The 454930-nt window shown below is 71.8% G+C and carries 402 protein-coding genes, 15 tRNA genes, 3 rRNA genes, 1 other RNA gene, 14 pseudogenes and 3 riboswitches (2 of these 438 cut by a window edge); of the genes and pseudogenes, 225 read left to right on the top strand and 210 right to left on the bottom strand.

From position 1 onward, the window contains the following. The 5 genes from QFZ64_RS17880 to dnaA all read right to left on the bottom strand — a co-directional run. Positions 1-438, bottom strand: the 5' portion of a protein-coding gene (locus QFZ64_RS17880) for a DUF721 domain-containing protein (RefSeq protein WP_307066913.1). The gene continues 186 nt to the left of window position 1, outside the view; 438 of the gene's 624 nt are visible here — the first part of the coding sequence; its start codon is at positions 436-438; the stop codon falls past the left edge of the window. Beyond that, a complete protein-coding gene (gene recF, locus QFZ64_RS17875) occupies positions 435-1556 on the bottom strand; it encodes a DNA replication/repair protein RecF (protein WP_307066912.1) in 1122 nt (373 codons plus the stop codon). Before recF ends, QFZ64_RS17880 begins: the two co-directional genes overlap by 4 nt. Before the next feature lie 68 nt (positions 1557-1624). Continuing rightward, positions 1625-2500: a phosphogluconate dehydrogenase (NAD(+)-dependent, decarboxylating) gene (gene gnd / locus QFZ64_RS17870; protein WP_307066910.1), complete on the bottom strand. Its 876-nt coding sequence runs from the start codon at positions 2498-2500 to the stop codon at positions 1625-1627. A gap of 156 nt (positions 2501-2656) precedes the next feature. After that, positions 2657-3787 carry a DNA polymerase III subunit beta gene (dnaN, locus tag QFZ64_RS17865; protein WP_307066907.1) on the bottom strand — a complete coding sequence of 377 codons (1131 nt, stop codon included), beginning with the start codon at positions 3785-3787 and terminating at the stop codon, positions 2657-2659. Between the two features lie 1233 nt (positions 3788-5020). Next, positions 5021-7102: a chromosomal replication initiator protein DnaA gene (gene dnaA, locus QFZ64_RS17860; protein WP_373430755.1), complete on the bottom strand. Its 2082-nt coding sequence runs from the start codon at positions 7100-7102 to the stop codon at positions 5021-5023. Between the two features lie 549 nt (positions 7103-7651). On the opposite strand from dnaA, the gene rpmH reads away from it, so the two are divergent. The 9 genes from rpmH (at position 7652) to QFZ64_RS17815 (ending at position 14448) form a co-directional block, all read left to right on the top strand. Then, complete coding sequence (rpmH, locus tag QFZ64_RS17855) at positions 7652-7789, top strand: 50S ribosomal protein L34 (RefSeq protein ID WP_003949374.1); 138 nt, start codon at positions 7652-7654, stop codon at positions 7787-7789. An 18-nt stretch (positions 7790-7807) separates the two neighbouring features. Continuing rightward, on the top strand, positions 7808-8179 hold the full coding sequence (gene rnpA, locus QFZ64_RS17850) for a ribonuclease P protein component (RefSeq protein WP_307066902.1): 372 nt from the start codon (positions 7808-7810) through the stop codon (positions 8177-8179). Next, positions 8176-8532: a membrane protein insertion efficiency factor YidD gene (gene yidD, locus QFZ64_RS17845; RefSeq protein WP_307066900.1), complete on the top strand. Its 357-nt coding sequence runs from the start codon at positions 8176-8178 to the stop codon at positions 8530-8532. Before rnpA ends, yidD begins: the two co-directional genes overlap by 4 nt. A gap of 3 nt (positions 8533-8535) precedes the next feature. After that, a complete protein-coding gene (gene yidC / locus QFZ64_RS17840; protein ID WP_307066898.1) occupies positions 8536-9876 on the top strand; it encodes a membrane protein insertase YidC in 1341 nt (446 codons plus the stop codon). 15 nt (positions 9877-9891) lie between these two features. Then, positions 9892-10404, top strand: a complete 513-nt coding sequence (locus tag QFZ64_RS17835) for a R3H domain-containing nucleic acid-binding protein (protein WP_307066896.1) — start codon at positions 9892-9894, stop codon at positions 10402-10404. Positions 10405-10522: 118 nt separating this feature from the next. After that, a complete protein-coding gene (gene rsmG, locus QFZ64_RS17830) occupies positions 10523-11239 on the top strand; it encodes a 16S rRNA (guanine(527)-N(7))-methyltransferase RsmG (RefSeq protein ID WP_307066895.1) in 717 nt (238 codons plus the stop codon). Positions 11240-11551: 312 nt separating this feature from the next. Next, positions 11552-12625: an AAA family ATPase gene (locus QFZ64_RS17825; RefSeq protein WP_307066893.1), complete on the top strand. Its 1074-nt coding sequence runs from the start codon at positions 11552-11554 to the stop codon at positions 12623-12625. Then, entirely contained in the window at positions 12622-13617 is a 996-nt protein-coding gene (locus tag QFZ64_RS17820; protein WP_307066892.1) for a ParB/RepB/Spo0J family partition protein, read from the top strand. Before QFZ64_RS17825 ends, QFZ64_RS17820 begins: the two co-directional genes overlap by 4 nt. Positions 13618-13830: 213 nt before the next feature. Continuing rightward, positions 13831-14448 (top strand): GNAT family N-acetyltransferase, encoded by a 618-nt coding sequence (locus QFZ64_RS17815; RefSeq protein WP_307066890.1) that lies wholly within the window; start codon positions 13831-13833, stop codon positions 14446-14448. A 125-nt stretch (positions 14449-14573) separates the two neighbouring features. Here QFZ64_RS17815 and trxA read toward each other — a convergent pair whose 3' ends face one another. From trxA to QFZ64_RS17780, 7 genes are all read right to left on the bottom strand, one after another. After that, entirely contained in the window at positions 14574-14906 is a 333-nt protein-coding gene (trxA, locus tag QFZ64_RS17810; protein WP_307066888.1) for a thioredoxin, read from the bottom strand. Positions 14907-14947: 41 nt separating this feature from the next. Beyond that, positions 14948-15919: a thioredoxin-disulfide reductase gene (gene trxB / locus QFZ64_RS17805; RefSeq protein ID WP_307066886.1), complete on the bottom strand. Its 972-nt coding sequence runs from the start codon at positions 15917-15919 to the stop codon at positions 14948-14950. 211 nt (positions 15920-16130) lie between these two features. After that, positions 16131-17045 carry an anti-sigma factor gene (locus QFZ64_RS17800; protein ID WP_307066884.1) on the bottom strand — a complete coding sequence of 305 codons (915 nt, stop codon included), beginning with the start codon at positions 17043-17045 and terminating at the stop codon, positions 16131-16133. Further along, on the bottom strand, positions 17042-17797 hold the full coding sequence (sigM, locus tag QFZ64_RS17795; protein ID WP_307066882.1) for an RNA polymerase sigma factor SigM: 756 nt from the start codon (positions 17795-17797) through the stop codon (positions 17042-17044). Before sigM ends, QFZ64_RS17800 begins: the two co-directional genes overlap by 4 nt. Before the next feature lie 34 nt (positions 17798-17831). Then, entirely contained in the window at positions 17832-19550 is a 1719-nt protein-coding gene (locus QFZ64_RS17790; protein ID WP_307066880.1) for a protein kinase family protein, read from the bottom strand. Between the two features lie 118 nt (positions 19551-19668). Then, positions 19669-21795: a murein biosynthesis integral membrane protein MurJ gene (gene murJ / locus QFZ64_RS17785; RefSeq protein ID WP_307066878.1), complete on the bottom strand. Its 2127-nt coding sequence runs from the start codon at positions 21793-21795 to the stop codon at positions 19669-19671. A gap of 46 nt (positions 21796-21841) precedes the next feature. Beyond that, entirely contained in the window at positions 21842-24370 is a 2529-nt protein-coding gene (locus tag QFZ64_RS17780; protein ID WP_307066876.1) for a DUF6049 family protein, read from the bottom strand. A gap of 245 nt (positions 24371-24615) precedes the next feature. On the opposite strand from QFZ64_RS17780, the gene QFZ64_RS17775 reads away from it, so the two are divergent. Beyond that, positions 24616-26082 (top strand): CCA tRNA nucleotidyltransferase, encoded by a 1467-nt coding sequence (locus QFZ64_RS17775; RefSeq protein ID WP_307066874.1) that lies wholly within the window; start codon positions 24616-24618, stop codon positions 26080-26082. A 132-nt stretch (positions 26083-26214) separates the two neighbouring features. Here QFZ64_RS17775 and QFZ64_RS17770 read toward each other — a convergent pair whose 3' ends face one another. The 4 genes from QFZ64_RS17770 to QFZ64_RS17755 form a co-directional block, all read right to left on the bottom strand. Beyond that, positions 26215-26754: a hypothetical protein gene (locus QFZ64_RS17770; RefSeq protein WP_307066872.1), complete on the bottom strand. Its 540-nt coding sequence runs from the start codon at positions 26752-26754 to the stop codon at positions 26215-26217. A gap of 149 nt (positions 26755-26903) precedes the next feature. Then, entirely contained in the window at positions 26904-28166 is a 1263-nt protein-coding gene (locus tag QFZ64_RS17765; RefSeq protein WP_307066870.1) for an MFS transporter, read from the bottom strand. Between the two features lie 79 nt (positions 28167-28245). Then, complete coding sequence (locus QFZ64_RS17760) at positions 28246-29328, bottom strand: inositol-3-phosphate synthase (protein ID WP_307066868.1); 1083 nt, start codon at positions 29326-29328, stop codon at positions 28246-28248. 44 nt (positions 29329-29372) lie between these two features. After that, positions 29373-30056 carry a PadR family transcriptional regulator gene (locus QFZ64_RS17755; RefSeq protein ID WP_307066865.1) on the bottom strand — a complete coding sequence of 228 codons (684 nt, stop codon included), beginning with the start codon at positions 30054-30056 and terminating at the stop codon, positions 29373-29375. 374 nt (positions 30057-30430) lie between these two features. Here QFZ64_RS17755 and QFZ64_RS17750 point away from each other — a divergent pair, with 374 nt between their 5' ends. Together QFZ64_RS17750 and QFZ64_RS17745 are read left to right on the top strand one after the other, a co-directional pair. Beyond that, positions 30431-33163, top strand: a complete 2733-nt coding sequence (locus QFZ64_RS17750) for a transglycosylase domain-containing protein (RefSeq protein ID WP_307066862.1) — start codon at positions 30431-30433, stop codon at positions 33161-33163. A 154-nt stretch (positions 33164-33317) separates the two neighbouring features. Continuing rightward, positions 33318-34838 carry a glycosyltransferase family 87 protein gene (locus QFZ64_RS17745; protein ID WP_307066860.1) on the top strand — a complete coding sequence of 507 codons (1521 nt, stop codon included), beginning with the start codon at positions 33318-33320 and terminating at the stop codon, positions 34836-34838. A 151-nt stretch (positions 34839-34989) separates the two neighbouring features. Here the strand turns inward: QFZ64_RS17745 and QFZ64_RS17740 are convergent, their stop codons facing one another. The 3 genes from QFZ64_RS17740 to QFZ64_RS17730 all read right to left on the bottom strand — a co-directional run bounded on the left by QFZ64_RS17740 (position 34990) and on the right by QFZ64_RS17730 (position 37791). Next, entirely contained in the window at positions 34990-36021 is a 1032-nt protein-coding gene (locus tag QFZ64_RS17740; protein ID WP_307066858.1) for an alanine racemase, read from the bottom strand. 128 nt (positions 36022-36149) lie between these two features. Next, positions 36150-37268 (bottom strand): peptidoglycan bridge formation glycyltransferase FemX, encoded by a 1119-nt coding sequence (femX, locus tag QFZ64_RS17735; RefSeq protein WP_307066856.1) that lies wholly within the window; start codon positions 37266-37268, stop codon positions 36150-36152. 193 nt (positions 37269-37461) lie between these two features. Beyond that, positions 37462-37791, bottom strand: coding sequence for a hypothetical protein (locus tag QFZ64_RS17730; RefSeq protein ID WP_307066854.1), 330 nt, complete (start codon positions 37789-37791; stop codon positions 37462-37464). A gap of 279 nt (positions 37792-38070) precedes the next feature. Here QFZ64_RS17730 and rpsF point away from each other — a divergent pair, with 279 nt between their 5' ends. The 4 genes from rpsF (at position 38071) to rplI (ending at position 39815) form a co-directional block, all read left to right on the top strand. Then, positions 38071-38361, top strand: a complete 291-nt coding sequence (rpsF, locus tag QFZ64_RS17725; protein ID WP_006141322.1) for a 30S ribosomal protein S6 — start codon at positions 38071-38073, stop codon at positions 38359-38361. Between the two features lie 67 nt (positions 38362-38428). Then, positions 38429-39040 (top strand): single-stranded DNA-binding protein, encoded by a 612-nt coding sequence (locus QFZ64_RS17720; protein ID WP_307066851.1) that lies wholly within the window; start codon positions 38429-38431, stop codon positions 39038-39040. A gap of 73 nt (positions 39041-39113) precedes the next feature. Continuing rightward, positions 39114-39350 carry a 30S ribosomal protein S18 gene (rpsR, locus tag QFZ64_RS17715; protein ID WP_003949403.1) on the top strand — a complete coding sequence of 79 codons (237 nt, stop codon included), beginning with the start codon at positions 39114-39116 and terminating at the stop codon, positions 39348-39350. Positions 39351-39368: 18 nt separating this feature from the next. After that, positions 39369-39815, top strand: coding sequence for a 50S ribosomal protein L9 (gene rplI, locus QFZ64_RS17710; RefSeq protein ID WP_006141324.1), 447 nt, complete (start codon positions 39369-39371; stop codon positions 39813-39815). Between the two features lie 183 nt (positions 39816-39998). On the opposite strand, the gene QFZ64_RS17705 is transcribed toward rplI, so the two are convergent. Beyond that, positions 39999-41336 carry an MATE family efflux transporter gene (locus tag QFZ64_RS17705; protein ID WP_307066849.1) on the bottom strand — a complete coding sequence of 446 codons (1338 nt, stop codon included), beginning with the start codon at positions 41334-41336 and terminating at the stop codon, positions 39999-40001. A gap of 460 nt (positions 41337-41796) precedes the next feature. Between QFZ64_RS17705 and dnaB the strand changes: the two are divergent. The 4 genes and pseudogenes from dnaB (at position 41797) to QFZ64_RS17685 (ending at position 45641) form a co-directional block, all read left to right on the top strand. Then, positions 41797-43273: pseudogene (dnaB, locus tag QFZ64_RS17700) on the top strand (replicative DNA helicase). Beyond that, positions 43255-43539 (top strand): annotated as a pseudogene (locus QFZ64_RS17695) (M15 family metallopeptidase); the annotation flags it as partial. The pseudogenes dnaB and QFZ64_RS17695, both read left to right, overlap by 19 nt. A gap of 65 nt (positions 43540-43604) precedes the next feature. After that, positions 43605-43895: pseudogene (locus tag QFZ64_RS17690) on the top strand (GNAT family N-acetyltransferase); the annotation flags it as partial. 351 nt (positions 43896-44246) lie between these two features. After that, positions 44247-45641, top strand: coding sequence for a serine hydrolase (locus tag QFZ64_RS17685; RefSeq protein WP_307066847.1), 1395 nt, complete (start codon positions 44247-44249; stop codon positions 45639-45641). Positions 45642-45741: 100 nt separating this feature from the next. Here QFZ64_RS17685 and QFZ64_RS17680 read toward each other — a convergent pair whose 3' ends face one another. Together QFZ64_RS17680 and QFZ64_RS17675 are read right to left on the bottom strand one after the other, a co-directional pair. Further along, positions 45742-46194, bottom strand: coding sequence for a GNAT family N-acetyltransferase (locus tag QFZ64_RS17680; protein WP_307066845.1), 453 nt, complete (start codon positions 46192-46194; stop codon positions 45742-45744). Between the two features lie 9 nt (positions 46195-46203). After that, positions 46204-46662 carry a MarR family winged helix-turn-helix transcriptional regulator gene (locus tag QFZ64_RS17675; RefSeq protein WP_307066843.1) on the bottom strand — a complete coding sequence of 153 codons (459 nt, stop codon included), beginning with the start codon at positions 46660-46662 and terminating at the stop codon, positions 46204-46206. A 135-nt stretch (positions 46663-46797) separates the two neighbouring features. Here QFZ64_RS17675 and QFZ64_RS17670 point away from each other — a divergent pair, with 135 nt between their 5' ends. Continuing rightward, positions 46798-48009, top strand: coding sequence for an MFS transporter (locus QFZ64_RS17670; RefSeq protein WP_307066842.1), 1212 nt, complete (start codon positions 46798-46800; stop codon positions 48007-48009). A gap of 82 nt (positions 48010-48091) precedes the next feature. Here the strand turns inward: QFZ64_RS17670 and QFZ64_RS17665 are convergent, their stop codons facing one another. The 5 genes from QFZ64_RS17665 to QFZ64_RS17645 all read right to left on the bottom strand — a co-directional run bounded on the left by QFZ64_RS17665 (position 48092) and on the right by QFZ64_RS17645 (position 52659). Continuing rightward, positions 48092-48958: a GNAT family N-acetyltransferase gene (locus QFZ64_RS17665; RefSeq protein ID WP_307066840.1), complete on the bottom strand. Its 867-nt coding sequence runs from the start codon at positions 48956-48958 to the stop codon at positions 48092-48094. Between the two features lie 94 nt (positions 48959-49052). After that, positions 49053-49535 carry an NUDIX domain-containing protein gene (locus QFZ64_RS17660; protein WP_307066838.1) on the bottom strand — a complete coding sequence of 161 codons (483 nt, stop codon included), beginning with the start codon at positions 49533-49535 and terminating at the stop codon, positions 49053-49055. Between the two features lie 213 nt (positions 49536-49748). Beyond that, positions 49749-50654, bottom strand: a complete 906-nt coding sequence (locus QFZ64_RS17655) for a LysR family transcriptional regulator (protein WP_307066836.1) — start codon at positions 50652-50654, stop codon at positions 49749-49751. 256 nt (positions 50655-50910) lie between these two features. Further along, positions 50911-52122, bottom strand: a complete 1212-nt coding sequence (locus QFZ64_RS17650) for a cystathionine gamma-lyase (RefSeq protein ID WP_373430624.1) — start codon at positions 52120-52122, stop codon at positions 50911-50913. Between the two features lie 159 nt (positions 52123-52281). Then, a complete protein-coding gene (locus tag QFZ64_RS17645; protein ID WP_307066832.1) occupies positions 52282-52659 on the bottom strand; it encodes a phage holin family protein in 378 nt (125 codons plus the stop codon). Positions 52660-52757: 98 nt separating this feature from the next. On the opposite strand from QFZ64_RS17645, the gene QFZ64_RS17640 reads away from it, so the two are divergent. From QFZ64_RS17640 to QFZ64_RS17625, 4 genes are all read left to right on the top strand, one after another. Next, positions 52758-53075, top strand: coding sequence for a cupin domain-containing protein (locus tag QFZ64_RS17640; RefSeq protein ID WP_307066830.1), 318 nt, complete (start codon positions 52758-52760; stop codon positions 53073-53075). A gap of 172 nt (positions 53076-53247) precedes the next feature. After that, positions 53248-53460, top strand: coding sequence for a DUF5326 family protein (locus QFZ64_RS17635; protein WP_307066827.1), 213 nt, complete (start codon positions 53248-53250; stop codon positions 53458-53460). 343 nt (positions 53461-53803) lie between these two features. Next, a complete protein-coding gene (locus QFZ64_RS17630; protein WP_373430754.1) occupies positions 53804-54541 on the top strand; it encodes an IclR family transcriptional regulator in 738 nt (245 codons plus the stop codon). 96 nt (positions 54542-54637) lie between these two features. Then, on the top strand, positions 54638-55078 hold the full coding sequence (locus QFZ64_RS17625; RefSeq protein WP_307066825.1) for an SsgA family sporulation/cell division regulator: 441 nt from the start codon (positions 54638-54640) through the stop codon (positions 55076-55078). 90 nt (positions 55079-55168) lie between these two features. Here the strand turns inward: QFZ64_RS17625 and QFZ64_RS17620 are convergent, their stop codons facing one another. Beyond that, positions 55169-56641, bottom strand: coding sequence for a YibE/F family protein (locus QFZ64_RS17620; protein WP_307066824.1), 1473 nt, complete (start codon positions 56639-56641; stop codon positions 55169-55171). A gap of 71 nt (positions 56642-56712) precedes the next feature. Next, positions 56713-56868: riboswitch (TPP riboswitch) on the top strand. On the opposite strand from QFZ64_RS17620, the gene thiC reads away from it, so the two are divergent. Then, positions 56861-58711: a phosphomethylpyrimidine synthase ThiC gene (gene thiC, locus QFZ64_RS17615; protein WP_307066821.1), complete on the top strand. Its 1851-nt coding sequence runs from the start codon at positions 56861-56863 to the stop codon at positions 58709-58711. (Overlaps the previous riboswitch by 8 nt.) A gap of 261 nt (positions 58712-58972) precedes the next feature. On the opposite strand, the gene QFZ64_RS17610 is transcribed toward thiC, so the two are convergent. From QFZ64_RS17610 to QFZ64_RS17600, 3 genes are all read right to left on the bottom strand, one after another. Then, a complete protein-coding gene (locus QFZ64_RS17610) occupies positions 58973-59833 on the bottom strand; it encodes a hypothetical protein (RefSeq protein WP_307066819.1) in 861 nt (286 codons plus the stop codon). 183 nt (positions 59834-60016) lie between these two features. Beyond that, on the bottom strand, positions 60017-61198 hold the full coding sequence (locus tag QFZ64_RS17605; RefSeq protein ID WP_307071748.1) for a metallophosphoesterase: 1182 nt from the start codon (positions 61196-61198) through the stop codon (positions 60017-60019). A gap of 352 nt (positions 61199-61550) precedes the next feature. Next, entirely contained in the window at positions 61551-62660 is a 1110-nt protein-coding gene (locus QFZ64_RS17600; protein ID WP_307066817.1) for a LacI family DNA-binding transcriptional regulator, read from the bottom strand. A 585-nt stretch (positions 62661-63245) separates the two neighbouring features. On the opposite strand from QFZ64_RS17600, the gene hisC reads away from it, so the two are divergent. From hisC to cydD, 4 genes are all read left to right on the top strand, one after another. Continuing rightward, positions 63246-64328, top strand: coding sequence for a histidinol-phosphate transaminase (gene hisC / locus QFZ64_RS17595; RefSeq protein ID WP_307066815.1), 1083 nt, complete (start codon positions 63246-63248; stop codon positions 64326-64328). Between the two features lie 395 nt (positions 64329-64723). Then, entirely contained in the window at positions 64724-66232 is a 1509-nt protein-coding gene (locus tag QFZ64_RS17590; RefSeq protein WP_307066813.1) for a cytochrome ubiquinol oxidase subunit I, read from the top strand. Between the two features lie 19 nt (positions 66233-66251). Beyond that, positions 66252-67256 (top strand): cytochrome d ubiquinol oxidase subunit II, encoded by a 1005-nt coding sequence (cydB, locus tag QFZ64_RS17585; protein WP_307066811.1) that lies wholly within the window; start codon positions 66252-66254, stop codon positions 67254-67256. Between the two features lie 82 nt (positions 67257-67338). Then, entirely contained in the window at positions 67339-70851 is a 3513-nt protein-coding gene (gene cydD, locus QFZ64_RS17580) for a thiol reductant ABC exporter subunit CydD (RefSeq protein ID WP_307066809.1), read from the top strand. A 171-nt stretch (positions 70852-71022) separates the two neighbouring features. Here the strand turns inward: cydD and QFZ64_RS17575 are convergent, their stop codons facing one another. Next, positions 71023-71892 (bottom strand): Cof-type HAD-IIB family hydrolase, encoded by an 870-nt coding sequence (locus QFZ64_RS17575; RefSeq protein ID WP_307066807.1) that lies wholly within the window; start codon positions 71890-71892, stop codon positions 71023-71025. Positions 71893-72068: 176 nt separating this feature from the next. On the opposite strand from QFZ64_RS17575, the gene QFZ64_RS17570 reads away from it, so the two are divergent. Then, on the top strand, positions 72069-72971 hold the full coding sequence (locus QFZ64_RS17570; RefSeq protein WP_307066805.1) for an LLM class flavin-dependent oxidoreductase: 903 nt from the start codon (positions 72069-72071) through the stop codon (positions 72969-72971). A gap of 60 nt (positions 72972-73031) precedes the next feature. On the opposite strand, the pseudogene QFZ64_RS17565 reads toward QFZ64_RS17570, so the two are convergent. Together QFZ64_RS17565 and QFZ64_RS17560 are read right to left on the bottom strand one after the other, a co-directional pair. Continuing rightward, positions 73032-73608: pseudogene (locus tag QFZ64_RS17565) on the bottom strand (RNA 2'-phosphotransferase). A 244-nt stretch (positions 73609-73852) separates the two neighbouring features. Then, positions 73853-75616, bottom strand: a complete 1764-nt coding sequence (locus tag QFZ64_RS17560; RefSeq protein ID WP_307071747.1) for an SDR family oxidoreductase — start codon at positions 75614-75616, stop codon at positions 73853-73855. Between the two features lie 390 nt (positions 75617-76006). Here QFZ64_RS17560 and QFZ64_RS17555 point away from each other — a divergent pair, with 390 nt between their 5' ends. From QFZ64_RS17555 to QFZ64_RS17535, 5 genes are all read left to right on the top strand, one after another. Next, entirely contained in the window at positions 76007-76999 is a 993-nt protein-coding gene (locus tag QFZ64_RS17555; protein ID WP_307071746.1) for an ABC transporter ATP-binding protein, read from the top strand. Continuing rightward, complete coding sequence (locus QFZ64_RS17550; RefSeq protein WP_307066803.1) at positions 76989-77894, top strand: ABC transporter permease; 906 nt, start codon at positions 76989-76991, stop codon at positions 77892-77894. Before QFZ64_RS17555 ends, QFZ64_RS17550 begins: the two co-directional genes overlap by 11 nt. Beyond that, positions 77891-78802, top strand: coding sequence for an ABC transporter ATP-binding protein (locus QFZ64_RS17545; RefSeq protein ID WP_307066801.1), 912 nt, complete (start codon positions 77891-77893; stop codon positions 78800-78802). Before QFZ64_RS17550 ends, QFZ64_RS17545 begins: the two co-directional genes overlap by 4 nt. A 12-nt stretch (positions 78803-78814) precedes the next feature. Continuing rightward, on the top strand, positions 78815-79534 hold the full coding sequence (locus QFZ64_RS17540) for an ABC transporter permease (RefSeq protein ID WP_307066800.1): 720 nt from the start codon (positions 78815-78817) through the stop codon (positions 79532-79534). Positions 79535-79629: 95 nt separating this feature from the next. Then, positions 79630-79872 (top strand): hypothetical protein, encoded by a 243-nt coding sequence (locus tag QFZ64_RS17535; protein WP_307066798.1) that lies wholly within the window; start codon positions 79630-79632, stop codon positions 79870-79872. A 425-nt stretch (positions 79873-80297) separates the two neighbouring features. On the opposite strand, the gene QFZ64_RS17530 is transcribed toward QFZ64_RS17535, so the two are convergent. From QFZ64_RS17530 to QFZ64_RS17490, 9 genes are all read right to left on the bottom strand, one after another. Next, positions 80298-81128, bottom strand: coding sequence for an HAD family hydrolase (locus QFZ64_RS17530; protein WP_307066796.1), 831 nt, complete (start codon positions 81126-81128; stop codon positions 80298-80300). Then, positions 81125-82402 carry a serine--tRNA ligase gene (gene serS / locus QFZ64_RS17525; protein WP_307066794.1) on the bottom strand — a complete coding sequence of 426 codons (1278 nt, stop codon included), beginning with the start codon at positions 82400-82402 and terminating at the stop codon, positions 81125-81127. Before serS ends, QFZ64_RS17530 begins: the two co-directional genes overlap by 4 nt. Positions 82403-82993: 591 nt before the next feature. Then, entirely contained in the window at positions 82994-83926 is a 933-nt protein-coding gene (gene pheA / locus QFZ64_RS17520; protein WP_307066793.1) for a prephenate dehydratase, read from the bottom strand. 53 nt (positions 83927-83979) lie between these two features. After that, positions 83980-85248 carry an iron uptake transporter deferrochelatase/peroxidase subunit gene (efeB, locus tag QFZ64_RS17515; RefSeq protein WP_307066791.1) on the bottom strand — a complete coding sequence of 423 codons (1269 nt, stop codon included), beginning with the start codon at positions 85246-85248 and terminating at the stop codon, positions 83980-83982. A gap of 8 nt (positions 85249-85256) precedes the next feature. Next, positions 85257-87299, bottom strand: a complete 2043-nt coding sequence (locus QFZ64_RS17510; protein ID WP_373430753.1) for a copper resistance CopC/CopD family protein — start codon at positions 87297-87299, stop codon at positions 85257-85259. Between the two features lie 153 nt (positions 87300-87452). Then, positions 87453-87911 (bottom strand): copper chaperone PCu(A)C, encoded by a 459-nt coding sequence (locus tag QFZ64_RS17505; RefSeq protein WP_307071744.1) that lies wholly within the window; start codon positions 87909-87911, stop codon positions 87453-87455. Positions 87912-87943: 32 nt separating this feature from the next. Next, positions 87944-88654, bottom strand: a complete 711-nt coding sequence (locus QFZ64_RS17500; protein ID WP_307066790.1) for an SCO family protein — start codon at positions 88652-88654, stop codon at positions 87944-87946. A 95-nt stretch (positions 88655-88749) separates the two neighbouring features. Further along, complete coding sequence (locus QFZ64_RS17495; RefSeq protein WP_307066788.1) at positions 88750-89568, bottom strand: YcnI family protein; 819 nt, start codon at positions 89566-89568, stop codon at positions 88750-88752. A gap of 192 nt (positions 89569-89760) precedes the next feature. After that, a complete protein-coding gene (locus QFZ64_RS17490; RefSeq protein ID WP_307066786.1) occupies positions 89761-90672 on the bottom strand; it encodes a hypothetical protein in 912 nt (303 codons plus the stop codon). A gap of 204 nt (positions 90673-90876) precedes the next feature. Between QFZ64_RS17490 and QFZ64_RS17485 the strand changes: the two genes are divergently transcribed. Next, positions 90877-91332, top strand: a complete 456-nt coding sequence (locus QFZ64_RS17485; protein WP_307066784.1) for an ATP-binding protein — start codon at positions 90877-90879, stop codon at positions 91330-91332. Positions 91333-91467: 135 nt separating this feature from the next. Here the strand turns inward: QFZ64_RS17485 and QFZ64_RS17480 are convergent, their stop codons facing one another. Both QFZ64_RS17480 and QFZ64_RS17475 read right to left on the bottom strand, forming a co-directional pair. Then, entirely contained in the window at positions 91468-92967 is a 1500-nt protein-coding gene (locus QFZ64_RS17480) for an aminopeptidase P family protein (RefSeq protein ID WP_307066781.1), read from the bottom strand. A 184-nt stretch (positions 92968-93151) separates the two neighbouring features. Continuing rightward, complete coding sequence (locus QFZ64_RS17475; protein WP_307071743.1) at positions 93152-94687, bottom strand: PP2C family protein-serine/threonine phosphatase; 1536 nt, start codon at positions 94685-94687, stop codon at positions 93152-93154. Between the two features lie 592 nt (positions 94688-95279). Here QFZ64_RS17475 and QFZ64_RS17470 point away from each other — a divergent pair. Both QFZ64_RS17470 and QFZ64_RS17465 read left to right on the top strand, forming a co-directional pair. Beyond that, positions 95280-95945, top strand: a complete 666-nt coding sequence (locus QFZ64_RS17470) for a bifunctional DNA primase/polymerase (protein WP_307066779.1) — start codon at positions 95280-95282, stop codon at positions 95943-95945. 56 nt (positions 95946-96001) lie between these two features. Beyond that, the gene (locus QFZ64_RS17465; protein ID WP_307066776.1) at positions 96002-96682 is read left to right on the top strand and encodes a hypothetical protein; all 681 of its coding nucleotides are present in this window, start codon (positions 96002-96004) and stop codon (positions 96680-96682) included. 476 nt (positions 96683-97158) lie between these two features. On the opposite strand, the gene QFZ64_RS17460 is transcribed toward QFZ64_RS17465, so the two are convergent. From QFZ64_RS17460 to QFZ64_RS17450, 3 genes are all read right to left on the bottom strand, one after another. Beyond that, positions 97159-98139 carry a DUF5926 family protein gene (locus QFZ64_RS17460; protein WP_307066774.1) on the bottom strand — a complete coding sequence of 327 codons (981 nt, stop codon included), beginning with the start codon at positions 98137-98139 and terminating at the stop codon, positions 97159-97161. Positions 98140-98346: 207 nt separating this feature from the next. Then, positions 98347-98853, bottom strand: coding sequence for an ATP-binding protein (locus QFZ64_RS17455; RefSeq protein ID WP_307066772.1), 507 nt, complete (start codon positions 98851-98853; stop codon positions 98347-98349). Positions 98854-99038: 185 nt separating this feature from the next. Continuing rightward, positions 99039-99860 carry a glycerophosphodiester phosphodiesterase gene (locus QFZ64_RS17450; RefSeq protein ID WP_307066770.1) on the bottom strand — a complete coding sequence of 274 codons (822 nt, stop codon included), beginning with the start codon at positions 99858-99860 and terminating at the stop codon, positions 99039-99041. Positions 99861-100159: 299 nt separating this feature from the next. On the opposite strand from QFZ64_RS17450, the pseudogene QFZ64_RS17445 reads away from it, so the two are divergent. Together QFZ64_RS17445 and QFZ64_RS17440 are read left to right on the top strand one after the other, a co-directional pair. Next, positions 100160-101625: pseudogene (locus tag QFZ64_RS17445) on the top strand (trypsin-like peptidase domain-containing protein). A gap of 86 nt (positions 101626-101711) precedes the next feature. After that, positions 101712-101798 (top strand) — tRNA-Ser (locus QFZ64_RS17440). A gap of 128 nt (positions 101799-101926) precedes the next feature. On the opposite strand, the gene QFZ64_RS17435 is transcribed toward QFZ64_RS17440, so the two are convergent. Beyond that, positions 101927-102313 carry a DUF6083 domain-containing protein gene (locus QFZ64_RS17435; RefSeq protein ID WP_307066768.1) on the bottom strand — a complete coding sequence of 129 codons (387 nt, stop codon included), beginning with the start codon at positions 102311-102313 and terminating at the stop codon, positions 101927-101929. 277 nt (positions 102314-102590) lie between these two features. Between QFZ64_RS17435 and QFZ64_RS17430 the strand changes: the two genes are divergently transcribed. Continuing rightward, on the top strand, positions 102591-103259 hold the full coding sequence (locus tag QFZ64_RS17430; protein WP_307066766.1) for a histone deacetylase: 669 nt from the start codon (positions 102591-102593) through the stop codon (positions 103257-103259). Between the two features lie 59 nt (positions 103260-103318). Here the strand turns inward: QFZ64_RS17430 and QFZ64_RS17425 are convergent, their stop codons facing one another. Beyond that, positions 103319-104230: a bifunctional DNA primase/polymerase gene (locus QFZ64_RS17425; protein ID WP_307066764.1), complete on the bottom strand. Its 912-nt coding sequence runs from the start codon at positions 104228-104230 to the stop codon at positions 103319-103321. A 442-nt stretch (positions 104231-104672) separates the two neighbouring features. Between QFZ64_RS17425 and QFZ64_RS17420 the strand changes: the two genes are divergently transcribed. The 4 genes from QFZ64_RS17420 (at position 104673) to QFZ64_RS17405 (ending at position 108957) form a co-directional block, all read left to right on the top strand. Then, positions 104673-104984: a hypothetical protein gene (locus QFZ64_RS17420; RefSeq protein ID WP_307066763.1), complete on the top strand. Its 312-nt coding sequence runs from the start codon at positions 104673-104675 to the stop codon at positions 104982-104984. A 499-nt stretch (positions 104985-105483) separates the two neighbouring features. Continuing rightward, a complete protein-coding gene (locus tag QFZ64_RS17415) occupies positions 105484-106392 on the top strand; it encodes a DUF1906 domain-containing protein (RefSeq protein ID WP_307066761.1) in 909 nt (302 codons plus the stop codon). A 114-nt stretch (positions 106393-106506) separates the two neighbouring features. Then, positions 106507-107070, top strand: coding sequence for a SigE family RNA polymerase sigma factor (locus QFZ64_RS17410; protein WP_307066759.1), 564 nt, complete (start codon positions 106507-106509; stop codon positions 107068-107070). Between the two features lie 210 nt (positions 107071-107280). After that, entirely contained in the window at positions 107281-108957 is a 1677-nt protein-coding gene (locus tag QFZ64_RS17405) for a long-chain fatty acid--CoA ligase (RefSeq protein WP_307066757.1), read from the top strand. 125 nt (positions 108958-109082) lie between these two features. Here QFZ64_RS17405 and QFZ64_RS17400 read toward each other — a convergent pair whose 3' ends face one another. Continuing rightward, on the bottom strand, positions 109083-113801 hold the full coding sequence (locus QFZ64_RS17400; protein WP_307066755.1) for a PAS domain-containing protein: 4719 nt from the start codon (positions 113799-113801) through the stop codon (positions 109083-109085). Between the two features lie 297 nt (positions 113802-114098). After that, the gene (locus QFZ64_RS17395) at positions 114099-114638 is read right to left on the bottom strand and encodes an SSI family serine proteinase inhibitor (protein WP_307066752.1); all 540 of its coding nucleotides are present in this window, start codon (positions 114636-114638) and stop codon (positions 114099-114101) included. A 168-nt stretch (positions 114639-114806) separates the two neighbouring features. Between QFZ64_RS17395 and QFZ64_RS17390 the strand changes: the two genes are divergently transcribed. The 3 genes from QFZ64_RS17390 to QFZ64_RS17380 all read left to right on the top strand — a co-directional run bounded on the left by QFZ64_RS17390 (position 114807) and on the right by QFZ64_RS17380 (position 116629). After that, a tRNA-Ser gene (locus QFZ64_RS17390) sits at positions 114807-114897 on the top strand. A 207-nt stretch (positions 114898-115104) separates the two neighbouring features. Continuing rightward, positions 115105-115177 (top strand) — tRNA-Arg (locus QFZ64_RS17385). 762 nt (positions 115178-115939) lie between these two features. Beyond that, positions 115940-116629, top strand: coding sequence for a DUF4232 domain-containing protein (locus tag QFZ64_RS17380; protein ID WP_307066751.1), 690 nt, complete (start codon positions 115940-115942; stop codon positions 116627-116629). Positions 116630-116714: 85 nt separating this feature from the next. Here the strand turns inward: QFZ64_RS17380 and QFZ64_RS17375 are convergent, their stop codons facing one another. Next, positions 116715-117698 (bottom strand): NADP-dependent oxidoreductase, encoded by a 984-nt coding sequence (locus QFZ64_RS17375; RefSeq protein WP_307066748.1) that lies wholly within the window; start codon positions 117696-117698, stop codon positions 116715-116717. Between the two features lie 62 nt (positions 117699-117760). Here QFZ64_RS17375 and QFZ64_RS17370 point away from each other — a divergent pair, with 62 nt between their 5' ends. After that, positions 117761-118414 carry a TetR/AcrR family transcriptional regulator gene (locus QFZ64_RS17370; RefSeq protein ID WP_307066746.1) on the top strand — a complete coding sequence of 218 codons (654 nt, stop codon included), beginning with the start codon at positions 117761-117763 and terminating at the stop codon, positions 118412-118414. A 77-nt stretch (positions 118415-118491) separates the two neighbouring features. On the opposite strand, the gene QFZ64_RS17365 is transcribed toward QFZ64_RS17370, so the two are convergent. From QFZ64_RS17365 to QFZ64_RS17355, 3 genes are read right to left on the bottom strand one after another with little or no spacing between them, the layout of a single operon-like run. Further along, positions 118492-119043: an MOSC domain-containing protein gene (locus tag QFZ64_RS17365; protein ID WP_307066744.1), complete on the bottom strand. Its 552-nt coding sequence runs from the start codon at positions 119041-119043 to the stop codon at positions 118492-118494. A 54-nt stretch (positions 119044-119097) separates the two neighbouring features. Further along, positions 119098-120345 (bottom strand): hypothetical protein, encoded by a 1248-nt coding sequence (locus tag QFZ64_RS35375; RefSeq protein ID WP_373430623.1) that lies wholly within the window; start codon positions 120343-120345, stop codon positions 119098-119100. Continuing rightward, a complete protein-coding gene (locus QFZ64_RS17355) occupies positions 120342-120656 on the bottom strand; it encodes a hypothetical protein (protein WP_307066742.1) in 315 nt (104 codons plus the stop codon). Before QFZ64_RS17355 ends, QFZ64_RS35375 begins: the two co-directional genes overlap by 4 nt. Positions 120657-120936: 280 nt before the next feature. Here QFZ64_RS17355 and QFZ64_RS17350 point away from each other — a divergent pair, with 280 nt between their 5' ends. The 4 genes and pseudogenes from QFZ64_RS17350 to QFZ64_RS17335 all read left to right on the top strand — a co-directional run bounded on the left by QFZ64_RS17350 (position 120937) and on the right by QFZ64_RS17335 (position 124748). Beyond that, the gene (locus QFZ64_RS17350) at positions 120937-121695 is read left to right on the top strand and encodes an aminoglycoside 3'-phosphotransferase (RefSeq protein WP_307066741.1); all 759 of its coding nucleotides are present in this window, start codon (positions 120937-120939) and stop codon (positions 121693-121695) included. Between the two features lie 168 nt (positions 121696-121863). Then, the gene (locus tag QFZ64_RS17345; protein ID WP_307066739.1) at positions 121864-122604 is read left to right on the top strand and encodes a response regulator transcription factor; all 741 of its coding nucleotides are present in this window, start codon (positions 121864-121866) and stop codon (positions 122602-122604) included. Positions 122605-122653: 49 nt separating this feature from the next. Next, positions 122654-123591 (top strand): annotated as a pseudogene (locus tag QFZ64_RS17340) (sensor histidine kinase); the annotation flags it as partial. Between the two features lie 368 nt (positions 123592-123959). Then, on the top strand, positions 123960-124748 hold the full coding sequence (locus QFZ64_RS17335; RefSeq protein WP_307066737.1) for a TetR/AcrR family transcriptional regulator: 789 nt from the start codon (positions 123960-123962) through the stop codon (positions 124746-124748). A 63-nt stretch (positions 124749-124811) separates the two neighbouring features. On the opposite strand, the gene QFZ64_RS17330 is transcribed toward QFZ64_RS17335, so the two are convergent. Further along, entirely contained in the window at positions 124812-125288 is a 477-nt protein-coding gene (locus QFZ64_RS17330; RefSeq protein WP_307066735.1) for a PPOX class F420-dependent oxidoreductase, read from the bottom strand. A gap of 63 nt (positions 125289-125351) precedes the next feature. Next, on the bottom strand, positions 125352-125777 hold the full coding sequence (locus QFZ64_RS17325) for an STAS domain-containing protein (RefSeq protein ID WP_307066733.1): 426 nt from the start codon (positions 125775-125777) through the stop codon (positions 125352-125354). Positions 125778-125957: 180 nt separating this feature from the next. On the opposite strand from QFZ64_RS17325, the gene QFZ64_RS17320 reads away from it, so the two are divergent. After that, complete coding sequence (locus QFZ64_RS17320; protein ID WP_307071742.1) at positions 125958-126734, top strand: GAF and ANTAR domain-containing protein; 777 nt, start codon at positions 125958-125960, stop codon at positions 126732-126734. A gap of 77 nt (positions 126735-126811) precedes the next feature. Here QFZ64_RS17320 and QFZ64_RS17315 read toward each other — a convergent pair whose 3' ends face one another. The 3 genes from QFZ64_RS17315 to QFZ64_RS17305 form a co-directional block, all read right to left on the bottom strand. Continuing rightward, positions 126812-127633: a YceI family protein gene (locus QFZ64_RS17315; RefSeq protein WP_307066731.1), complete on the bottom strand. Its 822-nt coding sequence runs from the start codon at positions 127631-127633 to the stop codon at positions 126812-126814. A 201-nt stretch (positions 127634-127834) separates the two neighbouring features. Next, positions 127835-130423, bottom strand: a complete 2589-nt coding sequence (locus QFZ64_RS17310; protein WP_307066729.1) for an MFS transporter — start codon at positions 130421-130423, stop codon at positions 127835-127837. A 21-nt stretch (positions 130424-130444) separates the two neighbouring features. Further along, positions 130445-130966: a MarR family winged helix-turn-helix transcriptional regulator gene (locus tag QFZ64_RS17305; protein WP_307066727.1), complete on the bottom strand. Its 522-nt coding sequence runs from the start codon at positions 130964-130966 to the stop codon at positions 130445-130447. Positions 130967-131224: 258 nt separating this feature from the next. Between QFZ64_RS17305 and QFZ64_RS17300 the strand changes: the two genes are divergently transcribed. Then, on the top strand, positions 131225-131419 hold the full coding sequence (locus QFZ64_RS17300) for a hypothetical protein (RefSeq protein ID WP_307066725.1): 195 nt from the start codon (positions 131225-131227) through the stop codon (positions 131417-131419). Positions 131420-131568: 149 nt separating this feature from the next. Here QFZ64_RS17300 and QFZ64_RS17295 read toward each other — a convergent pair whose 3' ends face one another. The 7 genes from QFZ64_RS17295 to QFZ64_RS35370 all read right to left on the bottom strand — a co-directional run bounded on the left by QFZ64_RS17295 (position 131569) and on the right by QFZ64_RS35370 (position 136053). Continuing rightward, the gene (locus QFZ64_RS17295; RefSeq protein ID WP_307066723.1) at positions 131569-132471 is read right to left on the bottom strand and encodes an RNA polymerase sigma factor SigF; all 903 of its coding nucleotides are present in this window, start codon (positions 132469-132471) and stop codon (positions 131569-131571) included. Positions 132472-132766: 295 nt separating this feature from the next. After that, a complete protein-coding gene (locus tag QFZ64_RS17290) occupies positions 132767-133753 on the bottom strand; it encodes an RNA polymerase sigma factor SigF (protein ID WP_373430752.1) in 987 nt (328 codons plus the stop codon). A 188-nt stretch (positions 133754-133941) separates the two neighbouring features. Continuing rightward, positions 133942-134121, bottom strand: coding sequence for a hypothetical protein (locus QFZ64_RS17285; RefSeq protein ID WP_307066718.1), 180 nt, complete (start codon positions 134119-134121; stop codon positions 133942-133944). Between the two features lie 131 nt (positions 134122-134252). Beyond that, positions 134253-134340: transfer RNA gene (locus QFZ64_RS17280), tRNA-Ser, on the bottom strand. Between the two features lie 31 nt (positions 134341-134371). Beyond that, positions 134372-134845: a tRNA adenosine(34) deaminase TadA gene (tadA, locus tag QFZ64_RS17275; RefSeq protein WP_307071741.1), complete on the bottom strand. Its 474-nt coding sequence runs from the start codon at positions 134843-134845 to the stop codon at positions 134372-134374. 69 nt (positions 134846-134914) lie between these two features. After that, positions 134915-135448 (bottom strand): hypothetical protein, encoded by a 534-nt coding sequence (locus QFZ64_RS17270; protein ID WP_307071740.1) that lies wholly within the window; start codon positions 135446-135448, stop codon positions 134915-134917. A gap of 347 nt (positions 135449-135795) precedes the next feature. Then, positions 135796-136053 (bottom strand): hypothetical protein, encoded by a 258-nt coding sequence (locus QFZ64_RS35370; protein WP_373430622.1) that lies wholly within the window; start codon positions 136051-136053, stop codon positions 135796-135798. A 136-nt stretch (positions 136054-136189) separates the two neighbouring features. Between QFZ64_RS35370 and upp the strand changes: the two genes are divergently transcribed. Then, on the top strand, positions 136190-136825 hold the full coding sequence (gene upp / locus QFZ64_RS17260; protein ID WP_307066714.1) for a uracil phosphoribosyltransferase: 636 nt from the start codon (positions 136190-136192) through the stop codon (positions 136823-136825). 126 nt (positions 136826-136951) lie between these two features. Here upp and QFZ64_RS17255 read toward each other — a convergent pair whose 3' ends face one another. The 3 genes from QFZ64_RS17255 to QFZ64_RS17245 form a co-directional block, all read right to left on the bottom strand. Further along, positions 136952-137614 carry a LytR C-terminal domain-containing protein gene (locus QFZ64_RS17255; RefSeq protein WP_307066713.1) on the bottom strand — a complete coding sequence of 221 codons (663 nt, stop codon included), beginning with the start codon at positions 137612-137614 and terminating at the stop codon, positions 136952-136954. Positions 137615-137727: 113 nt separating this feature from the next. Next, entirely contained in the window at positions 137728-138024 is a 297-nt protein-coding gene (locus QFZ64_RS17250; RefSeq protein ID WP_004943146.1) for a type II toxin-antitoxin system VapB family antitoxin, read from the bottom strand. 245 nt (positions 138025-138269) lie between these two features. Continuing rightward, a complete protein-coding gene (locus QFZ64_RS17245) occupies positions 138270-138908 on the bottom strand; it encodes an HhH-GPD-type base excision DNA repair protein (RefSeq protein WP_307066712.1) in 639 nt (212 codons plus the stop codon). An 88-nt stretch (positions 138909-138996) separates the two neighbouring features. On the opposite strand from QFZ64_RS17245, the gene QFZ64_RS17240 reads away from it, so the two are divergent. Together QFZ64_RS17240 and QFZ64_RS17235 are read left to right on the top strand one after the other, a co-directional pair. Then, positions 138997-141165, top strand: coding sequence for a penicillin acylase family protein (locus tag QFZ64_RS17240; protein WP_307066710.1), 2169 nt, complete (start codon positions 138997-138999; stop codon positions 141163-141165). Continuing rightward, a complete protein-coding gene (locus tag QFZ64_RS17235) occupies positions 141155-141817 on the top strand; it encodes a GNAT family N-acetyltransferase (protein ID WP_307066708.1) in 663 nt (220 codons plus the stop codon). Before QFZ64_RS17240 ends, QFZ64_RS17235 begins: the two co-directional genes overlap by 11 nt. A 64-nt stretch (positions 141818-141881) precedes the next feature. Here QFZ64_RS17235 and QFZ64_RS17230 read toward each other — a convergent pair whose 3' ends face one another. After that, positions 141882-143147 carry an MFS transporter gene (locus QFZ64_RS17230; protein WP_307066706.1) on the bottom strand — a complete coding sequence of 422 codons (1266 nt, stop codon included), beginning with the start codon at positions 143145-143147 and terminating at the stop codon, positions 141882-141884. A 253-nt stretch (positions 143148-143400) separates the two neighbouring features. Here QFZ64_RS17230 and QFZ64_RS17225 point away from each other — a divergent pair, with 253 nt between their 5' ends. After that, entirely contained in the window at positions 143401-145185 is a 1785-nt protein-coding gene (locus tag QFZ64_RS17225; RefSeq protein WP_307066704.1) for a copper resistance CopC/CopD family protein, read from the top strand. A 131-nt stretch (positions 145186-145316) separates the two neighbouring features. On the opposite strand, the gene QFZ64_RS17220 is transcribed toward QFZ64_RS17225, so the two are convergent. The 3 genes from QFZ64_RS17220 to QFZ64_RS17210 form a co-directional block, all read right to left on the bottom strand. Next, positions 145317-146171: a DUF72 domain-containing protein gene (locus QFZ64_RS17220; protein WP_307066703.1), complete on the bottom strand. Its 855-nt coding sequence runs from the start codon at positions 146169-146171 to the stop codon at positions 145317-145319. Between the two features lie 285 nt (positions 146172-146456). Next, the gene (locus QFZ64_RS17215; protein WP_307066701.1) at positions 146457-147116 is read right to left on the bottom strand and encodes a response regulator transcription factor; all 660 of its coding nucleotides are present in this window, start codon (positions 147114-147116) and stop codon (positions 146457-146459) included. After that, positions 147104-148603 (bottom strand): sensor histidine kinase, encoded by a 1500-nt coding sequence (locus QFZ64_RS17210; RefSeq protein ID WP_307066699.1) that lies wholly within the window; start codon positions 148601-148603, stop codon positions 147104-147106. The genes QFZ64_RS17215 and QFZ64_RS17210 overlap by 13 nt, the downstream gene beginning before the upstream one ends. 191 nt (positions 148604-148794) lie before the next feature. On the opposite strand from QFZ64_RS17210, the gene QFZ64_RS17205 reads away from it, so the two are divergent. The 4 genes from QFZ64_RS17205 to QFZ64_RS17190 all read left to right on the top strand — a co-directional run bounded on the left by QFZ64_RS17205 (position 148795) and on the right by QFZ64_RS17190 (position 153398). Next, positions 148795-149037 (top strand): hypothetical protein, encoded by a 243-nt coding sequence (locus tag QFZ64_RS17205; protein ID WP_307066698.1) that lies wholly within the window; start codon positions 148795-148797, stop codon positions 149035-149037. Beyond that, on the top strand, positions 149034-149804 hold the full coding sequence (locus tag QFZ64_RS17200) for an ABC transporter ATP-binding protein (protein ID WP_307066696.1): 771 nt from the start codon (positions 149034-149036) through the stop codon (positions 149802-149804). The genes QFZ64_RS17205 and QFZ64_RS17200 overlap by 4 nt, the downstream gene beginning before the upstream one ends. 2 nt (positions 149805-149806) lie before the next feature. After that, complete coding sequence (locus QFZ64_RS17195) at positions 149807-152365, top strand: ABC transporter permease (RefSeq protein WP_307066695.1); 2559 nt, start codon at positions 149807-149809, stop codon at positions 152363-152365. A gap of 346 nt (positions 152366-152711) precedes the next feature. After that, positions 152712-153398 (top strand): DUF4232 domain-containing protein, encoded by a 687-nt coding sequence (locus tag QFZ64_RS17190; RefSeq protein WP_307066693.1) that lies wholly within the window; start codon positions 152712-152714, stop codon positions 153396-153398. A gap of 138 nt (positions 153399-153536) precedes the next feature. On the opposite strand, the gene QFZ64_RS17185 is transcribed toward QFZ64_RS17190, so the two are convergent. From QFZ64_RS17185 to QFZ64_RS17175, 3 genes are all read right to left on the bottom strand, one after another. After that, entirely contained in the window at positions 153537-154031 is a 495-nt protein-coding gene (locus tag QFZ64_RS17185) for a putative quinol monooxygenase (RefSeq protein WP_307066691.1), read from the bottom strand. A gap of 267 nt (positions 154032-154298) precedes the next feature. After that, on the bottom strand, positions 154299-155144 hold the full coding sequence (locus QFZ64_RS17180) for a nuclear transport factor 2 family protein (RefSeq protein WP_307066689.1): 846 nt from the start codon (positions 155142-155144) through the stop codon (positions 154299-154301). A 52-nt stretch (positions 155145-155196) separates the two neighbouring features. Continuing rightward, positions 155197-155775 carry an NADPH-dependent FMN reductase gene (locus QFZ64_RS17175; RefSeq protein WP_307066687.1) on the bottom strand — a complete coding sequence of 193 codons (579 nt, stop codon included), beginning with the start codon at positions 155773-155775 and terminating at the stop codon, positions 155197-155199. A 209-nt stretch (positions 155776-155984) separates the two neighbouring features. Between QFZ64_RS17175 and sigJ the strand changes: the two genes are divergently transcribed. From sigJ to QFZ64_RS17160, 3 genes and pseudogenes are all read left to right on the top strand, one after another. Next, positions 155985-156917 (top strand): RNA polymerase sigma factor SigJ, encoded by a 933-nt coding sequence (sigJ, locus tag QFZ64_RS17170; RefSeq protein ID WP_307066685.1) that lies wholly within the window; start codon positions 155985-155987, stop codon positions 156915-156917. Positions 156918-157038: 121 nt separating this feature from the next. Next, positions 157039-157491: a glyoxalase/bleomycin resistance/extradiol dioxygenase family protein gene (locus QFZ64_RS17165; RefSeq protein WP_307066683.1), complete on the top strand. Its 453-nt coding sequence runs from the start codon at positions 157039-157041 to the stop codon at positions 157489-157491. A 72-nt stretch (positions 157492-157563) separates the two neighbouring features. Next, positions 157564-157824 (top strand): annotated as a pseudogene (locus tag QFZ64_RS17160) (site-specific integrase); the annotation flags it as partial. A 318-nt stretch (positions 157825-158142) separates the two neighbouring features. Here the strand turns inward: QFZ64_RS17160 and QFZ64_RS17155 are convergent. Both QFZ64_RS17155 and QFZ64_RS17150 read right to left on the bottom strand, forming a co-directional pair. Further along, entirely contained in the window at positions 158143-158304 is a 162-nt protein-coding gene (locus tag QFZ64_RS17155; protein WP_307071739.1) for a DUF4177 domain-containing protein, read from the bottom strand. 950 nt (positions 158305-159254) lie between these two features. Further along, entirely contained in the window at positions 159255-159668 is a 414-nt protein-coding gene (locus QFZ64_RS17150; protein ID WP_307066682.1) for an Imm10 family immunity protein, read from the bottom strand. Positions 159669-160934: 1266 nt separating this feature from the next. Here QFZ64_RS17150 and QFZ64_RS17145 point away from each other — a divergent pair. Next, positions 160935-161684 carry a DUF317 domain-containing protein gene (locus QFZ64_RS17145; protein ID WP_307066680.1) on the top strand — a complete coding sequence of 250 codons (750 nt, stop codon included), beginning with the start codon at positions 160935-160937 and terminating at the stop codon, positions 161682-161684. A 400-nt stretch (positions 161685-162084) separates the two neighbouring features. On the opposite strand, the gene QFZ64_RS17140 is transcribed toward QFZ64_RS17145, so the two are convergent. After that, positions 162085-162834, bottom strand: coding sequence for a Stf0 family sulfotransferase (locus QFZ64_RS17140; RefSeq protein ID WP_307066678.1), 750 nt, complete (start codon positions 162832-162834; stop codon positions 162085-162087). Positions 162835-162929: 95 nt separating this feature from the next. Here QFZ64_RS17140 and QFZ64_RS17135 point away from each other — a divergent pair, with 95 nt between their 5' ends. After that, positions 162930-163973, top strand: a complete 1044-nt coding sequence (locus QFZ64_RS17135; RefSeq protein WP_307066676.1) for a glycosyltransferase family 8 protein — start codon at positions 162930-162932, stop codon at positions 163971-163973. 190 nt (positions 163974-164163) lie between these two features. Beyond that, positions 164164-164343 carry a hypothetical protein gene (locus QFZ64_RS17130; protein ID WP_307066674.1) on the top strand — a complete coding sequence of 60 codons (180 nt, stop codon included), beginning with the start codon at positions 164164-164166 and terminating at the stop codon, positions 164341-164343. A 278-nt stretch (positions 164344-164621) separates the two neighbouring features. Here the strand turns inward: QFZ64_RS17130 and QFZ64_RS17125 are convergent, their stop codons facing one another. From QFZ64_RS17125 to QFZ64_RS17090, 8 genes are all read right to left on the bottom strand, one after another. After that, entirely contained in the window at positions 164622-165014 is a 393-nt protein-coding gene (locus tag QFZ64_RS17125) for a hypothetical protein (protein WP_307066672.1), read from the bottom strand. 66 nt (positions 165015-165080) lie between these two features. Beyond that, on the bottom strand, positions 165081-166781 hold the full coding sequence (locus tag QFZ64_RS17120) for a relaxase/mobilization nuclease domain-containing protein (RefSeq protein WP_307066670.1): 1701 nt from the start codon (positions 166779-166781) through the stop codon (positions 165081-165083). A 4-nt stretch (positions 166782-166785) separates the two neighbouring features. Continuing rightward, the gene (mobC, locus tag QFZ64_RS17115; protein ID WP_307066668.1) at positions 166786-167187 is read right to left on the bottom strand and encodes a plasmid mobilization relaxosome protein MobC; all 402 of its coding nucleotides are present in this window, start codon (positions 167185-167187) and stop codon (positions 166786-166788) included. A gap of 336 nt (positions 167188-167523) precedes the next feature. Then, positions 167524-168171 carry a hypothetical protein gene (locus QFZ64_RS17110; protein ID WP_307066665.1) on the bottom strand — a complete coding sequence of 216 codons (648 nt, stop codon included), beginning with the start codon at positions 168169-168171 and terminating at the stop codon, positions 167524-167526. A 158-nt stretch (positions 168172-168329) separates the two neighbouring features. Continuing rightward, the gene (locus QFZ64_RS17105) at positions 168330-168947 is read right to left on the bottom strand and encodes a hypothetical protein (protein WP_307066663.1); all 618 of its coding nucleotides are present in this window, start codon (positions 168945-168947) and stop codon (positions 168330-168332) included. Continuing rightward, positions 168944-169384 carry a hypothetical protein gene (locus tag QFZ64_RS17100; RefSeq protein ID WP_307066662.1) on the bottom strand — a complete coding sequence of 147 codons (441 nt, stop codon included), beginning with the start codon at positions 169382-169384 and terminating at the stop codon, positions 168944-168946. Before QFZ64_RS17100 ends, QFZ64_RS17105 begins: the two co-directional genes overlap by 4 nt. After that, positions 169381-169686: a hypothetical protein gene (locus tag QFZ64_RS17095; RefSeq protein ID WP_307066660.1), complete on the bottom strand. Its 306-nt coding sequence runs from the start codon at positions 169684-169686 to the stop codon at positions 169381-169383. The genes QFZ64_RS17100 and QFZ64_RS17095 overlap by 4 nt, the downstream gene beginning before the upstream one ends. A gap of 499 nt (positions 169687-170185) precedes the next feature. Continuing rightward, positions 170186-170273: transfer RNA gene (locus tag QFZ64_RS17090), tRNA-Ser, on the bottom strand. A gap of 73 nt (positions 170274-170346) precedes the next feature. Here QFZ64_RS17090 and ffs point away from each other — a divergent pair. The 6 genes from ffs to QFZ64_RS17060 all read left to right on the top strand — a co-directional run bounded on the left by ffs (position 170347) and on the right by QFZ64_RS17060 (position 179805). Beyond that, positions 170347-170443: signal recognition particle sRNA small type (ffs, locus tag QFZ64_RS17085), an RNA gene on the top strand. A 124-nt stretch (positions 170444-170567) separates the two neighbouring features. After that, a complete protein-coding gene (locus QFZ64_RS17080) occupies positions 170568-172997 on the top strand; it encodes a DNA polymerase III subunit gamma and tau (protein ID WP_307066658.1) in 2430 nt (809 codons plus the stop codon). Between the two features lie 235 nt (positions 172998-173232). Beyond that, a complete protein-coding gene (gene purD / locus QFZ64_RS17075) occupies positions 173233-174489 on the top strand; it encodes a phosphoribosylamine--glycine ligase (RefSeq protein WP_307066656.1) in 1257 nt (418 codons plus the stop codon). 421 nt (positions 174490-174910) lie between these two features. Further along, on the top strand, positions 174911-176851 hold the full coding sequence (locus QFZ64_RS17070) for a hypothetical protein (RefSeq protein WP_307071738.1): 1941 nt from the start codon (positions 174911-174913) through the stop codon (positions 176849-176851). 395 nt (positions 176852-177246) lie between these two features. After that, positions 177247-178779, top strand: a complete 1533-nt coding sequence (locus tag QFZ64_RS17065) for a N,N-dimethylformamidase beta subunit family domain-containing protein (RefSeq protein WP_307066654.1) — start codon at positions 177247-177249, stop codon at positions 178777-178779. A 126-nt stretch (positions 178780-178905) separates the two neighbouring features. Further along, positions 178906-179805 carry a phosphoribosylaminoimidazolesuccinocarboxamide synthase gene (locus tag QFZ64_RS17060; protein ID WP_307066653.1) on the top strand — a complete coding sequence of 300 codons (900 nt, stop codon included), beginning with the start codon at positions 178906-178908 and terminating at the stop codon, positions 179803-179805. 82 nt (positions 179806-179887) lie between these two features. On the opposite strand, the gene QFZ64_RS17055 is transcribed toward QFZ64_RS17060, so the two are convergent. From QFZ64_RS17055 to QFZ64_RS17045, 3 genes are all read right to left on the bottom strand, one after another. Further along, a tRNA-Gly gene (locus tag QFZ64_RS17055) sits at positions 179888-179963 on the bottom strand. A 23-nt stretch (positions 179964-179986) separates the two neighbouring features. Continuing rightward, the gene (locus tag QFZ64_RS17050) at positions 179987-180400 is read right to left on the bottom strand and encodes a hypothetical protein (RefSeq protein ID WP_373430621.1); all 414 of its coding nucleotides are present in this window, start codon (positions 180398-180400) and stop codon (positions 179987-179989) included. Between the two features lie 143 nt (positions 180401-180543). Continuing rightward, positions 180544-181506 carry an aldo/keto reductase gene (locus QFZ64_RS17045; RefSeq protein WP_307066651.1) on the bottom strand — a complete coding sequence of 321 codons (963 nt, stop codon included), beginning with the start codon at positions 181504-181506 and terminating at the stop codon, positions 180544-180546. A gap of 83 nt (positions 181507-181589) precedes the next feature. Between QFZ64_RS17045 and QFZ64_RS17040 the strand changes: the two genes are divergently transcribed. After that, positions 181590-182240 (top strand): TetR/AcrR family transcriptional regulator, encoded by a 651-nt coding sequence (locus QFZ64_RS17040; protein WP_373430620.1) that lies wholly within the window; start codon positions 181590-181592, stop codon positions 182238-182240. A gap of 115 nt (positions 182241-182355) precedes the next feature. Here QFZ64_RS17040 and QFZ64_RS17035 read toward each other — a convergent pair. From QFZ64_RS17035 to QFZ64_RS17025, 3 genes are all read right to left on the bottom strand, one after another. Further along, positions 182356-182428: transfer RNA gene (locus QFZ64_RS17035), tRNA-Gly, on the bottom strand. Between the two features lie 79 nt (positions 182429-182507). After that, positions 182508-182579 (bottom strand) — tRNA-Gly (locus QFZ64_RS17030). A gap of 169 nt (positions 182580-182748) precedes the next feature. Next, complete coding sequence (locus QFZ64_RS17025; protein ID WP_307066648.1) at positions 182749-183066, bottom strand: Lsr2 family protein; 318 nt, start codon at positions 183064-183066, stop codon at positions 182749-182751. A 517-nt stretch (positions 183067-183583) separates the two neighbouring features. Between QFZ64_RS17025 and purS the strand changes: the two genes are divergently transcribed. The 6 genes and pseudogenes from purS (at position 183584) to purM (ending at position 190900) form a co-directional block, all read left to right on the top strand. After that, positions 183584-183856, top strand: a complete 273-nt coding sequence (gene purS, locus QFZ64_RS17020) for a phosphoribosylformylglycinamidine synthase subunit PurS (RefSeq protein ID WP_307066646.1) — start codon at positions 183584-183586, stop codon at positions 183854-183856. Then, complete coding sequence (purQ, locus tag QFZ64_RS17015) at positions 183853-184557, top strand: phosphoribosylformylglycinamidine synthase subunit PurQ (protein WP_307066644.1); 705 nt, start codon at positions 183853-183855, stop codon at positions 184555-184557. Before purS ends, purQ begins: the two co-directional genes overlap by 4 nt. Further along, complete coding sequence (purL, locus tag QFZ64_RS17010) at positions 184554-186812, top strand: phosphoribosylformylglycinamidine synthase subunit PurL (protein ID WP_307066642.1); 2259 nt, start codon at positions 184554-184556, stop codon at positions 186810-186812. The genes purQ and purL overlap by 4 nt, the downstream gene beginning before the upstream one ends. A gap of 261 nt (positions 186813-187073) precedes the next feature. After that, positions 187074-187871: a maleylpyruvate isomerase family mycothiol-dependent enzyme gene (locus QFZ64_RS17005; RefSeq protein ID WP_307066640.1), complete on the top strand. Its 798-nt coding sequence runs from the start codon at positions 187074-187076 to the stop codon at positions 187869-187871. Between the two features lie 224 nt (positions 187872-188095). Then, positions 188096-189622 (top strand): amidophosphoribosyltransferase, encoded by a 1527-nt coding sequence (purF, locus tag QFZ64_RS17000; RefSeq protein ID WP_307066638.1) that lies wholly within the window; start codon positions 188096-188098, stop codon positions 189620-189622. 185 nt (positions 189623-189807) lie between these two features. Continuing rightward, positions 189808-190900, top strand: a pseudogene (gene purM / locus QFZ64_RS16995) (phosphoribosylformylglycinamidine cyclo-ligase). 89 nt (positions 190901-190989) lie between these two features. Here purM and QFZ64_RS16990 read toward each other — a convergent pair. Both QFZ64_RS16990 and QFZ64_RS16985 read right to left on the bottom strand, forming a co-directional pair. Continuing rightward, positions 190990-191241, bottom strand: coding sequence for a DUF3073 domain-containing protein (locus QFZ64_RS16990; RefSeq protein WP_307066636.1), 252 nt, complete (start codon positions 191239-191241; stop codon positions 190990-190992). 455 nt (positions 191242-191696) lie between these two features. Beyond that, entirely contained in the window at positions 191697-192782 is a 1086-nt protein-coding gene (locus QFZ64_RS16985; protein WP_307066634.1) for a Glu/Leu/Phe/Val dehydrogenase dimerization domain-containing protein, read from the bottom strand. A gap of 288 nt (positions 192783-193070) precedes the next feature. Between QFZ64_RS16985 and QFZ64_RS16980 the strand changes: the two genes are divergently transcribed. Further along, positions 193071-193925: a hypothetical protein gene (locus QFZ64_RS16980; protein WP_307066631.1), complete on the top strand. Its 855-nt coding sequence runs from the start codon at positions 193071-193073 to the stop codon at positions 193923-193925. A 682-nt stretch (positions 193926-194607) separates the two neighbouring features. Next, on the top strand, positions 194608-194814 hold the full coding sequence (gene bldC, locus QFZ64_RS16975; protein WP_003949541.1) for a developmental transcriptional regulator BldC: 207 nt from the start codon (positions 194608-194610) through the stop codon (positions 194812-194814). A 568-nt stretch (positions 194815-195382) separates the two neighbouring features. On the opposite strand, the gene QFZ64_RS16970 is transcribed toward bldC, so the two are convergent. The 3 genes from QFZ64_RS16970 to hrpA all read right to left on the bottom strand — a co-directional run bounded on the left by QFZ64_RS16970 (position 195383) and on the right by hrpA (position 199983). Then, positions 195383-195613 (bottom strand): DUF6274 family protein, encoded by a 231-nt coding sequence (locus QFZ64_RS16970; RefSeq protein ID WP_307066629.1) that lies wholly within the window; start codon positions 195611-195613, stop codon positions 195383-195385. A 179-nt stretch (positions 195614-195792) separates the two neighbouring features. After that, positions 195793-195867, bottom strand: a tRNA-Asp gene (locus QFZ64_RS16965). Between the two features lie 96 nt (positions 195868-195963). Then, entirely contained in the window at positions 195964-199983 is a 4020-nt protein-coding gene (hrpA, locus tag QFZ64_RS16960; RefSeq protein ID WP_307066627.1) for an ATP-dependent RNA helicase HrpA, read from the bottom strand. 79 nt (positions 199984-200062) lie between these two features. Here hrpA and QFZ64_RS16955 point away from each other — a divergent pair, with 79 nt between their 5' ends. Next, entirely contained in the window at positions 200063-201151 is a 1089-nt protein-coding gene (locus QFZ64_RS16955) for an ABC transporter permease (RefSeq protein WP_307066625.1), read from the top strand. 79 nt (positions 201152-201230) lie between these two features. On the opposite strand, the gene QFZ64_RS16950 is transcribed toward QFZ64_RS16955, so the two are convergent. From QFZ64_RS16950 to QFZ64_RS16930, 5 genes are all read right to left on the bottom strand, one after another. Beyond that, positions 201231-201307 (bottom strand) — tRNA-Phe (locus QFZ64_RS16950). A gap of 24 nt (positions 201308-201331) precedes the next feature. Then, positions 201332-201406: transfer RNA gene (locus QFZ64_RS16945), tRNA-Asp, on the bottom strand. Between the two features lie 62 nt (positions 201407-201468). Next, positions 201469-201541: transfer RNA gene (locus tag QFZ64_RS16940), tRNA-Glu, on the bottom strand. Positions 201542-201621: 80 nt separating this feature from the next. Then, positions 201622-203232, bottom strand: coding sequence for a metallophosphoesterase (locus QFZ64_RS16935; RefSeq protein ID WP_307066624.1), 1611 nt, complete (start codon positions 203230-203232; stop codon positions 201622-201624). 123 nt (positions 203233-203355) lie between these two features. Beyond that, on the bottom strand, positions 203356-203706 hold the full coding sequence (locus QFZ64_RS16930) for a metallopeptidase family protein (RefSeq protein ID WP_307066622.1): 351 nt from the start codon (positions 203704-203706) through the stop codon (positions 203356-203358). Between the two features lie 178 nt (positions 203707-203884). On the opposite strand from QFZ64_RS16930, the gene QFZ64_RS16925 reads away from it, so the two are divergent. The 4 genes from QFZ64_RS16925 (at position 203885) to QFZ64_RS16910 (ending at position 208698) form a co-directional block, all read left to right on the top strand. Beyond that, positions 203885-204472, top strand: coding sequence for a hypothetical protein (locus QFZ64_RS16925; protein ID WP_307066620.1), 588 nt, complete (start codon positions 203885-203887; stop codon positions 204470-204472). A 253-nt stretch (positions 204473-204725) separates the two neighbouring features. Then, the gene (locus tag QFZ64_RS16920; protein WP_307066618.1) at positions 204726-206900 is read left to right on the top strand and encodes a DEAD/DEAH box helicase; all 2175 of its coding nucleotides are present in this window, start codon (positions 204726-204728) and stop codon (positions 206898-206900) included. 113 nt (positions 206901-207013) lie between these two features. Beyond that, positions 207014-208534, top strand: coding sequence for an amino acid permease (locus tag QFZ64_RS16915; protein ID WP_307066616.1), 1521 nt, complete (start codon positions 207014-207016; stop codon positions 208532-208534). 91 nt (positions 208535-208625) lie between these two features. Further along, positions 208626-208698, top strand: a tRNA-Lys gene (locus tag QFZ64_RS16910). A gap of 94 nt (positions 208699-208792) precedes the next feature. Here QFZ64_RS16910 and QFZ64_RS16905 read toward each other — a convergent pair. The 4 genes and pseudogenes from QFZ64_RS16905 to QFZ64_RS16890 all read right to left on the bottom strand — a co-directional run bounded on the left by QFZ64_RS16905 (position 208793) and on the right by QFZ64_RS16890 (position 210262). Further along, a complete protein-coding gene (locus QFZ64_RS16905; protein WP_307071735.1) occupies positions 208793-209323 on the bottom strand; it encodes a DUF2231 domain-containing protein in 531 nt (176 codons plus the stop codon). A 297-nt stretch (positions 209324-209620) separates the two neighbouring features. After that, positions 209621-209671, bottom strand: a pseudogene (locus QFZ64_RS16900) (hypothetical protein); the annotation flags it as partial. Next, positions 209668-209967, bottom strand: coding sequence for a trimeric intracellular cation channel family protein (locus QFZ64_RS16895; RefSeq protein WP_307066614.1), 300 nt, complete (start codon positions 209965-209967; stop codon positions 209668-209670). The pseudogene QFZ64_RS16900 and the gene QFZ64_RS16895, both read right to left, overlap by 4 nt. Before the next feature lie 58 nt (positions 209968-210025). After that, positions 210026-210262, bottom strand: a complete 237-nt coding sequence (locus tag QFZ64_RS16890; RefSeq protein WP_307071734.1) for a GntR family transcriptional regulator — start codon at positions 210260-210262, stop codon at positions 210026-210028. A 195-nt stretch (positions 210263-210457) separates the two neighbouring features. Here QFZ64_RS16890 and QFZ64_RS16885 point away from each other — a divergent pair, with 195 nt between their 5' ends. Further along, positions 210458-210778 (top strand): hypothetical protein, encoded by a 321-nt coding sequence (locus QFZ64_RS16885; protein WP_307066613.1) that lies wholly within the window; start codon positions 210458-210460, stop codon positions 210776-210778. Beyond that, a complete protein-coding gene (locus QFZ64_RS16880; RefSeq protein ID WP_307066611.1) occupies positions 210778-211080 on the top strand; it encodes a hypothetical protein in 303 nt (100 codons plus the stop codon). The genes QFZ64_RS16885 and QFZ64_RS16880 overlap by 1 nt, the downstream gene beginning before the upstream one ends. A gap of 16 nt (positions 211081-211096) precedes the next feature. On the opposite strand, the gene QFZ64_RS16875 is transcribed toward QFZ64_RS16880, so the two are convergent. The 3 genes from QFZ64_RS16875 to QFZ64_RS16865 all read right to left on the bottom strand — a co-directional run bounded on the left by QFZ64_RS16875 (position 211097) and on the right by QFZ64_RS16865 (position 213803). Beyond that, a complete protein-coding gene (locus QFZ64_RS16875) occupies positions 211097-211675 on the bottom strand; it encodes a DinB family protein (protein WP_307066609.1) in 579 nt (192 codons plus the stop codon). Between the two features lie 108 nt (positions 211676-211783). Further along, positions 211784-212518, bottom strand: a complete 735-nt coding sequence (gene ribA / locus QFZ64_RS16870) for a GTP cyclohydrolase II (RefSeq protein WP_307066607.1) — start codon at positions 212516-212518, stop codon at positions 211784-211786. A 145-nt stretch (positions 212519-212663) separates the two neighbouring features. Beyond that, on the bottom strand, positions 212664-213803 hold the full coding sequence (locus QFZ64_RS16865) for a dihydrofolate reductase family protein (RefSeq protein WP_307066605.1): 1140 nt from the start codon (positions 213801-213803) through the stop codon (positions 212664-212666). Positions 213804-213929: 126 nt separating this feature from the next. On the opposite strand from QFZ64_RS16865, the gene QFZ64_RS16860 reads away from it, so the two are divergent. The 5 genes from QFZ64_RS16860 (at position 213930) to QFZ64_RS16840 (ending at position 218773) form a co-directional block, all read left to right on the top strand. Beyond that, positions 213930-214442, top strand: coding sequence for a MarR family winged helix-turn-helix transcriptional regulator (locus tag QFZ64_RS16860; protein WP_307066603.1), 513 nt, complete (start codon positions 213930-213932; stop codon positions 214440-214442). A gap of 114 nt (positions 214443-214556) precedes the next feature. Then, positions 214557-214633, top strand: a tRNA-Met gene (locus tag QFZ64_RS16855). 173 nt (positions 214634-214806) lie between these two features. Continuing rightward, entirely contained in the window at positions 214807-215934 is a 1128-nt protein-coding gene (locus QFZ64_RS16850; protein ID WP_307066602.1) for a PP2C family protein-serine/threonine phosphatase, read from the top strand. Between the two features lie 379 nt (positions 215935-216313). Then, a riboswitch (cyclic di-AMP (ydaO/yuaA leader) is annotated at positions 216314-216470 on the top strand. A gap of 11 nt (positions 216471-216481) precedes the next feature. Then, a complete protein-coding gene (locus tag QFZ64_RS16845) occupies positions 216482-217546 on the top strand; it encodes a M23 family metallopeptidase (protein ID WP_307066600.1) in 1065 nt (354 codons plus the stop codon). A 282-nt stretch (positions 217547-217828) separates the two neighbouring features. Then, positions 217829-218773, top strand: coding sequence for an aldo/keto reductase (locus tag QFZ64_RS16840; protein ID WP_307066598.1), 945 nt, complete (start codon positions 217829-217831; stop codon positions 218771-218773). On the opposite strand, the gene QFZ64_RS16835 is transcribed toward QFZ64_RS16840, so the two are convergent. The 3 genes from QFZ64_RS16835 to QFZ64_RS16825 form a co-directional block, all read right to left on the bottom strand. Then, complete coding sequence (locus tag QFZ64_RS16835) at positions 218724-220379, bottom strand: PrsW family intramembrane metalloprotease (protein ID WP_307066596.1); 1656 nt, start codon at positions 220377-220379, stop codon at positions 218724-218726. The genes QFZ64_RS16840 and QFZ64_RS16835 overlap by 50 nt on opposite strands. Positions 220380-220433: 54 nt before the next feature. Then, positions 220434-221228, bottom strand: a complete 795-nt coding sequence (trmB, locus tag QFZ64_RS16830; RefSeq protein WP_307066595.1) for a tRNA (guanosine(46)-N7)-methyltransferase TrmB — start codon at positions 221226-221228, stop codon at positions 220434-220436. Between the two features lie 417 nt (positions 221229-221645). Then, positions 221646-223073: an MFS transporter gene (locus tag QFZ64_RS16825; protein WP_307066593.1), complete on the bottom strand. Its 1428-nt coding sequence runs from the start codon at positions 223071-223073 to the stop codon at positions 221646-221648. A gap of 678 nt (positions 223074-223751) precedes the next feature. Between QFZ64_RS16825 and QFZ64_RS16820 the strand changes: the two genes are divergently transcribed. After that, positions 223752-225863: an asparagine synthase-related protein gene (locus QFZ64_RS16820; RefSeq protein ID WP_307066591.1), complete on the top strand. Its 2112-nt coding sequence runs from the start codon at positions 223752-223754 to the stop codon at positions 225861-225863. A gap of 206 nt (positions 225864-226069) precedes the next feature. Here QFZ64_RS16820 and QFZ64_RS16815 read toward each other — a convergent pair whose 3' ends face one another. Beyond that, the gene (locus QFZ64_RS16815; protein ID WP_307066589.1) at positions 226070-226975 is read right to left on the bottom strand and encodes a TetR/AcrR family transcriptional regulator; all 906 of its coding nucleotides are present in this window, start codon (positions 226973-226975) and stop codon (positions 226070-226072) included. Between the two features lie 405 nt (positions 226976-227380). Between QFZ64_RS16815 and QFZ64_RS16810 the strand changes: the two genes are divergently transcribed. Continuing rightward, positions 227381-228742 (top strand): NAD(P)/FAD-dependent oxidoreductase, encoded by a 1362-nt coding sequence (locus tag QFZ64_RS16810; RefSeq protein WP_307066587.1) that lies wholly within the window; start codon positions 227381-227383, stop codon positions 228740-228742. 209 nt (positions 228743-228951) lie between these two features. Next, complete coding sequence (locus QFZ64_RS16805; protein ID WP_307066585.1) at positions 228952-230781, top strand: SpoIIE family protein phosphatase; 1830 nt, start codon at positions 228952-228954, stop codon at positions 230779-230781. A 28-nt stretch (positions 230782-230809) separates the two neighbouring features. Here QFZ64_RS16805 and QFZ64_RS16800 read toward each other — a convergent pair whose 3' ends face one another. Continuing rightward, positions 230810-232096: an MFS transporter gene (locus QFZ64_RS16800; protein WP_373430751.1), complete on the bottom strand. Its 1287-nt coding sequence runs from the start codon at positions 232094-232096 to the stop codon at positions 230810-230812. A 136-nt stretch (positions 232097-232232) separates the two neighbouring features. On the opposite strand from QFZ64_RS16800, the gene QFZ64_RS16795 reads away from it, so the two are divergent. The 7 genes from QFZ64_RS16795 to QFZ64_RS16765 all read left to right on the top strand — a co-directional run bounded on the left by QFZ64_RS16795 (position 232233) and on the right by QFZ64_RS16765 (position 243307). Next, entirely contained in the window at positions 232233-232781 is a 549-nt protein-coding gene (locus QFZ64_RS16795; protein ID WP_307066581.1) for a MarR family winged helix-turn-helix transcriptional regulator, read from the top strand. Between the two features lie 677 nt (positions 232782-233458). Continuing rightward, a 16S ribosomal RNA gene (locus tag QFZ64_RS16790) occupies positions 233459-234983 on the top strand. Positions 234984-235297: 314 nt separating this feature from the next. Beyond that, positions 235298-238424: ribosomal RNA gene (locus tag QFZ64_RS16785) — 23S ribosomal RNA — on the top strand. Positions 238425-238513: 89 nt separating this feature from the next. Further along, positions 238514-238630 (top strand): 5S ribosomal RNA (rrf, locus tag QFZ64_RS16780). The 16S, 23S and 5S rRNA genes sit together here, the layout of an rRNA operon. 104 nt (positions 238631-238734) lie before the next feature. Continuing rightward, positions 238735-239310, top strand: coding sequence for a GNAT family N-acetyltransferase (locus tag QFZ64_RS16775; protein WP_307066578.1), 576 nt, complete (start codon positions 238735-238737; stop codon positions 239308-239310). 28 nt (positions 239311-239338) lie between these two features. Further along, a complete protein-coding gene (locus QFZ64_RS16770) occupies positions 239339-241363 on the top strand; it encodes an AfsR/SARP family transcriptional regulator (RefSeq protein ID WP_307066576.1) in 2025 nt (674 codons plus the stop codon). 81 nt (positions 241364-241444) lie between these two features. Then, positions 241445-243307, top strand: a complete 1863-nt coding sequence (locus QFZ64_RS16765) for a nuclear transport factor 2 family protein (RefSeq protein WP_307066574.1) — start codon at positions 241445-241447, stop codon at positions 243305-243307. Positions 243308-243371: 64 nt separating this feature from the next. Here the strand turns inward: QFZ64_RS16765 and QFZ64_RS16760 are convergent, their stop codons facing one another. The 6 genes from QFZ64_RS16760 to QFZ64_RS16735 all read right to left on the bottom strand — a co-directional run bounded on the left by QFZ64_RS16760 (position 243372) and on the right by QFZ64_RS16735 (position 250898). Further along, entirely contained in the window at positions 243372-244973 is a 1602-nt protein-coding gene (locus QFZ64_RS16760; protein ID WP_307066572.1) for a type IV secretory system conjugative DNA transfer family protein, read from the bottom strand. A 90-nt stretch (positions 244974-245063) separates the two neighbouring features. Further along, entirely contained in the window at positions 245064-246497 is a 1434-nt protein-coding gene (locus QFZ64_RS16755) for an ATP-binding protein (protein WP_307066570.1), read from the bottom strand. A 9-nt stretch (positions 246498-246506) separates the two neighbouring features. After that, positions 246507-248066: an SCO6880 family protein gene (locus QFZ64_RS16750; protein ID WP_307066568.1), complete on the bottom strand. Its 1560-nt coding sequence runs from the start codon at positions 248064-248066 to the stop codon at positions 246507-246509. After that, on the bottom strand, positions 248063-249406 hold the full coding sequence (locus QFZ64_RS16745) for a hypothetical protein (RefSeq protein WP_307066566.1): 1344 nt from the start codon (positions 249404-249406) through the stop codon (positions 248063-248065). Before QFZ64_RS16745 ends, QFZ64_RS16750 begins: the two co-directional genes overlap by 4 nt. Then, the gene (locus tag QFZ64_RS16740) at positions 249396-250283 is read right to left on the bottom strand and encodes a hypothetical protein (protein WP_307071733.1); all 888 of its coding nucleotides are present in this window, start codon (positions 250281-250283) and stop codon (positions 249396-249398) included. The genes QFZ64_RS16745 and QFZ64_RS16740 overlap by 11 nt, the downstream gene beginning before the upstream one ends. Before the next feature lie 306 nt (positions 250284-250589). Then, positions 250590-250898, bottom strand: a complete 309-nt coding sequence (locus QFZ64_RS16735) for a hypothetical protein (RefSeq protein WP_006138299.1) — start codon at positions 250896-250898, stop codon at positions 250590-250592. Positions 250899-251624: 726 nt separating this feature from the next. On the opposite strand from QFZ64_RS16735, the gene QFZ64_RS16730 reads away from it, so the two are divergent. The 5 genes from QFZ64_RS16730 to QFZ64_RS16710 all read left to right on the top strand — a co-directional run bounded on the left by QFZ64_RS16730 (position 251625) and on the right by QFZ64_RS16710 (position 254142). Further along, positions 251625-251957 (top strand): hypothetical protein, encoded by a 333-nt coding sequence (locus QFZ64_RS16730; protein ID WP_307066564.1) that lies wholly within the window; start codon positions 251625-251627, stop codon positions 251955-251957. A gap of 71 nt (positions 251958-252028) precedes the next feature. Next, on the top strand, positions 252029-252340 hold the full coding sequence (locus QFZ64_RS16725) for a pore-forming ESAT-6 family protein (protein WP_307066562.1): 312 nt from the start codon (positions 252029-252031) through the stop codon (positions 252338-252340). A 141-nt stretch (positions 252341-252481) separates the two neighbouring features. Further along, positions 252482-252874 (top strand): DUF6507 family protein, encoded by a 393-nt coding sequence (locus QFZ64_RS16720; protein WP_307066560.1) that lies wholly within the window; start codon positions 252482-252484, stop codon positions 252872-252874. A 113-nt stretch (positions 252875-252987) separates the two neighbouring features. Next, positions 252988-253497, top strand: a complete 510-nt coding sequence (locus QFZ64_RS16715) for a hypothetical protein (RefSeq protein WP_307066557.1) — start codon at positions 252988-252990, stop codon at positions 253495-253497. Between the two features lie 258 nt (positions 253498-253755). Further along, positions 253756-254142, top strand: coding sequence for a peptidase inhibitor family I36 protein (locus tag QFZ64_RS16710; protein ID WP_307066555.1), 387 nt, complete (start codon positions 253756-253758; stop codon positions 254140-254142). An 89-nt stretch (positions 254143-254231) separates the two neighbouring features. Here QFZ64_RS16710 and QFZ64_RS16705 read toward each other — a convergent pair whose 3' ends face one another. From QFZ64_RS16705 to QFZ64_RS16695, 3 genes are read right to left on the bottom strand one after another with little or no spacing between them, the layout of a single operon-like run. Continuing rightward, entirely contained in the window at positions 254232-254492 is a 261-nt protein-coding gene (locus tag QFZ64_RS16705) for a DUF397 domain-containing protein (RefSeq protein ID WP_307066553.1), read from the bottom strand. After that, positions 254485-254682 (bottom strand): DUF397 domain-containing protein, encoded by a 198-nt coding sequence (locus QFZ64_RS16700; RefSeq protein WP_307066551.1) that lies wholly within the window; start codon positions 254680-254682, stop codon positions 254485-254487. The genes QFZ64_RS16705 and QFZ64_RS16700 overlap by 8 nt, the downstream gene beginning before the upstream one ends. Positions 254683-254693: 11 nt before the next feature. Then, positions 254694-255539 (bottom strand): helix-turn-helix transcriptional regulator, encoded by an 846-nt coding sequence (locus tag QFZ64_RS16695; protein ID WP_307066549.1) that lies wholly within the window; start codon positions 255537-255539, stop codon positions 254694-254696. Positions 255540-255703: 164 nt separating this feature from the next. On the opposite strand from QFZ64_RS16695, the gene QFZ64_RS16690 reads away from it, so the two are divergent. The 4 genes from QFZ64_RS16690 (at position 255704) to QFZ64_RS16675 (ending at position 259204) form a co-directional block, all read left to right on the top strand. Beyond that, positions 255704-256144, top strand: a complete 441-nt coding sequence (locus QFZ64_RS16690; RefSeq protein WP_307066547.1) for an ATP-binding protein — start codon at positions 255704-255706, stop codon at positions 256142-256144. A 31-nt stretch (positions 256145-256175) separates the two neighbouring features. Further along, positions 256176-257075 carry a serine protease gene (locus QFZ64_RS16685; protein WP_307066545.1) on the top strand — a complete coding sequence of 300 codons (900 nt, stop codon included), beginning with the start codon at positions 256176-256178 and terminating at the stop codon, positions 257073-257075. Positions 257076-257204: 129 nt separating this feature from the next. Then, positions 257205-258149, top strand: a complete 945-nt coding sequence (locus QFZ64_RS16680; protein WP_307071732.1) for a bifunctional lytic transglycosylase/C40 family peptidase — start codon at positions 257205-257207, stop codon at positions 258147-258149. Between the two features lie 365 nt (positions 258150-258514). After that, complete coding sequence (locus QFZ64_RS16675; RefSeq protein WP_307066543.1) at positions 258515-259204, top strand: phosphatase PAP2 family protein; 690 nt, start codon at positions 258515-258517, stop codon at positions 259202-259204. Positions 259205-259301: 97 nt separating this feature from the next. On the opposite strand, the gene QFZ64_RS16670 is transcribed toward QFZ64_RS16675, so the two are convergent. Continuing rightward, entirely contained in the window at positions 259302-259466 is a 165-nt protein-coding gene (locus tag QFZ64_RS16670; protein ID WP_307066541.1) for a hypothetical protein, read from the bottom strand. A 114-nt stretch (positions 259467-259580) separates the two neighbouring features. On the opposite strand from QFZ64_RS16670, the gene QFZ64_RS16665 reads away from it, so the two are divergent. Both QFZ64_RS16665 and QFZ64_RS16660 read left to right on the top strand, forming a co-directional pair. Then, on the top strand, positions 259581-260414 hold the full coding sequence (locus QFZ64_RS16665) for a hypothetical protein (RefSeq protein WP_307066539.1): 834 nt from the start codon (positions 259581-259583) through the stop codon (positions 260412-260414). Positions 260415-260539: 125 nt separating this feature from the next. Next, entirely contained in the window at positions 260540-260683 is a 144-nt protein-coding gene (locus tag QFZ64_RS16660) for a hypothetical protein (RefSeq protein WP_307071980.1), read from the top strand. A 91-nt stretch (positions 260684-260774) separates the two neighbouring features. On the opposite strand, the gene QFZ64_RS16655 is transcribed toward QFZ64_RS16660, so the two are convergent. Continuing rightward, positions 260775-261146, bottom strand: coding sequence for a metal-sensitive transcriptional regulator (locus QFZ64_RS16655; protein ID WP_373430750.1), 372 nt, complete (start codon positions 261144-261146; stop codon positions 260775-260777). A 359-nt stretch (positions 261147-261505) separates the two neighbouring features. Between QFZ64_RS16655 and QFZ64_RS16650 the strand changes: the two genes are divergently transcribed. Both QFZ64_RS16650 and QFZ64_RS16645 read left to right on the top strand, forming a co-directional pair. Continuing rightward, positions 261506-262126: a DUF47 domain-containing protein gene (locus tag QFZ64_RS16650; RefSeq protein ID WP_006139155.1), complete on the top strand. Its 621-nt coding sequence runs from the start codon at positions 261506-261508 to the stop codon at positions 262124-262126. A 9-nt stretch (positions 262127-262135) separates the two neighbouring features. Beyond that, positions 262136-263134: an inorganic phosphate transporter gene (locus QFZ64_RS16645; RefSeq protein WP_307066534.1), complete on the top strand. Its 999-nt coding sequence runs from the start codon at positions 262136-262138 to the stop codon at positions 263132-263134. Positions 263135-263432: 298 nt separating this feature from the next. Here QFZ64_RS16645 and pstB read toward each other — a convergent pair whose 3' ends face one another. The 8 genes from pstB to QFZ64_RS16605 all read right to left on the bottom strand — a co-directional run bounded on the left by pstB (position 263433) and on the right by QFZ64_RS16605 (position 273194). Further along, on the bottom strand, positions 263433-264209 hold the full coding sequence (gene pstB, locus QFZ64_RS16640; protein WP_307066533.1) for a phosphate ABC transporter ATP-binding protein PstB: 777 nt from the start codon (positions 264207-264209) through the stop codon (positions 263433-263435). Positions 264210-264247: 38 nt separating this feature from the next. Continuing rightward, positions 264248-265303, bottom strand: a complete 1056-nt coding sequence (gene pstA, locus QFZ64_RS16635) for a phosphate ABC transporter permease PstA (RefSeq protein ID WP_307066531.1) — start codon at positions 265301-265303, stop codon at positions 264248-264250. Next, a complete protein-coding gene (pstC, locus tag QFZ64_RS16630) occupies positions 265300-266343 on the bottom strand; it encodes a phosphate ABC transporter permease subunit PstC (protein ID WP_307066528.1) in 1044 nt (347 codons plus the stop codon). The genes pstA and pstC overlap by 4 nt, the downstream gene beginning before the upstream one ends. Before the next feature lie 117 nt (positions 266344-266460). After that, positions 266461-267591: a phosphate ABC transporter substrate-binding protein PstS gene (pstS, locus tag QFZ64_RS16625; protein ID WP_307066527.1), complete on the bottom strand. Its 1131-nt coding sequence runs from the start codon at positions 267589-267591 to the stop codon at positions 266461-266463. Positions 267592-267995: 404 nt separating this feature from the next. After that, positions 267996-269246: a CHAD domain-containing protein gene (locus QFZ64_RS16620; protein WP_373430619.1), complete on the bottom strand. Its 1251-nt coding sequence runs from the start codon at positions 269244-269246 to the stop codon at positions 267996-267998. After that, positions 269227-271458, bottom strand: coding sequence for an RNA degradosome polyphosphate kinase (locus tag QFZ64_RS16615; protein ID WP_307066525.1), 2232 nt, complete (start codon positions 271456-271458; stop codon positions 269227-269229). Before QFZ64_RS16615 ends, QFZ64_RS16620 begins: the two co-directional genes overlap by 20 nt. A gap of 335 nt (positions 271459-271793) precedes the next feature. Next, entirely contained in the window at positions 271794-272720 is a 927-nt protein-coding gene (gene mshD, locus QFZ64_RS16610) for a mycothiol synthase (protein ID WP_307066523.1), read from the bottom strand. Positions 272721-272819: 99 nt separating this feature from the next. Then, a complete protein-coding gene (locus tag QFZ64_RS16605) occupies positions 272820-273194 on the bottom strand; it encodes an EthD domain-containing protein (RefSeq protein WP_307066521.1) in 375 nt (124 codons plus the stop codon). 101 nt (positions 273195-273295) lie between these two features. Here QFZ64_RS16605 and QFZ64_RS16600 point away from each other — a divergent pair, with 101 nt between their 5' ends. Further along, positions 273296-274198, top strand: coding sequence for a helix-turn-helix transcriptional regulator (locus tag QFZ64_RS16600; protein WP_307066519.1), 903 nt, complete (start codon positions 273296-273298; stop codon positions 274196-274198). A gap of 168 nt (positions 274199-274366) precedes the next feature. On the opposite strand, the gene QFZ64_RS16595 is transcribed toward QFZ64_RS16600, so the two are convergent. From QFZ64_RS16595 to QFZ64_RS16570, 6 genes are all read right to left on the bottom strand, one after another. Next, positions 274367-275848 (bottom strand): HAMP domain-containing sensor histidine kinase, encoded by a 1482-nt coding sequence (locus QFZ64_RS16595; protein WP_307066517.1) that lies wholly within the window; start codon positions 275846-275848, stop codon positions 274367-274369. Continuing rightward, positions 275845-276579, bottom strand: a complete 735-nt coding sequence (locus QFZ64_RS16590) for a response regulator transcription factor (protein WP_307066516.1) — start codon at positions 276577-276579, stop codon at positions 275845-275847. Before QFZ64_RS16590 ends, QFZ64_RS16595 begins: the two co-directional genes overlap by 4 nt. Positions 276580-276680: 101 nt before the next feature. After that, positions 276681-276974 carry a hypothetical protein gene (locus QFZ64_RS16585; protein ID WP_307066513.1) on the bottom strand — a complete coding sequence of 98 codons (294 nt, stop codon included), beginning with the start codon at positions 276972-276974 and terminating at the stop codon, positions 276681-276683. 46 nt (positions 276975-277020) lie between these two features. Continuing rightward, a complete protein-coding gene (locus QFZ64_RS16580) occupies positions 277021-278067 on the bottom strand; it encodes a S1C family serine protease (protein WP_307066511.1) in 1047 nt (348 codons plus the stop codon). 201 nt (positions 278068-278268) lie between these two features. Beyond that, a complete protein-coding gene (locus tag QFZ64_RS16575) occupies positions 278269-279294 on the bottom strand; it encodes a LacI family DNA-binding transcriptional regulator (RefSeq protein ID WP_307066509.1) in 1026 nt (341 codons plus the stop codon). Between the two features lie 66 nt (positions 279295-279360). Then, entirely contained in the window at positions 279361-280179 is an 819-nt protein-coding gene (locus QFZ64_RS16570) for a response regulator transcription factor (protein WP_307066507.1), read from the bottom strand. A gap of 260 nt (positions 280180-280439) precedes the next feature. On the opposite strand from QFZ64_RS16570, the gene QFZ64_RS16565 reads away from it, so the two are divergent. The 7 genes and pseudogenes from QFZ64_RS16565 to QFZ64_RS16535 all read left to right on the top strand — a co-directional run bounded on the left by QFZ64_RS16565 (position 280440) and on the right by QFZ64_RS16535 (position 286235). Next, positions 280440-281324, top strand: coding sequence for an alpha/beta hydrolase (locus QFZ64_RS16565; RefSeq protein WP_307066505.1), 885 nt, complete (start codon positions 280440-280442; stop codon positions 281322-281324). A 59-nt stretch (positions 281325-281383) separates the two neighbouring features. Further along, positions 281384-281638: a MoaD/ThiS family protein gene (locus QFZ64_RS16560; protein WP_307066503.1), complete on the top strand. Its 255-nt coding sequence runs from the start codon at positions 281384-281386 to the stop codon at positions 281636-281638. Between the two features lie 2 nt (positions 281639-281640). Then, the gene (locus QFZ64_RS16555; RefSeq protein WP_307066501.1) at positions 281641-282915 is read left to right on the top strand and encodes a hypothetical protein; all 1275 of its coding nucleotides are present in this window, start codon (positions 281641-281643) and stop codon (positions 282913-282915) included. A 346-nt stretch (positions 282916-283261) separates the two neighbouring features. Continuing rightward, positions 283262-284023, top strand: coding sequence for a DUF2993 domain-containing protein (locus tag QFZ64_RS16550; protein WP_307066499.1), 762 nt, complete (start codon positions 283262-283264; stop codon positions 284021-284023). A gap of 583 nt (positions 284024-284606) precedes the next feature. Further along, complete coding sequence (locus QFZ64_RS16545; RefSeq protein WP_307066497.1) at positions 284607-285452, top strand: sulfurtransferase; 846 nt, start codon at positions 284607-284609, stop codon at positions 285450-285452. Between the two features lie 81 nt (positions 285453-285533). Further along, positions 285534-285821 (top strand): DUF1416 domain-containing protein, encoded by a 288-nt coding sequence (locus QFZ64_RS16540; protein WP_006139129.1) that lies wholly within the window; start codon positions 285534-285536, stop codon positions 285819-285821. A gap of 155 nt (positions 285822-285976) precedes the next feature. After that, positions 285977-286235: pseudogene (locus QFZ64_RS16535) on the top strand (DUF3099 domain-containing protein). A 17-nt stretch (positions 286236-286252) separates the two neighbouring features. Here QFZ64_RS16535 and QFZ64_RS16530 read toward each other — a convergent pair. Then, positions 286253-286615 (bottom strand): DsrE family protein, encoded by a 363-nt coding sequence (locus QFZ64_RS16530; protein WP_307066491.1) that lies wholly within the window; start codon positions 286613-286615, stop codon positions 286253-286255. Between the two features lie 361 nt (positions 286616-286976). Between QFZ64_RS16530 and QFZ64_RS16525 the strand changes: the two genes are divergently transcribed. The 6 genes from QFZ64_RS16525 (at position 286977) to QFZ64_RS16500 (ending at position 291886) form a co-directional block, all read left to right on the top strand. After that, a complete protein-coding gene (locus QFZ64_RS16525) occupies positions 286977-287636 on the top strand; it encodes a hypothetical protein (protein ID WP_307066488.1) in 660 nt (219 codons plus the stop codon). Further along, positions 287633-288445 carry a hypothetical protein gene (locus tag QFZ64_RS16520; protein WP_307066486.1) on the top strand — a complete coding sequence of 271 codons (813 nt, stop codon included), beginning with the start codon at positions 287633-287635 and terminating at the stop codon, positions 288443-288445. Before QFZ64_RS16525 ends, QFZ64_RS16520 begins: the two co-directional genes overlap by 4 nt. After that, positions 288442-289398 carry a hypothetical protein gene (locus QFZ64_RS16515; protein WP_307066484.1) on the top strand — a complete coding sequence of 319 codons (957 nt, stop codon included), beginning with the start codon at positions 288442-288444 and terminating at the stop codon, positions 289396-289398. The genes QFZ64_RS16520 and QFZ64_RS16515 overlap by 4 nt, the downstream gene beginning before the upstream one ends. Positions 289399-289630: 232 nt before the next feature. Further along, positions 289631-290206 carry an FABP family protein gene (locus QFZ64_RS16510; RefSeq protein WP_307066482.1) on the top strand — a complete coding sequence of 192 codons (576 nt, stop codon included), beginning with the start codon at positions 289631-289633 and terminating at the stop codon, positions 290204-290206. 162 nt (positions 290207-290368) lie between these two features. Beyond that, complete coding sequence (locus QFZ64_RS16505; protein WP_307066480.1) at positions 290369-290815, top strand: Fur family transcriptional regulator; 447 nt, start codon at positions 290369-290371, stop codon at positions 290813-290815. A gap of 105 nt (positions 290816-290920) precedes the next feature. Beyond that, the gene (locus tag QFZ64_RS16500; RefSeq protein WP_307066478.1) at positions 290921-291886 is read left to right on the top strand and encodes a folate-binding protein YgfZ; all 966 of its coding nucleotides are present in this window, start codon (positions 290921-290923) and stop codon (positions 291884-291886) included. A 54-nt stretch (positions 291887-291940) separates the two neighbouring features. Here the strand turns inward: QFZ64_RS16500 and dtd are convergent, their stop codons facing one another. Continuing rightward, positions 291941-292366, bottom strand: a complete 426-nt coding sequence (gene dtd / locus QFZ64_RS16495; RefSeq protein ID WP_307066476.1) for a D-aminoacyl-tRNA deacylase — start codon at positions 292364-292366, stop codon at positions 291941-291943. Between the two features lie 195 nt (positions 292367-292561). Here dtd and QFZ64_RS16490 point away from each other — a divergent pair. Continuing rightward, positions 292562-293168, top strand: a pseudogene (locus tag QFZ64_RS16490) (AmfC protein). Between the two features lie 203 nt (positions 293169-293371). Here QFZ64_RS16490 and QFZ64_RS16485 read toward each other — a convergent pair. Further along, complete coding sequence (locus QFZ64_RS16485) at positions 293372-293809, bottom strand: VOC family protein (protein WP_307066474.1); 438 nt, start codon at positions 293807-293809, stop codon at positions 293372-293374. 154 nt (positions 293810-293963) lie between these two features. On the opposite strand from QFZ64_RS16485, the gene QFZ64_RS16480 reads away from it, so the two are divergent. Further along, positions 293964-295241, top strand: coding sequence for a GNAT family N-acetyltransferase (locus tag QFZ64_RS16480; RefSeq protein WP_307066472.1), 1278 nt, complete (start codon positions 293964-293966; stop codon positions 295239-295241). Between the two features lie 366 nt (positions 295242-295607). Then, positions 295608-296591: a winged helix-turn-helix domain-containing protein gene (locus QFZ64_RS16475; RefSeq protein ID WP_307066469.1), complete on the top strand. Its 984-nt coding sequence runs from the start codon at positions 295608-295610 to the stop codon at positions 296589-296591. Here QFZ64_RS16475 and QFZ64_RS16470 read toward each other — a convergent pair. Beyond that, positions 296572-296760 carry a hypothetical protein gene (locus QFZ64_RS16470; protein WP_307066468.1) on the bottom strand — a complete coding sequence of 63 codons (189 nt, stop codon included), beginning with the start codon at positions 296758-296760 and terminating at the stop codon, positions 296572-296574. The two genes, QFZ64_RS16475 and QFZ64_RS16470, sit on opposite strands and share 20 nt — an antisense overlap. A gap of 157 nt (positions 296761-296917) precedes the next feature. On the opposite strand from QFZ64_RS16470, the gene QFZ64_RS16465 reads away from it, so the two are divergent. The 7 genes from QFZ64_RS16465 (at position 296918) to QFZ64_RS16435 (ending at position 304673) form a co-directional block, all read left to right on the top strand. After that, entirely contained in the window at positions 296918-297793 is an 876-nt protein-coding gene (locus tag QFZ64_RS16465) for a winged helix-turn-helix domain-containing protein (protein ID WP_307066466.1), read from the top strand. Next, the gene (locus QFZ64_RS16460; protein ID WP_373430618.1) at positions 297742-298602 is read left to right on the top strand and encodes an HAD family hydrolase; all 861 of its coding nucleotides are present in this window, start codon (positions 297742-297744) and stop codon (positions 298600-298602) included. The genes QFZ64_RS16465 and QFZ64_RS16460 overlap by 52 nt, the downstream gene beginning before the upstream one ends. 174 nt (positions 298603-298776) lie before the next feature. Beyond that, a complete protein-coding gene (locus QFZ64_RS16455; RefSeq protein ID WP_307066464.1) occupies positions 298777-299928 on the top strand; it encodes an aminoglycoside phosphotransferase family protein in 1152 nt (383 codons plus the stop codon). Between the two features lie 118 nt (positions 299929-300046). Continuing rightward, positions 300047-300643, top strand: a complete 597-nt coding sequence (locus QFZ64_RS16450; protein ID WP_307071729.1) for a TetR/AcrR family transcriptional regulator — start codon at positions 300047-300049, stop codon at positions 300641-300643. Between the two features lie 23 nt (positions 300644-300666). Continuing rightward, a complete protein-coding gene (locus QFZ64_RS16445; protein WP_307066462.1) occupies positions 300667-302784 on the top strand; it encodes an AAA family ATPase in 2118 nt (705 codons plus the stop codon). Positions 302785-302913: 129 nt separating this feature from the next. Continuing rightward, entirely contained in the window at positions 302914-303570 is a 657-nt protein-coding gene (locus tag QFZ64_RS16440; protein WP_307066460.1) for an RNA polymerase sigma factor, read from the top strand. Beyond that, complete coding sequence (locus QFZ64_RS16435) at positions 303567-304673, top strand: CU044_5270 family protein (RefSeq protein ID WP_307066457.1); 1107 nt, start codon at positions 303567-303569, stop codon at positions 304671-304673. The genes QFZ64_RS16440 and QFZ64_RS16435 overlap by 4 nt, the downstream gene beginning before the upstream one ends. On the opposite strand, the gene QFZ64_RS16430 is transcribed toward QFZ64_RS16435, so the two are convergent. Continuing rightward, positions 304618-305388 (bottom strand): SDR family NAD(P)-dependent oxidoreductase, encoded by a 771-nt coding sequence (locus QFZ64_RS16430; protein ID WP_307066455.1) that lies wholly within the window; start codon positions 305386-305388, stop codon positions 304618-304620. The two genes, QFZ64_RS16435 and QFZ64_RS16430, sit on opposite strands and share 56 nt — an antisense overlap. Before the next feature lie 213 nt (positions 305389-305601). On the opposite strand from QFZ64_RS16430, the gene QFZ64_RS35365 reads away from it, so the two are divergent. Then, positions 305602-305934 carry a DUF4240 domain-containing protein gene (locus QFZ64_RS35365; protein WP_373430749.1) on the top strand — a complete coding sequence of 111 codons (333 nt, stop codon included), beginning with the start codon at positions 305602-305604 and terminating at the stop codon, positions 305932-305934. Then, on the top strand, positions 305879-306076 hold the full coding sequence (locus tag QFZ64_RS35360; protein ID WP_373430617.1) for a hypothetical protein: 198 nt from the start codon (positions 305879-305881) through the stop codon (positions 306074-306076). Before QFZ64_RS35365 ends, QFZ64_RS35360 begins: the two co-directional genes overlap by 56 nt. A gap of 18 nt (positions 306077-306094) precedes the next feature. On the opposite strand, the gene QFZ64_RS16420 is transcribed toward QFZ64_RS35360, so the two are convergent. Together QFZ64_RS16420 and QFZ64_RS16415 are read right to left on the bottom strand one after the other, a co-directional pair. Further along, positions 306095-306511, bottom strand: a complete 417-nt coding sequence (locus tag QFZ64_RS16420) for a DUF5958 family protein (RefSeq protein WP_307066453.1) — start codon at positions 306509-306511, stop codon at positions 306095-306097. A 277-nt stretch (positions 306512-306788) separates the two neighbouring features. Next, positions 306789-307259, bottom strand: a complete 471-nt coding sequence (locus tag QFZ64_RS16415) for a DIP1984 family protein (RefSeq protein WP_257551103.1) — start codon at positions 307257-307259, stop codon at positions 306789-306791. 377 nt (positions 307260-307636) lie between these two features. Between QFZ64_RS16415 and QFZ64_RS16410 the strand changes: the two genes are divergently transcribed. The 3 genes from QFZ64_RS16410 (at position 307637) to QFZ64_RS16400 (ending at position 309458) form a co-directional block, all read left to right on the top strand. Then, the gene (locus QFZ64_RS16410) at positions 307637-308215 is read left to right on the top strand and encodes a helix-turn-helix domain-containing protein (protein WP_307066451.1); all 579 of its coding nucleotides are present in this window, start codon (positions 307637-307639) and stop codon (positions 308213-308215) included. Between the two features lie 90 nt (positions 308216-308305). Next, the gene (locus QFZ64_RS16405) at positions 308306-308989 is read left to right on the top strand and encodes a hypothetical protein (protein WP_307066450.1); all 684 of its coding nucleotides are present in this window, start codon (positions 308306-308308) and stop codon (positions 308987-308989) included. Between the two features lie 124 nt (positions 308990-309113). After that, the gene (locus QFZ64_RS16400) at positions 309114-309458 is read left to right on the top strand and encodes a DUF2516 family protein (RefSeq protein WP_307066448.1); all 345 of its coding nucleotides are present in this window, start codon (positions 309114-309116) and stop codon (positions 309456-309458) included. A 59-nt stretch (positions 309459-309517) separates the two neighbouring features. On the opposite strand, the gene QFZ64_RS16395 is transcribed toward QFZ64_RS16400, so the two are convergent. The 3 genes from QFZ64_RS16395 to QFZ64_RS16385 all read right to left on the bottom strand — a co-directional run bounded on the left by QFZ64_RS16395 (position 309518) and on the right by QFZ64_RS16385 (position 313621). Next, positions 309518-310933: a PP2C family protein-serine/threonine phosphatase gene (locus QFZ64_RS16395; protein ID WP_307066446.1), complete on the bottom strand. Its 1416-nt coding sequence runs from the start codon at positions 310931-310933 to the stop codon at positions 309518-309520. A 326-nt stretch (positions 310934-311259) separates the two neighbouring features. Beyond that, a complete protein-coding gene (locus tag QFZ64_RS16390) occupies positions 311260-312438 on the bottom strand; it encodes an NlpC/P60 family protein (protein WP_307066444.1) in 1179 nt (392 codons plus the stop codon). A gap of 319 nt (positions 312439-312757) precedes the next feature. After that, positions 312758-313621: a class I SAM-dependent methyltransferase gene (locus QFZ64_RS16385; protein WP_307066442.1), complete on the bottom strand. Its 864-nt coding sequence runs from the start codon at positions 313619-313621 to the stop codon at positions 312758-312760. A 394-nt stretch (positions 313622-314015) separates the two neighbouring features. On the opposite strand from QFZ64_RS16385, the gene mshA reads away from it, so the two are divergent. Together mshA and QFZ64_RS16375 are read left to right on the top strand one after the other, a co-directional pair. Then, positions 314016-315386 carry a D-inositol-3-phosphate glycosyltransferase gene (gene mshA / locus QFZ64_RS16380; protein WP_307066440.1) on the top strand — a complete coding sequence of 457 codons (1371 nt, stop codon included), beginning with the start codon at positions 314016-314018 and terminating at the stop codon, positions 315384-315386. Next, positions 315379-315897, top strand: a complete 519-nt coding sequence (locus QFZ64_RS16375) for a YbjN domain-containing protein (RefSeq protein ID WP_307066437.1) — start codon at positions 315379-315381, stop codon at positions 315895-315897. Before mshA ends, QFZ64_RS16375 begins: the two co-directional genes overlap by 8 nt. An 11-nt stretch (positions 315898-315908) precedes the next feature. On the opposite strand, the gene QFZ64_RS16370 is transcribed toward QFZ64_RS16375, so the two are convergent. Then, the gene (locus QFZ64_RS16370) at positions 315909-316724 is read right to left on the bottom strand and encodes an AraC family transcriptional regulator (RefSeq protein WP_307066436.1); all 816 of its coding nucleotides are present in this window, start codon (positions 316722-316724) and stop codon (positions 315909-315911) included. 178 nt (positions 316725-316902) lie between these two features. On the opposite strand from QFZ64_RS16370, the gene QFZ64_RS16365 reads away from it, so the two are divergent. The 5 genes from QFZ64_RS16365 to QFZ64_RS16345 all read left to right on the top strand — a co-directional run bounded on the left by QFZ64_RS16365 (position 316903) and on the right by QFZ64_RS16345 (position 320208). Continuing rightward, a complete protein-coding gene (locus QFZ64_RS16365; protein ID WP_373430748.1) occupies positions 316903-317352 on the top strand; it encodes a DUF2000 family protein in 450 nt (149 codons plus the stop codon). 335 nt (positions 317353-317687) lie between these two features. Continuing rightward, the gene (locus tag QFZ64_RS16360; protein ID WP_373430616.1) at positions 317688-318170 is read left to right on the top strand and encodes a lamin tail domain-containing protein; all 483 of its coding nucleotides are present in this window, start codon (positions 317688-317690) and stop codon (positions 318168-318170) included. Positions 318171-318350: 180 nt separating this feature from the next. Next, the gene (locus QFZ64_RS16355; RefSeq protein ID WP_307066430.1) at positions 318351-319202 is read left to right on the top strand and encodes a helix-turn-helix domain-containing protein; all 852 of its coding nucleotides are present in this window, start codon (positions 318351-318353) and stop codon (positions 319200-319202) included. Positions 319203-319231: 29 nt separating this feature from the next. Beyond that, entirely contained in the window at positions 319232-319609 is a 378-nt protein-coding gene (locus QFZ64_RS16350) for a nuclear transport factor 2 family protein (protein ID WP_307066428.1), read from the top strand. 164 nt (positions 319610-319773) lie between these two features. Further along, positions 319774-320208, top strand: a complete 435-nt coding sequence (locus QFZ64_RS16345) for a hypothetical protein (RefSeq protein WP_307066426.1) — start codon at positions 319774-319776, stop codon at positions 320206-320208. A 13-nt stretch (positions 320209-320221) separates the two neighbouring features. Here QFZ64_RS16345 and QFZ64_RS16340 read toward each other — a convergent pair whose 3' ends face one another. Next, positions 320222-320707: a DUF4265 domain-containing protein gene (locus tag QFZ64_RS16340; protein WP_307066424.1), complete on the bottom strand. Its 486-nt coding sequence runs from the start codon at positions 320705-320707 to the stop codon at positions 320222-320224. Between the two features lie 929 nt (positions 320708-321636). After that, positions 321637-322032: a hypothetical protein gene (locus tag QFZ64_RS16335; RefSeq protein ID WP_307066422.1), complete on the bottom strand. Its 396-nt coding sequence runs from the start codon at positions 322030-322032 to the stop codon at positions 321637-321639. A gap of 377 nt (positions 322033-322409) precedes the next feature. Between QFZ64_RS16335 and QFZ64_RS16330 the strand changes: the two genes are divergently transcribed. From QFZ64_RS16330 to nrtS, 4 genes are all read left to right on the top strand, one after another. Further along, positions 322410-322571 carry a hypothetical protein gene (locus tag QFZ64_RS16330; RefSeq protein WP_307066420.1) on the top strand — a complete coding sequence of 54 codons (162 nt, stop codon included), beginning with the start codon at positions 322410-322412 and terminating at the stop codon, positions 322569-322571. Beyond that, a complete protein-coding gene (locus tag QFZ64_RS16325; protein ID WP_307066418.1) occupies positions 322568-322867 on the top strand; it encodes a sulfurtransferase TusA family protein in 300 nt (99 codons plus the stop codon). The genes QFZ64_RS16330 and QFZ64_RS16325 overlap by 4 nt, the downstream gene beginning before the upstream one ends. Positions 322868-323194: 327 nt before the next feature. Continuing rightward, the gene (locus tag QFZ64_RS16320) at positions 323195-323818 is read left to right on the top strand and encodes a DUF1326 domain-containing protein (RefSeq protein WP_307066416.1); all 624 of its coding nucleotides are present in this window, start codon (positions 323195-323197) and stop codon (positions 323816-323818) included. 77 nt (positions 323819-323895) lie between these two features. After that, positions 323896-324114 (top strand): nitrate/nitrite transporter NrtS, encoded by a 219-nt coding sequence (gene nrtS / locus QFZ64_RS16315; RefSeq protein ID WP_307066414.1) that lies wholly within the window; start codon positions 323896-323898, stop codon positions 324112-324114. 1 nt (position 324115) lies between these two features. On the opposite strand, the gene QFZ64_RS16310 is transcribed toward nrtS, so the two are convergent. Then, positions 324116-324940, bottom strand: coding sequence for a DUF2182 domain-containing protein (locus tag QFZ64_RS16310; protein WP_307066412.1), 825 nt, complete (start codon positions 324938-324940; stop codon positions 324116-324118). Between the two features lie 250 nt (positions 324941-325190). Here QFZ64_RS16310 and QFZ64_RS16305 point away from each other — a divergent pair. Beyond that, a pseudogene (locus QFZ64_RS16305) lies at positions 325191-325319 on the top strand (DUF1326 domain-containing protein); the annotation flags it as partial. Continuing rightward, positions 325319-325819: pseudogene (locus QFZ64_RS16300) on the top strand (tyrosine-type recombinase/integrase); the annotation flags it as partial. The pseudogenes QFZ64_RS16305 and QFZ64_RS16300, both read left to right, overlap by 1 nt. A gap of 762 nt (positions 325820-326581) precedes the next feature. Here QFZ64_RS16300 and QFZ64_RS16295 read toward each other — a convergent pair. Further along, entirely contained in the window at positions 326582-327343 is a 762-nt protein-coding gene (locus QFZ64_RS16295; protein WP_307066410.1) for a phosphoglyceromutase, read from the bottom strand. Between the two features lie 197 nt (positions 327344-327540). Here QFZ64_RS16295 and QFZ64_RS16290 point away from each other — a divergent pair, with 197 nt between their 5' ends. Continuing rightward, positions 327541-328869, top strand: coding sequence for an MFS transporter (locus tag QFZ64_RS16290; RefSeq protein WP_307066408.1), 1329 nt, complete (start codon positions 327541-327543; stop codon positions 328867-328869). Positions 328870-328960: 91 nt separating this feature from the next. On the opposite strand, the gene QFZ64_RS16285 is transcribed toward QFZ64_RS16290, so the two are convergent. Both QFZ64_RS16285 and phoU read right to left on the bottom strand, forming a co-directional pair. Continuing rightward, positions 328961-329113, bottom strand: coding sequence for a hypothetical protein (locus tag QFZ64_RS16285; RefSeq protein ID WP_307066405.1), 153 nt, complete (start codon positions 329111-329113; stop codon positions 328961-328963). A 266-nt stretch (positions 329114-329379) separates the two neighbouring features. Next, the gene (phoU, locus tag QFZ64_RS16280) at positions 329380-330069 is read right to left on the bottom strand and encodes a phosphate signaling complex protein PhoU (protein WP_307066403.1); all 690 of its coding nucleotides are present in this window, start codon (positions 330067-330069) and stop codon (positions 329380-329382) included. Positions 330070-330267: 198 nt separating this feature from the next. On the opposite strand from phoU, the gene QFZ64_RS16275 reads away from it, so the two are divergent. Both QFZ64_RS16275 and QFZ64_RS16270 read left to right on the top strand, forming a co-directional pair. Then, positions 330268-331764 carry a cell wall metabolism sensor histidine kinase WalK gene (locus QFZ64_RS16275; RefSeq protein WP_307066401.1) on the top strand — a complete coding sequence of 499 codons (1497 nt, stop codon included), beginning with the start codon at positions 330268-330270 and terminating at the stop codon, positions 331762-331764. Then, complete coding sequence (locus QFZ64_RS16270) at positions 331761-332441, top strand: response regulator transcription factor (RefSeq protein WP_307066399.1); 681 nt, start codon at positions 331761-331763, stop codon at positions 332439-332441. Before QFZ64_RS16275 ends, QFZ64_RS16270 begins: the two co-directional genes overlap by 4 nt. 226 nt (positions 332442-332667) lie before the next feature. Here QFZ64_RS16270 and QFZ64_RS16265 read toward each other — a convergent pair whose 3' ends face one another. Beyond that, positions 332668-333342, bottom strand: coding sequence for a DUF461 domain-containing protein (locus tag QFZ64_RS16265; protein ID WP_307066398.1), 675 nt, complete (start codon positions 333340-333342; stop codon positions 332668-332670). Positions 333343-334102: 760 nt separating this feature from the next. Between QFZ64_RS16265 and QFZ64_RS16260 the strand changes: the two genes are divergently transcribed. The 6 genes from QFZ64_RS16260 (at position 334103) to QFZ64_RS16235 (ending at position 341154) form a co-directional block, all read left to right on the top strand. Further along, positions 334103-334585, top strand: a complete 483-nt coding sequence (locus QFZ64_RS16260) for a CarD family transcriptional regulator (protein ID WP_003953493.1) — start codon at positions 334103-334105, stop codon at positions 334583-334585. A gap of 601 nt (positions 334586-335186) precedes the next feature. Beyond that, positions 335187-336026 carry a 2-C-methyl-D-erythritol 4-phosphate cytidylyltransferase gene (ispD, locus tag QFZ64_RS16255; RefSeq protein WP_307066396.1) on the top strand — a complete coding sequence of 280 codons (840 nt, stop codon included), beginning with the start codon at positions 335187-335189 and terminating at the stop codon, positions 336024-336026. Then, a complete protein-coding gene (gene ispF / locus QFZ64_RS16250) occupies positions 336016-336543 on the top strand; it encodes a 2-C-methyl-D-erythritol 2,4-cyclodiphosphate synthase (RefSeq protein WP_307066394.1) in 528 nt (175 codons plus the stop codon). The genes ispD and ispF overlap by 11 nt, the downstream gene beginning before the upstream one ends. Positions 336544-336708: 165 nt before the next feature. Next, entirely contained in the window at positions 336709-338109 is a 1401-nt protein-coding gene (gene cysS / locus QFZ64_RS16245; RefSeq protein WP_307066392.1) for a cysteine--tRNA ligase, read from the top strand. A 219-nt stretch (positions 338110-338328) separates the two neighbouring features. Then, positions 338329-339270, top strand: a complete 942-nt coding sequence (gene rlmB / locus QFZ64_RS16240; RefSeq protein ID WP_307066390.1) for a 23S rRNA (guanosine(2251)-2'-O)-methyltransferase RlmB — start codon at positions 338329-338331, stop codon at positions 339268-339270. A gap of 132 nt (positions 339271-339402) precedes the next feature. Further along, positions 339403-341154, top strand: a complete 1752-nt coding sequence (locus QFZ64_RS16235) for a DoxX family protein (protein ID WP_307066388.1) — start codon at positions 339403-339405, stop codon at positions 341152-341154. Between the two features lie 170 nt (positions 341155-341324). On the opposite strand, the gene QFZ64_RS16230 is transcribed toward QFZ64_RS16235, so the two are convergent. The 3 genes from QFZ64_RS16230 to QFZ64_RS16220 all read right to left on the bottom strand — a co-directional run bounded on the left by QFZ64_RS16230 (position 341325) and on the right by QFZ64_RS16220 (position 344048). Then, complete coding sequence (locus tag QFZ64_RS16230; protein WP_307066385.1) at positions 341325-342056, bottom strand: nucleotidyltransferase family protein; 732 nt, start codon at positions 342054-342056, stop codon at positions 341325-341327. A 75-nt stretch (positions 342057-342131) separates the two neighbouring features. Further along, a complete protein-coding gene (locus QFZ64_RS16225; protein ID WP_307066383.1) occupies positions 342132-342587 on the bottom strand; it encodes a hypothetical protein in 456 nt (151 codons plus the stop codon). 324 nt (positions 342588-342911) lie between these two features. Beyond that, entirely contained in the window at positions 342912-344048 is a 1137-nt protein-coding gene (locus tag QFZ64_RS16220; RefSeq protein ID WP_307066381.1) for an ABC transporter ATP-binding protein, read from the bottom strand. A gap of 240 nt (positions 344049-344288) precedes the next feature. Here QFZ64_RS16220 and QFZ64_RS16215 point away from each other — a divergent pair. Continuing rightward, a tRNA-Thr gene (locus QFZ64_RS16215) sits at positions 344289-344363 on the top strand. Between the two features lie 33 nt (positions 344364-344396). On the opposite strand, the gene QFZ64_RS16210 is transcribed toward QFZ64_RS16215, so the two are convergent. Further along, entirely contained in the window at positions 344397-345071 is a 675-nt protein-coding gene (locus tag QFZ64_RS16210; RefSeq protein ID WP_307066379.1) for a rhomboid-like protein, read from the bottom strand. Between the two features lie 72 nt (positions 345072-345143). Here QFZ64_RS16210 and QFZ64_RS16205 point away from each other — a divergent pair, with 72 nt between their 5' ends. Next, positions 345144-345662, top strand: coding sequence for a GNAT family N-acetyltransferase (locus tag QFZ64_RS16205; protein WP_307066377.1), 519 nt, complete (start codon positions 345144-345146; stop codon positions 345660-345662). On the opposite strand, the gene QFZ64_RS16200 is transcribed toward QFZ64_RS16205, so the two are convergent. Then, complete coding sequence (locus tag QFZ64_RS16200) at positions 345633-347144, bottom strand: MFS transporter (RefSeq protein ID WP_307066375.1); 1512 nt, start codon at positions 347142-347144, stop codon at positions 345633-345635. The two genes, QFZ64_RS16205 and QFZ64_RS16200, sit on opposite strands and share 30 nt — an antisense overlap. 94 nt (positions 347145-347238) lie before the next feature. Here QFZ64_RS16200 and QFZ64_RS16195 point away from each other — a divergent pair, with 94 nt between their 5' ends. Beyond that, entirely contained in the window at positions 347239-348018 is a 780-nt protein-coding gene (locus tag QFZ64_RS16195) for a pentapeptide repeat-containing protein (RefSeq protein ID WP_373430615.1), read from the top strand. Positions 348019-348182: 164 nt separating this feature from the next. Here the strand turns inward: QFZ64_RS16195 and QFZ64_RS16190 are convergent, their stop codons facing one another. Further along, positions 348183-348683 carry a hypothetical protein gene (locus QFZ64_RS16190; RefSeq protein ID WP_307066373.1) on the bottom strand — a complete coding sequence of 167 codons (501 nt, stop codon included), beginning with the start codon at positions 348681-348683 and terminating at the stop codon, positions 348183-348185. Between the two features lie 100 nt (positions 348684-348783). Next, positions 348784-349359 carry a TerD family protein gene (locus tag QFZ64_RS16185; RefSeq protein ID WP_307066371.1) on the bottom strand — a complete coding sequence of 192 codons (576 nt, stop codon included), beginning with the start codon at positions 349357-349359 and terminating at the stop codon, positions 348784-348786. A gap of 204 nt (positions 349360-349563) precedes the next feature. On the opposite strand from QFZ64_RS16185, the gene arfB reads away from it, so the two are divergent. After that, positions 349564-350001, top strand: a complete 438-nt coding sequence (gene arfB / locus QFZ64_RS16180; protein WP_307071727.1) for an alternative ribosome rescue aminoacyl-tRNA hydrolase ArfB — start codon at positions 349564-349566, stop codon at positions 349999-350001. A gap of 408 nt (positions 350002-350409) precedes the next feature. Here the strand turns inward: arfB and QFZ64_RS16175 are convergent, their stop codons facing one another. Beyond that, positions 350410-350919, bottom strand: a complete 510-nt coding sequence (locus tag QFZ64_RS16175) for a flavin reductase family protein (protein WP_373430614.1) — start codon at positions 350917-350919, stop codon at positions 350410-350412. Between the two features lie 635 nt (positions 350920-351554). On the opposite strand from QFZ64_RS16175, the gene cdgB reads away from it, so the two are divergent. Together cdgB and QFZ64_RS16165 are read left to right on the top strand one after the other, a co-directional pair. Then, complete coding sequence (cdgB, locus tag QFZ64_RS16170; protein WP_307066370.1) at positions 351555-353300, top strand: diguanylate cyclase CdgB; 1746 nt, start codon at positions 351555-351557, stop codon at positions 353298-353300. A gap of 116 nt (positions 353301-353416) precedes the next feature. Beyond that, positions 353417-354400, top strand: a complete 984-nt coding sequence (locus tag QFZ64_RS16165; protein WP_307066368.1) for a CBM35 domain-containing protein — start codon at positions 353417-353419, stop codon at positions 354398-354400. A gap of 77 nt (positions 354401-354477) precedes the next feature. Here QFZ64_RS16165 and QFZ64_RS16160 read toward each other — a convergent pair whose 3' ends face one another. The 3 genes from QFZ64_RS16160 to QFZ64_RS16150 all read right to left on the bottom strand — a co-directional run bounded on the left by QFZ64_RS16160 (position 354478) and on the right by QFZ64_RS16150 (position 357813). Continuing rightward, positions 354478-355410 carry a 1-phosphofructokinase family hexose kinase gene (locus QFZ64_RS16160; RefSeq protein WP_307066366.1) on the bottom strand — a complete coding sequence of 311 codons (933 nt, stop codon included), beginning with the start codon at positions 355408-355410 and terminating at the stop codon, positions 354478-354480. A gap of 220 nt (positions 355411-355630) precedes the next feature. Then, positions 355631-356809, bottom strand: a complete 1179-nt coding sequence (gene nagA, locus QFZ64_RS16155) for an N-acetylglucosamine-6-phosphate deacetylase (RefSeq protein ID WP_307066364.1) — start codon at positions 356807-356809, stop codon at positions 355631-355633. After that, on the bottom strand, positions 356809-357813 hold the full coding sequence (locus QFZ64_RS16150; protein ID WP_307066363.1) for an ROK family protein: 1005 nt from the start codon (positions 357811-357813) through the stop codon (positions 356809-356811). The genes nagA and QFZ64_RS16150 overlap by 1 nt, the downstream gene beginning before the upstream one ends. Positions 357814-357963: 150 nt before the next feature. Here QFZ64_RS16150 and QFZ64_RS16145 point away from each other — a divergent pair, with 150 nt between their 5' ends. The 9 genes from QFZ64_RS16145 to QFZ64_RS16105 all read left to right on the top strand — a co-directional run bounded on the left by QFZ64_RS16145 (position 357964) and on the right by QFZ64_RS16105 (position 368819). Further along, the gene (locus QFZ64_RS16145; protein WP_307066361.1) at positions 357964-359265 is read left to right on the top strand and encodes an extracellular solute-binding protein; all 1302 of its coding nucleotides are present in this window, start codon (positions 357964-357966) and stop codon (positions 359263-359265) included. 189 nt (positions 359266-359454) lie between these two features. Beyond that, complete coding sequence (locus tag QFZ64_RS16140) at positions 359455-359682, top strand: DUF3263 domain-containing protein (protein WP_307172785.1); 228 nt, start codon at positions 359455-359457, stop codon at positions 359680-359682. Positions 359683-359730: 48 nt separating this feature from the next. Beyond that, a complete protein-coding gene (otsB, locus tag QFZ64_RS16135) occupies positions 359731-360618 on the top strand; it encodes a trehalose-phosphatase (RefSeq protein ID WP_307066358.1) in 888 nt (295 codons plus the stop codon). A 232-nt stretch (positions 360619-360850) separates the two neighbouring features. Further along, a complete protein-coding gene (locus tag QFZ64_RS16130; protein WP_307066356.1) occupies positions 360851-361852 on the top strand; it encodes an ABC transporter ATP-binding protein in 1002 nt (333 codons plus the stop codon). Further along, a complete protein-coding gene (locus QFZ64_RS16125; RefSeq protein WP_307066355.1) occupies positions 361849-362685 on the top strand; it encodes an ABC transporter permease in 837 nt (278 codons plus the stop codon). Before QFZ64_RS16130 ends, QFZ64_RS16125 begins: the two co-directional genes overlap by 4 nt. Positions 362686-362918: 233 nt before the next feature. Next, entirely contained in the window at positions 362919-363626 is a 708-nt protein-coding gene (locus QFZ64_RS16120) for a response regulator transcription factor (protein WP_307066353.1), read from the top strand. Beyond that, a complete protein-coding gene (locus QFZ64_RS16115; RefSeq protein WP_307066351.1) occupies positions 363623-365206 on the top strand; it encodes a HAMP domain-containing sensor histidine kinase in 1584 nt (527 codons plus the stop codon). Before QFZ64_RS16120 ends, QFZ64_RS16115 begins: the two co-directional genes overlap by 4 nt. A gap of 146 nt (positions 365207-365352) precedes the next feature. Continuing rightward, positions 365353-367704 (top strand): MMPL family transporter, encoded by a 2352-nt coding sequence (locus tag QFZ64_RS16110; protein ID WP_307066349.1) that lies wholly within the window; start codon positions 365353-365355, stop codon positions 367702-367704. Positions 367705-367964: 260 nt separating this feature from the next. Next, the gene (locus QFZ64_RS16105) at positions 367965-368819 is read left to right on the top strand and encodes an SGNH/GDSL hydrolase family protein (protein WP_307066347.1); all 855 of its coding nucleotides are present in this window, start codon (positions 367965-367967) and stop codon (positions 368817-368819) included. Positions 368820-368883: 64 nt separating this feature from the next. Here QFZ64_RS16105 and QFZ64_RS16100 read toward each other — a convergent pair whose 3' ends face one another. From QFZ64_RS16100 to QFZ64_RS16085, 4 genes are all read right to left on the bottom strand, one after another. Next, complete coding sequence (locus QFZ64_RS16100; RefSeq protein ID WP_307066346.1) at positions 368884-369501, bottom strand: TetR/AcrR family transcriptional regulator; 618 nt, start codon at positions 369499-369501, stop codon at positions 368884-368886. Positions 369502-369651: 150 nt separating this feature from the next. Beyond that, complete coding sequence (locus tag QFZ64_RS16095; RefSeq protein ID WP_307066344.1) at positions 369652-370167, bottom strand: nuclear transport factor 2 family protein; 516 nt, start codon at positions 370165-370167, stop codon at positions 369652-369654. 149 nt (positions 370168-370316) lie between these two features. Then, entirely contained in the window at positions 370317-371705 is a 1389-nt protein-coding gene (locus QFZ64_RS16090; RefSeq protein WP_307066342.1) for a trehalose-6-phosphate synthase, read from the bottom strand. 123 nt (positions 371706-371828) lie between these two features. After that, entirely contained in the window at positions 371829-372773 is a 945-nt protein-coding gene (locus QFZ64_RS16085) for a glucosyl-3-phosphoglycerate synthase (protein WP_307066340.1), read from the bottom strand. Positions 372774-372907: 134 nt separating this feature from the next. Next, positions 372908-373070: riboswitch (SAM riboswitch) on the top strand. Positions 373071-373088: 18 nt separating this feature from the next. Here QFZ64_RS16085 and thrC point away from each other — a divergent pair. From thrC to QFZ64_RS16060, 5 genes are all read left to right on the top strand, one after another. Next, positions 373089-374408, top strand: coding sequence for a threonine synthase (gene thrC / locus QFZ64_RS16080; protein WP_307066337.1), 1320 nt, complete (start codon positions 373089-373091; stop codon positions 374406-374408). Positions 374409-374506: 98 nt separating this feature from the next. Further along, positions 374507-374782 carry a MoaD/ThiS family protein gene (locus QFZ64_RS16075; RefSeq protein ID WP_307066335.1) on the top strand — a complete coding sequence of 92 codons (276 nt, stop codon included), beginning with the start codon at positions 374507-374509 and terminating at the stop codon, positions 374780-374782. Between the two features lie 478 nt (positions 374783-375260). After that, complete coding sequence (locus QFZ64_RS16070) at positions 375261-375464, top strand: cold-shock protein (RefSeq protein WP_003986833.1); 204 nt, start codon at positions 375261-375263, stop codon at positions 375462-375464. A gap of 372 nt (positions 375465-375836) precedes the next feature. Beyond that, positions 375837-377462 (top strand): chaperonin GroEL, encoded by a 1626-nt coding sequence (gene groL / locus QFZ64_RS16065; protein WP_307066305.1) that lies wholly within the window; start codon positions 375837-375839, stop codon positions 377460-377462. A 311-nt stretch (positions 377463-377773) separates the two neighbouring features. Beyond that, positions 377774-378925: an NADH:flavin oxidoreductase gene (locus QFZ64_RS16060; protein ID WP_307066304.1), complete on the top strand. Its 1152-nt coding sequence runs from the start codon at positions 377774-377776 to the stop codon at positions 378923-378925. Between the two features lie 46 nt (positions 378926-378971). Here QFZ64_RS16060 and QFZ64_RS16055 read toward each other — a convergent pair whose 3' ends face one another. The 6 genes from QFZ64_RS16055 to QFZ64_RS16025 form a co-directional block, all read right to left on the bottom strand. After that, complete coding sequence (locus QFZ64_RS16055; protein ID WP_307066302.1) at positions 378972-379553, bottom strand: hypothetical protein; 582 nt, start codon at positions 379551-379553, stop codon at positions 378972-378974. 59 nt (positions 379554-379612) lie between these two features. After that, positions 379613-380152, bottom strand: coding sequence for a GNAT family N-acetyltransferase (locus QFZ64_RS16050; RefSeq protein WP_307066299.1), 540 nt, complete (start codon positions 380150-380152; stop codon positions 379613-379615). Between the two features lie 28 nt (positions 380153-380180). Further along, positions 380181-380852 (bottom strand): Uma2 family endonuclease, encoded by a 672-nt coding sequence (locus QFZ64_RS16045; RefSeq protein ID WP_307066297.1) that lies wholly within the window; start codon positions 380850-380852, stop codon positions 380181-380183. 912 nt (positions 380853-381764) lie between these two features. Next, entirely contained in the window at positions 381765-382253 is a 489-nt protein-coding gene (locus QFZ64_RS16035; RefSeq protein ID WP_307066295.1) for a GNAT family N-acetyltransferase, read from the bottom strand. 65 nt (positions 382254-382318) lie between these two features. After that, entirely contained in the window at positions 382319-382585 is a 267-nt protein-coding gene (locus tag QFZ64_RS16030; RefSeq protein WP_307066293.1) for a DUF397 domain-containing protein, read from the bottom strand. Further along, positions 382569-383405, bottom strand: coding sequence for a helix-turn-helix transcriptional regulator (locus QFZ64_RS16025; protein ID WP_307066291.1), 837 nt, complete (start codon positions 383403-383405; stop codon positions 382569-382571). The genes QFZ64_RS16030 and QFZ64_RS16025 overlap by 17 nt, the downstream gene beginning before the upstream one ends. Before the next feature lie 128 nt (positions 383406-383533). Between QFZ64_RS16025 and QFZ64_RS16020 the strand changes: the two genes are divergently transcribed. Next, positions 383534-383923 (top strand): hypothetical protein, encoded by a 390-nt coding sequence (locus QFZ64_RS16020; protein ID WP_307066289.1) that lies wholly within the window; start codon positions 383534-383536, stop codon positions 383921-383923. A 30-nt stretch (positions 383924-383953) separates the two neighbouring features. On the opposite strand, the gene QFZ64_RS16015 is transcribed toward QFZ64_RS16020, so the two are convergent. After that, the gene (locus QFZ64_RS16015) at positions 383954-384505 is read right to left on the bottom strand and encodes a DinB family protein (protein ID WP_307066287.1); all 552 of its coding nucleotides are present in this window, start codon (positions 384503-384505) and stop codon (positions 383954-383956) included. A gap of 151 nt (positions 384506-384656) precedes the next feature. Here QFZ64_RS16015 and QFZ64_RS16010 point away from each other — a divergent pair, with 151 nt between their 5' ends. Continuing rightward, positions 384657-385346, top strand: coding sequence for a hypothetical protein (locus QFZ64_RS16010; RefSeq protein WP_307066285.1), 690 nt, complete (start codon positions 384657-384659; stop codon positions 385344-385346). A 34-nt stretch (positions 385347-385380) separates the two neighbouring features. Here the strand turns inward: QFZ64_RS16010 and QFZ64_RS16005 are convergent, their stop codons facing one another. Further along, positions 385381-385872: a hypothetical protein gene (locus tag QFZ64_RS16005; protein WP_307066283.1), complete on the bottom strand. Its 492-nt coding sequence runs from the start codon at positions 385870-385872 to the stop codon at positions 385381-385383. Between the two features lie 344 nt (positions 385873-386216). On the opposite strand from QFZ64_RS16005, the gene QFZ64_RS16000 reads away from it, so the two are divergent. Further along, positions 386217-387302 carry a GNAT family N-acetyltransferase gene (locus tag QFZ64_RS16000; protein WP_307066281.1) on the top strand — a complete coding sequence of 362 codons (1086 nt, stop codon included), beginning with the start codon at positions 386217-386219 and terminating at the stop codon, positions 387300-387302. 38 nt (positions 387303-387340) lie between these two features. On the opposite strand, the gene QFZ64_RS15995 is transcribed toward QFZ64_RS16000, so the two are convergent. After that, positions 387341-387613 carry a DUF4031 domain-containing protein gene (locus QFZ64_RS15995; RefSeq protein WP_307066279.1) on the bottom strand — a complete coding sequence of 91 codons (273 nt, stop codon included), beginning with the start codon at positions 387611-387613 and terminating at the stop codon, positions 387341-387343. Then, complete coding sequence (locus QFZ64_RS15990; protein WP_307071724.1) at positions 387610-387984, bottom strand: hypothetical protein; 375 nt, start codon at positions 387982-387984, stop codon at positions 387610-387612. Before QFZ64_RS15990 ends, QFZ64_RS15995 begins: the two co-directional genes overlap by 4 nt. Before the next feature lie 143 nt (positions 387985-388127). Here QFZ64_RS15990 and QFZ64_RS15985 point away from each other — a divergent pair, with 143 nt between their 5' ends. Both QFZ64_RS15985 and murQ read left to right on the top strand, forming a co-directional pair. Beyond that, complete coding sequence (locus QFZ64_RS15985; RefSeq protein WP_373430747.1) at positions 388128-389120, top strand: MurR/RpiR family transcriptional regulator; 993 nt, start codon at positions 388128-388130, stop codon at positions 389118-389120. Positions 389121-389208: 88 nt separating this feature from the next. Then, on the top strand, positions 389209-390168 hold the full coding sequence (murQ, locus tag QFZ64_RS15980; RefSeq protein ID WP_307066276.1) for an N-acetylmuramic acid 6-phosphate etherase: 960 nt from the start codon (positions 389209-389211) through the stop codon (positions 390166-390168). Positions 390169-390204: 36 nt separating this feature from the next. Here murQ and QFZ64_RS15975 read toward each other — a convergent pair whose 3' ends face one another. From QFZ64_RS15975 to QFZ64_RS15955, 5 genes are all read right to left on the bottom strand, one after another. Continuing rightward, on the bottom strand, positions 390205-390885 hold the full coding sequence (locus tag QFZ64_RS15975; protein WP_307066274.1) for a response regulator transcription factor: 681 nt from the start codon (positions 390883-390885) through the stop codon (positions 390205-390207). Beyond that, complete coding sequence (locus tag QFZ64_RS15970; protein ID WP_307071723.1) at positions 390882-392093, bottom strand: sensor histidine kinase; 1212 nt, start codon at positions 392091-392093, stop codon at positions 390882-390884. Before QFZ64_RS15970 ends, QFZ64_RS15975 begins: the two co-directional genes overlap by 4 nt. A 215-nt stretch (positions 392094-392308) precedes the next feature. Continuing rightward, positions 392309-393142, bottom strand: a complete 834-nt coding sequence (locus QFZ64_RS15965) for a CPBP family intramembrane glutamic endopeptidase (protein WP_307071722.1) — start codon at positions 393140-393142, stop codon at positions 392309-392311. A 323-nt stretch (positions 393143-393465) separates the two neighbouring features. Beyond that, the gene (locus tag QFZ64_RS15960; RefSeq protein WP_307066272.1) at positions 393466-394581 is read right to left on the bottom strand and encodes a CU044_5270 family protein; all 1116 of its coding nucleotides are present in this window, start codon (positions 394579-394581) and stop codon (positions 393466-393468) included. Further along, positions 394578-395291, bottom strand: coding sequence for an RNA polymerase sigma factor (locus QFZ64_RS15955; protein WP_307066270.1), 714 nt, complete (start codon positions 395289-395291; stop codon positions 394578-394580). Before QFZ64_RS15955 ends, QFZ64_RS15960 begins: the two co-directional genes overlap by 4 nt. Positions 395292-395568: 277 nt before the next feature. Between QFZ64_RS15955 and QFZ64_RS15950 the strand changes: the two genes are divergently transcribed. Both QFZ64_RS15950 and QFZ64_RS15945 read left to right on the top strand, forming a co-directional pair. Continuing rightward, positions 395569-396282 (top strand): copper homeostasis protein CutC, encoded by a 714-nt coding sequence (locus QFZ64_RS15950; RefSeq protein ID WP_307066268.1) that lies wholly within the window; start codon positions 395569-395571, stop codon positions 396280-396282. A 76-nt stretch (positions 396283-396358) separates the two neighbouring features. Further along, positions 396359-396637, top strand: a complete 279-nt coding sequence (locus QFZ64_RS15945; protein WP_307066266.1) for a hypothetical protein — start codon at positions 396359-396361, stop codon at positions 396635-396637. Between the two features lie 27 nt (positions 396638-396664). Here the strand turns inward: QFZ64_RS15945 and QFZ64_RS15940 are convergent, their stop codons facing one another. Continuing rightward, positions 396665-398755, bottom strand: coding sequence for an AAA family ATPase (locus QFZ64_RS15940; RefSeq protein ID WP_307066264.1), 2091 nt, complete (start codon positions 398753-398755; stop codon positions 396665-396667). 364 nt (positions 398756-399119) lie between these two features. Between QFZ64_RS15940 and QFZ64_RS15935 the strand changes: the two genes are divergently transcribed. After that, entirely contained in the window at positions 399120-399317 is a 198-nt protein-coding gene (locus QFZ64_RS15935; protein ID WP_307066262.1) for a hypothetical protein, read from the top strand. Between the two features lie 69 nt (positions 399318-399386). Here QFZ64_RS15935 and QFZ64_RS15930 read toward each other — a convergent pair whose 3' ends face one another. Together QFZ64_RS15930 and QFZ64_RS15925 are read right to left on the bottom strand one after the other, a co-directional pair. Beyond that, complete coding sequence (locus QFZ64_RS15930) at positions 399387-400466, bottom strand: hypothetical protein (RefSeq protein WP_307066261.1); 1080 nt, start codon at positions 400464-400466, stop codon at positions 399387-399389. A gap of 54 nt (positions 400467-400520) precedes the next feature. Beyond that, complete coding sequence (locus QFZ64_RS15925; protein ID WP_307066259.1) at positions 400521-402179, bottom strand: DNA repair helicase XPB; 1659 nt, start codon at positions 402177-402179, stop codon at positions 400521-400523. Positions 402180-402364: 185 nt separating this feature from the next. Between QFZ64_RS15925 and QFZ64_RS15920 the strand changes: the two genes are divergently transcribed. Together QFZ64_RS15920 and QFZ64_RS15915 are read left to right on the top strand one after the other, a co-directional pair. Beyond that, positions 402365-404983 (top strand): helicase C-terminal domain-containing protein, encoded by a 2619-nt coding sequence (locus QFZ64_RS15920; RefSeq protein WP_307066257.1) that lies wholly within the window; start codon positions 402365-402367, stop codon positions 404981-404983. Between the two features lie 49 nt (positions 404984-405032). Next, entirely contained in the window at positions 405033-405656 is a 624-nt protein-coding gene (locus QFZ64_RS15915) for an HAD family hydrolase (protein ID WP_307066256.1), read from the top strand. A 256-nt stretch (positions 405657-405912) separates the two neighbouring features. On the opposite strand, the gene QFZ64_RS15910 is transcribed toward QFZ64_RS15915, so the two are convergent. After that, positions 405913-406173 (bottom strand): hypothetical protein, encoded by a 261-nt coding sequence (locus QFZ64_RS15910; RefSeq protein ID WP_307066254.1) that lies wholly within the window; start codon positions 406171-406173, stop codon positions 405913-405915. A 162-nt stretch (positions 406174-406335) separates the two neighbouring features. Here QFZ64_RS15910 and QFZ64_RS15905 point away from each other — a divergent pair, with 162 nt between their 5' ends. Continuing rightward, positions 406336-406719 (top strand): cold-shock protein, encoded by a 384-nt coding sequence (locus QFZ64_RS15905; protein WP_307066252.1) that lies wholly within the window; start codon positions 406336-406338, stop codon positions 406717-406719. Between the two features lie 17 nt (positions 406720-406736). Here the strand turns inward: QFZ64_RS15905 and QFZ64_RS15900 are convergent, their stop codons facing one another. From QFZ64_RS15900 to QFZ64_RS15885, 4 genes are read right to left on the bottom strand one after another with little or no spacing between them, the layout of a single operon-like run. Next, positions 406737-407675 (bottom strand): 1,4-dihydroxy-6-naphthoate synthase, encoded by a 939-nt coding sequence (locus QFZ64_RS15900; RefSeq protein ID WP_307066250.1) that lies wholly within the window; start codon positions 407673-407675, stop codon positions 406737-406739. Next, positions 407650-408423 (bottom strand): futalosine hydrolase, encoded by a 774-nt coding sequence (locus tag QFZ64_RS15895; protein WP_373430746.1) that lies wholly within the window; start codon positions 408421-408423, stop codon positions 407650-407652. Before QFZ64_RS15895 ends, QFZ64_RS15900 begins: the two co-directional genes overlap by 26 nt. Before the next feature lie 20 nt (positions 408424-408443). Beyond that, the gene (locus QFZ64_RS15890; RefSeq protein WP_307066245.1) at positions 408444-408923 is read right to left on the bottom strand and encodes a DUF2771 domain-containing protein; all 480 of its coding nucleotides are present in this window, start codon (positions 408921-408923) and stop codon (positions 408444-408446) included. Then, positions 408920-410572: an MFS transporter gene (locus QFZ64_RS15885; protein WP_373430613.1), complete on the bottom strand. Its 1653-nt coding sequence runs from the start codon at positions 410570-410572 to the stop codon at positions 408920-408922. The genes QFZ64_RS15890 and QFZ64_RS15885 overlap by 4 nt, the downstream gene beginning before the upstream one ends. Before the next feature lie 492 nt (positions 410573-411064). Between QFZ64_RS15885 and QFZ64_RS15880 the strand changes: the two genes are divergently transcribed. From QFZ64_RS15880 to QFZ64_RS15870, 3 genes are all read left to right on the top strand, one after another. Further along, positions 411065-411988: a DUF3027 domain-containing protein gene (locus tag QFZ64_RS15880; protein WP_307066243.1), complete on the top strand. Its 924-nt coding sequence runs from the start codon at positions 411065-411067 to the stop codon at positions 411986-411988. 411 nt (positions 411989-412399) lie between these two features. Next, positions 412400-415540 carry a sacsin N-terminal ATP-binding-like domain-containing protein gene (locus tag QFZ64_RS15875; protein WP_307066241.1) on the top strand — a complete coding sequence of 1047 codons (3141 nt, stop codon included), beginning with the start codon at positions 412400-412402 and terminating at the stop codon, positions 415538-415540. A gap of 311 nt (positions 415541-415851) precedes the next feature. Continuing rightward, on the top strand, positions 415852-416784 hold the full coding sequence (locus QFZ64_RS15870) for a hypothetical protein (RefSeq protein WP_307066239.1): 933 nt from the start codon (positions 415852-415854) through the stop codon (positions 416782-416784). Here QFZ64_RS15870 and QFZ64_RS15865 read toward each other — a convergent pair. Further along, positions 416750-419254, bottom strand: coding sequence for a cation-translocating P-type ATPase (locus QFZ64_RS15865; RefSeq protein ID WP_307066237.1), 2505 nt, complete (start codon positions 419252-419254; stop codon positions 416750-416752). The genes QFZ64_RS15870 and QFZ64_RS15865 overlap by 35 nt on opposite strands. 226 nt (positions 419255-419480) lie before the next feature. Next, the gene (locus QFZ64_RS15860; protein ID WP_307066236.1) at positions 419481-419753 is read right to left on the bottom strand and encodes a DUF2530 domain-containing protein; all 273 of its coding nucleotides are present in this window, start codon (positions 419751-419753) and stop codon (positions 419481-419483) included. A gap of 332 nt (positions 419754-420085) precedes the next feature. On the opposite strand from QFZ64_RS15860, the gene QFZ64_RS15855 reads away from it, so the two are divergent. Then, positions 420086-421537 carry an NCS2 family permease gene (locus tag QFZ64_RS15855; protein ID WP_307066234.1) on the top strand — a complete coding sequence of 484 codons (1452 nt, stop codon included), beginning with the start codon at positions 420086-420088 and terminating at the stop codon, positions 421535-421537. A 52-nt stretch (positions 421538-421589) separates the two neighbouring features. Here QFZ64_RS15855 and QFZ64_RS15850 read toward each other — a convergent pair whose 3' ends face one another. Continuing rightward, a complete protein-coding gene (locus tag QFZ64_RS15850) occupies positions 421590-421799 on the bottom strand; it encodes a ribbon-helix-helix protein, CopG family (protein ID WP_307066231.1) in 210 nt (69 codons plus the stop codon). A gap of 204 nt (positions 421800-422003) precedes the next feature. On the opposite strand from QFZ64_RS15850, the gene QFZ64_RS15845 reads away from it, so the two are divergent. The 3 genes from QFZ64_RS15845 (at position 422004) to thpR (ending at position 424642) form a co-directional block, all read left to right on the top strand. Continuing rightward, the gene (locus QFZ64_RS15845; RefSeq protein ID WP_307066228.1) at positions 422004-422441 is read left to right on the top strand and encodes a MarR family winged helix-turn-helix transcriptional regulator; all 438 of its coding nucleotides are present in this window, start codon (positions 422004-422006) and stop codon (positions 422439-422441) included. Positions 422442-422751: 310 nt separating this feature from the next. Next, complete coding sequence (locus QFZ64_RS15840) at positions 422752-424005, top strand: MFS transporter (protein WP_307066226.1); 1254 nt, start codon at positions 422752-422754, stop codon at positions 424003-424005. A gap of 55 nt (positions 424006-424060) precedes the next feature. Beyond that, positions 424061-424642, top strand: a complete 582-nt coding sequence (gene thpR / locus QFZ64_RS15835; RefSeq protein ID WP_307066224.1) for an RNA 2',3'-cyclic phosphodiesterase — start codon at positions 424061-424063, stop codon at positions 424640-424642. A 319-nt stretch (positions 424643-424961) separates the two neighbouring features. On the opposite strand, the gene QFZ64_RS15830 is transcribed toward thpR, so the two are convergent. The 3 genes and pseudogenes from QFZ64_RS15830 to QFZ64_RS15820 all read right to left on the bottom strand — a co-directional run bounded on the left by QFZ64_RS15830 (position 424962) and on the right by QFZ64_RS15820 (position 427092). Next, complete coding sequence (locus QFZ64_RS15830) at positions 424962-425954, bottom strand: aldo/keto reductase (RefSeq protein WP_307066222.1); 993 nt, start codon at positions 425952-425954, stop codon at positions 424962-424964. A 64-nt stretch (positions 425955-426018) separates the two neighbouring features. Continuing rightward, positions 426019-426371, bottom strand: a pseudogene (locus tag QFZ64_RS15825) (Uma2 family endonuclease); the annotation flags it as partial. A 40-nt stretch (positions 426372-426411) separates the two neighbouring features. Then, a complete protein-coding gene (locus QFZ64_RS15820; RefSeq protein ID WP_307066220.1) occupies positions 426412-427092 on the bottom strand; it encodes an SGNH/GDSL hydrolase family protein in 681 nt (226 codons plus the stop codon). Between the two features lie 223 nt (positions 427093-427315). On the opposite strand from QFZ64_RS15820, the gene QFZ64_RS15815 reads away from it, so the two are divergent. Next, positions 427316-428308, top strand: coding sequence for a WD40 repeat domain-containing protein (locus tag QFZ64_RS15815; protein WP_307066217.1), 993 nt, complete (start codon positions 427316-427318; stop codon positions 428306-428308). A 145-nt stretch (positions 428309-428453) separates the two neighbouring features. Continuing rightward, on the top strand, positions 428454-430016 hold the full coding sequence (locus tag QFZ64_RS15810; RefSeq protein WP_307066215.1) for a cellulase family glycosylhydrolase: 1563 nt from the start codon (positions 428454-428456) through the stop codon (positions 430014-430016). Between the two features lie 287 nt (positions 430017-430303). On the opposite strand, the gene QFZ64_RS15805 is transcribed toward QFZ64_RS15810, so the two are convergent. Continuing rightward, positions 430304-431041 carry an SDR family NAD(P)-dependent oxidoreductase gene (locus QFZ64_RS15805; RefSeq protein ID WP_307066213.1) on the bottom strand — a complete coding sequence of 246 codons (738 nt, stop codon included), beginning with the start codon at positions 431039-431041 and terminating at the stop codon, positions 430304-430306. Between the two features lie 97 nt (positions 431042-431138). On the opposite strand from QFZ64_RS15805, the gene QFZ64_RS15800 reads away from it, so the two are divergent. Beyond that, complete coding sequence (locus tag QFZ64_RS15800; RefSeq protein WP_307066212.1) at positions 431139-431780, top strand: TetR/AcrR family transcriptional regulator; 642 nt, start codon at positions 431139-431141, stop codon at positions 431778-431780. Positions 431781-431859: 79 nt separating this feature from the next. On the opposite strand, the gene QFZ64_RS15795 is transcribed toward QFZ64_RS15800, so the two are convergent. After that, positions 431860-432924 carry an aldo/keto reductase gene (locus QFZ64_RS15795; protein ID WP_307066209.1) on the bottom strand — a complete coding sequence of 355 codons (1065 nt, stop codon included), beginning with the start codon at positions 432922-432924 and terminating at the stop codon, positions 431860-431862. A gap of 122 nt (positions 432925-433046) precedes the next feature. Here QFZ64_RS15795 and QFZ64_RS15790 point away from each other — a divergent pair, with 122 nt between their 5' ends. Continuing rightward, positions 433047-433907, top strand: a complete 861-nt coding sequence (locus QFZ64_RS15790; protein ID WP_307066207.1) for a helix-turn-helix transcriptional regulator — start codon at positions 433047-433049, stop codon at positions 433905-433907. 76 nt (positions 433908-433983) lie between these two features. Here QFZ64_RS15790 and QFZ64_RS15785 read toward each other — a convergent pair whose 3' ends face one another. From QFZ64_RS15785 to QFZ64_RS15775, 3 genes are all read right to left on the bottom strand, one after another. Continuing rightward, on the bottom strand, positions 433984-435135 hold the full coding sequence (locus QFZ64_RS15785; RefSeq protein WP_307066204.1) for a hypothetical protein: 1152 nt from the start codon (positions 435133-435135) through the stop codon (positions 433984-433986). A gap of 274 nt (positions 435136-435409) precedes the next feature. After that, positions 435410-436528 carry a phosphoserine transaminase gene (gene serC / locus QFZ64_RS15780; protein WP_307066203.1) on the bottom strand — a complete coding sequence of 373 codons (1119 nt, stop codon included), beginning with the start codon at positions 436526-436528 and terminating at the stop codon, positions 435410-435412. A 280-nt stretch (positions 436529-436808) separates the two neighbouring features. Then, on the bottom strand, positions 436809-437660 hold the full coding sequence (locus tag QFZ64_RS15775) for a helix-turn-helix transcriptional regulator (RefSeq protein WP_307066201.1): 852 nt from the start codon (positions 437658-437660) through the stop codon (positions 436809-436811). A gap of 187 nt (positions 437661-437847) precedes the next feature. On the opposite strand from QFZ64_RS15775, the gene QFZ64_RS15770 reads away from it, so the two are divergent. The 3 genes from QFZ64_RS15770 to QFZ64_RS15760 all read left to right on the top strand — a co-directional run bounded on the left by QFZ64_RS15770 (position 437848) and on the right by QFZ64_RS15760 (position 442241). After that, on the top strand, positions 437848-438294 hold the full coding sequence (locus tag QFZ64_RS15770) for a nuclear transport factor 2 family protein (RefSeq protein WP_307066199.1): 447 nt from the start codon (positions 437848-437850) through the stop codon (positions 438292-438294). Beyond that, on the top strand, positions 438291-439166 hold the full coding sequence (locus QFZ64_RS15765) for an NAD(P)H-binding protein (RefSeq protein WP_307066197.1): 876 nt from the start codon (positions 438291-438293) through the stop codon (positions 439164-439166). Before QFZ64_RS15770 ends, QFZ64_RS15765 begins: the two co-directional genes overlap by 4 nt. A gap of 93 nt (positions 439167-439259) precedes the next feature. Then, entirely contained in the window at positions 439260-442241 is a 2982-nt protein-coding gene (locus tag QFZ64_RS15760; RefSeq protein WP_307066194.1) for an FAD-binding and (Fe-S)-binding domain-containing protein, read from the top strand. 58 nt (positions 442242-442299) lie between these two features. Here QFZ64_RS15760 and QFZ64_RS15755 read toward each other — a convergent pair whose 3' ends face one another. Beyond that, positions 442300-442752, bottom strand: a complete 453-nt coding sequence (locus tag QFZ64_RS15755; RefSeq protein WP_307066193.1) for an NUDIX hydrolase — start codon at positions 442750-442752, stop codon at positions 442300-442302. A gap of 493 nt (positions 442753-443245) precedes the next feature. Here QFZ64_RS15755 and QFZ64_RS15750 point away from each other — a divergent pair, with 493 nt between their 5' ends. The 9 genes from QFZ64_RS15750 to QFZ64_RS15710 form a co-directional block, all read left to right on the top strand. Then, positions 443246-444265, top strand: coding sequence for a DMT family transporter (locus tag QFZ64_RS15750; protein WP_307066191.1), 1020 nt, complete (start codon positions 443246-443248; stop codon positions 444263-444265). A 237-nt stretch (positions 444266-444502) separates the two neighbouring features. Then, positions 444503-445318 carry a TIGR03084 family metal-binding protein gene (locus QFZ64_RS15745; protein WP_307066189.1) on the top strand — a complete coding sequence of 272 codons (816 nt, stop codon included), beginning with the start codon at positions 444503-444505 and terminating at the stop codon, positions 445316-445318. 44 nt (positions 445319-445362) lie between these two features. After that, positions 445363-447165 (top strand): acyclic terpene utilization AtuA family protein, encoded by a 1803-nt coding sequence (locus QFZ64_RS15740; protein WP_307071720.1) that lies wholly within the window; start codon positions 445363-445365, stop codon positions 447163-447165. After that, the gene (locus tag QFZ64_RS15735; protein ID WP_307066188.1) at positions 447162-448760 is read left to right on the top strand and encodes an acyl-CoA carboxylase subunit beta; all 1599 of its coding nucleotides are present in this window, start codon (positions 447162-447164) and stop codon (positions 448758-448760) included. The genes QFZ64_RS15740 and QFZ64_RS15735 overlap by 4 nt, the downstream gene beginning before the upstream one ends. Positions 448761-448780: 20 nt before the next feature. Further along, a complete protein-coding gene (locus tag QFZ64_RS15730) occupies positions 448781-450706 on the top strand; it encodes a biotin carboxylase N-terminal domain-containing protein (protein ID WP_307066186.1) in 1926 nt (641 codons plus the stop codon). A gap of 126 nt (positions 450707-450832) precedes the next feature. Then, a complete protein-coding gene (locus QFZ64_RS15725; RefSeq protein WP_307066184.1) occupies positions 450833-452005 on the top strand; it encodes an acyl-CoA dehydrogenase family protein in 1173 nt (390 codons plus the stop codon). Between the two features lie 26 nt (positions 452006-452031). Then, positions 452032-453633: an AMP-binding protein gene (locus tag QFZ64_RS15720; RefSeq protein WP_307066180.1), complete on the top strand. Its 1602-nt coding sequence runs from the start codon at positions 452032-452034 to the stop codon at positions 453631-453633. Next, entirely contained in the window at positions 453630-454397 is a 768-nt protein-coding gene (locus QFZ64_RS15715) for an enoyl-CoA hydratase family protein (RefSeq protein ID WP_307066178.1), read from the top strand. The genes QFZ64_RS15720 and QFZ64_RS15715 overlap by 4 nt, the downstream gene beginning before the upstream one ends. A gap of 20 nt (positions 454398-454417) precedes the next feature. Beyond that, a protein-coding gene (locus QFZ64_RS15710; protein WP_307071719.1) for a TetR/AcrR family transcriptional regulator crosses the window boundary here: on the top strand, positions 454418-454930 show its 5' portion. Its footprint extends 126 nt past the window's final position; 513 of the gene's 639 nt are visible here — the first part of the coding sequence; it begins with the start codon at positions 454418-454420; the stop codon falls past the right edge of the window.

Genomic DNA, 454930 nt, shown 5'->3' with positions numbered 1-454930 from the left:
CCGCACGGTCAGCACCCGCTCGTCCTCGTCGTACTTCTCCGGGTCGCAGTGCCGGGCCAGTTCCTCGCCGACGATCGCCGGCCAGCGGCCCATCACCCCGCCCACCGCGGCGGGCGTCTCCCAGCCCCGCTCGGTGATCAGCCGGTTGATGGCGGCGCCGAGCGCCAGGGGGTCGCGGCCGTCCCGGCGCGCGCCGGAACGCGCGCCGCCCTGGCGCCGGTTGCCGCGCCGCTGCTGCGCCGCCGCCTCGCCCCGGGCGCGGGCCTGTTCCTTCGCGGCGCGCAGGGCGACACGGGCGAGGTCCACGCCGGAGGGCTCGGGGGTCGCGCCCGGGGCACGGCCGGGTTGCGCGCCGGGGGTGCCACCCGGCTGTGCGCCCGGCCGCGTGTCAGGTGAGCCGCCGGGCCGCGCGCCGGGGGTGGGTTCGTCCGTCGTCATGCGCGCTCCACCGTTCCCCCGGCCACGGCGTACCGCGCCCCCGCCAGTACGTCCGGTACGTCGTCGTCGACCGCGGCGGTCACCAGCACCTGCTCGCCGGGCGCGACCAGTTCGGCCAGCCGCTCGCGGCGCCGGACGTCCAGCTCGGCGAAGACGTCGTCCAGGACGAGCACCGGTTCGTTGCCCTCGGCCCGCAGCAGGTCGTACGAGGCCAGCCGCAGCGCCAGCGCGTACGACCAGGACTCGCCGTGCGAGGCGTACCCCTTGGCGGGCAGCCGGCCGAGCTTGAGGAGCAGATCGTCGCGGTGCGGTCCGACGAGCGTCACGCCCCGCTCGATCTCCTGCTTGCGCGCGTCGGCGAGCGCCGCCAGGAGCTGTTCGTGCAGGTCCTCGCGGGTGTGCGCCTCGCCGGGCGCCGACGGCTTGTACTCCAGGCCGACCGGGCCGCCACCGGGCGCGAGCTGCTCGTACGCCTTGTCGGTGAGCGGGCGCAGCGCGGCGATCAGGTCCAACCGCCGGGCGAGCAGCTCGGCGCCCACGCGGGCCAGGTGCTGGTCCCACACGTCGAGCGTGGACAGGTCCAGCGAGCGGCCGCCGTGCCGCCGGGCCAGCGCGGCCGACTTCAGCAGGGTGTTGCGCTGCTTGAGCACCCGGTCGTAGTCCGAGCGCACCCCGGCCATGCGCGGCGAACGGGCGGTGATCAGCTCGTCCAGGAAGCGCCGGCGCTCCCCGGGGTCGCCCTTGACCAGGGCCAGGTCCTCGGGCGCGAACAGCACGGTCCGTACGATGCCGAGCACGTCCCGGGGCCTTACCTGCGAGGACCGGTTGATGCGGGCGCGGTTGGCCCGGCCCGGGTTGAGCTCCAGCTCGACGAGCTGCTGCCGCTCGCCCTGCCGGACCTGCGCGCGCACGATCGCCCGCTCGGCGCCCATGCGCACCAGGGGCGCGTCGGAGGAGACGCGGTGGGAGCCGAGCGTGGCGAGGTAGCCGACGGCCTCGACCAAATTGGTCTTGCCCTGGCCGTTGGGGCCGACGAACGCCGTGACGCCCGGGTCGAGCGGGACCTCCACGTGCGCGTAGGAGCGGAAGTCGGCCAGCGACAGATGCGTGACGTGCATGGTCGTTCGCCGACCTCCCCAGCCTTCGGGTACTGCTTGTTCCGGGTCCGACGCCTGTGGCGGCGGGGTTACTTCTTCTCCACCGCGTGGCCGCCGAACTGGTTGCGCAGCGCGGCGATCATCTTCATCTGCGGTGAGTCCTCCTGCCGGGAGGAGAAACGCGCGAACAGCGAGGCGGTGATCGCGGGCAGCGGCACGGCGTTGTCGATGGCGGCCTCCACGGTCCACCGGCCCTCGCCGGAGTCCTGCGCGTACCCCTTCAGGCCCTCCAGGTGCTCGTCGCCGTCGAGGGCGTCGACCGCGAGGTCGAGCAGCCAGGAGCGGATGACGGTGCCCTCCTGCCAGGAGCGGAAGACCTCGCGCACGTCCGTGACCGAGTCGACCTTCTCCAGCAGCTCCCAGCCCTCGGCGTAGGCCTGCATCATGGCGTACTCGATGCCGTTGTGAACCATCTTGGCGAAGTGGCCGGCGCCGACCTTGCCCGCGTGCACCGCGCCGAAGTCGCCCTCCGGCTTGAGCGCCTCGAAGACGGGCCGCACCCGGTCGACGTGCTCGGTCTCGCCGCCGTACATCAGCGCGTAGCCGTTCTCCAGTCCCCAGACGCCGCCGGAAACACCGCAGTCGACGAAGCCGATGTCCTTGGCGGCCAGTTCCGCGGCGTGCTTCTCGTCGTCCGTCCAGCGGGAGTTGCCGCCGTCCACGACCACGTCTCCGGCGTCGAGCAGTTCGGCCAGCTCGTCGATCGTGGACTGGGTGGGGGCTCCGGCCGGGACCATCACCCAGACCACCCGCGGGGCCTGCAGCTTGCCCACGAGCTCCGAGAGGCTGTGGACATCGGCGACGTCCGGGTTGCGGTCGTACCCGATGACGGTGTGACCGGCACGGCGTATGCGCTCGCGCATGTTGCCGCCCATCTTGCCGAGGCCGACGAGACCGAGCTCCATCAGTTGTTTTCCTTAGGTTGCGACGTGGCGGGGAGGCACTCGCGTGCCCACGTCCGAGCCTAAACCCGGACGCGCCCGCACATCCGTGGGCATACGCGCTCAGACGTACGCCGCCACCTGGGGTTTCGCCGCCGGAGCCGGTCCTCGGGGCCGGGCTCAGCCGCTCAGCCGCACCGGCATGATCAGGTACTTGTACGCCTCGTCCGCCTCCGCGTCCACGGCCGGCTTGCCACTGAGCAGGGCCGGCTTGGTGGACGTCGTGAACGACAGCTGGGCGACCGGGGAGTCGATCGCGCTCAAGCCGTCCAGCAGGAACGTCGGGTTGAAGGCGATCGAGATGTCGTCGCCCTCGAGCTGGGCGTCGACCCTTTCCACAGCTTGTGCGTCGTCGCTGGAGCCGGCCTCCAGGATCAGCACACCCTGCTCGAAGCTCAGCCGCACCGGGGTGTTCCGCTCGGCGACCAGGGCGACGCGCTTGACGGCCTCCACGAAGGGGGCGGTCTCGATCACGGCGACGCTGTTGAACTCCGTCGGGAACAGCGTCTTGTACTTCGGGAGGTCGCCCTCCAGCAGCCGCGTGGTCGTACGGCGGCCCGCGCCCTCGAAGCCGATCAGGCCCTCGCCCGCGCCCGAGCCCGACAGCGCCAGGATGACCTGGTCACCACTGGTGAGCGCTTTGGCGGTGTCCTGGAGCGTCTTGGCGGGCACCAGGGCGACCGCGGAGATGTCCGGGTTCTCCGGCTTCCACAGGAACTCGCGGACCGCGAAGCGGTAGCGGTCGGTGGACGCCAGCGTCACCGAGTCGCCCTCGATCTCGATGCGCACGCCGGTGAGGACGGGCAGCGTGTCGTCGCGGCCGGCCGCGGTGGCCACCTGCTGCACGGCGGAGGCGAACACCTCGCCCGGGACCGTGCCCGTGGCGTTGGGCATCTGCGGCAGCGACGGGTACTCCTCCACAGGCAGGGTGTGGAGTGTGAAGCGCGAGGAACCGCACACCACCGTCGCCCGTACACCGTCTGTGGAAATCTCCACCGGCCGGTTGGGGAGGGCACGCGAGATGTCGGCGAGCAGGCGGCCCGAGACGAGGACCGTGCCCTCCTCCTCGACCTCCGCCTCCACCGACACGCGGGCGGAGACCTCGTAGTCGAAACTGGACAGGCTCAGCGCCCCGTCCTCCGCCTTGAGCAGCAGGCCGGCGAGGACCGGCGCCGGCGGACGGGCCGGGAGGCTGCGCGCCGCCCAGGCCACTGCCTCCGCGAGTACGTCGCGTTCCACCCGGATCTTCACCGTAAGCCGCCTCCTGCTGTTGCCGGCGTCTGTCGCCCTGCTGGCCTTCGTCTGTTCGCGGTGTCCTCGACCCCTCGGCGGGGAAGGACACCGGGACCAGTCTGACGCACGGCACTGACAGTAGGTGCCCGTCGGGGTCAAGTCGTGACGAGGGGCGGTCGGGCAGCCGAGGGGCAGTTGTGCACAGGACCCACTTCGAAACGGATTCCTCGCTCTAACTGGTTGGAAGTAGTAGTAGGGGCTGTGGATACCGTGGATAACCCCGTTTTCCCAGCTCAGGGCAGGAATTTTATCCACTGACCCTGTGGGTGGGGCCCGTGGACAACCTGGGGTCTCTGTGGAGAACAGAAAGTTCTGCACACCCCGTACACAGGAAGAGGGGACTTCTCCCCAGATGCGTCCCCAGTTTTAGCCGGGTTTCCCACAGCCCGACCCGGCAGCTTCGTGTGACCTGTTTCACTCGACACGGTGAGAGCGGCCCTCGGCTTGCCGAACAGTGGACAAGGGTGTGGAGAAGCCCCCTTTTGCTGGGGAAAACACGCTCCCACCTGTGGGTTTCCCGTGGACAACCGTGTCCACGGCCTGTGGACTCCCGCTCTGTCCACAGCCTGTGGATATCCTTCGTCCACGGATCCACAGGGTACTGACCTGCGGAGATCCACTTCGCGCCGGATCGCCTGTGGACACAGTAGGGACAACTTCCCGGTCCCCAGGGTGTGGACGCAAAAAACCCGCCCAATCTGTGGAGGAAGGCCGTAACCCCCGCCCCAATTCGAACACCGGGGGAGCGGCTGGGGGCGTGGGTGCTTCGACCGGTGGGGCCTCAGGGCGCGGACGCGGCGGGGCCGTGGGCCGCGTGAAGGGTGGCGGGGCCGTGCCGCGTGGGGGCGGGTCTGTGTGGCCCGGTTGCGGGGCGCTTCTCCAGGGGGCTCGGGCGGCGGAGCCCCCTCCCCCGGGAGTCCAGGGGGCGGAGCCCCCTCGGGGCCGCCCTGTGACGGGCCTGGGGACGAAGCCCCTCACGTCTGCCGGGGTGCGGGGGGCGCAGCACCCGGCCGGGTCACCCGCCCGGGGTCCAAGGGGCGGAGCCCCTGGGGGACGGGAAGGGGAGGGGCGGCGGGGGCGCATCACCTCCCCCGATCAGGACCGGACGCCCCGCGCTACGGGCGCAGAAGGGGGGCGCCCCCGGGAACCAGCTGTCCCGGGGGCGCCCCCACCCGCCGCCGTCAGCCAGCGTCAGTCCCCGTTCTTGATCCGGTTGGTCAGCTCGGTGACCTGGTTGTAGATCGACCGTCGCTCGGCCATCAACGCACGGATCTTGCGGTCGGCGTGCATCACCGTCGTATGGTCACGGCCACCGAACTGCGCACCGATCTTCGGCAGGGAGAGATCCGTCAGCTCCCGGCACAGGTACATCGCGATCTGCCGGGCCGTCACCAGCGCACGGCCGCGCGAGGTCCCGCACAGATCCTCCACGGTGAGGCCGAAGTACGCCGCCGTCGCCGCCATGATGGCCGGGGCCGTGATCTCCGGGGCCGTGTCCTCGCCGCCCGGGATCAGGTCCTTGAGGACGATCTCGGTCAGGCCCAGGTCGACCGGCTGCCGGTTGAGGGACGCGAACGCCGTCACCCGGATCAGCGCGCCCTCCAGCTCGCGGATGTTGCGCGAGATGCGGGAGGCGATGAACTCCAGTACCTCGGGCGGGGCGTTGAGCTGCTCCTGGACCGCCTTCTTGCGCAGGATCGCGATGCGCGTCTCCAGCTCGGGGGGCTGGACGTCGGTGATCAGGCCCCACTCGAAGCGGTTGCGCAGCCGGTCCTCCAGAGTGACGAGCTGCTTGGGCGGCCGGTCGGAGGAGAGCACGATCTGCTTGTTGGCGTTGTGGAGCGTGTTGAAGGTGTGGAAGAACTCTTCCTGCGTCGACTCCTTGTCCGCGAGGAACTGGATGTCGTCGACGAGGAGGATGTCCATCTCCCGGTACCGCTTGCGGAAGCTGTCGCCCTTGCCGTCGCGGATGGAGTTGATGAACTCGTTGGTGAACTCCTCCGAGCTGACGTACCGCACGCGCGTGCCCGGGTACAGGCTCCGCGCGTAGTGCCCGATGGCGTGCAGCAGGTGCGTCTTGCCGAGCCCCGACTCCCCGTAGATGAACAGCGGGTTGTACGCCTTCGCCGGCGCCTCGGCGACGGCCACCGCGGCCGCGTGCGCGAAGCGGTTGGACGCGCCGATGACGAAGGTGTCGAACAGGTATTTGGGATTCAGGCGGGCGGTGGGCTCGCCCGGCCCGGTCGCCGGGGCCGGCTGGGCCGCGAGCGGGCCGGGGGCTCCGGTGGTGGGCAGGTGCGGACCGACGGGCCCGCCGCGGTGTACATGGCCGGCGCCGGGCGACTGGTCGGGCAGCTCGCGGCGCTGGCCGTAGTCGGGGCGCTGCTGCTCGTGGTCGGGCCGGGGCTGGTCGTACTCGCCGCGCGGGGCGTCGTACTCCGGCCGCTGCGGCTCGTAGGACGGGCGGTCCAGCGACTGGGCGCGGTAGTCCGGGGACGGCGAGGCGTAGGGGTCGCGCTCGGGGAAGCCGAGCCGCTGCTGCTGCCAGCCGTAATCGTCCTGCGGACGGGGCCAGGCGCCGGGCTCGGGGCGCTGGTACTCGGCGGGGTACGCGGGGCGGGCGGTCGGCAGTTGGTCGCCGGGCCCGCCACCGGTGTGGTGGTCGGGGCGGGGGGCCGGCCGGTGGTCGTCGGCGCGGTGGCGGCCGTAGCCCTCGTATTCATTACGGCTGTCGCGCGCATCACGTGAGTCACGCGTGTCACGTGAGTCCCGACTGTCGCGTGCGTCACGGGTGTCGCGCCCGTGCGGCTCGTAGCCGTCGCGGCCGCGGGCCTCGTACCCCTCGCGGCCGGCGCGGTTGTCGCGCCCGTCCCGGCCGTCGCGGTTGTCCCTGCCGTCGTAGGGTTCGCGCCCCGGTGCCTCGTAGTCGTAGGTGTCCCGGGTGTCCCGGGTGTCCCGGGTGTCCCGGGTGTCCCGCTTCGCGCCGTCGTAGGGCTCCCGGCCGCGGTCCTCGTAGGAGTCCCGCCCGCGGTCGTCGTACGCCTCATGGTTCTGCGGGGCGGGGAGTTCGGGCTCCTCGTACCGTGCCGGGGCGGCGGGCTGCGGGGTCGCGGGCTCCCCGGAGGCCGCGTCCACCGTGATCGCGATGCGGATCGGACGACCGCACTCGCGGCTCAGGGTCTCGCTGACGACGGGCGCGAGCCGGCCCTCCAGAACGTTCTTCGCGAACTCGTTCGGCACGGCGAGCAGGGCCGTGTCGGCGACCAGCGCCAGCGGCTGGCAGCGCCGGATCCAGTGTTCGTCCTTGGTCTCGACGCCCTGGCCGCGGCCCTCTCCGAGGAGTTGCTCCAGTACTCGTGGCCACACTGCGGCAAGATCGGCAGGTACGTCAGCCACAGGGCACGCTCTCTCACGGGTCCCACGAACGTGTGGTTCGGAGACGGATCGGTTTTGCGACTCGGTCGGCCGGGGGCCGCGGGGCCACGCCGGGTGAACGGCGGGAGAAGGGAACGAATCGACAGTCCGGTCACGGTAGTCAGCGTGGCCCGTACGGTTCAAGTTGTTGTCCCCAGCCTGTGGACAGTGTCCCCGAGGGCAGCCGGGTTTGACCCGATGGCGCCGCCGCGCGTACCGTAACCAGGTCGAGTTGTCGATGGCTGCTGCCGCCTGCCTCCGATGGGCATAGATCACCCACAGCGCTCCCACCAGGACGTCTGTAGTGATCGGGAGCGGTGCACTCGGGCGTAATGCGAGCTACTCGTGGGCGCACGGTGACAGCCAGGCGACACCCGCCATCCTTCGATTCATTACTGGAGCCCCCGAGTGAGCAAGCGCACCTTCCAGCCGAACAACCGTCGTCGCGCGAAGACCCACGGCTTCCGGCTGCGGATGCGTACCCGTGCCGGCCGCGCCATCCTGGCGTCCCGCCGCGGCAAGGGTCGCGCCCGACTGTCCGCCTGATCGCGAACAGGTCATGACGTGCTGCCCACCGAGAACCGGCTGAGGCGGCGCGAGGACTTCGCGACCGCGGTACGCCGAGGACGTCGGGCCGGACGCCCGCTACTCGTCGTCCATCTTCGCAGCGGTGTCACGGACCCGCACGCGCCTGGGGAGAGCGCTCCTCGGACGCGTGCGGGTTTCGTCGTGAGCAAAGCAGTGGGTGGAGCGGTCGTGCGGAACAAAGTGAAGCGCAGGCTTCGCCATCTGATGCGCGACCGGATCGACCTCGTGCCCACCGGTAGCCTGGTAGTCGTACGAGCGTTGCCCGGTGCGGGTGACGCCGACCACTCACAGCTGGCCCGAGACCTGGATGCCGCTCTGGGACGGCTCCTGGGAGGGGGCGCGCGATGAAGTACCCGCTGCTTGCGTTGATCAAGGTGTACCAGTGGACGATCAGTCCGCTGCTCGGCCCGGTCTGCAAGTACTACCCGTCGTGCTCGCACTATGGCTACACGGCTGTCGATCGGCACGGTGCACTCAAAGGGACGGCACTGACCGCCTGGCGCATCCTGCGGTGCAACCCGTGGTCGCTCGGCGGTGTGGACCACGTTCCCGAACGCAAGCGTCCGCGGTGGCACCAGATGCTGCGCAACGCATGGCGCGCACGCAAGGGCGGGCCCTCCGCCGCCGGACCGGCCATCGAGGGGCACCTCGTCTCCTCGAGCCCGGCCGCGAAGACCTCGTCCCATGCCCAAGGAGCATGATTAGTGGACACGATTGCCGGCTTTTTCAGCTTCATCACGACACCCGTCTCCTGGGTCATCGTCCAGTTCCACACGGTGTACGGCGCGATTTTCGGCGCCGACACGGGCTGGGCCTGGGGCCTGTCCATCGTGTCCCTGGTGATCCTCATCCGTATCTGCCTGATCCCGCTCTTCGTGAAGCAGATCAAGGCGACCCGGGCCATGCAGACGCTGCAGCCCGAGATGAAGAAGATCCAGGAGCGCTACAAGAGCGACAAGCAGCGTCAGTCCGAAGAGATGATGAAGCTGTACAAGGAGACGGGTACCAACCCGCTCTCCTCGTGCCTTCCCATCCTGGCGCAGTCGCCGTTCTTCTTCGCCCTCTACCACGTGCTCAACGGCATCGCGACGGGCAAGACGATCGGCGTCATCAACGACGACCTGCTCGCCAGCGCTCGTAAGGCGCACATCTTCGGCGCCCCGCTCGCGGCGAAGTTCATGGACAGCTCGGACAAGGTCGAGGCGCTCGGCGCCACGCTGACCGATGTCCGCGTCGTCACGGCGATCATGATCGTCCTGATGTCGTTCTCGCAGTTCTACACGCAGCGCCAGCTGATGACGAAGAACGTCGACACGACGGTCAAGACCCCGTTCATGCAGCAGCAGAAGATGCTGATGTACGTCTTCCCCGTGATGTTCGCCGTCTTCGGCATCAACTTCCCGGTCGGTGTCCTCGTCTACTGGCTGACCACCAACGTGTGGACCATGGGCCAGCAGATGTACGTCATCCGCAACAACCCCACCCCGGGTTCCAAGGCGCAGGCGGCCTATCTGGAGCGGCTGCACAAGCACGTCCTGAACCACGGCGGGACCCGCAACAAGCGTGAGCGCACGATCGTCAAGGCGATCGTCGCCAAGGGCCGCGACCGCAACGAGTTCGAGCGCAAGTTCATCAACGGCCTGACCAAGGCCGGACTCGCCGCTCAGGCCGACGGCAATGTGGTGAAGGGCGAGGGTTCGGTCGCCACCCTGACCGCCGAGGACGGTACGGCCACGACCGCCGCCGCTCCCAAGCGTCAGCAGCCCAAGCGGCAGTCCAAGTCCCAGCGGCAGTCGGCTGCCGGTGCGAAGACGGCCGGCGACTCGACCGGGTCCGCTTCGACCGGCTCCTCGGAGTCCGGCTCCACGGCCTCGGACGCGTCGGAGCCGACCTCGCTGACCAAGTCCGAGCAGCCGAAGGACGCCTCCCAGCCCACGGCCCGGAAGGCGACCACTCCGAAGTCCGGCTCCGGGGGCCGCAGCAAGGCCCAGTCCGGGCAGCGCAAGGGCGGCCCACAGCGGCCCAAGTCCCCGTCCAAGAAGTAAGAAGGAGTCCATCCCGTGACGGAAGGCACCACCTCCGCCGCTGCCGAGGGCGTAGACACCCTGACCCGCCTGGAGCAGGAAGGTGAGATCGCCGCGGACTACCTCGAAGGTCTGCTCGACATCGCCGACCTCGACGGTGACATCGACATGGATGTCGAGGCGGACCGCGCCGCTGTCTCGATCATCAGCGACACCGCAAGCCGTGAGCTGCAGAAGCTGGTCGGCCGGGACGGCGAGGTGCTCGAGGCACTGCAGGAGCTCACGCGCCTGGCCGTGCACCGGGAAACCGGTGACCGCAGCCGACTGATGCTGGACATCGTGGGCTACCGTGCGCGCAAGCGCGCCGAACTCTCGGAGCTGGGCGCCAAGGCGGCGGCCGAGGTCAAGAGCAGTGGCGAGGCCGTGAAGATGAAGCCGATGACGCCCTTCGAGCGCAAGGTGGTGCACGACGCGGTCAAGGCCGCCGGGCTGCGCAGCGAGTCCGAGGGCGAGGAGCCGCAGCGTTTCGTCGTCGTGCTGCCTGCCTGACCCGGTACGTACGTCCCTCCGGCCCCGTCTGTTGCGCAGACGGGGCCGGACTTTGTCAGCCTGATACCCCTGGTGGCCAGCGCCCGGTGCGCTGAAGCCGTACGGAAGGACGGTCCCCGTGACGGAGGCAGCGGAGCTCCCCCCGGCGCCCGAGGAGGCGCGCGCGGTCTTCGGCGACCGCTTCGCGGACGCGGTGCGCTACGCGGAACTGCTGGCCGAGGCGGGTGTGCAGCGCGGTCTCATCGGCCCCCGTGAGGTGCCCCGTCTGTGGGAGCGGCATCTGCTGAACTGTGCCGTGCTCTCGGAGGTCGTGCCCGAGTCGGTGACCGTGTGCGACGTAGGCTCCGGCGCGGGCCTGCCCGGCATCCCTCTGGCACTGGTGCGTGAAGACCTGAAGATCACGTTGCTCGAACCGCTGCTGCGGCGTACCAACTTCCTCACCGAGGTCGTCGAGCTGCTGGGCCTGGACCATGTGACGGTCGTCCGCGGCCGCGCCGAGGAGGTCATGGGTGAGCTGCCGCCGGTGCACGTGGTGACCGCGCGGGCGGTGGCGCCGCTGGACCGTCTCGCCACCTGGGGCATTCCGCTACTGCGGCCCTACGGGGAGATGCTGGCCCTCAAGGGGGATGCGGCCGAGGAGGAGCTGAAGAGCGCCGCCGTGGCGCTGACCAAGCTGGGTGCCGTGGAGACCTCCATCCTGCATGTCGGCGAGGGCGTGGTGGACCCGCGGTCCACGGTCGTCCGGGTCGAGGTCGGGGAGAGCCCCGGTGGAGTCCGCTTCGCCGCCAAGCGCGCCAAGGCGGCGCGCACGGGGCGGGCGCGACGACGCCGCTGACGATGCGGTGTACTCCACACAAGCAGGCATAGCAGCGCAATACGGAGTGTCGCGCGGGTCTGCCTTCAGCCGCTGTGCATCGTGTTTCACGTGAAACATCGCTCACTGCTGCACGGCATCATCGGCCGTAACCGGGCCGCAGCGGCGCCCCGCGACCGCCGGCATCTCGGATCCCCGGAGAACGACACCCCATCGAGCGGTACTTCGTCGCGTGTAGACGGGGTTTCTTCCCCCGTAAGGGGCACGGAGTTTTCCACAACGGTGGATTTCTCCACAGAACACCAGGCCTCACTGGTTCGTGACCCCGAAGGCATGGCAGGCTCTGTTCATCGCGAGTCTGAAGTCGAGGAGAGTGAATCCGTGCGGTCCGACGCCAACATCGCGGGACCGATGGCCGATCCGGTCCCCGGTCCCCGTACCGAGTCGTTCGGGGAGGATGTTTCACGTGAAACACCGCCCCCGATGGACGACACCCCCATCGGCCGTGCTGCCCAACTCGCGGTAGAGGCACTGGGACGCGCCGGCGAAGGCCTGCCACGACCCGAGCAGACCCGCGTCATGGTGGTCGCCAATCAGAAAGGTGGCGTGGGGAAGACCACGACCACCGTCAACCTCGCCGCGTCACTCGCCCTGCACGGCGCTCGCGTCCTGGTGGTCGACCTCGACCCTCAGGGCAACGCGTCCACCGCGCTGGGCATCGACCACCATGCCGAGGTTCCGTCCATCTACGACGTCCTGGTCGAGAGCAGGCCGCTCGCCGAGGTCGTCCAGCCCGTCCCCGACGTCGAGGGCCTCTTCTGTGCCCCGGCCACCATCGATCTCGCCGGTGCCGAGATCGAGCTGGTCTCTCTGGTGGCCCGGGAGAGCCGGCTCCAGCGGGCGATCCAGTCGTACGAGCAACCCCTGGACTACATCCTCATCGACTGCCCGCCCTCGCTCGGCCTGCTGACGGTCAACGCACTCGTCGCCGGTGCGGAGGTGCTCATCCCGATCCAGTGCGAGTACTACGCGCTGGAGGGGCTGGGTCAGCTCCTGCGCAACGTCGACCTGGTGCGAGGGCATCTCAACCCCACCCTGCACGTCTCGACGATCCTGCTCACCATGTACGACGGGCGGACACGGCTGGCGTCCCAGGTGGCGGACGAGGTGCGCAGCCACTTCGGCAGCGAGGTGCTGCGAACCAGCATTCCGCGGTCGGTCCGCATCTCCGAGGCCCCGAGTTACGGGCAGACGGTGCTGACCTACGATCCAGGTTCGAGCGGAGCCCTTTCCTACTTCGAGGCGGCACGCGAGATCGCACTGCGCGGCGTCGGAGTGACCTACGACGGCGAGCACGCCCACATGGGCTCAGAGAACAATCAGAACATGGTGGAGGGCATCCAGTGAGTGAACGACGGAGGGGGTTGGGGAAGGGACTTGGGGCGCTGATTCCGGCCCCGAACGGGGCGGGTCTGGGGACTCTGGAGGAGCCGGCCGCATCCAGGATGCCTGGGCCGCCGTTCGGCGCCCACTTCGCGGAACTCCCCCTGGATTCCATCGTCCCGAACCCGCAGCAGCCTCGTAGTGTCTTCGACGAGGACGCACTCGCCGAGCTGGTCACTTCCATCAAGGAGGTGGGGCTTCTTCAGCCCGTCGTCGTCCGGCAGGTCGGCCCCGGGAAGTACAAGGCGCCCGCCGAGTACGAACTCATCATGGGTGAGCGCCGCTGGCGAGCCTGTCAGCAGGCGGAGCTGACAGCCATTCCGGCGATCGTCCGGGCCACGGACGACGAGAAACTCCTCCTGGACGCCCTCCTGGAGAACCTGCACCGCGCGCAGTTGAACCCGCTGGAAGAGGCCGCCGCCTATGACCAGTTGCTGAGGGACTTCAACTGCACGCACGACCAGCTCGCAGACCGCATCGGCAGGTCCCGCTCGCAGGTTTCCAACACCCTGCGTCTGCTGAAGCTTTCGAGGGGGGTCCAGGGAAGGGTGGCTGCCGGTGTGCTCTCGGCAGGTCATGCACGGGCACTGCTCTCCGTGGAGGATCACGAGGAGCAGGACAGGCTCGCCCATCGGATCGTGGCCGAGGGGCTCTCGGTGCGGTCCATCGAGGAGATCGTCAAACTGATGACGGGCTCCGACCCCGCACCGGCGGCCCGCGCCAAGAAGCCCCGGGCGGGCGCGTTGGTCTCCCCGGCGCTGGGCGACCTCGCGACCAGGCTCTCGGATCGTTTCGAGACCCGGGTGAAGGTGGACCTGGGGCAGAGGAAGGGGAAGATCACCGTCGAGTTCGCGTCGATGGAAGATCTCGAGCGGATCCTCGACAGCCTCGCTCCGGGCGAGGGACCGGTCCTGCAGAAAAACCTGCACGACGGTGAGGAGCAGTTGCAGGAATGAGCCGTCCGGTGGCGGAGGAACCGTTTCGTTCCCCCGCCACCAGTGCTCGGGCGGATTGTCTCCGGTGCATACCGGAAGACGGTCCGCTCTTTGCTTTGCGGCGGGACTGGGGGCATCGCATCGTGGTTACGATCGAAGAGGGTGTGCAGGACGGTGTGCCACGTCCACTGGCCCCCGTGACGCAGCGGATTGGGAAGGCGAGGAACGGCTTTCATGGGGCGTCGGCTGGTACCACTCACGCTGGACAATCTGCAGGACCTCCCCCAGCGTTGCCGCTCCTGCGTCTTCTGGGAGCTGGATCCCGTGAGCGGTGAGGCAGCGATACAGGGGGGCACCGCCGCCCAGGAGAAGGAGGGCTGGATCTCCGCCGTCCTCCTCGACTGGGGCTCCTGCGGCCGTGTCGTCTACGTGGACGACGTGCCGGTGGGGTACGTGCTGTACGCGCCTCCCGCCTACGTTCCGCGCTCCGCGGCATTCCCCACGAGTCCGGTGGCGCCGGACGCCGTCCAGTTGATCACCGCGTTCGTCCTGCCGGGGTACCAGGGGCAGGGGATCGGACGGGTGATGGTGCAGACGGTCGCCAAGGATCTGTTGCGCAGGGGGTTCAAGGCGATCGAAGCCTTCGGGGATGCCCGCTGGAAGGAACCGGCGTGCCTTCTGCCTGTCGACCATCTGCTGGCAGTCGGCTTCAAGACGGTGCGGCCCCACCCCAGCCATCCGCGACTCCGGCTGGAGTTGCGCTCCACGCTCTCCTGGAAGGAGGACGTGGAGATGGCCCTGGACCGTCTTCTCGGCGCTGTACAGAAGGAACCGGCGCTACGGCCCCTGTAGCGTCCGCTCTCGGAAAGCGCGAAAGGGGCCGACCCGTACGGGTCGGCCCCTCCATGTTTCACGTGAAACATCGCGCCGGTTCGCTCACCGGCAGTGCCGCTCAGTCGCCTGTCGGCCTGGTGGACTCAGTCGGCGATGAAGTCCTCGAGGTCACGGACGAGCGCTGCCTTCGGCTTGGCGCCGACGATCGTCTTGGCCACCTCGCCGCCCTGGTACACGTTCAGGGTCGGGATCGACATGACACCGTACTTGGCTGCCGTGGCGGGGTTCTCGTCAATGTTGAGCTTGACGATCTCGATCTTGTCCCCGTGCTCGGCGGCAATCGCCTCGAGCGAGGGGGCGATCTGGCGGCACGGGCCGCACCAGGCGGCCCAGAAGTCCACCAGAACGGGCTTGTCGCTCTTGAGGACGTCCTGCTCGAAGGTGTCGTCGGTCACGTGCTTCAGGGTGCCGGCCACGGCGGGCTCCTTACTGGTTGGTGCGGTGGGGTGGGACGGGGTCAGACAGTGGTCTTCTCGGGCTCGGCCTGCTGCTCGTTGTCGGCGAGAGCCGCGAGGAAGCGCTCGGCGTCCAGAGCGGCGGAACAGCCCGTGCCGGCCGCCGTGATCGCCTGGCGGTAGGTGTGGTCGACGACGTCACCGGCGCCGAAGACACCCGTCTGGTTGGTGCGGGTCGAGGGGGCATCGACCTTCAGGTAGCCCTCCTCGTCCAGGTCGAGCTGGCCCTTGAAGGGCTCGGTGCGCGGGTCGTGGCCGATCGCGATGAACAGGCCGGTCACCGGAAGCTCCGAGGTCTCGCCGGTCTTCAGGTTGCGCAGCGTCAGGCCGGCCAGCTTCGGGTCGCCCTTGATCTCGGCGACCTCGCTGTCCCAGACGAACTTGATCTTCGGGTCGGCGAAGGCGCGTTCCTGCATGGCCTTGGAGGCGCGCAGGGTGTCACGGCGGTGGACGATCGTCACGGACTTGGCGAACCGGGAGAGGAACGTCGCCTCCTCCATGGCGGTGTCACCGCCGCCGATCACGGCGATGTCGTGGTCCTTGAAGAAGAAGCCGTCACACGTGGCACACCACGAGACGCCCCGCCCGGAGAGGGCGTCCTCGTTGGGCAGCCCGAGCTTGCGGTGCTGAGAGCCGGTGGTGACGATGACCGCCTTGGCGCGGTGGACAGTACCGGAGGTGTCCGTGACGGTCTTGATCTCACCGGTGAGGTCGACGGCGACGACGTCGTCCGGGACCAGCTCGGCACCGAAGCGCTCCGCCTGGGCCCGCATGTTGTCCATGAGCTCGGGGCCCATGATGCCGTCCTGGAAGCCGGGGAAGTTCTCCACCTCGGTGGTGTTCATGAGCGCACCACCCGCGGTGACAGCGCCCTCGAACACCAGCGGCTTCAGCGACGCGCGCGCGGTGTAGAGCGCCGCCGTGTAGCCGGCGGGCCCGGAGCCGATGATGATCACGTTACGGACGTCGCTCACGGCTTCATTCCTCGTCTCTGGAGACTGCAGCTGCGTTGGTTCGGTGGGAGCCTCAGTCCGAGCTCTCATCCCACCCAACGGATCCTAGGCGGCCCGCATTCCCGGTGCGTCGGGGCGCTCCGACCCGGTCACGCGGCGCGTGGGCGGGCGGGACTTCCACGACGCTCCACCCTTCGGCTACCCGGGGAGGGGTGACACACCTACGGGGCGCTCAGGGGCGGTTGTAGCTCCGCGTCAGAAGCACCTCGCCGGTACCGGAGGCGTCGGACCGCGCGGTGCAGGAGGCGTCCACGAGATAGGCCGCGACACGCGAGGCGTCGGAGGCGTCCGGCGTCACCACGAGGTAGACACGGGCCCCTTGGTAGACGCCCTTGTCGGCGGCGAGGACGGCCTGGTGGCCGTCGACCGCCCGCTCGATGCACGGGGGGATGTCGACGGTCGTGCCGCGCAGGGTCTTGTTCGGCTGCATCCCCGTGCCCGAGGACTCGATGGAAGAGTCCGCGCCGGGATCGGCGTTCCGCGGCTTCGCGGTACCGCTCGTGGCGCCACCCCTGTCCGTGCGCAGCAGCGTGGTCACCTGGTCCGGCAGCGATCCCTCGGAGTAGGTGTGGGCCGCGTCGGTGTGCGATGCCTTCGCGGAGGCCGTGTCGTCCTGTCCGCCGGTGTCCAGCGTCTGGGTGAGCAGGGCGCCGAGGCCCAGTGCGGCGGCGGTGACCACTCCGCCGAGGAGGACCGTCCTGCGGCGCCGGCCGGCGCGTCCAGGACCGGTCGCCGCACGGCCGTGCCCGGCGGGGCGAGCGGGTGCCACAGAGGGGGAGAGGACGGAAGCGGTCGCGGAGGAGGACTCGGTCCCCGATGTTTCACGTGAAACATCGGTTTCACGTGAAACAGCGACGAGCGCTGCGTCGATCCGCACGATCACGTCATCGGGCACGTGCGCAGGGCCCGGCAGGGTGCCGAGCAGCTCGCGGATCTCAGTGAGGGAGGCGTAGACCTTGGCGCACGGGGCGCAGTCCTTCAGGTGCCGTCGTATATCTCCTGCACGAGACGGCGGGAGGAGATCTTCGCTGAGGTCGGAGAGCTCGTCGACGTCCGGGTGTCCGGCCGTGTCGGTCGTGGATGTCATGCCTGCCCACCTCCGTTCCTCACAGCGGCTGAATCACTGGGTCCCGCGTCTCGTGGTTTCGCTGCGGGTGGGACGGACGTTCCCCGCGTCCGGTTCCTTCCGGCAGCAGCGGACTTCTTCGGCGCCCTGGCACGGGTACCGTCGTCGTCCGCCCGGGCTGCTTCGTCTCCGCCGCCGTCCGAGCGGAGATGGGTGAGCAGTGGCAGGAGTCTCGCCCTGCCGCGCGCGCAGCGGCTCTTCACCGTGCCGGTGGGGACGTCGAGGATGCGGGCTGCCTCCGCCACGGAATATCCCTGCATGTCCACCAGGACCAGCGCGGCACGCTGGTCGGCCTGCAGGGTGGCCAGCGCCTGGAGGAGCTCCCGGTTCACCTCGTTGCGCTCGGCCGGCGCGGACGCCGACTCGTGCGGCTCCAGAAGTTGCTCCAGTCGTTCGGAGTCCTCCACGGGGGAGGTCCGGCGGGAGGCGGCCTTGCGGGCACGGTCGAGGCAGGCGTTCACCGTGATGCGGTGCAGCCAGGTGGTGACGGCGGAGCGGCCGCGGAAGGTGTGCGCGGCCCGGTAGGCGGAGACCAGGGCGTCCTGGACGGCGTCGGCGGCCTCCTCGCGGTCCCCCAGCGTCCGCAGCGCGACCGCCCACAGCCGGTCGCGGTGGCGACGTACGAGCTCCCCGAAGGCCTCGTGGTCCCCCTCGACGTGACGGGAGAGGAGGTCCTGATCGCTCAGGCCGCCGTAAGTGGCGTCCTCCGCCATCCGACCCCCTCTCGCGTCCGCGTGCTTCGGATCCCTAGCCCGTGAACGTCACGTCGGTGATGGCCTGCTTGTAGCCGGAGCCGCTGAAGTCGTCTCCCGGCGCGTAGGGCACGTCCGTGATCCACAGCAGCACGTACTGGGTCTTCACGGCCTTCTTGCCCTTCAGGGAGATCTTGTTGCCACTGGTGGTGGCGGAGCCGATCTCGGTCATGGAGCTGACGGAGGCGGAGGGCGAGAGCGAGTCGGTGGCGTACAGGTGGACCGTCGTGTGGTTGCCCGCGTACCGGAGCGCTATCGAGGCCGTCGACACCGAATTGGCGGAGCCGAGGTCGTAGACGATGCCCACGCCCGGCTTGTACGGGGCGAGTCGCGGTCCGCCGGTGTAGCTCTTGGTCCGCCAGTACGAGGACGGGTCGTCGTCGTAGGTCTTGCCGACGTCCTCGGGGGCCTGGGCGGATCCCTCGACGACGTACTCCTGCGCGCCCTTGATGGCGAGCGGCTTGACCGGCTTGTGGTTCTCGCTGTTCTTGTCGCCGCTGTCCGTCGTGTGGGTCGTGCCGGTGTCGTCGGACTTTCCGCCCCGGTCCATGAGGGCGTCGGCGAGCTGCCAACTGCCGAGCCCCAGGGCGACGATGAGGAGCGCCGAGACAGCCCACTTGAGGGCCTTGCCGGTACGGCTCTGCAACGCCGGCGGGGGCGGCGTCACCGGCTGGGTGACGCCCGGGTGGGGAGCGGGGCGGCCGTAGCCCTGCTGGAAGGTGGTGCGCTGGTACTCCGGCGGGGCGGTGAACGCCGGCTCCGGTGGCCGGATGCGAGGCATCTCGCCGATCGCCTTGACCATTTCCTCCGGCGTCGTGCACGGCGACTCGTGCCGGGAGGCGGTGGCCCCGTCGTTGGCCAGGGCGCGCATCGCCAGCTCGGACAGTCCGCGGTGGACACCGGCCCGTACCTGGTCGGGAGCGATCAGGCCGACGCCCTTGGGCAGCCCGGAGAGCCCGTAGGCGTCGTCCTCGTAGGGCCAGCGCTGGGTCAGCGAGGCGTACAGCAGTGCGCCGATCGCCTCCGTGTCGGTGCGCTGCGGGGTGTCGGAACTGATGCCGCGCAGCGCGGCGTTGACGGCGAGTCCGCGGATGCGCCACTGCCCGGACGAGGCGCGGAGCACCGCCCCCGGGGTGAGGCGCAGATGGGCCAGGCCCTCGCGGTGCGCGGCGGCCATGGCCTGGGAGACCTGGGTGACCATCTGGTAGGCGTCGTGCACCTCCAGCGGTCCGGCGGCCAGCAGCGCCGTCAGTTCGGTCGCGTCCGGCAGCCATTCATGGACGACGTAGACGAGGTCGTTCTCCTCGACGGCGTCCAGGACCTGGACGAAGCGGGGGTCACCGAGGAGTGCGGCGGAGCGGGCGGCGGCCAGTACCGACCGGGCCCGGGTGTGTTCCGCCGGCAGGAGGTGCACGCCGACGGCACGGCGGAGCTTCTCGTCGACCGCGCGCCAGCTGCTGAATCCGTCCAGACGGGTGACGCATTCCTCGAGGCGGTAGCGTCTGGCGAGTTTGTGGCCGCTGTGCAGCTCTGGCGGCGACGAGGCCGCGCCCATGTTCTCGGTCCTGCCGTCGTCCTGTGCCTCTTCGCCGTCCGTCTCCCGCTCCCGCTTCTGGGCCACCCCGTCGGACGTGGACTGGTCCGCCTTGGCGGTCAGCGGCTTGTCGCCGCTGTTGTCTGCCACGTCGACGGCAGCCATGCTCCGTTCCGCCACCGTCGTCCCTGCCTCCCCATCCGATGCGCACTGTCCGACGCAGAAACCAATTGTGCCCACAGTCCGTCGCTGTGCACGACATGCGGCGGCGGACGATGGTTGTGCGGTTACCCCGGCCTCAGCGCCCCAGGCGCCCGCGGACCATGCCGACCATCGAGTTCAGTTCCTCGATGCGCATCTTCCGCGCGGCGATGTAGAAGACACCGAGCAGCAGGGCGCCACCGCCGAGCAGGGCGGCGAACGAGCCGCCGACGCCCTGACCCAGCGTGTGACCGATCGCGTAGCAGGCAGCCCCGCTGAGCAGCGCTGCGGGCACCGAGGCGATGCCGAGACGTGCGTAGGTCCGCAGCACGCGGGAGCCGTCGAGGTCGCCGCCGAGCCGCTTGCGCAGCCGGTTCCAGGCGACGCCGACGCCGATCGCGTACGCGAGACCGTACGAGGCGGCCATGCCGACCACGGCCCAGCGGGCCGGGAGTACGAAGTAGCAGATCGCCGAGGCGCCGGCGTTGACGGCGGCGACGATGACCGTGTTGTAGAAGGGCGTCCGGGTGTCCTCGTAGGCGTAGAAGGCACGGAGCACGACGTACTGCACGGAGTACGGAATGAGGCCCAGGCCGAACGCCATGAGCATGTAGCCCATGTTGGTCGCCGCGTCGGTGCCGGAGGTACCGAACATGAGCGTGCACATCGGGATGCCGAGGGCGACGAAGCCGAAGGCGACGGGGACGATGGCGACGGCCGTGGTGCGCAGACCCTGCGAGATGTCGTCCCGGACGGCACCGCCGTCGTTCTCGGCGGCGGAGCGGGAGATCCGCGGCAGCAGCGCGGCCATCAGGGAGACGGTGAGGATGGCCTGCGGGAGGCCCCAGATGAGCTGGGCGTTGGCGTAGGCGGCGAGCCCCGTCCCCTTCGCGGGGGAGTGGTCCCCGGCGGAGGTGGAGAGCTGGGAGACGACCAGGGCGCCCGCCTGGTTGGCGAGGACGAAGAGGACGGTCCACTTGGCCAGCATCGCGGCCTTGCCCAGACCGTGTCCCTTCCAGTCGAACCGGAGCCGCAGCCGGAAGCCGGTCTCCCGCAGGTAGGGAATCATCGCCAGCGCCTGGACGACGAGTCCGAGCAGGATTCCGACGCCGAGCAGTCGCTGACCCTCCGGCGGGATGTTCGTCACCGCCATGTGGGAGTGCCCGGCGGTCCCGTAGACCCAGATGAACATGCCCAGAGTCACGATGATGACGATGTTGTTGAGGACCGGGGTCCACATCATCGCGCCGAATTTGCCGCGGGCGTTGAGTACCTGACCCATCACCACGTGGACGCCCATGAAGAAGATCGAGGGCAGGAAGTACCGGGTGAAGGTGACGGCCACATCGTTGGCGGCAGGGTCGGTGGCCACGGAGTTGGACAGCACCCGGACGAGGAGGGGCGCGGCGAGTATCGCCAGGGCGGTGAGCAGCCCGAGGGCCACCATCACCAGGGTCAGCAGTCGGTTGGCGAAGGCCTCGCCGCCGTCGTCGTCGTCCTTCATCGCGCGCACCAGCTGGGGCACGAAGACGGAGTTGAGGCCGCCGCCCACGGTCAGGATGTAGATCATCGTCGGGAGCTGATAGGCGACCTGGAAGGAGTCGCCCAACACGCCCAGCCCCAGTGCCGACACGATCAGCGCCGACCGCACGAACCCCGTCAGCCGGGACACCATCGTGCCCGCCGCCATCACCGCGCTGGACTTCAGCAGCCCCGAGGCGCGGCCGCCCTTCTTCGCCGGGGCCGCCGACTGAGCCTCCGCCACGGGCGGCTGCTGCACGGTGCCGGAAGCGGCGACGGGCGCCGCGACCGCGCCGAGGTCCATCGTGGGCGGGTCGGCCTGCTGCTGGTCCCGGAAGAGGTGGGCGAAGGCGTCCCGCTGCTCCTCGCCTGCCCGGTCGGCCGAACCCCCGGCGCCCACGAACTGCATGGTGCGGGTGTCCTCGCCGTAAGGCTGGGAGGGGTACGGCGACCGCTCCTCGGCGCCGGCCGCCGGCGGCCGGGTCCAGGACCGCGGGTCGGGGGCCTGCTGTGCCGGGGGCTGCCCGTCGTAGGGCTCCCGGCCGTAGGCATCCTGGGCGTAGGCATCCTGGGCGTAGCCGTCGTGCGCGTACATGTCCGCACCAGGCCCGGGCGGGACCTGGCCCGGCCCGGGCGGTGGGCCCTCGGGGTGACCCGAGTGACCCGCGGCCCGGCCGCGGTCACCGTCGTACGGCGCGTTCATGGTCTACCCCACCTCATCGTCCCCGGCCCACCGGCCACGACATCGCTCAACGGTCCACTCTCTCACCCGTGGCGGACCGGCCGGCATTCCCGGAAGCGGTGTCCGGTGCCGGCTCACCCGCGTGGTCCGGACCGCTGCCCGGTCCGGACTTCGCGGCCGGCTGTCCCGAATCCTGCCCCGAGTCCTGCCCGGAATCCTGTCCCGAGCCCGCGGAGCCGTCGGCGCCCCCCGTGTCCTCCGGGTGCCCGCTCCCGCGTCCGGCGTCGCCTTCCGCGGGTGTGCTGTCGTCCGTGCTGCCTGTGGTGCCCTCAGTGTCTACGGCCCCGGGGTCGTCGCCGTTCAGATCTTCACCGGCGGAGTCGGCACCGGTCTCCTCCGCCTGCCGGGCGGCGGCCCGCTTGCGCTGGGTGTACATCCGGAATCCGGCGAGCACCAGGAGCAGCACGCCGCCGGCGATCACCAGCAGCACCGTCGGTGTGAGTTGGTTGACCTTCACATCGAAGGTGACCGCGGGGCCGTACGCCTGGCCGTCCTCGGTGTAGAGCTGCGCCACCACCGACGCCCGGCCGTTCGCCTTGGCGGAGGTGGTGAACTTCACCGACTGGCTGTGACCGGCGGCGACCGTGACGCGCTGCTCCTCGAACGTGCCCTCGTTGATCCGCATACGTGTGGGGTTGACCGAGGTCAGCCGCAGCACCAGATGGTCGACGCCCTGGAGCAGGCGATTCTGCACGGTGACCGGGATCGTGGCGCTGCGCCCGGAGAGGCTGGCATCGGACTTCTCGATCAGCCTGACCTGCTGGACCAGTACGTCGAGGGAAGAGGCCACTGAGTCGCGGTAGTCGGCGGCCTGTGCGGTCCTGCCGCGCCAGGAGGTCGAGACGCCTCGGTCGAGGGCACGACCGAAGGGGGTCGCCACCTTTGCCGGGGCGGTGAGGATCGTCGTGAACTTGTTCAGCTGGCTGTGCGTGCTCTCCACGTCCTCGAACGCCGACTTCGGCAGTTCCTTCCTGCGCAGGGAGCGGGGGTACGCGGAGGCGGCCGGGACACGGGTGGAGGCAGCCGGATCGGCCTTGGCGTCGGCGGCGCCGGAGAGGCCCTGTGCCTGGGACCAGGTGCTCTGCTGGAGCGCGGTCAGTGCCTGGGCCATCGTCGTCGCCTGGCTCGCCGTGGGCATGCGCTGGGGCGCGACGACGATGCTGCGCTGCTTGCCGGGGTCCTGCAGGTCGATCATCAGGCTCTGCGCCAGGAACTTCTGCACGGCGAGGGTGGAGTTCCCCGCGTGGGACATGTCCTTCTGGAACGCGGTGGAGAGCGTGGCGTCCGTGACGACCGCCGTGGTGCCGCCCCCGACGGGGCGGGCGGCGCCGGGGGTGTAAGTGAGGCTGCCGCTCTCCCGGAAGGTGTCGCTGCGGGCGATCACCTTGTCCGCGCCCGCGGAGGTGGCGACCTTGACGATCGACGGGTCGAGCGCGCCCTCCGCGGGCCAGGCGAAGTCCGTGTCGGGGGTGACGTGGAGGACGGTCTCCACGGTGATGGCCGCCACGTCCGTGGCGTCCTTGAGGTGGCTGAGGGTGCCGGCCACGTTCTTGCCGTTGTGGGCCAGGGATGCCAGGTCGGGGTCGGCGAAGGGGAGTGCGACGACCTCCTTGTCCTGGACCGCGTCCTCCAGCGCGGCCAGCCACTGCTTGGCGGCGTTCTGCCCGCGACCGGGGAGGGGCGTGCCGTCGGCCCCCTCGACCTCGTAGCCGTCGGCCATCGCGTCGACGGCGCCCAGCAGCGCGGGGTCGATCACCCAGGTGACGTCGAGATCCTTGCCCAGAGAGACCATCTGGTTGAGCCGACCGCCCGGGGAGATCTCCTTGAGCAGGTCGTCGTCGTGGAAGACGGGGGTCTGCTGCTCGTTGGACGCGGTCTCGGCGGCGAGGTGCACGGAGGAGATGAGCGGCCACAGGTACGTGGTCTTCGTCCTGGTGTCGGCCTCGTCCGGCTGCCACGGCAGGAAGGTCCGCTCGATGCCCAGCACCTGCTCGTACGGCGCCACCGGGGTCTGGCCGGAGAGCGAGACGCCGAGCTGGTAGACGCCGCTGGAGCCGAGGTGCAGTTTCGAGACGGGGAGGGAGAGCGTGAAGCGCTGGGCGACCCCGGGGGCGAGCCTGGTGAACTTCTCCTCGTAGGAGCCGGGGATCTCCATGCCGTCCGTGCCCGGCTGGTAGCCCGTGGTCCTGGCGGCGGTCTCGATCGCCGTGCGGCTGCTCATGGAGGCGCCCACGCGCAGCGCCAGGTGGGCGTCCGTGACCGGCTGCCTGCCGTTGTTGACGACGGTGCCGGAGACGGTGAGGGTGTCGCCGTCGGTGGGCGCGGAGGGGGCGAGGGAGTCCAGCGAGACGGCCACCGTGCGGGAACCGCTCGCCTGGGCCGGAGAGGCCTTCGGGGCGGCCTGTGCGCTTCCCTGGGCGGGCAGCAGACACGCACCGGCCAGCAGGGGCGCCCCGGTGACCAGCGCCAGAACGCGCCGCAGGCGGCGGCGGGCAGGTGAGGGAGGTGTCCCCGGGAAGTCTGCCGCCTCGGCCACGCGCTCGCCCGTCCCTCGTCATCGTCAGTGGTCGTTGGATTGTGCGTCCACGCATGGTAACGATGCTCGCGGGAGGGAAGTGCCGCGGACCGGTCGGCAAGATCGATCGGAAGCGGTCGGCCGCACCGCATGTGCGGGTATGCGCCGACTTGCCATGCAGTGGAAAAACTGTGCCCGTTTGAGAGGCTCTGTGCGGGTTGTGCGGAGGAGCCGTGGAGAGGCCGGGACACGTACTCTTTGCTGTTGTGCCGAACGCCAACACAGACAATCCCAGTGCCCTGAGTCAGGTGCAGCACCACGCGGTCAGTGAACTGCTGCGGGTCTCCCCTGCCGCCGACGACCTCGCCCGTCGATTCCAGGAGGCCGGGTTCTCCCTGGCCCTGGTCGGCGGCTCGGTACGGGACGCCCTGTTGGGCCGGCTCGGCAACGACCTGGACTTCACGACCGACGCACGCCCCGAGGACGTGCTGCGGATCGTGCGCCCCTGGGCGGACGCGGTGTGGGAGGTCGGGATCGCCTTCGGGACGGTCGGGGTGCAGAAGGACGCCCGGGTCGGGGACACCGTGCAGCGCTTCCAGATCGAGGTGACCACCTACCGCTCGGAGGCGTACGACCGCACCTCGCGCAAACCGGAGGTGTCGTACGGCGACTCCATCGAGGAGGACCTCGTCCGGCGCGACTTCACGGTCAACGCGATGGCGGTCGCGCTGCCCGAGAAGCAGTTCATCGACCCGCACCACGGTCGTGACGATCTCGACGCCCGAGTGCTGCGCACGCCCGGCACCCCCCAGGAGTCCTTCTCCGACGACCCGCTGCGCATGATGCGTGCCGCACGCTTCGCCGCGCAGCTCGACTTCGAGGTGGCGCCGGAGGTCGTGGCGGCCATGAAGGAGATGGCCGGCCGCATCCAGATCGTGTCGGCCGAGCGGGTCCGGGACGAGCTGAACAAGCTGCTTCTCTCCGCGCATCCGCGCAAGGGGCTGACCCTGCTCGTCGAAACCGGACTCGCCCAGTACGTGCTGCCCGAGCTTCCCGCTCTGCGGCTGGAGCGGGACGAGCACCACCGGCACAAGGACGTCTACGACCACACACTGATCGTGCTGGAGCAGGCGATCGCGCTGGAGGAGGGCGGGCCCGATTTGACGCTGCGGCTCGCGGCCCTACTGCACGACATCGGCAAGCCGAGGACGCGGCGGTTCGAGGAGGACGGCCGGGTCTCCTTCCACCACCACGAAGTGGTGGGCGCCAAGATGACCAAGAAGCGGATGGCGGCGCTCAAGTACTCCAACGAACTGGTGAAGGACGTCTCCCGGCTGGTCGAGCTCCACCTACGCTTCCACGGCTACGGCACCGGTGAGTGGACGGATTCAGCGGTCCGGCGGTACGTCCGGGACGCGGGACCGCTGCTGGAACGCCTGCACAAGCTGACCCGCTCCGACTGCACGACCCGGAACAAGCGCAAGGCGACCGCACTGTCGCGCGCGTACGACGGCCTGGAGGAGCGCATCGCTCAGCTCCAGGAGCAGGAGCAGCTGGACTCCATCCGGCCTGATCTCGACGGGAATCAGATCATGGAGATCCTCGGTGTGCGCCCGGGCCCTGTCGTCGGACAGGCGTACCAGCATCTGCTGGAACTGCGGCTGGAGAACGGCCCGATGGAGCGCGACGAGGCCGTGACCGCGCTCAAGGAGTGGTGGAGCGCGCAGGACTGACGGCAGGAAGGGCGGGCCATGTTTCACGTGAAACATGACCCGCCCTTCCTGCGTTCCGCACACGACGAGGGGCGATGTTTCACGTGAAACATCGCCCCTCGCGCTACCGGTGACCGCCCACCGGCTCCGGTGTCAGCTTGCCTCCTTCAGGCACAGCACCACATCGTGGCCGTTGCCGGACTGGATGTAGGAGATCGTCGCGTCCTTGATGTTGTCGCACTTGCTGCTGTCCGAGGAGCCGCCGAACTTCTCGACCACCTTGTACTGGGCTTTGCCCGACGAGCAGTCGACCTCCTGGAGGTCGGGGCTGGTCTGGGTGCCGTCGTTGTGCATACAGCTGCCCACCGACGTGGTCTCGGCGTCGTCGCGTCCGAAGAGCCAGCCCAGGCCCCAGCCGGCGCCGAACTTCAGGCCGATGACGAGCACGGCCACGACGATGCCGCCTATGACCTTGAGTGCCTTCTTGCCGCCACGACGGGCCGGGGGCGCGGGCGGAGGCGGCACGGGGCCGCCCTGCTGCTGCGGAAACGGCGCGTAGGGACCCTGCGGCGGGACGCCCGGCTGGCTGGGCTGCTGCGGAGGAACTCCCGGCTGTCCGGCCGGCTGCCCCGTGGGAGCGGTGGGCGTCTGGGCGTACGGGTTCTGGCCCTGGGGCGGCGGCGGAACGGTCACTTGGGGGTCCCCCTTGATGAAGAAACCATGCGCGAGACCGACAGGCGTGAAGGTGCCGGGCGCATGGCGCGAAATAAGACGTCCGTAAGTTATCCGGCCGCACTGACAAGTGCGAAGTCCGAAAAGGGACTGTGGCTTTGATGTGACACTTACTGGCGAGCGAAGAGGGACATAGCGGCAGCAACCGCCCCGTAGACCAGTGCCACCAGCACCACCAGCGAACCTGATCGGCCGTCGCCGGGCAGCATCACGGCGCCCAGTGCGGCCGCGCCGACGAAGGCGACGTTGAACAGCACGTCGTAGACCGAGAAGATCCGGCCGCGGAAGCGGTCGTCGACCGAGGACTGCACGATCGTGTCCGTCGCGATCTTCGCTCCCTGAGTGGTCAGCCCCAGCACGAACGCAGCCGCCAGCATCGGACCGGTGGCGAACGGCAGGCCGAGCGTGGGCTCCAGGACCGCCGCACCGGCCGCGCACGCGACGATCCACCGTCCGGGCCCGAACCGCCCGGCCGTCCACGGTGTCAGCACGGCCGCCACGAAGAACCCCGCGCCGGACGCCCCCACGGCCAGGCCGAGCAGTGCCAACCCCTCGTCGGTGCCGTCGGCGAGGGCGTACCGGCAGAGCATCAGCACCATGACCGTCAGCGCGCCGTAGCAGAACCGCATGAGCGTCATGGCGGTCAGCGCCAGGGCGGCGGCCCTGCGCTCGGGCTCCACGAGGTGACGTACGCCCTGGGCGAGACCACGCGCGGTGCCGGCGAGCGCCCGACGGAGCCGGGGGTGTATCGCCGCGCCGTCGGGGCCGAGGAGTCCCGGCGCGATGCGCAGGGACACCAGGGCGGCGCCCAGGTACAGCGCGGCGCCCAGCAGCACCACGGCGACGTCGGAGTCGGAGACCGCGAGGCGCAGCACGAAGGCGAGGCCTCCGCCTGCGGTCGCGGCGAGGGTGCCGGCGGTCGGGGAGAGCGAGTTGGCCAGCACCAGGCGCTCGGTGTCGACGACGCGGGGCAGCGCCGCGGACAGGCCGGCGAGAACGAAGCGGTTGACCGCGGTGACGCACAGCGCGGAGACGTAGAACAGCCGGTCGGGCACCCCGCTCACCATCAGCACCGCCGTCACGCAGGCGAGCAGGGCGCGCAGCAGATTGCCGTGGAGGAGGACCTGACGGCGGCGCCAGCGGTCGAGCAGGACGCCGGCGAAGGGGCCGATGAGGGAGTACGGCAGGAGGAGCACGGCCATCGCGGAGGCGATCGCGGCGGCGGAGGTCTGCTTCTCCGGGGAGAAGACGACGTAGGTGGCGAGCGCGACCTGGTAGACGCCGTCGGCGCCCTGGGAGAGCAGCCGCACCGCGAGCAGGCGCCGGAAGTCCCCGAGGCGCAACAGGACGCGCAGGTCAGGGAGGACGGCCATGGGAGACACCCTCACATACGGGGAAGGTCCCCGGGACGGTGCCCCGGGGACCTTCGGCGACGCGTGAGCCGGTGGGCTCTTAGCGCTCGACCTCGCCCGCGATGAACTTCTCCACGTTCTCCCGGGCCTGGTCGTCGAAGAACTGGACCGGCGGGGACTTCATGAAGTACGAGGACGCCGACAGGATGGGGCCACCGATGCCCCGGTCCTTGGCGATCTTCGCGGCGCGCAGGGCGTCGATGATGACACCCGCGGAGTTCGGGGAGTCCCACACCTCGAGCTTGTACTCCAGGTTCAGCGGGACGTCACCGAAGGCACGGCCCTCGAGGCGCACGTAGGCCCACTTGCGGTCGTCGAGCCACTGGACGTAGTCCGACGGGCCGATGTGGACGTTCTTCGCGCCCAGGTCCCGGTCGGGGATCTGCGAGGTGACGGCCTGCGTCTTCGAGATCTTCTTCGACTCCAGGCGCTCACGCTCGAGCATGTTCTTGAAGTCCATGTTGCCGCCGACGTTCAGCTGCATCGTGCGGTCCAGGACGACGCCCCGGTCCTCGAACAGCTTCGCCATGACACGGTGCGTGATGGTGGCGCCGACCTGCGACTTGATGTCGTCGCCGACGATCGGGACGCCCGCCTCGGTGAACTTGTCCGCCCACTCCTTGGTGCCGGCGATGAAGACCGGGAGGGCGTTGACGAAGGCGACCTTGGCGTCGATGGCGCACTGGGCGTAGAACTTCGCCGCGTCCTCGGAGCCCACGGGCAGGTAGCAGACCAGGACGTCGACCTGCTTGTCCTTGAGGATCTGGACGATGTCGACCGGGGCCTCGGCGGACTCCTCGATGGTCTCGCGGTAGTACTTGCCGAGGCCGTCGAGGGTGTGGCCGCGCTGGACCGTCACACCGGAGTTGGGGACGTCGCAGATCTTGATGGTGTTGTTCTCCGAGGCGCCGATGGCGTCCGCCAGGTCGAGGCCGACCTTCTTGGCGTCCACGTCGAACGCGGCGACGAACTCGATGTCGCGGACGTGGTACTCGCCGAACTGGACGTGCATCAGCCCAGGCACCTTGGACGCCGCGTCGGCGTCCTTGTAGTACTCGACGCCCTGCACCAGCGATGCGGCGCAGTTGCCCACGCCGACGATGGCTACGCGAACCGAACCCATTCCGGTTGCTCCCTGTGTGTATTCGGTGAGACCCCGATCGGGGCTCACATGGCGGTGTCGTCGGGCGTATCCGGCGCGGTGCTGTCACCGCGCCGGGGCAGGCCGCCCGACGAGCCGGATCCTGTGTTCTGCTGAGCGGGTCCTGAGGAGGCGGAATCCTTCAGGTCCCGCCCTGCCCGCTCGCTCTCGATGAGCTCGTTCAGCCAGCGCACTTCGCGCTCCACGGACTCCATCCCGTGGCGCTGGAGCTCGAGGGTGTAGTCGTCGAGGCGTTCCCGGGTGCGGGCCAGGGAGGCGCTCATCTTCTCCAGGCGTTCCTCCAGCCGACTGCGGCGGCCCTCCAGGACGCGCATGCGCACGTCCCGCGAGGTCTGGCCGAAGAAGGCGAAGCGCGCGGCGAAGTGTTCGTCCTCGTAGGCGTCGGGTCCGGTCTGGGAGAGCAGTTCCTCGAAGTGCTCCTTGCCGTCCGCCGTCAACCGGTAAACGATCTTGGCGCGCCGTCCCGAGAGCGGGGCGGCGGGCGTGCCGTCGGCCGTGACCCCCGGTTCCTCGATCAACCAGCCGTTCGCGACCAGCGTCTTGAGGCAGGGGTACAGCGTGCCGTAGCTGAACGCACGGAACACACCCAGTGATGTATTGAGCCGTTTGCGCAGCTCATAGCCGTGCATCGGGGACTCGCGGAGCAGGCCGAGTACGGCGAACTCGAGGATCCCGGCACGCCGGCTCATCGTCGCCTCCTCCCTCTCGCGCAGGTCCCCAGCACGTCTTTATGTCGTGCTGATGTATCGACTCGATACATCAGCACGATAGAACGCTCCTGCGACGGCGACAAGAGGGAACACGGTGAACGGGGTCACATCACTGATTCGTGAGAGGCAACCTGCCGGGTTTGGGGTGAAGTTCGAACCTCGGCTGGTTTTGACGGTGCGTAGTCTGTGCGCCATGCAGACCGCCGGAAGCCGAGGGAGGGACGGTAACGTCCTCCCCCTCGGTGCAGTACGGGTGAATGCGTGAGCGACCGCATCCGTACTTCGGGGGGACCGGAAAACAGCCGCCGTTTCCAGGCGCGCACGGGTGCGCCTGCCCGAGGAGTAATCGTTCGATGAGCGAGCACCGTCGCAAACCGCCGCAGCCGCAGGGAGGCGGACGTGCCGCGGCCCGACGCGGTCAGTCGGCGTCCTCCGGTCGCCGCGCGGCACCGCGAGGCGCCACCGGATCTCCGGCCGACTCCCCCGAGTGGGGAGGTGAGGAACGTCTGTCCGGCGGTCGTGCCGAGGCCAGGCGAGCCGCGCAGAGAAGCGGCGGAGGCCGGCGCAGAGCGGCCGACGGCGCCGGAAGCGGCCACGGAAGCGGTGGTGGCGGTGGCCGCCGCGGCCCGGGCGGGCCGAACGGGCCCGGCCGCGGCCGGGGACGCGGACCGGATCCGGACAAGAGGCGGTTCCTCGACTATCCGCGGGCCGGCAAGGACGGCTGGCACCGCTGGGTACCGTCCTGGAAACTGGTGACCGGCTGCTTCATCGGCTTCGTCGGCACCATGGTGGTCGTAACCGGCATCGGTTACGCGATGGTGAGCGTGCCGGACATCGCCAAGACGGCGACGGCGCAGAACAACGTCTACTACTGGGCCGACGGCAGCCAGATGGTGGCCACCGGTGGTGAGACCAACCGCCAGATCATCAACTTCGCGCAGATCCCCAAGGAGATGCGCTGGGCGGTGATCTCCCAGGAGAACAAGACCTTCTACGACGACAACGGCATCGACCCCAAGGGCATCGGCCGCGCGCTGTTCAACATGGCCAGGGGCGGCGAGACCCAGGGCGGCTCGACCATCACCCAGCAGTACGTGAAGAACGCGCTGCTGGACGACCGGTCGCAGACGATCTCCCGCAAGTTCAAGGAGATCTTCATCTCGGTCAAGGTCGGCGCCAACGTCGACAAGGACAAGATCCTCGCCGACTACCTGAACTCCGCCTACTACGGCCGGGGCGCCTACGGCATCCAGGCGGCCGCGCGGGCGTACTTCGACAAGGACGCCAAGGACCTCGATCCGGGCGAGTGCGCCTTCCTCTCGGCGATGCTCAAGGGCGCCACCTACTACGACCCGGCCGGCGCGGTCGCCATCGACCCCGCCGCCACCGCCAAGGCCAACACCAGGCGGGCCCTCGGCCAGATGCAGGACACGCTCAACAAGATGGTCGAGTACGGCCACCTGAGCCAGACCGAACGGGCGAAGCACACCAAGCTCCCGAAGGTGAAGAACCCCAGGGCGAACACCGCGCTGAGCGGTCAGATCGGTTACCTCGTCGACCTGGCCAACGGCTCGGTGGTCAAGAACACCGACATCACCAGCAACCAGCTCCAGCAGGGCGGCTACTCGATCCACACGACCTTCGACAAGAAGAAGGTCAATGAGCTCGAGGCCGCGGTGAAGAAGGTCCAGAAGGCCAAGATCAAGCCCAAGCAGCGTCCCAAGACCGACACGCACGTCCAGTTCGGCGGTGCCTCCGTCGACCCGGACACAGGGGCGATCAAGGCCATCTACGGCGGTGAGGACGCGACCAAGCACTTCACCAACAACGCCGACGTCACCGGCGCCCAGGTCGGTTCGACCTTCAAGCCGTTCGTGCTGGCCGCCGCGATGAAGTGGGGCGTCCGTGACCCCAAGGGCGATCCGGAGCAGGCGCAGGACGGACAACGCACCGTCGCCTCGCCCAAGAGCCTCTACAGCGGCAAGAACAAGTTCAAGATCCTCGAATACAACGGGGACGTCTGGAAGGACAAGGAGGGCAAGGAGTGGCTGCAGACCAACGACGGCGGTGAGTCGGTCGGCACTCCGCCCAGCTACAAGATCGACCTCCGTGAGGCGATGCGGCTGTCGGTCAACTCCGCATACGTCCAGCTCGGCATGGACGTGGGGCTGGACAAGGTCGAGGAGTCGGCCCTGGACGCCGGCCTCCTGAAGAGCAGCCTGGCCAGCTCGAACTTCCCCTCGTTCTCCATCGGTACCTCCGACCCCAGCGCCATCCGCATGGCCGGCGCCTACGCCACGTTCGCGGACAGCGGCAAACAGCGTGAGCCCTACTCGGTCGAGAAGGTCGAGAGCAAGGACGGCACCGTCTACGACCACAAGAAGGAGGCCAAGAGCACCCCGGCCTACGAACCCAATGTGGCCAACAACGTCACCGACGTGCTGAAGACAGTGGTCGACAAGGGAACCGGTACGGCGGCGCGGCTCACCGGCCGCGAGGTCGCCGGCAAGACGGGTACCACGGACGGGAACAAGTCCGCCTGGTTCGTCGGCTACACGCCGCAGCTCTCCACCGCGATCTCGATGTACCGGCTGGACGACGACGAGAGCAACAAGAACCGCCAGTTCCTGGAGATGTACGGAACGGGTGGCGAGGAGAAGATCCACGGCGCCTCGTTCCCGGCCCAGATCTGGCACGACTACATGGAGCAGGCACTCAAGGGCGTCCCCGCCAAGGACTTCCCGCAGGCGCTGCCCATCGGCAAGGTCGTCAACGCGGAGGCGTCGACGAGCCCGTCGCCCACTCCCACCAAGAGCGCGTCGAGCAGTCCGTCGACGAGCCCCACGCCCACGCGGAGCAGTACGTCGCCGTCCCCCACGTCCTCGCAGAGCTGCAACTTCTTCCAGGGCTGCACGGACTCCGGGAACGAAAACGGTGGCCCCAATGGCGGGGGCACGGGCGGCGAGGGTCCGGGCGGAGGCACGTCCCCGTCCTCGACGACGAGCGAGGAGACCGGGACCACTCGAGGCAACAGCAACGGCGGCAATGGCGGCAACGACGGAGGCTTGTTCGGAGGACGGAACTGAGGTCCCGCCAGGACTCGGTTTCCTCGGAGCCGGGTGACGGTGGCGAAAGCCGCTGATTCGCGCCCCTTCGCATGTTTCACGTGAAACATGCGAAGGGGCGCCGTCGTGACCGGATCCCCCGCCTCCCGGCGCGTTCCCCGGCGCGTACGGCAGGATGTGCGGCATGCCCAGCGGAGAGACGACGCGAGCCGTCGAGTACGAGCCGGACGTGGTGCGGCCGACCAAGGAGGACGAGGTCGCCGCCCTCGGCAGCGAGCTGTTCGGAGGCCCCCTCGGGCGCCGCGCCCTGCTCGGGACGTCCTGGTGGACGCCCGTGCGGGTCGTGGCCCTCGTCGCCCTCGGCATGTTCGCCCTCGGCATGGTGCAGAAACTGCCCTGCTACGACAGCGGATGGTTCTTCGGCGCCAGTTCCCAGTACACGCACGCGTGCTACTCGGACATCCCGCACCTGTACCAGGGGCGCGGCTTCGCCGACGGACTCGTGCCGTACTTCGACAAGCTCCCCGGCGACATGGACTACCTCGAATACCCGGTGCTCACCGGCGTGTTCATGGAGGTCGCCGCGTGGCTGACGCCCGGCGGCGGAAGCATGCAGCACCAGGAGCAGTTCTACTGGTTCGTCAACGCCGGAATGCTGATGGTGTGCGCCGCGGTCATCGCCGTGTGCACCGTGCGCACCCACCGCCGGCGTCCCTGGGACGGGCTTCTGGTGGCCCTCGCACCGGCCTTCGCCCTGACCGCCACCATCAACTGGGACCTGCTCGCCGTGGCCCTCCTGGCGGCCGCGATGCTCATGTGGTCGCGTGGCCGGCCCCTCGCGTTCGGTGTGCTGCTGGGGCTCGCCACGGCCGCCAAGTTCTATCCGTTCCTGATCCTCGGGCCGCTCCTGGTCCTGTGCTGGCGTGCGGGCCGGTGGCGGGAGTACGGGAGGGCGCTGTTCGGCGCTGTCGCGGCCTGGCTCGTGGTCAATCTTCCGGTGCTGCTGCTGGCCCCGGACGGCTGGTCGAAGTTCTACCGCTTCAGCCACGACCGGGGCGTCGACTTCGGCTCGATCTTCCTGATCGTCTCCCAGCGGTGGAACACCGCGATCAGCCCCGACACGGCCAACGACTGGGCCATGATCCTCATGGTGCTGATCTGCGCCGGCCTGGCTGTACTGACGCTGACCGCCCCGCGTCGGCCGCGTTTCGCCCAGCTGGCCTTCCTGATCATCGCGGCGTTCATCCTCACCAACAAGGTGTACTCACCGCAGTACGTGCTCTGGCTGGTCCCCCTCGCCGCGCTGGCCCGGCCGCGCTGGCGGGACTTCCTGATCTGGCAGGCGTGCGAGGTCGGCTACTTCCTGGGCATCTGGATGTATCTCGCGTACACGACGAGCGGGGACGCCCACAAGGGACTTCCTACGGGGGGCTACCAGCTCGCCGTCGCCGTCCATCTGCTCGGCACGCTGTACCTGTGCGCGGTGGTCGTCCGCGACATCCTGCTGCCGGAGCGGGACGTCGTACGGAGGGCGGGCGACGACGATCCCTCCGGCGGTGTCCTCGACGGGGCCCCGGACGTCTTCGTCCTCGGCCCGGCGGCCCGTCCGGTGGACGAAGCGCCGACGCGCTTCGAGGGACCCGCGGTGGAGTGGGGTGCCGACGGGGCGTCCACGGCGGGACATGGTTCGCTCTGAGCGAACAGAGCGAACACCGGCCGCGTCAGGCTCCGGACGCACGTGAGGCCGTACACGAGTGGTGTACGGCCTCACCGCGTCCGCGGCGGTCACGGCCCGCAGAGAAGGCCCCCGGGGGCTCTGGGAGCGCCCCCTGGGGGGATCGTGCGCGTCAGCGGTCCACGATCCGGTCGAACTGGGTCGTGGTGTGCCGCAGATGGGCCACCAGCTCGTCACCGACCTTCGGCTCCGTGGTGTCCGACGGGACGAAGAGGATCGAGACCTGCATGTGCGGCGGCTCGGCGAACCAGCGCTGCTTGCCCGCCCACACGAACGGCGCGAGGTTCCGGTTGACCGTCGCCAGACCGGCCCGCGCCACGCCCTTGGCTCGCGGCATGACGCCGTGCAGCGCCTTGGGCGCCTCCAGACCCACCCCGTGCGACGTACCGCCCGCCACGACGACGAGATAGCCGTCGGTGGCCGCCTTCTGCTGCCGGTAGCCGAAGCGTTCCCCCTTGGCCACGCGCGTCACGTCCAGGACCGCGCCCCGGTACTGCGTCGCCTCGTGGTCCCCCAGCCACAGCCGGGTGCCGATCCGCGCCCGGAACCTGGTCTGGGGGAACTGCTGCTGCAGCCGCGCCAGTTCGTCGGCCTTGAGGTGGCTGACGAACATCGTGTGCAGCGGCAGCCTGGCCGCGCGCAGCCGGTCCATCCAGCCGATGACCTCCTCGACGGCGTCCGAGCCGTCGGTGCGGTCCAGCGGAAGGTGGATGGCGAAGCCCTCCAGCCGCACGTTCTCTATGGCGGTGTGGAGCTGCGGCAGGTCCTGCTCGCTCACTCCGTGCCGCTTCATCGAGGACATCACCTCGATGACCACCCGGGCGCCGACCAGTCCGTAGACCCCGTCGATCGAGGAGACCGAGCGGATCACCCGGTCGGGCAGCGGCACGGGCTCCTCGCCCCTGCGGAAGGGCGTCAGCACCAGCAGATCGCCGCCGAACCAGTCCTTGATGCGGGCGGCCTCGTACGTCGTACCCACGGCGAGGATGTCCGAGCCCATGCGGGTGGCCTCTTCGGCCAGCCGTTCGTGCCCGAAGCCGTACCCGTTGCCCTTGCAGACGGGGACGAGCCCCGGGAACTGGTCCTGCACGTGTTTCTGGTGTGCCCGCCAGCGCGCGGTGTCGACGTAGAGCGTGAGCGCCATGGCCGGTCCCGGAACCTTTCTCGTGGCTGAGATGGCTGAGGTGTCTTCAGGTGCGAGGGAATGCGAAGAGACCCAGGGGTTGAGATTGTGGCGGACCCGCCGCACGGAGGGGAGGGCGCCGGGGGAAGTCAGCGGCGCGACATGTAGATGTCGAGTGCCTTGTGGAGCAGCTTGTTGAGCGGGAAGTCCCACTCGCCGAGGTACTCGGCCGCCTGCCCGCCCGTGCCCACCTTGAACTGGATCAGGCCGAACAGGTGGTCGGTCTCGTCCAACGAGTCGGAGATGCCGCGCAGGTCGTACACGGTCGCGCCGAGCGCGTAAGCGTCCCGCAGCATCCGCCACTGCATCGCGTTGGACGGACGGAACTCGCGGCCGATGTTGTCCGAGGCGCCGTAGGAGTACCAGACGTGGCCGCCCACGATCAGCATCGTCGCAGCGGAAAGGTTCACTCCGTTGTGCCGGGCGAAGTACAGCCGCATGCGGTTGGGGTCCTCGTTGTTGAGGGCCGACCACATGCGCTGGAAGTACGACAGCGGGCGCGGCCGGAAATGGTCGCGCACGGCCGTGATCTCGTACAGCCGCTGCCACTCCTCCAGGTCGTGGTAGCCGCCCTGGACCACCTCGACGCCCGCCTTCTCGGCCTTCTTGATGTTGCGTCGCCAGAGCTGGTTGAAGTTCTTGTGCACCTCTTCCAGCGACCGGTTGGCCAGCGGCACCTGGTAGACGTAGCGGGGCTGCACGTCGCCGAAGCCGGCCCCGCCGTCCTCGCCCTGCTGCCAGCCCATGCGACGCAGCTTGTCGGCCACCTCGAAGGCGCGCGGCTCGATGTGGTCCGCCTCGATGTCGCGCAGCCGCTTGACGTCCGGGTTCTGGATGCCCTGCTTGATGGAGGTGGCCTCCCAGCGCCGGATGATCACCGGCGGGCCCATCTTCACGGAGAAGGCGCCCTGCTGCTTGAGGTGGGCCAGCATCGGCTGGATCCACTCGTCCAGGTTCGGCGCGTACCAGTTGATCACCGGGCCCTCGGGCAGGTACGCCAGATACCGCTTGATCTTGGGAAGCTGGCGGTAGAGGACGAGTCCGACACCGACGAGCTGGCCGTTCCTGTCGAACCAGCCGAGGTTCTCCGACCGCCACTCCGCCTTGACGTCGGCCCAGGCGGGAACCTGCATGTGGCTCGCCGACGGCAGGCTCTGCATGTACGCCAGATGCTGCTCGCGGCTGATCGTCCTCAGGGTCAGGCTCATGTCGGGGCGCTCCTCGGGCTGGTGTGTCCCCATGGGGTCAGGGGCTCCGGCTCTCGCGCCGAAGCCTACTGCGCCCCGAGAGCGCCCCGTCTGGCACTGGGCCGTACGGGTCCGCGACGCGCCCCGTCGCCTGTCGCGGAGTGGCGCGTTCCTTGGTGTTCCGCCGTTGGTCCGGCGGTGTTCCGCCGGTGGCTCAGCCGCCGACGAAGCCGTTGAACTCGCCGGCGAACCCACCGTGGGCCATGCCGAAGTACAGGCCGATCGCGGCGGCGCCGAGACCGACGACCAGCCCGAAGCGTTCCCGTGTGGTCTCCGAGATGAACTGGCCGTACCCACCGGTCAGGACGCCCACGAGGCCGGTGCACGCGGTCAGTATGTGCAGGCGGGGGAAACCGGCGGTGACGAGGGCCACGACCCCGAGCACCAGGGTCACGGCCAGCAGCGTGTCCTGAAGAGGGTGGGCCTTGCCGTCGGTGGCCAGCAGTCCGTTGTGGGGCCTGGCGGGTCGCATGATCTGTGCCATGGGGAACCTCCTGCCGAAGAAGCGGTGCGTCTTCGTCCTGGACAGCCCGATGCCTACAGATTGCGTGCCCTCACGCCCGGATTTCAACCGTACGGCGGTGGGCGGGTAGGCTGTAGCTTCTGCGCCGACTTGGGCCGGGCCGCGGTCCGGCCGCTTCCGCCGAGCGGGCCCCGATTGTCAGTGGGGCCTGGTTTACTCACGGATGTCGGTGCCAACGCATCGCAACCCTCCTGCCACGGAACGACCGTGGCCGTTGAGTCCAGAGGAGGTGGGTTTCACATGCGTCACTACGAGGTGATGGTCATCCTCGACCCCGATGTCGAGGAGCGCGCGGTCTCCCCGCTGATCGAGAACTTCCTGTCCGTCGTCCGTGATGGCGGCGGCAAGGTCGAGAAGGTCGACACCTGGGGCCGTCGTCGTCTCGCGTACGAGATCAAGAAGAAGCCCGAGGGCATCTACTCGGTCATCGACCTCCAGGCCGAGCCCGGGGTCGTCAAGGAGCTCGACCGCCAGATGAACCTGAACGAGTCGGTCCTCCGGACCAAGGTCCTCCGCCCCGAGACCCACTGAGCCACCCGGCTCGGTCGGTCCCGGGATTCGAGTAGCAGCACCAGCAAACCCGCCGAGAGGTTCACCCATGGCAGGCGAGACCGTCATCACGGTCGTCGGCAATCTCGTCGACGACCCCGAGCTGCGCTTCACCCCGTCCGGTGCGGCGGTCGCGAAGTTCCGCGTCGCGTCCACTCCCCGCACCTTCGACCGCCAGACCAACGAGTGGAAGGACGGCGAAAGTCTCTTCCTCACCTGCTCGGTCTGGCGTCAGGCGGCGGAGAACGTCGCCGAGTCGCTCCAGCGAGGCATGCGCGTCATCGTGCAGGGCCGGCTGAAGCAGCGGTCCTACGAGGACCGTGAGGGCGTCAAGCGCACGGTCTACGAGCTCGACGTCGACGAGGTCGGCGCCAGCCTGCGCAGTGCCACGGCCAAGGTCACCAAGACCTCCGGCGGCCGAGGCGGCCAGGGTGGTTACGGCGGCGGCGGCCAGGGCGGTGGCGGCGGCCAGGGTGGCGGCGGCTGGGGCGGCGGCCCCGGCGGCGGCCAGCAGGGCGGCGGCGGGGCTCCGGCCGACGACCCCTGGGCAACCGGCGCTCCCGCCGGCGGCAACCAGGGTGGCGGCGGCTGGGGCGGCGGCAGTGGCTCCGGCTCCGGCGGCGGTGGCGGTGGCGGCTACTCGGACGAGCCCCCCTTCTAGACCTCGGACCCCACGGGTCCTGCGGTCGGAGGCGGGGCACACCCCAACTTCTTGATCACACAGGAGAATCACCATGGCGAAGCCGCCTGTGCGCAAGCCGAAGAAGAAGGTCTGCGCATTCTGCAAGGACAAGGTCACGTACGTGGACTACAAGGACACGAACATGCTGCGGAAGTTCATTTCCGACCGCGGCAAGATCCGTGCCCGCCGCGTGACCGGCAACTGCACGCAGCACCAGCGTGACGTCGCCACGGCCGTGAAGAACAGCCGTGAGATGGCGCTGCTGCCCTACACGTCCACCGCGCGATAAGGGAAGGGTGACCGACTCATGAAGATCATCCTCACCCACGAGGTCTCCGGCCTCGGCGCCGCGGGCGAGGTCGTCGATGTCAAGGACGGCTACGCCCGTAACTACCTGATCCCGCGGAAGTTCGCGATCCGCTGGACCAAGGGTGGCGAGAAGGACGTCGAGCAGATCCGTCGTGCTCGCAAGATCCACGAGATCCAGACCGTCGAGCAGGCCAACGCGCTCAAGGCCCAGATCGAGGGCGTGAAGGTCCGTCTGGCCGTCCGTTCGGGCGATGCCGGCCGTCTCTTCGGTTCCGTCACCCCGGCCGACGTCGCTTCGGCGATCAAGGCCTCCGGTGGCCCCGAGGTCGACAAGCGCCGCATCGAGCTGGGCGCGCCGATCAAGACGCTGGGCGCCCACGAGACGTCCGTGCGTCTGCACCCCGAGGTGGCCGCCAAGGTCAGCATCGAGGTCGTCGCGGCCTGAGCGCCGCACATGCTGTGACCACTTGCCGTAGCGGTGAGTGGGGCAACGGTGAGTGGGGCCGCACCTTCGGGTGCGGCCCCACTGTCGTATGCCGATGTTTCACGTGAAACGGAGGAAACGGTCAGGCGGTAAGCGGTCGGACGAGGAACGATCGAACGAGGAACGGTCAGGCGGAGGAGACGGTCAACGGGTGGCGCCTGTCACGATCCAGCGGCCCGAGCGGGAACGCCGCCACAGCGTCAGCAACCGCATGACCATCATCACCGTCATCGCCCCCCACAGGGCGGTCAGGCCGCCGCCGAGCGTGGGGACGAGCAGCGCCAGAGGCGTGAAGACCGCGAGCGTGACCAGCATCGCGCCCGCCAGATAGGGGCCGTCCCCCGCACCCATCAGGACTCCGTCGAGGACGAAGACCACGCCGGAGACCGGCTGGGACAGCGCCACGATGACCAGCGCCGGCAGCGCGGCGTGGTGGACCACCGGGTCGCCGCTGAACAGCGGGAGGAACAGCGGACGGCCGGCCAGTACCAGCGCCCCCAGGACGGCCCCGGCGGCGACGCCCCACTGCACCATGCGACGGCAGGCCTCCCGGGCGCCCTCGGCGTCCTCCGCGCCGAGGTACCGGCCGATGATGGCCTGCCCGGCGATGGCGATGGCGTCCAGGGCGAAGGCGAGCAGGCTCCACAACGACAGGATGATCTGGTGCGCGGCGATGTCCGCGTCGCCGAGACGGGCGGCGACCGCAGTGGCGATCATCAGGATCGCCCGCAGTGAGAGCGTACGGACGAGCAGGGGTGTCCCGGCCTGCGCGCAGGCGCGTATGCCTGCGGCGTCGGGGCGCAGCGAGGCCCCGTGCCGACGGGCGCCGCGCACCACCACGAAGAGGTACGCGACGGCCATGGCACACTGGGCGATCACGGTGCCCCAGGCCGAGCCGGCGATGCCGAGGCCCACGCCGTAGACCAGGACGAGGTTGAGGACGGCGTTGGCGACGAACCCGGCGACGGCCACGTAGAGCGGGGTACGGGTGTCCTGAAGCCCCCGGAGTACCCCCGTCGAGGCCAGGACCACGAGCATGGCCGGGATGCCGAGCGCCGAGATGCGCAGATAGGTGATCGCGTACGGGGCGGCGGTGTCCGAGGCGCCGAAGAGCTCGATGATGGGGGAGGCCAGGGGCAGGACGAGGGCGATGACGCCGGCGCCGAGGAGCAGGGCGAGCCAGACGCCGTCCATGCCCTGCTGGATGGCGGCGCGCAGATCGCCCGCGCCGACCCGGCGGGCCACGGCCGCCGTCGTCGCGTAGGCGAGGAAGACGAACACGCTCACGGCTGTGGTGAGGAGGGCGGAGGCGATGCCGAGACCGGCCAGCTGCGCCGTGCCGAGATGCCCCACGATCGCGCTGTCGGCCAGCACGAACAGGGGCTCGGCGACGAGCGCGCCGAAGGCCGGGACGGCGAGGGTGACGATCTCCCGGTCGTGGCGTCGACGCCCGGAGCGGGACGCCGCAGGAGCAGGTGTCATGGCCATCAACCTAACCGTCCACAGGTAACAGATGCAAGCTAGTTGGGACCCTTACATTGCTCGTGAGTGCGCCTCATGGCGTCAGTCCTCGCCGAGGATCTTGGCCCGAGCGGAAAAGTTTTTCTTCTGCACAGCCGGTGGACGTCGAAACGCCAGGTCACAGGCGGTGCGACGCGGGGGGCGAGGTCTTGTTCACAGGGCTGTCCACCGTGTCGTGCACAGGTTTCGCGGAGTTCTCCACAGCAATGAGGTCTTCGTCCACATGGCCTGTGGATAACCAGATTGGCTGACGGTGCAGACGGGCCTACCGTGGTGCGGCGCCCGCTCCGCCCCGGCAGCACGGAATCCTCACAAAGCCGACGCACCGACAACCGGAGGACGGGCCTCTTATTTGTCAGTGCCGTGGCCTAGAAATGAGGGGCACGGCGAGGTCCGCTCGGCGGACGGAGGAGGTGGGTCGGTGAGTATCTCCGAGCCCTTGGACGACCCGTGGGCCGACAGCGGGCCCAGTGATCGTCTGCCCGCCTCACGCCGGCGCGGCGACGGCGGACCCGGCCGGGACGAACAGCACGACCGGGGCCGTGACGGCGGCGCGTGGGAGGGCGGCTCCGCCTTCGAGCGCGTCCCCCCGCAGGACCTGGACGCCGAACAGTCGGTCCTCGGTGGCATGCTCCTGTCCAAGGAAGCCATCGCCGACGTGGTCGAGATCCTCAAGGGCCACGACTTCTACAAACCGGCCCACGAAACGATCTATCAGGCGATTCTCGACGTCTACGCGCGCGGAGAACCCTCCGACCCCATCACGATCGCCGCCGAACTCACCAAGCGCGGCGAGATCACCAAGGTGGGCGGCGCCGCGTATCTGCACACCCTGGTCCAGACCGTACCGACGGCGGCGAACGCGGAGTACTACGCGGAGATCGTCCACGAGCGGGCCGTGCTGCGTCGCCTCGTCGAGGCCGGCACGCGGATCACGCAGATGGGATACGCGGCCGACGACGACGTGGACGAGATCGTCAACCGGGCGCAGGCGGAGATCTACGCCGTCACCGAGCAGCGCACCAGCGAGGACTACCTGCCGCTCGGCGACATCATGGAGGGCGCACTCGACGAGATCGAGGCGATCGGCTCGCGCAGTGGCGAGATGACCGGCGTCCCCACGGGATTCACGGACTTCGACTCGCTGACCAACGGGCTTCACCCCGGCCAGATGATCGTCATCGCCGCGCGCCCCCGCGATGGGCAAGTCGACGCTCGCGCTGGACTTCGCCCGCGCGGCGTCGATCAAGAACAATCTGCCGAGCGTCATCTTCTCCCTGGAAATGGGCCGCAACGAGATCGCCATGCGTCTGCTGTCCGCCGAGGCCCGGGTCGCGCTGCACCACATGCGCTCGGGCACGATGACGGACGAGGACTGGACGCGGCTCGCCCGCCGCATGCCGGACGTCTCGGCCGCACCGCTGTACATCGACGACTCGCCCAATCTGTCGATGATGGAGATCCGCGCCAAGTGCCGCCGTCTGAAGCAGCGCAACGACCTCAAGCTCGTCGTGATCGACTATCTCCAGCTGATGCAGTCCGGCGGCTCCAAGCGCGCCGAGAGCCGCCAGCAGGAGGTCTCCGACATGTCCCGGAACCTCAAACTCCTGGCCAAGGAGCTGGAGATCCCGGTCATCGCCCTCTCCCAGCTGAACCGTGGCCCCGAACAGCGCACCGACAAGAAGCCCATGGTCTCCGACCTGCGTGAGTCCGGCTCCATCGAGCAGGACGCGGACATGGTCATCCTGCTGCACCGAGAAGACGCCTACGAGAAGGAGTCCCCCCGCGCGGGCGAGGCCGACCTGATCGTCGCCAAACACCGAAACGGCCCCACGGCCACCATCACCGTCGCTTTCCAGGGCCATTACTCCCGCTTCGTGGACATGGCGCAGACCTGACGCTCGCTGATGACGACGGCCATGAACTCGACATGGGCACCCGTATGAATGCGACCCCTGAGGAGAGCGCGGGCGCCTGCTACACGCAGGCCGACAACATCAACGACGCTGCTCGCTCTCACCGGGACATTCTGAGTACTGCGCTCACCGCTGTCGGCCTGGTCAACTACCCCACAGAGTGGTGGCACTGGTCATACGGAGACCGTTATTGGGCCTTGGAGACAGGAGCGGCAGCCGCCCACTACGGGCCCAAGGAACTCGACTAGAGGTGCTGTTTGGGGCTCGGGCCTAGTGGAGTCAAGCGTCTCCCGTCCCCTGTTAGCGCGCGCGGATGGAAGATCTGGGACCTGTGGCTTGGCCGCCTGAGCCGATCAAAACCGAGAGGCTCGTGCTCCGTGAGCCCGAGACCCGGGACCGTGCGGCGTTCATCGAGCTGCTCGCCTCGCCAGAAGTGCACACCTACCTCGGCGGCCCCCGGCCGCGTGACGAGCTTGAGCGCGAGATGTCCGGGGCACCCGAGCGGTGGCCCGGACACTTCGCCGTCGAGCTCGGCGGGTCGATGATCGGCCAGATCCTGCTCAGGAGAGCACCAGGACACCACCGCCCGGCTGCCGCTGGGGAGTACCTGCCCCTCCACGCGCGCGGGCGGCCTACAAGCGCGACTTGCCCGCGCGCATGCCGGGCGACACCTCTAACCGCAGACTTCGCACCCGCACCAGAAGCAGTTCGGCACCGGGTGCTGGCCGAAGACCTCGGCCGGCACCCGCGGAAATGACATGCGTCCTGAGACGAACTCGTCATGACATGACGTGAGACAGCCTGAATAGCCACTGGTCAGAGCGATTCGCCATGACATGGATCGCGAGATCCTACAGCCGTCACGGGGATGATCCGGCGGGGCCCGCGCCCGTGCGTCGTCGGGGCGGGGGGAAATGCGCTCGACGTGCGCGGGGACGGCGGGTGGACTGGGGGCATGACGACACCCCAGGAAGAGTTGCTTCCCGCCACGCGGCGAGCCCTGTTGCACCGGATCGCCGTCGCTCAGGCCGAGGGACGGGCGCCGTCCCTCGTGGCGGCCGTCGTGCGGGACGGCCGGGCCGTCTGGCACGGCTCGCGCTCCTCGGTGGACGGGCACGCACCGGACGAGAACGTGCAGTACCGGATCGGCTCGCTCACCAAGACCTTCACCGCCGTGCTGATCCTGCGCTTGCGCGACGAAGGCAGGCTCGCCCTCGGTGACCCGCTGGAGAAACACCTGCCGGACACGGGAGCGGGAGAGGCCACGATCGCGCAGTTGCTCGCGCACGCCGCGGGGCTCGCCGCCGAGTCCCCAGCGCCCTGGTGGGAACGGACCCCGGGTTCACTGCGTCCCGAACTGGCCGACGTCCTGGGGACGGAACCGCTGCGGCATCCGGTCGGCAGCCGGTTCCACTACTCCAACCCCGGCTACAGCGTGCTGGGCGCGCTGGTCGAGCGGTTGCGGCAGGCTCCCTGGGAGGACGTCCTCAGGCGTGAGGTGCTCGAGCCGCTGGGGCTGCACCGCACCAGCGGCACTCCCCGAGCGCCGCACGCGGGTGGTTGGGCCGTCCATCCCTGGGCGGACGTGATGATGCCGGAGCCCGCCGAGGACCTCGGTCTGATGGCTCCCGCGGGCCAGCTGTGGTCGACCACCGCCGACCTCGCCCGTTTCGCGATCTTCCTGGCCCGCGGCGACGAGCGGGTGCTGAGCGAGGCGTCCGTGCGGGAGATGCGGACGCCCGCCGCGCCCTCCGATGCCGCGGACCTGGCGGCGGGATCCGCGTACGGGCTCGGTCTGCAGGTCCAGTATCAGGACGGGCGGCTGCTGGTGGGGCACTCCGGGTCCCTCCCGGGTTTCCTCGCCAATCTCTCGGTCGGCGTCGAGGACGACGTCGCGGCCGTCGTCCTCGCCAACTGCACTTCCGGTCCGCAGGTGACGGGGGTGGCGGCCGACCTCGTACGGATCGTGGCGGAGGCGGAACCGCGGATCCCGGAGCCGTGGCGGCCGCTGCCGGAGGTCGATCCGGCCGTTCTTGAGCTCACCGGGCAGTGGTACTGGGGGACGCAGGGAGTCACCCTGCGTCTTGCGACCGGCGGTGACCTGGTACTGGAGCCGCTCTCGGGCGTGGGACGCCGTGCCCGGCTCCGGGCGAACGGCGACGGCACCTGGACCGGACTCGACGGCTACTACGCGGGGGAGCCGCTGACGGTCGTACGGCGGTCGGACGGCTCCGTGAGCCATCTGGATCTCGGCTCGTTCGTGTTCACGCGGACGCCGTACGACGGGGAGGCGGCGGTGCCGGGCGGGGTGGACCCGGACGGGTGGCGAGGGATGAACGCGCTCCGCTGATCAGCGCTCGTACGACCCGAACATGCCGGCGTCGAGCGCCCTTTGTCCCATGTTTCACGTGAAACGGAGGGCGCTCCCGCCAAGTCGCCGCATCCGCCGGTCAGAGCGTGAGCTTGAAGCCGACGTGCGAGGCGGTGAAACCGAGCCGTTCGTAGAAGCGGTGGGCATCGGTCCGGGTGGCGTCCGAGGTCAGCTGCACGAGCTGACAGCCCTCGCGCCGGGACTGGTCGACGGCCCACTCGATGAGCCGGGTGCCGAGTCCGCTGCCGCGTTCGTCGGCGTGGATGCGCACCGCCTCGATGAGGGAGCGAGTGGCGCCCTTGCGGGACAGGCCCGGGATGAGGGTCAGTTGCAGCGTGCCGACGACACGGCCGTCCCGTACGGCGACGACCAGGTGCTGGTGGGGGTCGCCGGCCAGGCGCTTGAGCGCGGCCAGGTAGGGGGACAGGTCGTCCGGTGACTCGCGCATGGCGCCCAGTGGGTCGTCGGCGAGCATGTGGACGATGGCAGGGACGTCGTCCTCGGTCGCGGGCCGTATCTCAAGTTCTCCCATGACCGCACTCTATGCGGGCGCCTTCAGGGACTCCACGACGCGGACCAGCGGTGCCAGCTCCGGGTTCTCCGCCGCCTCGTCGAGGGCTTCGCGCAGTGCGGCGTCGTTGGTGGGCCGGGCCTGCTCCAGGAGCGTCAGCCCCGCCTCGGTGACATTCGTGTAGATGCCCCGCCGGTCGGTGGGACACAGATAGCGGGAGAGCAGCCCGCGGTCCTCCAGCCGTGTGACCAGGCGCGTCGTGGCGCTCTGGCTGAGCACCACCGCGTCGGCCACTTGCTTCATCTGCAGATGCCCGCCGTCGCCGTCGTGCTGCCTGCTGAGCACGTCGAGCAACGAGTACTCCCGCACGCTCAGGCTGTGCCCGGACTGCAGAGCGCGCTCGATGTGCGCCTCGATGCGCCCGTGCAGGAGCGAGAGGGCGCACCAGCCCTGGGCGAGGGCCGTGAGCGCGGGGTCTGTCGCAGTCATGGTGATCATCCTCCCGGAGCGGCTGAGTCCAGGATAGGCGACGAACGCAGTAACCATCGCTTGCATGTATCCCGCGTCTGCAATTATTGTCCTAGCGTGCAAGGCGCACTCGCAATCATATGAAAGGTCTCCTCCATGCCTCTCGCGCTCCTGGCCCTCGCCATCGGGGCCTTCGGCATCGGCACCACCGAATTCGTGATCATGGGTGTGCTGCCGGAGGTCGCCGACGACTTCGGCGTCACCATCCCCACCGCGGGGCTGCTCGTGACCGGCTACGCCCTCGGTGTGATGTTCGGTGCCCCGCTGATGACCGCCCTCGGCACGAAGGTCCCCCGCAAGCGGATGCTGATGCTGCTGATGGGCCTGTTCGTCGTGGGCAACCTGCTCTCCGCCGTGGCTCCCGTGTTCACGCTGATGCTGGCGGGCCGTGTGGTCGCCTCCCTCGCGCACGGCGCGTTCTTCGGTATCGGCGCCGTGGTGGCGGCCGAACTGGTCGCCCCTCAGAAGAAGGCCGCCGCCCTGTCGATGATGTTCAGCGGACTCACCGTGGCGAACGTCGTCGGCGTTCCGCTCGGTACCTTCGTCGGCCAGTCCGCGGGCTGGCGGGTGACGTTCACCCTCGTCGCCGCGCTGGGTGTGGTCGGCCTGCTCGGTGTCGCCCGGCTGGTGCCCGACCTGCCCCGGCCGGAGGGCGTCCGCCTGCGCCATGAAGTGTCGGCGCTGAAGAACGTCCAGGTGCTGCTCGCCATGGGGATGACCGTGCTCGGGTTCGGCGGGGTCTTCGCCGCCGTCACCTACATCGCGCCGATGATGACGCGGGTCGCCGGCTTCTCCGACGGTTCCGTCACCTGGCTGCTGGTGCTGCTCGGGCTCGGCATGGTCGCCGGCAACTTCCTCGGCGGACGCTACGCGGACCGTGCGCTGATGCCCTTGCTGTACGTCTCCCTGGGCGGCCTCGCCGTCGTACTCGCCCTGTTCACCGTGACCGCCCACCACAAGGCACTTGCGGCGGTGACCCTTCCCCTGATCGGCGCCCTCGGCTTCGCGACCGTACCGCCGCTGCAGAAGCGCGTCCTCGACCACGCCCACGGAGCCCCGACACTGGCGTCGGCCGTGAACATAGGCGCCTTCAACCTCGGCAACGCGCTGTCCGCCTGGCTCGGCGGGCTGGTCATCGCGGCGGGCCTCGGCTACACCGCGCCCAACTGGGTCGGCGCGGCGCTCGCCGCCTCCGCGTTGGTCCTCGCCATCCTCTCGGCGGCCCTGGAGCGCCGGGGAATCACGTCCACCCGGGTCGTGGCCGCGGGAGGCACCCCTGCCGAGCGGCCCGTGGTCGTGCGCCGCTGACGGAACAGCCGCCGACCTCGGCCGGTCGTGCCGTGCCGGGGGTCAGCACGCCACGACCGTCGAACGGGGCGCTCAGTCGGGGTCAGCCCGCTGCGACCGTCAAGGGCGCGAACCGCCGGGTCCAGTCCCCGGGCAGGTCGGTGATGCCGTAGGTCATGACGGCGTTCGAGGCGACCGACACCAGCCCCCGCTCCTTCAGCCAGGCGAGGAGCTCCTCGTGCCGCACGTCGATGTCGGTGCGCAGCGGCCGCTCCCCGCCCTCGGCGAGAGCGGTGACGAGGGCCTTGGCGGTCCGGGTGTCCCGGGCGACCAGTGGGCCCACGACATGGGTGTCCATGTTGGGCCAGGCGGCCGCGTAGCCGATGAGCCGGCCGTCCTCGTACGCCACCCGGATCCGGTCGGCGAAGGCGGGGAGACGGGTGATCATGTGGGTGCGGTCGCTGCCGAAGACCTCAGTGTCGAGACGGAGGATCGACGAGAGGTCCTCCGCGGTCGCCGCCCGGGTGCCGACGCCGGGCTCCGCGGCATCGGGGAGGAAGTGGCCGCGCACCATCTCGGCCCGCCCCGTGACCTTGAAGCCGAGCTCCTCGTAGAGAGGGCGGCCGTTCGGCGTCGCGAACAGGGTCAGTGGCGTGGTGCCGGCCTCGGTCACTACATGCCGCATCAGCCGTCGGCCGACACCCTGGCGCGCATACCGCGAGGCGACGAGCACCATGCCGATCGCGCTCAGGTCCGGGCGTCCGTAAGGGCCGTAGTCCGTGACCACGCAGGCGCCGGACAGACCGCCCTCGGGGGCGTCGATGCCGTAACCCTGTCCAGCGGCGAGCAGCAGCCCCCACTTGTGTTCCTCACGGGGCCAGCCCCGGTCCTCGGACAGGTCGGCGCACGCGGTGACATCGCGCGGTGTCAGGCGGCGGATGGGCAGAACGGCGGGGGAAAGTGTCGGCACGCAGGTCAGGCTGTCCGACGGACCGCTCCGCCGTCCACCGCTTTGCCCGACGACCCCGGACTTTTGGCCACACCGCGGGGTCGCGCGCAGCGTCTCAGCCGAGGTCGGGGGCGAGCATCGCTCGTACGCCCTCGATATTGCCGTCGAGGTAGTGCCGCAGTGACAACGGAACAAGATGGACCGAGGCGATCCCGACCCGTGTGAACGGCACCCGGACGATCTCGTACTCGCCGCACGGCTGTTCCACCTCGGGTCCGTGTCGCAGACGCTCGTCCATCGACTCCAGTCGGCAGACGAAGAAGTGCTGCACCTTGACTCCGGTTGACCCGGCGTCCTCGCCGATGTGCTCCACGGTGTCCACGAAGCAGGGGACCACATCGCTGATCTTGGCGCCCAGCTCCTCGTGCACCTCCCGGTGGAGTGCGTCGACCACGGTCGGGTCGTCCGGTTCCACCCCGCCACCGGGCGTGACCCAGTAGGGATCGACACCCGGTTTGGTCCGCTTGATGAGGACAAGCGCGTCGCCGTCGAGCAGGACGGCGCGGGCGGTGCGCTTGACCACGGGACGAACGGTCATGCGTGAAATGTGGCCCAGCTGGTTCCACGTGAAACATGCCGGGTGTTTCACGTGAAACATCCGAGGCGGGTAGGTGGACGCGCGCCGCCGTTCAGACAGTGGTCCGCCGACATCGATTGTGTGCCGCGGGTGACGTGGTCCGCCGGCTTCAGCCCTGTGTCGCGGGGAGTGCGATCTGTCGGCTCCCGGCGCGTGACGGGGTGGTGTGGCCGGTCAGAACCAGCCCGCAGCCTTGCGCAGCAGCCAGTCGTGGGCGCGCGCGATGTGCGGCATCGCGAGGGTGCCGGTGCGCACCGCCAGGAAGTAGGTGCGCAGCGGCGGTACCGGGGGATCGAGCAGGGCGAGAAGCTCACCGCGCTGCAGGGCGGCCGCGCACAGATAGCGCGGGATCACCGCGAGTCCGGCGCCCCCGGTGGCGCACGCGAGAACCGCACGAAGATCCGGGACGACGACGGTGCCGGAGGCGGCCGGGTGCGCGTCGAAGACGGCGGCCCAGTAGCGGGCGACGAACGGCAGCGATTCATGGACCTCGACCACCGGGAGGTTCTCCAGGGCGGAGCCGCCCCGCAGATGATGGCGGTCGGGGGCGAGGTGCCCGGCCCACCGGGGGGATGCGACGAGGACGAGTTCCTCGTCACAGAGCGGGGTCGCGGTGAGCAGCGCCCCACGTGGACGGGCGGTGGTGATGGCCAGATCGTGATGTCCCGCGGCCAGGCCCTCCAGAGCCCCGTCCGGGTTGGCGAAGGAGGCCCGGAGCGCGAACCCCTGGCCGTCGTCCCCGGCCAGTTCCATGAGCGCGGGAAGCGCCCGCTCGGCGGTGAACTCGGGCGGACCGACCAGGTGGAGCGTGCGTAAGGAGGAATCGTCGTCGAGTCCGGTCTCGGTGATCTCCACCAGGGCGTCCAGATGCGGTGCGGCCTTGTGGGCCAGCTCGTCGCCGATGGTCGTCGGAGTCACCCCGCGGGCCTGTCGCAGGAAGAGCGGGCGGCCCAACTGCCGCTCCAGGGTACGGATCTGCGACGTGACGGCGGGCTGTGACAGGCCGAGCAGAGCGGCGGCGCGCGTGAAGGAGCCAGCCCGGTGCACCGTGACGAACGTGCGCAGCAGGGCCAAGTCCATGGTGCTTCCTTCCCTCGCGCCACCCGCGCGGCACCGCTCACGGCGGCGGTGCCTGCCCCCGCAGGCGCCCAACTATAAATAAGTCGATAGGGGCCTGTCGCTACTGTGATTGGACACTGACACAGAGTCAACTAGCCTTGGTCGGGCGGTTCTTCGCGCGCGGAAACGGGGCGGTCCGAGCCACGAGGGGGGAGGTTCGGACCACCCGCTTCCGCCGCGCGGAGGCCGTGCTCACTCGCCCGGTACGCGGACTCGTTCAGTCCGCCGACTCCTCCAGCGCCCGCAGCACGTCCGCCACCAGATCCTGCGGGTCCTCGGCGCCCACGGAGAAGCGGATGAAGCCCTCCGGCACCGCGTCGCCGCCCCAGCGGCCGCGCCGTTCCGCGGTGGACCGCACGCCGCCGAAACTCGTGGCGTCGTCGGCCAGCCGCAGCGCGTCGAGGAAACGCTCGGCACGCGCCCGCGTGGCCAGCGTGAACGACACCACGCTGCCGAAGTGACGCATCTGCCGCGAGGCGAGGGCGTACGAGGGATCGTCCGGCAGACCCGGGTAGCGCAGTCCGGACACCTCGGGGCGGTCCCGCAGCGACTGCGCGAGGGTGAGCGCGTTGGCGGTCTGACGCTCGGCCCGCAGTGCGAGCGTGGCCAGCGAGCGGTGTGCGAGCCAGGCCTCCATCGGCCCCGGGATCGCTCCGACGATCTTGCGCCAGTGCCGGACCGGGGCGATCCGCTCGGCGTCCCGCGCCACGACGTAGCCAAGGAGCACATCGCCGTGCCCGGTGAGCATCTTGGTACCGCTGGCCACGGAGAAGTCGGCACCCAGTTCGAGCGGCCGCTGTCCGAGCGGGCCGGCGAGGGTGTTGTCGACGGCGACGAGCGTGCCCTGCGCGTGTGCCGCCGCGACCAGCCGGCGGACGTCGCACACGTCGAGACCCGGGTTCGACGGGGTCTCGATCCACAGCAGCCGGGCCCCCTCGAGAACGTCGAGCTGGGCATCCCCGCCGGTCGGCGCGGTGCGTACCTCGATGCCGTACGCGGTCAGCTGCTCGCGCACCAGAGGCAGCGCCTGGTAGCCGTCCTCGGGCAGGACCACGGCGTCTCCGGCGCGCAGCTGGGAGAAGAGGACCGAGGAGATCGCCGCCATCCCGGAGGCGAAGACGAGTGTCCGCACCTCCTCGGCGCCGGGCGCCTCCAGTTCGCCGATGGCGCGCTCCAGCAGCGTCCATGTGGGGTTGTCGTCGCGGCCGTAGGTGTACGGGCCGGTCGGTTCTCCGGGCAGATGGAAATGAGCGGCGAAGACCGGGCCGGGGAGGGTCGGCTCATACTTCACCGGTTCGGGCAGCCCCGCACGCACCGCGCGGGTCCCGTCACCGATGTCCTGCGTCTCCCCGGTGACTACGGTGTTCCCGGTGACTCCATCGTCTCCGGTGTTCCCGGTGGCCCCGCTGTTCACCTGGCGTTCGCTCATGCCGCCTGTGCCTCCGTCTCCTGCGCGTCCAGGGCGAGCGGACCGGACCGAGCGGAGGCTCGCCGCGTCCATTTTCTCAGGTCACGTCCCTACCGGCTCTCTCAGGTCACGCCCCCACCGGCTCTCAGGTCACGCCCCGAGGGCGTCCGGCGGCCCCGGTCAGTCCTCGTCGGGGAGGATGACGTGCAGTGCCCAGGAGACGACCGAGATGATCAGGCCGCCGAGGACAGCCGTCCAGAAGCCCTCGACGTGGAAGCTCAGGTGAATCTTCCCGGCCACCCACGAGGTCAGCAGCAGCATCAACGCGTTGACCACCAGGGTGATCAGACCGAGCGTCAGGATGAACAGCGGAAAGGTCAGCACCTTCACGACCGGCTTGACCAGCACGTTCACCACGCCGAACACCAGCGCGACCAGGATGAGAGTGCCGGCCTCCTTGCCGGTACTGTCACCGCTCAGGGTGATCTTGTCGAGCAGCCAGACGGCGACCGCCAGGGCGCCCGCGTTGGCGATCGTCTTGACTACAAAATTCTTCATGTGTCTGATCGTCTCCGATCGTGGCAGAAGAGATCAACGGGCGTGCACTACGGGACCGCGGGCACCGCGGTGTCGCTGGACAGGAGCGGACGGGGAAGATGAAGGAATTCCGGCTCGACGAACTGGAAGCCGAACGCGCCGCCAACGACGGGGCCTACCTGCAGTTCCTGCGCGAACGCAATATGTCGGTGGGCCTGTACGCGTTGGACGCGGGGGCCGTCGACCCCCAGCAGCCGCACCAGCAGGACGAGGTGTACTACGTCGCCAGCGGGCGGGCGTCGATCACCGTCGGTATGGAAACCACGCAGGTGGCCCGCGGCAGCGTCGTCTACGTGCCTGCCGGTGTCACCCACAAGTTCCACCACATCACCGAGGATCTCAGGGTGCTGGTGGTGTTCTCTCCGCCGGAGAGCTGAGCTTCTCCCTCAGGGTTCCCTAGGGGATCGATCAGGGGAGGACAAGGGGTGCGCGGCCACCGTTCCGGCCCCCCGCGGCCCTAGCATCGAAGGCAGTACACAGCAGGACCCGTGCGACACGTTCCGAGAGCGGGACAGCGGGTGCGCCGGGCGGAGAGGTGAGGACAGAGCGATGCGAGAGATCTTCGCGGGTTTGCCGTGGTGGGTTAAGTGGATCGCGGTGCCGGTCATCGCCTTCGTCGTGTTCGGCGGCCTGATAGCCAGCGTGCTCGGATTCCTCATCGGGGTGCTGTTCAAGGTGCTGTTGTTCGTCGCGCTGGTCGGCGGCCTCATCTACATCGTGCGGAAGTTCATGGCGGGTTCGTCCTCGCACGGCGACTGGTGAGACCACCGGCGCGGGGCCGGTGCTCCCCGTGCGCGCCGTCGACGGCGGGTGGCCCGCCCGCGGCGGCACCGGGCGAGCAACAGAAACGCGGGGTTCCCTCGCGCGGGGGAAGTTTCCCGGCAGCGGCGGATGCGAGCGGTGACGGGCGATTAGAGTCCGGATCTCCGCACGGGGCCGATCCGCCCCTGCGGGCGGCGCACACCCCTCCCGTGTCTCCCCGCACGGGCGGCCCCTCCTCGCGCTCCGGGAGTGCCCCTTGGCCACGGTCGGTTCCGTACCCGCAGAGATCCACGCACCACCCGTCCAGCGAACGCCATCGCTGCGGGAGTCGCACGCGACCACTCTGATCGGCTCCGTGCAGCGGGCGATGCGCCTGCTGGAGTGCGTGGCCGACCGCGAGTACGGCGCCACCGCGAAGCAGCTCGCCCGCGAGACGCAGTTGGCCCTGCCCACGACGTACCACCTGCTGCGCACGCTGACCCACGAGGGCTACCTCCGCCGCGACAAGGGGATGTTCTTCCTCGGGGACGCCGCCGAGCGGCTGAGCAGGAGCGGAGCCCGGCAGAAACGTCGCAGCACGGTCGAGGACGCCCTCGCGCGCTGGCGCGACATGCTCGGAGTCCCGGTCTACTACGCCGTCTACCGCGCCGGCGGCATCGAGGTCGTCTCGGTCGCGGACACCCCGGGGAACCCGGCGGTCGCGGAATGGGCGGACTTCCGGGAGACCGGGCACGCCCACGCGATCGGCCAGTGTCTGCTCTCCCAGCTCGACGACGAGGCCCGCCGCGACCACATCGACCGCCACCCCGTACGGGCGATCACCCCGTACACGGTCTCCGACGCGCACACGCTGCTGCGGCGCCTGGAGCGGATCGGCCGTATGGAACCCGTCTTCGAACGGCAGGAGTACGCGCTCGGCACGGTCTGCGCCGCCCTCCCGCTCACCGCCGGAACGACCGCGGCGACCGTGGCCGTCTCCCTCCCCTGTCACCAGGCCGATCGGCTGCTGCCCGTGGTGCGCCGGCTGCAGAACGAGATGGGTCGGTTGGCCGGCTCGCTCGCCCTGTCTATCAGTATCTGAAAACTCACTCCTTGTGATCTCCTGTGTACTGTCTGCAAGATCTCTGGCAGTGTCAGGTGATTCCTGGCCAGTCGACGGCAACTGACGGGGTAGGCGATGAGCGAGTCCGTAGTGCAGGCGGAGGTCATGATGAGCTTCTTGGTCTCGGAGGAACTCTCCTTCCGGATCCCCGTGGAGCTGCGCTACGAGACCTGCGATCCCTTCGCCGTGCGGCTGACCTTCCATCTTCCCGGTGACGCGCCCGTCACCTGGGCGTTCGGGCGCGAACTGCTGATCGACGGGGTGGGGCGACCGTGCGGTGACGGGGACGTGCACATCGCGCCCGCGGACCCCCACACGATCGGTGAGGTACTGATCAGACTTCAGGTCGGTGCCGACTGTGCGGTGTTCCGGTCCGGGGCGGCGCCGCTCGTGGCCTTCCTCGACCGCACGGACAGGTTGGTCCCCCTGGGGCAGGAGCGTTCCCTCGCGGACTTCGACACCCTGCTCGACGAGGCGCTGGACCGAATCCTCGCCGAGGAGCAGAGCGCGGGGTGAGCGCCGTCCGTCACATGGACGGCCCGGGATGTGAAGGAACGCTTCAGCTGCCCGCCCGCACGCCTTTTCGCACGCCTGTGCCCGCACACCTCAGCGCTTGCGGCGACGGCCCCGTGCGCCGCGCGCCGGGGGCACCACCGCCGTCCCCCCGCCGACTCGGGCGGCCGGCTGTTCGCCCCCGTGCGGTGTCGTCGCCCGGCCCGCCCCGCCCGGGCGGTCCGCGGAGACCACCAGCGCGGCCAGGGCGGTGGTCACGGGCACCGAGGCGACCAGGCCGATGGAACCGACCAGCGTGCGCACGATCTCTTCGGCGACCAGCTCGCTGGTGGCGACCGTCCCCACATCGCTCCGCGCGACGGAGAAGAGCAGCAGCAAGGGCAAAGCCGCACCCGCGTAGGCCAGGACCAGGGTGTTGACGACCGAGGCGATGTGATCGCGACCGATCCGTATGCCCGCGCGGTACAACGCCCTGCGGCCCATGACGGGGTTCGCCTCGTGCAGTTCCCAGACGGCGGACGTCTGGGTCACCGTCACGTCGTCGAGCACCCCGAGTGAACCGATGATGACCCCGGCCAGCAGCAGGCCGCTCATGTCGATGTCCGGATAGAGACCGTGGATCAGGCCGGTGCTGTCGTCGGTGTTCCCGGTGAGTGCGGCCCACCCGATGAACAGCGAGCCGAGAGCACCGATCAGCCCCAGCGAGATCAGCGTGCCGAGCACCGCGACGGAGGTGCGGGCCGTGAGGCCGTGACACATGTACAGGGCGATCAGCATGATGGCGCTCGACCCCACCACCGCCACCGCCAGCGGGTTCGAGCCCTGCAGTATCGCCGGCAGGATGAAGAACGACAGCAGCAGGAAGCTGACGGCCAGCGAGATCAGGGCGGCCAGGCCCCGCATCCGGCCCACGACCACCACGGCGACGGCGAAGATGCCCGCGAGCAGCGCCATGGGCAGGGTGCGCTTCACATCGGTGACCGAGTACTGCAGGTTCTTCGGTGCGGAGGGCTCGTAGGAGACCACGACCTTCTCGCCCTGGTCCAGTTGCCGCGACTGGTCCGGCTGGACGAACTCGGTGAAGGTGCGGCCCTTGTCCTTGCCCGTGTCGACGCGGACCGTGGCCTTCTTGCACGCACCGGAGTCCCCCGCGCCGGAACCCGGGGTGCCGCCGTCGGCCGAGGCGCCGTCGGCGGACGTCCCGTCCGCACCCGGGCCGCCCGTGCCCGTACCACCCACGGCGCCCACGGCCGCGCAGTCCACCCGGACCACCTTGGTCACCGTGGCCTGCTGCGTCTGGCGGTCGAAGCCGACGCCGGTGCGCTCGTGCGACGGAACACCGCCGGGCCAGAGCACGACCAGCCCCGCGACCACCGCGACGGCGAACGGGACGAGGACGGCGGTGATGACCTTCCGCAGCCGCTGCGAGGCGGGCGCCGCCGGTCCGTGGCCGTGGCTGTGGGAGTGGCCGGCACTCCCCTGGGAGTTGTCCGGCCGAGACGGAGGCTGCTCGTGTGGCGAGTGCTGATGGGGAGGGTGATGCGGGTGCTGAGAGGGCGTGGTCACCGACGCATCATCGCAAGAACAGCAGGGGCCCACTGTTCAGTCCTGCCACGCAGGCGTTAGCGTAAAAGCGCCTTAGTACACGCGGGAGCTCGGAGCACCGGGCTGAGAGGGCGCTGACCTCCGCAGAGGCGATGTTTCACGTGGAACATCGCCGGCGGACCTCGCTGCGTCGACCGCTGAACCTGTTACCGGGTAATGCCGGCGTAGGGAGTAGGTCTCATGACCATCAAGGACACACGCACGCCTGCCTCCGCACAGAACGTCAGTGTGGGCTCTGTCGGGGACTCCGAGAGGAACCCCGGCGGGACGTCCCACGGCGAGGAGGCCGGAACGTCCATCGGCTGGCACAAGGCGTACGTTGAGGGTTCGCGCCCCGATCTGCGCGTGCCGGTCCGCCAGGTGCACCTCACCAACGGGAAGTCGGTCACGCTGTACGACACCTCGGGCCCGTACACCGACCCCACTGTTGGGACCGATGTCCGCAGGGGTCTCGCGGCGCTGCGCGAGAACTGGATCACCGCCCGGGGCGACACCCAGGAGTACGCGGGACGTCCGGTCCGGCCCGAGGACGACGGGATCAAGCACACCTCGCCGCGCGGGGGGCTGCGCAACCTCGACGCGGTCTTTCCCGGACGGCCCCGCCAGCCGCGCCGCGGCCGGGACGGAACGCCAGTGACCCAACTCGCCTATGCACAGCGGGGAGAGATCACCCCCGAGATGGAGTTCGTGGCCATCCGGGAGAACGTCTCCCCGGAAGTCGTGCGTGAGGAGATCGCGGCGGGGCGCGCGGTGCTGCCGGTGAACGTCAACCACCCGGAGATCGAGCCGATGATCATCGGCAAGCGGTTCCTGGTGAAGGTCAACGCCAACATCGGCAACTCCGCCGTCACCTCCTCCATCGAGGAGGAGGTCGAGAAGATGACCTGGGCGACCCGCTGGGGTGCCGACACGGTCATGGACCTGTCCACGGGACGCAACATCCACACCACGCGCGAGTGGGTGCTGCGCAACTCCCCCGTGCCCATCGGCACGGTCCCCCTCTACCAGGCCCTCGAGAAGGTCGACGGCAGGGCGGAGGAGCTGACCTGGGAGGTCTACAAGGACACGGTCGTCGAACAGGCCGAGCAGGGCGTGGACTACATGACCGTGCACGCCGGGGTGCGCCTCGCCCATGTGCCGCTCACCGCGAACCGCAAGACCGGCATCGTCTCGCGCGGCGGCTCCATCATGGCCGCCTGGTGCCTGGCCCACCACAAGGAGTCGTTCCTCTACGAGCACTTCGAGGAGCTCTGCGAGATTCTCGCCGCCTACGACGTGACGTACTCCCTCGGCGACGGCCTGCGGCCCGGTTCCATCGCGGACGCCAACGACGAGGCGCAGTTCGCGGAACTGCGCACGCTCGGGGAACTCAACCGGATCGCCAGGCGTTTCCAGGTACAGACGATGATCGAGGGCCCGGGACACGTCCCGATGCACAAGATCAAGGAGAACATCGACCTTCAGCAGGAGATCTGCGATGAAGCTCCGTTCTATACACTCGGCCCGCTGACGACGGACGTCGCTCCGGCGTACGACCACATCACCTCCGGCATCGGTGCCGCGATGATCGCCTGGTGGGGCACGGCCATGCTCTGCTACGTCACGCCCAAGGAGCACTTGGGCCTGCCCAACCGTGACGACGTCAAGACCGGCGTCATCACCTACAAGATCGCCGCCCACGCAGCCGACCTCGCCAAGGGGCACCCCGGTGCGCAGGAGTGGGACGACGCGCTGTCCGACGCACGTTTCGAGTTCCGCTGGGAGGACCAGTTCAACCTGGCCCTCGACCCGGACACGGCCCGTGAGTTCCACGACGAGACCCTGCCGGCCGAGCCCGCCAAGACGGCCCACTTCTGCTCGATGTGCGGCCCCAAGTTCTGCTCGATGAAGATCAGCCAGAACATCGCCGAGCGATTCGGTGGCCCGGCGGCCGAGGGAGCGACGGCCGAGGAGATCGCGGAGGGGATGCTCCAGAAGTCGAAGGAGTTCGCGGAGAGCGGGAACCGGGTCTACCTGCCGCTGGCGGACTGACTGTCGGAACGGCGGTGTTCCCTGGAACAGTCGGCCAGGGAACACCGCTGACGCTCGACGGCGGTGGGCGTCCCTCAGCCGCTCGACCTGCTTGCCCATCAGAGCGGCGGGGAGGAGGGCGGGAGCGCCGCCCACCCGGCTTCTCGGCAGTGACCTCTGCCGGGCCCCTGCCGGGTCGGTCCACCTTCGAGACGGATCTGCACGTGGTGAGTCCACTGCGTACCTGTTCGAAGGCATGCCGAGCCCCCTGTGGCCCCCCGCTCACTCGGGCCGGTGCTCCGGGCCGCCGAAGTCCGGGCTGGAGAAGTCGGGGCTGGAGTAGCGGGGCCGGGGGCCCGAGGACATGCCCTCGTCGGGGCTGCTGAAGCCGGGGCGGTCGTAGCCCAGGTGCGGGATGCGGCTCTGCGGCGTCGAGGGCACCGGGCCGTCCAGCGCGGCCCGGTCGGGGTCGGTCAGGGCGTCCCGGAGGAACGGCAGGATGCCGCGCTCCAGCAGGGCCTCGTGCCATGCCTCCCTGGCCCGCAGCATTTCCTCGTACGTGTCCCCCTCGGCGCCGCCGTGCTGGACGGTGGAGCTGTTGCGCAGGGCGGTGAGCAGCAGGCCGACCGCGGCGACCAGGATCGCCACCGCGGTGACCGCGCCGAACACCCACCCGGTGGTCAGCAGGGTCCGGGCGAAGGCCGGCTCCGGGCTGATCATCTTCATGACGTACCCGACGAGCAGGAAGATCACTGCCGCGGTCCCGGCGAGCACGGGGGCGAGGACGGTGACGACCGCGCCGGCCCCGGCCCCCGCGGCGGCCTCGCCGACGGCGGCGGCCAGTCCCAGCCCGCCGACGTCCGTCTCCGTGGCGGGGTCGTCCTGCAGCGACGGCGCCGACGGGGCCGGGCGGCGCAGCTCCTCGCGGACCTTCACGTAGTGGTGGTATTCGGCCGCGGCGGCGGCGGTGATGAACGCCGTGGCGCTGAGCGCCATGGTGCGCAGCTGTTCGGGGTTGAGCCGCTGCACGAGGGCGGCCAGTTCCGGACGGTGTGCGGCGGAGCGCAGCGCCTCGTCGAGGATCCGCTCGTATTCCTGGCGGTCCTCACTGTGCAGGTGCTGCGGAACGCTGTTCATGTGCATCCCCCGATGCTCCGTAGGGCTTGGGGCTCGGCATGCTGACGAGCCGTCGGGCAGAAACGGAGGGGAGCCTGCTACGGATAAGCCGATGGTAGAGCCGCGACCGCACGCGGAGACAGGGGGTTTCGAGAAATTGCCCCTCGCCCGGGGCGTTCCGTGTCCCCGGGCCGGACCTTCCGCGAACGGTCAGCGCGCCAGCGGTAGTTGCTGGACCAGCAGCTTTCCGGCCATGGTCACCCCGCCGTCCATGGCGAGGGCGAGTCCGTCGGCGTACAGGTGTGGTCCTTCGACCACGGGCGGCCCGGCGTCCTCGCCGTCCTCCGAGCCGACCTCGCCCAGCAGATACGGGATCGGGCTGTGGCCGTGCACGATGCGGGTGCCGCCGTAGACGTCCAGCAGGGAGCGGACGGCGTCGGCGCCGCCCTCGTCGCGGAACGAGAACCGCTTGGTGAACTTGCGGAACAGGTCCCACACCTCGTCCGCGTCGTTGCGCGTGAGCGTCTCGCGGATGGTGTCGTTGACCTCTTCGATGGAACGGCCGTAGTCGAGGTAGGAGGTGGTGTCCGAGTGCACCAGCAGGTGCCCGTCGGCGGACTCCATGGCGTCGAGGCGGGACATCCACTGCAGGTGGTGGTCCTGGAGGCGGTCCATGTCGGTCTTCTGGCCGCCGTTCAGCAGCCAGGCCGCCTGGAAGGTGGCGGTGCCCGCGCCCGAGTTGACGGGTGTGTCGCCGAACCGCTTGGCGCCCAGCAGCAGCAGCTCGTGGTTGCCCATGAGCGCCTTGCAGTAGCCGCCGGCCGCCGCCGCCTCGGCGGAGAGCCGCATCACCAGGTCGATGACGCCGATGCCGTCGGGGCCGCGATCGGTGAAGTCGCCCAGGAACCACAGCCGGGCGGTGCCGGCGCACCACCGGCCGGCGGAGTCGAGGAGGCCCTTCTCCTGGAGCGCGGCCACCAGCTCGTCGAGGTAGCCGTGGACGTCGCCGACCACGAACAGGGGGCCGGGGCCCTCACCGGTGGCGGCGAGGGGCTGTGCCACCGGGGCGGGCGCGGGATCGACGACGACCTGGACGGTGTCACCGCGGTTGATCACCGGCAGGTCGCGCTCGGTGGGGGTGTACCCCTCCGGGTATCCCTCGGCGTACCTCTCCGCATGTCCCTCCGGGTACTCCTCGGAATGGGGAACGGGCCGGCCGCCGGGCTGTTCCCCGGGCGCCTCGGGGGGAACGCCGACCTCCCCGGGACGGCCCTCGGAGACGAACGGACCGGTCTCCTGCACGTACGCGGGCACCCGGAAGTCGCGCACCGTCGCCGCCTGCTCCGCCTCGGGTCCCTGACCGGCCCCCTGAGTCATCGACCCCTCCACCATCGCGTCGCAGCTGCACCGCATCGGACTGCCTGGTCGCAGCGGCCCGCGGTGTGTGGGCCCATCATAGGAATGCGGATAGCGCCATGTGACGACCCAGGGGTGGTGAATCGGGGCAGCGGCCGGTCCGCCGCGGCTTTCGCCCCGTTTGGGCAGGGCTTTCCCGGGGTGGCGGCGGACGGCAGGATGCGCGCCGGGCCGGCCGGGGACACGTGTGCGTCACCCGGGCGGCACTGCGGCCCCACCCCCGGGCGACGGTTCACCGCCCCACCGGGGTCCCGCGGACGCGCGTTCCCCCCGGGTGCGGTCCGCCGTCCCGCGGGCCCCGGGGTGTCCGGGGAGGGGTGGGCAGGTCTCAGCTCTCCGGTGTGCGCGGCGGGCTGACGGTGGTGCGCGGCGGACGACGCCGGGACGACGTACGGATGATCAGCTCGGTCGGTATCACCTGCTCCACCGGCTGCTGCGACTCCACCCCTTCGATGGCGTCGATGAGCAGCTGCACCACCGCCGTGCCGATCCGGCGGGGTTTGAGGGAGAGGGTGGTGATCGGCGGCTCGGTGCTCGCGTACACCGTCGACTCGCTGCAGCACACGAGCAGCAGGTCGTCGGGGACGCGGAGGCCGTAACGGCGGGCGGCGGCCAGCAGGTCGGTGCCGTTGGGGTCGAACAGGCCGTAGACGGCGTCGGGGCGGTCGGGCCGGGCGAGCAGCCGGTCCGCCGCGACGGCGCCGGCGCAGGGGTCGTGGGCGGGGTAGGCCTCGTAGACCGGATCCTGTCCGACCCGCTCGCACCAGCGCAGATAGGCGGTGGTGGACAGGCGGGTGTACGTGTCGGTGGTCGTCCCTGTGAGCAGGCCGATGCGGCGGGCGCCGGCGTCGGCGAGGTGGTCGAGGATGTCCAGGACGGCGGCCTCGTGGTCGTTGTCGACCCAGGCGGTGACCGGCAGTGCGCCCGCCGGTCGGCCGTCGGAGACCACCGGTAAGCCCTGGCGGACGAGTTCGCTGACGACCGGGTCCTGGTCGGAGGGGTCGATGACGACCGTGCCGTCCAGGGCGACGTTCGACCACACGTCGTGGCGCGAGGTCGCGGGGAGGATCACCAGGGCGTAGCCGCGGGCGAGCGCGGCCGAGGTGGCGGCCCGGGCCATCTCCGCGAAGTACGCGAACTCCGTGAAGGTGAACGGTTCATCCCCGTACGTGGTCACGGTCAGGCCGATCAGCCCGGACTTGCCGGTTCTCAGCGTCCGGGCGGCGGCCGACGGGCGGTAGCCGAGCCGGTCGGCGACCTCGCGGACGTGGCGCCGGGTGGCGTCCGGGAGCCTGCCTTTTCCGTTGAGGGCGTCGGAGACGGTCGTGATGGAGACCCCGGCGGCGGCGGCGACGTCTCTGATGCCCGCTCGGCCCGGCCGGCCGCCCCGCCGTGCGGTCTCCGCCCGGCTCACCTGGTGCTTCCCTGCTGCTGTCATGGCGAGCCGATAGTAGGGCTCATGCGGTGGGGTAGTGCGGACGCATATGCACCCGTTGACAGGCACGTTTCTGCAAGGTTCAAGATGCGCAACTACCTTGGAATGCAAGGTAGTTGAACGATACAAAGCCAGTACCTGGCTTGTCGGCGCGCATGGGCCTGCCGAGGGGGTCATGTTTCGAAGAGGTCTCAACTCACCTTCACGGGTGATGCGCGCCAGGGGGTGCGCCACCGGCGCGTGCGTGCGTAATCGGCGCGCCCCCCGATTCGTGCGCCTTCATGCGTTTTCGTGCGAGGGCGGGCGGTGGCCGGTGACCGACGCGGGAACCGGCCACCGCCCGCTCCGCGGACGCATCGGTTCTTCGCGGGTGGGCCGGCCGGTGTCTGGCGGATGGGTCGCCGGTGGGTCGGCCGTTGCCATCATCGGTGGTCGGCCGGTGGTCGGCCGGTGGTTCGCCGCGGTCCGTGTTGTCCACGTTGTCCACAGGCCATTCGCATGGGCGCCGAATCCTCATAAGGTGAGAAGCATTGGACGCCGGTACCGAGCATGCGCCCGGGACCGGCGGTGTGCGCGAGGAGGACTGCGGTGAGTGAGACGAGCCCGAGGCTGCGTGCCGAGCTGGAAGGCATCCCCACCTACAAGCCGGGCAGGCCCGCGGCGGCGGCCGGCGGCCCGGTCGCCTACAAGCTGTCCTCCAACGAGAACCCGTACCCCCCGCTGCCGGGTGTCATGGAGACCGTCCTGGCGGCGGCCGCGTCCTTCAACCGCTATCCGGACCTCGCGTGCACCGCGCTCAGCCAGGAACTGGCCGACCGCTTCGGCGTCCCGGTCTCGCACATCGCCACGGGTACGGGGTCGGTCGGCGTCGCCCAGCAGCTGATGCAGTCCACCAGTGGTCCCGGCGACGAGGTGATCTACGCCTGGCGGTCCTTCGAGGCGTACCCGATCATCACACGGATCAGCGGGGCGACGCCGGTGGAGGTGCCGCTGACGCCGGGTGAGGCGCACGACCTGGACGCGATGGCCCGGGCGATCACCGACCGCACGCGGCTGATCTTCGTCTGCAACCCGAACAACCCGACGGGCACGGCGGTGCGCCGCGCGGAACTGGAGGCGTTCCTCGACCGGGTGCCGGGAGACGTCCTGGTGGTCCTGGACGAGGCCTACCGCGAGTTCATCCGGGACCCCGAGGTGCCGGACGGCATCGAGCTGTACCGCGAGCGACCGAACGTGTGCGTGCTGCGGACCTTCTCCAAGGCGTACGGGCTGGCGGGGCTGCGCGTGGGCTTCGCCATCGGTCACGAGCCGGTGGCCGCGGCGCTGCGCAAGACGGCGGTGCCGTTCGGGGTGAGTCAGCTCGCCCAGGACGCGGCGATCGCCTCGCTGAACGCCGAGGACGAACTGCTCGGCCGGGTCGGTTCGCTGGTATGTGAGCGGAACCGGGTGGTCGAGTCGCTGCGCGAGCAGGGCTGGACGGTGCCCGATTCGCAGGCCAACTTCGTCTGGCTGCGGCTGGGGGAGCGCTCGGTGGACTTCGCACAGGCGTGCGAGCGGGCGGGTGTCGTCGTCCGGCCGTACCCGCCGGACGGTGTGCGGATCACCATCGGGGAGACGGAGGCCAACGACATCTTCCTGAAGGCCGCGGAGGGCTTCCGCGGCAAGCTCTGAGCGGAGCTTTGAGGCGTTCGCGGGGTTCCGTCGCCGCCGAGGGGCCGGTCGTGGCAGGTGTCGACCGGCCCCTTTCGCATGCCGGTCCACTGCGGCGCCGCCTCGCGCGCGACGGCTCTTTGCGGCCTTCCTCGTACGGCCCTGGGACACGTCCGCCATGGGGCGTTCGTGAGGTGTTCCGTGTGAGGCGTCCCACTTTCGTCGTCGGGGGACCCCCTGGGCTCCGCCGCCGTACACGCATGCGCCATAATTGCTTGTGAATGTGAACGCGTTCACAAGCGCGTCCCGGTTCCTCCCGAGATGCGTGCTGTGTACGCGCCGCAACGTGTGCGAATCGCATGCCGTGGGGCGTGCGCTCGCCGCGTCGTGACCACGGCGACGTAAGGAGAGACGACGTGGAACTGGCTCTGGCGCCGGAGACCCTGGCGCGCTGGCAGTTCGGCATCACCACCGTCTACCACTTCCTCTTCGTCCCGCTGACGATCTCGCTGGCCGCGCTGACGGCCGGCCTGCAGACCGCCTGGGTGCGGACGGAAAAAGAGAAGTACCTCAGGGCCACCAAGTTCTGGGGCAAGCTCTTCCTGATCAACATCGCGATGGGCGTCGTCACCGGCATCGTGCAGGAGTTCCAGTTCGGCATGAACTGGTCCGACTACTCGCGCTTCGTCGGCGACATCTTCGGCGCCCCCCTCGCCTTCGAGGCGCTCCTGGCCTTCTTCTTCGAGTCGACCTTCATCGGACTGTGGATCTTCGGCTGGGACAAGTTGCCGAAGAAGCTGCACCTGGCCTGCATATGGATGGTGTCGCTCGGCACCTTCCTGTCGGCCTACTTCATCCTCGCCGCCAACTCCTGGATGCAGCACCCCGTCGGCTACCGGATCAACGAATCCCGCGGCCGGGCCGAACTCACCGACTTCTGGGCCGTGCTGACCCAGAACACCGCCCTCAGCCAGGCCTTCCACACCCTGTCCGCGTCCTTCCTCACCGGCGGCGCGTTCATGGTCGGCATCGCCGCCTTCCACCTGCTGCGCAAGAAGCACGTACGGGTGATGAAGACCTCGCTGCGGCTGGGCCTGGTCACCGTGGTCGTCGCCGGGCTGCTCACCGCCGTCAGCGGTGACGTCCTCGGCAAGGTCATGTTCAAGCAGCAGCCGATGAAGATGGCGTCCGCCGAGGCGCTGTGGGACGGCCAGTCCCCCGCCCCCTTCTCCGTGTTCGCGTACGGCGACGTCGAGAAGGGCCACAACAGCGTGGCCGTCGAGATCCCCGGCCTGCTCTCGTTCCTCGCCGACGACAACTTCTCCTCGTACGTCCCCGGCATCAACGACGTCAACAAGGCCGAGCAGCAGAAGTTCGGCCCCGGCGACTACCGGCCCAACATCCCCGTCACCTTCTGGGGCTTCCGCTGGATGATCGGCTTCGGCATGACGTCCTTCGCGCTGGGCGCGGCCGGACTGTGGCTCACCCGGAAGAAGTTCCTGCTGCCACAGCATCTGAGGGTCGGCGACGAGGAGGTGCCGCACCTGGTGCTCTTCCGCAACAAGGCGCTCGGCCCCACGCTGACCAAGTGGTACTGGAGCGCGGCGATCCTCACCCTCGGCTTCCCGCTCCTCGCCAACTCCTGGGGCTGGATCTTCACCGAGATGGGCCGTCAGCCCTGGGCCGTCTTCGGCGTCCTGCGTACCAGTGACGCGGTCTCCCCCGGAGTCTCGCAGGGCGAGGTGCTCACCTCGATGCTCACCTTCACCGCCCTGTACGCGATCCTCGCCGTTGTCGAGGTCAAGCTGCTGGTCAAGTACGTCAAGGCCGGGCCGCCCGAGCTCACCGAGGCGGACCTCAACCCACCTACGAAGATCGGCGGCGACTCGCGGGACGCCGACAAGCCGATGGCCTTCTCCTACTAGGCCGGGGAGCGCTCACCTCATGGAACTTCACGACGTCTGGTTCGTCCTCATCGCCGTCCTGTGGACCGGCTACTTCTTCCTGGAGGGCTTCGACTTCGGGGTCGGCGTCCTCACCCGGCTGCTGGCCCGGAACCGCTCCGAGAAGCGGGTGCTGATCAACACCATCGGCCCCGTCTGGGACGGCAACGAGGTCTGGCTGCTCACCGCGGGCGGTGCGACCTTCGCCGCCTTTCCCGAGTGGTACGCCACCTTGTTCTCCGGCTTCTACCTGCCGTTGCTGGTCATCCTCGTCTGCCTCATCGTGCGTGGTGTCGCCTTCGAGTACCGGGCCAAGCGTCCGGAGGAGAAGTGGCAGCGCAACTGGGAGGCCGCGATCTTCTGGGCCTCGCTGCTCCCGGCCTTCCTGTGGGGCGTGGCCTTCGCCAACATCGTGCGCGGAGTGAAGATCGACTCCGATCTCGAGTACGTCGGCAACGTCTGGGACCTGCTCAACCCGTACGCCCTGCTGGGCGGAGTGGTGACGCTGGCGCTGTTCACCTTCCACGGCACCGTCTTCGTCGGCCTCAAGACCATCGGGGAGATCAGGGAGCGGGCGCGGCGGCTGGCCCTGAGGGTCGGGGCGGCGACCGCCGTTCTGGCGCTCGTCTTCCTGCTGTGGACGCAGGCCGACAAGGGGGACACCGGCTCGCTGGTGGCTCTCGTGGTGGCCGTGGCCGCGCTCGTCACCGCGCTGGGGGCGACCCGGACGGGCAGGGAGGGCTGGGCGTTCGCCCTGTCCGGACTGACCGTCGTGGCCGTGGTCGCGATGTTCTTCCTGACTCTCTTCCCCAACGTCATGCCGTCCTCGCTCGACCCGGACTGGAGCCTCACGGTCACCAACTCCTCGTCGAGTCCGTACACCCTGAAGATCATGACCTGGTGCGCCGGCATCGCCACGCCGCTCGTGCTGCTCTACCAGGCATGGACCTACTGGGTGTTCCGCAAGCGCATCGGCACCCACCACATCGCGGACGCCGCGCACTGATCCACGACCCGTGGGAGGCAAGGTGTGTTTCACGTGAAACACACCTGCTTCACCCCTCTTCGACCCCGAGGGTGTGTTTCACGTGAAACCAATCGACCCGCGTCTGCTGCGTTACGCGCGTGCCACCCGCTTCTTCATGCTGGCGGTCGTCGCCCTGGGCGTCGTCGGGGCGGCGCTGGTCATCGCGCAGGCGATGCTCATCGCCGAGGTGGTGGTCGGCGCCTTCCGGCACGGCGACTCGCTCGCGGCGCTGCGGTCTCCGCTGGTCCTGCTCGCCGCCGTGGCCGTCGGTCGGGCACTCGTCGCCTGGCTCACCGAGCTGGCCGCGCACCGGGCGAGCGCGGCGGTGAAGTCGGAACTGCGCGGCCGGCTGCTGGCGCGGGCGACCGCACTGGGCCCCGGATGGCTCGGCGGCCAGCGCACCGGCTCCCTGGTCGCGCTGGCCACCCGTGGCGTCGACGCCCTCGACGACTACTTCTCGCGCTACCTGCCTCAGTTGGGGCTCGCGGTGGTGGTCCCCGGGGCGGTGCTGCTGCGGGTGGTGACCGAGGACTGGGTGTCGGCGGCGATCATCGTCGGCACGCTGCCGCTGATCCCCCTGTTCATGATCCTCATCGGCTGGGTGACCCGTGCCCAGACGGACCGTCAGTGGCGGCTGCTGTCCCAGCTGTCGGGGCACTTCCTCGACGTGGTCGCGGGACTGCCGACGCTCAAGGTGTTCGGCCGGGCCAAGGCACAGGCCGAATCCATCCGTCGGATCACCGGCGAGTACCGGCAGGCGACGATGCGGACGCTGCGGGTCGCCTTCCTGTCCTCGTTCGTGCTGGAGCTGCTCGCCACGCTCTCGGTCGCGCTCGTCGCGGTCACGATCGGCATGCGGCTGGTCCACGGCGACATGGACCTCTACGTCGGGCTGGTCATCCTCGTCCTCGCTCCCGAGGCGTATTTGCCGCTGCGGCAGGTGGGCGCCCAGTACCACGCGGCGGCCGAGGGCCTCGCGGCCGCCGAGGAGATCTTCGACGTACTGGAGACCCCCCTACCGGCCGCCGGCACACGGCGGCTGCCGGAGGGGGAGATCGCCTTCGAGGGAGTGACCGTCCGGTACCCGGGCCGCGCGTCCGACGCGGTGACCGGTGCCTCCTTCCGTATCGCGCCGGGCGAGACGGTCGCCCTCGTCGGTCCCAGCGGCGCCGGCAAGTCGACGCTGCTGAACGTGCTGCTCGGCTTCGTACGGCCCGACGCCGGGCGGGTGCGGGTCGGCGGGGCGGACCTGGCCTCGGCGGACCTGGACGAGTGGCGCTCCCGCCTCGCCTGGGTGCCGCAGCACCCGCACCTGTACGCGGGCACCATCGCCGAGAACGTACGCCTGGCCCGTCCCGACGCCGACGGGGCCGCCGTGCGCCGGGCGCTGGCGGACGCGGGGGCCCTGGAATTCGTCGACGCGCTGCCGGACGGCACGGACACCGTGCTCGGCGAGGACGGGGCCGGGCTCTCGGCCGGCCAGCGGCAGCGGATCGCGCTGGCCCGGGCCTTCCTCGCCGACCGGCCCGTCCTGCTGCTCGACGAGCCGACGGCCGCGCTGGACGGCAGGACCGAGGCGGAGGTCGTCGAGGCGGTGCGGCGGCTGGCGGTGGGCCGCACGGTGCTGCTGGTGGTGCACCGGCCGGCCCTGCTGTCGGTGGCCGACCGGGTGGTGCGGCTGGAGCCGGTGCCCGAAGCCGCCGTCCCCGGACGGACGGACGACGCGGCCGGAACCGGACGGGCCCCCCAAACGCCGGACCGGGCACCCGAAAGCGCCGACGGAACCGTTCTCGGCGCTCCCCGGGCATCCCGGGGCGGTGTCCTCGCCCGGGTGCGGGCGATGGCGCAGCCTCTGCGCGGGCGGTTGCTGCTCGCCCTGCTGCTCGGCGCCCTCGCGCTCGGCAGCGCCGTCGGCCTGATGGCGACCTCCGGATGGCTGATCTCCCGGGCCTCCCAGCAGCCTCCGGTGCTGTATCTGATGGTCGCGGTCACGGCCACCCGGGCCTTCGGCATCGGCCGGGCCGTCTTCCGGTACACCGAGCGGCTCGTCTCGCACGACGCGGTGCTGCGCATGCTGGCCGCCACCCGGGTCGCCGTCTACCGCCGGCTGGAGCGGCTGGCCCCCGCCGGGCTGCGCACCACCCGGCGCGGCGACCTGCTGAGCCGGCTGGTCGCGGACGTGGACGTGCTGCAGGACTACTGGCTGCGGTGGTTGCTGCCGGTGGGTGCCGCGTGCGTGGTGTCGGTCGGCGCGGTCGGGTTCACCGCGTGGCTGCTGCCGGAGGCGGGGGCCGCCCTCGCCGTCGGGCTGCTCGCGGCCGGAGCCGGTGTGCCGCTGCTCACCGGTGCCGTCGCCCGCCGGGCGGAGCGCCGGCTGGCGCCCGCACGCGGCGAACTGGCCACGCGTGTCACCGACCTGCTCACCGGCACGCCCGAACTCACGGTCGCCGGGGCACTGCCCGCCCGTATCGCCGGGGCCCGACGGGCCGACGGTGTTCTCACCCGGATCGCCTCCCGCTCGGCCGCCGCGGCCGCCCTCGGCGACGGGCTGACCGCGCTGATCACCGGCCTGACCGTGGTGGCCACCGCGGTCGCCGGCGCCCAGGCGGTCGCCGCCGGACGACTGCACGGCGTCGCCATGGCGGTGGTCGTCCTCACCCCGCTCGCCGCGTTCGAGGCGGTGCTCGGACTGCCGCTCGCCGTACGGCACCGGCAGCGGGTGCGGCGAGGTGCCGCGCGGGTGTACGAGATCCTCGACGCCCCCGAGCCCGTGCGCGAGCCGGAACACCCCCGGCCGGCGCCCGCCTCGCCGTTCCCGCTCGCCGTGCGGGGGCTCACCGCCCGCCACCCCGGGCAGCGGCAGCCGGCGCTCACCGGGCTCGACCTCACGCTGACGCCGGGCCGGCGCATCGCCGTGGTCGGTGCCTCCGGTGCCGGCAAGAGCACCCTCGCCCAGGTCCTGCTGCGTTTCCTGGACACGGAGAACGGCACCTACACGCTGGGCGGCACGGACGCCGCCGCGTTCGACGGCGACGACGTACGGCGGCTGGTGGGACTGTGCGCGCAGGACGCGCACCTCTTCGACAGCTCCGTGCGCGAGAACCTGCTGCTGGCGCGCCGGGACGCCACCGAGGAGGAGCTGCGCGGGGCACTCTCCGGGGCGCGGCTCCTGGACTGGGTGGACGGGCTGCCAGAAGGGCTGGACACCTTCGTCGGGGAGCACGGCGCCCGGCTCTCCGGCGGCCAGCGTCAGCGGCTGGCACTGGCGCGGGCCCTGCTGGCCGACTTCCCCGTCCTGGTCCTCGACGAGCCCGCGGAACACCTCGACCTGCCGACCGCCGACGCGCTCACGGCCGACCTGCTGGCCGCGACCGAGGGCCGTACGACGCTGCTCATCACCCACCGGTTGGCCGGTCTCGACGCGGTCGACGAGGTCATCGTGCTGGCCGAGGGCCGGACCGTGCAGCGCGGCTCGTACGCCGCACTGGCGGCGACGGACGGTCCCCTGCGGGAGATGCTGGCGCGGGAGGCGGAGAGCGATCTGTCCGGTGCGACGGCGGTCGCGGCGGCGTAGCGGGTGTGGCAGCGTGGCGCAGCGAGCGTGACGTGGTGGGCACGGCGTGGTGGGCACGGCGTGGTGGGCACGGCGTGGTGGGCACGGCGTGGTGGGCGTGAATCCAGCGAGCGCCGGCCCTCCGCCGCGCGGCACCGAACAGCCGGTGCCGCGCGGCCGTGGGGCCTTCGCTCAGGGCTGTTCGGCCAGGAGGCGCTCGATCACGACCGCCACGCCGTCCTCGTTGTTGCCGACCGTCCGGCCGGACGCCGCGGCCAGGACGTCCGGGTGGGCGTTGCCCATCGCGTACGAGCGGCCCGCCCAGGTCAGCATCTCGACGTCGTTCGGCATGTCGCCGAAGGCGATCACCTCCTCGTGGGAGATGCCGCGCTCGGCGCAGCACAGCGCGAGCGTGCTGGCCTTGGAGACACCGGGACCGCTGATCTCCAGCAGGGCGCTGGGGCTGGACCGGGTCACGGTGGCGCGGTCCCCGACGGCGAGGCGGGCCAGGGTGAGGAACGCGTCGGGGTCCATGTCCGGGTGGTGGGCCAGGATCTTCAGCACGGGCTCGGCGGCGGCGACCGCGCCCTCGGCGAGGAGTTCCTCGGCGGGCGCCAGCGTGTCGGGCCGCTCCATGTGCAGCTTCGGGTAGTCGGGCTCCTGGTGGAAGCCGTACGTCTGTTCCACGGCGTACACCGTGCCGGGCGCCGCCTCGCGCACCAGCGCCACGGCGTCCAGGGCGTTCTGCCTGGCCAGCTCGCGGACCTTGACGAAGCGGTGGGCGCCGGGGCCGCCGTGCAGGTCGACCACGGCGGCGCCGTTGCCGCAGATCGCCAGGCCGTGGCCGTGGACGTGGTCGCTGACGACATCCATCCAGCGGGCCGGGCGTCCGGTGACGAAGAAGACCTCGATGCCGGCCTGCTCGGCGGCGGCCAGCGCGGCGACCGTGCGCGGTGAGACGGACTTGTCGTCGCGCAACAGGGTGCCGTCGAGATCGGTGGCGATCAGCCTGGGCGGGACGAGGGAGGAGGGGCGCTCTGGCCGCCGGGTCGCTGAGGTCACGAACCGATTCTCGCGCACGGGTGCGCACCACCGTGCGGCGGGCCGCACGGATGAGTATGCGCACCAGGCCGCCTGAACGGGTACGCCGCCCTGCCGTGCGCGGGCCCCCACGGCACGGCCGCCCGTGCCCGCGCCTGCGCCTGGGGCGGCATGGGCGCGGACGTAGGCTCGTCGTCATGAGCGTACGTCTGAGCACGGTGATCCTCCCCGTCGACCGTTGGCAGGAAGGGGGCGGTACCAAGTGGCGGCGGGCTGAGGAGCTCGGTCTCCATGCCGCCTACACCTACGACCACCTGTCCTGGCGCACCTTCCGGGACGGCCCCTGGTTCGGTGCCCTGCCCACGCTCACCGCCGCCGCGACGGCCACCTCGCGCCTCCGGCTGGGCACTCTGGTGACCTCGCCCAACTTCCGGCACCCGGTCACGCTCGCCAAGGAACTCATCTCGCTGGACGACATCTCGGGCGGCCGCGTCACGCTCGGGATCGGGGCCGGCGGCAACGGCTTCGACGCGACCGCGCTGGGGCAGGAGGCGTGGACGCCCAGGGAGCGGGCGGACCGGTTCGGGGAGTTCGTCCCGCTGCTCGACCGGCTGCTCACCGAGGGTGCCGTCACCCACCGCGGCACCCACTACTCCGCGGTCGAGGCCCGCAACCTCCCCGGCTGCGTCCAGCGGCCCCGGCTGCCGTTCGCGGTGGCGGCGACGGGGCCGCGCGGCCTGGCGCTGGCCGCGCGGTACGGGCAGGGGTGGGTGACCACAGGTGACCCGAAGCTGTTCGAGGAGGGCACGCCGGAGCAGTCGTTGGAGGCGATCCGGGGCCAGATCGGCAGGCTCGGCAGGGCCTGCGCGGAGGTCGGCCGGGACGTGGCGGGGCTCGACAAGGTGCTGCTCACCGGGTTCACGCCGGACCGCGGCCGGCCGCTGGAGAGCGTGGACGCCTTCGTGGACTTCGCCGCCCGCCACCTGGAGGCGGGCATCACCGAGATCGTGCTCCACTGGCCCATCGCCGACTCCGACTTCGCCGCGGACCAGGCCGTCTTCGAGAAGATCGTCACCGAGGCGCCCGCCCAGCTCCGTTGAACCGGACAGCCCGATCCCGCTGAACCGGGACGGCCCGGCGACGAGTTCCGGTCCGGCGGATCACCCACCCCGGGCCCCCGGCAGGCGCAGATAGCGCGGCGGGCACGGACGGGGTCAGCCAGACCCCGTTGGCGCTGACGCGGAAGACGTGGCCGTCGCGGTGCATGGCACCGGAGTCCACGGTGAGGACGACGGGCCGGCCGCGGCGCGCCCCGACCCGGGTGGCGGTGTCGCGGTCGGGCGAGAGGTGCACGTCGTGCCGGTTCATGGGCCGCAGCCCCTCGGCGCGGATGGCGTCCAGGTGGCGGGCGACGGTGCCGTGGTACAGATATGCCGGCGGCTCGGCGGGCGGCAGCCCGAGGTCGACCGGGACGCTGTGGCCCTGGCTGGCCCGTATCCGGGTGCCCTCTACGGCGAAGCGTTGCTTGTCGTTGGTCGTCACGACGTGGTCCAGCTCCTCGCGGGTGATCCGGAACCCGTGTGAGACGCATGCCGAGAGCAGCGCCGCGATCTCCACCCAGCCGCCCTCGTCGAGCGTCAGCCCGATCCGTTCCGGCTGGTGCCGCAGATGCCTGGACAGATACTTCGACACCTTGACCGTGCGCGCGGCGGTGTCCGCGGCCTCCTGTGTGTTCATCCCCCCAGCGTGCCGCGTGAGACGTGGATCACGCACTTTGTTTTGCGGCGGAGGTTTGATCCACAACGAAGGACGGTTATCCACAGCGAATCGCGCGATCCTGTGGACAACTCCTCGCTTCATGCGGGCAGTTCGCCCGCCGATCCCGCACATCCCGCCGATCCCGGTGAGCTCACCGCGCCTACCGCGCCCACCGCGCCCACCGAGCTCACCTAGGGGACCGTGGTCGACATCGGCAGGGATGTCACAGCCGCGGCTCCACCCGGGCCAGCGCCCGCACCACCCCGGGAGCGATCCGGGACAGGAGCCGTCCGACGCGCGCCTCCGGGGTGACCGGGACGACGGCCCGGTCCTCCGCCACCGCGCGCAGCACCGCGGCGGCGACCTTCTCCGGCGGATATCCCCGCAGCCCGTACAGCCGCCCGGCCCGCTCCCGGCGCCGGCGCTCCTCGCGGGCGTCGACCCCGGCGAAGCGCGCGGTGGCGGTGATGTCCGTGTGCACGAACCCGGGGCACACGGCGGACACGCCGATCCCCCGGCCGGACAGCTCGGCCCGCAGGCACTCGCTGAGCATCAGCACCGCGGCCTTGGACGTGCCGTAGGCGGACAGCGCCCGCGAGGGCAGGTAGGCGGCGGCCGACGCCACGTTGACGACGTGGCCGCCCTCGGCGCGCTCGGCCATCTGCCGTCCGAAGAGCCGGCAGCCGTGCAGGACGCCCCACAGATTGACGTCCAGCACGTTCCTCCAGTCCTCCGCCGTGGTGTCGAGGAAGGAGCCGGCGAAGCCGATGCCGGCGTTGTTGACCAGTACGTCGACCACGCCGTCGCTGGCGGCGACGCGTTCGGCGAGCCGCTCCATCGCCCGCTCGTCACCGACGTCCACCACCTCGGCCCGCGCCTCGGGCGCCCCGGCGCGGCGGGCCAGCTCGGCGGTGCGGGCCGCGCCCTCCCCGTTCCGGTCGACGGCGATCACGCGGGCGCCGGCCTCGGCGAACGCCAGCGCGGTGGCGCGGCCGATCCCCGCGGCGGCCCCGGTGATCAGCACCAGCCGCCCGGCGAAGCGGGGGGCGTACGGGCCGCGGCCCACCGGGGCCGGTCGGCCGCCCGCCCCGGTCGCGGTGGCGAACTCGGCGATCCAGGCGGCCACCTGGCCGGGGCGGGTGCGGGGCACCCAGTGCGTGGCCCGGACGGTGCGGCGGACCAGCCGCGGCGCCCACTGCTCCAGGTCGTCGTAGAGCCGCTCGGAGAGGAAGGCGTCCTCCAGGGGCGTCACGAGCTGCACGGGTGCGTGCGCGTATGCGTCGGGGCGCGGATGGCGCAGCCGGGGGCGGACGTTGTCCCGGTAGAGCCAGGCACCATGGGCGGCGTCCCGGGGGAGCGAGGCGGTCGGGTAGTCGCCGGTGGGGATCTTCTCGGTGCGTCGCAGGATGCCGGGCCAGTGGCGGCCGAGGGGCCCGCGCCAGGCGAGTTCGGGCAGCACGGGGGTGTGCAGCAGACAGACGTACCAGGACTTGAGGCCCTGGCCGAGGAGCTGGCCGGTCCGGCGCGGGGTGGGACGCCGCAGGCGCCGCTCGATCCAGTGCCCGAAGTGGTCGAGGGAGGGGCCGGAGATCGAGGTGAAGGAGGCGATCCGGCCCGCGGCGCGCCGGACGGTCACGAACTCCCAGCCCTGCACGGAACCCCAGTCGTGCCCCACCAGGTGGACCGGCCGGCCGGGGCTGACCGCGTCGGCGACCGCGAGGAAGTCGTCCGTCAGCTTCTCCAGGGTGAAGCCGCCGCGCAGCGGGCGCGGGGCGGTGGAGCCGCCGTGGCCGCGGACGTCGTACAGCACCACGTGGAAGCGGTGGTGGTCGGCGAGGCGGGTGGCCACCTCGGACCACACCTCCTTGCTGTCCGGGTAGCCGTGCACCAGGACCACCGTCGGCCGGTCCGGATCCCCCAGCTCGGCGACGCACAGGTCCACCTCGCCACCGCGCACCCGGCGCTCCCGCGCACCCGCCACCGCCATGTGTGCCTCCTCGTCCGAGCCGTACCGCATCGCACCGAGCGGAGCCGTACCGCATCACACCGAGCCGAACCGAGCCGTACCGGATTGCATCCCGAACCGAGCCGTACCGGATTGCATCCCGAACCGAACCGAACCGAACCGAGCCGTACCGTGCCGAACCGCGCGCACCGGCGGTGATCAATGCAACCCCCGCCCGGCGGCCACGTCAACGACCCCTGGTTACCTGTGGAAACACGAGGTCGAACGGGATCGGGTCAGACCCGGGAGGGTGGAGTCCGGGACCCTGGGTGGGGTCACCCTAGGGTCCCGTAATACTCAAGGCGGACGCACAGACAGCTCTGAAGGTTGACGACCGCCGTGGCTCACGTCACTACGGTCGGAGACGTGACTGTGATCGCGACCGAAAGCCTGAGCAAGCGGTACCCCCGGGTGACCGCACTCGACCGGCTCTCCGTGGACATCGGACCCGGTGTGACGGGACTGGTCGGCGCCAACGGTGCCGGCAAGTCCACTCTGATCAAGATCCTGCTGGGTCTCTCCCCCGCGACGGAGGGTCGCGCCGAGGTACTGGGGCTCGATGTCGCCACCCGGGGCGCCGCCATCCGTGAGCAGGTCGGGTACATGCCCGAGCACGACTGCCTGCCGCCCGACGTCTCGGCCACCGAGCTCGTCGTGCACATGGCGCGCATGTCGGGGCTGCCGCCGACCGCCGCGAGGGAACGCACCGCGGACACCCTGCGCCACGTCGGCCTGTACGAGGAGCGCTACCGCCCCATAGGCGGCTACTCGACCGGCATGAAGCAGCGGGTGAAGCTCGCGCAGGCCCTCGTCCACGACCCCAAGCTGGTCTTCCTGGACGAGCCGACCAACGGCCTCGACCCGGTCGGCCGGGACGAGATGCTCGGCCTGATCCGCCGCGTGTACACGGACTTCGGCATCTCCGTCCTGGTCACCTCGCACCTGCTCGGCGAACTCGAACGCACCTGCGACCACGTGGTCGTCGTCGACGGCGGCACCCTGCTGCGCTCCAGCTCCACCACCGACTTCACGCGCACCACCACCACCCTGGCCGTCGAGGTGACCGACAGCGACACCCACCCGGACGGCACCCGCGCCCTGCGGGAGACGCTCGACGCGCGCGGGGTGAAGGTGCACGACGGCGGCGCACTGCCCGGAGCCGGACGCGTGCTGCTGCTGACCGCGGCCGGCGAGGAGACCTACGACCTGGTGCGCGACGCCGTCGCCGACCTCGGCCTCGGCCTGGTCCGCATGGAACAGCGGCGGCACCAGATCGCTGAGGTCTTCAAGGACGACGAACACCCGGCCGGCACCGAACAGCCGTCCGACGAACAGGGGAAGGAGGCGGTCGGTCATGGCGGTTGAGCACCCCCTCGCCCCGCCCGGCGACGAGAGCCGGATCCACAACATCGGCTACCGCGGCTACGACGGGCCGCGCCTGGGCCGCGCCTACATCCGGCGCGCCCTGTACTCCCAGTCCCTGCGCGGCGCCTACGGCCTCGGCCGGTCGGCGAAGTCCAAGGTGCTGCCGATGCTGCTCTTCGTCGTGATGTGCGTCCCCGCACTGATCATGGTGGCGGTCGCGGTCGCCACCAAGATGAAGGACCTGCCCGTCGACTACACCCGCTACGCGATCATCATGCAGGCCGTCATCAGCCTGTTCGTCGCCGCGCAGGCCCCCCAGTCCGTCTCGCGCGACCTGCGCTTCAAGACGGTGCCGCTGTACTTCTCGCGGCCCCTGGAGACGTCCGACTACGTGCGCGCCAAGTACGCCGCGATGGCCTCGGCGCTGTTCATGCTGACGGCGGTGCCCCTGCTCGTGCTCTACGTGGGCGCGCTGCTGGCCAAGCTGGACTTCACCGACCAGACCAAGGGTTTCGCCCAGGGACTGGTCTCCGTGGCACTGCTCTCCCTGCTCTTCGCCGGCATCGGCCTGGTGATCGCCGCCGTGACCCCGCGCCGCGGCTTCGGCATCGCCGCCGTCATCGCCGTCCTCGTCATCAGCTACGGCGCCGTCTCGACGCTGCAGGCCATCGCCGAGACGCAGGACAGCGGCTCGGCCGGCCTCTGGTTCGGACTGTTCTCGCCCATCACACTCATCGACGGGGTGCAGACCGCCTTCCTCGGGGCGAGCAGTTCCTTCCCCGGGGAGCAGGGACCCTCGGCCGCACAGGGGATCGCCTTCCTCCTCGTCACCCTGGGTCTCATCGCCGGGAGCTACGGCCTGCTGATCCGCCGTTACCGAAAGGCCGCACTGTGACCACGCTGAACATCGACCACGTCTCGCGCTGGTTCGGCAACGTGGTGGCCGTCAACGACGTCACCATGACGATCGGCCCCGGCGTCACCGGCCTGCTCGGTCCCAACGGAGCCGGGAAGTCCACCCTCATCGGGATGATGGGCGGCTTCCTCGCCCCCTCCACCGGCTCGGTCACCCTCGACGGCGAACCGGTGTGGCGCAACGAGCGGATCTACCGGCACATCGGCATCGTCCCCGAGCGGGAGGGGATGTACGACTTCCTCACCGGCCGCGAGTTCGTCGTCGCCAACGCCGAACTGCACGGACTGGGCGGCAAGGAGGCCCAGCGGGCGCTGGCCACCGTCGAGATGGAGTACGCCCAGGACCGGAAGATCTCCACGTACTCCAAGGGCATGCGCCAGCGCGTGAAGATGGCCTCCGCGCTGGTCCACGAACCCTCGCTGCTGCTGCTCGACGAGCCGTTCAACGGCATGGACCCGCGCCAGCGCATGCAGCTCATGGAACTGCTGCGCCGCATGGGCGACGAGGGCCGCACGGTGCTGTTCTCCTCCCACATCCTGGAGGAGGTCGAGCAGCTCGCCTGGCACATCGAGGTCATCGTCGCCGGACGGCACGCCGCCAGCGGCGACTTCCGCAGGATCCGCCGGCTGATGACCGACCGGCCGCACCGCTACCTGGTGCGCTCCAGCGACGACCGGGCACTCGCCGCCGCGCTGATCGCCGACCCGTCGACGTCCGGCATCGAGGTCGACCACGCCGAGGGCGCGCTGCGCGTCCAGGCCGTCGACTTCGGCCGCTTCACCACCCTGCTGCCGAGGGTCGCCAAGGACCACGGCATCCGGCTGCTCACGGTCTCGCCGTCCGACGAATCCCTCGAATCCGTGTTCTCTTATCTGGTCGCGGCGTAGGAGGCCGAAAAGATGTACGACCCCACAGTCGCCCGACTCACCTACCGAGCCCTGCTCGGCCGCCGTCGGGCCCTCATCCTGGGCGCCCTGCCCGCGCTCCTGATCGTCATCTCGGTCCTGGTGCGCGCACTGGCCGGTGCCGACGACCAGACCGCCTCCGACCTGCTCGGCGGGTTCGCGCTCGCCACCATGGTGCCGATCATCGGCGTCATCGCGGGCACCGGCGCGATCGGCCCCGAGATCGACGACGGCTCGGTGGTGTACCTGCTGGCCAAGCCCGTCAAGCGGCCGACGATCATCCTCACCAAGCTGTTCGTGTCGATCGCCGTCACCATGGCGTTCTCCGCGCTGCCGACGCTGATCGCGGGCCTCATCCTCAACGGCAACGGCCAGCAGGTCGCCGTCGCCTACACCGTGGCCGCGCTCGTCGCCTCCATCGCGTACGCCGCGATGTTCCTGCTGCTCGGCACGGTCAGCCGGCACGCGGTGATCTTCGGACTGGTCTACGCGCTCGTCTGGGAGGCCCTGTTCGGGTCCCTGGTGTCCGGCGCGCGCACCCTGAGCGTGCAGCAGTGGGCACTGGCCGTGGCGAAGAAGGTCACCGGCAGCGACCTGGTCACCTCGGACGTGAGCCTCGCCACCGGGACGGTGCTGCTGATCGTGGTGACCGTCGCGACCACCTGGTACGCGGGGCAGAAGCTGCGCTCCCTGACGCTGGCCGGAGAGGAGTGACGGCTCCCGCCGGGAGCGGCGTGCTTCTTGACGGGGGCTTCACCCCGCCGCGGGCACCATGGCGGCGGGAGAGTCACGCGGGAGAAGGGACGGCGATGACAGCGCACGCACCGCGGGGCCAAGGGGCGGGAGAGCCCGAGGACCCCTGGAACGACCTGGTCCTCGACGAGGAGTTCATACAGTCCGCCGACGCCAAGGAGCCGTCCGCACGCGCACGGATGCTGGCCGCCAAGTGGCGCGCACAGGCGCCCGACGCCCAGCCCCAGCCCTGGCGCTCGGACGAGCCACCGGCCGGATGGTTCTTCAGCCGGCGCCGGCGCAGGTGGCCGCGGCGCTGACGGCGTCGATCGGACGGGCCTGCCGGGATCTCGTGGGCGGGCTTGTCGGGATTTATTCGGTGGCGCACGGCACCGGAGCCCGGCAGGGTGAGGTACGACGCCGGTGAGACCGGCGCCCCGGTCCGGGAGCGGAGCGCGGTGACGACCTGTCAGGGGACGCCGCGTTTCCGTCAGGGCGGTGTGCGGGAGGCTCCGGAGCTACTCCGTCGAGTCCCCGCGCAGGACCGCCCGGGGCGGCCGCTTCGAGCGCGCGGGCATCCCCGCGCGGGCCGCCCACCCGGAGGACCTGTCCCGCCCGCCCGCGCCGCTCAGGCGGCCGGGCGGGCGGACCCGGTTCAGGACCCTTCACCACCGTCACCGTCACCGTCGCAGCCGGAGCGACAGCCCCTGCCCCCGCCCGCGGGGGCAGGGTGCGCGGCCGTTCGTCACGGCTGGGCCAGCAGGCGTTCCAGGACGACCGCGATGCCGTCCTCGTCGTTGGACGCGGTCACCTCGTCGGCGACGGCCCTCAGTTCGGCATGGCCGTTGGCCATGGCCACGCCACGGGCCGACCAGGCGAACATGGGGAGGTCGTTCGGCATGTCGCCGAAGGCGATCGTCTCCGCCGGCTTCACGCCGAGCCTGCGGGCCGCGAGCGAGAGCCCCGTGGCCTTGGAGAGACCGAGCGGCAGCAGTTCGACGATGCCCGCGCCCGCCATGGTGACGGTGACGAAGCCGCTGGCGGCGCGCGTGGCGGCTTCGGCGAGCTCGTCGTCGGACAGCGTCGGATGCTGGATGTAGATCTTGTTCAGCGGGGCCGCCCACAGATCACCGGCGTCGGTGAACGGCACTGCGGGCAGCCGGCCCTTCAGCGCGTAGCCGGGTCCGGTCAGGACCTCGCCGTCGAGACCGTCCCGGCTCGCCGCGAGGTACAGCGGGCCGACCTCGGCCTCGATCTTGGCGAGCGCCACCCCGGCCAGTTGGCGGTCGAGGGTCACCGAGGTCAGCAGCCGGTGCGCCCCGGCGTCGTACACCTGGGCGCCCTGGCCGCAGACGGCGAGGCCGTCGTAGCCGAGCTCGTCGAGTATGTGCCGGGTCCACGGGACGGCCCGGCCGGTGACGACCAGATGCGCGGCGCCCGCCGACGTCGCGGCGGCGAGCGCGTCCCGGGTGCGCTCCGAGACGGTGTCGTCGGAGCGCAGCAGCGTGCCGTCGAGGTCGGTCGCGATCAGCCGGTACGGGAACCGCGGCCCGGGAGTGGAGCCGGGCGCCGTCACTCGGCCACCGGCTCCAGCACCTCACGCCCGCCCAGGTAGGGCCGCAGCACCTCGGGCACGCGCACCGAGCCGTCGGCGAGCTGGTGGTTCTCCAGCAGGGCCACGATGGTGCGCGGCACGGCGCACAGCGTGCCGTTCAGCGTCGCCAGCGGCTGCACCTTCTTGCCGTCCCGCATGCGCACCGACAGACGACGCGCCTGGAAGCCGTCGCAGTTGGAGGCGGAGGTCAGCTCGCGGTACTTGCCCTGGGTCGGGATCCACGCCTCGCAGTCGAACTTGCGGGAGGCGGAGGAGCCCAGGTCGCCGGTGGCCACGTCGATCACCTGGAAGGGCAGTTCCAGGGAGGTCAGCCACTGCTTCTCCCAGTCCAGCAGCCGCCGGTGCTCGTTCTCGGCCTCGGCGGGGTCGACGAAGGTGAACATCTCCACCTTGTCGAACTGGTGGACGCGGAAGATGCCGCGGGTGTCCTTGCCGTAGGTGCCGGCCTCGCGGCGGAAGCACGGGGAGAAGCCGGCGTAGCGCAGCGGCAGCTTCTCGGCGTCGATGATCTCGTCCATGTGGTACGCCGCGAGGGGTACCTCGGAGGTGCCGACCAGGTAGAAGTCGTCCTTCTCCAGGTGGTACACGTTCTCGGCGGCCTGGCCGAGGAAGCCGGTGCCCTCCATGGCCTGCGGGCGGACCAGCGCGGGCGTCAGCATGGGGGTGAAGCCGGCCTCGGTGGCCTGCGCGATCGCGGCGTTGACCAGGGCGAGCTCCAGCAGGGCGCCGATGCCGGTCAGGTAGTAGAAGCGCGAGCCGGAGACCTTGGCGGCGCGCTCCACGTCGATCGCGCCGAGCGCCTGGCCGAGCTCCAGGTGGTCCTTGGGCTCGAAGCCCTCGGCGCCGAAGTCGCGGACGGTGCCGTGCGTCTCCAGGACGACGAAGTCCTCCTCGCCGCCCACCGGGACGTCGGGGTGGACCAGGTTGCCGAGCTGGAGCAGCAGGCGGCGGGTCTCCTCGTCGGCCTCGTGCTGGGCGGCGTCGGCCGCCCTGACGTCGGCCTTCAGCTGCTCGGCCTGCTTGAGCAGCTCGGCCTTCTCGTCGGCGGAGGCCTTGGGGATCAGCTTGCCGAGCGACTTCTGCTCGGACCGGAGCTCGTCGAATCGGACGCCGGACGACCTGCGCCGTTCGTCGGCGGAGAGAAGGGCGTCGACAAGGCCGACGTCCTCACCACGGGCGCGCTGCGAGGCGCGGACACGGTCGGGGTCCTCACGGAGCTGGCGAAGGTCAATCACCCTGCAAGGCTACCGGTGCCGGGTTCCGCCTCACGACTCCGATTCCCTGGAAAGAAGCAGTCGGCGGGCGGAGCGTTGACTCGACTCCCTTGTGGAGACGGGGATTTGGGATGTGGTTGTCCACAGGTATCCACATGCCGGACGGAGTTATCCACAGGCTGTGTGGAAGGTCTGTGGATATAGAACGTGATCATTCCGCGGGAGGGTGGCGGGAGGAAGTATCCCGGGATGAAACCCGCATCAGTCACCCTTTCGAGTGGAAAAGGGTCACACTTGGTCGTCCTGGGTCGCTCTGAAGTATTGATCGTGAGAAACGAGTGGACGAACGGGACGCGACGGCCGAATGGACGGGTCGAAGATGTCTACAGTGATTTGTCGACTCGCGATCGGGCCGCTGTCGACTTGTCCCCAGGCTGAAGCGGTGACCTGTGGATAACTTTTGTGGATGCGAAAAATCCGCAGGTAGCACCGGAGCGCGAGCGGCACAGCGGCTCCATCGCTGCCGCCGCGCTGTGGGTTCCGCCGGTCCTGTCGTCGCGCCGCTGTCGTCGGTCCCGCGCCGCTGTCGTCGGTCCCGTCGGTTCCCGCGGGTCAGAACCGGCCGTCCTGGCAGCGCGCCACCCAGTCCGCGGCCGACACGAACTCCTCGTCCGACGTCCCCGGCGGCAACGGGCGGACGTCCTCCGCCCGCACCTCGGCCCTCGGGTACGACCCCAGGTACCGGACCTTCAGACACGACCGCCGCAGCCCCATCAGCGTCTCGGCCACCCGCCGGTCGGAGATGTGCCCCTCCGCGTCGATGGCGAAGCAGTAGTTGCCGATGCCCTCCCCGGTGGGACGGGACTGCAGCAGCATCAGGTTCACGCCCCGGACGGCGAACTCCCCCAGCAGGTCCCGCAGCGTGCCGGGATGATCGTCGCGCTGCCAGACCACCACCGACGTCTTGTCCGCGCCGGTCGGCGCCGCCGGCCGGGCCGGGCGGCCCACCAGGACGAACCGGGTCTGCGCGTTCTCCGCGTCGTGGATGTTGGTCTCCAGCGCCTCCAGTCCGTAGCGGGCCGCGGCGAACTCGCCCGCGAACGCCGCGTCGTACCGCCCCTCCTGGACCAGGCGCGCGCCGTCCGCGTTCGACGCCGAGGACTCCCAGACGACGTCCGGGAGGTGCTTCTTCAGCCAGTTGCGCACCTGCGGCTGCGCGGCAGGGTGTGCGGTGATCGTCTTGATGTCGGACAGCGCCGTCCCGGGCCGGACCAGCAGGGCGAAGGTGATCGACAGCAGCACCTCGCGGTAGATCATCAACGGCTCGCCCGCGACCAGCTCGTCGAGGGTGGTGGTGATCCCGCCCTCCACGGAGTTCTCGATCGGCACGAAGGCCGCTTCCACCTCGCCGCTGCGGACGGCGTCGAGCGCGGCCGGGACCGAGACCATCGGGACCAGTGACCGGGTCGCCGACTCCGGCAGCGTACGGAGGGCGACCTCGGTGAAGGTGCCCTCGGGACCGAGATAGGCATAGCTGGCTGACATGGGCTCACCCTAGTCCGCCCGTGACCGCTCATGTGCCGCCCTGGGACAGGGGACTACGCCTCCAGCAATCGCTGGCCGACGTACTCCCCCTTCGACGCTCCCCCCGGAACGGCGAACAGGCCACTGGCCTCGTGGCGGATGTACCGCGACAGCGCGTCTCCCCGGTCGAGCTTGCGCTGCACGGGGACGAAACCGCGCAGCGGATCGGCCTGCCAGGCGATGAACAGCAGTCCGGCGTCGGGCACCCCGTCGTCGTCGAAGCCGTCGTGGAAGGAGAACGGGCGGCGCAGCATGGCCGCACCGCCGTTCTGGTCGGGCCTCGTGATCCGGGCGTGCGCGTTGAGGGGGACGACGAGGGTGCCGTCGGAGCCCGTCCTCTCCAGGTCCATCGCGGTGGTCTCGCCGCCACCGGTCAGCGGCGCCCCGTCGGCCTTGCGGCGGCCGATGACCTGCTCCTGGGTGTGGGTGGAGAGCTTCTCCCAGTCGTCGAGCAGCATGCGGATCCGGCGTACGACCGCGTACGAGCCGTTCGCCATCCAGGCGGGCTCACCCGAGGCGGGCACGAAGATCCGCTCGTCGAAGTCCCCGTCCGACGGCTTCGGATTACGCGTGCCGTCGATCTGCCCCATGAGATTGCGTGCCGTACGGGGACTGGAGGTGGCGCCGGGCGTGCGGTTGAAGCCGTTCATCTGCCAGCGCAGGCGGGCGGCGGACCCCGCCTCCTTCTGCAGCGCACGGAGGGCGTGGAAGGCGACGAGGGCGTCATTGGCGCCGATCTGCACCCACAGATCGCCGTCGCTGCGCCGCTTGTCGAGGTGGTCGGAGGAGAAGTCGGGCAGCGGGTCCAGTGCGGCCGGGCGCTGCTTCTCCAGCCCCGTACGGGCGAAGAAGCTGTGCCCGAAGCCGAAGGTGACGGTCAGGAAGGAGGGGCCTGCGTCCCGGGCGACGTCGGTGTCGTCGTGCGCGGACGGCTCGCCGGCCATGAGCCGCTGGGCCGTGTCCGACCAGCGGCGCAGCAGCGCGGCGGCCTCCTTGCGCCCGGTGCCCGCCGCGAGGTCGAAGGCGGCGAGATGGCCGCGGGCCTGGAGCGGGGTGGTGATCCCCGGCTGGTGTTTCACGTGAAACATCGCGCGGTCGGCGCCGAGCGAGGTCAGCGGGGTGGCGTCGGCGGGGGCCGCGGCGTATCCGGCGGCCGCCCCCGCCCCGCCGAGCACCAGCCCGGTCGCCCCGGCGGTGGTGAGCAGCCGTCGACGGGAGAGGGCGGGCCCGGGAGGGGGAGAGGTGGCAGGGGTCGTGTCGGGGGTGGTCTGCTGGTCGGTCATGGTGGCGGTCAGCCGATCTGCGCGTTCTTGTCTACGGTCACCTGGTCGATGTCGGAGGTCCGCACGGTCACGGCGACCTTCCAGTTGCCCGCCAGGGGAATCTGTACGCTGCTCGCCGACCAGTGCCCGGTGGCGACGCGGTCCGGGTTCACCGGCAGCGGGCCGATGTCCTTCGCGGCCAGGGTGAAGGAGACCTTGACCTCGGGAACGTCGAACGTCCTGCCGTTGGGCCGGGTCACATACACGTGCATGACGTTGCCGCCGACGCGGGCGGGATCGAGGGTCACCCGGGCGGTGCCCTTGCCGTCCTCGCCGCCGGTGTCGAAGGGCAGCTCCAGCGAGAGGGACTCCGAGGTCTGCGCGTCGGACGACGAGGACGACGACGATGAGGACGACGAGGAAGCAGCCGCCTTCGCGGCCTGGGCCTCCTCCTCCGTGCGCCCGGGTTCGGTGGTGGTCAGCACGGTGGTGACGGCGAGGAGCACCACGGCGACACCGGCCTCGGCGAGCACGGACCGGCGCAACCCGGACCGGAACGGGTCCGCCTCGCGGACTCGCTTGGCCCGTGCCGCGGCTGTCGCGGCGCGCTGCCGGGCGAGCTGGGCGGCACGCCGGGGATCATCGGAACCGGTAGACGGCTTGCCCGACCCGGTTCTGCCCGACGAGGCCTTGCCGGAAGACGCCGAGGCCGAGGCCGAGGTCGCGGCCGCCACCGTCTTCTTCCTCTTCTCCTTCTCTTTCTCCTTCTTCGTGGTGGCCGGTACGTCCGCCAGATGGGCCGTCCAGCGGTGGGAGAACCGGGCGATGCCGAGGAGGACAGCCACCAGGGCGACCTTCGCCAGCAGAAGTTGCCCGTAGGCGGTGCCGGTGAGCGCGGACCAGGAGCCGACCTGCCGCCACGACTGGTAGAGCCCGCTGGCGACCAGTACGACCACGCTGCCGAACGCGACCCGGGAGAACCGCTGCACGGCCGTGGCCTCGATCGACGGGGTGCGGTACAGCGCGGTCAGCAGGGCCGCGAGGCCACCGAGCCAGGTGGCGACGGCCAGCAGGTGGAGGATGTCGACGGGCATGGCGATCGAGGTCTGGATGCCCGTCGAGGCGTGCTCGGCCATCGCCCAGGTCGCCGCGAGTCCGGCCGCGATGACGGCACCGCCGACGGCCAGCCCGAACGTGAGGTCCCGTCGCTCGGCGGCCCGGTCGGCAGCGTCTTCGCCGTCTTCGGTGCCCGCGGCGTCCTTGGCGCCCTCGGTCCCCTTGCCGGTGTCACCGTCCTCGTCGTCCTGGCGCGCGTACGCCCCGAACAGCACCGCGACGAACAGCGCGGCGGCGGCGAGCAGCAGCAGCCGGGAGAGGAGGGCCGCACCCGTCTTGCTCTGGAGCACCTGCCCGACCAGGGACAGGTCGAAGATGTCGGCGACCTTCCCGGAGCCGGTGTAGGAGCCGCGCAGCAGCAGCAGTGCGAGCGTCGCCCCGGTGAGGGCGATCCACCCGGAGACCACGAACCGCTGCATCGTGCGCTCACCGGCCCCGCGCTGCCAGCAGGCGAGCACGAAGGTCGCGCCACCGATCAGCACGACGAAGCCCGCGTACGACACGTACCGCGCGAAGCCGTAGAGCGCGCCCACGACACCGCCGCCCACGGCCTGGTCGGAGACGGAGACGCTGGTCGCCGAGGGGGCGCCGATGGAGAAGGTGAAACCGCCGGCGACGGGGTGACTGTCCGCCGAGATCACCTGGAAGGTCACGGTGTACGTGCCGTCGGGCAGACCGCTGCGCAGCGGGATGCCGTAGGTGGTGCCTTGGAGGTTGGACGGCTTGCCGGTGTCGACCTGCTTGCCGGCCGGGTTCAGCACCCGGAGCGAGCCGGAGCCCCCCGAGGGAAGGGAGATCTTCTCCGAGAAGGTGAGGGTGACCTCGCTGGGTGCCTTGTCGACCACCGCCCCCTGCGCGGGGGCGCTGCCGGTGAGCGCGGCGTGCGCGGACGCGGGAGAGGCACTGCCGAGCAGCAGGCCGCCCGCGGCGAGCAGCAGCGCGAACAGCGGAAGCAGGGCGCGCAGAGCCGCGGCCCGGGCCGACGTTCGCGAGCCCGGCCGCGGCGCGGGTCCCGGTCCCGGCACCAGTCCCGGTCCCGGTTCGCGGACCGGGGCCGGTCCCCGTTCCGCGCCGGAGGCGGTGGTCTGTGTCACGGTGCTGTTCTCCCCTCAGTGCCCGGTCTTCGGGACGTACGTCGCCGACTTCACCGGGATCTCCACCTCGACCGTGCCGGACACGGCGAAGTGGAGGTCCACCGCCACCTTCTCGCCCTCCTTCGGCCTGCGGTCGAGTTTTTCGAACATGAGATGGTTCCCGCCGCTGGCGAAGGCGAGCCGCCCGTGGGCGGGCACCGGGAAGGATTCCTTCTCGACCATCGCGCCGCCCTTGGTCTCGTGCAGGGTGACGTCCGCCGCCGCGTCGCTGGAGATCGAGGTGAGGGTGTCCTCACCCCCGGAGTTGGTGACGGTGAAGAAGCCCGTCGCCATGTCGCCGGACATGGGTGCGGGCATGTAGGCGCCGCTGACCTTCAGCCTGGGCGCGGCGGAGGCCGAGCCGCCCGAGTCGTCGGACCCGCCGCAGGAGGTCAGTGCCAGTGCCGCCGCGGTGGAGGCCCCGGCCACCACCATGAGGGAGCGGCCGGACGGGCGGAACCTGCCGTTCACGGCTTCTGCCCCTGGACGATCTTCGGGAGGTCCTTCGTGTAGTCGTCGACCGTGGCGTCCTGGCTGTAGAGCAGGTAGCCGGCGTCGGTCCTGGGCGAGAACGCGATGACCTGTGTGCCGTGCGTGGACACGATCTTCCCGTTCTTGTCCTTCGTCGTCGGCTCGATGCTGATGCCGAGGCTGCGGGCGCCGGCCTGGATCTTCGGGAAGTCACCGGTCAGACCGACGATGTCGGGGTCGATGCCCTTGAGCCACTTGCCGAGTTCGGCGGGGGTGTCCCGCTTCGGGTCGGTCGTCACGAAGACGACGCGGAGCTTGTCCTGCTCCGCCCGGGACAGGTGCTTCTTGGCCACCGCGATGTTGTTCATCGTCAGGGGGCAGACGTCGGGGCAGTGGGTGTAGCCGAAGTAGACGAGCGTGGGCCGCTTCTGGGTCTCGGCGCGCAGGTCGTACTTCTTGCCGTGCGTGTCGGTGAGGACGAGGTCCGGCTTCTCGAAGGGCTGGTCGAGGACGGTGACGGCGCCCTTCGAGGAGGAGTCCTCGGAGACGACGGCGACGGGATCGCTCGCGTCGTCACCGGAGCCGCAGGCGGTCAGGGTGAGAGCGGCGGCGGCGAGGAAGGCCGCCGCGGTGGCGGTGTACTTGGTACGAGACGTGCGAGACGTACGAGACGTACGGGCGGTACGGGCTGTGTCTGTGATGCGCATCAGGTGTTTCCCAGGGTGAGGGCTTCGGCGCGGCGCCGGGGTGGCACGGTCGTACGACCCCCGGCGCCGCACCGATGGTGGATTGCTCGTGGCGGTCAGGCCCCGGCGCCGCTCCGGCGACGGCCCGCCAGCACCCCGTACGCGACGCCCCCGGCGCCGAGGACGATGCCGACGATGCCGAGCACGCGTGCGGTGGTGTCACTGCTGTCGTCGGACTCGGCGGCGCTGTCCTTGGCGGCCGAGTCGTCCAAAGAGCCGGAGGCGGTCGAGGCGCCCTTCGCGGCGGAGCCGTGGCTGTCGTCGGAGGCGTCGGAGAGGGTGAGGGCCGGGGCCGGGTTCTCCGGCTCCTCCTGGCCCTCCTTCTGGATTTCGATCCAGCGGACGACCTCCTTGTTGGAGTACGTCTGGAGCGCCTTGAAGACGAGCTGGTCGGTGTCGTCCGGGAGGGCGCCGACGGAGAGCGGGAACTTCTGGAAGTAGCCCGGCTCGATGCCCTTGCCGGTGGCGGTCCAGGTGACCTTGGAGACGGCCTCGCTGATCTTCTGGCCGTGCGAGGTGATCGGCTTGGCGAGCTTGGACGTCGTGACCTTGACGTTCCAGCCCTCGACCGGCTCCGGCATGACCGAGGCGAGCGGGTGGTCGGCGGGCAGGCTGACCTCGAGCTTCGTGGTCGAGGCGTTGTCGCGCTCGTTGGGGACCTTGAAGTCGACGACGGCGTACCCGCCCTTGGCCGCCTGTCCCTCGGGCTGCACGGTGACGTGCGCGAACGCGGGCGTCGACACGGCGAGGACGACCAGCGCGGCGGCGGCGCCGGCGGCGGCGACCCGAGGCAGCTTCGACGACGTGCGGGCGGCCGGGGCGGCCGTGGCGACCGGGGCGGCGGTGGTGACCGGGACGGTCTTGGTGACCTTCATATGCGCAGCACTCCACTGGAGACGGACCCCGCCGACGCGGAATCCGGAACGGGAATCGAAGGGGGGCGGGCGTGCGCCGCGGAGGGGCACGCGCGCGTACCGCACGACGGCGGCAGGCCCCTCCCCGTCCGCCCGTCCCCCTCTCCTTGCGGAGCGGCGGAGCGGAACGAAAAGGCGTGGGTGCGCGTCGCGTCAGGCGGCGAGGACGACGGAGTGGGCGACCGGCGGGCCGCGCCGGATCACCGAGTGCTGCAGCAGCGCCGTGCGCGGCGGTGACGCGGCGGTCAGGTCGTCGCACGGGACGACCGGCCCCCGTCCGGGCGCGCCCGGAAGCCCCGCGAGGAGCGCGCGGACGTACGCCAGAGCGGTGCGCAGGGCACGTCCGGGCGCGCCCCCGCCGACCCCGTACGCCGACAGTCGCATCAGCCGCAGCAGCGCGAGGTCGCCCCGGCGCAGCACCCAGCCGGCGACGACGGCCGCGAGGACGTGGCCGAGCAGCATGGGCAGCGACGGCAGGATGCCGAACAAGGGAGAGGAACAGCCGCCGGTGGCGAGGGCGTCGGCCGGATGGTGTGCCGAGGCCGTCGTCGCGGTGTCGATCCGCGCGTCGGTGAGGAGGCGGTGGGCCTGGGCCGGGGTGATCGACGCCGTGGTGCCGCCGCACAGGAGCCGGGCGGCGCGTGCCACCAGCTCGGCGTCGGCGGTGGAGGCGCCGTGCGCCAGGGTGCCGGACACCGTGCCCGGCGCGGTGCCTGCCGGGCCCTCCGCGCTCAACATCCCCGCCATGCCCCGCATGCCGGCCATGCCGCTCATGGCGGTGCCGGCGCCGTGTCCGCCCAGTCCGAACAGCGTGTGCAGCGCGGCCTGTCCGACCGCGAGGACCGCGGCGATGCCGGGCAGCGACCGCTCGCGCCCGGCCAGCGGCAGGGCGACGGCGAAGATCGTCAGGAACCCGACGCCCAGCGTCCACGGCGGGACGGCGGCGCGGGAGGCGAGCCCGTGCCCCGCGGCGGCCAGCACGACACAGACCGCGGTGAACACCGCGGCCCGCAGGATCCGGAGGTCCGCTCCGGAGCGCGTCGTGCGCCGAGAGGGGGCAGTCATGGCGGCCTCATCATCGCACTGTGCCCACAGGCCCCACGCGGCAGGTCCACAAGGTGCGGTATGTGCCGTCCTGCCGTCCGGCATACACCGATCGGCCCGGCCGCACACCGCCGCACGGGCGACGGAGGCGTGATCGGGCGATTGCGCACGGGTAGTCGTGGCAATACGTAACCGTATGTCGAGCCGCGGCCGGGAGGCTGGAGCATGAGCATCTGGTGGTCACTGCATCTGCGGCGCGAGGCCGCGAGCGTGCCGCTGGCCCGGCGGCTGCTGGTCGGCGCGATGGAGACCGCGGGTGTCGACCCCGACATCTCCTACGACCTCTCCGTGGCGCTCAGCGAGGCGTGCGCGAACGCGGTCGAACACGGTGGCGACCGGGGGCGCGGCCGCGGCTGCGGGGAGTACCGGGTGACCGCCTACCTGGACGGAGAGAAGTGCCGCATCGAGGTGGCCGACTCGGGTCCCGGGTTCTCCCCGGGCCGGGCGCGCCCGCCGGTGCGAGCCGCCCGCGCGGACGCGGAGAACGGCCGGGGTCTCGGCCTCATCCAGCAGCTCGCCGACCATGTGCAGATCGGCAACAAGCCCGGGCACAGCGGTGCTGTGGTGAGCTTCGACAAGATCCTGAAGTGGCGCGAAGGCGCGCCCCTGGCCGCGGTCTGAACACCGTCCCACCCGGCCTTGTCCGCCCGCGCGCCCAGGAACGGCGCCGGGACGTCGCACCGACGAGCGCGCTCCGGGCACCCGGGGGCCGCGCCGGGCCCCCGGGCCCCCGAACCCTCGGGCACCTGGTGTGGCTCAGGCGCGCTTCAGCGACTCCATCCACGCCTCGACCTCGACGGAGCGGCGCGGCAGCGCGGCCGACAGGTTCCGGTTGCCGTCCTCGGTCACCAGGATGTCGTCCTCGATCCGCACACCGATGCCCCGGTACTCCTCCGGCACGGTCAGGTCGTCGGTCTGGAAGTACAGCCCCGGCTCGACGGTGAGGACCATTCCGGGCTCCAGCACGCCGTCCACGTACGACTCCACCCGCGCCGACGCGCAGTCGTGGACGTCCATGCCGAGCATGTGACCGGTGCCGTGCAGGGTCCAGCGGCGCTGCAGACCGAGTTCGAGCACGCGCTCGACGGGCCCCTCGACCAGGCCCCACTCCACCAGCCGCTCGGTGAGCACGCGCTGGGCGGCGTCGTGGAAGTCGCGGTGCTTGGCGCCCGGCCCGACCGCCGCGATGCCGGCCTCCTGGGCGTCGTACACCGCGTCGTAGATCTTCCGCTGGATGTCGCTGAAGCGGCCGTCGACCGGCAGGGTGCGGGTGACGTCGGCGGTGTAGTACGTGTGCGTCTCCACACCGGCGTCGAGCAGCAGCAGGTCGCCCGCGCGGACCGGGCCGTCGTTGCGGACCCAGTGCAGGGTGCAGGCGTGCGGGCCGGCCGCGGCGATGGTGCCGTAGCCGACGTCGTTGCCCTCCACGCGGGCCCGCAGGAAGAACGTGCCCTCGATGTAGCGCTCGCCGGTGGCCCGCGCCTTGTCGAGGACCTTCACCACGTCCTCGAAGCCGCGCACGGTGGAGTCGACGGCCTTCTGCAGCTCGGCGATCTCGAACTCGTCCTTGACCAGCCGCGCCTCGGACAGGAAGACCTTCAGCTCCTCGTCCCGCTCGGCGGTGACCTTGTCGGTGAGCGCGGCCTCGACGCCGGCGTCGTAGCCGCGTACGACGCGGACCGGGCCGCGGGCCTCGCGCAGCTTCCCGGTCAGCTCGCGGACGTCAAAGACGCGGATGCCGTACAGCTTCTCGGACTCGGTGAGGGAGTGGCGGCGGCCGACCCACAGTTCGCCCTGGCCGGAGAGCCAGAACTCGCCGTTCTCGCGGTCGGAGCGCGGCAGCAGGTACAGCGCCTCCTCGTGGCCGTCGGCCCTGGGCTCCAGGACCAGGACGCCGTCCTCGGTCTGGTTGCCGGTGAGGTAGGCGTACTCGACCGAGGCACGGAAGGGGTAGTCCGTGTCGTTCGAACGCGTCTTCAGGTTGCCGGCGGGGATCACCAGGCGTTCGCCCGGGAAGCGCGCGGAGAGCGCGGCACGGCGTGCGGCGGTCTCGGCGGCCTGCGGGACGGGCGCGAGGTCGCGCAGTTCGGTGTCGGCCCACCCGGACTTCATGTTCTCGGCGAGTTCGTCGGACACGCCCGGGTACAGGCTGTTCTTGCGCTGCTTGATGGGCTCCTCGGACTCGGCTGCCTCAGCCTCGTCCGCCACGGTCTCCGGGGTCGCCGGAATCTCCGAGAGCTCGTCCGCCACGGTCATTCCTCCTAGGTACGGCACTGGGCCGCTTCCATCGTACGGTCGTACCGCCCAGCCGTTCCGGGGCGCGTGGGCGTACGGCGGCTACGACCGGGGGCGTACCGGGCGCCACGCCCGGTGGCCGCCCCGGCAGACTCTCGGCCGGGCCCGGCCACCGGGGCCCGGCTGCCCCGCCCGGGGAGCTCCGCTACTCGAAGCGCGCCGCCAGCAGCACGACGTCCTCCGCGCCGCCCGTCGCGTCCAGGCCGTCCGGCAGGACGGTGCGCAGCACGTGGTCCGCGACCGCCGCCGCGTCGGCGCGCATCCCCCGGGGCACGCTCGCGGCCGCCGCGTGCAGCCGGGCGAAGGCGCGGTCCATGGGATCGCCGGTGCGTTGCAGCAGCCCGTCGGTGTACAGCAGAACCGTCTCTCCCGGTTCGGCCGTCAGTTCGACGCTCGGCGCCTCCCAGCAGGCCAGCATGTTCAGGGGCGCCGACAGGGAGGTCTCGACGTACTCCGTGCGCCGCTCGCCGACGACCAGCGGGGGGCTGTGTCCCGCACCGGCCAGGGTGATCCGGCGCAGCGCGGGCTCGCAGTAGGCGAACAGCGCGGTGGCCGAGCGGGCCGGCTCGGTCAGCCGCAGCAGCAGCTCCAGGTCGGACAGGACGGCGACCGGATCCTCGCCCTCCATCACGGCGTACGCCCGCATGCTGGCGCGCAGCCGGCCCATGGCCGCGACCGCGCCGGGCCCGGCCCCGGTGACGGAGCCGACCGCGAGGCCGAGGGCCGCGTCCGGCAGCGGCAGCGCGTCGAACCAGTCGCCGCCGCCGCGCGGCCCGCTGCGGCGGCGGGCGGCGAGCTGCACGCCCGGGACCCGGGGGAGCCGGGAGGGCAGCAGTTCCTCGGAGAGGGTCGCGATGCACCCGCGCGTGCGTTCGATCTCGACGAGCCGGGCGAGGTGCTCGGTGGCGCAGCGGACGTAGAGCCCCGCGAGGTGGCGCATGCGGGCGGTCGGCTCGGCGGGTTCGTCATAGAGCCAGACCGCGGCGCCGAGACGCCCGGCCGCCTCGCCGGCCAGCGGCAGGGCGTAGCTGGCGGCGTAACCGAGGCGGGCGGCCACCTCGCGGTGGCGGGGGTCGAGTCCGTCCTCGGCGAACAGGTCGGGCTGCGCGATCTCGCCCTCGCCGCCCGGCAGGCCGTCCAGGATCTTCCCGTACGCCGTCGAACTGCGCGGCACGGTCTCGATGTGGCCGAGGTCGGCGCGGCCGAGGCCCAGGCCCAGGGTGGTGTCGGGGCCCAGCCCGTCGCGGGGCTCCAGGACGACCAGGCCGCGGCGGGCACCCACGAGGGCGGACCCGGCGCGCAGCAGCTCCTCCAGGGCGGCGGCGAGCGAGTCGGTGCGGACCAGCCGTTCGGTGAGTTCGTGGAGGGTGGTGAGGTCGGAGACCCAGCCGGCGAGGCGGTCCTGGAGGAGAGCGCCCGGACCGGTGGTGTGGGAGGTGGCCGAAGAGGTACCCGTGGTGCCGGGCGAAGGGCCCGTGGGCGGGGCGGCCGACGCGACAGTGTGAGCGGGAGCCGGAACCGTGGAATCGATTCCGGCCACTTTCGGGAGGTGAGGGACGGTCATGGCGTCCGGCTTTCCGACTGGTGCGTACTGCACGAAAGCATCGCAAACCCCCATGTCATTCTGCGTCGCAGGCAGTGTCTCCACATGTACACGCACTCGTGAGGGGATGTCCAGCATTGTCCTGCCGGGATTCCTGGTGTCCATGAGACCGGTGGTGCGGCTGGCCTCGGGATTGTCCCGGCGATCCGCGGATTCTGCGGAGTCGCTTGCGGGAACACGAAGTTGGCTTGAAACTGACTCGGGCAACGGCGTATTGCGGTCGACTGGCCTCGTTCGACGGAGCGTCACAGCGGTCGGGGTGGGTACGTACCCGGTGAGGCCCAGGGAGCGGCGAAGAGCCGCCCGGAACCTGGTGGCCGACCCGGGCGTCCTATCCACCGACGACCGAGCCCCATCCTCCCGCGGCGGAGGCGGCGAGCAACAGTGCGACGGCAATTCGCCAGGCGTCGCCACCCCCGCGCCATGCCCGTGCTTTTGACAGACGCAGTATGGACACCGCGACCCTCGCGGATTTCGTGCCCACGGTCCGCGGACCCGGCCGGGCTCGGCCCCGACGGATTCCCCCTGTCCACGACAGGGGCGTGATGCTCCAGCGAGTACGCACAGCAGCAGGTACGCACAGCGCGATGATCGACACATGTGGTGAATGACCATGTGGTGAATGCAGCCCTCGGTGTTGCCGGCGTGCAACGGAAAGGAACGAGCGCTCATGCGCGGGATTCCCGGAAGGCTACGCAGGTTCCTGTCCAGGCCGAACGACAGGGAGCCTGAGGTGTTCGGTGCGGCCCTGACCTTCGCCACCCAGTGGCAGTGGCCCGTTCTCCCGGGTGTGGCACCGGACCCCCAGGGGCGCGCCCGCTGCGGGTGCCCCGACCCGGAGTGCACGGTGCCGGGCGCTCACCCGTTCGACCCGGGGCTGCTCGCGGCCACCACCGACGCGCGCATGGTCCGCTGGTGGTGGACCAACCGGCCGACGGCGCCGATCGTGCTCGCCACCGGCGGCCGCGCGCCCTGCGCGGTGAGCCTGCCCGCCCCCGCGGCGGCCCGCGCCCTGGCCACCCTGGACCGCAAGGGCATCAGGATCGGCCCGGTCGTCGCCGCCCCGAACCGCTGGGCGATCCTCGTGGCCCCGTACTCCCTGGAGCAGCTCGGCGAGCTGCTCTACGCCCAGGACTACGTCCCCGGCTCGCTCCGCTTCCACGGCGAGGGCGGCTATATCGCGCTGCCGCCCTCCGCGACCGGGCACGGGCGGGTGCGCTGGGAACGGGCGCCGCTGCCCGGGTCGGCCGCGCCCTGGGTGCCGGACGTGGAGGCTGTGGCGGACGCCACGGTCGAGGCCCTCACTCGTACGGGTGTGAGCGCCCCCGAGTTCTAGGGGTGTCGTGCGCGCGGCGGGCCGGCCGGCTCCGCGCGCTCGTTATGTTCGCCCCCATGAAGCGCACTTCCGGGGGGCACGGAACGCGTCGGTCCCAGGGGCACGGGCGGGAACGGGCACCGGCTGAGTCGCGGGGTGCCCGCGGCACCCGGGGCCGGCACGGCGCCGAGCCGCCGCCGGGACTCGATCCCCGGGTCCGGCTGGCCGCACTGGTGGTGGCACTGGCGGCGGCGGTACTGCTCCCGCTGGCCGTGGCCGCCGCGGGTCCCGTCGGCGACCGTGTCGACGACGCCGACCGGGTGCGGGACAGCGGGGCCGCCGCCCCGCACCGGGACGCCGAGGAACCGGGCGCCCCGCCCGCCCGCTCGCCGCACCTGCTGGGCCTCGGGCTCGCCACCGCCGCCCGCTGCGGCCCCTCGCTCACCTCGCCCGACGGCGTCGAGGCACAGACCTGTGTGTTCACGCAGGGCGCCGAGACCTGGGCGCGCGCCTACTACCGCAACACGACCGGCCGCGCGCTGAGCACCTCGCTGAGCCTGCTGAAGCCGGGCGGCGGAGCGGTACGCATCACCTGCGCGATCGGCGCGGGGGACGAGCCGGGGACCTGCGAGACGCCCCGGCAGCGCACGGACGGCGAGCCCGGCGCCTACGAGGCGATGGCGGAGTTCGCGCGGGACGCGGCGGCCGACGACGGACCGCTGCTGCTGCGCGTGGGAAGCGGCTCGGCGCGGTCCTGAGTGACCCTCCGGCGCGCGCCGGGCGGGCCGTACGGCGCGACGCCGCCCCGCCGGGCAACGGCGTTACGGGGGAGGGAAGTTGGCGGAGGGGGCGGTTCCGGGGCAGGTCACCGGGCGCATGAAAAGACCCGGTTGCTGGCGACGGGGGATGCACCAGCAACCGGGCTATTGGAACGGTAACAAGAGATCGCCGGTTCGCAAATTCGATCTCGCCTATTCGGACACGGATGTGCTTGTCGGAAGCGGCAGTTGTGACGCGAGTCACCCGGTGGGGCGGCTGAGTCGTCGGTTCCCACCGGGCAGCTGTTGCCGACGCCGCACGGCCGACGGCGCACGGCCTCCGCTACGCGATCGACGTCGCAGAGCCGATGTCGCACAGCCGTCGGCACGCGGCCGGCGACACGCGCGTCCCGCCCGCCCCGCCGTCGTGGGCGGTGCGGTCCGCGGCCGTCCGGCGGCACCGTCCGGGCGGTGTGTCAGCTCAGGGTGACCTGGCGGTTCGTCAGGCCGCCGCGCGCCCGGCGCTCGTCCGGCGTGAGCGGCCGCGTCGACGCGAGCGCCTCCGCGAGGTGCTCGGCGAACTCGGTGGCCGGCTTCTCCACGTCCTGTGCCGTCATCTCGCTCGGCAGGTCCCACACCGGCACCACCAGTCCGTGCGCCCGGAAGGATCCCACCAGCCGGGTGCCCTCGCCCAGCCCGGACCGCCCGGCCGCGTGCAGCCGCGCGAGCGCGTCCAGGAGCTGCTCCTCCGGGTGCGGCATGACCCAGCGCAGGTGGTTCTTCTCCGGCGTACGGCACCAGTAGGCGGCGTCCAGGCCCTCCAGCCGTACGGTGGGAATGGCCGCGGCGTTGGCCCGCTCCAGGGACGCGGTCACCTCGGGCGAGGCGTTCTCCGCGTCCGGGACCCAGAACTCGAATCCCGTGTGCACCGCCGGGACGAACGTGGCCCCGGGGTCCAGTACGTCCTGCAGCCGGGGGCCGTCGGCCGGGGCGCGCCGGCTCGGCACCGAGGTGCCGGGCTCCGCCGTCAGCGCGCGGACCAGCGTGTCGGCGAGGTCGCGGCTGATGTCGCCGGACGCGGTGTCGTTCTGCAGGCCGAGCAGGACCGAACCGTCGTCGCGGCGCAGCGCGGGCCAGGCCATCGGCAGCACGGTGGCGAGGGTGACCGAGGGGACACCCTCGGGAAGACCGTCCTTCAGGGTCAGCTCGGCCGTGGCGGCCGGGACCAGTTCGCGCAGGGCGACCCAGTCGCCCTCGCCGGCCAGCCCTTCGAACGGGCGCTGCACCAGCTCGGTCGCCGCGTGCGCGGCGGCCCGGCCGTGGCAGGCCTTGTAGCGGCGGCCGCTGCCGCAGGGGCAGGGTTCCCGGGCGCCGACGACCGGAATGTCCGCCCCGGCGCTCACCCCGCCGCCGGTCCGGTGCCTGTCGGCCTTCGTCTGGGGTCGCTTCTTGGCCATCGTCGGTGTCTCCCGGTCACGGCTCGTCTCGTACGGGCGCGAGCCTAGCCGCTCGCACGGGCGGCGAAGGGAACCTGTGGACAAAGGGGAAGCGTGGCACACGACGTTCGGCACGGCCGCCGACACCGGCACGGCCGCCGGCACCGGCACGGACCACGACCGAGCGACCGGCCACGAGCCCCCGACCGCGGGCCGTCGCTTCGTCGCCTACGACGCCCGAGGGACCGAGGACACCGCGACCCGCGCGGCGAAGTCCTCACGGCGGCGCGCGGCATCGACGTCGTCCCGCACGACGACCCAGACGGTGACCTCACCGTGCGCTTCGTCCCGTACGCCCCAGTCGTGGGCCAGCGCCGTGATGATGTTCAGACCACGTCCGCCACGCGCGGTGACCGACGGCGTGGCCGGAACCGGCCGCGTCGGACCGCCGCCGTCCGTCACCTCGACCGTGAGCCGCCCCGGGGGGTCGACGCGCCACGCGGCCCGCACGTCACCGTCCCCGGCGAGGGCGTCGCCGAGGGGTCTGCCGTGCCGGCAGGCGTTGCTGAGAAGTTCGGAAAGGATCAGTACGGCATCGTCGATGACCGTTTCCGATACGCCCCCGCGGCGCAACTGCGCCCGCATCCGATGCCTTGCCTGCCCCACGCCCGCAGGGCCATGGGGTACGGCCATGCTCGACGACGCGGGCACCTCCTGTGCCACCACCAACGCCACCCCCGAGACCTCCTTCACCCCACGCCACGGAGTGGATGCCCCACCGCAATGGGCCGGAAACCGACCGGCCGACGTGCGACGGGTCACTCTTCGTGGCCGGACACGGACCGAACGCGCCGGTGCACTCCCCGTGACAGACCGGGGCGCCCGCCCAAGGAGCGGAGGGCAGCGGCGCCGCCCGCGGCTCAGCGGTCCAGCAGTTCCCGTACGGCCCGCGGACGGTTGGTGATGATGGCGTCGACGCCCAGGTCGACGCAGCGGCGGACGTCCTCGGCCGAGTTCACGGTCCACACGTGCACCTGGTGCCCGGCCTCCTTGAGGCGCCGGACGGTCGCCGGGTGATTGCGTACGATCCGGATCGAGGGGCCCGCGATCCGGACCCCCTCGGGCAGCCGTCCGTCCCGCATCCGGGGCGTCACGAACTGCGTGAGGAAGACGGTCGGAAGCATCGGTGAGGCGGCCCGTACGCGGTGCAGCGACCGCGCCGAGAAGCTCATCACCCGCACCGCGGACTCCTCGGGCGAGGCGGGCGCGTCCAGCCCGAACCGCTTCAGCAGGAGCAGCAGCCGCTCCTCGACCTGACCGGCCCAGCGGGTCGGGTGCTTGGTCTCGACGGCGAGCTCCACCCGGCGCCCGGCGTCGGCGACCAGGGTCAGCAGCCGCTCGAGGGTGAGGACGGAGGTGTCCCCCCGGTCCTCGGGCCGGTGCTCCCAGTCGGGAGCCTCGTCCGGGGTCTCGTCGTGGCGGTGCCAGGAGCCGAAGTCAAGGGCGGCGAGCTCGGCGAGCTCCAGGGCGGAGACGGCACCGCGCCCGTTGGACGTACGGTTGACGCGACGGTCGTGGACGCAGACGAGATGGCCGTCGGCGGTCAGCCGCACGTCGCACTCGAGGGCGTCGGCTCCGTCCTCGATGGCTTTGCGGTAGGCCGCGAGGGTGTGTTCCGGCGCCTCCTCGGAGGCTCCGCGGTGGGCGACGACCTGGATCGGGTGCCGGCGTGCGTGGGTCATCGCGTCATGGTGCCACCGGTGCGGGGTACGTGTCGGATCGTGCGTCCTGCCCGGCGGATCGCGCAGCCCGCGGGGGCGGTGCGGGGTCGGGAGTCCGTTTAGTCTTACTGGTCTTATATAAGGGTTGGCCGTGGGGCAGACCCACAGGTACCGCTTATGGTGCCCTGACGGTCCATGGGAAAAGCTGGCGGCATACAAGCACCTGCACAGCTGCATCGCGCCGGACCGTTCGGCGAGCGTGGGACGAGCGTGGCCGAAGTACGACCGAGAACAACAGCCGTGGATCGAGGAGAGAAGCTGTGAGCACCGAGAACGAGGGCACCACGGTACCCCCGGCCCCGTCAGCACCTCCCGTGCCGGTGGACGCTCCCGCTGCCTCCGGTCCGGGCACGCCGCCAGGGCCGACGGCCTCCGGTCATGGCTACGGGGAACCGCCGCAGGCCCAGGCCCCCGGTCAGCCGGCCGGTGCGCCGGGCCGCCCCGCCGACCCCTACGGACAGGCGCCCGGCGCCCAGGCCACCGCCTCGTCCCCCGTCGACGCCGGCTGGCCGCCCCCGCCCCCCGGCACGCCGGGTTACGGCGGCGATGACGGCCAGGGCGGCGGCTGGGGCTCCGGCTACCAGCCGACGCCGAAGCCGAAGTCCGGCCGCGGTGGCCTGGTCGCCGCGGTCCTCGTCGCCGCGCTGGTCGCGGGCGGCCTCGGCGGCGGCCCCTCGGCTACACGCTCGCCAAGGACAACGACTCCTCCGGCTCCACCACCGTCTCCGCCTCCCAGAGCGGCGGCGACGTCAAGCGCGCCGCCGGCTCGGTGGCCGGGGTGGCGGCCCGCGCGCTGCCCAGCACGGTGACCATCGAGGCCGAGGGCAGCAACGGCGAAGGCGGCACCGGTACGGGCTTCGTCTTCGACAAGGAAGGCCACATCGTCACCAACAACCACGTGGTGGCGGAGGCGGTCGAGGGCGGCAAGCTGTCGGCCACCTTCCCCGACGGCAAGAAGTACGACGCCGAGGTCGTCGGCCACGCGCAGGGCTACGACGTCGCCGTCATCAAGCTCAAGAACGCCCCGTCCAACCTCAAGCCGCTCACGCTGGGCGACTCCGACAAGGTGGCGATCGGCGACTCGACCATCGCGATCGGCGCGCCCTTCGGCCTCTCGAACACGGTGACGACGGGCATCATCAGCGCCAAGAACCGCCCGGTGGCCTCGAGCGACGGCCAGTCGGGCAGCAGCACCTCGTACATGAGCGCGCTGCAGACGGACGCGTCGATCAACCCGGGCAACTCCGGCGGCCCGCTGCTGGACGCGCGGGGCGCGGTCATCGGGATCAACTCCGCGATCCAGTCGTCGAGCAGCGGGGGTCTGGGCGGCGGCTCGGGCCAGGCGGGCTCGATCGGCCTGGGCTTCGCCATCCCCATCAACCAGGCCAAGTACGTCGCCCAGGAGCTGATCAGGACCGGCAAGCCGGTCTACCCGGTGATCGGCGCGTCGGTCTCCCTGGAGGACGGCACGGGCGGCGCGAAGATCACCGACCAGGGCGTCAACGGCTCGGACGCGGTCACCGCGAACGGCCCGGCGGACAAGGCGGGCCTCAAGTCCGGCGACGTCATCTCCAAGCTCGACGACAGGGTGATCGACAGCGGCCCCACCCTGATCGGGGAGATCTGGACCCACCGTCCCGGGGACAAGGTCGCCCTGACCTACAAGCGTGGCGGCAAGACCCACACGGTCGACCTCACCCTGGGCAAGCGGGTCGGCGACAGCTGACCCCACCCCCGCACCACGGCACCCGAACGTGCCCGACGGCGGGCCGGTAACCTGTACCCGCGCTGTCGCCCTCGCGGCAGCGCGGAGGAGGCGTGCCCGAGCGGCCGAAGGGAACGGTCTTGAAAACCGTCGTCGTGGCAACACGACCGTGGGTTCAAATCCCACCGCCTCCGCGTGCTGAGCAGTGAGAACGGCCCCTGACCAGGGTTGATGGTCGGGGGCCGCTCACGTGTCCGGTGCCCGTGACTGCCCGGTGTTCCCCGCGGTCTCCCGCTCGATCGGGCACGGTCGGGGCGCGGCATCAGGGGTTCTGCCTCGTGCACAGGTACTCATGGGCGGGCACCACGGGCTCTCCGGGGGTCGGGTCGATCGCGCCGACCCGTACCGCCACCCTCACGACTTCGGTCATGCTGTGTGCGGCGGTCCGGCTCACCAGGCGCCAACGATGCTTCGGCGGCACCTGTTTCGCCGGCAGTTCGAAGGGAGCCAGTTCCACCCAACGGTCGTAGTTGGTCGGGTAGCAGCGCACGGCGGCGTGACAGCGTCGGCACGTACGGGGTTCGATCCATTCCACGTCGTCCGGGCCCGGTGTGGGCTCCTGGGCCGCGATGGCTCCCTCTGCCGTGGCCAACTCGTTGGCGACCCGATTCCAGCACTCGTCGCAGAGATCGGCCGACAGGGGTACCAAGCGGCCTCGTTCACGAACGTCGGGCCCGCTTGCAGAACACAACAGACACTGAGGTCGGCTGATGCCTTCGGGAACCGCCATTTCTCGAGTGTGAGCGCCGGAAACCCGGCGCATACAGGGCGATTTTCTGCCTTGTTCGGCAAAGCTGCACTTCAATGACCCAACCGGTGCGCACCTTTCACTACTGCCTCAAACCACCGTCTACCCCGGCGCTCGTTCTCTCCTGCGCACCGTCACTTCGGGCACGGACGGGGTGGGAACAGGCGAGCATCTACGCGTGAACGTGTTGCAGAAGATCGACTCGACGCTTCCCGGTGATCTCCGCCCCGAGCGTGTCTGGTACACGGCGTACGGCTCCAACACGCATGTGGACCGTCTCGCGTGCTACATCCGGGGTGGGCGGCCGGTCGGGGCGGCGAGGGTCTGTCCGGGGTGTCGGGATCCACGGATGCCGGTCCGTTCGGTGGCGGTCGAACTGGGCGGCGCCCTGTACTTCGCGACCGAGTCGCCGGTGTGGGGCGGCGGGAGGGCGTTCTACGATCCGCGCGCCGGCGGGCGGGTGTGGGCCAGGGCGCATCTGGTGACGGCGGAGCAGTTCGCGGACATCGCGGCGCAGGAGATGTACCGGGAGCCGGGCGCGGAGATCGATCTCACCGAGGTGCTGACCCGGGGGACGGCGGCCCTCGGCGAGGGACGTTACGAGACGCTGGTGTGCGCCGGTCAGGTGGACGGGACGCCGGTGCTGACCTTCACCGCCCCCTGGGGAGGGGACGATGTCCGGTGGAATCCGCCTTCGGCCGCGTACTTGCGCCACCTGGCGAAGGGGCTGCTCTCGGCCGGGGTGTGGGACGCGGGGGCGGTCGTCTCGTACCTCGCGTCCTGTCCGGGCGTGGCGGGTCACTGGTCGGAGGAGGCGGTCATGGGGCTCTTGCGGGTGCGGGATTGATTCCATGGGCCGCGCGGGCCGTGTGCGGGGGCGGCGGGCCGGTCGGTCAGGTGGACGAGTCAGGTACGGCGGGGCGTCATGCGGGCCGCCGAGGCCACTGTGGAGCGGGCCTCCCGGAGGGTGAGGCCGGTGTGGACGGCGGCGTCGATCAGGGCGGCGGTCAGGGCGGGGCCCAGGCCGTTCTCGTAGGCGCGGCAGGCGGCCCAGAAGAGGCGGGTGTTGCGCTGGCCGGTGTGGGCGGTCAGGACGAACTGGATCAGGCCGTCGCCCTGGTGGGCGCGGGCGTGCGCGTCGGGCGGGTGTGATCCGGTGCCCGGACTGCCCGCACGGTGAGGACGCGGCGGTGGCAGCAACAGGCGCAGCAGCGGGGACGGGCAGGGGGCGGGCGACAGGTGGGCCGCGCCCGGTGCCGTCTCGTAGACGCCGTGGTCGGTGCGGGAGCCGGGGCCGACGAGATAGCCGCCGGCGCCCCGGATGTCGATGCCGGGGGCCAGCCTGCTCGCGGAGTTGGGGACCGCGACGTCCGGCGGTCCGGTCAGCCACAGGTGGCGGCCCCCGCTGGGGGTGACGATCACCACCGTCGGCGGGATCGTGAACAGGTGGCGCAGCGCCAGTTCGCGCAGCGCGGTGGTGGAGTCGGTGCCGGACTTGGTGTCCAGGTCGACGCCGATCAGATGGTGCGGGGGCAGCCCGCAGGCGATGCCGTAGCCGGTGGCCCAGGGGGCGGCGGCGAACAGCGCCCGGATGCGCCGCGGGTCGGTCGAGGCGTCGTAGACGCCGTGGCCGAAGCGGCCGCACTCGCCGTGGCAGGGCGGGCCGGCCGGGCGGTCGGGGGCGGAGCGGTCACGGTGCGGGGAGCGCAGGGCCGGCAGCTTCGTGCGCGACAGCGGGATCACCGCCAGGCCGCGCTCGGCGGCGGACAGTGCGTGGGCCAGGGCCATGGTGGTGGCCTGCCGGTCGATGGTGGCCATGGATCGATTTTCGTACATGCGTTCGAGAAAGGGAAGGGGATTTCCGGGCGCTGAGCGGTTCCGCCGCGGCCGTTCGGGCGATGCGCCGCCGTGCGCGGCCGTCCCGGGGGTGCTGCTGCCGGTCCTGCGGCGGAACCTTTCGCCTCCTGGGAGGGCTTGGTGGGCTCTGCGGGGTGGGCGGATCGCCGTGCTCTTCTGCCCGGGCGCGTCGTGTGAGAAAGATCGTGACGGGGGTTTGTCGACTGGTCCTCACGCTTCGGAGGGAATCACGGCTTCCGGGATGGTTCGTCGCGATGCGGTCGGGCAGCTTTGAGCCGCGACGTCGTGCAGAGCTCCGAGGCGGTCGGCCAACTGCCCGGAGAAAAGCCGTACTTCATGTGTGTCCGTACTTCATGTGCGTCCGGCCTTCGCCGGTGCGTACTCCCGTTTCTGGAGGAAGAACATGGCAAGCATCCGTACCGCCCGCGTCCTCGCCGTCGTCGCTGCCCTGCCGCTGGCCGCCGCCCTCCTCACGGGCGTCGCCACCGCGGACAACGGCGCCGCCGCGGACGACGGAGCGAACGCGGCCGTGGCGACCGTCAGCGGCAGCGGGACCGGCCTCGACAACGACGGCAACTCGGCGACCACACAACAGCAGGCGCTCGGCGCCGGCGCCGCCAATCAGAGCAACACCTCCCAGGTGAACGGGTCCGCGTTCACGACCGTCAACCAGGGGAACGAGAACGTGGTCGTCCACTTCACCCCTCTGTGGTGAGCGGTGCGGGGCCGACGGTCGCCGGCCGGTCCCGAGGGTCTGTACAGGGTGCGCCTCATGGGTTGTGACACGTCTGCGCGGCGGTGCCTTCGGTGCCGCCGCGCAGACGTTCGCCGCGGTGGCGTCGCGCGGACGTGTCGCCGCGGTGGCGCCGGGCCGCGGCCGACGCGCGGAGCGGGTCCCCACATCGGGGCCGATTTGACGGCGGACGGCTGAACGCCGCGTGTGGCGGACCGCCGGGAGGCGGGCGGAAACGTTCACTCGGGCCATGCGCGAACGTGGGTGTGATGGCTGGGGACGCGGTCGGGACCTGACGTGGGGACGGGTGCCCGGCGAGGTCGGGGTGTGGGCGCGGTGGCGGAGGGAATGCGGGAGCGGATTCCGTGGGGGGGAATTCCGGAGGGGGTGGACCGGGCTCGTCGGGGTCTGCGTCGTATGGGCACTCCTGTGCGGGGCCGGGGTGCCGGGGACCCCCGCCTCCTCCCTCGTCCCTGCCTCGGTGCCCGCCTCCGTCCTCGTCCCTTCTTCCGTCCCTGCTCCCGCTGCCGCCCGCACCGTCACCTTCCGCGGCTGGGGCATGGACACCTGCGGCGCCCCCTCCACCGGCACGCTCACCCGCTGGCGCACCTCCCGTTACCGGGCCCTCGGCATCTACTTCGGAGGCCGGGGCCGCGCCTGCCCCCAGCCCCGGCTCACCCCCGGCTGGGTGCGCGCGGTGGACCGCATGGGCTGGCGCCTGCTGCCGGTGTACGCCGGCTCGCAGGCGCCCTGCGTGAGCAGCGGCGTCAAACGGCACGTGGCGATCGGACGGCACCCCGCGCGGCAGGGCACGGCCGAGGGGCGCGACGCCGTGCGCCGGGCGCACGCCCTCGGCCTGCTGACCGGCAGCGCGCTCTACCTGGACGTCGAGTCGTACGACCGTCGGAAGAAGTCCTGCGCCCGGCGTGTGCTCTCCTTCGTCCGCGCCTGGGACCGCGAGGTGGGCAACAGCGGGTACCTGCCGGGTTTCTACAGCAGTGCCGACACGGGCGTACGGCACATCGAGGGCGCCCGCCGGGCGGGAGTCGAGGACCTGCCCGCCGTGATGTGGTTCGCCCGCTGGCGCGGCGCGCCCCGGCTGTACGGGGAACCGGCGCTGCGGCGGAGCGCGTGGCGCGGGCGGCGGATCCACCAGTACGCGGGGAACGTCCGCGAGCGGCACGGCGGCCGCACCCTGCTCATCGACCGCAACCTCGTCGACGCCCCGGTGGCCCGGGTCGAGGGAACCCGGCGGGTCCGACCGCTCCGGTCGACCGGGCCGACTGGGTCGCTCCGGTCGACCGGGCCGTCTGGTCCGTTCCGGTCGACCGGGCCGATCCGGCCCACTCGTAGTCCTTTCTCAGGGGTCGACCCTGAGTACCCGCAGTAGTCCTCCTCCACCTGTAGGAGGTGGGGCCCTCCCCCTTCCTACAACCTGAGGGGGACACGGCTTCGGGACCTGCGGCCGATCCGCCGGGGTGGGGCCCGCTCCTAGCGTTGAGTCATGACCACACCCGTCTGCACCAGCGCTTCGGCCGCCGCGACGCCGGCCCGGCAGACCCTGCCGCAGCCGTCGTACCCGTCGTTCTCGGCGTACGTGGCGGCCCGCCAGCCGCTGCTGCTGCGCACCGCCCGGTCGCTCACCGCGAACCCGAGCGACGCGGAGGACCTGCTGCAGACGGCGCTGGCCAAGACGTACGTCGCGTGGGAGCGCATCCAGGACCACCGGGCGCTGGACGGGTACGTCCGCCGGGCGCTGGTGAACACCCGTACCTCCCAGTGGCGCAAGCGGAAGGTCGACGAGTTCGCCTGCGAGGAACTGCCCGAGCCGGAGCTCACGCCGGCCACGGACCCGGCCGAGCAGCAGGCACTGCACGACGCGATGTGGCGCGCGATCCTGAAGCTGCCGACGCGGCAGCGGGCGATGGTGGTACTCAGGTATTACGAGGACCTGAGCGAGGCCCAGACGGCGGAGGTGCTCGGCGTCTCCATCGGCACGGTGAAGTCGGCGGTGTCGCGGGCGCTCGGCAAGCTCCGCGAGGACCCGGAACTGAGCCCGGTCCGCTAGGGCCTGTCCGGCGGCACCCCCCGGAAGGGGCCGGGGGCTCCGTGCTCAGTGTCCCCGCCCGCGTCCCCTGCCTCCGCTTCCGTCTCCGTTCCGAGCCCCGGGGCGCATTGATCGATCATTCAAGCCGCTAGTGACATACCGCGCGGTATGTGAGCAGAATCAGCCCAACCCCTACCGCCGCGCATTCCCGCGCGGCCATCCGCGCAGGCAATGTCGCCGCCCCGGGAGGACGCCGTGCTGAGCACGATGCAGGACGTACCGCTGCTGATCTCGAGGATCCTGACCCATGGGACGACCATCCATGGCAGCTCCCAGGTGATCACCTGGACGGGCGAGGGCGAGCCGCACCGCCGGTCGTTCGCCGAGATCGGCGTCCGCTCCGCCCAGCTCGCCCACGCGCTCCGCGAGGACCTCGGCGTCCGCGAGGACGACCGCGTGGCCACGCTCGCCTGGAACAACGCGGAGCACGTCGAGGCCTACTTCGCCATCCCCTCCATGGGCGCGGTGCTGCACACGCTCAACCTGCGGCTGCCCGCCGGACAGCTCGCCTGGATCGTCAACCACGCCGCCGACCGCGTGATCATCGTCAACGGCTCCCTGATCCCGCTGCTCGCCCCGCTGCTGCCGCACCTCCCGACCGTCGAGCACGTCGTCGTCACCGGGCCCGGTGACCGGGCACCGCTGGACGGCGTGCGCCCCGGCGTACACGAGTACGAGGAGCTGATCGCCGGGAAGCCGGCCGCGTACGACTGGCCCGAGCTGGACGAACGCCGGGCGGCCGCCATGTGCTACACCTCCGGCACCACCGGCGACCCCAAGGGCGTCATCTACTCCCACCGCTCGGTCTACCTGCACTCCATGCAGGTGAACATGACGGAGTCGATGGGCCTCACCGACCAGGACACCTCCCTCGTCGTCGTCCCCCAGTTCCACGTGAACGCCTGGGGGCTGCCGCACGCCACCTTCATGACCGGCGTCAACATGCTGATGCCGGACCGCTTCCTGCAGCCCGCGCCCCTCGCCGAGATGATCGAGGCCGAGCGCCCCACCCACGCGGCCGCCGTCCCCACCATCTGGCAGGGACTGCTCGCCGAGCTGACCGCACGCCCCCGGGACGTCTCCTCGCTCCACCAGGTGACCATCGGCGGCTCGGCCTGTCCGCCCTCCCTCATGGAGGCGTTCGACGCGCTCGGCATGCGGGTCTGCCACGCCTGGGGCATGACCGAGACCTCGCCGCTGGGCACGGTCGCCCGGCCGCCCGCCCACGCCGTCGGCACCGACGAGGAGTTCGCCTACCGGCTCACCCAGGGGCGTTTCCCCGCCGGTGTCGAGGCCCGGCTGACCGGCCCCGGCGGCGAGCGGCTGCCCTGGGACGGCGAGTCCGCGGGCGAGCTGGAGGTGCGCGGCACCTGGATCGCGGGCGCGTACTACAACGGCCCGGACGCCGAACCGCTGCGCCCCGCCGACAAGTTCAGCGAGGACGGCTGGCTGAAGACCGGTGACGTCGGCACCATCAGCCCCGACGGCTACCTCACCCTCACCGACCGTGCCAAGGACGTCATCAAGTCCGGCGGCGAGTGGATCTCCTCCGTCGACCTGGAGAACGCGCTGATGTCGCACCCGGACGTCACCGAAGCCGCCGTGGTCGCCGTCCCGGACGACAAGTGGGGCGAACGCCCGCTGGCCACCGTCGTCCTGAAGGAGGGCGCCACCGCCGACTTCACCTCCCTGCGCTCGTTCCTCGCGGAGGAGGGGGTCGCCAAGTGGCAGCTGCCGGAACGCTGGACGATCATCGAGTCGGTCCCGAAAACCAGTGTCGGCAAGTTCGACAAGAAGGTGCTGCGCAGGCAGTACGCGGAGGGCAAGCTGGACGTCCAGCAGCTCTGAGCGTCCGAGTTCACGGACGGCCGGCCCTGGGGGCGGGTGTTCCGTGAGTGCGGTGATCCCGACGGCAGCGATCCCGACGGCGGTGACCTCGACGGCGGTGTTTCACGTGAAACACCGCCCCCGCGTCAGTTCGTGCCGATGCGCGCCAGCAGGTCCACGATCCGGTCCTGCACCTCCGGACTGGTCGACCGCTCCGCGAGGAACAGCACCGTCTCCCCGGAGACCAGCCGCGGCAGCTCGGCCTGGTCCACGGCGGTGGTGTAGATGACCAGAGGTGTGCGGTTGAGCAGTTTGTTGGCGCGCAGCCAGTCGACGACACCCGCCTGACGGCGGCGCACCTGCATCAGGTCCATCACCACCAGGTTCGGCCGCATCTGCGAGGCCAGCGCCACGGCATCCGCGTCGGAGGCGGCCCGTCCGACCTGCATCCCGCGCCGCTCGAGCGTCGCCGTGAGAGCGAGCGCGATCTCCGCGTGCTCCTCGACGAGCAGGACGCGCGGCGGATGCTGCTCGGAATCCCGGGGGGCCAGCGCCTTCAGCAGTACGGCCGGATCGGCGCCGTACGCCGCCTCGCGCGAGGCCTGCCCGAGCCCCGCCGTCACCATCACCGGCACCTCGGCCGCGACGGCGGCCTGGCGCAGCGCCTGCAACGCCGTACGGGTGATCGGGCCGGTGAGCGGGTCGACGAAGAGGGCCGCGGGGAAGGCGGCGATCTGCGCGTCGACGTCCTCACGGGAGTTGACGATGACGGGCCGGTAGCCGCGGTCGCTGAGCGCCTGCTGGGTGAGGACGTCGGGCGCGGGCCAGACGAGCAGCCGGCGCGGGTTGTCCAGGGGCTCGGGGGGCAGTTCGTCGTCGAGCGGCGGGGGATGGGGCTGGTCGGCGATCTCCACGGCACCGCCGGGACCGTCGAGCGGTTCCGGACCCTCGTCGGCGTTCTTGTCCGGGGCTCCTATGGCGTACGACCGTCCGGCGCCCTCGGTGGCCCCGGCCTGGCGGGACTGCGGGGCCGGACCCGCGGACGGGTGCGGCCGACCGCCCGTCTCCGGACGCTCGGCGGCGGGTTCGGGCGGCGTGCCGAGCTTGCGGCGGCGGCCCGCACCACCGGGGTGGTGCGGCGGAGGCGTGTGTGCCTGGGATGCCGGCCCCGCCTGCGGGGCCTGCGGAGCGGTGGGCACGGCGCCGGTGGCCTGGCGGGCGAACGGTACGCCCTGGCCCAGCGTCCGCACGCTGATCGCCCGGCCCTGCGTCGAGTTCGGGTCGACGGGCGCGGCGGGTGCGACGGGTGCGCTCGGCGCGGCGGCCTCGGCGGGCAGCGGTTGCGCGACCCTCGGCGCGGCGGGCCGCTCCGGCGGGAGCGGGGTGCCCGGGGCCGGGGTGGGCGTGGGCTGCGCGGCGGGGGGTGGGGCGACACCGGGGGTGCCGGGGGCCGCGGCCGGCGGCCGCGCCGGCGCGGGGGTGGCCTGCGGGGGGACGGGCATGCCGGGAGTGGCCCCGGGGAGCGGGCCCGGTACGGGCGCCGGGCCCTGCGGTACGGCGCCGGGCGGCACAGGCTCGGGCTGCACCGGCTGCCCGGACAGCGGTCCCGGTGCCGGGAGCGGCTGCTGCGCGACGGGACCGTGGCCCCCGACGGGCGCGGCCTGTGCCTGCGCGGGCACGGCACCGGCAGCAGCGCCACCTTGCGCCGGCGGAACGGGCTGGGCGCCGCCGACCGGGGGCAGCTGGCCGGGAAGGGGAGCCGCGGGCGCGCCGGGCGTCGGACCACCCTGATCCATGACCGGCACGGGTACGGGCTGGAACTGCCCCGGCAGCGGGACCGGCCCGCCCTGCGCGGGCACCTGCGCGGGCACGGCCTGTGCGGCGGCCTGGACCGGCGCGACCTCAGGGCCTCCGACTCCCGGCATGCCGAACGCCTGGACGCCGCCCGGGACGGGAAGCGCCTGGCCGGGAACCCCTCCTCGCACCGGCTGTCCCGGCTGCCCCGGAACGACGGTCGGCTGCTGCACGCCTTGCACGCCCTGCAAGCCGACGGCCGGAATCGGCGCGGCGGCACCGGTTGTCGCGGGCGCGCCGGGTGCCGGCACGGCCTGTCCCGGAGCACCGGGAACCGTGGCGGGAACCGTGGGCACCTGCCCCTGTACACCCGTTGTCTCCGTCGGGCGGACCTGCCCCGGCACCTGTCCGGCGGGGGTGCCGGGTGCGGCTGCTGCCCGGCGGCGCCCCGTGGGGGTCTGCACCGGATGCGGCTGCGGCGGGGTGTGGTCCCCGTCCTGGTCGTGGGCGACGGCGTCGTGGCGGCCGACGTCCGCACCCTCCGCACCGACGGACATCGGCGCGGACGCCGCCGCGGCAGCCGCGGCGTACTCCGGACCGCGGTCGGCCTCGGCGGGTGGCAGCGCGAAGACGGGCCGCGCGCCCTGCTCGGCGGGGGCGGGAACACCGGCGGCACGCTCGGCCGCGCTCGCGAGGGCCCGCCGACGCCGACCGGTCGGCCGGCCGGAGGCCCCGGAACCCTCCACGGACTCGGTGGCTCCGGTGGGCGCCGCGGGGAGCGCCGGCGGGAGGGCCTGCGGCTCGGTGTCCCGGCGGGCCCGTCGGCCCGTGGGGGCTGGAACGCCCTGGGGCGGCACGGTCGCGCCCAGCCCGGTGGCCGCGGCGCCCGCCGCGTGCTCGGCCGCGGTGACGACGGCTCCCTCGGAGACGCCGGGCCCCCCGGCACCCTCGCCCGGCGCGTCCGTACCGGAACCGGGGTGTCCGCGCCGGCGCCCGGTGCCGTCGGACACCGCCTCCCCGGAGGCGTCCGGCGTGGCGGCACCGCCCTGCACAGGCACGGAGGCGGCCTCCGCGGCCCGGCGACGGCGCCGGCCGGTGGGCGCGGGGACCTCTTCCTCCGGGGCCGGAACCGCGCCGCCGCCGTCCAGGAAGGCGTCGGTGGAGGCCCGCCGGGCCCGCCGCCGTCCACCACCCTGCGGCGACCGCACGCTCTCGCCGTCACCCTCGGTACCCGTCTCCGCCGTGGCCGTACCCGGTGTACCCGGCGCATCCGCCGCACCCACGGGACCGGCTGCATCCGCCGCGCCCACGAGCGCCACCTCGGCACCCACCGCGGTTCCGCCCGTCGCCGGCGCACCGGTCGTCGGCGCACCGGCCGTGCCGCTGGCGGCCGCCGCGGGCACGGCGCCCGCCCCGGCGCCGAGCGGTACCTCGAGGACGTAGGCGCTGCCGCTCATCCCCGGCACCTCGTGCGTCTGCAGCACCCCGCCGTGCGCGCGGACGATGCCCCGCACGATCGGCTGGTGCACCGGGTCGCCGCCGGGGTACGGGCCGCGCACCTCGATGCGGACCACCTCGCCGCGCTGGGCGGCGGCCACGACGACCGTGTTGTCCATGTAGCCGCCCGCCGAGACCGGCGAGTTCCCGGTGGCGTCGACCCCGGCCACGTCCGCCACGAGGTGCGCGAGCGCCTGGGCGAGCCGGTGCGCGTCGACCTCCGCCTCGATCGGCGGGGCGTGCACCGCGAACTGCACGCGCCCGGGGCCGATCAGCTCGACGGCACCGTCGACCCCGGCCGCGACGACCGCGTCGAGCATGGCGGCCGTGCGCGTGAGCCCGTCCTCCCCGGCGTCCAGGCGCTGGAAGCCCAGGACGTTGTCGAGCAGGGTGGTGATGCGGGAGTACCCGGCCGCGAGGTAGTGCAGGACCTGGTTGGCCTCGGGCCACAGCTGCCCGGCGTCGTCCGCGGCGAGCGCGGACAGTTCGGCACGGAGCTGGTCCAGCGGACCGCGCAGGGACCGGCCGAGCACCGCGAAGAGCTGGTCGTAGCGGGCGGTCAGGGCTTCATAGCGGTCCTTCTCGCGTTCGCCCAGCGCCGCGTAGCGCTCGTCGCCCGCGGCGAGTTCCTCCGCGTGCCGCTCCCGCAGCGTCTCGAGCTCGGCGGAGTGCTCCTCGCGCACCCGCTCCAGCTCCGCCGCGTGCTCCTCGGCGAGCTGCCGCAGCTCCTGCTGGTGCCGCTCCTCCGACTCGTGCTTCTCGGCGCTGAGCGTGTCGAACGGGCGCCGGTCGGTGAAGGTCATCACCGCGCCGACGAGCTGGTCGCCGTCGCGCACCGGGGCGGTGGTCAGGTCGACGGGCACCTTGTTTCCGGCCTTCGACCACAGCACCTGGCCGCGGACCCGGTGCTTGCGCCCGGAGCGCAGGGTGTCGGCCAGCGGGGACTCCGCGTACGGGAACGGCGATTCGTCCTCGCGGGAGTGGAGCACCAGGGTGTGGAGCTCCTTGCCGCCCAGTTCGTTGGCCCGGTAGCCGAGGATCTGCGCGGCGGCCGGGTTGACCAGGACGATCCGCCCGTCGGTGTCCGTGCCGACGACGCCCTCGGAGGCGGCCCGCAGGATCATCTCGGTCTGCCGCTGCGACCGCGCGAGTTCCGCCTCGGTGTCCACGGTGCCGGACAGATCGCGTACGACGAGCATCAGCAGTTCGTCGCCGGTGTAGCCGTATCCGTCGTAGGCCTGGCGGGCGTCCTCGAGGTTGGCGCTGGTGACCTCGACGGGGAACTCGGAGCCGTCGGTGCGGCGGGCCGTCATCCGGGTCGGCCTGGTCCGGGCGCGCGGGTCGACGTGGTCGGGGCGGCGCATGGAGCCCGGGATGAGCCGGGAGTCGAACTCCGGCAGCAGGTCGAGCAGCCCCCGGCCGACCAGGGCGGTGCCCGGGGTCTCGAAGGCCTCCAGGGCGATGGTGTTCGCGTTGACGACCGTCCCGTTGGCGTTGACCAGCACCAACGCGTCGGGCAGTGCGTCCAGTATGGCTGCGAGGCGAGCAGCGCCTCGGGATGGCCTGCTGCTCACGAGTCGCGTCCTCCCTGTCACCGCACCTTGCCGACCGCGGGGGCCATCTTGCCAACCGTCCCGCAGCGTGTCACGCGAGGGAGTCTAAGCGCAGAGGCGGTCCCGGCGGCGCGGGATGAGGCGGAGGTCGCACGTGGGTGGGGCCGGTTCCTGCCGGGCGCACGGCGTGATCCCGCGCGCCGGGTGCAGGACCCTCACGACTCCTCCGCACCTCCTGCGTCCGCCGTCGCACGCCGGTGACCCGACGCATGCCGGAGCGCGCCGCACCCCTGGCTCCGCGCTCCGCACCTCTCCTGCTCACGGATACGTACGGAGCTGGTGGTCCTGGGCGGGCAGCACGGGCACGAGCGCCTCCCAGCGGGCGATCTCGCACCCGTCGACGCGGTCGTACGACGCGTCGACGGGCCGCCCGGCCCAGGTCCCGGTGACGCGGGCGGTGGCGGGCCCGCCGTACCGCATGGTGCACAGCGCGTCGGGCGGCACCGGTGCGAACGGGTCCCGTCCCCAGGTGGTCCGGCGGTCCAGCGTCGCGCAGGCCCCGCCGGGGTCGGGGTGGCTGCCGCCGCCGGGGTGGCAGCGCAGCAGGTACGTCCCGTCGGCGCGACCCGCGTTCCGGACGGTGACGGTGAGCCGGTCCCCGCCGGCGGCGTCGTACGGCCCGGCGGACGTCCGGCTGTGCGCATCGGCGGACACCACCCCTGCGGCGGAACCGGTCAGGACGACGGCGACAGCGGCGAGGGCGGCGGCGAGCGGGGGGCGACCACGGGCGGAACGGACGGGGCAGGACGGAGGACGTGCGGGGAGCCGGGCGGAACGCCCGAGGGAGACGTGAACCATGTCCTGCCCAACGCGCCAGGGCGCACCTGGTTGCGTGGGCGCCGCACCGGACAAAGGACTTTGCTCTGCCGCCTGCCCGCCTAGTACCGTGGGAGCCGATTGGTGACACCGCGCTCGACTGTGTCATCATCTGCACGCACCACTCGCGCTCGCGCGGGCGGCTGTGCGGGAGGCGTCGCCTAGTCCGGTCTATGGCGCCGCACTGCTAATGCGGTTTGGGTTTTAAAGCCCATCGAGGGTTCAAATCCCTCCGCCTCCGCTCCCACCACACCGAAGCCCCGGTCCCCAGGACCGGGGCTTCGGTCGTACAGCCTCGGCGCAACGATCCCCAGAACGACGTTTCCCCAGTTCAGGCCGGGTATGGCAAACGGATTTCGCGTCCCGCCGCCAGTCATGTAATGTTGTTCCCGCAACGCCGACCGGGCCGAAAAGCCCGGAAGGAAGAGCAACACAACAGAACACACAAGCACTCGTAGCTTAACGGATAGAGCATCTGACTACGGATCAGAAGGTTGCAGGTTCGAATCCTGCCGAGTGCACACAGGTCAAAGGCCCCGGATCACTCCGGGGCCTTTGTCGTTGCGGCGGTTCTTGTCCCCCATCCCGAGTAGTCGTGCCTTCCCGCACGTGCCCGGCAGGCGTACACCCTGAGTTGGGCACCGCGAAGCCGCGTGCAGCCACTCGCGGCGCCACGACGGCATGAACAGGACCCCGTCTCCTTCGACCACGCTGCGGTCCACGGCCTCCGCGATACGGCTGATGGCCAGGGCCCGGTCCAGCCCCTGCAAGCAGCGCCGGACCCGCCATGGTTACGTATTCGGTGTGACCGTGCTGCTGCGGGTGATCGGGCGGGGCCGTCGGTCGGCATTTCCCCTTCCGAGCGTGTACCTCGACGTGGGCCGTGCGCAGGACTTGACTGTCGTATGGCGTGATCCACCGGCTCAACAGGTGCTGTCAGACCCGACCAGCCCGTTCATCGACGGGAAGCCCGCCTCTCGAACACCGATCAAATCCTGTCGTCGGCGCGCTCCCGCGTCCTGCGGCCGCCTGGACCGGGCCCGGTCATCAGCCCGGTCAGCCGGTCGGTTGGTCAGCCCGGTGTGCCCGGTCACTCGCGTCGGTTGTCTCCGGGGCGGGTCGGGCACACGTTTGTGACGACGTCACTGGTCTGTGACGGGGATGTGCTGGAACGGCTCAGCGGCAACGCCTGAGGTCATGAGCCCCTCATAGTGGGTGAGTAACCACCGAGGGGCCGGAACGGATCCGGTCCCGGCCACCTGCTCAACACAAAGGGGAACCCCATGTCCGGCAACCGTCGCAAGGCTCTGCTCGTCTCCGCGGTCATCGTGGGTGGCGCCATGCTGATGACCGCGTGCCAGGACGGGGACACGAGCACGGACACCGGCGCCTCGCAGGGGTCCTCGTCCGCCGCCTCGTCCGGCAAGACGGCCGGCAGCACGGCCGGCAGCACGGCGGGCAAGACCGCCGGTTCCGGTGAGAAGGCGGCGAGCAGCGGTCAGAGCGCCGGCAAGGGGAACCAGGGCGCGGACGGTTCCGGCGTCGACACCGGCGACGGCACGCGGTCGAAGGTCGAGCAGACCTGCGGTGCCAACGACATCTCCTGGAGCACCAAGTCCGAGACGCAGGCCGGTGGTTACATCCTCATCACCGCCAAGGCGAAGTCGGGCATCACCTGCTGGCTGCCCGCCGCCCTCCCGACCGTGGCGTTCGGCTCCGACGGCACGCAGGCCGGCCCCGCGGAGCAGTCCGTCGGGCAGCAGATCAAGCTGAGCGGGAGCACCGCCGCCTACGCCGGAGTGAAGACCAAGTCCACCAACAGCGACGGTGGAGTGGAGTTCGACAACATCATCGTCGCCGTCGGCGACAGTGACCCCAACCCGGTTTCCCTGCCGGTCGACACCATCACCGTCGACAAGCCGATCGTCACCAACTGGCACACCGCCCCGGCGGACGCCGTTCCCTTCAACTGACCCGATCGACCACGCGAGAGGCTCCCGGCGACGAACCGGGAGCCTCTCGCGTCGTCCAGGACCGTCAGCCGTCAGCCGTCAGCCGTCAGCCGTCAGCCGTCAGCCGTTCGGGCTGCAGGTCGATGACGACCTTGCCCCGCGCGTGCCGGCCGGCCTGGAGTTCGGTCGCGCGGCGGATCTGTTCGATCGGGAAGCTCGCCGCGACGGGCACCCGCAGGCGGCCCTCCGCGATCAGGCCGGCGATCTCTTCCAGGGCACCGGGAGCGGCGTTCGCGCCGTTGGCCGCCGGCACGCCGTCGACCTGGGCGGCGACGGTGCAGATACGGCTGTCCGGGACGCCGAGTTCCCGGGCGACGTGCGCTGTCTCCACGCCGTGCAGGTCGACGGCGGCGGTGACTCCACCGGGGGCGAGCGCGCGGACCCGGTCGGCCAGGCCGTCACCGTAGGCGACCGGTTCGGCCCCGAGGGTGCGCAGGTACTCCGCCGAGGTCGCCGATCCCGTCCCGATGACGCGTGCTCCGGAGATCCGGGCGAGCTGGACGGCGAACACGCCCACTCCGCCGCCGGCGCCGCCGATCAGCACCGTGTCGTCGGGACCGGGAGCGACCACGGCGAGCGCGGCGGATGCCGTGCGGCCCGCGATCGTGAGGGTGGCGGCGGTGCGGTCGTCGACGCCGCCGGGGGTGTGGTGGACCTCGTTCGCGGCGGTCTCCCCGGTCGCGTCGATCACCACGAAGTCGGCGACCGCGCGGGACAGGGCACCTCCGAACACCCGGTCGCCGGGCGCGAAGCCGGTCACTCCGTCGCCGACCTGGTCCACCGCTCCCGCGTAGTCGGTCCCGAACCCGACCGGCAGGGTGAGGCCGAACCGGGCTGCGGTGCCCGCGTCGGCGGTCATGATCCAGTCCATCGGGTTCAGGCCGGCCGCGGTGACCCGTACCCGCACCTGGCCGGGGCCGGCCTGCGGTGCGGGAACCTCGTGGACGTCCAGGACCTCGGGGCCGCCGAACTCGTGCAGCTGGACCGCCCTGCCGATGCCCGCGGGTGATTGCCTGCTCAGTGCCTGCATGTGCGCCTGTCTCCTCGGTGCCGACGCATGGAACGCAAAGAAACGGACTATGCTCCGTTTGCATGGACGACCGTAACACAAGCGGAACGCGTTCCGTTTCTGATCGGGCGGGGGGCCGCGCGCCACGGGCGGACGCCGTCCGCAACCGTGACCAGCTCCTGGCCGTGGCGACCCGCGTCTTCATGTCGACCGACGCCGAGCCGTCGATGCGTGCGATCGCCAGGGAGGCCGGGGTCGGCATAGCCACGCTCTACCGGCACTTCCCGACCCGCGAGTCATTGGTGGACGCGGTCTACCAGGATCAGGTCGCGCGGCTGACGACCGGCGCCCGCGAGCTGATCGGCCGGCTTCCCCCGGCCGTGGCGATGCGGCGCTGGATGGACCTGTTCGGAGACTGGATCGCCGCCAAGAACGGCATGCTCGACACCCTGCTGGTGATGATCGAATCGGGCGAGATCACCCACGCGCGGACCCGGACCGAGCTGCTGACGGCCCTCAACACGATCCTCGACGCCGGCCGCGAGACAGGCGACCTCCGGCCCGACGTCACCGCCGAGGACATCGCCGCCTCGCTCATCGGGATCTTCACCGTGGCGCCCCGGTCGGGGCGCGGAGCCGACCCCGACCGTCTGCTGGACCTTCTGATGGACGGCCTGCGACGGCCCGTCCGGCGGAGCGACGGCGAACTCGAACCGCCGGCCGCCGGAGCGGAGTGACGAGCCGGGCGCCGCGAAGCGGGACGTTTTCCCTCAGAGGTTCCTCCGCAGAGGGTTCGCCCCCTGCGGAGGGACCGTCAGACGCGGTCCAGGGGGCGGTGGGGTCCTGCGGGGAGTTCGGCCGTGAGGGTGGCGCCGGGGGTGACCGTGCCGCCCTGGCGGACGACGCCCATGATGCCCGCCTTGCGGATCAGCCTGCCGTCCTCGTCGCGGCTCACCACCCGCTTGAGCAGGCCGTCCTGGAAGTTGTCTATCTGGAAGCACGGATTGCGCAGGCCCGTGACCTCGACGACGGCCTCGTCGCCGAGGTGCAGCAGCGTGCCGACCGGGAGGCCCAGCAGGTCGATGCCGCGCGTCGTGACGTTCTCGCCGAGATCGCCCGGGGACACCCGGAAGCCGTCCTCGGCGACCTCGGCGAAGAGCTCCTCGTGGAGCAGGTGCACCTGACGCAGGTTCGGCCGGGTGGGGTCCTGGGCCATCCGCGAGCGGTGCTTGACCGTGACGCCCGCGTGGACGTCCCCCTCCACCCCGAGCCCCGCGAGCAGCGTGATGCTCTCGCGGTTCGGCTTCGTGAACGAGTACACGCCGTTGCTGCTGACGGCCGTCACCGTTCCCTCGATCGAGGTCATGCTCATGATCGCCGAAGCCCCCCCGCTCACTCGACAGTGTGATCGAGCCCGAGCCTAACCTCGCCCGGCCACCGAGGCCGGCTTCCGTGACGGAGTCACGGAAGGAGACGCGGACGGAGAGGGTGAGGAGGAAGAGGGCGACGGAGAGGGCGAGGAAGAGAAGGGCGGGGCCGAAGCCGTGGGCGCGGACGGCTGAGAGGGCGGTGCCGGGGCGGGGCGTGTGCGATGGCGCGGGGTCGCCCGGCGGGGCGGGCGGGTCAGGGTGATCTGGCGGACCAGCTGCTGGAAGCAGGCCAGCGACGCGATCCCAGGCAGCGCGGCGGCCGACGTGTCGATCAGCGTGCGGGGCGCCTGCACCACGCACATCAGGACCGCCACGCAGGAGAACAGCAGCACCATCGACCAGGCGTGCACCGCCCGGCGCCGGTGCAGCGCGGCCCGCAGGACGGACAGCGAGGCCACCGTCCAGGGCCCGTAGACCAGCAGCGGCCACCACGAGACGAAGCTGCTCCGGGTGTGTACCAGGGCGATGAAGCGCAGGGGTTCGTACGTGACCATGCCGCTGAAGACGCTCACCATCGACGCGACGACCGCGGCCAGCGCGGCGATCAGACGGCCGATCCCGTTGATCGTGCTCCGGTGTCGGTGCTGCCGGATCCTCCGGTGTTTCCGGGGGACTTCGCGCAGGGGTGGGAGTTCCACCGTGATCTCCTGCAGCTTGCCCATCGGGGTGCCGGGGTGCGGCGTCTTGACCGAGGCCTCGTCGCGCGGGGACGGGACGGTGGGTGCGGAGAGGGCGGAGGGTACGGAGAGGTCGGAAGGTTCGGGGGGAGCGGCGGGACCGGGTTCGGGGGCGGGCGCCGGTGGGGCGTACGACGTGTACGGGGGGTACGCGGTGTACGGGTTGTACGGGCCGTACGGCTCGTACGGCGGCTCATGAGGCTCGTACGGCGCCTGCTGTTCGTACTCCGGGGGAAGCGGGGCGGGTGGCCCGGACGTCCCGGGCGTCCCCGGCGGCGCGGGGGCGAATTCCTCCGCTGTCGCGTCGCGGAGCAGGTAGGCCAGTTCCTCGGCCGGGTCCCAGCTCGCGTCCGGCGGGACGAGCGGGGCGGAGAAGGCCTCGGCGGTGGTCGCGAAGGCGCCGACCGGGGTCGTGAAGGTGTGGGGCGGGGAGAAGAAGGTGTCGGCCGGGGCCGTGAAGACGTCGGCCGGGGCGCGGTGGCGCCCGGAGCCGGCCGGGGGGAAGGCGTAGGAGTGGCCGGTGGTCCGTCGGGTGTAGTGGTCGGTGTGCTCGTCGTTCATGACAGGGTCCGCGGGGCCCGGTGCGCCCGGGGAAACGCGGACCGCGTTCCCGCGCCGATCCAGCGCGGCTCGAGATCGGCCTCCAGCCGGCCCATCGTGTCCAGGAAACTCCGCAGCAGTGGCTCGGTCACCTGGAGGGCGACGGGCAGTCCGCCCCTGGACAAGGTGCCGGTGACGCTGCTCGGGGCGTGCGGTGGGGCGGGGGTGTAGGTGTACGGGCCCATGGCCACCGAGCGTGCCGAGACCGTGCCCCCCCGGCCCTCGGAGGGCACGAACAGGCCCAGGGACCTTCCTTTGATTGCCCTATTCATGTCTCGCATAACGCCACCTTTCTGTGGCGGATGCGCGGCGAACGGGTGAAGGATTTCCTCGATAAGTATTTAATCCAGAGGTCATTTTCGCGCGTACCGTCAATGTCTGAACATGGCTGTGCAGAACGAGAGTTGACCTTGCCGCAGGTGAGGTGGTGTGGCCCGGACGGGTGAGGGGATCCGCCTTTCGTTTCATGCGATATCCGTTGATGCGATTGTTCGGAAAGGAGGCGCGGAAAACGATTGGCACGGGGGTGGACGGGTGGGTGAGCATGTGGTCATGAAGCTGTCCGGCCCGCCGGCCTCACCGGTGCCCGTGCCCCCGTCGGTCGCCGTGCTCGCCCGCGGGCGCCGCCCGGTGCCCGTGTGGCGGAACGAACTGGGCGGGCTGACCTTCCGGTTGGACGGTGACGGGGGGCCGGGTGGGGCGGACACCTGCTTCGTCAAGTGGGCTCCGGCCGGCACCGCCCTCCCGCTCGCCGCCGAGGCGGAACGGCTGCGCTGGGCGGCGCGCTTCACCCCCGTGCCCGAGGTGCGGGAGTACGGCGCCGATGCCGACGGGAGCTGGCTGGTCACCCGCGCGCTGCCCGGTGAGAGCGCCGTCGCCCCCCGCTGGAAGGCGGATCCCGCGACGGCCGTACGCGCGCTCGGCGCCGGGCTGCGGGCGCTGCACGACCGGCTGCCCGTGGCGGAGTGCCCGTTCACCTGGTCCGTCGCGCACCGCCTCGAAGTGGCCCGACGGGCGGGCATCGTGGTGCCCGCGGACCTGCCGGACCCGCCCCCGGCCGACCTGCTCGTCGTCTGCCACGGCGACCCCTGCGCGCCCAACACCCTGCTGCACGAGGACGGTACGTGGGCGGCCCACGTCGACCTGGGTGCGCTGGGGGTCGCCGACCGCTGGGCCGACCTCGCGGTCGTGACGCTGAACATCGGGTGGAACTACGGCCCCGGCTGGGAGGGGACCCTCCTCGACGCGTACGGCATCGCCCCCGACCCGGTCCGGACGGCTTTCTACCGGCGGCTGTGGGACGTGACCTGACGCTCACCCGTAGGCACACCGGTCGTCGCGCGGACACCCGACTCGCCGTCGTCCGCACGCATTTCGAGCCGCCGCCCAGGAGTTCCCCGAGAGGCGCCTGTGCGTTTCTCAGGGAAATCACAGGTTTCCGCAAGCATGTTCTCAGAGGCGCCCGACATGGTGTGCATCATGACCACGACCTCGCCCCAGGGGCGCACCGAACTGCTGAGGCCGGACGGGAGTCCCGTCCGAGTGCTGGTGGTCGACGACGAACTGTCGATCACCGAACTGCTGTCCATGGCCCTCCGCTACGAAGGCTGGCAGATCCGCAGCGCGGGTGACGGACAGGGGGCGATACAGACCGCCCGCGGGTTCCGTCCCGACGCTGTCGTCCTGGACATGATGCTGCCGGACATGGACGGACTCACCGTGCTCGGGCGGCTCCGCCGGGAGCTCCCGGACGTCCCCGTCCTCTTCCTCACCTCCAAGGACGCGGTCGAGGACCGTATCGTCGGGCTCACCGCCGGCGGGGACGACTACGTCACCAAGCCGTTCAGCCTGGAGGAGGTCGTGGCACGGCTGCGCGGGCTGATCCGGCGCTCCGGTACCGCCGACCGCCGGTCGGAATCCGTGCTGGTCGTCGGGGACCTCACCCTCGACGAGGACAGCCACGAGGTCTCCCGGGGCGGGGACGACATCCACCTCACCGCCACCGAGTTCGAACTGCTGCGGTTCCTGATGCGCAACCCCCGCCGGGTGCTCAGCAAGGCGCAGATCCTGGACCGGGTGTGGTCGTACGACTTCGGCGGCCAGGCCAACGTGGTCGAGCTGTACATCTCCTATCTGCGGCGCAAGATCGACGCGGGGCGCGAGCCGATGATCCACACCCGGCGTGGCGCCGGTTACCTGATCAAGCCCGCCGTGTCGTGAGCCGACGCCGACGGCCGCGTACGCGGAGGGACCGGCAGGGCGGCCGCGCATTCTGCGGACGCGCCTCGTCGTCGCCTCGCCGGCGCTGATCGCCGTGGTCTGAAGGGTGATCGGGACCGTGACGACGGTGGCACTGCGCTCGCACCTCTACGACCAGCTCGACGGGCAGCTCCAGGAGATCGCGGCGCGGGCCTCCGGCGAGTTCCCCCCGCCCGAGGGTCTCAAGAACGGCACCGCGCCGGGCGGACAGAGCGCCGGCCGGCAGAACGGTGACGGGCAGAGCGCCGGCCGCCGGAACGGCGACGGGCGCCAGGCGCGCGGCACCGACCTCACCGACTTCGTCACCCGCGGCCCCCAGCCCCCGGCACCATCGCCGCCACGCTCACGGACGGCACCGTCACTGAGACCGAGGCCGAGGTCGGCGACAAGGCCAGGGACGACAACAACATCCCGCAGATGGAGGTCGGGTCGCTCAGCGCCGCCCAGCGCGAGGCGCTCGCCACCGTCGCGCGGGACGGCGACGAGCACAGCGTGGAGATCCCGGGCGCCCGCCGGCAGAGCGAGACGCGGGTACGGCAGTCCGTCGCCGACGCCGGCCACGAGCTGCGCACCCCGCTCGCCTCCATCCGCGGCTACGCCGAGCTGACCCGGCGCGGCCGGGAACGGGTCGGCCCCGACACCCGGCACGCACTCGGCCGCATCGAGTCCGAGGCCGGGCGGATGACCCTGCTCGTGGAGGACCTGCTGCCGCTCGCCCGGCTGGACGCCGGACGGCCGCTGCGGTTCGAACAGACCGACCTGGTCCCGCTGGTCGTGGACACCGTCAGCGACGCCCGCGCCGCCGGCCGCGACCACGTCCGGCGCCTTCAGCTGCCCGACGAACCGGCGCTGGTCTCCGCCGACGCCGCCCGGCTGCAACAGGTCCTGGTCAACCTGCCGGCCAACGCCCGCACCCACACCCCGCCCGGCACCACCGTCACCGAGCGCGGCGCGCTGCTCGCGTGGGGCGGTTCGCGGACGGCAGGATCCACTGCTTCATCGCCGGCGGCGGCATGGGCGGGGACTCCGGGACCTCGTCGAAGATCAGCTCATGGGTGGAGAGCAACTTCAAGAGGGTGACGGTCGGTTCGGCCACCTTCTACGACTTCACCCGGCCGACGGGAGGCAGCGACAACGGCTGACGACGGACGGACGGGCCGGTGGCCCGGGGCGCGGTGTGCGCCCCGGGCCACCGGCCCGTCCCGCCCCGTACCCGGGGCCGTCCGACCGTGTTGTGACGGCGGGCCGAGAGGGAAGATTCACAGACAGTGGTCGCCCGCAGTGCGGCCGGTCCCGGAGTGCGAGGATGGTGCGCCATGGTGAGGGCAGCCGAGCGGGCCGGTCGTCCGCCGCGGACCAGCGTCTGGCTGGAGGACAGGGCGCCCCGGGGCGGCGGACGCGGTGGCGGGGGACAGCCCTCGGGCCTGGACCGCGACCGGATCACCGCGGCGACGGTACGGCTGCTGGACGCCGAGGGGCTCACCAAGTTCTCCATGCGCCGGCTGGCGGCGGAGCTGAACGTGACCGCGATGTCCGTCTACTGGTACGTCGACACCAAGGACGACCTGCTGGAACTGGCACTTGACGCGGCGTTCGGCGAAATCCGCCCACCGGGACCGGAACCGGCGGGGACCGGACCGGCCGACTGGCGTGAGGAGCTGCGGACGCTGGCCGGCGCCTACCGCGCGCTGCTGGTGCGCCACCCCTGGCTGTCCTCGCTCGCCGGGACCTTCCTCAATATCGGCCCGCACGCGGTGGAGTTCCAGCTCGCCGTGCGACGGGTGGTCCGCCGCACCGGACTGCCGGCCGCCGGCCGGGCGGGTGCCCTCTCGGCGGTCTTCCAGTTCGTCTACGGCTTCGGCACCATCGAGGGCCACTTCGTGCGGCGCTGTGCCTCGGCGGGGATGAGCCAGGACGACTACTGCCGCCGGGCGATGAACGCCGTGACGCGCGAGCCGGAGCTGCGCGAGGCCGTGCACGACTCCGCGGACCTCGAAGAGGCCCGCGGGGACGGCACGGTGGAGGAGATCAGGGACCGTGACTTCGCCTTCGCCCTGGAGCTCCTGATCGCGGGCATCGAGACGATGGTCCGGCGCGGCGGGTGAGGGCGCGGGCGACGGCGAGGTGAGCGACGAGGCGGGGGCGACGGCGCCGGGCGTCGGGCGGCGTCAGTTCTGGTCGTCCGCCACCGGCCGGGCCGGGAATCCGCCGGTGGCGACCGGGCCCCAGCGGACCGGCGTCACTCGGATGAGGGACTTGCCCTGCTTGATCATGGCCTCGCGGTACTCGTCCCAGTCGGGGTGCTCACCGGCGATGTTGCGGTAGTACTCCACGAGCGGCTCGACGGAGTCGGGGCTGTCGATCACCTCGGCGGTGCCGTCGATCTGCACCCACGGTCCGTTCCACTCGTCGCTCAGCACGAGCACGCTGACCCGCTCGTCCCGCCGGGCGTTCCGTGTCTTGGCGCGTTCGGGGTAGGTGGACATGACGAGCCGACCGGAGTCGTCCACTCCGCAGGTCAGCGGCGAGCTCTGGGGGCCGCCGTCGGTCCGCCGGGTGAGCAGGATCGCCCGGTGCCGAGGGCGGACGAAGTCCAGCAACTCCTCCAGGGACACGGACGTGTTCGTCGCGATGTTGGGTGCCATGGGCCCAGCCTAGGGCTTCTCGTCTGAATCATTCCGGCGTCGCGGGGTCCGGCACGAAAGACCCTAGGCCGCCGCGTCCGGGTCCGCCGGGCGGTCCGGCCCCGGCGCGCGTTCCCCCAGCAGGGCGCAGGTGCCGGTGACGGCCTCGGTGAGGTCGTCGTAGACGGGGACGTCCCGCCGCAGCCCGGTGAGGGTCAGCACGCGCAGCACCAGGCTGTCCGGGGCGGCGACCAGCCGCAGCTCGGCGCCGGGGGCGAGCAGGGCGCGTATGTCGTCGACGAGCCGTACGCCCCGGGAGTCCATGAAGGCGGTGCCGGTCAGGTCCAGGACGAGGGTGTGCAGCAGTCCGGCCCGGTCCGCCACCACCCGGGCCGCCGCGTCCAGCAGCGCGGCGCAGTTGCCCAGGTCGAGGTCGCGGGGGAGGGAGAGCAGAGTGTAGCCGGGGAGGTCTTCGGGGCGCAGATCGTGGGAACTGGACGAGGCGGTCACGGTACTCACCTGCCAAACCGGTGTCAGGGTTTCCGTTTCAGGCCGCTTCCTGACCCGCCTGGCCCATTCCACCACGCCCGGTCGAATGGTGGAAGGTCTCTTCCGCAGAGTGGCACCGCGCGTCCCGGACAGCGCATCGAAGCAGTTAAAGTGCTGTCCGTCCTGTGCTCGCAGTCGGGAATGTGCTGCGGAGCTCTCCTGGGCACGGCCACCAGGTCGTGTCATGCCGAGAGGTTCGTGGTGGTCGCGTCCGACTTTTCTGATTTGCCTGATTTTGAGCCTGTGTCTGCCCCGGCGTTCGAACTCGCCGAGGTCATGACGGTCGCCTCGCAGCGGTTGCACGAGACATCCAGCCCGCACGGCACCCTGCACGCGGCGGTGCGGCTCGCGGTGCATCTGCTGCCCGGGGCCGAGTACGCCGGTGTCTCCGTGATCGAACGGAAGGCGCGGGGCCGGACCGTGGCGTGGACGGACGAGGTGGTGCGCACGGCGGACGCGCTGAGCGCGGCGCACGAGGACGGCGCGTACTGGCAGGACCTGTGGACCGAGCCGGTCGTCGTCATCCGGGACACGGAGGCCTCCGGCGACGCGGACGTGCTGTCGGGGCTCGGGCTGCGGTCCGTGCTCTCGCTGCGGCTGCGGGCGGAGCGGCGGCGGATGACGGTGCTGACGGCGTACGCGCGCAAGCCGGGGGCGTTCGACGAGATGGCGACGCGGATGGCGCGGCTGTTCACCGCGCACGTCGGGATGGCGCTGGACGCGGTGACGGTGCGCGAGCAGCTGACCGAGGCGATGCGGACCCGCGACCTGATCGGGCAGGCCACGGGAATCCTGATGGAGCGGCTCGGCATCGACGCGGCGTCGGCCTTCGACAGCCTGGTACGGGCGTCGCAGCAGGAGAACGTGAAGCTGCGGGAGCTCGCGCAGCGGATCGTGGCGGCGCGGGCGGCGGAGTGAGAGTAAAGGCGCGGGCGGCGGAGTGAGCGCGGGGGTTCTCGCCCCCGCCGCCCTGCCCTTCCCGTTCCCGGCGCCGACTACACCGCCGGCAGCGCCTCGCCCTGCACCGCCTGCACGTCGAGCTCGATGCGCAGCGTCGTCCCGACCGCCGCGATGCCCGCCTGGACGACCTGGTTGTAGTTCATCGCGAAGTCCTCCCGGCGCAGCTCCGTCGTCGCGCGGAACGCCGCCCGGGTGCCGCCCCACGGGTCCGCCCCGGTGCCGAGGTAGGCGAGGTCCAGGTCGACCGGGCGGACGACGCCGTGCAGGGACAGCTCCCCGTGCACGGTCCACCGGTCGGAGCTCGCAGGTGTCAGGCCCGTCGAGACGTACGTGATCTCCGGGTACGTCTCGGCGTCCAGGAAGTCCGGTGAGCGCAGGTGCCCGTCGCGCATGCCGTTGCCCGTGTCGATGGAGGCCGCGCGGATGACCGCCTCCACGCGCGACTTCTCGATCTCGGCGGGCGCGATCTCGATGCGCCCGGTGAACTCCGTGAACCGCCCCCGCACGCTGGAGATCCCCAGGTGCTGGGCGACGGCGGCGACGGAGGAGTGCGCGGGGTCGATGGTCCAGGGGCCCGGCGGCGGCAGTTCCGTACCGCCCTGGCGGGTCAGTGTGACGTTGCCCAGTTCGGCCCGCCCGCTCGCGGTGACGAGCGCGCTGGACGCGGTGGGCGCGTATCCGACCGCGGTGACGATGACGGTGTAGGCGCCCGGCGCGAGCGCGGTGGCGTCCCGGACGGTGCCCTCCGCGTCGGCCGCGGCCCGCATCACCTGCGTGCCGGTCATGTCGGTCACGGTGACGACCGCGTGCGACACGGCCCATCCGTCCCGCGTACGGATCCGTGCGGTCAGTCCCATCGGGCGCTCTCCCTCTCGGTGAATCAATGAAGCGAACGGCGCGAACGGCGCGAACGGCGCGAACAGCGCGAACGGCGTGAATGAAGCGGTGGGCCGGTAAATGTGGCCAAAGGCTTGAATGTCTCCTTGACGGCCGAAAAAACCGGCCCGCCGGGGGCGCACCGCCGTTCGGAGCGCGCCCCCGGCGGACCGGGGTACCGGCTACTCGCCCGGGTGGGCCAGTTCGATGTCGTGGCCGTCGACCTCCGGACCGGCGACCGTCAGCGAGGTGGCCACCGGCGGGTAACCCGTCGCGATGACGGTGTACTCGCCGCCGTCCAGGTCGGCGAAGGCGTACGCCCCGTCCACCCCGGTGGTGGCCGTGCCGACCACGTTGCCGGCGGCGTCCACCAGCGTCACGCGGGCGTCCGCGAGCGGCCCGTGCGGTGCCCGTACGACGCCCCGGAGCTGCGCACCGGCCTCCAGCTCGACCTCGATCCGGGTGACCCCGGTGCCGCCGACCTCGACGGGCAGCGCCCGCGGCCGGAACCCGGCGGCGTTGACCGCGACGGTCACCGCGCCCGGCACCAGCTCGGTGAAGGCGAAGTCGCCCTGCTCACCGGTGGACCCGGTGGCCAGCAGGTCGCCGCGCACATCGGTCACGATGACCATCGCGTCCTTGACCGGCAGTGCGCCGTCGGCCGTGCGGACCACGCCGCTCAGCCCGCTGGTGCCGCTGAGCAGGATGTCGTACGCCACCGGCTCGCCGCCCACCACGACGGTGGACGCCTGCGGCTGGAACCCGTCGGCGGCGGCGATCAGCACGTACGACCCGGCGCCGGGCGCGTCCACGGCGTAGGCGCCGTCGGCCCCCGCGACCGAGCGGCCGAGCTGGCGACCGCCGAGCGAGATCAGCGTGACGGCGGCCTGCGGGACGGGCGCGTTCTCGGTGCCGCGGACGTGGCCGCGCACCGGGATCCCGCCGGAGACGGGACCCGCGGCCGGCTCCTGCGGGGAGGCGGCGGTGGCGACGGCGGCGAGCCGCTGGGTGCCCTCGGGGCCGGCCGGGGCGGGGGCGGCGGCCCAGCTGGGCACCCGCTGTCCGCCGTCGGCGTCGGTCTCACCGGCGGGAACGGACTCGGCCGCGCTCGGGGTGGCGGCGCCCTCCTGGGCCTCCGCGACGACCGGGGCCGCGGCGGGGTCGACCGGCGGGTTCTCGCCGTCGGCGGCCTGGGCCAGCCCGCCCTTGGTCCGCAGCGGGACCTCCTTGATGAACAGCGTGATCAGGAAGGCGAGGGCGGCGACGGCCCCGGCGATCAGGAAGATGTCGGCGATGCCGTGGCCGTAGGCGCTCTCCATGACGGTGCGCAGCGGGGCCGGCAGCTTGTCCATGTCGGGGATGGCACCGGAACCGGAACCCGACGCGGCGGCCGCGTACTTCGGGTCGAGGCCGGCCAGGCCGTCCATGACGTAGTCGGTGATCCGGTGGGCCATCACCGCGCCGAGCGCGGAGACGCCGACGGCGCCGCCGAGAGAGCGGAAGAAGGTGACCGTGGAGCTGGCCGAGCCGAGGTCGCGCGGGTCGACCTGGTTCTGCGTGCACAGCACCAGGTTCTGCATCATCATGCCGATGCCCAGGCCCAGCATGGCCATGAAGATCGACATCTTCCAGTACGCGGTGTCGTACCGGATGGTGCCCAGCAGGCCGAGGCCCGCGGTCACCAGCACGCCACCGCTGACCAGCCACCCCTTCCAGCGACCGGTGCGGGTGATGAACTGCCCGGAGACGGTGGAGGAGATGAACAGGCCGCCGATCATCGGGATCGTCATGACACCCGACATGGTCGGGGACTTGTCCCGGGCGAGCTGGAAGTACTGGCTGAAGAAGACGGTGCCGGTGAACATCGCGACGCCCACGAACAGCGAGGCCAGGGACGCCAGCGTGATGGTGCGGTTGCGGAACAGCCGCAGCGGAATGATCGGCTCGCGCGCCTTCGACTCGATCAGCACGAACAGCAGACCGAGGACGATCGACCCGCCGACCATCACGTACGTCTGCCACGACACCCAGTCGTACTTGTCACCGGCGAAGGTGACCCAGACCAGCAGCAGCGAGACGGCGGCGGCGACGAAGGTCGCGCCGGCCCAGTCGACCTTGACGTCCCGCTTCAGGGTCGGCAGGTGCAGGGTCTTCTGCAGCACGATCAGCGCGACGACCGCGAACGGCACACCGACGTAGAAGCACCAGCGCCAGCCGAGCCAGGAGGTGTCGGTGATGACACCGCCGAGCAGCGGGCCGCCGACGGTCGCGACGGCGAAGGTCGCGCCGAGGTAGCCGGAGTAGCGGCCGCGCTCACGGGGCGAGATCATCGCGGCCATGACGATCTGGGCGAGGGCGGACAGACCGCCGACGCCTATGCCCTGCACCACACGGCAGACGATCAGCATGCCGGGGTTCTGCGACAGACCGGCGGCGGCCGACGCGAGGACGTAGATGACGAGCGCTATCTGGACGAGCGCCTTCTTGCTGTACAGGTCGGCGAGCTTGCCCCACAGGGGGGTGGTCGCGGTCATGGCCAGCAGGGAGGCGGTGACGACCCAGGTGTAGGCCGACTGACCACCGCCCAGGTCGCCGACGATCTCGGGGAGCGCGTTGGTCACGATCGTGGACGACAGGATCGCCACGAACATGCCGAGCAGCAGCCCGGAGAGCGCCTCCATGATCTGCCGGTGTGTCATCTGGACGCCGTCCGGGGTGCCTCCCCCGTGCTTGGCGTGAGCCCGCACACCGGCTGGTGTGGTCGTTGCCATGGGCTTCCTTCTCCTGCAGTTCTATGCGGGTGTACGGGTGGTCTGTGCCGTACCGGTGGTCTGTGGTGCCGTACCCGGCGCGGGGTGGGGCAGTCGGGCGGACGCCGTCGAGCGGCAGTCCCCGAAGCTGGCCCGCAGTCGCGTCATGAGCCGGATGAGCTGGACGACCTCGTCGTCGCTCCAGTCGCTGAGCCGGTCGGCCAGCAGCTCGGTGGTCCGTCGGGAGAGATCCTCGAGGCGGTCCCGGCCGGGCTGAGTGAGGTGGAGGATCCGGGAACGTCTGTCCGCCGGGTCCGGGGAGCGTTCGATCCAGCCGCGGTCCGCGACGTGGGCGACATGGCGGCTGGTGACCGACATGTCCACGGCGAGCAGCTCGGCGAGCCTGCTCATGCGCATGGCGCCGTGCCGGTCGAGGAGGAGGAGTACGGCGGCGGATCCGGAGGGGCAGTCCGGGGGCATGACCCGTGCCATGTCCCGCTTGACGGCTGCCACGGCGCTGAGCTGGCGCGCCAGCTCCTCGAACTGCGCCTGCCCTGTCGCCATGCCACACCTCCTGAATCGTTGCTCCAGGCAACCATACGGATGTTGGTTGCTACAGGCAAACAATAGAGGGGTGGAGCTGGCCAAAAATCGGCAAAGACAGGTCTTGTGAAGGTAAAGACGCAGGTGGAGAGGGGGTGTACCGGTCCCCCGGGGCCGGTGGACGTCCCCAGGAGTGGGGAACGCCTCCGGCAGGGAGGCAACGAGGGCTTCGGACCCCGTACTTGGGCTGGTGTCGGCTATTCGCTAGTGTCTCGGCCCATGGCTAACACCCAGGGCCCGCAGGGCAACCACGACCCCGCCGGCAGCACCCAGATGTTCCGTGCCTTCGTCGACGAGGCCCCGCAGGCACGCCGCGAGGAGCCCGCGGCCGCGGGCCCCCGCGTCGGTCTGATCATCGGCATCGTCGTCGCGGTGGCGGTCGTGGCCGCCGTCGCGTGGCTCGCCCTCAAGTAGGACGGCCGAGCGGAACGCACAGCGAAACGGGGCGGGGCGGGGCGGTGATCCGCCCCGCCCCGCCCCGTTGTCCCGGTGAACCGCTCGCCTGTCCCGGTGAACGGCTCGACCGGTCCGCCGATCCGTCGGTCGGCCGGTGAGCCGGTCCGTCAGTCGGAGATGAGCCCCTCCCGAAGCTGCGCAAGCGTGCGCGTCAGCAGCCGCGAGACGTGCATCTGGGAGATGCCGACCTCGTCGCCGATCTGCGACTGCGTCATGTTCGCGAAGAAGCGCAGCATGATGATCTGCCGCTCCCTCGGCGGCAGCTTCGCCAGCAGCGGCTTCAGCGACTCCCGGTACTCCACGCCCTCCAGCGCCGTGTCCTCGTACCCGAGCCTGTCCGCCAGGGAGCCCTCCCCGCCGTCGTCCTCCGGGGCCGGGGAGTCCAGCGAGGACGCGGTGTAGGCGTTGCCCACCGCGAGGCCGTCGACGACGTCCTCCTCGGAGACCCCGAGCACCACCGCCAGCTCGGCCACCGTCGGCGACCGGTCCAGCTTCTGCGACAGCTCGTCGCTGGCCTTCGTCAGGGCCAGCCGCAGCTCCTGGAGCCGGCGCGGCACCCGTACCGACCACGACGTGTCGCGGAAGAACCGCTTGATCTCGCCCACGACCGTCGGCATCGCGAAGGTCGGGAACTCCACGCCCCGGTCGGGGTCGAAGCGGTCGATCGCCTTGATCAGCCCGATCGTGCCGACCTGGACGATGTCCTCCATCGGCTCGTTGCGGCTGCGGAAGCGGGCCGCCGCGTAGCGGACGAGGGGCAGGTTGAGCTCGATGAGGGTGTCCCGGACGTACGCACGCTCGGGGCTGTTCTCGTCGAGTGCGGCGAGCCGCAGGAAGAGGGAGCGGGACAGGGTGCGGGTGTCGATGGCTGCCGAGGACGGAAAGGCCGGAGCCTCCGGGGCCACCAGGGCCTCGGCGGCGGGAAGGTCCTGAGGGTCCTGGAGCACGTCGGGCGTCGTCTCGCTCTTCGTGAGCGTGAGCACCTTCGAGCTGCCCTGGTCTGCGGACATGCCACCCCCTTTGGGTCGCGGACGGTCGCGGCGGACGCTCCCGTCGGAGGAACGCAGCCTCCACCTGAATACCGGCTGGAACGCTGCGGCAAACGCGCTGCCGGAAGAATGTCACATGTCGGCAACGCTCTGTAGAGACATGTCGATATGTGGGACGGCAATTCGCGCTGGAAGAGAAGGGTCTGACGGGTTTTCGGCCGCGGTGGGGCGCAAAATCGCCCTGCCCCCGATTCCCTCCCCCAGGTGATCCGTCGGACGCCTGTGCGTCACCCCTGGCGGGGGGCGGAAGTCCGGCTCACGCCTCGATGCGATTTGCGGAACGGAGCCGCGCGAAGCTGCGGGCGAGCAGCCGGGAGACGTGCATCTGGGAGACCCCCAGCTCCGCACTGATTTGCGATTGCGTGAGGTTGCTGTAGTAGCGGAGCAGCAGGATCCGCTGCTCTCGCTCGGGGAGCTGGACGAGCAGATGCCGTACGAGGTCGCGGTGTTCGACGCCGTCGAGGGCGGGGTCCTCGTAGCCGAGCCGGTCGAGCAGGCCGGGCAGCCCGTCGCCCTCCTGGGCGGCCTCCAGTGAGGTCGCGTGGTACGAGCGGCCGGCCTCGATGCAGGAGAGCACCTCCTCCTCGCCGATCCGCAGCCGCTCGGCGATCTCGGCGGTGGTCGGCGAGCGCCCGAAGGCGGTGGTGAGGTCCTCGGTCGCGCTGTTCACCTGCACCCACAACTCGTGCAGCCGGCGCGGGACGTGCACGGTGCGGACGTTGTCCCGGAAGTAGCGCTTGATCTCGCCGACGACGGTCGGCATCGCGAAGGTCGGGAACTGCACGCCCCGGTCGGGGTCGAACCGGTCGATCGCGTTGATCAGCCCGATGGTGCCGACCTGGACGACGTCCTCCATCGGCTCGTTGCGGGAGCGGAAGCGGGCGGCCGCGTAGCGCACGAGCGGGAGGTTCGCCTCGATGAGCGCCCCGCGCACGCGGTCGTGTTCGGGGGAGCCCGGCTCCAGAACCTGGAGCTGGGTGAAGAGCACCTGGGTCAGCGCCCGGGTGTCGGCACCACGGCGCTTCGGCGCGTCCTGCGGAGCGGGGCCGGGCACGGAGCCGGCCGGGGCGGATGCGGGCACGGCGGCAGACGGGACGGACGCGGTGGCCGGGGCGGAGGCGGGAACGGACGCGGAAGCCGGAGCGGACGCGGAGGTGGCGGCGGACGTGGGGGCGGGAGCGGACGTGGGGGCGGGGGCCGGAAGCTCGTCCTGGGGCGGCGCGGTACTGGCCGACACGGTCAACGCCACCTCTTCACTCGTCAACGCATCGTCGATTCATCCCTCAAAAGCGGTCATAGCATCACAAGACATGTGCACCGTGTGCAAGCACCGCATAACGCCGTGTTGAGAGAGAAGAACGGTCCGCGACCGTGAACTGCCGTACATTTTCGCGAGTTGACGTCGGGCCGCTGTGACCGGCCGCGCGCGCGTCAGTTCTTGGCGCCGTTGGCGAGCCAGGTCATGAAGTCGCCGACCGACTGGGCGGCGTTCGAAATGCCTTCGAATCCGATCTGGACGTAGTCCGCGGCCTTCGCCGGGTCGGTGATGATCACGTAGAGCGCGAAGACGACGAGTGCGTACAGCGCGATCTTCTTACCCTGCACCGCCACAGCGGCCACCCCCGTCTCCCGCGCCCCACCGACCCCGTATGCCGCCGGTGAGTGTAACCCGCGCACATGTTCGCCGACCGGAGAAGATCACACACACGCGAAAAGGGCCCCGCCGTGACGGGGCCCCTCTGTGGCGGTAGCGGAGGGATTTGAACCCTCGGTGACTTGCGCCACACTCGCTTTCGAGGCGAGCTCCTTCGGCCGCTCGGACACGCTACCGAGGGAGACCCTACCCCAAGGTGGGCCCCGCTCAGAAATCGGTTTCGGGTGCCCTTCCGGTGGCCGGGCGGTGCGGCGGACCGGTGCGGAAGAAGTCGGTGAGGAGGCGGGCGCAGTCGTCCGCGAGGACCCCCTCGATCACCTCGGGACGGTGGTTGAGTCGCCGGTCGCGGAGCAGGTCCCAGAGGGAACCGGCCGCGCCGGCCTTGTCGTCCCGCGCGCCGTAGACGACCCGGTCCACCCGGGACTGCTGGAGGGCGCCCGCGCACATCGTGCACGGCTCCAACGTGACGACGAGCGTGCACCCGGACAGCCGCCACTCGCCGGCCGCTGCGGCCGCCCGGCGCAGCGCGAGCACCTCCGCGTGCGCGGTCGGATCGCCCGTCGCCTCCCGCTCGTTGTGGCCGGTGGCCAGCGGGGTACCGTCCGCGGACAGCACCACCGCGCCCACCGGCACGTCCCCGCCCTCGGCGGCGCGCGCGGCCTCCCGCAGCGCGAGCCGCATGGGGGCCCGCCACCGGTCCCGTACCGGATCGGGGACCGGTGGTGCGTGGTGTGCCGTCACCCCGCGGGCCTAGCGCACTGTTTCCAGGACCTCCGAGGCACCCAGGGCCTCGGCGATCGCGGTCAGTGCTTCCTCGGCGTCCAGGGAGCGCAGTTCCTTCTCCCCCACGCCGAGGTCGTCGAGGACCTCGGCGTCGCCGACGGGGCCGTGCGGCACGGCCTCGGCGCCGGTGTCGTCGTCCTCGGCGTCGCCGTCGTTGTCGGCCTCTCCGTCCTCCGTGCCGTCGAGGTCGAGGTCCAGGTCGGCGGGGTCGCCGCCGGGTTCCCTGCCGAGCAGTTCGTCGGTGAGCAGGATCTCGCCGTAACTGCTGCGAGAGGCCGCGGCGGCGTCCGACACGTAGATACGAGGATCCTCCTCGCCGTCCACGCGTACGACGCCGAACCACGCGTCCTCCTGCTCGATGAGCACGAGCACCGTGTCCTCGTCGGCCGTGGCCTCCCGGGCCAGGTCGGCCAGATCCGACAGGGTCTCCACATCGTCGAGCTCTGTGTCGCTCGCTTCCCACCCGTCTTCGGTGCGCGCGAGCAGTGCGGCGAAGTACACCGTGACTCTCCCACTGGTCATAGGTGTGCCGGTTGGGGGGTCCCCCCGGCCAAGTAGCGGACGGGAGAGCTGTGCTCCGCCCCCGCCCACTCGGAATCGTGGCAGAAACAAGGCGTTCAGGGGATGTCTTCACGTCGCTGTGTTGCACCCCTCTCACGCGGAGGGAGTCCGGGGGCCGGACTCGTCCCGCGAGGTGCCTGCCGCTGCCGACCGTGATCGTACGCGGCGGAGGACGGCGCCTCGGCAGGTGGCCGCCCCGCGGAGGCCGTACCGCCTGGTCGGTGCGGGGGTGCGGGGGTGCGGGGGTGCGGGGGTGCGGGGGTGCGGGGGTGCCGGCGGAGCGTGCGCTACCAGCGGAACGTGCGCATGCGCATCGCGCGGCGCAGCCGGGCGACCTTCGCGCGGCGGGGCTGGACGCGCTCGCGCAGGGCACGGGCCTCCGCGCGCTCGCGCAGGAACTGGGCCCGTCGGCGTCGGCGCGCCGCCTCGGCGTCCGGCTCGGGCACCGGGTCCGGCTCCGGAGCGGGGGCCTGTCGCCCTCGCCCTCGCCGTGGGCCTGTGCCCCCGTACTGCTCTGTGTCCCTGCGGGACTGCTGGTCGGACATCGTCACATCACTCCGGTCGGTGCCTCCCACCTTCCCTCCGACGGGGGATTTGATGCGAGCGGGGGTGTGAATCGCGGAGCGGTCCCTTGCCGGGCGCGGCGCCGCCGGACCTGCGGCGCCCGGTTACTGTGGGGCCATGCGTCTCCACGTCGTCGACCACCCGTTGGTCGCCCACAAGCTCACCACGCTGCGCGACCGCCGCACCGACTCCGCGACCTTCCGTCGGCTCGCCGACGAGCTGGTCACCCTGCTCGCCTACGAGGCCACGCGGGACGTGCGCACCGAGGCCGTCGACATCCACACCCCGGTCGCCTCGACCACCGGCGTCAAGCTGTCCTACCCGCGGCCGCTGGTGGTACCGATCCTGCGGGCGGGGCTCGGCATGCTCGACGGCATGATGCGGCTGCTGCCGACCGCCGAGGTGGGCTTCCTGGGCATGATCCGCAACGAGAAGACGCTGGAGGCCTCGACGTACGCCACGCGGATGCCGGAGGACCTCTCCGGGCGCCAGGTCTACGTCCTGGACCCGATGCTCGCCACCGGCGGCACGCTGGTCGCGGCGATCCGCGAGCTGATCCGGCGCGGCGCGGACGACGTGACGGCCGTGGTGCTGCTGGCCGCGCCGGAGGGCGTGGAGGTCATGGAGCGCGAACTGGCGGGCACGCCGGTCACGGTGGTGACCGCGGCGGTCGACGACCACCTCAACGAGCACGGCTACATCATCCCGGGCCTGGGCGACGCGGGGGACCGGCTGTACGGAGCGGCGGAGTAGCCACTGCCCGGTGCGGGCGGCCCGGCGTGGGAGATCCGGCGTGGGCGGGCCCGGTGCGGTCAGGCTCGGTTCGCGGGCGGGCCCGGTGCGGTCCGCAGTGGCTAGCGGGTCAGCAGTGGATGCGGGTCAGCAGTGGGTGCGGTCGCCGGATCCGCTCTTGCCCGCCGTCGTCGCGGCGGGGTGGCGGAGCGCGGTCAGCGCCTTGTCGGCGGCCTGGGCGCTGTTCAGCTTCTTGAAGTCGTCCCCGAGGACGAGGTCGACGTCGTCGCCCTTGCGGCCGGCCTCGGTGCGCTGCTCCGCGCCGGTGAGCTGGGTCGCCAGCACCGGCAGCGAGGTGTCCTTGGCCGCGGCCGGGCCGAGGACCACGGCGACGCCCTTGACCTTCTTGTCGTACTCCTTCGTCGCGTTGCCGACGGTTCCGACCTTGAAGCCGCGCTTCTTGAGCTCGTCCGCGGTGTCCTTGGCCAGCCCGCCGTGCGTGGTGGCGTTCAGGACGTTGACGGTGATCCGCCCGGGCACGGGCAGCGCGGCCGCGCGGATGCCGGGCGAGGGGCTCGTCCGGGCCCGGCAGGCGGCGGCCTTGGTGCCGACGGACGCGGAGGCCTTGTCGCCGCCGGTGAAGACGTCGATGAGTTGCAGAGTTCCCCAGCCGATCAGCCCGAGCGCGGCGATCGAGGCGACGGCCCCGACCACCAGCCTGCGGCGCCTCCGCGGAGGGCGCATCCGCGGGTACTTGTCACCCGTGATCCGGTACTGGCCGCCCATGCCGGGAGGAGTCAGCATGCTCATGAGCGCAGCGTAGTGCGCCGAAGCGGCCGTGCCTACCAGATGATCATTCGATCAGGCCGAGTGCGACCCGAAAGGGGCAACGGGACGTCCGACGGCGTCCGGTGCCGCCCGATTCAGTCGAGTTCGAGCACTCTCGCGTGGAGCACCTGTCGCTGCTGCAACGCGGCACGCACCGCGCGGTGCAGTCCGTCCTCGAGGTACAGGTCGCCCTGCCACTTCACGACGTGCGCGAAGAGGTCGCCGTAGAACGTGGAGTCCTCGGCGAGCAGTGTTTCCAGATCGAGCTGCTGTTTGGTCGTCACCAGCTGATCGAGGCGGACCGGGCGCGGTGCGACGTCCGCCCACTGCCGGGTGCTTTCCCGGCCGTGGTCGGGGTACGGCCGGCCGTTTCCGATGCGCTTGAAGATCACACGGAAAGCCTACCGGTCCCGGCGTTCCGGGCGCAGCCATGGCGCCCGAGTGCACCACCGGAAAACCCGGTGCAGAACCGGGCAAAGAGGTGACCGGTCGCAGGGTGCGAGCGACAGCGGCATCCCGAACGGGCGCCGGTCCGCGCCCCTGTGCGGCTGCGGCGGCACCGTGCGAGGAGCGCGGGAAGCGGTGCGGAGGGCGGGTGTGGGGAGCAGTGGGGGCGCGCCGACGGTCGCCGGAACGTTCAGGCGTCCCCGGACGCCCTGGTCCGTGGGGCCTTCGCCGCCCTGACCGTCTTGGCCGTTCTGGTTGCCTTCGCCGCCGCCTTCATCTCCTGCTTGTGCGCCCGTACCCGCACCAGGGACTCCGGCCCCGTGATGTCCGCGACCGACCGGAACGCGTCCGGCTCCCCGTACGCCCCCGCCGCCTCCCGCCAGCCCTCCGGCCGCACCCCGACCCGCTTACCCAGCAACGCCAGGAAGATCTGCGCCTTCTGCGCCCCGAACCCCGGCAGCTCCTTCAGCCGCGCCAGCAGCTCCGCGCCGTCCGTGACGCCGGACCACACCGCCTCGGCGTCCCCGTCGTACCGCTCCACGAGGAACGCGCACAGCTGCTGGATCCGCTTCGCCATCGCCCCCGGGTACCGGTGCACGGCGGGCTTGTGGGACAGCAGCGCCGCGAACGCCTCGGGCTCGTAGGCCGCGATGTCGTGCGCGTCGAGATCGTCGGCGTCCATGCGCCGGGCGATGGTGTACGGCCCCGCGAAGGCCCACTCCATCGGCACCTGCTGGTCCAGCAGCATGCCGATCAGCGCCGCCAGCGGACTGCGGCCCAGCAAGGCGTCGGCGTCCGGCTGCTGGGCGAGGTGAAGGGTGACGTCCATACGACCGATGATCCCGCGCCCCGCGGTGACGTACCATTCCGGCGCACTGTTACTTAGGTGAGCCTAACTTCGTAAGGCGTGGTGCCGCATGACCTTCGACCTCTACCGCGACGCCCGGGGCGTCCCGCACCTGCGCGCCGGCGACGTCCTCGCGCTCGCCCGTGCACAGGGCCGGGTCACCGCCCTGGACCGCGCCTGGCAGCTCGAGGTGGAGCGCCACCGTGTCCGGGGCACCACCGCCGCCTTCCTCGGCACCGAGGCCCTGCCCTGGGACCGCTTCGCGCGCCGGGCCCGCCTCGACGACACCGCGAGGCGCTGCTACGCCGTCCTGGAGGAACGGGATCCGGAGACCGCCACCTGGGTACGGGCGTACGTCGACGGCGTCAACGAAGGGCTCGCCGCCGGCGCGCGCCGCGCCCCGGAGTTCGCCCGGACCGGGCTCGGCCCCGGTCGCTGGCGGCCCTGGACCCCGCTCGGGGTCTGGCTCGGCACGCACATCCTGTTCGCCGGTTTCCCGGCCAAGCTGTGGCGGGAGGAGGTGACACGGCACCTCGGCCCGGAGGCGGTCGGACTGTTCGCGGCCGACGGCCCCGGCACCGCGGGGAGCAACGGCTGGCTCGTCACCGGGGACCGTTCCGTCACCGGGCAGGCCGTCCTCGCGGGCGATCCGCACCGGTTCATCGAGGAACCCGGGGTCTACCAGCAGATACGGCTGGCCTGCCCGGAGTTCGACGTCGTCGGGCTCGCCGTCCCCGGCGTCCCGGGCATCGCGCACTTCGCCCACACCGGCACGGTCGCCTGGGCCATCACCAACGCCATGGCCGACTGCCAGGACCTGTACCGGGAGCGGCTGCGGCGCACGCCGGACGGGGTGGAGGCGCTCGACCCGGACGGCACCTGGCGGCCGGTCCCGACGCACACGGAGACGATCGAGGTGTCGGGCGGCGAGGGCGGATCCGACGAGGTGGAGAGGGAGGTAAAGGCGCAGGCGCAGGTGGAGGTGGAGGTGATCGAGACGGCGCGGGGACCGGTGGTGATCGGCTCACCGCCGCCGGCCGGAACCACCCCCGCGCCGACGCCGGGGTCCGGCGCGGACCCGTCCGCCCCCATGTCCCTCCGCTACCCTCCCCGCGTCACCGGGGACCTCGGCTTCGGCGCGCTGCTGCCGCTGCTGCGGGCCCGCCGGGTCGCGGACGTCGACCGGGCGTTCGACCGGTGGGCGGAGCCCGTCAACGTCGTACTGGCCGCCGACACCGAGGGCGGGACGCTGCACCGGGTCGCCGGACGCGTCCCCGTGCGCGCCGCCGCCAACCGGGTACGGCCCGTTCCCGCCTGGGAACCCGGCCACGAGTGGACCGGCCGGCACGGGACGCCGTACGGGGGTTTCGACGAGGGCCTGGCCGTGATGGCGAACCAGCGCGGCCCGTCCGCCCCGCTCGGCACCGAATTCGCCCCGCCGCACCGTGCCGACCGCATCCGCGCGCTGCTCGGCGGGCGCCCGCGGTGGCGGGCCGCCGACATGCCGGAGATCCACACCGACACCCACCTCGCCTCCGCCGCGCCCCTGCTCGACCACCTGGCCGCGCTCGACGGCCTCGCCCCCGCGCCCGCCGCCCTGCGCGAGCGGCTGCTGCGCTGGGACCGGCGGATGGCGGCGGACAGCGCCGACGCCGCGGCCTACGCGGCGGTGCGCGGCGCGCTCGTCCGGCGGCTCGTGGCCGAGCCCGCCCTGGCCGTGCTCGCCGACCCGCCCGCGTACCCGGAGATCTTCCGTCCCTGGCTCGCCCTCGTACCGCGCGTCGGCCTCGCCCTCGAACACCTCCTCACCGTGCCCGACCTGTACGGCATCGACCGCCCCGCACTGGTCCGTGCGGCCCTGGAGGAGACCGCGGCCGCGCCGTCGGAGGGCCTGACCTGGGGCGACACCCACCGGCTGGCCCCGTGGCGGGCACTGCCCCCGCCGGCGTCGGGCGACGCGTGGGAGGAGCCCGGCCTGTCCGGCGACCACGACTGCGTGCTGAGCACCTCCTCCGTACCCGGCCTGACGGACCTGTCCGCGCGCGCGTCCGCCGCCCGGTACGTCTGGGACCTCGCCCGGCGCGAGGACAGCGGCTGGGTGGTGCCGTTCGGCGCGTCCGGCGTGCCCGGAGACCCGCACCACCGTGACCAGTTGCCCCTGTGGCTCACGGGTGGTCTCGCCCCCGTCGTCACCGACTGGAACCTGCTGACCGAGGAGGACGTGGACCATGACCACTGAGAGGCCGTACGACGCCGGCCGCGCCGCCGTGCACGAGCAGCGGATCGACGGCTTCGGCACCGTCCGCCTGCTGCGCCTGGACCCCGCCGCCGACGCCGGGACGGTGCACGGCTGGGTGCGTGAGGAGCGCGCCGTGTTCTGGGGGATGAACGGGCTCACCGAGGAGCAGGTCGGGGAGGTCTACGCCCACCTGGGCACCCTCGACACCCACCACGCGTTCCTCGCCGTGAAGGACGGCGAGCCGGTGGGACTGCTGCAGACGTACGAGCCGGAGGCGGACCGGGTGAGCGAGTGCTACGCCGTCGAGCCGGGCGACCTGGGCATTCATGTTCTGCTCGCCCCGCCGGGGGCGACAGCCGCACCGACATCGGGCGGCGGGCGGCCGGTCCGGCCGGGCTGGTCGGGGGCGCTGCTGTCGGTGTTCACGACGTACGCGTTCACCGTGCTGGGCCGCACGCGGATCGTCGTGGACCCCGACGAGCGCAACGCGCGGGCGCTCGCGCGGTTCACGGCCGAGGGCTTCGTCCTCGGGCCCCCGGTGACGCTCCCGGAGATCGAACTCCCGGACGTGCACCTTCCGGAGAAACGGGCGAGGCTGGGCTTCCTGCGGGCGCCGGCCGGGGAGGGGCCCACGGCCGGCACGGCACGGTGATCCGCCCGGCTCCCCACGGCAGCGGGCGGTGAACTCCGCGCCGCGTCCACGGGCGACAGGGTCGTCAGGGGCGTGACTCCGCGAGGGCCTGCGGGCGCGGTGCGCGGCGGGGGAGCAGCAGCGGGGTCGCCAGCAGGAGCAGGCCCGCCGCGCCGATCGCCGTGCGCGGGCCGGTGAGACCGGCCAGCAGGCCCGACAGGGCCGTCAGCGCCGCGGTGCCGAGTTTGGTGGAGACGGACCACGCGGACAGCGTGCGGACGACCCGGTCGGCCGGGGTCCGCTCCAGCCGGTAGGTGGCGAACACCGGGTTGAACACGCCGCAGCTGGCGATCACCCCGCACTCGACGAGGACGACCAGGACGAGACCGGGGACGCCGGGCCGGACGAAGGCCAGCCCCAGCGGCCAGCAGGCGCGCAGGACGCCCGTGGTGAACAGGACCCGGTGCTGCCCGAACCGGGCGACCAGCCCGCGGGCCAGCCGGGAGCCGACCAGACCGCTCACGGAGGGCAGCGCGAAGGCGAGGCCGTACTGCCAGGGGGCGAAGCCGAGGGGGCCCAGCATCAGCACGGCGAGCAGCGGGGAGACGGCCATGAGCAGGCCGTTGTAGAGGACGGTGTTGCCGAACAGCGGGCGCAGCGCCGGGTCGCCGAGGATGAACCGCCAGCCGTCGAACAACTCGCGGACCCGGGAGCGGGACGGGGCGTGGGCACCCTTGGTGTCTTCGCTGTCCTCGAGGGTCTCGGTGTCCTCGTGGCGGGCCGGGTGCGGCTCGTGGACGGTGATCGCACGAAGGCCGGCGGCGGAGAGGAGATAGCTGGCCGCGTCGGCCAGGACGGTGGCCACCGGTCCGAACAGCCCGACCATCGCTCCGCCGAGCGGCGGGCCGAGCATGATGGCGGTCCAGTTCGTCGACTCGAACCGGGCGTTGACGAGGAGCAGTTCCTCGGGCGGCAGGAGGCTCTTGATGAAAGCGCCGCTCGCCGCCCGGAAGGCGATGTCGGCCACCGCGACGACGACCGACACGGTCAGGAGATGGACGAAGGTGAGCGCGTCGAGGAGGTAGGCGACGGGAATCGTCAGCAGGGCGGCGCAGCGGACGAGGTCCGTGGCGACCATGACGGGCCGCTTGCGCCGGAACTCCAGCCAGGGCCCGAGCGGTACGGCCGCCACGGCCCCCACCGCCAGCCCGGCGGCGGCGAGGGCGGAGACGGCGACGGGTCCGGAGTGCAGCACGAGGACGGCGATGAGGGGAAAGGCGTCGAACGCCAGCCAGGTCCCCAACGCGCTGATCCCGTAGGCCCCCCACAGCAGTCCGCCGCCGGCTCCCATGCACCGCCCCCGTCCCGTCCGCGCTCACCGGGCCCACCGCGCCTGGCCGAGCCCTTACCGTACGGCTCCGGGGACCCACCGGTGTCCAGGGGGCGTACCCCCTCCTTGAACGCCCCACGGTCACCATCCGTACGTAAGCAGAACCCCCAGAACTCCAGAACTCCAGAACCCCCGAGCCTCGGATCGCCGAGCCCCGGACGCCAGACCCCCAACCTCCTGATCCCCGACCGCAACGTACGGAGACGCAACGGACGTGGACGCACAGCGGGACCGCGGTTCCTCCCACCCCCACCTCACCCGCGCGCTCACCCTGCTCGGCGCCACCCTCCTTCTGCTGCTCGCCACCGTCTCCATCGCCGCCACCCCCGCATCCGCCCACGCCGTCCTCACGTCCTCGACCCCTCAGGACGGCACCGTCGTCAGAATCGCCCCCCGCACCGTCACCCTCACCTTCAGCGAGTCCGTCGGCCTGCTCGACGACTCCTTCCGCGTCCTGGACCACACCAACCGGCGCCTCCACACCGGCCGGCCCACCCGCGAGGACGGCCGCGGCGACACCGCCCGCATCACCCTCCCCGCCCGCATGGGCAAGGGCACCTTCACCATCGGCTGGCGCGTCGTCTCCGCCGACAGCCACCCCGTCTCCGGTGCGTTCACCTTCTCCATCGGCAAGCCGTCCCCCAGCGCGGCCGTCCTCCCCGCCGAGCCCTCCTCGAACGGCGCCTCCACGGTCCTCTACGACATCGCCCGCTACTTCGCCTACGGGGGCATCGCCCTCCTGATCGGCGTCTTCGCGTTCGCCGCCACCACCGGGCTGGAGCCGGCACGGGGCCCCGCCCGTCTGGGGTGGTGGACCCTGCTGGCCGCCACCGTCGCGCTGTTCCTGCTGCGTGGCCCGTACGAGCGGGGTACCGGGCCCGCCACCGCCCTCGACCCGACGCTGCTCGACGACACGGCCGCCACCCGCCCCGGCCTCGTCCTCCTCGTCCGGCTGCCGCTTCTCGCGGCGGCGGTCTTCTTTCCGCTGCGCCGGAGGGAGGGGGAACCGCTCAGGGAACGGCTGCGGCTCACCGGCGGTGCGCTGCTGGCACTGGCGCTCGCCCTCACCTGGGCCATGTCCGAGCACGCCTCCGCCGGCCTGCAGGTCCCGGTGGCGATCACGTCCGCGGTGCTGCACCTGCTGTCGATGGCCGCCTGGCTCGGCGGCCTGGTGGTCCTGCTGACCACGCTGTACCGGTCGCCCGAGAAACTCCCGGCCGGTGCGGTGACCCGCTTCTCCCGTCTCGCGTTCACCTCGGTCGTCGTGCTCGTGGCCACCGGCGTCTATCAGTCCTGGCGGGGCCTCGGCTCCCTGGACACCCTGACCACCACGACCTACGGCAGGCTCCTCACGGCCAAGCTGCTGGCCGTGGTGGTGCTGCTGGCGGCGGCCGCGTACTCCCGCCGCTTCACGGCCCGGCCGGCCGCGCCCCGGGAGGCGACGGCCCCCGCCCGGGCGGCACAAAACCGCGAACCGCATGCGGTTGCCTCCCTGTCCCCCGACGCGGAGTCGGCCGGCCGCCGTCGGTTGCGCACCTCCGTCCTCGCCGAGGTCACCGTGGGCGTCATGGTGCTCATGGTGACCACTCTGCTGACCGGAACCCAGCCGGGCCGCGCCGAGACGGAGGCCGTCGCCGCGCAGGAGGCGGCCTCGCCGATCCTGGGTGCCTCGGCCGCCGTCCCCTTCGTGGTGGGTGCGCCGGGTGGCCGGGGCAAGGCGCAGGTCGACCTGACCCCAGGCCGAGCGGGTGAGAACACGGTGCAGGTCGTGACGTACGGGCCGGACGACGGCATCGTCACGGTCCCGGAGGTCCGCCTCACGTTCACTCTGGGGGACCAGAAGCTCGGGCCCCTCGACGCCAAACTCGAGGATCAGGGCGGTTACTGGACCTCCGACGCCCTCAACCTGCCGCTCCCCGGAGTCTGGACGATGAAGGTGACGGTGCGGACGACGGACGTCGACCAGGTCACGGTGAAGAAGGACATCCGCATTGGCTGACGGCGGCGGTGTGAACAGCCCGAACAGCCCGAACGGCACGAGCGGCGTGACGCGGGTCCCGCGGCGCCGCCTGTTTCACGTGAAACAAGCACTCTTGGATGTTTCACGTGAAACGAGCACCGTTGGCTGCTTCATGCAAAACGAGCGGTGTCACCTGTTTCACGTGAAACATCCACCCGTTCGCCCCACTCGTCGCGCAACAGCTCCTTCATCCGCGCCGCCGCCCGCACGGCGGCCTCCCCGCAGCAGTTGTTGAACAGGACGTGCAACTCCTCGGTCCGGTCGGCCATCGTCCGCAGCCGGGGTATCCACTCCCGCAACTCGTCCGCCGTGTAGTCGTACCGGAACCGCTCCTCCTTGCTGCCCGTTCCCCACGCCGGGCTGCGCCCGTGGAAGCGGACGACGGCCAGGCGGAGCGAGGTGACGGGGGTGACGGGGGGTATGGAGGTGGGCAGGGTCTGCACCATGTCCACGGCGACGGCCGCCAGTCCGAGTTCGGCGAGGAGCGCGCAGGTCGCGTCGTACTGCCGCTCCCGCCACCACGCCGGATGCCGGAACTCCACGGCGACGGGCCAGTCGGCGGCGCGCTCGGCACACTCCCGGAGGGCGGCCACCGCCCGGGAGCCGGGCGAGAACCACGGTGGGAACTGGAACAGCACGGTGCCGAGCCGGCCGGCCTCCCGCAGCGGACGGACGGCTTCGGTGAACCGCCGCCATACCTCCTCGCGCAGCTCCGGTCCCTGGGGGAGTCCGCGCAGCTCGGCGGGAAGCACGCCCTGCCGGGTCGGGTGTCCGGTGAGCGCGGAGAACGCCTTGACGTCGAACCGGAAGCCCTCGGGCGTGCGGTCCACCCACAGGGTGCTGTTGCGGGCGCTGGGCACCGCGTAGTAGCTGGAGTCGACCTCCACCAGCGAGAACCGGGAGGTGTAGTGCCGCAGCCGGCCCTCGGCGTCGCGGGAGCCCTCGGGGTACCAGCCGCTGTTCACCAGCGCCCTGTCCGTCCACGAACACGCGCCGACCCGTACGCCGCCACCGGCTGTGCCGTCGCCCCTGCCTGAGCCCGAGCCCGCGCCTGAGTCCGAGCCCGGGCTGGAGCGCGCGCCCGTGTCACTGCCTTCGCCCCTGCCCGTGTCCCTGTTTCTGCCCTTGCCCCTGCCCCGGTCCATGGGGTCCGCTTAACCCGGACGGGCCCGTGAAAACGCCGAGTGCCGTGCGCGGCACTCGGCGTGACGGCCCGTCGGACGCGTTCAGGAGCGGGACACGGGGACGGATCAGCCCCGCCGCCGTATGTCGTCGAGGTAGCGCAGGACCGCCGCGACCCGGCGGTCGACCTGGTCGGCGGGGGACAGGTCCAGCTTGGCGAAGATGCTGCGGATGTGTTTGTGCACGGCTCCGTCGGTGACGACGAGCCGTTCGGCGATCGCGGTGTTGCCGAGGCCCTCGGCCATCAGCGCGAGCACCTCGCGCTCGCGCGGGCTGAGCCGTTCCAGCCGGCTGTCCTCGCGGCTGCGCGTGAAGAGCTGGGCCACGACCTCGGGGTCGATGGCGGTGCCGCCCTCCGCGACCCGGCGCAGCGCGTCCAGGAACTCCTCGACCCGGCCGACCCGCTCCTTGAGCAGATAGCCGAGCCTGCGGACGCCGCCGGTGAGGAGTTCGGTGGCGAAGGTCTGCTCGACGTAGGCCGACAGGACGAGGACCGCGAGGTCCGGGTGACGGCGCCGGGCCTCGACGGCGGCGACGATGCCCTCGTCGGTGTGGGTCGGCGGCATCCGTACGTCGAGGATGGCGACGTCCGGCGCGTGCTCGTCGATGGCCTTCAGGGCGTCGTCGGCCGTGCCGGCGGTGGCCACCACGTCGAGGGACTCGGCCCGCAGCAACAGGGCCAGGCCCTCGCGCAGCAGGGGGTCGTCCTCGGCGATCACAATCCGCATGGAAGTTCCACTTCAAGGGTTGTCGGGCCGCCGCGGGGGCTGGCCAGGGCGAGTGTTCCGTCATGTGCCGCGATCCGGCGGCGAATGCCGACCAGTCCGGAGCCGCCGTCCTCGTCGGCGCCTCCGTGGCCGTCGTCGGTGACGCGCAGCCACAGTCGGCCGTCGTGCGTGCGCACGGTGACCTGGGCGTGGTGGGCGCCGCTGTGCTTGGCGATGTTGGTGAGCGCCTCGGCGACCACGAAGTAGGCGGTCGCCTCGACGGAGGCGGCACACCGCTGGGGCGCGTCGACGTCGATGCGGCACGGTACCGGGCAGGAGGCGGCCAGTCCGTCGAGCGCCCCGGCCAGCCCGCGGTCGGCGAGCACCGGGGGCAGGATGCCCCGGGCGACCGTGCGCAGCTCGGCCAGTGCCTGCTCGGCGGCGCTCTGGGCACGTTCGAGCAGTTCCTCGGCGCCGGCCGGGTCGCGGGCGACCATGCGGCGGGCGGCGCCGAGCAGCACGGTGACCGTGACGATGCGGTTCTGCGTGCCGTCGTGCAGGGAGCGTTCGATGCGGCGCAGCTCGGTGGCGTGGGCGTCGAGCGCGGCGGCCCGGGTGGCGGTGAGCTGGGCGATCCGCAGGGACAGGTCGGCGTCGGGCCCGGCGGACAGCAGCCGTCGGCCCGGTTCGCCCTGGAGCCGGGCCATGCCGGGGACGAGGCCGAGGATGATCGCGAACCAGCCGACGGCGAGCAGGGCCACGGAGAGCGCGTCGGCCCACGAGTGGGCGACGCCGAACCCCAGCGAGGTGCTGGAGCTGTCCCGCGGCGCGAGACGCCACCAGAGCGGGAAGGTGGCGTCGCGGACCGCGAAGAGCATCAGCAGTATGGCGACGAGGCCGAGGAGCGCACCGAGAGTGCTGTGCCGGACCAGCCAGACCAGCTCGCGGCGGGTGGTGGGGTCGGTGACGGCGAGCCGGAGCCGGGTGGGCGGCCGCTCGGGGGCGATGACCTCCGCTCCCCAGCGGCCCAGCCGGTCGCGTTCGCGCCGGGCCAGGGCGTGCAGGACGCGCAGCACGACCGGGGCGAGCAGCAGCCCGACGCCGACCAGGCACGCGACGGCGGTGAAAGCGGTGGCCAACAGCACGACGCCCGCCATCATGGCGGTGCCGAACCCACTGGTGAGCTGCTCCAGCCCGCGGACCGCGTCCTTGGCGGCCCGTGCGGCGACGGCCCTCAGATCCCGCTCGGTGGCCTCCCCGGCCTGCCCCGTCCCGCCCGCCTTCCCGGACACCGCGTCACCGCCGGATCCGGAGGCACCGCGGGTGCTGCCGGGGCCGCCCGGCCCGGTGTACCTGTGGGAGCCGCCGGGGCCTCCCGCGGCCGCACCCTCCGGGGTTCTCCCGTAGGCCGGAAGCCCACCGTGTGCCCGGTCCTCGTCGCGCGCCTGCGGGGTGTCCCGGGACGGCCGCGTCCCCGAGGTGTCACGGGGTGTGTCGTGCGTCGGCATGGTGGCCTCCTTCCGACAACGACCCTAGGGCGCCGCACCGTTCGCCGTCAGCCCCGGACCCGAGGAGTACAGCCTGCTGTACCCCGGACCGGGCGGCTGGCGGGCTCGGAGGCGCGGGCCCGGCTGCCTAGCGTCTGAGGTGTGCCGAAACGGCGGGCCCACAGCCCGCCGGCGTCCCCGAAGGAGCACTCATGTCGCACCCCGACCCCTACCGCTTCACCGGCCCCGCCGACGACCACGAGCCGACGCGGTCCGGGGTCAGCCGGTCCGACGTCCTGCGCGCCCTGCTCTGGACGGTCCTGGTGATCAGCGCACTCGCCAACACCGTCGCCTCCTACGGCGACGCCTCCACCGCCGTGCACCTCGCGTTCGGGGTCGTCACCGCCGCGTGCGCCACCGTGCTCGTCCTGCAGCGTCTGCGGGGCCGTCGATGAACCGGCCGTTCGCGGCCCCCGGCCAGGCTCGGACCGGGTACGCCGCCCCCGCCCCCGCGATCGTCCTGGACCGGGTCGGCAAGACGTACCAGGGCGGCGTCCGTGCGCTCGACGACGTCTCGCTGACCGTCCCGCGCGGCACGTTCCTCGCGGTGATGGGCCCCTCCGGCTCCGGCAAGAGCACGCTGATGCACTGCGCCGCCGGCCTGGACACCCCCACCACGGGCAGCATCCGCATCGACGGACACGAGATCGCGGGCCTCGACGAGACCCGGCGCACCGAACTGCGCCGCGAACGCGTCGGCTTCGTCTTCCAGTCGTACAACCTCGTCCCGTCCCTGGACCTCGCCGACAACATCACCCTGCCGCTGCGCCTGGCGGGCCGGGCCCCCGACCGCGCGTGGCTGGAGATGCTGGTGGAGCGGGTCGGACTGGCCGGCCGGCTCACCCACCGGCCCACCGAACTCTCCGGCGGCCAGCAGCAGCGCGCGGCCATCGTGCGCGCGCTGGTCACCCGGCCGGCCGTGGTGTTCGCCGACGAGCCGACCGGCGCGCTGGACCTGCGCAGCGCCCACGACGTACTGCGGCTGCTGCGTGAACTCGTCGACGAGCTGGGCCAGACCGTCGTGATGGTCACCCACGACCCGGCCGCCGCCGCCCAGGCCCACCGGGCGCTCGTGATGGCCGACGGCCGCGTCGTCGAGACCCTCGACGCACCCACCGCACCCCGCCTTGCCGACCGCCTGGTCGCCCTGGGAGGACGCTGACCATGCTGCACCTCGCCCTGCGCACCGCCCGTCACCGGATCGCCGCCCTCCTCGCGGTGGCCTGCGCCGTCCTCGGCGCCGCCGCCCTGCTCACCGGCACCGGAGTGCTCGCCGAGTCCGGACTGCGCTCCTCCCTGCCCGCCGGGCGGCTGGCCGGCGCCGATGTGATCGTCGCCGCCGACCAGAGCGTGCGGGCCCCGGGCGACATGACCGTCCCGCTGACCGAACGCGGCACGGTCCCGGCCACCCTCGTGGACCGGCTCGCCGAGCTCCCCGGCGTGACCGGGGCCGCCACCGACCTCGGCTTCCCCGCCGCCGTCCAGACCCTCGACGGCGGCCTCGCCACCGCCGCCGACCCGGCCACCGCCGGGCACGGCTGGTCCTCGGTCCGGCTGCTCGCGCACCCGCGCGTCACCGGCAGGGCACCGGCCGGCGCCCACGAGGCCGCCGTGGACCGCGCCACGGCCACCGCCGCCCGGGCCGCCGTCGGCGACCGGGTCCGCATCGCCGCGGCCGGCCGTCCCGCCGCCGACTACCGCCTCACGGCGATCGTCGACGCGCCCGGCGCCGGCGTCCTCTTCGCAGACTCCGCCGCCACCGCGCTGGCCGGCCGGAACAGCGGCCCGCGCGCCGGCACCGTCGACCTGATCGGACTGCGCACCACCGCCGGGCACACCGACGAGGTCGCCGCCGCCGTCCGCGACCGGCTCGCGGCGTCCGGCACCACCGCCGAGCACCTGAAGGTCCTCACCGGCAGCGACCGCGGCGACGCCGTCTCCCCCGGCGACGGCGCCTCCCGCCCGCTGCTGCTCCTGCTCTCCTCCTCCCTGGCCGGCGTGGTCGTCCTGATCACCGGATTCGTGGTGGCGGGCGCGCTGACCGTCGCGGTGAACGGACAGCGGCGCGACCTGGCCCTCATGCGGGCGGTCGGCGCCACCCCGAAGCAGATCCGCCGGCTCGCCGCCGCGCAGGCCATGGTCGTCGCCGCGGTGGCGTACGTACCGGGCGCCGCCCTCGGCTACCTGCTCGCCGACCGGCTGAGGGACCTGCTCGTGGACCGCGGCGCGGTGCCCTCCGCGCTGCCGCTCACCGTCAGCCCGCTGCCCGCGCTCGCCACCGCCCTGCTGCTGGCCGGCGCCGTACAACTCGCGGCGCGGGGCGCGGCCTGGCGCACCTCGACGCGGCCGGCCACCGAGGCGGTCGCGGAGTCCCGTACGGAGCCCCGCGAGCCCGCCCGGTGGCGGACGTACGGCGGTCTGCTGGTGATGGTCGCCGCGACGACGCTCTCGGTCGCCCCGCTGCTGTCGCGCACCGCGATCGGCGCGGCGGCGACCCAGATGGCCGGCATCCTCGGCGCGATCGGCCTCGCCATGGCGGGCCCGGCGCTGACCCGGTGGGCGGGCGGCGCGCTCGGCCGACGACTGCGCCCCGGCACCACGGCGCCCACCTGGCTCGCCGTGGCCAACGTCCGCGGCTACGCGCTGCGCGTCGCGGGGGTGGTGAGCACCCTCGCCATGGCGGTCGCGTTCGTCCTGACGTATACCTTCACCCTGACCACCGTCGCGGAGGCCACCGCACAGGACACCCGCGCCGGCACCCTCGCCCAGCACCGGGTGACCGCGCCGGGCCTCGGCGGACTGCCCACCGGCCTCCTCGACGACGTACGGGCCACCCCCGGCGTGACGGCGGCCGCTCCCGTCACCTCGACCACGGTGGTGTACTCCTACCGCGAACTCGGCGACGTCACGACCGAGTCGGCCGCCGCGACCGTTCTCACCCCCGACGCCCCCCGCGTCCTCGACCTCGACGTACGCGACGGCAGCCTGGCCCGCCTCCGCGGTGCCACGGCGGCGATCAGCGACGACACGGCGCGCTCGCTCGACGCGGCCGTCGGCGACCGGATCACGCTCACCCTGGGCGACGGCACCACCACCCACCCGCGTGTCGTCGCCGTCTACCGGCGCGGCCTCGGTTTCGGCCCGTTCGCCCTCTCCCACGACCTCGCCGCCCCGCACACCACGACCGGCCTCGACCAGAGCGCCCTCGTCCGCACCGACGGCAGCCCGGAGGCGGACCACGCCCTGGCGGCCCTGGTCGCCAAGACGCCCGGTCTGGACGTGGGCGACACCGCCGACGAGAGCGACGGCGGACTGTCCGACGCGCCGGCGGAGGTCTGGATCAACCTGGCCACCATCGTCGTCCTGCTCGCCTACCTGCTGCTGAGCATCGCCAACAAGCTGGTGGCGACCACCTCCCAGCGCCGGGAGGAGATGGCCACGCTCCGCCTCAACGGCACGACCCCGGCCCAGATCCGCGCGATGATGCGACGCGAGGCGGTACTGATCACCACCGGGGCCCTGCTCGCGGGCATGGCCCTGACGGTCGTCCCGCTGGCCCTGCTGGGCACCGCCTTCCTGCACCACCCCTGGCCGGCGGGCCCGGTCTGGCTCGTCCCCGCCACGGTCCTGACGATCGCCACGGTGGCGTACCTCTCGCTCCAGCTCCCCACCCGCCACGCCCTGCGCACATCGCCGGCGGCGGTGCTGGGAGCGCGGGGGTAGCCGGTCGGGAGGGGGCGGTGAGGGGCGGCGGGGAGGGGTCGCGTGGTCACCGGTCGCGGTCGAGTGCCGCCCGCGTCACGGAACTGTCCCGGCGGACGGCGGCCTGGTACGGACCCGGGGCGGCGGCGGAAGCCGCCGCCGCGGCCGCGTCCCGGCAGGGTCGGCGGGGTGCGCCCCGAAAGAGAGTGCCCGGAGTCGGCAGTCCCCGCTGTAACAGGGATGTATTAGGCGATGACCGGGAGGAACGCGAAGCCGGCCGGACCCGCTCTAGGTGATCAGAAACGCTCGCTCGTACCGACGGACGGGCACCCCACCGGCACCACCGACCGACATCGAGGAAGACACCATGCGCGCTCACAAGATCACCATCGCCGCCCTCGCCCTCGCCGCGGGCCTCTCGCTCACGGCCTGCCAGAACGACGACAACGCCATGGCACAGGGCGCAGGGTCGGCCGCGTCGTCCGGATCCTCCTCGAACGGCGGCAGCGCGAACGGCGGCTCGGCGCACAGCGGCTCGAACGACAGCTCGGCTCAGGGTTCCGCGAAGGGATCCAGCGGCAAGAACTCGGGCGGGCAGGCCGCCACCGGCGGCAACGGCTCGGCCAAGAGCGGCATCGGCAAGTGCCGCACCGACGGCCTGGACATCACGGCCAACGACGCCACCGTCACCGGCGACGAGAAGAACACCGTCAATGTGACGTTCACGAACACCAGTGGCAAGTCCTGCACGATCGCGGGCTTCGCGGGCGTCGACCTCAAGACCAGCGCGGGCACGGTGTCGGCGAAGCGCGAGGGCGCGGCGGCCCCCGCGGTCGTCCTCAAGAACGGCGACCACGACACCTTTTACGTCTCCTACCCGGTCAACGACTCGGGCGGCTCTGGCGTCCGCATCACCGGGCTCGTGGTGACCCCGCCGGACGAGACGAAGTCGGTCACCCTCGACTGGCCGGGCGCCGCCTCGCTCCCCGTCACGGACGGCTCCGGCAGCACGGTCACGGTCGGCCCCATGGGCAGCGCCGGCCAGGGCGGCTGATCGGAGGACCTGTACCGGCCCCGCCCGCCGGCCCGCGCCGGAACACCGGCGAGGCGCATCCGCCGAGGGGCCCCACCACACACGGTGGGGCCCCTCGGCGCATACGCAGACCAGTCGGGGAAGCGGCCGCGACGACGTTCAGACCCCCAGCCCACCCAGGACGGACACCTCTTGCCCGGTGAACTCCCCCGTCAGCATCGGCATCGCCCTGCCGATGGCGGCCCTGGTCTCCGGCAACTCCAGCGAAGCACGGTGGTGCTCCCTGCTCTGCCAGACCTCGGTCACCCAGATCGTCACGTCATCGTCGTCGGCCACACCCACCACGTAGAGATGGCACCCGGCCTCACGAAGCCCGTCCGCACCACTCAACAGAATGGAGACGACGTCGTCGCGAAACCCGGGCTTTGCCTTCATCGACCCGATGTACCCGTAACCCACCACTTCCTCCTCCCCGGCACGGGGCCCGCCCGTACCGGGGAGGAGACACTGCCACCGCGGCCCCACCACCGCAACAACGACACCCCACGCGAGACGGACAACGACGAAGGGCCCCGCCAACAGTGAGGCTTTGACATCGTGCCCGGTGAACGCGGTGGAGCTGACGCGGGCAGCAGGCCGGGAAGCGGAGATCAAGGACGAGGTGGAGAAGATCCGGCACCGTGCCTGTCCGCTGGAGAAGCGGGGGCCGGCCGGTGCGGGCGAAAGACGGACGGTTCATGCCCACGGCCGCACCTGAACCTCCGTCCAGATGATCACCTGCTGCCACTCGAACAAGATCCGGCTTGCCACAACGCGCTTCTCTTGGGGGAGTCGTGTCGGCATGCTCCGAGAGGTCGGGCCGGACCCGGAGCCGGTCCTCGCCGCTCGACACCTCAGTGACGAGTTCTGCGCGGAATGCGACTATCCGTGATCCGCGACGGATCCACCAGGACTCCCGGCGAGTGGTGTCGAGTCCAGGTAACGAATCTCATACACGCGTTCAGCGAAGCGCCAGCCGTCCGGGGTGCGCCGGTAGCGATCGTGGTAGATCGCGTGATTGAGGTGCGAGGCGCCACCACGCGTCCGGATGACCTCGGAGAGACAGGCGCGGCCGGTTGCGGTGTCTCCTGAGAGTGAGACGACCCCGGGGTGGGTCGTCTGGGCGAAGACCTCGAAGCCGGCCTCACGTCGCTGCCCGAGACCCCGAATGCCGTCGTGGCCGACGGCCTCGATGCCGGCGTCCGGAATTCGGACAACGCCGTCCGGCATGAAGAGTGAGGCAAGTCGATCGTGGTCGTTCATCATCGCCGCGTCCGTGAACTCCGCGCGGAGCGCCTCGATCTCGAAGCGGTCCCTCAGCTCGTCCGGTTCACTCCTCACCGCCTCGCCCACGAGACGGCCGCCGACGGCGGTGCGGTCGTCGCGTGTGGCGACCAGGTCGACGACGATCCTGCCGCGATGTTGCTCGCCGAGCGCCATGGCGACCGCGTCTGTCACCGCGGCGACGAGCCGGGCCGCGATCCGCGGCCCGTCGGACCGGGTGAGCGACTTTTCCCGGACGGCGAGCGTCACGGTCGGCGCTGACTCATGGCGCGCGACCCCGCCGACGGCCCAGCGGCCGACCGCGAGTCCCGCGAGCTGTACGACCACGAGGTTGCGAGCCCACTCTCCGTAGACGGAGGTGACCGCGTCCGTGAGCCGGGCGATGAGGTCGTCCTCGTGCCCGGTGATCTGAGGCTCGAGAGCATGGACGGTGAGATGAGGCATGATCGATCCTCTCCCTTCTGGTCTCAATCGGTTGTCCCTCGGGGGAGGCGGCTCAGGCGACGGACACCGCGCGGGCACTTCGCACGGGCTCGAGTGCCGCGGTCCAGGCGACGACACGGTCGAGCAGTTCCTCCAACGAGCGCGCCCTGGACTCACTCGGAGTGAACACCGTGAAGTTCTCGAAGTCCGTGGCCAGGTGAAGGGAGACCTGGGACGGCACGTCCGCGAGCCCGAGCAGACCGCAGATCTGCCGCAACTGGGCCGCGGACCCGGCGCCGCCCGCGACGCCGTAAGCGACGATCCCGGCGGCCTTGTTCGCCCAGCCGGCGTAGACGAAGTCGATGGCGTTCTTGAGTGCGCCGGGGAGCTGGGTGTTGTACTCCGGCGTGACGAACACGAATCCGTCGAGCCTGTCGATCGTGCGCACCCAGGCCCTCGCCTCGGGGCCTCCGGTTCCGCCCATGGCGGGGGGAACCGGCTGGTCGAAGAGCGGAAGCCGGAACTCGGCGAGATCGACGAGCTCGAACTCGGCGTCGGACCTCCGCGCCGCGACGTCGTGGACCCACCCGGCGACCTGCGTGCCGAGCCGTCCCGGACGCGTACTGCCGATGATGATGCCGATCTTGGTCATGATGCGTTCTCCTGTCGCGAGATCGGGGCGAACCATGGGCACGCGGTCGCCGCTGTGGCCGACCGCTGTGCCAACGCCCACACCGACGCGGCAGTGGCCCCGATCGTCAGGAGACGGGTGGCCGTTGGTCGCCCGCTGACGTTCGCGGGGCCTGATCCGTCGTATCTCGCAGGAGGGTTCGTACGTGGCGAGCGAAAGGCGCTGACCGAATGGACATCACAGGCGGAAACGAAGACGCTCCGGCGCACCTTGCGGACGAGCGGCTCATGGCGGAGCGGCGCAACCTCGCCAATATCGCCTACCGGCTGCTCGGCTCGCTGACCGAGGCGGAGGATGCCGTCCAGGAGGCGTACACCCGTTGGTTCGCGCAACCTGTCGAGCGCCGGGACGCCATCGCGAATCCCGCAGCCTGGCTGACCACTGTCGTGAGCCGGATCTGCATGGACCAGCTCCGTTCGGCGCGGATGCGCCGCGAGCGGTACGTCGGTGAGTGGATTCCGGAGCCGCTGCCGGCGCGGGCCGAGTGGAGCGAGCTCTCCCACGGATCGACGGCGAGGGATCCCGCCGACGACATCACGTTGGACGAGTCCGTCGAGATGGCGTTCCTGGTCGTGCTCGACTCGATGACGCCGGCCGAGCGCGTCGCCTTCATGCTGCACGACGTGTTCCGGGTGCCGTTCAACGAGGTCGCGGAGATCGTCGGCCGCACGCCGGGTGCCTGCCGCGAACTCGCCTCGTCGGGTCGTCGACGAGTGGCTGCTGCCCGCACCCGAGGTGTACGGGCGCGGCGGCGTTCTGCCATCGTCGGTGAGTTCCGGCAGGCGTGGCAGGCCAAGGACGTTGATGCCCTGGTACGACTCCTCGACCCGTCGGTCGTCGCCATCGCCGACGGTGGCGGTCGCGCGATGGCCTCGCCGGTGCCGGTCCAGGGCCACCTTCGGGTCGCGGAGTTGCTGGTACACCTGGCGGGTCTCGCGGGCCGGCTCGACCTCCTCGAGCGGACCGTCAATGGCCAACCGGGGCTCGTCGCGGTGAACGGCAGTGAGGTGCTGACCGTGTACGCGTTCGACATCGACGAGTCCCGTATCCGACGTATCTGGGCGATTCGAAACCCGGACAAGCTGCAGTCATGGGGCAGCTGAGGCGCGCGTCGACCTCGAGCCTGACGACTCCCGCGGCAAGGCCGTCGATCGGTCGGGCCGTCGGCGCGCTGCGATGCCGTGCTCGAACCGGCCGCACCTATATCTCAGGAAGGAAGCACCGATGTCGTTCAGCTCCCACACCCTGCACCTGACCGCTCGCGGCGCGGACGAGGCATCCGCCTGGTACCGACAGGCCTTCGGAGCCACGGAGCTCACCAGGCTGGTGGTACCCGGCGGCCGGCTGATCCACGTCCAGGTCCGCATCGGGACGCTCACCCTGATGCTGGCCGACGAGTTCCCCGAGATGGAGTCCTTCGGGCCGCAGCACTTCGGCGGCACCTACGGTGCCGTCTACCTGCATGTCGACGATGTCGATGACACCTGGCAGCGGGCCGTCGATGCCGGGGCCACCGTGATTCGTCCGTTGAGCAACACCTTCTGGGGCGAGCGAGAAGGTCAGCTGCTCGACCCCTTCGGTCATCGGTGGGGGCTCACACAGCATCTCCGCGACGTCCCGCTCGCCGAGCTCCAGGAGCTCACGACCGAAGCATTCTCCGGCCTCACCGCGGGCTGAACGCTGTGGAGCCGGCGGCATGTTCCTGAGGGACTCTCCCGCACAGTTCGACGAGCCGGCTCCGGGCGGTGGCCGACTCCCGGGCCGCTGAGCCCGAACACCGACTGCCACATCCGGAAGCGGCTTCTCCGGGACGCCGGCGTTCGGAACGGCCGCCTTCACGACGCTCGGCACACCGCCGAGACCGTCCTCCTGGTCCTCGGGGTCCCTGACGTCGTGGCCGACTCGATCATGGGACGGGAGCCCGGGGGAGCGGCCCGGAAGATCGAGCACGCCATCTGGGGAGCCCCGGAAAACCTCGCTGTGGACAAAGACCAGGACAACGGCGCTTGAGGACAACGACGAAGGGCCCCCTGTTTCCAGGGGGCCCTTCGACATCGTGCCCGGTGAGGCACTGGCGGAGGATACGAGATTCGAACTCGTGAGGGGTTGCCCCGAACACGCGTTCCCACTGTGGTGGTGGGATGTTGGGCAGCGTGCGGGGGTGTTCACCTGCGTTCATGAGCGGCCGACCGCCGGTGCGGGGACAGTTCCGGGTCTCGCCTGAACGGCTGTGAACGACGCTGAATGAGACGGAAACCGAGACTGCCGTGCGACGGAGGACGCTCGCCCCATGGACGGGTCCGTCGCCAGGTCATGGCGCGTCGGTTCTCATGCGAACTTCGGCCGCTTCAGGTAGGCCACCAGCTGCTCGGGGTTGTTCGGCCCGGGCACGACCTGGACGAGCTCCCAGCCGTCCTCGCCCCAGGTGTCCAGAATCTGCTTCGTGGCGTGGACGAGCAGCGGCACGGACGCGTACTCCCACTTCGTCAGCTCCGCAATCCCACCTCCGGTGTGGGCGGACCGAGGAATGGTGTTGCTCGAGGCGGCCTTGGCCGCCTTAGGGCTTTCCGCCTTTGCTTGCCCACTGACTGGTGACAACAGCAACGGCGCCGCGCCTATCGCGAGCAGCAGTGCAACGCTGAGCGACCACCAACGGGGGCGGGAGCCGAAGCGGCCCAGCGTCGAGCGAGTGATTCGAGCCATGGAAGTCCTCCTCGTGATTGGGGACCGGGACGCCGCAGGGGCCCCGTCAACGGGACGAGGCCACCCACAGGTACTGGCAGCCCGGATGGCGGCGAGGGATGTTCATCCGTCACGTCGGATTTCGGGGCCAACCACTGTGCGTAGCGATTGGACACACATAGCGACGTTAGGTGGACACAGATGCTTTCGCACACCCCCAGGTGCCGAACGAGTGAACGAGAGATCGGCGCCCTGGGCTCGGTGGCAGAGCGGCGCACGGAGTGGGTCACGCGTTCGCCTACGGGCGGCCGCACAACGGCCTTGAGGCTCTGCAGGGGCCCCCAGCTCTGCCGGTGCGTGGCTTCGTTCGGCGGACGGCCGGACCGGCACCTTCGTCGCGGCCCGTTCTCGGCCTCAGCCGACGAAAGCCCGCCACAACGGCGCGTGTCGGAACGGCCCGGACCATGATCGGCTCGGGCCGTTTCCCCTGGTGCCCCGGCAGGATTCGAACCTGCGACACCCGTTTCAAGAGTTCGATCCGAACCCGCTGCGGCGGCTGTCGTCCACTGGTGCGACGGCCGGACAGGGGTGCTGATGTACGCCCTCGTCCGGTGTCGTTGATGTCAGCAGTGGATGTCGGAAGCCTTCTGATATGTGGCTCCGATGAGAACAGCCGTCCGCGTTCATACCGGTCGGGATGCCACCCTCCGAAGGCATCCTCGGGCGGGTTCGGTTGTTGTACTCGGCCGCTGAACTCCCTACAGCCTGATCAGTCTTGGGCGGGCTTCCGGGCGCCCGTAGGCCAGGGTGCGCGGCAGTACCTCGAGCATGCGTGTCACGTCGGCCACCGGCGCCCTGAGCAAGGCCTCGACGACGGGATCGGCCAAGCCGAGGGCGTCCAGCGACGAGGGGTCCAGTGTCACTCGCAGTACGTCGCCGTCCAGTTCCACTTCGCGTACGCAGCCGTAGGCGGTGCCCTGGTCGGGTGTGACGAGGCAGTGTGTGTCCATGCCGAGACGCACTTCTTGCGAGTCGGGCTCGTCGAAGTCACACATGAACAGCAGGGAGAACGCCGCCTCGTCGTCCGACTCGGCCACCCCCGCCATGACACAGTCGCCTTGGTCCGCCTCGTCGAGACCGCAAGCAAGCTGCGCCGTGAATCTGTACGTCATGCGGCCGTTGTAGCACCCGTCACCGACACTCGCGATCACATCGTGGCGAGCATCGACGCGGGTTCGTTGTGCCGCAGCCGACGACAGTCCGCCACGACGGCGGCGGCGCCAACCGATCAGGCGCGCGTGTGCCTCGCTGCACCACCGCCGGCCTCCGCCACGCTGCTGGATGACGTGCGTCCGAGCGACCCTCGAGGAGGGAGCCGCGGTAGGGGAGCATTGCGTTTCGACCTCTTCGTCCCGAAGCAACTTGATCGGGCGCCTGGCCTTGGGCTGGTGTGGCGCTCACCTGCACTGACGGTCCACAGACGTCCGTGCTCGTCCGTCGACGTTGTCACGCAGTGAGACACTCACCCCGCGACTTCGGCTCACTTCTTGCGGCGCTTGCTCGCCCTTTTCTTTAGCTCGGCCTGGCCACGCTTCGTCCAGCCACCTTGGTGGAGGTAGCAACGCGACGTGTCCTTCATCGTCTTGTTGCGGCAGCTGCCTCGATCCGTCGGCCAACCACACTTGCCCTGCTTCCACTCACCCACGGTCCTTCCCCTCCCACTGATCCGCCTTGAGTTCGGGCATCCAGCCTGGGGCACCTTGCCCATGCAGGGCAGGGCGCATGGCCGTTGGCGTCAGGCGATCCGGGCGCACGCCGGTCAGTACTTCGAGCCCAATGGGCCTGGCACCGACCACCGCTTTAGTAGGGCGTGCGCGCAGCACGCACGAGCGGAGCGCCGATGGGGCTCCACCCCTTCTGGGGACCGCGGGCATTCCCGACAGCGCGCTGAGAATGAGCGACGGGAGGGTTAGCGCCGCAACCCTCTCTGAGCTGCGCTTTTGTCGACTTGATGCGGTGATCCGCAGGGCCCTGCACCATTGGATGGCTAGACGTGCAACTCGGTCACCGTTCTCCTCGTCGAGGTAGATGGTGGGCGAGCCGCCACTGGGACTCTCCGGGTCCTTACCGAGCTTACGGAGGGCCATGATGTCCTCCTCGGATGCCGGTAACGATCTCTGTGCCAGAGCTTGCCCGCGACGGAGCCCTCAAGCCAGGAACTTGCCGAAACTTGCCAGGACTTCGGGCAGCGACCGGAGCAGTGAAACCTGGTCGAGCGGCAGGACGAGTGGATGCGGTCCACGTCGAAGGATCACCAGTTCGCCGGAGGCAGACAGGGAAGCCCCGGCAACCACTGGTGCTCGGCGAACAAGCATGTCAACGTGGACGACCTTCTGAATCCCCAGGTCAATCACCGTGGTGGACCTGTCCGCGAGCCTATGGAGGCGCCCCTGCCCCCGCACCATCCCAGCGATCCCTTCTGCCCCGAACCACCGGGCCCGGTGTACTGGGTCACCCCGCGCCACTTGGCCGGCGACGACGATGCGCTTGCCGAGCGGATCGGCGACACCCTGTCCGGCCTCGGTTGGCGCATGTGGCCCACCGCCCGCCGCACCCTGCTGTACGTCAGCCCGGACGGGCTGTGGGGTGCCGAGTGGGTCCTTGCGGCCTACCCGTTCGAGCTGGGCGGCCTGCCGGTGGCCTGGCAGCTGAGCGCCCGCCCTCATGCCGCCTCGGTGATGACCGCGTGGAACGCGTACTTCACCGCCGGTGTCCCGTACGAGGCGCTCGCCGATCTCCTCGTGGAGATCGACAGCCGCAGGGCGCCCGACGTCGGCTTCGAGGGGCCCGAGACCGTCCTCAGCGCGCTCTCTGCCCGCGGCTGGCTTCGCGACGCTGACCGCCCCCGCACCACCGCGATGGATCCCGGATTCTCCTGCAGCGTCTCCCTGGAGATGGTGCCGCCGTTCATCGAGGACGCCGACCCGCGCCCCGACCTGGTGGGTTGGCAGGCATGGGCGGAACCGGTTCTCGGCGCCCCGTATCTGTGGTGCGCCAGCTTCAGCGCCAGTGTCCCGCACGACCTGGTCGCCGCGTTCGCCTCCTCACTCGCCTCACCGGTTCCGGTGCCCCGCCGCACTGTGCCCGAGGGCGCCGAGGGCCGGCTCACCGTCATCCGCCTCAGCTGACGACCCCTGTTCCAGAGGATCCGCTGGCGGGCGGCTCGCCGATATCCGCATGAGCGGACGCACATGCCGTGCCCGCCAGAAGACAGAGAGGAAGAGATCTTGTTCTTTCGACGTGCTCGCGAGGACCGCGCGTTCCGTGAAGCCCAGCGCGCGGGCTATGAGTTGCTCCTACAGCTACAGGCCACGCAGCCGTGGCCCGACGCGCCCGAGCCGACGGCAACGGCTCCGGCTGCGGAGGAAGCTGTGGCGGTCGACTTCTTGCCGCCGGAGTTGCGGGTGCCGTCCCGGCGGGAGGTGGCCGGACTGATGATGCGCTGCCAGCAGCCGCTCGTCATCGGCGGCGAGGTCCGTACGTGCCCGGGGCGCGGGGCGTACCGGGACTGGATCGCGGAGACTGCGGTCACGTTGAACCGTCCCGGCGGTACCGGGCCAGCCATTCCAAGCTCACGTCGTTTCCCTGCTGGCGCGTGAGCGGCTGCACCGGCCGGTCGCCTCGCGCGACCCCCACGCTGTCCAGGATCCGGTCCACCACACCTTCCGGGTCCGCCAGCGCGTCCTCGTACGTCACCGTGATCGGCGTGATCCCGCTGTCGGAGAACCGGCGCGTCCACTCCTCGTTCTGCTCCCGGATCATGTGTTCCCAGTGCGCGATCCGGTTGCGACGATAGGGAACGTCAGCGCCCACGCCACGAACGTCGTCGGCATACCAGACGTCGGTCTCCAGCGCCCGGTACAGAGACACCGCTTGTGCCGCCGTGTCCAGCCGCCGGTTCCACACATATACCGGGCGGTCGAAGGCGCGCTCGATCACCTCGCGCCAGCTCGCTCCACTCGCGGACTGGTATCGCTGCAGCCCGGCGACGATCTCGTCCAGGTACGACCCCATGACGATCAGGCCCCACACGCCGTTGGCCGAAGTCCCGATCCGCATCAGCTTTCGTAGCTGGTCCGGCTGCGTCCGGTGCGCCGGACCGATCGGGATGTTCTCACCGTCCAGTTCAATAACGCGGTTGTACAGATACTCCCCCGGTTTCCCCGACAAACCCGTGCTCTCCAGCAGACCAGCCAGCAGGTGAGTCCCTGCCCTCGGTGTGCTGCAAATGAGCACGCCTCTGCCCGGCGCCGACGCCATGTCGCTCGCTCGCGCCACAGGTCGCACCCCCTTTTGACCGCCTTGACCGTCACTCGACCGCCCCTTAGCGTATTGGTTCCTAGATCGCACACGTGGGGCATGGGGGTCGGGGGTTGCGCATAGCGATCGCGTTCGATGGTCAGTACGCATCGGCGGCACGCAACATGCTGTCGTCGCTGGCCCGCTTCCTGCCGCCGAAGAGCGGTGTGCGTATCACGGCACTGATGACGGACGATTCACCGAGCGCTAAGGTCGTCGAGCACGCGAGGTCCCTCTTCCTCGATCTGGAGATCGTCCGTCTGCGCCGCGACCTGTCCGACCTGCCACTGCTGCGCTATCTGACCGGCGCGACGTACGCGCGCCTGTTCCTGCCAGAGCTGGTGCCGGACGACGTGGTGCTGTACATGGACGTGGACGTCGTGCTGATGCGAGACGTGACAGAGCTGTTCGCGACGGACCTCGGTGACAGCCCCCTCGCGGCCGTGCGGGACATGTGGCGTCCCAACCTCCACGAGGCGCTGGCAGACGGCGGCAGCGGACGATTCGCGCCCGACGCGCCCTACTTCAATGCCGGGGTGATGCTGTGCAACCTCCGCCAGTGGCGTCGGGAGAGCTTGACCGAGCGGGCCCTCCACTGGCTTGCGAGCCAGGATCAGGTCCCGGTCTGTCTGGAGCAAGATGCGCTCAACGCGCTCACGCACGGTCGATGGATCGAGCTGGATCCGCGCTGGAACGTGTTCCCGATGACTGACTTCCGCGACATCCCGCCCGAGGCTTGGCCGCCACGACTGGGTACGGAGTACGACGCGTACCGAGATCAGGAGCGACGTGCCTTCGTGCTCCACTTCATCGGCTCCCGCAAGCCATGGCGTCGCCCGTACCCGGACACCGAGAACCTCAGGCAATATCGTCACTTCACCGCGCCGACCGTCGAGGACGTGACGCCGAACCCCGTCGCCTCGCCATCTCGGCCGACCTCCCCGACCGTCGAGGACGTGACACCGAACCCCGTCACCTCGCCATCTCGGCCGACCTCCCCGACCGTCCCAGAGACGCCGCCCCTGGCGCATACCGGGAGAAGGGAGTCGGAACCATGGCCGACGGAGGTGTTCGGCTACCCAGATCCCCGGCGTCGCAAGAGGGCTGGCTTCGTCTGACCAAGAAGTACGCCTACGGCGAGGCCCTCCACGCCGTTCTGGTCGGGCGCTTGGTGGCGGAGCCGGACGCGTTCCGGGCGGCTCCGGGTTCCAGTCATCGCCATCGTCTTCACCTTCGTCAGGGTTGTCGTTGGGTGGATCAGAGCGGTCGGCGTGCGGCAGCGGCACGCGGTCACGGAACTGATCGGGATTGTCCTGGCTCAGAACCTTGCGCGCGGAGAGCGACCGACTCAAGGCGAGCATGACCCGGCTGCGGGAGACCGAGGCCGAGCGTGATCGGCTGCGAGAGGCGTTGGAGGAGACCAAAGAGGAACTGAAGGTCGCGCTGAAGGAGAACCGCTCGCTTTCGAGACACCGTCCGGGGAAGTGACACGAACCCCGGAACGATCAAGGTGACACAGAGCGCGGATTCAGCGGAACGCACAGCTCACGGACTCGCCATATGACATCGGAACGCGGAACCTCCACGCGGTCCGCATCGGGACGGTGGTCGTTGTGGTCTCGGGTAGCCCGGGTCTTGTCGATGCCCACGTGCGCAAGGCGGTTGCCAAGGCCATGGTGGTGAGGTCTGCGGGGTGAATCGGCAAGCCGCTCCGGTCCTGCCGCAACGGCGGCCCACTGGGTGGGCCGCCGTTGGCGTGCGTGCGGTCAGCTGTCTTCGTCCTCGGCGGGGTAATCGAAGCCGTTTCGTGCGGCGACGATCCTGGCCAAGCGGTCGCATTCCGCGTAGTCCTCGTCGGTCATGTGGGCGTAGATGTTGCTGCACAGGGCGCCCTCGGGGAGTTGGTCGATGTACTTCGTGACCAGGTCGAAGAGGGCCTTATGTATCTCGTTGGTTTCGCGCACCCACTCGTTCTCAAGCTCTCGCTGCGCGATCGCGGCGGTTATCTCCGCCGGGGTAGCGGTGCAGATGAGGTCGCGCTCGGCGTCGGTGAACGCGGTCCCGTAGTGGCGATTGATGAGTGAGTGGTCATCGCGGGGGGTGCTGGTCACTTCGGTGAGGAGGACGACGACATGGGGGCGGACGGAGGGCTGGGGCATGGGCGGTTCCTTGTGCGGTGTCGTGTGATCGGTGTCGGTGAAGGTGGCGGCTGGACGCGGGGGTGATCAGCGCCGCCGTGCTGGTGACGGATGTGGCGCTGGAGGGGCTGCCGCTGGTTGGATGGGAGCGGCGGGGTGTGGTGTGGTGCTGCGAGCCCTGGCTGCCGCAGCCAATGGGCTGGGGGCGTGGCGTTCGCCGAGGCGGCGGATGCGCCAGGTCAGTGCGCGGGCGGGGCTGTGGGCGTCGTCCAGGGTGCGCTGGCCGAGTGCCTGGTCGAGGACGGTGGCCGGGTTGTGTCCTGCTGCTTCTGCCTCGGCGAGCACGGTGGCGAGTGCGTCCCAGGCGGGGTCGTTGAGGATGTGCTCGGCGTGTTCCGGTACCGCCTGCTGGAGGTGGTGGGCGTAGCGGCGCTTGGTCTGGAGGTTGGGGGAGCGGCGTGCGAGGTCCGTCAGGACCGGGCCGGCGACCTGCGCGTACGCGGCCTGCAGGTGGATGAGGGTCTGCTCGGCTGCCGCCTGCTGCTGGGCGTGCTGGCGGGTGCGGTGCCAGTGCATCGCGTAGGCGACCGCGGTGAGGGCGACGTCCAGCAGCATCGCCAGCCCGGCACCGTCGCCATGCTGTGTGGGGTCTTTCCAGATCGCCTGGACGCTGCGGCGCAGGGCACGGGCACTGGCGTCGTCGCCGGCGATGCGGGAGCGGGTGGCGCGCTCGAAGGCGACGGCGGCTCGTTCGAGTTCGGCCCGCACCATGGCGGGGGCGGTGAGCGGGAGCAGGTCGAATGCTGCGCCGAGCGCGGCTAGCTGGCCCTGGGCCACGTCGTCGCTGCTGCGGGTGAGGTGGTGCGGGATGCGTTCGGTGGCGGCGGTCGCCTGGTGCCAGGGGTTGCCCGGCCGGACGGTAACCGGTTCGGGGCTGGTGGTGGCGAGGCGTCGGCGGATCTGGGGGAGGGAGAGGTCGGGGGCGAGGGTGGAGCCCGCGTAGAAGACCGGCTCGCCCTTGTCGTTGGTGTCGCCGGGCAGGGCGAAGTTGCAGCCGAGTGCGTCGCCGGAGGGGCCGCGCTTGAGGCGCACGGTCACGCCGGTGGCCTCCAGCAGGGCGAAGAACTCGGCCTCGGTGGAGGCAGCTGCCATCGCGCGGCGGACCCGCAGGCGCAGCATCTCGCGGGCGGTCGCGTCCTGACCCAGGCGCTTGGCCTTGAAGTGCTCCTTGCTGGTGGGCCGTTTGGCGGCGGTGCCGTCGCCCGGCTTCAACCGCCTCAGCCCGTAGTCGACTTCGATCTGGCGGGCTTCGCGTTGCACGGCGCGCTGGTCGTAATCGCGCTGGGGGCGCCGGCCGTCTTGCCGTACGAGGGTGGCGGCGATGTGGATGTGGTCGTCGGCGTGGCGGACGGCGACCCAGCGGCAGGCTTCGGTGTCGCCTGCGGGGGCGATGCCGGCGGCGGCCACGATCCGGCGGGCGATGTCGGCCCACTGGGCGTCGGTGAGGATCGGGTCTTCGGGTGCGGCACGGACCGGGCAGTGCCACACGGTGTACTTGGGTGCCTTGTCGCCGAGCATCTTCACGGGCTGGTCGAGCTGCGCGACGAGCTGCGCCTCTACTTCCTTGGGGCTGCGGTGGGGGCTGCGGCCGGGGTCGGGGGCGAAGTCGTTCCAGGAGGCCACCAGGTGCGGGTCGATGTGCTCGTTGGCCCGGCCCTTGCCGAAGAGGTAGCCGATCGTGCGGCGCGTGGCCTCTGGCCCCTTGCCGAGGATGATCTTCGGGATCAAGGGCTCACCGCCCCTCGGTGATCTGGGCGACGGCGGTGTCCACCTCGGCGATGGACGACTCGACACGCTCCAGGAGCCGCTGGGCGGTGTCGGAGTGGGGCCAGGCACCGTCCTTGTTGAGGTGCCAGGTGAGCTGATTGAGGTTGTTGCCGATGAAACCGAGCTGCCCGTTGGCAGCCATCAGCGTCTGCACCATGGCGCGGTAGTCGGCGACGGCGGCGGTGGGGTCGTCGGCGCGGGCGGCGGCGAGCGCGCACTCGGCGACGTAGCCGCCGGGCTGCATGCGGCTCAGGGCGGCGGCGTTCTTCACGAGAGCGATCTCGCTGTCGTTGTCACGGGGATGGACGCGGTGCTCGCGCAGCTGCTTGTCACGCAGACGGCGACGCGGTGCAGGCTGCTGCGGCACGCTGAACGACTGCTCAGCGCCCCCTGCCTCGGTCGGCTCCCCCGGGCCGACCGATCCCGGCGCCCCTGCGCCGGGCGCCTCCGCCCCCTCCAGGGCGCGGGCCGGGTAAGGACTCCTTATCCGACAACTTGCTGCGCTGTCTGGCTGCGCTGTCTGGGGTTGGGGTGGCAGCTATCTCCTGCTGGGGCGTGGGGAGTTGGTGGTGCGATTCGTGCATGGGGTGGGTCTCCGTGGGGTGTTGGGTGCTTCGCTGTGCTTGCTCCCGTGCCCCTGTGCTTGTCGGCGCGGGGCCACGGGGTGAGCCGGAAGCGTGGGGTGATCGGTGCGTTTGCGGGGTCAGACGGTGCCGACGGGGGCTGTGTCGAGTTCCCTGTGCCGCTGGGAGGCGGCTTCGTCGAGTCCGTCGAGGGGCTCGGCCTCGAAGCCGTCGTTCGCGGCGGGCTCGGCCTGGCCGGTGCGCTCGGCCTTCAGCTGGTCGCGCACGAAGGGGGCGCGCTTTTGGCTGATCCGTAGTTCTTCGCGCAGGCGCTTGGCGGTCAGCCGGTCGTCGCTCCAGTCGGCGGTCAGGCGTCGGGCCTCGTCGAGGATTTGGGCGTCGGTCCGGGTACGAGGGCGGGTGCGGTCGGCGGTCGACTCGGCGGTGGCGGGGACCCGACCGGTCGCCTGACGCGGGGCGGCTACGGTCGACTCCGACACGGTGGCCGACCGGGGCGGTCGGGTAGCGCGGGTCGACTCGTCGGCCTCGGCCGGCCCCGTCGCGGGCGCCTTGGCGACCTTCACAGGGGTCGACTCGGTCGGCTGCTCGGGGGCCGATTTCGCCTGGTCAGACCTCGACCGTGCGGCCTGCTGGTCGGCTTGCTGGGGCCCCGACTGGGCAGAGGCTGCTTCGGCGGAGTCGGCCGACGCGGGGGTGTGGTGCAGCACCTTCGCTACGAGGTCCGACCCGAAGTAGATCGACCCGACCGGGAGCGAGGTCGCCAGCAATACGAGGGCCCAGTTTGCGGGGGCACAGTCGGTCAGTCGGCCCCGCTGGACCGACGTGTCCGCCGAACGTGTTCTGCCATCCGGATACGGTCGCTACAGCGCGGAGTCCGAATTGACTGCAGCAGGGCTGGCAGTTAGGGATCGACCTGCATGGGAGATCAGGCCGCCGTGGCGGGTGTGTCAGCCGTCGCCTGCTTGGTCTCGACCTGGTCGAGCAACTGCAGCACTTCGTCCCAGACGCCGTCCGGATCGTCGGTCTTAAGGATCAGCATGGCCACTACGTCGAGGGCACGGTCGATCTTCCCGCCGGAGTCCTTCTTCGCCTGTTCGATGCGATTCAAATGGCGGGCCACCTCCGGCCGGGCGCTGGCGAACAAGGCGGGCAGCCTGTCGAGGGCGTCGGACAGGTCCCAGCCCTCGGGGATGAAGTACGTCGCCTGTGTCGGGTCCTGGCTGCACACCTTCACTGTCGGTTCCGTGATCCGCGGTCCGCTGGTGATCTCTACGTCTGGGAGCAGCTTCGAGGCAGCACGGTACAAGGCCGTCAGGTCCGGGTCGTGGCCTTCGAGGATTACCTCGGAGATGGTGATGCGCTTGGAGGAGAGGAGGGCGCGGGTGAGCACGGCTGCCGTGTCGAGAGAGGCCCGCTCGGGGTCGTAGACGGCGATGAAGCGGTCCCCGTCACGGCGCAGCATGACGGCCTTCGCCTGCTGGGCATCCCCTTGGCGCAAGTGGAGCGACGCGGCGAAGAGTCGCTCACGGGTGAGGATCGTCATACCGAAATCTCCGCTCGTCGCCAGTTCCGCCCAAGGACGTCCCGGTGGTTGCTGCTGTGGCCGTGCTGCTGGGTGCACGGCAGGCGGTCGGACCAAGTGTCGTCGGTGTCCGGCTGGCCATCCATCCGATCGCCAGTCAGTGGGTCGCGGCCGGGGCGTCGCTCCAGACACTCCTCGCACCTGACAAGGCCGGTGAGGGCGGCGCGCAGCGGGCTGGGGGCGACGCTGGTGCGCCGGCTGACGATCTCCGTCATGTACTTGGGGATGAGTTCCAGGACCACCTGGAGCGCGGCCTGCGGGTCGTCAGCCTGTCGGCAGGCGTCGGCCAGTTCCTTGGCCGTCTTCGCGATGACCAGCTCCCCGATTGGGGTGATCTGACCGTTCTCGGCGACGAGGGTGTCCGGAGGAAGTGCGTCAAGGTCGATATCGGTGGTCACGCGATCGCCTCGTTCTCGGCCTCATCTGATGCTCGTTCGTCCACGGGCTGGATCACGAACTCCTGGAGAAGCAGGTAAGCGAGCTTGAGGTCCAAGCCGCCATCGCGCTTGAGGAGCTTGTGTAAGCCGATCCCGGCCTCGACCAACAGGGTCGTTACGCCGCAGTACGAATCGTTCATCGCGCGGAGTTGCTGCCAGGAGACTGGAGTGGGTCCGGAGGCGAGAGTTGTGGGAGCGGTGGAGATGCACCGTCCGCCTGGGGGCGGCGTCGCCGTTGATGCCTCGGGGATTACAGCGGTCATGATCGTTCTCCTCCTTGGGGAGCACGGGTGGACGGCCTCGCTGGGAACCGTTGGCTGCCAGCAAGTGGGGCCTGCCTTGCCTTCCTAGCCGCCACGGTGGACGTCGAGCCAGGCGTCCCTCCCCGTTCGAGAGACATGCCGCCTGAAGCTGCTACCCAGCAGTACGATCCGTGTTTTTGGTGGCCGCCCGGGCGCTGGTGGCCAGCCTCCGCATGAAGGGCACTTGGGGCCTGCAGAGGTAGGCGACCGGTGTGTGCAATGAGGCCACACCACGTGCGGAGCGGGCCTACTCGACCGCTATGGCTGCCGGGGAGCCGCGGGAGGAAATGCGGGGCGGCGCCCAGCACGGTGACGCGTCAGAGGCACTGGCGGATGCACGCCGTCCGCCCAGGTCCGCGCCGATCCGATCACTGCAACTGAGACCAAAACTGAGACCACGCACGTCGAAGGGCCCCACCGCAAGCGGTGGGGCCCTTCGACATCGTGCCCGGTGAGGCACTGGCGGAGGATACGAGATTCGAACTCGTGAGGGGTTGCCCCCAACACGCTTTCCAAGCGTGCGCCCTAGGCCTCTAGGCGAATCCTCCGCCGGGAACATTACATGACGGTGGGGAGTGGTCGCGAACTCGATCGGGGGGCCGGCGATCGGGTACGCTGGGCCTCAGCCCCTCACGCGGCGCTATCTGACTGAACTCCCCCAGGGCCGGAAGGCAGCAAGGGTAGGTCGGCTCTGGCGGGTGCGTGGGGGGTCTTCGTTTTTCCCCGCCGGGAATGCCCGGGCCCGTGGCCCGAGGTTCCGGCCCGCGGTGGGGCCGTCGGCGTGTTCGGGGTCTCCTCGGTGGCGGGGTCCGTTGTCGGTGGGCGCCTATAACCTCGTATGCGTGTCCTCTCTCGCGCTGTACCGCCGTTACCGCCCGGAGTCGTTCGCCGAGGTCATCGGGCAGGAGCACGTCACCGACCCGCTGCAGCAGGCGCTGCGGAACAACCGGGTCAATCACGCGTACCTGTTCAGCGGTCCGCGCGGCTGCGGGAAGACCACCAGCGCCCGGATCCTGGCCCGCTGCCTGAACTGCGAGCAGGGACCCACGCCGACGCCGTGCGGCGAGTGCCAGTCCTGCCGCGACCTCGCGCGCAACGGCCCGGGCTCGCTCGACGTCATCGAGATCGACGCCGCCTCGCACGGCGGTGTGGACGACGCCCGTGACCTGCGGGAGAAGGCCTTCTTCGGGCCCGCGAGCAGCCGGTACAAGATCTACATCATCGACGAGGCCCACATGGTCACGCCGGCCGGCTTCAACGCGCTGCTCAAGGTCGTCGAGGAGCCTCCGGAGCACCTGAAGTTCGTCTTCGCCACCACCGAGCCCGAGAAGGTCATCGGGACGATCCGCTCCCGTACCCATCACTATCCGTTCCGGCTCGTGCCGCCCGGCACGCTGCGGGACTACCTGGGCGAGGTGTGCAGGCAGGAGGACATCCCCGTCGAGGACGGGGTGCTGCCGCTGGTCGTGCGCGCGGGCGCCGGGTCCGTGCGTGACTCCATGTCCGTGATGGACCAGCTCCTCGCCGGTGCCGGGGACCGGGGCGTGACATACGCCATGGCCACCGCCCTGCTCGGCTACACGGACAGCTCGCTGCTCGACTCCGTGGTGGAGGCGTTCGCCTCCGGGGACGGGGCGGCGGCGTTCGAGGTCGTCGACCGGATCATCGAGGGCGGCAACGACCCACGGCGGTTCGTCACCGACCTGCTGGAGCGGCTGCGCGACCTGGTCATCCTCGCCGCTGTTCCCGACGCTGCCGAGAAGGGGCTGATCGACGCCCCCGACGACGTCGTCGAACGGATGCGGGCGCAGGCGGGCGTGTTCGGCGCGGCCGAGCTCAGCCGCGCCGCCGACCTGGTCAACGAGGGGTTGTCGGAGATGCGTGGGGCGACCTCGCCCCGGCTCCAGCTCGAACTCATCTGCGCGCGCGTCCTGCTGCCCGCGGCCTACGGCGACGAGCGGTCCGTCATGGCCCGCATGGACCGGCTGGAGCGCGGCGTCGGTTTCGCCGCGGCCGGTGCCGGTCCCGCCATGGGCTACGTCCCGGGACCCGGGGCCCATGGCGGAGCGTCGGCCGGTGGTGCGCAGGGGGGATACGGCGCGGGCGATTCCGGGATGGTGCAGCAGGGAGGTCCGGCGCAGGCTCCCCCGGGCGACGCGCCGGTTCCGCCCGAGGGCGGTGTCGCCGCGGCCGGGGCGGTGGCGCGGAACGGCGGGGCGGTGCCACCGAACGGTCCCGGCAGTGAGCCTCCGGCGGCGGGTGCCGTCGCGCCCCCGCAGCCCGGGCCGGCCCCCGCGCCGCAGGACGGCTCCCCCGGTGGCGGCGCTGCCGCGCCCGGTGCTTGGCCCACCGCCGCGCCCACCGGCGCCGGTCGGCGTCCCGGTGGCTGGCCCACCGCGGCGCCCACGGGGGGCGGCGGCCATCAGGCGGGCGGTGCCGCCGCGGCTCCCGGTCCGCGCACGTCGACGGCGGCGGCCGCGCCGGCGCCCTCGGCTCCGGGCCCCGGCGCCGGTCCGGTTTCCGTTCCCGGCGGGCCGGATCCGCGTGTGCTGTGGCCCGACATCCTGGAGGCGGTCAAGAACCGTCGCCGCTTCACCTGGATTCTGCTGAGCCAGAACGCCCAGGTCACGGCCTTCGACGGCACGACGTTGCAGATCGGCTTCGTCAACGCGGGCGCCCGGGACAACTTCGCGAGCAGCGGCAGCGAGGAGGTGCTCCGGCAGGCGCTCTCCGAGCAGTTCAACGTGCAGTGGAAGATCGACGCGGTCGTCGAGGGACCGGGCGGTTCAGGAGGCTCCGGGGGCTTCGGTGGGCCCGGGGGCGGTGCACCGGCGTTCGGGCCCGGCGGCGCGATGTCCCCCGCCGGCGGCGGACCCGGGTTCGGCGGCGGGAGCGGAGGTGGCGGCGGTACGGGCTTCCGGTCGGGTTCCACAGGCCCGTCGCGCCAGGCCGACGGGCCTGGCGCGGAGGGGTACGGCACGGGCGGCGCCGGAGGCCGGAGCGGCGGGCTCGCCACCGCGCCCCCCACCTCGTCGCAGGCCGCGCCCCCCGCACCACGACCGTCCGCCGGCCCTGCCGCCGCGTCGGCCCCGGCCGCGGGACCGTCCCCGTCGGCGACCGTGGACACCGCACCGCGCCGGGCGCCCGTCGCGCCTGAGGACGACATGGCGGAGGAGGACGACCCCGACCTCGACGAGTCCGCCCTCTCCGGCCACGAACTGATCGTCCGCGAGCTGGGCGCGACCGTGATGGACGAGTTCTCGAACGAGTGACTCGAACGAGCAGGTGATTCGGACGAGCAGGTGATTCGGACGGCTGGGGGGCCCGGACGAACGGCGGGGGAGGCCGGCCGCAGGAGAGCGGCACCACCCCGGCACCGGCACGCGTCCCCGTGCCCGGGGCCCCTCCTCACCCCGACCTCGTTCGGATGAACGTACGAACGTCGTTCCTCCTGCCTCTCGTCGCCCGCCACAAAGCCACCGGTCCGCGCCCGTTAGGCTTCACCCCGTGAAGGTCCTCGTCATCGGTAGCGGTGCCCGCGAACACGCCTTGTGCCGTGCTCTGTCCCTCGACCCCGACGTCACGGCGCTGCACTGCGCCCCCGGCAACGCCGGCATCGCCGGGGTCGCCGAGCTGCACCCGGTCGACGCGCTCGACGGCAAGGCCGTGGCCGCGCTCGCCGAGGAGCTCGGGGCCGGGCTGGTCGTCGTCGGCCCGGAGGCCCCGCTCGTCGCGGGCGTCGCCGACGCCGTGCGCGAGGCAGGCATCCCCTGCTTCGGCCCGTCCGGCGAGGCCGCGCGCCTGGAGGGCTCCAAGGCGTTCGCCAAGGAAGTGATGGCCGCCGCCGGTGTCCCCACCGCACGGTCGTACGTGTGCACGACCGCCGAGGAGGCCGAGAGGGCCCTCGACGCCTTCGGGGCGCCGTACGTCGTCAAGGACGACGGGCTCGCCGCAGGCAAGGGCGTCGTCGTCACCGACGACCTCGACACGGCCAAGGCGCACGCCGCAGCGTGCGAGCGCGTGGTCGTCGAGGAGTACCTCGACGGACCCGAGGTGTCGCTCTTCGCGATCACCGACGGTGAGACGGTCCTCCCGCTCCGGCCCGCCCAGGACTTCAAGCGCGCGCTGAACGGCGACGAGGGCCCGAACACCGGCGGGATGGGCGCCTACTCGCCGCTGCCCTGGGCCGAGCCCAAGCTGGTCGAAGAGGTGCTGGCCACGGTGTTGCAGCCGACCGTGGACGAGATGCGCCGCCGCGGCACCCCGTTCTCCGGACTGCTCTACGCCGGCCTGGCGATCACCTCCCGGGGCGTACGTGTGATCGAATTCAACGCGCGCTTCGGCGACCCCGAGACCCAGGTGGTCCTCGCCCGGCTGAAGACGCCGCTCGCGGGAGTGCTGCTGGCGTCGGCGAACGGCACGCTCGCCGATCTCGAGCCGCTGCGCTGGAGCGACGACGCGGCCGTCACCGTCGTCCTCGCCTCGCACAACTACCCGGGCACCCCGCGGACCGGGGACCCCATCATCGGTCTCGACGAGGTGGAGATCCAGGACGCCCCGCACGCCTACGTACTGCACGCCGGAACCCGGCGCGACGGGGACCGGGTCGTGAGCGCCGGGGGCCGGGTGCTGTCCGTGACGGCCACCGGCGAGGACCTCACCCAGGCGCGCGACCGGGCGTACACCGCCGTCGCCCGCATCCACCTCGACGGCGCCCACCACCGCACGGACATCGCGCTGAAGGCCGCCACGGGCGAGCAGTGACGCGCGGGCCGGCGAGACCGGTCCGACCACTCCGCGAGGGCCCCGGTTCCGACTCCACTCGGAACCCGGGGCCCTCGCGCGTGGCCGAACCCGCGCGTGGCCGAAACGAGGACCCGCCACCGGCATCGCCGTCACCGGCACCCCGCCACCGGCACTTCGCCACTGACGACCCACCGCCGGAAAGCCCATTACCGGAAACGGTGTCGTGATGCACGCTCAGGTCAGCCACCTCTCCCCAAAGCCATTCCATCGAGTGACCGGCCCCCCATCCGGATGACGGGGCCGGAGGCCCCAACTAGGGTGCCGCGCAAGCGTTCCGGCACTTGGCCCACCGGCATTGCGATGTCGGTGGCGGGTGCCACAGTGGGGGAGTGAGCAACGCACGCCGACAGGCAGGGGGTGACGTCCGGTCGTGACCGGTATGGGTGTGGAGGCGGGCGCGCACGCCGCGCGCTCCAGGGCACTGGCCGTGCTGCGGATCCGCAGCCGGGCGGTGGCCGTCGCCCTGCTGCCCGCCGCCGTGGCCGCCGTCCTTCTCGTGGGCGGTGCCACCGGCCGCCTCGGCGGCGGCTGGTCCGCCGCACGCGGTGCGGTGACGGCCGTCGCCGTCGTCGTCCTGTTGTGCGGGGCGGGCATCGCCCTGGTCGTCGCCCGTGCCCGGCCGGCCGTGAGCCCCACGGTCCCGGTCGGTGAGAAGGCGGCGCCCGACCTGTACCGGTTGGTGCGCGACCTGGCCGACCGCCTCGACGTGCCCGTGCCCTCGGCGATAGCCCTCACCCCGGACTGCGACAGCTGGCTGGAGGACCGCACCCACCCCGCCCACGGCACGCCCCCGCACTCCGACCGCGGCGGTGCCGAGGACGAGGAGGCGATACGCGGCCCACGGGGCATACGCGGTCGCCTGCGTGCCCCCTTCCTGATATCCGGCGGGTCCGGCGCGGGCGACGGATCCCGCCGCGCCGACACGGCACCGGTGCTCGTGATCGGCTCGCCCTTCCTGTGGTGGATGCGGGTCGGCGAACTGCGGGCGGTGCTCGCCCCGGTCGTCGCCGGTACGGGGCCCTCGGCCCACCCGGACATAGCGGCCGCCCGGCGCTTCGTACGGGGGCTGGACGCGGCCGTGGCCGTGACCTCCGACCCCGGGCGCGGTCCGCTCGTGCGGACGGCGGGAGCCGGTGCCGGCTGGGTCGCGCGGCTGCTGCTCCGCAGTTGCCGGGAGCACGCGGCGGAGATGGAGCGCGGGGTGGCCGCCGCGGCGGCCGAGCGGGCGCAGACCGTGGACTACGGCGTGCGGATCGTGGCCCAGGAGCAGGTCGGGCTGGCCTACGCCGGCTGGGACCGGCTGCTGACCCGGGTGGCGCTGCCGGCCTGGCGGATGGGCCGCTGGCCGTCGCGGCTGGACGCGGGGGTCGTCGCGGCACTCACCGAGCTGTCGCGTCGGGACCGGCTGGCCGAGGGGTTCACCTCCCGGCTGGGCCAGCGGCCCGCCTGCGACCTGCTGGAGGAACCGGGCACGGTGGACGAGGCCGTCTCGCTCCTGGCCGCCCGTCTCTTCCACGGCGGGCCCGCGGAGTCCGGTCCCGACTGGGCACCGGTCGCCTGGCACGAGTACCCCGAGGAGGTCGTGGACCGCAAGTGGCGCATGGACGCGGCCCGGCTGCACCGGGTCCTGGACGCGCTCGGTGTCCGCCACTGCCCCGACGCGTCCCGCGCGGGCGCCCAGGGGCCGACCCTCGCCCGCCTTCTGGACCACCTGTCGGTGCCGGGGGGCGCGGACGGAGGGGACGGCTCCACCGCCGAGACCCCCGACGCCGTACCGGGCACCCTGCCCGACAACGCCTCACCCGGCAACGGCTCACCCGACTACGCCTCACCCGACTACGCCTCACCCGGCAACGGCTCGCCCGGCGACGTACTCGACTCCGTCCACGACGGCGGCGAGGACGAGGGCGGCACTGTGCCCGCTGCCGCGCTCGCTGCCGTGCTCGCCGCCGAGGTGGCGCGGGAGGAGGCCGCCGCCGGGCCCGGTCCGGTACCGGCCGCGGGGCAGCAGACGGGACCCGACCGGGGCCTGCTGGACGACGGCATGCTCCCGCTGTTCCCCCTCCAGCCGCCGCGCACCGGGCGCGAGCTGCTCGCCGACCACGTCATCGCCATGGTGTGCTGCGCCGCCATGGACACCGCCGGTGCCGTGCCGGGTCTCGACTGGCTCGACGGCCCGACGCTGCTCGTCCGGGGAAAGCGGGCGGCGGATCTGCCGCCGTTGGTGCGGACGCTGGTGGACACGGGTGATCCGGGCCCGCTGCGGGACTGGCTCGGACGGTCGGGGGTGCGCGCGGAGAAACCGGTGCGGCTGGTCTGATCCGGCCGGTCCGATCCGGCACCACCGATCCGGCACCACCGATGCCCGCACCGATGCCCGCACCGATGCCCGCACCGATGCCCGCACCGATGCCCGCACCGATGCCCGCACCGATCCCCGCACCGATCCCCGCACCGATCCGGCAACGCGATCCGTCACCCAGACGGCCGCTCCCGCCCGTCCCCGTTGTTTCCAGTCGTTCCCGCCGAAATGTGCCAACCGGACACCTCGCCGTCGCTTCTCGTCAAATTCACAACAACCGGTGACGGCGTGCGCGCATATTGTGATGTGCTTGGTCCGAACGCGTGGGCGGCATGGGTACGCGTCAGCTGACCGTGGCATAAGGCGCCGGGATCACCGACGCAGGCGAAAAGAGCATGGGGGAGGGACGGCGTATGGGATCGGAACGGATCCGTCGCTGGGAGTCGGGGGCCCTCGCGCACGCCGTCACGGACCCCTTCGGCCAGGGGCCCCTCCCCTGGCTGCGGGGCGAGGAGTACTACTTCGACGACACGGGCCAGGTCGTCCCCTGGTACGTCGACCCCGCCGCCGAAGAGGCCGAGCACCGGTCCGGCGGCGGCACCCGGGCGGCCTCCGTACCCGCCCCCCGCCACCCCTCCGACCGTCCCGCCCGCACCTCCGGCCCCCGCTCCGCGGACGACGTGCACGGCCAGATCAAGGGCTTCGCCTCGACCGGGGCGGTGGCGCCCGGGGAGGCCGTCGACTTCCACATCAGCGTCGACCCGCCCCAGGAGTTCGGCGTCGACATCTACCGGATCGGGCACTACGGCGGCGAGGGCGCCCACAAGATGACCAGCAGCCCGCGCCTGTCCGGCATAGTCCAGCCCCCGCCGCTCACCGCCGAGCGCACCGTCTCCTGCCACCACTGGTGGCTGTCCTGGCGGCTGCAGGTCCCCCAGGACTGGACCTCCGGCGCCTACGTGGCCGTCCTGACCACCACCGACGGTCACCGTTCCCACGTGCCGTTCACCGTGCGCGACACCCGCCCGGCCGACCTGCTGCTCCTGCTGCCGGACATCACCTGGCAGGCGTACAACCTCTACCCGGAGGACGGCCGCACCGGCGCCAGCCTCTACCACGCCTGGGACGAGGGGGGCCGGCTGCTCGGCGAGTCCGAGGCCGCCACCACCGTCTCCTTCGACCGCCCCTACGCGGGTGCGGGCCTCCCGCTGCACGTCGGCCACGCCTACGACGTGATCCGCTGGGCCGAGCGCTACGGCTACGACCTTGCCTACGCCGACGCCCGCGACCTGCACGCCGGGCGCGTGGACGTCACGCGGTACCGGGGCCTGGTCTTCCCGGGCCACGACGAGTACTGGTCGGCGAACATGCGGCGGGCCGTGGAGCTGGCCAGGGAGTGCGGCACCTCGCTCGTCTTCCTGTCCTCCAACACGATGTACTGGCAGGTGGAGCTGGGCCCGTCCCCGTCCGGCACCCCCGATCGGCTGCTGACCTGCCGCAAGCGCCAGGGTCCCGGCCGGCCGGTGCTGTGGCGGGAGATCGACCGGCCGGAACAGGAACTCCTCGGCATCCAGTACCAGGGCCGCGTCCCCGAACCGCGCCCGCTGGTCGTGCGCAACGCCGATCACTGGCTGTGGGAGGGTGCCGGAGCCCACGAGGGCGAGGAGCTGACGGGCATGGTGGCGGGCGAGGCCGACCGCTACTTCCCGCGCGCTCCTCTTCCCGAGCACGAGGACCGCATCCTGCTCGCCCACTCCCCCTACCGGGACGCCGAGGGTGTCGTGCGTCACCAGGAGACCTCCCTGTACCGGGCCCCCTCCGGTGCGCTGGTCTTCGCGTCCGGAACCTTCGCCTGGTCGCCGGCACTGGATCGTCCCGGGCATGTCGACGCCCGGGTCCAGCGCGCCACCGCCGGCCTCCTGGACCGCATCTGCAAACGGGAGTAAACGCTTCGGGGGCCGTGCCTCGCGCCCGGCGGGGCGCGCGTCCCGGCCCCCGACGGTCCACCCTGGCCGAAGCCGACGTTCCGCATACGGGAGAATCGAGCCATAGGACAGAACCGGGGAGGAACCGTGTCCGGATTCGTGGAAAAGCCCGAGCCCGTCCAGGTGCCGGGTCTGGTGCACCTGCACACCGGCAAGGTGCGCGAGCTGTACCAGAACGCGGCGGGCGACCTGGTGATGGTCGCCAGCGACCGCATCTCCGCGTACGACTGGGTGCTGCCGACGGAGATCCCCGACAAGGGCCGCATCCTCACCCAGCTGTCCCTGTGGTGGTTCGACCAGCTCGCCGACCTCGTCCCGGGGCACGTCCTGAGCACCGAACTGCCCGCCGGCGCCCCCGCCGACTGGCGCGGCCGCACCCTGGTCTGCAAGTCGCTGCGCATGGTGCCGGTGGAGTGCGTGGCCCGGGGTTACCTGACCGGCTCGGGCCTTGTCGAGTACAACGCGTCCCGCACGGTCTGCGGTCTCGCCCTCCCCGAGGGTCTGGTCGACGGCTCCGAGCTGCCCGCGCCGATCTTCACGCCGGCCACCAAGGCGGCGGTCGGCGACCACGACGAGAACGTCTCCTACGAGGAGGTCGCCCGCCAGGTCGGCGCCGACACCGCCGCCCAGCTCCGGCAGGCCACGCTCGCCGTCTACTCCCGGGGGCGGGACATCGCCCGCGACCGGGGCATCCTCCTGGCCGACACCAAGTTCGAGTTCGGATTCGACGGCGACGACCTGGTCCTCGCCGACGAGGTCCTCACCCCCGACTCCTCCCGCTTCTGGCCCGCCGACGACTGGCAGCCGGGCCGCGCGCAGCCCTCGTACGACAAGCAGTTCGTACGCGACTGGCTGACCTCGCCCGCCTCCGGCTGGGACCGCACCGCCGAGCAGCCGCCTCCCGCCCTGCCGGACGAGGTGGTCGAGGCCACCCGCGGCAAGTACGTGGAGGCCTACGAGCGTCTGACGGGCGTCCGCTGGAACTGAGACCGCCGAAGCCCGGCGCCTCCGGGCACGACGAAGGCCCCGGTCCATCGGACCGGGGCCTTCGCTCGCTCCCGCTGGAGCCTGGAGCGGACGACGAGGCTCGAACTCGCGACCTCAACCTTGGCAAGGTTGCGCTCTACCAACTGAGCTACGTCCGCACTGCGCCGTGGCGCGCAGGCAACTATACCCAACCGTGCTCACGCGCGGGACGCACCGCCGGGTGACGGTCCTCCACCCCCGGCTCGGCAGCCGCCGAGGAGAGGTGGGTCCGTACGGTCCCCTCCGCGGGTGCTGCCCGCCCGGCGATCTGCGCGACCGGCGTCCCGTCGGCGGCGGACTCCCCCACCTGCGCCTCCCGCGCGGTCGGCGGCGAGTTCCCGCCGCGCGTCGCATCCGCCGCCAACTCGGTTTCGGCGCAGGCGATTCCCGCGTGCACGGCGTGGACGACCTCCGCGAGCCGCCGAGCGCCCACCGCCTTCGGCGCGAACCCGCGAACGGCCGCCTCCGTAACCCGCTCGGGACGGCCCGGCCGTCCGTGACCGGTCACGATCAGCACCCGGCGGCCGGGCGGCTCGTGGCGCAGGGACGTGGCCACCCTCACACCGTTCACCCTGCCCACGCACCGTCCGCCCCTCCCCGGCATCCGTGGCTGCGGCACGGCCGCATCGCGAGCGTGCGTACGCCCCGGAGAACGCGCCGGTACCTCCGGGTCCGGGCCGGCCGGATCGGGCTGACCGGTCAGTGGAGCGGGCCGCCGGATCGACGCGCGACGGACTGACGCGGGGGGATCGCGTCAAGGCCGGCGAGGGTCTCCGCGTCGAGGGTGATCGCGCCCGCCGCCAGGTTCGCTTCGAGGTGGCCGGTGGTGGCGGTGCCCGGGATGAGCAGGGTGCGCGGGCTGTGGTGCAGCAGCCAGGCCAGGCCGACCTGGGCCGGGGTGCGGCCCAGGCGCTCGGCGGCGGCGAGCACGGCGGGCTCGTCGGTCACCTTCGCCCCGCCCGGCAGCGCGCCGCCCAGGGGGAAGTAGGGCACCCAGGCGATCCGCTCCGCCGCACACAGGTCGAGCAGTTCCTCGTCCTCGCGGGCCACGAGGCTGTAGGGGTTCTGGACGCACACGATGCCCGCCGGCAGGGCGCGGCGCAGCACGTCCGGGGACACGCTGCTCAGGCCGATGGCGCCGATCTTGCCCTCGTCGCGCAACGCGGTCATCTCCGCGAGCTGGTCGTCGAGGCCGACGATCTGGTCGTCGGGCACGGGCGGCGTGAATCCGACGTCCGTACGGCGCAGGTTGACCACCGGGACCTGCTCGACTCCGAGCGTGGCGAGGTTGGTCTCGACGGCGGCGCGCAGTTCCTCGGGGCGTTGGGCCACCCGCATGGGGAACGGACCGCCGGGATCGGAGACGGCCCCCACCTTGCTGACGATCACCACGCCGTCCCCGGGTCGCAACGCCTCGCGGATCACGTCGTTGACGAAGCCGTTGCCGTAGAACTCGGCGGTGTCCACGTGGTCGACACCGAGGTCGACGGCGTGGCGCAGGAGGGCGAGGGCGGCAGCCCGGTCGTCGTGCAGGCGACGGAGCTGCATGGCGCCGTATCCGAGGCGCGCGACGATGTGGCCGGCCAGCTCGCCGGTGCCTCCGGGACGAGGCGTCGGGGCCGAGGCGATCGAGTCGGGGGCGGGGGTGGATCCGGACGTCATGGCGACCTGCTCCCGTGAGAGACTGAACGAAACGGAGGGACCTCCGTTACGCCCACCGTAGCACTACCGGAGGAGCCTCCGTTTTGAGTCCGTCCGCCGTCCCGCCGTCCCCGCCCCCGAGCCCGCGGCACCCGGCCGGGTCCGCCGATGCGGCCGACCCCGCCGGCCGGCCGGTGCGCCGTGATGCGCGGCGCAACCGCGAGAAGCTCATCGCCGCCGCTCAGGCCGCCTTCGCCGCGGCGGACGGCCCGGTCCCGCTGGAGACCGTCGCCCGCCGGGCGGGCGTCGGCATCGGGACCCTGTACCGCCACTTCCCCACCCGCGAGGACCTCGTCGATGCCGTCTACGCCACCGAACTCGACGCCGCCACCCAGAGCGCCTCCGCCCTGCTCGACCTGCACCCCGCCGACATCGCCCTGCGGGCCTGGATGGGCCGCTACGCCGCCTTCGTGGCCACCAAACGCGGAATGACGGACGTCCTGCGCACCGCCCTCGCCTCCGGTCGCATCGCAGCCCCCTCGCGCGAACGCGTCACCGCCACGATCACCGAGATCCTGGAACAGGGCGCCGCGGCCGGCACGCTCCGCGCGGACATCGGCTCCGACGACGTACTCACGCTGCTCGTCGGCGTGTTCGCCGCCATCAGGGACGGCGCCTCCCGGGAGCGGGTCGACCGCCTGCTCGATCTCCTCGTCGACGCGCTCCGCCCGAAGACGCTCCCGCGGACGGACTGAGCCGGTGGTCGGCGGAATCGCGGTCCTTCCGGACGCCGGCATCCGGACCGCCGGCATCCGGACCGCGCACGACGAAGGCCCCGGTCCAAAAGGACCGGGGCCTTCGATTTTCCCGAGCGGACGACGAGGCTCGAACTCGCGACCTCAACCTTGGCAAGGTTGCGCTCTACCAACTGAGCTACGTCCGCAATGCCCCCGACCGGCTTTCACCGATCGGTGCGGCACCAGCCTACCTGATCCACTGAGGGCATCGGTCCGGCGGTGCAGAGCGGGTGACAGGAATTGCACACTGCGCCTCCCCCTTGGAAAGGGGGTGTTCTACTACTGAACTACACCCGCATGTACTCCGTGAGCTGGACTTTTTCGGCCCTGCCCGGCGGCGTGCTCCAGACTTTAGCCGATCAGCGGGGGTGGTGCGCAAGTCGGTTGGCGCCGGGGGCGCGTGACCGGCCGTCGGCCGGTCACCACGAGCCGCGGACGACCGCCCCCGCCGCGCGCCCCGCCGCCCTCACTGCGCCTCGGCGAACGCCTCGTACACCCGCTTCGGGATGCGCCCCCGGGCCGGCACGTCCATCCGGTGCGCCTGCGCCCACGCCCGGACCGCCGCCGGGTCCGGGGCGACCACCGTCTCCCGGTACGCCTTGCCGGAGCGCGCCCGCTTGCGGCCCGCCTCCACGTACGGCGCGAGCGCCGTCCGCAGCTCCTCGGCATTCGTCTGGTTCAGGTCGATCTCGTACGACCTGCCGTCGAGCCCGAAGGCGATCGTTTCGGCCGCTTCCGAGCCGTCGATGTCGTCAAAGAGTGTGACCACGACACGCTGCGCCACGAATATCGGTCCCTTCGTGCGACATCACGGACCCGCGGATGCGGTCGCGTCCGGCGGATGTCGACTGTCCGGCTGTCAATGGAGTGGGTGTACTTGGGTGGGTGTACTGGGTCGGTGTACTTGGTGGGGTACTGCCCGGTACTGGCCCATTGATTGGCACCGCGTCTTTGGATGCCATTGAGCAAAGTATCGGCTATTGCCAATTCCTTTGTACAGGGCCGCGCAATGCCGTGGGCGGAACGACTAAATCCGCCCGCGTGTCCCCGCGCAATAGGAACCACTGTCGGACGCCTGATCTTTTCCTGATCTTTTCGTGTCGCCGGGCGGCCGACACCCGATCGTGACACCGCTCATGCCGATTCCGTGACGAAGTCCGGCGCAGTGGCTCTCCCGCGCTTGCCGGGGGCGTGTGTGACCGCCGTCGCCCATTCCGTGCTTTCCTACGAATCTACCCGCGTAGAAATTTCGTACGGGTAGTCTGAAGGAACCTGCTCAGCACCACACACCGGGAGTGCCAGTGGCACGCGTCGTAGTCGACGTCATGCTCAAGCCGGAGATCCTCGACCCCCAGGGCCAGGCGGTGCAGCGCGCACTGCCGCGGCTCGGTTTCGAGGGCATCTCCGACGTACGTCAGGGAAAGCGATTCGAACTCGAGGTGGACGGGCCGGTCGACGACGCCGCCCTCGCGCGGATCCATGATCTGGCGGAATCCTTCCTCGCCAACACCGTGATCGAGGACTTCACCGTGAAGGTCGAGTCCGCGGACGTGGTCGCGGGGGCCGCGAAGTGACCGCTCGTATTGGCGTCGTCACTTTCCCCGGCAGTCTCGACGACCGGGACACGCAGCGCGCGATCCGTGTCGCCGGCGCCGAACCCGTGGCGCTCTGGCACAAGGACAAGGACCTCAGGCAGGTCGACGCCGTGGTGCTGTGCGGCGGTTTCTCCTACGGTGACTATCTGCGCGCGGGCGCCATCGCGCGTTTCTCGCCGGTCATGGACACCGTCATCGACCAGGCGAAGGCCGGCCTCCCGGTGCTCGGCATCTGCAACGGCTTCCAGATCCTCACCGAGGCCCACCTCCTGCCCGGCGGCATGCTCGGCAACGACCACCTGCACTTCATCTGCCGCGACCAGAAGCTGCGGGTGGAGAACGCGGACACCGCCTGGACCACCGACTACGACGCGGGCCAGGAGATCAGCATCCCGCTCAAGAACATGGACGGCCGGTTCGTCGCCGACGCGCGGACACTGGCGGAGCTGGAGGCCGAGGGCCGCGTCGCCTTCCGCTACGCGGTCGACGGCGACTCCGCCGCCGGCTACGGCAACCCCAACGGCTCGCTCAACGACATCGCCGGCATCACCAACGCCGCGGGCAACGTCGTCGGCCTCATGCCGCACCCGGAGCACGCCGTGGAGCCGCTCGTCGGCAGCGGCCGCACCGACGGCCTCCCCTTCTTCACGTCGATCCTCAAGAAGCTGGTCAGCGCATGAGCAAGACACCTCTGGACACGGTCGAACACGCGGCCGCGACCCCCGATGTCGCGCTGCCCTGGGCCGAGCTCGGTCTGAAGAAGGACGAGTACGAGCGCGTCGTCGAGATCCTGGGCCGCCGCCCGACCGGCGCCGAGCTCGCCATGTACTCGGTGATGTGGTCCGAGCACTGCTCGTACAAGTCCTCCAAGGTCCACCTCCGCCAGTTCGGCGAGAAGGCCCCCGAGAACGACGCGATGCTCGTCGGCATCGGCGAGAACGCGGGCGTCGTGGACGTCGGCCAGGGCTACGCCGTCACCTTCAAGGTGGAGTCGCACAACCACCCCTCCTACGTGGAGCCCTACCAGGGCGCGGCCACCGGGGTGGGCGGCATCGTGCGCGACATCATCGCGATGGGCGCGCGCCCGGTCGCCGTCGTGGACCCGCTGCGCTTCGGCGCGGCCGACCACCCGGACACCAAGCGCGTCCTGCCCGGTGTCGTCGCCGGCATCGGCGGCTACGGCAACTGCCTGGGCCTGCCCAACATCGGCGGCGAGGTCGTCTTCGACGCCTGCTACCAGGGCAACCCGCTGGTCAACGCCGGTGCCATCGGCGTCATGCGGCACGAGGACATCCACCTCGCCAAGGCGTCCGGCGCCGGCAACAAGGTCATCCTGTACGGGGCCCGGACGGGCGGCGACGGCATCGGCGGCGCCTCCATCCTGGCCTCCGAGACCTTCGACGACGCGAAGCCGTCCAAGCGCCCCGCCGTCCAGGTCGGCGACCCCTTCCAGGAGAAGCTCCTCATCGAGTGCACCCTGGAGGCGTTCGCCGAGAAGCTGGTCGTCGGCATCCAGGACCTCGGCGCGGCGGGCCTGTCCTGCGCGACGAGCGAACTGGCGTCGAACGGCTCCGGCGGCATGCGCGTCACCCTGGACGACGTCCCGCTGCGCGACTCCACGCTCTCGCCCGAGGAGATCCTCATGAGCGAGTCGCAGGAGCGCATGTGCGCGGTCGTCGAGCCGGAGAAGGTCGGCCGCTTCCTCGAGATCTGCGACAAGTGGGACGTCATCGCCACCGTCATCGGTGAGGTCACCGACGGCGACCGGCTGGAGATCTTCTGGCACGGCGGCAAGATCGTCGACGTCGACCCGCGCACCGTCGCCCACGAGGGCCCGGTGTACGAACGCCCGTACGCCCGCCCCGAGTGGCAGGACGCCCTCCAGGCGGACGGCGCGGAGAAGCTGCCCCGGCCGCAGACCGCGGAGGAGCTGAAGGACCAGGTCCTGAAGCTGGTCGCCTCCCCCAACCAGGCCTCCAAGAAGTGGATCACCCAGCAGTACGACCACTTCGTGCAGGGCAACACCGTCCTCGCCCAGCCCGAGGACTCCGGCATGATCCGCATCGACGAGGAGTCCGGCCTCGGCGTCGCCCTCGCCACCGACGGCAACGGCCGGTACGCCAAGCTCGACCCGTACACGGGCGCGCAGCTCGCCCTCGCCGAGGCCTACCGCAACGTGGCGACGACCGGTGCCAAGCCGCTCGCCGTCTCCGACTGCCTGAACTTCGGCTCCCCCGAGGACCCGGCGGTCATGTGGCAGTTCGCGGAGGCCGTCCGCGGCCTGGCGGACGGCTGCCTGCAGCTCGGCACGCCGGTGACCGGCGGCAACGTCTCGCTCTACAACCAGACGGGCGAGGCGGCCATCCACCCGACCCCGGTCGTGGCCGTCCTCGGCGTCATCGACGACGTGGCGCGCCGCACGCCGGTCGCCTTCCAGGAGGAGGGGCAGCTCCTGTACCTCCTCGGCGACACGCGTGAGGAGTTCAGCGGCTCGGCCTGGTCCCAGGTGATCCACGACCACCTCGGGGGGCTGCCGCCCCAGGTGGACCTGGAGCGCGAACGGCTGCTCGGCGAGATCCTCATCTCCGCCTCCCGCGACGGCATGGTCGACTCCGCGCACGACCTGTCCGACGGCGGCCTGATCCAGGCGGTCGTGGAGTCCGCGCTGCTCGGCGGCAAGGGCGCGCGGCTGGTCGTCCCCGACGGTCTGGACGCGTTCACCTTCCTGTTCTCCGAGTCGGCGGGCCGCGCGGTCGTGGCCGTGCCGCGCTCCGAGGAGCTCCGCTTCACCGACATGTGCGGGGCGCGGGGGCTGCCCGTCACCCGCATCGGTGTCGTGGACGGCGACACGGTCGAGGTGCAGGGCGAGTTCGCGCTGCCCCTGGCCGAGCTGCGCGAGGCGCACGAGGGGACGATTCCCGCCCTGCTCGCGTAGCCGCGTACCGCGCCTTCCAGTACGTCGAGGCCCCGTCCGGACCTGAGCCCCGGGCGGGGCCTCGACCCGTCCGGACGGGTTCCGGGGGCGCGGGGAACCGCGCGAGCAACCACGACGCGAGCCGCACTCACCCACCCACCGCACTCCCCGGGCTCCTGGGTCCCAGGGGCGGAGCCCCCCGACAGGGAGGGGACGGGCAGCGGCGGCCGCGGGGGCGAGAAACCACCAGGCACCCGTCCCGCCCCCTCTACCCTCACCCCCATGCCCCCCGCCAAGAAGCGCGCCCGCACCTACGATCCCGGCAGGACCCGTACCGCCGTCCTCGCCCAGTTCCGGCACGTCCACGCGGCCGTCCGCACCCTCACTCCCGCACAGTTGTCCGGACCCACCCGCCTCGGTACCTGGACCGTGCGGGACCTCGCCGCGCACCTCACCATGGCCGTGGAGAGCGTCAACCTCGCCGTGGACCGCCCCGCCCCCGCCCGCGCGGAACGCGGCCCCCTGGACTACGCCTCCGCCACCGCCCGCCACGCCGACGCGATCGCGGAGGGCACCCACACCCTCGCCGAGGCCAACCCCGACCTGGACGCCCTCTACGCGCGCGTGGAGGAGCGGCTCGTCCAGGTGCTCACCGACACGCCCCCCGAGCGCCTCGTCGCCACCCGGGCCGGCGGCATGACCCTCGCCGACCACCTGGTCACCCGCACCGTCGAGCTCGCCGTCCACACCGACGACCTCAACGACGCCGTCCCGGGGCTGGACGTCCCCCTGGACCGCCAGGCCCTCGCCGCCTGCACCCGGCTGCTCGCGGACACCCTCGCCGCCCGCGCCCCCGGCGCCTCCACCGAGGTCCGCGTGCCGCCGTACGCCGTCGTGCAGTGCGTGGAGGGCCCCCGGCACACCCGCGGCACCCCGCCCAACGTCGTGGAGACCGACCCGCTGACCTGGATCCGCCTGGCCACCGGCCGTACGGACTGGCACACCGCGCTCGCGGGCGCGAAGGTCAGCGCGAGCGGTGAGCGGGCCGACCTGGGCGGACTGCTCCCGCTGATGAGCTGAGGCCCCGGTGTGCGACGGCTCACTCGCGACCCCCGCCCGCGCCCCCTGCGGCGACCGGCGGCCGACGGTCGCCGCAGGGGGCGCGGAGCGCTGTTTTCCCTGGTCAGGGGTGGTCGGTGACCAGGTGTCGGGGCGGCGCGGGGCTCGTCGCCCGGTCCTCGCCCCGTTGCCCGGGGACCGCATCGGATTCGGACCAGTGCGCGATCTCGCCTACACTCGATCGCGTGCCACGTGGTGACGGTCGACTCAGTCATGATCTGCTCCCCGGTGAGAAAGGCCCCCAGGACGCTTGTGGCGTCTTCGGTGTCTGGGCTCCGGGCGAAGAGGTCGCCAAACTCACTTACTTCGGGTTGTACGCCCTTCAGCACCGGGGCCAGGAGTCCGCGGGAATCGCGGTCAGCAACGGCTCCCAGATTCTCGTCTTCAAGGACATGGGCCTGGTGTCCCAGGTCTTCGACGAAGGTTCCCTCGGGTCCCTCCAGGGCCACATCGCGGTCGGTCACGCCCGCTACTCGACCACCGGTGCCTCCGTGTGGGAGAACGCCCAGCCGACGTTCCGCGCCACCGCGCAGGGATCGATCGCGCTCGGGCACAACGGCAACCTCGTCAACACGGCGCAGCTCGCCGAGATGGTCGCCGACCTGCCCAAGCAGGACGGCCGCACCCCCAAGGTGGCGGCCACCAACGACACGGACCTGATCACCGCGCTCCTCGCGGGCCAGTCCGACGAGGACGGCAAGCCGCTCACCGTCGAGGAAGCCGCGGGCAAGGTGCTTCCCCAGGTCCAGGGCGCCTTCTCGCTCGTCTTCATGGACCAGCACACGCTGTACGCCGCCCGTGACCCGCAGGGCATCCGCCCGCTGGTCCTCGGCCGGCTGGAGCGCGGCTGGGTGGTCGCCTCGGAGTCGGCGGCGCTCGACATCTGCGGCGCCAGCTTCGTACGGGAGATCGAACCGGGCGAGTTCGTCGCCATCGACGAGAACGGTCTGCGTACGTCCCGATTCGCGGAAGCGAAGCCCAAGGGCTGCGTTTTCGAATACGTCTACCTGGCCCGTCCTGATACCGACATCGCCGGGCGGAACGTGTACCTCTCGCGCGTCGAGATGGGCCGCCGGCTGGCGAAGGAAGCGCCCGCCGAGGCCGACCTGGTCATAGCCACGCCGGAGTCCGGGACCCCCGCCGCCATCGGCTACGCGGAGGCCTCGGGCATCCCGTTCGGCGCCGGCCTGGTGAAGAACGCGTACGTCGGCCGTACGTTCATCCAGCCTTCCCAGACCATCCGCCAGCTCGGGATCCGGCTGAAGCTGAACCCCCTCAAGGAAGTCATCAGGGGCAAGCGCCTGGTCGTCGTCGACGACTCGATCGTGCGCGGCAACACCCAGCGGGCCCTGGTGCGGATGCTGCGCGAGGCGGGCGCCGCCGAGGTGCACATCCGGATCTCCTCCCCGCCGGTGAAGTGGCCCTGCTTCTTCGGCATCGACTTCGCCACCCGTGCGGAGCTGATCGCCAACGGCATGTCCACCGACGAGATCGGCACCTCGCTCGGCGCCGACTCCCTGGCGTACATCTCGCTCGACGGCATGATCGAGGCGACCACCATCGCCAAGCCGAACCTGTGCCGGGCCTGCTTCGACGGCGAGTACCCGATGGACCTCCCCGACCCCGAGCTCCTGGGCAAGCAGCTGCTGGAGACCGAGCTGGCCGCCGGGCCCGCCGCCACGGCCGCCAGCGACGCGATCCGCCGCCCGTAGGCGCCCCGGGGGCCCGCCGGCCCGCCCGGCTCACCGTCGAGCCGCTCATCGTCGGGCCGGCGCCCGCGCGTGCCCCGGGGCGGGCCCGGCCCCTCCACGGCCCTCTCCGGGGCCCCGGACCGATTCCCCACCGAGACCAGCTCTCCCCCTTTCCGACCGCCGTACGACCGAAGGTGCGAACCCACATGTCCGAGACCACCGGGACGACCCCTGGCTCCCCGTCCGGTGCCAGCTACGCGGCCGCGGGCGTCGACATCGAGGCGGGCGACCGTGCCGTCGAACTGATGAAGGAGTGGGTGAAGAAGACGCGCCGCCCCGAGGTCCTCGGCGGCCTCGGCGGCTTCGCCGGACTCTTCGACGCCTCCGCCCTGAAGAAGTACGAGCGCCCGCTGCTCGCCTCCGCCACCGACGGCGTCGGCACCAAGGTCGACATCGCCCGTCAGCTGGGCGGTCTACGACACGATCGGCCACGACCTGGTCGCCATGGTCATGGACGACATCGTGGTGTGCGGTGCCGAGCCGCTGTTCATGACCGACTACATCTGCGTCGGCAAGGTGCACCCCGAGCGGGTCGCCGCCGTCGTCAAGGGCATCGCCGAGGGCTGTGTGCTGGCCGGCTGCGCCCTGGTCGGCGGGGAGACGGCCGAGCACCCCGGTCTGCTGGGTCCCGACGACTTCGACGTGGCGGGCGCAGGCACCGGAGTCGTGGAGGCCGACCGGCTGCTCGGCCCGGACCGCATCCGCGAGGGCGACGCGGTGATCGCGATGGCGTCCTCCGGGCTTCACTCGAACGGGTACTCGCTGGTCCGCCACGTCCTGCTGGAGCGGGCCGGGCTCGCGCTCGACGCCCGGGTGGAGGAGTTCGGCCGCACTCTCGGCGAGGAGCTGCTGGAGCCCACCAAGATCTACTCGCTGGACTGCCTGGCCCTGACCCGCACCACCGAGGTGCACGCCTTCAGCCACGTCACCGGCGGCGGACTGGCGGCCAACCTCGCCCGCGTGATCCCCGACGGGCTCCACGCGCGCGTGGACCGCGCCACCTGGACGCCCGCCCCGGTCTTCGACCTGGTCGGCCGGACCGGCGACGTCGAACAGCTCGAACTGGAGAAGACGCTGAACATGGGCGTCGGCATGATCGCCGTCGTCCCCGAGGGATCGGTCGACACCGCGCTGGCGACCCTGGGCGACCGTGGCGTCGACGCCTGGGTGGCCGGTGAGATCACCGGCCGACAGGACCACGCCACCGGCGCCACCCTGGAGGGCGACCACGCGCGGTAGAAAGGTGGAGGGCGGCACTCGCCCCCGCAGGCAGCACAGAACCCGGTCGGTGACCGGAAGTCACCGACCGGGTATGTGCTCAGTGCAGGTCAAGCGCCGCGACGATGCTGTGAGGACTGCTCGTCCTCGTCCTCGTCGTCGTCCTCATAGAGGTCGGCATAACGAGAATACAGCTCGTCGTCCTCTTGCTCATCGTCCTCGAACCGGTCGCCATTAGGCGGCTCGTTCGACGTCGATGCGCCCAGCTCCTCGGCCAGGCGTGACAGGTCCGTCCCGCCGCTGTTGTACTTCAGCTGGCGGGCGACCTTAGTCTGCTTGGCCTTGGCCCGGCCGCGCCCCATGGCTCGACCCCCTCAACGACGGGGCTCGACGGCCCCAGAGTCTTGACACGCGTTCATGATCTGGGACGGGCTCTCGGTGGAGAGACCGTCCGTAGGGCTTCCACGGTACCTGAGCCCACGCCCATACGGTACGTCGCCCGCAGGAGCAGCGTGTGCACAGGGTCCCCGGAAGGCCCCGTCCTGGCTGGTCAACCGCGATTTTAACCACTTGTCGGAGCACGACCCGCCGACAGACGTGAGAGTTGTCTCCATGTGCCCCCGGCGGGGTACCGGCAGCTCCCGGGCGGTCGCCCGGAGCTTCCGCGCGGTCGGGCACCGGGAACGGCGGGGGCCGTTCCCGGAGCGGCCGGGGGCGGCCACGGGGCGCTCCGCACGGTGGCCGGCTCCTGGCCGGAAACAGACCGCCTCCGGTCCGCCCGCCGCCCGCCGCCCGTCGTCCGTCCGCAATGCTCCGGTCAGCGTGCGGCGCCGGCTTCCGCCATCCGCTGCTCGGCGATCCGGTCGGCCGCGGCGGCCGGCGGAACCCCGTCCGCCTTCGCACGTGCGAAGATGTCGAGCGTGGTGTCGAAGATCTTCGCGGCCTTCGCCCGGCACCGCTCGAAGTCGAAGCCGTGCAACTCGTCGGCGACCTGGATGACACCGCCCGCGTTCACCACGTAGTCCGGCGCGTAGAGGATCCCGCGGTCGGCGAGGTCCTTCTCCACGCCCGGGTGCGCGAGCTGGTTGTTGGCCGCCCCGCACACCAGTTCCGCCGTCAGCACCGGCACGGTGACGTCGTTCAGGGCCCCGCCGAGCGCGCACGGGGCGTAGATGTCGAGCCCCTCGGTGGTGATCAGCGCCTCGGTGTCGGCGACGGCGGTGACCTGGGGGCGGCCTTCGGTGACCCGGTGCACGGCGTCCTCACGCACATCGGTGACCACCACCCGCGCGCCCTCCCGCACCAGGTGCTCCACCAGGTGGTGCCCGACCTTGCCGACGCCCGCGATGCCCACCGTGCGGTCGCGCAGCGTCGGATCGCCCCACAGGTGCTGGGCCCCGGCCCGCATGCCCTGGTAGACGCCGAAGGCGGTGAGCACGGAGGAGTCGCCGGCGCCGCCGTTCTCCGGGGAGCGCCCCGTGGTCCAGCGGCACTCACGGGCGACGACGTCCATGTCGGCGACGTACGTGCCGACGTCGCAGGCGGTCACGTACCGCCCGCCCAGCGAGGCCACGGCCCGCCCGTAGGCGAGCAGCAGTTCCTCGGTCTTGATCCGCTCGGGGTCACCGATGATCACGGCCTTGCCGCCACCGTGGTCGAGTCCGGCCATGGCGTTCTTGTACGACATCCCGCGCGCGAGGTTGAGGGCGTCGGCGACGGCCTCCTCCTCGGAGGCGTAGGGGTAGAAACGCGTACCGCCCAGGGCGGGGCCCAGGGCGGTGGAGTGGAGGGCGATGACGGCCTTCAGGCCGCTGGCCCGGTCCTGGCAGAGCACGACCTGCTCATGACCGCCCTGGTCCGACTGGAACAGGGTGTGCAGGACGCCGTGGGGTACGTCGGTCACGGTGGTGACTCCCGGTGATGTGGCGGCGATGGGTGCGGATCCCGTGCGGATGGCGGGCTCCGTGGGACGAGCGTAGAACGCGGCGGGGCCCGTGTTCCGCACGGTGTTCCCGATCACTCTCTCGCGACGGACACCGACACGCTTCCGTGGGACGATTTGGCATGGTTTCCGCCCGGCCGGGCGCCTCCACGGCCCACGGTCCGGCCGCGTCCCGGGTCCCGGCGGGGGCTTCGTGTGCGGGGCGCGGGAAAATGCTTCACGTCAGGTCGGGTGGGGGAGGGAGCAGGCGTGCCCAAGGTGTCCTCGGTGATCGTTCCGTACGCGTCCTACTTGCGTGTGTACGAACCGCTGGCCGCCTTCCCGGAACCGGAACGCGGCCACTGGGCGCGGTACGCGCGGCGCCCCGACCGCCCCTCCTACCAGGACGAGCTGCGCCGCTCGCTGGCCGACCTGCTGCCCACCCCGCCGGTCGCGGTCCCGGTCCACGAGAGCGACGACGCGTTCGTGACGGAGATCGACGGGGTGCTGTGCGTCTGCCCCTGGCGCACCCGGCTGCGCGGCTGGCAGGCGCTGGACGGCCTGGGCGAGGAACTGCCGCCGCCCGTGCTCGACGCGGTGCTGCCGCCGTTGGTGCGGCGCCAGGCCACGCAGGACTACGAGCGCTGGCTGCGCCGCAACCCCGACGCGCGCCCGTGGATCAGGTCCTCCACCTGGCACGTGCCGCTGCACTGGTTCGTCCTGGTGGGCGACGGGGAGCGGGAGTACGCCGGGGCGGGTGCGGAGCCCGGCGCGGGCGGGGTGCCGGTGCTGCGCTACCGCACGCCCATGGTGCAGGCGCGGCGGCGGGTGGCGCGGGGGCTGCGCGCGCTGCGGAACGCCTTCGACGAGGGCCCGATGATCGAGGGGCTGCTGGACGTGGGGCGCTGGCTGGAGGAGTTCCATCCGCGCTCCCTGGTGGAGCTGGACTACGGGGGGCTGGTGCATGTGCTGCCGCCCGAGGAGCTCGACGGCGACCACTCGGCGGCGGACGTCGCCGAGGGCATCGAGGCGTTGCGGCAGGGGGACGGGGCGGCGGCCGGCGAGGCGTACGCGCGGCTGGTGGAGCGCTGGCGGTCGGTCCGGGACCGCCGCTCGGCGAACTGAACGGGGCCTCGCGGCCGTCGGCACCGCGCTCCGGCCGTCGTCGACCCGGCCCAACTCGCTCCGCGTGTACGTCTCCTGACGGAACGTCGACTGATTCGCGGCACGCGTGTCCGACTGGGTACGGTGTTCCTGACCTAGCGGGAAACAGTGTGCGAATTGTGACCCATGCGACATGCTGAAGTGACAACCGTTGGCCCAAGGTTGACGTACCGACGGGGGAACGGTGTCGCCGGCTGGGACATCACCGACCGATCCGGGCGTATACCGTCAAGCGTGATGGATTGCACTTAACGCGGCCCTTGCGCCTAACGCCCTTCCTCGTGCCAAAATAGGACAAGGAGCCCGGGGGAGGCCCCTTCTGCCCAGGCATGGGTGGAGATTTCAGCATTGCATGCTCTTGGGGGGTTAGGTGGCGACTGATCGCCCTGTGACTGATCGTCACACCGGTGTGACTGTCCGCTATGACACGGTCCATCGGCATCCGTCGCTGATGAACACCTGGGAGGGCAATTCCATCGGTTTGGCCTACACGGCTGGACGGATGGTGTAGTTGTAGTGCCGAGGACAAGCCGTTCGTCCTATAACCGACTCGACCCTCGTCCGCCATTTCGGGCAACGTGGGTCAAGGTGCAGAATTTAGAGGAAAGAACCGAGAACGTCGGTTCTCCCGAGGAGGCCGCTCATGACCGCTCGCACCCCTGATGCCGAGCCGCTGCTGACCCCGGCTGAGGTCGCCACGATGTTCCGCGTCGACCCGAAGACGGTCACGCGGTGGGCGAAGGCCGGCAAGCTCACGTCGATCCGCACGCTCGGCGGGCATCGCCGTTACCGCGAGGCCGAGGTCCGCGCGCTGCTCGCGGGTATTCCGCAGCAGCGCAGCGAGGCCTGAACAACCGCTTCACCGGGCAAAACGGCTGGTTCCCCAACTGGTCGGAGCGTCCGGGAGCAACCCGCTCATCACAGCTGAAAGCGACGCGGGAGCTGCCCCAACAGCCCCCACGCCCACGTCACTCGGGGCCCTTTCCGGGCTCATTGAGGGTGCGTCGTCATCGCGCTGGACTCCGCCGAGTCCAGCGCGATTTTTTTGTGCCTGGCTGCGTCGGGCCCACGGCGCGTGGTTTTGTGTGTCCCCGTGTGCGTGGGTGGGCACGGGCCGGCCCGTCCGTGAGCGGGCTTGTCGGTGTCTGGGGAGGGGTGTCGGATCCGCTGCGGGGCGGCCCGGCGCACAGGATGAGAGGGAGGTGTGGAGACAGTGCAATTGCACATATTAAATTGACCGGAGGTAGGAGGTGTGTAAGTTCCTTCCTCCGTAAAAGTCATGCGGTGACTCCCGTCACACGCCGGGGCCTTGTCCCGGTCCTCGTCGCGGGCCATGACGGAGTTCTTGCCGGGCGGGCGGCCGCGGGCCGGCTGTCCGCCGCCGGAGCGGTTGTGGGCCGCGCGGCGAGCCGTCCCTGTCAGGCGGTGGGGGCCGGTGCGGCCGCCCGGAGCTCCTCGGCCGGGGGCGCCGCCACGGGTGGCTCGACGGAGTGCTCGTCCCCGCCGGCCGGTCCCGTCGGCTCCATGGCCAGTCTCAGGAGCTGACGGCAGATCGGACAGTGCCGGGTGAGATGGCGGTAGCCGACGGCGGCCGACAGATGGGCGCGCAGCAGTGCGCGGGTCGCGTGCGGAGAGGCCGCAGCGGTCATACGCCACCTCCGGGAGGACCGAGGTCGTGCTTCTTTAGGTAGCGACCGAATGTGACGCCGTCAAGGGACCCGGCAACGGTGCGAGGGGGGGGGCGCACCACCGCGCAGATCCCCTGACGCCCCGAATGTCCCGGACATGCCGAAAGGCCGTGCCCCCGGGGGCACGGCCTTTCTTCTTGCGGTCCTGACGGGATTTGAACCCGCGGCCTCCACCTTGACAGGGTGGCGAGCACTCCAAACTGCTCCACAGGACCAGGTGCTTCGCGGTCGCATTACTGCGCTGCGCTGCGAGACGAGACTCTACAGGAGGGCGAGCCCCGGGGTCGAACTCACCCCTTGTGCGCCCCCCGTCACGGCGCCGCGGCGTCGATCGCCTTCACGATGCGCTTGTCCGACACGGGATACGCCGTCCCCAGCGCGTGCGCGAAGTAGCTGACCCGCAGCTCCTCGATCATCCACCGGATCTCCCGCACCGCCGCCGGCACCGGCCGCCCCGCGGGCAACTGCTCCCGAAGCCACGCGTACTCGTCCCGCATCTCGTGGACCTTCTCCATGCGGGTCGTGTCGCGCTGGACGTTCGTCGGCATCTGCTGCAGCCGCCGGTCCGCCGCGATCAGGTACCGCATCAGGTCCGGCAGTCGCCGCAGCCCCGCCTCGGTCACGAAACCGGGCTTCACAAGGGCGTCGAGCTGCGCCCGTACGTCCGTCAGGTTCGGCAGCAGCGCGGGGCTGCGTACGGCCTTCAGGCGCCGCTCGCAGGCCTGCCAGGCGGCCAGCACCTGCTGCACCTGGCCCACCGTCCGTACGGTCGTGTCGACGATCTCGGCGCGCACCTTGTCGTAGAGCTTGCGGTACGACTCCTCGTCCCACGCCGGTCCGCCGAAGTCGGCGATCAGCCGGTCGGCCGCCGCCGTCGCGCAGTCCTCGAACAGTGCCTGGACCGAGCCGTGCGGATTGGCGGACAGCGCGAGCTTCTGCGCGTTCGTCAGCTTGTCGGACGCGAACTTGGCCGGGTTGACCGGGATGTTGCGCAGGATCAGCCGCCGCGTGCCCTTCCACATCGCCTCGGTCTGCTCGGCCTCGGTGTCGAAGAGGCGTACCGACACGGTGTTCGCCGCCGGTCCGTCGTCGACGAGTGCCGGGTACGCCTTCACCGGCTGACCGGCCCGCCGGGTCTCGAAGACGCGGCTGAGCGTGCCGAACGTCCAGTCCGTCAGCCCGGAGCGTTCCACCGACTCCCCGCCCTGCCGCTCGGCGGTCGCCGCCGCGGCCTGCGAGAGCGCCTTGCGCGCCTTCGGCCGCAGCCGCACCTTCAGCGCTTCCAGGTCCTTGTCCTCGGCCAGCTTGCGGCGTCGCTCGTCGACGATCCGGAAGGTGATCCGCAGATGGTCGGGGACCCGGCCCCAGTCGAAGTCGTCCGGCTCGAAGGGCACGCCGACCATGCGCTTCAGCTCGCGCGCCATCGTCGTCGTCAGCGGCTCCTGCAGCGGCACCGCACGTTCCAGGAACTTCCCTGCGTAGCTCGGCGCCGGCACGTAGTTGCGGCGGATCGGCTTCGGCAGGGAGCGGATCAGCTCCGTGACGACCTCCTCGCGCAGGCCCGGGATCTGCCAGTCGAACCCCTCGTCGGTGACCTGGTTGAGCACCTGGAGCGGGATGTGGACGGTCACGCCGTCCGCGTCCGCGCCCGGCTCGAACTGGTACGTCACCCGGAACGTGAGCGGGCCCTGGCGCCAGGAGTCGGGATAGTCGGCCTTGGTGACCGCCTGCGCCGACTCCCGGATGAGCATCTCCCGCTCGAAGTCGAGGAAGTCGGGCTGCTCGTGCCGCTTGTGCTTCCACCAGGAGTCGAAGTGGGCGCCGGAGACGACGTGTTCGGGGATCCGCTGTTCGTAGAAGTCGAACAGCGTCTCGTCGTCGACGACGATGTCCCGGCGCCGCGCCCGGTGCTCCAGCTCCTCGACCTCGCCGAGCAGCTTGCGGTTGTCGGCGAAGAACTTGTGGTGCGTGCGCCAGTCGCCCTCCACCAGGGCGTTGCGGATGAACAGTTCGCGGCTGACCTCGGCGTCGACCCGCCCGTAGTTGATCTTCCGCTGGGCGACGATCGGGACCCCGTACAGCGTGACCTTCTCGTACGCCACCACCGCGGCCTGGTCCTTCTCCCAGTGCGGCTCGCTGTACGTGCGCTTGAGGAGGTGTCCGGCGAGCGGTTCCACCCACTCGGGCTCGATCTTCGCGTTGACCCGGGCCCACAGCCGTGAGGTCTCCACCAGCTCCGCCGACATCACGAACCGTGGCGGCTTCTTGAACAGCGCCGAGCCGGGGAAGATCGCGAACTTGGCGTTACGGGCGCCCACGTACTCGTTGCGGCCCCCGCCCCTGCGAACGCCGCCCGGGCCGGAGGTACCGGCCGACCCCTCGGCGGTCTTGGACTCCTTCACGTCCTTCATGCCGATGTGGGAGAGCAGACCGGCGAGCAGTGAGACGTGGATGCGGTCGCCCGGGGCGTCCTCCTCGTTGAGGTGGATCCCCATCTGCTTGGCGACCGTGCGGAGCTGGGTGTAGATGTCCTGCCATTCGCGAATGCGCAGGAAGTTGAGGAACTCCTGCTTGCACATCCGCCGGAACGACGACGAGCCGCGCTCCCGCTGCTGCTCGCGGACGTAGCGCCACAGGTTGAGGAAGGCCAGGAAGTCGCTGGTCTCGTCGCGGAAGCGGGCGTGCTGCTGGTCCGCCTGCGTCTGCTTGTCGGAGGGGCGCTCACGGGGGTCCTGGATGGACAGCGCGGCGGCGATCACCATGACCTCGCGCGCGCAGCCGTTGCGGTCCGCCTCCAGCACCATCCGGGCGAGGCGCGGGTCGACGGGGAGCTGGGCGAGCTTGCGGCCGGTCTCGGTGAGCCGCTTGCGGGCGTCCTGCTGCGCCGGGTCGAGCGCGCCGAGCTCCTGGAGGAGCTGGACGCCGTCGCGGATGTTGCGGTGGTCCGGCGGGTCGATGAAGGGGAACTTCTCAATGTCGCCGAGGCCGGCCGCGGTCATCTGCAGGATGACGGAGGCGAGGTTGGTGCGCAGGATCTCCGCGTCCGTGAACTCCGGACGGGTGAGGAAGTCGTCCTCGGAGTACAGCCGGACGCAGATGCCGTCCGACGTACGGCCGCAGCGGCCCTTGCGCTGGTTGGCGCTTGCCTGCGAGACCGGCTCGATGGGCAGGCGCTGCACCTTGGTGCGGTGGCTGTAGCGGCTGATGCGGGCGAAGCCGGGGTCGATGACGTACTTGATGCCGGGAACGGTCAGGGAGGTCTCGGCCACGTTGGTGGCGAGGACGATCCGGCGCACTGTTCCCGCACCGGGTCGCTGGAAGACGCGGTGCTGCTCGGCGTGCGACAGCCGCGCGTACAGCGGCAGCACCTCCGTGGACCGGTACTTCTTCTTGTCCAGCGCGTCGGCGGTGTCGCGGATCTCCCGTTCGCCGGAGAGGAAGACGAGGATGTCGCCGGGGCCCTCCGCCATCAGTTCCTCGACGGCGTCGGTGATCGCGGTGATCTGGTCCCGGTCGGCGTCCTCCGAGTCCTCCTCCAGGAGCGGGCGGTAGCGCACCTCCACCGGGTACGTACGGCCGCTGACCTCGACGATCGGCGCGTCGCCGAAGTGCCGGGAGAAACGCTCGGGATCGATCGTCGCGGAGGTGATGACGACCTTGAGGTCGGGACGCTTCGGCAGGAGCTGGGCGAGGTAGCCGAGCAGGAAGTCGATGTTCAGGGACCGCTCGTGCGCCTCGTCGATGATGATCGTGTCGTAGGCGCGCAGCTCGCGGTCGGTCTGGATCTCGGCGAGCAGGATGCCGTCCGTCATCAGCTTGACGAAGGTGGCCTCCGGGTTGACCTGGTCGGTGAACCGCACCTTCCAGCCGACGGTCTCGCCGAGAGGGGTGTCCAGCTCCTCGGCGACGCGCTCGGCGACCGTACGGGCGGCGATCCGGCGGGGCTGGGTGTGCCCGATCATGCCGCGGACGCCGCGACCGAGCTCCATGCAGATCTTGGGGATCTGCGTGGTCTTCCCGGAACCGGTCTCACCGGCCACGATCACGACCTGGTGGTCGCGTATGGCCTCGGCGATCTCGTCCTTCTTCTGGCTGACCGGCAGTTGCGCGGGATACGTCACCACCGGGACGCGGGCACGCCGCGCCCCGATCCGTGCCTCGGCCTGTTCGACCTCGGCCTCGATCTCGGCGAGGACGGCGGCGCGGGCCTCCGGTTTGCGGATCTTGCGGGCGCCTTCGAGCCTGCGCCCGAGCCGGTGCGCGTCGCGCAGCGACAGCTCGGTCAGGCGGGGGGCGAGGGCGCCGAGGGCGGGGGCGGGGTGCGTGGACATACGGGAACCAGGATCTCACCTCCGGGAAACGAGAGGCGAACGGATTTGTCGCGGGGGGAAATGACCTAGCGTGGGTGTTATGTCAATCTCCGGGGAGCCCGAGCCCGGTCATGAGCCGCCGCACGGTGCCCATGGCCGGCCGCGTACGGGCGCGGAACGCCTGGCCGCGTTCCGGGAGTCCCCGTTCCTGCCCGCCACCGTGCTGCTGCTGATCCTCGCGGCGGCGGCCGGACTCTTCGCCGGCTCCTACACGTACGCCATGGCCAACCCCACCCCGCGCACGGTGCCCACGGCTGTCGTCGGGGCGTACGACAGCGCGCAGGGGCGGCGGTTCATCGCCGGGATGGAGAAGGCGCTCAACGCCTCGCTGAAGCTGCACGCGTACGAGGACCGGAGCGCGGCGGTCGAGGCGGTCGAGGACCAGAAGGTCTTCGCGGTGCTCGACGTGCCGTCCGCTGGGCGAACGCTCACCCTGGACGTCTCCGGGGCCTCCGGGGCAACGGTCGCCCAGGTACTGGAGGACGCGGGGGAACAGGTGGGCAAGGCCGCCGGGACGAACGTCACCGTCAAGGATCTCAAGCCGCTGCAGAAGGGGGACCCGCGTGGGCTGGCGATCTTCTACATCTCCCTCGCCGCCGTCATCATCGGCTTCGTCGGCGCGATCCAGCTCAGCGTGCACGCCAGAGCACTCGATCCGGCCGAGCGCATCGCGTTCACCGCGGCCTATGCGCTGCTCGGCGGGTTCGTGATCGCGGCGGTGGTCGACTGGCTGCTGAGCGCGCTGCACCTGCCGTTCGTGGAGTCGTGGCTGATCCTCGCGCTGACGATGTTCACGTCCGGCATGGTCTTCACGATGTTCAACACCCTGTTCGGCCGCTGGGCGATGCTGCCGACCTGGGGGCTGATGGTGCTGCTCGGCAATCCGTCGTCGGGCGGCGCGGTCTCCTGGCCGCTGCTGCCGTCCCCGCTCGGCGTGATCGGCCGGTGGCTCCCGCCGGGCGCGTCGGTCAACGCCCAGCACACGGCGGTCTACTTCCCCGGCCACCAGCACGCGTTCCCGTTCCTGGTCCTGGCGGGCTGGGCGCTCGTGTCCTGCACGGTCTTCTGGGTCTGGCGCCACCGCCACCCGGGTGGCCGTTCCGTCGGCCCGGCGCACGCCGCCCCGTGAGACCCCGCGCTCCTCGGCAGCCGACTGAAGGCGCTCCGGAACGGCTGAAGGCCCCGTCCCAGTGGGAGGGGGCCTTCGGTGGTGGCTGGGGCCGGGGTCGAACCGGCGACCTATCGCTTTTCAGGCGATCGCTCGTACCAACTGAGCTACCCAGCCACGACGTTTCACGTGAAACGTCAGCGGTCCTGACGGGATTTGAACCCGCGGCCTCCACCTTGACAGGGTGGCGAGCACTCCAAACTGCTCCACAGGACCTTGCTCTTGTGTGTGCGAACCAACGGGCGACAGTGTCGCACACGACCGCACACGGTACTACGTGCCCCCAACGGGATTCGAACCCGTGCTACCGCCTTGAAAGGGCGGCGTCCTAGGCCGCTAGACGATGAGGGCTATCGGCCCGCCTGGGCGCTTCGCGGCGCCTCGGGGACGTGAGAAGCATATGGGATGGCGGGAGGTATCGCCAAAACGGTTTACGGGGAGGGGCTCGGGGAGCGGCGGGTGGGGTTCGACGGGGTGGGAGAGCCGGAGGACGGCGTAGTCGAGGACAGCGTCGGGGACGGGGTGGCGCCGGGCTTGTTCTCGTCCACGAGGTGGCGGGCGACCTCCGCGGTCGTCCGGCCCAGGCCGCCCAGCTTGATCTCGTCCCACGCCTGGAGCCGCCGGCTGTCCCGGTCGAAGTAGAGGACCGACGCCTCGATCGGGTCCGGGTACTTCCCCTCGACCGCGCGCAGCCCGCTGCCGCCCGTCGAGCCCTCGATGCGCAGTCGTGTGCCGTACTCCATGACCTCCGTGCCCTCGTGGTGCAGATGGCCCGAGAGGACCAGCGGTACCTCCCCGTCCGTCTCCCGTGCCGCCGACGGCTCGTGCACGATCGCCACGTCCACGGGTGTGCCGGCGTTTTGCTGGTCGCGCAGGGACGAGGCGAGGCGGGCGCCCGCCAGCTCCTCCGCCCGGTCGCCGCGCTCGGCCGTGCGGTCGGGGGTGTACTGCGGGTCGCCGATCCCCGCGAACCGCAGCCCCGCGACGGTGACCGCCCGGCCGTCGTCCAGGACGCGCACGTTCTTCATCTTCCCCAGGTACTTCTGGGTGGTCGACGAGTCGTGGTTGCCCCGCACCCACACGTACGGCGCGCCCAGGCCCGCCACCGGGTCCAGGAAGCCGTTCTCCGCCGCCGTGCCGTGGTCCATCGTGTCGCCGGAGTCGACGATCACATCGATGTCGTACTGCTCCACCAGCGAGGCGACGATCTTCCAGCTCGCCGGGTTGAGGTGGATGTCCGAGACGTGCAGTACCCGGATCGTGCTGGGGTCCGGCTGGTACGCGGGGAGCGTGGACGTGACGTCGTACAGCTTCGTCACGTTCGTCACCAGGCGGGCCAGCTCCTTCTGGTAGACGTCGAACTCCGTGACGATGCTGCGGGCGCTGCCGACCAGGGACGGGGCGGAGGAGAGCAGGCCGGAGAACCTCGGCTCCAGCACCGCCTTGGGGTTCCACGTCGCGAACGCGCTGGTGCCGCAGGCGACGAGGAGCGCGAGGGCGAGGCCGCCGGACGCGAGGGCGCGGCGCGGGCGGCGGTAGACGACGAGGCCGAGCGCGGTGGCGCCGGAGACGACGGCCACGCAGGAGCGGACGGCGAGGTTCAGCGTGTCGTCGGCGACGTCCCGCGCGACCTCGTCCTGGAGGTCGGAGAGCCGTTCGGGATGGTCCACGAGGGCCTGGGCGCGGGTCTCGTCCAACTGGTCGACGTTCACGTCCAGGCGGACGGGGGCCTTGTGGGTGTCCAGCTCCAGCGCGCCGAGCGGCGAGACGTTGATCTTCGTGCCGCCGGTGAGGGAGGGGCGCAGCGCCATCGTGGTGTTCATGGGGCCCACGGGGGCGCGCACGTTGCCGACGACGAGCAGGCCGAGCCAGGCGCCGAGGAGGACGACGGCGGCGAGAGTGAGGGACTGGAGCCAGGGGTTGGGGCGGGGCGCGGATGTTTCGAGCAGGGGTGTTTCGCGCGCGGGTGTGCGGTCGCGGTGCGTGGCCCTTCGGAGCGGGGCGAGTGCGTGCAGGACTGCGGCGGGGACGCGGCGGGCCATTGGTCCCGTATGCCCACGTGGGGCCGCGAATATGCGGGATGCGCCGGAAGCGCGGTGAGGCGCGGGGGGCGCAGGGGCGCGGCGAGACGGCGGCGCGGAGGGTCGGGGGCGTGGTGGGGGGGGTCAGCCCCAGCCCAGTTCGTGCAGCCGGGTGTCCTCGATGCCGAAGTGGTGGGCGACCTCGTGCACGACCGTCACGGAGACCTCGTGCACGACCTCCTCCGGCGACGCGCAGTGGCGCAGCGTGGGGCCCATGTAGACGCTGATGCGGTCGGGGAGCACCCCGGCGTACCACTCGCCGCGCTCGGTGAGCGGTGTTCCCTCGTAGAGGCCCAGCAGTTCGGGGTCGTCGGCGGACGGCTCGTCCTCGACGAAGACGGCCACGTTGTCCATGACCCGCGTCAGTTCCGGCGGGATCCGGTCCAGGGCCTCGCTCACGAGCTCTTCGAATTCCTCGCGCGTCATCTGCAGCACCCGCCCATTGTCGTGCACGGGGCGCGCGACCGGCGGTCCGGCGGCGTCGGTGGTCCGACGGTTCCGGGGCGGTCCGGCGAAGGGTGGGGCGATCCGGCGAAGTCGGGGGCGTGTCCTCCCGCGGGGCGGGGGAGTTGGGCAGGGGGACCGCTTCGCCCGCCCCCGGAGGTGGCTGCCCGTGCGCCCCAGTGACGTTCCGTTCCGATTGGCCGCCGCCGTCATGACCGTGGCGGCCGCCACGGGATGCGTGAGCGTGGGGGACGACGCCGGGCACCCCGGGCCGGCGCGTTCGACGGGGCCGCACGGGGCGGTGGTGCGGGGCGAGGACGCGGCGGGCGCCGGTGCCGGTGGCGGCCACGTCGCCGGCGGGCAGCGCCGTACGAAGGGACGCTCGCCACGGCCGGGCGAGTCGGAACGCGGGACGGCGGCGCCCACCGCGTCGCCGGGCGCGAGGACGAAGCCGTCGACGAAGGCGTCGGCGAAGGGCGGCAGGGGCACGGCGGGCGCCGTCGGAGGGGGGAGCGACGACGGCCGGGCGGGCGGTGCGGGCGACCCGGCGGGGCCCACGGGCGAGCCGAGCGCGCCCGTCACCCCACCGGAGCCGGAGCCGACGCCGCCGCCCGTCTCCGAGCCGCCCCCGGCCACGGCGGAGCCGTCCCCCTCGGCCCACGAGCAGCAGGCGCAGCTGGTGGAGCGGGGACCGGTGCCGGTGTCGCCGGTGGCGGAGCCGGGGGCCGGGTGGGTCACGGCAGAGGAGGAGGAGTGAGGGCGTGGGAGAAGGGTGTCAGGGGCGCGGGGGAGGGATTCGCAGGGCTCTGACCCGTGGGTTTGCACCTCGGGGGCCTTGGTGCGTATGGTGGTAGATCGTTTGATCCCATTTGCCCGGCGCCAAGAAAAGACGCGCCGCGTGTGGCGCGTACTCTCCCTTACCGTGGCCGGACCGCATCGAGGCGGTCGATTGTGACTTCACGGAGTTGGGGCGCGTGCTGCCGTACAACTCCGGAAGGCTCTCCATTCGCATGTCTGTCGCCAGTACCGACCACGTCGTCCTGCCCGAAGGCCCTGAGGCCGTAGCGGGTACCGAGGGCGCGGCCGAGACCGACGCCCCCCAGCTCACCTTCACCGATCTCGGACTGCCTGAGGGCATCGTCCGCAAGCTCACGCAGAACGGTGTGACCGCCCCGTTCCCGATCCAGGCCGCGACCATCCCGGACGCCCTGGCGGGCAAGGACATCCTCGGCCGGGGCCGCACCGGCTCCGGCAAGACCCTGTCGTTCGGTCTGCCGACCCTGGCCACGCTGGCCGGCGGCCGGACCGAGAAGCACAAGCCGCGCGCCATCATCATGACGCCGACCCGCGAGCTCGCCATGCAGGTCGCCGACGCGCTCCAGCCGTACGGCGACGTCCTCGGCCTGAAGATGAAGGTCGTCTGCGGCGGCACCTCCATGGGCAACCAGATCTACGCCCTGGAGCGCGGTGTCGACGTCCTCGTCGCCACTCCCGGCCGGCTGCGTGACCTCATCAACCGCGGTGCCTGCTCGCTCGAGAACGTGCAGATCGCCGTGCTCGACGAGGCCGACCAGATGTCCGACCTCGGCTTCCTGCCCGAGGTCACCGAGCTGCTCGACCAGGTTCCGGCCGGCGGTCAGCGGATGCTCTTCTCCGCCACCATGGAGAACGAGATCAAGACGCTGGTCGACCGGTACCTGAACGACCCGGCCACCCACGAGGTCGACGCCGCCCAGGGTGCCGTGACGACCATGTCGCACCACATCCTGATCGTGAAGCCCAAGGACAAGGCTCCGGTCACCGCCGCGATCGCCTCCCGCAAGGGCCGCACCATCATCTTCGTGCGCACCCAGCTCGGCGCCGACCGCGTCGCGGAGCAGCTCCGTGACGCCGGTGCCAAGGCGGACGCGCTGCACGGCGGCATGACCCAGGGGGCCCGGACCCGGACGCTGGCCGACTTCAAGGACGGCTACGTCAACGTCCTCGTCGCCACGGACGTCGCCGCGCGCGGCATCCACGTCGACGGCATCGACCTGGTGCTCAACGTCGACCCCGCCGGCGACCACAAGGACTACCTGCACCGGGCCGGCCGCACCGCGCGTGCCGGGCGTACCGGGACCGTGGTCTCGCTCTCCCTGCCGCACCAGCGGCGGCAGATCTTCCGGCTGATGGAGGACGCGGGCGTCGACGCCTCGCGCCACGTCATCCAGAGCGCCGGCGCGTTCGAGCCGGAGGTCGCCGAGATCACCGGTGCCCGGTCGATGACCGAGGTGCAGGCCGAGTCGGCGGGCAACGCCGCGCAGCAGGCCGAGCGTGAGGTCGCCTACCTGACGAAGCAGCTGGAGCGCGCCACGCGCCGCGCCGCCGAGCTGCGCGAGGAGTCGGACCGCCTGGTGGCCCGGGCCGCGCGTGAGCGCGGCGAGGACCCGGAGGCGGTGCTGGCCGCGGCCCGCGAGAGCGAGGCCGAGGCCGTCACCGAGGACGCCGAGCGGCCGGAGGCGGCCGCCGTGTCGCTGCCGGAGCAGGCGACGACCGGCCGGGAGCGGAGCGCCGAGCGTCACGAGCGTCGTGACGACCGTCGGGACGACCGGCGTGATGACCGTGGTGGTCGTTCGTTCGAGCGTCGTGACGACCGTGGTGGGTTCCGTCGTGACGAGCGTCGTGACGACCGTGGCGGTTTCCGCCGTGACGACCGCCGTGACGATCGGCGTGATGACCGGCGTGATGACCGTGGTGGTCGTTCGTTCGAGCGTCGTGACGACCGTGGTGGGTTCCGTCGTGACGAGCGTCGTGACGACCGTGGCGGTTTTCGCCGTGACGACCGTCGGGACGACCGGCGTGATGACCGTGGTGGTCGTTCGTTCGAGCGTCGTGACGACCGTGGTGGGTTCCGCCGTGACGAGCGTCGTGACGACCGTGGCGGCTTCCGCCGTGACGACCGCCGGGACGACCGCGGTGGCCACCGCGGCAGCGACCGCCCGTTCAACCGTGACCGTCAGAGCGAGCGCCCCGGCTTCCGTGCCGGCGCGCACGACCGCCCGTCCGGCCGTCGCGACGACCACCGGGGTGCCACCGGCTCCTTCGGGCGCCGTGACGACCACCGCGGTGGCGGCTCCGCTCCGTCCTCCTCCCCCTCCTCGTACAACCGCCGTGACGACAAGCCTCGCTGGAAGCGCGGCAGCTGACGTCGGAGCGTGAAACGGGCCGCGGCCCTCACCCGATCACGGGTGGGGGCCGCGGCTCTTTTTCGTGCGGGTGTGACGCTTGTCACGTCTTCGGGGAGGGAATCGCTGGGGGCATGACAGATGAAGCGACCCACCACCCCTCGGACGAGGAACTGCTGGCCCAGCTCGGCTACACGCAGGTCCTCGCCCGCCGCATGTCGGCGTTCTCCAACTACGCCGTCTCCTTCACCATCATCTCGGTCCTCTCCGGCTGCCTGACCCTGTACCTGTTCGGGATGAACACGGGCGGCCCCGCCGTGATCACCTGGGGCTGGGTCGGCGTCGGCCTGATGACATTGTTCGTGGGGCTGTCGATGGCCGAGATCTGCTCGGCGTACCCGACGTCGGCGGGCCTGTACTTCTGGGCACACCGGCTGGCCCCGCCGCGCTCGGCGGCAGCCTGGGCGTGGTTCACCGGCTGGTTCAACGTGCTCGGCCAGGTCGCCGTGACCGCCGGCATCGACTTCGGGGCGGCGTCCTTCCTGGGCGCGTATCTGAACCTGCAGTTCGACTTCGAGGTGACGCCGGGGCGGACGATCCTGCTGTTCGCCGCGATCCTGCTGCTGCACGGCCTGCTCAACACCTTCGGCGTGCGGATCGTCGCCCTGCTGAACAGCGTGAGCGTGTGGTGGCACGTGCTGGGGGTCGCGCTGATCGTCGGCGCCCTCGCGTTCGTGCCCGACCACCACCGATCCGCCTCGTTCGTGTTCGGGGAGTACGTCAACAACACCGGCTGGGGCAGCGGGGTTTACGTGGTGCTGCTGGGACTGCTGATGGCGCAGTACACCTTCACCGGGTACGACGCCTCCGCACACATGACCGAGGAGACGCACGACGCGTCCACGGCCGGCCCGAAGGGCATCGTCCGCTCCATCTGGACGTCGTGGATCGCCGGGTTCGTACTGCTCCTCGGCTTCACGTTCGCGATCCAGTCGTACGACGGGGCGCTCGGCTCGCCGACCGGCGCGCCGCCGGCCCAGATCCTGCTCGACGCGCTGGGCGCCACGGCGGGGAAGCTGCTGCTGCTCGTGGTGATCGGCGCGCAGTTGTTCTGCGGAATGGCGTCCGTGACCGCCAACAGCCGCATGATCTACGCCTTCTCGCGCGACGGCGCACTGCCGTTCTCCCGCGTCTGGCACACCGTGAGCCCGCGCACCCGCACCCCGGTGGCGGCGGTGTGGCTGGCCACGCTGAGCGCGCTCGCGCTGGGGCTGCCGTACCTGATCAATGTGACGGCGTACACGGCGGTGACGTCGATCGCGGTGATCGGCCTCTACCTCGCCTACGTCATCCCCACGCTGCTGCGGGTCCGGAAGGGCGACGCCTTCGAGCGCGGCCCCTGGCACCTGGGCCGGTGGTCGAGGGTGATCGGGGTGGTGTCGGTGACCTGGGTCGTGATCATCACCGTCCTGTTCATGCTGCCGCAGGTGTCACCGGTGACCTGGGACACCTTCAACTACGCCCCGGTCGCCGTCCTCGTCGTACTGGGATTCGCGGCGGCGTGGTGGTTCGCCTCGGCCCGCCACTGGTTCCTGAACCCGCGTCACGTACGCAACCGCCCCCGGGAGACGGAGACGGAGGCGGCCGCGACCTGACCCCGCCGACACGGCCGGGTCACCGATACCCGATCGGCGACCCGCCCGCGTCGGGCTATGCTCGGGGAGGCAACACCACGCAACACCGCCAGGGCCCTTAGCTCAATTGGCAGAGCAGTGGACTTTTAATCCATTGGTTGTGGGTTCGAGTCCCACAGGGCCTACCCCCGGCAGGAGAGGGACGCTCCCTTGGACCTGCTGCGCGGCGTCCGGGTCGGCTTCCGTCGGCTCGGGCGCCGCCTTTCGCGGGCCCGTCCGTCAGCCGTCGTCCCGCGTGGCCGTCTTGGAGTAGTTGTCGTGCCAGGCGGCCTTGGCGCCCGAGTCGCCGATGCGGTAGACGTCCACCACGGCGCCGGCCGCGACCGCGAGGGAGAGGACCACGACCGCGCCCCGGAGCAGGGCCGAGGACGACCACGAGGCGCTCGCCGTGCCGTCCGGGGCGGGTGCCGAGCGTCGGGCCGTCCACCAGACGACGGCCGAGAACACGAAAAGGCCGAGAGCCCACGGCAGCAGGCCGTCGCCGAGCTCGGCGTGCTTGCGCACCAGCGGGTCGCTGCCGACGTGCTGCTCGAGCCATTCGCCCGCGTGCGTGGCCAACGGCACACTCGCCAGGGCGACGAACGCGAGGATCGGCAGCACCAGGCCGAGTCGCCGGGCGCCACGGGGCCATGCGGCGCACACCACGAGGGCCAGGGCACTCAGGGGCACCAGCACGATGACGAAGTGCACGAACAGGACGTGTGCCGGTAGTCCGTTGACCACGGTGAGGCTCATCAGGGCTTTCTCCATGGGAGGTTGGGTGGAACAGGCGGGTGTGGGGCGGTCGGCACTTTCGCACAGGAACTTCTCAGTCGGCTCTGACTCCCCTCGGGAGCGCCGGGCCCCGTGACCGCCTTCGACGGTCCGGCTCAGGGGGCGAGTGAGAAGCAGCTCTCTTCCTCCTGGCCGAAGTGCGGGAGGAGGACGGAGCGGAGTCCGTCCAGGCAGGCACGCGGGTCGTCGATCCGTTCCGGTGCCGGTGCGCCGCTCGCGCACGAGGGTGTCGCGGATCGTGCCGCCGACCGTCGTGACCGCCCCGAGGAGGAACGAGGGCGCCCCGCCGAGCCCGGAGTCCAGCGCCCTGCTCGCGCCGATCACCGCGAAGGCGCTGAGGCCGATGCGTCGAGGGCGGCGATCGTGCCCTCCGCCGCAGGTGCCGGCTGAGCGCGAAGGCGAGCAGCCCGCCGATGGCGGGCGAGGGCGTGGTAGCGCCAGTCCAGGAGGGTGGCCGGGAACAGCGAATCGATGAGGACGTCACGGATGCGGCCCCCGCCGAGCGCGGTGATCATGCCGAGGACGACCACGTCGACGAGGTCCAACCGGGCGGCCTCGACGGCGGTCGGCGCCCCGTTCAGCCCGAAGGCGAACGTGCCGGTCAGGTCCAGGGTGAGCAACGGCAGGAGTTCGGGGCGTGTGGGGACGGAGTACCCCGCGGCGCGCGAACGTGTCGGGTCAGGCGTCCGTGGTGGGTGGTTGGGGTACGACGAAGGAGCCCTTGCCCCGCACGGTGACGATGAGGCCCCGCTCCCGGAGTTCCTGGGCGGCCCGGCGGGCGGTGAGGCGGGCGATGCCGTACTCGTCGGCCAGGTGGTTCTCGGACGGGATCGGCCGGTCGGGCGCCAGTTGGCCGGACGCGATCCTCCCGGCGATGACGTCGGCCAGTTGCACGTACAGCGGCCGCGCGCTCATGGGGTCCAGAGGTGTTTCCGGCTGCTCTGTATCGCTCACATGTCCAACGTAGGCAGGCGAGGACTTACACGGTCGAGTGGATCCCTCTGCACTTGTATACAGAGGGCTGTATCCGGGCGGTACTGTTCCCGCACGAAGACCCCGGCGGCCTGGCAGGGCCCCGGGGCACGGCCAACGCTTCGAAGGAGCGTCGACATGTACGACCTTATCCGGCGGCTCGCGCAGTGGCTGGGCCTTCTGTTCGGCCCGGGTACCGGGAGTCACCGCGCGGGGAGCCCGTTGCCCGCGCCCCCGAGTGCGCCCTGCGTCCCCTTTCACCCTCCGGTCCGACGTTCCCCTTACTGTCGCCACCTGCCGCTCGACGGCGCCGAGTCCCGGCTCGTGCGGCCGTACCTGGTGGCCGACGAGCGGGAACGCGCACGGCAGCGACGGCGCCGTGTCGCCCTCGTGCTCGCCGCCGACTTCGGGATCGATCTCGATACGCACGTCGTCGGCGCGGAGAGGACGGCCGCCTGATGGACTCGCTCCGGTCGTTCCGTTCGCTCAGGCTCCTCCCCTGGTCCTCCCCCGAGGGCAAGCCCTGCTTCCTCGACGCCGAGGAGGGCGCGGGAGGCTACGTCTCGCGGCTGGCCGACGACACCGAGGCAACGCAGCTCGCCGAGGGGCTGGACGTGCTCGGTGAGGCTCGGCGAGTGCTGGAGGACCCCGCCTCGCCGAACGTCGCCGTGCGGTACGCGGCCGTCCGGCTCGCCGAGTGTCTCGCCGACGCGCTGCGCGTGGCGGAGTCGCGCGGGCGGCGGCTCTCCGTGGGCGACTGAAGGTGGGCGGCGGGGGTCAGACCCCCGTCGCCCCGTCCAGGCGTTCGCGGAGCAGGTCGGCGTGGCCGTTGTGGCGGGCGTACTCGGCGATCATGTCGATGAGGATGCGGCGCAGGGAGATCGGTTCGCCGGTGCGTCTGCGGGTGCCCGTCCGGTCCAGGGACGGGGTGGCGTCGACGATGCGGCGGGAGTGCGCGCAGGACTCGCGCCAGAAGGCGAGGGCCTCCAGCACGTCGCCGTCGAGCCGTTCGAAGTCCTGATCGGGGTCGTCGTCCGAGTAGTACGGCAGGGGGACGTCCTCACCGGCGAACTGGATGCGGAACCACCACTGTTCGGCCCCGGCCAGGTGCCGGGTCAGGCCGTGCAGCGACAGGGTGGACGGCGGTACCGGGCGCTCCGACAGGCGTTCGGGCGGCAGGCCGGTGCACTTCAGCTCGAACGTGGCCCGGTGGTGGTCGAGGGTCGTGGTCAGGATCTCCCGCTCGTCACCCGTGTCGGGAACGGCCGGACGGGGATCTCCGGCGCCCTGCCAGCGCGGGCTGTAGTGCTGCGGGGCCGGGGTCGGGGTGGGGGAGGGTACGGGCGCGTCGGTCATCGTTGCCTCCGGTGTCTCGTCGTCGTCCGGTACGGCTGTGGACGTCGACGAGTCTTGCAGGGGGCACTGACAACCGGCTGGGCCCGCCGTTTCGCCGGCGGTGCCGCCTCAGCCCGCCGGCCGCTCCCGCAGCTCCGCCAGCGGCAGGGTGTGCCGGGTCTGTACGGCCTTGGCGTGCAGGTAGCGCACGTTGTGGGCGGTGGTGAAGACGCCGGTCGGGACGCGGTCGCGGACGGCGAGGTCGAGCGCGGTCAACTGCTCGGCCTTGTCCGGGTTGTTGGAGAGCAGGTCGAGCGTGCCGATGCCGAGGGCGCGCAGCATCTGTGCGGCGGCCGTGTAGTCCCGGGCGTCCTCCGGCAGGCCGAGTGCCGCGTTCGCCGCGTAGGTGTCCAGTCCGTCGTCCTGCAGCGCGTAGGCGTCGAGCTTGTTGTAGAGGCCGATGCCGCGGCCCTCCTGGCGCAGGTAGAGCAGGACGCCGCCACGTTCCGCGATGCGCTCCACCGCTTCACGGAGCTGCGGGCCGCAGTCGCAGCGGGCCGAGCCGAACACGTCGCCGGTCAGGCACTCGGAGTGCAGCCGCACCAGCGGGGGGCCGGTGGTCGCGTCGCCCAGCACGAGCGCCAGGTGCTCCCGGCCGTCGACCAGACCGTGGAACGTCACGACGTCCGCCGTGACCGCATAGCCGTCGCCGAAGCGCAGAGGGACGGCGACGCGGGTACGCACGGTGGCCTCGGGAAGCGGCCCGGGCGCCCCGGCGTCGGCCACGACGGCGTCGACGGCGTCGCCGGGGCCGGTGAGGTCCGCGAGATCGCCGGGCTCGGGTGCGGCGGGCAGGTCACGCATGGCTGTCGCCCTTCTGCGGAGCGGGGGCGTGCTTCAGATTTGAAGCACGCCGGGACAGCAGCGACTCTAATACTTGCTTCAATGTTCAAGCAAGCATGATCGTGCGTCCGGGGGAGAGCCCGGGCGCGGTCCGGTCAGGGGTCGGTCAGCTCCGCCCGAGCAGATGCGCGTTCGGCCGCCTGGCCGCCGGCGCGTACTCGGGCAGGTGCACGACCCGCACGCCCTCCGCCGCGAGCACGCCGCTCCCGTCCGCCCCCGGCACGAACGTGTCCGGCTCCCGCCACGCGGTCACCACCCGCCGCACCCCCGCCGCCAGGATCAGCCGCGCGCACGGCATCGGCCGCGACGCGCGCCGGGCACACGGCTCCAGGCTGCTGTAGACCGTCGCCCCCGCCAGCCGCGGGTCGCCGGGCGTCACCTTCGCCAGCGCCGCCTCCTCCGCGTGCACCGCCGGGTCGCCGCCCTCCCGGGAGTGCCCCCGGGCCAGCTCCGTACCGTCGGCGGCCACCACCACCGCCCCCACGCTGAACGCGGTCTCCGACGGCGGGCACAGTTCCGCCAGTTCGCACGCGATCCCCAGCCACCGCCGGTCCGCCGCCGTGGCGAGCTCCTCCGCGCCGGGCGCCGCCGGCACGTACCGCATCAGCACCACGTCCCCCACGGCCCGGGTTCCCACCAGCCGCATCCGTCCCGGCGGATACGCCCCCGTCCCGAACATGCGCGGCGCGGTGGCCTGCCCCACCAGCAACGGGGCCACCGCGAGCTGCAGTTCGTCGGCGAGCCCCTGCCGCAGCAGTTCGGTGTGCACCCGGCCGCCGCCCTCCACCATCAGCCGCCGTACGCCCTTCACCTCACCCAGGTGTGCGAGCACCGCCCGCCACCCCGGCTGCGCGCCCAGCGCGACGACGTCGACGTCCGCGGGGAGCTCGTCGCGCAGCCGGGCCGCGCCCTCCTCCGTGGTGTAGACCGCCTTCGCGCCCCCCGTGTGCCAGAACCGCGCGGCCGGGTCGAGGTCGCCGGACGCGCTCACCGTCACCTTCAGGGGGTACTCCGGCCGCCCGGCCGCGACCCGTGCGGCGCGCCGCTCGGGGGAGTTGACCAGCAGCCGGGGGTTGTCGGTGCGCAGGGTGCCGGCGCCGATCAGGATCGCGTCGCTCTCCGCCCGCACCTGGTCGACACGGTCGAAGTCCTCCGGGCCCGACAGCAGCAGGCGTTCGGGGCCGGTGTCGTCGAGGAAGCCGTCCAGGGAGACGGCGGCGGACAGCAGGACGTGGGGGTGAGGCATGTGCGCGCTCCGGGATGCGAGACGACGTGCGGACTACGTGCGGACTACGTGCGGGACTGCGAAGAGGGCCGGGAGCCGGGTGCGGGCGAGGTGGTTCAACTTTTGAACAATAACTACACTGCGGTCATGACGACCCGCTGGCTCACGTCCGAGGAACAGCGTGCCTGGCGCGCATACCTCGCCGCCTCCCTGCTCCTGGAGGACGTGATCGACCGGCAGCTCCAGCAGCAGGCGGGCCTGCCGCACCTGTACTACTCGGTGCTGGCCAATCTCTCGGAGGCCCCGGACCGGCGGCTGCGCATGACCGACCTCGCCGCGTCGCTGAAGGTCACCCGGAGCCGGCTGACCTACGTCGTCACCCGCCTGGAGAGGGACGGCAGCGTGCGGCGCGAGGCACACCCGGGCGACCGGCGCGGCAGCATCGCGGTGCTCACCGACGCGGGGGCGCGGCTGCTGGAGCGTACGGCCCCGGGGCACGTCGAGACGGTGCGCGCCGCCGTGTTCGACCGGCTCACGCCGGAGCAGGTGGGGCAGCTCGAAGAGATCTGCACGCGGATCGCGGGGGCGCTGGGCAGCGAGGAACAGCGCACGACGTGCGGTGACGCGCTCCCTTGGCGACGACGCTCGTCGGCCCGCTGAGCGGTTCGCCGCAGGGAGGTGCGGGCGACCGGGCGACCGGGTGACCGGGTGAGCAGCCGCCCAGATAAACGTGGTGAACGGCGTCCCCAGGATGACGTACACTGGTTCTACCGACGCGGGGTGGAGCAGCTCGGTAGCTCGCTGGGCTCATAACCCAGAGGTCGCAGGTTCAAATCCTGTCCCCGCTACCACGTCCCCGGGGGCGGAGGCCGAAAGGCTTCCGCCCCCGGGGTTTTTGTCGTATCACCGTTCACTGTCCGTACCGCCGTCCCGTACCGCCACCTCCAACCGCCCACTCCGTCCCCGCCACCCGCCCGGCTCACCGGGGGGTGCCCCGCGACGCCGCCCCGGTGACGCTGGTGACGTGGGGCAGCGGACTGAGAAACGGTCGACCGTGACCGCCGGGAACAGCAGCCGCGATGCGGCCGGCGTCCGTGTCGCGCTGCCCTTCCTCCCGGTGCTGCTGCTCGCCGCCGCGATCGTCTACGACTGCCTCACTCCGGTCGACTTCACCGCCGCTCCCCTCTTCACCGCGGCCCCCCTCGTCGCCTCCTTCCTGTACTCGTTGCGCGGTACCGTCCTGACAGCCGTGGTCGCCGTCCTGGCCGTGGCCGCGATTCACCTCGCCTTCGGCGTCATGTCGAACATCGACACCACCACCGAGCTGCTGACGGTCAGCACCGTCGCCGCCCTCGCCGTCCTGATCAACGTGCTCGTCGGCCGTGCCGGAGCCCGGCTGGCCTCCGTCCGTCACATCGCCGAGGCCGCGCAGCTCGCCGTCATGCCGCAGCCGGCCGAGCGCGTCGCGGGCCTCGACGTCGCCGCACGTTACGAGGCCGCGCAGGACGGGGCCGCGATCGGCGGCGACCTGTACGCGGTCCAGGACTCCCCGCACGGCGTGCGCCTGGTGCTGGGGGACGTGCGCGGCAAGGGCATCAGCGCCGTCAGCGTCGTCGCCGTCGTCATCGGGGCGTTCCGGGAGGCCGCCGAGCGGGAGGCCACGCTCGGCGCAGTCGCCCAGCGGCTCGAACGCGCGCTCGCCCGCGAGGCCGGCCGACGCCGGGACCTGGACTCCTTCGAGGGGTTCACCACCGCCGTCCTCGCCGAGATCCCGCACGACTGCACCCTCGTCCGCCTCGTCAACCGCGGCCACCCCGCCCCGCTGCTCCTGTACGACGACGGGAGGCTGCGCGTGCTCGAACCGCGCGAGTCCGCACTGCCGCTCGGCATGGGCGAGCTGGGCAGGTGGCCCGAACGCGCGGACGAGGCCGCGCTGCCGTACGGCGCCACGCTCCTCTTCCACACCGACGGGCTCTCCGAGGCCCGCGACCGGCACGGCGAGTTCTACGACCCCGCCACCCGGCTCGTCGGCCGCACCTTCTCCGGGCCGGACGCGCTGCTGAGCTTCCTTGCCGACGAGGTCGCCCGGCACACCGGCGGACGGGCGACGGACGACCTGGCGCTGCTGGCGGTACGACGGCCACATCCCTGAGGGGGCATGGTCGGCCGCGACGTCCGGGGCCACGTCCGGGCCGTCGTCTCCGGAGGACGTCCGGGCCGTCGTTTCCGAGGGTGTTCGTACCGGCGTTTCCGGACGGTGCGGGGCGTCGGTGCCGGTGGGTGCCGAGGGTGTCACCTGTCGTGACCGGATCGTGTCCCCCGGTGGGTTTACTGACCGCACGTCCGGGGCGCGGCTCTGCCTGAGGCCCTCATGGGGCCCGGTCAACTCGCCCGTTTTGCGGGGCTCGTGGCGCAAAAGTCCTGGCCAAGACGTGTAACTCGGGCCACTGAACAGCTTGGAATGTGCACCCCAGGTCTATTAACGTTCGATAACGCAGCACGGTCGTCCCAGCCGTCACAGGAGGCGGCCCCGTGCTCATCTGCCTAATCCCGCAAGGGAGCCGGGGAACCACCATTCAGGGGTGAATCGCGCGGCGGCCGCCGAGTGGACGCGGCCGTCGTACACGCGTAGGAGACCTTCCTGCTCCGAACCCGTCAGCTAACCCGGCAGGCGAGAGGAAGGAAAGGAGTGCGCCCACGTGGCGTCCAACCGGCCTGCCCAGAACCCCTCGTACGCTCCTGCCGGCACCGAGGTCGTCGACTTCGACCGCCGTTCCGAGGAGGGCACCTGGGAGGAGTGGAATCCCACCGCGGAGTCCGTTCGTCCCGTCCGTGGCCGGCACCGCGTCGCCAAGCAGCGCGGGGGCGGACTCGCGCGCAGCTCCACCGTTCTGGGCGTCGGCGTGATCGCCGCGGTCGGCGCGGGTGGCATGGCCACCGCGCAGACCGCCAAGCCGCCGGTCTCCATCTCCCTGCCGGACCTGTCCTCGGTCACCGAGTCGGCCAAGGCGCTGGTCGGTGACGACTCCGGTCACGACTCCGGCGACCACGCCGACACCACCGCGCAGACCGCCTCCGCCCCGCTCACCGGCGCCGGACTGACCGGCGTCGACACCGCCGCGGGCACCACGGACGCGGGCGAGGCGCTGCGCGCCCGGATCATGCGGCAGGCCGAGGCCCAGCAGGACCAGGTGGACAGCGCCACCGCGAAGGCCGCCGAGGCCGCCGCCGCCAAGCAGGCGGCGTCCGCCGCCGAGGAGGCGGAGGCGAAGGCGGAGAAGAAGGCCGCCGACGCGAAGGAGAAGGCGGAGGCGGAGGCCAAGAAGAAGGCCGCCGCGAAGAAACTCGCCGAGCTGGCCAAGCAGTTCACGCTGCCGACCTCCTCGTACACGATCACCTCGACCTTCGGTGAGGCCGGATCGATGTGGTCGTCCGGCTATCACACCGGCCTCGACTTCGCCGCGCCCACCGGCACGCTCATCAAGGCGATCCACAGCGGCACGATCACCGAGGCGGGCTGGGCCGGCTCCTACGGCTACCGCACGATCCTCACCCTCGACGACGGCACCGAGCTCTGGTTCTGCCACCAGTCCTCGATCAGCGTCAGTGTCGGGCAGAAGGTGAGTACGGGCGAGGTCATCGGCCGCGTCGGTGCCACCGGCAACGTCACCGGTCCGCATCTGCACCTGGAGGTCCACCCCGGCGGCGCGGCCACGGGGATCGACCCGATGGCGTGGCTGCACGGCAAGGGGCTGAATCCCTGAGCCCGCCAAGGCCCCGCCGGGCCGGTCCCTGTCGGGCCGGTCCCTGTCGGGCCTCTGGCAGGGCCGGTCCCTGCCGGGCTTCGGGCCGGGCCGGTCCCCGTCGAGTCGATTCCGGCTGCGCCTGCCCCACCGACCCGGCCCCGCCGTGCCGTGCCGTGCATCGCCGGCCGGCCGTGTCCTTTCGGGCAGCGCACTGCCCTGCCGGGCCGATTCGCGACGGAATCGTCCCGGAGTCCGCGATTCCGCGCGCGGACTGCGGAGACTTCTACTTAACATCGTTAAATGATGTCACTTCGCCCTCTGGGCTCAACCCATCTCGCGGTCGCTCCCCTCTGCCTCGGCGGCAATGTCTTCGGCTGGACCGCCGACGAGGCCGCGTCCTTCGCCGTGCTGGACGCCTACACGGCCGCCGGAGGCAACTTCGTCGACACCGCCGACGGCTACTCGGCTTTCGTCCCGGGCCATAAGGGCGGCGAGTCCGAGACCGTACTCGGCAGGTGGTTCAAGGCGCGTGGCAACCGCTCCGACGTGGTCCTCGCCTCCAAGGTCGGCCGGCACCCCGAGTACCAGGGGCTGTCCGCCGGCAACATCAGGGCGGCGGCCGACGCCTCGCTGCGGCGGCTCCAGACGGACTACATCGACCTGTACTACACGCACTACGACGACCCCGACGTGCCCGTCGAGGAGATCATCGGCACGCTGGACGGGCTGGTCAGGGCGGGGAAGGTGCGCCACATCGCAGCCTCCAACATCTCGGCCGAGCGGCTGCGCGCCTCGCTGGAGTTCTCCGAACGCGAGGGCCTGGCCCGCTACGTCGCCCTCCAACCGCACTACAGCCTGGTCTCCCGGGACACCTACGAGGGCGCCCTCCAGGACGTCGCCGAGGACGCCGGCCTCTCCGCGGTGCCGTACTTCGCGCTCGCCTCGGGGTTCCTGACGGGGAAGTACCGGCCGGGAGCGACGGTGGACTCGGTGCGCGCGGGGCGCGTGGCGCAGCTCGTGGACACCGAACGGGGCGCGCGGGTGCTGAAGGCGCTCGACGAGATCGCCGGCGCGCGCGAGGTGGAGATCGCCACGGTCGCCCTCGCCTGGCTCGCCGCCCGCCCGACCGTCCTCGCGCCGACCGCCTCCGCCCGGACGGTGGAGCAGCTCCCGGCGCTTCTGGCGGTGGGCGAGGTCACGCTGACGGAGGAGGAGACGACGCGGCTGGCGGAGGCGTCGGCGTAACGCTTGTGTGGGCGGCCGGGGGGTGGGCCGGCTGGGCGTGAGGTGCCTGGGCGTGGGGCGCTTGTGCGTACGCCGGGCCGCCTCCGCCGTACGCCGGGTGGTGGCCGTGGACCGGCCCCCCGCCGTGCGCCGGGAACTGCCCGTGGACCGGGCCGCCTCCGCCGTGGACCGGGCCTCCGCCGTGCGCCGGGAACTGCCCGTGGACCGGGCCGCCTCCGCCGTGCGCCGGGAACTGGCCGTACGCCTGACCCCCGCCGTACGCCTGCCCCGCGCCCTGGCTGCCGTACCCCGGCGCGTGCCCGTACCCGGGCGCGTGCCCGTACACCGGCCCGTGCCCGTACACCGGGGGTACGCCCCACAGGACCGACCCCGCCAGCATGTGGCCCGCGTGGGCCAGCGCCGGGCGGGCCACCTCCCGCCGGTGCCACAGCTCCCGCAGCAGCTCCCGCTCCCGTGCGACGAAGTCGGCGCCCGCGCGGCCCGAGCGCCCCCGGTGGCGCAGGAACGCCAGCGACGTCGCGTACGCCTCGTACTCGGCGACCGTCCGCGCCGCCGCCTTGCCGAGCCGGTCCCTGGCCTGGTCGCGGGCGAGCCGCCGAGCCTTCATCGAGCTCATGACGAAGGGCTCCGGCATCGTCAGCCAGCCGGCCGCCACGTACGCCGGCAGCTCGGCGCGCACGGTCCGCAGCTCCCGCTGCCGGGTCGATATGACCAGCCAGGTCAGCAGCCCGAACATCGGCACCATGAACGCCCCGTAGACCGCGAAGAAGCCGTAGCCGTCGCCGAACGAGGTGGAGCCGTTCCACAGGGAGTGCATGCCCATCGCGAGCAGCAGGCCGCCGAGCGGGGCCAGCGTCCGGCGCACCCGCCGGTGCTCGGCGGTCAGCGCGCTGATGCCGAAGCCGATGCCGGTGAACACGGTGAACAGGGGGTGCGCGAAGGGGGACATCACGACGCGCACGAAGAACGTCGCGGCCGTCACGGAGGCGATGCCGCCGTGCCCGCCGTTGGACTGGTCGGTGCCGAAGGCGGTGCCGAGGTACAGGATGTTCTCGGTGAAGGCGAAGCCGGTCGCGGTCACCCCGGCCGTGACCACACCGTCGACGATGCCGGTGAAGTGACGGCGGCGGAAGAGGAAGACCAGCAGCACCGCCGTGGCCTTCGCGGACTCCTCCACGATCGGCGCTATGACGGTCATGCCGAGGGTGTCGGCACCCTTGGGGTCGGCCGTCGCGACCGCTATCCAGTGCGTGGCGAAGCTGTTCGCGATGATCGCGACGAGCGCCGCCGCGCACGCCCCCCAGGCGAAGCAGAAGGCGAGGTTGCGCCAGGGCCCCGGCTCGACCCGGTCCAGCCAGCGGAACGCGGCGATCAGCAGGGGGACGGGGAACACGGCGAGCCCGAGCCCGACCAGGAGCCCCTCGGTGCCGGTCTGCTGCCGGACCAGCGCGAGGATGACCAGCCCGGACAGGGCGAGGAGCGAGCTCAGCGCCGCGTACCGCACCCAGGTGCGCTGCCACCAGTGCGGATGCCGGAGCACGCCGCCGGGAGGGAGGGACCCGGTCGGGGCGGGCGGATACGTCGGATACGGGGGACTGGTGGCCACGGCATTGACCCTAACGAGGGAGGGGCGCCCGGTGCTGCTGGTTGTCGCTGCTTGTCATCGCTGCCCTTGGGCGCTTCGACGGCTGTCGTGCGGTACGCGGCGGAACAGCAGGTCGTTCACGACATGACCCTTCTCAATGCCCTGCCCCTCGAAACGCGTTCGGGGGCGGAAGGCGGGACGCGGCGCGAAACCGCCGCCGGGGTGGTCGTTGGCGAAGCCGGGGTGCGCGGTGAGCACCTCGAGCATCTGTTCGGCGTACGGCTCCCAGTCGGTGGCGCAGTGCACCAGCGCGCCGGGGCGGAGCCGGGTGGCGGCCAGATCGAGGAACTCGGGCTGGATGAGCCGGCGCTTGTGGTGGCGCTTCTTGGGCCAGGGGTCGGGGAAGTAGACGCGCAGTCCGGCGAGGGAGTCGGGCGGGAGCATCTCGCGCAGCAGGATGATCGCGTCGCCGTTGCCGACGCGGATGTTGGTGAGGCCCCGGGCCTCGGCGAGGTTGAGCAGATTGCCCTGGCCGGGGGTGTGCACATCGACGGCGAGGAGGTTGGTGTCCGGGTCGGCGGCGGCCATGACGGCGGTGGCCTCGCCCATGCCGAAGCCGATCTCCAGGACGGTGGGGCGGTCGTTGCCGAAGAGGCCGGCGAGGTCGAGGGTGCGCTGCCCGTCGATGTCCAGACCCCAGGCCGGCCACAGGCGCCGCAGGGCGTCCGCCTGGCCGGCGGTGACGCGGCTGCGGCGGGGCTGGAAACTGCGGATGCGCCGCTCGAAGTGCGAGCCGGCGGGGTCGGCGGCGGGCCCGTCGGGAAAGCGGGGCGTCTTGGCAGGGGCGGAAACATCGAGGGATTCAGACACAGTGCGCCCAATTTTACGGCGTCCCACTGACAACGTTCCGCCCCCGAAAAAGCCCCCGAAAAAAGGGAGGCACTCCCCGCAGGGGCGCGGGGCGGCGCCCGATCCGCGACTTCACCGCACGTGCGCGAGCCGACCACCGTGCTCCATAAGGGGCGCGGGGAACTGCGCGACAAGCCCCCACCCACCCGCACTCCCCCCACACCCCACCCACCCGAGCTCCCCGGGCCAGAGGGGCGGAGCCCCTCAAGGAGGAGACAGGTAAGGGCGGCGGGGGCGAGAAAACACATGCGCGCACCCCCACCCGCAGGGCACCCCCACCCGCAGCGCACCCTCCCCGGCACCCCAGGCCCTCAGCACCCCCCGCATCACGCCCACGTACGCCCAGGCACACCGCCCACGTACGTCCAGGCCCACCGCCTACGCCGGCGCCGCCATCAACAACGGCCGCGCCCGCTCACGCAACTCCACCACCCGCGGCTCGTCCCCGTACGGCTCCAGCCGGTGCAGCAGATCCTTCACGTACTCCGTCGTCCGCGCCGACGAGATCCGCCCCGCGACCTCCACCGCCCGCACCCCCTGCTCACACGCCGCGTCCAGGTTCCCGGACTCCAGTTCGGCCACCGCCGAGACCACCAGCCGCAGCCCGTGCGACCGCACGAACTCCTCCGTCGGCTTCGACAGCGCCTGCTCCGTGAACCGCCGCACCTGACGCGGCGCCTTCAGATCCCGGTAGCACTCCGCCGCGTCCGCCGCGAACCGGTCGTAGGAGTAGAACCCGAGCCAGGACGGGTCGCCGTCGCCGTCACGCGCCCGCTCCAGCCAGCCCTCCGCGGCCTTGAGCGCGCCACCGGCCGCCTGGGCGTCCCCGGCGCGCGCGTGCGCCCGCGCCTCGACCAGCCGGAAGAAGCTCATCGTGCGTGCGGTCGCCAGCCCCCGGTTGCGTTCCAGCGCGGCCTGCGCGAGGTCGACGCCCTCGTCGCCGAAGCCCCGGTAGGTCGCCTGGAGGGACATCGAGGCGAGCACGTACCCGCCGAGCGGGACGTCGGCCGCGGCGCGGGCGAGCCGCAGCGCCTGGATGTAGTACCGCTGGGCGGCCTCCTGCTGGCCGGTGTCGAACGCCATCCACCCGGCCAGCCGGGTCAGTTCGGCGGAGGCGCCGAACAGCGCCCGGCCGACCTCGTCGGAGTAGGAGCCGAGCAGCAGCGGTGCCGCCTCGACCCGCAGGCACTCGGGGACCATCGACGAACGCCAGTCCCCGCCCCCGTACTTGGAGTCCCAGCGTCTGGCGTCCTCGGCGGCCTCCCGCAGCTTGCGCACATCGCTGTGGCCGACCCTCGCCGGCGCGGAGGAGCCGTCCGACGGGCTCGCGTCACGCGCCACCGAGCTGTCGGCCGGGGTTATGAGCCACCGCGACGCGGGGGTCGCATAGGCGCTCACGGCGAACGATCCGGCCAGCGACTGCCAGATGCCGCCGGAACCGGCCCGGCGTCCGGCGAGATCGAGGCGGTAGAGGTCGGTGGCCGAGCGCACCGCCTGTCCGACGTCCCGGGGGAAGGCGAGGCCCACCTCGGGCGCGGGATCCGCGTCCGCCAGGCCGATCTCGTGGAGCGGCACCGGGCGGCCGAGCTTCTGGCCGATGGCCGCGGCGATGAGGTGGGGCGCGGCGCCCTGCGGCACCATCCCCTTCGACACCCAACGGGCCACCGACGTCTTGTCGTACCGAAGTGTCAGCCCGCGCTGGGCACCAAGATCGTTGACGCGCCGCGCAAGCCCCGCGTTGCTGATTCCCGCGAGGGCGAGAACGGCGCCGAGTTTTTCGTTCGGCCCGCGTTGCTCCCTGGACATGCGCCACCCCTCGACACAGACGGCTGCCGCGCTGGCATAACCACGCGGCATTCGTAAACCCAGCGTAGTTCGCCGGATCCCAAGCGTTAAGGGGCGTTTTTCCGGTTGGCGGGATGTGACCTACGGGGCAGTACGCAGTGTCGCGGCGTGCCCCTGCCGTGTGGCCGTGCGCCCGTCCGTGCGCTCTTCTCCGGCCACGGGGGGAGCGGTTCCATGGGCGACGCGTGGGTCGGCCCGCTGTACTGGAGCCAGTGGGCTGGGGGACGCCGCCGCCTACATCCCCGCGGGCGGCGGACAGGTCCGGGAGGCGTGCTCCGTCTCCCGGGCCGCGCACCGTGAACCGGTGCCTAGAGCCTGTACGGAGCGTACTCAAACCTGCCGTCGCACGGATGATTTGGCCGAAAATCGACGGCGGCCTCCGTACGTATTTCCGTCGCCACCCTGCCACTTGAGGGCGTGAAGAGCGTTTTCAGGGAGCGTACCGGGGGCGCATTCACATCGCTGTTCGACCCCATCTCCCGTGCCGGAGGCGTGTGTTCGGCCTGTGCGGGCACTCCCCAGGGGGCGCACACGGGGGAGCACAAGCCGCGGCGGAGCCCCTCCCGGGCGCACTCTTCGTGGCAGCATGGTGCCCAGTTCGTACGGTGCACCGGTTGTCCACAGTCCCTGGAGGCGGCGATGCGGTGGTTGGTGGGATGGAGCAGTGCCGCCGCGAGCGCCGCCACGAGCGTGGCGGGCATCGGTTCCGCCGGCACCACCGGCTACGACGGCGAGACCGTGCAGCCGGTCGGCTCCCAACCCCTGTGGGGCGACCCGGACCCGCTGTGGGCGGTCGGTGACTGGCGCCCCGACGAGGTCCGCGTCGTCAAGGCCGACGAACAGACCCGCATCGCCGTCCTCGGCACCTGCGGCGCCACCGACGAACAACTGCGCGTCGCCCTCTTCGCCGCCCGCGGCGGGGCACTGCGGCACCTGACGGCCTGGCCGGGCAGCTACACGGCCGTCGTCCAGGTCGGCCGGCGGATCACCGTCTGCGGCGACCTCGCGGGCGCGCGGCCGGTGTTCCACACCCCCTGGGCCGGCGGCACGGCGTACGCGACGGCCGCCCTGCCGCTCGCCGACCTCGTCGAGGCCAACCTCGACTTCGGCCACCTCGCCGCGCTGCTCGCCGCCCCCGACGTGCCCGCCGCCATGCACGACTCGACACCCTACGAGGGCGTACGACGCGTCCCGCCGGGGCACGCCCTCATCCTGCGCGCGGGGGCGCGCGAGGTCGCCGGGTACGAGCCGGTCGCCTCCCTCGCCGTCGCCGCGCCCCCGGCCGACCCCGCCGGCGCCGTGGACGCCGTCCGTGACGCGCTCGTGGAGGCCGTACGCGCTCGCCTCGCCGCGCCCCGGCACGTGCCCGGCATCGACATCGACCCCGGGCCGGTGCCCGGGATGGGCCCCGCCGAACGGCGGGCCGCCCGCGGCATGCCGGTCCCCGGCATCGGCGCCGACCTCTCCGGCGGCTCCGCCTCCGGCGCCCTCGCCCTGCTCGCCGCCGGGCTGCCCGGCAGACCCGGCACCGTCCTCGGCCACGGCACGGGTGCCGGCGAGCGTCTGCTCGCCGTCACCTTCAACGACCTCGCCGTCCCCGGCCGCGAGGCCGAGATGGAACGGGCCGGCGCCCTCGCCGCCAACCCCCGGCTGCACCACGTCGTGGTCACCGGCGGCGAGGAGATCCTGCCCTTCGCCGACCTCGACGGCCCCCTCACCGACGAACCCGGCGCCGTCCTCGTCTCCGCCGCCCGGCACCGCGCCCGGCTCGCCGCCGGCAGCGCCGACCACTTCACCGGATACGGCGCCCGGCAGGTCCTCGACGCCCACCCGGCCCGGCTCGCCGACCTCCTGATGGACCGCAAACGGCGCCACTTGGTGCGCCCCGTCGCCGCGCTCGCCAAGGCGGACGGCTCCGTGCTGGTCCCCGCACGCGTCTACGCCGCCGCCCGACGACTCGCCCGCACGCCCTACCGCAGCGGCGTCGAGGCGCTCTCCGACCAGCTCATGCGGCACCGCTTCGACGAGTCCGACGGCGCCGTGGGGGCCTCGCTCGCCGCGCTGACCTGGGCCAGACCGGGGCCGGCGGCGCGCTGGCTGACGGGGGAGGCGCTCGCAGAAGTATCGGTTCGTCTGCAGAGCGCGGCCGGCCGTACGGGCGCCATGGGCATCGGCCCCGGGCAGCGCCCCGGCGACTTCCGGGCCCGCGCCGCCCTCGCCCGGCACGCCGCCGAACTCCGCGTCCTGGAACAGGCCGCCGAGATCCGCTTCCAGCGCCTGCACGCCCCCTTCCTCGACAACCAGGTCGTCCGCGCCTGCCGGGCACTGCCCGAGGCGCTCCGGGTGCAGCCGGGGGCGCGCGCCTCGATCCTGCGTACGGTCCTGGAGGGCGCCGGCGTCACCGACCTGCCGCCCGGATGGGGCGCCCCCTCGGGCGCGTCCTCGGCCGCGGCGGCCCGGACGGGGCTGCGGGTGGCGGCGACGTCCCTGGTCGACCTCTTCGCCACGCCCCTGCTGGCGGAGGCGGGCCTGGTGGAAGCGCGGGTGGTCCGCAAGGCACTGCGGGCGGCGGCCCAGGGCGACCCGCTGCCCCTGGACGGCATTGCCGACCTGGTCTCCCTCGAACTCTGGCTCCAGCGCCTCCTCTCCCGCCGGGGCACATGCTGGACGGGCACCCCCGCCCGCCAACGCGCGGTTCCCGCGGGCATCCCGCCCCGGGACCGGGCCCTGGGCACGGCCACCCGCACGTAGCCCCCGGGACCGGGCTCGCGCGTGCCGTCCGGCACCGGGTGGCGGACCGTCGAGCCGACGGCCCACCACCCGTCCGAGCGGACACCTCGAAGCCGCGTGCAGCGCTGCCCGCGGCGTCAGTGCTCAGGCGCCGCGGCGCCTCACATGGCTTCAGCCCCTCACACGGCTTCAGCGCCGCGCGCCCTGGCAGTACCGCGCGCAGTGCCTCACGCGTGGGGACGTGACCGCAGCCCCTCCAGGAGGATGTCCAGCAGCCGTGCCGAGGCCGCCGCCTGCTGTGCCGCGTCCGGCAACGCGGGGGCGCCCGTGGCTATCACCAGCAGGACATCGGCGACCGTCACGTCGGGCCGCAGTTCGCCGGCGGCCCGTGCCCGGTCCACCAACCGGCCCACCACATCCAGCAGTTCGACCGCGCCGGGGTCGTCCAACGCCGCCTCCGGGACCTGCTGCCGCTCCACCAGCCGCAGCTCGGGAGTCGGCCGGCCGATCCGCTGCTGCGGCACCAGCGTCTGCTCCGGAACCCCGCCCGGAACGGACCCCGCGGCCTCGGACGGAATCCGGCCGACGTCCGCACCCTCGCCCTCAGCCGTTCCCGGCCCTGCTCCCGCCCCCGGGGCCGTGCCCTCGGCCGGTCTCAGGCCCCGCTCCTCCTCGGCGACCCCGACGCGCAGTACCTGCGGCGGCAGCAGCCGGCCCGCGCCGGACGCCACCGACGTGCGCAGGAAGCGCTGGAGCGCCGACCACGGCTCGTCCTCCTGACCGAGCGCCGTCCGCGCCTGGTCGGTCAGCCGGGAGGTCTCCTCCTCGGCTATCCGCCGGACCAGGACGTCCTTGCTCGGGAAGCGCCGGTAGACCGTGCCGACGCCGACCCGTGCCCGCCGCGCCACGTCCTCCATGGGCGCCCCGTACCCCAGCTCGCCGAAGACCTCGCGAGCCGCGCGCAGGACGTGCTCCAGATTGCGCTGTGCGTCCACCCGAAGTGGCGCCGTCCGCGGTCCGTCACCGTGTCCGGTACCGCGCGCGTCACCGCGTCCGTTGCCCACTGCCATGCCCACCGGTCCGCCGGATGCGACGGTGGACACGGGCGACCAATGAGAGTCCTGAATATGCATAAGCGTTCCCCCGGTATTGGCGTCTCCCCCCGGAGACTCCCCGTTCACTGCAGCCGGAGCGCGCGGAACGAGCGTCGTGCCCGGCACCGGCCCGCCCCGTCGCGCGCCTCACCCGGCACATCCCCCTACACCCCGTCGGGACACGAACATAGTTGAGCGGGAGTCAATTCAGAAGGGGCAGGTTCCGCACGGAGCGCCCCCCGATCGGCGCACGGGGGCGTTGTGTCCCGATTGCCCGCTCCCCCCGTCCCCCGATCACGCCGCTGAGCTGCGCACTCGCTCCCTTTCCGGGCCGTGGGCGGGGATTCGGCCAACCCCGGACGGGGCACAGGTCCAGTCACACAAACGGTCGGCCCTGTGGACAAACTCCGGCGACGGGTGCGTCATGGGAGGGTGAAGGTACCGGTGCGCATTCTCATCGTCGGCGGCGGCTACGTCGGGCTGTACACCGCGCTGCGTCTGCAGCGGAAGCTGAAGCCCGAGCTCGGGCGGGGCGAGGTCGAGATCGTGGTGGTCTCCCCCGACCCGTACATGACCTATCAGCCGTTCCTGCCGGAGGCCGCGGCCGGCTCCATCTCCCCGCGCCACGTCGTCGTCCCGCTGCGCCGGGTCCTCGCCGGCTGCCGGATCGTCGTCGGCGAGGTGCGGACGATCGACCACTCCAAGCGCACCGCCACACTCACCACCCTCGCCACCGAGGAGACCGGCGGCACCGAACAGATCTCCTACGACGAGCTCGTGCTCGCCCCCGGGTCCGTCTCGCGCACCCTCCCGGTCCCCGGCCTCGCCGAGCACGGCATCGGCTTCAAGAACGTCGAAGAGGCCATCGGTCTGCGCAACCACGTCATCGAACAGCTCGACATCGCCTCCTCCACCCGCGACCCCGCGATCCGCGACGCGGCACTCACCTTCGTCTTCGTCGGCGGCGGCTACGCGGGCGTGGAGGCCCTCGCCGAACTCGAGGACATGGCCCGCTACGCCTCGCGCTACTACCACAACGTCCGGCGCGAGGACATGAAATGGATTCTCGTCGAGGCCACCGGCCGCATCCTCCCCGAGGTCGGTGAGGAGATGGGCCGCTACACCGTCACCGAGCTGCGCCGCCGCAACATCGACGTACGCCTCGACACCCGACTGGAGTCATGCGTCGACCGGGTCGTCGTCCTCAGCGACGGGGCCCGCTTCCCCACCCGCACGGTCGTATGGACCGCCGGCGTCAAACCGCACCCCGTCCTGGCCGCCACCGACCTCCCGCTCAACGCGCGCGGGCGGCTGCGGTGCACCCCTTACCTGACCGTCGACGGCGTCGACCACGCGTGGAGCGCGGGCGACGCCGCCGCCGTGCCCGACGTGACCGCCGACGAACCCGGCAAGGAGACCGCGCCCAACGCCCAGCACGCGGTGCGTCAGGCGAAGACGCTCGGGGACAACATCGCGCGCTCGCTGCGCGGACAGCCGCTCCAGCAGTACTCCCACGCCTACGTCGGCTCGGTCGCCTCACTGGGGCTGCACAAGGGCGTCGCGTACGTGTACGGGCGCAAACTGAAGGGATGGCCGGCGTGGTTCATGCACCGCACCTACCACCTCAGCCGGGTGCCCACCTTCAACCGGAAGGCACGCGTCCTCGCTGAATGGACCCTCGCCGGCCTCTTCAAGAGGGAGATCGTCTCGCTCGGCTCCCTCGAACATCCCCGTGCGGAGTTCGAACTCGCGGCCGGTGGAAAGTCCCCGCAGAACCCTTCCGGCAACCCGAAGGGGTCGTCCTGACCGGATTCAGGAACTCCGACGCGGGGGCAGGCGTCTGACGTATGTCGCTCCGGTCGGCCAGACTGGACCGCGATGCCGGACGAGCCGACCGCTCGCCTCCGGCCCCAGGCCTTCCACCGCGCCGTGCGGCACCGAGGAACACCCTCCCTCGCCCTCCGGCCGGACCAGGAGCCGGCCGACCGACAACAACACCACGAGGCAAGAATTCGGTGAACTTCACGCGCTGGAGCGCCCGGCTCCCCGGAACGCAGCGCCGCGCCGCCGCGCGGACCGAGCACCCGCTCGCTACGGACCGGAGGGGGGAGGGAGCGGTGCCCGCGGCCCGCGCCGAGCCGTCCACCGGCGGCCCGCATCCCGCACCCGCCGTCGAGAACCTGCCGGTCCGCGAGGTGCTCGACCGGATCCCGGCCCTCGTCGCCCTGGTCCACGGCCCCGACCACCGCATCGCCTACGTCAACGACGCCTACACCGCGGCCTTCGGCCCCCGCCCGCCGGGAGCCCCGGCCCGCGAGGCACTGCCCGAACTGGCCGCACTGGGCCTGCTGCCCCTCCTCGACCAGGTGCTGCGCAGCGCCCGCCCGCGCACGGTCAAGTCCCGCAAGGCACCCGACGGCCGCTCCTACACCTTCACCTGCACCCCCGTCGCACTTCCCGCCACTGACGCGGTGATGACCGCTCCGGCAGCCGCGGCCCACGCCACCGCGGTACCTGCGGAAGTGGACGCGGGCGAGGCGATTCCCGCCCCCGTGCCCTCCGCCGCCGCACCGCGCGCCGGAACGTCACGCGAGGGCGTACCCCGGGGGAGCGGCGGCGCACGCCCCGGCGCCTCCCTCGGCGGCGTGCTCGTCTTCGCCACCGACGTCACCGACCACGCCGAGGCCGCCGAACGGCTGCGCGCCAGCGAACGCGAGCAGCGCCGCACCGCCGTCACCCTCCAGCGCTCCCTGCTGCCCCAGGAACTCGAACAGCCGGACGACCTGCGCATCGCCGCCACCTACCAGCCCGGCGGCACCGAGGCCGCCGTCGGCGGTGACTGGTACGACGTCATCACCCTGGGCGGCGGCCGCACCGCCCTGGTCATCGGCGACGTCATGGGCCGCGGCGTCCGCGCGGCGGCCGTCATGGGCCAACTCCGCACCGCCGTCCGCGCCTACGCCCGCCTCGACCTGCCCCCGCACGAGGTGCTGCAACTCCTCGACGGCCTCGCCGCCGAGATCGACGCCAATCAGATCGCCACCTGCGTCTACGCCATCCACGACCCCAACGAGGGCCGGCTGGTCTACGCCTCGGCCGGCCACCTGCCCATCCTCGTGCGCGACGAGACGGGCAAGATCCTGCGCACCGACGAACCCAACGGCCCCCCGCTCGGCACCGGCGGCTGGATCCACAGCTCCGGCTCGGTCCCACTCGGTCCGGGCTCCACCGCTGTTCTCTACACCGACGGCCTCGTCGAACGGCGCGACAAGGATCTCGACGAGGGCATCGCCGCCCTGGAACGCGCCCTGGCCGGAGCCACCGGCAGCCCCCAGGTCGTCTGCGACCGTCTGGTCCGCTCCGCCGGAGTCACCGCCGACCACGACGACGACGTCGCCGTCCTCGTCCTCCAGCACCCCACCCGCACCGGCCACGACGGCGAGCTCTTCCGCAACGCCGCCCTGGAACTCCTCGGCGGCGTCGAGGCCGCACCCCGCGCGCGTGCCTTCGCCTCCGGCGTCCTGACCAGCTGGCGCTTCCCCAGCGACCTGCACGACGCGGGGGTCCTCGCCACCAGCGAACTGGTCGCCAACTCCCTCAAGCACGGCACACCACCGATGCGGCTACGACTGCGCCGTACCGACCGCCGCCTGATCATCGAGGTCACCGACGGCGACGACCACCTGCCCCGCCGCCGCCGGGCGGAACCGATCGACGAGGCCGGCCGGGGCATCGCCATCGTGGCGACGATCGCCTCCAGTTGGGGCTCCCGCCGCACACCGGGCGGCGGCAAGGCGGTGTGGTGCGAGTTCGCCCTGTCGAAGGACGCGACGACGACCCACTGACCCGAACCGCCGGAACCGGGCGATCCGATCAGCTCTGCGCCACCGCCGGCTCGGGGGCGGCGCCACCGTGAGCCACCACACGGCTCCGCGCCGCCGAAGGCTGGTTCTGGCTGAGGGTGAGCTGCCGTCCCAGCCGTATCGCGAGGAAGGTGATCCCCAGCGAGAACATCAGGAACGTCCCTATGTAGGGCGCGAACAGTGACGCCCCCATGGGGCCGCCCACCGCCGGACCCACGGCCATGGCGAGCTGCTTCACCAGCGCGAAGACCGAGTTGTACTGTCCGGCCATGCCCTCGGGCGCCAGATCGGCCACCAGCGGCGCCACCGTCGGCGACAGCATCGCCTCGCCCAGCCCGAACAGCGCGTACGTCGACACGAACGCCGCCGTCGCCATCGCGTGCCCGGCGTGGCCCAGACCCGCGTACCCCGCCAGCACCCAGGCGAAGGCCCATATGAGCCCCACGACGGCGATGACCCGCGACCGCCTTCGCCGCTCGACGATCCGCAGCACGGCGAACTGCGCGACCACGATCACCGCGGTGTTCGCGGCCAGCGCCGTCCCCAGCGTGGACGGCGACACGCCCGCCGCCTCGACGCCGTAGGCGCTCAGACCGGAGTCGAACTGCCCGTAGCAGGCGAAGAACAGCACGAACCCGAGCACGCAGAGTTGCACCATGGCCCGGTCGCCCATGATCTGCTTCCAGCCGCTCGACGTCCGGCCGGACACGGCCTCCGCCATACGCGGCGCCTGCGGTACCCGCACGGTCCCCATGACGACCACGAGCAGCAGGAACATCGCCGCCTCGATCGCGAACAGCAACGTGAAGGACGCCGGACGCGAGGTGTCCACGAGGTGACCGCCTATGAGGCCGCCGACGCCGAGCCCCAGGTTCTGCAGGAAGAACTGCATGGCGAAGGCGCGCGACCGTGTCTCGCTCGGTGAGCAGTCGACGATCATCGTCGCAAGCGCCGGCTGCATCACGGCCTGCCCGGCCCCGAGCAGCGCCGACGACAGCAGCACGCTCGCCGCGCCGCCCGAGAACCCCAGAGCGAGCGACCCGACAGCGGCGGCACCCAGGGCGGCGAGCAGCACCGGAAGCGGACCGCGCCGGACGATGGCCCGCCCCGCGAACGGCAGCACGACAAGTGCCGCCACGGCGAAGACGGCGAGCACGGCACCCGCCGTCATGGCCCCCAGCCCCCGCACCTGTGTCACGTAGACGTACAGATAGGGGACGGTGAAGCCGAGGCCGAACGCACTCAGTGCGTTGCCCACGTGGATCCGGCGCATCGCCGCGCCCATCGCCCTGGTCACTTTCACCTGCCCTTGGTCGGAAGTCCTTGCACCACCTGCACGAGTTAGAGGTGAAGACTTCGAAGCTAAAGTTTCGAGTTGAAGACTACACCTCGAAGAACTTCGATGCCAAGCACCGGCGTGCGATACTGCGCACATGGGCGACACCCCCGACATCGGCGAGCCGACACTCGAAGAGCAGATCGCCGCCTACCAGCGGGAGTTCCGGGATCTCGACCCCCAGGTCGAGAAGATCGTCTCCGCGCTGTCCCGCCTCAACCGCCGCATGAACGTCGCGTACAGCCGTCAGACGGCGGACCTCGGCATCAGCAACGCCGAGTGGGAAGTCCTCAAGGCACTCGTCCTGTCCGGTGCCCCCTACCGCCTGGGCCCCGGCGATCTCGCCAAGCGCCTCGGCCTGACGCCGGCCGCAATGACCCACCGCATCGACCGCATGGTCGGCGAGGGGCTGGTCACCCGGGAACGGGACGAGAACAACCGGGTCCGTGTCATCGTCGAGCTGACCACCGAGGGCCGAGAGAAGTGGCTCGAGGTCATGCGGCTCGCCACGGTCTTCGAGGAGGACCTGCTCCAGGACCTCACCCCGACGGAGCGTGTACTCCTCGGCGAGGTCCTGACCCGGCTGCTGCGCAGGGTGGAGGACGCCCAGCCGGACGCCGGCGGACGTCTCAGCGACCTGGACTGACCCGCGCCGAGAAGCGCGAGGGCGGGCAGGAAAAAATCTTGACAGCGATGTTTGACTCTGCCTCCCCGGATCTGTAACGTTCTCCGGGTTGCCACGGAGCCGTAACGGTTCCTCGGCAACATCACGCCGCAGCAGCGGCACCACACCTTCAGCATGATCTCCCGGCGGGGTCGATTTCGGCATGCCCGAATTCCTATTCCGTTGGAGCCCGGCCGGCCCCGATTGGGAAACGCCGAGAGGATCCGCTAACGTCTGGGACGTCGGAACGGCCCAACGGCCGGGAAGACAACCCCTCCTGACTGGGGATCGGATCGAAAAAGGATCTGATAAAGTCGGAACCGCCGGAAAGGGAAACGCGGAAGCGGGAACCTGGAAAGCACCGAGGAAATCGGACAGCGAAAACGTCTGATAGAGTCGGAAACGCAAGACCGAAGGGAAGCGCCCGGAGGAAAGCCTGAGAGAGTCTCTCGGGTGAGTACAAAGGAAGCGTCCGTTCCTTGAGAACTCAACAGCGTGCCAAAAGTCAACGCCAGATATGTTGATACCCCGACCTGGTCGGTTTCCGATCGGGTTGAGGTTCCTTTGAAGAAGAACACAGCGAGGACGCTGTGAACGGCTGGGCTTATTCCGCCCGGCTGTTCCGCTCTCGTGTGTGTTACCGGGATGACCCGGAAGCATTCACGGAGAGTTTGATCCTGGCTCAGGACGAACGCTGGCGGCGTGCTTAACACATGCAAGTCGAACGATGAACCACTTCGGTGGGGATTAGTGGCGAACGGGTGAGTAACACGTGGGCAATCTGCCCTTCACTCTGGGACAAGCCCTGGAAACGGGGTCTAATACCGGATAACACTTCCACTCTCCTGAGTGGTGGTTAAAAGCTCCAGCGGTGAAGGATGAGCCCGCGGCCTATCAGCTTGTTGGTGAGGTAATGGCTCACCAAGGCGACGACGGGTAGCCGGCCTGAGAGGGCGACCGGCCACACTGGGACTGAGACACGGCCCAGACTCCTACGGGAGGCAGCAGTGGGGAATATTGCACAATGGGCGAAAGCCTGATGCAGCGACGCCGCGTGAGGGATGACGGCCTTCGGGTTGTAAACCTCTTTCAGCAGGGAAGAAGCGAAAGTGACGGTACCTGCAGAAGAAGCGCCGGCTAACTACGTGCCAGCAGCCGCGGTAATACGTAGGGCGCAAGCGTTGTCCGGAATTATTGGGCGTAAAGAGCTCGTAGGCGGCTTGTCACGTCGGGTGTGAAAGCCCGGGGCTTAACCCCGGGTCTGCATTCGATACGGGCTAGCTAGAGTGTGGTAGGGGAGATCGGAATTCCTGGTGTAGCGGTGAAATGCGCAGATATCAGGAGGAACACCGGTGGCGAAGGCGGATCTCTGGGCCATTACTGACGCTGAGGAGCGAAAGCGTGGGGAGCGAACAGGATTAGATACCCTGGTAGTCCACGCCGTAAACGGTGGGAACTAGGTGTTGGCGACATTCCACGTCGTCGGTGCCGCAGCTAACGCATTAAGTTCCCCGCCTGGGGAGTACGGCCGCAAGGCTAAAACTCAAAGGAATTGACGGGGGCCCGCACAAGCAGCGGAGCATGTGGCTTAATTCGACGCAACGCGAAGAACCTTACCAAGGCTTGACATACACCGGAAAGCATTAGAGATAGTGCCCCCCTTGTGGTCGGTGTACAGGTGGTGCATGGCTGTCGTCAGCTCGTGTCGTGAGATGTTGGGTTAAGTCCCGCAACGAGCGCAACCCTTGTCCCGTGTTGCCAGCAAGCCCTTCGGGGTGTTGGGGACTCACGGGAGACCGCCGGGGTCAACTCGGAGGAAGGTGGGGACGACGTCAAGTCATCATGCCCCTTATGTCTTGGGCTGCACACGTGCTACAATGGCCGGTACAATGAGCTGCGATACCGTGAGGTGGAGCGAATCTCAAAAAGCCGGTCTCAGTTCGGATTGGGGTCTGCAACTCGACCCCATGAAGTCGGAGTTGCTAGTAATCGCAGATCAGCATTGCTGCGGTGAATACGTTCCCGGGCCTTGTACACACCGCCCGTCACGTCACGAAAGTCGGTAACACCCGAAGCCCGTGGCCCAACCCGCAAGGGAGGGAGCGGTCGAAGGTGGGACTGGCGATTGGGACGAAGTCGTAACAAGGTAGCCGTACCGGAAGGTGCGGCTGGATCACCTCCTTTCTAAGGAGCACTTCTTGGCTGCTTCGGCAGTCCAGAGGCCAGTACATCGGCGTACGTCCGGTGCTGGTTGCTCATGGGTGGAACGTTGACTATTCGGCCGGGTTTCCGGGTCGGAGGCTGCTAGTACTGCTCTTCGGAGTGTGGAACGCATGATCTCCGGGCGGGGTCTGGTCGGGCATGCTGTTGGGTGTCTGAGGGCACGGCCGTGAGGCTGGGTCTTCGGGTTGCCGGCCCCAGTGCACTCGGGATGTTGTTCCGGGGTGATGGGTGGTTGGTCGTTGTTTGAGAACTGCACAGTGGACGCGAGCATCTGTGGCCAAGTTTTTAAGGGCGCACGGTGGATGCCTTGGCACCAGGAACCGATGAAGGACGTGGGAGGCCACGATAGGCCCCGGGGAGTCGTCAACCAGGCTTTGATCCGGGGGTGTCCGAATGGGGAAACCCGGCAGTCGTCATGGGCTGTCACCCTTGCCTGAACACATAGGGCAAGTGGAGGGAACGCGGGGAAGTGAAACATCTCAGTACCCGCAGGAAGAGAAAACAACCGTGATTCCGGGAGTAGTGGCGAGCGAAACCGGATGAGGCCAAACCTATGGCGTGTGAGACCCGGCAGGGGTTGCGTTGTGGGGGTTGTGGGATCTCTCTTCTGTCGTCTGCCGGCGACAGGACGAGTCAGAAACCGTTGATGTAGGCGAAGGACATGCGAAAGGTCCGGCGTAGAGGGTAAGACCCCCGTAGTCGAAACATTAGCGGCTCGTTTGAGAGACACCCAAGTAGCACGGGGCCCGAGAAATCCCGTGTGAATCTGGCGGGACCACCCGCTAAGCCTAAATATTCCCTGGTGACCGATAGCGGATAGTACCGTGAGGGAATGGTGAAAAGTACCGCGGGAGCGGAGTGAAATAGTACCTGAAACCGTGTGCCTACAAGCCGTGGGAGCGTCGCGTTGAGTGCTTGCACTCAACGTCGTGACTGCGTGCCTTTTGAAGAATGAGCCTGCGAGTTTGCGGTGTGTTGCGAGGTTAACCCGTTGTGGGGTAGCCGTAGCGAAAGCGAGTCCGAACAGGGCGGTTGAGTAGCACGCTCAAGACCCGAAGCGGAGTGATCTAGCCATGGGCAGGTTGAAGCGGCTGTAAGAGGTCGTGGAGGACCGAACCCACCAGGGTTGAAAACCTGGGGGATGACCTGTGGTTAGGGGTGAAAGGCCAATCAAACTCCGTGATAGCTGGTTCTCCCCGAAATGCATTTAGGTGCAGCGTCGTGTGTTTCTTGCCGGAGGTAGAGCACTGGATAGGCGATGGGCCCTACCGGGTTACTGACCTTAGCCAAACTCCGAATGCCGGTAAGTGAGAGCGCGGCAGTGAGACTGTGGGGGATAAGCTCCATGGTCGAGAGGGAAACAGCCCAGAGCATCGACTAAGGCCCCTAAGCGTACGCTAAGTGGGAAAGGATGTGGAGTCGCAGAGACAACCAGGAGGTTGGCTTAGAAGCAGCCACCCTTGAAAGAGTGCGTAATAGCTCACTGGTCTAGTGATTCCGCGCCGACAATGTAGCGGGGCTCAAGCGTACCGCCGAAGTCGTGTCATTGCAGCATGTACTCCCAACGGAGGCTGTGATGGGTAGGGGAGCGTCGTCTGCCGGGTGAAGCAGCCGTGGAAGCGAGTTGTGGACGGTTGACGAGTGAGAATGCAGGCATGAGTAGCGATTCACACGTGGGAAACGTGTGCGCCGATTGACTAAGGGTTCCTGGGTCAAGCTGATCTGCCCAGGGTAAGTCGGGACCTAAGGCGAGGCCGACAGGCGTAGTCGATGGATAACCGGTTGATATTCCGGTACCCGCTGTGAAGCGTCAAACATCGAGCATCGTGATGCTAAGGCCGTGAAACCGCCGGGTGCGTCTTCGGACAATCTCGGAGTGGTGGAGCCGCCGGCCCAAGCGGTTAGTAGGTGAGTGATGGGGTGACGCAGGAAGGTAGTCCATCCCGGGCGGTGGTTGTCCCGGGGTAAGGGTGTAGGCCGGACGGTAGGTAAATCCGCCGTTCATGGAGGCTGAGACCTGATGCCGAGCCGATTGTGGTGAAGTGGATGATCCTATGCTGTCGAGAAAAGCCTCTAGCGAGTTTCATGGCGGCCCGTACCCTAAACCGACTCAGGTGGTCTGGTAGAGAATACCGAGGCGTTCGGGTGAACTATGGTTAAGGAACTCGGCAAAATGCCCCCGTAACTTCGGGAGAAGGGGGGCCATGTCTGGTGAGGGGACTTGCTCCTTGAGCTGGGTGTGGCCGCAGAGACCAGCGAGAAGCGACTGTTTACTAAAAACACAGGTCCGTGCGAAGCCGTAAGGCGATGTATACGGACTGACGCCTGCCCGGTGCTGGAACGTTAAGGGGACCGGTTAGTCATCTTTCGGGGTGGCGAAGCTGAGAACTTAAGCGCCAGTAAACGGCGGTGGTAACTATAACCATCCTAAGGTAGCGAAATTCCTTGTCGGGTAAGTTCCGACCTGCACGAATGGCGTAACGACTTCTCGACTGTCTCAACCATAGGCCCGGTGAAATTGCACTACGAGTAAAGATGCTCGTTTCGCGCAGCAGGACGGAAAGACCCCGGGACCTTTACTACAGTTTGATATTGGTGTTCGGTTCGGCTTGTGTAGGATAGCTGGGAGACTGTGAAGCTCGGACGCCAGTTCGGGTGGAGTCGTCGTTGAAATACCAGTCTGGTCGTGCTGGATGTCTAACCTGGGTCCGTGATCCGGATCAGGGACAGTGTCTGATGGGTAGTTTAACTGGGGCGGTTGCCTCCTAAAGGGTAACGGAGGCGCCCAAAGGTTCCCTCAGCCTGGTTGGTAATCAGGTGGTGAGTGTAAGTGCACAAGGGAGCTTGACTGTGAGACCGACGGGTCGAGCAGGGACGAAAGTCGGGACTAGTGATCCGGCGGTGGCTTGTGGAAGCGCCGTCGCTCAACGGATAAAAGGTACCCCGGGGATAACAGGCTGATCTTCCCCAAGAGTCCATATCGACGGGATGGTTTGGCACCTCGATGTCGGCTCGTCGCATCCTGGGGCTGGAGTCGGTCCCAAGGGTTGGGCTGTTCGCCCATTAAAGCGGTACGCGAGCTGGGTTTAGAACGTCGTGAGACAGTTCGGTCCCTATCCGCTGCGCGCGTAGGAGTCTTGAGAAGGGCTGTCCCTAGTACGAGAGGACCGGGACGGACGAACCTCTGGTGTGCCAGTTGTTCTGCCAAGGGCATGGCTGGTTGGCTACGTTCGGGAGGGATAACCGCTGAAAGCATCTAAGCGGGAAGCCTGCTTCGAGATGAGGACTCCCACCCACTTGATGGGGTAAGGCTCCCAGTAGACGACTGGGTTGATAGGCCGGATCTGGAAGCACCGTGAGGTGTGGAGGTGACCGGTACTAATAGGCCGAGGGCTTGTCCTCAGTTGCTCGCGTCCACTGTGTTGGTTCTGAAACCACGAACGATCAGGCCGTGTTTGGTCACCGGTTGCTGGTTGTGTGTTTCATAGTGTTTCGGTGGTCATAGCGTAGGGGAAACGCCCGGTTACATTCCGAACCCGGAAGCTAAGCCTTACAGCGCCGATGGTACTGCAGGGGGGACCCTGTGGGAGAGTAGGACACCGCCGAACAATTATTGTGGGAGACCCCGCACCTCATGGTGCGGGGTTTTCTGCGTTTACGATCCGGTTTTATGGACCGCCCCGGGGGCCGTGGGCCGGGTAGCGTGGCCGTCATGGACCACGTGATTCGCGCCATTCGCACGGGCGAGTGGGCGGCCGTGAAGCGGCTGCGGCTCGAGGCGTTGCGGGACCCGCTGGCGCATCTCGCCTTTCTGGAGACGTACGAGAACGCCGCCGCGAAGCCGGACGTCTTCTGGCAGGAACGCACGTCGACCGCGGCGGAGGGAGCGTTCCAGCGGCAGCAGTTCATTGCCGAGCGGCCCGACGGTGAGTGGGACGGCTCCGTGACCGTGATGGTGGAGGAGGCCGGCACGGAGGACTTCCTCGGGCACGTCGTGGAGCATCGGCAAGGGCATCTGGTCGGCGTCTTCGTGCGGCCGGAGCAGCGCGGGAGCGGTCTGACGGGGGCGCTGTTCGACGCCGCGGTGGACTGGTGCTGGAAGACCGGGCTGCACCGCGTGCGGCTGTTCGTGCACGAGCACAACGTGCGGGCCGAGGCGTTCTACCGCAAGGCCGGGTTCGTACCCACCGGAGTCACCGGGGCGGTGCCGGGCGACTCGGGACACCAGGAGCGGGAGATGGTCCTGCGGCGGCCGGCCGAGCCCGCACAGGTCCACAGAGCCCTGTGAGCTCCGGGCCGGGCCGGGCCGGGATGGCATGCCGGGCCCGGCTGCTCGGGGCAGCGGCAGGACTGCGTGCGGGGCCGGCCGCCAGGAGCCGAGGACGCTGATGTCGGACCTGGGACAACACCCGTTCATAATCGGTCGCGTGATGCGTCTCGCGATTCTTGGTCCTGTCCGTGCATGGCGGCGGGACGAGGAGATAGACCTCGGATCCCCACAGCAGCGTGGACTGCTCGCGCTGCTGCTTCTGCATGAGGGGCGCCCGGTGGAGACCGAGGCGATCCTGGAGGCCTTGTGGGGCGAGCGAGGGCCTCGGGGCGCTCGGGGCACCGTTCGCACCTACGTCTATCGGCTCCGCCCGATTCTCGGCGACATGGCGGTCATCGAGTCGACCGGCAACGGCTACCGTCTCACGGTTCGTGACGGGACGTTCGACCTGACGGAGTTCCGGGAGCTGACCGACCGGGCTCGCAGGGCACGCCGCGCCGACGACGCGGCGAGTGCCGCCGAGTTCCTGCGCCGGGCGCTCGGCACATGGCAGGGGCCGTCCCTGTCGGGTGTCCGGGGCCCTTTCTTCGAGCGCGAGCGCGACCGGCTGGAGGAGCTGCGGCTGGCTGCCCTGGAGGAGGTGTTCGCTCTCGAACTGGAGGCCGGGGGGCAGCCCGATCTGACGTCCGAGATCCGGGCGGCCGTCAGGGAGCACCCGCTGCGGGAGCGGCTGCACGAGCAGCTCGTGCTGTCGTTGTTCCGGGCCGGCCGTCGGGCCGAGGCCCTGGCCGCCTATCAGCACACACGGCGGCTGCTGCGCGAGGAGCTGGGCGTGGATCCCGGACCCGCGCTTCGCGCGCTCCACAGCCGCATCCTGCGCGAGGACGACCATTCGCCCGCTCCAGCGGCCCCTGAGCCGGTCCCGGCTCCCGCGCCCGCTGCGGTTCCGGCACAACTCCCGGCAGAGCTGGCGGTGTTCACCGGGCGCAGCGCGGAGATCGAGGAACTGTCCTCGACGTTGCGCGATGCCGCGCACGCGCCGGTCATCGGCATCACCGGCCTGGGCGGCATGGGCAAGACCGCGCTGGCCGTGCGTCTCGCGCACACCCAACGGCACCTGTATCCCGATGGGCAGCTCTTCGCCGACCTCGGCGGCGTCGAGCATCCGGTCGGCCCGCTGGAGGTGCTCGGCCGGTTCCTGCGTGCGGTCGGGGTGTCCCGGCTGCCGGCATCGCTGGACGAACGTGCCGCGCTGTGGCGTACGACGGTGTCGGGGCGCCGTCTGCTGATCGTCCTGGACGCGGTCTCCAGCGGTGACCAGGTGCGGCCGTTGCTGCCGGGCGCCGTGGGCTGTGCCGTCATCATGACCGGTCCGCGGCGCCTCGTCGATCTGCCCGGCATTCCCTGGCTGCGCCTCGGCGTTCTGCGGCCCGAGGACGCGTTGCACCTGCTCGCCGCCATCTCCGGGACCCGGCGGGTCTTCGCGGAGCAGGCGGCGGCCCGTCGCCTGGTGGAAGCCTGCTCCTACCAGCCGCTGTCGGTGCATGTGGCGGCCGCCCGGCTGGATGCCCGGCCGTCGTGGACGATCGACCAGATCCTTGCCCAGCTCGAGGACGATCTGCGCCAGCCGGTCGTCATGCATGAGGACTGCAAGATTGTCGACAGGCCGTTCCGTGATGCCCAGGGACGCATGGACGTCTTCCACCGCAATGCGTTCCACCTCGCCGCCGTTCCCGACTGCGGCCGGCTGGATGCCGCCATGGCCGCGGCGGTGCTGGACCTGCCGGTCAACGAGGCCACAGCCGTCATGGAAGCCCTCGTCGACGCCCACGTGGTGGAGACCGGCGCGAACGGCGACTACCACTTCCTCGGACTCGTCAAGGCGTTCGCGCGACGTCAGGCTCTGAACGGGCTCGGGCACGAGCACTGCCAGCAAGCGCTGCACCGGTTGCTGCGTCACTGTCTGACCGTCAAGGACACGGTGGGCGACGAGGATCTGCGCGCGGTGGTGGATCAGATCACCGACCTTCCGGACGCGCTCGCGGAGCTGGTGTCGCCCTCACTGCCCTGACCCTCGCCGCGGGCCGTCGGTGAAACGGCCCGTCGACGCGCCGTCGACGCCACGTCGACACGCGTTCGATGCAATGCACGCATGCTCGATTCACACACGCGCGCCGCTCTGGCCGCGCAGATCACCGGACCCGTGTTCGGACCGGAAGACGAAGGGTTCGCCGCGGAGTGCGCGCCCTTCAACCTCGCCGTGACCCACCGCCCTCGCGTCGTCGTCGGGGCCCGCGACAGTGCCGACGTGCAAGCCGCCGTTCGCTTCGCCGCCCGACGGGGTCTGCCGGTCGCCGTGATGGCCACCGGTCACCAGGCGATCCTCGCGGCCGACGACGCGGTGCTCATCACCACGCACCGCATGGCGCAGGTGAGCATCGACCCCACGTCCCGCACAGCGCGCGTGGCGGCGGGTGCCCGCTGGCAGCACGTGATCGACGCGGCGACGCCGCACGGGCTCGCGCCGCTCAACGGCTCCTCGCCGCTCGTCGGAGTCGTCGGCTACACCCTCGGCGGGGGCCTGAGCCCCACCATGGGCCGTGCTCACGGCTGGGCGGCCGACCATGTCACCTCCCTGGAGGTCGTGACGGCCGACGGTGCGTTGCGCTTCGTCGACGCCACGTCGGAACCCGACCTGTTCTGGGCGCTGCGCGGCGGCAAGAGCAACTTCGGTGTCGTGACCGCCATGGAGTTCGCCCTGTTCCCGGTGGAACAGCTGTGGGCGGGCGGACTCTTCTTCGACGGCGCCGACGCGGCGGCCGTCCTGCACGCCTACGCCCGGGTCACGGCCGGGGCGCCGGACGAACTGAGCTCGTCGATCGCGCTGCTGCGGCTGCCGGCCCTGCCCGGCGTGCCCCCGTTCCTCGCCGACCGGTTCGCCGTGCACGTCCGCGTCTCCTACCTCGGCCCGGAGGCCGACGCCGCCCGGCTGGTCGCGCCGCTGCGGGCGGCCGCACCCGTCCTCGTGGACACGCTGGGCCCCATGCCGTACGCGTCCTTCGCCCAGATCCACAACGACCCGGCGGACCCGGCGCCGTTCATGGAGCGCACCGCGATGCTGGGGTCGCTGACCGGCGACGCCGTCGACGAGATCCTGGCCGCCGCCGGCCCGACGGCCGACTGCCCGGTGCACTTCGTCGAGTTGCGTCACCTCGGCGGCGCGCTGGGCCGCGCCGCGGACAACGCCGTCGGACACCGGGACGCCCGGTTCGCGCTCTGGGTCGTGGGTGTCGGGGCGCCTGACGCCTTCACCGCGATGAACGCCTACGCCGACGAGCTGCTGCAGCGGATGCGCCCCTGGTCGACCGGTGGACGCTACCTGAACTTCATGGCCGCCCAGGACACCGGCGTACTGGACGTGAGCGCGGCATACGACGCGCCCGACTACCGCAGGCTCCGGGGCATCAAGAGGCGCTTCGACCCGGACAACCTCTTCCGCCTGAACCACAACATCCCTCCCGAGGAGAGCCCGATGTCCGAGGCCGCACTGCAGCGTCTGACCGACCACGCCGAGATCGCCGACGCACTGCACCGCTACACGGCCGGGCTCGACCACGGCGACGCCGAGCTGCTCGCCTCGTCCCTGACCGAGGACGCCCTGGTCGACCTGACACCGGCCACCGGCAAGATCGGTCTCGACTTCCCTCCGCTCAAGCCGCGGGACGCGGTCGTGGGAGCGCTCATCCCGGCGGTCGGCCCGCTCGACACCAGTCACGTGATCAGCAACATCCGCGCGACCGTGGACGGCGACACCGCCCACGTGAACTGCTACGCGATGGCTCAGCACTACTTGCCCCACGAGGGCCCCAGGCCGGACCGGACCCGGCACGCGCTGATGATGAACCGCTACGACGCGGACCTGACGCGCGACGGAAGCACCTGGCGCATCAGCAGGCTGACGATCGACAGCGCCTGGTTCGAGGGCGACAAGACCGTCCTGCTTCCCGGCGACTGAGCGATCGGTGGCGCCCCGCGGCGGCAGGGCGCCACATCCTCTTCCGTACTTCAGGGACGAGCGGCTAGACGGGGAGCCGGTACTGCGGCCAGCGGGAGCGGAGCTGTTCCCGGGAGCGGAGCAGGGCCAGGGTGGGGAGCCCGCGGTCGGCCCCCGTGTCCAGGAGGTCCGGGAGCTGGGGGAGGGGGGCCACCGCCGCCACGTCCTCCAGGACGAGGGCAAGTGGTGGGTCGAGGCGACCGGCAGATGACCGTTCGGCCATGCGGCGGCCGCGCTCGACCACGTGTGAGACGAGGGCCGTCAGCAGGGGCATCGCGCCGGGACGCTGCCTGGGGTCCTCGATGGGTTCACCGACCACATAAAGCGTTCCCCCTTCGTTGACGAAGGAATCCAAGGCGAGGGTGTCATTTCGGTTGGGAGTGCAGGCCTCGCGGATATTGACGGTGAAGAGTGAGGACAGTGCGCGAGCCGTCAACTCCTGTGCCATGTCACGGCGGTCGGGGTGCGAGGTGAGGGTCGCCTCCAGTTCGCCCGCCGTGCCGGGGGACGCCTTGGGACTGGTGCGCAGGACCCGTACGGCCTCCTGGACGCCGGTGCCCTGGGCCCAGCGGTGGAGGTGGCGGACGGCGCGGCCGTCCACGGCGGCGGCGTGCAGACAGCAGCGCAACAGGGTCTCGGCGGTGTCCGCGAGGGCCTGGTCGATCCTGGCGGTGGGGCGGACCGGGGCGAGGAGCGCCTCCGCGCGGGCCCGCGCCGTCGCCTTGTCCTCGCAGCCGGCCGAGGGGGACCAGTGGAGGCGGGCCGGGGTCTCGCACAGGTGCGAGGGGTCGTAGAGGAGGACGGGGCCCAGCTTGGCGCGGGCGTCCTTGGTCTCCGCCCACAGTGAGGGGTCGGAGGTGAGGACGACGGCGGGGCCCGCGGCGTCCCGTACGGCCTGCACGGCGGCGGGGCGCCGGGAGTCGGCGTGGCCGAGGAGGAGGGAGGGGTGTTCCCAGCCGCCGCTTCCCGTCGCGGCGGCCGTCTGCGCGCGCGTCGGCATCCCGTCGTCCACCGCGGGGCGCGGGGACGGTACGCCCTGCGTAGGGCTCCCGGGTGTCGGCGCGGCCTCGATCGGCGGGGTAGTCACGGGAGGAGTCGCGGCAGGGGCCACCGGAGGAGCCACCGGAAGGGCTACCACCGGGGCCGCCGGTTCCGGCCCCGTGGGCGCCGTCGTCGGCGCCGCCTGCGCGGGCTCCTGTGCCAGAGGTGCGCCCTGCGCCGCCGCCCGCCGCCGGGCCCGTACCGCTCGCGCTCTCGTCAGCGTGCCCATGATGAACACCGTCAGGACGAACAGGATCATGAGCTGGGCGATGAACAGGCCCCAGAACAGCCCGTATCCCGAGAGCTGGTCCGCCGGGGTGTCCGGCCATGCGCCCCTGAGGTCGTGCGGCTGCCCCATCAGGTGGCGCATCGCCGACGGGGTGCGGGAGAACGTGACGGCGTGCGGCCAGCCGCCGGCGGCGAACAGGCCGGACAGGCCCGTGGCCGTCCACACCAGCAGCGTCGTGCCGAGCAGGAACAGCAGCAGCCCTATGAGCAGGCCGTCCGGGATGCCGCCCCGGCCGCCGCCCGGTGTTACGTCGTCGTGCTGTCCGCCCGCCTGGTGACCGCGGTCCTCCGGTCTCATGTCGGGTCCATGCCTCCCCGCTGTTCCCGCACCCATGCCCATGCCCGCGCCCAGCTCGCGCCCGGCGCAGCCTGCGCTGCTCACCCTCTTTTACGCCACGGTCGACTCCGAGGACCCGTCCAGGCCGCTCAGTTCGCCCAGATGGTGCTCCATGAAGGCCGCGGCCCGCTCCTCCGCCTCCAGTTCGGCGGCGCGCAGGGCGTCGTCCTCCGGGCGGTCGAAGGAGGACTCGGTCATCGCGCGGTCGGTGAAGACGAGCGGGCGTTCGGTCTCGGTGATCAGGTGCTTGACGACCTGGACGTTGCCGTTGACGTCCCAGACCGCGATGCCGGGTGTCAGCGTGGGGATGATCTCCACCGCCCAGCGGGGCAGGCCGAGCACGCGTCCGGTCGCCCGTGCCTCGTCGGCCTTCTGGGCGTAGACGGTACGGGTCGAGGCCATCTTCAGGATGGCGGCGGCCTCCTTGGCCGCCGCGCCGTCGACGACGTCGGAGAGGTGGTGGACGACCGCCACGAAGGACAGGCCCAGCCGGCGGCCGAACTTGAGCAGGCGCTGGAAGAGCTGGGCGACGAACGGGCTGTTGATGATGTGCCAGGCCTCCTCGACCAGGAAGATGCGCTTCTTCCGGTCGGGGCGGATCCAGGTGTGTTCCAGCCAGACGCCGACGATCGCCATGAGGATGGGCATGGCGATGGAGTTGCGGTCGATGTGGGAGAGGTCGAAGACGATCAGCGGGGCGTCGAGGTCGATGCCGACCGTGGTGGGGCCGTCGAACATGCCGCGCAGGTCGCCGTCGACCAGTCGGTCCAGGACCAGCGCGACGTCCAGGCCCCAGGCCCGTACGTCGTCCAGGGCGACGTTCATCGCCTCCGCCGACTCGGGCTCCGGGTGGCGGAGTTGCTCCACGATGTCGGTGAGGACCGGCTGGCGCTCGACGACCGTCTCGTTGACGTACGCGTGGGCGACCTTCAGGGCGAAGCCGGAGCGCTCGTCGAGTCCGTGGCCCATGGCGACCTCGATGATGGTGCGCAGCAGGGCGAGCTGGCCGGTGGTGGTGATGGACGGGTCCAGCGGGTTGAGCCGGATGCCGTGGTTCAGGGCCGCCGTGGGGTCGAGGCGGATCGGCGTTATGCCGAGCTCCTCGGCGATGAGGTTCCACTCGCCGACGCCGTCCTCGCCCTGGGCGTCCAGGACGACGACCTGGCGGTCGCGAAAGCGGAGCTGGCGCAGCACGTACGTCTTCTCCAGTGCCGACTTGCCGTTGCCGGACTCCCCGAGGACCAGCCAGTGGGGCGCGGGGAGCTGCTGGCCGTAGAGCTGGAAGGGGTCGTAGATGTACCCCTTCCCGGAGTACACCTCACGGCCGATGATCACACCGGAGTCGCCGAGGCCGGGGGCGGCGGTCGGCAGGTAGACGGCCTGGGCCTGGCCCGTGGAGGTGCGGACCGGGAGCCGGGTGGTCTCGACCTTGCCGAAGAGGAAGGACGTGAAGGCTTCGGTGAGGATGGACAGCGGGTCCCGCATGGGGCAGCCCTACCTTCGGATGCCGGTGGCGAACGGAAGAGTGTTCACGAAGGCGCGATGGTGCTCGCGGTCGCACCACTCCAGCTTCAGGTACGACTTTCCGGCCGAGGCGCGGATGGTCCGCTTGTCGCGGGCCAGCGCCTCGGGGTTGCGTGAGGAGACGGTGATCCAGCCGACCAGGTTGACGCCGGCCGCGCCGCTGGCGAGGTCCTCGCCGCGCTGGTCGAGGCGGTTGTCGGCGGCCATGTCGCGTGGGTCGACGGTGCGGTTCATCTTGGCGGCGCGGCTGGCCTCGGCGGCGTCGTTCGTCTTCTCGGTCAGCATGCGCTCGATGGCGATCTCGGTGGGTTCGAGGTCCATCGTGACGGCGACGGTGCGGATCACGTCCGGGGTGTGGACGAGCAGCGGCGCCAGGAAGTTCACGCCGACCGGGGTCATCGGCCACTCCTTGACCCAGGCGGTGGCGTGGCACCAGGGCTCGCGGGTGGTGGACTCGCGGGTCTTGGCCTGGAGGAACGTGGGCTCCATGGCGTCCAGTTCGGCCGGCCAGGCGTTGCGCCTGGTCATCGCCTGGATGTGGTCGATGGGGTGGTCCGGGTCGTACATGGAGTGGATCAGGGAGGCGAGCCGGCCCTGGCCGAGCGGCTGGCGGACCCGGATGTCGGCCTCCTGGAGGCGCGAGCAGATGTCGGTGAGCTCGCGGGCCATGACGACGGCGAGCCCGGCGTCGCGGTCCACCTTCCGGCCGTGCTGGGTGCGGGCGGCGCGCGCCATCGCGTTGGCCTCGGCGGCCAGTTCGCGGTTGAAGTGCATGCAGGCGACGAGGTAGGCGCGGTGCTGCTCGCTGCTGGTGGACACCATGGACTGCAGTTCGTCGTACGAGCGCTGCAGCCAGCCCGGGGAGCGCTCGTCGCCGCGGACGGAGACGTCCTTGGCGTGGGCGTCGGGGTCGGCGGGCAGGGTGCGGGCGAGCATCTGCAGGCGGCTGACGAAGCCGTCGCCGTTGGCCACGTGCTTGAGGAGCGTGCCGAAGCGGTCGACGAGGGCTTCCTGGTCCTCGCTGTCGCGCAGGCCGACGCCGGGGCCCTCGATCTCGATGGCGGCGGTGACCGTGCGCCGGTCGGCGTGCAGGAGGACGGCGATCTCGTCGGGGCCGAAGGGGGCGGCGAGCCAGGAGATGCGGCCGATGCCGGGCGGCGGACCGATCTCGACCTCGCGGCCGTCGAGCCGGGTGCCGGCCTCCATGGCGACGCTGCGGTAGGTGGGGTTCCGCTTGACCGTGCGCTTGAAGCTGCGGTTGATCTCGAACCACTTGTAGAACGTGCGGCGCCGGTAGGGCACGTAGACGGCGGCGAGCGCGAGCATCGGGAAGCCCATCAGGAGCACGATGCGCAGGGAGAGCGTGGGGACGAGGAGCCCGCACATCATGCCGAGGAACGCGCCGGCGACGATCAGGGCGATCTCGCCCGTCTCGCGGTTGCGTCCGATGATCGCGTTCGGCCGGGCCCGGCCGATCAGGTACGTCCGGCGGGGCGCGATCGTGTGCGACAGGTGGGACTCGGTCGTCAACGCCCTTCACCTCCCGTGCTCTTGGTGCCGCTGTTGCGGGTGTTGCTGGCGTGTGGCGTATTGACGGGGCTCGTGCGTGGCGCGGGCGCGGGGGAGGGGACTGCTCCCCCGCCTGCGTTCCCCGTACGAGAGCTGTGGGCGGCGACGCCGCCGGAGGCGGGGTTGGAGGGGCGGGCGCCGCCGGACGCGGAGCCGCCGCCCCCGCCGTTGTCGGCGCGGGTGCTGTGGGCCTTGATGCCCTGGGCGACGAAGGTGGCCGGCGAGCTGATGACGGCCGCGGCCTTGTTCTCGGCGCCCTGCATCATGCGGTTGTTGCGGCCGGCGGCGATCTCGTCGCCGAAGCCGGGCACGAAGCGGTAGATCATGGCGCTGGCGAAGATGGCCAGCAGGATGATGGCGAGCCCGGAGACGACCGCGGAGAAGGAGTTCGGGCCGTCGTCGGAGGAGAGCGCGCCCGCGAGCCCCAGGACGATGACGATGACGGGCTTCACCAGGATCACCGCGATCATGATGCCCGCCCAGCGGCGTACGTGGCTCCACAGGTTCTTGTCGACGAGGCCGGCGTAGACGACCGTGCCGAGCAGGGCGCCGACGTAGAGCAGGGCGGCGCGGATGACCAGCTCCAGCCAGAGCACGCCGGCGGCCAGGATCGACACCAGGGACACCACGATCAGCATGATCGGGCCGCCGCCGATGTTCTCCTGCTTGTCGAGGGCGCCGGAGAACGTGCCGAAGAAGGTGTCCGTCTGGTCGCCGGTGGTCTTGGCGAGGACGTCGGTGACGCCGTCGGTGGCGGAGACGACGGTGTAGAGGATCAGCGGGGTGAAGGCGGAGGCCAGCACCGTCAGCCACAGGAACCCGATGGCCTCGCCGATCGCCGTGCCGAGCGGCACGCCGCGGACGGCGCGCTTGGCGACGGCGAGCAGCCACAGCACAAGGGTGAGGATCGTGGAGGCGGCGAAGACGACGGCGTACTGCTGCAGGAACTTGGTGTTGGTGAAGTCGACGGTGGCGGTGTCCTTGACGGCCTCGGACAGCTTGTCGACGGTCCAGGAGGCGGCGTCGGCACAGCCGCGGGCGAGGGAGGAGAGGGGGTCGAGGGTGTCGCTGACGCCGGGGGAGTTGGAGGAGCCGGAGCCGCTCTTCTCGTTCCCGCGCTGGCAGTAGTCGCCGGCCTGTCCGACGATGGCGCCGCAGTCCTGTTTGCTCGACGATTCCGTGGGCGACGGGGAGGTGGAGGGGCCGGGGTCGGCGAAGGCGCGCGTGGCCAGCAGGACGGCGCCGGTCTGGACCGCGGTGACGACCGCCGCCAGGCTGAGTACGCGGTGCTTACCGGGCATAAGTGAAGCCTCCGTACTCCTCGACGGCCTTGCTGATCTCGTCGGAGGCGGCGGCCTTGTCGTCACCCGGGACCGGGGTGGGGCCGTCCTTCTGCGAGTCCGAGACGATCTTCCAGTCCCCGTCGGTCCACCGCAGATCGAAGGTCCACGTCGACCACGAAGAGGTCACGGGGTCGGTGGAGCCTGCACCGGCCATGCCGAGGAGGCCCATGTACCAGACGGAGATGCTGGCGGTGTCGTTCGTGTAGTCCTTGACCTTGCTGCCCACGGGCACGGTGCGGGAGACGAAGGTGCTGCCCGAGGGTGGGCTGCCGTCGGGCTTCAGGCCCAGCCGGTCGAGGAAGCTCGGGGAGTACGCGTCGTCCATGACGCCCTGGAGCTTGCCCGCGGCCGCCTTCGTGTAGACCGTGTCGACGATGACGTGCCGGGTGTCCTTGTTGAACATGCCGGTGCCGCCCATCGCCACGGCGTAGTTCGTCGCCGCGCTCTGCGCGCCCTGTTGGTCGTGGGCGTAGCCGGTGGGGATGCCGGAGGTTCTCGTGCCGACCGGGCGTTTGCCCGTGGCCGATGTCGGGGCCGATGCGGCCTTGCCGCCCGACCGGGCGCCGTCCGACGACGAGCCGCCGTCTTTGCCTCCGCTGCCCCCGCGGTTCGCGAAGGCGATGGCGGCGATCAGCACGACGACGACGGCGACGACCGTCACCATGCTCCGCGAGGCACCTCCGCGGCCGCGCCGCGCGCCCCCGTAGACGTCGCCGGGGCGATCCGGAAGCCGTGTGCGGGTCTGCCCCGTGCCTCCGTAGCCGCCGTCGCCGTATCCCCCGTCGCCGCCTCGTGAGGAGGCGTCACCGTATCCGCGCTCGTCACCGGGACTCATGCCGCCCACGCCCCCTCCGACCTCGACCTCGTCCTCGACCATGCCCTTGTGCCGGTACTCGCACTCGTGCCGGAGCACTTCGCGCCGGCCCGCTCCGGTTCCGCCGACCGTGTACCGGCGGAGCGCGCCGGGGTACGACGGTAGCCGCGCTGCCCCTCGGGGGAGTGCGGTGCGACGGCTCGATGGTGACTGGACATCAGGTAAGCGGAACCTCAACCGGTGGGGCGCGAAAGGCGGACGGGTCGACGGGGCCGGGAGTGCGCCCGGCGGGGACCGACGGGGTGCCGGACGGCCGCCGTCGGCGTGCTAGACGGCCATGCCGTACACGATCGTGAACACTGTGCCGAGCGAGCCGATGATGAAGACCCCGGTCAGGCCGGCGACGATCAGGCCCTTGCCCTGTTCCGCGCTGAACGTGTCGCGCAGGGCCGTTGCGCCGATGCGCTGCTTGGCCGCGCCCCAGATGGCGATGGCGAGGCAGAGCAGAATGGCGACGGCCATGACGACCTCGACCATCACGCGGGCCTCGTTGCCGAGACTGCCGAACGGACCCCAGTCTGGGGCGATTCCGCCGATGATGGTGTTGATGTCGCCTTTTTCGGCCGCGAAAAGCATGTAAGTCACCGCCCCTGTCGGGTAGTTCTCCGAACCTGTGCACCTCTGTCTTACCGCACGGAGGCCAGGCTCATTCTCGCTGACAATGCCGCTGTCGTATGTCGACTTGGCGTCATTGATTGGCGAGTTTCGTCTGTTCTCTTGTCTTCCGGACCGCCGGGCGTCTCCTGGGGGACTCGGGGCGGCGTGCGGGGAATCGTATGGTCACTCTGTGTATCACGGCGGATTACGCCGGGCAATGACATGATGGCGGAACCTGTGCCGTGGTCCGGTCGTTAGCCCCTTTACGCCCCTGAGGCCCCGTCACGTCGACGGTGTGCGCCGCCGCGACCCGAGCCCCTCCTCGACGGCCCGGATGAGGCCGCCGCGCGACGGTGCGACCCCCGCGCGCCGTCCCGCCGGGGACTGACGTGCCGTCGGTTGACGGCTCGGCAGTTCGCCGGGGCGGTGCATCACCCGTCCGAATGAAGGTTAACGCCGTTGGAGGACGGTCGGGTGGGGAGGCGGGGGCGCGGGGGGCACGGGTGGCCGACGGGAGGGTGGCCGGGCCTCCTTCGTTGCCCGTGTCGCGGACTGTTGTGTTTGCTGTGGCAAGCCTGTTACGTAGCTCGGTTGCGCGAGTTGAGCTGCCTGGGGAACAGTGGTACGGGAGTCAGGCGTAAGGCAGACGTAAGAACGCACGAACGCAGGACGCAGAGAGTCGGAACAGTCAGGGGGATCGATCGCATGAAGTTCGACATGGGTGCCCAGACCCTGCAGACGCTGATGCGGGACTCGCGCGGGTCGGGTGACGACCTGGGCACGCTGATCCGTCAGCTCGTGCAGGCCGCGCAGCCGCTGGAGGGCAAGTTCAACGGTGGGGGCCGGGTGGCCTTCGACCGGTTCAAGGCGCGGGCCGATTCGATCACGACCGACCTGAACGCCTCGCTGTCGGCGATCCTCGGCGGGCAGTCGGGCATGGAGTCGGCCTTCGGATCCGGAGACCAGGAGCAGGGCGACAACGCGAAGCAGCAGATGTCGGCGGCCAATTTCGACGGGGCGCGGTTCGGCGCCCGCTAGGGGCGTTCGGGGCCCGCCACGGGTCGCTGCGCGGGCAGGGCTGAATTTCTTCTCACGGGGAGTGGTGTGTGATGGCGCAGGGAATGGATCGTCGCTCGTACGACACGGGTGCGTCGGGTGACACGCAGATCAACATCCAGGCGGTCGTGGGCCGGCTGGAAGAGGTCATCGCGGCGCGCGACCGGCAGGTCAAGGCGGCGATGTCGGACTTCACCGCGGACGGCGTGGCGGACGAGTACCACGGCAAGGAGCAGCGGTGGAACCGGGCCTCGCAGGAGGTCAAGAACATCATCACGCTGGTGAAGACGACGCTGGAGAAGAACGACGGCACCGCGCAGTCGACGCTCTCGCGGGCCAAGTCGGCGGTCGACAACATCGGCTGACACCGGGCCGGTGGCCGGTGGCCGGTCACCGACGGTGTGTGAGAGACAGGCAGGAGCGGCGGCGCCGGGGCCGGTACGACGGCAAGGGGCCCCGGCGCCGGAACGGGACATGGACGGACTGACGAGCACGGGGGTGCGCACGTGTCGGGCTGGGATCTGAAGCCGCAGGGCATTTCGAGCGTGTTGAAGACGACCGGCGAGACGGCGTCGAACATCGAGAAGCACGCGAAGTCGTACGGGACACATCTGACGTCCGCGGCGACCAACGCCGGCACGATCTCCGCCGAGGGCGGGGGGCAGGGCGGCGAGAAGGCCCAGGGCGGCCTGGTCGCGCTGGCCCTGTCGCAGTACGCGGAGCACGCGACGACGGACCTCAAGTTCATCGCGGCCCGGGCGGGCAAGTCCCTGCAGGGCGCGGTCGACGCGACGACGGCCTATCTCAACGGTGACGAGGAGATGGCGGCCGAGGCGCAGCACAAGGCCCTGTCGGCGCCCGACCTCGACCCGAAGACGCCCGGGGTGCAGACCGGGTGATCGGCCCCGCGAAGATCCCGCAGTAAACGGGTCGTCCGGAAGAGCTGGAGCCGAGCCGAACCGTTCTGGCGCGGCTGCGCGGAATCGACTGGGGTGACGATGCCGCCGCGTACGTGCACGCCAACTCCCGGGCGTTGCTGATGCGGGAGTATCTGCGGCGTGCCGCCGAGTGGGCTCAGGTGCTCGGGGAGCGGGAGGGGTGGCCCTTCTCCGACCTCGCGGAGCGCGTTGCGCCCGGCGTCGAGCGCGCGCCCGAGGACGAGAGCGAACGGGACGAGGTGCGGGTGGAGGCTCGCCCCGGCCTCGCCGCCCCTCCTCACCCGCACGCCCTCCACCCTGGACGCGCCCGACGGCGAGGGCGCCGCCACCTCTTACGCCGAGGTCGAAGAAGGACGGCCACGCGAACGTCCGCGTGGCCTCGTCCGGCGGCGCACCGACGACGACGCGACGTTCGGCGAGCGTTCACGCGCGACCTCCGCCGGGAGCCCACGGAGTACCTGCGGCTGGTCGGTCTCGGCCACAACGAGGTCGACCACGTCGAGATCACGGCGGCCGACGCGGCCCGCTTCACCGAGGACGCGACGCGGCGGCCGGGCCCGCCGCGGCCCTCCCACGAGCGCTGACTTCCGCCGCGCGCACAACGGCGCACCGGGTAGCGGGCCTACCACACCGCACACGCTCTGGCGCTCCGGCAATCGGGTGAATCGGCAGGAGAACGCGCCAAGCGGACGTATGGATGCGAACCATACTGACGGCGTCCCGCAGGCCGACCACCCGTGCCCTCGGCGCGCCGTGCCTCTGCCTGCTCTCGAACGGTTCTGCTCAGCCGGTCCGGAGCGGCGTGACCGCTCCCGCCGGCGACGAGGAACAGGAGCTGTGCCATGCGTCGCACCCGTATCCGCTCGTTCGCCGTGGCCGCGGTGGCCCTGGTCGCCGCCCTCGGCGCCGTACCCACCGCGTCCGCGGCCCCAGGCGCCTCCGGCAGCCGGGCCGCCTACCGCTGCACCCCCGGATACTTCTGCATCTACAGCGACTGGAACGGCGGGGGCACCCGCTGTCAGTGGTCGCAGGCCAGGAAGGCCAACACCGCCGACGACTGTTCCTTCATCCAGCGTGGGAGCAACGTGCGTTCGGTGAGGAACAACACCGGGCACCGCGTGCAGTACTACACGCGCACGAACTACCACGGCCGCGTCGGCTCCACCCCGTCCCAGGCGGGCGGCAACCTCCAGGGCAGCTACCAGATCCGTTCCTTCAAGCCCCAGTAGAGCCGGACTCGGGGTTCGGTTCGTGACGTCAGGGCCGTCGGTCGTCTCGCCCACGGTCCTGACGTCACCGTCGTCCGGACGTGCGGCCCCTATGGCCCCTCCACGCCCTCCACTCCCTCCACGAAGTGGTCGAACTCGCCCGCCTGGACGCCGAGTACGAACGCCTCCCACTTGCGGCGGTTCGTCGTGACGACGGTGTCCGGGGCGCTGGTCTCGCGGAGGTAGACGGGGGCCTCGGGGTCGCCCTCCGCGTATCCCTCGCCGTACGCGATCTCGATCCAGGGCCCGGGCCCGGGGTCGTCCGGCGGCGCGGCCCGCTCCCAGACCAGGCCGGAGGGTACGTCAGACATCCGTTTTCTCCCTCGACTTCAGGGTCCGCAGGAGGGCGCCGAAGGCGGCGCCGGGTGCGGCGACGACGGTTCCCGCGGGGTCCCCGCTCTCGGTCACGAGGACGACCCCGGCGGGGTCCACGGCGGCAACGTGCACGCAGGAGTTGCCCTCCGGGCAGTACGAGGACTTCTGCCAGGTCGGTATCGGCATTCCGGGCTCCTTCACAGGGTCTTGAGGATGGTGTGGATGAACGTCGACGACTGCTCCCGCGTGAGGGCCGCGGCCTCCATCCGGTCGAGCAGTACGCGGTACTTGTTCAGCTGTGCCTCGGCGTCGAGGAAGACCGGGCCGTGCGACTGGTCGAGGTTGACGGTGTCGAGTTGTGGCACGGGTCCCTCGGCGTAGTAGATCGACTGGCCCGAGCCGGGGAAGGTGTTCGCGTCGAAGGGGATGACCTGGATGCGGATGTGGTCGCGCTCGTTCATGTCCAGCAGGTGCTTGAGCTGCGCCCGGCTGATGTCGGCGCCGCCGAACCGCATGCGCAGGGCGGCCTCGTGGATGATCACCTGGTGCGGGGTCGGGTCGTCGCGGAAGAGGATGCCCTGACGCTTGACCCGGAACGAGACCCGGTGCTCCACGTCCGGCGGCGGCAGCTCCGGCACCGCCTGACGGAAGATCTCCCGGGCGTACTCCGTCGTCTGGAAGAGGCCGGGGACGTGCACCGTGACGGCGGTGCGCAGGCGCGTGGCGTAGTGCTCCAGTTCCGCCAGGTTCAGCATCCCGGTGGGGAGGATCTCGCGGTACTCCTCCCACCAGCCGCGCCTGCGGTCGGGGGTCATCGTGGCGAGAGCCTCGACGAGGGCCTTGTCCGAGCAGTCGTAGTGGCAGGCGATGGTGCGCAGGCGGTCGGGGCTCACCCCGTGCCGCGCGGCCTCCATGTTGCTGACCTGGTTCTGCTTGATGCCCAGGAGCTGGGCGGCCTGCGTGGAGGTGAGGCCGGCGCGCTCCCGGAGCTTGCGCAGTTCGGCGCCCAACCGCAGTTGACGCACGGTGGGTGTGCTTCTCATGGTCAACGTTCGTCCCCTCCGGCTCCCACGTGTCACTCACATGCATGAAAGCTAAAGCCCTTTGGGCTTTTAGGTCTAATAACTTAGAGGTTGCCGCTACCGTCATGCCGTGCGCGGGGAACCCTCCGCACCCCTCCCACTCCCCTCAGTGATCGGAGTCCTGCATGGCAACCGTAGCGCCGTCCTGGGCCTACACCCTCCATCTTCCGCATGATCCAAGGGCGCCCGGGATCGGGCGCAGCACGCTGCGGCGGGTGCTGGGCAGTTACGGGCTGGAGCCGCACACCCCGACCGCCGAGCTGCTGGCCGCCGAGTTGCTCGCCAACGCGCAGACGCACACGAAGGGGGAGTACGCCCTGCGCATCCGGTTCGACGGCATGCGCGGGCGGTTGCGGGTCGGGGTGTGGGACCGGAGTTCCGCCCTGCCGCCCGGCTTCGGCGGACGGGGCGCGGGCGTGCCGCCGGGAGCGGCGGACCCGTGCGCGGAGTCGGGGCGCGGCCTCCACCTCGTACGGGCGTGCGCCGACGACTACGGCGGCTACACCCTCCGCGAGCTCGGCTCCTCGCACGGCGGCAAGCTGCTGTGGGCCGAGTGCCGCGTGTGACCGACGGGCCCGGGGGTACTCCCCGGCTGACATGAAGCGCCCCCGACGCGCGCCGGGTGGCGGCCCTCGTCACCACGGCCGCCGCCCTCGCCGCTCCTGGTCGCGGCACCTGCTGCTCGGCTGTGCGGTGCTGCTCACCGGCACGTGCGTCAGCGTGGCCTCCGCCGACGAGGGGACCGGGCGCCCGCCCCTCGGGGTGACCCGCACCGCCCCGCCGTCGCCGCGCACCGCACGCGTCGGCGTCCTCCTCGACGGCGACGGCGACGACGACGGCGACAGCGGTGGCGGTGGCGGTGGCGGCCGGCATTTCTGTACCGCCTCCGTCGTGCACAGCCCCCGCCACGACCTGATCGTCACCGCCGCGCACTGCGTGGACGGCGGCGGGCCGCTGTGGTTCGCGCCGGGGTACCGGGACGGTGCGGCGCCCTACGGGGTGTGGAAGGTGCGGAACGTCCTCTACGACGACGCGTGGGCCGAGGGCGCGGACGAGGACCACGACCTCGCCTTCGCCGTGCTGGACACCCAGGACGCCGAGGACGGCGAGGACGGCGGCGGCCGGGGTGTGGAGGACGTGGTCGGGGCCGGCGCCTTTCCCACCGGGCCACCGCACGACGGGAGGGGCGGCGGCAGCGACGGCATAGGCATCGGCATCGGCGTCGGCGTCGTCACCGTCGTCGGGTATCCCGATGCCCGCGAGACCCCGATCGCCTGTACCGCCCGGCCCGTCGCTCTCGGCCTCACCCAGCAGCGCGTCGACTGCCCCGGCTTCACCGGCGGTACCAGCGGCAGCCCCTGGGTGGACCGGGCCGGGGAGGTCGTCGGCGTCATCGGTGGCCATGAGGAGGGCGGTGCCACCGCGGACGTGTCGTACAGCGTCGTCGTTGGGGAGGACGCGTGGCGGCTGTACCGCACCGCCATGGCGCAATTGTGATCATTCCCTCGGCGCCTTCCCGCCTCTAAACTGACGGGCGGTGGACTCCCGACCGGCGAGGGGCGGTTGACGGTGCGTAGGACATGGATCTGGGTCACCGTTGCCGCAGGCGGTGGCCTCGGCTTCGTGATGGCGCTCGTCGTCGGGGTCTACATGGTCGCCGGGAACATGGCCAACGGCGTCGGTGGCGGTGCCGTGGCGCTCGCGAAGGGTGCCGTACCGGGTGCGTACCAGGACCTCGTACAGAAGTACGGCAACACCTGCGCCGCCCTCAACCCGGCGCTGCTCGCCTCTCAGCTCTACCAGGAGAGCGGGTTCAACCCGAAGGCGCGGAGCGCGGCGGCGGCCGAGGGGATAGCCCAGTTCATCCCCAGCACCTGGGCCACCCACGGTGTCGACGGCAACGGGGACGGCCGGCGCGACGTCTGGGACCCCGCCGACGCGATCCCCTCCGCCGCCGCCTACGACTGCAAGCTCGCCGAGTACGTCAAGAGCGCCTCCGGCGACCCCACCCAGAACATGCTCGCCGCGTACAACGCGGGCCCCGACGCCGTGCTCCGCTACAACGGCGTGCCGCCGTACTCCGAGACGCGGAACTACGTCAAGACGATCACCACGCTCGCCGAGAGCTTCGCCGCGCCCGTGACGACGGTGGAGCCCAGCGAGCAGGCCGCGGCGGCCATCAACTACGCGCAGTCCAAGCTCGGGACGCCGTATCTGTGGGGCGGGAACGGAACGGCCGCGGAAGGTGGGCGGTTCGACTGCTCGGGGCTGACCAAGGCCGCGTACGCCAAGGTCGGCATCACCCTGCCGCGCGTCGCCAACGACCAGTACAACGCCGGGCCGCACCCCAAGCGGAGCGAACTCCGTCCCGGTGACCTCGTGTTCTTCTCCAACGATCCGACCAACTCCCGGGCCATCCACCACGTCGGCATCTACGTCGGCGGCGGATACATGATCGACGCGCCGAAAACCGGGGCGGTCATCCGGTTTGACCCGATGGACACCCCTGACTACTTCGGCGCCACCAGGGTCACCGAAGATGGCGCGAAAGCGCTCCCCAGCTCGGTGTGAAACAGCATCTCGGAGGGCATACGGCCGCTACCCGGACGGGGGACGCACGGGGGCCATCTGGCTTGATAGCGTCCCCCTTACGCATTGCCTGAGCTGCGGCGACGCATTTCTCTTCGATAACGTCTGCGTGATCATTCAGTGGAACGTGGAACGTTCCGAAGGACGGTGTGCGTTCCTGTTGACGTAGACAGCGGCAACCATCCCGTGCGAATCCCGCCGCCCACGAGCGGAGTCACGGAGACGGCCCGGCCGGTTCTACGACCACGGGGGTGGAACCGCGGCGACGCGTGTACGTGTGCGCAGGCGCACGCACGGCGGAACCGCACCGATGAGACTGGCAATGACGACGAAGGGGCCGCTGCACGATGGCTGGACTCGCCGAATCCTCCGGGACGAACCCCGACGTCGAACTGCTGTACGACATCAACGGCCTGGCCAAGGACGCCCCGCACGGGTTCGACCGGGTGATGGAGTTCATCGGGGAGTACGGGCTGCTGTTCGCCATGGTGCTGCTGGTGCTCTGGTGCTGGTGGGGCGTGCGCCGACGGGGCGGTGAGAACGCCGCGTCCTCCGTGGCCGCACTCGTGTGGGCGCCGCTCGCGGCGGGGATCGCGGTGCTGGTGAACGTGCCGATCCGGGGATTCGTGGAGCGGCCCCGGCCGTTCGTCGACCACGACGGCCTCGAGGTGCTCGTCGACGGCAAGGACGACTTCTCCTTCGTGAGCGACCACGCGACGCTCACCATGGCCGTCGCGGTCGGGCTGTTCGTCGCCAACCGGCGCTTCGGGCTCATCGGGATCGGGCTGGCGCTGCTGGAAGGGTTCTGCCGGGTCTACATGGGGGTGCACTACCCGACCGACGTCGTGGGCGGATTCGCGCTCGGCACGGCGGTGGCGCTGCTGCTGTCGCCGGTGGCGATGGCCCTGCTGACGCCGGTGGTGCGAGCGGTGGAGAAGTCGCCCCGGCTGGGATGGCTGGTACGGGACCGGCGGCGGGCGGGCATCGTCTCCGACGCGTCGGCCGAGGTCGCGGGGGAACGGGACCTGGCCGCGTAGGAGGCGCTTCGCCGTCGCCGTCGCCCCAGCTGCTCGCGTCGCTCCCGCTGTTCCCGTCGCGTCCGCCGGTCCGCCGGTCCGTCGTCTCCGTCGCCGCTCACCCGGCGCTGTGGTTCTCCGCGTCCGTTCTCGCCAGGCTTCTCGCCCTGCGCGCGGGGCCGCGCCAGCCGCAGGTGCAGTGGGCCGCGCAGAAGCGGCCCTGCTCGACCGTCGTCGTGCGGTGGAGCGAGGGCGAGGGCGGTTCGTGAATCTCTTCCGGCACGTCAACACGCTACCCACAGGGAGACCGGATTCCTCCGGCGCGTGACGGGTATCCGCGGCTCTCGTTAACCGGGCGACTGGAGGGACGGGACCGACCCGGCTGGGGGTAACGGCGATGGTGGCGCGGCGGCACTGGCGGACGAGCACGGCGGTCGTCCTGGCAGCTGCCGTGGTGGCCTGCGCGGGCGGCTGCTCGGGCAAGCGCGCCGGGGCGGCGGAGGCGGGCTCCGGCGGTGACACGGTCTCCGTGCTGCACAGGGCCGCCGACCGGCTCGCGCGGGCCGGCACCTCCAGGGCGCAGACCTCCATGGAGATGGCCACCGGCGGCACCCGCGTCACCATCCGGGGCGCCGGCGTCTACGACTACCGCGAGCGGCTCGGGCGGCTGAAGGTGCTGCTCCCGGAGGACCCCGCGGGCGCACGCGAGCACCGGCCCATCACCGAACTCCTCGCACCCGGGGCCCTGTTCATGAAGAACCGCGGGGCCGGGGTGCCCGCCGACAAATGGGTACGGGTCGACATCGGCACCCTGTCCGACGGCAACCTCGTCACCGGTGGCGTCACCGATCCCTACGCCGCGGCCGAGGTGCTGCGCGGGGCGCGCACGGCGACGTACGTCGGGCGGACCGAGGTCGCCGGCACCCCGGTGCGGCACTACCGGGGAACCGCCGACCTCGCGCTCGCGGCGCGCGACGCCTCCGGGGTGGACCGGGGGCCGTTCACGGCGGCGGCCAAGGGGTTCGCCACCGCCGAGGTGCCGTTCGACGTGTACCTCGACGACGAGGGACGCGTCCGCAAGATCCGGCACCGGTTCAGCTTCGTGGGCGGGCAGTCCAAGGACCCGGTGGCCGTCGCGTCGACGGCCCTGCTGTACGACTTCGGAGTGGACGTCGATGTCCGGCTGCCCCCGGGGGCCGACATCTACGACGGGAAAATTGCCGAAAAGTGACTGGCGCCACGGGGGTGAGCGCGAGAACTAGCCCTTCCGTGCCATGCGCGGGACGTGTGCCGCTCCCTACTCTTGGAGGTCGGTGACGGCAGGAAGAGGTGATGCGCGTGGCTCCGGTCGGTGGGATGGCGGTTCAGGACCACGTGGCTCTTGCCGAGATCGAGCTGTGCGGTGAGCTGATCATCGCGGCGTCCGCGGCGAGCGGGGAGCGGTTGCCCCTGGAGAGCATCGATCAGGTGCTGCGGGTGGGCGAGGAGAGCACGGACTGACGGGAGCGGGTCTCCGTCTCCGTCTCCGCTCCGTCGACGGTGTGCGCCGTGTGCGCCGTGTGCGACATGCGTGTCATGTGCGCTATGTGCGCTATGTGCGCAGGAGGCGTGCGATCGCCTTCGTGGCTTCTTCCACCCTCGTGTCGATTTCGTCACCGCCCTTGCGGGCCGCGTCCGCGACGCAGTGGCGCAGGTGCTCCTCCAGGAGCTGGAGCGCGAAGGACTGCAGGGCCTTCGTCGAGGCGGACACCTGGGTGAGTATGTCGATGCAGTAGACGTCCTCGTCGACCATCCGTTGCAGGCCTCTGACCTGGCCCTCGATGCGGCGCAGCCGCTTGAGGTGCTCTTCCCTCTGCTTGTGGTAGCCGTGGATGCCGCGGTCGTGGTCCGTGAGCGGGGCCGCGACCGCGGCCGGTGCCGTGGTGTCCGGAATCGTCGCGCCCGAAGGCGTCGTGTCCGGCATCGTCGTGGAGGGTGCGGCCGGGCCGGCCTCGGGGGGCGGGGTCGTCATGGCGTCCTCCTGGGAAGCGCGGAACGGCGAGCGATGGGGGCGGTCGGGGACGGTCGAGTCGGGGGTGCCGGGCATCGGATGCCGGGTGTCGGGCGTTTCGGGTGCGATGCGGGCATACCCCCCACCCGTATATGGTAGTGGACTTCGCGGGGTAGGGGATGCCCTGCCGGTACGCCCGGCCGTACTCGAGGACCCGCCCCGGTGCCGAACACCTTGTTCGATGGGCGACACTGGGGGCGGCCCGTTAGCCGTGGCCGGATGATGCGCCTAGCATCAGCCTGACCGAAACCGAAGCATCCCGAGGACCCCACGTGCGCTTTCGTCTGACCCCCAGGGAGACGAGCTTCTACGACATGTTCGCCGCGTCCGCGGACAACATCGTCACGGGCTCCAAGCTCCTCATGGAACTGCTCGGGGCGGACACCTCCGCCCGGGCCGAGATCGCAGAGCGTATGCGGGCCGCGGAACACGCCGGTGACGACGCGACGCACGCGATCTTCCACCAGCTGAACTCCTCGTTCATCACGCCCTTCGACCGTGAGGACATCTACAACCTCGCGTCGTCGCTGGACGACATCATGGACTTCATGGAGGAGGCCGTCGACCTGGTCGTTCTCTACAACGTGGAGGAACTGCCCAAGGGCGTCGAACAGCAGATCGAGGTGCTGGCGCGGGCGGCCGAACTGACCGCCGAGGCCATGCCGAACCTGCGGACCATGGACAACCTCACCGAGTACTGGATCGAGGTCAACCGCCTGGAGAACCAGGCCGACCAAATCCACCGCAAGCTGCTCGCCATGCTCTTCAACGGCAAGTACGAGGCCATCGAGGTGCTCAAGCTGAAGCAGATCGTGGACGTCCTGGAAGAGGCGGCCGACGCCTTCGAGCACGTGGCGAACACCGTGGAGACCATCGCGGTCAAGGAGTCCTGAGGCGCGTCCATGGACACCTTCGCTCTGATCGTGACCGTCGCGGTCGCGCTCTTCTTCACGTACACCAATGGTTTCCACGACTCGGCCAACGCGATCGCCACCTCCGTGTCGACACGGGCGCTGACCCCGCGTGCCGCGCTGGCGATGGCCGCCGTGATGAACCTCGCCGGCGCGTTCCTCGGATCCGGGGTCGCCAAGACGGTCAGTGAGGGACTGATCAACACGCCCGAGGGCTCCAAGGGGATGGGTATCCTCTTCGCCGCGCTCGTCGGCGCGATCTTCTGGAACCTCGTGACCTGGTACTACGGCCTGCCCTCATCGTCCTCGCACGCGCTGTTCGGCGGCATGGTCGGCGCGGCGCTGGCCGGTGGGATCAAGGTTTACTGGAACGGGGTGCTCGACAAGATCGTCATTCCGATGTTCCTGTCGCCGGTGGTCGGTCTGATCGTCGGATACCTGGTGATGACCGCGATCATGTGGATCTTCCGGCGGGCCAACCCGCACAAGGCCAAGCGCGGTTTCCGGATCGCCCAGACGGTCTCGGCGGCGGGCATGGCGCTCGGGCACGGTCTGCAGGACGCGCAGAAGACCATGGGCATCGTGATGATGGCGCTGGTCATCGCGGACGTCGAGGACTACGGCGACGCGATCCCGGTGTGGGTCAAACTCGTGTGCGCGGTGATGCTGTCGCTCGGCACGTACGCGGGTGGCTGGCGCATCATGCGGACGCTGGGGCGGAAGATCATCGAGCTGGATCCGCCGCAGGGGTTCGCGGCGGAGACGACGGGGGCGTCGATCATGTTCACGACGGCGTTCCTGTTCAAGGCGCCGATCTCCACGACGCATGTGATCACTTCGGCGATCATGGGTGTGGGGGCCACGCGGCGGGTGAACGCGGTGCGGTGGGGGGTCGCGAAGAACATCGTGCTGGGGTGGTTCATCACGATGCCGGCGGCGGGGGTTGTCGCCGCGGTGAGTTATTGGGTGGTTGACGTGGTGGTGCTGTAGCGCTCCGCTGGGTGGGGGGTGGTTTTTCGCCCCCGCCGCCCTTGCCCTTCCCGTCCCTTCAAGGGGCTGCGCCCCTTGGACCCTGGGGGGAGGGCGGGATGGGTTGTGGGTGGGTGCGGGTGGGACGTGGCTGGTCGCGCAGTTCCCCGCGCCCCTTTTTTTGCGCGGTTCCCCGCGCCCCCTTTCCCTCGCGCCCCTTTCGGGGTGCCCCCCAAGGCTGAAAGGGCCCGTCCCCCGGTGGGGGGCGGGCCCTGGCTCGCGGTGGCACCGCCATGCAGCACCGCGAGGGTTCGGGGGATCAGCCGAAGCGGCCGGAGATGTAGTCCTCCGTCGCCTGGACCGACGGGTTGGAGAAGATCCGCTCCGTGTCGTCGATCTCGATGAGCCGGCCGGGCTGGCCGACCGCCGCGAGGTTGAAGAACGCCGTACGGTCCGAGACGCGGGCCGCCTGCTGCATGTTGTGCGTCACGATGACGATCGTGAAGCGTTCCTTCAGCTCGCTGATCAGGTCCTCGATCGCGAGGGTGGAGATGGGGTCGAGGGCGGAGCAGGGCTCGTCCATCAGCAGCACGTCCGGTTCGACCGCGATCGCGCGCGCGATGCACAGACGCTGCTGCTGGCCGCCGGAGAGGCCGGAGCCCGGCCGGTTCAGACGGTCCTTGACCTCGTTCCAGAGGTTGGCGCCCTTCAGGGACTTCTCGACGACGTCGCCGAGCTCGGACTTCTTGTACTTGCCGTTGAGCCGCAGGCCCGCCGCCACGTTGTCGAAGATCGACATGGTGGGGAAGGGGTTCGGGCGCTGGAACACCATGCCGACGTCGCGCCGTACCGCCACCGGGTCGATCCCGGCGCCGTACAGGTCCTCGTCGTCGAGCAGCACCTTGCCCTCGACCCGGCCGCCGGGGGTGACCTCGTGCATCCGGTTCAGGGTCCGCAGGAACGTGGACTTGCCGCAGCCCGAGGGGCCGATGAACGCCGTCACCGAACGCGGTTCGACGGTCATCGAGATGTCCTCGATCGCCTTGTGGGAGCCGTAGAAGGCGGTGAGCCCGCTCACATCGATTCGTTTGGCCATGACTGGTACTTCGCTTCCGGTCTCGTGTGGGCGGGGAGTCAGCGGGGGGACTTCCAGCGGGCGATGCCGCGGGCCACCAGGTTGAGGATCATCACGATCGCGATGAGGGTGAGGGCCGCCGCCCAGGCACGGTCGTAGGCCGCGCCGTAGCCCGCGCTGTTGGCGTACTGCTGGTAGATGTACAGCGGCAGCGACGCCTGCGGGTCCTTGAACGGGTTGGTGTTGATGAAGTTCGTGCCCCACACCAGCAGCAGCACCGGGGCGGTCTCGCCGGTGATGCGGGCGACCGCGAGCATGATGCCGGTGGTGATGCCGCCGATCGACGTCGGCAGGACCACCTTGAGGATGGTGCGCCACTTCGGCACGCCCAGCGCGAGGGAGGCCTCGCGCAGCTCGTTCGGGACGAGCTTGAGCATCTCCTCCGTGGAGCGGACCACGATCGGCATCATGAGGATGGCCAGGGCGAGCGAGCCGGCGAAGCCGGAGTAGCCCATGTCGAGGATGAGGATCCAGAAGCTGAGGACGAACAGGCCGGCGACGATCGACGGGATGCCGGTCATGACGTCGACGAAGAAGGTGACGGCCTGGGCGAGCTTGCCGCGCCCGTACTCCACCAGGTAGACGGCGGTGAGCACGCCCACCGGCACGGCGACGACGGTGGCGAGGCCGACCTGCTCCAGGGTGCCGAGGATGGCGTGGTAGATGCCGCCGCCGGCCTCGGTGTCGGCGACCACGCCCATGGAGTGGGACAGGAAGTAGAAGTCGAGATCCTTCACGCCCTGCCGGACGGTCTCCCACAGCAGCGAGGCCAGCGGGAACACGGCGAGCAGGAAGCAGACCCAGACGAGGCTGGTGGCGACCCGGTCCTTGGCCTGGCGGCGGCCCTCCACGCGGGTGGCGATGCCGTAGGTGCCGAGGACGAACAGAATGGCCGCGATCAGGCCGAGCTGCGCCGGATTGTCCATGTCCGCGACGAGGCCGAGGACGACGGCGACGACGACCGCGCCGGCGGCGATGGCCCACGGGGACCACTTCGGGAGCCGGGCGCCGCGCAGCGTGCGGGGCGCGGCGGCGGTGACAGGTGCGGTGCTCATGCGTTGGCCCCCGAGTACTCCTTGCGGCGGGCGATGATCATGCGGGCCGCGCCGTTGACCAGCAGGGTGATGACGAAGAGGACCAGGCCGGAGGCGATCAGGGCGTCCCGGCCGGTGTCGGTGGCCTCGCCGAACTTGCTCGCGATGTTCTGCGCGAAGGTGCCGCCGCCCGGGTCGAGAAGGCTGGCGTTGATCTTGAAGGTCGGGGAGAGGACCGTGGCGACGGCCATCGTCTCGCCGAGCGCGCGGCCGAGGCCGAGCATCGAGGCGGAGATCACGCCGGAGCGGCCGAAGGGCAGCACCGACATGCGGATGACCTCCCAGCGGGTGGCGCCGAGCGCCAGGGCCGCCTCCTCGTGCATCCGCGGGACCTGGCGGAAGACCTCACGGCTGACGTTGGTGATCACCGGGAGGATCATGATGGCCAGCAGGATGCCGACCGTCAGCAGCGAGCGCGGGGCGCCCTGCTGCCACTCGAAGATCCCGGTCCAACCGAAGTACTTGTCCAGCCAGCCGAACAGGCCCTCCAGGTGCGGCACCAGGACGAGGGCGCCCCACAGGCCGTAGACGATGGACGGCACCGCGGCCAGCAGGTCGATGACGTAGGCGAGGGTGCCGCCCAGCTTGCGCGGGGAGTAATGGGTGATGAACAGCGCGATGCCGACCGCGACCGGGACCGCGAGGGCCATCGCGATGATCGACGAGACCACCGTGCCGAAGGCCAGGACCGCGATGCCGAAGACCGGCGGGTCGACGTTGGTGTTCCACTCGAGGGTGGTGAGGAAGTTGCCGTGGTCCTTGCTGATGGCTATGGACGCGCGGTAGGCGAGGAAGGCCGCGATCGCGGCCATGATCACCAGCAGGAAGATGCCGGAACCGCGGGACAGGCCGAGGAAGACGCGGTCACCGGGGCGGGTGGCGCCGCGGCTCGCGCGCTTCTCCTCGGCGGTCGCGGGTGCCGGGGCGGGTGTGGTCGGTGGGGGCTGCTCGGCGTCGCCCGGCTGTTCGGGCTGCTCGGTGTTCTGGGTGGTGGTGTCCATGAGGATCTCCGGTCTGCGGAACCGTCACGGGCGGCGGTTCCGGGCGGCGGTGCACCGGACGGCACGGTCCGCCCCCGACGACCCGGGGGCCGGGGCGGACCGCACGCTCAGGTCGGCTCAGCTCAGGCTCGAGATGGTGTCGCGGACCTTGGTGATGATCTCGTCGGGGATCGGCGCGTACTTGGCGTCGGCCAGCTGCTTCTGACCGTCCTCGGACGCGATGTAGGTCAGGAAGGACTTGGTCGTGGCGAGCGTGTCCGACTTGTTGCCCTTGTCGCAGACGATCTCGTACGTCACCAGGGTGAGCGGGTAGGCGCCGGCCTCGGTGGGCTTGTAGTTCATCTGCAGCGCCAGGTCCTTGCCGGTGCCGGTGATCTTCGCGGCGCCGATGGCCTTGGTGGCGTTGTCGACGGTGGCCTCGACCGGGTCGGGGGCGTCCGTCTTCAGCTTGACGGCGTTGATGCCGTCACCGGCGTAGGAGAGCTCGAAGTAGGAGATCGCGCCCTCGGTCTGCTTCACCTGCTGGGCCAGACCGGAGGAGCCCTGCGCGGACTGGCCGCCCTTGGCCTGCCAGGCCTTGCCGCCCTCGTACTTCCAGTCGTCCGGCGCGGCGGCGATCAGGTACTTGGTGAAGTTGTCCGTGGTGCCGGACTCGTCCGAGCGGTGGAAGGCCTGGATCTTCGTGGACGGAAGCTTCGCGTCGGGGTTCAGCTTCTTGATCGCCGCGTCGTCCCACTTGGTGATCTTGCTGTCGAAGATCTTGGCGAGCGTCGGGGCGTCCAGGACCAGGTTGTCCACACCGGGGACGTTGTAGCCGACCGCGATCGGGCCGCCGACCATCGGGAGGTCCACGGCCTGGCCGCCGGAGCACACCTTCTTGGAGGAGGCGACCTCCTCCGGCTTCAGCGCGGAGTCCGAGCCGGCGAACGCGGTCTGGCCGCCGAGGAAGGCGGTGACGCCTGCGCCCGAGCCGCTCGGGTTGTAGTTGATCTGCACGCCCTTGCAGGCCTGGATGTACTGCTTCACCCAGGCGTCGACCGCGTTCTTCTGCGCGGACGAGCCGGACGCCTGGAGCTGGCCCTTGGCGTCGTCGCACTTGATGCTGCTCGCGTTGGCGGCGGACGAAGCGTCGCCGTTGCCGGTGGAGCCCGTGTCGTCGGAGCCGCACGCCGTCAGGGCCAGGGCGCCGGAGACGGCGACAACACCGAGGGAGAGGGCGCGCAGCCGATTCTTGCGCTGAAGCTTCACTTTCGGGAGTTCCTTCCAGAGACCGCCGGTGGGGGCGGCGTGCGACGTCATGGTCCGGGCCAGGTGGGGCCGGCTTGTGATCGTCGGTGCGGGAGCGGTGTTGCCTGGGCGCTTCGCACCGGGTGAAGCCGAAATTAGGCAGAACAGGTGAAGGGGGCGATGGGTGAGGGTTAACGGGGGGTGAACCCCTGCGGGCGGGGCGGGGGCTTCGGCCCCCGCCCCGTAGGGCGCCTTCCGGGGAGGGGGTTCATGGGGCGTTGGCGGGTGCGGGTGGGGTGTGGCTGGTCGCGCCCGCGCGGCGGAGCCGCAGATCGATACAGTCCCGCGCCCCTTGAGAGGCGCCCCTGGCGGGGCGCCTTTCCAAGGGGCGCTCACCTGTACGGCGCCCCCTTGTACAGCGCCCCCTATACACCCTGGCGTTGCCAGGTGTGGTGGAAGGCGAAGCGGGCGGCTTCGACCTCGTGGCGTTGGTCGGCGTGGAGGACGCCGAGGGCGTAGGCCGTCGCCGGGGCGATGCGCGGGGTGCGGGCGGCGGCGGCCGCCGCCGCGGCGGCCTCGGAGGCGTCGCGGTGGCGGGTCAGGGCCTGGCCGGCCGCCCGCAGCCGCGCGTCGGTGGGGGCGCCGGTCAGGACCTCCCGCGCGTAGCGGTGCAGCCGCAGCAGGAGCCGTACCTGGTGCCAGGGGGCGTCCTGCGGCTGCGGGGCGGTCTCCGGGGCGAGACCGTGGACGAGGGCCGCCGCGTTGTAGGGGTGGCCGGCCGTCACCAGGGGCAGCGCGGCGACCGCGTCGGTGAGCCGCTCCTCGGCCGAGGCGGCCAGGAGACGCAGGTCGGCGCCGGTCGCGGCGGGGGACAGCGGGACCTCGCCGGCCAGCAGAGCGACCCGGTCGGCGACGGCGTGGAAGCGCCCCGAGCCGAGAGCCTGCAGGGCGGTGGTGTGGGCGCGGGTGCGGGCGAGGGTGAGCCGGCGGTCCAGCAGGGCGCCCGCCTTCGCCGCGCCGACGGTGAGGCCGGTGCGGTCGGGGTCGGCCGGCGCCTCCGCCCCGCCCGTGCGCGCCCCCACCCCGGCGGGGGCCGGGACCGGCACCGCGCCGGACAGCCGGTGCAGGGCGAGCAGCAGGCGCTCCAGGCGGGAGGCGTAGGCGTGCTCGTGGGCGAGGGTGCCGGAGAGCCAGGCCAGCTCGGGGCGCAGGCTCTCCGACCAGTCGGCGTCCAGCAGCGGCCGGAAGGTGTGCAGCGTCCCGCTGATCCGCCGCGCCGAGCGCCGCAGCGCCCGTACCGCCTCCGCGGACTCCTCGGGGGAGCCGCCCCCGCTCTCCCGGTGTGCCCGCAGCGAGCGGAGGAACTCGGTCGCCCGGGCCCGCAGATACGCGGCGAGCGCGTCCGCGGCGACGGGGAGGGACCCGTCCGGACGTCCGGCGCCGGGTCCCCGCCGGTCCGGTACGCCCCGGGGGGCGGCGTCCGGCGCGGGCACCGGCACGCCGTCGGCCGACGCCGTCGGTGCCGTCGGGCCCGCGGAGGCCGAGGGGCCCTTGGGCGCCGTCGAGGTCGACGGGCCCGTGGGCGTCGGTGGAACCGTCGCACCGGCCGGGGCCGGGAGGCCCGGCCTGGCCGGCGGGGTGTTCGGGAGCGTCGGGTCAGGGTGTCGCTTTGCCACGCCGGCGCCTCCGGGCGTCTATGAGCATCTCCTGGACGTTCCGCAACGGCTGGCCCTCCGCGTCGATCGCGTGGCGGGTCCACTCGCCGTCGGGGCCGAGGTGCCAGGAAGCCGTCAGGTCGGACATGCCGGTCTCCAGCAGCCGGTTCAGGGCCGCCCGGTGGCCCGGGTCGGTGACCCGTACCAGTGCCTCGATACGGCGGTCGAGATTGCGGTGCATCATGTCCGCGCTGCCGAACCACACTTCCGGCTCGCCCCCGTTGCCGAAGCCGAAGACCCGGGAGTGCTCCAGGAAGCGGCCGAGGACGGAGCGGACGCGGATGTTCTCCGACAGCCCCGGCACCCCCGGGCGCAGCGCGCAGATGCCGCGCACCCACACGTCGACCGGCACCCCGGCCTGGGAAGCCCGGTAGCAGGCGTCGACGACCGCCTCGTCCACCATCGAGTTGACCTTGATGCGGACGTAGGCGGGGCGGCCCGCGCGGTGGTGCTGGGCCTCCTTGTCGATGCGTGAGACCAGCCCGTCCCGCAGCGACTTGGGGGCGACGAGCAGCCGGCGGTAGGTCTCGCGGCGGGAATAGCCGGAGAGCCGGTTGAACAGGTCGGAGAGGTCCGCGCCGACCTGCGGGTCCGCGGTGAGCAGCCCCAGGTCCTCGTACAGCCGTGCGGTCTTGGGGTGGTAGTTGCCGGTGCCGACGTGCGAGTAGCGGCGCAGCGTCTCGCCCTCCTGCCGGACGACGAGGGAGAGCTTGCAGTGGGTCTTCAGCCCGACCAGCCCGTACACCACGTGGCAGCCGGCCTCCTCCAGCTTGCGGGCCCACTTGATGTTGGCCTGCTCGTCGAAGCGCGCCTTGAGCTCGACGAGGACGAGGACCTGCTTGCCGGACTCGGCGGCGTCGATGAGCGCGTCGACTATGGGGGAGTCGCCGGAGGTGCGGTACAGGGTCTGCTTGATGGCGAGCACGTCCGGGTCGCCCGCCGCCTGCTCCAGGAACGCCTGCACGGAGGTGGAGAAGGAGTCGTACGGGTGGTGCAGCAGCACGTCACGTTCGCGCAGCGCGGCGAAGATGTCGGGCGCGGACGCCGACTCGACCTCGGCCAGGTCGCGGTGGGTGCCGGCGATGAACTTGGGGTACTTCAGCTCGGACCGGTCCAGGGCCGCGATGCCGAACAGTCCGGTGAGGTCCAGCGGGCCCGGCAGCGGGTACACCTCGGCCTCACTGATCTTCAACTCCCGCACCAGCAGGTCCAGTACGTACCGGTCGATGGACTCCTCGACCTCCAGCCGCACCGGCGGCCCGAACCGACGCCGCATCAACTCCTTCTCCAGCGCCTGGAGGAGGTTCTCCGTGTCGTCCTCCTCGACCTCCAGGTCCTCGTTGCGGGTGAGGCGGAAGGCGTGGTGCTCCAGCACCTCCATCCCCGGGAACAGCTCCTCCAGGTGCGCCGCGATGACGTCCTCGACGGGTACGTACCGCTGCGGGGAGGCCTCCAGGAAGCGGGACAGCAGCGGCGGCACCTTGACGCGCGCGAAGTGCCGGTGCCCGGAGACCGGGTTGCGGACGACGACGGCCAGATTGAGGGAGAGCCCGGAGATGTACGGGAACGGGTGCGCGGGGTCGACCGCCAGCGGGGTCAGCACGGGGAAGATGCGGTGCCGGAAGAGGGTGAACAGGCCCGCCTGTTCCTTCTCCGTGAGTTCGTTCCAGCGGACCAGGTGGATGCCCTCGTCGGCGAGGGCCGGGGCGACGTCCTCGTGGTAGCACGCGGCGTGCCGGGCCATGAGCTCGCGGGAGCGGGCCCAGATCATCTCCAGCACCTCGCGGGGCTGGAGCCCGGAAGCGGAGCGGGTGGCCACACCGGTGGCGATGCGGCGCTTGAGGCCGGCGACCCGGACCATGAAGAACTCGTCCAGGTTGCTGGCGAAGATCGCGAGGAAGTTGGCGCGCTCCAGCAGGGGCGTGGCCGGGTCCTCGGCGAGTTCGAGCACGCGTTCGTTGAACGCGAGCCAGCTGCGCTCCCGGTCCAGGAAGCGGCCCTGGGGGAGCCGGCCGCCGTCCGCCGACTCGTCGTAGACGTCGAGGTCGGCGTCGAGATCGGGCTCCAGGTCCGAGCCCGTGGCGGCGACCGTGTGCGGGCGGTGCGCGGCGAGTGACCCGACGGAGGGCTGCTGTGCGTGCGCCACGGGCGCCTGGGCGTTCTGCTGGCTCATGGAGCCATTCTTCCGCGTACGGAGCGGAACAGGCGCGTCGGAGACAGGGGAAACAGGAGGTGGCGGGGTGTCGGGGGTACGTCCGCCACCCGTGCGGGACCCCTGCGCGGGGGGCGGCGCGGGTGCGGGCACGGGGGGTCGCATTGGCCGAGCCTCGCAAGCCCGGCTGAATCACTGGTTACGGCGACATGACGTGCGGGATACCGGGGGGCGGACCGGGGGTGCGGGGTGCCCTCCGGCGAGGTCGGGGGCGGTGCCGGAACCCGCGTCCGGCGGGGGCGGTCCCGGAACCGCTCACCCCTGACCCCACCGGACGCGTCGGCCCGCGCCGGGAGTCAGCTCTCCGTGCGGTACATCAGGTCCGTCTCGTGCGTCGTGAAGCCCAGGCGTTCGTACACCGTCACCGCCGCCGTGTTGTCGGCGTCGACGTACAGCATCGCCGTGGGCAGGCCCCGCTCCGCGAGGTGGCGCAGGCCGATGGTGGTGAGGGCCTTGCCGAGGCCGCCGCCCTGGGCGGAGGGGCGGACGCCGACGACGTAGACCTCGCCGAGCCCCTCCTCGGCGTGCGCCTTCGTCCAGTGGAAGCCGAGGAGTTCGCCGTCGCGCTCGGCCAGGAAGAAGCCCTCGGGGTCGAACCAGGGCTCGGCCATGCGGTCGTCCAGGTCGCGCTGGGTGAGGGAGCCCTGCTCGGGGTGGTGGGCGAAGGCCTCGGCGTTGGCGGCGAGCCAGGCCGCGTCGTCCTGCCCGGGCCGGAACGTCCGTACGGTCACACCCTCCGGGAGCTTCGGCTCGGGGGCGTCGAAGCCGGTCAGCGGGCGGCGCATCTGGCGCAGTTCGCGGAAGAGGGTGAGGCCGAGGACCTGGGCGAGATGCCGGGCGGCGGAGTGCCCGCCGTGCGCCCACACGCGCAGCCGCTTGCCGGTCGCGGCGAGCAGTGCCGCGCCGAGCGCCCGGCCGTGGCCCTGCCCGCGGCGGGAAGGGCGCACGACCAGTTCCGCGGCCGGTGCCTCCACCGGGTCGGTGTCCTCCAGTTGCGCGTAGCCGACGAGGGTGCCGCCGGCCGACAGCAGCAGATGCCGTACGCCCTCCCGGGCGCCGCCGCGCAGTCGCAGCCGGCCCTGCTCGGACACCGCCTGCTGCCCGTCGCTCCGGGCGGCCTCGGCCAGCAGCGTGGCGACGGCCTCCGCCTGGTCGGGGGAGAGCGCGGTGAGGGTGTCGAGGGAGCGGTCCTGGGCGGTCGGTGCGGTGTCGTCGCTGGTCATGCGTCCGAGCGTACGGGGAGGGCGGACGCGTGTCGCGTGTCTTGCGGGGCAGGGGCCTCACCCCCGGCGGGGCACCGCCGACCCCCGGCAGGGCGGGGCTCAGGATCGGTCGTGGTCGAGGACCACGTCCTCCTCGCAGACGATCCGTCCGACCGACGACAGGTCGACGAAGTTCTCGTGGTCCGGGTCGACGACCTTCAGGAAGTTGTCGCTGCCGAACAGCGCTTCCAGGTCGGCCGTGCTGTCGAACCACGCCTCGACCACCGAGTCGTACTCCGGTTCGGGCTGCTGGGGTGCCGGGACGGGGTACGAGACCACGAACCGGCGCATGTGCCGTCGGGTCTCCGGGATCGACAGGAGCAGCGGGCGGTGGACGTTCTGCTGGTAGTGCGCGAACTCGTCGTGGGTCATGCCCCGGCGACGCTTCAGTGTGAGGATCAGCTTGATCATTTTCTTGGTGTCCTCTCGGTGCATGACAGACACTCTGTGTGCGCGGCGGTGCGCCGCCCAGAGCGCCGTGACGCTGGTGGTCGGACCACCACCCTGGGCCGTTCCCCGGGTGACATGCTGGACGCGTGGATGACGTACGTTCCCGGGAACTCGGCGCGTACCTGCGCGCACGGCGGGACCGGCTCACCCCCGCCGACGTGGGCCTCGCCGCGGGTGGCGGCCGGCGCCGGGTCAAGGGGCTGCGCCGGGAGGAGGTCGCGGTCCTCGCGAATGTCGGATCGACCTGGTACACGTGGCTCGAACAGGGGCGTGACGTGCGGCCCGGCGCCGAGGTGCTGGCGGCGATCGCGGACGCCCTGCTCCTGTCCGACGACGAGCGTCGGCACCTGTTCCTGCTCGGCGGTCGGCCGGAGACGGACGGCCGGCAGCCGAACACGGACGCACTCGCGGGCCCCGCGGGGGACGACGGCCGGCTGCGGGTCCTGCTGGACAGCCTCTCGCCGCACCCGGCGGTGGTGATCGACCCCCGGTTCGAGATCCTGGCCTGCAACGCGGCGTTCCGGTTCATGATCAACGACATCGAGGCGCTCCCGCGGACGGACCGCAACTGGGCGTACCTGCACTTCACCCACCCCGACTGGATCGACGGGCAGGCCGACTACGCCGAGGAGTGCGAGATCCTCGTGGCCAAACTCCGCGCCTGCCGCGGAGAGACGCTCACGCATCCGGCCTGGGGACCGCTGCTCCGCCGGCTCCGCGAGGAATCGCCGCTGTTCGCGCGCCTGTGGGACCGGGCGGACGTGTCCTCCGGCTCCCGGCGGGTGAAGCGGATCCGGTCGCCGCACGTCGGCAGCCTGTCCCTGCGCACGGTCACGCTGCGGCTCCACGAGAATCCGCACACCCGCGTGGTCGTCCACCAGCCGGAGGACCGCACCACACGGGAACGGCTCGACGAACTCGCCGCGCGGATCGCCCGCGGCGGCATCGACGGCCCCGCCCCCGTACGGCACCCGCGCCCCGCCACCTGACGAGGCGCCCGGGCCCGGCCGGCCGCCGACGGCGGGTCGGGCGGGCACCCTCGGCCGGTCGGGCGCCCCGGGCGGTTACGCCTCGGGGCCGGTCGAGCGCCCCCGCCGGGCGGAGGTCGGCGGCCGGGCGGGGCGGAGGTCGGCGGCCGGGCGGGCGGCTCCGGCCGGTCAGGGGTTCGCGCCCGGCTCCGACACCGGTGGTGGTGTCGGTGCGCCGGGGAGACGGACGGTGACGACCGTGCCGCCGGCCCCGTCCGCAGCCGGGGCGAGGGAGACCTCGCCGCCCGCCTGCTGGACCGTGCGGGCCACGATGGAGAGGCCGAGGCCGGAGCCCGGCAGAGCCCTCGCGCCGGGGGAGCGCCAGAAGCGGTCGAAGACGTGGGGGAGTTCGTCGGCGGCGATGCCGGGGCCGTGGTCCCGTACCGTCAGGACGCCATCGGCCAGCCGCACCTCGATCGTGCCGGCCCCGGGGCTGAACTTCACCGCGTTGTCCAGGATGTTGACCACCGCCCGCTCCAGCGAGGACGGCTCCGCGCGGACGTACCACGGCTCCACGTCCGCCGTGATCGTCAGCTCCGGACCACGCAGCCGGGCCCGGCGCAGCGCCGACTCCACGATGTCCTGCCACGCGAGGATCTGCGTACGGTCCGAGTGCTGGCCGGTGTCCGGGCGGGAGAGCTCCTGCAAGTCGCCGATGAGCGCGGCCAGTTCCGTCATCTGCGCCTTCACCGAGGCGAGCAGCGCCTTGCGGTCGGCGGCGGGAAGGGGGCGGCCGGTCTCCTCGCTGCGGGTCAAAAGTTCGATGTTCGTCCGGAGGGAGGTGAGGGGGGTGCGGAGCTCGTGGCCGGCGTCCGCGATGAGCTGTTGTTGCAGGTCGCGGGAGGAGGCGAGGGACGCCGTCATGGAGTTGAAGGAGCGGGAGAGGCGGGCGATCTCGTCGTCGGCGGGTTCGTCGACCGGGATGCGGACGGTGAGGTCCTCCGTGCGGGCCACGTGTTCGACGGCCGCGGTGAGCTTGTCGACGGGGCGCAGCCCGGCGCGGGCCACGGCCAGTCCCGCGGCCCCGGCGCCGAGCACTCCTATGCCGGAGACCAGCAGCAGGATCAGCGCCAGATCGTTCAGGGTCGACTGGGTGCTCTTGAGAGGGGTCGCGACGAGGAGGGCGGTGCCGGGGACGACCTGCGGCTCGGTGCCGAGGCCCTGGGTGGCGGTCAGCGGGATCGTCCGCACGCGGACGGCGTCGCCGTCGTCGTCGGTGCCGTTGCGGCGCACGACCCGGTCGGCGGAGTCCGCTTCCTGCGCCACGCGTCTGTCGGCGCCGGTGACCTTCACCATGCCCGCGGAGTTCGAGGAGACGCAGGCCGTGCCGTCCGCCTGGACCAGTTCGAGGTAGTAGTTCTCCCGGGTCCGCAGCTGGCTCGGGGCGCCCTGCGGGGTCTGGGTGCAGTTGTTGAGCGTGCCGACGACCTGGGAGTACTGCTGCGGCCGCTGGGTGGCCTGCTTCAGGTCGTCGTCCACCTGGGCGTACAGCCTGCCCTGCACGATGAACCAGCACGTCACCGAGACCGCCGCCACCGCGAAGGCCACCGCCGCGGCGACCAGCAGGGCCAGGCGGGAGCGGAGCGGCAGTGCGCGGAAGCGTCGGATCACTCCGCGCCGCCCGCGCGCAGGACGTACCCGACGCCCCGCACGGTGTGGACCAGGCGCGGCTCGCCGCCGGCCTCCGTCTTGCGGCGCAGGTACATGACGTACACGTCCAGGGAGTTGGAGCTCGGCTCGAAGTCGAAGCCCCAGACGGCCTTGAGGATCTGCTCGCGGGTCAGCACCTGGCGCGGGTGCGCCATGAACATCTCCAGGAGCGTGAACTCGGTGCGGGTCAGCTCCACCGCGCGCCCGCCCCGGGTCACCTCGCGGGTGGCCAGGTCCATGCGGAGGTCGGCGAAGGCGAGGGTGTCGTTCTCCTCGTCCGCGCCGGCCATGGCGGCCGCGTAGGAGCTGCGGCGCAGCAGGGCGCGGATGCGGGCGAACAGTTCGTCCAGTTCGAACGGCTTGACCAGGTAGTCGTCGGCGCCGGCGTCCAGGCCGGTGACCCGGTCGCCGACGGTGTCCCGGGCGGTGAGCATCAGGATGGGGGTGGTGTCGCCGGAGGCGCGGATGCGGCGGGCGGCGGTGAGGCCGTCCATGCGCGGCATCTGGATGTCGAGGACCAGCAGGTCGGGCCGGTACGCGGCGGCCTTCTCCAGCGCGTCCGCGCCGTCCACGGCGATCTCGGTGCCGTAGCCCTCGAAGGCGAGGCTGCGCTGGAGTGCTTCGCGCACCGCCGGCTCGTCGTCGACGATCAGGATGCGCTGGGTGTCACGGTCGCCTTCGGCGGGGCTCATGGGCGTGGGGTTCCTCGGGTGCGGTGGGACGGGCGGGACACGGGGGCTGCGTGCCGTGCGCCGGCGCGGAGGGTGGGCGCGGACGCCTCAAGCGTCGCACGTCAGGCCAGGGGGGTGTCCAGCCTGCGCAGGGCGACCCGGCGGCGGTGCCGGCGGGCGGTGGTGGTCCGCAGGCCCATGAGCTGCGGCTGCGACGGGACGGGCGGTACACCCGGGACAGGGACGACCTCGGGGGCCCGGGGTGTCGGAGGGTGGAGGGCGGCGGCGACCGCCAGGGCGAGCGCCGTGTCCGCCGCGCTGATGCCGACGGCGACGTTGGTGCCGGTGCCGGTGCCGGTGCCGGTGCCGGTGCCCGTGCCCGTGCCGGTCGTCGTGTGCGTCACCTGCTGGATCATGTCGGTCTCCTTCGGTGGGTCCGCCGCGCCGGGGCCGGGGCGGCGGTCAGTTGTCGGAGCCACCGGCCCGCAGTGTCGCGAGGTCGGACTTGACGGTGTCGATCGGGATGGCGAAGCCGAGGCCGACGCTCCCCGCGCTCGACGAGGAGGAGTCGGCGGCGGAGGAGTACATCGCGGAGTTGATGCCGATGATCTGGCCGGCCGCGTTGATCAGGGCGCCGCCGGAGTTGCCCGGGTTGAGGGAGGCGTCGGTCTGGATCGCCTTGTACGTCGTCGTCGAGGAGCCGGTGTCGCCGTTGAACTGCCGGCCGCCGAACTGGAAGGGCCAGCTGCCGTCGCCGCCCTGCTGCTGTTGCTGCTGCTCCTCGTCGGTCGAGACGGTCACGTCGCGGTGGAGCGCGGAGACGATGCCGCTGGTGACGGTGCCGGTGAGGCCCTCGGGGGAGCCGATGGCGACGACCTGGTCGCCGACCTGGACGTTGTCGGAGTCGCCGAGGGAGGCCGGGTGGAGACCGGAGGCGTCCTCCAGCTTGATCAGCGCCAGGTCCTTCTTGCTGTCGGTGCCGACGACCCGGGCGGTGTAGCTCTTGCCGTCGTGGGTGCGGACCTTGACGGAGGAGGCGCCGGAGACGACGTGGTTGTTGGTGACGATCTCGCCGCCGCTGGTGAGGATCACACCGGAGCCGGTGGACCGGCCGGCGTTCGAGGTGGCATTGATCTCCACGACGCTGGGGCTGACGGCGGCGGCTATGGCGGCGACCGAGCCCTTCTTGTCGACCGGGACGGCGCTGGCGCCGGTGCTGCTCGCGGCGACCGTGTCGGAGGAGTGGGTGAGCTCCTGGATGCCGTAGGCCGTGCCGCCGCCGACGGCCGCGGCGGCTATGGCGACGGCGGCGAGGAGGGTGACGGGGCCCTTCGCGCGCTTGCGGCGGGCGGTGGGGGCCGGGGCCGACCGCGCGGGCTCGTAGGACGGGGGAGGCGGCCACTCGGGGTTCACGGGAGCGTACAGGTGCGCGTCGGCGGGGCCCTGGGGGGTCCGGCCGGCCTGAGGGTGCTGCTCGTGGTCGCCGCTGCGGAAGCTGCTCTCTGTCATGGAAAAAAGAGTGTCCCGCGATCATGAGAGACGACTGAGGGACCGCTGAGAAGCCCGACAGAAGTGCGTATGCCCGATATAAAGAGGGGTCCCGCCTCTGAAAAGGGGCGCGGGGAACCGCTCGATCTTTCGATGGTCCGGGCGGCGGAGCCCCCCGGGGGACGGGAAGGGTGAGGGCGGAGAGGGCGGAAAACCGTGCCCTCAGGCCGCGCACCCGCAGGACGCACGCTCGACCAGCCGGGACGGGAACTGCTTCAGACGCTCCCGCTGCGACCCGGGGACGCGGAGGCCGTCGTCCAGGACGAGGTCCACCGCCTCGCGCGCCATCGCCGACCGGTCGGACGCCACCGTCGTCAGCGGCGGATCCGTCAACGCCGCCTCCTTCACGTCGTCGAACCCCGCCACCGCCAACTCCGCGGGCACCTCGATCCGCAGCTCCCGCGCCGCCCGCAGCACCCCGATCGCCTGGTCGTCCGTCGAGCAGAAGATCGCCGGCGGCCGGTCGGGCCCGGCGAGCAGTTCGAGCCCCACCCGGTACGCGTCGTAGCGGTTGTACGGCGCCTCGAACAGCCGCCCCTCCGTCGGGATGCCCGCCTCGGCCATCGCCTGCCGCCAGCCCTCGACGTGGTCGGAGACCGGGTCGCCCACCGCCGGGGTCTCGGCCGTACCGCCCATGCAGGCGACGTACGGGTGGCCGTGGTCCAGCAGGTGCCGCACGGCGAGCCGGGCACCGCCGAGGTCGTCCGTCACCACGGCCACGTCGTCTATCATCTCGGGCCGCTCGTGCAGCAGCACCACCCGGGCGTCCCACGCCTCGATCTCCGCGGCGGCGTGGTCGTTGAGCGCGTGGCTGACCAGGATCAGTCCGGAGACCCGCATGCCGAGGAAGGCACGCAGGTAGTGGACCTCGCGCTCGGCGATGTAGTCCGTGTTGCCGACCAGCACCATTTTTCCGCGCTCGGCGGCGGCCTGCTCGACCGCGTGCGTCATCTCGCCGAAGAACGGCTGGCGCGCGTCCGGCACGATCATGCCTATGAGGTCGGTCCGCCGCGAGGCCATGGCCTGGGCGACCCGGTCCGGCCGGTACCCCAGCTCCTTGATCGCCGCGAGGACACGCTCGCGCGTGGCCGGGGCGACCGGCCGGGGTCCGTTGTTGATGACGTAACTGACGACGGCGGTGGAGGTCCCCGCCAGCCGCGCCACATCATCCCGAGTCACCTTGGCCACGCGCGGAGTCTACGCGGATGGAACGGCCCTGGGCAGGGACTATCCCCCGCTTCTCACGACTCGGGATCAGGCCTCGGAGGCGGCCCTGGCGGCGGCGTCCGCGGCGGCGCCGGCCGGCTCGCCCGCCTCGTCCCGGTTCGCCCCAGCCGTCTCCTGCGGCCTCGACGCCTTTCCCTGTGACTTCTCCTTGTCCGTCCGCTCGGTCCGGTCCGGCTTCTCCGGGGTGACGAACCGGTAGCCGACGTTCCGCACGGTGCCGATCAGCGACTCGTGCTCGGGGCCGAGCTTGGCCCGCAGCCGTCGCACATGCACGTCGACCGTGCGGGTGCCGCCGAAGTAGTCGTACCCCCAGACCTCCTGCAGGAGCTGGGCGCGGGTGAAGACCCGGCCCGGGTGCTGCGCGAGGTACTTCAGCAGCTCGAACTCCTTGAAGGTGAGGTCCAGGACGCGGCCCTTGAGCTTGGCCGAGTACGTCGCCTCGTCCACCGACAGGTCGCCGTTGCGGATCTCCATGGGGGAGTCGTCGCCCGCGATCTGCTGCCGGCCCATGGCCAGCCGCAGCCGGGCCTCCACCTCGGCCGGGCCCGCGGTGTCCAGCAGCACGTCGTCGACGCCCCAGTCCGCGGTGACGGCCGCGAGGCCGCCCTCGGTCACCACCAGGAGGAGCGGGGAGCCCGGCCCCGTGGAGCGCAGGAGCTGGCACAGGCTGCGCACCTGCGGCAGGTCGCGGCGGCCGTCGATCAGGATGGCGTCGGCGCCGGGGGTGTCGACGAGGGCCGGGCCCTCCGCCGGGGCGACCCGCACGTTGTGCAGCAGCAGGCCGAGCGCGGGGAGCACCTCCGCCGACGGCTGGAGGGCGTTGGTGAGGAGCAGCAGGGAGCTCATCGCGTCCTCCCCTCCGGGGGCGTCGTCCTATGGTCGTACTCGGTTCGCTGGCCCATGACGTCTGGTCCTTCCTCGGTTCCCTCGAGGACGTGTACGGCACTGTGCTGCTTCGGTGTCTCTTCCGTGCTTCGGTGCTTCCGTGGTGCTTCTGTGCTTCCGCGCGCCGCGTCGGCTTCCCGCTTCGTATACAACGGCTGCGAAAGCACAAAAGGACCCGGGGGCTTCTCTGCCCGAGTCCTCTGCGCAGCACAATAGCCCACATGAGCGGTGGCAGGGCAGGTCGTGAGGCCCGTTCCACGAGGTGTCCGACAGGTGAGACGCCCGCGGCGGCGGTGTACGGGACGTCTCCGGAGGGGGTGCGCCAGGGGTTCCGGCGGCGGTTCCTGAGCACGGAGGACGGGATAGGGATCGACGCCGCGTACGACCCCGGGGAGCCCGGCGGGGACGTCGGCGGGGGAGCCGGCGGCACCGGGCTCGCGCTCGTGGTGGCGCACGGTTTCACCGGTGATCTGGAACGTGCGTACGTACGGCGGGTCGCCGCCGCGTTGCGCCGCCACGGGGCGGTGGTCACCTTCTCCTTCCGGGGCCACGGCGCCTCCGGCGGGCACTCCACCGTCGGCGACCGCGAGGTGCTCGATCTGACGGCGGCCGTACGGTGGGCGCGTGAGCTCGGCCACACCCGGGTGGCCACGGTCGGCTTCTCGATGGGCGGCTCGGTGGTGCTGCGGCACGCGGCGCTGCGGCCCGGGGGCGCGGAGACCGACGCGGTGGTCGCGGTGAGCTCGCCGGCCCGCTGGTACTACCGGGGCACGGCGCCCATGCGCCGGCTGCACTGGCTGGTGACCCGGCCGGTCGGGCGCGCGGTGGGCCGCTACGGCCTGCGCACCCGCATCCACCACCGGGACTGGGACCCCGTACCCGCCTCCCCGGTCGAGTCGGTGCCGCTGATCGCGCCCACCCCCCTGTTGATCGTGCACGGCGACCAGGACGCCTACTTCCCCGTCGACCACCCCCGCATGCTGGCCGACGCCGCCCCCGGCCACGCCGAACTCTGGCTGGAGCCGGGCATGGGCCATGCCGAGAACGCCGCCGCGGACGAGCTGTTGGAGCGCATCGGGGCGTGGGCGGCGGCGCGGGCGGGCTAGCCTGACGGTGTTCACAGCCGACGCCGGGACACCGGCCGGCCCCACGATCGAGGGACGAGATGGCAACAGGCACGGTGCGCTACTGGGCCGCCGCCAAGGCCGCGGCCGGAATCGCCGAGGAGCCGTACGACGCGGTGACGCTCGCGCAGGCACTCGACGCCGCCCGGGAACGACACCCCGGCGAGCTGGACCGGGTTCTGCTGCGGTGCTCCTTCCTCGTCGACGGGAACCCGGTCGGGACGCGTGAACACGAGACGGTACGGCTGGCCGAGGGCGGCACGGTAGAGGTGCTCCCGCCGTTCGCAGGAGGGTGAGCATGACCGAGCAGCCGTATGGCTACGGGGAGTACGGGGAGTACGGCGAGCGCGAACGCCGGGAGCACGGGGAGTACTGGGAACCCGGGCAGCAGTACGGAGGCCAGGCCCAGAGCCAGGGCCAGGGGCAGACGTACGAGGGGTACCAGGGCGGATACGACGCCGGATACGGGGAGCAGGGCGCGTTTCCGCAGGCCGCGCAGCCGTACCCCCAGCAGCACCAGCCCCACCAGCCTCAGCAGGGCTGGTTCGACGGTGACGTCGCCGACCCGCAGCAGCACACCCAGCAGTGGCAGGGGCAGACCTGGGAGACCAGCGTCCAGCCCTCGCTCACCGTTCCGACGGCGGCGGAGACGGCCTACATGCCGACGACGGGGGCGGCGCCGTACCAGCAGCCCGCGGCCGCGCAGGCCCCCGCTCCCGCGCCCCCCGTCCCCACGGTGGAGGGGAACGGCGGCGCGGCGGGGGGGAACGGCGCCGGCGCGGGCTACGGGGCCGCCACGGTCGCCGGGAACGCCCGGATCACCGACGCGCAGCGGGCCCGGCTGGAGGGCCGCTCGCCGATCATCGAGCCCGGGATGCAGCCCGCGCTGCTCACCGCCGTGCTGGGCGCGCTGCTCGCCGGGGCGGCGGCCGTCGGGTCGTACGCGCTCGTGCTGCCGCTGGTGGTGCTGCAGGCGGTGACCGCGGCCGGCTGGTTCCGGCTCAACGGCATGTGGCCGGCCCGGCAGGGCATCGCGCTGGCCTTCCTGGGCGGCCTGGTGGCCGACGTGGCGGTCCTCGCGGCGGGGCGGGAGCACGGACCGGCGGCGATCCTCGGCACCCTCGGGGTGTGGGTGCTGCTGACCGTGGTGCTGCAACTGCGCTCGCACGCGGATGCGGACGAACGGATGTACGGCCTGATGGCGACGGTCGTCTCGGCCGCGCTGACGATCGTGGCGACGGGGCACCTGGCGGCCGACACGGACGCGGTCGCGGTGGGCGGCGTGGCGGTCGCCGTGGCGATCGTCGCGCGGGCGCTGCCGCTGCCGACGGCGGTGTCGGTGGTGGTCGCCCTGCTGGCGGCCGCGGGTGCGGGGATCGCCGTCGGCGGCATGACGGACCTGGGGTCGGCCGGTGCGGTGCTCGGGGCGGGGGCGGGGGTGTGCGCCCTGATCGGGCACCGGGCGGCGAGCTACGACTACCCGTCGCGTTTCGTGCACTTCACGGCGGGCGTGTCCCTGCCGCTCGCCGCGGCGGCGCCGGCGGTGTGGGTACTGGGGCAGGCGCTGGGGTGACGTCGGTGGGGCGGCGGGGTGCGTTGTTCGCCCCTGCCGCCCCTGCCCTTCCCGTCCCCGCGAGGGGCTTCGCCCCTTTGCCCCGGAGAGCCAGGGTGGCCGGGACGGGCGGGAGGTGCGGATGGATAGGGCTTCTCGCGCAGTTCCTCGCGCCCCTGGAAGGGGCTTCGCCCCTCTGTCTCCGGGAAGCTCGGGGGGTGGCGGGTCGTCCGGCGGGTGAGGGCCGGTGGGGGTTCTCGCGCAGTTCCTCGCGCCCCTGATGGGGTGCCGTCCACCCGATCTCTCCCGGGGCGCCCTGCGCGGGTTAGGCTCGCGGTTCGACCGACCGACGCGGGGGACACCGGACATGCGCGCGCTTCGAATACTTCTCATCGTCGTCGTGATCCTCGGCGGGCTCTTCACCATCGCCGACCGCGTCGCGGTTCATTTCGCCCAGAGCGAGGCCGCCGACCGGATCAAGACGAACGAGCACCTCGCCGAGACCCCCAGCGTCTCCATCGACGGTTTCCCCTTCCTCACCCAGGTCGCGGGCGGCGAGCTCGACGAGATCCATGTCGGCATCAAGGACTACGAGGTCGCCACCGGCACCGCCGGGAAGAGCGGCGCCGCCGGCGCCGGCACCATCCGCATCGACGACCTCCACGCCGACATGCACGGCGTCGACTTCTCCAGCGACTACTCCTCCGCCACCGCGCGCACCGCCACCGGCACGGCCACCATCTCCTACGACGAACTCCTGAAGGCGGCCAAGCCGGAGCCGACGCAGGTCTTTCCCGGCGTCACCGCGAAGGTCCTCGGTCTCTCCGACGGCGGCAACGGCAAGATCAAGGTGAAGGTCAGGCTGGAAGGTTCGGTGGGTCCCAAGAAGTTCTCGCAGACGACCTCCATCCTCAGCTCCGTCACTGTCGAGGGCGACACCGTCAAGGTGCACGCCGACTCGCTGCCCGAGACCGGCCTGGGCCTCGTCGAAAGGGACGTTCGCTCGGTCACCGACTTCCAGCAGGTCATCGACAAGCTGCCCGGCGGGATCAAGATCGACAAGGTCGAGGCCGCTCAGGAGGGCGTGCACATCACCGCCAAGGGGACCGACGTCGACGTGACGGGCTGAGTGGCCGAGTCCCGCACTCCCGCCCCGGCTGGTATGAGACGGCCGTCCGCAGGGTAGGACCGCCTCTGGCCTCCCAGGGCCATGCCCCGTCACGGCCCCGTGCCGTACGACTGTCCGTCAGCCGAGACAGCCCCGTCCGTCCAGCAGATGACCGTCCTGTGCGGCGCGGCCGACAATGGCCGCGAAAAGGGGCAGCGGCGGACCCGGCGCGGGACTCACGGAATCCTTGACCCCTCACGCGTCTCGTATCGCGGACGATCTCGTCTCAGCATGCGACATGCCGGTGACATGCCCGCCCGTCCGTCCCTACGATCGCTGCATGCAGTGCTACTCGAGCGTGCCCCGACTGCGGGGACAGGCGGATCTGACGAAGCGGCGGGCAGTCGACCTGTGCCGCGTCGCCGCCATGCTCTGTCGCACTTTCTGACCGGAGGCCGCCGCCTCCGCGTTCCCCCCGGGCGCCCTCGCCCCCGAGAGCCCCACCCCGCGCCGTACGCGCCCCTCCCGGGTCACGGCCGCGCGCCCCGCACGATTCGGCACCATCCCGCACCATCCCGCCGTAACTGCCCCGGAGGAGAAAAGCATGAGCCGCAGCGACGTACTGGTCGACGCCGACTGGGTCCAGGCGCACCTGGACGACCCGAACGTGGCCGTCGTCGAGGTCGACGAGGACACCGCCGCGTACGACAAGAACCACATCAAGAACGCGATCCGCATCGACTGGACCAAGGACCTGCAGGACCCGGTCCGTCGGGACTTCATCGACCAGGAGGGCTTCGAGAAGCTCCTGTCGGCCAAGGGCATCGCCAACGACACCACCGTCGTGCTCTACGGCGGCAACAACAACTGGTTCGCCTCGTACGCGTACTGGTACTTCAAGCTGTACGGCCACCAGGACGTCAAGCTCCTCGACGGCGGCCGCAAGAAGTGGGAGCTGGACTCGCGCGACCTGGTCGACGGCTCCGAGGTCCCGAACCGCCCGGCGACCCAGTACAAGGCCAAGCCGCAGGACGCCTCGATCCGCGCCTTCCGCGACGACGTCGTCGACGCGATCGGCTCGAAGAACCTCGTCGACGTGCGCTCGCCCGACGAGTTCTCCGGCAAGCTGCTCGCCCCGGCCCACCTGCCGCAGGAGCAGTCGCAGCGCCCGGGCCACGTCCCGACGGCCGCGAACATCCCGTGGTCGAAGAACGCCAACGACGACGGCACGTTCAAGTCGGACGACGAGCTCAAGGAGCTCTACACCGCCGAGAACGTGGACCTCGCCAAGGACACCATCGCCTACTGCCGCATCGGTGAGCGCTCCGCGCTCACCTGGTTCGTGCTGCACGAGCTGCTCGGCCAGGAGAACGTCAAGAACTACGACGGTTCCTGGACGGAGTACGGCTCCCTCGTCGGCGTGCCGATCGAGCTCGGCACCGGCAAGTAACACCTCACGACCGACGACGTCGCCCACGTCGCCGACGTCACCGACGACACCGACCTTTCAAGACCTCTTCAGGAGTAGGACATGTGCGGAGCGAAGGCCGGCGGCCCGGACGCCTCGACGATCAAGCCCGGTGAGACCACCATCCAGGGCCAGGTGACCCGCGACGGCGAGCCGGTGACCGGTTACGTCCGGCTGCTGGACTCGACCGGCGAGTTCACCGCGGAGGTCCCCACCTCCGCGACGGGACAGTTCCGGTTCTACGCGGCCGAGGGCACCTGGACCGTACGGGCCCTGGTCCCCGGCGGCAGCGCGGACCGCACGGTCGTCGCCCAGCAGGGCGGCCTCGCGGAGGTCGCGATCGCGGTCTGAGCGCACGGGCGCGGGCACGCGCGCCGCGCCACGAACGGCCGAAGGGCCGCACCGCCGGTGGTTCCCGGCGGTGCGGCCCTCCGGCCTGTCCGGGGCCGGCGCGGATCGGATCCGGGCCGGTTCGCCGCGCGGCGAACCGGCCTACGCTGAGAAGCATGTACGCACGTCGGCGCCGGACCTACTTCGTGATGATGGGGACCTGCATCGGGCTCTTCGTGCTGGCCTGGGGAGTCGTACGGATGTGGTCGGGTCCCGGCGGCCATCGGGATGTGCGTGGTGGCCATGGTCATCCCGCCGGTGGCCGCGATCGTCGCCAACCGGCACGGCCCCGACGACCGCTGGTGGGACGACCCCTCCGGGGACCCGAAGTCCGACGAGTGGTGGGACGAGCTGGACGGCAGGAAGCGCCGGTAGCCCCGTGGGCGCTCGTCTCAGTAGACGAGCGCCTGCGTCTCGTCCGCCATCGCCTCCTGCACGAACACCTGTGCGCCCGCGATCCGGATGCCCTCGATGAGGTCCTTCTCCGTGAGGTCCCGGCGGGCGGCGCACTGCGTGCACAGCGTGATGCGGCCCGCCGCCATGACCGACTCGATCAGGGCGGGCAGCGGCGCGGCGTGCGGCAGTTCGAACTCCGCCGCCCGCCCCGGCACCGCGAACCACGCGGACTCGCCGGTCAGCCAGAGCGACACGTCCACACCACTGGCCACGGCCACGGCCGCCACGGTGAACGCCTGCGAGCAGCGCTCGGGCGCGTCGGCCCCTGCGGTCACCTTGATCACGAGCTTCTTCGCCATGCCCGAATCGTAATCAACGTGCCTACAACCGGGGCCGGAACCCATGGGTCTTCTGTGCCGCACGGAGACGGAATCTGTGCTTCACCTTTTTGTGGGGGACGTGTTGGAACAACCCGAGAAGAGACCCGACGCGCCAGAAGCGCCTGGAACAACGCCTGTTGAGCTTTCTGTCGAAACCTCTGCCGAGCCCGCTGTCGAAACCCCTGCCGAACCCCTCGGCGAACTTGCTGCCGCCCTGCCTGCCCCGTCCCTTGCCGCGCCCACTGCGGCACCCCCTGCCGTTCCACCTGCGGTTCCCTCTGTCCCCTCCACGCCGCCGGCCCGGCGGCGACGCGGTCCGCTGCTGTTCGTCGGGGCCACCGTGCTAGGACTGGTCGCCGGTGCCTGCGCCGGGTACCTGGTCCAGGCCGACCGCGCGCCGACGAAACTGCCCTCGCTCTCCCAGCCGCGGTTCGCGCAGGCCAAGGGCGAGCCGGAGCCGTTGTCCGCCGCGCAGGACGCCCGGCTGAGGACCGACGGCGACCTGCGCAGGCTGCTGCTGAAGAAGCCGGCCGGCGCCGAGGACGCGGAGTGGCTCACGGGAGCGGACGGCTGGCTGGACCAGGTCGCGTACGCGGAGAGCTATGAGAAGCCCGCCGACGCCTTCGAGGAAGCGGCGGACGAGCACTTCCGCCGGGCCGCCGTCGTCGGCTGGACCACGGGGAGCGGAACCGACGTGGAGATCCGGCTCGTGCAGTACCGCCAGGAGGAGTCCCTGTCGGCCGAGCAGGACAACGAGAACAACCAGTACTGGTCGGGCCGCAGGAGCGGCACGCGGAGCTGGGCGCTGCGCGGCACGCGGGACGGCCGCGCGTACGTGCACAGCCGGCCCGAGACGAGGGCCGGCTATCAGCCGCAGTACGGCGCGGAGGCGTTCGCCTGGCGTGGCGACGTCTGCCTGGAGATCCTCGTCACCGACACGCAGCCGGTCCCCAAGGCCACGATCATGCGCCTGGCCGAACGTCAGTTGGAGCGCCTGTGAGCCAGGAAGAACCGACCCCGCCGGCCCCGACCCCTGACTCGTTCCCGCCCCCGCCCCCGGCCGCGGCGTCCGGCAGGCGCCCCCGCGTGCTGCGGGCCGTCGCGGCCGCCGTGCTCGCGCTCGCCGTCGTCGGCGGGCTCGGATACACCGCCGTCGCCGTCGACGGGGCCGACCGCGACGCGGGCGCCCCCGTGTGGGAGTTCCCCGAGAGGGACACCGACGACCACAAGGCGCCCGCCGTCTCCGGGCTCGCCGCGCTGCTCGTGCCGTACGGCTCCGACGGCAGTGACGGCTTCGGACGCGGCCCCGACCTCGGCGAGTACGGCGCGGACGTCGAACTCAGCGGCGCCCGGGCCACCGCCCTGCGCAAGGAGGAACTGCGCGGCCTGCCCCGCTCCCAGCGCAGGCTGCTGGAACGGCAGATCGACAAGCAGCACATCAAGGGCATGGCGATGCGCAGCTACCTCGACGACAGATACGCCCGCGAAGTCAGCACCGTGAGCATCACCCTGGTCCGCATGGACCGGGACTCCGTACGGGCCGCGGCAGCCGGTCAGAACACGCTCTTCGATGCCCTGGGTGACGCCCTGCGCGCGGGACCCCGGATCGAGGGGCACAAGGACGCGCGGTGCTACCGGCCGCCGAAGGGCACGGGTGACGACCTCGACACGATGTACTGCTACGCCCCCCAGGGGGACGTCCTGGTCACGGCCGCGGTGGACGGGGTGGCCCCGTTGAAGGCCGGGGAGGCCATGCGGCTCCTCAAGGATCAGCTCGACCGCATCGCGGAGCCGGGGGAGGCGGTATGACCGACCAGCAGCAGGAGACGCCGGCACGGCAGGAGACCGCCGTCCGGGAAGTGGCTGCCGTCCGGGAAGTGCCTCCCGTCGAGGAGGAGGCCTGTGTCCAGGAGGAGGCCCCTGCACAGGAGGAGACCGTCGCCCGGACGGAAACCCTCGCCCAGGAACAGCCCCCCGCCCCCGCGGCCCCGCCCAAGAAGGACCGGCGGGCCGTGTGGACGGCGCTGCGGTGGACCGCCGCCGTCGTCGTGTTCGTGGCGGTCGGGGTGTCCACGGCGTACGGCGTCGCCCGCGTCGACCGCACGGACCTGCCCGGGCTGGCCACCGCCTCGGACGGCCGCTGGGACTACCCGGAGCTGACCCGGCCGCCGCTGCCCTCCGGCAGCCCCGGCCCCTTCGACGAGGGCAACGCGGCCGGCGCGCACTACGCCGACCTGCGCGACCTCGTCCTGCCCGCCCCGAGGGGCGCGACCGTCGACAAGGCGCTGCGCGGCTCCGACGGCTGGCTGAGGACGAAGGACTTCCTGGCGGCGTACGCCGAGAAGGACGACCGGGAGACCCTCGGCGGCATGCTCGCCGACCGCGCGCTGCGGCACGTCGCCGCCCGGGGCTGGACCACGCCCGACGGCACGCACACCCGGATCTACCTGCTGCAGTTCAACACGGCGGTCGTGGTGGACAACCTGTTCGTGGAGTACCTGGCCGACGCCGACAGCCCGGCCTACGCGCTGCGCGGGGCGGAGACGTCCGTCTTCGACGACCACTGGCCGCAGAAGGCGGTCGTCGGGGACGTCCACCGCTCCTGCTACGTGGAGTCCAAGCCGTACGGCGCCGAGCAGGTGCGGCAGGCCTACCTCTCCGCCGGCGACGTCCTCGCGCTGGTCACACAGTCCCGCAAGGGCAGCGCGAAGGCCGTCCCGTTCCAGCAGACGGTGGTGCTCCAGGCCCAGCTCCTGAGCTGAGCGGCCCGGAGAGGAGGGCCGGGCCCCGGCCGCGTAAGCTGGGGCCCGGCCCCGTAGTGCCACTGCCGTGTCCGTGCGTACCGCTCGTACCGCTCGCCCGAGGAGCACCCTGTGGAGACTTTCTTCGAAACCCTGCTGGTCCTGGTCTGCGTCGGTGTGCTCGCCTTCGCGTACCTGACCGTGAAGAAGCTGTACCAGGGCCAGCGCTGACCGTCGTCCAGGAGCCCCGCTCATGATCGAAATCCCGTCCGACCTCCACAAGGGCCTCGTCCCGCTCGCCTTCCTGCTCGGCAACTGGGCCGGCGCGGGCGTGCACGACTTCCCCGGCTCCGAGAAGTGCAACTTCGGCCAGGAGGTCTCCTTCACCCACGACGGCCGGGACTTCCTGGAGTACCACTCGCGCAGCTGGGTGCTGGACGGCGAGGGCAACAAGGTGCGGCCGCTGGAGACGGAGTCCGGCTTCTGGCGGATCGACGCCGACCGCAAGGTCGAGGTCACCATGGTCCGCGACGACGGTGTCGTCGAGATCTGGTACGGCGAACTGGCCGCCAAGAAGCCGCAGGTCGACGTGGTCACCGACGCCGTGGCCCGCACCGCCGCCTCCGGCCCGTACACCGGCGGCAAGCGGCTGTACGGGTACGTCAACAGCGATCTGATGTGGGTCGGCGAGAAGCAGACCCCCGACGTCGAGCTGCGCCCGTACATGTCGGCCCACCTGAAGAAGGTCGTCTCCCCGGAGGACGTCGAGCGCTGGGCCAAGGCTCTGCCCGAGGACATGCCGGACGACGGGATCGCGTTCTTCAAGTGACGTTCTTCGAGTGACCCCTGGGGCGCCTTTTCGGCGCCCCTTCGGCATCCCTCTCCGGGCGATCCGGGCGATCCGGGCGATCCGGCGGTGTGCAGGCGGGATCCCGCCGATAGGGGCGCGATCCCGACGGTGGGCGGGCGCGGGGGTCCTAGACTGGGGCGCGTGGTAGCCACCGACTGGAAATCCGATCTGCGGCAGCGCGGTTACCGGCTGACGCCGCAGCGCCAGCTCGTGCTCGAAGCGGTCGACACCCTGGAGCACGCGACTCCGGACGACATCCTGGCCGAGGTGCGCAGGACGGCCTCGGGGGTGAACATCTCGACGGTCTACCGGACCCTCGAGCTGCTGGAGGAGCTGGAGCTCGTCTCGCACGCGCACCTGGGGCACGGGGCGCCGACCTACCACCTCGCCGACCGGCACCATCACCTGCACCTGGTGTGCCGGGACTGCACCGACGTCATCGAGGCGGACGTCGGGGTGGCCGCCGAGTTCACCGCAAAGCTGCGCGCCGAGTTCGGGTTCGACACCGACATGAAGCACTTCGCGATCTTCGGCCGCTGCGAGGCGTGCACGCGCCGGGCGCAGGCCGGGCGTCCGGCGGAGAAGTGAGCCGGGAAGCAGGTCGAGAGGCAAGCCGGGAAGCAGGCCGGGAAGCAGGCACGGAGCAGACCCAGAAATAAACGGGGCGGAAATCCGGTCGTAGGCTGTATGACCATGAAGAGCCCTCTGCTGTCCCTGCCAGGCGCCGTCCCCGCCGAGGGCGTGGACGAAGGCGTCGCCGCCCATTACGGCGACCTGTTCCGCGAGCAGCGTGCCCTCGCCGACGGCACCGGTTTTGTGGACCTCTCCCACCGCGGCGTCGTCACGGTCACCGGCGAGGACCGGCTGAGCTGGCTGCACCTGCTGCTCACCCAGCACGTCAGCGACCTCCCCGCGCACCAGGCCACCGAGGCGCTCATCCTCTCCCCGCACGGCCACATCGAACACGCGCTCTACCTGGTCGACGACGGTGAGACCACCTGGGCGCACATCGAACCCGGCACCCAGGAGGCGCTGCTCGCCTATCTGGAGTCGATGAAGTTCTTCTACCGGGTCGAGGCCGCCGACCGCACCGGCGACTACGCCGTCGTCCACCAGCCCGCCGGTTCCATCGCCGAGGTGCCGGACGGCGTCGTCGTACGCGAGACGCCGTACGGGCGCGAGCTGTTCCTGCCCCGGGGCGACCTGGAGGCGTACGCCGCCGGGCACGGGCCGGCCGCCGGGCTGCTGGCGTACGAGGCGCTGCGCGTGGAGCACCACCGCCCGCGCCTCGGCTTCGAGACCGACCACCGCACCATCCCGCACGAGCTGGGCTGGATCGAGACCGCCGTCCATCTGCAGAAGGGCTGCTACCGGGGCCAGGAGACGGTCGCCCGGGTGCACAACCTGGGCAAGCCGCCGCGCCGGCTGGTCTTCCTGCACCTCGACGGCAGCGAGGTGCACCTGCCGCCGCAGGGCACGGAGCTGCGCCTGGCCGCGGACGGGCCCGACGGCCGCAAGATCGGCTTCATCACCACATCCGTACGCCACCACGAGCTGGGTCCGGTCGCGCTCGCCCTGGTCAAGCGGAACGTCCCCGTCGACGCGCCGCTGCTCGCCGACTCGACGGCGGCGGCGCAGGAGACGGTCGTCGAACCCTGAAGTCCGCCCCGGAATTCTTCGCCCGTCGGGCCCTGGAGTCCCTCGTCCGCGCCGTCAGATCTCCAGCAGGACGGTGAACGGGCCGTCGTTCGTCAGCGACACCCGCATGCGGGCCCCGAACCGGCCCGTCGCCACCGTCGCCCCCAATTCCCTGAGGCGGGCGACGACTTCGTCGACCAGCGGTTCGGCGACGTCCCCGGGCGCCGCCGCGTTCCACGTCGGGCGGCGCCCCTTGCGGGCGTCGCCGTACAGCGTGAACTGGCTGACGACCAGCAGCGGCGCGTCGATGTCGCTGCACGACCTCTCCTCGCCCAGCATCCGCAGCGTCCAGAGCTTGCGGGCCAGCTGCGCCGCCTTCTCCTTGGTGTCCTCGTGGGTCACCCCCACCAGGACGCACAGCCCCTCGCCCTCGATCGCGCCGACCGTCTCGCCGTCCACGACGACCTCGGCGCCGTCCACCCTCTGCACCACCGCTCGCATGCGCACCATGATGCCGTGCGCACGGTGTACGACCTCGGGGGGTACCCGAAGAGGATTCTTGTCGGTCCCCGACCGCCCGTCCGGGGCCGTCAAGGGGCACTTGGTCATAAAGCGGTCACCGGGGATGGCACGATGCGTGGTGCGGTCGCACCCGTCGGTGCGCCGCACCGGTCGAGGGGACGGTGGAGCAGCAGCATGACCACACCGAGCATCGGGCAGCAGCCCGACATCGCGTCGTCGGCCCGCACGGTGCGCGCGGGGGAGCACCGGCCGCCCGTGCAGCGCACGGACAGCCCGCTGCCACCGGAGCCGACCGAGCCCGACCTCTCGGCCCTGAGCCTGCCCGAGCTGCGCGCCCTGCGCCGGGACGCCCAGCGGGACGAGGCGGATCTGAGCTACGTACGGCGGCTGCTGCAGGGGCGCATCGACATCCTGCGCGCGGAACTGGCCCGGCGCGGGGGGACGGCCGCGCCGGAGGACGGCTTCGTGCAGCGGCTGACGGCGATCCTGACGGACGCGCCGACCGCGCAGCGCTCGTCGGCCCGGCACGTGACGCTGGGGACGCCGCAGAGCGAGCGGTACCGGCGGCTGGCGGCGGAGATGCTCGGCGAGGTCGAACTGTCCGACCTCGGGGCCCGCACGGACGAGGAACTCACCACGGGCCTCACCCGCCTCGCCCGCCACGAACGCAAGATCTCCCGCAGCCCGTCGTGCCCTGCAGCGCACGACGGACCACTGCACCAGAGAGATCGCCCGCAGATACCGCGAGGGCGAGGCCCAGGTGAAGGACCTGCTGGGCTGAGGGGCAAGGACACGGCCACCGGCCGGGGCACGGGGATCACGCGGCGGGAGCGGCAGCGGCGGCGAGGTGCCCGGGATCGGGCGGCACCGAGCGGAGCCGGGCGGTGTGGGCCCGTCCCCGGACGGTGACGGTGCAAGGCCGTGGTGGGTCCGCCCCCGGACGGGCCGGTGTCAGGCCCGCCGCGGGTCCGTGCCCGACCGGCCTCAGGCCGGCGCGGCGGCGACGCAGAACTCGTTGCCCTCCGGATCGGCCATCACCACGTGGTGCCCCTCGGCCTCCGCCAGCACGACCCCGCCCGCCCGGACCAGCCGCTCGGACTCGGCCCTGATCCGCGCCCACCTCTCGGCGGGGCCGCCGTGCCCCGGCACCCGGATGTCGAGATGCAGCCGGTTCTTCGCGGTCTTCGGCTCGGGCACCGTGAGGATGCTCAGCCGGGGACCGACGCCCTCGGGATCGCAGAGCCATGCGGCGTCGTCCGCGGAATCGTCCTCGGAGAGGTCGTCGAACTGCGCGAGCCACTCCTCGCGCGTCGCGAAGGGAGCGGGCGGCGGCTCGTCCACGTAGCCGAGGGCCGTCCTCCAGAACTCGGCGAGGAGCGTCGCGTCCGCACAGTCGAGGGTCAGATCGATTCTGGCTGCCATGGCAGGACCGTAGAGCATGCCTGTGACAGCCGCCGCCGAGCCGCCGCCGTGCCGCCGAGCCGCCGTCGGGGCCGCCGGAGCCGCCGCCGGAGCCGCGGCCCGGCGGGCGGAAACTGCCGCGACACCCGCGTCCCCACCCCCCTAGCGTGACCGCATGACCACGCCCCGCACCCTCGTCGTCCGCCCCGTCACCACCGCGGACATCCCCGACTGGCTCACGGCGTTGAAGACCGTCTTCCTCCGCACCACGGACCCCCTCGGCGCCGACGCCCAGCCGGAGGCCCTGGCCGAGCGCATGGAGCCGATAGACCCCGCCCGCACCCTCGGCGCCTTCGACGACACGGCGCCCCACCCCTGTGTCGCCACGTTCCGCTCCTTCCCCCAGGAGCTCACGGCCGTGGGCGGCACCGCCGTCCCCGCCGACGCGATCAGCAATGTCGGCGTCCTCCCCACCCACCGCCGCCGCGGCCTGCTGAGCCGCATGATGGCCCACGACCTGGCCGCCGCGAAGGAGCGCGGCGACGTCGTCGCCACCCTGGTCCCCACCGAGTACCCGATCTACGGCCGCTTCGGCTTCGGCCCCGCCACCCACACCGCCGAGTGGACGGTCGAGGTCCCCCGCTCCGGCCTGGACCCCCGGTGGTCCGCACCCGAGGACGGCGGCCGGATCGACCTCGTCGACGGCGCGGACGTCCGCAAGCTCGGCCCCGGTCTGCACGACCGCCTGCGCGCCGCCCAGCCCGGCGCGGTCGACCGGTCCGACCTCTGGTGGCGCGCCGCCACGGGCCTCGTACGGTTCGGCCGGCCCTGGACGGAGCCGTTCCACGCCACCTTTCACTCGGCGTCCGGCGAGCTGGAGGGGCTGGTGACGTACACGTGCGACGACGAGTGGGGCGGTGGCACGCAGCCTCAGGCCACCGTCCAGGTCAGCCGGCTGATCGCGACGACCCCGGCCGCCGAGCGCGCCCTGTGGCACCACCTCTGCTCGATCGACTTGGTGACCCGGGTCCGCAGCGGCCACCGCGCCCCCGACGACCTGCTGCCGCACCTCCTGCCCGACCCGCGCGCCGCCCGCCTCACCACCCTCGCCGACCACCTGTGGGTGCGGATCCTGGACGTCGTACGGGCCCTGGAGGCGCGGACGTACGAGGGGGAGGGGACGCTCGTCCTGGAGGTGGTCGACGGCGGTGGCCTGGCCGGCGGCCGCTACCGGCTGGAGGCGGGCGCGGACGGCGCCCACTGCGCGGAGACGACCGAGGACCCCGACCTGACCCTGGCCGTCGGCGACCTGGCGCCGCTCTGGCTCGGCGACGAGTCAGCCGCCCGGCTCGCCGCGCTGGGCAGGGTCCGGGAACGGCGAGAGGGCGCCGCCCGAATGGCCGACGCCCTGCTGCGCACGTCCCGGCGACCGTGGTGCCCGGACATCTTCTGACGCCTGGGCCGTGCCTGGAACCTGTCGTTGGACTCATAGCGACGGCAGCGTCTGTTCAGTTGTGGCTGTGCGGTGTGTGCCGTATGCGGTTGTGGCTGTGCGGTGGCGCGGTGGCGCCGTGATGACGTTGTTCGGTTGTGGCTGTGCGGGTGGTGCCGGTGGTGCGGGTCGAGCTCCCGGCTCCCCTCCGGAAGGGAGATCGACCGACCGGACCGACCCACCGGGCCGACCGGGTCGACCGACCAATGTGACCCAGACCCGCCAAGTTGGCGACCAACTCAACCAGAGTTATCTCCACTTGGACGCGTCTTATAACCACCCTCCCATGAACTGCCCCGAGATGGCGAGAAGTTGTAGGGTTTGGTCGTGACGCCGGAACACGCTCCGGAACGACCCGAACACGCGCCGGGCACCGTCCCCGCCGACGGGCGGAAGAAGCCCCCGGGCTCCCGGCGCCGCGCGCGCGAGGTGGCCGACGCGCTGCGCGCCCGGATCGGCTCGGGTCAACTGCGCCCCGGCGCGCGCATGCCCACGCAGGCGGCGCTGGCCGAGGAGTTCGGAACCGAGCGCGGCACTGTGCGGCAGGCCCTGCGCATCCTGCAGTCGGAGGGTCTGCTCGCGGGTGTCTCCCGGGGCAGCCCGGCGACCGTCGCGCCGGGCGCCGGGCGGGCGCCGGACGGCCCGACCGCCTCCACGCCCCGGCCCACCACGGTCGCCCTCGCCCCGCGCATCTCGGCCGCCTTCGCCGCGCCCCACGTGGAGATCGACGCGCTGTGTCTGACGTCGATCTCGCTGACCCTGGCCGTGGGAGAGCCGTTGCGCCAGATCCACGCGGGGCGCATCAAACCGGCCAAGGTCGACGTGCGGGTGCTGCTGCCCCGCCGGGACATCCCGCTCGCCTTCCCCACGCCGGTGGCCGCCGCCGGCACCGACGCGAGCGCCGCCGCCTCCGCTGCCGTCGCCGACAACGAGGTGCACCGCCGCTGGCTGGCCCAGCGCAACGCGCAGTGCCAGGTGCTCCAGCACAACCTGCTGTCCCTGCGCAGCACCCACGGCATCGACGCACGCGTCACCTTCCGGGCCCTGCCGTTCACCCCGCCGGTGAAGCTGTACCTGCTCAACGGCGCCGAGGCGCTGTTCGCGTACTACACGGTGCGGCGGCGCGAGGCCGAGATCGACCACACGGCCCTGCAGATGTACGACGCGGAGGGCACGCAGGCCGTGCTGTTCCCGTTCGCGCGGGGCGACGGGGCCCGGGACACGACCTTCGTCGAGCAGTCCCGCCGGTGGTTCGACGCCCTGTGGGAGACGATCAGTTCGGACCTGGACCTCACAGCGTCGGCCCGGTGATCAGCAGCGCGAGGACGACCACCCCGAGCGAACTGCACGTGGCGTTCCTGGCCCGGACGCCGATGGTGAGCAGCACCAGCCCGACGAGGCCCATCGGACCGTACCGCCACTGCAGGAACTGTTCGACACCGGCGGTGAACACGGTGCTCAGGAGAATCTGGACGGGCATGGTGGCACCCCCTTCAGGGTGGACGGGCGGTGCGGGAAGCGGCTCTCACCAACTATGAGCAAGTTGGTTGCCAACTTGGTTGTAGTTATTCCCAGTTGGTCCCCACCTCAAAACAAGTCTCAAACAACTCGTCCGAGATGGAGGAAAGTTGTAACGTTTGGTCGTGTCCCAGCAGAATGCCGAGCGAGCCGAGAAGCGCTCGCCCCAGGAGATCGCCGACGCGTTGCGGGAACGTATCCGCGCCGGCGAGCTGAAGGCGGGCGACCGGCTGCCCACCCAGGCCAGGTTGGCCGACGAGTTCGGGGTGGAGCGCGGCGTCGTCCGCCAGGCCCTGCGCGTGCTCCAGGAGGACGGCCTGCTGAGCAACGTCAGCAAGGGCAGCCCGCCGCGCGTCGCCGAGGCCGCGACGCCGGCCCTGGACGCGCCCCGGCCGACCATGGTGGCCCTGGCCCCGCGTCTGGTGGAGGCGTTCTCCTCACCGCACGTCCGGGTCGACGCGGCGTGCCTGACCGCCGAGACGCTGATGGTGGCGCTCGGCGAGCCGGTCCGCATGATCCACGAGGGGCGGCTCCGTCCCCACTCCATCGACGTCCGCATCCTGCTGCCGTCCCGCGAGATCGACCTGGCGTTCCCGGTCCCGGTCGACGGCCGTGGCGGGGACGACGCCGTCCACAGGCGCTGGCTGGCCCAGCGCAACGCCCAGGGCCACGTCCTCCAGCACAACCTGCTGTCCCTGCGCTCCACCCACGGCATCGACGTCCAGGTCCGCTTCCGCGCCCTGCCGTTCACGCCGCCGATGAAGCTGTACCTGCTCAACGGCGGGGAAGCCCTGATCGCGTACTACATGCTGACCCGCCGCGCGGAGGAGATGGAGAGCGGCATGACGGAGATGTACGACGCCCTGGGCTCCCAGTCCCTGCTGTTCTCCTTCGAGAAGCGCACCGGGCATCGGGACTCGGCCTTCGTCGACCAGTCCCAGTTGTGGTTCGACGCCCTCTGGGAAACCATCACGTCGGACCTGACACTCTCCTAGTGACTCCTGAAACGACGCAGAGCGAGACGACGCAGAGCGAGACGACGCGAGGCGAGACGACGCACAGCGAACCGGCGCACAGCGAGACGACGCGGACTGGTCCGGTGACAACGGAGACCGAGAACGTCCGACAACTGGTCACCCGTGCCCGTTTCGTGCTGTGGGACTTCGACGGGCCGATCTGCAGGCTCTTCGCGGGGCACCCGGCGGACGTCGTGGCGCGGGAGATGCGCGACTGGCTGGGGCATCAGGGCCTGCTCCACCTGTTGACCGAGGAGGAGCAGCGGGCCGCCGACCCGCACGTCATCCTCCGGGCGGTCGACGAACGCCACCCGGGCAGCGATCTCGTCACGGCGCTCGAGGAGTTGCTCACGCACCACGAACTCCTCGCCGTCCCCAGCGCGCGGCCGACGCCGTACGCCGACCCGGTGATACGCACCTGGACCGCGGTCGGCGCCCGGCTCGCGGTCACCACCAACAACTCCGCGCGCACGGCCACGGCCTACCTGACCACCCGCGGCCTGCTCGGCTGTTTCGCCCCGCACATGTACGGACGTACGCACGAGCTCCATCAGCTCAAGCCGGACCCGCACCACCTCAACCGCGCCCTCGGCGCCCTCGGCGCGGCCCCCGAGGACGCCCTGATGATCGGCGACAGCCCCTCCGACGCCCAGGCCGCCGCCCACGCGGGCGTCCCCTTCCTCGGCTACGCCCGCAACGACGACAAGGAGAAGGCCCTGCGCACGGCGGACGCCACCACGATCGTCGCCGCCCTCGACCAGGTCCTGGAAGTTCTGCGGACGATGTGACTGGTGGCCGGGGGCGGGGCGGCCGGTCACCACACGTGGGTTCGGCCCGTCACTCTCCTGGCACGTCAGGTGTCGTGCGGGCAACGGGATCTGGCAGCATGCTCGTTCACGGGGGAGTACCGTGCTTCACTTCCGCACCACTGGTGCGGACTCAGCCCAGGGAAATGACGAACCATGTCATCCGAACGAGTCTCCTCTCCCGCGCGGGACCGCGCCGCCGAGATGAGCGGCCACCCGAGCGCGGTCGAGGGGCCGCTCGAGGGCTACCACCACGAGACGTATGTGATCCCGCTGCCCGAGGCGGTGGCCGGCGGGGAAGCGGGGCGTGGCAAGTGCCGGTCGCCGCGGGAGAACCTGCTCTGGTTCGACCGCCGCTGTTTCCGGTCCGAGGAGCGGCTGCTGCTCGCGCTGCGCGGGCACATGGACGGGGCAGCGGTCCCCCGCGTCTACACGGTCGCGGACGAGACGTTCCTCCAGGAGTTCATCGAGGGACGGACGCTCGGGGACCTGTACCCCTCCGGGGAGCCGGTGCCCGACGCCATCGTCGACCAGATCTTCGTCCTGTTCGAGAAGCTGGCGGACATCGCCCCGGGCGACCTGTCCGTCGAGCGCAGGTGCACCCCGGACGACCGCTCCGACGACCACGACTGCGCGGGCTTCCTGGAGCGGCTCGTCCTCTTCGCCGAGGAGCGCGTCTACCGGTACAACCGTCCGCGCCTCGGCACTCTTTTTGCCGAACTCGGCCTGGGCGACGGCTGTTTCGGTGCACTGCGGGAGCGCGTCGCGGGGCTGAGGCCGCGCCGCTTCTGTCTGCTCCACGCGGATCTGCACCGCGAGAACTTCGTCGTGGACGCGGGCGGCCGCCTGTGGACCATCGACTGGGAACTGGCGATGTTCGGCGACCCCCTCTACGACCTCGCGACCCACCTTCACCTCATGCGCTACCCGCGCTGGCAGCACCGGTTGGTCGCCAAGCGGTGGGCCCAGGTGATGGAGGAGCGCTGGGCGGGGTCGATCTGGGAGGGCGGGACGGAGGGCTGGGAGGAGGACCTGGAGAAGCTGCTCGACTTCAAGCGGGCGCAGTCCGTGTTCACGGACGTCGTCCGCGCCACCGAGTTCCTCACCCGCGGCCCGGGCCACGGCGACGGCGTCCTCACCCGGGAGGCCCGCCGGGTCCACTCCGTTCTCACCGCCGCCGAGCGCCCCCTCCGGCTTCCCGGCGTCCCCTCCCCGGAACGCATCGCTGCGGCCCTGGAGCGCACGGTCCGGGGGCGGTCGGCGGTCCTGGAACGGCCGGCAATCCCGGGGCGCGGGGGCGCTGCGTAGGCTCGGCGGTATGAGGGCGACAGTCGGGGACGACGGGGACAGGGGCGGTACGGGCGGGGCGGCCGGGGGCGGCGGCGCCGCGGGTGCCGTCGGGCTGCGGGAGCGGAAGCGACTGCGGATGTACCAGGAGGTGTCCGAGACCGCGATCGCGATGTTCCTGGAGAGGGGGTTCGACGCGGTGTCCGTCGCGGAGGTGGCCGCGGCGGCGGAGATCTCCAAGCCGACGCTGTTCCGGTACTTCCCCACCAAGGAGGACCTGGTCCTGCACCGGTTCGCCGACCACGAGACGGAGCCGGCCCGTATCGTCGCCGCCCGCGGCGAGGGCACCTCGCCCGTCGCCGCGCTGCGTGCCCGCTTCCTCGACGGCCTCGACCGTCGCGACCCCGTCACCGGGCTCAACGATCACCCCGCCGTCCTGGACTTCCACCGCCTCCTCTACGGCACCCCCGCCCTGGCCGCCCGCCTCCACGGCTACCTCGAACGTTCCGAGGCCGCACTTGCCGAAGCCCTCGGCTCCGGCCTCGACGCCCGGCTGGCCGCCGCCCAGATCATCGCCGTGCAGCGGGTGCTGGCCCTGGAGAACTGGCGGCGGATGGCGGCGGGGGAGCGGGCGGACGAGGTCCACGGGGACGCCGTCACCGCGGCCGGGCGCGCGTTCGACCGGCTCGACGGCGGTCCGGGTCTCGGCTACTCGGTTAAAAACGTTACTCGGTAATAGATTTCCTCTACGCTGGGCCCATGCCCTCCGTCACGCCCACGCCCGCACCTTCTTCGCCCGCGCCCGCCTCCCTCCGCCACGAGCGCGCCCACCACGACGCCTGCCGTGCCGCGCTCGCCGCGATGGTCGCCGGCGCCGACGAACAGGTCGTCGTCGGGGAGGACGTCTCCGCCTCCGGCGCCGATGCCGAGGTGCTGGGCAGGCAGCTCCGCGGGCAGGCCCGGGACCTGCGGGAACTCCCGGAGGGGCCGCTGTTCTTCGGACGGCTCGACCATGCCGCCGACGCCCCGGAGCACGCCGGGCAGAGCTACCACATCGGCCGCCTCCGGATCTCCGAGCACCCCGCCGCCCCGCCCCTCGTCGTCGACTGGCGTGCGCCCGTCTCGCGCGCCTTCTACCAGGCGAGCGCCGCCGACCCGCAGGGTGTAGCGGTCCGCCGCCGCTTCGGCTGGGCCCCCGGCAGCCGCGGCGACTCGGCCGACCTCACGGGGTTCGAGGACGAGCCCCTCACCGGCGGCACCCCCGCGGCCGAGGGCGGAGATGCCCGCGTGCCCGAGGGCGGAGGTGCCCACGTGCCCGAGGGCCCCGGCCGCCTCCTCACCGCCGAGATCGAGCGCCCCCGCGTCGGCCCCATGCGCGACATCGCCGCCACCATCCAGCCCGAGCAGGACGACCTCGTCCGCGCCGGCCTCTCCACCACCCTGTGCGTCCAGGGCGCCCCCGGCACCGGCAAGACCGCCGTCGGACTGCACCGGGCCGCGTACCTCCTCTACACCCACCCGCAGCGCATCCGCCGCGGCGGACTGCTCGTCCTCGGCCCCAACCGCACCTTCCTCTCCTACATCGCCGAGGTGCTCCCCGCCCTCGGCGAGACCGGCGTACGGCAGTCCACCCTCGCCGACGAGATCGCCCGGCACCCGGTCACCGCCGAGGACGACGCACGCACCGCCGCCGTCAAGCACGACCCCCGTACGGCGGAGGTCCTGCGCCGCGCCCTGTACGCCGGGGTGGGCGCGGGCGCCGCCGCCACGGACCTCACGGTGCCGGACGGCTCGTACCGCTGGCGCGTCCCGGGTGCGACGCTGCGCGGGATCGTGGCGGACGTGCGCGCCGAGGAACTGCCGTACGCGGTGGGGCGCGAGCGGGTGCGCACGCGGATCGCGCACCACGTGCGGGCACGGGCCGAACGGCGGTCCGGGCCGCGCGGTGCCGCCTGGCTGCGGCGCGTCTCGCACTGCCGTCCGGTGACCGCGTACGTCGACGCGGTGTGGCCCCGGGTGCGCCCGGAGGAGATCCTCGCCGCGCTGCTCGCCGACGGGGCCGTGCTCGCCGCGGCGGCCGACGGACTGCTGGACGCCGACGAGCAGAAGGCGCTCCGGTGGCCGCGGCCGCCCCGCTCCCACCGCTCGGCGCGCTGGTCGGCGGCCGACCTCGTGCTCCTCGACGAACTCGCCGGACTGATCGAACACCCGGAGGGCTACGCGCACGTCGTCGTCGACGAGGCGCAGGACCTCTCGCCCATGGAGTGCCGGGCGATCGCACGGCGGGCCGCCTTCGGCTCGCTCACCGTGCTCGGCGACCTCGCGCAGGGCACCACCCCCTGGTCCGCGCGCGACTGGCCGTCCCTCCTCGCCCACCTGGACCGGCCGGGCGCCGCCGTGATCCCGCTGACGACCGGGTTCCGGGTGCCGGAGGCCGTCGTCGGACTGGCCAACCGGCTGCTGGACCGGCTCGACGTGGACGTGCCGCGGGCCCGGTCACTGCGCCGGGACGGCGAGCTGACCGTCCGGCGGGTGGAGCGGAGGGAGGAACTGGACGGTGCGGTCGTCGAGGCGGTCCGGGCGGCTCTCGCGCACGAGGGGTCGGTGGGGGTGATCACCGCCGATCACGACGCCGGGCGGGTACGGGCCGCGCTCGCCGCCGCCGGCATCGTGGCGGCCGGCCCGGAGCAGCCGGCTGCCCCGGTCGTCGTCGTGCCGGCGGGCGCGGTGAAGGGGCTGGAGTACGACCACGTCGTCGCCGTCGAACCGGCCGCGATCGCCGGGGCCGAACCGCGCGGCCCGCACCGCCTCTACGTCGTCCTCACCCGCGCCGTCTCCCGCCTGGACGTCCTGCACAGCCGCCCGCTGCCGTGGTGACGGCGCCGGCCGCCGCGTACCTGGTGCCGTTCGCCCCGTAACCCCCGGCTGAGGTGCACCCCGTCGGATGTGACGTACGCCATGGGAACTCGCCCGCACGCACGGGCAGTTCTGCGCGTGACCACAGATATGCGAAGCCGTGTCCGCGCCGGGGACCCGAACGCCTTCGCGGAACTCTTCGACGACTGCGCCCGGGCCGTGTACAACCACGCCTTCCGGCTGACCGCCGACTGGTCCGCGGCCGAGGACGTCATGTCGGCGACGTTCATGGAGGCGTGGCGCCGCCGCGCCTCCGTGGACGCCGAAGGGGGCTCGCTGCGGCCCTGGCTGCTGGGCATCGCGACCAACGTCGCCCGCTCCCAGTACCGCGGCAACCGCCGTTACCGGAACGCGGCCGCGGCGGTGGCGGCCGCGGGTGCGGCCCGGGAGCGGGTCGAGGACCATGCCGAGGAGACGGCCGCACGGCTCGACGACCGGCGCCGGATCGCCGCCACCCTCACCGCCCTCGGCCTGCTCGGACGCCCCGAACGCGAGGTGCTGACGCTGTGTCTGTGGGAGGGCATGGAGTACGCCGACGCCGCTCGCGTCCTCGGCATCCCCCTCGGCACCGTCCGTTCCCGGCTCTCCCGCGCCCGCCGCAGGCTCCGCAGACTCGCCGACGCGGAACTGCTCAGGGAGAGCGGTCCACAACCGCCTCCGAACAAACGGGAACTCACCCGCGCGAACCGGCAGACAACAGGTGATCGCGGATACGTGATCCGGCCCGCACAGGAAGGACACCGATGAACGCCACCCCCTCTCAGCCGCACCCGGTCGAGTGGACGGAGACCGAGGGCCTCCTGCCCCCGGTCGCGCGGGACCTGCCGCCGGGCCGCCACCGGTTCCACAGGGAGCAGATGATGACCCGCATCCACGAGGACCTCCGCACGGCCGCCGCCGCCACCCCGGTCGCCGCCACCGCGTCCGACGACCGCCCGGTCGCCGTTCCCCGGCACCGCAACCCGTTCCTGCGCCGTGCCGTCCTGGTGCCCGCCGCGGCTCTCGCGCTGACCGGCGCGGTCGTGACCGGCGTCGTCATGTCCGGCGGGGACGGCGGCGACGGAGGCAAGACCTCGGCCGCCGTCGGCCCCGCGCTCACCACCAGGATCGGCACCGCCGACGCCGCCGGCGCCCCGCGCCTGCTCGACCGGATCTCCCTCGCCGCCGCCGGCGTCTCCGACCCGGCGCCGCACGCCGGCCAGTACGTCTACATCGCCTCGAAGACGGCCGACACCTACCCCCGGACGATCGAGGACAAGACCGAGGTCGTCAGCGAGAAGCTGCACACCCGTCAGGTCTGGCTCTCCCCCGACGGCAGGGACGGCTGGCTGATCGAGCCGGGCGAGACCGATGAGAAGGGCGAGACCCTGGCCGGGGAGAACCCGGCGAGCGCGGCCTACGACGCCCTGGCGAAGCTGCCCACCGACCCCGACGCGCTGCTCCGGCGGATCTACCGGGACTCGGACGCGGTACGGGACAAGGAGGTCCCCCGCGACCAGGCGGCCTTCGTCGCCATCGGCGACCTGCTCACCGAGAGCTACCCGCCGGCCGGTCTCACCGCCGCGCTCTACAGGGCCGCGGCCAGGATTCCCGGGGTCGTGGCGGTGGACGACGCGGTCGACGCCGTGGGCCGCCACGGGGTGGCGATCGCCCGGGAGAACGACACCGACGGCGAGCGCACCGAGTGGATCTTCGACAAGAAGACCCTGCGGTTCCTCGGCGAGCGCACAGTCGTGGTCAGGGAGAGCCCGGACGACCCGTTCGAGGCCGGCACTGTCGTGTCCACCAGCGCGATCACCGAGCGCGCGGTGGTCGACGCCAACAAGCAGGCGCCGAGCCAGGCCGGCTGACAGCGACGGCATCCGGGGCCGGCTGTGTCCGGTCCCGGATGTGGACACCGGCATTGTTGACGAGGATGAGGATGTCGAACCGGCCGTACGCCTCCACGGTCCTGGCGAACAGGCGCTCGACGTCCGCGGGCACCGACACGTCACCGTGCACGGCGATCGCGGTTACCCCTCGGGCCTGGACGGCCCGCACCACAGGTGTCCGTTCCCAGTAGAAGTGGCGGAGAGCGAGGCCTCTGACCAGAGTCCCGTCAGTTGGAGCGGGACATCGTGAGTCCTTGGCGTCCCAGCGCATGTGGTTGTGGAAATCCGGGTGATCACTGGCCCCATGGTGTCCCAGTAGAACTGGCGGCGGGCGCAGAGCCTCCGGCCGGCCCGGCCGCAGCGGCTCGGGGACCAGCGTTTTCGCCAGCAGCAGCGACGCATCAACCGCCTTGGTGCCCGCAGGCCTCAGCACCGCCGCGCAGATCGTCCGGGTCGCCACGTCGACGGCGATGGTCAGTTCAGGACGACCGCTCACCCCGTTCTCCAGGATCACCAGCACGTCCAGCGGAGCCGTGTCGATCTGCACCAGCTCGCCCGGTCGGCAGGCCGCGGACGGCGTGAACATCCCCTCGGGCCGCCGAGCTTGGGAGCGGCGGGAAACAGCCGAGCCGAAGGCGTGCGTGCCCACGCTCACTGCCTCGACAAGCCGGTAGAACGTCGTCTTCGACGGCATCGGCACCACCCCGGCCCCGTGCTGCTCGGCAAGCAGGCCTCGACCCGGCGCCGCACCCGGCCTCGTGTCCCAGTCGACTCTTCCAACTGGCCCGCCAGCACCTCCGCGACGGCCGCCACCACCCGCTCATCAGCCCGGCCAGTCGGTGAGGACAGACGGGTCTTGCGGTGATCGACCAGCCCCCGGACCCCTTGACCCCGGTAGCGGGCCCGCATCCGCTCGACCGTCCACGCGCTCACCCTCCAGCCCAGAGCACGCAACTGGGATCTATGGGTTGCGACGGAGCGTATCTTCGGCGGCTGGTGTTCGGACGACGGGTTCTGCTACTTCGGCCTGTGGATGGTGGGGCTCGGCCGGAACGCCTTTTCTCGGGCAGTAGCCGATCCCGACGCTCTGGCCGACACTCCTGAGGTCCAGTGCCTGGTGGCTCGCCCTCGCGGGCTCTGGAACGACGACTGGCCCGAGTGGGAGCCCCCTCGACCACGTCGCCATGGAGGTGTACGGGCTCCTCACCGGTATCGACGACAGCGGCGACGCCTTCTATGAAGCCGTCGAAGCCGAGCAGGACGATGCGGGGGACAGCCGAGGACCGCCCGGCGAGCAGTGGGACGTGCGGAGCGAGGACGAGGCAGCGCGCAAACCGCCTCGGCTGAGCACGATGTCCCCCCTGCGGCCGCTGGCCCGGTAGGGGCGACAGCGCGAGGAATCAGGTCAGCGTCTCGACGGGGGCGCCGACAGCCGGTCGGTGCCACTCGTGGCCGCAACCGTCGGAGCAGAAGCGCTCCCGTCGACGTCCGTCGGCGACGGCCGGCACCGCGATCAGCAGCCGGAACGACTTGAGGCGCTCGTCGCGCGGGGTAAGACTGACGATCTTCCCGAGTTGCTGGTCGATCCGCCCCCGTGCGATCAGAACTGCCGGTGTGTGCGTGGCGCGAAGTCCGGAACGGCGGATACTTTCCGGGCCGTCCTCGGTGGTGGCGCGAGCCTGAATGCAGAAATGTGACAAGAGGCGCAGGGTGTCGGACTGCTCTTCAGCGGAGAGGCTCTCGAACCACTCGATGCCCTGTGACATCGGCCGAAGGTCCTGGGCGAGCTCGTTGAGAACGATGTACGGATCAGCCATTCGCACGCCCCCGTTGTCCTCGGATCGCCGTTGTCCATGGTGCTGCGATGTGGAAAGCCCCGAACCCGCCCTCACCGCTTCGGATCTGCACGTGGTGATGTGCTGTGCGAGGTGCACCTTTACCTGTACGCCGTGCTGAGCTGCACTGTTGATGGGGAGTTGAACCCCCGCGTTGCTCTTCACGCGCCAGGAGTGGGCTGGAAAACCGCCGGCCCTCGGTGTGTGCACGCCTCCGAAGCTGCTACCTGCTCCACATCGTCCCCGCCTGCTGGACTACTCAGTCCAGCAGATCCACTTCCCAGTTCGTACGCTGGATCCGCACATCGACCTCGCGGATCTCCCGCGCGAGAACATCCGCCTGACCGCGCAGTTCCGCGACCGGAAGCGCGGAAAGCATCATCAGCTCGGACCGGAGTTGCCGGCCGTATCCGCGCTCGCCGCTACCCGCGGCCGCGTCCGCCGCCGCGGTGACCACAGAATGACGCAACCGCAGGACATCCCGGCGGGCGAGGGCATCGGTGAGCGTGCCGTCGGGACCCATCTCCACGGTGGCATTGGTCCGGTTGATCCGCCGGATCAACGTTTCCAGAGCGCTCAGCACCTCACCGGCCTCGGCCAACAACTGGGCGGCATCCTCGGCGGGCGCCTCCCCCTCCTGGTACCGCGCACTGCTGACGACGCGCGCTCGCAACTGTTCTACACGGCGCGTCGCTTCCGCACGTTCCGCCAGTGCCTCAGCAAGCTTCACTGTCTCCACCTCCCCCTCCATGAGCTCGCACGAGTATACGAGTGCAAACCAGCTCATACGCACTTGGATTTTGATCCACAGGAGCCCTGACCAGCCACTGGAGTGAGAGCGGACAGCCGCTCAGAGCGCCACGAAAGAGAATCCGGCAGTACGAACGAGAACGAGTGGGAATCCGACAGCTTCAGCGCGACAGGACACCGGCCGGCCAGCTTCGTCGGAACTCCGCCAGGTCGTTCGCCAGAACCACTGGGACTCGCCACATCCACTGAGAACGGACACGCACCACAGGATCGACGTTCCCTGTACCTCGCGTGGTGTGGCGCACTTTTGCAAGCGGGTGCTTGCAAAAGTTAGCGAGGGTGGGGCATGGTGGAGGCATGGCATCGCTCAACGTCGGCAATCTCGGTGAGTACCTGCGTGAACAGCGGCGGAACGCGCAGCTGTCGCTCAGGCAGCTCGCCGACGCCGCCGGCGTGTCCAATCCGTACCTGAGCCAGATCGAACGCGGGCTGCGCAAGCCGAGCGCGGACGTGCTCCAGCAGGTCGCGAAGGCGCTGCGGATCTCTGCCGAGACGCTGTACGTGCGGGCCGGGATCCTCGACGCCGAACGTGACCGGGTCGAGGTCGAGACCCGGGCCGCGCTGTTGGCCGACCCCACGCTCACCGAGCGCCAGAAACAGGTGCTGCTCCAGATCTACGAGTCCTTCCGCAAGGAGAACGGACACGAGAGCGGGCTCGGGGGCGGGCTCGAGAACGGAGTCGGGAGTGTGCACGGGAACGCCGGAGCGGGCGGCGCGGCGGGGCGGGTCGCCGCGGAGGTGGACGGTACAAAGGGTGCGCCGGGCGCACCCGACGCGCTCCACCCGTCCGACGCCGCGACCGCCCCGGACACCGGCACCGTGAACGGTTCGCGTACGACCGGCGGCGACGCCGGACCGCGGCGTACGGCCGGCTGACCCCCGGCCGCACCCACCGGACGGGCAGCCGGCCGGGTGCCGCGGTCACCACAAACCCTCAGCAGACAGCAATCCGGGAGGACCATCGTCATGGCCATCACCGACGACCTGCGCAAGACCCTCAGCGACCCCAAGCCCCTCTACTTCGCCGCCGGCACCGCCGACCTCGCATGGAAGCAGGCCCTCCGGGTGCCGAGCCTGGTCGAGCAGCTGCGCAACGAGGCGCCGGCCCGCATCGAAGCCGTGCGCAACACCGACCCCAAGGCCGTGCAGGAAAAGGCCGCCGCCCGCGCCAAGGAGGCGCAGGAGACTCTCCAGGCCCGGGTCAACGACCTCATCGGCTCCCTCGACACCGACCTGAAGAAGCTCGGTGAGTCCGCCCAGGACCTCGCGCTGCGCGGGGTGGGCGTCGCCGCCGAGTACGCCGTCCGGGCCCGCGAGGCCTACGAGAAGGTGGCCGAGCAGGGCGAGCAGGCCGTGCGCACCTGGCGTGGCGACGCCGCCGAGGAGATCGAGGACCTCGCGATCGCCGTCGAGCCGGAGCCCGCGCCGAAGAGTCAGGACAAGCCCCGGCCGGTGCAGTCCGTCAAGCCCGTGGTGAAGCCCGCGGAGCCGGTCCGGGTCGAGGACGACAAGCCGTCCGCGACCGCGCCGAAGCCCGCCGCCCGCAAGCCGGCGACCCCGGCGAACTCGGCGGCCTCCGCGAACCCGGCGAAGAAGGGCCCGGCGCGCAAGACGGCCCCGGCCAGGAAGACGACGCCGCCGGCCAAGTGATCGCGGCGCGGGAACGGACCGGGCGCTCCGGGCACTTCCGGAATGCCCGGTCCGTTCTCCGGGTACGGTGGCCGTACCGGCGCACGGTCGGCCGACGGACGACTCGATTCGGATGGTGGGCAACATGCTGATGACGGCATTCGGCGGCCTGATGTGGCTGCTCTACACCGCCATGCTGGTGCTCGCCGTGGTGGCGCTGGTCATGGCCGTGCTCTTCCGCGACGACGCCTACCGGGCCGCCGACAAGAAGACCAAGAATTTCTGGCTGATCATCCTGGGCGTCACGGTCGCGGTGAACCTGCTGATCCCCATGCTGTTCCTGCAGCTCGCCGGCCTCGTCGCCACGATCGTCTTCTTCGTGGACGTCCGTCCCGCCCTGCGCGGGGTCTCGGGCGGCGGCTTCGGCCGCGGACGCGGCGGCGGCAGCAGCAGTGACGGCCCCTACGGACCCTGGAACGGCGGCCGCTAGGACCCTGGTCGACCGAGGAGGCCCCGGCCCCGACCCCTGACGCGGTCGCGTCGGCGGCGTCAGGACCTGCGGTCCAGCAGGACGACGGCCACGTCGTCCGTCAGTTCACCACCGTTGAGGTCGCGGACCTCGTCGACCGTGGTGGTCAGCAGCCTCTCACCGCTCAGACCCTGCTCCAGCCGGTGGCGCACCAGCGCCAGCATCCCCTCCTGGCCGAGGCGTTCCCCCGTGTCGCCGACGTGGCCCTCTATGAGGCCGTCGGTGTAGAGCATCAGGCTCCACTCGGCACCCAGCTCCACCTGCGTCCGCGGCCAGCGGGCCCGCGGCAGCAGGCCCAGCGCGGGGCCGTTGTTGTCGTACGGCAGCAGTTCCGCCGGCCGGCCCGGGCGGGCGACCAGCGGAGCCGGGTGACCGGCCAGGCACAGGCCCGCGCGACGGCCGTCCGGCGCGATGTCCACCGTGCACAGCGTCGCGAAGATCTCGTCGTTGTCGCGCTCGTGCTCCAGTACCTCCTGGAGGGTGGAGAGCAACCGGTCCCCGCAGAGCCCCGCCAGCGTCAGCGCCCGCCAGGCGATGCGCAGCTCCACGCCGAGCGCCGCCTCGTCGGGGCCGTGCCCGCACACGTCGCCGATCATCACGTGCACGGTGCCGTCCGGGGTGCGGACGGTGTCGTAGAAGTCCCCGCCGAGCAGCGCGCGCGAGCGACCGGGGCGGTAGCGGGCGGCGAAGCGCAGGGAGGAGCCCTCCAGCAGCGGCGTCGGAAGCAGTCCGCGCTCCAGCCGGGCGTTCTCCTGCGCGCGCAGCTTCGACTCGGTCAGCCGCCGCTCGGCGGTGTCCGAGCGCTTGCGTTCCACCGCGTACCGGATCGCCCGGCTCAGCAGCCTGCCGTCCAGCTCGTCGCGCAGCAGGTAGTCCTGCGCGCCGACGCGCACCGCCTCTGCGCCGCGCTCGGCGTCACCGGAGGCGGTGAGCGCCAGGACGGCGTGCCGGGGCGCGAGCTCCAGCACGTGGCGCAGCACGGCCAGCTCGTCCTCGCCGCCGCCGCTGCCGGCGGCTCGGCCGGGGGCGGGCAGCGCGAGGTCGAGCAGGATGCAGTGGACGTCGTCGGTGAGCAGCCGACCGGCTTCCGTGAGGTTGCGGGCGGTGCGCAGCCGGATGGGACGGCCGGCCGAGTCGAGCATCTCCGGCACGACCGGCGAGCCCGCCGGGTCGTCCTCGATCACGAGCAGGGTGAGGTTGGCGGGCGCGACGTCGCCGGGGACCGGCACACCGGGCACACCGGGCACACCGGGCGCGGCGATGCCGTCGGGCACGGTGGTGCCGTCGGCCGACGCGTCCGGGGCCGGACCGCGGACGCCGTCGGTGGGCGGCTCGCGGCCTGCCTCCGTGGACGGGCCGCCGGACCGGGGTGCGGCCGGAGCCTGACCATTCTCCGCGGCCGGGATCGCTCTCTGCCGCGGTACGGGTACGGGCATCGTCTTGGTTTCCTTCCCTCCCCCCGAGGGCGTGGTGGGGGCGAAGGACCTCGCCCACCGACGGGGACCATAGCGGTAGCCGCGCCCGCGGCGGAATGGTGTTCCGGAGCACGCAGGGCAGGTCGCCACCGTCATATGCCGTGATACGCGGCGCACTTGGACACCCGGGGGCCGCACGCTGAATGACGAACGTCACGTGCGCGGCCCACTCGCCGACGGGCCGAGAAGGGCTCGCCGAGGGCCGGACGGTGGGGTGCGTCACGCGGATGCCGCACATGGACACACCGCGGATGTCACCCGGTGTCGTGGGGCGTGCGCGGTACGCCTCACGCGTCCGGGCGCACCACCCCGAGTATCGGCATCGTGCCCGCGCCGGCGATCGTCACCGTGCGGCCGGGACGCGGGGCGTGGACGATCTTGCCGTCGCCGAGATACATCGCCACATGGCTGGCGTCGTCGAAGTAGATGATCAGGTCACCGGGGCGCATGTCGGCGAGGGCGACGTGCGTGAGCTGCTTCCACTGCTCCTGCGAGGTCCGCGGGATCGCGTGCCCGGCGGCGAGCCAGGCCTGGGACGTCAGCCCCGAGCAGTCGTACGACTTCGGGCCCTCGGCGCCCCACACATAGGGCCTGCCGATCTGGTCCGTCGCGAAGGTCACCGCCTTGCGGCCCGCCGCGGACGCCTTGGTGTCGAGGTCTCTCAGGACGCCGGAATCGAGCCAGGCGGTCTGTGCCTGTCGGGCGGCCTCCTCCTCCAGCGTGGCCAGCCGCTCCTTCTCCTTCTCCTCCAACTGGTCCTGAAGCGTCTCGGCGGCGGCGATCCGCTTCTTCACGCGCTTCTTCGCCGAGGCCTTGTCCTTGCGGTTGGCCTCCAGCTTCTTGTAACGGGCGGAGGCGTCGCGGGACAGCTTCCCCAGTTCGGTTCTGGTCTGCTTCAACTCGTCGATCAGGCCCATGGTCGCCTGCTGGCCCTGCCGGGCGAGTTGGGCACCGTCGAGGAACTTCTGCGGGTTCTCGCTCAACCAGAGCTGCAGCTCCGGCGAGAGCGTCCCGCCGCGGTACTGGGCGCGGGCCGCGGCCCCCGCCCGGTCCTGCAATTCGCCCAGTTTCGCCTTGGCCGCGTCGATCTGGCGGTTCAGCTCGGCGATGCGGGCGGACTGGCTCTCGGCCTTCTCCTCCGCCGCGTTGTAGGCGTCCGTGGCGACCGCGGCCTCGTGGTACAGCTTGTCCAGCTTCTCGCGGACGGTCTCGAGTCTGGCGTCGGTCGCAGTGTCGTCGGCCGAGGTCGGCGGGAGGCCGGCCGAACTGCCGTCCGTCGAGCCGCCGTCGGCGGAGTTCTTGGCGTCCGCCGTCGAACTCCCGCTCCCCGGGCCGTCGGAGGACGGTGCCGGCGGGGGCTTCGGCGCCGAAGCGCTCGCGAAGGCCGTGCCCGGTGCGCCCAGCATGGTGACCGCGCAGACCAGGGCGATGGCCGCCGTGGTCAGGCTCCGCTTTCCGGATCCCATACTCCGTCCCCCAACACCTGAGTTTCCCGTCAGTAACTTCCGGACGCCTGGGGGATCGTGCCACGTAGCCGCCCGGAACGACAGGGTGCGTCGTACCGGGAGCTGCCTCCCCCTCGCCGTGTCCGCGACGACGATCTCCTGGCGACTGTGACGAACGAGGAGTGGAGATCGTTCCCCCGCGTCCGGTACGGACCGCTGTGGACGTCTGCCGCGGAGGCGCCGCAACGTCAGCCGCGGAGGCGTCACGACGTCCGCCGCGGCGTCGGCCGCACGCCCCCCATGCGGGCCCTGTGCGCCTTGCGTGACCTACTTGCGCGACCTATATGCCCCGCGCTCCCTGCGCTGTGGACACCGGCGCGGCCGTCCAGCCGCGGGGGGCCAACGCGGCCCAGGCCACGGTGACTTCTCCCTGGCGCCAGCGTCCGGCGCCGTCCGTCACCGGCCAGTCGCCGGCCAGCGCGCGGACCGTGCGTATCCACCGCTGGCGGGCGCCGTACGAGGCGTAGGGCGCGGCCGCGGCCCAGGCGCGGTCGAAGTCGCGCAGGAACGCGTGCACCGGCTCGCCAGCGACATTGCGGTGGATGAGCGCCTTCGGAAGCCGTTCCGCGAGATCGGAGGGGCGCTCCAGGGAGCCGAGCCGGGTCGCGAAGGTCACGGTGCGGGGACCCTCGGGGCCGAGGGCGACCCAGACGTGCCGTCGGCCGATCTCGTCGCACGTGCCCTCGACGAGCAGTCCGCCGCGGGAGCCGGCCGCCGGGTCGGCCGGGGCCAGCCGGGCGCACAGCCGCCGCCAGACCGCGACGACCTCCTCCTCGTCGTACTGCCTCAGCACGTTCGCGGCGCGGATCAGCGCGGGCCGGCCGGGGACCGGCACCTCGAAGCCACCGTGCCGGAAGTCGAGCCCGTCACGTGCGTAGGGCTGAGCGGCGGCGACGCGGGCGGGGTCTATCTCGATGCCGACGACGCGGGTGCGGGGGGCGGCGGAGCGGAGCCGGCGAAGCAGTTCGACGGCGGTCCAGGGAGCCGCGCCATAACCGAGGTCTACGGCGAGGGGGACGGGTGAGCGGCGGAGCTCGGAGCCGTGGGCCGCCGCGATCCAGCGGTCCATGCGGCGGAGCCGGTTGGGGTTGGTGGTCCCGCGAGTCGCCGTACCCACGGGGCGGGACGCTGCGCGGGTTGTCATGCGTACGAGATTAGGCGGGAGCGGCACATGCCGTGCGGGCCTGTGGATAACTCCCCCGCACCCCGGCGCCACCGGGTACCGGTTACCGCCCTCAGCCGCTCAGCCGCTCAGCCACCCGACTACCCGGCTACCCGGCCACCGGCCACGTGCACCCGACGCCCCCGCCGGGTACCCGACCGAAGAACCCCGCCCCCGCACGAGGTACCCGCCTCCACCCTCGAACGGTTGAGCGAACTCCGGTAATAACTCGGCAAAGATCCGCCCGCCGGAAATGGAGCGGAACGCTCCGGCGTTCGCCCTAGTCGGAGGGGCACCCACGCCCGCCCCGCGCTCCGACACACCCGCCCCGCGCCCCACACGCCCTCGTCCGCCCGCTGCAAGGAGGAACGCCACCGTGAGCCAGTACATCAACAGGCTCGGGCGTCGATCGGCAGCCACCTCCTCCCCCCGCCTGCGCCTCTCCCGCCGCCCCCGCCGCGTCGCGATGCTGTCCGTGCACACCTCCCCCCTGCACCAGCCCGGCACGGGCGACGCGGGCGGCATGAACGTCTACATCGTGGAGCTGGCCCAGCGTCTGGCCGCCCTCAACATCCAGGTCGAGATCTTCACCCGCTCCACCAGCGCCGCCATGGACCCCACCGTCCAACTGTGCCCCGGCGTCCTCGTCCGGCACATCGACGCCGGCCCCTACGAGGGTCTCGCCAAGGAGGACCTGCCCGCCCAGCTCTGCGCCTTCACGCACGGCGTGATGCAGGCGTGGGCCGGCCACCGCCCCGGCCACTACGACCTCGTCCACTCGCACTACTGGCTCTCCGGCCACGTCGGCTGGCTCGCCGCCCAGCGCTGGGGCGTCCCCCTCGTGCACGCCATGCACACCATGGCCAAGGTCAAGAACGCCAGCCTCGCCGCCGGCGACACCCCCGAGCCGGCCGCCCGCGTCATCGGCGAGACCCAGGTCGTACGGGCCGCCGACCGCCTCATCGCCAACACCGACGAGGAGGCCGGCGAACTCGTGCGCCATTACGACGCCGACCCCGCGCAGGTCGCCGTCGTCCACCCCGGCGTCAACCTGGACCGCTTCCGTCCCGCGGACGGCCGCGCCGCCGCCCGCGCCCGCCTCGGCCTGCCCCAGGACGCGCTCGTCCCCCTCTTCGCGGGCCGCATCCAGCCCCTCAAGGCCCCTGACATACTCCTGCGCGCGGTCGCCGTCCTCCTCGACCAGCGCCCCGACCTGCGCTCCCGCATCGTCGTCCCCGTCGTGGGCGGCCCCAGCGGCAGCGGCCTGGCCAAGCCAGAGGGGCTGCAGAAACTCGCCGCCCGGCTCGGCATCGCCGACGTCGTACGGTTCCGGCCGCCCGTCGGACAGGAGCAGCTCGCCGACTGGTTCCGGGCCGCCTCCGTCCTGGTCATGCCCTCCTACAGCGAGTCGTTCGGCCTCGTCGCCATAGAGGCACAGGCGGCCGGCACGCCGGTGCTCGCCGCCGCCGTCGGCGGGCTGCCGGTCGCCGTGCGGGACCGATGTACGGGCTTCCTGATCGACGGGCACGATCCCGCCGCCTATGCGCGCGTGCTGGAGGACTTCGCCGACACGCCGACGCTCACGGACACCATGGGCGACGCCGCCGCCCGGCACGCCCGCTCCTTCGGCTGGGACGCGGCGGCCGCCGCCACCGCCGAGGTGTACACCGGAGCCGTCCACGAACACCGGCGCCGTCTGCGCGCGGCCGCCGCCGAGGCCCGTCGCGTACGCTCCCACCATGGCTGAGGCGGAGCAGCGGGTGACACGTGCGGGCGAGGTCGTCGAGGCCGCCCTGAAGGACGCCGACCTGGAGTGGGAGAGCCCCGAGCCCGGCGCGTACGTCGTCAAGCTCCCCGGCACCCGGAAGCTGTCGACCACGCTCTCCTTGCGCATCGGCCGGCACGCGCTCTCCCTGAACGCGTTCGTCGTCCGCCACCCCGACGAGAACGAGGCCGGCGTCCACCGCTGGCTCCTGGAGCGCAACCTCAAGCTGTACGGCGTCGCCTACGCCGTCGACCGCCTCGGTGACATCTACCTGGCGGGCAAGGTGCCGCTGGCGGCCGTCACCTCCGAGGAGCTCGACCGTCTCCTCGGCTCCGTCCTGGAGGCGGCGGACGGCGATTTCAACACCCTCCTCGAACTCGGTTTCGCCTCCGCGATCCGCAAGGAGTACGCGTGGCGGGTCTCGCGCGGCGAGTCGACGCGCAACCTGGAGGCGTTCACCCGCCTCACCCGGGACGTGGACGACGAGGGCTGAGCGCCGCCGTTTCAGCCCGTGCGGCCCGCGGCCGCGCCCGTACGCGCGTACTGGCCCGGTGTGACCCCCACCAGCCGCCGGAAGTGCCGGGTCAAGTGGGCCTGGTCGTAGAATCCGCCGGCGACCGCGGCATCGGCCGGCCGCATCCCCCGCAGCAGCAGCCGACGGACGCGCTCGACCCGGCGCGACATCAGGTACTGGTGCGGCGCGATCCCGAAACAGCGACTGAACGCCCGTACGAGGTGTGCCGGATGCGCGTGCACCAGCCGCGCCGCCTCCTCCAGCGCGACCCCCTCCACGAGCCGCGCGTCGAGCAGTTCGCGCAGCCGGTGGGCGACGCCGCGGTCCGGGGGCGGCACCTGAAGGCGCTGCCGGGACCGCAGATGCCCGTACAGCCGTTCGGTGACGAGGGTCAGCCGGCTCTCCGCCTCGAACTCGTCGCCGGGCCGGCCGAGCGCGGTGTGCAACTGTCCGATCCGGGCACGCAGCAGCGGATCGCGCAGGTCGGGGCCGTCGACGGCGGCGCCCACCAGCCCCGCGTCGAGCACCGAGAGATCGAGGTAGAGCACCCGCTTGCGGAAACCGCGCTCGGTCACCGGTGACCCGTTGTGCGGGACGTGCGGCGGCAGCAGGGAGACGGTGTCGTGCGGGGTGCCGTGCTCGTGCCGGTCCAGGTCGTACCGCACGGCGCCGTCGTCCACGATCAGCAGCGTCCAGGCGTCGTGGACGTGCATCGGGTAGGCGTACTCGGTGTAGTGGGCGTGGAAGACCTCCACGACGCCCGGTACGCGCGGGCGCCAGGCGGAGACCTCGCGCTGAGCGACCATGCAAAAAACGTACAAGACCGGGCCACGCGTGTACCGGCAGTCTCACTCCATGAGCACCGAGAACGCCGAGAGCACCGGAACCGCTGGAAGCACCGGAACCGCTGGAACTGCCGGAACCGCTGAGACCGCCGGGGTCACCGGAACTGCCGGGGCCGCCGGGGCCGCCGGGCCCGCCGGAATCGTCGAAGCCTCCGTGCGCGGCGCGGCCGCCCCCGTCACCCGCTTCGACACGAAGATCGCCGTTCTGCTCCGTGACGACCTGGAGACGTGGCAACGCCTGAACGTGACCGCGTTCCTGGTCAGCGGCCTGGGCACGCAGGTGCCCGAGGTGGTCGGGGAGCCCTACGCGGACGCGGACGGAGTGGCGTATCTGCCGATGTTCCGCCAACCGGTGCTGATCTTCGAGGGCACGAAGGAGATCCTGAAGGCCGCCCACACCCGCGCGCTGTCCCGCGCGCTGCCCCGCGCCCTGTTCACCCGGGACCTGTTCGCCACGGGCAACGACCACGACAACCGGGCGGCGGTGCGGGCCGTGCCGACCACGGATCTGGACCTCGTCGGCCTCGCGGTCCACGGCCCCCGCAACGCGGTCGACAAGACCTTCAAGGGCGCGCGCATGCACCCGTGAACACAGCTCCGCTCGTTACCCACTTTCGGGTGACGATGCGAAGGTCTGCCGGGGTGGCGCGATCTGGCGTGAGGCCCCGACGGGCCTGTGTAGTCGGCGGCGAAACGGTCGGTGCGACGTCAACCTGACGCCGTCATCTCATAGATGGACGTTGCAGGCGAGGGTCACGAAAATATGGACAAGGTGTAACACAACGTCCATGTCGGGTTCATGCGGTGCCCTTCGAGAGCACTGTGGGGACGTGCGGCCGGCCGGTCGCACTCGCACATCGCACCGTTCCCGTCTGCGGCCCGAGGCCGTGGGCGAGGCGTGCCCGCACCATGCAGGGGGAACCTGTGTCCAATTCCGCTCCCGCTTCCGCTTCCTTCGCCCCCCGTCGTCTCGTCGCCGCCGCGCTCGCGGCGGGGGCACTGCTCGGAGTGGCGGCGCTGCCGGCGTCCGCCGCCGACCACGCGTTCCCGCAGCGCCAGCAGGTTCAGATCACCCACGTGAGGTTCGACGCCCCGGGCCGGGACGACGGCGACAACCGCACCCTCAACAAGGAGTGGGTGGAGATCTCCAACAGCGGTCGCCACGGGGTCAACCTGAACGGCTGGACGCTGTCCGACGAGAGCGGCCGCACCTACACCTTCCGTCACTACCGTCTGGAGGGCCGCTCGACGGTGCGCGTCCACACCGGACGGGGTTACGACACCCGCCATGACGTGTACCAGGACCGTCGGCACGAGGTCTGGGACGAGCGCGACACGGCGACCCTGCGCAACGACCGCGGTCACCGCGTCGACAGCGTCTCCTGGGGGCGCGGCCGCCGCCACTGACGCGACGGCCGGGATCCGGCAGACGTGAGGAACGAGTGACGAACGAAGCTCCCTGCCCGCGGAGGTGCCGCGGGCAGGGAGCTTCCGTGCGACGGCCCGGCGGCCACGTCGTCGCGCTCGGTCACCACGCGGCGGCCACGTCGCGGCCATCCCGTCGTCGCGGTGCGGCAGACTGGATCCATGGGGGCACACGAACTCGGGGCGGCGCTGCGGGAGTTCCGTGACCGCACCACCCCCTCCGCGGTCGGACTGCCGTCCGGCGGACGCCGGCGGGCCCGAGGCCTGCGCCGGGAGGAACTCGCCGAGCTGGCCGACGTCTCCGCGGACTACCTCAGACGCCTGGAGCAGGGGCGTCGCCGCCCGTCTCCCACCGTCGTGACCGCCCTGGCCCGCGCACTGCGGCTGAGCGAGGCGGAGTACGAGCGGCTCTGCGCGCTGGCCGGACACGCCGCGGCCGACGGACAGGTACCGCACGTGACCGGGGCGGGCGCCATGCGCCTGCTCGAACGGCTGGGGAACACCCCGATGTGCCTGTGCGACGCGGCGTGGAACGTGGTCGGCTGGAACGACGCGTGGGCCGCACTGCAGTGCGGGGAGCCGACCGCGAGCCCCTGGGACCACAACCTGGCGTGGCGGATCTTCGGCGACGCCCCCAGCAGGGTCCACCGCACCGCCGAGTACGCGACCGGCTTCGAGGCGCTGCTCACCGGGCGGCTCCGCACCGCTTTCCTGCGCTATCCGGCGGACGACTCCCTCGCCGCGCTCGTCGACGAACTGCGCGGCACCAGCGCGTCGTTCGACGGCCTGTGGCGCACCGCGCGGACCACCGGCGCGCAGGAGGACCGTTCCGTACTGAGTCATCCGGACGTCGGTGACATCACGCTCGACTGCGACCTGCTCGCCGTCCCGGACGGCGACGCCGTCGCGATGATCTTCACTGCACCGCCGGGCTCCGTGGGCGCGGGGCGGCTGCACGAGCTGGTCGGTGACCGCGCCGCCGACGCCGTCGGGGGCCAGACAGGCCCAGGCTGACCGGCTTCCCGGCTGGCATCGTCACGGGCATGAACGAGAAGACGACGTCCCAGACCATCCTGAGCCGCATGCAAAAGGCCATGAACGCCCATGACCTGGATGCCTTCGCCGACTGCTTCGCCGAGAACCTCCGCTCCTACCAGCCGCTGCACCCGCAGCGGGGCGTCATCGACCACGCGAAGATGCGGGAGAACTGGGGCGGCCTGTTCGCCCACGTCCCCGACCTGGTGGCGGCCGTCCGGCGGTCCGTCGTGGACGGCGACCAGGTGTGGGCCGAGTGGGAGATCGGCGGCACCACAGTGGAGAACACGCGCTACCTGTCGTGCGGCGTCACCATCCTGACCCTCGAGAACGACCGGATCGCCTCGGTCCGCTTCTACTTGGACAACGTGGACATGGCCGACTAGGGCAGGCCGTGCGGACCGGATCGCGGGAGGAGGGGGAGAGGGCCCCGGCAGCAGCCACTGAGCCAACGCCGCACTCACCGGTCCGAGTTGCCTCACCTCGCCACCACTACCGAAAAGTGGAAAAATAGTACATACAATGTGATCTCGATAGAAGGGGCTGAATCATGCCTCTCCCGAACGGAAGATTCAGACTGCGCAGTTATCAGCACAACGGTCAGTGGCTCTTCGTCTCGAACGACATGGAAGGCCCCGACCATGTTCTGGAAGGTCACCCCTTCCCCGACGAGTTCCGCGACCAGTTCGAGGCCCACCCCGACGGCAACGGCGGCGTCCGCCTCTTCAACCCGGCAACGGACTGCTACGTCTTCGTATCCAACGACGTGCGCGCGGGCGACCGGGTGGTGGAGGCGCACCCCTTCGAGCACGAGCCCCGGAACAGCCTGTTCCCCAACCAGCAGTCGGAGGGCAGCTGGACGTTCTGGAGCGCCGACGCGCAGGGCTTCCTGTTCCTCTCCAACGACCAGAAGGGCGGCGACTACGTGATCGAATCGCACCCACCGGACGAGGTCCGCAACCGCTTCTTCGCCGAACCCGTCTGACAGGCCCGCCGCCTCATCCTTGGGCGGCGGCCCGCCACCACTCGGTGACGCATCCCTCTTCCACGGCCCACCACTCCCGCGCCACACCGCGGTCGAGCAGCCGCCGCACCTTGGCGATATCAGCGGCGGGCGGAACATCCAGAGCGACCATGCGGAACCGCTCGACGCCCTCCCCGTACACCCCCAGCGCGTGGAAGGCGTCGATCACACTCTGCCGTGCGGCTCCGGAACCGCCGTCACGGAACACGATGAGACGGATGGTGCAGTTCTCCGAACCCCGCACCACCGTGCCGGCCCATCGCACACCCTCCTCATCGGCGTCGGTGGCCACGATGTCCCCACAGGCGATGCCACGGACGAACCAAGGAACATTGTCGAGCCGCGCGGTCCCGTCCCCCTGATCGACCGCCCACAGACTCTCCACCGACACCGGGGGCCAGTCGTCCTCGATCTCAAGCCGAAAGTGCACCTTCACGTGAGACCCCTGGCTGTTCGGCATGGTCCCAGAATGCCCACCCGGCCCAGGCTGCCCCACCCTGCCCGAGTGCGACGCCGGCCCAGCCCCACCAGTAAGCCCCCGATCCGCCAGGAAGCAGCAGGTCGGGGGCTTACTGGTGTGCGCTTACTTCTTCTTGCCCTGGGTCTTTCCGGGGATCTTGGTGAGCTGGGTTTTTGCAGGTCGGGGGCGGTGGGCTCGTGCGCCTGGTGGTCGTCGTTGGTCGTCATTGGCCATCATTGAGCGGCCTCGGACGGCCCAGAGACGGCCCAGCCAACCTGATGGGTAGGCGTCATCCTTCAGGACTCCGCCGGCGTCGGCCGCCGCCGCGCAGCCACTCGAACCAGCTCACGAGGAACCACCACAGTCGCCACAACCGACCTCTTCGGCGTGGCCGTCGTACAGGACTGGGCTGTGGATGTGAGCGTGTGAGACGTGGGGACGGGGCACGGAGTCTGGGTGCTCGGCCACGCCGCCCGCCCCCATGCAGATGGCAGAACCCGTTCCGCCCTGCCCTGTTCCGGCATGCTTGCCCTCGTCGTGTTACTCCAGCACAGCGCCCCATGCGCGGAGTGTGGCAGAGGCGAGGGAGACCTGTCCCCGAGTGACGACGTTTGTCTTACATGCGGTCCGTCTGAGCCTCAGCCACCGACAGTCAGCTACGACGGTGGGTGGGCCGACCGACCAGGCGCGCGTGTGTCTCGCTGAACCCACACTGGCCTCGGCCACGCTGCTGAGTTTGCCCGTCGACCAGAGCAAGCCGCGCCGGCGGACGCGCGGGGCCGAGACCTTGGGGAGAGGACTGCTTCGTCCCGAAGCAACTTGGGTGAGGGCGGCGCCTTGGGCTGGTGCGCTTCTCACCTGCACTGATGGTCCGCTGAAGTCCGCGCTCGTCCGCCGTTGTTCGTCGGCGTTGTCACGCAGTTAGACACTCACGCATGCTGCCCACCGCTCAGCAAACGCAGGTCGTTCGAGACCATTACCTGAGCGAGGCGTCCGGCGATGGCCACGACTTCGGGCCAGGCTGATGCCTGAAGGTACTCAGCGTCGGTGTCGTGGGGTGCCTCCGCGGCGGCAGCGTTGAGCGCGACGCCGAGTGCCCGCATGAGGGCTACCTCTTCCTCCGTTCTCAAGCTGATGCCGAGAAACCGCTCAGGCTCATCGGCGTCACAGAAGTCATCGAAGAGCGTGTGGAAGGCGTGGTCGATGTTCTCGAACTTCGAAGGGTCGAGCCACACGTCCCGCTGCCACGGTGGATTGGCCAAAGCCAAGACCACAGGTACGACGTGGACGCGGTGATTCGCCATGACTTGGGCTTCTGCGCTCACGAGCCTGAGCCTAGCGACTGCACCTTCAGAAGGCGCTGGTGTTTTCAGGAGCACCACTTTAGGAGAGAGGCTGGGGCGTAGGGCCGGTGACCTGGGGCTTCGATGACTGGTGAGCCACCCACCAACTCGACCGCTAGGCATTCTCGTTGACCGCGGCTGACCCCCACTTCTGGCACGGCAGTGGCACGAACCTCAGCCGACGACAGCCAGCCACGACGGCGCCGGCCGATCAGGTGCGCGTATGCCTCGCTGCACCCCCGCCGACCTTAGTACTCCAGCTGTAGATCGTGATCCTCATGGTTGTTGGGCGCCTTGGCCGCTGGTGGCGGCTGACGCGGGCTCGGACCTGTTGTCGACGGCGCGGTCAGACCAACGGAGTGAGTGCATGGGTTCACCGCCTGCTGACGCCCGCCAATTGCGTCCTCGCCCACGACGCGGTCCGCCTGCTCGCCGCCCGAGGCCGCCGCGCGCAGCGGCTGGCCGACGGCATGCTCGAATGGCGCCTGGCCGAGCTTCCCGTCGAGACCTGCGCCGCGTGACCACCGCACCCGAGACCGGACGACTGCTGGTCGACGGCACCGGCATGCTCTGCGTCACCCTCCTGTTACACCTGCGCGAGCGCATCCGGGACGCCGCGCCGGACACGATCGTGCACGTCATCGTCACCGATCCGGCTGCTCCGCTCGACCTGCCCGCCTGGTGCCACCTGACCGGCCACAGCTACCTCGGCCTTCTCCCACGCCATCGCACCGACCAGACGGTTTACGCCCTGCGGATCGCCGCAGACGCCGCACCTACCCGCTCTGGCGCACCCTGGCACCGAGCACCGAGCTGACCGCCCCTCGCGGACGCTCGACCAGCATCCGCCGTCCCCGCGCCGTTGATCGCCGCCGACCCGGGGAACGGCGCAAAGGCGTCGCCTTCCCGCCCCGGGGCACACCGCATCCCGCTGCGGTTTACAGCCGGGGCGCAGCGTGTCTAGCGTGGAAGTCCAGTGCTCCTCGGCTCACCGCTTGGAGCGGAGTGCCCATGATCCGTTCATCCGCGTTGCCCACCCGATCGTCCCTGACGGGTCGGCCGGGGGATCGCGGACGGCTCTGCGCGCGCTCCCCTCCGGTCGGCCCGATTCCATCGGACTCACCAGGGGGCAGAGGAGTACCAAATGACGTACAGCATCTCCGGGCACTATATCGCGGGCTGTTCATGCGCCGTGATATGCGGGTGCCCTGTGGACGCGCAGCCCAGGGACGCGCGGGGCGGCACCGAGTGCCGTGGCACCGCGGTGTTCCACATCGCCGACGGGAGGTTGGACGAGGTCGATCTCTCAGGGGTCGACTTCGCGTTCTACAACCTCTTCCCGTCGAATCTGACGGCCGGTGACTGGAAGGTCGGCGTCGTGATCGACACCGCTGCCAGCGATGCGCAGGCCGATGCCGTCGGGCGGATCCTCTCCGGTCAGGAGGGCGGCCCGTTCGGCGAGCTCGCACAGTTCATCGGCGAGTTCCTCGGTACCGAGCGCGGTGCGGTCTCGCTCTCCGGCGGCGAGCAGCGGGGCCTGAGCGTCGAGGGGCACACTCAGTTGACGTACGAGCCGCTGCGTGGCGCCGACGGCACGCCGACCACCGTGACGAACGCGATGTTCGGATTCGCCCCCGAGTACGGGATCGGCAAGGCCACCGGCAGCTCGGACGCCTTCGGCCTGAGCTACGAGCCGAGCTACGGAGAGGAGGCCGACTTCGTCTTCGCCAGCGAGCAGGAGGCCGGAGCACCCATGGCAAGGGCGTGATCGGCTCACGAGTAACGCGGGGGGATCCGACGAGCTCCCCGCGGACCGGCGACGAGCGTCCGAGGCTGCTGGAGACGGTGTTCTCCGCAGCCTCGCTGGCCAAGTGCGTGCCGATCGCAGTGGTCGTCGGCACGCTGCTGTCGCTGGTCAACCAGGGTTCGGTGCTGTTCGCCGGTTCGGCCACGGCCGTGACCTGGATGCGGGTGCTGGTCAACTACCTCGTGCCGTTCTGCGTCTCCAGTGCCGGCTTCTTCGGCAGTCGGCGCGCCATGTGGCGCGAGCAGCACCGCCGCTGACTCACATCGACGGCATCATCGCTCCGCCGGAGGGCTGCAGCCCCAGCAGCAGCCAGTCCTGGAAGGGCGCGAGCACCGCCAGCACCAGGAACGCCACGCCCATGACACGGGCCAACTGCGGGCCCCGGTACCAGAGCTTCTCCAGGAAGATCAGCGCCGCGAGCCCGGCCATCGCCGCGATGTTCATGACTCCGAGCGGGATCAGCACCACCATCAGCGCCCAGCAGCAGCCCAGGCAGTACGCGCCGTGGTGCAGTCCCACCCGCAGGTCCCGGACCGCCGGGCGGTAGGAGGCGTAACGCATCAGCTGGGCTATCGGGCTGCGGCAGTGCCGCAGACAGATGTTCTTGAGCGGGCCCAGCTGGTACAGCCCGGCGAGCGCGAAGGCGGCTGCGCCGATCCACTTCCCGGCCTCCGGATGCCGGTCGACCAGGTCGCCGGTGAGCGCCAGTCCGCCGTACGCGAGCAGCCCGAAGGCCGTCCAGACGAGCAGATAACCGCCGAGGAACTCCGTGGTGCGCACGGCACGGGTGAGGCCGCCGGACTGCCGCGTGATGCCCTTCGCCCAGGTCACCGCGACGGGAGCGACGGACGGCAGCATCATGGCCGCCATCATGGCGACCCACAGCAGCAGGAACAGCGGCAGCGCCATCCCCATCGTGCCCGGCTCGATCCCCATGTCCAGCGCCTGGCCCACGGTGAGCACCCAGGCTAGGGCGGCGATCACGACGATCAGCGACCACGCGACGGCGAGATCCCGCGCTGGCAGCAGCACCCCAGGCCGCAACGGATGGTCGTTGGTGACGGAGCGCTGAATGGTTCGCATGGTGCTCTCCTACCGGACCCTTCCAGGACACCACGGATCCCGGCACCGCAAAACCCGGGCAGGCGCCGCTGGGCATGCTTCGGTCAGGAGCACAGGATGGAAAGGAGGGAGGATGCCCGGTCCGGTCCGGTCGCCGGGCACACAGGGGGATCCGGGACCCACCGGGCCGGGCCGTGAGGAGTGAGAGCAATGGCAGAGACAGCGGCGCCGACGGGTCCCTGCGTGGCATGTCGCAGGCGACTGGTTCGACGTGTGCAAGTGCAACATCCCGTGTCCGTGCTCGTTCGCCCAGCCACCGACGTACGGTGACTGCGACGGCGTCCTGGTCTGGCACATACGCGAGGGCAACTACGGAGACGTCCGGCTGGACGACCTTAACGACTGAAACTGAGCCGCAGTAAGGCGGTGTTCGCCCCGCCCAAGGGCGGCAAGCTCCGGGACGTGCCACTTCCGGGCCCGGTCGCCGATGCGCTTCGGGCGCACATGAGGGAGTTCCCGCCGGTCGAGATCACCTTGCCGTGGAAGGTGGCCGACGGGCCCGCGGTCATCAAGCGACTCCTCTTCACCGGGCCGCGCGGTGGGCACGTCTGGCGGACGTCGCTCAACGAGGAGGTGTGGAAGCGGGCGCTCGCCTCGGCCGGTGTGATCCCGGAGCGAGAGCCGGGCGGGTCGTACGCCGAGTCACGCGAGAACGGCATGCACGCGCTCCGCCACTTCTACGCCTCGGTGCTCCTGGACGCGGGCGAGAACATCAAGGCCCTCGCCGAGTACCTCGGCCACTCGGACCCGGGCCTGACGCTCCGGGTGTACGCACACCTCATGCCCTCCAGTCAGGAGCGCACCCGTAAGGCCGTAGCTGCCATCTTCCAGGCTCGGTAGACGCTACATTGGCAGTAATATTCTGCTGCAGCGTTTAATGCGGCACTATAAGTGCTCGCTGCAGATTTTGCAGCGGAACTATTAGTGCTGGCTGGGTAGCTAATTATGGGAATATTGGTGCTGGATAAGTGTTAGGCGCGGCATTATTAGTGCTCAGTAGAGCTTGGTTGGGTGTTCGTTAGGTGGCGCCCTGGATGCCTTGGTGCCTGCGGTGTCGCGTGGATCAGTTGCGAACAGAGGCCTCCGTAGGCCCGTTCGAAGCGCTGGGGAGCGGGGGTGGCGGGCCAAGGGAGGTCCGCCCCTGTTCCCCATAACGTCCTGTTGCTAGCTCACGGGAAACGTCTTTGAGTGTTCCCCTCCTCGCGCGGATTGGAATCTCGCGGAACAGGCGAGTAATGTCTGCCACCGATATGGCGGAGGGGCCGCCCGGCCAGGGGTGACCCCTCCTTTCCATCGGCACACTCATTACTCACCGCATTGGAGAACTTATGAACCGCATGGAGAAGTCAATGGTGCCACGGCGCCGCCTTCGCATCGACCTCACCCCCCGGGAACTTCCGTTCGGCCTCATCGGCGGTTGCGGGGCAGGGTTCAGTCTGTGGTCCGGGACCCACTCTGCCGTTGTGCTGCCGCTGGCGTTCCTGGTGTCCATCCGAGTGATCATCCGACTCATCTAGCCTGACGGCCCAGAGACGGCCCAGCCCCGCCAAAAAGCCCCCGCCCCGCGAAGAAACCGCAGGTCGGGGGCTTGCTGGTGGCGCGTTACTTCTTCTTGCCCTGGTTCTTGACCGCCTCGATGGCTGCTGCCGCTGCCTCGGGGTCGAGGTAGGTGCCGCCGGGGTTGAGGGGCTTGAACTCGGCGTTCAGGTCGTAGGACAGGGGGATGCCCGTCGGGATGTTCAGGCCTGCGATGTCGGCGTCCGAGATGCCGTCCAGGTGCTTGACCAGGGCGCGGAGGCTGTTGCCGTGGGCGGCGATCAGGACCGTGCGGCCGGTGAGGAGGTCGGGGACGACCGAGTCGAACCAGTACGGGAGCATGCGTGCGACGACGTCCTTCAGGCACTCCGTGCGCGGACGCAGCTCCGGCGGGAGCGTGGCGTAGCGGGGGTCGGAGAACTGGGAGAACTCGGCGTCGCGGTCGAGCGGGGGCGGCGGGGTGTCGTAGGAGCGGCGCCAGAGCATGAACTGCTCCTCGCCGAACTCCGCGAGCGTCTGCGCCTTGTCCTTGCCCTGCAGGGCGCCGTAGTGACGCTCGTTCAGGCGCCAGGAGCGGTGCACCGGGATCCAGTGGCGGTCGGCCGCCTCCAGGGCGAGCTGCGCCGTGCGGATCGCGCGCTTCTGGACGGACGTGTGGACCACGTCGGGCAGCAGGCCGGCGTCCTTGAGCAGCTCACCGCCGCGGACCGCCTCCTTCTCGCCCTTCTCGTTGAGGTTGACGTCCACCCAGCCGGTGAACAGGTTCTTCGCGTTCCACTCGCTCTCGCCGTGGCGGAGGAGGATCAGCTTGTACGGTGCGTCGGCCATGCCTTTGAGCGTAATGGACGCCCTTGGAGGGGTGCGTGCGGTGGTCGGCAGGTGGACGCCGGGGTGGTCTGCGGGCGGGTTTTTATTTCGGTGGCCCGGCGGGGCCGGTGCGCGTAAGGTGTGCTGGCGGAGTTCGACACTTACCTCGGCTGTCGACGCCCGCACCGTCGTCCGTCCGTACGTTCGTGGGGGAGTCCATGTCAGTCGCCGGTCTGAGTCGCGCCGCGCGCGAGGCCGTCTCCGGTATGCCGCGCGCCTTCTGGTGGCTGTGGACCAGCACGCTGGTCAACCGGCTCGGAGCCTTCGTCGCCACGTTCATGGCGCTGTACCTCACCGTCGACCGTGGCTACTCCGCCTCGTACGCCGGACTCGTCGCCTCCCTCTACGGGTTCGGCGGCGTCGTCTCCTCGATCGGCGCCGGAGTGATGACCGACCGTCTCGGACGGCGGCCCACGCTGCTCATCGCCCAGTCCTCCACCGCGTTGTCCGTCGCCCTGCTCGGCTTCATGCGCGACCCCGTCGCCATCGCCGCCGTCGCCTTCCTGGTCGGCATGGCGAGCAACGCCTCCCGGCCCGCCGTGCAGGCGATGATGGCCGACATCGTGCGGCCCGAGGACCGCGTCAGGGCGTTCTCCCTGAACTACTGGGCGATCAACCTCGGGTTCGCCGTCTCCTCCGCCGGCGCCGGATTCATCGCCGAGGTCAGTTACCTCGCCGGGTTCCTGATCGAGGCGACGATGACCTTGGCCTGCGCGGTCGTCGTCTTCCTCAAGCTGCCCGAGTCACGGCCCGCACCGGCCGACGGAGCAACGGCCAAGGGCGATGCCGTCCGGCTCGGGACCGTGCTGCGCGACCGGCGGTACATGGGCGTCGTCACACTGTCCTTCCTGGTCGCCCTCGTCTTTCAACAGGGCGCCGTCGGGCTGCCCGTGGCCATGGGTGCGGCCGGGTTCACGCCCGCCGACTACGGTCTCGCGATCGCCGTCAACGGCGTGCTCATCGTCGCCCTGCAGATACCCCTGACCCGCTTCATCGTCCACCGGGACGCCGGCAGGCTGCTCGTCGTCTCCTCTCTCCTCGCCGGGTACGGGTTCGGGCTCACCGCCTTCGCCGGGTCGGTGGGTGTCTTCGCGCTCACCGTGTGCGTCTGGACGGTCGGCGAGATGATCAACGCGCCCACCCAGACCGGCCTCGTCGTCCGGCTGTCACCGATCCACGGGCGCGGGCGGTACCAGGGCGTCTACAGCCTGTCCTGGTCCGTGGCCGCGCTCGTCGCCCCCCTGATGGCCGGGTTCGTCATCGACCACCTCGGCGCGCGGTGGCTGTGGGGCCTGTGCGCGGCGGTGGGCACCGTCGCGGCCCTCGGCTACGGCGCCCTGATGCGACGCCTCCCCGAGGAGGAGCCGACGGTCACGGTCACCGGAGTGGAGCTGGTGGAGTCGGTGGAGCAGACGGAGCCGGTGGAGCAGACGGGGCCGGTGGGGCAATCGAAGCCGGCGGGGCCGCTGGGGCAACCGGTGGAGTGACGCGGTCGGCCCAGCGACTGGAGTCGGTGGTGCGGGCGCAAGGTGGTGCGGTGCGCCCCTCACCCCCGTGCGCGGTGCCGGTCCGGTGCCCTCAACCGCACTGGCAGGGTGCGCCGGACTGGCAGCCGCAGCCGCACCCGCTGCCGCAGCCGCAGGCGGCTATCAGGGGAAGGCCGATGACCTCGGCCTGCGTCCGGGTCTCGCGTTCCTGGGTGGGGTCGGGCGTGCTGGGGGATTCGGGCATGGGTCTCGGTCCCTCCTCGTTGCCGCGGTGGCGCGGTCGCCGCGACGGGCCGGTGCCCGCGCTGCTGCCCAGTGCATGCCCGGTCCGTCGGGCGCATCAACGGCGCACGGAGGCGTTCGCACACCTACGCGACCGTCGCGCGCCCCCCGCGTGGAGGTTCACGCCCATCGCGTGGAGATGGGCGCCCGTGGCTCGCGTCGTCGGTGCGGTGCGGGAAACCTCGGCCGTTGGCGCGGGAGGCCTCAGCCCTCGGTACAGGGCGGTCCTCAGGCCCCGTCGACCCCCGTCACCGGCTGGATGTCCGCCTGGATCTCGTCCGCGTGCTCACCCGTCACCAGGTACACCACCCGCTTCGCGACCGACACCGCGTGGTCCGCGAACCGCTCGTAGTAGCGGCCCAGCAGGGTGACGTCGACCGCCGTCTCGATGCCGTGCTTCCAGCGGTCGTCCATCAGGTGCTGGAAGAGCGTGCGGTGCAGCAGGTCCATGTCATCGTCGTCCTGCTCCAGCTGCATCGCCAGATCGACGTCCTTGGTGATGATGACCTCCGCCGCCTTCGCCATCAGGCGCTGCGCGAGCTGGCCCATCTCCAGGATCGTCGCGTGCAGGTCGTGCGGGACCGCGCGCTCGGGGAAGCGCAGCCGCGCCAGCTTCGCTACGTGTTGGGCGAGGTCGCCGGAGCGCTCCAGGTCCGCCGACATCCGCAGGGAGGTCACGACGATCCGCAGATCGGTCGCCACCGGCTGCTGCCGGGCCAGCAGCGTGATCGCCCGCGCCTCCAGCTCGTGCTGGAGGTCGTCGACCTTCTTGTCGGCCTCGATCACGCTCTCGGCCAGCTTCAGGTCGGAGTCGAGGATCGCCGTCGTGGCGCGCCCGATCGCCGACCCGACGAGCCGGGCCATGTCGACCAGGCCCTCGCCGATCGAGTCCAGTTCCTCGTGGTACGCGTCCCGCATCAGGTCTTCCTCTCACTTCGGCCGACGGGGTGCCGGAGCCCGGTGAACCCCACGCTCCCACGTTCCGGGCCGTACGCGTCCGTTTCCGGCATCCCAGATGAACCATCCCTGGCCCCAAGGTGAACTCTGGGCGACGAGTGTTCGAGGTCGCACCCGGACGGCTGTGGCCGGGGCCGAATCCGTGCCTAACCTGGTCGCATGGACGTGAACGCGGCGGTCGCCGCAGCGGCAGCGATCGCCGGAGTGCTCACCGGTGTCATCGCCATGCTGGCGTTCCGCTGGAGCGAACGCGACCAGGCGCGCCCCACCCGCTCCTCCCTGCACACCGACACCGTCCTGCCGCCCGGCGTGGACACCGTACTGTCCGTGCTCCGCTCGTCGGCGGTCGTCCTCGACGAGGCCGACGCCGTCGTCAAGGCCAGCTCCGCCGCGTACGCCCTCGGGCTGGTCCGGGGCGGCGAGCTGGCCGTGGAGCCGATGCTTCAGATGGCCCGCGACACCCGGCGGGACGGTGAGATACGACAGGTCGAACTGGACCTCGCCCAGCGTGGTGGCGGACGCGGCGAGGCCCTCGCCGTCTCCGCGCGCGTGGCGCCCCTCGGCTCGCGGCTGGTGCTGCTCCTGGTCGAGGACCTCACCGAGGCCCGGCGCATCGAGGCGGTGCGGCGCGACTTCGTCGCCAACGTCAGCCATGAGCTCAAGACCCCCGTGGGCGCGCTCTCCCTCCTCTCCGAGGCCGTCCTGGACGCCCGGGACGACCCGGAGGCGGTGGAGCGGTTCGCCGGCCGCATGCAGGTCGAGGCCACCCGGTTGACCAACCTGGTCCAGGAACTCATCGACCTCTCCCGCGTGCAGAACGACGACCCGCTGGAGGACGCCGAGCCGGTCCGCGTGGACGAACTCGTCGCCGAGGCGATGGACCGCTGCCGGCACGCCGCCGGGACGAAACAGATCACCATGGCCGCGGGAGGCACCGCCGACCTTTATGTCTGGGGGCACCGGGGCCAGCTCGCCGCCGCCCTCGGCAACCTCGTCGAGAACGCCGTCAACTACTCACCCGCCCGTACGCGCGTCGGCATCGCCGCGCGCCGGGTGAACGCGCCCGGCGGCGATTTCATCGAGATCGCCGTCACCGACCAGGGCATCGGCATATCCGAGAAGGACAAGGAGCGCGTGTTCGAGCGCTTCTACCGTGTCGACCCGGCCCGCTCGCGGGCCACCGGAGGCACCGGTCTGGGTCTCGCGATCGTCAAGCACGTGGCCGCCTCGCACGGCGGGGAGGTCACGGTGTGGAGCTCGGAGGGACAGGGCTCCACCTTCACCCTCCGGCTCCCGCGGGCGGGTGCGACCCGCGACCGCGCGCAGGGGCCGCCCCGAAAGCCCGAGCGGGCCGGTCATCCGCCCGTCACGGCCACCTACGAGGACGCCGCCGGCGACGACACCGCCGTCGGGCGTTCGAACAGGACCGACGGGGCCGACAGGATTGACGGGACCGTCGGGACCCACAAGGCCACCGACGGAACCTACGAACCCGACGGCACCGAAGGCACCGACGGGACCGGCGACAGCGTCGACGCCGGCCCTCCCGTCCCCCACGATCGTCTCGACGACCTCCGCGGCCTCGATGGAGAGGCCCGACGGTCCATCGCACCATCCCCATACGCACCGCTCACCGCCCCGGAGGTCCTTCCGTGACCCGAGTGCTCGTCGTCGAGGACGAGGAGTCCTTCTCCGACGCCCTGTCCTACATGCTCCGCAAGGAGGGCTTCGAGGTCGCCGTCGCGGCCACCGGGCCCGACGGCCTGGACGAGTTCGAGCGCAACGGCGCCGATCTCGTCCTGCTCGACCTGATGCTGCCGGGACTTCCCGGCACCGAGGTCTGCCGTCAGTTGCGCGGGCGCTCCAACGTCCCCGTGATCATGGTGACCGCCAAGGACAGCGAGATCGACAAGGTGGTCGGCCTGGAGATAGGCGCCGACGACTACGTCACCAAGCCGTTCTCCTCGCGCGAGCTGGTCGCGCGCATCCGCGCGGTGCTGCGGCGCCGCGGGGAGCCGGAAGAGGTCGCTCCGGTGGCGCTGGAGGCCGGGCCGGTGCGCATGGACGTCGACCGGCACGTGGTCACGGTCTCCGGAGCCAAGGTCGACCTGCCGCTGAAGGAGTTCGACCTGCTGGAGATGCTGCTGCGCAACGCGGGGCGCGTGCTCACGCGGATGCAGCTCATCGACCGGGTGTGGGGAGCGGACTACGTCGGAGACACGAAGACGCTCGACGTCCACGTGAAGCGGTTGCGCGCCAAGATCGAGCCGGACCCGGGCGCCCCGAGATACCTGGTGACGGTCCGGGGCCTCGGCTACAAGTTCGAGCCGTAGGCCGCACCGAGGCCTGCCCCGCCGCGGTCCGTCGACCGCGGCCTGTCGCACGAGTTCCCCGCGCCCCGGGAAGAAAGGGGCGCGGGGAACTCGTGCGTTCTGCGGGTCTTGCGGGCCTCGCGGAACTCGCGGGTTTCGCCGGACTCGGTGCAAGCGGTGGGGGACGGCGGAGGCCCCCTGCCCGGCGCACCGAGCCGACGCTCCGGCTACTGGGCCGACGCTCCGGCTACTGGGCCGACGCGCTCGACGACGCGGAGGAGGACGCCGAGGACGAAGCCGAGGAAGACGTCTTGGGCTTCTTCGGCGTGGACCCGGAGGCGCCCTCGGCCGACGCCGAGGAAGAGGCCGACGTGGACGCCGATGCCGTACCGCCGCCCGGCGGCACGGGGACGCTGCTCGGCCCCCACTTGCTGAAGTAGCTCTCGGCCGGCACGACGAACGCCTTGAGGCTTACGGCCCCGGTCTCGCTGAACGTGAAGGTGAGCTTCTGCGCGTCGCCGTCCCGTACCGCCTCGCGGCCGCTGTTCAGCACCGCCGCGGCGTTCCCCTGACCACCGAGGACGAGCGAACCGTGGGCCGGAACGGTGACCTTGCCCTTGCCCTTGGCGGGCGAGAGGGCGGCGGCCCCGCCACCGTCGAGCGCGACGGAGTCCAGCGTCTGGGGGGTGTCGCTCCCGTTGAACACGGTCGCCGAGATGGCGGCCGGGCCGGTGTCCTTCGGGTCGGGCTGGGTGATGACCAGCGCGTTCTGCACCTTGATGGGACCGACGCTGATCGCCGCGTTGTCCGGCTTGACCTCCAGCGTCTGGGCGTTGTTGCCGGCACCGCACGCGGCGAGCGAGGCGATCGAGAACGCGATGGCGGCGGCGGCGAAGGCGCCGCGTCGAAGGCTGCTGCTCACGGCGGCGGCAACTCCTTGAACGTGGGCGGAACAGGACGGCTGCCTGAATAAAGCCGTCCTAAGCATCTGTCAGCGGGCCTTAGGTTACCGAGGGCCTCCCGACCCGCCGCACCCGACCCGCCCCTCCGGGCCCGCCACCTGCTTCCGGCCGCTCCGGCGCCCGCTCCCGGCGGCTCGACACGCGCTTCCGGCCGCTCCGGCGGACCGGTGCGGGGGGCCGGCGTGCGGAAGTTGTTGCACGGTCGATCGTTCCGTCTCCACGGCCGGCCGTTCCGTGCTCGGCGGGCATTCGTGAAATCACGAGAACCACTCCCGTCACGGTTAACCGCCGCTATACCCCGCGCCAATTCCGTAACGCGGCCGGTGACTCCTGTCGTCCTTGACTCCGTACTCCGCGCCGTACTCCTTGAGTGCTACTTGATCGCACCGCCATCACCCGTTCGGCCTGTCTTGATCAATTCCTGATTCGTCTTGTATCCGGGTGCACATCACCGAACGGAGTAGCGATTGTCGATCATCTGGAGACGGACATATATGGATGTTCCGCCCCTGGTCACCGGCTTCCGGGTGGTGTGACGGGCGTGTTTCGTCCCACCCGCACAGCCGCTCCGACCTGCGAATACCTGGCCCCGTTCGCCACCCGCAGCACGTTCCGGTTGCGCTTGTCAAGCCCTGAGATGTGCCCTGACCTGCGAAAACGCCATTCAGAAGACGTCGTTTCCGTGTTACCCTGGATAGCCACGGAAGGGGTACCTGTCACATGACGTTCAAGGTTGGCGACACCGTGGTCTATCCCCATCACGGGGCCGCGCTGATCGAGGCTATCGAAACTCGCCAGATCAAAGGCGTGGACAAGACCTACTTGGTGCTCAAGGTCGCCCAGGGCGACCTGACGGTGCGTGTGCCAGCGGACAATGCGGAGTTCGTCGGCGTGCGTGATGTGGTCGGTCAGGACGGACTGGACCGGGTCTTCGAGGTGCTGCGCGCGCCGTACGCCGAGGAGCCCACGAACTGGTCGCGTCGTTACAAGGCAAATCTGGAGAAGCTCGCGTCCGGCGACGTCATCAAGGTCGCCGAAGTGGTGCGCGACCTGTGGCGCCGTGAGCGTGAGCGCGGACTCTCCGCAGGTGAGAAGCGCATGCTCGCCAAGGCCCGGCAGATCCTGGTCAGTGAGCTCGCCCTCGCGGAGAACACCAACGAGGACAAGGCCGAAGCCCTGCTCGACGAGGTCCTCGCGTCCTGACGCACGGTCCTCGCGTCCTGACGCACGGTCCTCGCGTCCCGACGCCGGCCGCGTCCTGACGCAACAACGCACATCCGTGCCGCCCTCCAGGCGGGACGAACGGCCCGGCGGACCGTACATGTGAGATGCCGCGGTGCCCGATGACGCAACAGCTGTCGCCGGGCGCTGCGGCATGTTCGTAACCTGACCCACACTCCTTGCCTGCTTGCTCCCTGCGCCGCCGTTGCCCTGTGCGTACCAACGCGCCGCGAACCCATGCCGACCTGCCCGTACGGATCCGCTCGGGCGGAGCGGGAGCCGTCCCGGACACGGACGCAGAAGCTGACGCGGGCAGCGCTTCGCCCGGCCGGCGTGCCGTGGGTGGGGCGCGGGGCGGCTGTCGTACGCCGTCAGGGGTGGTCCCGGACCCCGGTGTTTCGGGAGAGGCGGCTTCCCCCCGATACTGAGCGTGCCGAGCGGGCAGCCCGCTCGACCGGATGTCACGGAAGGGTCCGGTCGAGGCGCGCACCCGGCACTCCCCCAGCCTTCGGCGCTGCTCGGGCAGGGGGTACCCCCAGGGCCATACCCACCCCGGTGGAGCACACAAACCTGACAGGAACCGATGTCCGACGAATCGCGCCCCTCGTCCTCAGACGCCTCCCCGTACGCCGCCGATCCCGCCCGGCAGACGGCCGATTCGGCCGATTCGGCCGCGCGGACGCCGGGGTCGAGCCGTCCCGCACCCCGCGTGGCAGCGGTGATCCCGGCCGCCGGCCGAGGTGTACGGCTCGGTCCGGGCGCCCCCAAGGCGCTCCGTGCGCTGAGCGGCACACCCATGCTCATCCACGCCGTAAGGGCGATGGCCGCCTCCCGTGCCGTCCAGCTCGTCGTCGTGGTCGCCCCGCCCGACGGTGCCGCCGAGGTCAAGGCCCTGCTCGACGCGCACGCCCTGCCCGAGCGCACCGACTTCGTCGTCGTCCCCGGTGGGGAGAGCCGCCAGGAATCGGTGCGGCGGGGCCTGGACGCGCTGCCGCCCGGCCACGACATCGTCCTGGTGCACGACGCGGCCCGGCCGCTGGTGCCCGTGGACACGGTGGACGCCGTCATCGAGGCCGTACGGGACGGCGCACCGGCCGTCGTACCGGCGCTGCCGCTCGCCGACACCGTCAAGGAGGTGGCGCCGGCGAGCGGACCGGGGGCGCCCGAGCCCGTGGTCGCCACGCCCGAGCGGTCCCGGCTGCGCGCGGTGCAGACGCCGCAGGGCTTCGACCGCGCCACGCTGGTGCGCGCGCACGAGACGGTGACCGGCGAGGTGACCGACGACGCGAGCATGGTCGAGCGACTCGGGCTCACGGTCGTGGTCGTGCCCGGGCACGAGGAGGCGTTCAAGGTGACGCGGCCGCTGGACCTCGTCCTCGCCGAGGCCGTCCTCGCCCGCAGGAGGCTCAACGATGGTTTCTGAGACGGGAGGGACACCGGACGTGCGCGACGCACAACAGGTCGTACTGCCGCGGGTCGGCATCGGGACCGACATTCACGCCTTCGAGGAGGGCCGCGAGCTGTGGTGCGCCGGTCTGAAGTGGGAGGGGGCGGGGCCCGGGCTGGCCGGTCACTCCGACGCGGACGTCGTCGCGCACGCCGCGTGCAACGCGCTGTTCTCCGCGGCGGGGCTCGGCGACCTCGGACAGCACTTCGGCACGGGGCGGCCCGAGTGGGCCGGGGCCTCCGGGGTGACGCTGCTGGCCGAGGCGGCACGGATCGTGCGGGCCGAGGGGTTCGTGATCGGCAACGTGGCGGTGCAGGTCGTGGGGGAGCGGCCGAAGGTGGGCAAGCGGCGCGAGGAGGCCCAGCGGGTGCTGGGCGAGGTGGTGGGGGCGCCGGTCAGCGTCTCCGGCGCGACGACGGACGGCCTCGGGTTCCCCGGACGCGGGGAGGGGCTGATGGCGGTGGCGACGGCGTTGGTGGCGCGCGTGGTGTGAGCGCGCGCCCGGCAGGCTGAGCCCGGGGCGTGCGCCCCAGCCCTGGGCGCGCGCCCAGAGGCCCGAAGGCCCCCGCGGACGGGATCGCCGCCGCCCGTTCACGAAAACGCACAGCTTGGGCAGAATGGGCGTGGGGCACTCCCCACGGCCCACTACCCTGGTGGGGTGACCATTCGTCTGTACGACACCAGCGCCCGGCAGATCCGTGACTTCGTCCCGCTCACACCGGGTTGTGTCTCGATCTACCTGTGCGGTGCCACCGTGCAGGCGGCCCCGCACATCGGGCACATCCGCTCCGGGCTCAACTTCGACATCCTGCGCCGGTGGTTCGCGTACCGCGGGTACGACGTGACGTTCGTCCGCAACGTCACGGACATCGACGACAAGATCATCGCCAAGTCCTCCGACCAGGGCCGTCCCTGGTGGGCCATCGGCTACGAGAACGAGCGCGCCTTCGACGACGGCTACACCGCCCTCGGCTGCCTGCCGCCCACGTACGAACCGCGCGCGACCGGCCACGTCACCGAGATGGTCGAGATGATGCGCACGCTCATCGAGCGCGGGCACGCCTACGAGGCCGACGGCAACGTCTACTTCGACGTGCGCTCCTTCCCCGGCTATCTGGAGCTGTCCAACCAGGAACTGGACAACCTCCAGCAGCCCTCGGGGAGCGGCGAGACCGGCAAGCGGGACCCGCGCGACTTCGCGCTGTGGAAGGCGGCCAAGCCCGGCGAGCCGACCTGGGAGACCCCGTGGGGCCCCGGCCGCCCCGGCTGGCACCTGGAGTGCTCGGCGATGGCGCACAAGTACCTCGGCTCCGCGTTCGACATCCACGGCGGCGGGCTCGACCTGATCTTCCCGCACCATGAGAACGAGATCGCGCAGGCCAAGGCCTACGGCGACGAGTTCGCCCGGTACTGGCTGCACAACGCCTGGGTGACGATGAGCGGCGAGAAGATGTCCAAGTCGCTCGGCAACTCGGTGCTCGTCTCCGAGATGGTCAAGCGCTGGCGTCCGATCGTGCTCCGCTACTACCTCGGCACCCCGCACTACCGTTCGATGATCGAGTACAGCGAGGAGTCGCTGCGCGAGGCCGAGTCGGCGTTCGGGCGGATCGAGGGCTTCGCGCAGCGCGTGGTGGAGCTGGCGGGGGGCGTCGTCGAGCCGTCCGCCGAGGTGCCGCCGGCGTTCGCCGAGGCGATGGACGACGACCTGGGCGTTCCGCAGGCGCTCGCCGTCGTGCACACCACGGTCCGGCAGGGCAACAGCGCGCTGGCCGCCGACGACAAGGAGGCCGCCGTCGCCCGCCTCGCCGAGGTGCGGGCCATGCTCGGCGTGCTCGGGCTCGACCCGTTGGACGAGCAGTGGGCCGCCGCGGACGACCGGGGCGACGATCTGCACGGCGTCGTCGACACTCTCGTCCGTATGGTCCTCGACCAGCGGGAGGCCGCCCGCGCCCGCAAGGACTGGACCACCGCGGACGCCATCCGTGACCAGCTCGGCCAGTCCGGGCTGGTCGTCGAGGACGGCCCGCAGGGGCCGCGCTGGAGCCTCGGCCCGCGCTAGGCGCGGACTCGCCCGGCGCCGGCGCGGGCTCCGCGTCGGGGCGTGCTCCGCTTCGCGGGCGCTCCCCGTCGGCGGCGCTTCGTGCCGGGCGTGCTCCCGCGCACGCGCCTCGCAAGATCGATTGTGCCGTCCGGGCCTCCGGGCGGCACACTGCACAGACGTACGAACTTCATCGCGTGCGAACCTCATCGCACCGGCTCACGAGAGACAGGGCAGGTCATGGCAGCCAACAACCGCCGCATGTCCGGCAAGAAGGGCGCGCAGGTCGGCAGTGGCGGCCAGCGGCGCAAGGGCCTGGAGGGCAAGGGCCCGACCCCGCCCGCCGAGGCGCGCAAGGGCCACAAGAAGAACCGCATCGCCACCACCAGGGCCAAGCAGGCCGCGCGCCGCCCCGCACCCCGGGGGCGCGGCGGCAGGTCCACCTCCGAGCTGGTCGTCGGCCGCAACCCGGTCGTCGAGGCGCTGCGCGAGGGCGTGCCCGCGAACACGCTGTACGTCCAGCAGTTCATCGACAACGACGAGCGGGTGCGCGAGGCGCTCCAGCTCGCGGCCGAGCGCGGCGGCATCAACCTCATGGAGGCGCCCCGCCCCGAGCTCGACCGGATGACGAACGGCCTCAACCACCAGGGCCTCGTCCTCCAGGTGCCGCCCTACGAGTACGCGCACCCCGAGGACCTGGTCGGGGCCGCCCACGACGCGGGCGAGGACCCGCTGATCGTGGCGCTCGACGGCGTCACCGACCCGCGCAACCTGGGCGCCGTGGTCCGTTCGGTCTCCGCGTTCGGCGGGCACGGCGTGGTCGTGCCCGAGCGGCGCGCGGCGGGCATGACGGCGGGCGCCTGGAAGACGTCCGCCGGTACGGCCGCCCGTACGCCGGTCGCGCGCGCCACCAACCTGACGCGCGCCCTGGAGGCGTACAAGAAGGCCGGGATCGCGGTCGTGGGGCTGGCCGCCGACGGGGAGGCCGTGCTCGGCGACCTGAAGGCACTCGACGGGCCGGTCGTGATCGTCGTCGGCAGCGAGGGCAAGGGCCTGTCGCGGCTGGTCGGCGAGACCTGTGACGTGCGGGTACGGATTCCGATGCCCGGTGGTGCCGAGTCACTCAACGCCGGTGTCGCGGCCGGGATCGTGCTGTACGAGGCGGCGCGCCGCCGGGCCTGAGCGCCCCGAACGCCCGCACGACCGGTCACCTGATCCGGTCGAAGCGGGCGGGGTGGCCCACCTTGACGCGGTCCGGACAGATCGACGGGGCCAAAGCAGTGTCCTAACGACACGTCACTCGGTTAGATCAGTGTGGACACCAGAACACCCCGCACACCCTCGGGGGACCGAGCGTCGGGCTTCGGTACACCGGCCCCGGACGACACTCCCGCGCTGAGCATGGTGAAGGTGCCGAGCGATCCGGCGCAGGTCGTCGTCAACCACGCGAGTTTCCGCGTGGAACTGGGCGCGTCGACCCGGCGCGCCCGTTCGGCCGCCGTCGCACGGCACGTGAGCGCCATGCAGGGCGCCGTGCGCCCCGCGGGCCGGCCCGGCGATGCCCGGCGTCGCCCCGTCGTCTGGAGCGGCCGTTCGGCACCCGACGACACGGGCGCCCACCGGCTGCTGCAGGCCGTGCGGGCGGGCGGAGTACGCCACGGCGAGGAACCGGCGGGCGACGCCGGGTCGACACAGGTCATCCCCCGCGTCGACGCCTTCTCCGGGGACGGCGACACCGGCGCCTCGACCACGCGCACCCCGTTCGTCGGCGGCCCGCGCGTCCCCGACCCCGCCGTCGGCACCCGCCTGCTGCCGCAGATGCGGCGCGTCGAGAGCACGTACGACGAAGAGGCGTACGGGGACCGGGCGTACGGCGACGAGACGTACGGGAATTCCGGGTACGACACACCGGACGGCGACGGCTACCGCGCCGACGGCTATGACGGCGGCGACCACGGCGACGGGACCGCCGAGGGCACCGAGGACGAGGCGGCCGACCGCACCGGCCGGCACGCCGGCGCCACGCAGGCCGACGTGCGCCATGCCTACTACCCCGGCCGTCGCATGAACCTCGGCGTGGTGCTGCTGCCGCTGCGGGTCTTCCTCGGCTTCATCTCCGTCTACGCCGGCATGGGCAAGCTGTGCGACCCCGTCTACTTCGACGGCGGCGAGCGCGGCTCCATGGTCAAGTGGCTCAACTCCCTGCACCCCTGGGAGGCGGCCGAACCGCTGCGGCAGTTCGCGCTCCAACACCCGGTCGGCGCCGGGCTCGTCATCGCGTTCCTGCAGGTGCTCGTGGGCGTCCTGACCGTGCTGGGGCTGTGGCAGCGGGTCGCCGCGGTCGTCGGCGCCGGTCTCTCGGCGGCCCTCATCGTCACCGTGAGCTGGAAGACCGTCCCGGTCTACGACACGCCCGACATCATCTACCTCGCCGCCTGGTCCCCGCTGATCATCGCCGGGGCGCCCGTCTACTCGATCGACGGCCGCCTCGCCGCCGGGGCCTGGCGTCGGCTCGGCCCGCGCTCCGACATCTGGGACCTGCGCCGGTACGTGCTGCGTCGTGGCGCCCTGCTCACCGCCGTGGTCACCGGGTTGACGCTGCTGATCGGCTCGCTGCTCGGCGGTGCCGTGCGGGACGCCGACCGGGTCGTCGTGCCGGGGCCCGGCGAGGCGCCGCACAACGAGCAGCCCGGCTCCCCGCTGCCGAAGGCGCCCGGCGAGCGACACCGGAAGGTCAGCCCGTCGGCTTCCGCCGGGGCGCCGACGCAGGGCGCCACGTCCTCGCCGTCGCGGTCCGCCACGGCGCCCGGTGCGAGCCGGACGACGGGCGCGGTCACCGGCGGGCAGCCCAGCCAGACCCAGGGCACGGCCGGGCAGGCGCCGCCGCAGGACCGGGCACCGGCCCAGCGGGCGCCGAGCACCAGCGCCGGCCCGTCGACGGCGGGCGGTACGGGTGCCGCCGGCGGCGCCACGAGCGGCGGGACCGGCAGCACCGGGGGCGCCGGAGGCAGCGGTTCCGGCGGCTCGGGTGGCTCGGACCGGCTGGTGGGCGGGCTGCTGGGGTAGGGCCCATACGCCGTCCGCCGACCCTCACGCATACGACGAGAGCCCCGCGCATCGCCTGCGCGGGGCTCTCGTCGTGCGTCCCCGTATGCCTCCGCCCGCGCCTGTTTCCGCGAGGAGGGCGCGCGGCAGGGGGCGGCGCGGGGGAGGGTGTTCAGTGGGGGAGGGCGCGTTCAGTGGGGGAGGCTCGCCAGTTCCTTCGCGGCTTCCCGCAGGTCCTTCGCCGTGTCGATGGCACGCCAGTACGCGCCCTGCGGCAGCGGGAAGCCGGACAGGCGCCGCTCCCGGGCCAGCCGGGGGAACGTGGTGCGCTCGTGGTCGCCCCGTTCCGGCAGCAGCGCGGCGAACGCGGGGGAGAAGACGTAGACGCCGGCGTTGACCTCGAACGGGGACGGTGGCGCCTCGATGAAGTCCGTGATGTGGCCGAAGCCGTCCGTCTGCACGGCGCCCCAGGGGATGCGAGGGCGGGCCAGCGCGAGGGTCGCCACGGCGTCCCGCTCGGTGTGGAAGTCCGCCATGTCGCGCAGCGGGAAACGGGTCCAGATGTCGCCGTTGGTGGCGTACCAGGACCGGTCGGGGTGGGGAAGGTGCGCGGCGGCGTACTTGAGGCCGCCGCCTCGGCCGAGCGGCTCCGTCTCGACGACGGTGGTGACGGCGACGGGCAGGTCGGTGGAGTCCAGCCACTCCTGGAGAACCTCGGCAAGGTGCCCGCAGGAGACGACGACATCGCTCACGCCCGCCTCGGCGAGCCAGGTGAGCTGGTGGCCGATGATCGGCGTGCCCGTGCCGGGGATCTCGACCATCGGTTTGGGACGGTCGTCGGTGTACGGGCGCAGCCGGCTGCCCTGGCCGCCGGCCAGGATGACGGCTTGGCGAGGGCGGGAGGCGGTGGTCGGATCGGTCATGCCCCTAGGTTAGGCGGGCAGTTCCGCGCCCCTCGCGGGGCGCGGTGTCGATCCTGCGCCTCTGTGCGACTCCGCTCAGCCCTGGAACGCCGCCACCCCCGTGGCGAACGACGTGTCGCAGACCGGGCGGGCGTATGACTGGGCCCGGATAGGACCGTAGACACGCACCGCGGCGCGGCCCAGGGCACGGGCGATGGACGCGCAGTGCCTGGCAAGCGACGGGCGTTCGTCGACCGCCTGCTGAAGGTGGGTCAGCGCGACGGCCGGGTCCTTCTCCTGCATTTCGAGCAGGAGTCTGTCGCGCAGCGCATCCTGTGGCGCGCGGGTCCTGGCATGACCGGCGGGGCCCGACACCTCGGCGTCGGACGCGGCCAGCACCGAGTCGGTGGAACCGCCGGACCAGTTGACCCGGGTGACCGCGAGTGTTCCGGAGAGCACCATGACGACGGGCAGGACGAGGGCGAGGGAACGGCCGATCCGGCGGGCGGGGCCCGGACCGCGCCGTGTCCGCGGGGTAGTGGAGTGCTTCACGCGAGTGAGCGTAGCGTGCGGTGATGGCGTGGGAACATTCCGTCACCGGTTCGGGGGATGTCGAACCCGGGTTTTCTGGGTACGGGGTTGACGCACACGGCTCGAAACGTCCGGTCTGCCGGGGTCTTTCCGTGGCGCGTGAGAGCAGCGAAGAGGGCCCCGCAGCAGCCTGCGGGGCCCTCTTTCGTCATCTCGGGTGAATCGTCGTCCCGGGAGAAGCGTCACGAACGCCGGTTCCACGAACGCCGGTTCCACGGCGCCGGTTCCACGACGCCGCGGGCGCTCGCGGCCACGGTCGGCCGTGTCGGCCCGAGTCGGCCCGTCTCAGTCCGTCAGACGCTCGCCCGTCGAGGTGGAGAACACGTGGGTCTCGCCCGCCCGCGGCACGACGTGCAGCTGGGCGCCCTTGTCCGGCACCTGGCGACCGTTGACGCGGACCACCAGGTCCTTCGTCTCGCCACCGACCTCGGCGGCACCGTAGACGTAGCCGTCGGCGCCGAGCTCCTCCACGACGTTGACGGAGACGGCCAGGCCGGCGGGCGCGTCCTTGGACTCCTTGGACAGCGCGGCGGCGGCGGCGCCGTTCTGCTCGACGATGTCGAAGTGCTCGGGGCGGACGCCGACGGTGACCGTGCGGTCGCCCCGGTCGGCGGCGGCCTTCAGGGCGTCACGGTTGACCGGGACGACGCTGTTGCCGAACTTGACGCCGCCGTCGGTGATCGGGACCTCGACCAGGTTCATCGCCGGCGAGCCGATGAAGCCCGCGACGAAGAGGTTGGCCGGCCGGTCGTACATGTTGCGCGGCGAGTCGACCTGCTGGAGCAGACCGTCCTTGAGCACGGCCACCCGGTCGCCCATCGTCATGGCCTCGACCTGGTCGTGGGTGACGTAGACGGTGGTGATGCCGAGGCGGCGCTGCAGCGACGCGATCTGCGTACGGGTGGAGACACGGAGCTTGGCGTCCAGGTTGGACAGCGGCTCGTCCATGAGGAACACCTGGGGCTCACGCACGATGGCGCGCCCCATCGCGACACGCTGGCGCTGACCACCGGAGAGCGCCTTCGGCTTGCGGTCCAGGTAGTCCGTCAGGTCGAGGATCTTGGCGGCCTCCTCGACCTTCTGCCGGATCTCCGCCTTGTTGACGCCGGCGATCTTGAGCGCGAAGCCCATGTTGTCGGCGACGGACATGTGCGGGTAGAGCGCGTAGTTCTGGAACACCATGGCGATGTCCCGGTCCTTCGGCGGAAGGTGGGTGACGTCGCGGTCACCGATGCGGATGGCGCCGCCGTTGACGTCCTCGAGCCCCGCGAGCATGCGGAGCGAGGTGGACTTTCCACAACCGGACGGGCCGACCAGGACGAGGAACTCGCCGTCCTCGATGTCGATGTCGAGCGCGTCGACGGCGGGCTTGGTCGAACCCGGGTAGACACGGGTCGCCTTGTCGAACTGAACAGTGGCCATGGTGAATGGGCCCCCTTCTACCGGCAGGAACGTGCCGGACGATCCGTTGTGGAAGGTGGTGCGCCACTACGGCTGATTCCGTTGTGGTGTGGTCCACAGGAGTGAACTGGCACAGGACGCTACCTGGTGTTCACCTGATCTGTCAGTAGTTCCGGACCCGTGAACTTCGTACCGATCCTGACGGGGCCCCCGCGGCCGATGGGTACACTGCACACGCACGCCCGCGCGCCGGGCGTGTACGCCTCCTTAGCTCAGTCCGGCCAGAGCAACGCACTTGTAATGCGTAGGTCGTCGGTTCGAATCCGACAGGGGGCTCCGAGGGGGACAGCGGTACGGCGAAGGCCCGGGTCAGTCGATCCGGGCCTTTCGCGTGGCCGAGCGGGCGCGGGGGTGCGGGTGGGGGCGGGTCAGGGGATGGCAGGCGAGGCCGATCAGGACTGAGACGAGGTGGCCCAGGTCGGTGACCGTGCGGCCGGTGAGCAGGGGGACGGTGAACGCCGTGAGCAGGACGGCGGCGTAGGCGTACCGCCAGGGGGGCGGGACGCGGTACGTCAGGACGCCCATGACTCCGGCGAGCGCGTAGCTGACGCCCGTGTCGAGGGTGTCGACGGCGGAGTGCGGTGCCCTGCCGAGGTGTATGGCCCAGAGCAGGGCGCCCTCGCTGACAAGGGTGGCCAGTACGTGTGCGGCGGCGCAGACGGTGAGCCAGCGGGCGGTGCCGAGCCAGTGTTCGGCGCGGGCGTGGAAGAGGGTGTAGAGGGCGGCGTACGGGAGCCAGTGGCCGTCGTCCGTCCACAGGGCGCTGGAGAGCAGGACGCGCACGGGGTGCTCGGACAGCTCGTGGATGTTGGTGGACCGGTGCCGCAGGAACTCGCGTGCGAACTCGGGGGACATGCGGTGCAGCGCGACGGTGGTCCCGAAGAGGGCGAGCAACCAGAGGTAGGTGCCGGGGGCGCGTCGTACGTAGGTCCAGAGGTGGCCCGCGCGCCACCGGCGCGTGGCCGTCGTCGCACGCTCAGCCATGAGGTCAAGGGTGGCAGGGGCGCCGTGATCCCGCAGCGGTCCCGTCCGTCGGTCGTGTGTGACACTGCCCGCATGATCCGTACCGCGACCCCCGACGACGTCCCCGTGCTCCACGCGATGATCCGCGAGCTGGCGGAGTACGAGAAGGAGGCCGATCAGGCGCGGGCGACGGAGACACAGTTGCGCGAGGCGCTCTTCGGGGAGCGCCCGGCGGCCTTCGCGCACCTCGCCGAGGCGGACGGGGAGCCGGTCGGGTTCGCGCTGTGGTTCCTGAACTTCTCCACCTGGCGCGGCGTCCACGGCATCCACCTGGAGGACCTCTACGTTCGTCCGAGCGCGCGCGGCGGCGGTCACGGTCGGGCGCTGCTGACCGAGCTGGCCCGCATCTGCGTGGCGCGCGGCTACGGGCGCCTGGAGTGGGCGGTACTGAACTGGAACGCCCCCTCGATCGCGTTCTACGAGGCGCTGGGCGCCCGCCCGCACGACGAGTGGACGACGTACCGGCTGACGGACGGGGCCCTGGCGGAGCTCGGAGCCATTGACGGTGGGACGGGCGCCGGATCAGGGACGGGCGCCGGATCGGTGGACTGACTCGGGGACCGGGGCCTCGGTCGGCGTGGCGTGCTTGGGCGCCCGGGCGGTCACCATGGTTCCGGCGACCACGGCGGCCAGCAGGAACACGGCTGCCGCCCACCACAGGGCGGTCGTGTAGCCGTGCACGACGCCCTCGCGGACGACCAGGTTCCGGTGGGACGGGTCGGTCAGGTGCGCGGCGATGAAGGCGGTCGCGCTGCTCGTCGCGATCGTGTTGAGCAGGGCCGTGCCGATGGAGCCGCCCACCTGCTGCGAAGTGTTGACGGTCGCCGAGGTGACGCCCGAGTCGCGGGGGGCGACTCCGGAGGTCGCGGTGGCGAAGACCGGCATGAAGGTCAGCCCCATGCCGAGGCCCATCAGCAGCAGCGGGGGGAGGAGCTCGCTGGTGTACGACGAGTGCACGGTCATCCGGGTGAGGATGACCATGGCGATCGCCGAGAGCAGCATGCCCGGCACCATGAGGGTGCGCGGCGGTACGTGGTGCAGGAGTCGGGCGGAGATCTGGGTCGAGCCCACGATGATCGCCACGGTGAGCGGCAGGAAGGCCAGGCCCGCGCGGACCGGCGAGTAGCCGAGGATGACCTGCAGGTAGTAGGTCATGAACAGGAACATGCCGAACATGCCGATGACCGCCAGGCCCATGGTCAGGAAGCAGCCGGCCCGGTCGCGGTCGCGGAGGATGTGCAGCGGCAGCAGCGGGTCGGGGGCCCTGGTCTGCCACCACACGAACGCGGCGAGCAGCACGGCGGCCACCGCGAACAGGGCGAGCACGAACGGGTCGGTCCAGCCGCGGGGCTGGGCCTCGCTGAAGCCGTAGACGAGGGCGACGAGGCCGCCGCAGCCCAACAGGACGCCGGGCACGTCGAGGCGGGCGTCGCCGTGGCGCGGGTGGTCGTGGAGGAGGGCGAGTCCGCCGAGGACGGCGACGGCGGCGATGGGGATGTTGACGTACAGGCACCAGCGCCAGTTCAGGTACTCGGTGAGCAGCCCGCCCGCGATGAAGCCGATCGCCGAGCCGCTGCCGGCCAGGGCGCCGTAGATGCCGAAGGCCTTTCCGCGCTCCTTGGGATCGGTGAACGTGGTGGTGAGCAGGCTCAGCGCGGACGGGGCGAGGACGGCGGCGAAGGCGCCCTGCAGGGCACGGGCGCCGAACAGCATGCCGGAACCGCTCGCGGCACCGCCGAGCGCCGAGGCGACGGCGAAGCCGACCAGTCCGATGAGGAAGGCGCGCTTGCGGCCGATGAGGTCGGCGATCCGCCCGCCGAGCAGCAGCAGACCTCCGAAGGCCAGGGTGTAGGCGGTGATCACCCACTGTCGGTTGGCGTCGGACATGTGCAGGGCGTGCTGGGCGGAGGGCAGGGCGATGTTCACGATCGTCGCGTCCAGGACCACCATCAGCTGGGCCAGGGCAATGATCACCAGGCTCCACCAACGGCGAGGGTCGGCCCCCGTCGATTCGCCCGTTCGGGTGGCGCTCATGGGGTTCAGAACATCACGAATATGGATATGTCGCATCTCCAGTAGTGAGGCGGATGCGTCGGGCGGCGGGGCATTGTCAGTGGGGCGGCGCACTATGAGGGCGTGGCGGACGAAGGCGCGGGAGAGCGGCGGGTGCAGTGCGGGTGTGGGTGACGGGGCCGGTGCGGGTGCGGGTGTGGATGAGGGGAGGCGGGGACGGGTGAAGCGGGCGCGTGTGGTCGCGGCGGCGCGTCGACCGGGGGTACGGCTGCCTCCGCTCGAGCCGTACGGGGGCGGGCAGCTGGAGCCGGAGGGGGACTACGACGGACTGGAGTTCGGGGGCACCGACCTGGCCGCGCAGGACGGCACGGGCTCCCGGTTCATGGACTGCGCGCTGACGGGCTGCGCGCTGGACGAGACGCGCCTGGCGCACGCCCGGGTGTACGACAGCCGGCTGACCGGCATACGCGGGGTGGGGACGAACCTGGCCGACGCCACCCTGCGCGACGTGGAGCTGGTGGACGCGCGGCTGGGCGGGACGCAGTTGCACGGGGCGGTGCTGGAGCGGGTGCTGGTGCGCGGCGGCAAGATCGACTACCTGAACTTGCGGGCCGCTCGGCTCCGGGACGTCGTCTTCGAGGGGTGCGTCCTGGTCGAGCCGGACTTCGCGGGGGCGCGGCTCGAACGGGTCGAGTTCGTGGACTGCGTGCTGAAGGAGGCGGACTTCGGCGCGGCCCTGATGAAGGACGTCGATCTGCGCCGGGCGGCCGAGCTGGGCATCGCCCGAGGGGCGGAGCGGCTGGCGGGGGCGGTGATCAGTCCGGCCCAGCTCATGGATCTGGCGCCGGTACTCGCGGCGGAACTGGGGGTGAGGGTGGCGGGGGAGGAGGACTGAGGCGGGGAGAAGGGCCGGGAGAGGTGGAGGAGGGGAGAGGAAGGAAAACTTGAGGGGGACGCGGACGGGTTGAGGCGGGCTGAGGGGGCCGCGGGGGCGTGTACGCCGGGCGGAGGCGGCGACGGGCACCCCGGTGGCCCGTGGGGACGTCGGGTCGGCGGCCGTCAGACGACGCGGGGGAAGCGGGCCTCCAGTGTCCAGATCGCCGGGTTGTCGCGGAGCGACTCGTGCAGGTCCGTCAGGTCGGCGAGCAGATCGTGCAGGAAGTCGCGGGCCTCGCGGCGCAGTTCGGCGAACTGGAAGGTGAGCGGGTCCTCGTCACCAGGCATCCAGTCGGCCTCGATGTCCACCCAGCCGAAGCGGCGCTCGAAGAGCATGCGGTCGGTGGACTCGGTGAAGTCGATCTCGGCTCGCTGCCGGCGGGCGGACCGGCTGCCGAGGGGGTCGCGGTCCAGGTGTTCGACGATGTCGCACAGGGCCCAGGCGAAGTCGAGCACGGGCACCCATCCCCAGGCTGTGGACACTTCCCGGTCCGCGCGGGTGTCGGCGAGGTAGACGTCGCCGCAGAACAGATCGTGCCGCAGGGCGTGGACGTCGGCACGGCGGTAGTCCGTCTGCGGGGGATCGGGGAAGCGGGTGGAGAGGGCGTAGCCGATGTCGAGCACGGGCTGATGGTGTCACGGCGGACGGGGCGGGCCGGCGCCGGCCGCCGCCGGGCGGGTCCGGGGTCCCCGGCGTGGCGGGGGCCCCGGACGGCGGCGGAACTCAGACGTTGACGCCGAAGTCCTGGGCGATGCCCGTCAGACCCGAGGCGTAGCCCTGGCCGACCGCGCGGAACTTCCACTCGGCGCCGTTGCGGTACAGCTCGCCGAAGACCATGGCCGTCTCCGTGGCCGCGTCCTCCGACAGGTCGTAGCGGGCGATCTCGGCGCCGCCGGCCTGGTTGACGATGCGGATGTACGCGTTGCGGACCTGCCCGAAGTTCTGCGAGCGGGACTCGGCGTCGTAGATGGAGACCGGGAAGACGATCTTGTCGATGTCCGCCGGGAGGGCGGCCAGGTTGACGTTGATCGCCTCGTCGTCGCCCGCGCCCTCGCCGGTGCGGTTGTCGCCGGTGTGGACGATGGTCTGGTCCGGGGTCTGCTTGTTGTTGAAGAAGACGAAGTGCTGGTCGGAGTAGACCTTGCCCTGGGGGTTGACCGCGATGGCGGAGGCGTCGAGGTCGAAGTCCGTTCCGGTGGTGGTGCGGACGTCCCAGCCGAGGCCCACGGTGACGGCGGTCAGGCCCGGAGCCTCCTTGGTGAGCGAGACGTTGCCACCCTTGGACAGGCTTACAGCCATTGTTGGGAGTCCCTTCCCTTGATTCGTTCGCGTGCGTACGTGTGGGCGCCTCGAGGGACGAAGCGACAGCTATCCCCTTGAACGCGGTGGGGCCCCCGGATGGTTCCGGGGTCTTTACCTTTTTTACCTTGCCGTGCCCTCGGGGGCGATCCCCGCCCAGCATCCCCGAAAACCTGGTGACGTGGGCCGGTGTCGACCGGGAACATGGGAGGCATGTCCGGTCCGTATGTCGTGCGTGGTTCCGTCTCGTTGCCCGAGGCCGAGCTCGTGTGGAAGTTCTCGCGCTCCTCGGGGCCCGGTGGGCAGCATGTGAACACCACCGACACCCAGGTCGAGGTGCGGTTCGACGTGGCCCGGACCGAGGCGCTGCCCGAGGTGTGGAAGCGGCGTGCCCTGGAGCGGTTGAACGGGCGGCTGGTCGACGGCGTGCTCATGGTGCGGGCCTCCGAGCACCGTTCGCAATGGCGTAACCGCGAGGCGGCGGCCGTGCGTCTCGCCGCGCTGCTCGCCGAGGCGACCGCGCCGCCGCCCAAGCCGCGCCGGCCGACGCGGATCCCGCGGGGAATCAACGAACGGCGCCTGCGGGAGAAGAAACAGCGTTCCGATACCAAGCGAGGGCGTTCCGGCCGCGGCTGGCAGTGAATTCCCGCGCCGCGCCGCGCCGTGCCACGCCGTGCTCGTCATTCGACCGCATGCGAGTGGATGCGATCGCATGCTGCGAATGGATGCGAATGCAACGCCGGCCCGAGCGGTGCGGCGAATCGGCCGCCTGCGGCCGGGCCCATGGACCGCTCAATGACCGGACTCAATGACCGGACTCGATGACCGGACTCGATGACCGGACTCGATGACCGGACTCGATGACCGGACTCGATGACGGGGCTCGATGACGGGGCTCGATGACGGGGCTCATTGACCGCCTTCACGACCGCACGGACCGACCGACCGATTACGTCCGGTCGGCCGACCGATCGGCCGGGTCGCCCCACTTCGCCGACCCGTCGTCGGCTCGTCCGACCGCGTGTCCGACCGGCTGTCCGAGGGCCGCCCTCACCCGAGCGTCCGGTAGCGGCCGCGGAAGTACGTCAGGGGCCCGGCGCCCGCGTCGGGCGCGGTGGCGGTCAGGACGCGGCCGATGACGAGGGTGTGGTCGCCGGACGTGACCCGCTGCTCGGTGCGGCACTCCACGGTCGCCAGCGCCCCGCCCACAAGGGGCGCCCCGGAGGCCTCCCCCCGTACGTACGCGATGTCCTCGAACAGCAGCCGGTCGCTGATGCGGCCCTTCATCGCGAACCGTCCCGCGATGTGCCGCTGGCTCTCGGTGAGCACCGAGACCGCCCACAGCGGCTGTTCGTCGAGCAGGTCGTCCATGCGGGAGCCCTCGCGCAGGCTGACCAGGACCAGGGGCGGGTCGAGGGAGACCGACAGGAAGGCGGTGGCCGTCATGCCCACGTCCTCGCCGCGCGGGCCCTCGGGATCCAATGCCGGTTCGTGCGCGGTCACCAGGACCACGCCCGCGGCCAGGCGGGACATGGCGGCACGGAACTCGTCGTTGCTCACCCCTTCAGCATGCCCGGAGGCAGGGAGGCCGGGGCCGTGGAGCCGGGTGGAGGGGAGGGACCGCGACGGTACGGACGAGGGGATCTGCGAGGTTTCGAGCACGATCACGACGGTAGTTGCCGTGTTCGCGACGGCGCATCGGGCCAGGGGTCCAGACGAGACCTAGGACCGGGGCCGCAGTCCTGCGCCCACGGTGAACGGCCCCACGGGTCCCGGCGCCCGTGCGTGCCCACGGGTTGCCGTGCCCGTGCCCGTCCGTGCGCGATGTCCCGGCGACGCCCGGTGATCGGCAACCGCCCACGCGCCCGCTTCCGGCGTCGTATGCTCACAGGCGTTCACCGGGGGTTTCACAGGGCATTGCAATGTGTTCCGCAATCGCACAGTCAATGCGCGTGAAAGCACGTGAGAACACGTGAAAGGCAAGTGAAGGCACGGGTGGGCGTTCGGGAAAAACGCAGAAACCCCTCTCAAATGCTCATCTTTTGTTGTGACTTGAGTCACAAGATGCGTATTTTGTTGACCCTGCGTGCCGAGTGGGCAGCGCGCTGTGATTCAGTAGCGGTGAGGATGCAGGGCGTACGCCGAAGACAACCCTGGGGTTACGGAGTTACCGCGAGATCTCGAGGGGAGGGCGCATGGAGACCGACTCGGAGCCGTACGTCCGTCTTGCGACTCTGCGGAAGCTCCACGAGGTCATGGCGGACATCCACACCGCCCGCAGCCTGGCGGACACGCTGCAGACGGTCGCCGACGGCGTGGTCAACGGCCTCGGGTACGAGCTGGCCGCCGTCAACCTCGTGCGCCCCGACGGCCACCTCGTCGTCGCGGCCCTCGCCGGGGACGCCACCGTCGAGGCGATGATGGCGGGCCGGGTCGGCTCGCGCTCGGCCTGGAACCGCCGGCTGAACATGGGCGAGGCCTGGGGCGACCTGCGTTTCATATCCCACACCGAGGGCTGGGTCCTCGACGGGGACGACGTGCCGCAGTGGCGCGCCGACGGCCCCGAGCCACGCTTCGAGGACGAGTGGCACCCCGCCGACCGCCTGTTCGCCCCTCTGTACGGGCCGGGCGGGAGCGACTCCTCGGGTGAGCTGATCGGCGTGATCTCCGTGGACCGGCCGCGCAACGGCCGCCGGCCCGGCGCCTGGGGCCGCGAGGCGCTCCAGATGTACGCCTTCCAGGCGGCCACCGCGATCAGCAACGCCCGGCTGCGCGCCAACATGCAGCGCGCGCTGGTGCGGCTGGAACGGGACCAGCAGGCGCTGCGCGCCAGCGAGGAGTCCTTCCGGCAGGCGTTCGAGTACGCCCCCTCCGGCATGGCCATCGCCGAGATGGGCGGCGACCAGCACGGCCGCATCCTGCGCTGCAACGACGCGCTGTGCCGGCTGCTCGGTCGGCCCGCCGCCTCCATGCGCCGCTACTCCTTCTCCGACCTGGTCCACCCCGAGGACATCAGCACCCTCCTGCGTACCTCCGCCGAGGGCGGCCGCGCCGAGCTGCGCCTGGGCCGCCGGGACGGCACGTACGTCTGGGTGTCGCTGCGCAACTCCGTCGTCGCGGACGCCGCCGACGGGCCCCGCTTCCTGCTCACGCACGTGGAGGACATAGAGGAGCGCAAGCGGCGCGAGCTCCAGCTCGCCCACCGGGCCTCCCACGACGCGCTCACCGGACTGCCCAACTCCGCCGAACTGCGTTCCCGGCTCTCCGCCCGGCTCTGTCAGCGCCCGTACGCGGCGGCCGCCGACGCGGCCGAGTCGGTGGACGCGGCGCACGGGCAGTACGGCGAGTCCGCCGGGTTCGGCGAGCACGCGGCGTTCGGCGTCTTCGGGGAGGCGGGCCTCACGGACACGCCCCCGGGCGGCCACCCCGCGGTGTACGACACCGGCGGGCACGGCTTCGGCAGCCATTCGGCCCGGGGGCCGTACGACGGCTTCGACCATCATGTGCACACCGTCGCCCCGGCCGACGGGACGGACGACGGCACCAAGGGGCTCGCGGTCCTCTTCTGCGACCTCGACGGCTTCAAGTCGATCAACGACCGGTTCGGGCACAACGCCGGTGACGCCGTCCTCGTCGAGGTGGCGGGCCGGCTGACCCGGGGCGTGCGCGACGGCGACACCGTCGCCCGGCTCGGCGGCGACGAGTTCGTGGTGCTGGCCGACGGTCTCGGCCGCGCCGACGCCCAGGACCTCGCCGTACGGCTGCGCAACGAGATCATCCAGCCGATCCGGGTCGACGGCCGGGTGATGCGGGTGGGCGCCAGTTTCGGCATCGGCTGGGCGCACTGCGGCATGACGGCGGACGAGGTGTTGAAATCCGCTGACGAACGGATGTACGTCGAGAAACGATCCCGTCCCAAACAGCACAGGCGGGCCGGATAGCCCCAGCTCACCGCAGGGGTGAGCGGGAAGACACCCATATGGGTCGTCGGAAGCGGGTACGCTCGCAGTTCAGCCCAGCACGCATCCGCACCCCCACCCGCTAGGAGCACCAAGGGATGACGCCCGGCAACAACGGCGCGAGCACGCCCGAGGACGACGACCCGTTCGGCTACCTCTACGAAGACGGCCAGGCCAATGGAGCCCAGCCGCCGAGCGGTGGTTACGGCTACCCGAACTCGGTCAACAGGGTGCGGGCGGTCGGTCAGCGGCAGTACGGCGGCGGACAGCAGACTGGTCAGTACGGGTCGGCGGGGGCGCCGGGGCAGACCGCGGCCTACGGCCAGGTCCCGCAGCAGCAGGCGTACGGCACCTACGGGCCTCCCGGGCAGCCGAACCCGCACTACGCGGCCCCCGAGACCGTCCCCGGCGGGACGCCGCCCGGCCGGCGGGGCCAGGCGGGCGGCAACGGCGGCGGGCGCGGCCGGGGCCCGAACACCAAGGGCCTGCTGATCGGCGCGATAGCGGTGGTCGCCGCCGTGGTGATCGGCATCGGCATCGCGATGCTCGGCGGTGACGACGACAAGAAGGACGGCGCGGGCGGGGACACCACCCCGTCGGCGCGCCAGAGCCCCTTGCCCAGCAACTCGGGCGCGGACGACTCCGGCGACTCCGGGAAACTGCCCACCACGGACGCCAAGACGCTGAAGCTGGACGGCGGCACCACCACGGCGTCCGACGTCAAGGGGGCGAAGGCGGACGGCGGGGCCTACGTCACCGGCTTCAACAACCCGGGCGCGTCCGTGACCTGGACGGTGAACGGCATCGCCAAGACCGGCAAGTACACGCTGTACGTCGGTTACGGCGTGCCCGGCAAGGACGCCAACGCCACCCTCACGCTCAACGGCGAGGCGCAGTCCCGGCCGATCAACATGTCGAACTTCGCGAAGGCGCCCGCGGGCGACTACGAGAAGGGCTGGACGTCGACCTGGGCGAACATCCAGCTCAACAAGGGCACGAACACCATCAAGATCTCCTGCGAGCAGGGCAATTCCTGCGACGCCAATCTGGACCAGCTCTGGCTGCTGGACGGCTGGAAGTAGCCGGGCGGGGCGCTCGACGCCCACCTCGCCGACGGGCTCACGCCACCAAGGCGCACACGTTCACGGCGTCGGCACGCTCACGCGGCCGTCGTCGCCTCCGGGGTCACCGTGACCCGGGTGAGCAGGTCCTCGTAGACCTCCCGGTCGAACTCGCCCGCCGCCGGCGACAGGACCGTCGCCGCCGACAGGGCGGTGGCACGTGCCAGTCTTTCCGGCCAGGGCAGGCGTTCCACCAGGGCCGACAGCAGGCCCGCCACCGCGGAGTCGCCCGCGCCCGTCGGATTGCCGCGCAGCCCGCTCGGCGGCACCGCCCGCCAGCGCCCCTCGGCGCTCACCGCGAGCAGCCCCTTCGCGCCCAGCGAGGCGACCACCGTGTGCGCGCCCCGGCGCCGGGCGTCCCGGGTGGCCTGTCCGGGCTCGTGCGAGCCGGTGAGTTCCGCCAGCTCCTCCGCGTTCGGTTTGACGAGGTCGGGGCGGGCCGCCACCCCGCGGCGCAGCGGTTCGCCGCTGGTGTCGAGGAGCACCGGCACCCGGTGTGCCCGCGCGGTGCGGACCAGTCCCGCGTACGCCCCCACCGGGACGCCCGGCGGCAGGCTCCCGCAGAGGGCGACCGCGGCGGCCGAGCCCAGCAGTTCCTCGTACGTCCGCTGGAAGGCGGACCACTCGGCGGGGGCGATGAGCGGCCCCGGCTCGTTGAGCTGGGTGGTGTCGCCGGTGGCGGCGTCCACCACGGCTATGGTCCGCCGGGTCGCTCCGGCCACCGGTATCAGCGCGTCCACCACGTCGGAGCAGCCGGCGAGCGACTCGCGCAGGGCGTCGCCGGTGCGGCCGCCCGCGAAGCCGGTCACGGTCGCCCGGTGGCCGAGCGCGGCGAGCACCCGGGCCACGTTGAGCCCCTTGCCGCCGGGCCTTTCGGTCACCTCGCTCACGCGGTGCGACGCGTGCGGGCGCAGCGCGGGGACGCGGTAGGTGATGTCGAGAGCGGTGTTCAGTGTGACCGTGAGGATCACCCGGGCCGACCTCCCTCGGATCGTGCGGTGACGCGTGCGCGCACGGCCGGCGTGCGCGCCGCTCCCACAGTGCTGCTCAGTGCTGTTCCCGCCGCGCTGTTCCCACAGTGCGCGCGCCGGTGCTGGTTGCGGAGGTTCGATCATGCCAAACGAGTCGGTGGTGGGCCCAGACCCCCGGGCCCACCGTCGATGCCCGAGGGGCGGTCAGGACCGGGACGGATCAGCCCAGTTGGGGATCGATCACCCACTCGCCCCGACGCATCACGCCCTTCAGTGCGAACTCCTCGTCGAGAACGACCAGGTCGGCATAGGTGCCAGGGGTCAGTGAGCCCACCTCGTCGGCCTTGCCCAGCAGCCGTGCGGGGTTGGCCGAGAGGGCGGCGACGACGTCCTCGACCGGGAGCCCGTCGACCGTGACCGCCCGCTGGAACGCCCGGTCCAGGGTGAGGGTGGACCCCGCGATCGAGCCGCCCTCCACCAGTCGGGCCACGCCGTCGCTGACCTCGACTTCCAGCGGGCCGAGCAGATAGCGGCCGTCGCCGAAGCCGGCCGCGTCCATGGCGTCGGTGATGAACGCGACCCGGGCGGCGCCCGCGTGCCGGAACGCCAGCTTCAGGGCGGCAGGGTGCAGATGGGTGCCGTCGTTGATGAGCTCGACGGTGACCCGCTCGTCCTCCAGCAGCGCGGTGACCGGTCCGGGGGCGCGGTGGCCGAGGGTGGGCATCGCGTTGAAGAGGTGGGTGGCCACGGTCGCGCCCGCGTCGATGGCGGCGACGGTCTGCTCGTAGGTGGCGTCCGTGTGGCCGACCGCGGCGATCACGCCCTGCTCGACGAGCAGCCGCACGGAGTCCAGGCCGCCGGGGAGTTCGGTGGCGAGGGTGACCATGCGGGCCTGCCCGCGGGCCGCGTCGACCAGTTTGCGCACCTCGGCCGGGTCGGGGTCGCGCAGCAGGGCGGCGGAGTGCGCGCCCTTGCGGCAGGGGGAGATGAAGGGGCCCTCGAAGTGGATGCCGGCCAGGTCGCCCTGCTCGGCCAGTTCGGACAGCAGCCCGGCGCGCTGGACGAGCTGGTCCGTCTCCTCGGTGACGGTAGAGGCGACGAGGGTGGTGGTGCCGTGCTCCCGGTGGGTGCGGATGCCGGTCAGTACGTCCTCGACGGAGCCGGAGGTGAAGGAGGCTCCGCCGCCGCCGTGGTTGTGCAGGTCGACGAAGCCGGGGACCAGCCAGTGACCGGAGAGGTCGACGGTGTCTGTGCCGGGCTCGGCGGGGGAGTGCGGGGAACGGGTTCCGTCGCCGGTGGCGGCTGTGATGCGGGCGCCTTCGACGACCACGCGGCCGTCGTCCACGATCCCGGTGGGGAGCACCGTCCGGGCACCGACGAGAACCTTGCTTGGGGCCATCAGGTGGTTACCTCCGAGGAGTCAGTGGTGTCGCGGACGGGGGGAACGAGGGGGGCGGGGCCGGGGTCCGCGGGGGGACGCGCGCCGGTGGCGTGCAGGTCCCAGGCGAGTAGGCCCGCGCCCAGACAGCCGGCGTTGTCGCCGAGGCCGGCGGGCACGACGGTCGGCAGCTTCTGGAAGGTGACCCGGGCGCGCAGCGCCTCGCGCAGCGGGTCGAACAGCGTGGGTCCGGCCTCCGCGAGCCCGCCACCGATGATCAGGGTGCGCGGGTCGAGGAGGGTGAAGGCGGTGACCAGACCGTCGGCGAGCGCGTCGACGGCCCCCTGCCAGACCTCCGCCGCCCGTGCGTCCCCGGCGGCCACGGCCCGGGCGCAGTCCGCCGCGTCCGCCTCCGGGTCGCCGCAGGCGGTGGCCCAGGCCTGGCCGACGGCGGCGGCGGAGGCGTACCGCTCCAGACAACCGCGCTGCCCGCAGGGACAGTCGACGCCGCCGGGGCGTACGACGACATGGCCGATCTCGCCGGCGAAACCGTGCGCGCCCGCCTCGACCCGGCCGTCGATGCCGATGGCGCCCGCGATGCCGGTGCCCAGCGGCACGAACAGGAAGCGGTCGGCACCCCGGCCGGCGCCGATGCGGCCTTCGGCGAGGCCGCCGGTGCGCACGTCGTGGCCGAGGGCGACGGGGGCGCCGCCGAGCCGTTCGCTCAGGAGGGCGCGCAACGGTACGTCGCGCCAGCCCAGGTTGGCCGAGTAGACGGCCACGCCCCGGTCGTCGTCGACGATGCCGGGGACGGCGACACCGGCCGCGGCGGCCGGTTCGCCGAACTCGGCGAGGCCGTGGGCGCGCAGTTCGGCGGCGAAGTCGAGGACCGCCGCCGTCACCGCCTCGGGGCCCCGTTCGCGGCCGGTGGGCCGACGTGCGCGGTGGAGCAACTCGCCTTCCACCCCTACCAGGGCGGCCTTCATACCGGTGCCGCCCACATCGAGGGCGAGGACGTGTTTCACGTGGAACAGTGTGACGCTCCGACCCGGAGAGGTCTAGTCCACTGTGGTGGTGTAGACCTTATGACCGGGCCGTTTCGGTATACGAGACGGTAACCACGTACAACCAGCGAAAACAGGAGTGGATCGGTGCGGCGGCGCGGGGCGCGGAGAATGACGGTACTGGGCGCGGCGATCACCGCACTGGGGATGACGGCGACCCTCGCCGGCTGCGGGGGTCCGGGCGGCTCCGGGGACGTGACCCTGAAACTGGTCGCCGCCGACTACGGCGACTCGGCGGCCAACTCGTCGAAGAAGTACTGGGACGAGCTGGCCGGCGCGTACGAGGACGAGCACCCCGGCGTGAAGGTCGACGTCAGCGTCTACTCGTGGAACGACGTGGACAGCAAGGTCAAGCAGATGGTCGACCGGGGCGACGCCCCCGACCTGGCGCAGATCGGCGCCTACGCCGACTACGCGGCCGCCGGCAAGCTCTACCGCGTCTCCGACCTGCTCTCCATTCCTGTCCAGGCCGACTTCGTGCCGGAACTGAGCAGGGCGGGCGAGGTGGACCGGGTGCAGTACGGCATGCCGTTCGCGGCCTCCACCCGGCTGCTGTTCTACAACAAGAAGCTGTTCGCCAAGGCCGGGATCAGCCGGCCGCCCGAGACCTGGAACCAACTGGCCGCCGACGCGCACGCGTTGAGGACGGCCGGGGTCAGCACGCCGTACGCGCTGCCGCTGGGACCGGAGGAGGCGCAGGCCGAGACCCTGCAGTGGCTGCTCAGCGGCGGGGGCGACTACACCGACAGCATCGGCGACTACGACCTGGACTCGGTGGAGAACGTCGCGACGTTCTCCTGGTTGAAGGACGAACTCGTCGGCAAGGGCCTCACCGGACCCGTCCCGCCCGCGAAGCTGAACCGCGCGGACGCGTTCGCCGCGTTCGCGCGCGGCGAGGTCGGGATGCTCAACGGGCATCCCACGCTGATGAAGACGGCACGGGCCAAGGGCCTGGACTTCGGCATGGTGCCGATGCCCGTGAACGGCAGCGGGAGCGGGAGCGGGAGCGGGAACGGCGACGAGGGCGCGGACGGCCGGGACCGGCCGTCGATGGGCGTCGCCGACTGGATGATGGCCTTCCGGCAGCCCGGCCACCGCGAGCAGGTCGGGGACTTCCTCGACTTCGTCTACAGCAAGAAGAACGTACTGGCGTTCTCGCGCGAGTACGACCTGCTGCCGGCGACGACGTCCGCCTCCGCGGACATGGCCTCCTCCCCGAAGGACGCCGACCTCGCGCCGTTCCTGGAGCAGCTCGCCGGGGCGGAGCTGTATCCGGTGGGCAAGACGTCGTGGGCGACGGTGAGCGCGGAGCTCAAGAAGCAGATCGGGACGGCGGTGTCGGAGGAGGGCAGCTCGGCGGGGGTCCTGGGGCAGCTCCAGCGGACGGCGATGCGGGAGGACGCGACGGGGTGAGGGGCCGGTGCCGGCTCCCGGCACGGGGGATTGTCAGTGGTGGGTTCTACTGTGAAGGGCATGGAACAGACGGAGGAGCGGCGGGAGCCGGTCGGTCCGAAGGGGACGGGGCCGGGCGGGCAGGCTGACGCGTCGGGCCAGTCGGGCTCGTCCTCGTCGGGCTCGTCCGTGCCGTCGGGTTCGTCGGACGTGCGGGAACTCCAGGCCCGTGAGCGGGCCGTGCTGGCCATGGAGCGGCGCGGCTTCGCCGGTCCCGGCGCGAAGGAGCGCGAGATACGGGAGCGGCTCGGGCTCGCGCCCGTCCGCTACTACCAGCTGCTCAACGCCCTGCTCGACGATCCCCGTGCCCTCGCCCACGACCCGGTGACCGTCAACCGGCTCCGCCGCGTGCGCGAGGCCCGCCGCGCGGAACGGTAGGCCGCCGGGCAGGCGTGAGGGCGGGGCCGCGCGGATAGGGTCGAGGACATGGGCAGCCACACGGACTCCACGGACCCCGGGGACGCGCCGCACCGCACGGGTGACGCCGTTCCGACCCCCACGACCGCGGCCGGACGCGAGGGGCTGGAGGCGCTCCTCACCCGTCCCGAGCGGGCCGTTCTCGCCTTCGACTTCGACGGGACGCTCGCCCCGATCGTCGCCGACCCCGAACAGGCCAGGCCCCACCCCGACGCGGTGCCGGCCCTCGCGGCACTCGCGCCGAAGGTGGCCTCGGTGGCCGTCGTCACCGGGCGCCCGGCGGGGGTCGCCGTGGCCCACGGGGGGTTCGCCGGGGTCGCCGGGCTCGAACACCTGGTGGTGCTCGGGCACTACGGCGCCGAGCGGTGGGACGCGGTGACCGGGACGGTCAGCGCGCCCGCTCCGCCGCCCGGGGTCGCCGCCGTACGGGCCGAGCTGCCGGGGGTGCTCGACGCGGTCGGCGCGTGGCAGGGGACCTGGGTGGAGGAGAAGGGCGGCCGCGCGGTCGCGGTCCACACCCGCCGGGCGGCCGACCCGCAGGCCGCGTTCGAGGCGCTGCGCGTGCCGCTGGCCGACCTCGCGGCACGGCACGGACTGATCGTCGAACCGGGGCGCATGGTGCTGGAGCTGCGGCCGCCGGGGACGGACAAGGGGGCCGCGCTGTCGGAGTACGTGCGGGAGGTGGACGCCGGGGCGGTGCTGTACGCCGGTGACGACCTGGGCGACCTGCCGGCGTTCGCGGCGGTGGAGGCTCTGCGGTCGGCAGGGGTGCCGGGGCTGCTGGTGTGCAGCGGCAGCGAGGAGGTGGCGGAGCTGGCGAACCGGGCGGACGTGGTGGTCGACGGACCGGCGGGCGTCGTCCGGTTGCTGCGCGCGCTGACCGCACGGCTCACCTGAGAAGGACGTCCAGAAGCGACCATCGAGGACTGATCGAGGGCTGGGGGACCTCATGTGAGTTCCATGTGAGTCGGAGGGCCATCGGGCGCTGCCGAGGGGACGCGCCCCTGGTCGGAGCCTCGGCGCTCCCATGGAACGCTCATGTTCGTCCAGATCCGGCGCACGTCGGCAGCCGACAGTGAGCGGGACACGCGACGGTCGCGTGCACCCCCACCACCGGTCTGGAGTCCCGATGATCGAAGTACGTGGCCTGTCGAAACGCTACGGCGAGGTCCTGGCCGTGGACGATCTGACGTTCGCCGTCCGGCCCGGGGAGGTGACCGGGTTCCTGGGGCCCAACGGGGCCGGCAAGTCGACCACGATGCGCATGATCCTCGGCCTCGACGCCGCCAGTTCCGGGACGGCGACGGTGGGCGGACGGCCGTACTCGGCACAGCCCGCGCCCCTGAAGGCGGTCGGAGCGCTGCTCGACCCTGGGGCGGTGCTGCCCAGCCGCACCGCCTATCACCATCTGCTGGCCCTGGCGGCGGGCAACGGGATCCCCCGCGGCCGGGTGGGCGAGGTACTGGCGGAGGTCGGCCTGGAGAAGGTGGCCCGCCGGCGCGCGGGGACGTTCTCCCTCGGTATGCGTCAGCGGCTCGGCATCGCCGCGGCCCTGCTGGGGGATCCCCCGACACTGGTCTTCGACGAGCCGCTCAACGGGCTGGACCCGGAGGGCATCGTGTGGATCCGCTCGCTGATGCGCAGGATGGCGGCCGAAGGACGCGCGGTCCTGATGTCCAGCCATCTGATGAGCGAGATGGAGCTGACCGCCGACCACCTCCTCGTCATCGGCCGCGGAAAGCTGATCGCCGACATGACGATGAAGGACTTCATCGAGGCCCACTCCGAGCGGGAGGTCCTGGTCCGCACCCCGCAGGCCGAGGCGCTGCGCGACATGCTCACCGCGGCCGTTCGGGTACGGACCGAGGGCGCGGACACCTTGGTGGTGACCGGCCTGGAGGCCGCCGAGATCGGAGCCCTGGCGTCGCTCGGCGGGGTGGAGCTGCACGAGCTCACTCCGCGCCAGGTCTCGCTGGAGAAGGCGTTCATGGACCTGACCCGCGATGCGGTGGAGTACCAGTCGTCGGACCAGCCGGGGAACCGGTCGGCGGATCGGCCGGCGGATCAGTCGGCGGATCAGTCGGCGGGCCGGCCGGCCGACGAGTTGGCGAAGAAGAGGACGAGCCGATGACGCGTACCACCGCAACCACCGCAACCACCGCCCCCCTGCGCACCGGACCGGCGAAGGCGACCTTCCGGCACTGCCTGCACGCCGAGTGGATCAAGATACGGACGATGCGGTCGACGGCGTACGTGATCCTGGGCACCCTGGCGTTCTGCCTCGGGCTCGCCGCGCTGAACAGCTCGTCCGCCGGCAGCGAGTTCGCCGACCTCAGCCCCGCGGACCAGGCCTCGTTCGACCCGCTGGCCACCAGCCTGCGCGGCTACCTGCTCGCGCAGATCGCGCTCGGACTGCTGGGCGGCCTGGTCATCACCTCGGAGTACGGCGCGCGCACGGTCGTCCCCACCCTGATCGCCGTCCCGCACCGGGCGCGGGTGCTGGCGTCCAAGGCCGTGGTGCTGGTGGGCGTGGCGCTCCCGACCGGGATCGCGGTGTCGCTGGCCGGGTTCCTCGTCGGGCAGGCCTCGCTGTCCGGCGCGGACGCTCCGCACCTGGCACTCTCCGACGGCGTGGCAGCACGCGGCATCCTCGGTGGCGGCGTGTATCTGGCGCTGGCCGCGCTCTTCGGACTGGCGCTGGGCACGGTGATCCGCTCCACCACGGCGACGGTGACCTCGCTGTTCGGCGTCATGCTGATCGTCCAGGCCTTCGCTCCGGCACTGCCCGGAGGGCTTGGTGACTGGGTGTCGAAGTACTGGCCGCCGATCGCGGGAGGGCAGATCATCACCAGCTACCGTGACCCGGCTCGCTTGAGTCCCTGGGCGGGAGTGGGCGTCATGGCAGGGTGCGTGACGGTTCTGCTGGTGGCGGCGTTCGTCGTCTTCCGCAAGCGCGACGCCTAGGGCCTGTCGCGAAAGTCCCGCCTGCCCCGCGACGCCATGCACGCACTCTCGCCGCAGGACCCGCCCTCCGGGCGGACGACGGGACTTTTGCAACAGGCCCTAGCGGGGCCGGACAGTGAGCACAGCGAAGGCAGCAAGCACAGCGAAGGCAGTAAGCACAGCGAAGGCAGTAAGCACAGTGAGGGCAGCGAGGACCGTGAGGACATGAGAACCATCAGCCGGGGACGGGTGCGATGACGGCGGCACGACGACTGCTCCTGGTGGAGGACGAGCCCACGCTGCGCGAACTGCTGTCCGCCAGCCTGCGGCTGGCCGGCTTCGAGGTGCGGACGGCCGAGGCAGGGGGCCAGGCCCTGCGGGCCGTTCGCGACGAGCGTCCCGATCTGATCGTCCTCGACGTCATGCTGCCCGACTTCGACGGCTTCGAGGTCGCGCGCCGCCTGCGCGCACTCCCCTCCGGACCCGGCGTCGACGGGCACCCGCCGATCCTCTTCCTGACCGCCCGCGACGCGGCCGAGGACCGCATCAGCGGTCTGCGGGCCGGCGGGGACGACTACGTCACCAAGCCGTTCAACCTGGAGGAGCTCGTCCTGCGCATCCAGGCCGTGCTGCGCCGCACCAGCGGCCGCCGCCCCGACGGGCTTCTCGTCGTCGACGACCTGGAACTCGACCCCGACAGCCACCAGGTGACCCGGGACGGCCGGCCGGTGCCGCTGTCCCCGACCGAGTTCAGCCTGCTGCGCGTGCTGATGGAGAACGCCGGGCAGGTCCTGTCCAGGAGCCAACTCCTGGACAGGGTGTGGCACTACGACTTCGACGGTGACGACTCCATCGTCGCCTCCTACATCAGCTATCTGCGCCGCAAGATCGACGCCGGGGAACCGAAGCTGATCCACACGGTCCGCGGCACCGGCTATGTGCTGCGCAGGCCGCCCGTATGAGTGCCGCTCCCGGGCGGGGCCCCATCAGCCGCCTGTCGCTGCGCGGCCGGGTGGTGGCCCTCACGTCGCTGCTGGTCGTCGCCGCCCTGCTGGCCAGCGAAGGCATCCTCGTCACGCTGCTGGAACGGCAGTTGGTGCGGCAGCTCGACGACCGGCTGCGCGTCGCCGTGAAGACGGCGGCGCTGCTGCCGGGCGGGGAGGACGCGCCCGGCCGGACGGCGTCGCGGACCCGCGACGCGCTGGAGCGCGACCTGGCGGGCGATGTGTACGTCGCCCAGCTGGACGCCGAAGGGCGTCTGCTGCGCACTCCGCGTCCGGCCGTCCCAAGCGCCCCGCGGCTCCCGTCCCTCGACACCGCGGCGGTCGCGGCCCACGGCCGGCACCCCTTCCAGGTCCCGGACAAGGGCCACGACGGTAGCGACGACGACGAGTGGCGTGTCGTCGTCGCCCCGGCGGCCCCCGACGGCGGCACCGGGACGGCGGACGAGGTCGCGAGCGTCGTCGTGGCCGGTTCGCTGGCCCCGGTCGACACGACGATCCGGCGCCTGGGCGTGTGGATGCTGGTGATCGACTCCGCGGTGCTCGTCTGCCTGGGCGTCATCGCCTGGTTCGCCGTGCGCGCGGGCTTGCGGCCGTTGCGGCGCATCGAGACGACGGCGGCGGCCATCGCGGGCGGAGACCTGTCGAGCCGGGTACCGCGGCCGGCCACGACCCGCACCGAACTGGGCCGGCTGTCCGCCGCGCTCAACGGCATGCTGGACCGTATCGAGGCCGGTGACGCCGCCCGCTCGGCCGTCAACGCCCGCATGCGCGCCTTCATCGCGGACGCCAGCCACGAACTGCGTACCCCCCTGTTCGGGATCAAGGGCTTCACCGAGCTGTACCGGATGGGCGGCATGCCCGAGCGCGGGGACGTCGATGCCGCCATGAGCCGTATCGAGGGCGAGGCGGGCCGCCTCGTCCGCATCGTCGAGGACCTGCTGCTGCTCGCCAGGCTCGACGAGGACGCCGCCGCCGACGCACATCCGACCCTCCGTCTCACCCCCATGGATCTGCGCACCCTGGCCGCCGACGCCCTGCACGACCTGCGGGCCCTGGACCCCGAACGCCCCGTCACCCTCACCGGCCCGGGCGGCGGTCCGCCCGGCGGCGCCCCCGTGCTGGGCGACGAGTCCCGGCTGCGGCAGGTCACCTCCAACCTCGTCGGCAACGCCCTCGCCCACACCCCGCCGGGCACGCCGGTGCGCATCGGCGTGGGCACGCTGGGGGACCAGGCGGTCTGGGAGCTGAGCGACGAGGGGCCGGGGATCACGGCCGAGCAGGCCGCTCACATCTTCGACCGCTTCTACCGCGCCGACACCGCCCGGGGCCGCACCAGGGCCGGTGGCGCGGGCCTCGGTCTGTCCATCGTCCGCTCCCTGGTGTCCGCGCACCGCGGCCGTGTCGACGTCGACTCCGTGCCGGGAAACGGCGCCACATTCCGCGTCCTGCTGCCGTTGTATTCCGACAGCCTCGACAGCCCCGACAGTTCTGAGCACGACAGCTCTGACAGTCCAGACGGCTCCGACGGCGATTACTGAGGACTACCGGTGGGAGAGGAGACATCCCGCCGAGCCCTACTTGTTTTTGAGTACGCGGCGGCATCGCTGGGGCGGACGACACGAAGAGGCCCTCCCGGAAGGCTGAGAGTCGTTCCCGACAGCCCCGAACAGGGAGATGTTCTCGCATGGCCACTTATCTGCATCGGCTGGGCCGCTGGGCCTTCCAAAGGCGCCGCATCGTGGTGCTGGCCTGGCTGGCGGTGCTGGCCGCCGTGTTCCTCGGGGCGATGAACGCCCCCGAGGCGCCGGACGATTCGGCCTCCCTGCCCGGCATCGAGTCCCAGCAGGCGTTCGACCTGATCAACAAGCGGTTCCCGGGCGCGGAGGCGGACGGGGCCGAGGCCCGCGTCGTGTTCGTCGCGAAGCACGGCGGGCACGTCACCGATGCCGCCAACCGCTCTGCCATCGGGCACTTCGTCGACGCGGTGGCCGACGGGTCCGAGGTCGCCGACGCGAGCAGTCCCTTCGACGCGCACGCGGTCAGCAAGGACAGGTCCACTGCGTACGCCACCGTCACCTACAAGGTCACGAGCGACGATCTCACCGACGCCGGCAAGACGGACCTGACCAAGGCGGTCGAGCAGGCCCGGGACGCGGGTCTGACCGTCGAGGTCGGCGGCTCCGCGCTGGAGACCGAGGCCGGGGAGGGCCTGGGCGAAGTGCTCGGCGTCCTCGTCGCCGCGGTGGTGCTGCTGATCACCTTCGGCTCGCTCGCCGCCGCCGGTCTGCCGCTGCTCACCGCCATCACCGGCGTCTGCGTCAGCCTGGCCGGGATCACCGCCGTCAGCAGTGCCTTCGGGTTCTCCTCGACGGTCGGGGAGCTGGCGATGATGCTCGGCCTCGCCGTCGGCATCGACTACTCCCTCTTCGTGGTCTCCCGCTACCGCGAGGAGCGGGCCGCGGGACACCGGCCGCAGGAGGCGGCCGCCCTGGCCGTGGGTACGGCCGGCAGCGCGGTCGTCTTCGCCGGGCTCACCGTCGTCATCGCCCTGCTGGGCCTCTCCGTGGTCGGCGTCCCGACGCTCACCAAGATGGGCATCGGCTCGGCGGGCGCGGTCCTGGTCGGCGTCCTGGTCGCCCTCACCGCGGTGCCGGCGCTGCTGGGCTTCTGGCCCGACGCGGTGCTCGCCCGCCGCGACCGCAAGGGCGAACGCCCCGCCCGCAAGGTTGCCCGCCGCACCTCCACCCCGCGCCTCGGCCGCCTCCGCGGGAACCGGACGGCGGGCACGCTGAACGGCGCCGGGGCGGCGGACATGCCGACCGCGGCCTGGACGACGAGCGTGCCGGTCCCGACCCCGTCGGAGAAGGCCTCCCGGGGCGTGCGCTGGGCCCGGTTCGTGGTGCGCCGGCCGGTGCCGGTGCTGCTCCTGTCCGTGGTCGGCCTCGGGGCGCTCGCGGTGCCGTCGCTGGACCTGCGGATGGGCATGCCCGGCGCCGAGGCCAAGTCGACGTCGACCACGGAACGCCGTGCCTACGACGATCTCGCCAAGGGCTTCGGCCCGGGCTTCAACGGCCCGCTGACCGTGGTCGTCGACGCCGGCAAGGCGCGGGACCCGGAAGGGGCCGTGGCGACCGTCTCCGACAAGCTCGCCGGCACGAAGGGCGTCGTCTCCGTCTCGCCGGCCCGGTTCAACCAGGCCAAGGACACGGCGGTGATCACCGCGGTCCCGTCGACCGCGCCCACCAGTGAGCAGACGCAGGACCTGGTGCACACCATCCGCGACGAGCGCGCCGCGGTGGAGTCGGCCACCGGCGCCGACATCAAGGTCACCGGCACCACCGCCCTGAACATCGACGTGGGCCAGAAGATGCAGGACGCCCTGGTCCCGTACCTCCTGGTCGTCGTGGGTCTCGCCTTCCTGCTGCTGATGGTGGTCTTCCGGTCGGTCCTGGTGCCGCTCAAGGCGGCGCTCGGCTTCCTGCTGTCGGTCGGCGCGGCGCTCGGTGCGATCGTCACGGTCTTCCAGGAGGGCCACGGAGCCGGATTCTTCGGCGTGGACGAGACCGGGCCGATCATGAGCACCATGCCCATCTTCCTGGTGGGCATCGTCTTCGGCCTCGCCATGGACTACCAGGTCTTCCTGGTCTCCCGGATCCGCGAGGCACACCTGCACGGGGAGCAGTCGGGGCAGGCCGTCGTCACCGGTTTCCGGCACAGCGGCCACGTCGTGGCGGCCGCTGCGCTGATCATGATGGCGGTGTTCGGCGGGTTCATGACGGGCGGCGAGTCGATGGTGAAGATGGTCGGCTTCGGGCTGGCCAGTGCGGTCTTCTTCGACGCGTTCGTCGTCCGGATGGCGTTCGTGCCGGCGGTCCTGGCGCTCCTCGGCAAGCGGGCGTGGTGGCTCCCGGCCTGGCTGGACCGGCTGCTGCCCCGCGTGGACATCGAGGGCGAGGCCCTCACCGAGCAGGCCCACGCACCGCGTGACCCGTCCGGCGACGAAGCGCACACCTCGGCCCCCGCGCGGGTCGTCTGACGAGGGCGTGCGGTGCGGGTCGTGCGACGGAAGTCGCCCGGCCCGCACGCCGAGCGGGCCGCTCACGGACACAGCCCCACGAGCGGCCCGTTCGGGGCGTGCACCCTGCCCACCTCCTCGAGCCGCCGTCACGGCACCGCTCGGAGGAAGCCCATGACCACCCGGGGAGACACACGGCATCATGACTCACCTACGCGTCGTCCTGACCGGCATTCTCCTGTCCGTGGCGGCTCTGACCGTCACCGTCGCCGAGACCCGTCATGACGGCGACACCGCGGGGGACAGCGGCGTGCGTGGCCCCTATGTCGCTCTCGGCGACTCCTACACCTCCGGTCCACGCATACCGGTTCAGAGCGGCCGGCCCCGCCGGCTGTGCCCGCTCCGACCACAATTACCCGGCCCTGCTCGCCGCCGGACTCGAACTGGGGCCGCGCATGTACCGCGACATGAGCTGCAGCGGTGCGACGACGGCGAACCTCGCCTCGCCCCAGCACACCGACGACGGCCTCAACCCCGCGCAGCTGTCCGCCCTTTCCGGCCGGACCCGGCTCGTCACCCTCGGCATCGGAGGCAATGACATCGGCTTCGGCGAGATGCTCACCCGCTGCCTCACCATGGGGACGGTGTACGGCGTCGTCGCTCGCCTCAAGGACGTGTCGGAGGACGCTCCCTGCCGAGAGCGCTACGTCAAGGACGGCACCGACAGCACGCGGCAACGGATGGCCGCTCTCGGGACGAGGCTGTCCGGCCTGCTGGAAGAGATCGGGCGACGTGCGCCCGAGGCGCGCGTGTACATCGTCGGCTACCCCGCGATCCTGCCGCCCGGCGACACCGGCTGCGGACTCGCGCTCCCCCTCGCTCCGGGCGACATCGCCTACCTGCGGGAGAAGGAGCACCAGCTCAACGACGTGCTGCGGCGACAGGCCCGGGCAGCCGACGCCACCTATGTGGACACCTACACCGCATCCCGGGAGCACGGCGCCTGTTCGGCCGGGAACACACGGTGGATCGAGCCGATGATCCCCCGTAGTCCGGCGGCCCCGGTGCACCCCAACGCGCGTGGACAACGCGAGATGGCACGGATCGTCCTGCGTGCCATGAGGGCGACGCGGTGAGCTCGTCCGGACCGTCCGGCTCGTCCGGGCCGGGGACCGACGGGGCCGGCGGAGGCCCCGGTCGTCATCGCTCCGCCGGGTGGTGGGTCAGGGACGCGAGGATGATGCCGCGTGCCGCGTCGACCGTGTCCGTGAAGGCGGCCGGGTCGCGGCCGATGCGTTCGGCGCCCGCGCGCATGACGCCGGACAGCAGTTCCACCGCGAGGCGTACGTCGCCGACGTCGCGGAACTCCCCGCGCGCGATGCCGTCGCGGACGACGTTCTCCACCTCGACCACGATCGCGTTGAACGGGTTGTCCGGCCCCTTCGGCACCTCGGCGACCAGCGGCCCGGAGCCCGGCCGGAACATCAGCTGCATGGCCTGATCCGCGGACGCCTCCAGGAACGCCTCGATGATCTCCCGCATCCGCTCGGCGGCCGGTGCCGCGGACCGCGCCGCGATCGCGGACACACGTGCGACCGCGGGCCGGGCCGCGCGCTCGATCAGGGCAATGACCAGCGCGCTCTTGTCGCCCGCGTAGTTGTACAGCGTGTTGCGCGCGAGTCCGGCCCGGGCCGCGATGTGCCCCATGTTGATCGACTCGTAGTCGCGTTCGAGCAGAAGTTCCCGCATCGCCTCGGCGAGATCGGCCCACACCAGCTCGTGGTGTTCCTCGATGCTGGTTCCCCGAATCCGCGGCATCCGGCCATTCTCCCCCGCCGGGGCGAGCCCCGTACCCCGGGCCCGTACCCACGGGCCGTACCTACAGGCCGTACCTACAGGCCGTACCCACGGGTCCGTACCCACGGCCCGTCCCCCCGCGGGCCGCATCCCGCACCCGCGACACGCCCTTCAGCCCGCCTTCGCCTGCGCGGCGGCCATGGCGACGCCCGCCAGGTGCGGGTTCTCCTGGTACGTCGCGGTGAGTCTCACCCGGCTCAGGCGCCAGCCGTCCGGCGTGCGCATCGCCTCGTTGTCGTAGAAGCCGACCACCAGCCAGCGGTGGGGGCCCTCGCCGGCGAGTTCCTCCGGCAGCCAGTGCTCGGCACGGACGTGCGCGTGGATCCGCGCGCTGTCGCCGTCGATGTCGACGACGTGGCCGGTGATGGCGTGGTGGGTCGCGGTGTAGGCCGCGAAGGCGGTGCGGAGGTTGTCGAGGTAGTCATCGAGCGGCACGGTCATCGGCGGCATGCCGGCCACCGACTCGAAGTCGAGGGTGAGCGGGTCGGTGAAGACAAGGCCGGGCAGCTCGGTGTACTCCTTCCGGTCCGAGATGTCGGCGTAGCGGCCGAGCAATTCGATGAGATCGGCGCGATCGGTGAGGACGGCGAGATCGCCGCGTCCGCCGCGGTCGTTGAGCGCGTTCATGGGGGACTCCCTGTCCGGCGGGCGGCCTCGACGTGGTTCCACGCCTCTAAGCGACACCCTGTCGTAAAAATTACGACAGGGTGTCGCGAAAAACAAGCGAGGCCGCTTGGGGGCCTGTCCGGGCCCCGGACCCGGTCCTCAGCCCCCGCTCAGCCCTCCAACGCGTGCAACTGGTCCAGGAACCACCGCGACGGCGGCAGCGCCGTGCCCGCCGCCGCCAGTCGCTTCGACCGTTCGACTCGCTCGGCCGCCGGCATGGACAACGCCTCGTGCAGCGCCTCCGCCGTCGCGACCACGTCGTACGGGTTCACCACGATCGCGTCCTCGCCCAGTTCCTCGTACGCCCCCGCCTCCCTCGACAGCACCAGCGCGCAGCCCTCGTCGGAGACGAGCGGCACCTCCTTGGCGACCAGGTTCATCCCGTCCCGTACGGGGTTGACCAGCGCCACATCGGCCAGCCGGTAGGCCGCGAGCGACCGTGCGAAGTCGTCCTCGACATGCATCAGGACCGGTGTCCAGCCGTCCGTGCCGTACCGGGCGTTGATCGACTCGGCCACCCGCCGCACCTCGTCGGTGTACTCCCGGTACACCGCGAGGTCCTGCCGGGAGGGGTAGGCGAACGCCACGTGCACCACCCGCTCGCGCCACTCGGGCCGCGAGGCGAGCAGTTCCTCGTAGGCGCGCAGTCCGCGCACGATGTTCTTCGACAGTTCGGTCCGGTCGACCCGGACGATCGTCCTGCGGTCCGGGCCGATCTCCTCGCGCAGCGCCGTCATCCGCTCCGCCACGTCGTCCTCGTGCGAGCGGGCGCGCAGGAAGTCGGCGTCCGCGCCGAGCCCGTGCACCCCGATCCGGGTGTCGCCGAGCCCGCCGGCCACCGCGTCCGCGCACGCGGTGAAGGCGTCCGCCCAGCGGTGGGTGAGGAAGCCGAGCCGGTCGGCGCCGAGCATGCCGCGCAGCACCTGCTCGGCGATGTCGTCGGGGAGCATCCGGAAGTAGTCGACGGGCGCCCAGGGGGTGTGCGAGAAGTGCCCGATCCGCAGGTCGGGGCGGAGTTCCCGGAGCATTCCCGGGACCAGGGTCAGGTGGTAGTCCTGGACCATCACGACCGCGCCCTCGGCCGCCTCCTCGGCGAGCGCCTCGGCGAAGGCCCGGTTGTAGGTCTCGTACGAGGCCCACTGGCGCCGGAACTCCCGATCGAACACGGGTTCCAACGGGGTCTGGTACAGCATGTGGTGCACGAACCAGAGCACGGAGTTGGCGATGCCGTTGTAGGCGTCCGCGTGCACGTCGGCCGGCACGTCCAGCATCCGTACGCCGTCCTCGCCGACCCCGCGCCGCACCGCCTCGCGGTCACCGTCGCCCAGCGCCGAGCACACCCACAGCGCGCCCGCGTCCGGCCCGATGGCCGACAGCCCGGAGACCAGCCCGCCACCGCCCCGCCTGGCGTGCAGCGAACCGTCCTCCCGCACGGCGTACGAGACGGGCCCCCGATTGGAGGCGACCAGCACCTGAGCAGCACCGAACCTTGAAGCCATACGCCTCAACCTAGCCCGGCCCCCGAACCCTCAAACGTGCACGGACACCTCACCGCACCGATTCCGTCACACGACCTGTGCATACAACGGGTGTAAGCGGCCGGCCCATGCCCCGCCCTCCCCCTACGCCACCTTCCCCGCCGCGTACTCCGCGATCTCGGTCATCGGCGGGCGCTCCTCCGTGTCCACCGGATGGGTGCGCGGCTCGAAGCCCTGCGGGCCGCGTTCGAACTGGGTGAGGGCGGGGCGCAGAAGGTGGCCGCGGGCCAGACGGAGCTGGGCGGTGCGGTAGATCGCGGCGGCCATGCGGCCCAGTGCCTGCCCGTCCTGGTGGCGGTGGTGGCGTACGCCGACGTCGACCTGGGCGAGCGCGTCGAGGCCGACGGTGTGCAACGCGTCGACCAGCATGCCGAGCTCGACGCCGTAGCCGACCGGGAACGGGAGCCGTTCGAGCAGCGAGCGGCGGGCCGCGTACTCGCCGCCGAGCGGCTGGACGAAGCCGGCCAGCAGCGGCCAGTGCATGTTGAGCAGTGGCCGGGCCATCAGCTCGGTGACCCGGCCGCCCTGTCCGGCGGCTCCGGCGAGCGGGCGGTCGTACATCGCCTTGACCAGGTGCACGTCGGGGTCGGTCAGCAGCGGGCCGACGATGCCGGTGACGAAGTCGGAGGAGAACGCGCGCAGATCGGCGTCGACGAAGCAGACGAGGTCGCCGCGCGTGACCAGCAGCGAGCGCCACAGCACCTCGCCCTTGCCGGGCAGGGCCGGGATGCGCGGCAGGATCGCGTCACGGTGCACGACCCGGGCGCCCGCCGCCGCGGCCACCTCGGCGGTGCGGTCGGTGGAGCCGGAGTCGACGACCACGATCTCGTCGACGAGAGGCACCCGCCGGACCAGGTCGCGGCGGATCGTCGCCACGATCTCGCCGACGGTCGCCTCCTCGTCCAGCGCCGGGAGCACCACGCTGACCGACTGGCCGGTGGCCCGCTTGGCGGCCATGACCTGCTGCAACGGGCGGTCCGCCACCGACCACGAGCGCGCCTTCAGCCAATGCTCGACTTCCTGCAGCACGGTCGGTGGCTCCTTCGTGATCCATCTCGCGGTACGGACGACTCGTCCAAGTGTCCTGGCCTTCGGTTACAGTCTTGAACAACGCAGATGGCCGTCGCATGCCGGGGGCCACCGGCGCCACCACAACCGAATACCGCTCATCCAGAGGGGCAGAGGGAAACGGCCCGATGAAGCCCCGGCAACCCTCCAGCCGGCACTCGTAGATCGCTGATCAATCCCGATCACTCCGCGAGGCTCCCGGCTAGGGAAGGTGCCAAATCCGTCTCACGGCGAGATGCGTCGTGAGGAAGATGAGGAGAAAGGGCCTCGCCTCACATGGCTGTGCAGACTGTCGAAGACACCACCGGCTCCACCACTTCTGCCACCTCCGCCCCTTCCGCCACCGGGTCCGTCGATCTCGGTCCGGCCGCCGCGCTGAGCTGCCGCGAATGCGGCCACCGGGTGCCGCTCGGTCCCGTGTTCGCCTGCGAGGAATGTTTCGGGCCGCTCGAGATCGCCTACGACTTCTCGGGTCACGACACCGAGGAACTGCGCCGGACCATCGAAGCGGGCCCCGCGAACATCTGGCGGTACGCCCCGCTGCTGCCCGTCCCGGCGGACGTGGCGACGAAGCCGAACATCAACCCCGGCTGGACCAAGCTCGTCAAGGCCGACAACCTGGCCCGTGAACTCGGCGTCACCGGCGGGCTGTACATCAAGGACGACTCCGGCAACCCGACGCACTCCTTCAAGGACCGCGTCGTCGCCCAGGCCATCGAGGCCGCCCGTGCCTTCGGCTTCACCACCCTGTCCTGCTCCTCCACCGGCAACCTGGCCGGCGCGGTGGGTGCCGCCGCCGCCCGGGCCGGCTTCCGCTCCTGCGTGTTCATCCCGCACGACCTGGAGCAGGGCAAGGTCGTCATGGCCGCGATCTACGGCGGCGAGCTCGTCGGCATCGAGGGCAACTACGACGACGTGAACCGTTTCTGCTCCGAGCTGATCGGCGACCCGGCGGGCGAGGGCTGGGGCTTCGTCAACGTCAACCTGCGGCCGTACTACGCCGAGGGTTCCAAGACGCTGGCGTACGAGATCTGCGAGCAGCTCGGCTGGCGGCTGCCCGACCAGCTCGTGGTGCCCATCGCCTCCGGCTCCCAGCTCACGAAGATCGACAAGGGGCTGCGGGAGCTGATCGAGCTCGGGCTCGTCGAGGACCGGCCGTACAAGATCTTCGGCGCCCAGGCGGAGGGCTGTTCGCCGGTGTCGACCGCGTTCAAGGCGGGCCACGACGTCGTACGGCCGCAGAAGCCGGACACGATCGCCAAGTCGCTGGCGATCGGCAACCCGGCCGACGGCCCCTACGTGCTGGACATCGCACGCCGCACGGGCGGTGCGGTGGAGGACGTGAACGACGAGGCGATCGTCGACGCGATCCGGCTGCTGGCGCGGACCGAGGGCATCTTCGCGGAGACCGCCGGCGGTGTGACGGTCGGCGTCACGCGCAAGCTGATCGAGGCCGGTGTGCTCGACCCGTCGCTGACGACCGTCGTCCTCAACACCGGTGACGGCCTCAAGACGCTGGACGCGGTGGCGGGCACGGGGCTCACCGCGACGATCCGGCCGTCCCTGGAGTCCTTCCGGGAGGCGGGGCTCGCGTAGCCCCCGCGCGGCCCTCGCGCGGCAGGACCGGCCGTCCCCCCTTCCCCACAGCGCCCCCCTACGGGCACCCTCGCACCCGACCGGAGGTCATCACCCCCATGAGCGTCACCGTTCGCATCCCCACCATCCTGCGCACCTACACCGGCGGCAAGGCCGAGGTCGACGCCGAGGGCACGACCCTCGGCGAGGTCATCGCGGACCTGGAGAAGAACCACACCGGGATCGCCGCCCGGGTCCTGGACGACCAGGGCAAGCTGCGCCGTTTCGTCAACGTGTACGTCAACGACGACGACGTCCGCTTCGAGCAGGGGCTCGACACGGCGACGCCGCAGGGTGCGGGCGTGTCGATCATCCCCGCGGTCGCCGGCGGCTGAGACGGGCGTGGCGGGCGGGACGCGCCGGACGGCGTCCACGTTCCGCGTCCCTTACCCTCGGTAATGCAGATCACTCAGCGTAGAACGAATTACCCCCTCCGCGAGAGAAGCGGAGGGGGTAATTCTGTATGATTGAGCGCGATACAATTGGGGAACGCACCCCGGATTTCCGAGACCGGGCGACGGCAATCTTGTCGGGCTTCCGACAAGAAGTAGCCAAAGTGTGCAGGGCTTTTGCGTCCTATGCGCCTTTTGTGCGGTCCGACTTGCCCTGAATTCGAGCGAATTCTCCGTACATTCCCGACCGGTCGTGCCCAGATTTCTCGTCCGACTGACCTGTTGCACACGGCAGTTGGACAGATACATTCAGCCGCGGTCGACGCGTTCCGGCGCACGCCCCCAACCGTTGGGGGGTGAGGTCTGACCCGGATCCGCGAAGTGCGGATCCGTGCAAGGGCCAGTAATAGGGGAGTTAGGCATGGCTCAGGGCACCGTCAAGTGGTTCAACGCGGAGAAGGGGTACGGCTTCATCGCGGTCGACGGTGGTGCGGATGTGTTCGTCCACTACAGCGCGATCCAGATGGACGGTTACCGCACTCTGGAAGAGGGCCAGCGGGTCGAGTTCGAGATCTCGCAGGGTCAGAAGGGGCCGCAGGCGGACATGGTCCGCGTTGCCGGCTGACGCGCGCGCCGACTGAAAGTTCGACGTGAACGAAGGGCTCGTGGGCACCGTCGGGTGCCCGCGGGCCCTTCGGTCTGTCCGGAACCGGGGCGGCGTCGGGCGCCCGCGGGCCCGCCGGTCCGTCCGGAACCGGGGCGGCGTCGGGCGCCCGCGGGCCCGCCGGTCCGTCCGGGTTCCGCGGGGTGGCGCTTGCACTCTCGGGGGGTGAGTGCTAATCATTGGCGTTAGCACTCACAAGGTGAGAGTGACAACTATGGACCGGGTCGGTGAGGCCCTGGCGAGGTGGGGCAAGGAACCACCAGCCGGTGCCGTCCGTCGCGGGCGCGGGCGCGGTCCGGAGCAATCCACCCCAGTCCGGGAGGACCACTTCACATGGCCAAGATCATCGCGTTCGACGAGGAGGCGCGGCGCGGCCTCGAGCGCGGCATGAACCAGCTCGCGGACGCCGTGAAGGTGACGCTCGGCCCCAAGGGCCGAAACGTCGTCCTCGAGAAGAAGTGGGGCGCCCCCACGATCACCAACGATGGTGTCTCCATCGCCAAGGAGATCGAGCTCGAGGACCCGTACGAGAAGATCGGCGCCGAGCTGGTCAAGGAAGTCGCCAAGAAGACGGACGACGTCGCCGGTGACGGTACGACCACCGCGACCGTCCTCGCCCAGGCGCTGGTCCGCGAGGGCCTGCGCAACGTGGCGGCCGGCGCCAACCCGATGGCCCTGAAGCGCGGTATCGAGAAGGCCGTCGAGGCCGTCTCCGCCGCCCTGCTCGACCAGGCCAAGGAGGTCGAGACGAAGGAGCAGATCGCCTCCACGGCCTCCATCTCCGCCGCCGACACCCAGATCGGCGAGCTCATCGCCGAGGCGATGGACAAGGTCGGCAAGGAAGGCGTCATCACGGTCGAGGAGTCGCAGACCTTCGGTCTGGAGCTCGAGCTCACCGAGGGCATGCGCTTCGACAAGGGCTACATCTCGGCGTACTTCGCGACCGACATGGAGCGCATGGAGGCGTCGCTCGAGGACCCCTACATCCTCATCGCCAACTCCAAGATCTCCGCGGTCAAGGACCTGCTCCCGCTCCTGGAGAAGGTCATGCAGTCGGGCAAGCCGCTGCTGATCATCGCCGAGGACGTCGAGGGCGAGGCCCTGTCGACCCTGGTCGTCAACAAGATCCGTGGCACCTTCAAGTCCGTCGCCGTCAAGGCCCCGGGCTTCGGTGACCGCCGCAAGGCCATGCTCGGCGACATCGCCATCCTCACGGGCGGCGAGGTCATCTCCGAGGAGGTCGGCCTCAAGCTGGAGAACGCCGGTCTGGAGCTCCTGGGCCGCGCCCGCAAGGTCGTCATCACCAAGGACGAGACCACCATCGTCGACGGCGCCGGCTCCGCCGACCAGGTCGCCGGCCGGGTCAACCAGATCCGCGCCGAGATCGACAACAGCGACTCCGACTACGACCGCGAGAAGCTGCAGGAGCGCCTGGCGAAGCTCGCCGGCGGCGTCGCGGTCATCAAGGCCGGTGCCGCCACCGAGGTGGAGCTCAAGGAGCGCAAGCACCGCATCGAGGACGCCGTCCGCAACGCGAAGGCGGCCGTCGAGGAGGGCATCGTCGCCGGTGGTGGCGTGGCCCTGCTCCAGGCCTCCCAGGTCTTCGAGAAGCTGGAGCTCGAGGGCGACGAGGCCACCGGTGCCGCCGCCGTCAAGCTGGCGCTCGAGGCCCCGCTGAAGCAGATCGCGGTCAACGCCGGCCTCGAGGGCGGCGTCGTGGTGGAGAAGGTGCGCAACCTGACCCCGGGCCACGGCCTGAACGCCGCGACCGGCGAGTACGTCGACCTGGTCAAGGAAGGCATCATCGACCCGGCGAAGGTGACCCGTTCCGCGCTGCAGAACGCCGCCTCCATCGCCGCGCTCTTCCTGACCACCGAGGCCGTCATCGCCGACAAGCCGGAGAAGGCCGCCCCGGCGGGCGCTCCGGGCGGCATGCCGGGCGGTGACATGGACTTCTGATCCTCTCCGGGTCCGGCCTCCAGCCGGGCCGGGCCCACCGAGGACCGGACAGGAAGTCCGACGCACGCCGTCGTGGACCGGCACAGGCCGGCACACGCCGACGTTCGAGTGCGACAGAGGGCGGCACTCCCCGCACGGGGGGTGCCGCCCTTCGGCGTGTTCGGCGCCCGCGCCGCACGGAGGCTCGGGAGGTCGCGGTCACAGTGGTGGGGCGGACGGGAATGCGTGGGCCGTACAAGACATTGACCAAGGGGCGCATTGCATGCGCGTGCACATACTGAACGGTTTATCCACGTCCTCGAGGAGCCCGTATGACCGCCCCCGCCGACACCACCACCTCCGGTGCGGACACCTCCGCCTCCCGCGCCGCGCGGATCCTCTCCCGCCCCGTCGCCCTGAACGGCCTGACCGTCCCCAACCGCATCGTCATGGCGCCGATGACCCGCATGTTCTCCCCGGGCGGCGTCCCGGGCGAGGACGTGCGCGCCTACTACGCCCGCCGGGCCGCCGCGGGCGTCGGGCTGATCGTCACCGAGGGCACCTATGTCGGCCACCCCTCCGCCGGTATCAGCGACCGCGTCCCCCGGTTCCACGGCGAGGAGCAGCTCGCGGGCTGGGCGGAGGTCGCCGACGCGGTGCACGGGGCGGGCGGCACGATCGTGCCGCAGCTCTGGCACGTCGGCATGGTCCGTGAGCAGGGCCGTCCGCCCTTCCCGGACGCCCCCGCCGTCGGCCCCTCCGGTCTGCGCGGCGGCGAGGCCGAGGCCACCGGCCGGGCGATGACCCGGCAGGACCTGGACGACGTCATCGCCGCGTTCGCCGACGCGGCCGCCGCCGCCGAGCGCATCGGCTTCGACGGCGTCGAACTGCACGGCGCCCACGGCTACCTCATCGACCAGTTCCTGTGGGAGCACACCAACCGCCGCACCGACGCCTACGGCGGCGACCCGGTGGCCCGCGCGAAGTTCGCGGTGGAGATCGTCGAGGCGGTTCGGGCGCGGGTGTCGCCGGAGTTCCCGGTCATCTTCCGCTACTCGCAGTGGAAGGCCGACAGCTACGACGCGCGGCTCGCCGGGACGCCCCAGGAGCTGGAGGCGATCCTCACACCGCTCGCCGAGGCCGGGGTGGACGCCTTCCACGCCTCCACCCGGCGCTACTGGCTGCCCGAGTTCGACGGCTCGGACCTCAACCTCGCGGGCTGGTCGAAGAAGCTCACCGGCAGGCCCGCCATCACCGTCGGCTCGGTCGGACTGGACGGCGACTTCGCCCGCTCCTTCAAGGGCGAGGGCGCCCCCGTCAAGAACATCGACGAACTCCTGGACCGCATGGAGCGCGACGAGTTCGACCTCGTCGCCGTCGGCCGCGCGCTGCTCCAGGACCCCGAGTGGGCGCGGAAGGTGCTCACGGGCCGCTTCGACGAACTGGCCCCCTACGACGCGGCCGCCGCGAAGACCCTGCACTGACCGCGGGCGGGACGGCGGGGGCCGCCGCCCGGACGACCGCGACCGGTCACAGGCCCCCGCCCATCGGCTCGATGTCGACACGCACCGGCCGGCCCCACACGCGCAGCACCTCGTAGTCGGTGAACTCGTGCACCAGCCGGTACGCCATCGCCGGGCGGGGTCCCCGGCGCTGCGCGTCGAGGTACAGCTCCGCCTCGCGCCGGTCCCGGCGCGGGGTGCCGCACAGCTGCCACTCCTGCCCGTTCCACGCCTCGGGCAGCCAGCGCTGCTGCGGCTGCGGCCGGTCCTCCCGCGTGCCGTACCGGGACGGGACGCGCTCCCCGGGGCCGACCCCCGCCCGGCGAGGTCCGCCGCCGTCGTACTCGGCGCGCCGGGCGGCCCGGCGCCGCGTCTCGCACAGCAGGCACAGATCGGGCGCGTCCTTGTCGACGGGCCCGGTCGGATGCTCGGCGCACCGCGTGGTGGGCCGGTCCCCGCTGATGCTCTCCTCCAGCAGGTCGAGCGCGCGCTTCAGATCGTCCTTGGCCTCGTGCAGCTTGGCGTCCGGCGTGTCGGCGCCCAGCGCCTCCCCGTGCTCCCCGAGCACGCGCAGGGCCCGGCCGAGCGCGGTGAGCTGTGCGTGGTTCATGTCCGCCAGGGTCGCACACGGGACTGACAGCGCCGCCGGACGGACGGTTGCCGCGGTGGTCACGGAGAGGTGGCGTCGGTCCAGTGTCGTTCGCCGTCGTGCAGGGTGCCGGTGGGGTGCAGGCCGAGGGCTGCGGCGACGGCGGCGGAGGGGTGGTTGTCCGGGTGGACGTGGGCCGTGAGGGGTGAGATGCCCTGGTCGCGCAGCCAGTGGGTCATGGCGGCGGCGCCCTCCTTCGCGTAGCCGTTGCCCTGGAAGGCGTGGCCTACGACCCAGGCGAGCTCGGCGGTAGGACGGTGGTGGCCGTCGGGGCGGGTGAGGGTCGCCTGTACGGTGCCGACCAGCTTGCCGTCGGTGTGGCGCCGCAGCATCCAGTTCAGCCAGCCCTGCGTGCGGTCGGGCGAGTGGCCGGCGGACTGGCGGCGATAGCGCTGCTCCAGTTCGCCCCGGGTCGGCGGGGTCCCTCCGATGTACGTGTGCAGGCGGACGTCGGCGAGGAATGCCGGCGCTTCCTCCGCGTGCGCGACGCGCAACGGTTCCAGCCGCAGTCGCGGCCCTTCGAGCGGTACGGCGACCGGCCAGGCGGGGAGTTCGGACATGACGGCATTCTCGCCGCCGTCGGGTGCCTCAGTCGGCGTACTTCTTGAGCTGTTCGGTGTCGAGCGTGATGCCCACCGGGGGCGGGAGCTCGACGGTCGCCCCCCACGGGTAGGAGGGGGACTGCCGGTAGCGGCCGTCCTTCGGTTCGCTGTGCACGACGACGGTGTGGTGGTCGCGGTCGATGAGGAGGTAGACGGGGATCTCGGCCTCCGCGTAGCCGATGGGCTTGTCGATGCGGTCCCGCTTGTCGGTGTCGCGGTCGTGGGAGGTGATCTCCACGGCCATCAGGGCCCCGCCGGCTTCCGACCACTCGCCGTCATCGACGAAGTGATCCACCGGTGCCAGGAAACCGTCCGTCCGGGCGCGACCCTTGCGGTAGGCCTCTGCCCTGACTCCACGTTCGGGGGCGAGGTCGAGGTCGGGACGCTGTTGCATGCACTGGCGCTGCAACCACAGGAAGATCGACGTGTGCTTGCCGTCCGGCACTGCCTTGACCTCTAGTTTTCCGTGTACGTATTCGAGCCGGACGGTCTCCGGCGCCCGGCGTTCCAGTTCTTCGAAGTCCTCGACGCTGAGGCCGTCCTTGGCGTGGACCCGGCCATTGATGAATTCGAGCCGTACCCCCTCAGGGGCGGCCTCGGCGAGTTCCTCGAAGTCCTCGACGGACATCTGCGGGTCGTCGGCGGTGCTTGGGGTCATGGTCTCGCCTCCTTCCCCCCATCGTGCCCCGGGATGGTGCCGTCGGATCGTGGGAGCCGTCATGCGGGTGTCCGTTCCTGTCGTCGTTGAGGCATTTTGGCCCGGATGGCGGCGGCGCGGGCGTGAACCGAGGGGGCGGGAAGGGGCGCGTGGGGGCGCGGGGGAGAGGGCGTGTCCCGACACGCGCCGCACACGCCGCCGGGCAGCGCCTCGGGGCGGCCGGGGACGCCGCACTCCGCGCACTCCAGCAGGCGGCGCGGTGTACGCGGCGCCTCGGGCACCGGCTCCGGCGGCAGCTTGGTGAGCAGGCGGGAGCGGATCAGGGCCGCCGGGTGGTGCACCGGGCTGGGGAGCCCGCCGGTCAGGGCGTGCGTGATGTGCTCCTCGGTGGCTCCCCGCGTGAACCAGTCGCCCAGCAGCGGCGCCAGTTCCGCGCACTCCGCCTGCGAGAGCGTGAGCGCGGGGGCCGTTCCCGGACATGTCGGCGTTCTCGGACAGCCGGTCGAGGTACGCGGCGACGGAGGCCTCGCGGCGCGGCAGGTGTGTGAAGTCGTGGCGTGTGCGCGGAAGTTGTCCCGGCACGGAGCGTTTGCCGTAACCCGGGTTCGCCATCGGGTGCGGGGTGCTGTGCGGAGAGCGGGGGTCGTCACTAGAGTTGGCGGCAGCCATGGGATCGAGTTCCCTCTGGGATTGGGCGATCTCGTAGGTGAGACCCCCGCAGGTGTTCGTAGCACCTGACGGGGGTCGTTACGTCTGCGGGCAACCTAGAGCTTGATGACGGTCCGTGGCAAACGCGTCGCTTTGTGTTGACGGGGAGGGGGGGTGGGTACAACCCACCCCCCAATCCGTACAAAGAGGGCTCGCAGCTCGGTACTTGAGCTCCGGGCGGCGGGGCGCGGCGGCAGTGCGGGTTCAGTCGAGGTCCAGCACGCCCACGGTCTGATCTCCGCTGGTCTCGCCGGTCGTGCGGAAGCCGAGTGCCCGGTAGAAGCCCTCGGGGCCGTCCGGTCCGGGATGCCAGGTGGTCGTCAGGCGTGTGCCGCCCCGGCGCCGGATCTCGTCGGCCACGGACCGCACCGCGAAGCGTCCGTAGCCCCGGCCCTGTTGGCCGTCCGCGATGTTGAGACGCCAGAGCCCCGAGCGCAAGTCGGTGCCCTTGCCGGTCCAGTCGACGTCGAAGAAGGCCATGAGGAACCCGACGATCTCGTCGCCGTCGCAGATGAGCCGGGGCCATGCGATGTCGGGGTGGACGTACGCCTCGGCGAGCGACTTCACCACGGGCGCCACGAGGTGTTCCTGGTCGGGGCGGACGCGCAGGTCGATCGCGCTCTGGAAGTTGTCGGGGCTGATCTCTCGCAGGTGTGGATGCGGATGCGGATGCGGATGCGGCGGTATCGGCATGTCCGCACTCTGGGCGGGGAGGGCGGGTGGGGCAACCCCGCCTCTCCCGTCCGTGCGGCAGTGGCTCAGTGCCGCCGCTTGAGGCCTTCGACGAACGGTGCCCATGCCGAGGCTCGGAACACGAGCTTCGGGCCCTGGGGGTTCTTCGAGTCCCGTACGGGGACGAGGGCGGGGTGCCCGTCGGCGACTTCCAGGCAGTCGCCGCCGCTGCCGCCGCTGTGCGTGGACTTGCGCCAGCGGGCGACTTCGAGGCAGTCGCCGCCGTCGCCGCCGCTGTAGCTCGACTTGTGCCATGCGGCGTCGGTCAGGTCGTACTCAGGAAAGCTCCTCATGCTCGTAATCCTGTGCCATTTCCTCCAGTAGGGCCAGAGAGGTTTTCGGCGACAGGGCGCAGGCCGTGAGGAGTTCGTAGGTGAGGCGCTGGTGGCGGACGACCGCCGGTGCGTCCTCCAGCCTCCCGGTGGCGACGCCCTCGAAGTAGACCAGCGGCGGAGCGTCCTCGAAGTCCATCAGTTTGATGGCGCCTTGCATCGCGGCGTGAGCTCCTGCCGAGAACGGCAGCACCTGCACGATCGCCCGGTTCGTGCGGACGATCTCGGCGAGGTGGCGCAGAGCCTCCGCCATGACACCGGGTTCGCCCACCACCCGGCGCAGCGCTGCTTCGTCAAGTACGGCCCACAACACCAGATCTGTTGGGTCGTTGAGGAGGTGCGTTCGCTCCATCCGCGTGGCGACCAGCTTGTCGATGGCCGCCTCCGGCGCCGTCGGCTGGTAGGCGCGGAACACCGCGCGTGCGTACCCGGCGGTCTGGAGCAGGCCGGGGATGAGCAGAGGCGCGTATGCGCGGATCGCCACCGCCCGCGCCTCCGCCTCCGCTGCCTCCGCGAAGTGTTCCGGGTACTCCGACTTCGCCGCCGCGCGGCAGTTGCGGAGGAAGAAGTCCACGCCCAGCACCTCGTCCAGCATCCGCGCGTACTCGGGTTGCATCCGTCTCGTGCCCGCTTCCAACTGGCCGATGTACGAGCCGCTGACGAAGAGGCGGCTGCCCAACTCCTCCTGGCTCAGGGCCGCCTTCTCGCGCGCGTGGCGCAACTCCGCGCCCAGCAGCGCACGGGGTGAGGACGACGGGTCGAGATCTTTGGGTCCAGGCATGAATCGCCCCCTGTCCTTTTCGTCCCACGACCTCTCTTGTTGGGGCGGAACGTCTGGCCAGGTTAGAGCGCGGGCATACACGCTGGGTGGCGTATCGAAAACTCTGCGTGAGGAAAGTGGGGCGCACAGTGCGGTCGACCGAGGAAGTCGTGGCGTCGTTGCGGGAGGCGTTGGCGGAAGCGGGTGTCGTGCTGCCGTCGTTGGGGGTGGACCCGGTGACCGGTGCGAGCGACGAGCCGTTCGCCCTCGTCGCGTTGGGGCGCTGCAACGTACGGACGGCGGAGCGGCTGACGGCGGTGCTGCGCGGGGAACGGCCACCGGTCGGGACGTACATGGTGGACGTGCGGGACGGGCGGATGGGCGAGGTGTGCGGGCATGTGGGCGGCCGGGTGCAGTTGCGTCCGGTGGGCGGCGGCCGGGAGTGGGACTGCCCGCCGGACGGACTGCGGCAGGCCCCGCCCGACGCGGTGCTGCGCGAACGCGTCCGCTGCATCAACCAGGAGGCCCGCCTGCCGTGAGCGGCGGCGGGCGTGGTCCGGGGTCGGGGGTCAGCCCATGGTCTTCGCGCCGTCCAGGGACTCGCGGATGATGTCGGCGTGGCCGGCGTGCTGGGCGGTCTCCGCGATGACGTGCAGCAGGACCCTGCGGACCGTCATGCGGGCACCCGGCTGGATCCAGGGCGCCTTCGGCAGCAGGTGGGAGGTGTCCAGGTCGGGCACGGTCGCGACGAGTTCGTCGGTGTGTTCGGCGACCTTCGCGTACTCGGCGAGGACCCCGTCGAGCGTGTCGCCCGGCAGCATGCGGAACTCGTCGGCCCGGCGGGCGAGGTCCTCCTCGGTGAGGGCGGTGAAGTCCGGCATCACCGAGGCGCCGTGCACGATGAACTCCGCCCAGCCGCGCTCGACCGACGTGACGTGTTTGATCAGGCCGCCCAGACACAGTTCGCTGGCCGTGGTGCGCCGGCCCGCCTGCTCGTCGTCGAGATCACGGACGGTTTGGACGAGGAACTGCCGGTGCTTGCGCAGCGCGTCGCGGATGTCGGCGCGCTCGCCGGTGAGGGCCTGCTCGGTGGAGTTCGTGGAGTTCGTGGTGTCGCTCATGGTGGTCGGGGTCCTTCCGCGCGGTCCGGTGCGCCGGGTCCCGGGGACTTCCGGGTTTCCGGTGCGGCGTCGGGGATCACCGTAGGCTTCATAGAGGTCGGATCACGTCCTATTGGGCCGGTTCCCTGGCCGGGCCCCCGTGGGCGGAAGAATGGGTCGCATGGTTCACCTCGGCACCGACCCCGCCGCCCTCCGTGCCCGCTGGCGCGAGGCCCTGCTCGCCGCGCGCGGCGACGACCCCGGTGGCCCTGGCCCCGGCTCCGCCGCCCCCGACCCGGACCCGTACGCCGACGATCTGCTGCGCCGCTGGTCGGAGCCGCAGCGGCGGTATCACACCGCCGCCCACCTCACCGCCGTGCTCGACCACGTCGATGCGCTCGCCGCGTACGCCGATGACCTCGCCGTCGTCCGTCTCGCCGCCTGGTTCCACGACGCCGTCTACCTGCCGGACCGCTCCGAGAACGAGGAACGGTCGGCCCGGCTGGCCGTCCGGGCGCTGGCGGAGGCCGGAGTTCCGCAGGCCCGTACCGACGAGGTGGCCCGCCTCGTCCGCCTCACCGTCACCCACGCCCCCGCGCCCGACGACCGCGACGGCGCCGTCCTGTGCGACGCGGACCTCGCGATCCTCGCCGCCCCGCCCGAGGCGTACGCGGCCTACACCGCCCAGGTCCGCGAGGAGTACGCCTTCGTCCCCGAGGACGCCTTCCGTACCGGCCGTGCCGACATCCTGCGGCAACTCCTCGCGCTGCCACGCCTGTTCAGCACACCGCACGGCAGCCAGGCGTGGGAGGACCCGGCCCGCCGCAACCTCCGCGCGGAACTCGACCTGTTGACGTCCTAGGAGTTTTCCTCTCCGGTCGGTCCGTTCCGGGATGTCAGCCGATGGTGAAGCGCTGGTTCTGGGCACCTCGGTCGCAGCGGGCGGTGCGGTAGTAGCCGTCGGCCTGCTGGTAGAGGCAGCGGCCCGTGCCGACGCTCTGGAGCATGACGGCGCTGCGGGCGGCGGGCTGGACGGTGCGCCACTTCTGGTACGAGCTGCCGTTGCAGGGCAGGGGGTAGACGTCGCCCCGGTCGTTGCTGTCGAGACAGCGGCCCCAGAAGCTGTTCCTGAGAGTGGTGCTGGTGTTGAGGCGGCCGTTCCACTGCCACCGGAGGCTGCCGCGCCCGGTGGAACAGCGGTCGCCCTTGAGGACGGTCTCGTCGACCTCGCGCAGGCATGCACCGTAGCGGTAGTTCGCGAAGCGGCTCGTGGTGGTGGCGGTGGCGGCGGTGGTGGCGGCCGAGGCGGGAGTGGAGGTGAGGAGGGGGAGGGCGAGGCCGGCTGCTGCGACGAGGGCGGCGAAGGCTTTCCGGGTCGGTCGGCGCACTGGGGTCTCCTTGCGGTGGTCTCGGGAGGTACCTCGGCAGGATCCCCGAACACCACTGTCCGCACCTGAAAATGGGGAAAAACCACCGGATCGAGCTGCTCGTGCCGGCCCGTCCCGCAACTCCTGGTCGAGGCAGGTGAAACAGGCGGAACTCGCGGAACAGGCGAAGCAGTCGACCCCGTCGCCCGTCGCCCGTCGCCCGTCGCCCGTCGCCCGTCGCCCGTCGCCCGTCGCCCGTCGCCCGTCGCCCGTCGCCCGTCGACCCCGTCGATCCGGTCGATCCGGTCGATCCGGTCGAACAAACCGGTCGTACGGCCGCCTGCCCGCGTCCTACCCTCGGCCCTATGCAGAACATGGGTGGGGAACAGGTGACCGAAGCCGTCGCGCACGCGGTGTCCGCGCTGGCGGTGGGCACCGGGCGGGACTGGGCGGGGACCAAGGCCGGAGGGCTGGAGTGGAGCTGCCGGTCCACCGCGCAGCACGTGGCCGGCACGCTGATCGCCTACGCGGGACGGCTGGCGACCGGGGCGCGGCAGCGCGTCTCCTTCGACACCGTCCTCCTCGACGAGGCGGACAACACCGCCGTCCTGGACGTGCTGACCACCGCCGGCGCCCTGCTGGCCGCCGCGGTCGCCACGGCCCCGCGCGAGGCGCGCGCCTTCCACGCCGCCCCGTTCGGCAGCGCGAGCCGCGAGGGGTTCGCGGCGATGGGCGTCACGGAGGTCCTGCTGCACACGTACGACATCGCCACCGGCCTCGGCGTCCCGTACGAGCCGCCGGCCGAGCTGTGCGGGGGCGTACTGGAGCGGATCTTCCCGCACGTGCGCCCCGGCCACGCCCCCTGGCCCACCCTCCGCTGGGCGACCGGCCGCGGCGACCTGCCCGGCCGCGCCCCGCTGACCGACTGGTACTGGAGCAACGACCTGGTGATCCCCGCCGACGGCCTCACCCTCCAGGGCGTCACCCCGGCGGCCGCCGCCGACCTGGCCGCGGGCGGCAGCGGCGGCTTCCACTGGATCGGGAACGGCCCGTACGAGGGGGAGGGCGCGGGGGAGGCCGGCACGCGGGTCGCGGCCGGGATGATGCGGCAGACGTACGAGGCCGGGACGCACCGGCCGGAGTGGGGCATGTTCGTCCTGGTCCGCGCCGAGGACGGCCGCGCGGTCGGGGCCATGGGCTTCCACGGGCCGCCGGACGACGAGGGCCGGGTCGAGGTCGGCTACGACCTGGCCGCCTCCGCCCGAGGCAACGGCTACGCCACGCGGGCGCTGCGCGCGCTGTCGTCCTGGGCCGCCGCCCGCGACGACGTACGGACGGTCTTCGGGAAGACGGACCCGGCGAACACCGCCTCCCAGGCGGTACTGACCAGGGCGGGCTTCACCCGCGTCCCGGCCGAAGGGGACCTGCACCTCTACGAACTGCCCGGGTGACGCCACCGGGAGCCGCGCGGGTGACGCCCCGGGTGCGGTCAGGTGCGCGTGGCGGCGCCCTTGCGCCGGCGCAGTCCCGCCGACGTCAGCAGCCGGACCACCTCACGGCTGCTCACCTCGACCGCGCCCGCGCCCACCGCGTCCGCGTACCGATGGGCGGGGAGGTCGTAGTGGTCGCGTTCGAAGGCGCGGCGGGGAACCCCCAACGCCTCGGCGAACGTGTGGAGTTCGGCGTAGGAGACGTCGCTGACCAGGTGCGACCACAGCCGGCCGTGGCCGGGCCAGGTGGGCGGGTCGACGTATATCGTCACGAGCGGCGCGTCCCTCCCGTCACCGCCGCGAGCGAGCCCACCGCCGCGACCTTCACGCCCGCCTTGTGGCACACCCAGTGCGGGTCGGGGCCCAACTCCGGTTCCACCTCCAGCGCGTGCGGGTCGCCGGTGGGGCAGACCGGGCACAGCGGCCAGCGGCCGTACTTCTCCAGCAGCGCGTCCTGCACGTCCTGCGCGACCAGCCCCGCCACGAAAGTGGAGCCGTCGGGCCACTGCTCCACCCACCAGCGGCGCTGGGTGACGGAGTCCTCGACGAGCGAGACGACGTCGGCCTGGGCGACGTCCCCCGCGACCAGGTCGGCGAGCACACGTGCGCGGGCCGTGTGGAGCACCTGCTCCAACGGGCCGATGGACGGGGACGGAGACGGGGATGAGGATGAGGACGGGGACGGGTCTGGGGACGAGGACGGGTCCGGAGGGTTCATACACCCATTGTGCGCACTCTTGACCGGGCCACCGCATCGAAAATATCTTTCAGAGTGTGAGGTATGAGGTGAAGGAAACTTTCGCGGTGCACGCGGCTTCGGCGGCTCCGGCGGCTCGCGCTGTACCCGTTGCGCCCGCCGCTCCCCCGGCCGCACCCGCGCCGCCCGCGCCGCCCGCTCCCGCCGCGTTGGCCGCCAAGGTGCGCACGCTCGCGCCGTCGATGACCCGTTCGATGCAGCGCGTCGCCGAGACCGTCGCCGCCGACCCGGCCGGCTGCGCCGCGCTCACCGTCACCGGCCTCGCCGCGCGCACCGGCACCAGCGAGGCCACGGTCGTACGCACCGCCCGGCTGCTCGGCTACCCCGGTTACCGGGACCTGCGGCTCGCCCTCGCCGGGCTCGCCGCCCACCAGGAGTCCGGCCGGGCCCCCGCCGTCACCGCCGACATCGCGGTGGACGACCCGCTCGCCGACGTCGTCGCCAAGCTCGCCCACGACGAGCGGCAGACCCTCGCCGACACCGCCGCCGGACTGGACACCGCGCAGCTCGGCGCGGCCGTCGCCGCGCTGGCGGCGGCCCGCCGGATCGACGTGTACGGGGTCGGGGCGTCCGGGCTCGTCGCACAGGACCTCACCCAGAAGCTGCTGCGCATAGGGCTCATGGCGCAGGCGCACAGCGACCCCCACCTCGCCGTCACCAACGCGGTGCTGCTGCGGGCGAAGGACGTGGCGATCGCGATCACCCATTCGGGTTCCACCGGGGACGTGATCGAGCCGTTGCGGGTCGCGTTCGAACGCGGGGCCACCACCGTCGCGATCACCGGCCGGCCCGGCGGACCGGTCGCGCAGTACGCCGATCACGTGCTGACCACCTCCACCGCCCGGGAGAGCGAGCTGCGGCCGGCCGCGATGTCCTCCCGTACGAGCCAACTCCTCGTCGTGGACTGCCTGTTCATAGGCGTCGCCCAGCGCACGTACGAGACGGCGGCGCCCGCGCTCGCCGCGTCCTACGAGGCGCTCGCGCACCGCCACGCGCCCCGCGGCGGCGCCACCTCCCGCTGACCACGGCCCCGTGGCGGCCCCACCTCCCGCTGACCACGCGGGCCGCAGGCCGCGGTCCCGCACCCTCACCGGAAAGAGCCGCACCACCATGACCTCTCCCGCGTCCGAAGACGCCCCCCGTGCGCTGCGCGCCCAGCTGGAGACCCTGACGACCGAGGCGTTCCGCCCGGAACTGGCGAGCATCGACCAGCTCTCCACGTTGGAGATCGCCACCCTGATGAACGGCGAGGACGCCACCGTCCCGGCCGCCGTCGCCGCCCGGCTGCCCGAGATCGCCGCCGCGATCGACGCCACCGCCGCGCGCATGGCGCGGGGCGGCCGGCTCCTCTACGCGGGCGCCGGCACCGCCGGGCGGCTCGGCGTGCTGGACGCCTCCGAGTGCCCGCCCACCTTCAACACCGACCCCTCGCAGGTGGTGGGCCTGATCGCGGGCGGTCCCGGCGCGATGGTGACGTCCGTGGAGGGCGCGGAGGACTCCAAGGCGCTCGCCGAGGACGACCTGCGGGCGCTGGACCTCACCCCGGACGACACGGTGGTCGGAGTCTCCGCCTCCGGGCGCACCCCGTACGCCGTCGGCGCGGTCGAACACGCCCGCACGCGCGGGGCGTTGACGATCGGGCTGGCCTGCAACGCGGGCAGCGCGCTGGCCGCCGCGGCGGACCACGGCATCGAGGTCGTCGTCGGTCCCGAACTCCTCACCGGCTCCACGCGCCTCAAGGCGGGCACGGCGCAGAAGCTGGTCCTGAACATGCTGTCGACGATCACGATGATCCGCCTGGGCAAGACGTACGGGAACCTGATGGTCGACGTGCGCGCCTCCAACGACAAGCTGCGGGCCCGTTCCCACCGCATCGTCTCCCTCGCCACGGACGCGACGGACGAGGAGATCGAGGCAGCCCTGACGGCGACGGACGGCGAGGTCAAGAACGCGATCCTGATGCTGCTGGCCGACGTCGGCGCCGCGCGGGCCGCGCGCCTGCTGGCCGAGAACGCGGGGCACCTGCGGGCGTCGCTCAAGGCGGCGGCGGACCCCGCCGGCCGCCGCTGAGCCCGCGGAGTCCGGGCCTCGCGGGCTCGGCGGTCCTCAGCTCGCCAGGCCGTGGCGGAACGCGTAGACGACCGCCTGGACCCGGTCGCGCAGGTTCAGTTTGGTGAGGATGCGGGAGACGAACGTCTTCACCGTCTCCTGGCTGATGACCAGGGTGGCGGCGATCTCGCTGTTGGAGAGGCCGTCCGCGATCAGCCGGAGCACCTCCAGCTCGCGGGGGGTGAGCGGGATGTCCCGCGGGGTGCCGTCGGTGGGGCGGATACGGGCCGCGTACCGGCCCACGAGCTGACGGGTGACGTCGGGGTCCAGCAGCGCCGCGCCCATGGCCACCGTGCGGATGCCGTGCAGCAGGCGGTCGGGCGGGGCGTCCTTGAGGAGGAAGCCGCTCGCTCCGGCGCGCAGCGCCTCGTACACGTACTCGTCGAGGTTGAACGTGGTGACCACGAGGACCTTGACGGGGTGGGTGACCCCGGCCCCCGCCAGCAGCCGGGTGGCTTCGAGGCCGTCGAGGACCGGCATGCGGATGTCCATGACCACGACGTCCGGCTCGAGTGTCCGGGCGAGGTCGACGCCGGTCCGCCCGTCGCCGCACTCGCCCACCACCTCCATGTCGGGCTGCGCGTCGATGATCGTGGTCAGGCCCATGCGGATCAGCGCCTGGTCGTCGCAGACGACGACCCGGGTCGGCGCGGCGCCGGAGGGCGGGGGTGTGTTCACGAGCGGCTCCGGGCCGGGGCGGGAACGCGCGCCCGGACGACGAAGCCGCCGCCCGCGCCGGGGCCCGCGCTGAAGTCGCCGCCGAGCACGTCGACCCGCTCGCGCAGGCCGGCCAGGCCCCGCCCGCTGCCACCGACGGCGGCGGCCCGTGAGCCGGTGCCGTCCGTGCTGACCTCCACGGTGATCTCCCTCTCCCCGTGCCGCACCATGACCGAAGTGCGGCTGCCGTGAGCGTACTTGAGCGCGTTGGTGAGTGCTTCCTGCACCACCCGGTAGGCGACGAGGTCGGCGCTGCCGGTGGAGACCGGCGGGGTGCCCTCCTCGGTGAACTCCACCGGCTGGCCCGCCCGGCGGGTCTGCTCCACCAGGGTGAGGACGCGGCCGACGGCCGGTGTCCTGGGCTCGGCCGGGGCGTCGCCGCCGGTGCCGGTGCCGGTGCCGGTGCCGTGGTCGGGGTTGAGCAGGTCCAGGAGGTGCCGCAGATCGGTGATCGCCCGTCGGCCGGTGTCGGAGACGGCGCTGAGGGACTGGTCCAGCCGTTCCGGTGCGGAGGCCAGATAGCGGGCGGCCTCCGCCTGTACCACCATCGCCGTCACGTGGTGGGTCACGACGTCGTGCAACTCCCGTGCGATGCGCGTGCGTTCGGCGGTCCGCGTCTCCACCGCGATGCGCTTGCGGCGCTCGGCCTCCGCCCGGCGGGTGGTACGCAGCCAGCCCCCGGCGCCCCACGCCAGACCGAGCGCCAGGTAGAACGTCGCGAACCCGGTGACGGTCTCGCCGGTGCCGATCCGCGCGAGGGCCACCACCAGTGCCACGTACACCGCGGTCAGGCCGAACACGGTGGCCCGGCGGTGCCGTTCCAGGTGCGAGCCGGTGCTCAGCAGCATGACGGGCATCGCGGTGGCGGCGAAGGTGTGGTAGCCGCGGAGCTGGTCGAGGGCGAACCCGCAGAACACCAGGCCCAGGGCGAGGGCCGGCCACCGTCGCCGCACCGCGAGCGGCAGGGACTCCAGCAGGATCACCACGACGGCCAGTGCCTCGTACGGGCGGTCGTGGACGCCGCCGAGGACCGTTCCGTTCTTGCTGAGCGCCGGGACGAACGAACCGACCAGGAGGAGCAGCCCGAACGGAAGGTCTCGCACGACGACGTCCAGCCGGTACCAGGCGCCGCTCAGTCTTCTCTGAACTCCGCCCAGCCGGCGCTTCATGCCGCCCAGTCTGTTTCGCACGTCGCCCAGTCTCTCCTGCGTTCCGCCCGGTCGGTGAGGGGGGCCGTCCTGCCCGTGCCGTATGCCGTCCCGCCGTTCCGTGCCCGGGAACGGCCGGAGCCGGAGCCCGTCCGGCCGGTGCCCGGCACCGCCCTCGCGGTGCTCGGCCCCGTCCGTCCAGTGCTCCGGCGTCCCGGCGGATCGCTGCCGCGTCATCACCGGGCGAGGGCGACGAGGGCGTTCGCACGCTCGGCGCGGCGCAGGGGGACGATGTTGCCGCGGCGGTGGGCCACGATCAGGAAGCAGACCGTCAGCAGCGTGCCGAAGAGCACCGCGTACAGGCTCGCCTCGGGGCCGAACTGGCCGCCGGTGATCAGCTTGTCGCCCGACAGGGTGGACTTCAGCAGACCGTGGGTGTCGCCGTTGCCCGAGACCTGGGTGCTGAAGATGCCGGACTCCATGAAGTTCCAGGCGAAGTGCACGCCCATCGGCAGCCACAGGTTGCGGGTGGCGGCGTACGCGGCGGCGAGCATGGCGCCGGCCTCGACGGAGATGGCGAGGGCACCGGCGACGGTGGCGTCGTCGTTGAAGAGGTGCATGCCGCCGAACACGAGGCCGGACAGCACCAGTGCGACGTACGTGCCCAGGCCCCGCTCCACCAGCCGGAACAGCAGGCCGCGGAAGACGATCTCCTCGGTCGAGGCGGCGCCGGCCATGAAGCCGATCAGGCCGATGGCCCCGCTCACCGAGTCGATGCCGTGGACCTTGTAGTCACCGAGGAAGTAGATGTTGCTGATGACGCAGAGGAACATCAGCGTGCCGAAGACCAGGCCCCAGGCGGTCGCGCTCGTCGCGCCCTTCCCCTGGAGCTCGGTGACCTCGCGGTTCTCGGTACGGCCCACGACCCACCGGTAGACGAACACCATGGCGGCCACGGTGAGCGCGCCCGCCAGGAGCGACAGCCACGGATTGTCCTTCACCCCGTTGATGGCGGCGCCGCTGATCGCGTAGACCGCGAACACGGCCACTATCTGCAGGACGATCTTCATGGCTTTCATGACATGCGCTCCCTCTGCCGGTCCGTCCGACTCCGGTTCTTCTCCCGGCCCGCGGTCCGGCGTTCCGCGGTGAACCGAACACTACGGAGACGATGTTCGAGAATCGTCACCGTGCAGTGGACACTCACCTGTAGCTCGCACGGGGGACAACGGAACGGGTGTGGCTCGCGTGAGGCCCCGACCGGGCTGGTCAGAGCGCCGGTCGGGGCCTCGTCGGGGAGAAGCGCCGCGTCACGGAACGGACAGCCTTCCGGCGCGTCAGGAACCCCCGGCGCACCAGGCGCCTCCGGGGTCCGCAGGTGTTCCGCGGGTGTTCAGGACCCGCTGGGACGCTCCCGGTACGCGTCCACGACCGCCCGGCGCAGCACCGCCGTCTCCTCCATGACCGTGCCCTTCCTGCCCGCCGTGACGTCATGTGTGAGATAGCTGCGCTCGCCGAGGAACGCCAGCGTCTTCCGGTCGAAGATCCACTCGGTGGCCGTCGAGGCGTGCGCGTCGACGCGGAGGATGGCGACGCCGTGCCGGCCGGCCGGGTCCGTGGCGTCCTCCCGCCGGGTGACGCCCGGGATGCGGGCGGCGGCCTTGTAGAGGGCGGCGGCGTTCTCGGGCGGCATGACCGTCTCGTGCAGCAGCTCACCGATCCGGTCGAACACGGCCTGGTCCCGCTCCTGGCCGTCCTGGACCGGGGTCAGCCGGTACAGCTTCCTCAGCAGGGTCGCGGGGTCGGTGGGCAGAGAGGCCAGCCAGGTGTACGTGGGCCGGTCGATGCCCGGGGACACGCCGGGGGAGCCGGCCGGCAGGAACTCCCGCAGCGGCGCGTACCCGCCGTCCTCGTGGATCAGGCCGACCTGCTTCACGGGGCCGGAGCGCTGCGACTTCCAGATCTCGCGTTCGTGCAGCCTGCCCGGGACGAAGGAGCCGTCCGGCTGCCCCTCGGCACCGGCGGTCAGGCTCTTGACGTAGGTGAACTGGTCGTCGCGGACCGGGGCGGCGTCGGTGTCGGCGGCCACGGCGGCGATCCGGTCCAGCAGGACCGTGGCGGAGCCGGTGGGTGTGGCGGAGGTGGCGGTGTCCGCGCGGGTGCCGGTGGCGTCGTGCGTGACGAGGGTGACGGTCAGCGCCCCGGCCAGTGCGAGGGCGGCGACGGGCAGCCACAGCGCGGGGCGGGGGAGGAGGGGGCGGCGGGGGGCGGCGCCGGCGGTGTGGGCGTCGGTGCCGGCGTGGGCCGTGGCCCCTGCCCGGGCCTGGTCGTTGTCGATGAGTCGCATCAACCGTTCCTTGTGGTGGAGGTGACGCTCAGGAGGCAGCTCCCGCTCGGGTGGGGCCGGCAGCAGCCGGGCCAGTTCGGCGCGGGTCTCACGCAGTTCGCGTGACGCGCGTGCCGTGTCGTCACCGTCGGCCCGCCCGGGCCCGTGGCCTGAGGCGTTCATCGGGATGTGCCCTCCTGAAAGTCCGTGAGTGTCAGGGCCGCGAATGCGTCCCCACGCCGTACCTCTCCGCGGCCGGGGGCGGGTTCCGTCCTGCCCTCCGCCCGGTGTCCGGTCCTGCCCTCCACCCGGTGTCCCGCCCCGTCTCCCGCCCGCGCCTCCGTCTCCTCGGCGAGCCGCTCCCGCACGAGGCGGCGCAGCCGGGCGCGGGCGCGGGACAGCCGGGACCGTACGGTGCCGACCGGCACCCCCAGCGCCTGCGCGGCCTCGGCGTAGTCGAGGCCGGACCACACGCACAGGGCCAGCACCTCCCGCTCCGCGCGCCGCAGCCTCCCGTACACCTGGCGCACGGCGGCGAGGGTGCGGGCGTCGTCGAGCCGTCCGGCGGTCTCGTCGGCGAAGTCCGGCACGGGTTCCGGGGCCGGGCGGCGGGAGAGGAAGGCGAGCCGGCGGCCGGTGCCGCGGCGGACGTTGCGGGCCTTGTTGGTGGCCATGCCCAGCAGCCAGGGCAGGACCGCGCCCCCGTCGGGCTCCAGCCGCGCGCGGTGGCGCCAGGCGTCGAGGAAGGTGTCCGCCATCACCTCCTCCGCGAGCGACCAGTCGCCGGTCAGGCGGTGGGCGTGCAGGTGGACGGCGCGCGCGTGCTCCTCGTAGAGCTCGGCGAAGGCGTCCCGGTCGCCCGCGCGCAGGCGTGCCCGCAGGGAGTCACTCATGTCGCCGTGCGCCGGGCAGTGTCGCCGAAAGGCCGGATCGTCGATCGCTTCGTCGTTCACTCGGGTCGTCGTCTCGCATCTCGTGGCACCTCACACCCGTTGCCTCTCCGTACCACCGGCACGGTTCCCGTGACCTGTGCCACAACGGCGGTGAGGCGGGGGCGCGGGGGGCGCCGGGAGGACTATAGGCTGTAATTGGACTAGACCTGTCAGGGTGAAGCCGGTAGATCTTGCGGTCTGCGGGCCTGTGGCCACCGTCTTCGGGAATCGAGGGTTCATGAGCAAGCGTGCAGTCCTGGAGGTGATCGCACTCGACGCCGAGGATGCGGTCGCCGCCCAGGCCGGAGGCGCGGACCGCCTCGAACTGGTCGCCGACATGGCCGCGGACGGACTGACCCCGCCGGTCGCGACCTTCGCCGGCATCCGCGCCGCCGTCGATCTCCCGCTGCGCGTGATGCTGCGCCTCGCGGACGGCTTCACGGCCGGTGACCCGGCCCCGCTCGTGGCAGCCGCACGCTCACTGCGGGAAGCCGGCGCGGACGAGTTCGTCCTCGGTTTCCTCGATCGGGACGGCGGCCCCGACCTCGCCGTGCTGGAATTGCTGGCGGCCGAACTGGCCGACTGCCACTGGACGTTCCACCGCGCGATCGACCGCGCCACCGACCGCGCCGGGCTGCGCAAGCTCCTCGCGGACCTGCCCGGCCTCGACACCTACCTCAGCGCGGGCTCGGCGTCCGGCGTCGCCCACGGCCTGCCGACCCTGTGCGCCGAGGCCGCCCTGCACGGCGAACCCGGCTACACCCAACGCCTCATGGCCGGCGGCGGCCTCACCCTCGCCCACCTCCCCACCCTGCGCACGGCCGGCATCGACGCCTTCCACATCGGCGGTGCCGCCCGCCCGGAGGGCTGGAGGGGCCCGGTGACGGCGGAGGCGGTACGCCGGTGGCGGACCGCGGTGGACACAGAGGCGCCTCGCGCCCAGGAACCGTAAGGCGCGGGCCGGGCGTCCTGCTGATCCGACGGGTGTCCGAGAAACGCCCGACGGACGTTCCGGGAGGGCGGCGACCATGGCCGAGGACGAGCGGGGCCGGGACGACCGGCATCACCAGGAACCCTGGTGGTGGGGGATCGGGCCGCTGGGGGCCGGTCTGCTGGTCCTCGTCGGGGTCGGGGCGCTGGTGTGGGTGTTCGCCCGGCCGGGCGGTTCCTCGGACAACCCCGCCGACGGCTACCAGGCAGCCAAGATCATGTGCGTCGGCCTCGTGCTCGTGGGCGGCTCCGTGCTGCAGCGGTTCCGCAGCCGTGCGACGCGGGGGCGGAAGGCGGAGGAGCGGGAGGAGGGCTGACCCTCCGTACCCGCCCCGCCCGCCCGGTCAGCCCAACTGCTCCGGCAGCTTTGTCGCATGGGTGATCGTCAGGCCCGAGACCGCGCGGGTCAGGCAGACGTACAGGCGGCGCAGGCCGGTGCGGTCGTCGGGTTCGGCGTCGACGATCGCGCCGGGTTCGTCCAGGACCACGTAGTCGTACTCCAGGCCCTTGGCGAGGGAGGCCGGGACCAGGGTGAGGCGGACGTCGGGGGTGGTCTCCTCGCCGGGGGTCAGGTGCGGGGTGCCCGCCGCGGCCAGGGCCTCGGTGAGGGCGGGGATGCGGGTGTCCGCCGCGATCAGGGCCGTCGAGCCCTCGTTGGCCAGCGCGTCGTGGCAGGCCGCGAGCACGTCCGCGTCCCCGGTCGCCCGCCGGATCTCGAACGTGCCCGGGTTCTCCCGTACCGACGCGACCGGGGTCAGGCCCGGGGCGATGTGCGGGAGGAGGCGGGAGGCGTAGGTGATGACGTCGGTGGGGACGCGGAAGCCCGCCGTCAACTCCTCGATCAGCGCGTCCTGTTTGCCGAGGTGCGTCAGGGCCTCCTGCCAACTCCGGGTCGCCCACGGGGTGGTGCCCTGGGCCAGGTCGCCCAGCACGGTCGCCGAACCGGTGGTGCAGCGGCGGCCCACCGCGCGGTACTGCATCGGGGAGAGGTCCTGCGCCTCGTCCAGGACGACATGGCCGAGCGAGTGCGTGCGCCGGACCAGGTCCGTCGCCTCGTCGATCAGCACGGCGTCCGCCGCCGACCACTTCGCCGACTTCACCGACCGCGCCGGACGGGTCCAGAGGATCTCCTTCCGCTCGGCCTCGTCGAGGATCCCCTCGGCGTGCGCGGAGAGGAAGTCCGCGTCGGTGAGGAGGCGCAGGACGAGCTTGGCCGGGTCGACCGGCGGCCACAGCGTCTTCACCGCCGCCTTGACCGCCGCGTTGCGGGCGACGGAGTCCTGCACCCGGTCGTCCGGGGCCTCCCCGGAACGCTCCATTTGGACGAGGACGGCGTGCGCGATGCGCTGCGGCAGCGCCTCCCGGGCCGCGCCGTAGCGGATGTCCCGGTCCAGCAGTTCCCGCACGAGCTGCTCCAGTTCGTGCGCCGGTACGCGCCAGCGCCGCGAGCCGCGCACCACGACCACCGGCTCGGTGGGCATCGTCACGTGGGAGTACACGGCCCGGCGCAGCACCTCGGCCATCCGGGCGTCGCCCTTGACCACGGCCGCGGCGGCGCCGTCCGTGCCGCGCACCTCGACGTGGGCGACCAGGTCGTCCACCGTCGCCTGCCGCACCTCCAGCTCGCCCAGGGCCGGCAGCACCTGCTCGATGTACTGCAGGAAGGAGCGGTTCGGGCCGATGACGAGGGTGCCGGTGCGGGCCAGCCGCTCGCGGTGGGCGTAGAGGAGGTAGGCGACGCGGTGCAGGCCGACGGCGGTCTTGCCGGTGCCGGGGCCGCCCTGCACGCACAGGCTGGCGGTCAGGCCGGACCGTACGATCTCGTCCTGCTCCGGCTGGATCGTGGCGACGATGTCGCGCATCGGGCCGACGCGCGGGCGCTCGATCTCCCGCTGGAGCAGCTTGCTGGTGGTGGCCGCCTCCGCCGGGTCGGACAGATGCTCGTCCTCGTACGCGGTGAGCTCGCCGCCGGTGTAGCCGAAGCGGCGGCGCAGCGCGATGTCCTGCGGGTCCTGCTTCGAGGCGCGGTAGAACGGCTGCGAGACGGGGGCGCGCCAGTCGATCACCATGGGGTCGCCGTCGGTGTCGTGGACGTGCCGCCGCCCGATGTAGAACTGTTCGCCCGCCGCGCCCTCGGCCTGCTCGGCGCCGGGGGAGTGCAGGTAGTCGAGGCGGCCGAAGAAGAGGGGGGTGTCCTTGAGGTCGGCGAGCGCCTTGATCCGCTCGTCGATCTGATGGGCGAGGGCGACGGTGTTGACCCAGTTCGCGGTGACGTTCTTGATGTCCAGCGCCTGGACGTCCTCGCGCATCGCGCGCAGGGCGGCCCGGGAGGCGGCCAGGTGGGCGCGTTCGCGGGTGAGCGGGTCCAGGGGATCCGGGGCAGGGATGGCCGACGGGGCGGGAGGGGTGGACACGGGCGGTTGCCTCCGGGGCATGACGGTGTGCCGGCCGGGGCGGAGAACGGCCGGCTGTACGCGTGTGGGCGGGGCGGTGCCCGCGGCGGTGTCGGTGCCGGGGGCACTGCGGTCTGCCGTCCGGTTTCCGTCCGGACGGCGGCGCTCCGCGGAGGGAGGCGGGCAAGAGAGGGGATTGTAGGTGACGGGGGTGGGGGCGGGCCAATGATTATCCCGTGGGACGGGGCGGGCGGGGCAGGTGGACAGGCGGCACGTCCGCCTCAGGCCCTAGGGGATCCCTACACCCACAGGTGTAGGGAAGGGGTGTTTCGTCGGTACCGGGTGGAGGTGCCGGATACGCCCGTAGGCCGATGCGCCGGGAGGCGCGGGATCGCACCCTGGAAGCATGAGTGCAGCGACCTTTTCTCCGGCCCCCGGGCGGCAGGCGCCCCCGGCGGGTACGACGGCCCTACGGAACGGCACGGCGTCCTCCCGCCACCGGTTCGGTGACGCGGTACGGGCGGTGACGGCGTTCGCCGGTGCGGCCCTCGACGTGGTGATCCTCGGGGAGTACGCGGAGGAGGCGGGGGTGCGCCGGCGCTGACGGGGACGGGCACGCCCCTCACCGACGCCTCCGCGACCCCCGGAGCGGCAGGCGCCCCCGACCCGCCCCTCACCGTCTCCTCTGCGACCTCCACGCCAGGTACAGCGCCGAGGCCACCGCGGCGCCCCGTACGACCCATGGCCAGGCCTGCGAGACCGCCTCGTTCATGTGACCCGTGGCGATCGGCTCGCCCCAGCGGCCCTCGGAACGGCCCCACAGCCACACCGCGCCCGCGGCGACGGACGCGCCCGGCAGCACCATGACCGCCCACTTCACCTCCGCCGGCGTCAGCCGCCGCGAGGCGTAGGCGATGACCCAGCCGAGACCCAGCGCGATCCAACTGCCGAGCACCGCACCGACGACGAGCAGCACGGCGGCGAACAGCAGCAGCGGGTTCTGCCGGCCGGTGAGGCGCGGCAGCCGCACACGGCGCCGCGCGCTCTTCCCGGCGGGCGCGGCGGCGGCCTCGGGCACCCCGGCTCCGGCCGGGGCCACAGTTGTTCCCTCCGCGGCGGGCGCGGACGCCGCCGCTTTCCCTGCCGCCCCCGGTGAGCTCAGCAGGTCCGGGATCTCCACCCCGCCCACGAACCCCGGCACGCTGTCGCCCAGGTCGAACGAGCCGACCTCCTTGCGCCACCAGTCGGGCGGCGCCCCCCGGGTGTCCCCCAGCTCGTCCGTCCCCGCCAGATGCGGCGGCGACGGGGCGTACGGGTCGGCGGCGGGGGCCGGGGACGGCGTTTTCGGCGCCGAGCCGCCCGGATCCTTGCCCGGCCGGGGCCGCGGCAGCACCCGCCGCAACCGCTTCCCGGCCGACGACGGCGACGACGGGGCCGACGACGCCTGCGGGGCCGTCGGCCGGGAGGGCGCCGTCTCCTCCGCCCGCTGCACCGGCACCGAGGCGGGCGGCCCGTCCGCCGCCCCCGGTGCGCCGCCCGCCGCGGCCACGACCTCGTCCGGGCTGCCCAGGCGGTCGATGATGCGGCGGACGGCGGCCGGACTGTCGACGGCGGTCCGGCCGCGCCGCCGGTCGATCTCGTCCCGCAACCCGGACACCAGCCGCATCCGGTCCGCCGACGGCAACTGCCGCTGCGCCAGGTCCGCGACCCGGCTCAGATACTCGTAGACGACCTGGTCACTCTCAATCCCCACGAACCCCTCCGGGGGCAGGCGCCGAAACCTCGCGCCACGACAGTACCGCTCCCGTCAGCGCCCCTCCCGCCCGTCCTCCGTGAGGAGTTCGTCGGCGTCGACGATGCGGTAGGCGTAGCCCTGTTCGGCCAGGAACCGCTGGCGGTGGGCGGCGAAGTCCTGGTCGAGGGTGTCGCGGGCGACGACCGAGTAGAAGTGGGCCTGGTGACCGTCGGCCTTCGGCCGCAGCACCCGGCCGAGCCGCTGGGCCTCCTCCTGCCGGGAGCCGAACGTGCCCGAGACCTGGACGGCGACGGTCGCCTCCGGCAGGTCGATGGAGAAGTTCGCCACCTTCGACACCACGAGCACGCTGATCTCGCCCGTCCGGAACGCGTCGAACAGCTTCTCGCGCTGGGCGTTGGTCGTCTCGCCCTTGATGACGGGGGCGTCGAGGTGCTCGCCGAGTTCGTCGAGCTGGTCGATGTACTGGCCGATGACGAGGATCTGCTGCCCGGCGAACCGGCGCACGATCGCCTCGGTCACCTTCCGCTTGGTCGCGGTGGTGGCGCAGAAGCGGTACTTCTCCTCCGCCTCGGCGGTGGCGTAGGCGAGCCGCTCGGAGTCGGTGAGGTTGACCCGCACCTCGACGCAGTCGGCGGGCGCGATGTAGCCCTGCGCCTCGATCTCCTTCCAGGGCGCGTCGAACCGCTTGGGGCCGATGAGCGAGAACACGTCCGACTCGCGGCCGTCCTCCCGGACCAGCGTCGCGGTCAGACCGAGCCGGCGGCGGGCCTGGAGGTCGGCGGTGAACTTGAAGACCGGGGCGGGGAGCAGGTGGACCTCGTCGTAGAGGATCAGGCCCCAGTCCCGGGAGTCGAACAGTTCGAGGTGCGGGTAGACGCCCTTCCGCCTCGTCGTCAGCACCTGGTACGTGGCGATGGTGACGGGGCGGATCTCCTTCCTCGTCCCGCTGTACTCGCCGATCTCGTCCTCGGTCAGCGTGGTCCGCTTCACCAGCTCGTGCTTCCACTGCCGGGCGGAGACGGTGTTGGTGACCAGGATCAGCGTCGTCGACTTCGCCTGCGCCATCGAACCGGCCCCGACCAGCGTCTTCCCGGCGCCGCAGGGCAGCACGACGACGCCGCTGCCGCCGTGCCAGAAGTTCTCCACCGCCTGCTTCTGGTACGGGCGCAGCGCCCAGCCGTCCTCCACCAGTTCGATGGGGTGCGCCTCGCCGTCCACGTACCCGGCGAGGTCCTCGGCGGGCCAGCCCAGCTTGAGCAGCGTCTGCTTGATCTGGCCGCGCTCGGAGGGGTGCACGGCCACGGTGTCCGGATCGAGGCGGGCGCCGACCAGCGGCGCGATCCGCTTGGACTTCAGCACCTCCTCCAGGACCGGGCGGTCGGTGGTGGTCAGGACGAGGCCGTGGGCGGGGTGCTTGCTGAGGGTCAGCCGTCCGTAGCGGTCCATCGTCTCGGCGATGTCCACGAGCAGCGCGTGCGGGACGGGGTAGCGGCTGTACTGCACCAGCGCGTCGACGACCTGCTCGGCGTCGTGCCCGGCGGCGCGCGCGTTCCACAGGCCGAGCGGGGTGACGCGGTAGGTGTGGATGTGCTCGGGCGCGCGCTCCAGTTCGGCGAACGGGGCGATCACGCGGCGGCAGGCGTCCGCCTGCTCGTGATCGACCTCCAGCAGCAAGGTCTTGTCCGACTGGACGATCAGTGGTCCGTTCACCTGTTCGACTCCATCTCGCGCACTCCCCACACCGGCCAATCGTCCAGTGTGCAGCATCGGGGCCCCTCCGGGTCGTGGAGAGCCGTGCGGGGCCGGGGCAGGGGTGCGTGCCGGGCCCGGTCGGGGGTGGGGAGCGGCGGGACGAGAACTCCCTCCCGTCACCCCCACCCGCTACCGTTGGCCGGATGAGCACCGAGGACCACCCGGCGGAGCCGGGGACCGCCCCCGCACCACCCCGCTCCCTCGCCGAGGATCTCCGGAGCCGGCCCGACCCCACCCTCGCCGCCCTCCTGCGCACCCGCCCCGACCTCGTCACCCCCGTCCCCGCCGACCTCACCCAGCTCGCCACCCGCGCCGCCACCCGGGCCAGCGTCGTGCGCGCGCTGGAGCGCCTGGACCGGTTCGCCCTCCAGACGGCACAAGCCCTCGCCGTCGCCCCCGACCCGGCGTCGTACCAGGAACTGCGCACCCTCATGGCCGGCGACGACGGCGGTGGCGGCGGCGAGGGCGACGGCGGCGACCGTCACCGCGACGTCGAGCGGGCCCTGCCCGCCGCCGTCGCCGCCCTTCGCGACCAGGCCCTGCTCTGGGGGCCCGACGACCGGCTCCGCCTCGTCCGCACCGCCCGCGAACTCCTCGCCCCCTCCCCGCAAGCCCCGTCCGCCACCGGCCTCGGCCCGACCGTCGCCGAGGCCGCCGCCGGGATGTCCCCGGTCCGGATGCAGGAGATCCTCACCGCCGTCGGGCTGCCCACGACCGCCGACACCGTCTCCGCCATCGCCGCGCTGACCGGCCTGTTCACCGACCGCACCCACATGTCCGCCCTCCTCGACGACATCCCCGCCGACTCCCTCGACGTCCTCTCTCGCCTGGTCTGGGGCCCGCCCTACGGCCAGGTCACCGCCGACCCGGCGCCCCGGCTGCGCACGCTGCTCGACCGCGGCCTGCTGCTGCCCACGGCACCGGGCACCGTCGTCCTGCCCCGCGAGGTCGCCCTCCACCTGCGGGCCGGCCGCGCGCACCGGAGAGCCGAACCCCTGCCGCCCGCACCGGCCGCGGCCGCCACCCACCGCCCCCAGGTGGTGGACGCGACGGCGGCCGGGCAGGCCCACACCGCCCTCGCTACCGTCGAGGAACTGCTCAAGGCGTGGGACGGCGGCGGCCCCGCCGTGCTGCGCGCGGGCGGGCTCAGCGTGCGCGACCTCAAGCGGACCGCCGTCACCCTCGACGTGTCCGAACCGGACGCCGCCTTCTGGCTGGAACTCGCCTACGCGGCCGGGCTGCTCGCCTCCGACGGCGAGGCCGAGGAGCGGTACGCGCCGACGCCCGCGTCCGACGAATGGCTGCGGCTGCCCGCCGCCGAGCGCTGGGCCTCGCTCGCCGGCGCCTGGCTGGCGGCGACGCGGACGGCCGGCCTGGTCGGCGGAAGGGACACCAAGGATCGGGCGCTCGCCGCGCTCGGCCCCGGCCTGGACCGCTCGGCCGCCCCCGAGGTACGGCAGCGGGTGCTGTCGCTCCTCGCCGAACTGCCCGAGGGCGCCGCGCCCGACCCCGAGTCCGTGCTGGCCCGCCTCGCCTGGGAGCGCCCCTCGCGCGGCGACCGCGCCGGCGCCGACGACCTGCGCGCCCGCCTCGCCCGGTGGACACTCACCGAGGCGGAACAGCTCGGCGTCACGGGGCGGGGCGCGCTCTCCGCGCACGGCCGCGCCCTCCTGCCGCCGGCCGAGGGCGAGCAGCCGTCCGGCGACGCCGTCCGGCGGCCCACCGTCGGGGAACGGCCCGGCGACGCCGCCGGGCTGCTCGCCCTCGGGAAGGGACCCGCCGACGCCGCCCGGCTGCTCGCCCCGCTCCTGCCCGAACCACTCGACCACGTGCTGCTCCAGGCCGACCTGACCGCCGTCGCCCCGGGCCCGCTGCAGCGCCCGCTCGCCGAGGTGCTCGGCGTCCTGGCCGACGTCGAGTCCAAGGGCGGCGCCACCGTCTACCGCTTCACCCCCGCCTCCGTACGCCGCGCCCTCGACGCCGGCCGCACCGCCTCCGACCTGCACGCCTTCCTCGCCGAGCACTCCCGTACGCCGGTCCCGCAGCCGCTCACCTACCTCATCGACGACGTGGCCCGTCGCCACGGCCATCTGCGGGTGGGCGCGGCCTCGGCGTACGTGCGGTGCGACGACGACGCGCTGCTGCGCGAGATCCTCGCCGACAAGCGGTCGGCGGGGCTGCGGCTGCGCACGCTCGCCCCGACCGTGCTGGCCTCGGCGGCCGACCCGGCGACGCTCCTGGAGGGGCTGCGGGCCATGGGCTACGCCCCCGCCGCCGAGTCCGCCGAGGGCGACGTGCTGATCACCCGCGCCGACGCCCACCGCACGTCGCCGCGGACGCCGCCCGCGCCGGTGCCGGACGGCCCGCCCGTGCCGGACACGACACTGCTCGCGGCGGCGGTCCGCGCGATCCGCGCGGGCGACCGGGCCGCCACGGCCGCCCGCCGGCCCGGCCCGGCCGGCTCCGGGGACTCCGCAGGCTCCGGGGACTCCGCCGGCCCCGCCGGCCCTGTCGAAGCGGCCCCCGGCGCCCTGCCCCGCACCTCGGCGGCGGAGACCCTGGCCACCATGCAGGCGGCCGTCCTCACCGGCGAGTCGCTGTGGATCGGCTACGTCAACGCCGAGGGCGCCGCCAGCCAGCGCGTCATCGCCCCGGTCAAGGTCGAGGGCGGCTTCGTCACGGCCTACGACCACACGGCCGACGAGGTCCGCACCTACCCCCTGCACCGGGTGACGGGGGTGGCGGAGCTGGAGGAGGACTGAGGGGTTGCCGCCCGGCCAGTGGCGGGAAACGGTTTGCGAGGATGGGGGCATGACCTCCTCCGCGCTGACCGTCGGATTCGACCTGGACATGACGTTGATCGACTCACGGCCGGGTATCCACGCCTGCTACCTGGAGCTGTCCGCGCGGACGGGGACGTACGTCGACGCCGCCCTCGCGGTCACGCGGCTCGGGCCGCCGCTGGAGGAGGAGCTGGCGAACTGGTTCCCGGCGGAGCGGATCGGCGCCGTCGCCGACCTCTACCGGGAGATCTACCCGGCGTACGCCGTCACGCCGACGCTCGCGTTGGCCGGTGCCCGGGAGGCGATGGCGGCCGTGCGGGATGCCGGGGGGCGCTCGGTCGTCGTCACGGCCAAGTACGAGCCCAACGCCCGGCTCCACCTGGAGCATCTCGGGATCGAGCCCGACGAGGTGGTCGGGGGGTTGTGGGCGGAGCGGAAGGCGGAGGCGTTGGTCGCGCACGGGGCGGGGGTGTACGTGGGCGACCATGTCGGTGATGTGCGGGGGGCCCGGGCGGCCCGGGCCCTTTCCGTGGCGGTCGCGACGGGGCCCTGTGGGGTGCGGGAGTTGCGGGGGGCCGGGGCGGATGTGGTCCTGACGGACCTGACGGAGTTCCCGGGGTGGCTGGGGGAGTACGTGCGGGTGGCCGCCTGAGGGGTTCGCCCGGAGGTTCTTCGCCCCCGTCGCCCTTACCCTTCCCGTCCCTCCAAAGGGCTCCGCCCCTTGGACCTCGGGACGCGGGAGAGCCCGGGTGGGTGGGGTCGTGGGGCGGGTGCGGGTGGGTGGGGACTTCTCGCGCGGCTCCCCGCGCCTCTGAGGGGGCGCGGTGGGTGGCTCGTGTTCGTCCTCAGGGGCGCGGGGAACCGCGCGAGCGGCCACGACGGGGCCGCACTCGCCGTACGACGCCCGCTCACGCCCCTTGACGTGAGGCGTCGCGGGCTCGGCGGCGGCCCTCTGCCACCGTGCGCAACACCCCCGCCGCGGCCAGCAGGAAGCCGACCCCCATCAGCATGCACAGGCCGTACATGTACGACGGCAGCACCTCCGTGCCGAGCAGCAGCGGGGCCACCGTGATCATCGTCGCCACCGCGCCCAGGAAGAACACGATCGCCCCGGCGCGGATCAGCCGCTCGCCGGCTCCGGCGGAATTCGTTTGGGTTTTGTCACGCACTCGACCAGGGTAGTTCCAGCCCGAGGGGAACACCCCGGTGACGTCTTGTCAGCGGACGGTGAACCACTAGCCTGGGTACCGGCGGGTCCCAGCACCCGCCCCAGTGCTGTCAACGGCACTTCTCCACAGCGGTTTCCGACGAGTACGAGGACGAGGACAGGCATGCCTACCGGCAAGGTCAAGTGGTTCAACGGGGAGAAGGGCTTCGGTTTTCTCTCCCGCGACGACGGCGGTGACGTCTTCGTGCACTCCTCGGTCCTCCCCGCCGGAGTCGACGCCCTCAAGCCCGGCCAGCGGGTGGAGTTCGGCGTGGTCGCCGGACAGCGCGGTGACCAGGCGCTCTCCGTGATCCTGCTGGAGCCCGCCCCGTCGGTCGCGGCGGCGCAGCGCAAGAAGCCGGACGAGCTGGCCTCGATCGTGCAGGACCTGACGACCCTCCTCGAGAACATCACCCCGATGCTCGAGAAGGGCCGCTACCCGGAGAAGGCGTCCGGCAGGAAGATCGCCGGCCTGCTGCGCGCGGTCGCCGATCAGTTGGACGTCTAGAGAAGCACCGGTACCCGTCAGGGGAACGCGAGCGCGTCCGGGCCGAGGGGCGGGAGCAGTCCCTCGGCCGCCGCGCGTTCCAGCAGGCCCCGGATCGCCGCGTACCCGTCCTCGCCGAGGTCGGCGGTGAACTCGTTGACGTACAGCCCGATGTGCTGGTCGGCGACGGCCGGGTCCATCTCCTGGGCGTGCTCCAGGACGTAGGGGCGGGAGACCTCGGGGTCCTCCCACGCGGCTCGCACGGACGTGCGCACGGATTCGGCCAGGCGGTTCAGGGTCTCGGCGCCCAGCGACCGCTTGGCGATGATCGCGCCCAGCGGGATCGGCAGCCCGGTGGTGCGCTCCCAGTGCTCGCCCATGTCGGCCAGCTTGTGCAGCCCGTAGTCCTGGTAGGTGAAGCGGGCCTCGTGGATGACGAGCCCCGCGTCCACCCGGCCGTCGCGCACGGCGGGCATGATCTCGTGGAACGGCATGACGACGATGTCGCCGACGCCGCCCGCCCGTCGCCCACCACCACCCTCGGCCGAGGGCCCTGCGATCCCGCCCCCCTTGATTCCGACGGTGTCCGCCGCCCACAGCCGGAACAGCAGGTAGGCGGTGGACCGCTCGCTCGGCACGGCGACCGTGCGCCCGGCGAGGTCCGCGTCCGCCTCCCTGGTCAGCACCAGCGGGCCGCAGCCCCGGCCGAGGGCGCCGCCGCAGGGGAGCAGGGCGTACTCGTCGAGGACGTAGGGCAGCACGGCGTAGGACACCTTCAGCACGTCGAACTCGCCGCGCTCGGCCATGCCGTTGGTGAGGTCGATGTCGGCGAAGGTCACGTCGAACGCGGGGGCGCCGGGGACGCGGCCGTGGGCGAGGGCGTCGAAGACGAACGTGTCGTTGGGGCAGGGGGAGTACGCGATCTGCAGGGTGCCCGGGGTGGACACGGGCTCAGTCGCGGTCGGTGCGGTCGTCATGCGGATTCCAACTCTCCAGGACGGGCGCCAGCTTCCCGAAGGCCTCGGTGAGCACGGCGAGGGCGTCGCCGATCCGCCAGGCGGCGCGGTCGCGGGGGCCCACCGGGTTGGAGACGGCGCGGATCTCCAGGACGGGTGTACGGTGCGCGGCGGCCGCCTCCGCCACGCCGAACCCCTCCATCGCCTCGGCCAGCGCCCTCGGGTGCCGGGCGCGCAGCTCGGCGGCCCGGCGGGCGGTGCCGGTGACGGTGGAGACGGTCAGGACGGTGCCGGTGCGGGCGCCGGTGGCCTCGGCGGCCCGGCGCACCAGGGCGGCGGGCGGCAGGTGGGTGACGGTGCCGAAACCGAGGTCGGTGACGGGCAGGAAGCCGGGCGTACCGGTCGCGCCGGGGCCGGTGGTCCCGTCCGTCTCGGCGCCGAGGTCGGCGACGGTGATCTCGTCGGCGAGGACGAGGGCGACCGGGGGCGCGTCCGGCAGGAAGCCGCCGCCGATGCCGGCCGAGACGACCAGGTCGTACGGGGTGCCGTGCAGCGCCGCGGCGGTCAGCGCGCCGGCGGCGGAGGCGGCGGCGAGGCCGGGGCCCACACCGGCCGCGAGCAGGTCGTACACCGGTCCGCCCGGGTGGGCGAGGAACCGGTTGAGCAGGGCCGCGGGGAGCGGCACCTCCCGCGGGGTGCCGTCGAACGCCTGCGCCACCGCGTCCCGCTCCGCGGGAACGGCGGTGGCGACCAGTACGCGCGGCGGCACGGGGCCGGACGGGGCCGTGGTCAGGAGTCCTTCTCGAGCGTGAAGTTCCACAGACCGGTGACCTTGTTGTCGTCACCCTCCTGGATCGACACCTTCGTCGAGTTGCCGCTCGCGCCGTACTGGGCGTTGAAGAACACGCTGCCGGGGATCGTCCGGTAGGTCTTGGTGCTGGAGTCGGTCAGGGGCCGGCCGTTCATCAGGACGGTCCACTTGTTGTCGGCGATGTCCGGGTCGACACCGAAGCGGACCGTCTCGTCCGGGTCGACCTTGATCGACTCGATGTCCTTGTCCTTGATGCAGGACTCGCGCACGGACGTCGACAGGGCCTTGTCGTCGTCGTTGTAGCAGGAAGCCTCCGAGCTGACCGAGTCCTTGCCGACGGTGATCGTCGCCCTCGGGGTGGGCTTGTCGCAGGCGGACAGCAGGAGCAGTCCGGCGGAAACGGCGCCGGCGGCGGCGACGGCGCGGCGGCGTCGCACAGCGGATTGCATCGAGGTCATGGGCGAAGGCTATCTGGCACGCACGAAGTGGTCCCCACGTGGGGTCCACGGCGTGCCGTCGTCCACAGCGGGTGGACGGTCGCCAGCAGGCCGGTCGCGACGATCGCCGCGCCCACGGACATGCCCAGCACGCCGTTGAGCGGCAGCACGATGCCGATCGCGCCGCCCAGCACCCAGGCCATCTGCAGGGACGTCTCGGACCGCGCGAACGCGGAGGTGCGCACCTCCTCCGGCACGTCCCGCTGGATCAGCGCGTCCAGCGACAGCTTGCCCAGCGCCTGCGCGCAGCCGGCGAACGCGGCCAGGCAGGCGACGAGGACCGTGCCGAAGAAGACGGCGGCCGTGATCGCGACGGCCAGGACGACGGCCACCACGGTGACGATGATGACCTCCGGCCCCCGTGCCTTCAGCCAGGCGCCGACCATGGTGCCCAGCGCGTTCCCGGTGCCGGCCGCGACGCCGACGATGCCGAGCGAGACGGCCGCGCTCGATCCGGCCAGCGGCTGCTCGCGGAGCAGGAACGCCAGGAAGAAGATCAGGAACCCGGACAGACAGCGCAGGGACGCGTTGGCGGTGAGCGCGTGGATGACGGTGCTGCCGACGGTGCGCAGTCCGGGACGGCGCCGGGCGGCCTTGCCGGTGGTGGCGTACTCGGTGGGCGCGTCGCGGGCGGAACCGGCGGTGGAACCGGCGGCGGCGGAACCGGCGGCGGAACCGGTGGCGGCGGAACCGGCGGTGGCGGAGGGTGTGGTTCCGGTCGGTGCGGAGCCGGGGGGCGGGCCGGGCGTGTCGGGGGGCGGTGGCTGCGCCCCGTGGGGCCCGTGGTCTTCATGGGGCCTGTGGGGCCTGTGGGGTCCGTGGTTCCGCGCCGCGAGGAGGGCGAGGTGTTCGCCCTTCGCCGAGTCGACCTTGCGCGGCAGCGAGAACGACAGGAACGTGCCGCCGACGAAGATCAGGAAGGCGCCGTAGAGGGGATAGCGGGGGCCCAGCGCCTGCAGCCCCGCCCCGATCGGCGCCGCCACACCGGTGGCCAGCAGTCCGCCCAGGGTCACCCGGGAGTTCGCCTTGACCAACGAGAACGCGGGCGGCAGCAGACGTGGCACGACTGCGCTGCGGACGACGCCGTACGCCTTGGAGGCGACCAGTACGCCGAGGGCCGCCGGGTACAGCTCCAGGCTGCCGGTGGCGACCGCCCCGGACAGCAGCAGGGCGAGCAGCGCCCGGGCGAGCATGGCCGCCGCCATCGCGGCACGGCGGCCGTGCGGGAGGCGGTCGAGGAGGGGGCCGATCACGGGGGCGAGGACCGTGAAGGGGGCCATCGTGATGGCGAGGTAGAGGGCGACCCGGCCGCGGGCCTCGTCGGTGGGGACGGAGAAGAACACGGTGGAGGCGAGGGCGACGGTGACCATGACGTCGCCGGCGCCGTTCACGGCGTGCAGTTCGATGAGTTTGGCGAGACCGGACTCTCCGGCGCCCTGGGCGTGGGTGGCGCGCCGGATGCCGCGGTAGGTCCCGGTCACGGGGAAGTGGAGGGCGCGGCCGATCCTGCGGGCGGAACCGCGCACGCGGCCCGGCCCGCCGCATCGGTCCTCGCCGGCCCGGGACGGGTCCTGTGCGGGGGTGTCCCGGGGCGGCCTCGCGGCTGCCACCCCGTCATAGTGCCCCGGGATGGGCCGGGGTAGCGCGGTTACCGGCCCTATCGGTGGGAGTGGCGTGCGGCGGGGGGAGTGGTACGGGGTGCGGTGCGGGGGCGGCACGGGGTGTGGCTCTGGCTTTTTCCCGCCCCCCGCCGCCCTTGCCCTTCCCGTCCTCGGGGGGCTCCGCCCCTGTGCCCCCGTATGGGACTTGGTCCCGTTTTGCGCGGTTTTCCGCGCCCCTTTCGTGACCGTGCCGTACCCGTGGATCCGTCCCCGCCGGAGGCGCCGGTGTGGGCCGGGCGGCCGAGAACAGGTAGCGTGCCTTGCGCGCCCCGGCGGTTGTTCTCGGCCGCGCGCCTCCTCGCCATCCCGCAGAATGGATGGCTGAAGGTGCGCCCGAGTGCGATCGGGCGCGGACGTCGACGCGGCCCTTCGGTCCGCTCCGTCCGCACCCCCGCCAAGGCCGGCGCACCCGTGAGACGGCGTAGGAGAGAAGCGATACCTGTGAGCGCAGCGAGCACGCGAAGCCGCACCCCCGATCGTCTGTGCGCCGAGGCCGTCGACCTCGCCCGCGCCGCAGCCGAGGAGGCCGCCGCCCCCGGCATCGTCGGCGCGCACACCGGAGCCGTCTCCGAGGGCGACCGCGTCGTCACCCATTACTTCGAGTGCCAGGAGCTCGGTTACCGGGGCTGGCGCTGGGCGGTGACCGTCGCCCGCGCTTCCCGCGCGAAGAATGTCACCGTCGACGAGGCGGTCCTGCTGCCCGGCCCCGACGCGGTGCTCGCCCCCGAGTGGGTGCCGTGGAGCGAGCGGCTGCGCCCCGGCGACATGGGCCCCGGCGACCTGCTGCCCACCGACGCGGACGACCTCCGGCTGGAGCCGGGGTACACCGGCGAGGACGAGCCGGCCCCGAACAGCGCGGTCTCCGCGGGCATGGCCGAGCTGGTCGAGGCGGAGGACGCCGAGGTCACCGCCGGCACACCGGCGCACCTCCCGTTCGCGCCCCTGCGCGGCTCCGTCGCCGCGATCGCCGAGGAGCTCGGGCTGCGGCGGGCGCGCGTCCTCTCGCGGTACGGGCTGCACATCGCGGCCGACCGCTGGGAGGAGTCGTACGGAGCGAAGACCCCGATGGCGCAGGCCGCGCCCGCGTCGTGCGCGAGCTGCGGCTTCCTCGCACCGATCGGCGGGTCGCTCGGACAGGCGTTCGGCGTGTGCGCCAACGAGTTCTCCCCGGCGGACGGGCGGGTCGTCTCCCTCGCGTACGGCTGCGGCGGGCACTCGGAGGCGGCGGTGATGCCGAAGGCCCCGGTGCCGGCGGCCCCGGTCGTCGACGAAACCCTCCTCGACCCCTTCCCCCTGCGCCCGTCGACGGACACCGGCTCACTCCCTGCGACCGAACCGGCGGACACGGAACTCGGCCACTCGTAACGAACCGGCCGGCCCGTCCCGGGCGCGCGTCCAGCCGACGGGGCAGCCCGCCCGACCACCCCGAGGACGCGTGCCGTACCACTCGCAACCGGCCGGCACGTCCGGCCCGCCCCGGTGCGCGCCGGGTCGCCGGCAACCGGCCGGCGCCCCCGGCCCACCCAGGGGCGCGCCGGGCCGCTCGTGACCATGCGGCGCCCCGGCAGACCCAAGGGGCGCGGGGAACTGCGCGACCAGCCACCCACGGACCCGCACCCGCCGGCGCACCGAATCGAACCGCCCCGAGCCGCGAGCACCCTCCCGCCGCAAGGCACCCCCGGCCGGGGGTCGGCACCCCCGACCACCGGGGGTCGGGCACCCCGCCCCCCGGTCCGGTAGCGTCGGGCCGCACGTCTCGCAGAGGGAGAGTCAAGCGTGAGCAACTTCGTGCGGCCGGCGCCGGAAGGCGCGGACCCGTTCGGTACCGCCCGCCTGCGGCGCGGCGTGCTGGACGCGTGGGCCACCAGCCCCGCCCGCTTCCGCGAGGACGCCAACGCCGAGGAGGACCTCGTCCTCGGCGGCTACCGCGACCGCCTCGTCGTGGAACTCGCGCAGAACGCCGCCGACGCGGCCGCCCGCGCCGGCGTCCCCGGCCGGCTCCGCCTCACCCTGCGCGACGGCGTCCTCGCCGCCGCCAACACCGGCGCCCCGCTGGACGCCACCGGCGTCGAGTCGCTCGCCACCCTGCGCGCCTCCGCCAAGCGGGACGGGGCCCCCGGCGCCGTCGGCCGGTTCGGCGTCGGCTTCGCCGCCGTGCTCGCCGTCAGCGACGAGCCCGCCGTCCTCGGCCGGCACGGCGGCGTGCGCTGGTCCCTCGCCGAGGCCCGCGACCTCGCCTCCGACACCGCACGGCACAGCCCCGGCCTCGGCGACGAGATCCGCCGCCGCGACGGCCACGTCCCCCTCCTCCGGCTGCCCTTCGCCGCCGAGGGCCGCGCCCCGGAGCCGTACGACACCGTCGTCGTCCTCCCGCTGCGCGATCCCGCCGCCGAGGATCTCGCCGAGCGGCTGCTCGACGCCGTCGACGACGCCCTGCTGCTCGCCCTGCCGGGCCTGGAGGAGGTCGTCGTCGAGAGCGGCCAGGAGGAGGCCCGCACCCTGCGCAGGCGCGCCGACGGGGCGCACACCGTCGTCGAGGACACCCGGCACGGCACCACCCGCTGGCGCACCGCCGGCGGCCACGGCCCCCTCGACCCGGCCCTGCTCGCCGACCGGCCCGTCGAGGAACGGCTGCGGCCGCACTGGTCGGTCACCTGGGCCGTGCCCGTCGACGCCGACGGCGGCCCGGCCGCGCCCCGCACCAGCCCCGTCGTGCACGCCCCCACCCCCAGCGACGAACCGCTCGGCGTCCCCGCGCTGCTCATCGCCTCGCTCCCGCTGGACAGCACCCGCCGGCACGCCGCGCCCGGACCGCTCACCGACTTCCTCGTCGAGCGCGCCGCCGACGCCTACGCCGAACTCCTCGCCGGCTGGCGGCCGGTCGGCGACGGCATCCTGAGCCTCGTCCCCGGCCCGCTCGGCAAGGGCGAACTGGACGGCGCGCTGCGCCGGGCGATCCTCGACCGGCTGCCCCGCACCGCCTTCCTGCCGCCCGCCGACCCGCCCACCGCGCACGCGGACGCGGGGGAGGACGACGACACGCTGCCCGAGGCGCTGCGGCCCCGGGACGCCGAGGTCGTCGAGGGCGCCGGCGCCGACACCGTGCGCGTGCTCGCCGAGGTACTCACCGGACTGCTCCCCGCCGGTCTGGAGCGGCGCGTGGAGCTGCGCACGCTCGGCGTGGCGCGGGTGCCGCTGACCGAGGCGGTGGACCGGCTCGCCGGCCTGGAGAAGGACCCCGGCTGGTGGCGTCGGCTCTACGACAGCCTCGCGGGCGTAGACCCCGACCGGCTCACCGGGCTGCCCGTCCCGCTCGCCGACGGCCGTACCACGATCGGCCCCCGCCAGGTGCTGCTGCCCGCCGCGGACGGCCCCGGGGTCGACCCGGCGACGCTGGCCCGGCTCGGGCTGAAGGTCGCCCACCCCGACGCCGCCCACCCCCTCCTGGAGAAGCTCGGCGCGCTGCCCGCCACCCCGCGCGCCGTGCTCACCACCCCGCAGGTGCGGGCCGCCGTCGCCGCCTCCCTGGACGGCGAGGCCCCCGGCTGGGACGAGGACGGGCTCGACCCCGAGGAACTCGCCGACACCGTCCTCGCCCTCGTCCGAGACGCGAACCTGGAGCCCGGCGACGAACCCTGGCTCGGCGCGCTCGCCCTGCCCGACGAGGACGGCGAGCCCGCGCCCGCCGGTGAACTCGTGCTGCCCGGCAGCCCGTTCGCCGCCGTCATGCGCGAGGACGAACTCGCCCTCGTCGACGCCGAACTGGCCGAGCGCTGGGGCGAGCAGCCGCTCGCCGCCTGCGGGGTGCTGGCCGGTTTCCAGCTCGTGCGCGCCACCGATGTCGTCCTCGACCCGGACGAACTGGAGCCGCGCGAGGGCGACTTCGCCGAGCCCGACGACGCGGGGCTGCTCGACGCCGTCGACGTGTGGTGCGAGGACGTCCTCGACGGGCTGCCCGAGGGACCCGTGCCGCCGGTCGCCACCGAGATCGTCGCCGTGCGCGACCTGGACCTCGTCGACGACGACCACTGGCCCGAGGCGCTCGCCCTGCTCGCCCGGCCGCCGCTGCGGGACGCGCTCACCCAGCCCGTGCGGGTCCTGCTGCCGGACGGCACGCACGAGGTCGTACGGCCGTACACCGCGTGGTGGCTGCGCGGGCACCCCGTGCTCGACGGCCGCCGCCCCGCCGGGCTGCGCGCGGCCGGCGGCGATCCGCTGCTGCACGGCCTGTACGACGAGGCCGACGCGAGCGGCTTCGAGGACGAGCAGGTGCTGCGGGCGCTGGGCGTGCGCACGTCCGTGGCCGCGCTGCTGGACGAGCCGGGTGGCGCGGCCGAGCTCCTCGACCGCCTCGCCGATCCGTCACGACCGGTCTCCGCGGCCCAGTTGCACGGGCTGTACGGGGCGTTGGCCGAACTGGACCCCGAGCGGGTGACGTTGCCGGACGAGGTGCGGGCGGTGGTGGACGGGGAGGTGGTCGTGGTCGACGCGGCCGACGCCGTCGTGGTCGACTCGCCGGATCTTCTGCCGTTCACCGAGGGGGTGCCGCTGCTGCCGGTGCGGCCCGTGCTGGCCGCCGAGCTGGCCGAGCTGTTCCAGGTGCGGCGGCTGAGCGAGTCCGTGACGGGGGAGGTCGGGTCAGAGGGGACGGAACACGACGTTCCGGGGTCCGTGCGGGTGCTGCTGGGCGCGAGCACGCCACACACGTACGTCGAGCACGAGGAGCTCGTCGTGGACGGGGTCGGCCTCGACTGGCGCCGGACCAGGGACGGGGTGGTGCACGCGGCGACGCTGGAGGGGGTCGCGGCGGGGCTGGCGTGGGCGGCGGGGCAGTGGCCGCGGCGGTTCGAGGTGGCGGCGCTGCTGGAGGACCCCAGCCGCACGGGGGAACTGGCCCGGGACCGCTGGTTCGACTGAGGGGCAGGGGGCGGGCGGACGGGGGTGCGCACGGATTTTCCCGTCCCCGCCGCCCCTGCCCTTCCCGTCCCTCCGAAGGGCTCCGCCCCTCGGACCCCGGCAGGGGGCTTCGCCTCGTCTCGCGCGGTTCCCCGCGCCCCTGACAGGGGCGCGCCCGGCGACGATCTTCGCAACGTGTTCGCAAAATATCCACGGCGGGGGCAACCCTCCCCGCCTCCCGCGCATCTGATCAGCGAGTCAATCGGACTCACGTCAACCTCGGGCCCACGTGATCACACCGTGGACCCCCTTTCTCCACTTGGGGAAACCGCATGCGCATACGCGCCACCGTGGCCGCCGTCTCCGGCGCCCTGGCCCTCTCCGCCCTCGCCGTCCCGGCCGCACACGCCGACGGCCCCGCCACGCCCGACCACTCGGACGCGGCCAAGGTCCTGGACGCGGGCCAGAGCGCCGGTACCAACTCCGCCAGGACCGGCAGGACCGGCACCTCCGGCACCCCGTACAGCCTGAACGCCACCTTCTCGAACGTGGTCGTCAACAAGGGCAAGGCGATCGTCGCCGGTATCTCCAAGAAGGTGAGCGTGCCGGTCACCTTCACCGTCACCCACGGCACCGGCGTCGACGTCACCGCCGACGACTTCTTCGCCGGCGTCGACCTCTACCGCGGCACCAGCTACGCCGACTCCGACTACGAGCTCTCCAGCGACGACCCGGCCACCTGCACGGTCTCCTCGTCCACGGTCGCCAAGTGCACCGAGACGATCGTCGTCTCCCCGGTCGACGACCTGCTCAACGAGGACGCCGGCGCGTGGAAGGCGGACGCCTTCGCCGTCGCGTTCAACGGGCAGGACCCGACCGACCCGAACCTGGACCTGAGCAAGGTCGGCGTCGCCGAGAAGGACGGCTTCGCCGCGCCGAACCTCCAGCGCTACTCCAAGCTCACCGTCAACGCCTCGCCGGAGCCGGTGAAGAAGGGCAGGACCATCACGGTCACCGGCACCCTCAGCCGCGCCAACTGGGACACCGACGCCTACGCGGGTTACACCGTGCAGTCGGTGAAGCTGCAGTTCAAGAAGAAGGGCAGCAGCTCCTACAGCACCCTGAAGACCATCAAGTCCGGCAGCAAGGGCGCCCTGAAGACGACGGTCACGGCCTCCGCCGACGGCACCTTCCGCTACAGCTTCGCCGGCACCTCGACGACCCCCGCGGTCAGCTCCTCGGGCGACGCCGTCGACGTGCAGTAGCAGCAGTAGCGACAAGCGATCTGCTCGTTGCGAGCAGTCGTGCCGCGGGGCCCCCGCGCGGTCCCTCCCCGGGACCGCGCGGGGGCCCCGCCCGGTCCACCCGCCGCCAGCCCAGCTCCAGCACGGCCGAGGCGAGCGCCGCGATGCCGACCGCCACCCACGGCATCCACAGGCCGACCAGCCGCAGCGCGAAGAACACCTGGAGCCCGGGCACCACGAGGACCACCAGGAACGCGGCCCCCATCGCGGCCACCAGCACCACGCGCCACCAGGTGTAGGGGCGGGCGACGATCGCCAGCACCCACAGCGAGATCAGGAACAGCGTGAGTGTCGCCGCGCTGGTCTCCGCCTGGAGGGAGCCGGGTCCGCTGTAGTGGTGGCGGGCGAGCAGATACGTCACGAACGTGGCGACCGCGGCCAGCACCCCGCCCGGGATCGCGTACCGCATCACCCGTCGTACGAAGTGCGGACGGGCGCGTTCCGTGTTGGGGGCGAGGGCCAGGAAGAACGCCGGGACGCCGATCGTGAGGGTGGACAGCAGCGTCAGGTGCCGGGGCAGGAACGGGTACTCCACCCGCGCGCACACCACCAGCACCGCGAGCAGCACCGAATACACCGTCTTGACCAGGAACAGGGTGGCGACGCGGGTGATGTTGCCGATGACCCGGCGGCCCTCGGCGACCACCGACGGCAGGGTGGCGAAGCTGTTGTCGAGCAGCACGATCTGCGCGACCGCCCGGGTGGCCTCCGAGCCCGACCCCATCGAGACGCCGATGTCGGCGTCCTTGAGCGCGAGCACGTCGTTGACGCCGTCGCCGGTCATGGCGACCGTGTGCCCGTCGGACTGGAGGGCGCCGACCATGTCCCGCTTCTGCCGGGGGGTGACCCGCCCGAAGACGGTGGCGCCGTCGAGCGCCTTCGCCATCTCCGCGCGGTCCTCGGGCAGTCCGCGGGCGTCCAGCACCTCCCCGGTGAGGCCCAGCTTGCCGGCCACCGCGCCCACCGAGACCGCGTTGTCGCCGGAGATCACCTTGGCGTGCACGTCCTGCCGGGCGAAGTAGCGCAGGGTGTCGGCGGCGTCCGGGCGCAGCCGCTGCTCCAGCACGACCAGCGCGGCCGGCCGCACGCCCGCCGCCACCGCGGGGTCGTCCAGCGCGCGGTCGGTGCCGGCCAGCAGCAGGACCCGCAGCCCCTGTTCGTTGAGCCGGACGGTCTCGGTGAGGGCCGGGTCGTCGGGGCCGAGCAGCACGTCGGGGGCGCCCAGCAGCCAGGTGCCGGTCCCGCCGTCCGGCTCCTCGAAGGAGGCGCCGCTGTACTTGCGGGCGGAGGAGAACGGCAGCGCCTCGACGCATGTCCACCCCGCGCTGTCCGGGTAGGCGTCGATGAGCGCCTGGAGGGAGGCGTTGGGGCGCGGATCGGAGGCGCCGAGCGCGCCGAGCACCGTACGCAGGTACGTCTCGTCGGCCCCCTGGAGCGGCCGCAGCTCGGTGACGTCCATGCCGCCCTCGGTGAGGGTGCCGGTCTTGTCCAGGCAGACGGTGTCGACACGGGCCAGCCCCTCGATCGCGGGCAGCTCCTGCACGAGGACCTGCTTGCGGCCGAGCCGGATCACGCCGATCGCGAAGGCGACGGAGGTGAGCAGCACCAGGCCCTCGGGGACCATCGGCACGATCCCGCCGACCGTGCGGCCGACGGAGTCCTTGAAGCCGTGCTGCTCGACCACGAGCTGGCTGACGACCAGGCCGAGCGCGGTCGGCACCATCATCCAGGTCACGTACTTGAGGATGGTCGAGATGCCGGTGCGCAGCTCGGAGTGGACCAGGGTGAACCGGGAGGCCTCCTCGGCGAGCTGGGCGGCGTACGCCTCCCGGCCGACCCGGGTCGCGCGGAACGCGCCGCCGCCCGCGACGACGAAGCTGCCCGACATCACCGGGTCGCCGGGCTGCTTGTCGACGGGATCGGCCTCGCCGGTCAGCAGCGACTCGTCGATCTCCAGGCCGTCGGTCTCGACGCACACCCCGTCGACGACGATTCTGTCGCCGGGGCCGATCTCCAGGACGTCGTCCAGCACGATCCCCGAGGTGGCGACCTGGGTGGTGCGCCCGTCCCGGCGCACGGCCGGGTGGGCCTCGCCGATCACCGCGAGCGAGTCCAGGGTCTTCTTGGCCCGCCACTCCTGGATGATGCCGATGCCGGTGTTGGCGAGGATCACGTACCCGAACAGGCTGTCCTGCACAGGTGCCACGAACAGCATGATCAGCCAGAGCAGCCCGATGATCGCGTTGAACCGGGTGAGGACGTTGGCGCGGACGATCTCGCCGAAAGTCCGGCTGCTGCGCACGGGAACGTCGTTGACCGCACCGCGCGAGACGCGTTCCGCGACCTCCGCGGCGGTCAGCCCGCGCTCGCGTCCGGGCGGCGGCACCGGGTGCACGGGGTCGAGTCCGGCAGCCGCGTCGATATCGGTCATGTCTTCGACGGTACGTGCGGGCCGGTGCGTTCACCTCCGCACCAGGTGACAAATCCGACCTGGGGAGGAGCGCGGGGCAAAGGGCCCTCGTGCGGTGGTTGCAGGCGGGGCGAGCCGCTTGGTACCGCAGGCTCAGGCGGCGGTACCGGTTCCGGCTCAGGAGGCGAACCGGTCACGGCTCGGTCGGCGGTAGCGGTCACGGCTCAGGAGACGCGGCGACCACGGCTCAGTCGGCGGCGGTGCCGGCCTCCTTGCGGGCGGCGTCCCGCTTGATCGCGGCGTCCCGCCTGCGCACGTACCAGACGCCGATCAGCCCGAGACCACCCCCGGCCAGGCACGTCCACACCCACCACGTGTGCCCGTGGTCGTCGAACCAGCCGTAGAACGGGAGCTGTACCAGGAAGAGGACGAACCACAGGATCGTGCCGCCGGTGATGGTGGCGACCACGGGCCCCTCCAGGGGCTCGGGCGCCTCGTGCTGGGGAGTCCACTTCGCCATGCGCACAGCTTACGAGGCCGGGAGGGCGGGGCCCCGCCCGGAGCGCGCGCGGACACCGGCGGGGCCTGCCATGAGGTCCGGCGAGGCACCGGCGCGGGACCGGCGAGGAGGTCTACGCGCGGAGATAGCCTTTTCTCGTTCATATGTTCATACTGAAACTGTTGACGTCTGGCTGTATTCGTTCGTACGAACCTCCGAAGAGGCCCCGGACACCCCCCGAGGCGCCACTCTTCGGTGGTGTGACGTGCGCGGTCCCGGGGGAACCCGGGGCGGCGCACGTCGGCCCGACCCGAACACTCCCCTTCCCCGACCCCGCATCCCCTGAGGTCCGCATGCCCACCTCGGCTCCCGCCAAGGTCCCCGCCCCCGGGCAGCCCGGCGGTCGTTCCGCCACCGGCCCCCTCGACCGCTACTTCAAGATCTCCGAACGCGGCAGCACCCTGCCCCGCGAGATCCGCGGCGGTTTCGCCACGTTCTTCGCGATGGCGTACATCCTCGTGCTGAACCCGATCATCCTGAGCGGCGCGAAGGACGTGTACGGGCACCAGCTGGACCACGGCCAGATGGTCACCGCCACCGCCGTCACCGCCGCGTTCACCACACTGCTCATGGGTGTCATCGGCAACGTCCCGATCGCGCTGGCCGCCGGCCTCGGCGTCAACACGGTCGTCGCCCTCCAGCTCGCCCCCCGCATGTCCTGGCCGGACGCGATGGGCATGGTGGTGCTGGCCGGCTTCGTGGTGATGCTGCTGGTCGCCACGGGCCTGCGGGAGCGCGTGATGAACGCCGTGCCGCTCGGGCTGCGCAAGGGCATCTCGATCGGCATCGGCCTGTTCATCATGATCATCGGGCTGGTCGACTCCGGTTTCGTCAGCCGCATCCCGGACGAGGCGCACACCACCGTGCCGCTCCAGCTCGGCGCGGACGGCCACCTCAACGGCTGGCCGGTGCTGATCTTCGTCCTCGGCGCGCTGCTCACCCTCGCGCTGATCGTGCGCAAGGTGCCCGGCGCGATCCTGATCTCGATCGTCGCGATGACGGTCCTCGCACTGATCATCGACGCCACCGCCACGATCCCCTCCTGGGGCCTGACCACTCCCAAGTGGCCCGGCAATCCGGTCGCCACCCCCGACTTCGGGCTGCTCGGCAAGGTCAGCCTGTTCGGCGGCTTCGACAAGGTCGGCGTGCTGACCGGCGTCCTGTTCGTCTTCACCGTGCTGCTGTCGACCTTCTTCGACGCGATGGGCACGATCATGGGCATCGGTGACGAGGCCAAGCTGACCGACGCCGACGGCCAGATGCCCGGCATCAACAAGGTGCTCTTCGTCGACGGCATCGCGGTCGCCGCGGGCGGCGCCAGCTCCTCCTCGGCCACCACCTGCTTCGTGGAGTCCACGGCGGGCGTCGGCGAGGGCGCGCGCACCGGCTTCGCCAACGTCGTCACCGGGCTGCTGTTCGCCGCGGCGCTCTTCCTCACCCCGGTCGCCACGATGGTGCCGTCCCAGGCGGCCACGCCCGCGCTGATCGCGGTGGCCTTCCTGATCCTGTCCCACTCGATCAAGGACATCGACTGGGCGGACTACACGATCGCCGTCCCGGCGTTCGTGACGATGCTGATGATGCCGTTCACGTACTCCATCACCAACGGCATCGGGATGGGCTTCCTCACCTTCGTGGTGCTGCGCCTGGCCGCGGGCCGGTGGCGCGAGGTGCCGGTGGCGCTGTACGTCGTCGCGGCGGTGTTCGGCTTCTACTACCTGATGCCGGCGCTGGGCCTGACCTGATCACGGGGCGGTCCGCCCGCCGCCCACCGGGAGCCGTCCGCGGCCGGCCCGTCTACGGGGAGCCGACCGCGGCCGGCTCCCCGTCGTCGCCGTAGAACTCCTCCGTCCTCTCGACGGCGTCCTGGAATCGCTCGTCGAAGTCGTCACGAACGAGCGTCCGGACCACGTAGTCCTGGACGCTCATTCCTCTTTTGGCCGCCCGGCGCCGTAGCCGGTCGAGCAGTTCCCCGTCCATGCGCAGGCTGAGCACGCTGGTCCCCATGGCCACGAGGGTGGCCGGATCCGTGGGGGTGGTGGAAGGTTTTCTGCTCCCATGTCACTCGTACGGGTGATTCGTCTCGTTCTGTTGTTTTGGTGCGGGGAGGGTGTGCGTGTGTGCGCCGCCGGGCCGGCAGTGGCCGGAGTCACCACGCCGGACGCGCACACGAGTGGTCTTTAGCCAAAGTAATGAGTTACGCTAACGAGCATGCCTGACCTCACCCATGGCGACGATGCCGCCGCCGTGAGCGCTTTGCGCTCGTCCGTGATGCGCCTGTCGCGTCGACTCAAGCACCAGCGGGTCGACGAGTCGCTGAGCCCCACCGAGATGTCGGTGCTCGGCACCCTGGCGGTGTGCGGTTCGGCCACCCCGGGTGAGCTGGCCCGCAAGGAGCACGTCCAGCCGCCGTCGATGACCCGCATCGTCGCCCTCCTCGAGACCAAGGGTCTGGTGAGCCTGGAGCCGCACCCCGAGGACCGTCGGCAGAAGGTCGTCAGGCCGACCGAGCGGGCCACCGTCATGCTCGCGGAGAGCCGGCGCCGGCGGAACGCGTTCCTCGCCCACCTGATCGAGGGCCTCGACGAGGACGAGTGGGCGAGACTCCGCGCCGCCGCCCCCGTCCTGGAGAAGCTCGCGCACCTGTGACCCTCCCCGGACGGGCACCCGGCCCGGCCTCCGGGCCCACCGCGGCACCCGACCGGCGCCCTCCCCCCCCGCACCCCCACACCCCCCGCACCCGTCGTCACGCCCGAGGAGGCGAGCCCTTTTGAGTTCGGGACCCGGAGCAGACTCCGCCCCCGCACCAGCCACCCACGACTCCTCCCCGCCCCCGTCGCGGACGCCCGCCGAAGCTCCGGCGCCCCTCGAAACCCGGACGCCCGTCGAGGCGCGGACGCCGGCCGAGTCAGGGCCCCCCGCCGGGCCCCGGACGCCCGCCGATCCCCGCAAGGCGTCGATGTTCAGCTCGCTGCGCATCCGCAACTACCGCCTGTTCTTCATCGGCCAGGTCGTCTCCAACACCGGCACCTGGATGCAGCGCATCGCCCAGGACTGGCTGGTGCTGAGCCTCACCGGCTCCTCCACCGCCGTCGGCGTGACCACGGCCCTGCAGTTCCTGCCGATGCTGCTGTTCGGCCTGTACGGCGGTGTCCTCGTCGACCGGCTGCCCAAGCGGCCCACGCTGCTGTTCACCCAGTCCGCGATGGGCGTCGCCGGCCTGGTCCTGGCCGTGCTCACGCTCTCCGGCCACGTCCAGGTGTGGCACGTGTACGTGGTCGCCTTCGCCGTCGGACTCGCCACGGTCATGGACAACCCGGCGCGGCAGACCTTCGTGCCCGAGATGGTCGGACCGGACCAGCTCCAGAACGCCATCAGCCTCAACTCCGCCAACTTCCAGTCCGCCCGGCTGGTCGGCCCGGCCGTCGCCGGTGTGCTGATCACCGGGGTCGGCACGGGCTGGGCGTTCCTGTTCAACGGCGTCTCCTTCCTCGCCCCGATCGCCGGCCTGCTCCTCGTGCGCTCCCGCGAGCTGCACGAGATCCGGCGCGCGCCGCGCGGCAAGGGCCAGCTCCGAGAGGGGCTGCGGTACGTCGCCGGACGGCCCGAACTGGTCTGGCCCATCGTGCTGGTCGGCTTCATCGGCACCTTCGGCTTCAACTTCCCGGTCTGGCTCTCCGCCTACGCCGACGACATCTTCCACGCGGGCGCCGGCGCGTACAGCCTGTTCAACACGCTGATGGCGGTCGGCTCGCTGATCGGCGCGCTGCTCGCGGCCCGGCGCGGCACGGCCCGGCTGCGGGTGCTGCTCGCGGCGGCCCTCGGCTTCGGCACACTGGAGGTGGTGGCCTCGGTCGCCCCCGAGCTGTGGCTGTTCGCCCTGTTCATGGTGCCGATCGGCATCTTCGGCATGACGGTGAACGTCACCGCGAACACGTCCGTGCAGATGACCACCGACCCCGCGATGCGGGGCCGGGTGATGTCCCTGTTCATGATGGTCTTCATGGGCGGTACGCCGGTGGGCGCGCCCCTGGTCGGCTGGGCCACCGACACCTTCGGCGCGCGCGTCGGCTTCGCGGCCGGTGGCCTCGTCTCGCTGGCGGCGGCGGCCACGGTGGCCGTCACTCTGCTCCGGGTCGGCAACCAGCGGGTGCGGGTGACGTGGCAGGGCGGACCGCGGGTGCGGCTGTGCCCGCGCGGCGCGGCGGTCTGAGGAGACGGTCCGGCAAGGCGGTCCGGCAAGACGGTCGGAGAGAGGTGGCGTCGTCATGCGACTGTTCGCGGCGGTGCTGCCGCCGGCGGAGGCGGTCGAGGAACTGGCCGCGGCCGCGCGGGCGGCGGAGCTGCGGAGCCTGCCGGGCGCGGACGCGCTGCGCTGGACCGAGCGGTCCGGGTGGCACTTCACGCTGGCGTTCTACGGGGAGGTCGACGAGGGGACCGTGCCGGAGCTGTCCGCCCGGCTGGCCCGGGCCGCCGGCCGCGCCGCCCCCTTCCCGCTCGCCCTGCACGGCGCCGGCCGCTTCGGCGACCGGGCGCTGTGGGCGGGCGCGTCCGGGGACGTGGCCGCGCTGCGGCTGCTGGCCGGGCGGACGGAGGCGGCGGGCCGCAAGGCGCGGGTGCCCGGCGCCCCCGGGGACGCCGGGAGGGCCTACCGGGCGCATGTCACGCTGGCCCGGAGCGGCCGGCGGGCGACCGACCTCCGCCCGTACGTGAGGGCGCTGGAGACCTTCGAGGGCCGCGCCTGGGAGGTGCGCACCCTCAGCCTGGTCCGCAGCCGCCTCCCCGCCGCGGGCGTCCCCGGCGAGCGCCCCCGCTACGAGACGGTGGCCCACTGGGAACTGTCCCGCTGACCACCGGAGCCTGACCACCGGAGCCTGGCGGCCGGGGCAGGGCGGCCGGGACGGGGGCGGGACAGCTCCGCCGCCCGCCCCCGGATACCCTCGACCACGTGGACCCGAAGACCCGCAACCGCATCATGGCCGTCGTACTCGTGGTGATGTTCATCGTCGTGGCCCTGGCGGCCGCCCTGAACCAGTAGGGCACGCGGGGCACGGACACCCGGGACACGCCCTCACCGGCGTCTCGCCGGGCCCCTCGTCGAACGCCCGTCCGGCACGCGTCCCGTCAGGCGCCTCGGCGGACGCCCTCCGGACGCCCTCACCGGACGTCTCACCAGGCGAACGCCTCCGGAGACGGCCCCGGGCCCGGGAAGATCTCGTCCAGCGACGCCAGCAGTTCCTCGCTCAGCTCCAGCTCCACCGCCCGCAGCGCGGACTCCAGCTGCTCGCCCGTGCGCGGTCCGACGATCGGGCCGGTCACCCCCGGCCGGGTCAGCAGCCAGGCCAGCGCCACCTCGCCCGGGGCCAGCCCGTGCTTGTCGAGCAGGTCCTCGTAGGCCTGGATCCGTGCCCGCCCGGCGGGGTCGGCCAGGGTCTCGGCGGCCCGGCCGCCGGCCCGGCGCCCGCTCTCCGCCTGCTTCTTCAGCACCCCGCCCAGCAGCCCGCCGTGCAGCGGGGACCAGGGGATGACGCCGAGCCCGTACTCCCGCGCGGCCGGAACGACCTCCATCTCGGCGCGCCGCTCGGCGAGGTTGTACAGACACTGCTCGCTGACCAGGCCGTAGGACCCGCGGCGGGCGGCGATCTCGTTGGCCTGGGCGATCTTGTACCCGGCGAAGTTGCTCGATCCGACGTAGAGGACCTTGCCCTGCTGCACCAGGACGTCCATCGCCTGCCAGATCTCCTCGAACGGGGTGTTCCGGTCGACGTGGTGGAACTGGTAGAGGTCGATGTGGTCCGTCTGTAGCCGCTTCAGCGAGGCCTCCACGGCCCGCCGGATGTTGACCGCGGAGAGCTTGTCGTGGTTGGGCCAGACCGGGCGGTCGTCGAGCGTCATGTCGCCGTACACCTTGGTGGCGAGGACGGTCTTCTCGCGCCGGCCGCCGCCCTTGGCGAACCAGTTGCCGATGATGGTCTCCGTCCGGCCCTTGTCCGCGCCCCAGCCGTAGACGTTGGCGGTGTCGAAGAGGTTGATGCCGGCGTCCAGCGCCGCGTCCATGATCGCGTGGCTGTCGGCCTCGCCGGTCTGCGGACCGAAGTTCATGGTCCCGAGGACCAGCCGAGCGACCTTGAGTCCGGTGCGTCCGAGCTGCGTGTATTCCATGGACACAAGCCAACGTGCTGGAGTGCGCTCGAAGCAAGGGGACGACCCCGGGCGGGGGGAGGGGTCAGTCGCAGGGGAAGTTGTCGGTCTTCAGGACCAGGTCGAGCACGGTGCCGGTGAGATCGACGTCCGCCCCGAAGTCGACCCGGGTCTCGGTGTGGTAGTCGCCGTCCTTGGATGCGTGTAGGCGTGACACCGACCCTGGTAGGGGTCGACGATGAGGTAGAGCGGCACCTCGGCCAGCGCGTACGCGGTTTTCTTCGGCCCGTAGTCGTTCTGAGCGGTCCCCTTCGAGATGACCTCGGCGACGAACTCGACATCCTCGTACCGCCAGCGGCCCTCGGCGTCCTTCGTGGCGCCCTCGCGCAGTTCGGCGACGTCGGGGCAGAAGCCGTTCTCGTGGCCGGGAAAGTCGATACCCGCATATGCCCCCCCGAAAATGCGACCCCGCCCGCGCTCAGACCCTGGCGGTGTACTCGCCGCCCCAGCCCCAGGCCTGATGCATCGCCCCCGCGAACGCCGCCGCCAGCTTGTGCTCGCCGGAGGCGTTGGGGTGGGTGCCGTCGTAGGTGTCGAGAGCGATGTCGTAGGACTCGGGGACGGAGGCGAGGAGGAGCGGGGAGCCGGGCTCGTCGAGGTCGGCGACGGTCTTGGCGAGCAGCTCGTTGAAGCGGGCGACCTCCGCCGCGAAGAGCGCGTCGGTCGTGGCGCGGACGTTGGGTATCACCGGCAGCAGCACCATCCGCACCCCGGGCCGGGCCTCCCGCGCCCGGGTCACGAACCGCACCGTGTTCTCCGCCGTCTGCTCGGCATCGGTGTAGAAGCCCAGATCGATCAGGCCGAGGGAGACGAGCAGCACGTCCGCCCCGCTCGCGCGCACCGCGTCCCCTATCAGCGGGGCCAGGTGCTGCCAGCCCTCGCCCCAGCCGGCCAGGTGGGCGCGGGGGAAGTCGGGGTCGGCGTACTCGTACGAGACGGGTGCGTCCAGCGCCTTGTCGTAGAGCGCCTCGCGTGGTCCGACCAGCGCGAACGGGCCGCCGTAGGTGGTGCGCAGATGCTGCCACAGCCGGTAGCGCCAGGTGTGCTCGCCCGCGCTGCCGATGGTCATGGAATCGCCGACGGGCATGAACCTGAGCATGCGCTCATGATGGCCGACGGGGGTGGGCGCGGGGAACGGCGGACGGCCCGGTGGAATGTGAGACGGCCCACCCCACGGGTCGGCCCGCGGCCCCTCCACGGCCCCTCCACGGTCCGGCCGCGTGCGGTGCGAGGAGGTCCGGAGGCCGGTCCAGGACCGTCCGGCGCCGGCCCGCACCGACCACCCGCCGTGAAGTGCCGGGCGGGATGGCAGGCTTGACGCCATGCGCCGACCGTTCGCCCTCCTCGCCGGGGCCCTGCTCGTGGGTGCCCTCGCCGCGCCCGCCGCCTCCGCCTCGCCCGCCGCGGACGGCGACGCGAGTTTCCGGATCAAGGACCCGCGCATCACCGAGTCCAGCGGCCTCGCCGCCTCGCACCTGCACAAGGGCGTCTACTGGACCCACAACGACAGCGACGACGGGCCGTACCTCTACGCCGTCGACAGCGCGACGGGCCGCACCCTCGCCCGGATCACGCTCAGCGGCATCGGCACCCCGCGTGACGTCGAGGCCGTCTCGATCGGGCCGGACGGCCGGATCTACGTCGGCGACATCGGCGACAACCTCGGCGGGACCTGGCCCTACGTGTGGATCTACGCGCTGCCGGAGCCGAAGAAGCTCGTGGACCGGACCGTGCGGGCCACGCAGTACGTCGTGAAGTACTCCGACGGGGCGCGGGACGCCGAGTCGATGGTGGTGGACCCCAAGGACGGGCGCGTCTACATCGTCGACAAGAAGGAGGACGGCGGCCATCTGTACGAGGGGCCGGCCAGGTTGTCGTCCTCGGGGAGCAACATCTTCAAGCCGGTCGCGGCCGTCGACCTGTGGGCCACCGACGCCGCCCTCTCCCCGGACGGCGAACAGCTCGCCGTGCGCGGGTACTTCGGCGGCGTGCTCTACGACTGGGAGGGCGGCGGGCGGATCAAGCGGGCCGGCCGGCTGAACGTGCCGCTGCAGGGCCAGGGCGAGTCGGTCACGTACAGCGCCGACGGCACGAAGCTGATGTTCGGCTCGGAGGGCGCCGACAGCCCGGTCACGGCGCAGGACGCGCCGGGGAAGGGGGCCTCGTCCTCGTCGTCCGGGAGCGGCAGTGGGAGCGGGTCGGCGCCGGGTGACGACGGTCCCGTGAGCGGCCGGAACCTGAAGGTGGGCGCCGGTGCCCTGATCGTTCTGGCGCTCGGCTTCTTCGGGCTGCGCCGGCGGCGCGGGCGGCAGTGACGTCGCACGGTGGGAGAGGCGTTGCGAGAGGCGGGTGCGCCGGGTGTCTTGACGGGGGGCCCGTTCCTGGCTTCCATGGGGGACGCAGGGCTGTGGGAGCGCTCCCACATGTTCCGGGCCCGTGCCTCCGAGAGGAAGCAGCGAGATGTTCCGCAGCTTGCGAAGAGCGCTCCGCACCGCCGCGACGGTGCTCCTGTTGCCCATGGCCCTCGGCCTGACGGCGACGACCACCGCCTCCGCCGCGCACGCGGCCGAGGACACGACCGCCACCCCCGCGGCGGCCGCCGCCGGAGCGGGCTACTGGCACACCCGTGGACGCCGGATCCTGGACGCGGCGGGCGAGCCCGTCCGGATCGCGGGCATCAACTGGTTCGGCTTCGAGACCACCAACCTCGTCGTCCACGGCCTGTGGTCCCGTGACTACAGGAGCATGATCGACCAGATGAGGTCGCTGGGGTACAACACCCTCCGCATCCCCTACAGCGACGACATCTTCAAGAGCGGCGCCACGCCCCTGAGCATCGACTTCTCCGAGGGCAAGAACACCGACCTCCAGGGCCTGAGCTCGCTCCAGGTGCTGGACAGGATCGTGGCGTACGCCGGGCAGGACGGCCTGAAGGTCATCCTCGACCGGCACCGTCCGGACTCGGCGGGCCAGTCGGCGCTCTGGTACACCTCGTCCGTCCCCGAGTCGACATGGATCGCCGACCTGAAGGCGATGGCCGCGCGGTACAAGGGCCAGGACACCGTGATCGGCATCGACCTGCACAACGAGCCCCACGATCCCGCCTGCTGGGGCTGCGGCGACCAGGCCACCGACTGGCGGCTCGCCGCCGAGCGGGCCGGCGACGCGGTGCTGTCCGTCAACCCGGACCTGCTGATCTTCGTCGAGGGCGTGCAGACGGTGAACGGCGTCTCCGGCTGGTGGGGCGGCAACCTGATGGGCGCCGGGCAGTACCCGGTACGGCTCGACGTGGCGAACCGGCTCGTGTACTCGGCCCACGACTACGCCACGAGCGTCGCCCAGCAGAGCTGGTTCAGCGACCCGTCGTTCCCGGCCAACATGCCGGGCGTCTGGGACAAGTACTGGGGCTACCTCTTCAAGCAGGACATCGCCCCGGTGTGGGTGGGCGAGTTCGGCACCACGCTGCAGTCGACGACGGACCAGAAGTGGCTGGCGGCCCTGGTGGACTACCTGCGCCCGACGGCGACGTACGGCGGCGACAGCTTCCAGTGGACGTTCTGGTCGTGGAACCCCAACTCCGGTGACACCGGCGGCATCCTCAAGGACGACTGGACAAGCGTCGACACGGTGAAGGACGGCTACCTGGCGAGCGTGAAGGCGCCGGGCTTCCCGCCGGCCGGGAGCGGCGACGACGGGGGCGACGACGGCGGCGGGACCCCCGCCACGTCCTGCGCCGCCACGTACACCGTCACCGACGACTGGGGCGGCGGCTTCAACGCCCAGGTGACGGTGAAGAACACCGGCACGACGGCGCTGAAGTCGTGGCGGATCACGTGGACGTGGCCCGGCTCGCAGAAGATCACGAACATCTGGAACGCGACGTACACCCAGTCCGGCGCGACGGTCACCGCGACGAACGCGGCCCACAACGGCACGGTCGCCGCGGGCGGTTCGACGAGCTTCGGCTTCGGCGGAGCACCGGGCGGCGGCACCGCGCCGAGCGTGAGCTGCTCGGGGACGTAGGCCGTAGGCGGAGCGGGGGGCGCCCGGGACCCCGGGTGTCCGTGCGGCCCCCGCTCCGCGACTCGGAGCTCGTCCGCCTGTGGTGACCCGGAGCTCGTCCGCCTGTGGTGACCCGGACGCCGGAAGTCGTCCCGCTCCGGCCGGCAGGGCGACCGCGTGGACCGGATGCGGGCGCCGGTGAGCGCCCGGTGCGGGACGTCGCGTCACGGCTCCTGCCCGCGCACCTCCTGGGGGGGCGGGCGCCCGGGGCGCCTGCGATACTCCGGGCGCCGGGTGGCCCCACCCCGTCATGCCCGCGTGTAGCCGCCGTCGGCGAAGAGTTCGGCGCCGGTGACGAACGACGCGGCGTCCGAGGCCAGGAAGAGGGCGGCTTCGGCGATCTCGGCGGGGTCGGCCAGCCGGCCCAGCGGCACCGTCGCCTCGGCGAACCGGTCGGCCTCGGCGCCGACGGCGCCCAGCAGGGCGGGGGTCCGCGTGGGGCCCGGGCTGAGCAGGTTGACCCGGAACCGGCGTTCCCGCGACCGGCGGGCCCAGTTGTGCACGAGGTTGGTCAGCGCCGCCTTCGAGGCGCTGTAGACCTCCAGGTTCTCGTTGGGCCGCGCGCTGTTGCTCGAGCCGATGACGAGGACGGAGGCGTTCTCCGTGAGCAGCGGGAGCGCCTTCTGGACGGTGAACAGCGTGCCCTTGATGTTGACGGCGAGCGTCAGGTCGACGTTCGCCTCGGTGTGGGCACCGAGCGAGGCGTCCGCGGCGACACCCGCGTTGGCCACCAGGACGTCGACGCGTCCGGCCTCCTCGCGGACCCGCTCGTAGAGCGCGTCGAGGTCGGCCAGGACCGAGACGTCGGCCCGTACGCCGGTGGCGGCGGGGCCGATCTCCCCGACCGCGGCTTCGAGGCGGTCGGTGTCCCGGCCGGTCACGAAGACGCGTGCGCCCTCCCGGACGAAGCGGTGGGCGACGGCCAGCCCGATCCCGCTGGTCCCTCCGGTGATCACGGCGACCTTCTCCTGCAGCACGCCCGGCATGGCGGACCCCTTCGGTTGTGGAATGCATCGTCCATAACGTTCGTCCGCACCGTAGGCCGTTATGGACGACCCAGTCAAGAATGGGTAGGGTGAGGGCATGCCGAGACCACGCGCATTCGACGAACGCGAAGTCCTGGCACGGGCCCGGGAGCAGTTCTGGGCGACCGGCTACGCGGGCACGCGGATGGACGACATCGCCAGGGCGACCGGCCTGGGCAAGGGCAGCCTGTACGGCGCGTTCGGCGACAAGGGCGCGCTGTTCCACCGGGTGTTCGGCGACTGGTGCGCCGCCGTCGTCGAGGTGGCCGAGGGGCGGCTGGCGGGCGGCCCGGACGCGGAGGCCATGGAGCGGCTGTCGGGATACGTGCGGCTGATGGCGGAGAACACCGCCTCCGACACCGGGCGCCGAGGGTGCCTGATGGCCAAGGGCACGGCGGAACTGGCCCAGCAGGACCCGACGGTCGCCGGGCGGTCGGCCGAGACGATGACGGCACTGCTGACCCTGCTGCGAACCGAGATCGCCGCCGCCCAGCGCCACGGCGACATCGACGGTGACGCGGACCCGGAGCGGCTGGCGGCACTGCTGCTGACGGTGGTCCGCGGCATCGAGGCGGTGGGCAAGGCCGGCCTGGACCCGGAGACGGTGCGGGGCGTCGCCGACACGGCGCTGGCGGTCCTGCCACGGCCCGCCACGCGGAAAGCCCCCGCGACCGGGCACGCCCCGGACCGCGAGGCCTGACCTTCCGCGGACATCGCACCGGGGGCGGCACCGGGGCCGGTGGGGTGCCACCGCTCCCCACCGCACCGGTGCCGCCGTCTCAGCCGCGCGGCGCGAACTTCAGGTCGCCCCGCATCACGGCGCGGATGTGGTCGCCGGCAAGGGCGGCGTGCGGGACGCCCAGGTCGATCGCGCTCGCCTCGTCCAGGCGGGCGAGCTGGGCGTCGGTGAAGTCGACGTCCAGCGCGCCCAGGTTGTCCTCCAGCTGCGCGGGGGTTCGGGCGCCGAGGAGCGGGGCCGTGACGCCCGGGGTGCGCAGGGTCCAGGCCAGGGCGACCTGGGCGGGGCTGTGGCCCAGCTCCGCGGCGACCTCCTTCACGACGTCCGCGACGGCGAGGTTGCGTTCGGTCAGCGTGCCGAGGGCGGCGTTGAAGCTCCTGCGGGTGCCGTCGGTGGCGTCGATGTTCGCCGGGGTCAGGTCGTCGCGCGTGTACTTGCCGCTCAGCACCCCGCCGGCCAGCGGGGAGTACGGCAGCACGCCCAGGCCCAGTTCGCGGGCCATGGGGATCAGGTCGCGCTCCCCGGTGCGCTCCAGCAGGTTGTACTCCAGTTGCAGCGCGACCAGGGGCGACCAGCCGCGCAGATCGGCGATCGCCTGCATGCGCGACACCTGCCAGGCCGGGGAGTTGGAGATCGCCACATAGCGGATCTTGCCCTGGCGGACCAGGTCGTCCATGCCACGCAGGATCTCCTCCACCGGGGTGGTGAAGTCCCAGACGTGCAGGTACAGCACGTCGAGGTAGTCCGTCTCCAGCCGCCGCAGGCTCCCCTCCACCGAGGTGAACAGGTTCTTGCGGTGAGCGCCCGAGGAGTTGGGGTCGCGGGGGTCGCTCAGCGTGGTGTACTTCGTCGCCAGCACCAGGCGGTCGCGGTCACCGCGGGTGAACTCGGCCAGCATGCGCTCCGAACTGCCCGCCGCGTACGTGTCGGCGGTGTCGACGAAGTTGCCGCCGCGCTCGACGTAGAGGTCGAAGACCTTGCGGGACTCCTCCCGCTCGGACCCCCAGCCGGTCTCGGTACCGAAGGTCGCCGCGCCCAGCGCCAGCGGTGAGACCCGCAGGCCCGAGCGGCCCAGCGGCCGGTAGGTGTCGAGGGTGAGTGACATCGGGGACTCCTCGTGTGTGCTCGTGATCCGTTTCCGTCGGCAAGCCTGTGACGGTCGCGGGCGGGGGGTAAGGGAAGGAAGTTCCTGGGAACACGGGTCCCACCCCCGCTGTTGCAGCGGGCATGACCACGACCACCCCCGGTGTGGGCGCGACCCGCTCCGTGGACACCACCCAGGAGCTCGCCGCGTTCCTGCGGACCCGGCGCGAGAGCCTGGACCCCGGGGACTTCGGCCTGCCCGCGCGCCGCCGCTCCCGGCGCACCCCGGGGCTGCGCCGGGAGGAGGTCGCCGAGCTGGCCGGGGTCAGCGTCGACTACGTCGTACGGCTGGAGCAGGCCCGCGGCCTGCGGCCCTCCGCGGACGTGGTGGAGGCACTGGCCGGCGCGCTGCGGCTGGCGCCCCGCGAACGCGCCTACCTCTTCGACCTCGCCCGGCAGCGCCCCCGCGAACCCGGCAGGCCCGCCACCGCCGCCGCGCCGCAGCTCGCACGCCTCGTCGACGACCTCTCGCCGCTGCCCGCCATGCTGCTGAACCACCGCTACGACATCCTGGCCTGGAACGCGCAGATGGCCGGACTGGTCATGGACTACGGCACCCTGCCGCCGGAACAGCGCAACTCCATGTGGCTCTGCCTGCTGCACCCGCGGATGCGTGACTTCTACGTCGACCGCGAGCGGGTGGTCCGGGAGGGGATCGCCCATCTGCGTGCCGCCTGGGCCGCGCACCCGGAGGACCGGGCGCTGAACGGCCTGATCGCGGAGTTCGGCGCCCGGGTCGAGGAGTTCCCGCGCCTGTGGGCCGAACGGGACGTCCAGGTCAACGGCCGCGGGAACAAGGCGATCCGGCACCCCGAAGCGGGCGAACTCGCCGTCCACTTCGAGGTGCTGAGGCCGCTCCAGGACCCGGACCAGCTGCTGATGATCTGCCGCGCCGCGGACGAGGGCAGCCGTGCGGCGATGGACCGGTTGTGGGGGGACCGCTGAAACCGGTCGCGGTCCAGGTGGCGTCGGTCGGGGGCGCGGTGGCGCCGGCCCCCGGGTTCCGCCCCGGCCCGTGTGCTCACCGGACCGGGGGAACCACCCGTGTCGTCGAAGTGACGCCGGGCAGCGGGCGCTTGCCCGTGAGTACGGCCGTGCCCGAGTCGTCGCCCTTGAGGAAGGCGTCGAAGAACGCGGTGGCGTAGGCGGTCAGCGCGTCCTGCTGGGGTGCGGGGGCCAGTTCCTGCGCGGGGCAGGTGCTGTCGTCCTCGCCGAGCGGGGCGGGCGGCGTCCACCGGGTGTTGAAGTAGTTGTGGTTGCCGTGCAGCAGGGAGACCGAGTAGGCGGGTTCCCTGGTGCGTCCGACCACGTCGTCCAGGTACTCCTGGCCGTGTTCGCGCACGGCGCCGTCACAGCTGGAGGTCACCACGGCGACGGGTGTCCGGGTGACGAGGGTGTCGCTGTTGTCGCCCTCCGGGTCGTCGAACTTCACGGGGGCCAGGGCGAGTACGGCGCCCACGCGGACGCCGTCCGGCATCTCGTCCCGGTGCTTGTCCGACGCCTGCCACATCACACCCTTGCCGCCCCGGGAGTGCCCGAGGGTCCCGACGCGGTGCATGTCGACGTGGTCGCGCAGCGCGGGCAGACGGTCGGCGAGCGGGCCGCCGCCGGAGGCGAGCCGCTTCCACAGGCGCAGGTGCGCGTTGATGAGCCGGGCGCGGTCGCCGTAGTCGAAGGAGCTCATGTTGATGCCGTCCACGCTGATCGAGACGGTCACGAAGCCGCGCGCGGCCAGGGCCTCGCCGAGGTAGTCGTAACCCCGGTAGCCGGGGAACGCGCCGCCCAGGTCGCAGGGCCAGGCCGTGGCGTCCTCGTCGGTGCAGCCGTACCAGGCGCCGTGGGACATCACGATCAGCGGCAGCCGGCCGTGCAGCCCGCGCGGGCGGTGCACCACCGCGCGCAGTTCGCTGACCGTGCCGGAGACGGGGTCGGTGTACGCCGTGTCCCCGAGGTCGTACGTCTCGGTGACGGTCGCCGTCCGTGCCGAGGCGCTGCTCGTGGTGGGGGCCGTGGCCGGGCCGTGGCCCCCGGTCGCGGCGGCCGCGCCGTCCGTGCCGACGAGGCCGGCGGTCAGCAGCAGCGCGGCGCCGAGCACCCCGGCCGCCGCAACGGGTGTCCGACGGGGCCTCTTCCTCGCCCCGTACATCGTCCGGCCCTGTGTGCGTCGTTCCATCTCGGTTCTCCTGCCCGGCTCTCGCGGTCGGCCGCCGGGTGTTTCCGGGGCTCCGTGGCGGACCCGGGTGTTCCGCCGCCCCTTTGAGACGACACGGCGCCCCGATCGGTTGGAACCGGTGTGCCGGAGACGGCGGGAGGGGGGTGGGGGAGGCGGGGGGAACGGGGTGGGGGAGGCGGGGGCGGTGCGGACGGGAACGGCGAAGGGCGCCCGGTGGATGCCGGGCGCCCTTCGCCGTCGTCGCCGCGCGGGCCTCGTGCGGCCCCGCGTGCGGTTACAGCTTCTCGATCACGTAGTCGACGCACTTCGTGAGTGCCTCGACGTCCGCCGGGTCGATCGCCGGGAACATCGCGACGCGGAGCTGGTTGCGGCCCAGCTTGCGGTACGGCTCGGTGTCGACGACGCCGTTGGCGCGCAGGGCCTTGGCGACCGCCGCGGCGTCGATGTCGTCGTCGAAGTCGATCGTGCCGATGACCTGCGAGCGCTTGGCCGGGTCGGTGACGAACGGGGTGGCGTACTTGGCGTCCTCGGCCCAGGTGTACAGGCGGGTCGAGGAGTCCTTCGTGCGGGCCGTGGCCCAGTCCAGACCGCCCTGGCCGTTGATCCACTCGAGCTGCTGGTTGAGCAGGAACAGCGTGGCCAGCGCCGGGGTGTTGTACGTCTGGTTCTTCAGGGAGTTGTCGATCGCCGTGGGCAGCGAGAAGAACTCCGGGACGTGGCGGCCCGAGGCGTGGACGCGCGCGGCGCGCTCCAGCGCGGCGGGGGAGAACACGCCGATCCACAGGCCGCCGTCGGAGGCGAAGGACTTCTGCGGGGCGAAGTAGTAGACGTCCGTCTCGGAGACGTCCACCGGGAGGCCGCCGGCGCCGCTGGTCGCGTCCACCAGGACCAGCGCGCCCTCGTCGGCGCCCGCGACCCGCTTGATCGGCATGGCGACACCGGTCGAGGTCTCGTTGTGCGTGAACGCGTACACGTCCACGCCCTCCTCCGCCTTCGGCTCCGGGTGCGTGCCCGGGTCGGAGGCGATCACGGTGGGCTCGGCCAGCCAGGGGGCGAGCTTGGCCGCCTTGGCGAACTTGGAGCTGAACTCGCCGAAGTTCAGGTGCTGCGACTTGTTCTCGATCAGGCCGTGGGTCGCGATGTCCCAGAACGCCGTCGAGCCGCCGTTGCCGAGGATCACCTCGTAGCCGTCGGGGAGCGAGAACAGCTCGCGGACGCCCTCGCGGACCTGGCCGACCAGGTTCTTGACCGGGGCCTGGCGGTGGGAGGTGCCCAGCAGGGAACTGCCGGTGGCGGCGAGGGCGTCGAGCGCCTCGACCCGCACCTTGGAGGGACCGGCGCCGAAGCGTCCGTCGGTGGGCTTGATGTCTGCGGGAATCTCGATATCGGCCACGGGGGGAGATTAGCCCGTCACGGAAACGTGGGCGAAACGTGTCCCGTCGGGTGAGACGGCGCCGCTGGGGATTCACCCGGACGTGCGGGGGCGACGTCGTACGGGTGTGCGGGGGCGGGGCGTGGGCCTCGGATCCGGGTGTGCGCGGGGGCGTGCGGAGGGCGCCCCCTCGGGACTGCGGGAGCGCCCGGGGCGGGACCGCGGGAGCGCCCGGGGCCGGGACCGCGGCGGGGGCGCTCGGGCGGGACCGCGGCGCGGGCGGGACTGCGGCGGGGCGTATTCACGACGTCGTGGCGGTGGCGGCGCACAGCCGGTCCAGTGCGGTCGCGCTCGGGCTGCCCGGCTCCGCGCTGTAGAGGACCAGGCGCAGCTCGGTGCCGGGCACCAGAAGCGTCTGGGCGTCCAGGTCCAGCTCGCCCAGTTCAGGATGGTGCAGGCGCTTGCGCAGCGCCGGCCGCGGGTCCACCTCGTGGCTGCGCCAGCCGGCGACGAAGTCCGGGTCGTGCGCGGCGTACTCGTTGACCAGCTCGCCCAGCACACGGTCGCCCGGCAGCCTGGCACTGGCCGCCCGCAGGTGCGCGGCGGACTGCCGGGCGAAGTCGCCGTCGGCGCCCGCGGGTGCCGAACAGAGGGTGCCGCCCAGCCGCACGGCGAGGCGCACCACGTTGCGCTCGTGGACGGGCAGCCGCCCGAAGTCGGTGATCAGCGCGGCCGCCGCGGTGTTCCAGGCCACGATGTCCTCGCGCTCGTCCACCAGATAGGCGGGCATCGGACCGAGCCGGCGCAGCAGCCGCAGGGCGGCGTCGGGCACCGGCGCGCGGACCGGGTCGTCCGTGCGGGGCGGGAGCTGTCCGGCCAGCCGCGCCAGGTGCTCGCGCTCCGCGGCGGTGAGCCGGAGCGCCGTGCCCAACGCGGTCAGCACCTGCGGCGAGGGGCGCGGCGCGCGGGCCTGTTCCAGCCGCTCGTAGTAGCTGGTGGACATCCCGGCCAGGGCGGCCACCTCCTCCCGGCGCAGTCCGGGCGTGCGCCGGGCGTGCCGGCCGTGCGGGTGGACGGCCGCGGCCGGCATCCGGTCCGGGTGCAGGGCCTCGCGCCGCCGGCGCAGGAAGTCGGCCAGTTCCCTTCTGCTCACCCGGTCGCCTCCGCCGCTCATCCGCCCGCCTCCGCCCGCCGCTTCACACCGTCCCGCCACACTCGCACAGAGGCGTCCCGGCCGGCCACGGACCAGTGGTCCGGGGCAGACCGGTGCGTTCCCCGCGCGCCGCCGGCCGTCCACGCTGAAGTGGTCACCCCGTCCTCACGAAAGTGGGAGAACCACCGTGCCCTCACGCACCCCCGAAGAGACCTTCCGCCGACTGCTCGACCTGTTGCGGGCCAAGGACATGAACGCCCTCGCCGACCTGTGGGCGCCGGACGGCACCGCCGAGTTCCCCTTCGCCGTGGGTGCCTCGCCGCGCCGGCTGGACGGGCGCGAGGCCGTCCGTGAGTACCTGGCCGGCTACCCGGACCTGGTCGACGTGCGGGAGATCCCGGCGCTCACCGTGCACCGCACGGACCGGCCGGACACCGTCGTGGTGGAGTTCACCGCGCACGGCCGCACGGTCGCCACCGGCGAGCCCTACCGGCTGGACTACGTCACGGTGGTCACCACCCACGACGGCCTGATCACCCACTACCGGGACTACTGGAACCCGCTGGCCGTCGCCTCGGCCGCCGGCACCCTGCCCGCACTGCTCGGCTCGCTGCGCACGGAGGACGTCCGATGAACGCCGTACTGATCACCGGCGGCACCGGGAAGACCGGCGGCGCGCTGACCGGACTGCTGCGGGAACGCGGCGTGCCGGTACGGGTGGCGAGCCGCACCCCGGCCGCCGGTGACCCGGACGCCGTCCGCTTCGACTGGGCCGACCCTGCCACCCATGCGGCCGCGCTGCGCGGGACCGACCGGGTCTACCTGGTGCCGCCCGTGAGCACCCTGGACCCGCTGCCGTTGGTCGAACCGTTCCTGGCCGCGGCCGACCGGCTCGGCGTCCGCCGGGTGGTGCTGCTCGCCTCGGCCCTCGTGTTCCCCGGCTCCGACGGCGCCCTGGAACTGGCCGAGCGGGTGCGGGCCCGGCCCGGTGGGGTGGTGCTGCGCGCCTCCGGGTTCATGCAGAACTTCCTGGCGCCGCACCCCATGGGGGAACGCATCCTGCGGCACGGCGAGATCCGCACCGCCTCGGGAACCGGCCGGGTGGGCTGGATCGACGCACGGGACATCGCGGCGGCGGCCGCCGCGGTCCTGACCGCGCCCGAGGACGCGCCCCACGGCCGCACCGACGGCCGGAGCGGCGAACGTACCGACGACCGGAGCGACCACCTGCTCACCGGCCCGGCGGCGCTGAGCTACGGGGACGCGGCCGAGATCCTCACCCGGCACACCGGCCGTACGGTCCGGGTCGTGCCCGTGGAGCCCGGGGAACTGGCGGCCACCTACCGTGCGGCCGGTCTGCCGGACGTGTTCGCGGCCTCCCTCGCCGCCGTCGACGCGAACCTCCGCGCCGGCCGCGACGACCTGGTCAGCACCGCCGTACTGGACCTGACCGGCCGCCCGCCCCGTACCTTCGCCGAGTTCCTCCGGGACCACACCGCCCGCTGAGACCACTGCGACCACTGCGACCACTGAGACCACTGAGCACGTCCGTCGGTGCCCGCGCGGTCACTGTCAGTGGTCGGTGGCATGGTGGAGGGCATGACGGATCACGGGGAGACCGGGCGGGCCGGTACGGGGGCGGCGGGGCCGTCCTCCGGTGCCGTACGGGACGCGCTGCGCAAGGCCGTGCGCGGCGAGGTCGACTTCGGCGCGACCGCACGCGCGCTGCACACCATGGACGCGTCCAACTACCGTCGCGTCCCGCTCGGCGTCGTCGCCCCGCGGGACGCGGAGGACGTGGCGGCGGCGCTGGCGGTCTGCCGGGAGCTGGGGGTGCCGGTCGTGCCGCGCGGCGGCGGCACGTCCATCGCCGGGCAGGCCACGGGCACCGGCGTCGTCCTGGACTTCACCCGGCACATGAACCGGCTGCTCGACCTGGACCCGGGCGGCCGTACGGCCGTCGTCCAGCCGGGGCTGGTCCTCGACCGGCTCCAGGAGGCCGCCGCCCCGCACGGCCTGCGCTTCGGCCCCGACCCCTCCACGCACGGCCGCTGCACACTCGGCGGCATGATCGGCAACAACTCCTGCGGCTCCCACTCGGTCGCCTGGGGCACCACCGCCGACAACGTGGCGGAACTCTCCGTGCTCACCGCGCGCGGTGAGCGGCTGCGCGCCGGCCCCGGCTGGCGGGGCGCGCCGGACGGCCTGCGCACGCTCGTGGAGGGCGAGCTGGCGCGGCTGCGCACCGGCTTCCCGGAGCTGCCGCGCCGCATCTCCGGGTACGCGCTGGACGCGCTGCTGCCCGAGCGGGGCGCCGACGTGGCCCGCTCGCTGTGCGGTTCGGAGGGCACCCTCGGGGTGCTCACCGAGGCGGTCCTGCGGCTGGTTGAGGCGCCCCGGGCGCGTGCGCTGGCCGTGCTGGGTTACGCCGACGAGAGCGCGGCGGCCCACGCGGCGGCCGGACTGCTGCCGTACGGACCGCTCACCGTGGAGGGCATGGCCGCCGACCTCGTGCCCGACCCGGCGGGGCTGCCCCGGGGCGGGGCCTGGCTGTTCGTGGAGGCGGGCGGTGACAGTCCGGGCGAGGCGGGCGCGCGGGCGGAGGCGCTCGTGCGCGCCGCCGACGTCACGGACGCCGTCGTCGTCACCGACCCGGCCGGGCAGCGCGCGCTGTGGCGGATCCGTGAGGACGCCGCCGGCACGGCCACCCGGATGCCCGGCGGTGGGGGCCCCTCCCGCTCGAGCGGAGCCGGGAGCGGGGGAGAGGCCTGGCCCGGCTGGGAGGACTGCGCGGTGCCGCCCGCGCGGCTGGGGGAGTACCTCAAGGAGTTCCGGCGCCTGCTCACCGCCCACGGCCTGCGCGGCACGCCGTACGGGCACTTCGGTGACGGCTGCATCCACGTCCGCATCGACTTCGACCTGCTCACGGAGGGCGGGATCGCCCGGTTCCGGCGCTTCTCCGAGGAACTGGCGCACCTGGTCGTGGCGCACGGCGGTTCACTGTCGGGGGAACACGGCGACGGGCAGGCGCGGGCGGAACTGCTGCCCGCGATGTACGGGCCCGAACTGGTGGAGCTGTTCGCCCGCGCCAAGGCCGTCTGGGACCCGGACGACCTGCTCAACCCCGGCATGCTGGTCCGCCCCCACCGGCTCGACGACAACCTGCGGTTCGCGGTGCTGCCGCGCCGCCCGGTGGACGTCGCCTTCGGCTACCCGGCGGACGGCGGCGACTTCTCGGCGGCGGTGCGCCGGTGCGTGGGCGTGGCCAAGTGCCGTACGGCGGAGGCCGGTTCGGGAGTGATGTGCCCCTCGTTCCGGGCCACCGGGGAGGAGGAGCACTCCACGCGCGGCCGGGCCCGGCTGCTGCACGAGATGCTGGCGGGCGAGGTCGTGACCGACGGCTGGCGCTCCACCGAGGTCCGTGACGCGCTCGACCTGTGCTTGTCCTGCAAGGGCTGCCGCAGCGACTGCCCGGTCGGTGTCGACATGGCCACGTACAAGGCGGAGTTCCTCCACCACCACTACGAGGGGCGCCGCCGCCCCGCCGCGCACTACGCCATGGGGTGGCTGCCGGTGTGGCTGCGCTGGGTGGCGCGCACCCGGTCGGCGGGTCCGCTCAACGCCCTCGCGGCGGTCGGCCCGCTCGCGCGGGCGGCGAAGCGGCTCGGGGGGATCGCACGGGAGCGGGAGCTCCCCCGGGTGGCCCGGGAGCCGTTCACCCGGTGGTGGGGGCGGCGCATACGGCGGCGGGGAGCGGCCGGGCCCGGGGCGCGGCCCGGCAGCGGCTCCCCGGTGTCGACGGTGGTGCTCTGGCCGGACACCTTCACCGAGCACCTGTCGCCCTCGGTGGGCCGGGCGGCCGTGCGGGTGCTGGAGGCGGCGGGCCTGCGGGTGCTTCCGCCGCCCTCGCTGCGGCCGCCCGCGCGGCGCGTCGGGGACGGCCGGTCCCGGTCGGCCGCCGGACTCCTGACCGCCCGCCGCGGCCGGGTCTGCTGCGGCCTGACCTATGTGTCCACCGGCCAGCTCGACCGGGCCCGTACGGTGCTGCGCCGCACCCTGGACCTGATGGCACCGGTGCTGGAGACGTCCGCGCCCGTCGTGGTGCTGGAGCCGAGCTGCGCGGCCGCGCTCCGCACCGACCTGCCGGAACTGCTGCACGACGACCCCAGGGCGGCCCGGCTGGCCGCCCGCGTGCGCACCTTCGCCGAGACCTTGGAGGAGTACGCGCCGCACTGGTCACCACCCGCCGTGGACCGCCCGGTCACCGGCCAGACCCACTGCCACCAGCACGCGGTCCTCGGCGACGCGGCCGACCGGCGGCTGCGTGACGCGGCCGGGCTCACCGGCGACCTGACCGGCGGCTGCTGCGGCCTCGCGGGCGACTTCGGCTTCGAGGACGGCCACTACGAGGTCTCCGCCGCCTGCGCCGAGGAGCAACTGCTGCCGGCGGTGCGCGAGGCACCCCCGGGGTCGGTGGTCCTGGCGGACGGCTTCTCGTGCCGGACACAGCTCGAACAGCTCGCGGGGGTGCGGGGGCGGCACCTGGCGGAGGTACTGGCGGCCGCGCTGGGGGACGAGTGAGCGGTGACCCCCCGCTTCCCGCCGCTTCGGTCACGTGCCGCCGGTCGCGGGGGTGGGGTCAGGGCGTCGTCCCGCCGCGCACCAGCGCGTGGCACACCGGCTGGATCCGCTCGGGCAGGTCGTCGGGCCGGCACCAGCGGGCCTCCAGGATCTCCGTGGGGTCCAGCCGCATCTCACCGCCCAGCAGCCGGGCCTCGTAGGCCACCTCCAGGCGGCTGCGCAGGCCGCTGTTCAGCATCACCAGACGGCCCGCCGACACGTCGAGGCCGGTCTCCTCCTTCACCTCGCGCACCACGGTCGCCCGGAAGTCCTCCCCCTTGCGCGCGAACCCGCTCGGCAGGCCCCACTGGCGGGCCGGCGACCACATGCGGTGGCGCAGCAGCAGGACCCGCCCGTCGTCGTCGCGCACGACGCCGGTCACGCCGACCACGAACTTGGCGTTCAGGAGCCACATGACGCGGCCCTGCACCGGGCGCAGCAGTCGCCAGAGCCGGGCAAGGAGTCGTCGCACGGTGCCTCGAAGGGGGTAGGGGGCGGCGGGCCGGTCACCGGTGGCGGCCGGCGGGAAGCCACCAGGAGTGAACGGTCAACGGTACGCCTCCGCCGGCGCGCGGGACCGGGCGGCCGCCAGGGGGCGAGGGTGCGCCGGCGCGTGGCCGGCCGGTGGTGCGGGCCACCTGGACCGGGGGGCGCCGGGGGAGCGGACCGGCCGGCGGGCAAGGAGTTGACCGGAGCGGGCCCGGGGTCGCATGGTCAGGGGTGCTGGGGCGTACGGTACTGACGTGGTGCAATCCTCTGGACCGTGAGGTGCAGCAGGGTGCACTATTGGGGTGAGTGTGCTTCCGGGTCGCCGTCCGGCCGACAACGTGATGTCCGACCGCGATCCTCGACCGCGATCCCTGACCGCGGTTGTCGACCGCCCGCCCCGGCACCGTGCCGCCCCGCCGGTCCGTCGCTGCGCCGCAGCCCGCCCCGGTTCCGTTCCGACGCCCCTGGAAGGCCCCGTGACCACCCCCAGCGCCGCCACCCCGCCCACCACGTCCGGGACGGCGGCCCACGTCGGCCCCGCGACCGCCCCGGGCCGCCGGGGCTCCCTGGGCCCCGTCGGGCTGGTGCTCGCCGGCGGGGTCTCCGTGCAGTTCGGGGCCGCCCTCGCGGTCAACCTGATGCCACGTGCCGGCGCGCTCGGCGTCGTCACGCTGCGGCTGGCCGTGGCGGCGGCGCTGATGCTGGTCGTCTGCCGCCCGAAGCTGCGCGGCCACTCGCGTGCCGACTGGGGCACGGTCCTGGCGTTCGGTCTCGCCATGGGCGCGATGAACGGCCTGTTCTACCAGGCCGTCTCCCGCATCCCGCTCGGCCCCGCGGTCACCCTGGAGGTGCTCGGCCCGCTCGCCCTGTCCGTCGTGGCCTCGCGCCGGGCGGTGAACCTCGTCTGGGCCGCGCTGGCCCTCGCGGGCGTCTTCCTGCTCGGCGGCGGGGGGCTGACGGGCCTCGACCCCGCCGGTATCGCCTTCGCGCTCGGCGCCGGTGCGATGTGGGCGGCGTACATCGTCTTCAGCGCGCGTACGGGACGCCGCTTCCCGCAGGCCGACGGGCTGGCGCTGGCGCTGGTCGTCGCGGCGGCGCTGATCACGCCGCTGGGCGTCGCGGAGTCCGGCTCGAAGCTCCTGGTGCCGACGACGCTGGGGCTGGGCGCGGCGGTGGCGTGCCTGTCGTCCGTCCTGCCGTACACCCTGGAACTGCTTGCCCTGCGCCGGCTGCCCGCGTCGACGTTCGCGATCCTGATGAGCCTGGAACCGGCCATCGCCGCCCTCGCCGGCTTCCTCATCCTGCACCAGTCCCTGTCGCTCCCCGAGGCCATGGCCATCGCTCTCGTCATCGCGGCAAGCATGGGCGCGGTCCGCACACAGGTCGGCCGGGGCGGGCGGCGGAACCGGCGGGAGCGGCGGGATCAGCGGGATCAGCCGGATCAGCCCGATCCGCGGGACCGGCAGGTGACGCCGGAGTCCGGACTCAACGCCTGAGCCGCCTGAGCCGCCTGAGCCGCCTGAGCCGCCTGAGCCGTCCGGGCCGTCCGCGCCCCCGGCCCCCGGCCCCCGGCCCCGCATTCAACCCCCCGGCCCCCCGGCCGGAAAGTATGCAAGCACGCTTGCTTGTTTTCCGCGCCGCTGCCATGCTCCCTCGCACACCGCCGAGCCCCGCCGGCCGGCGGCGCACCGCCGCACCACCGTGCCGTGTCCGTGCCGGAAGGGGAGCGTCCCGTGTCCGATCCGACGCCCGTGCTGGACGACCTCCGCGACGAGAGCGAGGAGCTGGACCGGCTCGTCGCGGACCTCCCGGAGGAGCGGTGGCACGGGCCCACCCCCGCGCCCGGCTGGAGCATCGCCCACCAGATCGCGCACCTCGCCTGGACCGACCGCTCCGCGCTCGCCGCGGTCACCGACCCGGACGGCTTCGGCGCCCTCGTCGAACAGGCGGTCGCCGCGCCCGACTCCTTCGTGGACCGGGGCGCGGAGGAGGGCGCCGCACGCCCGCCGGACGCGCTGCTCGCCGAGTGGCGCGAGGGGCGCGCGGCCCTGCGCAAGGCGATGGGCGCCGCACCCCCCGGCGCACGCTTCCCCTGGTACGGGCCTCCGATGTCGGCCGCCTCCATGGCGACCGGACGGCTGATGGAGACCTGGGCCCACGGACAGGACGTGGCCGACGCGCTGGGCGTCGCCCGCACCCCCACCCCCCGGCTGCGGCACATCGTGCGGATCGGCGTGCGGGCCCGCGACTTCGCCTTCCTGACGCACCAACTCGCGCCGCCGACCGAGGAGTTCCGGGTCGAGGTCGTCGCACCGGACGGTGGGACGGTGTGGGCGTACGGCCCCGAGGACGCCGCCCAGCGGGTCACCGGGCCGGCGCTGGACTTCTGCCTGCTGGTCACCCGGCGCGCCCACCGCGCAGACCTCGCCGTACGGGCGCACGGACCCGACGCCGACCGGTGGCTGGACATCGCCCAGGCATTCGCGGGGCCACCGGGCGCGGGGCGTACGCCGGGGAGCGCGGGGGACCCCGGGGGAGCGCGCCCGTGACCGACGCCCCGACGACTGCCTCCCCGCCCGCCGACGCCCCGGCCGTGCCCGCCCCCCTCCGCATAGGCAACGCCTCCGGCTTCTACGGCGACCGCTTCGGCGCCCTGCGCGAGATGCTCACCGGCGGTCCCCTCGACGTCCTCACCGGCGACTACCTGGCCGAACTGACCATGCTCATCCTCGGCCGCGACCGGCTGAAGGACCCTGCCGCCGGGTACGCCCGCACCTTCCTGCGCCAACTGGAGGAGTGCCTCGGCCTCGCGCACGAACGGGGCGTGAAGATCGTCAGCAATGCCGGGGGGCTGAACCCCGCCGGGCTCGCCGACGCCGTCCGCGCGCTGGCCGGACGGCTCGGCATCCCCGTCCGCGTCGCCCACGTCGAGGGCGACGACCTCACCGCAGCGCACCCCGGAACACTGGCCGCCCACGCCTACCTGGGCGGCGCCGGCATCGCCGCCTGTCTGCGCGAGGGCGCCGACGTCGTCGTCACCGGGCGGGTCACCGACGCCGCCCTCGTCACCGGGCCCGCCGTCGCCCGCTTCGGCTGGGCGCCGGACGCGTACGACGCCCTCGCGGGTGCGGTCGTCGCCGGGCACGTCCTGGAGTGCGGCACCCAGGCCACCGGCGGCAACTACGCCTTCTTCACCGCGCACCCGCGCGCCCGGCTGCGCCGCCCCGGCTTCCCGCTCGCCGAACTGCACGCCGACGGCAGCGCCGTGCTCACCAAGCACGACGGCACCGGCGGCGTCGTCGACGTCGGCACCGTCACCGCGCAGCTCCTCTACGAGACGGCGGGTGCCCGGTACCCCGGCCCCGACGTCACCGCCCGCCTCGACACCGTGCGCCTCACCCAGGAGGGGCCCGACCGGGTCCGGATCGAAGGCGTGCGCGGGGAGGCGCCGCCGCCCACCCTCAAGGTCGGCCTCAATCGGCTCGGCGGCTTCCGCAACGAGGTCGTGTTCGTCCTCACCGGGCTCGACGTGGCGGCCAAGGCCGGCCTGGTCAGGGAGCAGACGGAGGACGCCTTCGCCGCCGCCGGGGCCCGGCCCCGGGAGGTGCGGTGGGACCTCGTCCGCACCGACCGGCCCGACGCCGACACCGAGGAGACCGCGAGCGCGCTGCTGCGGCTCGTCGTCCGCGACCCGGACGCCGAGGCGGTCGGCCGCGCGTTCAGCGGCGCCGCCGTCGAACTCGCCCTGGCCAGCTACCCCGGCTTCCACGTCCTCGCCCCACCGGGGAAGGGCGCGCCCTACGGCGTCTTCGAGGCCGCGTACGTCGAGCAGGGCGCCGTACCGCACCTCGCCGTCCTGCACGACGGTCGCCGTGTCCCCGTCGCCCCGCCCGCCGACAACCGCGCACCCGACGCCGTACCCGACAGCGGCGTGCCCGGTGACGTGCCCGAACCGCCGCTCCCCGCGCCGCTGCCGCCCGGGCCGGTCCGGCGGGCGCCGCTCGGTCTCGTCGCCGGGGCCCGCAGCGGCGACAAGGGCGGCGACGCCAACATCGGCGTCTGGGTGCGGACCGAGGAGGCCTGGCGCTGGCTCGCGCACGAACTGACCACCGACCGGCTGCGGCAACTGCTCCCCGAGACCCGCGCCGCCGGCCTCACCGTCACCCGGCACGTCCTGCCGAACCTGCGCGCCCTCAACTTCGTCGTCACCGGCATCCTCGGCGAGGGCGTCGCCGCGCAGGTCCGCTTCGACCCCCAGGCCAAGGCGCTCGGCGAATGGCTGCGCTCCCGCCACCTGGACATCCCGGAAGCGCTGTTGACAACGTCCGGCCCGGACCCGGCCCGGACGGCCCATGCGCCCGAAGCGACCCAGGACCTCCCGGAGGCCGCCCGATGACCGTTCTGCCCTCCACCCTCGACACCTCCGCCCCCGAGTACGCCGCGAACCGCGCGGCCATGCTGGAGAAGCTCGCCGCGCTCGACGCCGAGCACGCCAAGGCGCTCGCCGGCGGCGGCGAGAAGTACGTCGAGCGGCACCGCGGGCGCGGCAAGCTGCTCGCCCGCGAGCGCGTCGAACTGCTCCTCGACCCCGACACCCCGTTCCTCGAACTGTCCCCGCTCGCCGCGTGGGGCAGTGAGTACACCGTCGGCGCCTCGCTCGTCACCGGCATCGGCGTCGTCGAGGGCGTCGAGTGCGTGATCACCGCCAACGACCCCACCGTGCGCGGCGGCGCCAGCAACCCGTGGACGCTGCGGAAGGCGCTGCGCGCCAACGAGATCGCCCTCGCCAACCGGCTGCCCTGTATCAACCTCGTCGAGTCCGGCGGCGCCGACCTGCCCTCCCAGAAGGAGATCTTCATCCCCGGCGGCGCCCTCTTCCGCGACCTGACCAGGCTGTCCGCCGCCGGCATCCCCACGATCGCCGTCGTCTTCGGCAACTCCACGGCCGGGGGCGCCTATGTGCCCGGCATGTCCGACCACGTGATCATGGTCAAGGACCGTGCGAAGGTCTTCCTCGGCGGCCCGCCCCTGGTGAAGATGGCCACCGGTGAGGAGAGCGACGACGAGTCCCTCGGCGGCGCCGACATGCACGCCCGCACGTCGGGCCTCGCGGACCACTTCGCCGTCGACGAACCGGACGCCCTGCGCCAGGCCCGGCGGGTGATCGCCCGCCTCGACCACCGCAAGGCGTACGTCGATCCGGGCCCCGCCGCGCCACCCGGACACGACGCGGAGGAACTGCTCGGGATCGTTCCCGGGGACCTCAGGACCCCCTTCGACCCGCGCGAGGTCATCGCCCGCGTCGTCGACGGCTCCGACTTCGACGAGTTCAAGCCGATGTACGGGCCCAGCCTGGTCACCGGCTGGGCCGCCCTGCACGGCTGCCCCGTCGGCATCCTCGCCAACGCGCAGGGGGTGCTGTTCAGCGCCGAGTCGCAGAAGGCCGCGCAGTTCATCCAGCTCGCCAACCAGCGTGACATCCCGCTGGTGTTCCTGCACAACACCACCGGCTACATGGTCGGCGCCGAGTACGAGCAGGGCGGCATCATCAAGCACGGCGCCATGATGATCAACGCGGTCGCCAACTCCCGCGTCCCCCACCTCTCCGTCCTCATCGGCGCCTCCTACGGTGCCGGCCACTACGGCATGTGCGGCCGCGCCTTCGACCCCCGCTTCCTGTTCGCCTGGCCCAGCGCCAAGTCCGCCGTCATGGGCCCGCAGCAGCTCGCCGGGGTGCTGTCCCTCGTCGCCCGCCAGTCCGCCGCCGCCAAGGGCCGCCCCTACGACGACGAGGCGGACGCCGCGCTGCGCGCCATGGTGGAACAGCAGATCGAGTCCGAGTCGCTGCCGATGTTCCTGTCCGGACGCCTGTACGACGACGGCGTCATCGACCCGCGGGACACCCGCACCGTCCTCGGCCTGTGCCTGTCCGCGATCCGTACCGCCCCCTACGAGGGTGCGCGGGGCGGCTTCGGCGTCTTCCGCATGTGAGCGGCGAAGGGACCCCAGTGATGACCGCCTCCACCGCCTCCACCGCCTCCACCGCCACGATCGCTCCGATCGGCTCTCTGCTCGTCGCCAACCGGGGTGAGATCGCCTGCCGCGTCTTCCGCACCTGCCGCGAGCTGGGCATCCGCACCGTCGCCGTGTTCTCCGACGCCGACGAGGACGCCCTCCACGTGCGCACCGCCGACGCGGGCGTACGGCTGCCGGGCGCGGCACCCGCCGACACGTACCTGCGCGGCGACCTGATCGTCGAGGCCGCCCTCGCCGCCGGCGCCGACGCCGTCCACCCCGGCTACGGCTTCCTCTCCGAGAACGCGGGCTTCGCGCGCGCGGTGCTCGACGCGGGGCTGACCTGGGTGGGGCCGTCCCCGGAGGCGATCGAGGCGATGGCCTCCAAGACGCGCGCCAAACACCTCATGGGCCTCAAGCCGCTCACCGAGATCTCCGAGATCACCGAGGCGGACCTGCCGGTACTGGTCAAGGCCGCCGCGGGCGGCGGCGGACGCGGCATGCGGATCGTCCGCGAACTCGCCGCGCTGGACGCCGGGACGACCGCCGCCCGCGCGGAGGCGCTCAGTGCCTTCGGCGACGACGAGGTGTTCGTCGAGCCCTATCTGGAGGGCGGCCGGCACGTCGAGGTGCAGCTCCTCGCCGACACCCACGGCACCGTCTGGACGCTCGGCACCCGCGACTGCTCGCTGCAACGCCGCCACCAGAAGGTTGTCGAGGAGGCCCCGGCGCCCGGCCTGTCCGACGACCTCACCGACGAGCTGTACGCACTGGCGGTACGGGCCGCCCGTGCCGTCGACTACACGGGCGCCGGGACCGTGGAGTTCCTCGTCGCCGACGGGCGCGCGCACTTCCTGGAGATGAACACCCGGCTCCAGGTCGAACACCCGGTCACCGAGGCGGTGTTCGGCCTCGACCTGGTCGCGCTCCAGCTCCGTGTCGCCGAGGGGCACGCCCTGGACAGGTTCCCGCCCCGCCCGCGCGGGCACGCCGTGGAGGCCCGCCTCTACGCCGAGGACCCCGCGCGGGGCTGGGCCCCGGGCACGGGAACACTGCACCGGCTCGCCGTGCCGGAGGGCGTCCGCCTGGACACCGGGTACGCCGACGGGGACGAGGTCGGCGTGCACTACGACGCCCTGCTCGCCAAGGTCGTCGCCCACGGGGAGACCCGTGCGGAGGCGGTGCGCCGGCTCGCGGGGGCGTTGGAACGGGCGGAGGTCCACGGGCCGGTGACCAACCGCGACCTTCTCGTCCGCTCGCTGCGGCACGAGGAGTTCAGCGGGGGCCGGATGGACACCGGGTTCTACGACCGGCACGCCGCCGCGCTCACGGTTCCCGCCGTCGACCCGTACGCGCCGCTGGCCGCCGCCCTCGCCGACGGCGTCGGGCGCTCGCGGTTCGGCGCGGGCGGCTGGCGCAACGTGCCGTCGCAGCCCCAGGTCAAGCGGTACCGGGTGGCGGGGGAGGAGCGCGAGGTCCGCTACCGGTACCGGCGGGACGGGGTGACCGTCGAGGGGGACGACGAGGTGCGGGTCGTACGGGTGGGGGCGCGGGAGGTCGTGCTGGAGGTGGGGGGTGTGCGGCGTAGGTACCCGGTCGCGCGGTACGGCGACGGTGGCGACGACGTCTGCGTCTACGTCGGCGGCACGCGCCTCGCGCCCGTGTCGCGGTTTCCCGAGGCCGTCGTCGAGCGGGCTCCCGGGTCGTTGCTGGCGCCGATGCCGGGGACGGTGGTGCGGGTGGCGGACGGGGTGCGGGTGGGGGCACGGGTGGAGGCGGGGCAGGCGTTGCTGTGGTTGGAGGCGATGAAGATGGAACATCGGGTCGCGGCGCCGGCGAGCGGGACGGTGGAGATTCTGCATGCCGTGCCGGGCCAACAGGTGGGGGTGGGAGCCCTGTTGGCGGTGGTGCGGGAGGAGTGAGCGGGGGGTGGTCGCGCGGTTCCCCACGCCCCAAAAAAAAGGGGGGTGCGGGGAACCGCGCGACCACCCACATCCCACCCGCACCCCTCCCGGCAACACCCGTCCCCTCTCCCTCAGGAGCCCCACATGTCCCCTGTCATAGAGACCGACGACCACAAAGACCTCCGCGCGGCCGTCAGGGCCCTCGGCAACCGTTACGGCCGCCCGTACTTCCTCCGTACCGCCGCCTCCGGCGGCACCCCCGCCGAGCTCTGGAAGGAGGCCGCCGGCCTCGGCTACCTCGGCGTCAACCTGCCGGCGGCGTACGGCGGGGGAGGGGCCGGGATCGCCGAGCTCTCCCTCGTGCTGGAGGAACTCGGCACCACCGGCTGCCCGTTGCTGATGCTGATCGTCTCCCCGGCGATCTGCGGCACCGTGATCGCCCGCTTCGGCACCGAGGCGCAGAAGCGGACATGGCTGCCGGGTCTCGCCGACGGCAGCCGGATCATGGCCTTCGGCATCACCGAACCCGACGCCGGCTCCAACTCCCACCGCATCACCACCACCGCCCGCCGCGACGGCACCGGACCCGACGCCGACTGGATCCTCACCGGCCGCAAGGTCTTCGTCTCCGGCGTCGACATCGCCGACGCGACCCTGATCGTCGGCCGCACGCACGACGCCCGCACCGGCCGCCTCAAGCCCTGTCTGTTCATCGTCCCGCGTGACGCCGACGGCTTCACCCGCCGCCGTATCGACATGGAACTCACCGCCCCGGAGAAACAGTTCGAGCTCACCCTCGACGACGTCCGGCTGCCCGCCGACGCCCTCGTCGGCGACGAGGACGCGGGCCTGCTGCAACTGTTCGCCGGGCTCAACCCCGAGCGCATCATGACCGCCGCCTTCGCGATCGGCATGGGCCGCTACGCCCTCGACCGCGCCGTCGCCTACGCCCGCGAACGCACCGTCTGGCAGCAGCCCATCGGCGCGCACCAGGCCATCGCGCACCCGCTCGCCCAGGCCCACATCGAGCTCGAACTGGCCCGGCTGATGACGCGGAAGGCCGCGCACCTGTACGACGCCGGGGACGACGCGGGCGCCGGGGAGGCCGCCAACATGGCCAAGTACGCCGCCGCCGAGGCCTGTGTGAAGGCCGTCGACCAGGCCGTGCACACCCTCGGCGGCAACGGTCTCACCAGCGAGTTCGGCCTCGCCTCCCTCGTCAACGCCGCCCGGGTGGCGCGGATCGCGCCGGTCAGCCGCGAGATGATCCTCAACTACGTCTCCCACCAGACCCTGGGCCTGCCGAAGTCCTACTGAGGGCGGCGACGGCAAGAGGAGGAACCGTGTTCCGCAGCCAGTACGCAGACGTCCCCGCCCTCGAACTCCCCATCCACGAGGCCGTCCTCGGCCGGGCCGCGGAGTTCGGCGCGGCCCCCGCGCTGATCGACGGCACGGACGGCACCACCCTCAGCTACGAGCAGCTCGACCGGTTCCACCGGCGGCTGGCCGCCGCCCTCGCCGACGCCGGGGTCCGCAAGGGCGACGTCCTCGCCCTGCACAGCCCCAACACGATCGCCTTCCCCACCGCGTTCTACGCCGCCACGCGCGCCGGCGCGGCCGTCACCACCGTCCATCCGCTCGCCACCGCCGAGGAGTTCGCCAAGCAGCTCCGCGACTCCGCCGCCCGCTGGATCGTCACCGTCTCCCCGCTCCTCGACACCGCCCGCACCGCCGCCGAACGCGCCGGAGGCGTACGGGAGATCTTCGTGTGCGACAGCGCGCCGGGCCACCGCTCGATCATCGACATGCTGGCCACCACCGCGCCCGAACCCGTGGTCGACCTCGACCCCGCCGAGGACCTCGCCGCGCTGCCGTACTCCTCCGGCACCACCGGCACCCCCAAGGGCGTCATGCTCACCCACCGCTCGATGGCCACCAACCTCGTGCAGCTCGAACCCCTGGCGCCGACGGAACCCGGCGACCGTGTCCTCGCCGTGCTGCCGCTCTTCCACATCTACGGCCTGACCGCGCTGATGAACGCGCCGTTGCGGCGCGGCTCCACCGTCGTCGTCCTGCCCCGCTTCACGCTCGGCACCTTCCTCGCCGCGATCGAGCGGTACCGCGTCACCAGCCTCTACGTCGCCCCGCCGATCGTCCTCGCGCTCGCCAGGCATCCGGCGGTCGCCCGGTACGACCTCTCGTCCCTGAAGCACGTCATCAGCGCCGCCGCCCCGCTGGACGCCGCCACCGCCGCCGCCTGTGCCCGGCGGCTCGGCCTGCCGTCGATCGGCCAGGCCTACGGCATGACCGAACTGTCCCCGGGCACCCACGTCGTCCCCCTCGACGCGGCCGACCCGCCGCCCGGCACCGTCGGCAAGCTCATCCCGAGCACCGAGATGCGGATCGTCTCCCTCGACGACCCCGACGAGGACCTCGGCCCCGGAGCGAACGGCGAGATCCTCATCCGCGGCCCCCAGGTGATGAAGGGCTACCTCGGGCGGCCCGAGGCCACCGCCGCCCTCGTCGACGGCGGGGGCACCTCCCGCTCGGGCGAAGCCGTAATCGGGGGAGGCTGGCTGCACACCGGCGACGTCGGGCACGTCGACGCCGACGGCTGGCTCTACATCGTCGACCGCGTCAAGGAACTCATCAAGCACAAGGGCTTCCAGGTCGCCCCCGCCGAACTGGAGGCCCTGCTGCTCACCCACCCCGGCATCGCCGACGCCGCCGTCACCGGCGCCCTCGACGCCCACGGCGACGAGATACCGCACGCCCATGTCGTCCGGCAGCCGGGCGCGGACGGGCTCACCGAGACAGAGGTCATGATGTACGTCGCCGAGCGCGTCGCCCCGTACAAACGCGTGCGCCGGGTCTCCTTCGTCGACCGGGTACCGCGCGCCGTCTCCGGCAAGATCCTCCGCCGCGAGCTGCGGGAACGGCCGTGACGGCCACCGCGCGGGTGGGCCGCTCCCGGGAGCGCGGCATCGCCACCCTCGTGCTGGACTCCCCGGCCAACCGCAACGCCCTGTCCGCCGCCCTCGTCGGCGCACTCGACGCCGCGCTGGCGGAGTGCGGCGCCGACCCCGGCGTACGGGCCGTCGTGCTCACCCACACCGGCACCACGTTCAGCGCGGGCGCCGACCTGCGCGACCCGCCGCCGCCCGAGGCGCTCGTCGCGCTGCTGCGGCGGATCGTGGAGCTGCCCAGGCCCGTGGTGGCCCGGGTCACCGGACATGTCCGGGCCGGCGGCCTCGGACTGCTCGCCGCCTGCGACATCGCGGCCGCCGCCACCGCCGCCGACTTCGCCTTCACCGAGGTCCGCATCGGCGTCGCCCCCGCGGTGATCTCCCTGCCGCTGCTGCCGCGCGCCGACCCTCGCGCACTCGCCCTGCACTGCCTCACCGGGGACCGCTTCGACGCCGCCGAGGCCGTCCGCACCGGGCTGCTCACCCTCGCGGGCGACGACGTCGACACCGTCCTCGCCCCTGTCCTGGACGGGCTGCGCCGGGCCTCCCCGCAGGGGCTCGCGGAGACCAAACGGCTCCTCACGGCCGGGGTGCGGGAGGCGTTCGACCGGGACGCGGACGTCCTGACCTCCCTCGCCGCGCGGCTGTTCGCCTCCCCGCAGGCACGGGAGGGGATGACGGCCTTCCTCGAACGACGGGACCCGGTGTGGATGGACTTCACGGACGTCAGGGACCTCACATGACCACGGACATGACCAAGGACATGGACACCGAGGGCACGGGCACGGGCACGGTGGCGGTGGCAGCGGCGGCGGCGATCGACCGTGTGCCCAAGCAGGACCGCAGCCGGGCCACCCGGCAGCGGCTGCTGGCCGCCGCCGTCGCCTGCCTCGCCGAGCGCGGCTGGGCCGGCTCCACGGTCGCCGCCGTCGCGGAGCGCGCCGGGGTCTCCCGGGGCGCCGCCCAGCATCACTTCCCGACCCGCGAGGACCTGTTCACCGCGGCCGTCGAGTACGTCGCGGAGGAACGCTGCCAGGTGCTGCGCGACCTCTTCCCGCAGGGCGCCACGGGCGACCGGCGCGCGGTGGTCGCCGCCCTCGTCGACGGCTGCACCGGCCCGCTGTTCCGCGCCGCGCTGCACCTGTGGGTGGCCGCGTCCGACGAGGACCGGCTGCGCGGCCGCGTCACGGAACTGGAGGCCCGGGTGGGCCGCGAGACCCACCGCGTCGCCGTCGAACTCCTCGGCGTGGACGAGTCCCGCCCCGGCGCCCGCGAG

It is taken from the genome of Streptomyces sp. B3I8 (assembly GCF_030816915.1).
Lineage (GTDB): Bacteria > Actinomycetota > Actinomycetes > Streptomycetales > Streptomycetaceae > Streptomyces.
This window is presented reverse-complemented; position numbering and strand designations above follow the sequence as displayed.

Coding starts and splice junctions, on each gene's coding strand:
- recF (WP_307066912.1), bottom strand. CDS start 1,556: ATGCACGTCACGCATCTGTCGCTGGCCGACTTCCGCTCCTACGCGCAC.
- gnd (WP_307066910.1), bottom strand. CDS start 2,500: ATGGAGCTCGGTCTCGTCGGCCTCGGCAAGATGGGCGGCAACATGCGC.
- yidD (WP_307066900.1), top strand. CDS start 8,176: ATGAAGTACCCGCTGCTTGCGTTGATCAAGGTGTACCAGTGGACGATC.
- QFZ64_RS17825 (WP_307066893.1), top strand. CDS start 11,552: ATGGCAGGCTCTGTTCATCGCGAGTCTGAAGTCGAGGAGAGTGAATCC.
- QFZ64_RS17815 (WP_307066890.1), top strand. CDS start 13,831: ATGGGGCGTCGGCTGGTACCACTCACGCTGGACAATCTGCAGGACCTC.
- QFZ64_RS17800 (WP_307066884.1), bottom strand. CDS start 17,045: ATGACATCCACGACCGACACGGCCGGACACCCGGACGTCGACGAGCTC.
- sigM (WP_307066882.1), bottom strand. CDS start 17,797: ATGGCGGAGGACGCCACTTACGGCGGCCTGAGCGATCAGGACCTCCTC.
- murJ (WP_307066878.1), bottom strand. CDS start 21,795: ATGAACGCGCCGTACGACGGTGACCGCGGCCGGGCCGCGGGTCACTCG.
- QFZ64_RS17765 (WP_307066870.1), bottom strand. CDS start 28,166: ATGGCCGTCCTCCCTGACCTGCGCGTCCTGTTGCGCCTCGGGGACTTC.
- QFZ64_RS17760 (WP_307066868.1), bottom strand. CDS start 29,328: ATGGGTTCGGTTCGCGTAGCCATCGTCGGCGTGGGCAACTGCGCCGCA.
- QFZ64_RS17755 (WP_307066865.1), bottom strand. CDS start 30,056: ATGAGCCGGCGTGCCGGGATCCTCGAGTTCGCCGTACTCGGCCTGCTC.
- QFZ64_RS17750 (WP_307066862.1), top strand. CDS start 30,431: ATGAGCGAGCACCGTCGCAAACCGCCGCAGCCGCAGGGAGGCGGACGT.
- QFZ64_RS17745 (WP_307066860.1), top strand. CDS start 33,318: ATGTGCGGCATGCCCAGCGGAGAGACGACGCGAGCCGTCGAGTACGAG.
- QFZ64_RS17740 (WP_307066858.1), bottom strand. CDS start 36,021: ATGGCGCTCACGCTCTACGTCGACACCGCGCGCTGGCGGGCACACCAG.
- femX (WP_307066856.1), bottom strand. CDS start 37,268: ATGAGCCTGACCCTGAGGACGATCAGCCGCGAGCAGCATCTGGCGTAC.
- QFZ64_RS17730 (WP_307066854.1), bottom strand. CDS start 37,791: ATGGCACAGATCATGCGACCCGCCAGGCCCCACAACGGACTGCTGGCC.
- rpsF (WP_006141322.1), top strand. CDS start 38,071: ATGCGTCACTACGAGGTGATGGTCATCCTCGACCCCGATGTCGAGGAG.
- QFZ64_RS17720 (WP_307066851.1), top strand. CDS start 38,429: ATGGCAGGCGAGACCGTCATCACGGTCGTCGGCAATCTCGTCGACGAC.
- rpsR (WP_003949403.1), top strand. CDS start 39,114: ATGGCGAAGCCGCCTGTGCGCAAGCCGAAGAAGAAGGTCTGCGCATTC.
- rplI (WP_006141324.1), top strand. CDS start 39,369: ATGAAGATCATCCTCACCCACGAGGTCTCCGGCCTCGGCGCCGCGGGC.
- QFZ64_RS17705 (WP_307066849.1), bottom strand. CDS start 41,336: ATGACACCTGCTCCTGCGGCGTCCCGCTCCGGGCGTCGACGCCACGAC.
- QFZ64_RS17685 (WP_307066847.1), top strand. CDS start 44,247: ATGACGACACCCCAGGAAGAGTTGCTTCCCGCCACGCGGCGAGCCCTG.
- QFZ64_RS17680 (WP_307066845.1), bottom strand. CDS start 46,194: ATGGGAGAACTTGAGATACGGCCCGCGACCGAGGACGACGTCCCTGCC.
- QFZ64_RS17675 (WP_307066843.1), bottom strand. CDS start 46,662: ATGACTGCGACAGACCCCGCGCTCACGGCCCTCGCCCAGGGCTGGTGC.
- QFZ64_RS17670 (WP_307066842.1), top strand. CDS start 46,798: ATGCCTCTCGCGCTCCTGGCCCTCGCCATCGGGGCCTTCGGCATCGGC.
- QFZ64_RS17660 (WP_307066838.1), bottom strand. CDS start 49,535: ATGACCGTTCGTCCCGTGGTCAAGCGCACCGCCCGCGCCGTCCTGCTC.
- QFZ64_RS17655 (WP_307066836.1), bottom strand. CDS start 50,654: ATGGACTTGGCCCTGCTGCGCACGTTCGTCACGGTGCACCGGGCTGGC.
- QFZ64_RS17650 (WP_373430624.1), bottom strand. CDS start 52,122: ATGAGCGAACGCCAGGTGAACAGCGGGGCCACCGGGAACACCGGAGAC.
- QFZ64_RS17645 (WP_307066832.1), bottom strand. CDS start 52,659: ATGAAGAATTTTGTAGTCAAGACGATCGCCAACGCGGGCGCCCTGGCG.
- QFZ64_RS17640 (WP_307066830.1), top strand. CDS start 52,758: ATGAAGGAATTCCGGCTCGACGAACTGGAAGCCGAACGCGCCGCCAAC.
- QFZ64_RS17635 (WP_307066827.1), top strand. CDS start 53,248: ATGCGAGAGATCTTCGCGGGTTTGCCGTGGTGGGTTAAGTGGATCGCG.
- QFZ64_RS17625 (WP_307066825.1), top strand. CDS start 54,638: ATGAGCGAGTCCGTAGTGCAGGCGGAGGTCATGATGAGCTTCTTGGTC.
- thiC (WP_307066821.1), top strand. CDS start 56,861: ATGACCATCAAGGACACACGCACGCCTGCCTCCGCACAGAACGTCAGT.
- QFZ64_RS17610 (WP_307066819.1), bottom strand. CDS start 59,833: ATGCACATGAACAGCGTTCCGCAGCACCTGCACAGTGAGGACCGCCAG.
- QFZ64_RS17605 (WP_307071748.1), bottom strand. CDS start 61,198: ATGGTGGAGGGGTCGATGACTCAGGGGGCCGGTCAGGGACCCGAGGCG.
- QFZ64_RS17600 (WP_307066817.1), bottom strand. CDS start 62,660: ATGACAGCAGCAGGGAAGCACCAGGTGAGCCGGGCGGAGACCGCACGG.
- cydB (WP_307066811.1), top strand. CDS start 66,252: ATGGAACTTCACGACGTCTGGTTCGTCCTCATCGCCGTCCTGTGGACC.
- QFZ64_RS17570 (WP_307066805.1), top strand. CDS start 72,069: ATGAGCGTACGTCTGAGCACGGTGATCCTCCCCGTCGACCGTTGGCAG.
- QFZ64_RS17560 (WP_307071747.1), bottom strand. CDS start 75,616: ATGGCGGTGGCGGGTGCGCGGGAGCGCCGGGTGCGCGGTGGCGAGGTG.
- QFZ64_RS17550 (WP_307066803.1), top strand. CDS start 76,989: ATGGCGGTTGAGCACCCCCTCGCCCCGCCCGGCGACGAGAGCCGGATC.
- QFZ64_RS17540 (WP_307066800.1), top strand. CDS start 78,815: ATGTACGACCCCACAGTCGCCCGACTCACCTACCGAGCCCTGCTCGGC.
- QFZ64_RS17535 (WP_307066798.1), top strand. CDS start 79,630: ATGACAGCGCACGCACCGCGGGGCCAAGGGGCGGGAGAGCCCGAGGAC.
- pheA (WP_307066793.1), bottom strand. CDS start 83,926: ATGTCAGCCAGCTATGCCTATCTCGGTCCCGAGGGCACCTTCACCGAG.
- efeB (WP_307066791.1), bottom strand. CDS start 85,248: ATGACCGACCAGCAGACCACCCCCGACACGACCCCTGCCACCTCTCCC.
- QFZ64_RS17505 (WP_307071744.1), bottom strand. CDS start 87,911: ATGGTGGTGGCCGGGGCCTCCACCGCGGCGGCACTGGCACTGACCTCC.
- QFZ64_RS17500 (WP_307066790.1), bottom strand. CDS start 88,654: ATGCGCATCACAGACACAGCCCGTACCGCCCGTACGTCTCGTACGTCT.
- QFZ64_RS17495 (WP_307066788.1), bottom strand. CDS start 89,568: ATGAAGGTCACCAAGACCGTCCCGGTCACCACCGCCGCCCCGGTCGCC.
- QFZ64_RS17490 (WP_307066786.1), bottom strand. CDS start 90,672: ATGACTGCCCCCTCTCGGCGCACGACGCGCTCCGGAGCGGACCTCCGG.
- QFZ64_RS17485 (WP_307066784.1), top strand. CDS start 90,877: ATGAGCATCTGGTGGTCACTGCATCTGCGGCGCGAGGCCGCGAGCGTG.
- QFZ64_RS17480 (WP_307066781.1), bottom strand. CDS start 92,967: ATGACCGTGGCGGACGAGCTCTCGGAGATTCCGGCGACCCCGGAGACC.
- QFZ64_RS17475 (WP_307071743.1), bottom strand. CDS start 94,687: ATGCTGGACATCCCCTCACGAGTGCGTGTACATGTGGAGACACTGCCT.
- QFZ64_RS17470 (WP_307066779.1), top strand. CDS start 95,280: ATGCGCGGGATTCCCGGAAGGCTACGCAGGTTCCTGTCCAGGCCGAAC.
- QFZ64_RS17465 (WP_307066776.1), top strand. CDS start 96,002: ATGAAGCGCACTTCCGGGGGGCACGGAACGCGTCGGTCCCAGGGGCAC.
- QFZ64_RS17460 (WP_307066774.1), bottom strand. CDS start 98,139: ATGGCCAAGAAGCGACCCCAGACGAAGGCCGACAGGCACCGGACCGGC.
- QFZ64_RS17450 (WP_307066770.1), bottom strand. CDS start 99,860: ATGACCCACGCACGCCGGCACCCGATCCAGGTCGTCGCCCACCGCGGA.
- QFZ64_RS17425 (WP_307066764.1), bottom strand. CDS start 104,230: ATGGCCACCATCGACCGGCAGGCCACCACCATGGCCCTGGCCCACGCA.
- QFZ64_RS17420 (WP_307066763.1), top strand. CDS start 104,673: ATGGCAAGCATCCGTACCGCCCGCGTCCTCGCCGTCGTCGCTGCCCTG.
- QFZ64_RS17410 (WP_307066759.1), top strand. CDS start 106,507: ATGACCACACCCGTCTGCACCAGCGCTTCGGCCGCCGCGACGCCGGCC.
- QFZ64_RS17405 (WP_307066757.1), top strand. CDS start 107,281: ATGTCGCCGCCCCGGGAGGACGCCGTGCTGAGCACGATGCAGGACGTA.
- QFZ64_RS17395 (WP_307066752.1), bottom strand. CDS start 114,638: ATGGTTCACGTCTCCCTCGGGCGTTCCGCCCGGCTCCCCGCACGTCCT.
- QFZ64_RS17380 (WP_307066751.1), top strand. CDS start 115,940: ATGTCCGGCAACCGTCGCAAGGCTCTGCTCGTCTCCGCGGTCATCGTG.
- QFZ64_RS17375 (WP_307066748.1), bottom strand. CDS start 117,698: ATGCAGGCACTGAGCAGGCAATCACCCGCGGGCATCGGCAGGGCGGTC.
- QFZ64_RS17370 (WP_307066746.1), top strand. CDS start 117,761: ATGGACGACCGTAACACAAGCGGAACGCGTTCCGTTTCTGATCGGGCG.
- QFZ64_RS17365 (WP_307066744.1), bottom strand. CDS start 119,043: ATGACCTCGATCGAGGGAACGGTGACGGCCGTCAGCAGCAACGGCGTG.
- QFZ64_RS35375 (WP_373430623.1), bottom strand. CDS start 120,345: ATGAACGACGAGCACACCGACCACTACACCCGACGGACCACCGGCCAC.
- QFZ64_RS17355 (WP_307066742.1), bottom strand. CDS start 120,656: ATGAATAGGGCAATCAAAGGAAGGTCCCTGGGCCTGTTCGTGCCCTCC.
- QFZ64_RS17350 (WP_307066741.1), top strand. CDS start 120,937: ATGAAGCTGTCCGGCCCGCCGGCCTCACCGGTGCCCGTGCCCCCGTCG.
- QFZ64_RS17345 (WP_307066739.1), top strand. CDS start 121,864: ATGACCACGACCTCGCCCCAGGGGCGCACCGAACTGCTGAGGCCGGAC.
- QFZ64_RS17335 (WP_307066737.1), top strand. CDS start 123,960: ATGGTGAGGGCAGCCGAGCGGGCCGGTCGTCCGCCGCGGACCAGCGTC.
- QFZ64_RS17330 (WP_307066735.1), bottom strand. CDS start 125,288: ATGGCACCCAACATCGCGACGAACACGTCCGTGTCCCTGGAGGAGTTG.
- QFZ64_RS17320 (WP_307071742.1), top strand. CDS start 125,958: ATGTGCTGCGGAGCTCTCCTGGGCACGGCCACCAGGTCGTGTCATGCC.
- QFZ64_RS17315 (WP_307066731.1), bottom strand. CDS start 127,633: ATGGGACTGACCGCACGGATCCGTACGCGGGACGGATGGGCCGTGTCG.
- QFZ64_RS17310 (WP_307066729.1), bottom strand. CDS start 130,423: ATGGCAACGACCACACCAGCCGGTGTGCGGGCTCACGCCAAGCACGGG.
- QFZ64_RS17305 (WP_307066727.1), bottom strand. CDS start 130,966: ATGGCGACAGGGCAGGCGCAGTTCGAGGAGCTGGCGCGCCAGCTCAGC.
- QFZ64_RS17300 (WP_307066725.1), top strand. CDS start 131,225: ATGGCTAACACCCAGGGCCCGCAGGGCAACCACGACCCCGCCGGCAGC.
- QFZ64_RS17295 (WP_307066723.1), bottom strand. CDS start 132,471: ATGTCCGCAGACCAGGGCAGCTCGAAGGTGCTCACGCTCACGAAGAGC.
- tadA (WP_307071741.1), bottom strand. CDS start 134,845: ATGCGGCTCGCGCTGCGGGAGGCCGCGCGCGCCGCCGAGGGCGGGGAC.
- QFZ64_RS35370 (WP_373430622.1), bottom strand. CDS start 136,053: ATGTCCGACCAGCAGTCCCGCAGGGACACAGAGCAGTACGGGGGCACA.
- upp (WP_307066714.1), top strand. CDS start 136,190: ATGCGTCTCCACGTCGTCGACCACCCGTTGGTCGCCCACAAGCTCACC.
- QFZ64_RS17255 (WP_307066713.1), bottom strand. CDS start 137,614: ATGAGCATGCTGACTCCTCCCGGCATGGGCGGCCAGTACCGGATCACG.
- QFZ64_RS17245 (WP_307066712.1), bottom strand. CDS start 138,908: ATGGACGTCACCCTTCACCTCGCCCAGCAGCCGGACGCCGACGCCTTG.
- QFZ64_RS17240 (WP_307066710.1), top strand. CDS start 138,997: ATGACCTTCGACCTCTACCGCGACGCCCGGGGCGTCCCGCACCTGCGC.
- QFZ64_RS17235 (WP_307066708.1), top strand. CDS start 141,155: ATGACCACTGAGAGGCCGTACGACGCCGGCCGCGCCGCCGTGCACGAG.
- QFZ64_RS17230 (WP_307066706.1), bottom strand. CDS start 143,147: ATGGGAGCCGGCGGCGGACTGCTGTGGGGGGCCTACGGGATCAGCGCG.
- QFZ64_RS17215 (WP_307066701.1), bottom strand. CDS start 147,116: ATGCGGATTGTGATCGCCGAGGACGACCCCCTGCTGCGCGAGGGCCTG.
- QFZ64_RS17210 (WP_307066699.1), bottom strand. CDS start 148,603: ATGCCGACGCACGACACACCCCGTGACACCTCGGGGACGCGGCCGTCC.
- QFZ64_RS17205 (WP_307066698.1), top strand. CDS start 148,795: ATGTCGCACCCCGACCCCTACCGCTTCACCGGCCCCGCCGACGACCAC.
- QFZ64_RS17200 (WP_307066696.1), top strand. CDS start 149,034: ATGAACCGGCCGTTCGCGGCCCCCGGCCAGGCTCGGACCGGGTACGCC.
- QFZ64_RS17195 (WP_307066695.1), top strand. CDS start 149,807: ATGCTGCACCTCGCCCTGCGCACCGCCCGTCACCGGATCGCCGCCCTC.
- QFZ64_RS17190 (WP_307066693.1), top strand. CDS start 152,712: ATGCGCGCTCACAAGATCACCATCGCCGCCCTCGCCCTCGCCGCGGGC.
- QFZ64_RS17180 (WP_307066689.1), bottom strand. CDS start 155,144: ATGCCTCATCTCACCGTCCATGCTCTCGAGCCTCAGATCACCGGGCAC.
- QFZ64_RS17175 (WP_307066687.1), bottom strand. CDS start 155,775: ATGACCAAGATCGGCATCATCATCGGCAGTACGCGTCCGGGACGGCTC.
- sigJ (WP_307066685.1), top strand. CDS start 155,985: ATGGACATCACAGGCGGAAACGAAGACGCTCCGGCGCACCTTGCGGAC.
- QFZ64_RS17165 (WP_307066683.1), top strand. CDS start 157,039: ATGTCGTTCAGCTCCCACACCCTGCACCTGACCGCTCGCGGCGCGGAC.
- QFZ64_RS17150 (WP_307066682.1), bottom strand. CDS start 159,668: ATGACGTACAGATTCACGGCGCAGCTTGCTTGCGGTCTCGACGAGGCG.
- QFZ64_RS17145 (WP_307066680.1), top strand. CDS start 160,935: ATGGAGGCGCCCCTGCCCCCGCACCATCCCAGCGATCCCTTCTGCCCC.
- QFZ64_RS17125 (WP_307066672.1), bottom strand. CDS start 165,014: ATGCCCCAGCCCTCCGTCCGCCCCCATGTCGTCGTCCTCCTCACCGAA.
- QFZ64_RS17105 (WP_307066663.1), bottom strand. CDS start 168,947: ATGACGATCCTCACCCGTGAGCGACTCTTCGCCGCGTCGCTCCACTTG.
- QFZ64_RS17095 (WP_307066660.1), bottom strand. CDS start 169,686: ATGACCGCTGTAATCCCCGAGGCATCAACGGCGACGCCGCCCCCAGGC.
- QFZ64_RS17070 (WP_307071738.1), top strand. CDS start 174,911: ATGGGTGTGGAGGCGGGCGCGCACGCCGCGCGCTCCAGGGCACTGGCC.
- QFZ64_RS17065 (WP_307066654.1), top strand. CDS start 177,247: ATGGGATCGGAACGGATCCGTCGCTGGGAGTCGGGGGCCCTCGCGCAC.
- QFZ64_RS17045 (WP_307066651.1), bottom strand. CDS start 181,506: ATGACGTCCGGATCCACCCCCGCCCCCGACTCGATCGCCTCGGCCCCG.
- purL (WP_307066642.1), top strand. CDS start 184,554: ATGAGCAAGACACCTCTGGACACGGTCGAACACGCGGCCGCGACCCCC.
- QFZ64_RS17005 (WP_307066640.1), top strand. CDS start 187,074: ATGCCCCCCGCCAAGAAGCGCGCCCGCACCTACGATCCCGGCAGGACC.
- QFZ64_RS16990 (WP_307066636.1), bottom strand. CDS start 191,241: ATGGGGCGCGGCCGGGCCAAGGCCAAGCAGACTAAGGTCGCCCGCCAG.
- bldC (WP_003949541.1), top strand. CDS start 194,608: ATGACCGCTCGCACCCCTGATGCCGAGCCGCTGCTGACCCCGGCTGAG.
- QFZ64_RS16970 (WP_307066629.1), bottom strand. CDS start 195,613: ATGACCGCTGCGGCCTCTCCGCACGCGACCCGCGCACTGCTGCGCGCC.
- hrpA (WP_307066627.1), bottom strand. CDS start 199,983: ATGTCCACGCACCCCGCCCCCGCCCTCGGCGCCCTCGCCCCCCGCCTG.
- QFZ64_RS16955 (WP_307066625.1), top strand. CDS start 200,063: ATGTCAATCTCCGGGGAGCCCGAGCCCGGTCATGAGCCGCCGCACGGT.
- QFZ64_RS16935 (WP_307066624.1), bottom strand. CDS start 203,232: ATGGCCCGCCGCGTCCCCGCCGCAGTCCTGCACGCACTCGCCCCGCTC.
- QFZ64_RS16920 (WP_307066618.1), top strand. CDS start 204,726: ATGTCTGTCGCCAGTACCGACCACGTCGTCCTGCCCGAAGGCCCTGAG.
- QFZ64_RS16915 (WP_307066616.1), top strand. CDS start 207,014: ATGACAGATGAAGCGACCCACCACCCCTCGGACGAGGAACTGCTGGCC.
- QFZ64_RS16905 (WP_307071735.1), bottom strand. CDS start 209,323: ATGGAGAAAGCCCTGATGAGCCTCACCGTGGTCAACGGACTACCGGCA.
- QFZ64_RS16890 (WP_307071734.1), bottom strand. CDS start 210,262: ATGAGCGCGCGGCCGCTGTACGTGCAACTGGCCGACGTCATCGCCGGG.
- QFZ64_RS16885 (WP_307066613.1), top strand. CDS start 210,458: ATGTACGACCTTATCCGGCGGCTCGCGCAGTGGCTGGGCCTTCTGTTC.
- QFZ64_RS16880 (WP_307066611.1), top strand. CDS start 210,778: ATGGACTCGCTCCGGTCGTTCCGTTCGCTCAGGCTCCTCCCCTGGTCC.
- QFZ64_RS16875 (WP_307066609.1), bottom strand. CDS start 211,675: ATGACCGACGCGCCCGTACCCTCCCCCACCCCGACCCCGGCCCCGCAG.
- ribA (WP_307066607.1), bottom strand. CDS start 212,518: ATGCGTGACCTGCCCGCCGCACCCGAGCCCGGCGATCTCGCGGACCTC.
- QFZ64_RS16865 (WP_307066605.1), bottom strand. CDS start 213,803: ATGCCTCACCCCCACGTCCTGCTGTCCGCCGCCGTCTCCCTGGACGGC.
- QFZ64_RS16860 (WP_307066603.1), top strand. CDS start 213,930: ATGACGACCCGCTGGCTCACGTCCGAGGAACAGCGTGCCTGGCGCGCA.
- QFZ64_RS16840 (WP_307066598.1), top strand. CDS start 217,829: ATGATGTCACTTCGCCCTCTGGGCTCAACCCATCTCGCGGTCGCTCCC.
- QFZ64_RS16825 (WP_307066593.1), bottom strand. CDS start 223,073: ATGTCCAGGGAGCAACGCGGGCCGAACGAAAAACTCGGCGCCGTTCTC.
- QFZ64_RS16820 (WP_307066591.1), top strand. CDS start 223,752: ATGCGGTGGTTGGTGGGATGGAGCAGTGCCGCCGCGAGCGCCGCCACG.
- QFZ64_RS16815 (WP_307066589.1), bottom strand. CDS start 226,975: ATGCATATTCAGGACTCTCATTGGTCGCCCGTGTCCACCGTCGCATCC.
- QFZ64_RS16795 (WP_307066581.1), top strand. CDS start 232,233: ATGGGCGACACCCCCGACATCGGCGAGCCGACACTCGAAGAGCAGATC.
- QFZ64_RS16775 (WP_307066578.1), top strand. CDS start 238,735: ATGGACCACGTGATTCGCGCCATTCGCACGGGCGAGTGGGCGGCCGTG.
- QFZ64_RS16770 (WP_307066576.1), top strand. CDS start 239,339: ATGCCGGGCCCGGCTGCTCGGGGCAGCGGCAGGACTGCGTGCGGGGCC.
- QFZ64_RS16765 (WP_307066574.1), top strand. CDS start 241,445: ATGCTCGATTCACACACGCGCGCCGCTCTGGCCGCGCAGATCACCGGA.
- QFZ64_RS16760 (WP_307066572.1), bottom strand. CDS start 244,973: ATGAGACCGGAGGACCGCGGTCACCAGGCGGGCGGACAGCACGACGAC.
- QFZ64_RS16755 (WP_307066570.1), bottom strand. CDS start 246,497: ATGCGGGACCCGCTGTCCATCCTCACCGAAGCCTTCACGTCCTTCCTC.
- QFZ64_RS16745 (WP_307066566.1), bottom strand. CDS start 249,406: ATGCCCGGTAAGCACCGCGTACTCAGCCTGGCGGCGGTCGTCACCGCG.
- QFZ64_RS16740 (WP_307071733.1), bottom strand. CDS start 250,283: ATGAGTCCCGGTGACGAGCGCGGATACGGTGACGCCTCCTCACGAGGC.
- QFZ64_RS16735 (WP_006138299.1), bottom strand. CDS start 250,898: ATGCTTTTCGCGGCCGAAAAAGGCGACATCAACACCATCATCGGCGGA.
- QFZ64_RS16730 (WP_307066564.1), top strand. CDS start 251,625: ATGAAGTTCGACATGGGTGCCCAGACCCTGCAGACGCTGATGCGGGAC.
- QFZ64_RS16725 (WP_307066562.1), top strand. CDS start 252,029: ATGGCGCAGGGAATGGATCGTCGCTCGTACGACACGGGTGCGTCGGGT.
- QFZ64_RS16710 (WP_307066555.1), top strand. CDS start 253,756: ATGCGTCGCACCCGTATCCGCTCGTTCGCCGTGGCCGCGGTGGCCCTG.
- QFZ64_RS16705 (WP_307066553.1), bottom strand. CDS start 254,492: ATGTCTGACGTACCCTCCGGCCTGGTCTGGGAGCGGGCCGCGCCGCCG.
- QFZ64_RS16700 (WP_307066551.1), bottom strand. CDS start 254,682: ATGCCGATACCGACCTGGCAGAAGTCCTCGTACTGCCCGGAGGGCAAC.
- QFZ64_RS16695 (WP_307066549.1), bottom strand. CDS start 255,539: ATGAGAAGCACACCCACCGTGCGTCAACTGCGGTTGGGCGCCGAACTG.
- QFZ64_RS16690 (WP_307066547.1), top strand. CDS start 255,704: ATGGCAACCGTAGCGCCGTCCTGGGCCTACACCCTCCATCTTCCGCAT.
- QFZ64_RS16685 (WP_307066545.1), top strand. CDS start 256,176: ATGAAGCGCCCCCGACGCGCGCCGGGTGGCGGCCCTCGTCACCACGGC.
- QFZ64_RS16680 (WP_307071732.1), top strand. CDS start 257,205: ATGGCGCTCGTCGTCGGGGTCTACATGGTCGCCGGGAACATGGCCAAC.
- QFZ64_RS16675 (WP_307066543.1), top strand. CDS start 258,515: ATGGCTGGACTCGCCGAATCCTCCGGGACGAACCCCGACGTCGAACTG.
- QFZ64_RS16665 (WP_307066539.1), top strand. CDS start 259,581: ATGGTGGCGCGGCGGCACTGGCGGACGAGCACGGCGGTCGTCCTGGCA.
- QFZ64_RS16660 (WP_307071980.1), top strand. CDS start 260,540: ATGGCGGTTCAGGACCACGTGGCTCTTGCCGAGATCGAGCTGTGCGGT.
- QFZ64_RS16655 (WP_373430750.1), bottom strand. CDS start 261,146: ATGCCGGACACGACGCCTTCGGGCGCGACGATTCCGGACACCACGGCA.
- QFZ64_RS16645 (WP_307066534.1), top strand. CDS start 262,136: ATGGACACCTTCGCTCTGATCGTGACCGTCGCGGTCGCGCTCTTCTTC.
- pstB (WP_307066533.1), bottom strand. CDS start 264,209: ATGGCCAAACGAATCGATGTGAGCGGGCTCACCGCCTTCTACGGCTCC.
- pstA (WP_307066531.1), bottom strand. CDS start 265,303: ATGAGCACCGCACCTGTCACCGCCGCCGCGCCCCGCACGCTGCGCGGC.
- pstC (WP_307066528.1), bottom strand. CDS start 266,343: ATGGACACCACCACCCAGAACACCGAGCAGCCCGAACAGCCGGGCGAC.
- QFZ64_RS16615 (WP_307066525.1), bottom strand. CDS start 271,458: ATGAGCCAGCAGAACGCCCAGGCGCCCGTGGCGCACGCACAGCAGCCC.
- mshD (WP_307066523.1), bottom strand. CDS start 272,720: ATGACCAGCGACGACACCGCACCGACCGCCCAGGACCGCTCCCTCGAC.
- QFZ64_RS16605 (WP_307066521.1), bottom strand. CDS start 273,194: ATGCACCGAGAGGACACCAAGAAAATGATCAAGCTGATCCTCACACTG.
- QFZ64_RS16590 (WP_307066516.1), bottom strand. CDS start 276,579: ATGAGCCCCGCCGAAGGCGACCGTGACACCCAGCGCATCCTGATCGTC.
- QFZ64_RS16585 (WP_307066513.1), bottom strand. CDS start 276,974: ATGATCCAGCAGGTGACGCACACGACGACCGGCACGGGCACGGGCACC.
- QFZ64_RS16580 (WP_307066511.1), bottom strand. CDS start 278,067: ATGACAGAGAGCAGCTTCCGCAGCGGCGACCACGAGCAGCACCCTCAG.
- QFZ64_RS16570 (WP_307066507.1), bottom strand. CDS start 280,179: ATGAGCTCCCTGCTGCTCCTCACCAACGCCCTCCAGCCGTCGGCGGAG.
- QFZ64_RS16565 (WP_307066505.1), top strand. CDS start 280,440: ATGAGCGGTGGCAGGGCAGGTCGTGAGGCCCGTTCCACGAGGTGTCCG.
- QFZ64_RS16560 (WP_307066503.1), top strand. CDS start 281,384: ATGGCAACAGGCACGGTGCGCTACTGGGCCGCCGCCAAGGCCGCGGCC.
- QFZ64_RS16555 (WP_307066501.1), top strand. CDS start 281,641: ATGACCGAGCAGCCGTATGGCTACGGGGAGTACGGGGAGTACGGCGAG.
- QFZ64_RS16550 (WP_307066499.1), top strand. CDS start 283,262: ATGCGCGCGCTTCGAATACTTCTCATCGTCGTCGTGATCCTCGGCGGG.
- QFZ64_RS16545 (WP_307066497.1), top strand. CDS start 284,607: ATGAGCCGCAGCGACGTACTGGTCGACGCCGACTGGGTCCAGGCGCAC.
- QFZ64_RS16540 (WP_006139129.1), top strand. CDS start 285,534: ATGTGCGGAGCGAAGGCCGGCGGCCCGGACGCCTCGACGATCAAGCCC.
- QFZ64_RS16530 (WP_307066491.1), bottom strand. CDS start 286,615: ATGGCGAAGAAGCTCGTGATCAAGGTGACCGCAGGGGCCGACGCGCCC.
- QFZ64_RS16515 (WP_307066484.1), top strand. CDS start 288,442: ATGACCGACCAGCAGCAGGAGACGCCGGCACGGCAGGAGACCGCCGTC.
- QFZ64_RS16510 (WP_307066482.1), top strand. CDS start 289,631: ATGATCGAAATCCCGTCCGACCTCCACAAGGGCCTCGTCCCGCTCGCC.
- QFZ64_RS16500 (WP_307066478.1), top strand. CDS start 290,921: ATGAAGAGCCCTCTGCTGTCCCTGCCAGGCGCCGTCCCCGCCGAGGGC.
- dtd (WP_307066476.1), bottom strand. CDS start 292,366: ATGCGAGCGGTGGTGCAGAGGGTGGACGGCGCCGAGGTCGTCGTGGAC.
- QFZ64_RS16485 (WP_307066474.1), bottom strand. CDS start 293,809: ATGGCAGCCAGAATCGATCTGACCCTCGACTGTGCGGACGCGACGCTC.
- QFZ64_RS16480 (WP_307066472.1), top strand. CDS start 293,964: ATGACCACGCCCCGCACCCTCGTCGTCCGCCCCGTCACCACCGCGGAC.
- QFZ64_RS16470 (WP_307066468.1), bottom strand. CDS start 296,760: ATGCCCGTCCAGATTCTCCTGAGCACCGTGTTCACCGCCGGTGTCGAA.
- QFZ64_RS16455 (WP_307066464.1), top strand. CDS start 298,777: ATGTCATCCGAACGAGTCTCCTCTCCCGCGCGGGACCGCGCCGCCGAG.
- QFZ64_RS16450 (WP_307071729.1), top strand. CDS start 300,047: ATGTACCAGGAGGTGTCCGAGACCGCGATCGCGATGTTCCTGGAGAGG.
- QFZ64_RS16445 (WP_307066462.1), top strand. CDS start 300,667: ATGCCCTCCGTCACGCCCACGCCCGCACCTTCTTCGCCCGCGCCCGCC.
- QFZ64_RS16440 (WP_307066460.1), top strand. CDS start 302,914: ATGCGAAGCCGTGTCCGCGCCGGGGACCCGAACGCCTTCGCGGAACTC.
- QFZ64_RS16435 (WP_307066457.1), top strand. CDS start 303,567: ATGAACGCCACCCCCTCTCAGCCGCACCCGGTCGAGTGGACGGAGACC.
- QFZ64_RS16430 (WP_307066455.1), bottom strand. CDS start 305,388: ATGCCGTCGAAGACGACGTTCTACCGGCTTGTCGAGGCAGTGAGCGTG.
- QFZ64_RS35360 (WP_373430617.1), top strand. CDS start 305,879: ATGGAGGTGTACGGGCTCCTCACCGGTATCGACGACAGCGGCGACGCC.
- QFZ64_RS16420 (WP_307066453.1), bottom strand. CDS start 306,511: ATGGCTGATCCGTACATCGTTCTCAACGAGCTCGCCCAGGACCTTCGG.
- QFZ64_RS16410 (WP_307066451.1), top strand. CDS start 307,637: ATGGCATCGCTCAACGTCGGCAATCTCGGTGAGTACCTGCGTGAACAG.
- QFZ64_RS16405 (WP_307066450.1), top strand. CDS start 308,306: ATGGCCATCACCGACGACCTGCGCAAGACCCTCAGCGACCCCAAGCCC.
- QFZ64_RS16400 (WP_307066448.1), top strand. CDS start 309,114: ATGCTGATGACGGCATTCGGCGGCCTGATGTGGCTGCTCTACACCGCC.
- QFZ64_RS16395 (WP_307066446.1), bottom strand. CDS start 310,933: ATGCCCGTACCCGTACCGCGGCAGAGAGCGATCCCGGCCGCGGAGAAT.
- QFZ64_RS16390 (WP_307066444.1), bottom strand. CDS start 312,438: ATGGGATCCGGAAAGCGGAGCCTGACCACGGCGGCCATCGCCCTGGTC.
- QFZ64_RS16385 (WP_307066442.1), bottom strand. CDS start 313,621: ATGACAACCCGCGCAGCGTCCCGCCCCGTGGGTACGGCGACTCGCGGG.
- QFZ64_RS16375 (WP_307066437.1), top strand. CDS start 315,379: ATGGCTGAGGCGGAGCAGCGGGTGACACGTGCGGGCGAGGTCGTCGAG.
- QFZ64_RS16370 (WP_307066436.1), bottom strand. CDS start 316,724: ATGGTCGCTCAGCGCGAGGTCTCCGCCTGGCGCCCGCGCGTACCGGGC.
- QFZ64_RS16355 (WP_307066430.1), top strand. CDS start 318,351: ATGGGGGCACACGAACTCGGGGCGGCGCTGCGGGAGTTCCGTGACCGC.
- QFZ64_RS16350 (WP_307066428.1), top strand. CDS start 319,232: ATGAACGAGAAGACGACGTCCCAGACCATCCTGAGCCGCATGCAAAAG.
- QFZ64_RS16345 (WP_307066426.1), top strand. CDS start 319,774: ATGCCTCTCCCGAACGGAAGATTCAGACTGCGCAGTTATCAGCACAAC.
- QFZ64_RS16340 (WP_307066424.1), bottom strand. CDS start 320,707: ATGCCGAACAGCCAGGGGTCTCACGTGAAGGTGCACTTTCGGCTTGAG.
- QFZ64_RS16320 (WP_307066416.1), top strand. CDS start 323,195: ATGACGTACAGCATCTCCGGGCACTATATCGCGGGCTGTTCATGCGCC.
- QFZ64_RS16310 (WP_307066412.1), bottom strand. CDS start 324,940: ATGCGAACCATTCAGCGCTCCGTCACCAACGACCATCCGTTGCGGCCT.
- QFZ64_RS16295 (WP_307066410.1), bottom strand. CDS start 327,343: ATGGCCGACGCACCGTACAAGCTGATCCTCCTCCGCCACGGCGAGAGC.
- QFZ64_RS16290 (WP_307066408.1), top strand. CDS start 327,541: ATGTCAGTCGCCGGTCTGAGTCGCGCCGCGCGCGAGGCCGTCTCCGGT.
- QFZ64_RS16285 (WP_307066405.1), bottom strand. CDS start 329,113: ATGCCCGAATCCCCCAGCACGCCCGACCCCACCCAGGAACGCGAGACC.
- phoU (WP_307066403.1), bottom strand. CDS start 330,069: ATGCGGGACGCGTACCACGAGGAACTGGACTCGATCGGCGAGGGCCTG.
- QFZ64_RS16275 (WP_307066401.1), top strand. CDS start 330,268: ATGGACGTGAACGCGGCGGTCGCCGCAGCGGCAGCGATCGCCGGAGTG.
- QFZ64_RS16260 (WP_003953493.1), top strand. CDS start 334,103: ATGACGTTCAAGGTTGGCGACACCGTGGTCTATCCCCATCACGGGGCC.
- ispD (WP_307066396.1), top strand. CDS start 335,187: ATGTCCGACGAATCGCGCCCCTCGTCCTCAGACGCCTCCCCGTACGCC.
- ispF (WP_307066394.1), top strand. CDS start 336,016: ATGGTTTCTGAGACGGGAGGGACACCGGACGTGCGCGACGCACAACAG.
- rlmB (WP_307066390.1), top strand. CDS start 338,329: ATGGCAGCCAACAACCGCCGCATGTCCGGCAAGAAGGGCGCGCAGGTC.
- QFZ64_RS16230 (WP_307066385.1), bottom strand. CDS start 342,056: ATGACCGATCCGACCACCGCCTCCCGCCCTCGCCAAGCCGTCATCCTG.
- QFZ64_RS16220 (WP_307066381.1), bottom strand. CDS start 344,048: ATGGCCACTGTTCAGTTCGACAAGGCGACCCGTGTCTACCCGGGTTCG.
- QFZ64_RS16210 (WP_307066379.1), bottom strand. CDS start 345,071: ATGGCTGAGCGTGCGACGACGGCCACGCGCCGGTGGCGCGCGGGCCAC.
- QFZ64_RS16205 (WP_307066377.1), top strand. CDS start 345,144: ATGATCCGTACCGCGACCCCCGACGACGTCCCCGTGCTCCACGCGATG.
- QFZ64_RS16200 (WP_307066375.1), bottom strand. CDS start 347,144: ATGAGCGCCACCCGAACGGGCGAATCGACGGGGGCCGACCCTCGCCGT.
- QFZ64_RS16195 (WP_373430615.1), top strand. CDS start 347,239: ATGAGGGCGTGGCGGACGAAGGCGCGGGAGAGCGGCGGGTGCAGTGCG.
- QFZ64_RS16185 (WP_307066371.1), bottom strand. CDS start 349,359: ATGGCTGTAAGCCTGTCCAAGGGTGGCAACGTCTCGCTCACCAAGGAG.
- arfB (WP_307071727.1), top strand. CDS start 349,564: ATGGGAGGCATGTCCGGTCCGTATGTCGTGCGTGGTTCCGTCTCGTTG.
- cdgB (WP_307066370.1), top strand. CDS start 351,555: ATGGAGACCGACTCGGAGCCGTACGTCCGTCTTGCGACTCTGCGGAAG.
- QFZ64_RS16165 (WP_307066368.1), top strand. CDS start 353,417: ATGACGCCCGGCAACAACGGCGCGAGCACGCCCGAGGACGACGACCCG.
- nagA (WP_307066364.1), bottom strand. CDS start 356,809: ATGGCCCCAAGCAAGGTTCTCGTCGGTGCCCGGACGGTGCTCCCCACC.
- QFZ64_RS16145 (WP_307066361.1), top strand. CDS start 357,964: ATGACGGTACTGGGCGCGGCGATCACCGCACTGGGGATGACGGCGACC.
- otsB (WP_307066358.1), top strand. CDS start 359,731: ATGGGCAGCCACACGGACTCCACGGACCCCGGGGACGCGCCGCACCGC.
- QFZ64_RS16130 (WP_307066356.1), top strand. CDS start 360,851: ATGATCGAAGTACGTGGCCTGTCGAAACGCTACGGCGAGGTCCTGGCC.
- QFZ64_RS16125 (WP_307066355.1), top strand. CDS start 361,849: ATGACGCGTACCACCGCAACCACCGCAACCACCGCCCCCCTGCGCACC.
- QFZ64_RS16120 (WP_307066353.1), top strand. CDS start 362,919: ATGACGGCGGCACGACGACTGCTCCTGGTGGAGGACGAGCCCACGCTG.
- QFZ64_RS16115 (WP_307066351.1), top strand. CDS start 363,623: ATGAGTGCCGCTCCCGGGCGGGGCCCCATCAGCCGCCTGTCGCTGCGC.
- QFZ64_RS16110 (WP_307066349.1), top strand. CDS start 365,353: ATGGCCACTTATCTGCATCGGCTGGGCCGCTGGGCCTTCCAAAGGCGC.
- QFZ64_RS16105 (WP_307066347.1), top strand. CDS start 367,965: ATGACGGCGACACCGCGGGGGACAGCGGCGTGCGTGGCCCCTATGTCG.
- QFZ64_RS16100 (WP_307066346.1), bottom strand. CDS start 369,501: ATGCCGCGGATTCGGGGAACCAGCATCGAGGAACACCACGAGCTGGTG.
- QFZ64_RS16095 (WP_307066344.1), bottom strand. CDS start 370,167: ATGAACGCGCTCAACGACCGCGGCGGACGCGGCGATCTCGCCGTCCTC.
- QFZ64_RS16090 (WP_307066342.1), bottom strand. CDS start 371,705: ATGGCTTCAAGGTTCGGTGCTGCTCAGGTGCTGGTCGCCTCCAATCGG.
- thrC (WP_307066337.1), top strand. CDS start 373,089: ATGGCTGTGCAGACTGTCGAAGACACCACCGGCTCCACCACTTCTGCC.
- QFZ64_RS16075 (WP_307066335.1), top strand. CDS start 374,507: ATGAGCGTCACCGTTCGCATCCCCACCATCCTGCGCACCTACACCGGC.
- QFZ64_RS16070 (WP_003986833.1), top strand. CDS start 375,261: ATGGCTCAGGGCACCGTCAAGTGGTTCAACGCGGAGAAGGGGTACGGC.
- groL (WP_307066305.1), top strand. CDS start 375,837: ATGGCCAAGATCATCGCGTTCGACGAGGAGGCGCGGCGCGGCCTCGAG.
- QFZ64_RS16060 (WP_307066304.1), top strand. CDS start 377,774: ATGACCGCCCCCGCCGACACCACCACCTCCGGTGCGGACACCTCCGCC.
- QFZ64_RS16055 (WP_307066302.1), bottom strand. CDS start 379,553: ATGAACCACGCACAGCTCACCGCGCTCGGCCGGGCCCTGCGCGTGCTC.
- QFZ64_RS16050 (WP_307066299.1), bottom strand. CDS start 380,152: ATGTCCGAACTCCCCGCCTGGCCGGTCGCCGTACCGCTCGAAGGGCCG.
- QFZ64_RS16045 (WP_307066297.1), bottom strand. CDS start 380,852: ATGACCCCAAGCACCGCCGACGACCCGCAGATGTCCGTCGAGGACTTC.
- QFZ64_RS16035 (WP_307066295.1), bottom strand. CDS start 382,253: ATGCCGATACCGCCGCATCCGCATCCGCATCCGCATCCACACCTGCGA.
- QFZ64_RS16030 (WP_307066293.1), bottom strand. CDS start 382,585: ATGAGGAGCTTTCCTGAGTACGACCTGACCGACGCCGCATGGCACAAG.
- QFZ64_RS16025 (WP_307066291.1), bottom strand. CDS start 383,405: ATGCCTGGACCCAAAGATCTCGACCCGTCGTCCTCACCCCGTGCGCTG.
- QFZ64_RS16015 (WP_307066287.1), bottom strand. CDS start 384,505: ATGAGCGACACCACGAACTCCACGAACTCCACCGAGCAGGCCCTCACC.
- QFZ64_RS16010 (WP_307066285.1), top strand. CDS start 384,657: ATGGGTCGCATGGTTCACCTCGGCACCGACCCCGCCGCCCTCCGTGCC.
- QFZ64_RS16000 (WP_307066281.1), top strand. CDS start 386,217: ATGCAGAACATGGGTGGGGAACAGGTGACCGAAGCCGTCGCGCACGCG.
- murQ (WP_307066276.1), top strand. CDS start 389,209: ATGACCTCTCCCGCGTCCGAAGACGCCCCCCGTGCGCTGCGCGCCCAG.
- QFZ64_RS15970 (WP_307071723.1), bottom strand. CDS start 392,093: ATGAAGCGCCGGCTGGGCGGAGTTCAGAGAAGACTGAGCGGCGCCTGG.
- QFZ64_RS15965 (WP_307071722.1), bottom strand. CDS start 393,142: ATGAAGATCGTCCTGCAGATAGTGGCCGTGTTCGCGGTCTACGCGATC.
- QFZ64_RS15960 (WP_307066272.1), bottom strand. CDS start 394,581: ATGAACGCCTCAGGCCACGGGCCCGGGCGGGCCGACGGTGACGACACG.
- QFZ64_RS15955 (WP_307066270.1), bottom strand. CDS start 395,291: ATGAGTGACTCCCTGCGGGCACGCCTGCGCGCGGGCGACCGGGACGCC.
- QFZ64_RS15950 (WP_307066268.1), top strand. CDS start 395,569: ATGAGCAAGCGTGCAGTCCTGGAGGTGATCGCACTCGACGCCGAGGAT.
- QFZ64_RS15945 (WP_307066266.1), top strand. CDS start 396,359: ATGGCCGAGGACGAGCGGGGCCGGGACGACCGGCATCACCAGGAACCC.
- QFZ64_RS15940 (WP_307066264.1), bottom strand. CDS start 398,755: ATGCCCCGGAGGCAACCGCCCGTGTCCACCCCTCCCGCCCCGTCGGCC.
- QFZ64_RS15935 (WP_307066262.1), top strand. CDS start 399,120: ATGAGTGCAGCGACCTTTTCTCCGGCCCCCGGGCGGCAGGCGCCCCCG.
- QFZ64_RS15920 (WP_307066257.1), top strand. CDS start 402,365: ATGAGCACCGAGGACCACCCGGCGGAGCCGGGGACCGCCCCCGCACCA.
- QFZ64_RS15915 (WP_307066256.1), top strand. CDS start 405,033: ATGACCTCCTCCGCGCTGACCGTCGGATTCGACCTGGACATGACGTTG.
- QFZ64_RS15905 (WP_307066252.1), top strand. CDS start 406,336: ATGCCTACCGGCAAGGTCAAGTGGTTCAACGGGGAGAAGGGCTTCGGT.
- QFZ64_RS15900 (WP_307066250.1), bottom strand. CDS start 407,675: ATGACGACCGCACCGACCGCGACTGAGCCCGTGTCCACCCCGGGCACC.
- QFZ64_RS15890 (WP_307066245.1), bottom strand. CDS start 408,923: ATGACCTCGATGCAATCCGCTGTGCGACGCCGCCGCGCCGTCGCCGCC.
- QFZ64_RS15870 (WP_307066239.1), top strand. CDS start 415,852: ATGCGCATACGCGCCACCGTGGCCGCCGTCTCCGGCGCCCTGGCCCTC.
- QFZ64_RS15865 (WP_307066237.1), bottom strand. CDS start 419,254: ATGACCGATATCGACGCGGCTGCCGGACTCGACCCCGTGCACCCGGTG.
- QFZ64_RS15860 (WP_307066236.1), bottom strand. CDS start 419,753: ATGGCGAAGTGGACTCCCCAGCACGAGGCGCCCGAGCCCCTGGAGGGG.
- QFZ64_RS15855 (WP_307066234.1), top strand. CDS start 420,086: ATGCCCACCTCGGCTCCCGCCAAGGTCCCCGCCCCCGGGCAGCCCGGC.
- QFZ64_RS15850 (WP_307066231.1), bottom strand. CDS start 421,799: ATGGGGACCAGCGTGCTCAGCCTGCGCATGGACGGGGAACTGCTCGAC.
- QFZ64_RS15845 (WP_307066228.1), top strand. CDS start 422,004: ATGCCTGACCTCACCCATGGCGACGATGCCGCCGCCGTGAGCGCTTTG.
- QFZ64_RS15840 (WP_307066226.1), top strand. CDS start 422,752: ATGTTCAGCTCGCTGCGCATCCGCAACTACCGCCTGTTCTTCATCGGC.
- thpR (WP_307066224.1), top strand. CDS start 424,061: ATGCGACTGTTCGCGGCGGTGCTGCCGCCGGCGGAGGCGGTCGAGGAA.
- QFZ64_RS15830 (WP_307066222.1), bottom strand. CDS start 425,954: ATGGAATACACGCAGCTCGGACGCACCGGACTCAAGGTCGCTCGGCTG.
- QFZ64_RS15820 (WP_307066220.1), bottom strand. CDS start 427,092: ATGCTCAGGTTCATGCCCGTCGGCGATTCCATGACCATCGGCAGCGCG.
- QFZ64_RS15815 (WP_307066217.1), top strand. CDS start 427,316: ATGCGCCGACCGTTCGCCCTCCTCGCCGGGGCCCTGCTCGTGGGTGCC.
- QFZ64_RS15810 (WP_307066215.1), top strand. CDS start 428,454: ATGTTCCGCAGCTTGCGAAGAGCGCTCCGCACCGCCGCGACGGTGCTC.
- QFZ64_RS15805 (WP_307066213.1), bottom strand. CDS start 431,041: ATGCCGGGCGTGCTGCAGGAGAAGGTCGCCGTGATCACCGGAGGGACC.
- QFZ64_RS15800 (WP_307066212.1), top strand. CDS start 431,139: ATGCCGAGACCACGCGCATTCGACGAACGCGAAGTCCTGGCACGGGCC.
- QFZ64_RS15795 (WP_307066209.1), bottom strand. CDS start 432,924: ATGTCACTCACCCTCGACACCTACCGGCCGCTGGGCCGCTCGGGCCTG.
- QFZ64_RS15790 (WP_307066207.1), top strand. CDS start 433,047: ATGACCACGACCACCCCCGGTGTGGGCGCGACCCGCTCCGTGGACACC.
- QFZ64_RS15785 (WP_307066204.1), bottom strand. CDS start 435,135: ATGGAACGACGCACACAGGGCCGGACGATGTACGGGGCGAGGAAGAGG.
- QFZ64_RS15765 (WP_307066197.1), top strand. CDS start 438,291: ATGAACGCCGTACTGATCACCGGCGGCACCGGGAAGACCGGCGGCGCG.
- QFZ64_RS15760 (WP_307066194.1), top strand. CDS start 439,260: ATGACGGATCACGGGGAGACCGGGCGGGCCGGTACGGGGGCGGCGGGG.
- QFZ64_RS15735 (WP_307066188.1), top strand. CDS start 447,162: ATGACCGTTCTGCCCTCCACCCTCGACACCTCCGCCCCCGAGTACGCC.
- QFZ64_RS15730 (WP_307066186.1), top strand. CDS start 448,781: ATGACCGCCTCCACCGCCTCCACCGCCTCCACCGCCACGATCGCTCCG.
- QFZ64_RS15725 (WP_307066184.1), top strand. CDS start 450,833: ATGTCCCCTGTCATAGAGACCGACGACCACAAAGACCTCCGCGCGGCC.